Here is a 448,857-nt window from a genome sequence, read left to right on the forward strand (position 1 = left end):
CCGGTCGACCTGCTTCCGGTTCCCGAACCCGGGCGGCATGTCGACGAACCGTTCGTCCGCGAGGTCCTCGAGGCGGACGCCGCCCCGGCCGGCCAGCCGATGCGCCGCCGGAACGAGCGCGACGAACGGCACGGTCGCGATGTCGCGGACGTCGAGACCGCTCAACTCCGGTCGCGCCAGACCGAGCAGCGCGACGTCGAGCCGGCCGTGCCGGAGGTCGTCCGCGAGGCCGCTCGAGCCAGTCGGCGAGGTCGCGACCTGTACCTCGACGAGCGGGTACTTCCGGTGGAACGCACCAAGCAGGTCGGCCAGATCGACGAGGCTGAGCCGCGCGAGCGTACCGATCCGGACGTTTCCGCGGAGGCCCGACGAGGCCTCCTCGACCGCGGCGCGGGCCCGGTCCATCGCCTCCAGCGCGGCCTTCGCCTCGGGGAGCAGGGCCTGCCCGGCGGCCGACAGCACCACTCGCCGGGTCGAGCGGTCGAAGAGGGTCGTCTTCAGGTCGGTCTCCAGGGAGCGTACGGCGGCCGACACCGTGGACTGCACGGTGAACATCCGCCGCGCGGCGCGGGTGAAGCTCAGTTCCTCGGCGACCGCGACGAAGTACTCGAGTTGTCGGCTGTCCACAGACTCAATTTATCGAATTTGGCGATAAGAGCATCCGAGAACTTTCGTTGGACTCGATAGATCGCGCGCGGCACGCTGGAATCATGTCCACCATGACGTCCACGCGGGCCGTCCGGCTCGCTCATGCCCCCGGGTTCTGGGTGATCGCGGCGGCCTTCCTCACCACGATGGCCTTCTCCACGATCCCGACTCCGCTGTACGCGATCTACCAGCTGCGCGACGGTTTCCCGACGTACGTGATCACGGTGATCTTCGCGAGTTACGCGGTCGGGGTGATGGCCTCGCTGTACCTGGCCGGGCATGTCAGCGACTGGCTCGGACGGCGGCGGGTCGCGTTGCTCGCCGTACTCGCGGAGGCCCTGTCGGCGGTGATCTTCCTGGTCTGGCCGGCGGTTCCGGGCCTGCTGCTGGCGCGATTCATCTGCGGTGTCGGGGTCGGTGTGCTGACCGCGACCGCGACGGCGCACTTGTCGGAGCTGCGGAAGATCGCGCGTCCCGATGAGGATCCGGCGCGGTCGGCGTTGATCGCGAGCATGGTGAACCTGGGCGGGCTCGCGTTCGGTCCGCTGGTCGGTGGGTTGCTGGCGACGTACGTCGACGCGCCGCTACAGCGCCCGTACGAGGTCTTCTTGGTGTTGCTGTTGATCAGCGCGCTGGGGATCGCGATGGTTCCGGAGACAGTCGAGCGGTTGGAGGAGCGGCCCGCGTACCGTCCGCAGCGTGTCGCCGTGCCGTCGTCGGTGCGTCCGCTGTTCTTCGCGTCGGCGATCGGCGCCTTCGCGGCGTTCGCGATCTTCGGCCTGTTCACCTCGCTGGCGCCGACGTTCCTGGCCGGCGTACTGCACCACACGTCCCGGCTGCTCGCCGGCGTGGTCACGTTCGCGGTCTTCATCGCGGGCGCCACCAGCCAAGTCGTCTTCGTCCGCCTGTCCCGCCCCGCGCAGCTGCGCCTGGGCCTGATCGCGATGTCGATCGGCCTGGTCGCCGTAGCGGTCGGCGGCCTGATCCCGAACCTGTACTTCTTCGTCATCGGCGGCGTGGTCGCCGGCGCCGGCGTAGGCCTGGTCTTCCGCGGCGCCGTAGCCACCGCCGCGTCCCTCGCAGACCCGTCCTCTCGCGGCGAGGTCCTCGCCGCCCTGTTCCTGATCGCCTACGCGGGCCTGGCAATCCCCGTCCTACTCATCGGCCTGGGCATCGCCCTACTCCCCGCCGAAGTAGCCCTGCTGATCTTCTCCATCCTCATCCTCATCCTGGTGAACACCGCAGTCCTCCGCATGCTCGCCGCCCACAAGTGACCGCCGGCTAGGCGGCGGCGCCGGGGCCCGGGAGGAGGTTGATGTTGTCGCCGTGGATGGGTTTGCCGCAGGTGGCGCAGGTCAGGGTGGCGTGGGTGATCTCGCCGCAGGTGTGGTGCTGGTACAGGACAGGTGGGCCGGCTGTTCCGGCTAGCCATTTGTCGCCCCAGGCAACCATCACCATCAGTACGTCGACCAGTTCCAGGCCCTGGTCGGTGAGTACGTACTCGTAGCGCGGCCGGTTGTCGTACGCGCGGCGTTCGATGATGCCGCGGTCGACGAGATGGTTGAGTCGCTCGGTCAGTACCTTGCGGGAGATGCCGAGGTCGGCCTGGAGCTGCTCGAAGCGGGAGAAGCCGACCCAGATGTCGCGCAGGATGAGTGGCGACCAGGCCTCGCCGATGACGTCCAGGGTGCGCGCGATCGAGCACGCCATCGCACTGAAATCCGTTCGCTGCATGCGACCAGTCTAGCAATTGGGGTTCCCTGAGGGAACTCCAGCATGTTACGGTCTCTTCGAGGAACTCAAAGCGGAAGGTGATGACGGATGAGCAAGGTGATTTGCGCACTGGCGGTCTCGGTCGACGGGTACATCACCGGCCGTGACTCGGGCCCGGATCGCGGCCTCGGAGACGCGACGATGCTGTTCGACTGGTACTTCGACGGCGACACCCCGAGCCAGGAGTTCGACGGGTTCAAGCTGAGCGCGCCGAGCGCCCGGGTCTTCGACGCACTGGCCGGCCGGGTCGGCGCGGTCATCGCCGGCCACAAGACGTACGACGACTCCGGCCACTTCGGTGGTGGCGGCCCGCACCCGAACGCCAAGCTGGTCGTACTGAGTCACGGCCCGGTCGCCGAGATCAGCGAGCAGCAGACACTTGCCAACTCCATCGAGGACGCGGTCGCCGCGGCGCGCAAACTAGCGGACGGCAAGGACGTCGGCCTGATGGGCGGCGGCGCCGTCACCGCCGCGCTGCGAGCCGGTCTCGTCGACGAGCTCGTACTGCACCAGGTCCCGATCCTGCTCGGCGCCGGCCGACCGTTCTTCCAGGAACTCCCCAACCACATCCGCCTGAACCTGCTCGAGGCAGTCCCCGCCCCGGGCGTCACCCACCTCCACTACGAGATCGCACGCTGAAGGAGTACGACCATGCTCAACCCCGCCGTACGCCGCGCCGTCGAGAGCGCCTCGATCGCCCACCTCGCCAGCGTCCTGCCCGACGGATCACCGCACTCGATCCCGCTCTGGGTCGGCACGCTCGACGACAAGATCATCTTCCTCACCGGCCCGACCTCCCAGAAGGCCCGCAACCTCCGCCGCGACCCCCGCGTCGCCCTCTCCCTCGCCCCGGTCGACAACCCGTACGAGCCGGTCATCATCCGCGGCCGCGTCACCAACTGGATCGACGGCGACGAAGGCTGGGCCCTCGTCGACCAGATCGCGATGAAGTACATCGGCCAGCCATACGGCCGCGACCAGGCCCGAATCATCGGCGTCATCGAACCCGAACACCAAACCGTCGGAGTCTAGGATTTCGCGTATGGGTGTGACGGTGACGGTTGGGCAGCAGGATGCGTACTTGGCGCGGGTTGGGCGGGCGGGGATGTTGTTGCTGCCGATGATCACCGGGATTGGTGAGCAGGTGCGCGAGTGGGCGGATGAGTTGGCCGGGGAGGGGATCACCGCGCTGGTTTGGGATCCGTTCAAGGGGCGGAGTGCTGACAACGCGACTCGCGAAGAGCTCAGTGGGATGTTGCGGGAGATGGATGACGACACCGCGCTGGCCGAGCAGCAGGAGTTGCTGGACTATCTGGTCGACGAGCTGGGATGTTCGAAGGTCGGCGTGATCGGGTGGTGCCTCGGTGGGCGGTTCGCGTTCCTGCTGGCGGCGCGGGATCAGCGGGTGTCGAACGTGGTCGCGTTCCATCCGACCGTGCCTTCGCAACTGCCGGCGCATCACACGTACGACGCGATCGCCGAGGCGGCCGGGATCACGGCGCCGGTGCTGGTGAGTTACCCGGGCGCGGACGCCGCCGTACCGAACGCTGACTTCGAGACGCTGCAGACCGTGCTGCAGGCGCGGACCGTCGGCGCGACCTTCACGCAGTACTTCCCGGGCGCGGACCATGGTTTCTCGGACAAGTCGCGGCACGGCAAGGACGTGAACGCGGACGCGTACCGGCTGGCGTGGCCGCAGGCGTTGGCGTTCATGAAGTCGACGGTTGCCTGAGCGCTGACTCCAGCCGGCGGTGCAGTTCACCGAGCCGGCCACGACCCGCCGAACCGTCCGGGTAGCGCGCCAACACCTCCCGCACGGTTACCGGCACTCGCTCGATCGCCCACCGAATCACCGCATCGCCGTCCGCCTGTTCCCCTGAAACAAGTTCCAGCGCGTACGCCGCGTACTGCGCTGCCGCGACGATGTGCTTCACCTGTGTAGCCGCCGCGAACGGATGCAAGTACGCCGAACCCGCCGCTCCAACCGCCGCCCGAGCGGCTGCCTCGGCCGCCGGATCGACCATCTCCCCGGCCGCCTTCAAGGCTCCGAAGGCACCGGTCCGGATCGCCTTGGTTCTGTTGCCCCCGGCACCGAACTCGCGGACGGCCTCGATCGCGTCCCGAGGCCGCCGGTCGTCCGGAGCCACCGCCTCGAAGACGGGAAGTGCCTGCTCGGCGCAATCGGCTGTCCACAGGCTCAGCTCGCGCAGTTCATCAAGACTCAAGGGGATCGTCGGGTGACTCATGAGCCTCAATCGTATCGTTGAACACCGTTGTTTAAGCTTTCACGCCGCCCGGCGGTGCGCGGTAGGCGTCGTACCGCGAACCCGCTTGAACGCAACGCTCAACGCGAACGCGTTCGCGTACCCGACTCGCCGGGCGATCGCCTCGACGGTGTCCTTGGTCGATCGGAGCTGATCGGCGGCGAGCGTGATCCGCCAACCGGTCAGGTAACTCATCGGCGCCTCCCCGACCAGCGTGGTGAACCGTCGCGCCAGCGAAGCGCGCGAGACCCCGACGCGCTCGGCAAGGTCGGTGACGTTCCACGGGTACGCCGGGTCCTCGTGCAGCAGCCGCAATGCGGTCCCGGCGACCGGGTCGGTCTGCGCCTGGTACCAACCGGGCGCGTGCGAATCCGGTCGGGCGAACCAGGCTCGCAGCGTGGTGATCAGCGCCAGATCCAACCACCGGTCCAGCACGCTCTGCTGCCCGGGCGCGTCCCGCTGGATCTCGCTGGTGATCATCTCCATCACCGCGCCCGCGACCTCACCGGCGGGGACGACGAGCACCGGCGGGAGTGCCTTCACCAACCGGCGGCTGACGTCGCTGGCCAGCTGGTAGGTGCCGCTGGCAACCATCACCTCGCCCTGCTTGCGACTGCCGTAGGTGCGGACGCCGAGCCGGGCCGAGTAGTCGATCGGTGCCCCAGGCAACGGTTCGCAGATGCCGCCGGGATGGATGCGTAGCTGCGGGGGCGTGTCTGCGGTGTCAGCCACGACGTACGGCTCCGGGCCGGTGAAGATCGCGACGTCGCCCTGCTCGAGCCGGAGCGGCTCGATGCCCTCCCGGGTGATCCAGCCCGAACCGCGGACCAGGGTCGCCAGCGCCAGCGGTGCCTCGTCCCGGATCTCCAGCGACCAGGGCAGATCCAGGATGGTCAGGTTGAACACCCCGTCCTGGGCACGGGTGCCGGCCAGCAGCTCGTCGAGTACGTCCATGGGTCGAGCGTACGGGATGGTGAGCGTCACAGACATCGAATTGCGCCGTGCGACCATGGTTTGTCTCACCGATCCGGGATGGACTGGGGTCATGACAACGACACCGATTCTGATTCTCAGTGGCAAGGGCAAGACCGGTCGCCGGGTGGCGGCGCAGCTGGACCAGCGGGGCGTCCCGTACCGGCTGGCGTCCCGGTCGAGCGAGCGGCGGTTCGACTGGTACGACGAGAGCACCTGGGCGGACACGCTGGCCGGCGTGGACACCGCGTACCTCGCGCCGCCGGTCGGCCCGACCGGGCTGACCCAGGCCGGCAAGTTCATCGCGCAGGCACGCGGCCTCCGCCGGTTGGTCCTGCTGTCCGGCCGGGGCGTCGGCAGCCCGGGCCGCGACTTCGCCGTGTACGACGGTCAGCTGGAACTGGAGAGTGTGGTGCAGGCAAGCGGTCTGGACTGGACGATCGTGCAACCGGCCTGGTTCGCGCAGAACTTCAGCGAGGACTTCCTGCAGTACCACGTGCTCGCCGACGAGATCCGGTTGTCCACAGGCACGGGCGCCGAGGCGTGGATCGACACCAACGACGTCGGCGACGTGATGACCACGGCGCTGCTCGACCCCGCGTACGTGGGTCGCGTGCTTCCGCTGTCCGGTCCGCGCACGCTGACGATGACCGAGATCGCTGCCGAACTGTCCGCGGCCACCGGCCGTACGATCTCGTACGTCGACCTGGACCCGGAGGCGCATGTCGCCGAACTGCTCGAACAGGGACTGATCCGGGAGGACGCCGAAGCGGTCCGCGACTTGTTCGCGGTGATCCGCAACCACCGCTCGGAGTACGTGTCGGACGGCGTGGAGCAGGTCCTCGGCCGCCCGGCCCGCGACTTCACCGACTGGGCCCGCGAAACCGCGAAGACCGGAGTCTGGGACCGGACCGCCGGCACTGTCTAAGTACCGCAGACACACCGTCCCGCGCCCAGCCGCACGCTCAGCCGGCTGGGCTCCGGGAAGTTGGACAGTGCCGGCGGTCCGCCGGGTCAGCGCTGCTGCATCTCGGCCCACTCGGTGGCGGTGAGTTCCTTCAGCTCCGAGGCCGGCACCTTGGCGCGGCGATCGGAACCGCCACCGACCGCGCCGCCGCCGAAGACGATGTTCGCCCAGTTGTTCTGCGCGATCAGGGTCGACGTCGTCTTGTCGCCGTTGATGTCGGCCGGGGTGGTGGTGTCGTTGGTGTCACCATCACAGTTCCAGTCGATCGGCAGGTTCGCCGCGCCGGGAGTGGTCCGGGTCGTACCGTCCGGGCACTTCCAGGTCGTCTTGTACCCGGCGCCGAGGCTGCCCAGGCCGACGGTCTCGTCCGGCCGGCCCTCGTAGATCGACGTGGGCTGGACGCTGGAGTACCCCCAGTACTTGCTGCCGTCGGCCTTGAGTACGCCGTCGAGCTGGAACGAGTAGTTCATCACGCTCAGGTAGTTCGGTTTGCGGTTCAGGTCGTCGGGACCGCCGTGCCGCAGGCCGATGTTGTGGCCGAGTTCGTGCACGAAGGTGCCGACGTTGATGTCGTCGGTCGCGGTCCAGCACTTCGGGCCGACCGTGACGATGAACGTGTCGTTCGGGATGTTGAAGGCCTGGCCGCTGCTGCAGCCGCCGTCGTAGCTGTCGCCCCAGAGCATGTAGTGGAAGACGGCCTTACGCGCCGTCGCGAAGTTGGCCGCCTTGATCGCGTTCGTCTGGGCCGCCGACGGGTTCAGGTCCGCGTCGTACGTGACCTCGTTGCCGCCGCCGAGGTTGTACTTCGTACCGCGGGCGGCGCCGGCGTCGAGGTGGATGTTCACACCGGTGCTGCCGTCCGGGTTGCTCACCGGCGCGGTCGCGAAGACCTGGACGATCCGGTCCAGGGCCGCAGTACTGGCGAGCCGGCCGGACATGTAGTCCATCTCGACGAACAGGTCCTTCTTCTTCGGGTTCGCGCCCATGGCCGGCAGGTCGACGTCGATGACACCGTCACCGTTGGCGTCGTACCCATTGGTTTCCCAGCTGTCGGGGAGCGAGTCGCCATCGGTGTCCGTGGCCAGGACAGCCGCGGCCGTGACGGTGGTGGTCGCGGGGCCGGTCGCGGAGGGGGCTGCCGCGACGGCGCTCGACGCGGCCAGGGCAGCGGCGGCGAGCGAGGTCAGGGCGGTGAGTACGGCGGGGCGGGGCCTCATCCAGATCTCCTAAGGGGGCGGTGGGTGATCTGAGCGCTACCGTAGGTGAAATCATCTGCCCTGAGCGGCCCAGTCGGGCCATGGCTCATTTGGGCCAAAGCTGAGTAGAGGACAGATTCCGGCCTCTACCCGTGGCAAGCTCACTGTCATGTCCGAAACGTCCGCTCGACTGCTTGCGCTGCTGTCGTTGCTGCAGGCGCGCCGCGACTGGCCTGGATTGCTGCTCGCCGAACGGCTCGAAGTCAGCCCACGCACGGTTCGCCGTGACGTGGACCGGCTGCGTGAGCTCGGCTATCCGGTCCGGGCGACCAAAGGTCCCGACGGCGGGTACCGCCTGGACGCGGGCGCCGACCTGCCGCCGCTGCTGTTCGACGACGACCAGGCGATCGCGGTCGCGGTCGCGCTGCAAACCGCGACCACATCGGTCACCGGGATCGAGGAAGGCGCGTTGCGCGCGCTCGCCACGGTCCGTCAGGTGATGCCGGTCCGGCTGCGTCAGCGGGTCGACGCGTTGCAGGTGACCACGGTCGACCGGTACGCGCATCGGCGTACGACGGTCGACTCCGATCAGCTGATCGCGATCGGGATGGCGGTCCGCGCGCAGGAGGTGCTGCGCTTCGACTACGCCGCGCCGGGTACGCCGGAGGGGGAGTGGCCGCCGCCGCGCCGGACCGAACCGCATCACCTGGTCACGTGGGGCGGCCGGTGGTACCTGGTCGGCTGGGATCTGGATCGCAACGATTGGCGTACGTACCGGGTGGACCGGATGACGCCGAAGACACCCACCGGCCCGAGGTTCGTACCGCGTGAGTTGCCGGCCGCGGATGTGGCGACCTTCATCGCGAACCGGTTCCGCGGCCAGGACCAGCAACCGTGCCGTGGTGAGGCGATCCTGCAGCGGAAGGCGTCGGACATCGCGCAGTGGGCCGGCCACGGTGCGGTGGTCGAGGAGTTGACGCCGACGAGTTGCCGGCTGGTACTGAACGCGTGGTCGTGGACCGCGCTGGCCGCGATGTTCGGAATGTTCGAGTGTGACCTGGAGTTCGTCGGTCCGCAGGAGTTGAAGGACGCCGCGGCGCAGCTCGCGGCTCGCTACCGGGAGGGTTCAGCGTGATGTCGGAACTGATCGTCGTGGATGCGGCGGCTTGGCGGGAGTGGCTTGATGAGCATCATGGGGATCAGCCGGAGGGGGTTTGGCTGGTGCTGGCGCGGAAGGGTTTCAGCACGCCGACCAGCCTGACGTACGCGGACGCGCTCGACGAGGCGCTGTGTTACGGATGGATCGACGGGCAGAAGCGCAGTCGCGACGAGCAGACGTCCGTGCAGCGGTTCACCCCACGGCGGGCACGGAGCACCTGGTCACAGCGGAACGTCGGCAAGGTCGCGCAGCTGGAAACGGACGGGCGGATGCATGCGGCCGGCCGGGCCGAGGTGGAGCGGGCGAAAGCGGACGGGCGCTGGGAGCGGGCGTACGCGGCGCCGAGCAAGCAGGAGGTGCCGGACGACCTGGCGGCGGCGCTTGCCGCGGAACCGAAGGCGCAGGCGATGTTCGAGATCCTGACCAGTGCGAACCGGTTCGCGGTCGTGTACCGGGTGAACGGCGCGAAGAAGCCGGAGACCCGGGCCAGGCGGATCGCGCAGTTCGTCGATCAGCTGAGCCGCGGCGAGACCGTCTACCCGCAGAAGCGCACGCTGTAGTCGTCTGAACCGCCGGGCGCGGGACGCTAGAGCATGTCCAGGGTCGCGTCCTGGCCGGCGGTGAGTGGGAAGTACGCGATGAAGGTGACGCCCTCGTCGGCGGTGTCGAAGCGGGAGATGCGCTCAGCCGCGGGCTCGTAGAACACATCGCCGACGCGGAGCACCTGCGCCTCGGCACCGGGATTCTGCTGGTACACGGCCGACCCGGACACGATGCTGCCGAACACCGGTCCGTTGTGTACGTGGGCGCCGAGCGCGGTGTTCGGGGCGATGGTGATGCGCCGGACCTCGACGCGCTGCACCGGAAGTACTTCCGGCAACTGCTGGTCGAGGACGACGACTCGGCTGATCGGTTCGGTAGACACGCCGTACATACTAATAGGTACAGAAATCAGTAGAGGACCGGGTTCAGCGGTGACGAGATGGTGTCGCCGGGTTCGTTGCCGGGCATCCATCCGGCCAGGTCCGCGACCTGGTTGGCGTTCACCGGCTCGGCGATCGTCATCGCGGCGTCGACGTAGATGATCGTCATCACCCGGCGCGGGATGCTGGTGGTGTTCGGCGGGGCGTGGTGGAAGGTCCAGCCGAGGTGGTAGCTGACCTCGCCGAGCTCGTACGGCTCGGAAACCTCCGGGAAGTTCTGTTCGGCCAGCGCCTCTTGCAGGACTCGCTCGGACTCGTCGCCGATCGGCAGATCCCGCCCGTACTCGAAGGTGTGGCTGCCCGCCGCGAACGACAGCGGGCCCATTTCCATCGGGGTTTCCTGCAGCGGCACCCAGATCGTCACGCACCGGTCGGTGCTGAACGGCCAGTAGTACTGGTCCGCGTGCCATGGGGTGACGCCGCCGCCGGACTCCTTGTACAGCGCCTGGTCGTGGTACAGGCGCACCGACTGCACGCCGAGCAGCTGCGCCGCGATCCGGGCCAGGCGAGGCGACGAGACGAACTCGAGTACGCGCTCGCTGTCCTGCCAGAGGTTCGTGACCTGCAGAAACGCCTTGCCGTACGTGTCGCGCTCGGCCAGCGGCTCGGGCTGCGTGTTGAGCTCGATCACCTTGCCGGTGATCTCCGGCTCGTACGCGGCGATGGTCTCGGCGCTGAGTACGTTCTTCAGCTTGACGAAACCGTGCTCGGCGAACTGCCTGATCGCGGACCGGCTCAGGGTGTAGTCGGTCTCGAGCTCCAGGCGGGTCGACCGCGGGGCGGGGAATGCATCCAGCTCAGCCATGGGACCTTAGGGTTCCCGCACGTTCCATCGCTGTAAAGATCAGTGATCAAATCTTTGCCGGCGATGCACGTGCAGCCGCACACCCGATTCAGAGCACTCCGGTGTACGTGAGGGCGAAGGTGGCGCACGGGAAGAGGAACAGGGTGGCGAGGGTGATGATGCCCTTGAAGGACTGGTGGGGGCCGATCAGTTTCCGGTAGGCGGCGATCAGGACCGGGACCATCACCAGCTCCAGCGGCAGCATTTCGCGCGGGATAATGGTGGCGGTCGCGGCTAGCACGACCGACAGGGTGGCGGCGGCGATCCACGCGGCGTACCCGATCAGGTACGTCGTCCGCGCTCCGAACCGGACCGCGATGGTGTGGTACCCGGCGGCCCTGTCCGCCTCCAGGTCCGCGATCGTGGTCGGGATGTACAGCCCGATCGCGGCGAGCGTGCCCTGCAAACCCATCAGCCACGGGAAGTCGCTGAGGTCCGGGTTGATCGCGGCCCAGCCTGCCAGCGGCCCGAACGCCCCAAGAGCAAGCGCGTTCACCGCCACATCGAACCCGGCGCGCGTCTTCAGCCGTACCGGCGGCACGGAGTACGCGTACCCGAGCAGCACCGCCAGCAGCACCCCGAGCGCGAACACGATCCCGACCTGCAGACTCAACCCCACCGCGGCAACCGCTGCCGCGAAGGCCAGTCGCTTCGCCGTACCCAGCGTGATCCGCCCGTCGAGCAGCGGTGACTTGGATTTGCGTGGGTTCAGCCGGTCGCTCGGCAGGTCGTACGCGTCGTTGACCGCGAGCACCGCCAGCCAGACCAGCGGCCCGAGCACGACCGCGCCGATGATCAGCCGCGGCCATTCCTCGAACGGCGGTACGAGCTGCCGGGTCGCGAGCAGAATCCCTGTGTAATAAGGCACAACCGAGACGACCCAGAACGCGGGCCGCCCGATCGAGATCACATCGCGGACCCGCGTCCGCCCGCCGGCTTTGGTGCCTTGTGTACGCCGCAACTGCACGTCCGTGCTCACAACCCCACTGTGCTCCCGGACCGACGGCCGCGTCCTCCCTCCGCCGAGTGAACCTCCTCACCCATCCGGCTGGATGTGAGCCAAAGAACCCTTCTCCAGCGCCACCCAGACCGAGCCGTCTGGCGCGATCGCCAGACCATGCGGCTCGGCGCCGTCACCGAGGGCGTACTCGCGCGTGACGTTGCCGTCGGCATCTAGCCGGACGAGCTTGGCGGCGGACCAGAGCGTGATCCAGCACCCGCCGTCGGGTGTCGCCGCGGCGGCGTGCGGTTTGGAACCGGCCGGCAGGGCGAACTCCTGGATCGTGCCGTCCGCGGCGATCCGGCCGGCGCGGTCGGCGAGGAGCTCGGTGAACCAGACGGCGTCGGGTCCCGCGCTGATCCCGACCGGGCCGGCTGAATCGGTCGGTAGGGGATAGGTGGTGACGTCGCCGGCGGTCGTCATCCGGCCGATCGCGTTTGCCTGGTTGAGCGTGAACCACAGCTCACCGGCGAAGGAGGTGATCATGGCCGGAAACGCTCCGGTCGTACCCACCGGATACGTCGAGACCTCGCCGTCCGTGGTGATCCGCCCAATCGCATCACCACTCATCAACGTGCACCACAACGCCTCATCCGGCCCAACACACAACCCGTACGGCGCCCCCACAACCTCAACCGCCGACACGCCCGCCGACGATGCCGACACACCCGCCGACCCCGCCGACACGCCCGCCGACGATGCCGACACGCCCGCCGACCCCGCCGACGCGTCAGGCGCCTCGCCGCCGGACTCGCTTTCGGCCGGGGTGATCCGGCCGACTTGGTCGTCGCCGTTGCGGGTGAACCAGATTGCGCCGTCCGGACTGGTCACGATCACGCTCGGCCGCGACTCCGGCGCCCCGAGCTCGACGACCCGGCCCGACCGCGTCGCGACCCGCCCGGCGTGCACGAGCGTCGTCCACACCTCGTCACCCGCGACCACCACCCCGTACGGCCCATCACCCGCCGCACCGACCACATACTCACGAACCGACACGAACGTGCTCCTCCAATTCGACAACCGGCCCACGCCACCGCGACCTGAACCGCCGGTCGTGACTGACCACAACCAGCGCACCCGCGTACTGATCGAGCGCCGCCTCCAACTCCTCCACCAACACCAGCGACAAGTGGTTGGTCGGCTCATCCAGCAACAACACGTCGTACGCCTGCGTCAGCACCCGCGCCAACGCCAACCGCCGCCGCTGACCGGTCGACAACGCGCCGACCCGCGTCGCCGACTGATCCACCCGGAACAACCCGAGCCCGGCCGCACCCGGATGCCGCGCAAGTGCGGTACGCAACGTCTCGTCCGGCCGCGACTCATCCTCTTCCTGCCGCAAGTACCCGATCCGCCCGCGCCGCTTGACGTACCCGGAGTCCGGCTGAATCACCCCGGCGAGTACATCGAACAACGTCGACTTCCCGACACCGTTCGGCCCGGTGATCAGCACCCGACCGCCGGCGGGAACCTCAAGCGACACCGGCAGCAACCGGTCGGCGACCGCGACGCCGACCGCATCCAGCCCGGCCGGTTCACCGGTCGTACGGATCGACGCACTGAACCGCAACGGCTTCGCGGGCACGGGAGGCGGATCAGCCTCCAACCGGCGCAGGCGTTCTTTCGCGTTCCGGATCTTGCTGCGTTCCGCCTCGTTGACGCGGCCGGTCTGCCGGTCGTACGCGACCTTGTTCTTGTCCTTCATCGGCCGCCCGTACGCGACCCGGTCGGCCGTGGTCCGGACGAGCACCCGCGTTTCGGCCACCTCGTCCTCCCACAGTTGCCGGGCTTGTTCGAGCCGCGCCCGCTCGGCCGCCTTCTCCTGCAGGTAGCCCTGAAACCCGTTCCCGTATCGGGTCATGCGATGCGTGTCGCCGTCGACCTCGAACAGCGTCGACGCGACCCGCTCCAGGAACGCCCGGTCGTGCGACACGACAACCGTCGTACCGCGCCGCGACCGCAGGTGGTCCTCGAGCCAGGTCGCGGCCGACACGTCCAGATGGTTCGTCGGCTCGTCGAGCAACAGGATCTCCGGCGACGACGCGAGTACCGCGGCCAGGTGCAACCGCGCCAGCTCACCGCCGGACAGCTCGGCCAGCCGGCGCTCGCCGGGCAGCGCGCTCAGCCCCAGCCCGTACGTGGCCCGCGCGAACCGTGCATCCGCGTCGTACCCTTCGCGAATCTCGAAGACGGTCTGCAACTCGCCGTACTCGGTCAGGACCTCGGTACGCCCGGCGGCGAGCAGGCCTTCCAGCTCGCGCATCCGGGACTCGATCCGGCGCAGGTCGGCCAGTGCGTGGTCGGCCAGCGCCTTCACGTCGAGGTCGAGCGGCAGCGGGTTGTCCTGCGCCAGGTAGCCGACGCTTCCGGCGGCGGTCGCCGTACCGTCCGTCGGCGCTTCGAGCCCGGCGAGTACGCGGAGCAGCGTCGACTTGCCGGAGCCGTTCTCGCCGATCAGACCGCTGACCTGTCCCGGCGGGAAGGCGCAGGTGATCCGATCGAGGACCAGGCGGTGGTCGTAGGACTTGGTGAGGTCGTGCAGGGACAGCTGGGTAGACATAGGAATCCTCCTGACGCGGGTTCGGGATGGCGAACGGCGGGTCAGAAGATCACTGGCTACTCCCTAATGCGACGACTGTTGCGTTAAGATCATGCCATGACCGATACCGATCACGCAACCAGGCCGGGTGGACGGACCGCCCGCGTCCGGTCAGACGTACTCGCCGCCGTCGAGGCCGAGCTGGCCGAGCACGGGTACGACGCGCTGACCATCGATGCGGTCGCGACGCGGTCCGGCGTACACCGCACGACCGTCTACCGGCGGTGGAAGAGCGTGGCCGGACTGTTGGTCGACCTGCTTGAAGCCGGCAGCGACGACTCGTGGCAGCCGCCCGACACCGGTTCGCTGGAAGGTGATCTGATCGCGCTCAACCGGGAGGTGCACGCGGCGCTCACCGCGCGGCCGTCGATCACTCAGGCGGTGATCGCGGCATCCTTTCGTACGCCGGAAGCCGCCGACGCGCTCACCACCTTCTGGCAGGACCGGTACGCCCGCAGCGCGCTCGTGGTGACCCGAGCCGTTGCGCGCGGCGAGATCCCGGCGGGTACCGACGCGCGGCAACTCCTGCTCACCGCGACCGCGCCGCTGTACCACCAGCTCGTACTGCTCCGCCGCCCGCTGCCCCGATCCGCGGCCGATCGTTTCGCGCGAATCGCCGCCGCTTCAGTCGGTTAATTCCCTTTGCGACCGGCCTCGGGACCGACCTACGGTGGCAGTCCCAGCTGATCGGAGACCCCATGAGCCTCAACCTGCACGCCCTGTCCTTCGACGCGAAGGACCCGGCCGCGCTGGCGCGGTTCTGGGGCGGCGTACTGCGGCGGGAGGTCGCCGAGGACGACGGGGTGTACCTGACCGAGGGGAACGCGGGTTTCCGGGTGCGATTCCTGCCGAGCGACGCGATCAAGGACCGGCCGAACCAGATGCACTTCGACCTGACCAGCCAGACGCCGGAGGACCAGCAGGCGACGGTGGCACGGGCGCTGGAGCTCGGCGGCCGGCATCTCGACATCGGGCAGGGGCCGGAGATCACGCATGTCGTGCTGGCTGATCCGGAGGGCAACGAGTTCTGTGTGATCGCCGCGGGGAACAACTTCCTCGCGAACACCGCGACCATCGGTGCGCTGTCGTCCGACGGTACGCAAGCGGTCGGGTACTTCTGGAGCAAGGCGCTGGACTGGCCGCTGGTCTGGGACCAGGACGAGGAGACCGCGATCCAGTCGCCGCAGGGCGGTTCGAAGATCAGCTGGGGCGGCCCGCCGGTCGAGCCGAAAGCACCCAAGAACCGCCTCCATCTCGACGTCGCACCACCGCCCGGAGGCAACGCCGAGGCCGAAGTCGAACGCCTGCTAACCCTCGGCGCCCGCCGCCTGAACACCGGACAACACGGCCCCGACGCAATCCCCCTGGCAGACCCCGACGGCAACGAGTTCTGCATACTCACCCCCCGCTAACCTCCCGCCCCCGCCCCCGCCCCCGGCACCCCGGCACCTCCGCCGGCCTTCCTCACCCCCCGGCCCAGGCCCGGGTCCATTTCAGGGGTTCACCGCTCAAACGGTCTGTTCACCACCCGCATGCGGGTGGTGAACGGACAAGGTCGGAGGTGAACCCCTGAAATGTGCGTCCGTTGGTTCGGGGGTGAACGTCTGAAATGGACTGTTGCTTCCGGCTAGGGTTTTGGGGACGGCTAGGTGAGGAGGCGTTGGTGACCGGACGGTTGGCGAACGAGGTTGTGCTGGTGACGGGGGCGGCGCGCGGGATCGGCCGGGCGGTCGCGGTGAAGGCGGCGGCTGAGGGTGCCGCGGTCGGGCTGATCGACATCCTCCCGGACGCGTTGACCGCGACCACCGCGGACCTGGCCGAGAGCGGCGCGAAGGTGGCGGCCGCGGTCGGCGACATCACCGACGAGGTGTCCGTACGGCAGGCCGTCGGCAAGCTGACCGACGACCTTGGCGGGCCGGCCACCGTACTGGTGAACAACGCCGGCAAGAACTCGTACGCCGACCCGGCGAAGATGTCGGTGGCCGAGTGGGACGCGGTGTTCGACGTCGACCTGAAGGGCGCGTTCCTGATGTCCCGCCAGGTGCTGCAGCCGATGATCGACAACCGGCGCGGATCGATCGTCAACATCGCCTCGATCCACTCCCAGTTGACGACCGCGGGCATGTTCCCGTACGCGGCGGCGAAGTCGGGCCTGGTCGGGATGACCCGCTCGCTCGCCCTCGACGTCGCCGCGTACGACGTCCGGGTGAACGCGGTCAGTCCCGGCTACATCTCCACTGATCTGCTGGAGGAGTTCTTCGACACCATCCCGGGCGAGCGGGAGAAGGCGCTCGGCGTACACCCACTCGGCCGGATCGGCACCCCGGAGAACGTCGCCGAAGTCGTCTGCTTCCTCGCGTCCGACGCGGCCGCGTTCGTCACCGGCGCCAACTGGTCAGTAGACGGCGGCCTCGGCATCCGCTACGCCTGAGTTGCACCAAGCGCGTCCGCTGAGCACCCGACGCCCCAAACCGGTTTGGGCCGTTCCACCCCAAACCGGTTTGGGGTGGAACACCTGCCCGAACTGGGTGGCTGCGCTCCCCGATCCGGTTTGGGGAGTCTACTTGGGCGGGCCGGGGTTGTAGGCGCAGGCCGACGTCAGATCGCCGGTGTCCTTGGCCGACGAACCGGTGGACGACTGAGTGGACGGCTTGGTGCTCGGCTTGGTGCTCGGCTTCGCCGACTGCTCGGTCGATGGTGTGGTCGACGGCTGCGTGGACGGCTGGGCCGCTGTCGACGGCGGCACGGTGGTAGTCCTGCGCGGCTGGGCCGCGGTCGACGGTGGCACGGTCGTGGTCTTGCGTGGTGCTGCCGGCCCCGCCGAGTTGACCGCCTGCGCCACGATCGCGCGCATCCCCGCGTAGTTCGGATTCCGCCCGTTCGGGAAGTTCTTCTGCTTGTTCAGGTCGATGTTCGCGAGCTTGCCGGTCTTCACCCGCTGCCCAAGCGTGACCAGGTGCTTCAGCAAGTTCTGCGGCACATCCGTACGGATCAACTGCTCCCCGGCCTTGGCGATCGACTCGTAGTTGGCCAGCACGTTCTGCGGTGTCGCGCGCTCGACGATCGCCTTGAAGGTGCAGCGCTGCCGGGCCTGCCGAGCCAGGTCCGCGGTCGGCACGTTGTAGCGGCCGCGGGCGAACCAGAGCGCATCGGTCCCGTTCAGCGGCTGGTTCGGCCCAGGTTGCAGGTACCGACTGGGCGGGATGTTCTTGTCATCGTTCCCACCCACCGGAACCGGGTAGTTGATGTTCACCGTGATCCCGCCGAGCGCGTCCACCACCTGCGCGAACCCGGCCAGGTTGATCTGTACGTAGTAGTGGATGTTCAGCCCGAGCGCCGCGCCGACCGACACCTTGAGTACGTCCGCGCCCTCGTTGTCCGACGGCCCGAGAATGCCCGGGTACTTCTTCGGGATGTTCCGGTACATCGCGTCCAGGTAGAACTCCGGCTGCTCGACGTCACCCAGCTTCGGATCCCAGAAGCCGGTCGGGAACTTCCGGTGCAGTGGCGAATCGGCCGGAAACGGCATCCGCATGAAGTTCCGGGTCAGCGAGATCAGCGAGGTGTTGCCGGTCTTGGTGTCGATGCTCGCGACCATCACCGAGTCGGTCCGGGCACCGTCCCGGCCCTCCCCGTCGTCGGCGCCGAGCAACAGCAGATTGAGCCGTGGCAGTTGCTGCCAGACGTCCTTGTTCGCGGCGATCGTCGGCCGGGTCTGGCTCTTCGCACCGTCGCCCGCGAAGACCCGCACCAGCTCGCGCTGTGCCAGCAGCTTCTGCGTACCACTCGCCGTACTGACCGCCAGCGCGAAGCAGACCACGCCGATGACGAGCGAGCCGAACAAGCGCGATGTGGGTACGAGAGTGATCGGCCGGAGCATCTTGTACGACGTGACCAGCACGATCACCGAGACAACGCCGACCGTGATCAGTCCGCCGATGATCCAGAGCAGCCGGTTCGCATCGAGTCCCCACGCAACCACCACATCCCGCTTGCGCAGCGCGACGTACGCGGCGGCGCCGTACACCGCGAAGGTGATTCCCGTCACCACCGCGCCGAGCCGCGTACGTCGCGCCGCCAGGTATGCCGTCCCCGGTACCAGCACACCGATGACCGCGATCGCGAGCGCCGTGATCGCGGACCGTCGCCGCGTTCTCGCTCGACGTGCCCGGGTTCCGCGCGCGGCTCGCTGGGCTCTGCTCGGGGCCATGCTGCTACGACCAACCCCGCAGTGAAAAAGTTGGCATCATCGACAAGGTGATCGACATTCAGGTACGGCGGGCGACGCCGGCCGACGCGGAGTCCCTGGTCCGTTTACGCGCGTTGATGCTGGCCGCGATGGGTAACGAGGTCGGTGGTCCGGACACACCGTGGCAGCTCGCAGCACGGGACTGGTTCGCCGATCAGCTGAAATCGCCGGACACGTTCGCGGCGTACGTCGCCGAGGACCCGGTCGCCGGAGTGGTCGCGGGAGCGGCCGGAAGCGTCGACGCGCACGCGCCCGGCCCGTACGACCAGAGTGGCGTCCGCGGTCACCTGTACAACGTCAGCACCGAGCCGGATTTCCGGCGGCGCGGGCTGGCCCGCGCCTGCGTGGTCGCACTGATGGACTGGTTCCGCGACGAGGCCGCCGTCGGCCAGGTCGAGCTGCACGCGACCGACGACGGAATCGACCTCTACCGCGACCTCGGTTTCATCGAGACACGATTCCCGACACTCCGTTTCCGGACCACCAAGGCGTAGCTTCGCGGGTATCCCGGAGGGCGTTGGTGGCGCAGTGCACCTCGCCGCCACCGAGGTGTGCCCAGAAGAAGTCTTCGACCCAGTGCACCCGGACGCCGTTCTTCGCGAGTGCTTGCTCGGTCGCTTGCCGGAACACGTCGCGTCCGTTCAGTCGCGGACCATGCGGGTCGGGTGCCGCGAACTGACGGTCCGTGACGGACAGACCGTTCACCAGATCCGGAGTCAGTGCCTTGAGCCGGTTGTAGCCGGGCATGTTGGCGAAGAACACCGGCAGCCGGACCAGTTCGCTCGTACGCAGACCGGTCGCCTTCAGCAGGATGGCCAGTTGATCGTCGATGTGCTTCGCCGCTGCCTCGTTGTCGGTGAGCCTGCCGCTCAGGAGCTCGTCGACCGTTGGTTTGCGCGTCGACCTGGTGTCCGCGAACAGTTGCTGACTGCCGCCACCTTGGCGCTGTACATCGCGCAGAAGGCGTACGGCGAGGCGCGGGTCGGCGACAGCAAGGGTCCAGCCACGGGCGTTGTTCGCACGGACCACGTGCACGGTCTCGTCCGCGTGACCGACCAGCAGCCAGGAGGTGTCGTACGAGATCGGCGACTGGTAGCCCTGGCCGGTGATCAGCTTGAGGAACGCGGGGTCGGGGCGCCGCGCACCTGACCCGTAGTAGACGCGGCCGTGCGGATAGCCGGGGTACGGCGGCAGCAGTTCGATATTGCCGCCCATGTTCAGCAGGTCGTCGACGCCGGCCGCCTGGTTGTCGCCGAACTGCTGCACGACACCGATGTCCGGGCCGCGCAGATCGCGGTACAGGAGCCGTCCGGCCGGGCGCGGGGTGTTCTTCTCCGGGAGGTCCCAGAGGTTGCCGGAACGGATCAGGATGCGCATCGTGTGCGTACCGCCGACGGTCGGCATACTCACGGTCGCCGGCTCGAAGGTGTCCTGCGCCCACATGTCCTTCCAGCCGTCCGGCGTACCTTTCAGGAAGCGCAGCTCACGGCCTTTCGTTGCCGTCCGCAACGTTTTGGCGAACTCTGGCCAGTCACCGGGAGCGCCAGGCTGGTACGGGGGTGTGCTTCCCCACCAGCCTTGCCCTTTGGCCGGTTGAGCGGCCAGTACTGTTTGCGCCGGCTGGAGATCGTTCTGGAGCATCAGCGGGGCGACCCGCATCCGCACCGAGTCGGTGGCGGTGCGGCCGTTGTCGGCAACACTCACCGTGACGGTGATCTGCCCGTCCCACACTGCCGGATCCCGAAGAACATCCCGCCCTTCAAGCTGAAGTCGAACACCGCGCCGCAGCTGATCCGCGGTCAAGGCGTTCCGGGCGTGCCCGTTCACGAAGATCCGTGCCTTGTCGGCAGGGGCGATGGTGACGGTGCCCGTGGCGTTGGCGGAGAGGTTGCGTTCGGCATCGAGGGTCAGTGGTGCCAGATCGGCCGCGTCGCGGGGGCCGTTGATCCGGTCGTCGGCGGCATCGTTGCAGGCGGCAAGCTTGTCGTCGACGGCTCGTCCGGGCGCATCGAGCTCGGCCGGCGCGACCGTACACCGATGCTCGTCATCATCAAGATTCGGCAGAAAGATCGCGCCACGCCCATCGGTCCAACCGTGCTTCCCCGCGTCATCGGCACGAGTAAGCAGCCCGTCCCGATTCACATCCGCCGTCAACCGCGGCGCCGGGACGGCGGCAGTCGCGCCCCACTTCCGCCGGCGAGAGCAGTGGTCGCGAGAAAATCCCTTCTCCACCCGTGGGCGGAGAAGGGATCGCCCTCACTGCTGAATGATCGACAGTACGTTGCCTGCCGGGTCCTTGAACCAGGCGATCAGTGGGCCGCCGCCGCGGAAGATGCCGAGCTCGTCCTGCTTGTCGTTGTACCGCTCGAAGGTCACGCCCAGCTCGGTCAACGCCTGGGCTGTCGCATCGATGTCCGGCACCGGGAAGTTGAGCACGGTGAACTCGGCCGGTACGTGATCCGGTTTCGGGTACACCAGCACCGGCGTGCCGCCCGCGACGCGCAGGTGCAGCATGCCGTGCTCCTCGCCGACCTCGAGCCCCAGCGTCCGCGTGTAGAACTCCTTCGCCACCGCGACGTCATCCACCGAAAACCCACTGAACGCCTTACTGTCCTGCAACATCCCGTTCCCTCCTCTACTAGCTGACACCAGTAACGTCGGCGCCATCACCCCGTTCTCGACAGCTCGAGGGGATCAGTTGCGGAGGGCGGCTTGGGGGAGGGCGGGGTTCACGGCGGCGGCCACCGCGGCGGACTCCAGGCCGTCGGCGACGGTGTGCAGGAGACGGACCAGGTGGGCGGCGTCGGTCGGGCCGAGGATGCCGGTGACGACGTCGAGGACGCGGACGGTGAGGCCGTCGAGCTGGGAGAGCCGCGCCTGGCCCATGCCGGTGACGGCCAGCTCAGGCGTGGTCCGGACCATGCCGAGCGCTTCCAGGTCGGCGATCGCCAGCTCGGCCTCGCCGGCGGTGATCCCGACCTGCCGCGCCACCTCACCGGGGGTGTTGCGGCCGTTGGCGACCGCGTTCAGTACGAGCGCGGCCGGCATCTTCATCCCGACCGCGTCCTGCAGGCCGAGGATCAACGGGTGGGCGTGGCCGCGGACGCGCTCCATCGCGTCGAGCAGCCGGAGCGCGTCGCCGACGTCACCGATCAGGTGCTCGGTCTGAACCGCCGCCAGACCCGCTGGGCCCGGCCGGACCGGAGCGGCGACCACGCCGCCGAGGACCCGCTCAGGCACCACCAGAGCCGTTTCGATCCGCTCCTCCGCGGGTCCTTCGGTCAGTGGCCTGATTCCAGCGTCTTCGATGGTCACAGCTCCAGCGTACGGACCGCTTCTGACAGCTTCGGCGTGTCTTACCTGAGGAATCCCTGTGAATCTCATGACATGACCGCGACCTCTCCTGCGACCTTGCCTGGGACCTCTCGCGGCCTACGCTCCACCCATGCGACTGTCCGGCAAACGAGCCCTGGTGATCGGCGGCGGTGGTGGCGGCATCGGCCGCGCGACGACCGAAGCCCTCGGCAACGAAGGTGCTTCGGTGCTGGTCGCGGACCTTGATCCGGACCGCGCCGCGGCCGCCGCGGCGGCAGTCCGGTCCGCTGGCGGTACGGCGTACCCGGTGTCCGGTGATGTCCGGTCGGCGGCGGATGTCGACGCGATGATCGCGGCCGCGGTGCAGCGGCTCGGCGGACTCGACGTACTCGTCACCGTGGTCGGCGGGCAGGTCGCGTTCGTGCCGGCGGTGAAGCTGCACGAGATGGCCGACGAGGACTGGGACACGATCTACGAGGTCAACCTCAGGTACGTCGCCCGCGCGGTCCGGGCCGCGCTGCGCGTCTTCCTCGACCAGGGCACCGGCGGCACGATCGTCAGCGTCGGCTCGGTCACCGGGTTCATGGCGGCGCCGGAGCAGGCCGCGTACGGGGTGATGAAGGCCGGCCTGCTCAGTCTGGCCCGGACGGTCGCCGCCGAGTACGCGCGGGACGGCATCCGGATGAACATCGCGGCGGCGGGCGCGATCGCGACCGCGGTGGCGAACGCGGGCGACGGCACGGAGGTGGTGGAGGAGATCCCGGTCGGCCGGCTCGGGCGGTCGGAGGAGGTCGCGCAGGCGGTCGTTTACCTCGGGTCGGACGCGGCCGCGTACGTCACCGGGCAGCAGCTCGTACTCGACGGCGGCGTCTCCGTCCGTGGTCCATTTCAGTAATCGAACACACGGACGAAGAATTCGGGTTCCGGGTGGTCCGAAAAAGCCGAGAAATTCCGGATTCGGGCGTGACCTCGGCTCGGCGTTCTCCGTTGGATCTGACGTGACGGTGAACACAACACGGCGCACCGGCACCGCGCTCGCCCGCGTTTTCCAGGCCGACCACCTCGAAGTAACAGCCAGGAGGACCAGTGACAACCGCCACCGCCACCCAGACCGTTCAGCGCCGACGCGTGCGGGTTTGGTTCGGTGAGCACGTCATCGCCGACTACAACGCCGAGCCGGCGTTGGCCGAGCGGTACGCAGACGCCATGAGCCGCCGATTCGCCGGTCTCCGGGTCACGAACGACCCGATGCCCGCCGTCGACAAGCTCCCCGACCCTCTGCCCGGCGAGCGCATGTGGGACGTAGCTCCCCGCTGAGAAAAGATCCCGGTACCTTTCCTCGTTCCGTACCTCACCAGACAACCCACCGCGGAACCCGGCCAGGTCGAGCGCCTCACCTCGATCAGCAAAGGCACCGGCCAGGGGCGGCAAGCGGGCGTGGGCGTTCTGCCCCTCGCTTGCCGCCACTTTCTTAATTAAACGCCTGAACAAGCACCGAGAAATACCAGTTCGCACCGGCACCCCCAGCGCCGGTGCGAACTTTTCTCACTTATTGGCGTAATACTCGGCTTTCAGCTGGATCAACTGGACATAGTTCCCGTCCGGGTCCACCAGCGTCGCGAACCACCCCACCCCACGATCCTCCGGGTGCACCAGCCACTCCACCCCGAGCGTACGCAAGTGGGCGGCGGTCGCCTCGATGTCCTCGACCGCGAAGTTCACGATGTAGCGCCCGGGCTCGGCGTTCTTCGCCGCCACGTCGTCGCGCAGCTCGATCACCAGCCCGACACCTCGTACGTCGGAGCCGGGCGGCGATCTTCGACAGGGCCGAACCATGGGAGCCGGCTGGACCACTCGTCGTATTGGTTCACCTTGGCAACACCTGGTGGTCATCGAGAACGGCGATGATCCGGCCGAATCCGCCAAGGGGAGGACAGCCGATGGGGCACTCGCACGACCACTCATCCGCAGCCGGTTACGGCCATGGACACGGTCACGGACACGGACACGGACATGGGCACGATCACGATCATCGCCGGCCGAACGACGAGCTCGACCAGGCGACGCTGGCCGCGCTGGACGAGTCGGTGCCGGACAGCGAGTTGTCGCCGGCGGAGGTGTCGCGGCGCGGGCTGCTCCGGTCCGCGGGCATTCTCGGTGGTACGGCCGCGCTGGCCGTCAGCGGTGCGCAGTTCGCCGCCGCGACGGCACCGAACAAGCCGAACCAGTTGATCAATGACGGCTGGTTCTTCCAGCACGGGAACCGGCCGAAGGTCTGGCTCGCCGGTGACCACCACATTCACACCCAGCTCAGCTCCGACGGCATGTACCGCGTCATCGACCAGGCCCGGCACGCCGCCGCGTACGGTCTGGACTGGCTGGTGATCACCGACCACGGCGGCGCGACGCATGCCCGGATCGGGGTCGACCTGGTCAACCCGCAGATCAAGGCGGCCCGGACCGAGCTCCGCGACACGCTGATCTTCCAGGGCCTGGAGTGGAACATTCCGGCCGCCGAGCACGGCACCGTGTTCGTCGCGCCGGGCAGCCGCGAGGTCGAGGTCCTGAAGCAGTTCGAGAACAGCTACGACGGCAGTGTGAAGAACGCCAGCTCGAACTCGCCGGCCAACGAGGCACTCGCGGTGTCGGGTATCCAGTGGCTCGGTCAGCAGGTCGACAAGCGCCGCGTCGCGGACGCGCTGTTCCTGGCCAACCACCCGGCCCGCAACGGCATCGACAGCCCGCACGAGATCCGCAACTGGCGCGACGCCGACCCGCGGATCGCGGTCGGCTTCGAGGGTGCGCCCGGTCACCAGGCGGCCGGTCTGCCGAAGCCGCTCGGCGGCGCCAGCGCCCGCGGGTACTACGGCAACTCGCCGAACCCGAACTCGTTCGCCGCGTACCCGCCCGAGAGCTACCGCACCTGGGGCGGCTTCGACTGGATGACCGCGACCGTCGGTGGTCTCTGGGACAGCCTGCTGGCGGAGGGCAAGCCGTGGTGGATCTCCGCGAACTCCGACTCGCACGTGAACTGGAACGAGACCGCCCGCCGCCCGGACGGTTCCACGCAGGCACAGTTCGACCGCGACGGCCGGTACATGGACCCGGTCTACGGCAACGCGATCAACACCACCGCCGGTGACTTCTGGCCGGGCTACTACAGCCGTACGCATGTCGGCGCCGACCGGCGCGACTACCTCGCGGTAATGGAGGGGCTGCGCAACGGCCGGGTCTGGGTTGACCATGGCGCGCTGGTGAAGGGCGTGGAGGTCGAGGTACGCGAGGTCGGCAAACGGTACGGCGAGCCGCTCGGCGGCGCGCTGATCGTGAAGAAGGGCCGTGCGATCGAGCTGGTCGTCCGGATCACCGCCCAGACGATGCCGAACTGGTCCAACTTCGTGCCCACGCTGAACCGCGTCGACGTGATTCGCGGATCGGTCACCGGTCCGGTCGGTGACAAGGACACGATGACCGCCCCGAACACCAAGGTCGTCAAGCAGTGGGACACCTCGGGCAAGCGCGGCACGTTCGAGCTGGTGTACCCGCTCGGCCGGGCCGACGAAGCGCAGTACGTCCGGGTCCGGGGTACTGACGGAAATCGCAGCCAGCCCGGGTACCTGGGCGCCGCGGTGGACCCGTCCGGCCCCAAACTGGACGTGGTCGGCGACGCGGACCCGTGGGTCGACCTGTGGTTCTACACCAACCCGATCTGGGTCCTGCCGAAGTAAGGAAGACGTTGTGATCATCGCGATCGATGCCGACAGCATGGACCTGGCCGCGGCCGACCACCTGCTGTACGACTTGATCGCGGCCGTGGATCAGCCGGTCGTCGCCGTCACCCACCTGGTGTCGGGCGACGACCGGCCCCACGTCGCGGTCTCGCTCACCAGTACCGCCGACCTGGCCGAGCCGATCCGCGAGGTGGTTGCCGATCGCAACGTTGGTCTCGCCATTACCAGGCCCGGCGCGACCGAGCCCGAGCTGGCCGGCCCGAGCCGTCTGGTCCGGGGCGCGTACGTCGCCGCGGTCGAGGCCGCTCTCGGTACGAAGGGCCGCGTGGTCCGCTGGCCGGGCCACGAACAGGGTCACGGCGTGCTACCGGCGGCCGAGTTGCGTACCCGCTGTGGCATCGACGAACTGGAGGGCATCGGCGGCGTGCCGGTCGATGACGAGACGCTGATAGATACGCTCGATTTCCTCCGCCCGGTACGCCGCGACGGCCGCCTGGTCCTGCAGGTACAACCGGCCGCGGGCGACGTCCTGATCCCGTTCGAGCTACAACACCAACAAACCTGCTGCACCGACCACTGACCGGACGACTCATCCCCAGGAAGCTGACTCCCTGAGTACGTCCGGCAGTTCGCCGACGACGCCGAGGCGTTGCGTGCAGCGGGTCAGCGCGACGTACAGGTCGCGCAGGCCGCGTGGTGACTCGATCACGATGCCGTCCGGGTCGACGACGAGCACCGAGTCGAACTCCAGGCCCTTCGCCTCGCGGGCCGTCAGCACGCTGACCCCGCTGAGCCCGTTGACCGCCTCCTGGAGCAGCTCGAGCCGGTTGCGTGACGTGATCACGCCGACTTCGCCGTACTGCGTCTCCTCCGCCGCCAGTTTGTAGACGTACAGCGCCTGATCCGACGCGGGTACGTCGACGTGCCACGGCTTGACGCCCGTCGACCGGACCGATCGTGGCGGCCGGGCCGACGGATCGACCTCGCGGAGTACGTCGTTCGCGAGCTCCATCACCTCGGCCGGCGTGCGGTAGTTGAGCGTCAGCTCGGCCAGCCGCCATCGATCGCCGAACGTCTCACCGAGCGCGCTCGCCCAGGACGTACCGCCGCCGATCGAGCTGGTCTGCGCGACATCGCCGACCACCGTCATCGACCGCAGTGGGCACCGGCGCGCGATCGCCCGCCAGGCCATCGGCGACAACTCCTGTGCCTCGTCGACGATCACATGTCCGTACGTCCAGCGCCGGTCCGCGGCGGCCCGGTCGGCCAGCGTACGGTCGTCGTCGGCCTCGTACCGCTCGGCCAGCGCCTCGGCGTTCAGCAGGTCCTTCGCGGTCAGGATCTCCGCGTCGTCGTCCTCGTCGAAGTCGGTCGATCCCGAACCGGAGAGTACGTCCAGAGCGCCTTGTGCGTAAGCGATCGCGCGCGCTCGCGCCGCCCGTTCCCGCGCCGCCTCGGTGCCGTCGTCGCCGAGCAGTTCGGCGGCTTCGTCCAGCAGCGGCACATCGGCCGGGCTCCAGTCGTCGCCGTACCGCAGCAGGTGTTCGCGATCCAGCGCACTCAGCTGCGGCGCCGCGGCCGCCAGCCGGGCCTCGTCGCCGTACAGATCCGCAAGGAGTTTCTGTGGACTGAGCAGCGGCCAAAGCCGGTCGAGCAACGTCTGTACGGCAGGCTCGGCGAGCACCTCCTTACGCAACTCGGCCAGGTCGTACTCGTCGAGCAACTGCTCGCCGTCGAGCGGATCCGTACCGATCAGCTCGGCGTACTGGTCCGTGAGGTGATCGACCATCTCCTTGTGGAAGAACGGCTGCGCCTGGTTGTGCGTGAGGTTCCGGTTGCCGACCCGGGCGTGCGCCGCGGCGACGATCCGCGGATCGAGAGTGAGCTCGGTCCGGTCGACCGTGACGCGCAACGGCCGGTCCGGAAGCCACTGCCGATCGGCGACGGCTTGCGCGATCACCTCGGCCATCACCGTCCGGCCCTTGACGTCCGCGCTCTCCGGTGATTCCGGCCGGGTCGCGGTCACGCCGGGGAACAGTTCGGCGATCGTGACCAGCCGGACCCCGTCCTCTCCGAGTGACGGCAGCACTTGCCCGATGAAGCGCAGGAACGCCGCATTCGGGCCGACGACGAGAATTCCGCGCTTTTCCAGCTGCTCGCGGTGCGTGTACAGCAAGAATGCGGCCCGGTGCAGCGCGATCGCGGTCTTGCCGGTACCCGGTCCGCCTTGTACGACCAGGATTCCGGGCAGTTCGGAGCGGATGATCCGGTCCTGGTCGGACTGGATGGTCTGGACGATCGACTCCATCTGGCCCGTCCGCCGAGCCTCCAGTGCCTTCATCAGGACGGCCTCACCGATCACGCCGGTGCCGGGCTTGGACGGGTCGGCCGCCTCACGATCGAGGTCGAGTTGCTCGTCCTGGACGTCGATCACGCGGCGTAACCGGGTCTGGACATGCCTGCGGCGAACGACGCCGTGATTCGCCACGGCGGTGGCAATGTAGAAGGGCCGCGCGGCCGGTGCGCGCCAGTCGACCAGTAACGGTTCGTAGTCGGCGTCGTGCAGGCCGAGCCGGCCGAGGTGCAGAACCTCGCCCGCGGCGGTGTCCAGCCGGCCGAAGTACAGGCCTTCCTCGGCGGCGTTCAGCCGGGCCTGCCGGAGCTTCAGGTCCCGGATCCGGCCGTCCCGCTGGTGCAGGGCCTGGGCGTTCCGGGTCCGGACCTGCTGTTCGTCGTCGGTGCGTGCCTCGGTCCGCGCGCGCTCGGCGTCCAGCGCGGCGTAGAACGTGATCAGGTGTGCCTGTTCGGCATCGACCGGATTCGGCAAATTGCAACCCCTCGTGTTAAAATACCACCCGTTGGTTTTCAGCCGCATTTTTTGACTCGCGCAATGAAAGTCGCGCCGCGGCGGCCACAAATGCTTGAGTTTATCCGCTCGCGGCGTTTTGCTGTAGTGGTGTTCCACTCGATCATCCCGCCGTACCTGCTCGAGCAACTCGAGCGGTCCGCGGGAGACCCCAGCCTTCGTGCCCGGTATCGGCAGTCGCTGCAGCATGACGCCGTCCTTCGGACCCGCCCCGCCGCGCCGGCACCAACGGCAGTGTCGGCCGGGCCCGTCGACGCGCCCGGCGGCCGGCAACGCAAGGTGTACGACGCGCACAACGGCACCGACCTGCCCGGTGCGCTGGTCCGCTCCGAGGGCGACGACCCGGTCAAGGACACGGCGGTCAACCAGGCGTACGACGGCACCGGCGCGACCTGGACGTTGTACAAGGAGTGCTACGGGCGGGACTCGATCGACGGCAACGGGCTGGTCCTGACGTCGACGGTGCACTACGACCGCGCGTACGCGAACGCCTTCTGGAACGGCGCGCAGATGGTCTTCGGCGATGGTGACGGCGAGATCTTCGGCAACTTCACCGCAGCGATCGACGTCACCGGGCACGAGCTCACGCACGGCGTCACCCAGTACACGGCGAACCTCGCGTACGAGGGGCAGTCGGGTGCGCTGAACGAAAGCATCTCCGACGTCTTCGGGTCGCTCACCAAGCAGTACGCGCTGGGTCAGAGTGCCGCGCAGGCGGACTGGCTGATCGGCGCGGGTCTGTTCCTGCCTGGCGTGAAAGGCGTCGCGCTGCGGTCGATGAAGGCACCCGGCACGGCGTACGACGATCCGCGGCTGGGCAAGGATCCGCAGCCGGCGACGATGTCCGGGTACGTCGACACCAGCGACGACAACGGCGGCGTACACATCAACTCGGGCATCCCGAACCACGCGTTCTACCTGGCCGCGACCGGGATCGGCGGGAACGCGTACGACGACGCCGGCAAGATCTGGTACGCCACCCTCACCTCCGGCACACTGCCGGCCACGGCCGGCTTCAAGGACTTCGCCGCCGCCACCCAGGCAGCGGCCCAGACCCTCTTCGGCGCTGACACTCCGCAACTGGCAGCCGTCACGAAGGCCTGGCAAACCGTCGGCGTGCTGGACGACTCGACGCCGTTGATGAACGCGGCCCAGAGCGGGCTGCACCCGTCCCCGCCGGTCTCGCCGCCGCCGGAGTCGACTCCGTCACACTGAAGCAGACCGGGCGTGAGACGGGTTGACCTCAAGTCGAGTTGAGGTATTACCGTCCTGAGCTGTGACAGTTCATCCGCTCCGGCTCGTCGTGCTGACGCGCAATCTCGAGGCGGGACGGTTCGGTACGGCGGTCACCCGCTGGTTCGCCCGCGAGGCCGAACGCGTGGACGACTTCAAGCTCGATCTGATCGATCTGAGCCGTGCGCCGCTGGACGGGCTGGCGGCACGGATCGCGGACGCCGACGCGGTCATGATCGTGACGGCGGAGTACAACCACGCGTACCCGGGTGACGTGAAGACCGCGATCGACGCGGTCCGGCGGCCCTGGTACGCGAAGCCGGTCGGATTCGTCGTGTACGGCGGACGCTCCGGCGGGCTGCGCGCGGCCGAACAGCTCCGGCTGGTCTTCGGCGAACTGCACGCGGTGACGATCCGGGACAGCCTCGGCTTCCGCGAGGAGGATTTCACGCCCACCGGTGAGCCGGTCGACCCGACCACCTCCGCGGCCGCCGCCGCGCTGCTCCGGCAGCTCGCCTGGTGGGCCCGCAGCCTGCGCGACGCCCGCGCCGCCACGCCGTACCCGGAATAGCTTCGCGAAACGCCGCACCCGGAATACGTTGGCGAACGCGGTGGTTGACGGTTGAACGTGACCGCCGAATCGATGCCCCTGTCCGTGCTCGACCTCTCCCCGGTGCCGACGGGTACGCGGCCGTCGCAGGCGCTGCACGAGACCCTCGAACTGGCCCGGACCGCCGAAGCCGCGGGGTACCACCGGTTCTGGCTGGCGGAGCATCACAACATCCCGAGCGTGGTGAGTACGAGCCCGGAGGTGATGATCGCGGCCGTCGCGGCGGCGACCTCGACGATTCGCGTCGGCTCCGGCGGCATCATGCTGCCGAACCACTCACCGCTCAAGGTGGCCGAGACGTTCCGCGTCCTCGGTGGTCTGTACCCGGACCGGATCGACCTCGGCATCGGCCGCGCGCCCGGTACCGATCAGCGCACCGCGCTCGCGTTGCGCCGCAGTCGCGAGGCACTCGGCGCGGACGACTTCACCGAGCAGTACGCCGAGCTCCGTGCGTACGTCGAGGGTTTTCCGGCCGGTCATCCGTTCGAGCCGATCAGCGCGCAGCCCGACGACGTACCGCTGCCGCCGGTGTGGATCCTCGGCTCCAGCACGTACGGCGGTCAGGCGGCGGCCGCGCTTGGTACCGGATTCGCGTACGCCGGGCACTTCGGTACGCTCGACCCGTCCGGCGTGATCGCTTCGTACAAGGAGAACTTCCAGCGCCCCGGGCACGAGCCGCACGCGATCCTCGCGCTGGCCGCGATCGTGGCCGAGACCGAGGAACGCGCCGCGCAACTCGCCCGCGCCAACGCGCTCTCCACCCTCAACCTCCGCTCCGGCCGGCCAGGTCCGCTCCCGTCGCCCGAGGAAGCGGCCGCGTACCCGTGGACCGACGCCGAGCTCGCCGCGATCGAAGACTGGACCGGGCTGGTCTCGGTCGGCACGCCCGACCAGGTGGCCGCCGACCTGCGCCGCCGCGCCGAGGTCGCCGGCGCCGACGAGCTGATCATCACCACCAACATCCACAACCCCGCCGAGCGCCGCCGCTCCTTCCAGCTACTCGCCGAGGCCTGGGGCCTGAAGCCCCGCTGACCGCGGACCTGCACCACTCACCAACTCGCCCAGCCGACCCGCTGCGCGGCTCGCGCGAGCGTCAGGTGCCCGGTGTGCGGGAGGTTGGTGAGTGTCACACGTCCGGGGTCGCCCGGACGTGCTCGAAGATCAGGCTGGTTTCGGCGTGGCTGACGGCCGGATCCGCCGTCAGGTGGTCCAGCACGAACTCGCGGAGCGCGTCCGGGGTCGCGGCGGACACGTGCAACAGGTAGTCGTTGGCGCCGCTGACGTGGAAGAGCGAGAGCACCCCGGGCAGCCGCGGGACCTTCGTCCGGAAGCGGTCGATCTCGTCGCGTGAATGCGCGCCGATCCGGATCGCGATCAGCGCCTGCAGCGGCCGGCCGAGCGCGGCCAGGTCCACCTCCGCGTGGAAGCCGCGGATCACGCCGCGTTCGCGGAGTGACCGGACCCGGGTCAGACAGGTCGACGGCGCGATCCCGGTCGCCTCGGCGAGCGCGTTGTTCGGCATCCGGCCGTCCGCGCTCAGCAGCGCGACCAGGTGCCGGTCCACCTCGTCGAGCCCGGCCGTACCGGTGCCGGAAGTCGCGCCGGGAGTGGCTCGTGGCGCCGGTCCAGGCGTCCGACGATCCTTCGGCATGCTCTCACTGTAGGGCCTATCCACAGAATCCACAGCGTGTGGATGAGCCTGTGGACGAATTATCTTCGGAACTATTGCGCTGATCTCGCAGAAGATTCCATCCTCACCGCACAACCTGGTGAGGAGGCAGTCATGACCCAGCTCGACACCCGATCGGTGCACGCCGGCCGCGACGACCTGTCCGCTCTCGGCGTGCACGTACCGCCGATCGACCTGTCCACCACTTATCCGCTGCCGAGCGTCGACACCGGCGGCGCGGCGTACGACACGCTCACGCAGGGCCGCGCCCCGGAGGGCGGGAGCCTGGTCTACCAGCGGCTGTGGAACCCGACGGTCGCCCGGTTCGAGGACGCGCTCGCCGAGCTCGAGCACTCCGACGGCGCGGTCGCGTTCGGTTCCGGCATGGCCGCGCTGACCGCGTGCCTGCTCGCCGCCGTCGCCGCGGGCAGTCCGCACATGGTCGCCGTACGCCCCCTGTACGGCGGCACCGATCACCTGTTGTCCACAGGCCTCCTGGGGACAACAGTCACGTACGCCCGGCCGGCCGAGGTCCGGTCGGCGATCCAGCCGGACACCGGCCTGGTCATCGTCGAGACGCCGGCCAACCCGACCGTCGATCTCGTCGACATCGCGGCGATCGCGGCGGCGGCCGGTGACGTACCGGTGCTTGTGGACAACACGTTCGCCACGCCCGTACTGCAGCAACCGGCTCGGCACGGGGCGAGCCTGGTTCTGCATTCGGCGACCAAGTACCTCGGTGGGCATGGCGACGTGATGGGTGGGGTCGTCGCGGGCGGTGTGGAATGGGTTGCCCGGCTCAGGCAGATCCGCGCGGTCACGGGCGGTCTGCTGCATCCGATGGCGGCGTACGAGCTTCATCGCGGACTGCAGACATTGCCGGTCCGCGTACGCGCGCAGCAGGCGACCGCGATCAAGGTGGCCGACTGGCTTTCGGCGCAACCGTCAGTCGAGCGCGTGTACTACCCGGGGCTGGCCGATCCGCAAGGCCTGATCGGCCGGCAGCAGTCCGGGCCGGGTGCCGTCCTCGCGTTCACCGTTGCCGGCGGCTACGAAGCGGCTTCTCGGGTCGCCGGGCGGCTGAAGCTGATCACGCATGCTGTTTCGCTGGGCGGCGTCGACACGCTGATCCAGCACCCCGCCGCGCTCACCCACCGCCTCGTCAGCACCGAAGCCAAGCCCTCCGACGCCCTCCTCCGCCTCTCCCTGGGCCTAGAAGACCCCGAAGACCTCACCACCGACCTCGCCACCGCCCTGTCCTGACCCACCTTGGGAAGCCACCGCGCGTTTTCAGGCGATGGAAATGCGCGGTGGGTTCTCAAGGTGCGGGCCAGGAATCTGCTGAGGGCAGATCTGGGGTGGGGAGGACTGGGGGGATGGCACACTCGGGGTAGGACATCGGAGGCGAGGAGGGCCAGTCGTGTTGCTACGTCAGGTGATCGGGAACGTCTTCCGCCGATTGCGGCGCGAGCGGGGGATCACCCTGCGTGAGCTCGCCGAGTTGGCCCAGGTGTCGGTGCCCTACCTGTCCGAGATCGAACGCGGCCGCAAGGAGCCCTCCTCGGAGATCCTGGCCGCGATCTGCCGCGCCCTCGAGCTCGAGCTGACCGACCTGCTGGCCGAGGTGCAGTTCGATCTCGCCACCGCGGTTCGCCAGACGCTGCCGGTGCGGCTGCAGACGGCGGCGATCCGGGTCGAGGAGCGCTCCCACCTCCAGGTCCCCTCCGGTCCGCGCGCCTCCGCACAGGTCTTCGCGCTGGTCGCATAGTTGGTCCGCTGGTACGCGGCCGGCCGATAAACCACCTGCCGGTTGTAGCGGTTGTGCATAACCTGGCCGGGTGCCTCACATCAAACGCCGACCACCGGCAACTCCTGGTTCGATCCCGGCCGCGCTGAACATGTTCGAGTCCGAGGTGCGGTTCTACCGCGAGATCGCCCCGGTCGTCGGCGTACGCGTGCCGGCCTGCTACGAATCCGAGGCATCCGCCGAGGGCACCCTGCTGGTACTGGAAGACCTGTCCGCCTGGGCGCCCGGCGCGGAACCGGACGCCGGCGCCCGCGCGCTCCGCGAGCTCCACGATCGTTGGTCCGGCCAAGCACATGTCCGCTGGCCGTGGTTGCGCTCACTCGGAGCGGGCGAGGACCTGGTGGCGGCGTTGTACGACGAGACCTGGCCCGCGCTGGCCGAGCGTCAGGACCTGAGCGCGCCGGTCCGCGACTTCGGCGCGCGCCTGGTCGGCAGGGTCGCCGAGGTCGAGCGGGAAGTCGAACGGGCCGGTGTGCTGACAATGGTGCACGGTGACGCCGCCGCGCAGAACCTCCGTACCGGGCCGAACGGCGAGGTCGCCTTCCTGGACTGGGAAGACGTGTCCGCCGCGCCTGGGGTGCTCGATCTGGCCTGGTTCTTGGTCTCGTCGGTGCAGCCGGATCGCTGGCAAGAGGCGCTGGACGCGTACGGGGAGGTCGTCGGCCTGAAGCAGGTCCTGCCGTCGGTGATGGTGCAGGGGTACCTGACGCTGGCTGATCTGCCGGATGGAGAAGGCGCGGACTGGAACGCTCGGCTGCAAGCGGCCGTGGAGGCTCTGTGAAGTACGTGGTTCGGTTTCCGGTCGACGATCGGGAGTTGTCCGCGTTGCATGCGGCCGCGTTCGGTACTTCACCGGAGGTGGACCCGTGGCGCGAGCGGCTGGAACGGTGGGCGCTGACCTGGGTAGGGGCCTTTAGCAACGATCAACTGGTCGGATTCGTCCAGGTCTGCTGGGACGGCGGCGCGCATGCCTTCGTGCTGGACACTTCCGTACACCCGGACCACGAACGCCAGGGGATCGGCAAACAGCTCGTGTTGACCGCGGCCGAGGAGTCTCGTGCAGCCGGATGTGAATGGCTGCACGTCGACTTCGATCCACACCTGACCGCGTTCTACTTCGACGCCTGCGGCTTCCGTCCAACCGACGCGGGGCTGATCAGGCTCCGCTGAACGCCCGGCCGCTCGGCTTTCGCTGAACGCCCGGCCGCTCGGCTTTCGCTGAACGCGGGGCCGCTCAGGCTTCGCTGACGGTCAGGCCCTCGGTTGAGATGCACGACGTCAGGCAGCGTTCCTTCGCGTCGCCGAGCAAGTCGGCGGTCCAGGTCGTGAAGCCGCCGTCGCCGAGCTCGGTACCACCTCGGCCGATGCCAAGCGCGATGCCGGCGTAGTACGCGGCGCCCTTCGTACGCGCGGGGTCTTCGGTGAGCGCGACGTCGAGCGCCGGGCGGACCGTGTCCTCGATTCGGTCCCGCACGGCCGACTGCTTGAAGGACGTGAACGTCAGCTCGGCCTTTTCACCCAGTACGGCGTGCCAGAAGCGGAGGTGGTCGATCAGCAGATCCGCCTCGGTACGGCCCGATCCCGTGTCGCGGGCGCTCGACACCAGCACGAACAGCTCGAAATGCGCGGTCATCCACGGTGCATCGAACGCTTGTGCGCGGACGACTCGCTGGCATGCGGCCAGGTGTACGCGGTCCTGCCCCGCGCGGCGGCGGACCGCGGCCTCGATCGCCAGCTCGTTGGTCGGATCACTCGCCACCTCGGTGCCACGAACCGTACTGACCACTTGATGCTGATTGATCGGCGCGACCACCGACGACGTACCAAGCGGGGTGAGCGGCGACAGCTGTACACCGGCGAACTTCTCCGGCAGCAGCTCCCACAACCGCTGCTGCGTCTTCACCAACTGCCGCGGATCGATGCTCGACGGCCGCACGAACCGGTCCTGCTGCCAGCGCCGCAGCAGCCGCGCCGGGCTCACTGTCGCGACACGCTCCCGCGTGACGTCGAGCAGGACGGACTGCAGCTCCGACTGGCTCAACCCGCCGACGAGGGCTTCCCGGCTGCCCTCCGGCAGCTTCGCCCAGAACCGTTCGCTCACCTGTCCCATCGCTCTACTCTGACCGAAAATCGCTCGGGTGCGCGCGCCATTTACCAGGTATCGTCGACTCCATGAGACTGCCGAGTCCACACCTTTGACGCTCTGACCGAAGCCTGTCGGCCCGGATCGTCGCGTTCGAGGCACTGCGCGACTTCATCCCCCTGTACCCGCTGTACCAGCTGCTCTTCCACCATCACGGGTTGTCGGCTGCCCAGATTTCGACGCTGTTCGTGATCTGGTCCGCGACCGGGTTCGTGCTCGAAGTGCCCTCCGGCGCGTGGGCGGACACGTACTCGCGGCGCAAGCTGCTGATCCTCGGCGCACTGCTGAGCGGACTCGGGTACGCGGCGTGGATCACGATCCCGTCCTTCACCGGCTTCGCGCTCGGCTTCGTCCTCTGGGGTACGTCGAGCGCCTTGATCTCGGGTACGTACGAAGCATTCGCGTACGACGAACTCGCCGCCCGCGATCGTACCGAGCACTTCCCGACGCTACTGAGCCGCGCTCGCTCCGCCGGGTTCGTGATGAACCTGTCGGCAACCCTGCTGGCCGCACCGCTGTTCGACCTCGGTGGGTACGTGCTGGCCGGGGTGGTGAGTGTGGTGAGCTGCCTCGCGCAAGCGGCCGTCGCCTGGTCGCTGCCGGAGACCCGGCCGGTGGAGAACGCCCGCGAGGCCGCCGAGCCCGGCGTGAAAGCTGCCTTCGGCAACTACCTCCACATGCTCCGGGCCGGTGTGTCCGAGGTGGCGTCGACGGGGCTGGTTCGGCGTGCGGTACTGCTCGTCGCGCTGCTCGGCGGATTCCTGGCGTTCGACGAGTACTTCCCGTTGCTGGCCAGCGATACCGGTGCGTCGACGGGCACGATCCCGCTGCTGATCGCGGGTACGGTTGCCGCGCAGGCGATCGGCGGCGCGCTCGCCGGGCCGGCGTACAAGTTGCCCGCAGCAATGTTTTCGGCCGGTCTGGTGCTGACCGCGGTGCTGATCGCGAGCGGGGCGCTGAGCCTGTCGGCCTGGGGTTTCCTGCCGATCGCGCTCGGGTACGGCCTGATGCAGCTGGTGATCGTGGTGTCCGAGGCGCGGCTGCAGGGCGCCATCACCGGACCGGCGCGGGCGACCGTCACCTCCGTCTCCGGCCTGTTCGCCGAGGTTTCCGCGATCGCCGTGTACGCCGGGTTTGCGGTCGGATCGCTCTGGTACTCGATGGCCATCCTGGTCGCTGCGTTGACGATCCCCGTGCTGCTGTCTGCCTTCGTAGTACCGCTCGCGCTGCCGGCACCGCGTGGCTCGGCTGAGATGTCCGATGCTTCTGGTTAGCGCTGACGCGCGGCGATGCCTGCGGTCACGGTTGCCAGGCCTGATTCGAAACCGCTGTCGAAGTCGTAGGCGAGTCCGGTTTCGCCGAGTTCGCCGACGATGCGGGTCAGGGTCGGTGCCTTGCCGGGCGGGAGCTCGTTGACGCGGGCGATCAGGTCGGGGGCGAGTTCGAACGTCTCGGCGCGGACGGACGCTTCGCCGAGGCTGAAGCCGTGGATGAAGTCGATCAGGGTGTTGGCCGCCTCGAAGATCTCACGGGGTGACAAGCCTGCCTGGTCCAGGGCGCGGTAGAAGGGTTCCATCGTGGCTACGACGACGCCGGAGACTGCTGAGGTGTCGGCGAGGACCTGGAGTGCGAGGTTCGGGTGGGCACGCAGACCGTTGCGGTAGGCGCGTGCGGATTCTTTGAGCTGCTCCTGCCACGACATCACCGCAGCCTCGGCCGGAACAGCCGCCTCGGCCGAGACAGCCGCCTCGGCCGGGGTCAGGTCGGCGAAGACCAGTTCGGCCAGGCCGGCCAGGACTGCTGACTTGTTCGGCAGGTGGTGGTACAGCGACATCGGGTTGACCTGCAACGTCGCCGCGAGCCGGCGCATGGTCAGCGCGTCGATGCCCTCGTCGTCGACGATCCGCAGCGCCGCCGTCAGGATCGCCTCCCGGCTCAGCCGCTCCTCCCCGGCGCGGGGACGACCGGACCGTTTGCCTGGATTAACCATACGACGTATGATACATAATCATACAACGTATGAATAAAGGAGCTGGGATGCAGTCGTTGGCGGGGAAGGTGGCGCTGGTCGCCGGTGCGACCCGGGCGGCCGGGCGTGGGATCGCGGTCGAGCTCGGCGCGGCCGGAGCAACCGTGTACGTGACCGGGCGGACCACCCGGGACCGGCAGTCCGAGATGGGCCGGCCGGAAACGATCGAAGACACCGCCGAGCTGGTCGACCAGGCGGGCGGTCGCGGCATCGCCGTACCGGTCGATCATCTGGACCCCGAACAGGTACGCGGCCTGGTCGAGCGGATCGAGCGCGAACAGGGCGCTCTGCACATCCTCGTGAACGACATCTGGGGACAGAGCAGCGAGCCCGAGTGGGACAAGCCGGTCTGGGAGAGCGACCTCGAGAGCGGCCTGCGGTTGCTACAGCTCGGCGTCAACACGCACGCGATCACCAGCCACTTCGCGCTGCCGTTGCTGATCAAGACACCCGGCGGTCTGGTGGTCGAGATGACCGACGGAACGAACGAGTACAACGCGGAGAACTATCGCGTGTCCTTCTTCTACGACGTCGCGAAAGGCGCGGTCAGCCGAATGGCGTACGCGCTCGCGCACGAACTGGACAAGTACGACGGCACGGCGGTGCTGCTCACGCCCGGGTGGCTGCGGTCCGAGGCGATGCTCGAAGGGTTCGGCGTCCGCGAGGAGAACTGGCGGGACGCGACCGAGAAAATCCCGCACTTCGCGATCTCCGAAAGCCCGTCGTACGTCGGCCGGGCGGTGGCCGCGCTCGCGGGCGATCCCGACGTACGCCGCTGGAACGGCAAGTCCACGTCCAGTGGAGAGCTCGCGCGGCGCTACGGTTTCACCGATCTCGACGGCAGCCGCCCGGACGCCTGGCGCTACATCGTCGACGTCCAGGACCCCGGCAAACCCGCCGACACCACCGGCTACCGCTGAACCCGGTACGGCGGACACACCTCCCGCCCGTCCCCACCCGAGACCCCAGCTTCGATCCGCCAACCATCCGCACGATGGGTGGTTTCGGGTTGGACTTTCAGGGTCGGGTGCGGGTGGGCGGCCGCGATCGGGACGCCGGTCGCGGCCGCCAAGGCGAGCAGCTCGCGGCGTGACGTCGCGGCGACCGCCGGGTCGCGCTCGTACACATAGCTGAGCTCCGGCCACCGCGCCTGCGCCGGATGTACGAACGCATCCCCAGCCAGCACGGCCCGCTCAGTGACGACCGCCTGATGCCCAGGCGTATGCCCCGGCGTCGGCAGCAGCCTCATCCCACGCAGCCGCGTCTCCCCGTCCACCACCCGCAACTGCCCGGCGTCCTCGATCGGCCGAATCCTGCTCAGGTACGTCGGCCCGCCGCGCACATGCTCCAGCTCAGCCCGCTGCACCACATACTCCGCCCGCGGAAACGTCGGCCGTACGCCATCACTGGCCCACCCGACATGATCCAGATGCACATGCGTCAGCACGACCGCATCCACATCCGTCACCTCCACCCCCACCTGCGCCAGCAACCGCGGCAACCGCCCACTCACCCCCAACCACTCAGCCGCCTCCCCACCCACCGGCCCCACGCCGGCATCAACCAACGTCACCCCCGACCCATCCACCACCAGGTAACTATGAAAATGCAACCACCACCCCACCGACCCCACATTCCCCGGCGCCACCCCCAAACTCCACTCCACCTGCTCGTCCCCCCACCCCCCAAACCCCACCCCCTCCGGAAAAACTCCCACCGCATCACACAACACCGTCACATCCATGAGAAACCTCCCGGCAGCGCACTCTACGGTCGCAGGACAGCTCGATCCGGCGATCGAAGTGAGGTGCTCCCTGTGGACAACTAGGGGAGGAGCATCCAGGTGGCGAGGGTGGTCATCAGGAGGGCGATGGTGGTGTCCAGGATTTGCCAGGAGCGGGTGCGGGCGAAGAAGGGGGAGAGGTTGCGGGAGAGGAAGCCGAGGGCGAAGAACCAGGTGAAGCTGGCGGTGACGGCGCCCAGGCCGTAGAGCCAGCGGCCGTCGGAGCCGCGTTGGTTGGCGAGGGAGCCGAGGAGGACGACGGTGTCCAGGTAGACGTGCGGGTTCAGGTAGGTAAATCCCAGGCAGGTCAGTACGACGGTGCCGAGCGCGGCGGGTGCATGGTCGGAGGGTGCGATCGCGCTGGGGTGGAAGGCCCGCTTCGCGGCGACGATCGCGTACGCGTAGAGGAACGTGGCGCCGCCGAACTTCGCGATGGTCATGGCCAGTTCGCTGCGGGTGAGCAGTTCGCCGAGACCGGCGATGCCGCCGGAGATCAGCAGCGCGTCGGACAGTGCACAGGTCAGTACGACCGGCAGGACGTGTTCCCGGCGCAGGCCCTGGCGGAGTACGAACGCGTTTTGGGCGCCGATCGCGACGATCAGGGTCAACGACGTGGCGAAACCGGCGAGCAAGGGCATGTCATCGACCGTAGACAGCCGCAGCGGTTCAAGCCAGCTAAAGATTCTGACGGTGCATTAGGATTACTTCATCATGCAGTTCGACTCCGTGCAGCTCGAGACGTTCGTCGCGGTTCTCGACGAGGGCAGTTTCGACGCGGCCGCGCGGCGGTTGCGGGTGACGCCGTCGGCGGTCAGTCAGCGGATCAAGGCGCTGGAGAGCCGCCTCGGGCAGGTGGTCGTGATGCGCGGCAAGCCGGCCCGGGCGACCGCGGCGGGTGCGGCGCTGCTCCGGCTGGCGCGGCAGGTGGCACTGCTCGAGGTCGAGGCGATCGCCGCCGTACGCGGCACGGTCGACGCGCTGCGCATCCCGATCGCGGTGAATGCCGACTCGCTGAACAACTGGTTCCTGCCCGCGATGGCTGACCTGTCGCGTACCCACAACGCGCGGTTCTTGGTGCATCAGGAGGACGAGGAGCACTCCGCGGAGTACCTGCGCAACGGCACGGTGCTCGCTGCTGTCACCGCGGATCCACGTCCGGTACAGGGTTGTCGCGTCGTACGCCTCGGCTGGATGCGCTACCTGCCGCTCGCCACGCCCGAGTACGCCGAGCGCTGGCTGACCGGGAAATCGTTGCCGGAGGCACTTGCCGAGGCGCCGATGGTGGTGTTCAACGAGAAGGACGTCCTGCAGCATCGTCTGCTCCGCAAGGTGACCCGGCGCAAACTCGACCCGCCGGCACACGCGATCCCGGCGTCCGCGCCGTTCCACGAGGCGGTCCGGATCGGGCTCGGCTGGGGCATGATCGAAGACCAGGTGGCCGACACCGAAATCGCCGCCGGCCGCCTGGTAGAGGTTGCCCCCGGCAAGCACATCGACGTACCGCTGTACTGGCAGCACTGGAAGCTCGAGTCCGGCATTCTCGACGCCCTCACGGCAGCGGTACTGCGCGCCGCGGCCGCCGGTCTTCGTACGTCCTGAGCTCGATCGCGTGACATGTCCCGAATCATGTTCCGCGACGGCAGGTACGGCATCAGCCGAAAGGTCAGATCACGCACCTTGATGAACCATTTGCTCGCCGGGACGAACCATTTCGCCCCGGCGACCGCCAGGCTCGTACCCATCCCCGACAGCGGTGAGGCGCAGTATCCGGCGTCACCGACCAGCGCGACCCGGCCGCGGGAGTAGCTGTCGAGCTCGACCTGGCTGACCGAGTCGAAGTAGAAGTCCGGCGCGGTACGCAGTCCGTCGAGCAGCGTCGGTACCTCCCAGCCGATGCCCGCGAAGCGAAGTAGAACAACGCCTTTGCCTCGGTGTTGTTCCGGGCGCTGTAGATGCCGACGGTCTTGCCGGGGACGTTCAGGATCTGACCGGTGTGGTCCAGGCCGAGATGGTTGTCCACCGTGCAGATCGACGCGTAGTACCCGAGGTCGCGCACGTACGACGACTCCGGTCCGAACGCCAGGCGGCGTACGTTCGAGTGCAACCCGTCCGCGCCGATGACCAGGTCGAACCGCCGGGTGACACCGCCGGCGAACACCACGTCGACACCTGAATCGTCTTGGCTCAGCTCGGCGATCGAATCATCGAAGATGTACTCCGTCGTGCCGGCGGTGCGCTCGGACAGGATGTCGACGAGATCGCCACGGAGGATCTCCAGCTCGCCGCTGAACGCCTCGGTCGACGTGGTCGCGGCGAGCCTGCCGAGGTCAGCGGCGCGGCCGGCCCGAACGAAGCCGCCGGCGTGCCGCGCGATGCGGATGCCGCGGTGGCGTACGCGACGGCGGACCCAGGCAGTGCGACGGCGGGGGGGGGGTGCGCGGGAGCGGTTCGTCGCGGCTTGGGGGCAGGTTGCGGGGAGTCTGGAGAATCCGCGGTTGCGGGCCTTGTGGGCGGCGCAGTTCGAGGTGCTCAGTTTGGGGGCGACCATGCCGGAGCTGGTGTCCGACCTGTCGAAGATGCGGTTCGAGGCGCGCGAAGGGCTTGCTCAGCTGTTCGGTGGCGTCGGCCCGGCGGCTGATCCGGAGCAGGTCGAGGAGATCGGCACGTTGCTACAGGCCATCCTGCTCGGCGTGGTCGCGCTCAACATGTTCGATCCGGGGAGCGCGCCCACCGGCGATCAGCTCGCCCGTTCTCTTCGTACGCTGGCCGACCGGGTCAGTCCCAGCGCATAGCCATCGGGTTGTCGGGCGGGATCAGGCCGGCCGACATCAGTACGGCGCTGAGTGGGCTGACCAGGTCGTGCAACTCGGCCGTCAGGTCGTCGCCGAGGGCGCGCCATCCTTGGTCGGCCAGCGCGTCGGTCGTGTCTTCGACTTGCCGGCGTACGGTGCGTCCGGCGTCGGTGAGTGCGCCGGCGGCGTCGAGCAGTCCACGCGTACGCAGATCGTCCTCGGCGGCCGCCCACTCTTCGTCGCTCCAGCGGCGGTTGAGCTGGAGAATCTCCTTCGCCGGACCGCCTGCCGCGGAGATTGTCACCAGCGCCTGGCAGGGAGTGAGCTCCGCGGCGACCAGCGCGGCGACATGGCCGTCGCCGCGTGACTCGCGCAGGATCGTGGTCGCCTGCCAAAGGACCAGATGCGGCTCGGTCGGCCAGTCCAGCGCGCTGTTCGCCGCCGCCAACGGCCGCCCGGCAACCGGCGCCACCTCCGCCGCCCGCCGAGCCACCTCCGCGGCCCGCCCCAACCGCCCGCTGCCGAACCCGCCCTCAGCGAACAGCCGGTGGATCGCGGCGTCCACGGCGGTTAGGCGTACATCGAGCAACTGCTCCGGCGTGGCGTAACCCCAAGCGTCCGGAATCGACCGCCTGACCATCGCCGGATGGAAGTTGTAGAACACCGCCGCGACCAGCTCCGGACCGACCGCCCCGAGCGGCGCCGCGCGGCACCCGAAGTAGCTCATCCAGCCGCCTTTGAGACCGGCGGCGTCGGTCGCCTGCCGCGTCTCCGGCGCGAAGTACGTGATCGCGTGGTACGGCTCGAGGGTCTTCCACATCCGGCGCGCGCGGTTGTCGGTCATCCGGCCCTCCCAGCGAGGATCAGCTCTGCAACGGACGGTACATCACGTGCAATCCGACGTACCCGAGCTTGGCGTGGTCGAACGTCTCCGGCACCGTGCCGATGATCCGGAAGCCGAGCGCCTGCCAGAGGTGTACGGCCGACTCGTTGGTCTCGACGACGGCATTGAACTGGATCGACCGGAACCCGGACCGCCCGGCCCAGGCGATCATGTCCTCGCCGAGCGCCCGCCCGACGCCGCGACCACGGGCCTTGCCGTCGACCATGAAGCTCGCGCTGGCCACGTGCGCGCCGGGGCCGGGCTTGTTCGGGTACATGTTCGCGCTGCCGAGAACGGTGCCGTCGGCATCGACCGCGACCGTGGTCCGGCTCAGCGGCGAGCTGGACGGTGTCATCCAGATCGCCCGGGCCTGCTCCTCGGTCAGCTCCGGGTCATACGTGTACGTCTCGCGCGCGGTGACGATGTCGTGGAAGAACGGCCAGATGGCCGGCCAGTCGGCAGCGGTCGCGGATCTGATCTCAACACTCATGATGGGAGAAGCATCACCCGGTGTTCACGGGAAGCCAAGCAGATTACGGATAGGCTGTCTGGGGATGAGCAAATCTGTGATCCAGGGGCTGCCGCGCTGGACGCTGGTCGTGCCGGCGCTCGCGTTTCTCGACCTCGTGCTGTCCTGGCACCGCGATCTGGGCGCGGTGCTGCTGATCCTGGTCTGCGCCGGGCTGGGCGCCGCGGTGTTCGCCGCCGTCCACCACGCGGAGGTCGTCGCGCACCGGGTCGGCGAACCGTTCGGTACGCTGATTCTCGCGCTCGCGGTGACGATCATCGAGGTCGCGCTGATCGTCACGCTGATGGCCTCGGCCGGCGGGGACAAGGCGGCGACGCTGGCCCGGGACACCGTGTTCGCGGCGGTGATGATCACTTCGAACGGCATCCTCGGGCTGGCGCTGGTCGTCGGCTCGCTCCGGCATCGCGTGCAGACGTTCCGGGTCCAGGCGTCGTACTCGGCGTTGTCGGTGATGACCGCGCTGGTGACGCTGAGCCTGGTCCTGCCGACGTTCACCACGAGCGCGCCAGGCCCGCAGTTCAGCTCGGCGCAGCTCGCGTTCGCCGGTGTCACCTCCCTGGTGATGTACGGCGTCTTCGTGTTCATCCAGACGATCCGGCACCGGGACTACTTCCTTCCGGCCGGCGCCGACGGTGACACCGACGAGGACGAGGAACATCACGCCGCGGCGCCGAGTTCGGCGACCGCGCTGCTCAGTCTCGGCATGCTGCTGGTCTGTCTGGTGTCGGTGGTCGGGCTCGCCAAGACCGTCTCACCGAACCTCGAGTCCGCGGTGGAGACGGCCGGGCTGCCGCTCCCGGTGGTCGGTGTCGTGATCGCGCTGCTGGTGCTGCTGCCGGAGACGATCGCCGCGGTGCGGGCCGCACTGCGGGACCGTCTCCAGACCAGCCTCAACCTGGCGCTCGGCTCGGCCCTGGCCAGCATCGGCCTGACCATCCCGGCGATCGCGATCGCCTCCATCTGGCTGAAGGGGCCGCTCGTGCTCGGCCTCGGCGGCAAGGAGATGGTGCTGTTCGCGCTGACGGTCGTGACCGGTCTGTTCACGCTCTCCACCGGCCGGGCCACGCTGCTCCAGGGTGCTACTCACCTCGCCGTGTTCAGCGCGTTCCTGTTCCTCGCGGTAAGCCCCTGAGGTACTCGGCGACCGCCTGCCGGCCACCGTGTTCGGCCCAGCTCAGCGCGGTGCCGTGATAGTTGGGATCGCGTAGTTCGGGGTCGGCGCCGAGCTCGATCAGCTTCCGGACGGTCGCCAGCTGACCGTTCAGGGCCGCGCGATGGATCGGCGCGGCACCGGAACAGACCTGGACCAGGTCGAATCCGAGCCGCTGCAATGGTTCCAGCGCCTCGGTCCGGCCGATCTCGGCGGCGCGTACGGGCAGGTCCGGCCGGCGCGCCACCGCACGGGCAGCCAACTCGGGCTCGACCTCCGTCGTCTCGCCACGCATCGCCGCCGCGTACACCTCGTGCAGCTGGTCCAGTGGTGCCGCACCGCGGGCGCGGAGCAACTCGGCGATCTCCGTGTGCCCTTGAACCGCTGCCAGCTCGTACGGCCGGTCGCCGCCGAACACCGGGTGCTTCGTACCGACGCCCTCCGGGTCGGTGCCTTGGGCAAGTACCAGCTCGACCCGATGCAACAGGCCGGCCGACGACGCGAACAGCAGCTCGTCCTCTAGCAGTTGCTGTGGCGTCGGATGCGCGGTTGTCATCCGCTCGTGCCACGGACCGCCGTCACCTCGGCCGAGGCCGTATTCGAGCAGGAGCTCCAGGTGTACGTCGTCGTACGGCGGCGGACAGCCGGGACCGCAGTTGTACATGGTCTGGCTGTCGTTCGCGTCGGCGCCCGCGTCGAGGAGGAGCCGCGCGAGCTCGACCCGGTCGCGGTGTGGCGGCTGATCGCCCTCGCCCCGCCCGAACACGCCGGTGAGCGCGGTGAACGGCGAGGGCAGGCCCTGCCAGAGATAGCCCGCGTTCGGGTCCGCGCCGTTCGCCAGCAGCAGGTGGGCGATTTCGAGCTGGTTCGGCGCGTCGAGGCGACTGTACGTGAGGTACAGCAAGGGTTCCCAGCGGTACGGTCCACCTTCGACGGCCGATTGCGCCAAGTTGGCGCGTACGCCGTCCAGGTCGCCCGCGACGACCTGGGTGTAGATGTTGCTTCGGGCAATGTCCGGGAACCGGTCGAGCAACGCTCTTGCGGACTGCTGCCGGGCCGGATCGTCCTGCCCGTAGTGCAGCGTGGCCAGCCGGAGGAACTCGTCGGCGCGCTGCTCCGGCGTGTCGAGCGGGCCACCGACGGACTGTCGGTGCGGCCAACGACTGTACCGGTCGACCAGCTCCAGATGGCGGACGATCCGCGGCCAGCTCGGGAAGCCATAGCTACGGGCGATCACCAGTTGGGCATCGGCCAGCGTCAGCACCGGATGGAACTCGCCGGCCAGCGCGAGCGCGGCGCCGTCGCCGGCGCGGACGTTCTTGAGCAGGGACTTGGCCTGACCGCGCAGATGGTCCAGGTGCGGGTCGTCCGGAAGGTTTCGGGTCGGCATCGCCGACCTCCTCTCTACGAGCCTGCTGTCCGCGTCGTCAGGCGAGAAAGGAGGTGAATCGAGGTCACACGGCGTCAAGCATTCAGGTGGGCTGAGCCCTTCCCGCGGACCGGTGGCGCCCTGCGCGCCTCCGTCGAGAGTAGCTCACAGCGGCTTTTCCATCCACCACTCGGTGAACTCGTGCGCGCGGTCCTTGTCCAGCCGGATCACCCAGAGGTTGCTGAACTCGGACGGCGGATTCGTCAGATAGGTGGTCCAGCCGCGGACGAACCCGACCCCGTCACCGAACCCGAGCACCTCGTACTCGAACGTCGTCTCACCGGGGCCGTCCGCGACCTCGAGCCAGGCGCTGACGATCGCGTCCCGGCCGAGTACCGGCGGTTCGTCCGGACGCCGGTACCAGGCGGCGTCCTCGGTCCAGAGCGCGGCGACGTGCGCGGGATCGTTGCTCTCCCACGCCTTCCGGTAGCGCTCGACCCACCGGTCGAGGTCCTTCTCCTTCATGCGCTGACCCAGCACGTCATGCCGCCATCCTGCCCCAGCCGAGACCCAGATCACGTCAAGGCGTACTTGAACATGTTCAAAACGTCGGCGTACGGTCGGTGGCAACAGAATTGAACGTGTTCAAGAAGTGGGGACGAGAATGAACCTGACGGTGACGACGTACCTGATCTACCTGCTGATCGCGGTGCCGCTGACGATCTGGGTGGCGCGAACGCTGAGCCGGAATGGCAAGATCTTCCTGATCGACGTGTTCCACGGGAACGAGGCCTTCGCCGACGCGGTGAACCGGTTGCTGCTGGTCGGGTTCTACCTGCTCAACCTCGGGTTCGTGACGCTGTTCCTGCGCAGCGACCGCGCGGTGCTGGACGCGAGCGGAGTCTTCGAGCAACTGAGCGTGAAACTCGGGATCGTGATGCTGGTGCTCGGGCTGGTGCACCTGTCGAACGTCTGGATCTTCAACAAGATCCGCACCCGCAGCCGGCTCGACAGCCTGAGCCACCCGCCGGTACCGCCGAACGACGTGACCCCGATGCCGCCGCTGACGATGAACGAGCAGGCGGCCCAGGCCGGGTACTGGGGACCCGGGCGTGCGTGAGTTGACGGTCCTGTACGACGACCACTGCCCGGTGTGCCGGCGGTTCAAGAGCTGGCTGGCGGCGCAGCGGCCGGCGCCGGACGGGGAAGGCGGGGTGGTGCGCCTGCGGTTCGTCGTGGCGGGGTCGGCGGACGCGCGGGCGCGCTACCCGGAGCTGGACCACGCGGCGACGTTGCGTGAGGTGACGGTGATCGCCGACGACGGTTCCGTGTACGTCGGTGACCGGGCCTGGATCGTGTGCCTGTGGGCCACGGGGGAGCACAGGCACACGGCGGTACGTCTCGCGAGCCCGGCGATGCGGCCGGTGGCGAAGGCGATGGTGCAGGCGGCCGCGGGGCTGCGGCGGTTGAGTGGAGGTGACTACGCTGACGAGTGTGACGGACAGTGCGACCGCCAAGGGTGAGCAGACGCGCGAGCTGATCCTGTCGACCGCGCTGCGGTTGTTCCGGGAGCAGGGGTACGGGAAGACCACGATGCGCGCGATCGCCACCGAAGCGGGGGTCTCGGTCGGCAACGCGTACTACTACTACGGCTCCAAGGACCACCTGATGCAGGCGTACTACGACCTGCTCCAGGACCAGCATCGGGAAGCGGTCGAGTCGGTGCTCGCGGCCGAAAAGGCGTTCGTGCCGCGGATGACGGGCGTACTGCTGACGTGGTTGGACGTGGCGGCGCCGTACCACGAGTTCGCCGGCACGTTCTTCAAGACGGCGGCCGACCCGAAGAGTCCTTTGTCGCCGTTCAGTGACGAGTCACGGCCGGCTCGCGAGGCGAGTATCGAGATCTTCCGGCGGGTGGTCGAGGGATCGGACCTCAAAATACCGGCGGACCTGCGCGACGAACTACCTGAACTGCTCTGGCTACTCCAGATGGGCGTCGTGCTCTTCTGGGTACACGATCAGAGCGCGGACGTCCGGCGTACCAGGACCCTCGTGAACCGCGTGGTACCTCTCGTCGACCGGCTGCTTCGCCTGACCCGCATCCCCGGCGTACGCGGCGTGACGAACGAGTTGGTCGGCCTGATCCGCTCGATCAAGCCCTGACGCTCACTCGCCGACGGCGCCGTCCAGCCGCTCCCGGAGCAGATCGGCGTGGCCGTTGTGGCGCGCGTACTCCTCGATCAGGTGGAGGTAGAGATAGCGCAACGAGTACGCGGAATCGTGGCCCGGGCGGATGAACGTGGCATCCAGGTCGTACTGTGCGGCGAGGTCGTCCGAGGTCTTCACGATCGCGCGAAAGTCATCCAGGTCCTGCTCGGCCTGAGCGGGATCGACCAGGTCGAAATCGCCGTCCGGATACTCGTTGGACCAGTACTTCGGTGCCGACGGGTGGTCGGCCAGGGCGCGGTGGAACCAGTATTTCTCCACCTCGCTCAGGTGCCTGACCAGGCCGATCAGCGACATGCTCGACGGGTCCACGGCCCGCTGGACGAGCTGTTCGGCGGTCAGGCCGGACAGCTTCCAGAGCAGGGTGCCACGCTGGTAGTCGAGGAAGCTCCGAAGCAGTACGCGCTCGTCCGCGACCGGCGGCGGATCGACCCGAAACTCTTCCGTCATGCGGTGAACCTAGCGTGTACGGCGGGTGTGGTGCGACAGGTGTGTGAGAAGTGTCCTGTGGATAAGCGGGGGTGTACTGATCTCCGGTGCCGTAAACTGTTCGTGACGGCCCGCCCAGTTCTGCCTCGGGCCGGTTGCGCAATCACATTGCGCCAGCAGTCGACCACCACGCGCCGCGGCCGTAGGGCCGCGCCGGGCAGGACGACCCCTTTGACTTTGGAGTACCTATGGCGGTCCGCCGCCCCACTGACACACGCACGCCCAACCAGTCCACCAACAAGCTCTTCAGCGCCCCAACCGCCGACGGCAACGGTTCCAGCGCTCCGCGCGGTTCCAGCCGTTCTGGCGGTGCGCCCGCCGCTTCCACCGCATCCGCCTCGTCCGGTGCATCCGCTTCCCCCGGTGCCGCCGCTTCTCCCGGTGCCGCCGCTTCTTCGGGTGCCGCTGCCGATTCGGCCGGTGCGCCCGCGCGTCGGCGTCGGCGTCGTGGTGGCGCCGGCCGGAACCGGCAGACCTCGGCCGCCAAGCCTGCCGAGGGTGCCAAGACCACCAAGGCCACGAAGGCTGCCGAGCTCGTCGAGGTTGCTGACAGCAACGACTTCGACGCCCTCGGTGAGCAGCCCGAAGTGGTTGCCTCAGACAACAGAACGTTCGCCGAGCTCGGCCTGCCCAAGGTGCTGGTGAGCGCCCTGTCCGCGGCCGGCGTGGAGAAGCCGTTCCCGATCCAGGCGGCCACGCTGCCGGACTCACTGGCCGGAAAGGACGTTCTCGGGCGCGGCCGCACCGGCTCCGGTAAGACGTATGCCTTCGTCCTGCCGGTCCTGGCCCGGCTGGCCGCCGACGGCGGCAACCGCCGTCCGAACCACCCCCGCGCGCTGATCCTGGCGCCGACGCGTGAGCTCGCGACCCAGATCCAGGCCTCGATCACCCCGCTCGCGGAGAGGCTCGGCCTGCGCTCGATGACGATCTTCGGCGGCGTCGGCCACGGCCCGCAGATCAACGGCCTGCGCAAGGGCGCGGACATCGTCGTCGCCTGCCCGGGCCGGCTCGAGGACCACCTGCAGGCCGGTCACGTCCGGCTCGACGCGGTGCGGATCACCGTCCTCGACGAGGCCGACCACATGGCCGATCTCGGGTTCCTCCCGGCCGTCCGCCGCATTCTCGAGGCGACTCCGGCGGATGCGCAGCGGCTGCTGTTCTCCGCCACGCTGGACGCCGGTGTCGACGTGCTGGTCCGCCGCTTCATGACCGACCCGGTCACGCACAGCGTCGACTCGGCCCGTTCACCGGTCGCGAAGATGACGCACCACGTGCTGCACGTGCAGTCCGACGCGCGGCTCCCGGTCCTGGTCGACCTGACCGCCGCGCCGGGGCGTTCGCTCGTCTTCACCCGGACCAAGTACGGCGCCAAGGCTCTTACCAAGAAGCTGATCGCCCAGGGCGTACCGGCTGTCGAGCTGCACGGAAACCTGTCCCAGGGCGCCCGTACGCGGAATCTCGAAGCCTTCGCGGACGGTACGGCCCGGACGCTGGTCGCCACCGACATCGCGGCCCGCGGGATTCACGTCGACGGTGTCACGCTGGTGATCCACGCGGACCCGCCGATCGAGCACAAGGCGTACCTGCACCGCTCCGGCCGGACTGCCCGCGCCGGCGCCGAAGGTACGGTCGTCACGCTGATGACCGACGAGCAGGTGCGGGATGTCCGCGACCTGACCAAGAAGGCCGGCATCGCGCCGAAGACCACCAAGGTCGCCGCCGACCACCCGTTGCTGTCCGAGCTGGCGCCCGGCGAGCGTACGTACGTCGCGCCGCCGCCGAAGGACGCGCCGGCCAAGCCGACACGCGGCAAGCAAGCGCCGGCCGGCAATCAGGGTGGCGCACGTGCCGGAGGCGGTCGCGCCGGTGGACCTGGTCGCCGCCCAGCCCGCCGTGGACGCCGCCGTCGCGCCAGCGGACAACAGGCGGCCTAGTGCGCCGTCAGTGAGCTGACAGCGGGGGACCGATGCGGATTCGAACGGTTCTGAACGACCTGGTGCCGGGAGCGCTGGGGGTCTGCGACTCGCACGACCACCTGTTCTTCCGGTCCGCGGCACTGCCCGGGCAGGAGCTGGATGACGAGGCGGCCGCAATCGCGGAGGTACGGGCGTTCGCGGACGCCGGCGGTCAGGCGATCGTGCAATGGACACCGCACGGCCTGAACCGCCGGGCCGCCGCGCTGCCCAAGATCTCCACCCGCACCGGTGTCGCGATCGTCGCAGCCACCGGCCTGCACCGCGCCGAGCACTACCCCGAGGGGTACGTCGACAAGGTGCAGGATCGGCTGGCCGAGCTGTTCGTCCGCGAGCTCACCGTCGGCATCGGCGACACGCCGGTCCGGGCCGGGCTGATCAAGGTCGCATCCGGCTTCCACGTACTCGACGCGCACGCGGAGCGGGTGATCCGCGCCGCGGCGGAAGCACATCATGCGACGAACGCGCCGATCGCCGTACATCACGAGCTCGGGTCCGCGGCGGACGCCGTACTCGACTTGCTGGTCGACCGGCTCGACGTGCACCCGGCGGCGGTCATCCTCGGGCACCTCAACCGCTTCCCCGACCACCGGCTGCATCGCGAGCTGGCGGCGCGCGGCGCGTGGCTGGCGTTCGACGGGCCGTCGCGGGCCAACCACGCGACCGACCCGCGGCTGACCGACTGCCTGGCCGCGCTGATCGACGCCGGGTATGCCGACCGGTTGCTACTCGGTGGCGACACCACGACCGCTCGCGCGCGGGCCGCGACCGGAGAAGGACCGGGGATGCCGTACCTGCTGACCCACCTCCGGCCGCGGATCAGCCGGCATTTCGGTGCCGACGTCGCGGACGCCGTGTTCCGGACCAACCCGGCGCGCGCCTTCGCCACCGATTGGCGGCAGTAGCGGTACCTTCCGAGCATGAGCGTGATCGCGCAGGTGTTCGTGGTGGTCGCCGGGGTGTTCCACGTTGCCGTCTTCGTGCTGGAGAGCGTGCTGTTCCGCAAGCCGGCCACGTACCGGCGGTTTCTGGTCAAGGACGATGCCGAGATGACGGCGGCGCGGCCGTGGGCGTTCAATCAGGGTTTCTACAACCTCTTCCTGGCCGTCGGCGCGCTTGGCGGGCTGGTGTGGGGCGGCGACAAAGGGCATGCGATCGCGCTGTTCGCGTGCGCGTGCATGGCCGGCGCGGGCATCGTACTGGTTGCCTCCGACCGCCGGATGGTGCGCGCGGCGGCCACCCAGGCCGTACCGCCGATTCTCGCGCTGGTGCTTGCCGCGGTGCTCTAGTTTCGCTTGACTTCAAGTGCACTTGAGGACCGAAGGTTCTCGGCATGACCACCGCTGCTGAGCCCGTCACCGAGACGGGCGGCGTCCTCTCCCCGCAGTACCGTGCACTGAGCGTCGGGATGGTCGCGCTGATCACCCTGGTCGCGTTCGAGGCGCTTGCCGTCGCGACCGCGATGCCCACGGTCGCGCAGGCGCTCGACGGCCTGCACCTGTACGCGCTCGCGTTCGGCGGACCGCTTGCTTCCGGCGTGGTCGCGATGGTTGTCTCCGGCACCTGGAGCGACCTGAAAGGCCCGACCCGACCGCTCTGGCACGGCACCGCGTGGTTTCTCGGCGGCCTGCTGATCGCCGGGTTCGCGCCGTCGATGGAGGTCCTGGTCGTCGGCCGGATCATCCAGGGTTTCGGCTCCGGCCTGCTGACGGTCGCGCTGTACGTCATCGTCGGGCACCTTTACCCGGCGCGGTTGCGGCCCCGGATCTTCGCCGCGTTCGCGACCGGTTGGGTCGTACCCTCGTTGGTCGGACCCGCGATTGCCGGGCTGATCGTCGAGCACACCAGCTGGCGGCTCGTGTTCCTTGCCGTACCGGTGATCGCGCTTCCGGCGGCGCTGGTGATGCGGCCCGGTCTGGCCCGGGGCGAGGCGCATGAACCTCGTACCGGGAAGTTGTGGAACCGGCGCGCGGGGTGGGCGATCGCGGCCGCGGTCGGCGTCGGGCTGCTGCATTTCGGCGGGCAGCAGCGCGGCGTACTCCAGATCGTTCTGCTGGTGATCGGGCTCGGCGGCGTGATCGCCTTCGCGCCCCGGCTGCTGCCGGCCGGAACGTTCACGCTCGGGCGCGGACTGCCGTCGGTGATCGCGCTCCGCGGCTTGGTCGCGGCCGCCGGGTTCGGCGCGGAGGTGTTCCTGCCGCTGATGCTCACCCGCGAACGCGGCCTGTCGCCGTCGCTCGCCGGGCTGGTACTGACCGTCAGCGCGCTCAGCTGGACCGCCGCCTCCTGGTACCGCGGCCGGCCGACCCAGCCGTTCTCACACGCGGTGTTCCTGCAGGCCGGGATGATCGCGATCGTGCTCGGGATCATCGCCGCCGCGTCGGTGCTCGATCCGCGAGTACCGGTGGTGGTCGCGATCCTTGGTTGGAGCCTGACCGGGGCCGGGATGGGCACGGTGTTCCCGACGCTGTCCGTGCTGGTCCTGGAGTACTCCGAGCGGGACCAGCAGGGCGCCAACAGCTCGGCGCTGCAGCTCAGCGATTCATTGTCTACGGCAACGATTCTCGCCATTGGTGGTTCGCTGTTCGCCGCGCTGGAACCGCATTCGGCCGTGACCGCGTACCTGGTCGCCTTCGGGCTGCCCGCCGTACTTGCACTGCTCGGAGTGCCGGCCGGGCGCCGTACCTGAGCTGTGTTCTTTCAGTCCTTGGAGCCGCTGATCGCGATGCTGGTGCCGAGTCCGATGATCATCAGGCCGCCGGTACCACCGACGAGCTCGAGCCGGCGCGGCGAGCGGGCGAACCACTCGCGCGCCGTACCGGCCACGAACGCCCAGATGCTGTCCGAGGCGAGCGCGATCAGCGTGAAGATCAGCCCGAAAAGCAGAATCTGCGCCCACGCCGGGCTACTCGCACCCTTGTCCACGAACTGCGGCAGCGCGGCGGCGAAGAACACCGCCGTCTTCGCGTTCGTCACCCCGACCAGAAACCCCTGCCGAACCGTCTTCCGCCCGCTGCTCGGCCGCGCCTCACCCGCCAGCGCCTGAGCCAGGGACTTCCTGGTCCGGAACGCATGAACACCGAGATAGATCAGGTACGCGGCACCGCCAAGCTTCACGATCGTCAAGGCGATCGCGCTCGCGGCAATCAACGTACCCAGCCCGGCCGCGATCAGCACGAGCATCACGGCGGCACCCAGCGTGTTACCAACCATCGTCAACACCGCCTCCCGCCGCCCAACCGCAAGCGCCCGCCCGACAATGAACAACACACTCGGACCGGGGACAACGATGATGACAAGCGCGGTGACCGCAAAGGCGATCAGATGATGGGCAGACGGCATCCCAACAGAATAATCGCGCGCTGACGATTAGGGGAGATGCATCCCATTTCCAGAACCACCCCGCGTGCTCGGCGAGCGCTCCATTCGTCGCTCCACTCCTCACCGCGTACCCACCCACCCCTGCTACACCCCTTTCCGGCTCGCACCCGGGACCTCGGCTCGCGCCCGGGACCGCCTTCGCGTGCTTGCAGGAGCATGACCCCTGAGATGACGGGTTGCCCCATGAGAATCTGACCGGGCAACCCTGCGCTTGAGGGGGCAACCCGGCCGCAGCGGCCGGAGCTCGGCTACCCGGCCGACGCTCAGGTAGCAGGCCTGCGCTCTGTTCTGGTTGTAGTTCTCGGCGGGTTGTCGGAAGCGGGTCGTAGGGTTCGTTGGACAGGTGAATGGTGGCCGTTTGAGACCGTCGTACTCGGCTCGGGAGGTGTTGTGAAGCTTCTGCTTACGTCCGGAGGGATCACGAACGAGAGCATCCGTGATGCGCTGGTCGGATTGCTGGGCAAGCCGATCGCCGAGTCCCGTGCGCTCTGCATCCCGACCGCGCAATGGGGTCACCCGATGCTCGGGCCGGTCTCGGTGCGCGGCTTTGTGACCGGCACGCCTCCCTGGCACCTGATGGCCGGCCTCGGCTGGGCCTCCTTGGGTGTACTGGAGCTGACCGCACTACCGAGCATCGGCGAGGAGCGCTGGCTGCCGTGGGTACGAGAGGCCGACGTGCTGCTCGTGGACGGCGGCGATGCAACGTACCTGTGCCACTGGATGCGGGAGTCAGGCCTGTCGCGAGTGATGCCGTCGCTGACTGAGACGGTCTGGGTCGGCGTCAGCGCCGGCAGCATGGTGATGACACCGCGGATCGGTGACGACTTCGTGAACTGGCCGTCCGCGCCGGACGATCGCACGCTCGGGGTCGTGGACTTCTCGATCTTTCCGCACCTCGACCACGAGCTCATGCCCGAAAACACCATGGCCGACGCGGAAAGCTGGGCCGCCGGCATCGCGGGTCCGGCGTACGCGATCGACGACCAGACTGCCATCAAGGTGACCGACGGCACCATCGAGGTCGTCTCCGAAGGCCAGTGGAGAGCATTTTAAGGGAACAGATGTTCTATCGTGGTCGCTGCAGGTAAGAACCTGTCAGGCTCCAGCAGGTCGGCGGCGTGCCGGTGGTTGGTGTGTCGGCGGCCTACGCAAGGATGGAGTGGTGACGGTGAGCGTAGCGACCAGCAGTCGGGACATGATTGAGGGTGCGCTTGCTCGGGCGGTCCAGTTTCCGCGGCTGCGGTACATGGGGTCCAAGTACAAGCTGCTTCCGCACCTCGCGCGGGCTTTCGCGGACGTCGACGGCGCGACGGCGCTGGATGCGTTCGCGGGCAGCGGGGTTGTCTCGTACCTCTTGAAGGCGCAGGGGTACCAGGTCACCTCCAACGACTTCCTGAACTTCCCGTCCGCCATCACCCGTGCCACGGTCGTCAATCAGACGGTGAAACTCACGGCGGCCGAGGTGGACACGATCTGCGGAGAACCGGCGGACGATCGGGACTTCATCCGGCGTACCTTCGACGGTCTGTACTTCACCGCGGCGGATCGGGAGTTCCTCGACTCGGCCTGGTCGCACATCGACCTGCTGAAGGGTCACAAGCAGGCGATCGCCATCTCGGCCTTGGTGCTGGCCGCGGCCCGGAAGCAGCCACGCGGCGTTTTCACCTTCACCGACCTGCGGTACGACGACGGCCGGCGCGATCTGCATTTGCCCCTCCGGGACCACTTCCGGGAGCGGGTCGAGGACTACAACCGGGTGGTCTTCAACAGCGGCCAGACCTGCCAGACGCGATCCGGTGACGTGTTCGACCTGCCGGCGAAGAGCTACGACCTGGTGTACCTCGATCCGCCGTACGCGCCGCCGCGTGACGACAACGACTACATCAAGCGGTATCACTTCCTCGAAGGACTGTCGGTGTACTGGCGTGGCCAGAAGCTGATGGAGAACACCAAGACGAAGAAGCTGGAAAAGAAGTACACCCCGTTCTCTTACAAACGGACCATCGTCGACGCACTGAGTCGTACCTTCGAGCAATTCAAGGATTCGACGATCGTGCTGTCGTACTCGTCGAACGCGATTCCCGACGCCGGGACCATCAAGGATCTGCTCGGAGCGGTAAAGTCCGACATCGAAGTGCGCGAAATCGACCACAAGTACTCCTTCGGTACGCACTCCACCGCGCAACGACGAGATGTGTCGGAGTACATTTTCATCGCCAGGTGAGGTTTGTCCGTGCCCAACATTCCCACGTTCGAGGAGTACCTCGAGACGCTCGGCCGCCTGACCGCCCATGTCGATCCGACGGCGGCGACACCGCATGCGGCGGAGCTGAAGGAAGCCGCGGCGAGCCTGGAGCAGATCTCCGGGATCACGCTCGATTCGCTGACGCGATGGGCGCATGATCATCCCGCTTGGGTGCCCGCCTTGGGTCTCGCGGTCGGGCTGTCGCAGGAGAAGCTGAAGAATTCGCTCAAGGACAAGTTCGGTACGTCGTCGTGGAATCTGCTGGCGAAAGACCAGCCGCGCCGGCTGATCGAGATGATGGACCAGGAATTCGATCTGATCCGGCTCGTCACGGTGCAGCGCGACAAGGTGTACGGCTTCGGCGACATCCTGGTCGCCAGAGCCGGTACGCGGGCGACCGCCGTTCGCGCCGGAGCCTCCGGCCGCAAGGTGGAGGACGAAATCGAGGCGATCGCGCATGACATCGGCCTGGCCTGCGAAACCCGGACCAGATTCGTCGGCCGAAACAACCGCGATGCGCCGTGTGACCTGGTGATCCCGGGGGCCGCCGATGCGGCAATCGTGGTCGCGGCCAAGGGTTTCGACTCCACCGGATCGAAACTCACCGACGCCGTCCGCGAAATCGAAGAAATGGCCGACGTGCGGCTGCCTCATCAGTTCGTTTACGCGGTCATCGACGGCATCGGCTGGAAGAGCCGCCGCCGGGATCTGCAGCGAATCCACAAACTGTGGGAAAGCCAGCAGATCAACGGCATGTACACCCTCGCCACGCTCGACCAGTTCCGCGCCGACGTCGAGGACGCCGCCCACATCCGCCGCCTGCTCTGAGCAGGTTCTCCACTCGTGTTGGGAGTTCTCCACCCGCACACCACTGGAGAACCCTGGCGGGGTCCAGTGGTCTAAGCAACGAGTAGTTCGGCCAGTGCTTGGGCTGGGGTTTTGAGGTTGAGTGTAGGGCGGGGTCGTTGGTTGAGGGTGGTGGCGATCTGGTCGAGGCTGGCGGCGGTGTGGGTGGACAGGTCTGTGCCTTTGGTGAGCCAGAACCGCAGGAGCCGGTTGGTGTTCTCGTTGGTGCCGCGTTGCCAGGGGGAGTGGGGGTCGCAGAAGTAGACAGGCATGTTCAGATCGAGCTGGATGCGCCGGTAGGCGGCTAGTTCGCGTCCGCGGTCCCAGGTCAGGGAGCGGCGCAGGTGGTCGGGCAGGGTGCGCATCTGGGTGATCATGGTCTCGGCCACGGTGTCGGCGTCGTGCTGGCCGGGCAGGTGCAGCAAGATGGTGAACCGGGTGGTGCGCTCGACGAGTGTGCCGACCGCGGAGCGGTTGCCGGTGCCGATGATCAGGTCGCCTTCCCAATGTCCGGGCACGGCACGGTCGGTGGCCTCGGCGGGGCGCTGACTGATCGTGAACGCTTCCCGGTACGGGTTTCGGGCCTGGCGATGGTCGCCGCCGCGGGGTTTGCGGGCCGTGCGGCGCAGGCTCAACTGCCGGTGCAGGTCTTGTCGCAGCTGGCCGCGGGTCTGCACATACAGCGCTTGGTAGATGGTTTCGTGCGACACACGAGCCATCCTCTCCTGCGCGCTGTCGCCGGGGTGATCACGGCGCAGTACTGCCGCGATCAGGCCCGGGGACCAGCCGGTGTCCATCCAGCCGGTGATCCGGGCGCACAGCCCCGGATCGGCGGCCAGCTTGAACTCCTTGGGCCGGCGCCGCCGCTCATGAGCGGCACGGTGAGCCACCGGCGCCCAATAGGACCCGTCCCGGCCGCGATTGCGGGCCACCTCACGCCAGATCACCGACTTGTCCCGCCCGATCGCCTCACCGATCCCGGCATACGACAACCCCTGCCGTAACAGCACAGCGATCACCGCCCGGTCCTCACTGGTCAACGGCCGCCGAGCTCGCGTCCCCGCGACCCCACCCGCGACCCCACCCGGGACTGCTGCCGGCACGCTGCCCGGCAACCCACCAGCTCTGTTCTGCCGCAACGATGGCTCCACAAGCCCCGATGTTCGCCACCACAACGAACCCGTATCCCACGACACGCCGACCGCCGACGCCGCTGACTGCACCGACCACCCACCACCCACCAGCGCGAAAAACTCATCCCGCACTCCGTACGGATACCTCATCGGCATACACAACACCTTCCATCAGGCGTTGCTTCGACCACTGGACCCCGCCCCTCAACGAGAGTGGAGAACCCCGGCGCTGGTCATCCGGCGTTTCTGCTGACAAACTGCGGTTGGCTCGGCCTCACGCCCAGGAGGCCGGTTGTCACGGGGAGTCACGATGGCTGCGTACGATGAGCTGACCGAACGGTTTCGCGCCAATCACGCGCTGCTGGTCGCGGCACGCGATCGGCTGCAGGCCGCGGTCAGCGCCGGTACCGCGACCGGCGAGCAACGGACCCGCCTCGACACCGTCAACGAACTGCTCACCCCGGTCACCGCCGCCGAAGTAGATGCCGAGGGCAACGTTGTCGAGGTGCGGCGGCCGCGGCAGTTCCTCAAGGTCGATCCCGAAGGACAAGGGCGCGCGGTCGAGGTACTGGGTGAGCTGCGGCAGGCGAAGAACGTCGCGGTCCTGGTACCGGGGATGGGCAACAGCCTGGACACGTTCCGCGGGCAGGCTGATCGCGGCGATCTGGTCCGCGCGGAGGCCGGCCCGGGTACGGCCGTGATCGTTTGGCTGGACTACGACTCGCCGCAGGGGCTGGCGCAGGCGGCGAGCAAGGACGCCGCGCTGGACGGCGGGCCGCGGCTGGCGGAGTTCCTGCACGAGGTCGACGAGCTGAAGGCGGCCGACGCCGAGGTCACGCTCGTCGCTCACTCGTACGGCACCGATGTGGCCGGCGAGGCGCTGATCAACGGCGCGCGGCCGGCCCGGGTGGTGATGACGGGGTCGCCGGGCATCCGCAAGTACATCGATGAGGCAGCCGATTTCGTGCCGTCGCCGACGAGGTTGTACGTGGAGCGCGCGCCCGGGGATTACGTGGCGTACTCCGAATGGCATGGGCCCGATCCGGCGACGTTCCCGGATGCGGTACGGATGGCGACGAACGATCCACTCGCGAACGACGAAGCAGTGTCGGTGCACTGGCACAACGAGTACTACCGAACGAACAGCGAGGCCCTGCGCAACATCGGCCGCGTCGTACGCGGCGACCTGCAGGCGATCACCACCACCGCCACAACCCGAACCACCGAAACCGAGCTCGCCCCACTCACATCCTGGGGCACCCCCTTCAACCACCTAGCCAAGACAGCATCCGCGGTCTACAACGGCGTCGTAAACCTCACCCACCCCCACCGCCACCCCACAGCACCCCCCAACACTCCGACGGCAGCCCCTGGCACTCCCGCAGCGCTTCCCGATGCTCCCGCCGTTCCCGTGCCGGACGACGGAGTGCGGCAGGCTGGCTGGAGTTCCGTCGAGCGGGTGCCGGGCGAGCGCGAATCCACCGCCCGCGGCGCCGGCGTGAGTCGTGGTGGTGCGCATCGGGATCATCAGACCGGAGGCCGAGGCCGATGACAACCGCACGGGAATTCCTGCGAGCCGAACTGATCGCGCTCGCGGAGATCGTCGTACCTGGACAACAGCCGATCGTCACCCACGACCCGGGACCGGTAAACCCAGGCGTACTCTTCGACGGCCGCGGTCCCGCAACCGTATGCCGAATCACCGTACAAACCGGCAATCCAACCTCCCCCGCCCCAACAACCGCCTCCCCCACCGCCCCAACAACCGACCCGACCACCGACCGAGCAACCGGCCCGACCACCGACCCAGCCGCCGCCGCGTCCGCCGCCGTGACCGCGGCGGCCGACGCACTCCGGGCGCGCGGATGGACCGTCGACCTGCAGCCGCCGGAGAACGGGCACTACCGCCTTTCTGCCAAACGCGACGGCTACGACCTCGCCGTACACGCCTGGTCGACCGACTGGCGGATAACGTTCACCGGCGAGACCCCGCTGGTTTCTTGACCTGAGTACCCGGTTGCCAGGTAACGAATCGCTGCGTCGCCTCGCGAGTCCTTGGCCGGACGGTGTATCACGGAAGCGTGACGTTGACCGAAGCCCGTAACCACCTCCGCTCGGAGCTCCTCGCGGTGGCGGCAATCGTCGTACCCGACCAGACCCCGACGGTCACCCAGGACCCCGGCCCGACCGATCCCGGCGCCCTGTCCGGCGACCGCGGCCCCGAGGCCGTCTGCACGATCACCGTCGAGACCGGCGACCCCACCACCCCGGACCCCGAGGCCCAGCTCAGCTTCGCCGCCGACACCTTGGAGTCCCGCGGCTGGAAGGTCACCATCTCCGAAGCCACCGGCGACCACCACCACCTAACCGCCCGCCGCCAGGGCTACGACCTCACCGTAGAAGCCCAATCCACCGACTGGCGCCTGACCTTCACCGGCCAAACCCCCCACCCAGACGACCTCTAGGCCCTGCGCCGCCGACGGCCTAGTCGTTGGAATCGGCGAACAGTTCGATGATCTGGGCCTGTGTGGCCGGCGGAATAATCGTCGAGAACACGATCTGGCCGTAGGCGACTTCAACACCCATTGCCCCGCCCGGCTCGACCTGCCAGTCCGCGTGGGGTACGCCGGGTACGGCATCGAGGATGATCGCGAGGACGGAGGGGTTGATGAATCCTTCCGCCGCGATTGCCAGATAGGCCTCTTCCCGCGCTCTGACGCAGGCCTTGAGGACATAGCTGGAGAACTCCGCGGTGACGACCTTCCCGCTCGTCAAGGATTCGTAGATCAGCCGCCGAGTCAGATCCCTGATGGCAAGGCCGGCCTGGAGTGCGACCTCTGCGTCGAGCCTTTTGAAGTCAACCTCTCCGGGCAGGAGCTGATCGGTGCTGACCTGCCCGCTGCCAGTTCCCGCGCGAACGGCTTCAGCCTCGATGCTCTTGTAGAAGTCGGTGCGGCTGTCGGACTTCCGCTCGCCCGCCGCACAGATCCACCACCAGGTGTCGGTTGTCGTCAGTAGCTGCGCGCGATGACTCGCGTCGTCAGGGTTCAGCTTCGTTGCCGCGCCGCGGTGGTTGGTCACCTTGACTTTGAACCACACTCTGTCAGTCAGGGAGCGTACGCGTTCGGCGCCGCCGGCCTGCGCTTCGGCAGGCAACTGCTGAGCCTTCTCTATCAGCGGATGGTCGAGAGCGGTGTGTTGACTGAGGGGAACTTTCGGCCGAGGTCTGTCAGGCAGCGTTTGGTCGGCCGGACCCCGCCGTCGTTGGCGGTCATGACTTCACTACTTCGGCTCGTCGACCCCGCCGAGGTCGTCCAGCTCTGCTGGTGACAGCTTGGCCAGTAGCCGGACGGAGCCGGCTGCCGTGCCGTCCAGTTGACCGAGAGCCTCCAGGGCGCCGCGCTGGATCTGATCGCGGTGGTTCTCGATGTACTCACGCACGGCGTCGTCGACGACGTCCTTCTTGGAGGTCCCGAGGAAGTGCGCCGCGTGCGTGATGAGCTTGTCGGTCTGTGCGTCAACCTTGATCGGCGCGTTAGCCATCAGGGCCTCCCTGTTGCGTAGCCAAGGTAGTCCAGTACCAAAGTACCCTAGTATCCGAGTTGCCGCCAGTTGGTTGCGCCGACGGTCACCCGGTCGGTTGTTTGTGGAAGTAGAGGCGGTCGGGGGTGGGGTTGGAGTGGGGGGTGAAGCCGGTGGTGGTGGCGGTTTGGGTGAGGGTGGTGGGGGTGTGGCGGTGGACGTGGATGTTCATGGGGTGGCCGCCGTAGCCGGTGGTTTTGTGGGTGGTGGTGGTGCCTACGTGGAAGCCGATCAGGAGTACGCCGCCGGGGGCCAGGACGCGGTGGAACTCGGCGAAGGCCTGCGGTACGACGTCGCGCGGTAGGTGGATGATCGACCACCAGGCGATCACGCCGCCGACGGAGGCGTCGGGCAGGTCCAGCGCGGTCATCGAACCGACCCGGAAGTCGACCTCGGGATGTGCGGCGCGGGCGACCTTGATCATGCCGGGGGAGAGGTCGATGCCGATCGCGGTCAGGCCGCGGGCGTGCAGCTGGGCGGTGACTCGGCCGGGTCCGCAGCCGGCGTCCAGGACGGGCAGCTCGCGGGACGGCAGGAGGCGGGTGAGGAGGTCGAGGTTGTCGGCCTCCTCCGGCGGGCCTTCCTGGACAAGCTCGGCGTAGGACGCCGCGACGTTGTCGTACGAACGACTGATCTCGCCCAGGAAGTCCATGCCCGCGACCCTAAAGGGCCGCGCCGACAGTTCAGCTCTTGCCGAGTGCCTGCTTCTGGCGGCCCAACCCGTCGATCTCCAGCTCCATCTCGTCGCCCGGCGACAGATACGGGAACCGCCCGGACAGCGCCACGCCTTCCGGCGTCCCGGTGTTCACGATGTCACCAGGGCTGAGCACCATGTACTGCGACAGGTCGCGAATCAACGCCGCGACCGAGAAGATCATGTCCTGCGTGTTCGAGTCCTGCCGTGGCTCACCGTTCACCCACGACCGCAACCGCAGGTTCTGTACGTCGGCAACCTCGTCGGCCGGTACGAGCGCGGGCCCCAGCGGGTTGAACGTCTCGCAGCACTTCCCCTTCGACCACTGCCCGCCGGACACCTCGATCTGGAAAGCGCGCTCGGACACGTCGTTCGACACCGCGTACCCGGCGATGCACGCGAGCGCGTCCGCGTCGGTCTCGACGTACCGCGCCTGCTTGCCGATCACGACCGCGAGCTCGACCTCCCAGTCCGTCTTGACCGACCCGCGCGGCACAAGCACCTCGTCGTACGCGCCGACGACCGTGTTGGGGTGCTTGAGGAAGACGATCGGCTGTTTCGGCGGCTCGGCGCCCGATTCGGCGGCGTGGGCCGCGTAGTTCTGGCCGATGCAAACCACCGCCCCGGGTCGCGCGATCGGCGCGCCGACGCGCAGGCCGGCGGTCTCGGCGACAGGCAGTGCGCCGGCTTCAAGAGCGGTTCGCGTACGCGCGATGCCGTCCGCGGCCAGAAATGCACCGTCGAGGTCGGCCGTGAGTGACGTCAGATCGTGAACGGTGCCGTCAGCGGCGCGTACGTACGGGCGCTCTTCGCCGACCGCCCCGAGGCGGAGCAGTTCCACGGATGTCTCCCTGGGTTCAGTCCTGATCGAAAATTGGACGCAACCGGGAACGGGAGGCCTCGATGTGTGACCGCATCGCGGCGGCTGCTTCCTCCGGGTCGCCCTTGCGGACAGCGCTGACCACTGTCTTGTGCTCTCGCAACGCTTTCGTCGCGATGCCGCCACCGTAGTACAGCCGGAAGAGGTGCAGGTGGCAATGCGTCCGCTGGAAGGACAGCCGCGCTGTCTCGTTCCCGGCCAGTTCGAGTACGAGGTCGTGGAACCGCTGGTCGTGCGCGGCCATCGCCCGGTAGCTCTCGTACGACGGGCGGTCGGGTACATCGGTGTAACTCAGCATTTCGGCCTTCAGCCGGGCCAGGTCCTCGGCGCCGGAGCGCTCCGCGGCACGCGCGGCCGCCCACGGCTCGATGTGCAGCCGGAACTCGAACAGGTCCTCGAACTCGGCGCGGGTCAGCCGCGAGGACACCCGGTACCCGCGGAGTGGCTCCTTGATCACCAGGCCGTCGGACTCGAGCCGGGCCAGCGACTCGCGGATGGGGGTCTGGGAAATGCCCAGCTCGCGGGTCAGCGCGTCGATGTTCAGCCGGGTGCCCGGCTCGACCACGCTGTCCATGATCAGGCCCTTGACCGTCTCGTAGACGTCGTCGCTCAGCACCTGTCGCTGGGGCAGGCGGCTGAGCTGCCCGGCCAGGCCCACATGTGCATCAGTCACCTGTCGCTCCTCCTGGGAACCCATTCTGCCCGACGCGCGGTCCGCCTTGACTGGTCCAGTGTGAAGCGGCAGCATCGAGTTTGCGCAATATCCTATAGGATCTTGGGAGGACTCTGTGGGTACGCCGATCGTCCGCGCCGAGGCCTGGCTGGTCGACCTCGAGGTGGAAACCGTCCGGACCGATGCCGTGCAGGCGTTCCTCAAGCAGGAGACCATCTTCGTCGAGCTCGCGACCGCCGACGGGCTGACCGGCGTCGGCTACTCGTACACGATCGGCACCGGCGGCACCTCCGTACTCGCGCTGCTCCGCGATCACCTGCTGCCACGACTGGTCGGTACGGATGCGCGCAACGTCGAGGCGCTGTGGTCGGACCTGTTCTGGTCGACGCACGCGACAACCGTGGGCGCGATCACCTCGCTGGCGCTGGCGGCCGTCGACACCGCGCTGTGGGACCTGCGTTGTCTGCGAGCGGACGAGCCGTTGTGGCGGCTGGCCGGCGGCTATCGGCAGCAGGTGCCGTTGTACGACACCGAAGGCGGCTGGTTGCAGCTGGCAACGGACGAGCTGGTCGCCGGTGCGCTCGCGTCGCAGCGGGCCGGCTGGTCAGGGGTGAAGCTCAAGGTCGGAAAACCCCACGTACACGAGGATCTGGAGCGGCTTCGCGCGGTTCGGGACGCGGTCGGTCCGGCGATGGACATCATGGTCGACGCCAACCAGTCGATGACGTACGCCGAAGCGCGGCGGCGGGCGGCGGCGTACGAGACCGTGGACCTGACCTGGTTCGAGGAGCCGTTGCCGGCCGATGACGTGACCGGGCATGTCCGGCTGTCGGAGTCGACGTCGATTCCGATCGCGGTGGGGGAGTCGTTGTACTCGGTGTCGCAGTTCCGCGAGTACGTTGCCGCCGGAGGTGCCGGGATCGTCCAGGTCGATGTGGCGCGGATCGGTGGCATCACGCCGTGGTTGAAGGTGGCGCATCTGGCCGAGGCGTTCAATCTCGAGGTGTGTCCGCATTTCCTGATGGAGTTGCATGTGAGCCTGACCGCTGCCGTACCCAACGGCCGGTACGTCGAGCACATTCCGCAGTTGCGGGCGATCACGTCGACCGAGCTGGCTATCGTCGACGGGCACGCGGTCGCACCGGACGTACCCGGTCTCGGTATCGACTGGAACCGGGACGCGATCGACGACCGCAGGGTCGGCTGAGGTTCGGATGAAGGTCGGATGAGGAGAGCCATGGGCAGGGTTGACGCGCATCATCACATCTGGGATCTGACCGTCCGGGAGCAGTCCTGGATGGTCGGTCCGGAGCTGGATCCGATTCGCCGCAGCTTCTCGATCGACGATCTGGTACCACTGGCCGCGACCGCCGACGTCACGGCGACGGTGCTCGTACAGACGGTCAGCCTGCTTGACGAGACCGTCGAACTCCTTGAGGTTGCTGCTGGCAACGAGTTGGTGGCGGGCGTGGTGGGCTGGGTCGATCTGACCGCCGACGATGTCGGTGAAGTGCTGGCTGGATTGCTGGCGCGTCCGGATGGCGTTTATTTGAAGGGCATTCGGCATCAGGTACACGACGAGCCGGATGACAACTGGCTGCTCCGCCCCGACGTACGGCGCGGCCTCGCCGCGGTCGCCGACGCCGGTTTGGCGTACGACCTGCTGACCAAGCCACCACACTTGCCGGCCGCGATCGAAACCGTCCGCAACCTGCCACAACTCACCTTCGTCGTCGACCACATCTCCAAACCAAAAATCGGCGATCCGCTCGAACCATGGGCAACCCAGCTCCAAGAACTGGCCGCCCTCCCGAACGTGACCTGCAAACTCTCCGGCATGGTCACCGAAGCCCCCTGGACCACCTGGAAACCCACAGACCTCCAGCCGTACGCCGACACCGTCCTGAACGCCTTCGGCCCGAACCGAGTCATGTTCGGCTCAGACTGGCCGGTCTGCCTACTAGCCGCGTCCTACAACCAGGTACTCGAAACCGCCGAAACCCTAACCACCACCCTGACCCCCACCGAACAACACTCCATCTTCAAAACCACCGCCACCGACACATACGGGCTGTAAATGGAACTCCGAGTCTCCGACCGCGATCCGGCCGCGTTCCAGCAGCCACTGACAGCTGAGGAGATCGAGGCGGTCTGCCAGCGCGCGTTCGGTCTTGAAGCGGTAGTTGCGGTCGAGCTGGGGTTCGGCGGGTACAACTCCGTGTACCTGGTCGATCTGCGCGGACGGGACGAACCCGTGATCCTGAGGGCGGCGCCGGAGGAGGCGGTGCAGTACGGGTCCGAGCGGCGGCTGATGCGGAACGAGTATGCGACTGTTCCGTGGCTGGCGACGATCGCGCCGTTGATGCCGCGTGTGCTTGCGGTGGACTGGTCACATGAGGTGATCGATCGCGACTGGATGATCCAGACCCGCGTACCGGGCATCCCGGCACCGGAGCACCTCGGCACGTACCCGCGCTCCTGCCGTACGACGTTCTTCCGTCAGCTAGGCGCGATCACCCGGGCAGTACACGACGTACGCGGCCCACACTTCGGCCGAGTCGACAGCACCGGGTACGACTCGTGGAGCGATGCCGTCGTCGCGTCCCTCGCACAAATCGCCGACGATCTGGCGCGCCTGAATCTCGACGCCACAGACGTCCACCGGCTAACCGCCATCGCCCGGCAAAACCACGCGATCCTCGACGAAATCAAAGAACCACGCCTACTCACCGGCGACCTCTGGACTGTCAACTGCCTACTCGTCGCGGACGCCCCCGAGCCACAAATCTCCGGCGTACTCGACTTCGACCGCACCGAATTCGGCGACCCGGCCGCCGACTGGACCATCCGCATGGCCCAGGCCAAACCCGACGAACGCACCTCCTTCTGGGACACGTACGGCACCCCGCCCGAGTCCCCGGCCACCTGGCGCTCCGCCCTCTACGAAGCCCGCCACCTGGCTACCCTCCGCCTGGAACGCCACCGCCTGGCCAACCCCCAAGCCGTCCAATCCACCTACCCCGAAATTGCAAGACTGCTGACGGCGCTCAGCTGAGTGGTCAGCCGCGGCGGCCGGTGCGGGTGGCGAAGTCGTCGAGGGCGGTGATGACCTCGCGCGCGATCCACGCGCGGTCCCGCTTGCCGGTCGAGATCTGCTTCAGGATCTCCGCCTCGACCAATTGATCGACCGCGCGCTGTGCAGCCGGCTGGGAGACATCCAGGTGCTGCTGTACGTGCTTGACGGTAACCGCCGGTTGGCTGAGCAGGTATGAAAGCAGACGACGCGCGGCGGAGCCCTGTCGCGATGGAAGGAGCTGTTGCCAGGTCGAGTAGATCTCACCCAGATCCCCGACCAACCGACGGCCGTTGCCGACAGCAGCGAACGACGCGCGGCTGAACTGCGTGATGATCGCGGTGGGGTCACCATCGCGGTACGAGCCGAGAGCCGCGAAGTACGCCGCGGTGTCGGTCAGAAGGCCGGCGGAAACGGGAACTGTCAGTCGGCGAGTCACGCCGGCCCGGCGCAGCATCGCGTGGACCAACGTCCGGCCGATCCGGCCGTTTCCGTCGTTGAACGGGTGAATCGTCTCGAACTGAGCGTGTGCGATCGAGACCTGGGTGAGAACCGGGATGTCCGTACGCAGGCAGAAGCTGACCAGGTCGTCCATCAACTCCGCGACGCGCTCCGGCCGGGGCGGGACGAAGGTCGCGGTGTGCGGCGTCGGGCCGCCGCCGATCCAGACCTGACCATCGCGAAGCTGACCAGGACGCGCGTACGCCTGGTCGTGCATCAGCGCGCGGTGTGCGGCCAGGATCGAATCGGTGCTGAGATCATCGGCCAGGTCGATCGCCTTCTGCATCGAATCGACGTTCGCGGCGACCAGGCGCGCGTTCTGGCCTGCTGACTCGTTCAGCGCGGCGACGGCCAGTGCCTTCGCTCCGGCGGTGACACCCTCGATCTGCGATGACGATGCCGACTCGGTGCGGAGCAGCACGACGGCGAGCGGGGCGAGTTCGCCATCCGCGCGCGGAAGTGCCGCCGAGAGTTCGGCGTCGAAGCGGGAGATCTCGACCAGCGCGTCCTCGGCCGCGGCGGCGATCTCGCCGGGAATGTCGAAGGCCAGGTCGGTGATCGCCGGCGGGATCGAGGCCAGGTACTGACCCTTGGCCGCGGCGCGCTCACGCCGGGACATCGGCGCGTCCGGCCCGTCCCAAGGGCAGCGCTCCCAGCCGACCGACAGTTGGTTCACCTCAGACACTATATAACTTTATCTACAGAAAGTTATATAGTGATCGGTTCGTCGGGGGTGGGTGGGAGGAACTCGAGGCGGACGCCGAGGAGGCGGATGGGGCGGTGGAGGTCGAACTTTTCGAGGAGGGAGTGGGCGGTGGTGGCGATTGTTTCGGGGTCCTGGGTGGGGGACGGGAGTTTTCGGCTCTTGATGGGGGTGTAGAAGGTGGTGAAGCGGACCTTTACCCAGATGCGTTGGATGGTGCGGCCTTCGGCTACTACGTCGTTGGTTACCTGGATGGCGATGCGGCGTAGTTCGGCGGCGATGGTGGTGGGGTCGGTGAGATCCTCGGGGAAGGTTTCCTCGCGGCTGCGGGAGACCGGTTCGCGGGGGACGTCGGTGACCTGGGTGTCGCCGAGGCCGCGGCCGAGGGCGGCGTACCAGGCGCCCATTTTCGGGCCGAAGCGTTTCTTCAGGAGGTCGACGTCGGCGGCGGCCAGGTCCGCGACGGTGCTGATGCCGAGTTCGTTCAGGTTGTGTTCCATCCGCGAGCCGACGCCCCACAGGTCGCGGACCGGGCGGTGGTCCATCACCTGGCGCCAGTTGGCCGCGGTCAGGCGGTAGATCCCGGCGGCAGTTCCACCGGCTGAGTCGGCTGTACGCGTGGTGGGGCCGGCGGCTTCCGACGGTCCGGTGGTTTCGGACGGTTCGGCGGGTTCGAAGGGTTCGGCGTGGGAGCGTTTGTGTTTGGCGAAGCCGGTGGCCAGTTTGGCGCGGGTTTTGTTGTCGCCGATGCCTACCGAGCAGGTGAGCGCGGTCCGGGCCTCGACGGCGGCGCGGAGTTCGGCGGCGAGGGCTTCGGGGTCGTCGGTCTCGGCGCCGACGAAGCATTCGTCCCAGCCCCAGACCTCGACCACGACCGGAAACGAACGCAGCGTGTCCATCACCTCGGTCGACGCGGCCTCGTAGGTGGCCGGGTCGGACGGCAGGAACACGGCCTGCGGGCACTTCTTGTACGCCGCCCGCACCGGCATCCCCGATCGCACACCGAAGGCCCGTGCTTCGTACGAGGCGGTGGCGACCACCTGTCGCGGCTGGGTCGGGTCACCGGAGCCACCGACCACGACCGGGAGCCCGCGTAGTTCAGGCCGGCGCCTGATCTCGACGGCCGCGATGAACTGATCCATGTCCACGTGCAGGAGCCACCAGCTCATACCTCACAGGTAACCACATCAGCTCGACGCGCTGGAGTACGTCAGCAACCCCCGCCGCCACAGCAAACGAACTAGTGTCAATGCAACTAGTGTCAATGCAACGCCCACGCCGACGGTCCGCCACCCGAGGTCGCCGGCCAACGCCCGTACCGGGAACGTGGTCGCGAACGCCACCGGGAACGCGAACGTCAGGAACGTCCGCACCGCGACCGGGAAGAACACCAACGGATATCGACCCGCCTCCACCAGACTCAGGAACACGAAGCCGATCGGGTTCACCGACTGCAGCCAGAACGCCAGGAACGACATCGCCGACCACACCGCCGTCAGCAACACCAGTCCGCACGCGGCCAGTACGACGGCCTGCACCACCTGCACCGGACCGGGGGTCAGCCGCGACTGCACCAGTCCGATCGCCAGTACCGCGATGCCGCTGGCAACGTTCGTCAGTTCCGCGACGTTGATCCACCGCAGTGTCAGATAGAACTGACTCGACACCGGCCGCAGCAGTACGACGTCCAGCTCGCCTTCGGTCAGGTACGTGGTCATCCGGTTCAGGTTCGGCGCGACGAACGTCGCCATCAGCCCGGTGACGATCTGGAACACCCCGACGAGCGCGATCACCTCCGCCCGCGACCACCCGTGTACCTCCTGGGTGAACCCGAACAGCAGCAACGTCGGTACGATCCCGAGTCCCAACTGCACCAGACCCACGAGCAGCGTGGTCAGAAAGTGCGCCCGGTAGTGCGTCTCGCGAACCACCGCCTGCGCGAAGAACCGCCGCCACAACCGGAGATGCCGCAGCTGCTTGTGCCCCCAGCCCGAGTCAAGCGGCTCCCGTTCCTCCGCCCAAGTGCTCATGCCCCCACCGCCGAGTACGCGCGAAGACCAGCCGACCAGACGACGCGTGCGAGCGCCGCGAACACCACCACGTACCCGAGCTGAATCCCCAGCCCGGCCAGCAACTCGTGCCCGCTCAACTGACCGGCGACGATCTCGACCGGAAACGACACCGTGTACCGGAAGGGCTGATGGTCGACGAAACCGCGCGACCACGCAGGCATCAGCGCCAGCGGTACGACCGCGCCGGACAGTACGCTCGCGATGATCACCCGAGCCTGTACCAGCGCGGTCACGTCATCCATCCAGAACGCCAGCGACGCGATCAGGATGTCGATCGTGAACACCAGCACCGCGCCCAGCCCGATGCTGACCGCGAACAGCGCCCATCGGCCGACGCCGGACGGGAGGTTCATCGATGCGCGGAAGATCCACCAGACGATGCCGATCATCGGCACCAGCGCGAACAGCTTGAGGAACTTCTCCGACAGGTTGTTCGCCACGAACTTGACCAGCAGCGACGCCGGCCGCACCATCCAGCTCGACAGTTTCCCGAGCCGGATGTCCTGCGCCAGGAACCCCGCCAGCCACGACGACGTCGCCATCGTGACGAACCCGAGCAGCACGAAGTACGTGGTCACGTACCGCTCGTCGACCGGCAACTTCGCGCCGTTCGCGAGCGCGGTACGCCAGATCAGCAGCGAGATGATCGGCGTACAGATGTTCGCCAGCATGAAGATGATCCACGCCCCGCGGTACACGGACTGCTGCGCGATGTCGGCCGCGGTCATCCGGCGTACGACGCGGAGGTTCCGCCGGATCGCGTTCACGACGCGTCACCGACCGTGCCGCGGCGCTGGAACAGGTCGCGCATGATGTCCTCGATGTCGGCGTCCGCGACGTCAAGATCGACCAGCGGACCGAGCCGCGTGAGCTGCTCCATCACCACGCCGGCCCGTTCGCGGTCAGCCTCCAGCTTCACCGTCTGGCCATCGACCGAGACCGCGCTGATCCCTTCCAGCCCGTCGAGCCGGGCGCCGTCGACCTCGGTCGCGTACGTGGCCCGGACCAGCTTTCGCGGTTGCGCCGTACGGACCAGCTCGTCCAGCGCGCCGTCGAACTGCAACCGCCCGTGATCGATGATCATCACCCGCGAACACAGCGCCTCGATGTCGTCCATGTCGTGGCTGGTGATCAGGATCGTCGTCCCGCGCAGCCGGTTCACGTCCGCGAGGAACGCCCGGACCCGCGCCTTCGCGACCACGTCCAGCCCGATCGTCGGCTCGTCCAGGAAGAGGATCTCCGGACCGTGTACGAGCGCGGCCATCAACTCGAGCTTCATCCGCTCACCCAAAGAGGTCTTGCGTACCTGCACGTTCAGCAGGTGCTCCACTTCGAGCAACTCGGCCAGCTCGGCGACGTTGCGCTCGAACTCCTTGCTGGACAGGCCGTACATGTCCTTGTGCAGCAGCAGGCTCTCCATCGCCGGCACGTCCCACCACAGCATCGTCTTCTGGCCCATCACGAGCGCGATCCGGCGCAGGTAGTCGTGCTTGCGATCGGACGGCGTGTGGCCGAGTACCTCCAGGTCGCCGGACGTCGTGTAGAGCAGTCCGGACAGCATTTTCAGCGTCGTCGTTTTGCCGGCGCCGTTCGGGCCGAGCAGGCCGACGACTTCGCCACGGTGGATACCGAAGCTGATCCGGTCGACGGCGAGCCGCGTTTCGTACTGGCGCCGGACCAGGCTCTTCAGCGCGCCGCCGAGCCCGGCGCGCTGCTGGTGAAAGGTGTACGTCTTCGTCAGATCATGAGCCGCGATGACCGGCGGCAAGGCGTCAGCAGGCGTCACGGATGATGCACCGCTTTCGAGAGTCGGTTGACTTCGGACCGGGCAGCGTCACCGCGCCAACGGCCACGGTATGCCGGACGGAAAGCGTCGTCCACCGGATTCGAGGGCGGTATCGTGCGCGGGTGGCGGATTTGAGCTTGGAGATGGCGCGGAAGTTGCTCGCGGCGCAGCCGTTCAGCGTGTTGCTCGGGGCGCGGGTGACCGCGTTCGGGGACGGTGGCGCGACGCTGGAGCTCGACGTACGCGAGGAGCTGCGGCAGCAGAACGGTTTCCTGCACGGCGGCGTACTCAGCTACGCGGCCGACAACGCGCTCACCTTCGCGGGCGGGTCCGCGCTCGGCCCCGAGGTGCTGACCGGCGGCTTCACGATCAGCTACCTGCGGCCCGGGAAGGGTCAGCTGCTTCGCGCCGTGGCCAAGGTCGCGTACGCGGGCAGCCGGCAGGCGACCTGCACTTGCGAGCTGACCACGCTCGACGAGGCCGGCGACAGTACCCTGTGCGCGATCGCCCAGGGCACCATCATCGCTCGGCGTTGAAGGAGCAGCTCAGTCGAAGAGGTCGTCCAGAAAGGACTTCTTCCGCTTCTTCTGCTGGTACTGCTGATTGCCGTACCCATGGTTGTCGTACTTGCGATCGTCGTACTTGCGGTCGTCGTAGCGCCGGTCGTCACCGCGGCGCTCGTCGTACCGGCGGTCGTCGCCGCGCCGGTCGTCGTGCTGTTTCGGTGCGTTGTGCCGGAGCTCGGCGTCCACCAGGTGCTCGAGTTCACCCCGGTCGAGAAAGATGCCGCGGCAGTCACCGCACTGGTCGACGGTGACGCCGCTGCGTTCGTACGTTCGCATCAGTCCACGGCACTTGGGACAGGTCAGGCTTTCCATTCGACGACGGTAAGTGACGAATCCACCGTCATCGCTGGCTCTCAGTAAACTCTCAGCAAGTTCCTACTTGAACGCCGTGCTACCTGAACGCCGCCCTACCCGCGCGCCGTCCTACTTGAACGCCGTCCTACTTGAACGCGGCCAGGAACGGCTTCAGGATCGGGCCGGCCGTGTGCGAACCGGACTCGCCGCCCTCGACGATCACCGCGAACGCGACATCGCCGCGGTAGCCCGCCATCCAGGCGTTGGTGGTGACCTTGCCGTTCACGACCACCTCGGCCGTACCGGTCTTCGCCGCGACCGTTCCGCTGCCGGCCAGCACCTTCCCCGTACCGCCGGTGACGGTGGTCCGCATGAACGTCCGCAGCGCCGCGACGGTTGCCGCAGGCAACGGGCTGGCGGCGGCACCGGCGGCGTCCTTGCCCGGTACCAGCACCGGCTTCATCGCGGTGCCGTGGTCGACCGTGGCGGCGACCAGCGCGATCGCCAGCGGGCTCGCGGTGACGGTGCCCTGGCCGATCATCGACGCGGCTTCCTCGACGTCGTCCTTCGGCATCGGCACCTGGCCACCGTACGCCGACAGGGACAGGCCCAGGTCGCGGCCGATGCCGAACATCGACGCGGCCTTGGTCATCCCGTCCTTCGGCAGCCGCCCGTGCTGCGAGATGAACGCCGTGTTGCAGGACTCGTTGAACGCCTTCTGCATGGTGCCGGCGCCGTACGCGGCCAGCGCGTCGTAGTTCTTGAAGGTCTTGCCGAACACGTTGATCGTGTCCGTACACGGCAACTGGGTGGTCGTGCTCTCACCACTACCGAGCAACGCCGCCGAGGTGACGATCTTGAACGTCGAACCCGGCGCGTACCGGCCTTGGAACGCGCGGTTGTAGCTCGTCGGGTCCGGGCCGTTCGCGGCGGCCAGGATCTGGCCGGTCGACGCCTGCACGGCAACCAGCGAGGCCGGCAGCTTGCTGGTCGCGAGCGCGGCCTCGGCGGCCTTCTGCATGTTCGTGTCGATGGTGGTCTTCACCGGCTGCCCGGCGGTGCCCTTCTGGGTGAAGACGGTCTTGATCGTCAGCTTGGTCTTGCCGTCCCGGAGCGCGACGGTGCCACCGGGCGTACCGGCGAGTTGCTGCTGGAACGAGTACTGCAGGCCCGTCGTCCCGACCTGGTCCTGGGCGGACGCGGTCGGGCCGGCGTTCTTGAGGGTGTCTTCGGTGGCGGTCTTCATGGTGCCGATCAGCGAGCGCGCGAAGTTCGCGGTCGGTGGCAGCGACTGCGTACCGCCCATCGTCAGCACGCCCGGGAGCTTGGTCATCGTCGGCCGGAGCGCCTCCCACTCCTCGGCCCGGATGGTGATCGCGTCGACGAACTCACCGGCCGGCGCGGCCTTCGCGCGGGCGGCCAGCTTCGCGGCGTCGACGTCCAGGTACTTCGCGAACGCCGCGTACGTCGCCGGGGTCGCCTTCGTACCCGACGCGACGCCGACGATCACGACCTGCCGGTTCGCGGTCAGGGCGACACCGTTGCGATCCAGGATCGACGCCCGGGCGGGCAGCGCGCGGACACGCTTGAGGTAGTTGTTGTCGCCGAGACCGGGGTAGATGGTGTCGCCGGAGGCCTTCACCTTCCAGTTGTCGCCGGTCTTCACGGCGGCCGCCGTGCTGGTCCACTTCATCGTGCCGATGCCACGGAGCTGTGCCTCAACGGCCAGGTCCTGCGTGCAGTTGTTGTCGTCGCTGCACTTCGGGTCGCCCTGTGGCGTCACCGTCACCGTGCTGGTCACCAGCGCGCTGTCGACATCGTCGAGCCGCTTGGCGAACACGGTCGGGTTGTCGGTGAGCGCGCCGGCCGCGTCCGGTTTGCCGTTCGGCGCCCAGGCTTTCACCCAGGCGTCGGCGAACTGCTTGATCACGGCGCCGGACGCCTGCTGCTCGCTGTTCCCTGACTTCCCGCCGGATTTGCTGTCGGAACAACCGGCGGTGATCAGCAGGCTACTCAGGCAGACGATCGCAGTGGTTCGCTTCACGTTCCCAACTCTCGCACGACGACGGATGGACACCTTGCACCTACTGGGCACAGTCTTCGGCGTGTGGCTACCTCACCACGAGGGCGAAACTACTCAACCCGCCCAAGTGAGAGGGCGTCTGACACCCTCTTGGACGCCGCCGCCTGCTCAGGAGTTGCCTCGGAGCCGAAGCGTGAATCGGGACCAAGACGTTCGGTGAATCGGCGTATTCTGCACGTTTGTGAACCGCCTTGCTCTGCACAGCCGCCTGATTCCCGGGACCGAAGAGGCCTACGAGATCGAGCACGCCCGTGTCTGGCCGGAACTCATCACCGCGATGAACACGGCCGGCATCAGCGACTGGTCGATCTGGCGCAGTGGCCGCGACCTCTTCCACCTGGTCGTCACCGACGACTTCGAGGCCGCGCTCGCGTACCTGCGCGACGACCCGACCGACCAGCGCTGGCAGCAGCACATGAGCCAGTTCGTGGAAGGTTTCGCCGCGAACCCGGACGGCGTCGCGGGCCAGGCCCTCCGTCATGTCTGGACAATGAGCGAGCAGACCGACTAGCACCCGGGCCCACTGGTCCCCCGGCCCCGGTCAGTACATCTCCCAGACCAGGACCTCGGCTCCGGCCGGGCCCGCGGTCACCCGCTCGCCGCCGGAGCCGGTGAGGCGTACGGCATCCGCCGCCGCGAGCTCGCCCGCGCCCTCGAGGACTGCCGTTCCGGCGGCCAGGAACAGGTGCAGATGCGGCGCACCCGGAAGCTCGATCGACTGACCTGGAGCGAGGCGCGCGACGGACAGCCCGGCGGCCGGCTGATTGAGCCGGATCGCCGCGGCCGACGCGTGCTTGGTCAGACCGGACGCGACCGGGATCAATTCACCGGTACTCAGATCCAGCTCGGCCTGCTCGTAGGACGGGGTCAGATCGAAACGGTCCGGGCGTACCCACATCTGGACGTAGTGCACCGGCTCCGCACCGTCGTTCCACTCGGAGTGGCGAATCCCGGAGCCGGCCGACATCCGCTGCGCGAGCCCCGGATGTACGACGCCACTGTTCCCCTCGGAATCCCGATGCGCCAGCGCACCGTCAAGCACCCAGGTCACGATCTCCAGGTCCTGATGCGGATGCGGTTCGAACCCCGTACCCGGTGCCACCGTCTCGTCGTTGTGCGCGACCAGGAAGCCGAACCCGACATTCGCCGGATCGTAGAACTCCCCGAACGAGAACGAATGCCACGAGTCCAGCCACTCACTCGCGGTCCGGAACCGCTCGTCCGCCCGGTGTATCTCCACGAGGTACAGCCTACGAAAAACGGACTGCGCCGCTCGGTGGGCGGCGCAGTCCGGTCTATGGAGTGGACGTTTGATCAGCCGGTCGGGTTCCCGTTGTCGGAGCCGAGGGTGGCGCTGATCGACTGCGACTTGCCGCCGCGGGTGACGGTGAGCTTCACCTGGTCGCCCGGGCGGTGCGAACGGACCGCGGCGACCAACGCGTCCCCTGACGCGATCGCCTTGCCGTCGACGGCGGTGACCACATCACCTGACCGCAGACCGGCCTTGTCCGCCGCACCGCCGGACGTAACCTCGCCGAGGCGTGCTCCGTTGCTGAGCCCGTCGGAGGACTGCGCGTCGCCGACCTGTACGCCGAGCCGTGCATGCGTGGCCTTGCCCTTGGCCACCAGCTCGTCGATGATCGGCTTGGCCTGGTCGATCGGAATCGCGAAACCCAGGCCGATGTTCCCGCCTTCGGATTGTCCCGATCCGCCGGCGGTTTTGATCGCGCTGTTGATACCGACCACCTGGCCGGCGAGGTCGATCAGGGCGCCGCCCGAGTTTCCGGGGTTGATCGCGGCGTCCGTCTGGATTGCTGGGAAGACCGTCGTGCTGTCCTGCTGCTGGTCGCCGGAGGTGACCGGGCGGTTCAGCGCCGAGACGATACCGCTGGTGACGGTCGCCTCCAGGCCGAACGGTGAACCGATCGCGACCACGCCCTGCCCGACCGCGAGCTGCCCGCTCTTGCCGAGCGTCGCCGGGGTCAGGTCCGTCGCCTGGGCCTGGATGACGGCCAGGTCGGTGAGCGGATCGGTGCCCTTGATCGTGGCCGGTACCGTCCGGCCGTCGTTCAGTATCACCGAGATGGTCGCGCCCTGGCCGGCACCCGCCACCACGTGGTTGTTGGTGACGATCAGGCCGTCCTTGCTGATCACGATGCCGGAGCCGGTGGCGGCGCCCTGGCTGGTGGCGACGGCGATCTTGACCACGCTCGGCAGTACCTTGGCCGCGGCGCTCTGCACCGAGCCGTCCGGAGCCGCGGCGGGTGCCGCCTGGTTGCCGTTCAGCGGGGCCGTCACCGACGGCGAGTTGGTCGAGGTGTCGTTGGTGGCGGAGTACACCGCCGCGCCGCCGACGCCGCCGGCCGTACCGACCAGGAGCGCGGTCAGCGCGACCAGCGCCAGACCGGTCCGCCGCTTCGGCTTCTCCGCGGTCGCGGTGCCCGGTCCGCCTGGTCCACCCGGTCCGCCCGGCTGCTGTGGTCCGAGGGGCCAGCTCGGGCCCGGAGACGTCCCCTGATGCGTCCCCGGCGCGCCGAACTGTGGGTACCCCCCGCCACCGGCGGGGGGTTGACCCGGCCGCTGCCCCAGCGGCTCCGAGTCCGGCCGCGGCTGCCCGTACCCGCCCTGCGGCGCGTACTGCTGCTGCTGGTGCTGCCCATACACCGGCAACTGCTGCGTCCGCTCCGGCCCCTGCGGTCCCTGTGCATTCTGGCCGGGCTGGTTTGGCTGCTGCGGCTGGTTCTCGGTCATGACGAGTACTTTGTCGGCCGGACCTGAGAGCCCCCTGAAGATCCGCTCGGAGAGACCGAAGAACTCCATGAAGATCCTCTGAAGGACCTGTCAGGTTCTCCTCAGCGAGTCAGCGAGTCAGCGGGTCTGGGTCGCCGCGTGCGGCAGCCACAGCGTGAACTGAGCTCCAGAGCCCGGGACGTTGCGGGCGTAGATCATGCCGCCGTGCTGTTCGGCGGCGTGTTTGACGATGGCCAGGCCCAGGCCGGAGCCGGGGAGGCCGCGGGCCTCGCTGGAGCGGTAGAAGCGCTCGAACACGTGTGGGAGGTCCGCCTCGGCGATGCCGGGGCCGGAGTCGGTCACCGTGAGTACGCCGTCCAGCAGGCGCACGGTGACGTGTCCGGCCGGCTGGTCGTCGGTGTGTTGGGCCGCACCCGCGGGGACGCTGTACTTCGCCGCGTTGTCCAGCAGGTTCGTGACGGCGCGTCCAAGCAGCCGCTCGTCACCCCAGACCGGGAACGGAGTGAGTTGCACGTCCCACTCCAGTCCGGGTGCACGGCGGCGTACCTTCATCACCGCGTCCTCGACCACGTTGGAAAGCTCGATCAGCTCCGCGTTGCGTACCTGCGGGGTGTCGCGCGCCAGCTCGGTCAGGTCGCCGATCAGCGTGGTCAACTCGTCCATCTGCGCGCGTACGTCGTCGAGCAGCTGCTGGCGATCCTCCGGCCGCAGTCCGCCGCGCTTGTCCGCCTGGGCGAGCAGGTCGAGGTTGGTACGGACACTGGTCAGCGGCGTACGCAGCTCGTGCCCGGCGTCGCCGACCAGCCGCCGCTGGCGGTCCCGGGACTGTGCGAGCGCCCCGAGCATCGCGTTGAACGCCATGGCCAGCCGGGAGATCTCATCGGTTCCACTGACCGGGATCGGTTTCAGGTCTTCGGTACGCGCGACGTGCTCGGCCGCACCGGTCAGCCGCGCCAACGGCCGCAGACCGGACCGCGCGACCGCGTTACCCGCCAGCGCCGCACCGATCACACCGATCAGCCCGAACGCCCACAGCACGATCCCCAGGTTGTGCAACGTCTTGTCAATCGGCCCGAGCGACTGCGCGACCACCAGGGCACCGGGCTGGAGATAGTTCTCCGGTTCCGCGTGGCAGGCCTCGCTCAGGGTCGGCGGACAGTACTTGGCCGGGACGGCGACGACGCGGAAGTGCGTGCCGGCGTTGCGCAGGCCGACGGTCCGCAGGCTTGCCTCGTTGCCCTGGGCTCTCGCGATCTGGAGCTCGTCGTCGCCCATCGGCGGCAGCAGACTCTTCGGCGGCCCGAACTTCTCGCCGTCCGCGCTGATCACGCCGACGCGGATGTCGCTCAGGCCGAGCGCGTCGGAAGGGACGCTCTGCAGGATCGTGAGGTCCGTCAGGACGCCCTTCTGCGCCGCCTGGACCGCGCGCTGGGTCAGGCTGTTGTCCAGGTTCTGGTACATCTGCTGGCGCACGGTGACGTACGCCGCGATGCTCACGATCGCCACCGCCAGGCCGACCGCGACGGCCGCGAGCAGCGTTACGCGGGCGTGCAGGCTCAGCTTGTGGAGGGTTTCGTTCCACCAGGTCTGGGTCCGGGCAGCCGTCGCCGCCACCCGGTTGCCGTTGCCGTTGCCGTTGGCAACAGGCTGCGCGGGCGGGGGTGATTGTTGCGGCTGTTGCGGTTTCGGCCCACCGGTGTACGACGGGAAGTCCTGCGGGTGCTGCTGACTCACGGCGGCGTGTCCCTCAGCACGTACCCGATGCCGCGGACGGTGTGGATCAGCCGCGGCAGACCGTTCACCTCGGTCTTCCGGCGCAGGTAGCCGATGTACACCTCGAGTGAGTTCGCGGTGGTGGGGAAGTCGTAGCCCCAGACCGCATCCAGGATGACGGCACGCTCCAGCACGCGACGTGGGTTGCGGATCAACAGCTCCAGCAGAGAGAACTCAGTACGGGTCAGCTGGATCGCTATGTCGCCACGGTGCACCTCATGCGCGTCCACGTCGACAACCAGGTCGGCGTACTGCAGTACCTCGCCGCGCTGGCCGCCCTCACCAGGAGCAGCGCTGCGGCGCAGCAGCGCGCGCAGGCGGGCCAGTAGCTCCTCCAGCGCGAACGGCTTGGTCAGGTAGTCGTCACCGCCGGCGTCCAGGCCGTCCACCCGGTCCGCCACCGCGTCGCGCGCGGTCAGTACCAGGATCGGCACATTGTTGCCCGCGGCCCGCAGCGCCTTGGTGGTCTCCAGACCGTCCAGACGCGGCATCATCACGTCCATCACCACAACGTCCGGCTCGACGTTGCCGATCACCGCGAGCGCCTCGGCGCCGTCGGACGCGGTCACCACCTCGAAGTCGTTGAACTCCAGCGAACGACGCAACGAGTCCCGGACCGCCCGGTCGTCGTCCACCACCAGTACCCGCATCGTCTGCCCCGCTCCGCTCGAAGTTCCGCCACCGAGCGTAGGGCGCTTCTGTGAGAATCGCCTGAGAACCCGCTGATGGCTCGCCCAACAGCCTATTGGGGCTTGCGGCGGGAGATCGCCACCCCGGCCAGACACAGCGCGCCGCCGGCCAGTGCCAGCGGAGCGGGCGCCTCGGACAGCAGTAACCAGGCGAGCAGGATCGCCACGACCGGTACGGCGTACACGGTGACGCCCATCCGGCCGGCGCTGGTACGGCGGAGTGCGAAGGCCCAGGTGGTGAAGCCGAGCGCGGTGGGGAACGCGGCCAAGTACACGATCCACCAGATGGTCGCTGTGCTTGCGGTACGGAGCTCAGTGATCAGTGTGGGTGCGAAGGGGAGACACAGGACCGCACCGATCGTGCAGGCGAGCCAGGTGACCTCAGCGGCGGGCAGGCGGCTGAGCAGTGGCTTCTGGCTGACCACGCCGACCGCGTACGAGATCGCTGCGATGACACAGAGGATGACGCCCCACGTCTCGGCGCGGCCGCTGGAGGTCGACGTACCGATCACGACGACCCCGGCGAACGCGACCAGGCCGCCCAGTACCAGCTGCCGCGGGAAGCCCTCGCCCAGAGCGACGCCGGCGAGTACGGCGATCAGCAGGGGCGCGATGTGGACGAGCATGGCGGCTGTACCGGCGTCCAGTCGGCGCTCGGCCTCGTTGAGCGTCACGTTGTACACGCCGAACCAGAGCACGCCGCAGGCGAGCAGCGGCAGCCAGTCACGCCCGACCGGCCAGCGCCGCGTCGCGGCCGGAGTGGGTTGACGCTGGGTCCGGGTAACCAGGCGCTGAGTGGCGAGGGCCCGAGTGAACAGGGACCGGGCGAACAGGGGGCGGATGAACAATAGGGCGCCGAGGAAGAGGCTGCCCAGTGCTAGCCGCGCCAGTGACAGCGGGCCGGCGGAGATCTCGGTGCCGAGGTGCCGGATGGCGACGAACGACGAGGCCCAGAGGACGACCGTGACGGCAGCGGCCGCGGTGGCGAGACCGGGCCGGGGCGGGGCTTCGGTGGAGGTTGTCATCCTCACTACAGTAGAAATGCTGACAGCAGATCTCCATGGCGATCCGGAGCCTGGGATCGGGTTTTGCTTACCGAAACGAGAAATCAAGTGCTGGATGACCTCAATACTCGAATCCTCGAAGAGCTGACCGCCGATCCCCGGCTACGAACCACCGAGCTGGCCCGGCGGCTCGGGGTCTCCACCCCGACGGTGCGCGAGCGGGTCGCGAAGCTGGAGGAGTCCGGGGTGATCCGCGGGTACCGGCTCGACATCGACCCGGCCGCGCTCGGCCGTCCGGTCGCGGCCTGGGTCCGGTTGCAGCCGGGTCCGGGTCAGGTGAGCCGGATCGCGGAGCTGGCCCGGAGGACTCCCGAGGTGGTCGAGTGCCACCGGATCTCCGGCGAGGACTGCTTCCTGATGCGTGTCCAGGTCGCCGAGATCGCCGCCCTGGAAAGCGTCCTCGACAAGTTCCTGCCGCACGGCCGGACCACCAGCTCGTTCGTCGTCTCCACCCCGGTGCCGCCGCGACCGGTGCCACTACGCGGACCTGAGGCACTCACCAACACCGCGTAGCCCGGCGGTTCGCCGCCTGGCGCTGGGGCGGGCGGCGCGGGGTGGGGGACTTGGTGAGTGGTGGGGGTCCGCACCTGACCACCACCTGAAGTGGTCCACATCACTACTCTGGTGGCGATAGTGACGTTTCCGGAAGGACCACCATGGCTGTCCGCAGAGTTGCCCTGCTCACCGCCGGCGGGCTCGCGCCCTGCCTGTCGTCCGCCGTCGGCGGACTGATCGAGCGCTACACCGAAGTCGCGCCCGACGTGGAGATCATCGCCTACCTGAACGGGTACCACGGCCTGCTCAGCGGCCGGTTCCTGGAAGTGACGCCGGAGGTACGGGAGCAGGCGTCCCTGCTGCACAAGTTCGGCGGCAGCCCGATCGGCAACAGCCGGGTGAAGCTGACCAACACCGCCGACCTGGTCAAGCGCGGCCTGATCCAGGACGGCCAGAACGCGCTCCAGGTCGCCGCCGAGCGGCTGGTCGCGGACGGTGTCGACGTCCTGCACACCATCGGCGGTGACGACACCAACACCACCGCCGCCGACCTGGCCGCGTACCTGCAGGAGCACGACTACGACCTGACCGTGGTCGGCCTGCCGAAGACCATCGACAACGACGTGGTCCCGATCCGGCAGAGCCTGGGTGCCTGGACCGCCGCCGAGCAGGGCGCGATCTTCGCCCGCAACATCATCGCCGAGCACAGCTCGAACCCGCGGATGCTGATCGTGCACGAGGTGATGGGCCGCAACTGTGGCTGGTTGACCGCCGCCACCGCGCAGGCGTACCAGCAGTGGGTCGACGAGCAGGAATGGAACCCGGGCATCGGCCTGAGCAAGGGCGGCTGGTCGGTGCACGCCGTGTACGTGCCGGAGGCAACGATCGACCTGGACGCCGAGGCGGAGCGGTTGCGCAAGGTGATGGACACCGAGGACTGCGTCAACATCTTCCTGTCCGAGGGCGCGGGCGTGCCGTCGATCGTGGCCGAGCTGGAGGCCCGCGGCGAGGAGGTCGGCCGGGACCCGTTCGGGCACGTCAAGCTGGACACGATCAACCCGGGCGCCTGGTTCGCGAAGCAGTTCGCGGAGCGGATCGGCGCGGAGAAGACGATGGTGCAGAAGAGCGGGTACTTCAGCCGCTCCGCCGCTGCCAACGACCGGGATCTCGCGCTGATCAAGGAGTGCACCGACTACGCCGTCGACGCCGCGTTGCGCGCCGAGTCCGGCGTGGTCGGCCACGACGAGGAGCGTGGCGACGAGCTGCGGGCGATCGAGTTCCCGCGGATCGCCGGCGGCAAGGAGTTCGACCCGACCGTCGACTGGTTCGTGACGCTGAAGTCGCAGCTCGGCCAGGCCTAACCGCCCAGAACTAACCGCCCAGCCCCCTGCGTGCATTTGAGAGGCGAACCTCTCAAATGCACCCTTCACCACCCGGATGCGGGTGGTGAAGGGTCCATCGCAGGGGTTCACCCCTGAAATGGCGGTGGGTGGCAGCGGGGTGGGAGTGCTGCCGTGGGGGCGGGGGTCAGTGCAGCTCGGCCTTCTCCGGGAGGATGGCGTTGATGATCATGCCGACAACGCTGATGATCAGGGCGCCCCAGAGGGCCGGCCAGAAGCCGGCGACGTGGAACTGGACGTCCAGCTTGCCGGTGATCCAGGACGTCAGCCAGAGCATCACCGCGTTGATCACGAAGGTCAGCAGACCCAGGGTGAGGATCAGCAGCGGGAAGGACAGCACCTTCACCACCGGCTTCACGATAGCGTTCACGACGCCGAAGATCGCGGCCACGATCAGCAGCGTCAGCACCCGGCGGCCGGTGGTCGCGCCTTCCAGGGTGATACCGGACACCAGCCAGCTCGCCACGGCCAGCGCGACCGCGTTCGCCAGCAACCTGATGATCAAGTTCTTCATACTCTCGATCCTCCCACTTGAGCGGTAGTACCACTCTCCGTACACACCCTGGTGCGACCCTTACTACCCTCCCTCTCCGTCACTTTCGGTAATAACAAAGACACGGAAAGAGGGGTAGGGGAGAAAGTCTTGACACCTAAAATGACCAAGTGATCTGATCACTTTCATGAAACGGCCACTGGTTGCGGTTGTCGCGTTGTCTCTTACGGCAGCGGGTCTCGCTGTCCCCGCCGCGTCCGCGGCGCCGGCGAGCCCGGCGAGCTGTGCCGCGGTGCAGACGAACTGGACCGCGAAGACCACCCCGCACGCCGCGCCCGAGGGGTTGCTGAACTCCTACAGCAACACCGGGAAGGGCTGGACCGGCGCGGACAGCACGTACTCCGTCCCGCTCTCCGGCGGTCGGACGGCGTGGATCTTCTCCGACACTTTCCTCGGCCCGGTGAACGCGGACGGCACCCGTCCCAAGACCGCGCCGTTCGTCAACAACTCCTTCGTCATCCAGCGCGGTACCCAGCTGAGGACGGTCACCGGCGGTACGGCGAGCAACCCCACCGCACTGGTGCCGCCGCCCAGCAACGGCTGGTACTGGTTCGGCGCCGCGCAGACGAGCAAGGCCGGCAAGAACCTCGATGTGGTCGCGCTGCGGTTCGAGAAGACCGGCACCGGTCAGTGGGACTGGCGCTGGGCCAGCAACTACCTGGCCCGGTTCGACAGCAAGACGTTCAAGCTGAAGAGCCTCACCCCGCTCCCGTCCGCTGCGAACGTGCAGTGGTCCGGCTGGCTGCTGCGCGACCGCGGCTACACCTACGTGTACGGCGTGGAGGACCTCGGCGCATCGAAGTACCAGCACGTGGCCCGCGTACGCGGTGACGACCTGTCCGCGAAGCAGTGGGAGTACTGGACGGGCTCCGGCTGGTCCGCCGACGAGGCCGCGTCCGCTCGAGTGACCGACGGTGTCGCCAACGAGCACAGTGTCACTCGCTGGGGCGACGGCTACCTGATGGTCACGCACAACACCAAGGAGCTCTTCAGCAAGAGCGTTCTCGGGTACTTCTCCTGCTCGCCGACCGGCCCGTGGGTGAAGCCGGTGGAGCTGTACCAGACCCCTGAGACCGGCGGGAACATCATCACCTACAACTCACACGAGCACCCGGACCTGCGGCGCGGCAACTCGCTGCTGGTGAGCTACAACGTCAACAGCCTGGTCAGCGACGAGCTGTACGGCGACGTGAGCATCTACCGCCCGCGGTTCATCTCGGTGTCACTGGTCGCGGCCAAGTGAACGCGTCGGGAGGCGTCGTACGCCGGAGTCTGCTGGATGATCTGGCGACGTCCATGCTCACTCTGATCGCGGAGCGGAAGCTGTCGCCCGGTGACCAGTTCGAGGCGGTGCGGTCGCTGGCGGAGCGGTTCAAGGTCGCCGTACCGACGGTCCGGGAGGCACTCCGCCGGCTGGAGGCGACCGGTGCGGTGGAGCTCCGGCACGGCTCCGGTGTGTACGTCGGACCGAACGTCGGCCGGCTTGTACTGGCCAACCCGCTCGCGCTGGAACCCAGTGCGGACCGTCTGGTCGAGCTGCTCCAGGCACGTGCGCTGATCGAGCCACCGGTGGCCGCACTGGCCGCCAAGACGCGCGGCGAGGCGGCGCTGGAACAGATGGCAACGGACCTCGCCACGGCGGCCGAGCTGATCGCATCCGGCGACCACGCGGAGCTGGCCGAGGTGAACATGGACTTCCACCGCTCACTGGCCCTGGCGTCCGGCAACGCGACTCTGGCCGAGGTGGTCGAGTCCGTGACTGTCGTGAACGCCCGGGAACAGCTGGAGATCCTGCACATCCACGGCGACCGCCAGGCAGACCTGGACGAGCACCACGCGATCTACGAGGCGATCCGGTCCGGCGACGCCGACCTGGCCGAGCTACTCACCCGCGAGCACCTGGACGGCGTACTGGCCGTCATCAACGACCGATTTCAGCACCCCTGAGCTGGAAGGACGCAACACATGCAACGCATCTCCAAAGGCAAGGCGTTCACCGCGCTCGCGGTGGTCGGAGCCCTCGCGCTGTCGGCCTGTGGTGGCGGCGCCAAACCCGGCAAGGCCACCGAGGACAAGCCGGTCGACTCGCTGAAGTTCTACAACGACAAGGGTGGCTGGAAGGACGCGTTCACCCAGGTCGGGGCGGCCAGCAAGAAGGACATCGGCGTCGGCATGGAACCGGTCGGGTACTCGGACGCGAACACGTACACCGCGTTCATCCGGTCCTCGTTCCGGACCAAGGAGAAGGCCGACCTGTTCAGCTGGCACACCGGCAAGGAGCTTCAGGATCTGGTGGACCAGAAGCTCGTCGCCGAGACCACCGACCAGTGGACGAAGGCGGTTGCTGACGGCAACGTACCGGAGCAGCTGAAGCAGTACTTCACCTTCGACGGCAAGCAGTACTGCGTACCGCTGAACGCCGGGTACTGGGTGATGTACTACAACAAGGCGGTCTTCAAGAAGGCCGGGATCACCGAGACGCCGAAGAGCTGGGCCGAGCTGACCCAGGTGGCGGACAAGGTGAAGGCGACCGGCGTGAAGCCGTTCTACCAGACCAACATCCTGTTCTCGTTCGTCTGGTTCGAGACGCTGCTGGCCGGCAAGGACCCGGACCTGTACGACCAGCTGGCGGCCGGCAAGGCGAAGTGGACCGACCCGGGCGTGGTCGAGGTGATGAACGAGTGGAAGAAGATGATCGACGCCGGGTACTTCAGTGACCCGGGCGCGAAGACCGAGCCGCAGGCGCAGCTGAAGAACGGCGACGTCGCGATGATCAACTTCGGTACCTGGTTCAGCGGCAACCTGAACACGCTGAAGATGAAGCCCGGCACCGACTACGACTTCTTCGTCATCCCGAACGTCAACCCGGCGCTGCCGAAGACGTCGATGATCTTCGAGACCGGTCCGGTCTGTTCGGCCGCGGCCAGTGACCACGCGTCCACCGTGAAGAAGTGGACCGACTGGTGGCTCACCCCGCAGGCGCAGACCGCCTGGGCGAACTCGCGCGGCGACCTGTCGTTCAACCCGAAGGCGGAGGTCAAGGACCCGGGCCTGTCGAAGCTGAACAAGGACGTCGGCGGTGACGGGTACCGGCTGATCAACCGCTGGTTCGAGGCGACGCCGGTACCGGTCGCGACCAAGGCGCTGGAGGTGTTCGGCGCGTTCGTGACCAAGCCGGGTGACCCGATGCCGGGCCTGCAGAAGATCCAGGCCGAGGCGGACGCGTACTGGGCCAAGCAGAAGTGAGAAACCGAGCAGCAGACCGCACCGGCGCCCGTTTGGCGCCGGTGTTCGGCCTGCCCGCGGCAGCGGTCGTGGCCGTGCTGCTGTACATCCCGTTCCTGTGGACGACGTACATCAGCTTCACCAACTACGACGGGCTCGCCTCACCTGTCTGGGCCGGGCTGGCCAACTACAAGGCGATGTTCAGCGACCCGGACCTGACCGGTGCGCTGCTGAACACCCTGCTGTGGGTGGTCGGTCTGGTCACGCTGCCGGTGGCTCTCGGCCTGCTGGTCGCCGTGCTGACCTACGGACACAAGTGGGGTACGTGGCTGCGGCTGCCGTTCCTGCTGCCGTACGCGATCTCCGGTGTAGCGGTTGGTGTCATCTGGGGCTTCGTACTGCAACCGGATGGTGCACTGGGTCAGGTACTGGGATTCTTCGGGCTACCGGGGGCACATGCCGGCTGGCTGCAGGCAGGTCCTGGCAACACGCTGATGATGATCGTCGCGGTCACCTGGCAGGCAGCCGGAGTGAACGCGTTGCTGTTCGTCGTGGGCCTGCAGTCCATCCCCGGCGAACCGCTGGAAGCCGCACGGCTGGACGGCGCGGAGGGGTTCAGCCTGTTCCGGTACCACCTCTGGCCGCAGCTCCGGCCGATCACCACCGTGGTCATCGGGTTGTCCATCGTGGCAAGTCTCAAGACGTTCGATGTCGTCTGGGTGATGACCCAGGGCGGTCCGGGTACGTCGTCGGAGACGCTGGCGTTGTCGATGTACAAGGAGACGTTCGTGCTGAACGACTACGGTCAGGGCGCGGCGATCGCGCTGTTCCTCAGCGTGGTCACGTTCGCGGCGTCGATCCTCTACCTGCGCTACCAGTTGGGGGACTCGCGTGAGCAAGGTTAAGACAGGCGTACTGCTCGTCCTCGGGCTGATCTGGCTGGCGCCGATCTACCTGCTGCTGGTGAACGCGTCGAAGAGCATCGACGGGTACGACGCCAAGACGGTGTGGAAACCTGGCGGGTTCTCGCTGTTCACCAACTTCGGCGACGCGTGGAACAAGGCCGCGCTCGGCGAAACCCTGGTCGCGACGACGATGTACAGCGTGATCGCTCCGGTGCTCGCGGTGCTGATCGGCGCGGCGGTCGGGTACGCGATCGTCGTACTCCGGCTGAAGCACGGCTTCCTGTGGTTCGTGTTCATCTTCGGTGGCACGATCTTTCCGCTGCAGATGGTGCTGATGCCGCTGTTCACCGGGTACGCCGACACCGGGCTGTACGACACCCGGGTCGGCATGATCATCGTGTACACCGCGATCAGCGTGCCGTTCTCCGCGTTCGTGATGCGCAACTTCTTCACCGGGATCGCGCGCAGTGTGTTCGAGGCGGCGATCGTGGACGGCGGTGGGCTGTTCCGGATCTTCCGCAGCATCTACCTGCCGATGGCGGGCTCCGCGCTGGCCGCGATCTTCATCCTGCAGGCGACGTTCATCTGGAACGACCTGCTGCTCGGCCTGACCTTGAGCCAGTCCGACTCGGTCCGTCCGATCATGCCGGCGCTGACCGGTCTGCAGAGTACGTACGGTGGCGCGGCGCTGCCGACCGTACTGGCCGGTGGACTGCTGGTCTCGCTACCTACCGTGATCCTTTTCCTTGCCGCCCAACGCTTTTTCTCCCGGGGCCTCGCCCTGGGCCAGTTCTGAGAGGACGTGTATGAGTAGCCGCACAGTCGTGGTCACCGGTGGTGCTGCCGGGATCGGACGGGGTGCTGTGGAACGGTTCGTTGCCGCTGGTGACAAGGTGTTCGCGCTGGATCGCGACGCCGACGCGCTGGCCGCCCTGGGCGACCAGGTGACCGGTGTGACCGTGGACGTGGCGGACCGGGCTGCCCTGGCCGCCGCGGCCGAGCAGATCGGGCCGATCGACGCCCTGGTCTGTGCCGCGGGCGTCCAGCGCTACGGAACCGTGGTGGACACACCGAGCGCCGTGTACGACGAGGTGATGGCGGTGAACGTCGGTGGGGTGTTCTTCGCCTGCCAGGCATTCGTACCGAAACTGCCACGAGGCGGGAGCGTTGTAGTAGTGGCATCCGTGCAGGCGTACGCGGCGCAGACCGGCGTCGCGGCGTACTCGATGGGCAAGGGCGCACTGCTCAGCCTCGTACGGGCAATGGCTGTTGACCACGCCGCCGACGGGATTCGCGTCAACGCGGTCTGCCCGGGTTCGGTGGACACGCCGATGTTGCGGACGTCCGCGGCGCAGTTCGCCGGTGACCGTACGACCGACGAGGTGGTCGCGGAGTGGGGCCGGTCGCATCCGCTCGGCCGCGTGGCCACACCGGAAGAAGTTGCCGAGGTCATCCATTTCCTGTCCTCGCCGGCGGCGTCGTTCGTCACCGGTGCTGACGTGAAGGTGGACGGCGGTCTGACCGCCGGCCTGCCTGTAGTACTGCCGGAGGACGCGAAGTGAAGATCGTCGACATCCGCGCCACCACGGTGACGATGCCGTTGGAGGCGCCGCTGCGGCACAGTAACGGGGCGCACTGGGGACGCTTCGTACGGACCGTGGTGGAAGTAGAGGCCGACAACGGGCTGATCGGCCTGGGCGAGATGGGTGGTGGCGGCCAGAGCGCGGAGGCCGCGGTCACGGGCCTGAAGCCGTACCTGCTGGGGCATGACCCGGCTCGTACCGAGGCACTGCGCTGGATGCTCGCCAACCCGACCGCCAGCCTGTACAACAACCGTACGCAGCTGCTGGCCGCGATCGAGTTCGCGTGCCTGGACCTGCAGGGGCGCGAGCTTGGTGTACCGGTGCATGAGCTGCTCGGCGGCAAGGTACGGGACAAGGTGCCGTTCGCGAGCTACCTGTTCTTCCGGCACCCGAACGAGGACGGCACCGGGGAGATCCGGACAGCCGAGCAGTTGGTGGCGCATGCGCGCGAGCTGGTCGATCAGCACGGTTTCAGCGTGCACAAGCTCAAGGGCGGGGTGTTTCCGCCGGACTACGAGCGGGAGTGCTTCCGCGCGCTCGCGGAGGCGTTTCCCGGTCACCGGGTGCGGTTCGACCCGAACGGCGCGTTCAGCGTCGAGGAGGCGATCCGGTTCGCCCGGGGGATCGAGGACCTCGACAACGACTACCTGGAGGACCCGACCTGGGGCCTGAACGGGATGCGCCGGGTCCGCGAGAACACGCCGATCCCGCTCGCTACGAACACCGTGGTGGTGAACTTCGAGCAGCTCGCGGCCAACGTACGCGACCCGGCCGTCGACGTGATCCTGCTGGACACCACGTTCTGGGGCGGTATCCGGCCGTGCATCAAGGCGGCCGGCGTCTGCGAGACGTTCCAGCTGGGCGTCGCGGTGCACTCGTCCGGCGAGCTCGGCATCCAGCTGGCGACGATGCTGCACCTGGGCGCCGTCGTACCGAACCTTTCCTTCGCCGCGGACGCGCACTACCACCACTTGCGCGACGACCTGATCGTCGGCGGCAAGCTGCCGTACGTCGACGGGGCGATCGCGGTACCTGAGGCACCGGGCCTCGGTGTCGAGCTGGATCGCGACAAGCTGGCCGAGTACGCCGAGCTGTTCCGCGAGCTCGGCCCGTACCCGTACGACCGCGACCCGGCCCGCCCGGACTGGTACCCCCTGCTCCCGAACACCGATTGGGCCGATCCGTCATGACCATCCCGACCAGCGCCGACCTGGCCAGCGACGTTCTCACCCATACGTACGACGACATGTTCAACCCGCCCGGGCTGACGAACTTCCTGGGTACGGCGCAGGTCGACCATGACGTGATGGCGATCCGCAGTGTGAACTTCCCGCCGTACTCGCACGGCGACACCATCACCGGTCAGCTGTACGTCGACGGACGGCTCGCCCGCTCGTACGGCGGCACGGTGGAGGTGGTGTGGCGACCGGACTGCGTCATCCGGAGCACGACCGTCGACGGACTGGACCTGCGGACGACCACTGCGTGCGCACCTGGCCGCCCTGCCGTCGTTGTCGAGCTGGAGGTCACTGGCGCACCAGGGCGTACTGTCCAGCTGGGTTTCGCGCTTGAGAGCACCGCGACTCGCTCGGACAGCGGCTGGTTGCGTCCGGAGCCGCCGTCCGAACCGAACACGCTGTCCGCGCAGGGCGAGCGTGTAGTGGGCACAGGTGCTTCCGGGTCCGCTGTCAGCCTGCAGGGCTTGGACGTGGCGGCGACGGTTGACCGGTCGATGCTGGAGACGACAGTCGAGCTGGATGAGTCCGGCAAAGGGCAGTTGTCGTACGTACACGTGCTGTCCGGCTCGCTGGAGGAGGCGACCGAGCACTTCGACGTATGCGTTGCCGACGTACCCGCCGTGATCACCGTGGCCGAGGGCGTGTGGGACATGGCACTCGCCGACGCGTTCGACCCGGACGGTGACGGGTTCAGCGGTTCGCTACCGGTGCTGGAGACCTCCAACGAGGCGCTGCAGAAGCTGTACTGGTGGGGCGTGCTCGGTGTCATCTGGTTCCGCCGGGACAACCCGGCCAGCGTGCTGGGGCGTACGTACGACACGCTGATGCCGCGGTACTGGCAGACGACCACGTTCATCTGGGACTACAGCCTGTCCGCGCTGACCCATGCACTGCTCGACCCGGAGCCGATGCGGAAGCACATCGAGCACTGGATCGACCTGGACATCCACAAGCACTTCGGTACCGAGTGGCTCACCGGTGGACCGGTCGGCTACTGGTACTCGGTCAACGACTTCGCCATGACCCGGCTGGTACGGGACTACGTGCGCTTCACCGGCGATGAGTCGTTCCTGGACACTACGGTCGGCCCGAAGGCGGTCGGCGACCACGTACACGACTGGGCGACCGCGTGGCGCGGTCTGCGTGGTGAGCACGCGCTGGCCGACTACGGCGACATCGACAACTTGCTGGAGTGCGTCAGCAGCTACGTACACGAGGTGGCGAGCTTCAATGCTGCCAACGTGTGGTGCATGCGTGTGGCCGCGGAGCTCGCGGACCGCTCCGGTGACTCGGACCGGGCCGCACAGCTCCGCAAGGAGGCCTCCGAGCAGGCAGGTCATGTCAACGAGCTGTACGTCGAGGGCAAGGGCTTCTGGCATGCAAGGCAACCGGACGGCACGCTCGTACCGGTCCGGCACTGCTACGACTTCAACCTCATCGGTACGACCATTCCGGACGACCTGTCCGAGTCGCAGTGCGCGGAGATGGTGTCGTTCTTCCAGGCCGAGTTGCAGACGCCGACCTGGATGCGCGCACTGTCGCCGTACGACGCCAACGCCGGCTTCAGCGTCCGCCCCGACCACCAGTGGAACGGCGCGTACCCGGCGTGGCCGGCTGACGCGGCGCGTGCACTCTTCGCACTCGGCCGTGGTGACGTGGCACTCGACTGGCTGCCCGGTCTGGCCAAAACCGCCAACCAGGGACCCTGTGGCCAAGCACACTTCGTCGAAGAGGCACAGCCGGCAATGGCCGGTGGTGCACAGAAATCGCCGCCACAGTTCCCGTACCTGATCGACTGGTCCTGCTCGTCGTCCGGCGCCTGGGTCAGCCTCGTACTGGAAGGCATCTTTGGCATCGAGGTAGCCCTGGACGGCACCGTCACCGCGAACCCACAGGTAGCGGCCCTCGACCCCAACGCCCGCCTAACCGGCCTCCGCGTCGGCGACTCCACCTACACCGTCACCGCCACCGGCCTCGCCTGACAAACCCTCCACCCGCGGGGGCATCCCCTCAACTACAGGGTTGCCCCTCGAAATTCGAGGGGGCAACCCTGCGGTTCAGGGGGCGAGTCAACTCGGGTATGCGATGGCCTCAAGTAACGATTCCTCAGCGCCGGCCAGGTGACGACGGAGCTCGGCCACGCACTCGTCCAATTCGCCGCGTTCCAGCAACCGGATGAGCTTGCGGTGCGACGCGACCTGCTGGCGGGCGTCCTGGCGGAGCGCGTCCACCCGGGCGAGCGCCAGCCGGGCCTCGCCGGTGACCGCGTCGGCGGTGGCGATCAGCCGCTCGCTGCCGGTCAGCGCGACCAGGCTGCGGTGGATGGCGAGGTGGGTCTCGGTCATCGCCTCCGGGTCGGCGCCGTCCTTGGCGGTCGCGGCGAACACCCGCATCGCCTCTCGTACCCGTTCCCGGGCGGCCTCATCGGCGTCGAACCAGGCCCGGATACCCGCTGACTCCAGCACCATCCGGGCCCGGCAGATGTCCGCCACCGCGGCCGGGTGCAGGATCGCGACGCTGACGCCCTTGTTCGGCTCCCGGACCGCGAGGCCCTCGGTGACCAGCATGGTCATCGCCTCCCGGATCGTGCTCCGGGCGACCCCGAGCGCCTCGGCCAGCGGCTGCTCACGCAACGGCGTACCAGGCTCCAGGTCACCGGCGAACAGGGCAGCGCGGAGCGCGTCGACCACCCGGTCCACCGTGGTCGAGCGGTCCACCCGCAGCCGTTCGTACATGGGGTGATTCTCGTCCAGACCCGGCCGGATGTCGCGTCCGACCCTCCTCCGGAGGCACCCCGGCGGCCCGGCCTGTGGACAACTCCCGGCATGATGACCCGGTTTTCGGGCAGCATTTTGCCTGGTGGCCGCCCCTCTCCGCGGATCGGCGCGGGGAGCCACCCGAGCGAGCGAGGAGCAGACGTGGCCGACACCAAGGGTCCGCAGATGATCGGTGGCTGCCTGGTGGTCCTCGCGCTGCCGCTGATCGTCGTGATCGTGATGATCCTCGGCATACTCGGCAACTGGAACGCGTCGGCGGCCAGCTGCGAGACCAGCGACGCCGGTGATCAGCCCGCGTTCGCCTGGCCGACGGAGAAGAAGGAAGTCTCCAAGGAGTGGTCCGACAAGGACTCGAACGGGGACAGCCACCCGGGTTACGACTTCGACGTCAAGGAAGGCAGCAAGGTCTTCGCGGCCGGCGACGGCAAGGTCGTCTCGATCGACAACAACGAGATCCAGCTCGAGCACGGCGAAGGCATCCAGACCCGGTACAAGTACCTGAAGTCGATCTCGGTCACCGTCGGTAAGGACGTCAAGCGCGGGGACCAGATCGGTACCTCCGGTTCGCACGACGAGGACTCGCCCGGGATGACCGGCGCCCACCTGCACTTCGAGCTCTGGGTCAAGCAGGACGACGGGAAGCTCGGCCCCGTCAAGGTCCCGGACAACCCGTTCGGCGACGCGAAGCCGGCCAGCTCCGGCTGCGGCTGCGGCAACCAGGACCTCACCGGGGCCAACAACCAGCAGCAGGCGTTCAACTACCTGGTCCAGAACGGCTACAGCAAGGAGCAGGCGGCCGGGATCGTCGGCAACATGATCGCCGAGTCCCAGGTCCAGCCGACCCTGCTGAACGACGGCACCGCGACCGGAACGCTGACCAGCCCGGCCGACGCCGTCAACACCGGTCGCGCCTGGGGGCTCGTGCAGTGGTACCCGGCGAGCAAGATGATCAACGCCGCCCGGAGCGCCAACGTCGACGACAAAACCATCGGTTCGCTGGCGTTCCAGCTCGACTTCGTCCGCAAACAGCTGATCGGCGAAGGACCGCTCCCGGAGAAGGAGGCCGGTGACCAGGTCAAGGCGACCAAGACCCCGGGCGACGCGGCGTACGCCTTCGGGCGGTACTTCGAACGGTTCAGCCTCGATCCGAACGCGGCCGAGTACGACAACCGGCGGGCGAACGCCAAGCGGGTGTTCGACACCTTCGCCGGTTCGGCTCCGGCGAGCGGGTCGGGCGGCGGTGGCGGCTGTGGCGCCGGCAGCGGGAACATCGCCGAGGTCGCGAAGAACCTGGCCTGGCCGCAGGACGGTCACAACGGCGTCGCGGCCAGCATCGCGAAGCCGGAGTACGTGGCGGCAATGGAGAAGTACAACGACGGCTCCAGCGGCATCGACCCGTACAGCGACTGCGGCCGTTTCGTCGCGACCGTGATGCACATGAGCGGCGCGGACCCCGACTATCCGAACGTGTCGACCGATACACAGCGGATCTATCTGGAAAGTTCGGGGAAGTACCTCTCGTGGCACGGGGAGCCGCAGGGCGGCATGCAGCCGGGTGACATCCTGAACGGGCCGGGTCACACCTACCTGTACGTCGGGCCGTGGGGCGACGGCAACGGCTACAACGCGGCGGCTGCTTCGTTGCACGGACATGTGCCGGAGGCGGACCACCTGTACGGCGTCGGCGGACAGTTCACCGTGTACCGGCTGAAGAGCGCGTGGACCCCGTCCAAGCCGAAGTGATGCCCAAGCCGAACTGACGAAGGGACAGGTGCAGCCATGCCGTACGAGAGCCGGCGGCCGTTGATGATCGCCGCCACGGTCGTGGTGGTGCTGGCCGTGCTGATCGGTGGGTTCCTGCTGCTCCGCGGCGGCTCGGACGCCAAGCTCGCCGTGCAGTCGATCCCGAACGACCTGACCCTGACCGTCGACGGTCACCAGGTCGCGGCCAACGGCGACGTGAAGATCAAGCCGGGTACGCACACCGTGGTCGGTGAGCGGCGCGGTTTTCAGAGCTACACGACCACGATCACCGCGCGCAGCGGCGACAACCTGAGCCTCAAGATGTACCTGTACGCGAACAGCTCCGAGGGCCGGGAGTGGGCCAAGAAGAACCCGTCGCAGGAGCTGGAGCTCGAGGCCGAGGCGGGGCGGCAGTTCGACCAGATCCAGGCGCGGCTGAAGCAGAAGTACCCGATCATGGCGCAGCTGCCGTACATCGGGCCGGGCTTCGAGGCCAACTACACGAGCTCGAAGACCGACCCGAAGAACCCGGAGGCGATCTCGGTCACGATCGACGTCTTCGGCCCCAATGGCCGGACCAAGGCCCTGCAGTGGCTTCAGTTCAACGGCTGGGATCCGGCCGGCCTCGACATCATCTGGTCCACCAGCAAGCCCTGAGGTCCTGATTCCGGTGCGGGACCTCAGAGCGGGAGGATCAGTTCACCGCCCTGGGTGGTGACCGGGGCGAGTGGGAAGTCCAGCGGGTTGGTCAGGCATCGGGCCGAGCCGCCACCCTTGTGGAACTCGGTCAGATCCAGCACGACGACGCGCAGGCCGAGGCCGGTGAAGACGTCGTGCAGGCGGTCCGAGCAGGCCGGCATGATGATCGTCTCGCCAACCACCAGCGAGTTCGCGGTGAACGCGAACGCCTCCTCGTCGGTCAGCACGATCGGGTCGGGCACGATCCCGGCCAGCTCGGCCTGGCTCGCGGCGTCGAAGGCCGGCGGGTAGATCATCGCGTGCGTGCTGTCCACCGGGCAGAACGGCAGGTCGAGGTGGTACATCCCCTCGTGCGCGATCCGTAGCCCGCGGACCCGGACGTTCCACTCGGTCGCCAGGTGCTTGAGCGCCTCGGCCTCGGTCCGCGGGCCGTACCCGACGACCAGGCTGTCGCCGAACACGAACGCGTCCCCGGACTCGAAGTGCGGCCCGATCCCGTCACCGCCGGTGCGGTCCAGCGCGAACCCGTGCCCGGTGAACCACTCGGCGGCGCTCAGTGACTCCTTCCGGCGCGGCTCGAACCGCATGTGCGAAAGCATCGCGCGCCCGTCCGCGGCGGCCAGCCCGAGGTTCATCGCGTACACCATGTCCGGCGAGTCCGGGCGCTGGTCGAGCACCTCGACCGAGCCGCCGGCGTCCACGATCGCCTGGCGCAGCGACTCCCACTGCTTGAGTGCCAGCGCCGGGTCCGGCTGGTCCTGGGTGGACATGTACGGGTTGATCACGTAGTCGATCCGGAAGTGGTCCGGGCGGACCATCAGATACCGGCGACCCCACTCCAGCGGCTGACCCATGCGTACCCTCCCTGACCGTTGAGATCGGCTGTCCGATCCCCTGATTGTCCGACAATCAGTCAGTTTGAGGCCAGGGGTATCCGGAGTCAAACCCTGCTCTGGGCCGGGCCGTTGGGTCAGGACTGACCAGGCCGTCCGGTAAGGACTAATCTGCGGGCATGACCCCTGACGACGAGGTTCGGTTCCGCGCGTGCCTGGACGATGTGCCGGCTTACAAGCCGGGCCGTCCGCCCGAGCGGTCCGACGGCCGGCCGACGTACAAGTTGTCCAGCAACGAGAACCCGTACCCGCCGCTGCCCGGCGTGCTGGCCGCCGCCACCGAGGCCGCCGCGCAGATGAACCGATACCCGGACATGGGTGCGGTCGAGTTGCTCGAGGCGCTGTCGGCGCGGTTCGGCGTACCCGTCAGCGATCTCGCGGTCGGGACCGGATCGGTCGCGCTGCTGTACCACCTGCTGCAGGCGACAGTCACCGAAGGTGACGAGGTGGTGTACGCGTGGCGCTCGTTCGAGGCGTACCCGATCGCGGTCCAGCTGACCGGCGCGACCTCCGTCCAGGTGCCGCTGACCGCGGAGGCCCGGCACGACTTCAAGGCAATGGAAGCCGCGATCACGGACCGGACGAAGGTGGTCCTGGTCTGTACGCCGAACAACCCCACCGGCCCGGTCGTCCGCCGGGACGAGCTGATCGCGTTCCTGGCCGCCGTCCCGCCGAACGTGCTGGTCGTGGTGGACGAGGCGTACCGCGAGTTCGTCCGTGAAACCGACGTCGTGGACGGCGTCGAGCTGTACCGCGACCGGCCGAACGTGCTGGTGCTGCGGACCTTCTCGAAGGCGTACGGGCTGGCCGGTTTCCGGGTCGGGTACGCGATCGGGCACCCGCCGGTGGTCGCGGCGATCCGGAAGTGCGCGCTGCCGTTCGGGGTCAGCTACGTCGCGCAGGCGGCGGCGATCGCGTCCCTAGGCGTCGAGGACGAACTGTTCGCACGGGTCGACGCGCTGGTCGAGGAACGGCGGCGGGTCGTCGGCGCGCTGACCGACGCCGGGTGGCAGGTGCCGGAGTCGGAGACCAACTTCGTCTGGCTCGAGCTCGGCGAGGACACGGTGGAGTTCGCGGCGGCGGTCCAGGCGGAGGGCGTGTCGGTGCGCCCGTTCCCCGGCGACGGCGTCCGCGTCACGATCGGCGAACCCGAAGCCAACAACCTGTTCCTCGACGTAGCCCGCAACTGGCGGAAGTAGCCCCCACCAACTCACTTTGAGAAGCCACCGCTCGTTTCCGCGGCCGAAAAGTGCGCGGTGGCTTCTCAAAGTGGGACGGACCGGCCGGTGGTGCGCGGAGGTGGGCGTGGGAGGCTCGGGGGATGGGTACGGTGGTTTGGGTTTCTGGGGGGTCGGCCGGGATCGGGGCGGCGTTGGTGGCGGGGGTGCCGTTTCCGGGGGCGCGGGTGGTGGACATCTCGCGTGGTGGGGGTACGGCGGAGCACTTCCGGGCCGATCTCTCCGCGCCGGCTGACTGGGCCCGGGTAGCTGATCACTTCACCGCCGAGCTGGCCGCGTACGCGGGGGAGCGGGTGATCTTCATCCACAACGCCGGCACGGTGACGCCGATCGGCTCGGCGGCCGGCGCGGATCCGGATGCGTACGCGCGGGCCGTACTGCTCAACTCGGCCGCGCCGCAGGCGCTCGGGGCGGCGTTCCTGCGCGCGTCCGCTCACCTCACGTGCGAGCGGCACCTGATCATGCTGTCGTCCGGTGCGGCGAAGACGGCGTACGCGGGGTGGTCGTCGTACAACGCGGGCAAGGCGGCCGTCGAGCACTGGGTCCGTACGGTCGGCCAGGAACAGCCGGCGGACGGGTGCCGAGTGATCGCCGTCGCGCCAGGTGTGGTCGACACCGCGATGCAGTCGGCGATCCGGGCCACGGACGAGACCGACTTCCCGTCGGTGTCGCGCTTCCACAACCTCAAACGCACCGGCGCGCTGACCACCCCCGAGGCCGCGGCGGCCGGCATCTGGTCCCTCGTCGACCGGGACCTCGCCAACGGCGCGACCGTCGATCTCCGCGATCTCTGACCCGACCACACAAAGAAGTAGGGAGAGGGTCGCGCGCAAAGAAGCGGCGCCGGGAGAGTGAGGCTTTCTCCCGGCGCCGCCGTGTTACTGGTGTTGCTCCGAATCAGTCACCCCACCGAGGTGACTCTTTCGGGTCCTGCATCATCACTGACCAGGGAGGGTCAGTTGTTCTGCTCGGAGTCCTGCTCGCAGGTCTTCAGCGTGTCGACGGAGTTGCCGTCGTTGCCCAGACCGAGGACACCGGACAGGTTGGTCAGCGGGACGTTGCCGCCGATACCGGTCGCGGACAGCTCGTTGTGGCAAGCCTGGAACGGACCGACGTTGTTGCGGGAGACCGACAGAACGCCGTGGCCGTCAGCCTTGTACCACTTGCGGTTGTTCTGCTCGTTGCCCTGCTCACAGGTCTTGACCGCGGTCACCGAGTTGCCGTTGTTGAAGAAGCCGACAACGCCGACCACGTCGTTCGCCGGCACGTTGCCGCCGATGCCGGTGCCGGAGCCGAACAGGTGGCAGGCCTGGAACGGGCCGATGTTGTTGTCGTCGATCGCAACCAGGTCGCCGTTCTTCTTCACGCCGTACCAGCCGTGGTTGCCGCCGTAGGCCTTGCTGGCCGCCGACGCCGCGTCCGCCAGGCCCATGTCCTGAGCCTTCTTCTGGGTGTCGTCGAGAACGTTGGCGCTCACGACGGTGGCCAGACCAAGGGTGGCGACGGTCGCCACTGCCGCGGCCGCGACGATCTTGCGAGTTACCTGCATTATGCCAGGTTTCCTTTCGGGTTTGACGGATTCGTCTTAGTGCTAACGACACCTGGCAGAGCTGGTTACAAACTTTTTGGTGACTTTTTCCGGGCCGGAATCCGCACATAGCCGACCGGTGATGAGTTGCCTGACGGAGCAATCAAACCCGTGCTGACCAGGTAACTTACCAGCAACGGTACGCTCGGTGGAGCGAGCGGAAGTTGAGATGAAATCACCCGTAACCGACCGATCCGTACGTCGTTGAGTCAGCGCGGGTGACGGATACCCGGTGAATCGGAGGATTGTTTCGGTGGGCTCGGTGGCCGCCGAATTGGCAATAGCACGATTCGTCGGAATATGTTGGAACCATTGCCGGAGTTTCGCGCCGTGTTTTTTCGGGGCAGGGCGCGACCGGCGGCCAGACCCGCTGCCGCGCGCATCGGCAGCGGTGGGAGACCCGGGCCCTTCGTGGGTCCGGGTCTTTCCTTTTGCCGGCGACTTCGCGGCGGCTTCCCGGCGACGCTACTGGCCGCGGCGGCGCTCCGACGTGACCACCAGTGCGACCCCGACGATGATCACCGCGCCGCCGAGCAGGATCTGCCAGGTCAGGCTCTCGTTCAGGATCAGCCACCCGAGCAGTACCGCGACCGCCGGGTTCACGTACGCGTACGTCCCGATCAGTGAGATCGGTGCGTTCGCCAAGAGATACGAGTACGCGGTGTACGCCAGCAGCGACCCGAACACCACCAGGTACGCGAGGCCGAACCACCCCGATTGGTCTATTTGGCCGAAGTGCAGTCGTCCCGGTTCGCCGCGGAGTACGCCGAGCAGGATCATCGCCGCGCCGCCGAACAGCATCTCGTACAGCGCCGTCACCAGTGGGTCGCGCGGCAGCCCGAGCCGGGGCGCGAACCGGGAGCCGGTCGCCCAGCAGATCGTGCCGGCCACCAGGATCGCCACCGACAGCGGCTTCGCGCTCGTGTTGCCGCCTGACAACGCCAGCAGCGCGGCGCCGCCGAAGCCGATCAGTACGCCGCCCCAGGTCATCGCCCGCGGCCGCTCGCCGCCGCCGACGCGGAGCAGCATCAGCCACAACGGGATCGCGGCGACCAGGAGAGCGGCCAGGCCGGACGGAACGGTCTGCTCCGCGACCGCCACCGCGCCGTTGCCGAAAGCAAGCAGGAGTACGCCGACGGTAGCCGCGCCGATCGCCTCCCGCCGGGTGATCCGCAGTCGGCGCCACCCGGACTTCAGCGCCAGCCCGGTGGCCAGCAGGATGCCGGCGGTCAGGAACCGGCCGGCCATCCCGAGCATCGGCGGGATGTGCGCCTCCACCACCACCCGGATTGCCAGGTAGGTCGATCCCCAGACGATGTACACGACCACGAGCGCGGTCCAGATCATCGCCCCGGAACCCGCCCGGGAGCCGGGTCCGGCCACTTGGGCCGGTGCGGACGCGGCCATCAGTACCTCCTCGATCGCGTCAGGGGTGTCTTGCACGAACGATGCTTACATTAGGTCCCGCTCGATCCAGGGCGCAAGACCAGGCCGATCGAGACCCATTTGTGACACATCTCGTCGATGTGCTGGATTTGTGTCACACGAGCGCGATGATGGGACCAGTGGATGGACTGGTGTCTCATGCTGAGACCGGTTTCGGTACCCGCGTACCCACCAAAGTCCTGACAGTTAGCGGATCAGGCACCTGGTATGTACGGTGTCCGGCAAGATGGGAGTGAGACCAGTGAGGGGTCCACTGCCAGCAGTGCATCAACCCCTGGATCCACGAGGACCTGCCTGCATAAGCCTGACCCGGCTGAAGGGCCGGCCCCCGTGCAACGTTGCGGTCGCGGCGATCCCGCGCTCGAACCCGAGGAGTGCATGTGAGTGAGACGGTGCCGGGCCCTGCCCCGGAAGTGTTCGCGCCACACAAGGCGCCGGTCAGTCCGCCCCAGGCCTCCGAGGAGGTCGAGTTCGTCCAGCTGCTGACGCCCGAAGGCGAGCGCGTCGAGCACCCGGACTACACGTTCGACCTGGACGACGAGGCGATCAAGGGCTTCTACCGGGACATGGTCCTGGTCCGCCGGATCGACGCCGAGGCGACCGCCCTGCAACGCCAGGGTGAGCTCGGCCTGTGGGCGTCGCTGCTCGGTCAGGAGGCCGCGCAGATCGGCTCCGGCCGGGCGCTGAACCGCAAGGACATGGTCTTCCCGACGTACCGGGAACACGGCGTCGCGTGGTGCCAGGGGGTCAACCCGCTGAACCTGCTCGGCCTGTTCCGCGGCGTCGACCAGGGCGCCTGGGACCCGAAGGACAACAACTTCCACCTGTACACGATCGTGATCGGCGCCCAGACGCTGCACGCGACCGGGTACGCGATGGGTCAGCAGCGCGACCACGCGATCGGCGACGCCGAGAGCGGCGAGGCCACGATCGCGTACTTCGGCGACGGCGCCAGCAGCCAGGGCGACGTGAACGAGGCGTTCATCTGGGCCTCGGTGTTCAACGCGCCGGTGGTGTTCTTCTGCCAGAACAACCAGTGGGCGATCTCGGAGCCGATCGACCGGCAGACCCGGATCCCGCTGTACCAGCGCGCGGCCGGCTTCGGCTTCCCGGGCGTACGCGTCGACGGCAACGACGTGCTCGCGACGTACGCCGTCACCCAGCAGGCACTGAAGCGCGCTCGCGAGGGCAGCGGGCCGTCGCTGATCGAGGCGTACACGTACCGGATGGGCGCGCACACCACCTCCGACGACCCGACCAAGTACCGGCTGAACGAGGACCTGGAGCACTGGAAGCTCAAGGACCCGATCGAGCGCGTACACGCGTACCTGACCCGGCATGCGGGCGTCGACCACGACTACTTCGAGGAGCTCGACGCCGAGGCGGACAAGATCGCCGCCGAGCTGCGGGCCGGCTGCCTGGGGCTGCCGGACCCGGTGCTGACCGACTTCTTCCAGAACGTCTACGTCGATGAGACGCCGCAACTGGCCGAACAGCGCGCGCAGTTCGCCGCCTACGCCGCGTCGTTCGAAGGCGAGGGCTGAGCGATGACGAAGATCACTCTCGGCAAGGCCATCAACGCCGGCCTGCGGGCCGCGATGGAGAACGACCCGAAGGTGCTCGTGATGGGCGAGGACATCGGCAAGCTCGGCGGTGTCTTCCGGGTCACCGAAGGGCTGCAGAAGGACTTCGGCGAGGACCGGGTGATCGACACCCCGCTGGCCGAGTCCGGCATCATCGGCACCGCGGTCGGCCTCGCGCTGCGCGGGTACCGGCCGGTGTGCGAGATCCAGTTCGACGGGTTCGTGTTCCCGGCGTACGACCAGATCATCAGCCAGGTCGCGAAGATGCACTACCGGTCGATGGGCCGGCTCCGGATGCCGATCGTCATCCGGATTCCGTACGGCGGCGGGATCGGCGCGGTCGAGCATCACTCCGAGTCGCCGGAGACGCTGTTCGCGCACGTCGCCGGGCTCAAGGTGGTCTCCTGCGGCGACCCGGTGGACGCGTACTGGATGATCCAGCAGGCGATCTCCTCAGACGATCCGGTGATCTTCTTCGAGCCCAAGCGGCGGTACCACGAGAAGGCCGAGCTGGACGAGGCCACGCCGCCGGCGCGGCCGCTGCACCAGGCGAAGGTCGTGCGCGAAGGCACCGATGCGACGCTGTTCTGTTACGGCCCGATGGTGAAGACCTGCCTGCAGGCCGCCGAAGCAGCGGTCGAGGACGGACGGAACCTGGAGGTCGTGGACCTGCGGACGATCTCGCCGCTGGACCTGGCGACGATCTTCGCGTCGGTGAAGAAGACGCGGCGGGCGCTGGTCGTACACGAGGCGCCGCTGTCGCTCGGTACCGGATCGGAGATCGCGGCGCGGGTGACCGAGGAGTGCTTCTACCACCTCGAGGCGCCGGTGCTGCGGGTGACCGGGTACGACACTCCGTACCCGCCGTCGCGGATGGAGGACGACTACCTTCCGGACCTGGACCGGGTACTGGACGGCGTCGACCGGGTGATGGGGTACTGATGGGCGTGCAGCAGTTCCGGCTCCCCGACGTCGGGGAGGGCCTGGTCGAGGCCGAGATCGTCAGCTGGAAGGTCAAGCCCGGCGACACGGTGAAGCTCAACGACACCGTGGTCGAGATCGAAACCGCGAAGTCGCTGGTCGAGCTTCCGGTGCCGTTCGCGGGCGTGATCACCGAGCTGTTGGTGCCGGAGGGCGAGACGGTTCCGGTCGGTACGCCGATCATCTCCGTGCAGACCGACTCGGCCGGCGCGGAACCACCCGCCGACGACATGGTCCCCACCATCCCCGAACCCGACAACGGCGGCCGCACCGCCGTCCTGGTCGGCTACGGCCCCAAAACCACGGAAGCCAAACGCCGCCCCCGCAAACCGGCTGATGCGGTTCCGGTTTCGGTAGCCGCGGCGCCGGCGGTAGTACCGGAGGTTGTTGTTGCTAAGAGCAACGAACCGGCCGGTTCCGCGCGGGTGCTGGCGAAGCCGCCGGTGCGGAAGTTGGCTAAGGATCTGGGGATTGATCTTGGGGTGGTGACCGCGACCGGGCCGGGTGGGGTGATCACCCGCGCGGACGTCGAGTCACATGTGACGGCTCCGGCCGAAGCGGCTCCTGCGTACGAGGCGGCGCCGGTGGTGAGTGGGCTGGGTGACACTCGGGTGCCGGTCAAGGGTGTGCAGAAGGTGATGGCGCAGGCGATGGTTGCCAGTGCGTTCAGCGCGCCGCATGTGACCGAGTGGATCACCGTCGACGTCAGCGCCACCATGGAGCTGGTCGAGCGGTTGAAGAACGACAAGGCGTTCCGCGACCTGCGCGTTTCGCCGTTGCTGATCGTCGCGAAGGCGGTCACGCTGGCGGCGCGGCGTACGCCGATCGTGAACGCGGCCTGGGACGAACAGGCGCAGGAGATCGTGTACAAGGGCGCGGTGAACCTCGGTATCGCCGCGGCCACCCCGCGCGGACTGATCGTCCCGAACATCAAGGGCGCCGACTCGCGCACCCTGCCGGATCTGTGCCGCGCGCTGAACGAGCTGGTCGCGACCGCCCGCGAAGGCAAGACCCAGCCGGCCGATCAGGCGGGTGGTTCGTTCACGATCACCAACGTCGGCGTCTTCGGCGTCGACGCGGGTACGCCGATCATCAACCCGGGTGAGGCCGCGATCCTCGCGTTCGGCGCGGTCCGGAAGCAGCCGTGGGTGGTGGACGACGAGATCGTTCCGCGCTGGATCACCACGCTGGCGCTGTCCTTCGACCACCGCCTGATCGACGGCGAGAAGGGCTCCACGTTCCTCGCCGACGTCGCGAGCATCCTCGAGGATCCCGCCCGCGCCCTGATGTTCTGAGGCACCCTGAGGTTCTGAGCACACCAGCCGAAGGCCGGGGGCACCGCCCCCGGCCTTCGGGTTTTCACACCGCCTGGTGAGAAGGTGTTGGGGTGCTCGTCATCTTTGTGGTGCTCGGGGCGGCGGTTCTGCATGCGACGTGGAACGCGATGGCGCACGGGGCACCGGACCGGGTCGCCGGGCTGGCGTTGTTCGAGCTGTCGGCCGGCGTGATCGGCCTGATCGCAGTGCTCTTCATGGGGCTGCCACCAGCCGGTACGTGGTGGTACATCATCGCGTCGGCGATACTGCATGTCGCGTACCTGGGCGGGCTGCTCGCCTCGTACCAGCTGGGTCAGTTCAGCCAGATGTACCCGCTGGCACGCGGTACGTCGCCGTGGGTGGTCGCCGTGGTGTCGATCGTGATCCTGAACCAGCAGTTGGCGCTGATCGAGCTGGCCGGCGTACTGCTGATCTCCGGTGGGCTGATCGGTCTCGTCTTCATCGGCCGCCCTGGACGCCGTCAGGCGCCGGCGTTGCTCGCGGCATTCGGTACCGGGCTGATGATCGCTTCGTACACCGTGGTCGACGGCGTGGCGGTGCACAAGATGCCGGTCGCGACGTACATGGGCTGGGTCTTCATGCTCCAGGGATTCGCGGTCCCGATCGCGGTGCTGTGCTGGCGCGGACCGCGATCGTTCAACCTGCCGCGCCCGGCGATCCTCTCCGGCCTGGCCGGCGGCGTCGTGTCGATGGCGGCCTACGGTCTCGTGCTCTGGGCCCAGACCCGCGGCACGCTCGCCGCCATCGCCGCCCTGCGTGAAACCAGCATCATCTTCGGCGCGATCATCGGCGCCCTGTTCTTCCACGAACGCTTCGGCCCCAAACGCGCCGCCGCCGCGCTCGTCGTGGTCGCCGGCATAGTCCTGATCACCCTGGGCTGAAGCAGTACCGCGCCGACCCGGACTGCTTGGCATCGCCGAGCAGCAGGTTGTATCGCCGATCGCCACAGGTCCATTTGGGTGGTTAACCCGCAGGTGTGCCCCTTCACAAGCTGCATCCCACCCGTGAACGGGCAGACCCGCGGGTTAACCACCCAAATGGCGCCGGGCCGGCCGGATGTGCTGCTGACGGGATTGGTGCGGGTTGGATTGCTCACGGGCAGTGGGATTGCGCGCGTCGCGCGGCAAGCGCGAGCTGTGCGGCGATAGCCCGGAAGGGACGCACCGGCGCTGAGCCGGGGTGGGCGGGAGCACGCGGAGCGGGCGCGGGAGGAGCGGAGCGACGGAGTGCCCGTGGAGCATGCGTGGGGGCGTACGCGCGGGTGATGCGGAGCGACGGAGTGCCCGTGGAGCATGCGTGGGGGCGTACGCGCGGGTGATGTGGTTGAGGGGGACGAGTGGAGGCCCGGGCGGCGGACCCCCACTCGGTCTGGGGTATTCGGTGTTGGGGGTCAGCGCTGGACGGCGTCCAGCGCGTCGGCGATGCCTTCGCCGAAGAAGGAGTTGTTGGCGGTGCTGCCGGTGCAGCGGGCGTCGGGCGTGGTCGGGCAGGCGGTGTCGTCGGCCTCGCGCTGCAGGGCGCGCTCCAGCTCACGCGGGCCCCACCACGGGTGCGTGGACTTCATCAGGGCGGCGATGCCGGTGACGTGCGGTGACGCCATCGAGGTGCCGCTCATCAGGCCGTACCGGCCGCCGGGGAGCGTGGAGAGGATCGAGCTGCCGGGAGCGGCGACGTCGATCTTGTGCAGGCCGAAGTTGGAGAAGCTGCTCTTCGCGACGGCGCGCGTGGTGCTGGCGACGGTGATCACGCCGGGGAGCTCGGTCGGCATGTCGAGGCAGTCGTTGTTGATCGTCCGCGGCACCGCGGTGGAGTCGTTCGGGCTGTTGTTGTCGGTGGTCTTGTTGGCCAGGTCGTAGTTCGAGTTGCCGGCCGCCGCGACCGAGAGCGTGCCCTGGTCGGTGGCCCAGGCGTACGCCCGGCGCACCGCTTCCTGCACCGCGCCCTGGTCGCCGTTGTCCTTGCACCAGAACTCGAACGGGTCGATGAAGTAACTGTGGTTCGTCACCGCCATCTTGTGCTCGGCCGCCCACACGATCCCGCAGATCGAGTACTCCGGGTAGATGAAGCCGGCGTCGTTCACGACCTTCACCGACGCGATGCGTACGCCGGGCGCGACGCCGACGATGCCGACCCCGTTGCGCGCGGCGGCGACCGTACCGGCGACGTGCGTACCGTGCGAGCTGGTCGTTGGCCGCCACGCACCGGCAGTCGTGTCCGGTACGCCGTTGTTCACGCAGCTGACCGAGTCGCGGGCGTCGAAGTTCGGCGCGAGGTCCGGATGGGTGTCGTCGACACCGCTGTCGTTGATGCCGACCAGGACGTTCCGGGAGCCGTCGGTCACCTGATGTGCCTGGTCAGCCTTGATCTGGACCATGTCCCACTGCTCGCCCTCGCGCGGGTCCAGCACCGGGGTGGCCTGGGTGTCATCGGTCGCGCCGGCCGTGTTCAGGCCGCCGGCGCCTTCGCTGACCGCGGCGGTCCGGGTGGCGCCGACCGACTGCACCTCGCGGCCGTTCTTCCCGGCGCGGACCTCGGTACGGAAGGCCGGGTTCGTCGACTGGGCGATGATCACGCCGAACTGTTTGTACGACGTGAGGACGGTGCCGCCGGCGTCGCGGACCGCGTCCTCGGCCTTGCGGACGTGGCCGGGGGTCGCCTTCGCGTTGACCACGTAGTTCATCAGTGGGCCCGCGGCCGGCTCGGCGGCCGGCCCGGCGTGCGCGCTGGTCGCGGCGCCGAGGGACATGCTCACGAGCGCGGCGGCGGAGAGGCCTGCCGCCAGCCGGCGGGGACGGGAGAATCGGGACACGCTGCCTCCTCAGGGGCTGGGCCGGGGCGGACGGGCCCGGGCCGGTAACCGGAGACTCTAGAACCGATTCCGGAGCGCTGGAGTTCTTTGTCCACAACGCAGGGGAAACCCTGCGTTTGTCACTACCTAGCGTCCGGCAGCTCACGCTCAGTTACCCACATGCTGTGGATCTACCTGTGGATAACTCGTGGACAAGCTGGGGAATACTTCCGCTGAGCGGTGGATTGTCTGTGTGTGTAAGATAGATACAACAAAGATACGAGTCGTATGGGTGGGGAGTTCAGTGGTAGGCGGGGAGCCGGGCGGTCCGGCAGATGACGCGTTGGTGCTCGGCGAACAGACCGCGGAGATCGCCCGGGTGGTGGTCGAGGCAGCGCCTGAGGCCGAGAAGATTCCGGCAGCGGAGCGGGTCTACGCGTACGTGAAGGCAGCGATCCTGGACCGGGCGTACCCGGGCGGCGAGCTGCTCACCGAGGGTGAACTCGCGACGGCGGTCGGGGTTTCGCGGACGCCGGTCCGGGAGGCGCTGCTCCGGCTGGAGGAATCCGGTCTGGTCAAGCTGTACCCGAAGAAGGGTGCGCTCGTCCTGCCGGTGCTGCCGCAGGAGATCGACGACGTGCTGGAGGCTCGCGAGCTGATCGAGACGCATGCCGCCGCGCAGGTCTGGCCGCGCCGCAAGCAGCTGATTGAGACCCTGACCGCGCGCGTCGACGCGATGCGCGCGTGCCGCCGGGACGGCGACGCGAAGAGCTTCCTGGAGGCCGACCGGGCCTTCCACGAGGCGATCGTCGATGCCGCCGGCAACCAAATCCTGGCCAAGCTGTACAACAGCCTGCGGGACCGGCAGGTCCGGATGGGCGTGCCCGGGATCGAGGTGCAGCCGGCCCGGATGGACAAGTCCATCACCGCGCACCAGGAGATGATCGACGCGCTCGGTGGGAACAGCGTCAAGCGGTTCCGCGAGCTCGTCGTCATGCACATCGCCGAAGCCGCTACTGACCTGCGGGGGACCCGGTGACCGACTTCCCCCTGGGCGGTCGGCGTGCCTGGGTGGTCTGGACTACCGCTGTCCTGACGTACCTCGTCACTGTTCTGCACCGCGGATCGATGAGCGTGGCCGGCCTGCAGGCCGCGGAGCGTTTCCACATCTCCGCGTCCGCACTGGCCAGCTTCACGGTCGTACAGCTCACTGTGTACGCCGCCATGCAGGTGCCTGTTGGCGTACTACTCGATCGCTACGGTTCCAAGCGGCTGTTGCTCGCAGCGTCCGGTCTGCTCTTCGTAGCGCAGTCGGCGTTCAGCATGGTCGATTCGTACCCTGCAGCACTCGCCGCCCGGGCAGTACTAGGTGTTGGCGACGCGCTGGTGTTCATCAGCGTGCTACGAGTCGTCATGTCCTGGTTCCCCGCGCTACGACAGCCGGTGATGTCTCAGGCGACCGGCATGCTCGGTGGTCTCGGAGCGATCATGTCGACGGTACCGATGGCTGCTGCGTTCCACGCGTTCGGCTGGACGCCTACCTTCGCCACAGCGAGCGTACTGAGCCTGATGACCGGTGTACTCGTCCTGTTCCTGATCAAGGACACCCCGTACGACGAACCGGTCCGCCGGGCGAAGCAGCCGCTCAGTGAGGTACGGAAGAACCTGCGCCGTGCTTGGAAAGAGCCGGGCACCCGCCTGGGCCTGTGGACGCACTTCACCACCAGCTTCTCGGGTAGTACGTTCGGACTGCTGTGGGGCTTCCCGTTCCTCGTACAGGGACAGGGGGTCGCGCCAACGACCGCTGCGGCGATGCTGATCATCCCTGTCCTCGCTGGACTCTGCTACGGACCACTGGTCGGCCGGTACGCGGCCAGGTTCCCGTTCTACCGGTCCTGGATCGTACTGGCAGTCATCGCCGGCTCAGTGACGATGTGGACAGTCGTACTGCTCTGGCCAGGTCGTGCACCGATGCCAGTGCTACTGGTGCTGATCGTCGTACAGGCCGCTGGTGGACCTGGTTCGATGCTCGGACTGGACTATGCGCGGACGTTCAACCCCACCACTCGGTTCGGCGCCGCCAACGGCATGGTCAACACCGGTGGGTTCATCGCGACCCTGTTGTGCATCGGCATGGTCGGCGTACTGCTCGACGCGTCGTCCGGCGGCGCACCGCAGGCGATCGGCGACTTCAAGTTCGCGCTGGCGTTCCAGTACGTGCTCTGGGCGATCGGTACGCGCCAGATCATCAAGTACCGGCGAAAGGCCCGCGGCAACCTGGCGCGGTACAACCCGGAGGCGTACCAGGCACTACTCGCGAACCGGATCGTGCCGCTGGAGGCTTAGAGGGCGTCTGAGACAGCGCGCTGACATGGCCTGTCAGCCGAGTGCCAGGGCGGTGCCAGGGCGGGGCGGCACGGTAGTCCCAGTGCAGTAATCCACTGGGAGGAACCCGATGACCACAACGAACCAGGTCGCCATCGAGGCGGTCGGCTTGGTCAAGAAATATGGCAGTACCACCGCGCTTGCCGGCGTCGACCTGAGCGTGCCGACCGGTACGGTCCTCGGCGTCCTCGGGCCGAACGGCGCCGGCAAGACGACGGCGGTCCGGATTCTCGGCACGCTGGTCCGCCCGGACGCCGGTCACGCCACCGTTGGCGGGTACGACGTCGTCCGCGAGGCCGGCAAGGTCCGAAGCACGATCGGCCTGACCGGGCAGTACGCGTCGGTCGACGAGGACATGTCCGGGCGCCGGAACCTGATCATGATCGGCCGTCTGCTCGGCTACTCGCGGCCGCAGGCCCGGGCCAAGGCGGACGAGCTGCTGGAGCGGTTCGAGCTGACCGACGCGGGTGAGCGGATCGCCAAGACCTACTCAGGCGGTATGCGCCGCCGGCTCGACCTGGCCGCCAGCCTGGTCGGCAACCCGAGCATCCTGTACCTGGACGAGCCCACCACCGGCCTGGACCCGCACGCCCGCAACGGCGTCTGGGAGACGGTCCGGAACCTGGTGCTCGACGGGACCACGGTCCTGCTCACCACGCAGTACCTGGAGGAGGCCGATGCGCTGGCCGACTCGATCGTGGTGTTCGACAAGGGCTCGGTGGTCGCCTCCGGCCGTCCGGCCGAGCTGAAAGCACAGGCGGGCAAGCAGTCGCTGGACGTCCGCCCGGCCGAGCCGTCACACCTCGAACGGGTGGCCGCCATCGTGGCCGAGTCGGTCGGCGTACGCCCGACGGTCGACGTGGTGAACGCGTTGGTCAGCGTGCCGGTCACGGACGGTTCGTCGATGCCGGTGGTCGTACGCCGGCTGGACGAGGAAGGCATCGCGGTCACCGAACTGGCGCTGCGGCTGCCCAGCCTGGACGAGGTGTTCCTGGCGCTGACCGGGCACACCGCCGAGCAGAAGAAGTCCGAGAACGTTCTGGAAGGAGTGGGCCGATGAGTGCGGCAACAACTCTCGAAGTACCGGCCCACGCGGGTCACCGGAGCCGGCCGTTCGCCTGGGTGCAGCAGAGTCTGACGCTGGCCTGGCGGAACATCATCCGAATCCGGCAGAACCCGGAAGCCCTGGCGGACGTGACGTTCCAGCCGATCATCTTCCTGGTGCTGTTCCTGTTCGTGTTCGGCGGGGCGATCGCGCAGGGCGCCGGCTGGCGCGACTACCTGCCGTTCCTGCTGCCCGGTCTGCTGGTGCAGACGGTCGTGTTCTCCACGATGGGCACCGGAGTCGCGCTGAACGACGACTTCGCGAAGGGCGTGTTCGACCGCTTCCGTTCGCTGCCGATCGCGAGGATCGCGCCACTGGTCGGCGCGGTCCTCGGCGACGCGGTCCGGTACTCGCTGTCGATCGTGATCCTGATGGGCACCGGCTTCGCGCTGGGCTTCCGCTTCGGCAACGGTGTCGGGTACGGCTTGCTGGCGCTGGTGATCGTGCTGGCGTTCGCGCTGTCGATGTGCTGGATCTGGGTCTGGCTCGGCCTGTCCCTGAAGACCGCCCAAGGCGTCCAGGGCATCGCCTTCCTGGTGATGTTCCCACTCACCTTCGGCAGCAACGTCTTCGTGAAGACCGACACCCTCCCCGGCTTCCTCCAGGCCTTCGTCAAGGTCAACCCGGTCAAGTACCTGGTGGACACCATGCGCGGCCTGATGCTGGGCGGCCCGATCCAGAAGCCACTCCTGATCACCCTCGTCTGGATGATCGGCCTGGTAGCCGTCTTCGCCCCCCTCGCCATCCGCGCCTACCGCCGCCGAACCTGACCACCAGCTTGCCTGGTCAACTACAGGGTTGCCCCCTCGAGTTTCGAGGGGGCAACCCTGTAGTTGCGGGGTCACCCCCTGAGGTGGAGGGTTTGCAGTTGTTGCCGGGCTGAGGGGGCAGGCGTTCGGGTCAGGCGCTCGGGTCAGGCGTTGTTCAGGTCGGCGAAGGCGAGGGGCTGGCGGGTGCAGAGGTAGGTTGCCCAGTGCAACTTTGTGGGGTGACCGGCGGGGTCTCGGGTGATGCGGAGGAGTTCGCCGGTTTCGCGGCCGGAGACGGTGCGGTAGGTGTCTTCGGAGAGGCGTTCGAAGACGGCGGGGGACTGGTGTTCGGCCGCCGCGGGGGACTTGGCCTGGAGGACGCCGGAGCTGACCGTGAAGGTGAACGGGCTGCCTTCGGAGTACCAGGTGCCGAGGACGCCGGTGAGTTCGGCGGGGACCTCGGTGCCGGGGAGCCATGGGTCGGCGGGGAGTGGGTCGTCCTCGAGGACCTTGATCACCAGGTCGGTGGCCAGCGCGCTCGGTGCCGGGGAGGACGTGGAACCGAACAGCGCGATCCCGGCCGTACCGGACTCGCGGTGGACGAAGGTGGAGGTGATGTGGCCGGGCATGCCGCCGTCGTGGCCGACGAACAGCCGGTCGCCGCGGCGCAGCAGCATGAAACCGAGCCCGAAGGCCAGTTGCCAGCGGTCCGTGTCGGCCATGATCTGGACCTGGCACATCTCGTCCAGGGTGTCCTTCGACAGCACCTCGTCGACCGGGTTCGCGACGAACATCGCCCACTTGGCCAGGTCCTCGGCGGTCGAGGCGAGCCCGCCGCAGGCGTCCATCGCGCCGATGTCGAGCAGCGGCTCCCGGACCGGTACGTCGGTCCACGGCGGCACGTAGTACCCGGTCTGGTTCGGTCCGCCGTCCATTCCGACCGTGGTCCGGCGCATCTCGAGTGGGTCCAGGATGCGGGCCTTCACCGACTCGTACCAGGACCGGCCCTCGATCCGCGCGACGATCTCGCCGAGCAGGGCGAAGACCAGGTTGGAGTAGTGGAACCGGTGGTGTGGCTTGCCGATCCGCTCGGCGTCGTTCCAGCCGGCCACCAGGTCGTCGCGGGACGGGAACTTCATCAGGTCCCAGACGTCGCCGACCGGCTCACGCTGCATGCCGCTGGCGTGGCTGAGCATCTGGCGTACGGTGACGCCGGCGTGCTTGGTCTCCGGGATCAGCTGGTCGACGGTGTCGTCCAGGCTGAGTTTGCCCTCGTCGCGCAGCGCCATGATCGTGACCGCGGTCAGCGTCTTGCTCTGCGACGCGATCAGGAACTGCGAGTCGGCGGTCGGCGGCGTACCGGGACTGTCCAGGTCGGCGGAACCGGCCCCGGCCGACCAGGCCAGCTTCCCGGCCCGGGCGACGGCCCCGACCACGCCAGGTACCCGGCCCTTGGATTGACGTTCGGCGACGAGACGCGTCAGCCCGTTCTGAGTCTGCTCGGCAATTTCGGTCACGGCCTCTGACCTTAAGACAACTTGATGACAATAGGCAGGGGGCGGTTGGGCGAGGTGGTGAGTGACAAAAGGCAGGGGCGGTTGGGTGGGTGGATGTGCGAGGCTGGTGGGGTGCGCATAGCGGTGCTTGGGCCTCTCGCGATGTGGGCGGCCGACGGGAGTCCGCTCGACATCCGTGGTGTCCGGCTGCGTGGACTGCTGGCGCGGCTCGCGTTGAGTGCCGGGAAGCCGGTCTCCGTCGAGACGCTGGTCGACGGGTTGTGGGGCAGTGAGGCACCGAGTGCGAACGCTCTGCAGTCGCTGGTGTCGCGGTTGCGGGCGAGTCTGCCGGCGACCGAGTCGAGCATCTCGGTCCAGTCCGGCCCGGCCGGGTACACGCTGACCATCGGCCCGGACTGCGTCGACGCCCTCCAGTTCGAGGAGCTGGTACGCCGTGGCCGCGCGCTGCTGACCGCTGACCCGCAGCAGGCACACGCCCTGCTCGCCCAGGCCGACAAGCTGTGGCGTGGTGAAGCGCTGACCGACCTGCGGGACCTCCCGTTCGCCGCTGTCGAAGCCGACCGCCTGGCCGAGCTGCGCCTGGCCGCCGCGGAGGACCTGGCAGAGGCCGCGGTGAGCTGCGGTCACGCCCGCGACCTGATCACTGACCTGGAGCAGCTCGCAGTCACCCATCCGCTCCGCGAGCGCGTCCACGAGCTACTCATCCGCGCCTTGTACGCCGACGGACGCCAAGCCGAGGCACTAGCAGCGTACGAACGGGTGAGAACCACACTTGCCGAAGAGCTCGGTGCCGACCCGGGCAGCCGCCTCCGCGAGCTACACGTGTCAGTGCTGCGCGGCGATGCGGTGGACCCAGCGGCCAAGAGCTCCGTCGTAGCGGCACCTGCTCCGTCGAAACCGCGCAGCAACCTGCGCGCGCCGTTGACCAGCTTCGTCGGCCGTCAGGAGGACGTAGCCGAGCTGACCCGGCTACTGAGCAACGGCACCCGCCTGGTGACCATGGTCGGTCCGGGCGGCGCCGGCAAGACCAGGCTGGCCAACGAGACCAGCAGGAGCCTGGTTGACCAGAGCGGTGACGGCATCTGGTTCGTGGAGCTCGCACCGCTCGGCGATGCGGCCGATGTAGCTCCGGCGGTCCTGTCAGCACTCGGTGCGAGTGAGTACGTCGACATGCCCGCCGCGTCGTTCACCACAAAGCACATCCCGACCATCCGGGCCGCGACACAGCGACTTGTCGAGGTCATCGGTGACCGGCGCATCCTCCTCGTACTGGACAACTGCGAGCACCTCGTACTGGAGGTAGCCGGCCTGGTTGACTCGCTGCTGGCCTCCTGTCCGCGGCTGCGTGTACTGACCACGAGCCGTGAACCGCTGAGTATCCCGGGTGAGCACCTGCATCCGGTCGGGTCGCTCGGACTACCGCCGGAGGATGTGGTCAACAGCACGGACTCCTACCCGGCGATGCAGTTGTTCGTCGACCGGGCCCGCGCCGTACGCCCCGACTTCGAGTTGATTGATGCGAACCGGGATGCGGTCGCGGAGATCTGCCGACGGCTGGACGGCATGCCACTGGCGATCGAGCTGGCCGCAGCGCGGCTGCGAGCGCTCACGCCGCCACAGATCGTGGACCGGCTGACCGACCGGTTCCGGCTGCTGACCAGTGGTTCGCGGACCGCTCTGCCGAGGCACCAGACGCTACGTGCGGTCGTGGAGTGGAGCTGGGAGCTGCTCGATCCGGACGAGCAGGCGGTGGCCAGGCGGCTCTCGCTGTTCTCCGGTGGCGCGACGCTGGATGCGGCCGAGCAGATCTGCAGTGACGAGAGCATCCCACCGGAGTCGGTGCTCGGCGTGCTGGCGTCCCTTGTGGACAAGTCACTCGTCGAAGCGGCGGCGGACGAGCGGTCCGTGCGCTACCGGATGCTGGAGACGGTCCGCGCGTACGGGGCCGAGCAGCTGAAGGCATCGGGTGAGTACGACCGCTTCCGCCGCGCCCACACCGCGTACTTCAGCCGCCTGCTCCGCAAGGCCCGGCCGAAGATGCGGACCGCCGAGCAGGTGCAGTGGATCGCCCGGCTCACTGCCGACAACGAGAACCTGCTCGACGCCCTCCGGAACGCGATCGACACCGGCTCGGCCCGGGTCTCCGTGCAGATGGTCGCGGTGCTGGGTGAGTACTGGACGATGAGTGGCCGCCCGGCCGAGGCGGTGAACTGGATGCAGGCCGCGCTCGCCGTACCGGGCCGGAGCGTGCCGCTGGACCGGGCCGAGGCGCTGTACGTGCTCGCGATGGGCCGGATGTCCAGCGAAGAGGACCCGGTCAGGGCGTTCCAGCAGGTGATCCGTGGGCTGGCCACGGTGCGCTGGCTGACCCGGCGGCACACGCAGCTGGTCGAGGCCGGGATCGGCCTGTTCACGAACGCGATCTGGGCGGCGATCCGGAGGGACAAGGCGACCTGCTTCGAGCAACTGGAGATCGCCGGGCGGCACCGGGACCCGTGGATTCGGAACATGGGCATCATGGCCGGCGCGATGTTCCGCGAGAACGACGGCGACACCGGCGAGATGGTGGCCAACCTGACCATCGCGCTGGACGGCTTCCGCCGGCTCGGCGACCGGTTCGGTACGTCGATGGCGCTCCGCGGTCTGGCCGGCTATCACTCCGGTCAGGGCGAGCACGCCAAGGCGCTGGAGTTGCTGACCGAGGCGCTCCGGCTGATCGAGGAGCTCGGTACGACCGACGGCGTCGCGCAGTTGCTCGGCGGCATCGCGATGAACAGGATCGAGCTCGGCGAGTACGACGATGCCCGCGCCGAGCTGGAGCGGGCCATGCGGCTGTCCGAGGAGACCGGGTCGCGCGGCGGTCAGGCGATGGCGAACATGGGCCTGGCCAAGCTGGCGCACCGGACCGGTCATTTCGACGAAGCGAAACAGCTCGCCGAGCGCGGGTACGCGATGCTCGACCTGAACGCGGAGCGGATGGCACCGCACGGGCAGTCGTCGCTGCTCGGCCACCTCAGCCGGATGTACGCCGCCGCCGGCGACGTCGAGGACGCGAAGCGGTGCGGCCGGCAGGCGATCGAGCTGGCGCTCACCACCGAGGACATGCCGGTCGTGGCCGGGGTGCTCGAGACCACGGTGGACGCGATGCTGCTGACCGAGGACGCCGAGCAGACCGCGCGTACGCTCGGGCTGGCGGCCGCGATCAAGGGCAACCGCGCGATCCCGGACGCCGACCTGCGGCGCGTCGTCCAGCAGCTCCGCGATGCCCTGGGCAACGAAGCGTACGAGGTGGCGTACGAGGCCGGTGCCGTACTGACCAGGGAGGAAGCGATCGCCGAGCTGCGAAAGCGCTACAGCCCGGCGGACGAACCGGCTATGCCGTGAGCAACTGGACGGCCAGCTCACGCAGTGACTTCTGTACTTTCTGCTCCGGCGGCCGCGGCTCGGCCAGCATCCAGTCGTAGACGACGGTGTTCACCGCGCCGAGGAACGCCAGCGCCAGAAAGCGAAAGTCCTTCCGCTTGATCTCGCCGCGTTCGACCGCGGTGTCGCCGACGTCCCGCAGGTTGCCGATCAGCAACTCCCGGAACGCGATCCGCTGTTCCTCGACCGCCGGGCTGGTGCCGACCACCTCTACGAACGAGATCCGGGCCCGGCGCAGGTCGGCCATGATGGTCCGCAGGTACGAGTCGACGGCCGCGGCGATCCGCTCCCCGACCGGCCGGTCGGCGGTCCGGCGGAGCGCGTCGCCGGTGTTCCGGACCGCCAGCTCGATCACCTGCGCGTGTACCGCGAGCAGCACGGCTTCCTTGTTCTGGAACTCGTGGTAGAAGTGCCGGGTGGACACTTTCGCCTGTGTGCACAGGCGTTCCACGGATGTCGCCGGATATCCATCGGTCCCGAAGAGTTCGAGCGCGGCGGCCAGCAGCCGTTCCCGGCGCGCGGCCTTCCACTCCTCGACTGACCGCCCGGAATAACGGCGTACGGAGGGTTCCCTCATCACACCTCTTGTCGCTACCCCGTGCCAGATGCCGGACATCCTATCCACCCCTCGGTGCGGGTGGTACCTCAGTCCGGCCGGGGCGCGGCCGTCAGTCCGGTTTGGTGTACCCGGTGCTGCCGTCCAGCAGTTCGCGGATGATGTCCAGGTGGCCGACGTGCCGCGCGGTCTCCTCGATCATGTGGCACAGCACATACCGCAGCGATGCCGCCTTCTCGGCCGGCTGGCCCAGCTCGACGTGTTCCAGCGGCAGGTCCGCGATCGTCGCGTTGGACTGCCGGCACTCCGCGTCGTACTCGTCCAGCAGCTGGTCCAGCGGCACGTCGTCGACGAACATCTCGGCGTCGACATGCCCGCCTTCGACCCACGGCGTCTGGCCGGTGTCGGGCACACCCGCCACACCCTGCTGGAACCACGAGTACTCGACCCAGCGCAGGTGGGCGACCAGCCCGGCCGGGGTCATCAGTGGTGAGGTCGGGACCACCTTGCGGTGGGCATCTTCCGCGCTCAGTCCCAGACACTTCATCCGGACGAACGAGCGTTGCAGGTCGAGCCATCCGATCAACTGATCGCGCTCACCGGCCGTCAGAGCCGGACGTTGTACTTCGGTCATTGCACCTCTTCGCAGTGGGGGAACAGCACCGTACCGACCACCGTACGCACCCAACCAGCCAATTTCGGGCGGTGAACGCGTCACACCTACAACGGGTGCTGACGGCTAGCGGTTGTCCTTGATGCGCTTGGCTTTGCCGAGCGAGCGTTCGAGGGCGTGCGGCGTCACGATTTCCACGGAGATCGTGACGCCGACGCGTTCCTTGACGCGGTGGATCAGCTGAGCGGCGGCGGTCCGGGGATCGGTGAGGCCGGGGGTGGCTTCTACCTGGACGGTCAGTTCGTCCAGGCGGTTCGGGCGGGTGAGGATGCAGAGGTAGTGCGGGGTGAGACCCTCGATCAGGAGGATCTGTTCTTCTATTTGGGTGGGGAAGACGTTGACGCCGCGGACGATCATCATGTCGTCGGTGCGGCCGGTGATCTTTTGCATGCGGCGGTGGCCGGGCCGGGCGGTGCCGGGGAGGAGGCGGGTCAGGTCGCGGGTGCGGTAGCGGAGGACCGGGAAGGCCTCTTTGGTCAGCGTGGTGAAGACGAGCTCACCCTCGGCACCGTCGGGCAGTACCTCACCCGTGACGGGATCGATGATCTCCGGGTAGAAGTGGTCCTCCCAGATGTGCAGGCCGTCCTTGGTTTCGACGCACTCCTGCGCCACTCCCGGACCCATCACCTCGGACAGGCCGTAGATGTCGACCGCGTGGATTCCGCTCCGCTCCTCGACCTCCGTCCGCAGCTGCTCGGTCCACGGTTCCGCGCCGAAGATCCCGATCCGCAGCGCGGTGTCCCGAGGGTCCAGGCCGCGGCGTTCCATCTCGTCCACGATCGCGAGGAAGTACGACGGGGTGACCATGATGATCCGCGCGCCGAAGTCCCGGATCAGGTCCACCTGGCGCTCGGTCATCCCGCCGGACACCGGTACGACCGTGCAACCGAGCCGCTCCGCGCCGTAATGCGCGCCCAGCCCACCGGTGAACAGACCGTAGCCGTAGGCAACATGGCAGACGTCACCGGCGCGTCCACCGGCGGCCCGGATCGACCGTGCCATCAGGTCGGCCCAGTTGTCCAGATCGCGTTGCGTGTACCCGACAACGGTCGGCCGCCCGGTCGTCCCGGACGATGCATGCACCCGCGCCACCTCGGTCCGCGGTACGGCGAACATCCCGAACGGATAGTTGTCCCGCAGCTCCTTCTTCGTGGTGAACGGCAGTCGCCGAAGGTCGGACAGCTCGCGTAGCTCGTCCGGGGCGAACCCGATCGCGTCGAGGGCGGCCCGGTAGTGCGGTACGTTCGCGTACGCCCGGCGTACGGTTGCCTGCAGCAACGACAGCTGACGGGACCGGAGTTCGTCGACGGACAGCCGTTCGCCGGCGTCTTGCAACTCCGTCGGGCAAGCCTCACCGAGCATGGAATCTCCTCGTACCAAGAGGGCGTCTAAGGACGGGCGAACAGCGTCGCGATGCCCTGGCCGACGCCGATGCACATGGTGGCCAGCGCGTACTGGGCGTCGCGGTGCCGCAGCTCCAGCGCGGCGGTGAGCGCGAGCCGCGCGCCGGACATCCCGAGTGGATGACCGAGGGCGATCGCGCCGCCGTTCGGGTTCACGTGTTCGGCCTCGTCGGGCAGGCCGAGTTCGCGCAGTACGGCCAGCGACTGCGCCGCGAACGCCTCGTTCAGCTCGATCACGTCGACCTCGGAGAGGGCGACACCGGTCCGGCCGAGCAGCTTGCGCGTTGCCGGCGCCGGTCCGATTCCCATGATCCGGGGCGGCACGCCGGCGGCCGCCGTGCCGACGATGCGGGCCAGCGGCGTCGCGCCGTACCGCTCGACGGCTTCGCCGCTCATCACCAGCACCGCGGCCGCGCCGTCGTTCACGCCGGACGCGTTCCCGGCCGTCACGGTACCGGGTGAGCGGAACGGGGTCTTCAGCCCGGCAAGGGCTTCGAGCGACGTCTCACGTGGATGTTCGTCCACATCCACAACGGTCACCGCGCCACGCTTCCCGGGTACGTCGACCGCGACGATCTCTTCGGCGAGCCGCCCGTTCGCCTGCGCCTTCGCCGCCCGCTGCTGCGATCGCAACGCGAACAGGTCCTGATCCGCGCGCGAGATGCCGAAGTCGGCGGCGACGTTCTCGGCCGTCTCGGGCATCGAGTCGATCCCGTACTGTGCCTTCAGCGCCGGGTTGACGAATCGCCACCCGATCGTGGTGTCGAAGACCTCCGCCTGCCGCGAGTACGCGGTAGTTGCCTTCGGCATCACAAAAGGTGCCCGCGACATCGATTCGACGCCACCGGCCAGCACGATGTCGTTGTCCCCGGCAATGATCGATCGGGCCGCGGCCGCGACCGCGTCCAGACCGGAGCCACACAGCCGGTTGATGGTCGTACCGGGAACCGAGTCCGGCAACCCGGAGAGCAGTACGGCCATCCGCGCGACGTTCCGGTTGTCCTCACCGGCTTGGTTGGCGCAACCAAGGATCACGTCGTCGATCCGGTCGGGGTCGAACGCGGTCCGGTTCAGCAACGACGAGATCGCGTGCGCCGCGAGGTCGTCGGGGCGGACGGCCGCCAGCGCGCCGCCGTACCGCCCGATCGGCGTCCGGACTCCGTCGACCAGGAATGCCTCGCGCCTCATGTCTCCTCCGGAAGGATGGTGCCTGACAACTGCCTGCTGCGGCCGCGGAACTCGGCGATCACCTCGTCGCCACGCGTCACCGTGACGTCGTAGATCGCGTTCCGGCCGAAGGTGGTGCGTTCGGACGCGGTGGCCACCAGGACGTCACCGCGGTGCGCGGGCGCGACGAAGACGATGTCGCAGGCCTGCGCCACCGTCACCTGGTTGCGCGAGTTGCAGGCGAACGCGAACGCCGAGTCGGCCAGACTGAACACGAATCCACCATGCGCGATTCCGTGCCCGTTGACCATGTCGTCGCGCACGGTCAGTTCCAGCCGCGCGGTGCCGACGCCGACGTCGAGCAGCCGCATCCCGAGGCCGGCGCTTGCGGTGTCCTCCGCCCACATCGCCGCGGCAACCCGGGCCGCCAGCTCATGTGACACTCTGGTCCCAGCCACGTCAACGACTGTAACATCGCAGGCATGACGACCGACCTGCTCTCCTCCCACCGGGATCGCCTGGACGGCGCGCTGACGGCGATCCGCAACCGCGGGTACCACTCCGCGTTCCCCGAGTCGCCGAGCCCGCGGGTGTACGGCGAGAACGCCGCGGCGGACGGGAAGTCCGCGTTCGAAGCACATCTCGGCACCGAGTACGCCCTGGACATCCCCGGTGCGCGTGGCACGGTCGTCTCCGAGCAGTCGCCGTACGGGATCGAAATGGACGTCGCGTACCCGCGCGTGGTCGAGGACGGTCTGGACGAGCTGCTCGCCGCGGCGCGGCACGGTCTGGTGGATTGGCGTCGAGCCGGCATCGACGGCCGCGCCGGGGTCGTACTCGAGATCCTGGATCGGCTGCACAAGCGGGTGTTCGAGCTGGCCAACGCGGTCCAGCACACCAGTGGGCAGGCGTTCGTGATGGCCTTCCAGGCCGGTGGCGCGCACGCGCTGGATCGCGCCCTCGAAGCAGTCGCGTACGCGTACGAGGAAATGCACCGCTATCCGGCGACCGCGGCGTGGGAGAAGCCGGCCAAGGGCGATCCGATCCGGATGGAGAAGACGTTCACCGTCGCCGGTCGTGGGGTCGCGCTGGTGATCGGCTGCAACACCTTCCCGACCTGGAACTCCTGGCCCGGCCTGTTCGCGTCCCTGGTCACCGGCAACGCGGTAGTGGTGAAGCCGCACCCGCTCGCGGTCCTGCCGCTGGCGATCACTGTCGACGTCTGCCGCGAGGTGCTCGCCGAGGCCGGCCTGGACCCGAACCTGGTCACCCTGGCCGCCGAACGCGCCGGCGACGGTCTGGCGAAGCCGCTCGCGACCCGGCCCGAGGTGAAGCTGATCGACTTCACCGGCGGCAGCGAGTTCGGCGAGTGGCTGGAGCAGAACGCGACGCAGGCCACCGTCTTCACCGAGAAGGCCGGCGTGAACGCGGTCATCGTCGACTCGACCGACTCGTTCAAGGCGCTCTGCGGGAACCTCGCCTTCACGCTCTCGCTGTACTCGGGCCAGATGTGCACCACCACCCAGAACCTGTTCGTCCCGGCCGGCGGCATCGAGACCGACGACGGACACAAGACGTTCGAGGAGGTCGGGGCCGGCCTCGCGACCGCGATCGGCAAGCTGCTCGGCGACGACGCCCGCGCGGTCGAGATCCTCGGCGGCATCGTCAACCAGGCCGTGATCAGCCGCCTGGAGCTGGCCCCGGAGTACGGCGACGTAGTGCTCGAGTCACGGGCGATCCAGCACCCGGCGTACCCGGAAGCGCTGGTCCGGACGCCGCTCCTGGTCGCGCTCGACGCCGACGACGCGTCGGTGTACGGGCGGGAGTGCTTCGGTCCGGTGTCCTTCCTGGTCAGGACCGCGGACACCGCCCAGTCGATCGACCTGTTCCGGAAGACCGTGACCGATGACGGCGCGATGACGGCCGGGATCTACTCGACCGACGAGAAGGTGCTCGAACAGACCCGCGAGGCCGCGCTCGACGCCGGGGTGGCGCTGTCGGAGAACCTCACCGGCCAGGTCTTCGTGAACCAGTCCGCCGCGTTCAGCGACTTCCACGGCACCGGCGCGAACCCGGCCGCGAACGCGACGTACACCGACGGCGCGTACGTCGCGAGCCGGTTCCGGGTACTGCAATCTCGCCGTCACGTTGAGTGACGTATGCGCCGAGCCTTCATGCACTAAAAGTGAGTTTGACGTAAAAAAGTAACTTAGCGCCACATCTTGCGTTCCTGGATTTGAGCTCCGATACTCTCGGTTAGTTGAGTGTCTGATTAGCTGAGCACGGGGGACTGGGGTGGAACTGGGGACGGGCAGTCATGCCCAAGTAGTGGCGCTGGTGCCTGCCCACAACGAGGAAGCGGCGCTGCCGGCCGCACTGGACTCGTTGTGGCAGCAGACCAGGCGGCCAGATCGAGTCATCGTGATCGCTGACAACTGCACCGACCGGACGGTCGACGTGGCGCGCGCCGCCGGCGCGGAGGTCTTCGAGACGGTTGCCAATACACACAAGAAGGCCGGCGGCCTCAACCAGGCGCTCGCCGTACTGCTGGAGCTGCTGGCGCCGCACGACCGTGTCCTGGTGATGGACGCGGACGGCGCCCTCGCACCGGGCTTCGTCGAAACCGCGCTGCGCGAGCTGGCCGACGAGACGGTCGGTGCGGTCGGCGGCATCTTCTGGGGCGAGCCGGGTCATGGCCTGGTGGGTGAGCTGCAGCGCAACGAGTACGCCCGGTACGCGCGGGACATCGATCGCAAACACGGCCGCGCGATGGTACTGACCGGGACGGCGACCTTGCACCGCGTCGACGTCCTGACCGCCGTCGCGGCGGCGCGCGGGCGTACGCTCCCGGGCCCGGCCGGCTGGGTGTACGACACCACCGCGCTGACCGAGGACAACGAGATCACCTTGGCGATCAAGTCCCTCGGCTACCGCTGCGTGTCGCCGGCCGACTGCTGGGTGGTCACCGAGGTGATGCCGACCTGGCGCGACCTGTGGCGGCAACGCCTGCGCTGGCAGCGCGGAGCGATCGAGAACCTGCGCGCGTACGGCCTCAACCGGGTCACGCTCCCGTACGCCGTCCAGCAGCTCGGGATGGGGATCGGCGTGATCGCCATGTGGTGCTTCGTGCTGCTCACCGTGCTCACCGCCGGCGCCGGGTACACCTTCAGGCCGCTGTGGCTCGTGGTCGGCCTGATCTTCGTTGCCGAACGCATCGTGACGGTCCGCCGCCGCGGTACCCGAGCCGTCGTCCTGGCCGCCGTGATGGTGGTCGAGTGGGCGTACGACCTGTTCCTGCAGGGAGTGCTGCTGCGCTCCGTCTGGGACTCGATCCGGCGGGCCGAGGCCCGCTGGCACCACGTTTCCGCCCCGGTCTCCTGACCGGGTTCCGGTAGCCAAACCAGTTAGCAAAGGATCAGCCATGTACGGACAGACCAGCATGACCATGCCCGGAGCCACCCTCGCCGCCACCGGCGCGGCAACCAACACCCTGGCCTTGATGGTCGCGGGTTTCGCCTTGCTGTTCGCCGGACTCGCGGTACTGAAGTTGCTGCCGAAGCGCCGTTGAGCGGACCCTGATGCGGAAGCCATTTTGTGAGGCATCCGCCATCCGCCAACCGTGCAGGAGACAGCCGTGAGCCAGAATCTGACCGAAGTACTCGCCTACTACGACAGCTGGCTGGCGTTCAACCAGCGGTTCCAGCGGGTGCCGGGCGTGCAGGTCGCGGTGTACGCCGATGACGCGATCGCGTTCTCCGCGGCGTACGGCGCGGCCGACGTCGAGCAGGACGTACCGCTCACCGACCAGCACCTGTTCCGGATCGCGTCGCACTCGAAGACGTTCACCGGCACCGCGGTCTTCCAGCTCGTCGAGCAGGGCCGGCTGCGGCTGGACGACAAGGTGTCGCAGCACGTCACCGAGATCGTCGGTACGCCGATCGGCGAGCGTTCCGTACGCGAACTGCTCGCCCATGCCGGCGGCATCACCCGGGACGGGCTGGCCGCGGACTGGTGGCAGTTGACGACCAGCTTCCCGGATCGCGCGGAGCTGCTCGACGTACTCCGGAACGCGTCGTCGGCGGTGATCGACGAGAACGAGCGCTTCAAGTACTCGAACATCGGGTACGGCCTGCTCGGGCTGGTGATCGAGGCGGCGAGCGGTACGCCGTACAACACGTACGTCCAGACCGCGATCGTGGACAAGCTCGGGCTGACCGGGCTCGGTCCGGAGCTCGATCCGGCGCGCGCGGCCGAGTACGCCGCCGGGTACAGCGCGCTCGCGTACGCCGACACGCGCGTACCGATCGACCATGTCGACACCCGGGCACTGGCCTCCGCGACCGGCTTCTTCGGCAACGCGCGGGACCTGGTGACGTACTTCTCCGCGCATCTGCCCGGCGACGACCGGCTGCTGACGGACAAGTCGAAGCGCGAGATGCAGCATCCGCTGTGGACAACCGGGACCGACGAGAAGGGCCGGTACGGTCTGGGGCTGGCGATGACGAAGGTCGGTGAACGGGAGGTGTTCGGGCACGGCGGCGGGTACCCGGGCCACATCACCCGCACCCTCGTCGACCCTGAGCAGCGGCTTGTCGTTTCGGTGCTGACGAACGCGATCGACGGCCCGGCGTCGCAGCTGGCCGAAGGCTTCTTCCGGTTGCTCGACCTGGCCGAGTCGAAGGAGCGCGCTGACGGGACCGACCTGGCCAGGTTCACCGGCCGCTACGCGAACCTGTGGGGCGTCAACGACATCGTCCTGGTCGGCGGCCGGCTGTACGTGATCGCTCCTGCCGACGGGAACCCGGCCGACGAGCCCGAGCGGCTGGAGGCGGACGGCGACACCCTGCGCGTCGTCAGCAGCAACGGCTACAGCTCCTACGGCGAGTCCTACCGCTTCACCTTCGCCACCGACAGCACCGTCCAATCCGTCCACGGCTCCAGCGGCCTCTCCCTCCACCCACTCGCCACCTTCGCCTTGCCCGACCGGGTGACGGTGCGCTAACGACAGGAGGTAGTGCTCGTTCCGGCCGCTCGGGGTGAGCTGTTGAGCCTCGCCGAGGGTCGTGGGGGACGAGGACCTCCTGTCGTTAGCTACCGTGCCAGCATGACCATCCACGGTGATCACCCCTTTTTGCCGCCGGAGAACGAGCGGAGTCCGGTGCGGCGGTTCCGGGGGCGGCTGCCGTCGCCGGTCGGGCTGTGGACAACCGCGCACGAGGGTGAGCGGGCCGGGTTGACGGTGTCGTCGATGCTGGTCGCGGACGGTGAGCCGGGGTACGTGCTCGGGCTGATCGACCCGGACTCGGACCTGTGGGAAACGTTGCGGAAGGCAAGGACCGCGGTGGTCGCGCTGCTCGGCGAGCCGCACCGGCAGCTGGCCGACGCCTTCGGGTACGTCGCGCCGGCGCCGGGCGGCCCGTTCCGGCTGATCGACTGGACCGATACGGACTGGGGCCCGGCGCCGGCCGGCGCGATCACCTGGGCCGGCTGCACGCTGGTGGACCCGGACCCGCCCGAGGTCGGCTGGGCGGTGCAGGTCCAGCTGGAGATCGTCCACGTCGAGCTGGCCGCGGACGACGTACCCGCGCTGGTGCACCGGCGGGGACGCTACGTGACGATCTGAGCGCACGGTAGTTGCTTCGGCCTCCGATCGAACACCGGATGTGCGCGCTCTCACAGCGTCACCGTGCGTGTGGTCACGGCTGCGCAACGCGCCTGCCCGGAACGTTGACACCCGGCAGTGACCGTCACAGAGTGGGGGCGGTCAAGGGGGCATCGTTGTCACAGGCGGCTCCATCGCAACTGATCGGAGAGTGAAACATGCGTGGTGGTCTGAGCAAGACCCTGGCGCTGGTGGGTGCGGCGGGTCTTCTCGCGGTGAGCGCCTGCGGGAACAGCGACAACAGCAGCGGTGGCGACTCGTCGGCGAGCAAGGACGTCACCGTCTTCACCTGGTGGGCCGACGGCGGTGAGAAGGCCGGTCTGGACGGCCTGGTGTCGGTGTTCGGCACCGAGTGCAAGGACTACAAGTTCGTGAACTCCGCGGTCGCCGGCGGTGCCGGGTCGAACGCCAAGCAGGTACTGGCCAACGACCTGCAGGCCGGCAAGCCGCCGTCGACGTTCCAGGCGCACGCCGGGGCCGAGCTGAAGGACTACATCAACGCCGGTCAGGTCGACGACGTCAGCCAGCTGTACAAGGACTACGGGCTGGACAAGGCGTTCCCGCAGAACCTGATCGACAACCTGACCGTGGACGGCAAGATCTACTCGATCCCCGCCAACGTGCACCGTGCCAACGTTGTCTGGGCGAACCCGACAGTGCTGAAGAAGGCAAGCCTCGACGCCACCAAGGCGCCGGCCTCCGTGGACGCCTGGATCGCGGACCTGACCAAGCTGAAAGCCGCCGGGGTGGCTGCCCCGCTGGCGATCTCGAAGGGCTTCGCCCAGGAGATGCTGGTCGAGGCGGTACTGCTCGCCGAGCTCGGTCCGGACAAGTTCAAGGGCCTGTGGGACGGCAAGACCGACTGGGCCGGTGGCGACGTGACCGCGGCGCTGAACAAGTACAAGACGCTGCTCACCTTCACCAACACCGACCGTGAGGCGATCGACTGGCCGGACGCGCTCGGCTACGTGAACACGGGCAAGGCCGGCTACACGCTGATGGGTGACTGGGTCGCGGCGCAGCAACTCGCGGACAAGGTCCCGGACACCGCGTACACGTACTGGCCGGCGCCGGGCACCTCCGAGGCGTTCCAGTTCCTGTCCGACTCGTTCACGCTGCCGACCAACGGCGCGGACCCGGACGGCGCGAAGTGCTGGCTGAAGACCGTCGGCTCGGCCGAGGGCCAGAAGGCGTTCAACACCAAGAAGGGTTCGATCCCGGCCCGTTCGGACGCCAACCCGGCCGACTACCCGAAGTACCAGCAGAGCGCGATGGCCGACTGGAAGAAGGACAAGATCGTCCCGTCCTGCGCCCACGGTGCCGCCTGCACGCTGGGTCAGAACAACGACATCCTGTCCGCGATGAGCCAGTTCAGCGGTAGCCCGGACGTGGCCAAGCTGCAGACCGCGCTCGGCGCCGCGATGAAGACGAGCTGATGCGGACCGGCTTCGGCTCGAGATCGCGGACCGGCCGCGGCACGGAGGGCTGACCGTGCACGGAAGAATTCGCACCTGGGGACCCGGCGCCCTGGTGCTGCTGCCGACCGTGCTGCTGCTCGGGTACTTCGTGTACGGGCTGATCGCGTGGTCCTTCAACACCTCGCTGACCAACCGGCACACCGCCCGGAAGGGCCCGGCGGACTACGTCGGGTTCGAGAACTACGGGCACCTGTTCGGCGAGGACCGGTTCCTCAACTCGCTGAAGAACCTCGGCGTGCTCACGGTGGCGTTCATCGTGGGCACGCTGATCTTCGGCCTGCTCTGGGCGCTGCTGCTGGAGAAGGGCGTACCCGGCGAGTCGATCTTCCGGTCGATCTATCTGTTCCCGATGGCGATCTCGATGATCGCCTCGGGCGTGGTCTGGGGCTGGCTGCTGAACCCGTCCCAGGGCGCCGACGCGCGCGGCCTGAACCGGCTGTTCGAGATCCTGCATCTGAACTTCCTGGAGAATCCCTGGTGGACCGCGGGAAGTAGATGGACGACGATGGCGTCGATCGCGTTACCGGCGATCTGGCAGTTGTCCGGGTACATCATGGCGCTGTTCCTGGCCGGGTTCCGGGGCATTCCGCCGGAGCTGCGCGAGGCGGCCCGGGTGGACGGCGCGTCCGAGTTCAAGCTGTACCGGCACGTACTGTTCCCGCAGTTGTCGCCGATCGCCTTGTCCGCGCTGATCATCCTCGGTCACATGTCGCTGAAGCTGTTCGACCTGATCTACGCGATCACCGGGCCGAACCAGTTCCGTACCGAGGTGCCGGCGATCTACATGTGGAACACCTTGCTGCGCAGCGATCAGGCGAAGGCGGCCGCGATCGCGATCGTGCTGCTCGCGGTCGTCGCGGTCCTCGTCATTCCGTACATCGCGTACACCGTCCGGCAGGAGAGTGAGGAATGAGCGTCGACGTTGCGGCGGCGACCGGCGAGGCCGCGACCGCCGTTCGGCGGAAGCCCCAGAAGCGTGGGGTGATCGCGGACGGCTCCACCCGGCGCAGCCGGACGGTCCGGTACGTCCTGTTGCTGCTGTTCTTGTTGTTCGTGCTGATCCCGGTGTACGTCGTGGTGATCACCAGCTTCAAGAACTCCGCCGACACCACCGCCGCCCGGCAGTGGTCGTTGCCGCAGACCTGGACGGTCGAGCCCTGGCGTAAGGCCTGGGACGTACTGCAGCCGTACATGATCCGCTCGCTGTCGCTGGCGATCCCGGCCGCGATCATCTCCTCGATGATCGGCTCGGTGAACGGGTTCGTGCTGGCCCGGTGGCGGTTCCCGGGCGCGAACATCGTGTTCGCGTTCATCCTGTTCGGGATGTTCATCCCGTACCAGGCGGTGATGCTGCCGCTGCGGACGACTTTCACCGAGCTGGACGTCACCCGGGGCGTACCGACGCTGATCCTGGCGCACTGTATCTACGGCATCCCGATCTGCACGCTGATCTTCCGTAACTACTACGCGACCATCGTGCCGAACGAGATCATCGAGTCGGCCCGCGTGGACGGTGCGGGACTGGTGCAGACGTACGCCCGGATCATCCTGCCGATCTCGATGTCAGGGTTCGTGGTGACACTGATCTGGCAGTTCACCTCGGTGTGGAACGACTTCCTGTTCGCGCTGTTCCTCACCCAGCAGGACAACGGCCCGGTGACGCTCGGCCTGGCGGCGCTGGCCGGCGGTCAGAAGGTCGACTACGCGGCGAGTATGGCCGGGGCGCTGATCACGTCGTTCCCGACCCTGCTCGTCTACATCCTCCTCGGCCGCTGGTTCATCGGCGGCCTGATGGCCGGCGCCCTCAAGGGCTGACCCCCAACCCCACTTTGAGAAGCCACCGCGCGTTTCTCGAGCCAGGAGATGCGCGGTGGCTTCTCAAAGTTGGGGAAGGGGCGGAGCGGGGGTTATCCACAGGACGCGCGCGGGGGACTGCGGGGGAGTGTGGGCGGACGGTAATCTCACGGAGGTGACCAAGTCTCCTGGTGGACGGGACGGACGACGGAGCCATTTGCGGCTCGTCGGGTCCGAACCGGACGCCCCGCACGCACCGACGGCGGGTGTCGAGGTCGACACCACGCCGAGCGTCGCCGTCCTGGAGACCCTGCTCGAAACGCTCTCGCTCGACCTGGCGGCGGTGCCGGTGGCGCTGCATCCGGTGATTGCCGAGGCGTCGGTGGCGCGATCGGCCGCGATGCTGGCCGATCAGCTCTGGCCGGCCGGTCGGCCGGACGAGATCGGCGAGGTGGAGCGGTTCTTCTGGGCCGACGCCGCGCGGGTGCTCGGCGAGCGGCGCGACCCGGAGTCCTTCGTACTGCTGACCAGCTTGGCGCGGACCGTCGGTCCGGCCGGGCGGCTGCCGCTGCAACGGGCGCATGTCTCCCGGTTGCGTACGCAGGAATCCGTGCCCGAGTGGGTGACCAGGATCGCCGGCTTCCGGCTGACCAGCGCGATCGTGTCCGAGGACATCACCGGTGACGGGCTGAGCGTCGTGCTGGACTACGACGACGAGCAGCACCCGCACACCGTGGTCGTGTTCATCGACAACAACCTCGGCGCGATCGTGAAGGACGTCTTCGTCGGCCCGCCGGTGGACCGGGTCCTGGAGGCGTACCAGCGCGGCGGCCGGGTGACGATCCGGACCGTCCGGCCGGCGACCGCGGCCGGGATCATCCTGCAGGCGCTGGGCGAGACCCGCGACTACGACGATCCGCCGGTCAGCGAGGACTTCGAGTTCTTCACCGGCCTGTTGGTGAATCGGCTGACCCAGTTGCCGGAGCGCCCGGTTCGGCCACCGATCCGGCCGTTGCTGTCACCGCGTCAGCGGGAGCAACTGGTCGAGGAGTTCCTCGAATCGCGGTACGCGGTGGCGCTGCCCGATGACGCCGCCGACATCGTCCGGCTCTGGATCGATCACGCGGTCGACCACACCGTCGGCGGCCCGCTCCGGGTCAGCGCGGTCCTGGTCGAGTTGTTCCTGGCGTACTGGTTGCCGCGCAAGGTCCTTGCCGACAGCACCTACTTCGGGGCGGTCCCGGTGGTGGTGAAGGCCTGGCTGGAGTTCGCCGGCGAGCGTACCCAGCTGCCGCTCGACGCGGTCGACGAAGCAGTCGACGCGGTCGACGTCTGGCAACCCGCGCTGGAAGCGGCCGCGATGATCGACCCGGTCGGGTCGAAGCCCGGTGAGCGGGTCTTCCTCGATGACGCCAGCAACGATCTGGAAGACGCTTACCGAGCCCTGGCGGGGCTGGGTTCACCGCCGCAGCCCGATCTCGACGGCCTGGACAACCACCAGGCGGCCACGCTGTCGGTGCTGGCTCCGCATGCTTGGCTGATGGCCGGTGAGACGCTCGGCAGCACGTACGCGCCGGACGCGTTCGACATTGCCGAACGGCTGGTCCGCGACGCGCCGGATCTGCTGGCCAAGGCCCGGCTGTCGACCTGGCCACGCGCCATCGTCTGGTTGCTCGCTCACCGGCACTGCCTGGTCGGCCCGGGCGAGCCCCTGACGCCGTACGCGCTGGCCACCGACCTGTCCTCCTCGCCCGCGACGCTGCGCAAAACCGCGAAACTCCTCACCGACACCCTGATCCTGCCGCGCTGATCCCTGCCTTGATTCCGCGCTGTGGTCCCGGAGCCGGGGCCGCTTGTGGCTCGGCGGACAATGGGTGGCATGCATGTGCGTGCGCCGGAGTTGCGGGGTCGTGGCTGGTTGAACACCGGGGGGCGGGAGCTTTCGCTCGCCGACTTCCGCGGGCGGTTCCTGTTGCTGGACTTCTGGACGTTCTGCTGTATCAACTGCCTGCACGTGCTGGACGAGCTGCGGCCGTTGGAGGAGAAGTACGGCGATGCGCTGGTGATCGTCGGCGTCCATTCGCCGAAGTTCGCGCATGAGGGCGAGGAGGCGGCGGTCCGGGCCGCCGTCGAGCGGTACGAGGTGGCGCATCCGGTGCTGGACGATCCGGAGCTGATCACCTGGCAGAACTACACCGCCCGCGCCTGGCCGACGCTCGTACTGGTGGATCCGAACGGGTACATCGTCGCGCGGTACTCCGGCGAAGGTCACGAGCACGCGCTGGATGCGTTGCTCGGCGAGCTGATCGATCAGCACGAGCAGGCCGGCACGTTGACGCGGGGCCGGTCGCCGTACGTGGCGCCGGAGCCGGAGCCGACCGACCTGCGTTACCCGGCGAAGGTCGTTGCATCGGACAACGAGTTCCTGGTCGCGGACGCCGGTAATCACAGCATCGTCGAGCTGGCCGCGGACGCGACGACCGTGGTCCGGCGGTTCGGCACCGGCGAGCGTGGTTTCGCCGACGGCGCGCCCGGCACGGCGTCCTTCTCCGAGCCGAACGGCTTGGTCGTGCTGCCCGCCGACCTCGCGACCAAGGTCGGGTACGACGTCGTAATCGCCGACACCGTCAACCATGCGCTCCGCGGACTCCGGCTGTCCGACGGCCAGGTCAGCACCCTGGTCGGTACGGGCAAGCAGTGGATGGACGGCGACGGCACCGACGTACTCAGTTCACCGTGGGATGTCGCGTGGTGGAACGGCAAGGTGTGGATCGCGATGGCCGGCGTACACCAGCTGTGGACGTACGAGCCGCTGACCGGTGTGACCGAGATTGCCGCGGGGACGACCAACGAAGGGCTGAAGGACGGTCCGCTCGGCGAGGCGTGGTTCGCGCAGACCAGCGGACTGGCGGCCGACGGCGACCGGCTTTGGCTGGCGGACTCGGAGATCTCCGCGCTGCGCTGGACAGACTCCGAAGTCCACACCGCCGTTGGTACCGGGCTGTTCGATTTCGGTCTGCGAGACGGGAAAGCGAGTGAGGCGCTGCTCCAGCACCCGCTCGGCGTGACGGTACTGCCCGACGGTTCGATCGCGGTCGCCGACACGTACAACGGTGCCGTCCGCCGGTACGACCCGCGAACCGAGCTGATCGAGACGATGGCGACCGGCCTGGCCGAACCGAGCGGTGCGGTTGTCGTAGGCAACGAGCTGTTGGTGGTGGAATCGGCGGCGCATCGGCTCACCCGCGTACCGCTCGGCGCGTCCGCGACGGCCGACGAGTTCAGTACGCGTACCCAGCGGCCGCCGATGGAGCTGGCCGCCGGTGAAGTCACGTTGGAGGTGGTCTTCACGCCGCCGCCCGGGCAGAAGCTCGACGACCGCTACGGCCCGTCCACCCGGCTGCTCGTCTCCGCCACCCCCGACAGCCTGCTCAGCGAAGGCGCGGGCGATTCGACGGACCTGGTACGCCGGTTGGTGATCGATCCGCACGCTGGCTCGGGCGTACTCCATGTGGCCGTGCAAGCGGCGTCGTGTGATTCCGGTGCAGCCGAGTTCCCCGCGTGTCACATGCACCGGCAGGACTGGGGCGTACCGGTCCAGATCACAGCCGACGGTCCTGCCAGAGTCGAACTCGTCCTTTCGGGTGCCAAGTAGTAGGCGTTTGGCTCCCGGGTACAGAGAGGTAGCGTTGTAAGCGACTCACAGGGAGGCTTTGATGAGCATCGGTGTGGGGATTTTTCTGATGGTTGTCGGGGCGGTCCTGGCGTTCGCGGTGCGGGACAGCTGGAGAACCACCGCGACTTCCGGGAGTAGTCAATTGGTACGCAGCTCGATGTCGCCCGACGTCGTGGTGGCCGAGATGCTGTGGCTGCCGTTGGGCGTGCTGCCGAGCTGGTTCTCGACATCGCCGTGCCGGGTGTCAGTGCTGACCTTGTAGTCGCTGCTCGGCACGGTGATCCCGATGTCGCTGCTGGTTCCCCGCACCTGTACGTCGTTGGCTTCGGTGAGCTGTAGCTCGATGTCGCCGGACGTGGTCTCGACGTCGACCGCGCCGCCCTTCAGCTCCCGGCCGCTGATCTCACCGGAGCTCGCCTTCACGGCGAACTTGCCGGCCACGTTCGTGGCGGAGACATCGCCGGACGTGACGTCCAGGTTCACGTCGCCCTGGACATCGCGCAGCTCGACATTGCCGGACCGGGATTTCGCGTCGACCCCGCCGACCCCGATCAGCTTCAGGTCGCCGCTGCCGTTCTGACCGACCACCTTGGTTCCGCGCGGGACCGTCAGCTCGAAGTCCGCGCTGCACTGCCAGCCGCAGTCGCCCTTCAGAACAAGTACGCCGTCCTGCACCGAGTACGCGTCGCCGTGCTTCCGGAACCAGTACGTGCGCTTCTCGTGCACGGTGGTCTTGTCGTCGTCGGACACCTTGATGCTGACATCGGAGTGGCCGCCGGTCAGCCGTACGGACGTGATCTTGTCGTTCACCGTCTTCGTGTCGCTGGAATCCCTGTCCCCGAACTGCCAGAACCCCAGCCCGGCCGCTACCACCAGCAGAACCACACCGAGCTGCTTGTTCTCCGCCATCATCCGCCTCTTCTCGAGCCCACCCACGCTGTCGCATCGACAGTAGGTGGCAGCAGCCCTCGCCAGGATCAGGCAGATCCCCCGAGACGCCCCTGAGCTGTTCTCAGGGACGTCTCGGACAGATCACTTGGAGAGCTCGCCGCGTGAGACGGATTCGGCCAGGTCGTCGCCGGTGGTGCCGTAGAACGTGCGGGCCCAGAGTGAGTCGTCGTACCAGTACGGGCCGTCGTTGCCGGGCAGGGAAGCCGGCGCTTGGCCGCGCCTCAAGGCCTGCCGGCACTCGGTGCACAGCGGCAGCTTCAACGGGACCGGCATTGTCGACCCGTCGGCGGCGATCTGCGTCGGCTTGCCGGACGCCCGGCCGTGCAGCGGGTTGAAGGCACACAGTTCCTGTCCGACCCGTGCCGGTCGGCCGCTCGCGGCCGCCACCGCCGCGTCGTACTCGCGGCGGCCCTTGTCCAGCAGCACCATCGCGCCGACCAGATCGACCAGGTCGGTGGAGGCATCGAGTACCTTCCCGGCGGCCGCGTGGTCGTCGAGCGCGGCCTGCTGATGCCGCAGCCCAGGGCCGTCGGTGCTCGGCAACGCGGCCAGTTGCGAACCGAGCGTGGTGAGCTCGGCGGTGGTTTCGCGTTCCAGCCGGCGGCGCCGCTCGGACGCGACCGTCGCCGCGACGTGCGGCGGAATCCGGAACGCCTTCTCCCGCTCCGCCGCCGGCCCGCGCCGGATCCGCCCGATCACCAGGCCGAGGCCGATCAGCACGATCAGTCCACCGACGATCGACAGCGCGACGATCCCGCCGTGCCCGCCTTCCTCCGAGTACCGGGCCGGCGGCTTGGACTGCGGACGGGTCGAGGTCTTCGGGATGCCCGGCGCGGCCAGCAGCTCGTACATCCGGGCCACCACCTCGGTCGGCCCGGCGTCGTACCCCGTGTCGTCGAGCGCCCGCGACCGCGATGCCCGCAGCTTCTCCTCGCTGACCTGCGGCAGCTCGCGGGTCTCGTACCACGGGAAGCGCGAGCCGCCGTTGACCACGACGTACAGGCCGGGCTTGCGGAGCGCGTCCTCGACGAGCGTGAGGACGTTGCTCTCCTTGCCCTCGAACTCGTCGCTCGGCGTCAGCGGCAGGATGATCGTGTACGTCGGGTACCCGAGGGCCTTCGCCTTGGCCTTGACGTCGTCACGCAGCTTCTGCGGCAGCGCCGTCCGGTACGCCGGGTCGATGTACAACCCGTCCTTGCTCAGCGCGGTCGCGATCGCGCGCGCCCGATCAGCCGGCGTCGCCGTGCCGCCGGCCTGTGCCGGGACAGCGATCATCATCGTCAGCGCTGCCGCCAGGCAGGTGAGCAGAAACCGGGTCCTCACGCTTTTCCTTCCCGTCGTCCGGACGTCATCGCCGCCACCAGCAGCACCACGCCCCCGAGGATGCCGCCGCCCATCAGCCCGAGCACGGCACCGCCGCCGCCGTTCGCGACTGCCTTGCCCACGGTGAACTTCTCCTCCGGGTACGACGACTCGGGCTCTTCCGGAATCGGTTCCGAGCGGGCCGGTCGTGGCTGGTATTGCGCGTCCTGCTTCACGGTGTCGAGGTATGCCTGGAGCTGGCTGCTCAACGGCTGATCCTTGGTCGAGTACGTACTGCCGTACGCCCGTGCCTCGACATTGTTCGCGACACCGTGCGAGGTGTAGCCGTCCATCACCACGTACACGCCGGGCTTGCCGTTCGCGGCGGCCAACCGGCCGGCGAGCAGCTCGGTGTCGTCCTTCTCCGGGAACCATCCACCGGTCGGCAGCACCGCGACGTACACCGGGAGCTTCGCGCCGGCGATCACCTTGAGCGTCTCGTTGCTGTCAGCAACCGAAGCGAAGTCCGGGTCGACGTACAGCCCGCTCGTCTTCCAGGCCGCGATCGCGGCGGTGATCCGCGGGTCGGCCGGGGTGGCCGCCGCGGCGGTGCCGGTGAGCGCGAAGACCGTGACCACCAGCAGCAGGAGTACGCGCCTCATCGGACCTCGTCCTTCCGGCTCGCGACGACCTGTTCGGGCAGATCGTCGGACAGCGCGCCGAAGCCGGTCGCGACCATCGGGCTGTCTTCCGGGTCCAGCGTCCAGTACGGCACCTGCTTGGTGTCGTGACCGAACAGCCCCGCCTTCGTCGGCACCCGCAGACCGCGCGGGGTGTTGCCGCGGGCGACGATGGAGGCGCACTGCTGGCAGGCCGGCACCTCGACATCGTCCGACCAGCCGACCTTGGCGGTGCCGGGATTGTGGGTCGGATCGAAGAAGCACGGCGGCTGCAGCGCGGCGCCGCTGGCCACCCGCTCGGCCTGCCGGGCGAGCACCAGCGCGCCGGCGCAGGCAAGGAGATCCTCCGGCTGGTCGGCCCGGAGCGTACGCGCCGCGTCCAGCCGCCGGTACGCGTCGTCGCGCCGGTCGAGCTGCTGCGTCGACTTCTTGGCGCGCCGGTCGAGCCGAGCCAGGGCGCCCTCGGCTGCCTGGATCTTCTGGTCGGCCCTGAGCTGCACGTCCCGGACGTCTACCGGCCGCGCGGCCACGCTCTTCTCGCGCTTGACCGTTCCCCTCCGGCGCCGCAGACCGAGGACGAGCGTCAGGACGAGGCCGACGAAACCGCCGGCGCCCATCCCGATGAACGTGGCCCGGTCCGCCTTGTCCGTGACCGACAGGCCACGCTCGGCACTGTCCGGCCGCAGATCGGTCGCCGGGACGGCGGGCAGCGGCCGGTCGTCGTACGCCGTGGCTGCCTGCTGGATGGTCCGGACGATCAGCGGGGCCGGGCGGTCGTAGACCACCTTCAAGCGCTGCGGGTCCTGCGCCTTGACGCTGTAGAGGTCGCGGCCACGCAGCCCGGCCGGCCGGTACAGCGTCCCGCCGACGGACCAGGTGCGCTCGGACACGGTCGCGATGACGTACACCCCGGGCACGCCGACCCGCGCATGCAGCAGCGTGGGCAGGTCGTAACCGCCCTTGCTGAGGTACGGCGACTGCGGGACGAGCGCGACGTACACGGGGAAGCCGGCGCTCTTCACCGCGGCGCGGATGCGGGCCAGTTCGGAAGCCGGCATCGTCGGGCGCAGCCGTTCGTCGACCGAGACGTGATCGGTCTTCCAGGCCGCGGCGATCCGGTCCGGCAGCTCGGGCGTGTCCGCGTGCGCGGGAAGTACCGAGAGTGCGGGCAGGAAGGCGACGGCCGCGAACAAGGCGGCGAGCAGACGGACGGGCATCGCGGACAGCGTACGACGACCGGGCTTGGACACATTCACACGGACGCGCGATCGCCGGGTCCGGTTCCGGATTGGGCGCGACCCTGGCTCGGACAGGGGAAACCAAGCCAGGGTCACGGTGCTGCAGAACAGAAACGTTCCTACATCCCCGCCGGGTTGCACCAGGGCAAATCGCGGGGCAACCCGGGGCAGATCAATCTGCCCCGAACCCGAGCCCGAACGCCTCCGGCGCGGTGCTGAATGGCGCCTTCGGCGCGGCGTCCATTGGAGCCTCCGGCGCCGCGTCATTGAAGCCTCCGGCTCGGGCCGCGCAAGCGCCCGAGCCGGAGGGTCTCAGAAGGCCGACTCCGGGAGGTCCATCACGTCCAGATCGGTCAGCTCCGCCTTGATCCGCTCGGCCCGGACCGACGGCATCGTGCTCCGGACGAACCACTGCGCCGCCGCCACCTTGCCGGTGTAGAAGTCCTGATCGGCCGGCGACAGTTCGCCGCCCAGCTTCTCCAGCGCGACCTCCGCCTGCCGCAGCATCAGCCAGGAGCAGACCACGTCACCCAGTACGAACAGCAGCCGGGACGTGTTCAGCCCGACCTTGTACACGTTGCGCGGGTCGCCGTTCTCCGCCTGCGGGTTGCTCGCCATCAGTGCCTGACCCATCACGCCGAGGATCTTCTGCGTGTCCTCCAGGCCCTTCGCGAGCAGCGCCCGCTCTTCCTTCAGCCGCCCGTTGCCGGCCTCGGACGCGACGAACGCCTGCACCTGTTCGGCCAGATGACCGAGCGCCTTGCCCTGGTCCTTGATGATCTTGCGGAAGAACAGGTCCTGACCCTGGATCGCGGTCGTGCCCTCGTACAGAGTGTCGATCTTCGCGTCCCGGACGTACTGCTCGATCGGGTAGTCCTGCAGGAAGCCGGAGCCCCCGAACGTCTGCAGCGACTCGGTGCCGAGCAGCGTCCAGGACTTCTCCGAGCCGTAGCCCTTCACCAGCGGCAGCAGCAGGTCGTTCACCCCTTCGGCAAGCACGTCGTGCTCACCCGCGTACCGGGCCTGTTCCGCGCGGTCCTGGTACGTCGCGGTGAACAGGACGAGCGCCCGAAGCGCCTCGGCGTACGCCTTCTGGGTCAGCAGCGAGCGTCGTACGTCCGGGTGATGCGTGATCGTCACGCGCGGCGCGGTCTTGGCCGGGTTCGTCAGATCGGCGCCCTGGACCCGCTCCTTGGCGTACTCCAGCGCGTTCAGGTAACCGGTGGAGAGGGTGGCGATGGCCTTCGTACCGACCATCATCCGGGCGTACTCGATCACCTGGAACATCTGTGCGATGCCGTCGTGCACCTCGCCGAGCAGCCAGCCCTTCGCCGGCCCGCCGAGGTTGGTGTCGCCGAAGGTGAGCTCGCAGGTGGTGGAGACCTTGATGCCCAGCTTCTTCTCGACGTTCGTCACGTAGGCGCCGTTGCGCTCGCCGGTCAGCTCACCGGTTTCGAGGTCGAAGTCGTACTTCGGGACCACGAACAGGCTCAGGCCCTTCGTACCCGGACCGCCGGCGCCTTCGACGCCCTGCGGGCGGGCCAGGACGAGGTGGACGATGTTCTCGGTCAGATCGTGCTCGCCCGAGGTGATGAAGCGCTTGACGCCCTCGAGGTGCCAGCTGCCGTCGTCCTGGAGCGTGGCCTTGGTCCGGCCGGCGCCGACGTCGGAGCCGGCGTCCGGCTCGGTCAGCACCATGGTGGCGCCCCAGCCGCGCTCGATGATGTGGTGCGCGATCTTCTTGTCCCGGTCGGTCCCGTTGCGCCAGAGTACGTGCGCGAAGTTGGGGCCGGCGGCGTACATGTGTACCGGCGGGTTGGCGCCCAGGACCAGCTCGGCGGCGGCCCAGCGCAGTGAGGGTGGGGTGGGTTGTCCGCCCAGCTCGGGCGGGAGCTCCAGCTTGAACCACTCGGCGTCCATGTAGGCGTGGTAGCTCTTCTTGAACGCTTCCGGCATCCGCACCTCGTGCGTGTCCGGGTCGAACACCGGTGGGTTCCGGTCGGCGTCCACGAACGACTCCGCCAGCTCGTGCTTCGCCAGCCGGTCGACCTCCGCGAGCACCTCACGAGCGGTGTCGACGTCCATCTCGGCGTACGGCCCCTGCCCGAGCACATCCGCCCGCCCGAGCACCTCGAGCAGATTGAACTCGATATCCCGAAGATTCGACTTGTAGTGGCTCACAGACACTCCTCCACATACTTTACTCACCGGTAACTTGAGTATATACCGACCAGTAACGAACACAAAGAGCGTTTGACTGTGAGCTATGAAGCTGATGTCCGGCTTCGGGAGCGTGACTACTGGACGGGAGTGCGGAGGTTTTGGTGGTCGCCCACTCTGCGAATCGGTGGGGGTTGGAGCATTTGGTGGGGAGTGGGCGACCGGTGGAGGAGTTGGTGGTGGAGGCGTTCGAGTGGCGGGCGGGGTGGGTTTATGGGGTGTAGGTGGTGGCGCTGCCGTAGAGCTTCTGGGTGAAGGCGGTCATGTACGACGACGTGTCGGCTGCGGTCAGGTCGTACGTGAGAAAGACGCCGTAGCCTTCGGAGATCGTGCGTTGGGCCAGTGCGGCGGCGGTCGTCGAACTGGTGGCGGTGTACGAGACGGCGGCGGGGGAAAGGCGGGACTTGGAGGTCGGGCCGGCGGGTACGGACCAGGTGCCGTAGTACGGGTTCCAGGCGTAGTTGAAGGTGTTCGCGATGCTCTGCCCGTTGTACGTGAGCCGGTCCGCCGCCGGCCCGATGTCGTACAGGGTGATCAGCTTGTTCGGGAGCTTCGCGCGTAGCGCCTGCACCAGGTACACGAACGAGAACGCGTTCGGCTGTCCGGTGCCGTTGTTGCCGTACTCCGCGTACTCGTCGTCGAAGTCGATCCCGTCCAGCCCGTACCGGTTGACCGCGTCCGCCAGTTGCTGCGCGAACGCGTCCGCGGCCTTCTTGGTCGGGAAGTTCGCGAAACCGGCGCCCCGATGGTTGCCGAGGACCGACAGCAGGACCTTGATGCCCTTCTTCTGCAGCGGGCGGACCTGGGTGGCGACGTTGTCGAGCACGCTCTGGACCTGCGGGTTGAAGTACAGGTAGGCGTTCGAACCGTCGTAGTTGATGTTCGCCGCGAAGATCACCGCGACGTCGATCACCTGCGCGCCGCCGTTCGCCAGCGTGTACTTGCCGGCGCTCAGCATGCTGTGGTCGTTCACCTCGATGTACGCGACGGTGACCGGACCGCTCTTCTGGGCCGAGTGGCACTTCGCCGCCGCGGGCAGGGCGGCGCCCGTGGCGGCCGCGGCGGTGCCGGCGGCGACGGCCGAGAGCAGGGTCCTTCGTTTCATCAGCTGCTTGCTCATCCGATCGACTCCCTCGTAGGTGGGCGGTGTCGATATACCGGTTAAGCAGCTTCAGCCACCCGGTCGACAGGCCGGGGCGGGCTTGCAGATAAACCGGTATAGCGACTCTGATCATCGATCGGGCGAAATCCCGCTGTCAAGGGATCGGCCCGGACTCGCGCCGCATGTCACTTATAGACGAAGATGTACCCGGTGGGCGGGAGAAATTTACCGAAAGGGCATCGATGAGCACGACGACCGAGGTGAGTACCCGGCGGCGGTCGCTGCTGGCCGGGACGGTCGGGAACTTCGTCGAGTGGTACGAGTTCGGCGCCTACGGCTTCTTCGCGACCGTGATCGCGGCGAACTTCTTCAGCAGTACCTCCACCAGCGACGCCGAGAGCCTGATCAAGACGTACGCGTCGTTCGCGCTGGCGTTCTTCTTCCGGCCGATCGGCGCGGCGATCTTCGGCCGGGTCGGCGACCGGATCGGGCGCCGGCCGACACTGATCATCGTCCTGCTGCTGATGACCGCATCCACCGCGCTGATCGGGCTGCTGCCCACGTACGCGACCGTCGGTGCCGCGGCGCCCTGGCTGCTGACCCTGGTCCGGGCGCTGCAAGGCCTGTCCGCGGGTGGTGAATTCGGTGGCGCGGTGTCGATCATGACCGAGTTCGCGCCGAAGTCGAAGCGCGGTCTGTACGGCGCGTGGCAGTCGTTGACCGTCGCGCTCGGACTGCTCGCCGGCGCCGGGCTGGCCGCGATCCTGGCGACCGTGCTCAGTGCGCAGGCCCTGCACGACTGGGGCTGGCGGGTGCCGTTCCTGGTCGCGCTGCCGCTCGGTCTGGTCGCGCTGCTGCTGCGCCTCAAGCTGGAGGAGACGCCGAGCTTCACCCGGGTCCAGGAGGAACCGCCGCCCGCCGCTCCCGGTGAGGTGGCGCGGGCGATCGTACTCGGCATCTGCCGGCTGATGGGCTGGTCCGCGGCCGGGTACACGTTCCTGGTGGTGATGCCGTCGTACCTGCAGTCGACACTGGACGCGACGTTCCGGCAGGCGCTGGTCGCGACCGTGCTGGCGAACGCGGGATTCGCGCTGTCGATCATGCCGGCCGGCTGGCTGAGCGACAAGATCGGCCGGCGGCCGGTGATGGTGACCGGCGCGGGCCTGGTCGTCGTACTCGCGTTCCCGCTGCTGAATCTGTTGCAGGACAAGGAAGCCGGCCTCGCCGCCAAGGGCGCCGCGGTGTTCGTCGCGGGCCTGGTGGTCGGGTTGATGGCCGGGCCTGGACCGGCCATGCTGGCGGAGATGTTCCCGACCCGGGCGCGGTACACCGGGCTCGGGCTGGCGTACTCACTGTCGAACGCGGTGTTCTCCGGATCGGCCGGGCTGATCATCACCGAGCTGATCAAGCGGACCAAGAACATCGACATCCCGGCGTGGTACGTAGTGGTGACGTGTGCGGTGAGTGTGGTCGCACTGCTCACGTTGCGAGGCGACGACCACCGACGGGAGCTACGGGACTGACATGCGAGAACTGCCATGCGAGTGATCGGGCTGATGTCGGGGACGTCGTACGACGCGATCGACGCCGCCGCCGCGGACCTGCGGCTGGACGGGGACCAGCTGGTACTGACCCCGCTGGGGATGCTGAGCCAGCCGTACCCGGACGAGCTGCGGAACGCGATCGCGACGTCGTTGCCGCCGGCATCGACAACGATGGAGCAGGTCTGCAAGCTGGACACCGGGATCGGGCAGACGTTCGCCGCGGTGGCCCGGCAGGCGGTCGAGCAGCTCTGCGGCGGGTACGCGGACCTGATCGTCTCGCACGGGCAGACGCTCTTCCACTGGGTCGACGACGGGTCCGTACGCGGGACGCTGCAACTCGGGCAACCGGCCTGGATCGCGGAGGCGACCGGCGTACCGGTGGTGTCGGATCTGCGGGCGCGGGACGTCGCCGCCGGCGGGCAGGGCGCGCCGCTGGTCAGCATCATCGACGTGCTCTGGCTGCGCGGGCGCCCTGGCGTACCGGTCGCGCTGAACCTCGGCGGGATCGCGAACATCACCGTCGTCCACGGTGAACCCGTTGCCTTCGACACCGGTCCGGCGAACGCGCTGATCGACGCGGTAGTGATGGAGCTGACCGGGCAGCCGTTCGACGCCGACGGGGTGCTGGCGGCGCGCGGGCAAGTACACGAGGAACTGCTCGGGCGACTGCTGGCCGAGCCGTACTATCCGCGGCCGGCGCCGAAGTCGACCGGGAAAGAGCTGTTCAACCTGGCGTACCTGGCGCGGGCGATGGAGGGGCTGCCGCAGATCCCCGCGGCGGACCTGGTCGCCACGGTGACCACGCTGACCGCCCGTACGGTCGCCGATGCGGTGCGCCGGTACGGCGGTACCGAAGTGGTCGCTTCGGGCGGAGGGATTCAGAACCCGGCGCTGATGCAGCTGCTCGCCGACGAGCTGGACATTCCGGTCCGGACCACAGATGAGCTAGGTCTCCCGTCGGCGGCAAAAGAGGCGTACGCGTTCGCCGTACTCGGCTTCCTGACCCTGCACGGACTGGGCGGCACGGTGCCAAGCTGCACCGGCGCCGGCCACTCCAGCGTCCTCGGATCAATCACTCCGGGAGCTGCTGGACTACCGGCGATCACAGCCGAAGCGCGGCCTCCCGTGCGCCTGCTGGTGCAATGACCGCACACTAGGACTGTGACGAGGCTATTCGTGGTGACCGGGGCACCCGGGTCGGGGAAGACTACGGTCGTACCCGAGCTGGTGCGGCTCAGTCCAGGGAACCTGGTTGTGATGGACATGGACGAGCTGCTCGACGACAACGGTCGGCTGCTCGGGATCGACATCTCCAGTCCGACCGCCGCGCCGATCTGGCCCGCGTACAACGCGCTGTGGTTGCGGATCACCGAGCTGATCCGGCGGTCCGGGATTCCGGTGCTGCTGCTGTCACCGGCCCTGCCGAAGGAGCTGCCCGAAGGCCGGTGGCTGCACCTCGACTGCCCGGACGCGGTCCGGCGGAAACGGCTGGCCGGGCGCGGCTGGCCGGAGGAGGACATCGAGGAGGCGCTCGCGGACGCGGCCGAGATCCGCAAGCACGTGCCGCGGTCCGTACGCGGTGATGTGACGCCGGAACGCTCCGCGAAGAGCATCCTGGACTGGATCCGCGGCGAACGCTTCGGCAAGACACTCAACCTTTGGGGCCGGTTCCGCGGTTGACCTTCGACCTGGTGCAAGGGGGAGGGTCGCGGGTATGCGAGTGACTATCAGTGAGTTTGCCCGGTTGGTGGGGTTGGCGCCGAGCGCGCTGCGGTTCTACGACGACTGCGGGCTGTTACCGCCCGCGGAGGTCGACGCGGCGAACGGCTACCGGTACTACGACCAGTCCCAACGGGCGCGCGCCCGGCTGCTCCGGGACCTCCGAGAGATCGACCTGCCGTTGCCTGAGGTACGGGTCGCGCTGGACGCTGACCCGTCGGAGGTGGCGGAGGTAGTACGTGCTCATCTCCGCACCCTGGAAGCACGGTCCGCTGCGACGCGTACTGCCGCGGCCAATCTGTTGACGCAGCTGCTTGCTGAACACACCACCGCGGTGCTGGGCGGACCTGAGCTGGCCAGTGCGATTCGCCAGGTCACACCTACTGCTGCCGTGCATTCAGAGGACAACCTGGTTTTGAGTTGTGTGTTGATTGAGCTGGGACCGGACGAGCTCTCGTTTGTGGCGACCGATCGGTACCGGATGGCGGTGCGGACCGTTCGGCCGGTGGAGTTCGGCGGGGCGAGCGGGCAGGTGCTCGTACCGGCGGATCAGCTCGCGGCGGTGAGCCGGTGGGCGGCGGCCGGCGACATCGTACGGATCGAGGCGCGGTCGGGCGAGCGGGTGCGATTGGCGTACGGCGATGAGGTCCGTGAACTCGACACGATCGACGCGGAGTACCCGGCGTACCAGGCAATCCTCGACAACCTGACCCCGCCGGCCTGCCGAGTGGTCGTGGACCGGCTGAACCTGCTCGACGCACTCACCGGGCGCGAGGTGGTTGCCTTCGACATCGACCCGGAGGCGGTACGGATCGGCGACGAGGTAAAACTCGACGCCGTCGGCTCCGGCAGCGTACGAATCGGCTTCACCGCCGGTCTCCTGGCAGCCGCCCTCGAAGCGAGCGTCGGCCCGGACGTACTACTCGAGATCTGCGCATCCGATCGCCCAGCAGTCGTCCGCTCCGCCGACCAGGGCACGTTCACCACCCTGGTCATGCCAGTCCGCCTGGACGGATGAACCGGGCGTAATGCGTCTGTTCGACTCGAACCCCGTGCCGTCTTGGAGCGTCGTATCTCACTATGACGGTGATTTGGATCAACGGAACGTTTGGCGCGGGTAAGACTACGACGGCTGGGAAGCTGGTTGAGTTGGTTGAGGGGGCGCGGCTTTTCGACCCCGAGCATGTTGGCTATCTGCTGAAGGTGAACCTGAGCGATCAGCAGTTCACCGACTTCCAACAGCTACCACCGTGGCGCGCGCTGGTCCCCGCCGTGATCGACGAAATCATCCGCTTCACCGGCCATCACGTGATCGCGCCACAGACCGTACTGGTCGAGTCGTACTGGCACGAGCTGGAGGCAGGCCTACGTTCCCGCGGTCACGACGTCGTACACGTCCTTCTCGACGCGGACGCCGACACCCTCCACGACCGAATCGACGCCGACCCGACCGGCACCGACATCCGCCCCTGGCGCCACCAGCACGTAGACACCTATCTCGCAGCCCGCCCCTGGCTCACCGCATCCGCCGATCTGGTCATAAACACCACCACAACCCCCGCCACCCCAGCCACCACCCGAATCCACAACCACCTGACGAAGCCGAAGGCCGGATGAGCACCCAAGGCTATTGACAGCATGTTGTCGTGATGACAATATGTTGTCTATGAGGACAGCATATGTGGCGGTGTACGAGACGTTGGCGGACTGGGAGATCGGGCACCTGGCCGTGGAGTTGCGGACCGGGCGGTTTACCGGGACGCCGTGGACCGTGGTGACGGTGGGGGAGTCGCTGGAGCCGGTCGTGACCATGGGCGGGATGCGGATCGTGCCGGACGTGACGATCGCGGACGTCTCGGTGGAGGCGGGTGATCTGCTGGTGCTCGCGGGGTCGGCGGAGTGGGATGCCGGCGGTGGGGTCGCGTTCGCGGAGTTGGCGGGGCGGTTCCTCGCGGCGGGTGTACCGGTGGCGGCGATCTGCGGCGCGACCGCGGGGCTGGCGCGGGCGGGATTGCTGGACGATCGGAAGCACACCAGTGCGGCGAAGGAGTACCTGCAGGCGACGACCGGATATCAGGGCTCGGACAACTACGTGGACGAGCGGGCGGTGGTCGACGGGGATCTGATCACGGCCGGTCCGGATTCGCCGGTGCAGTTCGCTCGCGCGGTGCTCGATCGGTTGCAGTTGGCCGACGAGAAGAAGCTGGAGGCGTACGAGGGCGTCTTCCACCGCGCCGACCCAGCGTCGTACGGGGTGCTGGTCGGGTGACAACGCCGGCGGACGAGCGGTCGCCGGACGAGCCAACCGGCGGATGGCCGCGCCGCCGCTGGTCCGCTGGTCGGGTGAGCGGGTTTGGTGCTGGATGATGATCGGATGACTGTTCCGCCGCGGGAGGACTGGCCTGAGGTTGGGAAGCGTTCTGAGGGTGGGGTGGTGGTGACGGACGTCATCCTCGCCACCTTCCGCCTGAACGCGCGGCTGATGGAGGCCGCGCAGGGCCTGGCCCAGCACGGTGACATGACAGCCGCCTGGTGGCAGGTGCTCGGTGGCGTACTGGACGAGCCGCGCTCGGTCGCCGACGTCGGCCGGATCATGGGTGTCAGTCGGCAGGGCGTGCAACGGATCGCGGACCTGCTGGTGGAGCGTGGCCTGGCGGAGTACCGGCCGAACCCGGCACACCGCCGCGCCAAACTGCTCGCCTGTACGGAGGCGGGCTACTGGGCGATCCGCCAGATCTCGGTCGCCCAGGGCCCGTGGACCACCGAGCTGGCGAAGTCCGTCGACGTCGAAGACCTGCGTACGACTCTGCGCACCATGCAGGCTCTGATCACCACGCTGGAAGAAGCTTGATCGCCAGGCTCTTCCCGTAGGTGTGCCGCGTCGTGAACGTCAGCCGGGTTCCGGTGAGCGTGCGCGTCACCTGTACGCCGGGCACCGGCGCCGCCGCGCGCAGGTACTGGGCCCACAGATTCACCGTGACGCTGTCCCGCTTCGTCGTCGGATCGGACACCGCGACCGAAACCGCCCCGCCGGACTGACGCCGCAGCAGCAACGAAGCCGGACCGTCGATGCTCAGACCGGGCAAGTTGTGCGCGCCACGGGTGAACGTATTCGCGGCCGTCAGGCGCAGGCCGAGATGCTGGATCGCCTGCATACCAACGGTGTTCGCGAGCACCACGATCCGTCCGTGCGCGTACGAGCGCATCGCCGATTCCGTTGCGTTGGGCACCAATGTGTACGCGAGCGACCGGGTCGTACCGGCCGGTTGGGTGAACGTCAATCCGAACACCTGCTTGGTGACGGCCGTGTCCGGATTGGTTGCCCTGATCAACCGTCGGCTGCGGGTCGCGGTCTGCAGGTCCACGGTCAACGCGGCCGGTTGCAAGAAGTGGTACCCGACCGCCGCCGTGCCGTTGGTGTAGCGCAGCCAGCGCGGGTCGACCGCTCCGGCGCCGGACCAGCTGCCGCCGTTGCGCCGTATGCCGGTCACGGACACCGCATCACCAGCGGCCGCGATCCGGGTGTCCAAGGTCGTCGTCACCGCACGGTCCGCGTCACCGACGCCGGCCGCGAGTACGACGATCTCGTCGTCGAGCAGGAACCACGACTTGGTCGCCGCCGCGTTCTTGTACACCGCGAAATCATCCGGAAGTTCGGCCCGGGACGCGTACGCGAAGTCGTCCGACTGCACCCAGCCGACCGCACCGTACGCCTCCAGCGTCGCGCCGCCGGAGTGCACGTTGGTTCCGGTCGGGAAGTAGACGTAAGTGTTCTGTGATTCAGACGAAGGAGTGAAATCCAGGGCCGGGTTGTCGTAGTACTGCTTCCCGTACAGCTCCGGGATCGTCTTCCGCGGCTCGACCGGCGCCGTCACCCCACCCAGCGCGTACGGCGAAACGCTGGTGAAGTAGTCCACGCCGAACGACCGGGTCTGATCCTCGCCGGACAGGTACAGGTAGTGCGCGCCGTCGCCCTGGAACCAGGGCATCAGGTTCTCGCCGCTCATGTACTCGTACTTGCTGATCCGCTCCGAGTTCCGCGCCAGCGCGAACGCGTACCCGGGCCGCCGGTGCACGGTCCGGTCCATCGCGTTGAACGCGGTCGTGCTCGCGGCCGGATTCAGGTCGGCGGGGACGATCGACGCGTCCGCCTTCAGGTCCGCGAACCGCCCGATGCTGACCGGCGAGGCGAACCCGTTCACGTTGATCGTCGGCCGCGCGGTGAACTTCGCGAACGCCTTCAGCCGGGCCGCGTCCGCGCCGGTCGCGTAGTCGGCCAGGTCGACGATCGCCTCGACCACGACCGCGACATCGTCGTACCCGGTCGCCGTCCGGGAGACCGCGCGGCCCTTGACGATCTCCATCATCCAGCCTTCGAAGATCAGCGGCGCGAACCCGTGCTCCACCCATCCCTGCACGACGCCGACAAGATCGTCGCTCTGCGCGTACTCGGTCCCGGCCAGCACCTTGATCGTCTGCACGACCCGGCTGAGCAGGGCTTTTCCGTACGATCCGGTGTATGCGACGGAGGCATGCTGTACGAACGAACCGTCCGCGTAGTACCCGTCCGTGACACCGTGTTGCAGGTTGTACGGGTCGACCGTGGCGAAGACGGTGAACTGATCCTGCAACGCCTTGCGGAGCCGCGCGTCGTCGTTGAGCAGCGCGCCCTGGAGTACGCGGTTGGCGGTGATGTCGACGAGGTTCGCGCCGGTGTGGAAACGCGAGTCGAGGTCGACGTCACCGTTCTTGCCGTTGCGCAGGTACGCGTCCATGGACGTCACGTACCGGGTGATCAGGTCGGGCGGGGCGTCGATCAGCGCGAGCGTCTTCGACGCGTACGTGGAGATGCCGATCTCCCAGGTGAACCAGTTGCCGTAGTACCCCTTCGACTGGTCGCCGTAGTAGTTGTCGTGCAGCCAGATCAGCTTGTCCGCGATCCGGCTCCGAACCTGCTCGTTGCCTTGCAGGTCCGACGCCGGTCCGGGCCGGCGGTACGCGAGCGCGATCTCGTACAGGTGCTGGTACGACGCGCTGAGGTTCGGATCGCTGGTACCGAGCGGGAGGCCCGCGAACAGCTCGCCGGCGCCGGCGCGGTCGAGCGCGGCCAGCCAGGTACGCGCCGTGCTGTCGATCGCGGCGACCTTCGCGGCCACCTCGGGGCGCGCGTTCGACTCCGGCGTACCGGCGTAGATCGCGATCGCGTTGGCGAGCAGCTGGCTGGGGTTGTCCGTCATGAGGCGGTGGGGCACTGCGGCTTGAGCGGCCGGCGCCGGTCTGACGGCGGTCAGCAGCGCGGTGGCAGGAACGAAGGACAGCAGGCGGCGGCGGGTGACGTCCACTGGTACTCCCAGGCGGAGGGGAAAACCTGACGCCGAGAGTCAATCAGTCGAAACTATCCTTCAGCAACCGCTTGCCATCATCTTCTTCCCGCCACCCCTCGTGCCGTCCGCTCCGACCGCCTGGTCAGGGCGGCCGGCTGGGCGGTCAGGCGCCACCCGCGCCGATCAGCTGCGGATCGATCGACAGCACCCGGACCGGACCGCCGTTCGCCTTCGACGGAATCACCACGGCCACCTGGTGCAGGTAGTCCTGGTGCAGCGTCTGGGTGTACTTGGCGCCGTTGCTGAACGCCGTCGCCTCGCCGCTGGTCCAGAACGCGTTGGAGCCCGGCTCGACCCGCTGCAGGTACTGCTCGGTGAGCGTCAGGAACACCAGCGCGTCACCGGACGCGGTGATGAACGACAACGGTTGCCCGGCCGGGAGGAACGCGTCGGTCACGCTCGCGATGTACGGCTCGGCGGTGTCGTTCAGCTTCGACGACGAGCGCTGCCGCAGCAGGCTGGTCAGGCTCGGTGCGGCGATGAACCGCTTGGCCTGCGGAGCCTTCGGGCCGGCAGTCAGGTACGTCGCCAGGTCCTGGGCGACCGCCTCGGGCTGCTGGTCGAGCTGGCTCAGGTCGGCGGGTTCGGGCGTACGCAGGCCGTCGACCGTGGGCAGGGCGACGGCCTTCGACGGGTAGACCGAATGCGTCAGCAACCACGGGCTGCCGGCGTTCTCGCGCTGCCAGACGCCGAGCTGGCGGCTGCCGGGCGCGTTCGAGATGCCGGAGCTGACCACGAACCGCATCGGGTACGAGGAGAACTGCGGCGCGCCGATCTCCGGGGTGGTGTACGTGAACGGCTTCGAAGTGTCCTTGCCGGCGGCATCGAGTTTCCGGCCGATCACGAAACCGGCCTGCGTCTGCGCGAGGGTCGGGTAGCCCTCGACGGTCGCCGACAGTTTGGCGTCGCGGGTCTGGTTCGCCTTGTTGTTGACCTCGTTGTAGTGCTGCACGATCGTCTGCGCGTCGGCGAGCGTGACCGCCGGCCGGCTCTCCGGCGCGGTCAGGCTGTTCTTCGGCGGGACCAGTCCGCAACTCGTCGTGGTCAGCAGCAGCGCGCCACTCGCCAGCAAGGCGGCCGTCCGGCGCACCGCCTCGTCACTCTTCTCGAACTCCGGCGACGCGGCCAACGGAACAACCTCGTCCTCGTCAACCTTCTCAATCCGCATCTCCGGCTCACCTCGCCGGGACCAGGCAGGTCCAGCACCATCCACCGGCCCACCAATCAACACCGGCGCCTTCGCCCGAGCCACCGCCGCCGCGGACATAAACACCGGCGCCGCCGGCAGAGCTACCGGCGTCGGCCGCACAACCCCGGATTGTGAGCGAGTCGCCCCGTTCACACCCCCACCGCCCGCGCCCGCACCTGTGCTGCCTGCGCCCACGCTCGCGCTGGCAGTGCCCGCGCGGGCAGCGGCGGCTCCCGCGGTGGTCGCGGCAGCCGGAGCGGCGGTGAGGGGGGCGGCGGCTGTCGGCTGCATTTGCTCGGCGGGGACCGAGGTGCGCTGCGGCTCGACTGGGGCGAACGGGCTTACTCGTTCGGGGGCGAAGGGGGAGACGCTGTAGTCGAACTCGGCGGCTGGCTGCATCGCCGGTACCGGGGCGTCGGCTGCCGGCGCGCGTACTGGTGCGTCGGGGGTGAGCTCGGCGCCTCGGCTCGACTCTGTGGACAGTTGCTTGGCGGGGCGGCGGCGGAGGATGAGGGTGAGGCCAACGGCCAGGATGAGGATGCCGGCGCCCAGGATCAGTAGGCAGATGCCGAACAGGCGGTGCACCTGGATGCCGAAGCTGACCTGGGCGTTCACGGCCGGTGTCCCGTCCGCGTTCATCACGACGACGTCGTACTTGCCGTCCTGGATCGGCCAGCTGATCGACTGCGTACCGGGCGCCGATTGCGCGACCCACCAGTCCAGCTCACCAGGTGGCGTCAGCTTGTTGGTACGCCCACGCATCTCCTGCGTGCCGAACGTCCGCGGCGGGTCGAACCGGATCAGCCGGGTGTTCGCGGCGCCGGACAGGTAGTCGCTGACGTCGAGGTCCTGGCCGACGCCGACGAACAGCGGCTTGTCGCCGGTCGCGGTGACGTGCAGCGTCGGGCCGTGCCGGTCGAGCAGCGCGGGCGCGGTGACGACCGCGACGCCGCTGCTGGTGAGGCCGCGGGCGGGCGTCGAGATCGTGTTGTCCGGTCCGACCAGCCAGAAGGCCGCGACGGCTCCGACGGCGGTGGCCAGCAGGCCTGCCAGTGCCAGCAGCAATCCAAAGGTGATGCGGGCGATGCGCATGAAGAGGCTCCCGTAGTACGACGAGCCCGGTCACGGACGGGTGGACCGGACTGCGGGCTCGCGGTCCGGACCCCTCTCCAGGTATCCGAATCCTCACCCTTTGTCACTGACTAACTGAGCGAACAAGGATCTGTTACGATTTCGTGTATTAGCGAATGGTCATTCACAAACTAGGAGGCACTGACATGGCCCGGCCCCGGCTGGTGAGCGACGACGTGATCCTGGACGCGACGCGTCAGGTTCTGGCCGAGCTCGGACCGGTGAAGCTGACCCTCGCGGCGGTCGGCGCGCGGGTGGGGCTGGCGCCGCCGACCCTGATGCAGCGGTTCGGATCCAAGCGCGGTCTGCTGCTCGCCTCCGCCGCCCGGTCACCGCTGATGGTCCGGTACGCCGCCGACCAGGCCGCGGCCCGGGACGGTTCGCCGCTGGCCAATCTCCGGTACTTCGCGCTCTCGTCGGTCGCCCACATCACGCGGCGCGAGGAACTCGGCAACGGGCTCGGATTCGTTCAGCTCGACGTCGCGGACCCGGAGTTCCGGAAGCACGCGCTGGCGTACGCGGCCGCGATCGTGGCGGCCTGCGATCAGTTCTACCGCGCCGCGATCGAGGCCGGCGAACTACGCCCGGACACCGACGTACCGGCGCTGGCCCGACACACCCTTGTCTGTTTCGAAGGCACGCTCCAGGTCTGGGCGGTGAACGGCTGGGGCTCGTTGACCGAGTTCCTGACCGAGCAGCTCGACCTGATGATCGCGCCCTATCTCAACCAGGAGTAACAGTGTTCTTGCGAGTGGTGGTCTTCTACCTGATCACGATGACCTTCAGCGGCCTGCTGAACGCGTTGCAGTCGGCAACCGGTCCGAGTACGGATCTGATCCAGCTGGTGCAGTTCGCGCCGGCGCTCGGCGTTGGCGTGATGTACCTGCTCTTCCGCCGTACGACCCGGGTCGCCGCCCGCTTCACCCCGGCCCCGGTCGTGGTCGGGCGTAGCATTCTGATGATCGGCATCGTCACCGCGGCGATGCTCGTGTCCGTCCTGGTGCATGTGGTCGCCGGGCAGACCTGGCGGGCGGAGAGCCTGCCGTTCCCGTTCGGGGTGCTGGTGATCACGATGCTGATCGGTGCCGCGGGTGAGGAGCTCGGCTGGCGCGCGTACCTGCAGCCCTACCTGCAGACGCGGTTCTCGGTGCTGCGTTCGTCGCTGATCGTCGGGCTGCTCTGGGGGTTCTGGCACATCGGTGGGTTCGCCAACGGAATCGTGTTCATGCTGCTGTTCGTGGTGATGGCGACGTCGATGTCGGTCGTGATGGGCGCGGTGCTGGCCGGCGCGCGGCGTACCAACCTGGTGATCGCCACCGTGATGCATGCGGCGGTGAACCTGTGGCTGATCCTGCTGTTCACCGAGGAGAAGGGCAACCTGTTCCCGATCGCCGTACTGGCCGTGGTCTGGGCGATCACCGCCTACGTGGTGCACTCAGTGCAGGTACGACGCTCCGTTGTAGTCCAGAACCGCTCCGCTCGCCCAGTTCGCCTCGGCTGACGCGAGCCAGTGGATCGCCTGGCCGACCTCCTCGGCGGTGGCGACGCGACCAAACGGGCTTTGCGCCCGGATCGCGTCCCCGCCGGGGCCGGTCAGGAACGCCTCGGTCATGTCGGTGGCGATGAAACCGGGCGCGATTGACGTCACGCTGATGTCATGTGGCGCCAGTGATGCCGCCAGGGACTGCCCGAGGGCGTGCAGTCGCGCCTTGGACGCCCCGTACGCCGGGACGTCAGGCTCACCGCGGTACGCGCCCCGGGAGCCGACGTTCACGATCGCACCCCGGCGTACGCCGTCCGCGGGCGCCTTGTCGAGCATCTGCCGGGCCACGCACCAGGTCACATGGGCGGCGCCTTCGAGGTTGACGGCGAGCGTACGGCGCCAGGTCGCGACCCAGTCCTCGTACGACGTCTCCGGCAACGGGTGGCCGACCCGCCGGGAGCCCGCGACCGGTTCGTCGACGAACATGGCGGCATTGTTGACCAGGACATCGATCCGGCCCAGTACGGCGGCCGAATCTCCTACCAGGGCAGGGATCGCGGCCGGATCGCCGAGGTCCGCGGCGACCACCGCGTGGCCGTCGCCGGGCAGTCCGGCGCGGACCTGTTCGGCTCGCTCGACGGCGCCGCGGCAGTGCAGTACGACCCGGTCGCCGGCGGTCGCGAACGCGTACGCGGCCGCTGCTCCGACGCCTCTGGACGCACCGGTGATCAGTACTCCTCTGGACATGGTTCCTCCCTGGGCCGGTACGGGGCTGACTGCACGACATTGTGCCGGTGCCGCCACTTTGACGACGCCATGACATCACCAGGGTTGACAGTGACGTCATCATGACGTCATGATTGCGTCATGGAACTTGACCATTACCTCGAGTCGGTCCGGCGGAGCGTTGAGAACGCCACCGCCCTGGCCGACGAGCAAACTCGCTCCGTGGCTCAGCGCCTCGGGGCAACGCTGGATGACGCGGGCCGGCTGGCCCTCATCTCAGCCCTGTCCGACGCCGCCGGGGAGATCAGCCGTGAGCTGTCCCCGGGCTCGGTCGAACTTCGGATGGCCGGTGGCCGCCCGGAGTTCGTGGTCACGCCGGCGCCCAGCCAGCTGACCGGTCCGGACGAGACCGATGACGACATCGACGACGAGCCGGACACCGAGGCTGCCGAGCAGTTCGTACCGGGCGCCGACGAGCCGACCGCCCGGATCACGCTCCGGCTGCCGATGTCGATCAAGAACAAGGTGGACGAAGCCGCCAACGCCGAGGGCATCTCCTCGAACGCGTGGCTGATGCGCACCGTGATGACCGAGCTCAGCGACCGTCGCCGTGGCGGCGGCCCGCGCCCGCCGCGGCCACCGCGCCCGCCGCGCGGCCCGGTGTTCGGCCCGGAGGGCCCGCTGGGTCCGAACGGACCGCTCGGACCCGACGGCGTCTTCGGACCGAACGGCGTGTTCGGCCCGAACGGACCGTTCGGTGACGAGGGTGTCTTCGGCCCGGACCGTAACCGCTGGGAGCGGGACCGGCGCCGGGACGACCGCGACCGCCGCCGGGAGGACAAGGACCGCCGGCGCGAGGACAAGGACCAGCGCCGCCGGGGCGGGCACGGCCCGGGCCAGCGGGTGACGGGGTGGGCACAGTGAGCGGCTTCAGCACTCAGATCAACGACAACGAGAACGACCGGATCGAGCGGGTCCGGATCGAGATCGGCTCCGGCCAGATCGAGATCGTCGGCAACCCCGAAGGCACCGGCACCGCCGCGGCGATCGAGGTCGACAGCGGTCCGGAGGAGGACGTGATCGTCGAGGTCGTCGACGGTGAGCTGATCGTCGAAGGACCGCGGAACGTTCGCCGCGGGCCGGAGATCCAGGTCCGGATCGCCACCTCCGAGGTACTCGCGGCCCGGATCAAGACCGGATCGGGTGACATCGTCGTCGACGTACCGCTGGGTCCGGCCCGGCTGCACACCGGCTCCGGTGAGGTCCGGCTGGACCGGATCGAGGGTGATCTCGGCGTCAACACGGGCAGTGGTGACGTACGCGTCGGGCATGTTGCCGGCGTGGCGCGGGTGACCACCGGCTCCGGTTCGGTCGAGGTCGACGAGGCCGGGGACGCGCTCGGGCTGAGCACCGGCTCCGGTGACGTCAAGGTCGGCGACGCCGCCGGTCCGACCACCATCAAGGTCGGCTCGGGCGACATCACCGTCGAACGTATCCGCGACCACTCGGTTGCCACCTCCGGTTCCGGCGACGTCAAGGTCGAGCTCGCCGACGCACCGAGCGTCCAGGCCGAAACGGCCCGCGGCGACGTCCAGATCGGGGTACCGGACGGTCTCCCGACGTACCTGGACCTGAAGACGGTCACCGGCCGGATCCGGTGCGACCTGCAGCCGGGCCAGCAGCCCGCCGAGGGCGAGCGCGCCCTGATGCTGCGCGCCCGCACCGTCTCCGGCGACATCACCGTCGTCAAGGTCTGACCACACCCACCCACCACAGGTCCCGCCGCCGTACGCGGCGGGACGAAGGTCGGGGCTGGTGATCTCCCGCCTACTGCGCGGCACTCGGCACGGCACCTCGCCGCACGGGTGCAAAGGCCACGATGCGCCGCATCGAGACCTTCGCCCCCGCGCACCGAGGCACCGCACCGAGCACCTGCTCGCTACGGCGGGAGATCACCAGCCCCGACCTGGGCGAAGCACTGCCGAAACCACCATCAGCACGGGGACAAAGTGAGGGGAGCAGCATGATGATCAGCGAACAGCAGGAAGTTGCCCGGTACCGCGTTGCCGAGCAGTTGCGGGCCGCGGAGGCCCGGGCGCAGCGCTCCGGGGGGAAGCCGCGCAGCGGTCCGCGGAAGGGTCTGGCCGGGGCGTTGCGCCGGCTGGCCGACAAGCTGGAGCCGGTCCGGAGCACGTCGGAGTCTTTCAACCAGCCCCTGACCGGGTCGCAGCCCCGCCACCGCGGGACCGGGCTCTCCATCGTCCGATGAACGGCGTACCGCTGACCGGCGTACCGATTGCCGGCGTGCCGGTGACGGGTGGCCCGGCGTTGTACGCGCTGCTGGTGCGGCTCGGCCTGGTGAACCCGCGGACGGGCGGCAATCGGTAGTTCTGCAGCTTCCTGCAACGCCTGTGGATAACCGCCGGACGGACCCGCGCGCACTGCTAGCGTTCAGTCGATCATTCTCGGTCGACTTTTGGGGAGAGTAACCAACGATGTTGCGTCCGCTGGTGGCAACCACAGCCGTCACCGCCGCTCTGATCCTGGTCGCCGGCTGCGGCGGCAACGACAAGAAGGCCGACTCGCCGTCCGGTGACGGCAACGGCCAGTCCTCCGCTTCCCCGTCGCCGACCGCCCCGAGCCTCAAGACCTTCGACCCGCCGAAGACGTTCATGGTCGACAACGCGTTCCCGGTGCCCGCGGACAAGACGCTGGACACCTACGACACCGCCCGGAAGGGCATGGTCGGGCATGTCGCCCTGATCGGCCATCGGGCCGGAATCACCGGCCACGACGTCGCTGACCCGAGCAAGACCTGGATGATCAAGTCGACTGAGACGGCAACCACCTCGGTCGAGGACATGAGCCAGATAGTCGCGGTGAAGGTCGACGGCAAGGACGTCGCGCTGGTCGCCTACTCGCAGGTCGACAAGGGCAACGGAACCAAGAAGCCGCAGGGCGTGGTGGTGTTCCAGTGGATCGACGTATCGGCGGGGCAGAAGCTCGCCGAGGTGGCCACGCCGGTGAGCACCGTGGAAGGCACCGGTACCTATGCGGCCGGCTCACCGGGCCTGGGAAGTTTCCAGTACGACCCGGAGACCGGTCAGGTCGCCATCGGCGTGTCCGCCCGGGGGCTGCTGCTCGCGAAAACACAGAACGCGACCGTGTATGCCGACCCCAAGACGAAAAAGTCGACGGTCGTCCCTGGGGTCATTCCGGGAGCATTGCGCAACGGTGTGTTCGCTGGTTCGGCGGGTACGAACGGCGGGACCACCCCTGACAGCTCGATCGTGATCGTCGACGGTGCGAGCGGGAAGACTACCAAGAAGACGCCGGTGGGGCAGAGCTCCCTGGGCCCGCTGTCCGGTGGCATCAAGCACGGGTACTTCTACGGTTCGGTCTACTCGACGGCCAAGGGGACCGATGTCAGCACGCTTTACTCGGTCGACCTCGCGACCGGCGCGGTGGTGAAGACAGTGCCAGGGCTGTCCGCGCGCGACTCCGGTGGTTACGGCTGCACTTGGGATCAGGCAAGTGCGATCGTGTGCACCGCCAGCGCGGCCAGCGGCCCGAAGGAGATCTTCGGCTTCGACGACGACACGGGCAAGAAGGCGTGGGGTTACACCACCCTGTCCGGCGGACGGATCGTGCCCAACGTCACGGCCGCGTTCCACGGCATCCTGTACGCGCAGACCGAGGCGCAGCCGGTGCTGATGGATGCCAAAACCGGCGCGGACCTGCCGAGCGGGACTCCGTCGGGAGGCCCGAGCTCCACACCGTCGGACGGCAGTACCCCGACCGACGGTGCAACCCCGTCGAGCGGTGACACTCCGTCCGACAGCGGGTCGCCTTCGGAGGGCGGCAACGGTAAGGGCGATCTCGGTCTCTTCAACGGCAAAAGCGAGTCGCCGGAGGCAGTCTCGCCGTACGGCGGTATCTACGGTCAGTTGCCGTCCAACTCCAGCTACGGGGAGTACGAGCTGATCGCCATCTACCTGAAGCCGACCGCCTGACATGCTGAAGGCCCCGGGACTACTCCCGGGGCCTTTTGCGTACGGTCAGAGGTCGGAGCGGTGGAAGTTGCGGTACGAGCGTGACGGCGTCGGGCCGCGCTGACCCTGGTACCGGGAGCCGTACTTGGCCGAACCGTACGGGTGCTGGGCCGGCGAGGACAGCCGGAAGAAGCACAGCTGGCCGATCTTCATCCCGGGCCAGAGCTTGATCGGCAGGGTGGCGACGTTCGACAGCTCCAGCGTCACGTGCCCGGAGAAGCCGGGGTCGATGAAGCCGGCGGTCGAGTGCGTCAGCAGGCCCAGCCGGCCGAGTGACGACTTGCCTTCGAGCCGGGCGGCGACGTCGTCGGGCAGGGTGATCAGCTCGTACGTCGAGCCGAGCACGAACTCGCCGGGGTGCAGGATGAACGGCTCCTCGCCGTCCGGTTCCACCAGCCGGGTCAGATCCGGCTGTTCCTCGGCGGGGTCGATATGCGGGTACTTGTGGTTCTCGAACACCCGGAAGAAGCGGTCCAGCCGTACGTCGACGCTCGACGGCTGCACCATCGCAGCATCGAACGGCTCCAGCTGGACCCGCTTCGCGTCGAGCTCGGCCAGGATGTCACGGTCGGAGAGCAGCACGGTCGCACGTTAGCAGCGCGCCGCCCGTCCGCCCAGTCGCGTCCGGTCCATTTGCGTGGTTCACCCCTCAAACGCACCGTTCGCCCCTCGCAGGCGAGAGGCGAACGGGTAACCGCGGACGTTCACCGCTGAAATGGCCCAGGCGGTGGTGGGAGTCCGGAGCCCTCAGCTCTCCGGCGATCCGCACCGCAGGCCGGCCGTACCGGAACCTGGGCCTGAGGCAACTACTTCAGTCGGCCAGCTTGTTGAACTTCGACACCTGGGTGGCGAAGGTCTTCACCTGCGTCGGGGACCAGTCCTTGAGCAGGTCCTCGATCACCTTGTGGCGCTTCTTCCGGGCCGCCGTCAGCTTCCGCTTGCCGGCCGCCGTCAGGGTCAGCAGCGTCGCGCGCGCGTCCGACTTGTCGGCCGCCCGCTTCAGCAGGCCCTCCTCCTCCAGCCGCGCGCAGGCCCGGCTGACTGGTCCCTTGTCCACCTCGAGCGCAGCCACCAGGTCGGCCATCCGTACTGGTGCCAGCTCCTCGACATGGTTCAGCAACGCGTACTGCGCCGGCTCCAGGTCCGGGTGTGCCTCGTCGGACAGCGTCCGCTGCAGACCACGCAGCCGCCGCGCCAACGTGACGAGCTCCTTCTCCAGGTTGTCCACCGCGTCAGTAGTGTCAGTTGCCACCGTTCACCCCTTCATCCAGTTGCCCCGCAACCATCTTGTCCGGTCCGTGCGAGGACCGCATCATCCTCACGTTGCGTCAAATGTTGCCCCCGGCAACGCGTTCTAATCTGCCAGAAGATGACCAACCTGCCCAGCCCTGAACGCGCCCTTTGTGAAAAACTGCCCAAGAACCCCCCGCGCAAACCGCCCACGCCCCGTTTTCGATGCACCCAGCCACCACCTGACCCCTGACGTGGCAACAATTCACTCCCCGTTCCGCCCCGCCACGCGGCCCCGACGTGCCCCCCGCCCCTCCCATCAGCTATGCTCATCACCGCTGCCAGCACCACCGGCAGCACGCGGGTGTAGTTCAATGGCAGAACATCAGCTTCCCAAGCTGACAGTGCGAGTTCGATTCTCGTCACCCGCTCCACTCGTCAAGACATGACAAAGCCCAGGTCCGAGGGGTACTCCCCAGACCTGGGCTTCCGTTTGCTCCGTCATCGACCGAGCGACCGTGCCATCAACACGCCATTAGCCGACCCCCACCAGGACGCCGGCCGCGCCGTCATCGTCCTCCGGCTTGACCGGCCCATCCGAGGTGCTGCGGGTGACCAGTCATCGCCTGGCCACCCGCTGTATTCCTACTTCGGAGCGCCCGGACGACGGGCCTGGCTCTGGTTGCCTCGCCACCCCTATTCTTCCGGCTTGGGGTGAGCCCGATAGCGCTCTGGGTGGTTTGCATCAAACGGTTGACTTGGCAATCAGGGCGGGCCGTGCACGGCCCGCGAGAAGTCGAACGGATCGGCCGTGGACCCTCGGTGGTGCGTGTCGGCGTCACTGCGATCGACACGAGCCGTACCGAGTTCTTGCCGACTCGCGAATGAAACATCGGAGATCGAGCGGTGTGGGCCGAGCTAGGGTGCCTGACTAGCGCCTCCCGCGGCCGCCCTCAGACCGCTCGGAGTGCCTCCTCCAAGCTCGCTACCGACTCCTCTCCCGGAAACCGTCGCCGCAGCTCCTGGTCCAGCTCGCTCGCGATCATCCGGAGGTGCACCTTGCTCTTGCGACCGTCCTTGAGCCCTTCGATGCCGAGGTCGACGGCCCGCTCCAGGTCGCCCTGGCGGCCGGCGACGAACGCCAGCGTGAGCCTGCACTCTGAGATCCGCATCGGGCTCAACTCGGTGCCGTCCGGTGCGATGTTGTCGCCGATGACGGATGTGGCGTACTCGCTTGCCTGCACGTCGTCCCGCGCCATTCGGTGGATGTCCATCGAGTAGTAGTCCCATTTCGCAGGGTCGACCTTGAAGTGGTTGTCCGGTCGGTCCGGGTACGGCAGTTCGGCGAGCAGGTCACGTCCGGACTCGAGTAGCGTCGATAGCCCAGATTCTCCAAGGCGCGCCCGTGCCTTTGCCTCCTGGGCGAGGAGCTGGACTTGAACACTGGTGCCCTGGGCAACTGCCTGACCGCGTCGGGATGCCTCGACGGCCTGCCGGAATCGTCCTTGGGTCAGAGCGAACCAGGCGGTCATCTCGTGGCCCCACCCCACGATCTCCGGATGGCCGGCCTCCGCGCCGAGCTGGGCGGCTGCTACGCGTGTGGATTCCGCCGCTGTTCCCATCCCGAGGTCGTACTCAACACACCCGGCGAGCAGGGCGAGCCAACCGCCGGCCACCAACAGGTCTGAATGCACCCTGAGACCAACCGGACGACGTAGGAGGCTCCCGACGTACTGCAGCCATTCGTGAGCCTCCTCGCGCAGTTCCAGGGCGTCTCGCCGGTTGTACTGACAGCACAGCTCCTCAACGGTCGAGTGAAGCGACTCGATCGTGTTCGGCGTCGTGTCCGACGACTGCAAGCGTGAGACCAGCTCGGCCGTCTGCCAGGGCGTTTCGTTGAGCCTCGCTGCCGCGTCCTGTCGGGCCGCCGCGATCAGCTCACCCTTCGCCCGCAATGCCGCGTCACAGGCCCTCGCGACATCGTCGGTCGCCGGCTTCCGGCCGTTCTCGATATTCGACAGGTAGGACCGGCTGAAGTGCGTTACCCGTGCCAGGTCACCAAGCGACCACCCGCGATGGTCGCGGTACTCCTGGAGGCGGCTCCCGAACGACATAACCCCAGTGTCACCCACGCTCTGTATCCCTGTCTCCCGATGGCAAGGGATACGCGGGAATCATCGATTCCGGGTACCGCGTCGAGCATGCTCCGAACATGAACGACATAACGCGGGGACTGGAGCGCGACGCTGCAGAATGGCCCGTCCTGCGAGCGGCGCAGGACATTGACTGTGACGGCAACAACCCGAAGACCGGCCAGAGATGCGTCCTCGGCCAGCACCGGGGCTACCACCGAGACGAGACGGGTGCGGAGTGGCTGGACAAGTGAAGCGGCGCGTACGCCGCCTGCGCAATCGGTACTCGCCCTGGCGACGCGGATACAGCGAAGGCTTCGAGGGAGGCATCTGGGTGCGGCCGACTACGTCGATCGGCTGCTAGCCGGGCAGTCCGGTCCGACGATCGCCCGCGACGACGTGAGCGACGTTGCCGACCGAATCCGCAGGGAGATGTCCTAAGTCTGGTCAGGTCGGCATGTAAGCACGTGATTCCCCCGCCTTGCCGACCTGACCGCTCCACCTGTGCGCGAAATGTAGTCATGATCCGTCGTGCTTCATGGCTTCCGGGGCGCCCCTGTGCCTGCGCGCGTGCCCGATTCGTGCCCGATCGGGCGGTGTGCGGCGCGTAGAGGCGGTCAACAGTGGTCACTCGGGTCCGGGGAACCGGCTCGGTGGCGCTGAGCGTGAGTCGCGCGGGGATGACAACTCTGTTCCCAAGCTGACAGTGCGAGTTCGATTCTCGTCACCCGCTCCACAGCTCATCCCAGGTCCGAGGTCTTCGGGCGTGTCTCAGGTCGCGGAACGGTCCGATCAAGTCCGTGTACGCGCGTCTCCGGAACGTTGACCGATGCAACAGTGGCCGCCGTATACGAAACAAACGCTTCAGTCACACGTTTGACCGGCGCCGTGTTCGAGAGACGGTTCCCGTCCTTCGTCTCGCCGTATGAGATAGCTGCCGCCTCCGCCGGCCTGACCGAGGACGCGATCCGGGCCGCGCTGGACAGCGAGTAGGAGCACAGCCTGTTTGCGGGCTTGGCGACTCCATTCGTGCCGGCGGGCCGCGGAGGGTGGCGGTTGACGATTCAGACTGCTCGGATCGCGTCACTCAAGCCGCTGAGAGTCACTTCACCGGGGAAGCGCCGCTGTAGCTCCTGGTCCAGCTCGCTGGCGATCATCCGGAGGTGAACCTTGCTCTGGCGACCGTCCTCGAGCCCTTCGACGCCGAGGTCGACGGCCTGCTCCAGGTCGCCCTGGCGGCCGGCGACGAATGCCAGCGTGAGCCTGCACTCTGAGATCCGCATCGGGCTCAACTCGGTGCCGTCCGGTGCGATGTTGTCGCCGATGACGGATGTGGCGTACTCGCTTGCCTGCACGTCGTCCCGCGCTATCCGCGGCAGCGCCTTGGCTTCCTGGGCGAAGGGTTGGACTGGGGCACTGGTGCCCTGGGCAACTGCCTGACCGAGTTGGGATGCGTCGACGGCCTGGCGGAAGCGGCCTTGGGTGAGGGCGAACCAGGCGGTCATCTCGTGGCTCTGCCCAACGATCGCCGGGTGATCCGCCTCGGGCAGGTCCGTCTTGGCGATTGGGGGACCAGCTGGCGAGCGGAGAGGGAGTACGTGGGGTGGGTGTGGCGTGGGGTTTGAGGGTGGGGTGGGTGGTTGTTGCATTAGTTGGCTTTGGGGGGCTGCTTGGATTGGTGGTGAGGCTCTATCGTTTGGCGGATGAGCTATCAGCAGCAGCCGTCGCAGTTTCAGCCGCCGCAGCAGCCCCAGCAGGCGCAGCCGCCCCAGCAGCAGTATCAGCCGCAGCAGGGGTATCAGCAGCCGCATTATCAGGCGCAGCAGGCTATGGGGATGTTGCAGTTGACTGTGCAGGGTAGTGCGATGACTTCCAATTTGGTGCCGCCTACGGTGCGGTTGAACGGGTATCCGGTGCCGGTCAAGTACGGGCGGAATGACATTCCGGTGCCGGCGGGGCCGTTGCGGGTTGAGGTTCAGTCGCAGTGGATTCTCACGTACGGGAAGGCTGCGCTCGACTGTATGGTGCAGCCGAATCAGGCCGTGCCGGTTTTCTACGCGTCGCCGTATCACCAGTTCACGTCCGGGAGTATCGGGCACACGAAGGTGAAGCGGAAAGGGCTCGGCACGATGTTGGGCCTGGTCGGGGTGATTGTCGCGGTGGTCGTACTGGTGAATGTGCTCGTGGCACTCAACTGAGAACAGGCCGAGGAGAATCGCTGGATGTCGGCTGAGTCGGAGCACGGCAGGCGGGCGCCGGGCGGGATCGCGCTGCGGGCGCGGGCCACGTTCGATCGCGATGGTGAGGTCGCGCACGTCTCGAAGCTCACCGTGGACGAATCGCGGGCGGCGCACCGCTGGGTGATTACCAGGGACGGGCACGCCGTCCAGTACCGCGATGACGATCCGGTGGGCAAGGCACTCACCGAGCAACTTCGGTCGGGGCCTGGGCGGGACCTGACGGGGGAGTTTGCCGCGGGGCTACGTCATATCTCACCGGCCGGCGCGAAGCGGCTGTGTGACGAAGCGAAGTCGACGACCGGGGATCAGGCTGGTCGGGATGCGATCGACCGGTGGTTTCAGAAGATCACCCCGGCGTTGGAAGCCAACTGGTCGGTGGAGTTGCTCGTCGCGGATGCGCTGAAGGCACAACGGACCGGTGGTCGGTCGGCCGGTGACGGTCGCCCGGGAAGTTCAAGGCCGCAGACGGCTCGGGTTTCGGGGCGAGCCGATCGCCGTGGTCCGGGTGGTCGCGGCGGTTCCTGAGGCGTACTTCGCCTTGAACGAACAGTCGACGCCGCAGTACGCGCCCGTCGCCCAGGTGGTTTGTATCAAACGGTTGACTGAGGCAAGGGTCAGCCGCGGGCGGGGCCGGTGGGGGTGGTCGTTGGTGGGGTGGTGGGGCAGCTGGTGGGGGTGGTTCGGCCCAATTGCCAGACGAGGTCTACCTGGGGGTCCGAGGTTCGGCGGATGGTGAGGGTCAGGCCGGGTTTGGTGGTGCAGATCTTGAGGCCGGGGGCGTACGCCGACGAGCAGGTGAGATCTTGGGGTGCGCCGCCGTTGGCCGAGATCTTCAGGGCGGCCGGGGCGGAGCAGACGGCGCGGATCTCGTACGAGCCTGGTACCAGGGTGACGTCTTCGTTGGTTGCGGTGCGGTCGTAGTCGAGGTCCTCGCGCCAGATCACCTGTGGATCGTGGGGGAGGTCGCTGAGCTTGAGCGGGTTGCCGGCCGGGGTGGTGGGGGTCGCGTTCGGTGAGGTGCTCGGCGGGTGGACGGCTTCGTCACTCGAACAACCCGCCGCCAAGCAGCAGCTAACCGCCAGCAGCGCCGCGCCGACGGGGCGGGCGACGACGGCAAGCGCCGTCCAGGCCGGGCGAGTGGTGGCGGTCAGCGCCGCGCTGGCGGGGTGTGTGGTGGCTGGTGAAGTTGTGGGGGTGGGGTTCATTGGGGCGGAAGGTAACACGATGCAGCTTGTTGGCGACACGGTGTTGCAGGTTGTTGCAGATGTTGTGCGAGGCAACTGTCAGTTGGTGTATGCCTCCAGTTCGACGATGCGGGAGTAGGTGTGGTCGTTGCCGTCCAGGCAGAGGATGCGGATGGCGTCGGCTGTGACAGGGGTGAAGGTGGTGGTGACGTGGCCGGCGGTGTTGCCGCGGATCTGGGCGACGGTTTGCCAGCTGCCGGACTGTTTGAGCTGGACGTCCCAGTCGCGGAGGCCGTTCGTGCGGGCGGGGTACTTGGCGGAGTCCAACGTGTACAGCTCGACCCGGCCGACGGTGGTGGGGGTGGCGAGCGCGACGTCGTACGTGTCGGGGAACGCCGCGCGGGTGCCGTCGTTCCAGCCGGTGAGGGTGTCCCAGTGCTCGGAGTCCTTGTCGCCGTCGACCGCGCCGCACAGGGTGAAGTTGCCGTGTGTCGAGGATGCGGTGGCTTGTTCGCCGAGGATGAGGTTGTCCCCGGGGCCCTTCGTGGGCAGCGGGTTCACGGTCACGGGGACGGTCAGCCGGTTGCGGTCGACCTCGACGCCGATCCGGTACGTCCCGGGCTTGGCGTCCCTGGGTACGCGCACCTCGACCGGCGCGGACACCGGCTGATCCGGATCGACCGCCGGTAACCACGACGAGAACAACGTACGCGACAACTGCAGCGGCCCGTTCGGAGTCAGCGTCAGATCGGCGTACCGGTCCTTGGTTCCGGTGTTCGTCATGGTCAGGTTCAGCGTGCTCGGAAAGCAGGGCAGACCAACGACGCTGAGCTGCGACGGCATGACACTCACCGCCACGTCGGAAGTTGCCTTGGGCATCGACCCGGAGCCGAGCAGGGCGGCCGCCAGCAAGGTGCCGGCCGCGACGACGGTTTGGCGGGGGAGCTTCATTGCTGGACCTCCGAGATGCCGGGGCGGCCGTCCTCGACCAGGAGTTTGGCGCGGGTACTGACGGTGCCGCCTTGGACGGACACCTTGTCGACGACGCGATAGTCGGAGATCCACTGCCGCGGCGTGATCGTGCAGCTCACGTACCCGCGCTGGAAGTTGCCGAACTTCATGTGCGGGTTCTCCCGCAGCAGCGTCGCGCCGCCGGCGTCCAGGTCCTGCCCGTCGATCCCGGAGGTGATCGACGTACCGACGAACTCGGCGCCGACGGTTGCCGACGAAGGATCGGTGAAGTCGAGCTTCAGATCGGACGCGACACTGCGGTGAAGGTCGCCCGCGATCGACACCAGGTTGCGTACCTTCCGCTGCGCCGCGCCACCAAGAACACGGTCGCGCGACGCCTCGTACCCGTCCCAGGTGTCCATCGGAACGAGTACTTCCGGACCGTCCTTCGTGTCCAGCCGGGCGATCGCGGTCTGATGCGCCATCACGTTCCACCGGGATTGTGAGGCCGTCCATCCGTCCAGCAGCCACTTCTCCTGCGCCGCACCGGTGATGGTGCGGGCAGGGTCCTTCGTCTCCGGCCCGGGCGCCTTGGTTCCATCGCCGTACGCCTGATCCGACCGGTACTGCCGCGTGTCGAGCACGCTGAACTCGGCCAGTCGCCCGTACCGAATCCGTCGGTACAGCTGCATGTCCGGCCCTTTCGGCAACTGCGCGAGCCGCAGCGGCATGTGCTCCCAGTACGCGCGGAACGCGTTCGCGCGCCGGACCAGGAACTGCGCCGGCGGCGCACTCGGATGCGCTTCGTCGGCCCAGTTGTCGACGACTTCGTGATCGTCGAGCGTGACGACCCACGGCGCGCGGGCGTGCGCGTTCTGCAGATCCGGGTCGAGCTTGTACGCCGCGTACCGCTGCCTGTATTCGTCGAGCGTCACGGTCTGCTGGGTGATGTACGGCTCGTTCGAATGCGGCCGGATGCCCCGGTCGATGCCGAACTCGTAGATGTAGTCGCCGAGGAAGAACACCACGTCGTGGTCCCGCTTCGCCATATCGGCGTACGCGGTGTACCAGCCTTCCCACCACGCCTGACAGGACGCGAACGCCAGCGAGAGCGAGGCCAGTTGCGCGTCGTACGCCGGCGCGGTCTTCGTCCGGCCGACCGGACTGAGCTGCCCGTTCACCCGGAAGCGGTACCAGTAGTGCCGCCACGGCCGCAGTCCGCGTACGTCGACGTGCACCGAGTGGCTCGACTCTGGTTGTGCCTTCGCCGTTCCATGGCGTACGACCCGGTGGAACTGTTCGTCTTCGGCGACCTGCCACTGGACTTCGACCGGTCGCCGATCCATGCCGCCGAAGGGCGCGAGTGGATCCGGGGCCAGCCGGGTCCAGATCACCACCGCGTCGGGCAGCGGGTCGCCGGACGCGACGCCGAGCGTGAACGGGTCACGCCGGTCCGGGCGGCCGGTCCAGCCGGCCGCCGCGGCCCGGATCTCCGGCAGGTTGCCGGCCAGCGCGAGCGCGGCCGCCGCTCCGCTGACAGTGAGGAAGTTGCGTCGTGTACTCCGCATCGGCCCACCCGATCAGTTGGAGGTGATCACATCCGTAACGGGAGATTACGAGAAGTTCACACAACAGGGTGGGAAAATGGCCGGATGCGGCCTACTTGACCGTCTTGCTGACCGTCGGCGCATCGGTCGGCGCGGACGGCCGGTAGCCGGTCGGCTGGTGATCGCAGGCGGCGAGGCCGAGGGCCAGTGGTACGGCGACCACGACGGCCAGCAGGGCGCGACGTTTCATCTGAGTTTCCTCCCCGGGGCGGTGCAGAGCCGTCGGAGTTTATGGTCTGGACCGCCCGGGGAGGAAGGGTTTTGCAGCTAGTTGCAGCTCAGCTTTCCGAACGCTTTACAGAAGTCAGCAGCAGCTGCGCGACGTCCTGCACCTCGACCGACTCGCGAGCCGAACCGTCGGCCTGCTTGGCGGTGAGGCCGTCGGACAGCATCACCCGGCAGAACGGGCAGCCGGTGGCGATCTTGTCGGCGCCGGTCTCGACCGCCTCAGTGGTCCGGTTCAGGTTGATCCGGGTGCCGAGTTTCTCCTCCATCCACATCCGCGCGCCGCCCGCGCCGCAGCAGAACGACTTCGTCTGGTTGCGCGGCATTTCGGCGTACTCGGCGCCCGGGATGATGTCGAGCAGTTCGCGCGGGGCGTCGTACACCTGGTTGTGGCGACCGAGGTAGCACGGGTCGTGGTAGGTGATCTTCTGCCCGTTGAGCGAACTGTCGGCCGGCGCGACCGGGGTCAGCTTCCCGTCCCGGACCAGCCGGTTCAGCAGCTGGGTGTGGTGGATGACGTCGAGCTCGACGCCCAGCTGGGAGTACTCGTTCTTCAACGTGTTGAAGCAGTGCGCGCAGGTCGAGACCACCTTGCGTACGCCTGTCTCCTTGAACACCTCGGCGTTCTGCATCGCCAGCTGCTGGAACACGAACTCGTTACCGGACCGCCGAGCCGGGTCGCCGGTACACGTCTCGCCATCACCCAGTACGGCGAACGAAACGCCCGCGATGTTCAGCAGCTCCGCGACCGCCTGCGTGGTCTTCTTGGCGCGGTCCTCGAACGCACCGGCGCAGCCGACCCAGAACAGGTAGTCGACCTCGTCCAGCGACTCCACGTCCGTGCCGACCTGCTTGACCTCGAACGGCAGGTCCTTGGCCCAGTCCATCCGGCCGGACGGGTTCATGTTCCACGGATTGCCCTTGTTTTCCAGGCCTTTGAACAGTCCGTTGAGTTCGGACGGGAACGACGACTCGATCAGTACCTGGTAGCGGCGCATGTCCATGATCGCGTCGACGTGCTCGATGTCGACCGGGCACTGCTGTACGCACGCGCCGCACGACGTACACGCCCACAGAGCCTCTTCGTCGATGACCGCAACGTCCGCGGGGCCGACCAACGGCTTCTCCTGCTCGTCGAGCACGAGCTGCGAGAGCGACTTGCGATCGTCGTCGGAGGACGCCAGCAGGTACGGCGCCTTCGCGTACGCGTGTTCGCGCAGGCCCATCATGATCAGTTTCGGCGACAGTGGCTTGTCGGTGTTCCAGGCCGGGCACTGCGACTGGCAGCGGCCGCACTCGGTGCAGGTGGTGAAGTCGAGCAAGCCCTTCCAGGTGAAGTCCTCGACCTTGCCGACGCCGAGCGCCGCGTCCTCGTCGAGCTCGTCGATGTTCTCGAAGTCGATCGGGGCGCCGTTGACCATGATCGGCTGCAGCGCGCCCAGGGCCGTACCGCCGTCGGCCTCGCGCTTGAACCAGATGTTCGGCCAGGCGGTGAAGCGGTGCCAGGCGACGCCCATCGTCGCGTTCAGCGAGATCGTGATCATCCAGGCGAACGAGATCAGGATCTTGATCATCGCGACCAGGTAGACCGCGTTCTCCAGGCCGTGCTCGCTCAGCCCGCCGAAGAAGCCGCTGCCGAGGAAGAACGTCATCGGGAAGTGGAACTTGTCCTGCTCGCCCAATTGGTACTCCAGGCCGCGGAGCAGCAGGATGCAGATCAGTACGCCGAGGATCGTGTACTCGACGTAGTACGCCTGCCAGGACGTCGAACCGTAGAACCGGGACGAACGTGGCTTGTCACCGCGCGGCAGGTGCATCAGCCGGTAGATCATCAGGCCGATGATCGAGATCAGACCGGTCCAGGTGAGGGCCTCGCTGACCCACTCGAACACGAACCAGTGCCCGATGATCGGCAGCGCCCAGTGCGGGTCGAACAGCTGGCCGAACGCGGTCACCAGGGTCAGGACCAGCCCGATGAACCCGAAGGCGACGAACCAGTGCATCACCCCGATGTGACTCCACTGCAGCATCCGGGTGTGGCCGAGGGATTCCTTGACCAGGGTGACCGTCCGCTTGCCCGGCTCGTCGGTCCGGGCGGCCGGCTGCCCGAGCTTGATCACGGACACGATGTGTCCGATCGTCTTGCCGAACAACGCGACGGCGACGAGGGTCACCGCGAGCGAGACGACGATGGCGAGGATCTGCATACCAGCGATGTTATTGGTTGGTTACTCGTCAGTCATGGAGGTGTCGGCCTCGTCACTTCGAAGTTTGGTCTTCGGCAGTGACCCGGCAGCCACCGGGATGGAAATTTTCTCACGCGCATCGTAGATCATGTCGTGGATATTTTACCAGTCCGCTTCCGATGGGGGATCTTGATGTCCTCCAAGCAGGTGGCGGTCGCGCGAAGGCGGTGGTGGGGGAGACCGCGCTGGTCGAGTAGGTCGCCGGCGGTCAGCAGGCCGTGGTCGATGGCGTCCTGGTCGGGGCGGTCGGCGGGCTGGACCACCTGGCAGCGGATGGTGAACGGCCGCAGCGACTCGTCGTACGAGAGGTCGCCGGCTTCGCTGTAGGTGGCCAGGAGGAGGTCGTGCTGGGCGATCTCGGCGCGGAGCTGGTCGCGCTGGTCCGCGGTCAGTCCGGTGAACTCGCCGCGGACGATGACGCGGAAGGTGCGTACGGAGTTCATATACAGAACTGTATCTGAGTTACTCCAGCCAGGCGCGGGTGATTTTCAGGTATGCGTCGACGACTGCCTCGGCGGGTACGGCGTCGGGGTCGATCGCGCGCTGGATCAGCAGACCGTCCTCGAGCGCGTGCACGATCAGCGCGAGCTGCTCGAGGCCGGCGCTGTCCTGCTGGCCGGTTTCAGGACCAGCGCGGCGGAGGCCTTCGGCGTGGGCGGCGCGGGCGAAGCGTTCGCGGGCTCGGACCTGGTCACGGACGGCACCTCCGGACCGGACCGCGTACAGGAGGAGTTCGAGTCGCAAGGTGAGCCAGCCGGATTCGTTGGCGGTACGCCGCCGGTGCCAGTCGCGGAGGGCGGCGACCGGGTCTGGGCCGGCGACGATCGCGACGATCTCGGCGTACTCCCGCTGCGTCCGCTCGTCCAGCAGCGCAGCGACCAGCTCGGGTTTGCCGGCGAAGTTCCCGTAGAAGGCGCCGCGGGTGTAACCGGCCCGTTCGGCGATCTGCTCGACGGATGCTCCGTGCACGCCGCGTTCGGCGAACAGCTCGGCGGCCGCCGCCAGCAATCGTTCGCGAGTCCGGGCCTGGCTCTCCGCGCGCGGGATCGGCTTCGTCACGTGGCGAGCTTAGAGGGCGTCTCGGAACTCTTAGAGGGCGTCCAGACGGTGCAGCCGGGCCGTGACCGCGGGGCGGCGGTGGTCGGTGGCGGGGAGGTGGGCGTCGAGCAGCTCGAAGATCTCCAGGTCCTCGGCGCCGGTCGGGGTCTGGGCGAAACGCCAGAGCAGATCGGGGTCATCGGCGTCGAGCACCGCGCGCCGGACGGTCGCTTCGAGCTCGTCCCGTTCGGCGCGCAGCGCGGGTGCGTCCGAGCGCGCGAGCAGCGGCCCGGCGTACAGCTCGAGCGCCGCGCCCAGATCGCCTTCGCGGATGGCTGTTTGTACGTCGGTCACGTCGCCCGTCACGTCGGCGATGATCCGGTACGGCTTCGTGTCGAGTACGCCACCGCCGAGCAGGTTTCGCAGCCGGTGCATCTCGGCGCGTACGGTTGTCGGGTTGCCTTCGTCGCCGTAGAGCTGAAGCATCAGCTGCTCCGCGGTCAGCCCGGTCGGATGCAGTAACAACAGCGCGAGTACTTCGGCCCGCCGCAAGGTGAGCGCGATCTCGCGACCGCCGACCACAGCAATCGGTTGACCGGAGCCGAGTAGCTTCAGCCGCAATGTCGGCCGCAACCGCCGCACCGGCGACCCAGGCATCCGCAGCAGGAACCCCTCGTCCAACCGCTCGACCAGACCCTCGCGCCCGTCGCCGAGGTCGATCCGCTCCGCGCCGTCGGGTACGACGAGCCGATCGGGCAGCCATTCGAGCGGCTGCACCGCGAGTACGCGGCCGGTCGGGGTCAGTAGTGCGCCGGGTGCGTTGCCGAGCGCCATCAGATGCCGCATGTTGCGAGCACGCAGCATTTCGTCGGCGGCGGCCATCCGGACCCGCAACTGTCCTTCGGCGAGCTGGGCCGCCGCCGTCACCAACGCGACCATCGCGGGATGGACGGTCCGCAACGGGCCGGAGACGTCGACGGCACCGAGCAGCTTCCCGGTGTCGGGATCGTGTACGGGCGCGGCCGCGCAGGTCCACTCGTGGATTCGGCGTACGAGGTGCTCGGCGGAATGTATCTGTACCGGCTGGCCGACCGCGAGCGCCGTACCCATCCCGTTGGTGCCGATCTGGTCCTCGGCCCAGATCGCGCCCTCGGACAGTGCGATCCGGTCGGCCTGTCGTTTGACCTGCGCGGAACCTTCGCGCCACAGGATCATCCCCTGCGCGTCGGTGATGATCATGATGTGCGACGCCTCGTCGGCGATCGTCGTCAACGTCTGCCGCAGCACCGGCAGGACGGCTTGCAGCGGATGATTCGCGCGCAGCGCGGCGAGCACGTCGGGATCAAGGACGACCGCGGCCGCGTCCGCCTCAGGGTCGACGGCGGCGGCGAGGGAGCGCTCCCAGGAGGCGGCGACGAGCGGGCGCGGCACACCCGGTACGCGGCCGCCGCCGAGCACCTCTTCGTACAGCTCGCTCAGCCGGCGAGCCTGGTCCGCTGTGTCCATCCGCCTCACTCCGCAGTACGCCCGTACGCATGCAACGTCGATGCAACGTCCCCGCGCCTAGGTTCGGTCCAACGTCGCTGTGTCGACCTGGTGTCAAGGAGGACCTATGACGATCTTCGCAGCTCCCGGGCAGGATGGCAGCCCGGTCACGTACAAATCGCGCTACGAGCACTACATCGGCGGCGAATGGGTGCCGCCGGTCAAGGGCGGGTACTTCGAGAACCCGACTCCGGTCACCGGTCAGACCTTCACCGAGATCGCCCGCGGCACGGCCGAGGACGTCGAGGCCGCGCTGGATGCCGCGCACGGCGCCGCGCCCGGCTGGGGGCGTACCTCGCCGGCCGAGCGCGCCAACATCCTGACCCGGATCGCCGACCGGATCGAGTCGAACCTCGAGCTGCTCGCGGTCGCCGAGAGCTGGGACAACGGCAAGGCCGTCCGGGAGACGCTGGCCGCCGACCTGCCGCTGGCGGTCGACCACTTCCGCTACTTCGCCGGTGCGCTGCGGGCCCAGGAGGGCTCGGTGTCGGTGATCGACGACGACACGATCGCGTACCACTTCCACGAGCCGCTCGGCGTGGTCGCGCAGATCATCCCGTGGAACTTCCCGATCCTGATGGCGACCTGGAAGCTGGCGCCGGCGCTCGCGGCCGGCAACGCGGTGGTGCTGAAGCCGGCCGAGCAGACGCCGGCCTCCATCCACGTACTGATGGAGCTGATCCACGATCTGCTGCCGCCGGGCGTGCTGAACATCGTCAACGGGTTCGGCGTCGAGGCCGGCAAACCGCTTGCCTCCAGCAACAGAGTCGCCAAGGTCGCGTTCACTGGTGAGACCACGACCGGGCGGCTGATCATGCAGTACGCGTCCGAGAACATCATCCCGGTCACGCTGGAGCTCGGCGGCAAGAGCCCGAACGTGTTCTTCGCCGACGTGGCGTCGTCGCGGGACGACTTCTACGACAAGGCGCTCGAAGGGTTCGCGATGTTCGCGCTGAACCAGGGCGAGGTGTGTACGTGCCCTTCCCGCGCGCTGATCCAGTCGTCGATCTACGACCAGTTCCTCGGTGACGCGACCGAGCGGACCCGGGCGATCAAGCTCGGCAACCCGCTGGACACCGACACGATGATGGGCGCCCAGGCCAGCAACGACCAGTACGAGAAGATCCTCGCCTACATCGGGATCGGCAAGGAAGAGGGCGCCCGGGTGGTCACCGGCGGCGCGCGGGCCGAGCTCGACGGCGACCTGGCCGGCGGGTACTACATCCAGCCGACCATCTTCGAGGGCGACAACAAGATGCGGATCTTCCAGGAGGAGATCTTCGGGCCGGTCGTCTCGGTGACCAAGTTCGACGACTACGCGGACGCGATGAAGATCGCCAACGACACCCTGTACGGGCTGGGCGCGGGCGTCTGGTCGCGGGACATCAACACCGCGTACCGCGCCGGGCGGGAGATCCAGGCCGGTCGGGTGTGGACGAACAACTACCACGCCTACCCGGCGCACGCGGCGTTCGGTGGGTACAAGAACTCCGGGATCGGCCGGGAGAACCACAAGATGATGCTCGACCACTACCAGCAGACGAAGAACCTGCTGGTCAGTTACAGCCCTTCGAAGCTCGGGTTCTTCTGAGCACATGGTCGAGAAGGTGTTGCTCACCGACGAGGCGGCGGAGTGGTTGCGTCGCCTCACCGGGATGCACGGTCCGCTGATGTTTCACCAGTCCGGTGGATGCTGCGACGGCAGTTCGCCGATGTGCTACCCGGACGGTGAATTCAGAACGGGGTCGGCGGACGTGCATCTCGGTGACCTGGCGGTCGACGGCGTCGAGAAGCCGATCGGCTTCTGGATGTCCGCGAACCAGTACGAGTACTGGAAGCACACCCAGCTCACTGTCGACGTGGTGAAAGGCCGCGGCAGCGGATTCTCGGTGGAGGCCCCGGAGGGCGTCCGCTTCCTGATCCGCTCCCGCCTCTTCACCGACACCGAGTCCGCCGAACTAGGACTCCTCTGATCGAGTGCCGACCGTCCGGTGGCGTTGCCGGACGGCCGGCACTCACCTATTTCTCCAGTACTAGTGGCGTACCGGGCACGATCGCCGCATCGATCGCGTACGCGGTCCCGTCGACGTGGATCGTGCGTACGTCGAGCTGACCGGACTTGCAGGTCAGTGTCACTGTGCTTCCGGTGTGGGTGATGATGCCCCAGCCGGTGTTGGTGGTGAAAGGGAAACCCCACGTGCCGTCCGTACGGGCGAGGTCGAGCGGGGCGAAGGTGATGGTTCTGGTGAGGGCGTTGTACTGGTAACCGGTCAGGGCTTCCAGCACTGACCAGCCGGCGGCGTTGCGGATGTAGTGGTCGCCGCACTCGATTGGGTTGAAGGGATTGCGGCGGGTGCCGTCGTACCTGGACCAGAGGCCTTGCAGGATGGACATGCCCTCGTCGGTGAGGCCTTCGTACAGACAGTGGGCGGCGACCTGGTACTCCGAACCGGTCCACACCTCGTCGCAGTACCGGGTGGGGATGTCCGGACGGCCACCGTGCGGCCAGGTACACATCAGTAGACCGGTGTCGTCCTCGTCGGCGAACTCACGGTACGGGTGGTCGAAGTCGCGGAAGCCGGTGCGCAGGTTGTGGCGTACTACATTCCGCAGCGCGGTCCGTACATGGTCAGCCGGAAGGATGTAACCCAGGTCCAATTGGTGCGCCCACCACTGGCCGATCAGCTGATCCGCCAGGCAGCCGTCGCCCCACTGGAAGTCACGTGTCTCGTCAGGGTCCAGGATCTGCCGGTAGTACTCGCCGGTGAACAGCAGCTCGTCGTACGCCTTGCTGCCGGCCTCGAACAGCGTGCGGTACTCCTTACTGTCCTCCCCGAGTAGCAACGCCATCTCCTCAGCCGCACGAAGGGCTGCGAGCCACAGCGTGCCCATGAACGAGTTCACACCGCACAGGTCGATGTCATGCGTACTCGGTTGGATACCCCGCAGCACACCGTCGCGTACCCACTTGCCATGGATGTGGTCGAGCAGCCGAACCACACCGGGCCACCGGCGACCCAGCCAGTCCAGACCGGCACCCTGGCGTACCTCGCGGTACGTCTTGAGCACTGTACCGAGCATGCCATCTAGTGCGGGCTCTTCTGGTCCGCCGATCACCACGTCCCACAGCTGCTTCATGTACAGCGGTGCACGGACCCGGTGCGGGATGTACCCCTCCGGTGCCTGCATCACGTCGTACTCGGTGTCCCGCATGTTCTGTTCCAACGACGGGAACAACCGAGATAGCGTCTGCTCATAGTTCCACACGTGCGTGCAGTTCAACGGGCACGAGCCGCCGTACCGTCCACCCCACATCACTGTGGACGCACCGAGCACGCCCTCGAAGCCGAGTACGTCACCGTCGGCGGTCTGGAACACCGTGGGGCTGCGTACGTCGGCGGCGAGCGCAGCGAGTCGCGCACCGGCCTCCCCGGGCAGACTGCTCGACTCAAACGCCTTGACCCAGTCGTTTGTAAGCCCAGCCAGCTCCGACCAGCGTGGAATGAAGGCATCGGCCACCGCCACGGCATCCGGCGTACGACGGGTGTACGCATTGCCCAACCAGAAGCGGCTGTGACCGTACTCCGGATGCGGACCGAACTGGTTGAAGTCGACATATCGGTTTGGGAAGTGCCATGCGATCAGGAACCGGACGTGTTTGGTCTCACCAGGTTCCAGGTGGAACGGAACTGCCAAACCACCGTTCCAGGTGCTACCTGCCGCGCTGGCACCGGAGGCCGGGGTCACCGGACCGTTGAGGAAGGCAACGAACTCCTCCGGCCGGGTCCACTGTGGATAAACCAGCGCATCGGCCCGATCGGTCGCCAGCACAAGTTGTCCACAGGCAGGGTGATCCTGAGGCAGGGTGGAGTTTTCCAGCACCAGCGAAGTCCAGTCACCTCGACGCACCCGGTTCGTGTTCCCGCCGTACGCGCTGCAGGAGACGCCGTCGATCGGCGTGACGCCATCCCATCCGACCGAGTTCTGCAATGCACCGGCGAGCTTGCCGCGTACGGCGAGGTGACCCGGGTTGTGCAACGTGAAGGTGAACGCCACGACCGGCAATGAGCTGGCCGCCGCGTCTGCCGGCACCAGCGGATTGAACACATCCAGGCTGATCGCGACTGGCAGATCGGTCGAGTAGTCCACATGCGCCTGGGGATAAGTGGCAGTGACTGTGGATAAACCGACGGGTTGGATGATCTCCTGCAACCGCGATTCACCGGCGGGTACCAGATCATCCGTGACGAGCGGAGTGTTGCTGGGCTGCTGGGAAGGACCTTGCAGCAACCGGATCTCGTCCAACGGCGGTTCTACCTGGGACAGCCGGATCGCAAAGAAGCTGTCGGGTACGTGACCCTCGTGGTTGCCAACGTTGTGCAGTTGCCATTGGCGTAGTGCACCGTTGCCCGCTAGAGCGACCGTGCCAGTACCAACACCTCCCAGCGGCAGTGCGAAGTGTCGAAGGTTGTCACCGGTGTAGTGCATCTTTCTCCGTCCATGTACCGGCAGAGGCGAACAACGCCACCGGACCGGGTGCGAGCAGCAGGAGCGAAGCGGTTACTGAGGTACCGAGCAGAAGCGCGACAAAGGCGAGTGCCAGCACGCCGAGCGGAACCATGGGGGCACGGGCGACCAGGTGAAGCGCGGTGAACCAGAGTCGTTTGCCACGCAGTCCTGAAGTCACGCGGAGGCTGAAGGCGTAGCAAGAGGCGAGTAGTAGGAGCACGCCGGCGCAGCCGCTGATCGCGAAGGGGACCGCGAAGACTGGAGAGATCGCATGCCAGTTGACCAAGGCAACGGCCACCACCAGGCCCGGAACGATCCCCACCTCCAGTCCGGCGGCCGAGTTTTTCCACAGGTTCCTCAACAGTTGTGGAACACCGCCGCGATCTTTCAGCACAACCGCATCGGTGGTCGCGATCACACCGGCCCAGACCGGAGAGATGACGATGGCACCGAGTAGCACGCTGAGCGGTGAGATCCCTGGACTGAGCAGGACGACGACAGCGGTTGCCGTACAGACCAGTACGCCTGAGGCTGCGACCAGCGGGAGCTCGTGCCACAGCGCCTTGAACGCGGCCGGCAAGTGATTGGTCATGCGCGCAGCCCGGTGGTCGCGATCGATGCGATGAACGAGCGCTGGAAGATCAGGAACAGCACAAGGATCGGCAGCACGACCAGAGTGATTGCCGCGAACAACGCAACCGCCGGGCCGCCACCCACCGCACCCTGCAACGACACCAACCCCACCGGCAGCGTCATCTTCTCCGGCGACGACAGGAAGATGTACGGCCAGAAGAAGTTGTTCCAGGACGCCTCGAAGACGAAGATCCCGAGCGCGGTCAGGCCCGGACGGGACAGCGGAAGAATCACCCGGAACAGAATCCAGAAATGCCCCGCGCCGTCCATGATCGCGGCCTCGTCCAACTCACGCGGAATCGACGAGATGTACTGCCGGAGAAAGAAGATCCCGAACACGTTCACCAACGCGGGCAGCCAGATCGCCACCGTCGTGTCGACCAGGTGCAGCCAGCGCATCATGATGAAGATCGGCACCACGGTCAGCTGCACGGGCACGACCAGCGCCGCGAGCAGTACGGAGAAGATCTGGTCCCGGCCCGGAAAGCGCAGCCGGTTGAACGCGTACGCGGCCAAGGCGCTGGTCAGCAAAGCGCCGGCGGTCGTGATGACCGCGATCTGCACACTGTTCCAGGCCATCCGCGCGAAGGGGATCAGGTCGGGCACCTGCTGGAAGTTCTGCAGCGTCGGCGGTCGCGGAATCCACTGCGGCGGCAGCTGAAACGCGTTGATCGGCTCCGACAACGCGGTCACGATCAGCCAGACCAGCGGCGCGATCATGACGAGACCGGCGAGCACCAGGACGAGGTCGAGCAGCCGGCCCTTCACTGGTGCACCCACCGTCGGCTCAGCCGGAACTGCAGACCGGTCACGATCATGATCACCACGAACAGCACCAGCGACAGGGCGGCCGCGTACCCGACCTCGAAGGCCTGGAAGCCCTTCTCGTACGTGTACTGGACGATGCTCCGGGTCGCGCCGTCCGGTCCGCCCTGGGTCATGATCACCATCGGGTCGAAGATCTGGAACGCGCCGATGAACGTGATCACGGTGGCGAAGAAGATCGTCGGCGACATCACCGGCAGCGTCACGCTCCAGAACCGCCACCACGCGTTCGCGCCGTCCACCCGGGCCGCCTCGAGCAGTTGCGCCGGGACCGTCTGCAGACCGGCCAGCAGGATGATGAAGGTGTACCCGATGGTGTGCCACCAGTCGACCACGATCAGCGTCGGCAGCGCCCAGGTCGGCGAGGCCAGCCAGTTCGTCGACGACGACAGGTAGTACGCCGCGATCCCGAAGGTCGGGTCCAGCACGTACTTCCAGAGCAGCGCGACCGCCGCCCAGGAGACCAGGAACGGAAAGAAGAACGCGGTCCGGACGAAGTACTTGGTGCCGCGGGTCATCGTCCGGTGGACGCCGAGCGCGAGCAGCATGCCGATACCGACGTGCGTGACCACCGACGCGAGCGCGAACACGAAGGTGTTGAGCACCGCGCGGATGGTCGCCGAGTCCTGTACGAGCTGCTTGAAGTTGTCCAGTCCGGCGAACTCGGGCGTACTGAGCAGGTCCCAGTGGAACAGGCTGAGGCCGAACGCGGCGAGCAGTGGCAGCGCGACGAAGACCAGGAAGAGCAGCACGGCCGGGCTGATGAACAAGTAGCCCGGCAACCACTCCTGGCGCTGCTTGTGAGGCTTCGGGTGGGGATTCAGGCGGCGGCTCAGACCAATCCCTCCAGCGCGGTCTGCGCCTTGCCGAGCGCGTCGGCAGGCTGCGCGTTGCCGGTCAGAACCTGCTTCCAGCCGTCCTCGATCGCCTTCTGGACCGCGGCGCCCTTGTCCGGCGACGGGATCGGCGTCGCGTAGCTGAGTGCCTGGTACAGGTACTCGGTGCCCTTCGGCGCGTCGGTGAGGAACGACTGACTGTTCGCGATCGACTTCCGGGCCGGCACGATCGTGCCGCCGAGCTGCGCGAACGTCGACGAACCTTCCTTGGAGATCAGGAACTTGATGAACGTCCAGGCGTCGTCCTTCTTCTTCGACGCCTTCAGGATCGGGTACCCGTTCCAGCCGACCGGCGAGCCCTGCTCGACCTTCGTCGGCCACGGCACGATGCCCATCTTCGCGGTCGCCTTCAGGTTCCGGATGCTGATGATCGGCCAGCGGCCGCCGCCGAACATTGCCAGCTTGCCCTGCGCGGCGGCGGTGAACGCGTCGAACGTTCCACCGGGCGGCGGCGACAGCTTGTCGGCGACGAGCTTGCGGTTGAACTCCGCCGCCTCGATCGCCTTCGGGTCGTCGAACGTGGGCTTCGACCAGTCCTCGCTGAAGCTGCTGGTCCCGTTGGTGAGCAGCCACGGCATGATCGCGCCGAAGTACGCCGAGTCGGCCGCGTACCCGAACGCGCCCGTCTTCGTCTTGATCTGCTCGCACGCGTGCCGGAAGTCGTCCCAGGTCCACTTCGGCGTCGGTTCCGGCACGCCGGCCTTGGCGAAGAGGTCCTTCGAGTACCACATGCACATCGTGTTGAACTCGCCCGGCAGGTAGTACGTCTTGCCGTCGGTGGAGGCGTACTTCTTGTCCCACTCGATCAGGTTCGGGTCCATGTCGGCGTAGTACTCGTCGATCGTCGACTGGTCCTTCTTGATGTAGTCGTCGAGCGGCGCGAGCAGGCCCTTCGAGGCGAACAGCCGCTGCCCCTCGGTGGCGATCTGGATCACGTCCGGGACCTGGCCGCCGGCGATCCGGGTGGACAGCTTGTTGAAGAAGTCACCCCAGTTGGACAGCGGGATGCCCTCGGCCTTGAGCTTGATCTCCGGATGCTGCTCGGTGAACTTCGCGAACAGCTTGTTCCAGGTGGCCTGCTGCTCGGCCGTGCCCATGTAGACGAACGACAGTTCCTTGGTGCCGGAACCGCCGCTGCCGTTGCCGCCACCACAGGCCGCCAGCGAGGCGGCGAGCGCCGTACCCCCGGTCGTCTGTATGAAGCGTCGCCGGCTGAGCAGGGGCTGATTCATGACCGTCCTCCAGCGCACGGGGAAATCGATTTCTCACAAGTTCGGTCAGCATAGGCCCGGCGGCCGAAACGGTGTCAAGGGTCCGGACCGGGAAAACTCAGGGGGAATCCTTCGCCGCGCCGGGGCCTGCCGCGGCTGCCGGGCTCAGGCGGAAAACCGGCGCCGGCCGGGTGAGATGTCATGGGTGCACCCATGACAGATGTCAGCGGTCCGATCGCTGGCCCCGGGATCACCGGCGGGCGGACGATGCGAAGTATCCCAACCATTGCCGGTCTCCGCCCCCCCCCGGCAGTACGGGAAGCTCGGGCGGAGGTCCGGCCACAACTCGAGGAGTCCAGTTGAGGCAACGGATTCTCGTGTCCGCCCTGGGTGTCGGTGCTCTCGCCGTCGCCGGACTGACCGTCCAGGGAGCCGTCGCGGCCCCCGCCCCGTACACCGCCGGGAAGCATGCCGCCAAGGTCTGCTCCGCCGCCAGGACCGCACACACCGCGGTCTGCAACGCGATCAAGCTCGTCGACGCGAACGGCGTCGCACCGGCTTCCGCCGCGCCGCCCTCGACCGGTCTCACCCCTACCGGTCTGCGCGACGCCTACAAACTCAACGGCCTCAGCGCCGGCGGCCGGACGGTCGCCATCGTGGACGCGTACGGCTATCCGAATCTCGAACGGGACCTCGGCGTCTACCGCTCCCAGTTCGGCCTGTCGGCGTGTACGACGGCCAACGGCTGCCTGCGCGTGATCGACCAGACCGGCGGCACCGCGTTGCCGAAGTTCAACGTCGGCTGGGCGGGTGAGCAGGCGCTCGACGTGGATGCGGTCTCGGCGGCCGCGCCGGACGCGAAGATCATCGTCGTCCAGGCCAAGTCGGCGGGCTTCGCGGACCTCGGTGCCGCGGTCGTGACGGCGTCCAAGCAGGCCGGGGTTGTTGCCATCTCCAACAGTTACGGCGGCAGTGACGCGGCCGACTCGACGTACGGCAGCTACTACAACCACCCGGGGATCGCCGTCACCGCATCGACCGGTGACAACGGCTACCAGGGTGGCAGCTACCCGGCGTCGTCGTCGTACACGACCGCCGTCGGTGGTACCTCGTTGGTTGCCGCGAGCAACTCTCGGGGCTGGAGCGAGACCGTCTGGAGCGGCGCCGGATCGGGGTGCTCGACGTACAACACCGCGTTGAGCGCGGCCGCGTCGTTCGGCACCGGCTGCTCGAAGCGGGCGATGGCCGACGTCTCCGCCGCGGCCGATCCGGCCAAGGGCGGGATGGCGATCTACTACCCGACCAGCAGGACGGCGTCGACCTGGGCGCAGTTCGGCGGTACGAGTGAGGCCGCGCCGATCATCGCCTCGGTGTACGCCCTGTCCGGCAACACCGCCGGGTACGCGAACGCGTTGCCGTACGCCCATCCGGGTTCGCTGTTCGACGTGACGAGCGGCAGCAACGGCTCGTGCCCGACGACGCAGTGGTGCAACGCCCGGGCCGGGTGGGACGGTCCGACCGGTCTTGGTACGCCGAACGGCACCGGCGCTTTCTGATCGATTTCGACACTGGTAGTGACCGGGCAGTGGCTGTGTGCAACTTTCCGGTCACTACTAGTACTGTTCCGGGCACGAAGGACAACCCTCAACTCCCAGGCAATCCGGAGATTTCTCTTCCCCGGACGCCCCCGCAGGCTTAATGTCAGCCCCCGGGACGGGTCGTGGAGGGCGACCCGCAGATCACGAACTCCATGGAGATTTGCTGTGACCACATCACGCAGAGGGCGGGGGCTCCTGGCAGTCTCCGCCGTCTCCGCGGCCGCGACCGTGCTGGCCATGACGGCCACCGGCGCGAACGCCGCGCAAACCGCGAAGCCCGACCCGGCCAAGCCCGCCCAGTCGGAGAACTTCGGCGGCAAGGAGCAGAAGGGCTACTACGACGCCCGGACGCCGAACGCCAAGACCACCTACGCGCGGTCCGCGAAGGTGGCCGGCAAGGAGACGGCGGCCTCGGAGAAGTTCCGCAACTCGCTCGGCACCCAGGGTGTCGTCGAGCTCGACCCGAACACCGGTACGCCGGCCCAGGTCACCAAGCTGAACGGCTTCCTCACCGGCAAGAGCGGTAAGAAGGCCGAGACCATCGTCCTCGACTACGTCAAGGCGCACCCGGAGGTCTTCAAGCTCTCCGCCGCCGACCTCGGCACGCTGAAGCTGCGCAAGGACTACGTCGACGACCTCGGTACGCACCACATCTTCTGGTCCCAGGTCGTCGACGGGGTCGAGGTGTTCGGCAACGGCCTGAAGGCCAACGTGACCAAGCACGGCCAGCTGGTCTCCGTGATGGGCTCGCCGGTTTCCGGCCTGGCCTCGGCGGCGCAGTCCCGCTCCGCCGCCGCCGCGCCGAAGCTGAGCGCCTCGGCCGCCCGCAGCGCCGCCATCGAGGACATCGGCGGTACGGCCAAGTCCGCGACCGCGAAGTCCGCCGGGGTCAGCACCACCTTCAGCAACGGCGACACCGCCAAGCAGGTCTGGTTCCACACCGCGGACGGTCTGCGCAAGGGCTGGCTGACGTACGTGAACGCCGGCGGCACCAAGGTGTACTCGCACGTGATCGACGCCCAGACCGGCGGGCTGCTCTTCCGCCGCAACCTGTCCAGCGCCGCGAACGGTGACGCGCTCGTCCAGGACAACTACCCGGGCGCGGCCAAGGGTGGTACCCAGCGGGTCGAGAACCTGATCTACAACAAGTGGCTGCCGAAGAACGCCAAGACGCTGCTGGAGGGTACGTCGGTCGCCGCCTGGGCGGACGTCAACGACGACAACCAGCCGAACGCGGGTGAGACGGTCAAGGTGCCCGGCACGGCGGGGCCCAGCGGGACCGGCGCCGAGTACAAGCTGACCAGCTTCCCGAACGCGTCGTCGTTCTGCTCCGCGTCCTACATCTGCACCTGGGACCCGGCCAAGCCGGACTCCTGGAAGACGAACATGAACCAGGACGTCACCAACGCGTTCTACCTGGCCAGCAACTTCCACGACTGGCTGGCGAAGCCGCCGATCAGCTTCACCCCGGCGGCGGGCTCGTTCGACGCGGCCGGCGGCGACCCGGTGCACCTGAACGCGCTCGACGGCGCGGCCACCGGTGCCGACGGCGGCCCGGACGCGAACCACATCGACAACGCGAACATGAACACCCCGCCGGACGGCACCCCGCCGACCATGCAGATGTACCTGTGGCACCAGCCGGGCGCGACCGACGCGCAGGACCCGTACGTACCGGCCAGCGGCGCCAACGACGCCAGCATCCTGTACCACGAGTACACCCACGGTCTGTCCAACCGCCTGGTCGTCGACGCCACCGGCAACTCGACGCTGAACAGCATCCAGGCCGGCTCGATGGGCGAGGCGTGGAGCGACTTCTACGCGATGGACTACCTGGTCTCGCACGGTCTGGAGAAGGACACCACCGCCCCTGGTGAGGTCCTCGAAGGCAAGTACGTCGCGCACGGCGAGCTGTTCCGGACCGAGGCGATCGACTGCCGGGTGAAGGCGGTCAGCCCGAACTGCGTCAAGGCCAACGGCGCCAAGGGCGGTTACACCTACGGCGACTTCCCGACCATCGGTGGTACGCCGGAGGTGCACTCGTCCGGCGAGGTCTGGGCGCAGACGCTGTGGGACCTGCGCGAGCGCTTCGGCCGCGGGTACGCGATGAGCATCATCACCCGGGCGATGGAGCTGGCTCCGGCCGACCCGACGATGCTCGACATGCGGAACGCGGTCGTCCAGGCCGACCTGATCGCCAGCGGCGGCAAGAACGCCGACATCATCTGGACGGTCTTCGCCAACCGCGGCATGGGCTGGTACGCCGGTGTCGTCGACGGCGGCGACGCCTACCCGGCGGAGGACTTCCACAAGCCGCCGACAGGCGCGACCACCACGCTCAGCGGCACGGTCAAGGACAAGGACACCGGGGCCCCGATCGCGGGCGCGCTGGTCTACGTCGGCGGCCACTCGTCCGGTTACGCCGGTGACTACGCCGGTTCGACCGACGCGGCCGGCAAGTACACGATCACCGGCGTGGCTCCGGGTACGTACCCGAAGGTGGTCGTCTCCGCGCCGGGTTACGAGCTGATCGTCCAGTCGGTCAAGGTCAGCCCGGGCGCGAGCGCGAACTTCGTGCCGCGGCGCAACTGGGCGGCATCGTCCGGCGGCGGCACGGTGGCCGGCTTCAACGGGCCGGACTTCAGCCCGCAGTGTGGGCCGGACTTCGCCATCGACAACGCGCAGGGCACCGGCTGGGGCAGCACCACCGGCGACAACAACGGCACGGCGACCAACACCATGATCGCCAAGCACGTCGACATCAAGCTGCCGGCGAAGGTCAACGTCAGCAACTTCAACGTCGACCCGTCGAACACCTGCGGCGACCCGGGCAGCTCGTCCACCGGCCAGTACCGGATCGAGACCTCGGCCGACGGCAGCACCTGGGCCACCGCGGCGGAGGGTACGTTCGGCGCCGCCAACCGGGGCAAGTACAACCTGGTCGCCCCGACCGGCAACGCGACCGGCGTCCAGTACGTCCGGTTCTGGATGCTCAGCCCGCAGGTCCCGGACTTCGCCACCAACTGCCCGAACGGGGCCTTCGGCGGCTGCAAGTTCACCGACATGACCGAACTCCAGGTCTTCGGCACCAAGTAACACCCCGCAGCACCCCGCAGCACCCCGCGAAGGCCGGCCGAGCACCCGCTCGACCGGCCTTCCGGCATGTCAGGGGGACCCGTCAGCCCCTCCGGCTAGCGCCATTTGGGACGTGAACGTCCGCCGTTGCCCGTTCACCACCTGCATGCGGGTGGTGAACGGGCACTTCGGGAGGTTCACCTCCGAAATGGGGATCGGGCCGGGGGTGGGACGGGTGACCGGATGGTGGACAGTGGGGGGTAAGTCTAGTGTTTTGGTTTAGTTTCGAAAGGTGGAGATTGGCGCTGACCTGACGGCGCCCGGCTCAGTGGGTGGGCGGGGCGGCTACCGAGCCGCGCTCGATCAGGGTCGGGGTGAGCGTGGTACGCCGGACCCGGCGGTTGGTGTCGACCGCGGAGGTGACGCGGGCGACGACGTGACTGACCAGGGCGTCGAGTGGCCAGTGGAACGTCGACAGGGGTGGCGTGAGCAGCTGCGACATCGGCTGGTCGTCGTAGCCGAGCAGCGAGAGGTCGTCCGGGATGCGCAGGCCGAGCTCACGGGCGGCCGCGTACACGCCGAAGGCCATCGAGTCGGCGAGCGCGAGGATGCCGGTCGGGCGCGACGGACCGGTCAGCAGCGTACGGGCGACCTCGGTGGCGCCGGCCAGATCATGCGGACACTGCAGCAACTGCAACCGCAGACCAAGCTCCCCAGCCACCCGCTGCGCGAGTTCTTCAGCCGGCCGCCAGGCCACCGGCCGAGGCTGAACAGCATCAGACTGCTCCACGTCCAACCGGTGGGTCGAGGTGGGTGCGGCGAGATCGCCTTGGCCGGCGGCGAGCCGGCGGGTTGGGATGAGGATGGCGAGGTCGTGGTGGCCGGCGGTGGTGAGGCGGCGGAGGGCTGTGGTGACGCCGGTCTCGTTGTCGAGGACGACCTCGGACTTTGCCTTCGCGCCCGGCAGGGCGTCGCCGATCGCGATCACCGGTGCCTGCTCGGCGATCTCCGCCCAGCCCTTCGCGGCCGGGTCGATCGGGATCACCACGATCGCGTCGGCGCGGTGGTCGACCAGGTGCTGGGCGAGCTCGAGTTGCCGGTCGGCATCGCCGGCCGAGTCGATGATCCAGGCGTTCCGGTCCGGGGCGAGCAGCTCGCGGCCGAGCGCGGCGGCGACCCGTTGCTGCCACAGGTCCTCCAGCGACGCGCACAGTACGCCGACCGAGCCGCTGCGCCCGGAGGCGAGCGCCCGCGCGACCGGATCGGCCTGGTACCCGAGCCGGTCGGCCGCGTCCTGAACCCGCTGCCGGGTCTCCGGCGTGCCGTGCAGACCACGCAGCGCGTACGACACGGCGGCCATCGAGAGCCCGGTCTCGGCGGCGATGTCCTTGAGGGTTGGCCTGCGGCCGGTTCCGGACATGCCCACGACCCTAGCCGGGGGTACGGACAGAAACTTGACAGGACGCCCTTTGAAGCGCTTCACTTGGTACACGCTGAAGCGCTTCAATTTGATCAAACCGAGGAGCGGTCGATGATCGACGTCCACCAGCACCTCTGGCCGGAGGCTTTCGTGGACCGGCTCCGGGCTCGCCGGCAGCCGCCGTACCTGACCGGCTGGACGCTGCACACCGCGACCGAGGCGCCGTACGACGTGGACCCCGCCGCGCACGAGCTCGGCAAGCGGGTCGCGCTGGAGCAGGACCTCGGTACGACGCTGGCGGCCGTGTCGCTGTCGAGCCCGCTGGGTGTCGAGCACCTCGGTGACGAAGAGCTGCTGACCGCCTGGCACGCCGGGGCGGCGGAGTTCCCGAAGCCGTTCCGCGCCTGGGCTTCGGTGAACCTGCTGGAGCCGGACGTCGAAGAGCTGAAATCCCTGCTGGCCAAGGGCTTTCTCGGCCTGCAACTACCCGCGCACGTGCTCGGTACGCCGGCCGGCTGGGATGCCGTCGGTGAGCTGCTGCGTACGGCCGAGCTGTCCGGCCGGCCGATCCTGGTGCACCCCGGCGTGGCTGACCAGACCGATGGTCCCGGTTGGTGGGCGCCCGTCGTCGACTACACCGCACAGTTGCAGGCCGCATGGTGGGCCTGGCACGCGTACGGGGGCCGGCGCGCGTACCCCGAGCTGCGGATGTGTTTCGTCGCGGCGGCCGGGCTCGCGCCCGTACACCACGAGCGGCTGACCGCGCGCGGCGGACGGCTCGGCACCATCGACCCGAAGTTGTACGTCGACACCTCGAGCTACGGCCCGCAGGGGATCGACGCGGTCGCGCGAGTCCTCGGTATCGACCAGGTCGTGCACGGCACCGACCGGCCGTACGCGGGGATCACCGACCTTCGCCAGGGCGACGCCGCGACCGCGGTGATCCGCCACGACAACCCGCACCGGCTCTTGTTCGGTGCCGGATTCCCACCTCCTGAGAGGGGAGTGCAGTGACTGCTCAGCCCATCGATGTACCTGACATCCCGGCCCGCCAGGCCAGCCGCCTCGTGGAGCTGAACAACTGTCTGTCGCTGGACGACCTGCCCGGCCGCGACCTGACCCCGGCCGAGCTCTCCGAGCTGGCCGCGTCGATCGCCGCGCAGCCGCAGCTGTGGGAGGACAAGGTCGCGTACAGCGACGAGGAGCGCGTGTTCGCCTCGCTGCACCGCGACGCCAACGTCGACGTGTGGCTGATCTGCTGGACGCCCGTCAACGACACCGGCTGGCACGACCACGACGTCTCGTCCGGCGCGGTCGCGGTCGCGAAGGGCAAGCTGGTCGAGCACAACCTCGCCATCGGGACCGACTCGATCGAGACCGAGGTCTCGGCCGGGGACGTGTACGGCTTCGGGCCGGACCACATTCACCGGTTGACCGGGCTCGACAAGGGCAGTGTCACCGTGCACGCGTACAGTCCGCCGCTGTGGCGGATGGGTCAGTACACCGCGAAGGACGGTGTACTTCGGCGCATCTCCGTCTCGTACGCCGATGAGCTCCGCCCGCTGGACTGACTTGTACTAGCGTCGGACCCATGAGGATTCGGGTCGTCGATGCGTTTGCGGAGCGGGCGTTCGTCGGGAACCAGGCCGGCGTGTGCGTACTGGAAGCCGGCGACTGGCCGGACGAGAAGTGGATGCAGGCGGTCGCCGCGGAGATGAACCACGCGGAGACCGCCTTCGTCCGTCCGAGCGCCGGCGCGGAGGCGGACTGGGATCTGCGCTGGTTCACGCCGACGAACGAAGAAAAGCTGTGTGGGCACGCGACGCTGGCGACGGCGCACGTGCTCGCGTCCGACGGCAAGGTGACCGGCAAGGCCTCGTTCTCGACGCTGAGCGGGGTCCTGGTGGCGGACGTCGCGGACGACGGCATCACGCTGGACTTTCCGGTGAACCGGCCGGTCGCGGTGGACGTTCCTGCCGGGCTGGTGGCGGCGCTGGGGCTCGAGCCGCTGGAGACGTACATCATCGGCGACCTGCGGGACCTGCTGGTCGTCGTACCCGACGAGGCGACCGTGCTTGCGGTGGTGCCCGACTTCGACGGGCTCGAGGTGATCACCAAGCAGGTGCGGCTGCGCGGGATCATCGTGACGGCGCCGAGCGAGCGGTACGACTTCGTGTCCCGGTTCTTCGCGCCCGGGAGCGGGATTCCGGAGGACCCGGTGACGGGAAGCGCGCACACCGGACTGGCGCCGTACTGGGGCGATCGCCTCGGGCGGGACGAACTGGTCGGCTACCAGGCGTCCGCCCGAGGCGGGGTCGTGCGGGTCAAGTCGTCAGGTGACCGGGTTCTGCTGACCGGTCACGCGATCACCGTCCTCGACGGACAACTGCTCGTCTAGGACCTGCTCGTCTAGGACCAGGTCTCGGCGTGGGTGGCCACGCCGTTCGGGGCGATCAGTTCGGTCACGACGTCCTCGGCTTCGACGTCGAGCGGTTCGTACGGTGCTTCGGGTACGACGTACGCGCGCGCTCCCGCGACCATCTCCGTACCTGGCAGCTCGAACCAGGCTTCGCCGACCTCGCGGCTGATCTCGTAGATGGCCTGCTCGGCGGTGTCGACCGGGTCGCGGTCGCCGGACTCGTCCAGCTCGGCCGGGTGCCGTTCCTGTGCGGCGCGACCGGCTTCGAGCAGCGTGTCCAGGTCGAGTACGCGCAGATCGAACCGCGACACGACGCTGATCACGTGGTCCTGCTCGGTCTCTTCGTCGTCTTCCTCGACCGGCTCGTCCAGCAGCAGCGGCGTCGTGCCGGTGTGCTCGAACACGGCGTCGTTCCAGTCCTCGACCACGCCTTCGAGCGCGGCGTTGTGCTCGAACAGCGTGGCGTGGTCCTCGGTGCCGGTCATCGCCAGCAGCGCGTCGGTGTGCGCCTGCAGCCGCTCGGCGAGCTTACGGCTCGCGGCGGCGAGTGCCTCCCGGGTCTCCGAGGAGAAGAACTGCTCGGCGGGGGCGGTGGTGTCGATCTCGGTCACGTGGGTGTTGATCCCTGTCTGTGGGTCGGAATACCAGCCGCAAGTATGTGAGAAGTCCGTGAGAGCTGTACAGCCGGGTGTGAGAGGACTGCGAGAAGCCTCCTGACCGGGCAGGTAGCGGTGTGCAGTGGAGGCATGAACGCCGAGAACATCGCCGGTCTGGTGGTTGCCGCCGCGCTGGTCCTCTATCTGATCGCCGCCCTGATCTTTCCCGAGAGGTTCTGATGTCAGACACCGCGGCCGGCCTCCTGCAGGTCGGCTTCCTGATCTTGTGCCTGGCGGTGGTCTACCGGCCGCTCGGTGGGTACATGGCGCGTACGTACGAGTCCGGGAAGGACCTGCGTGTCGAGCGTGGCCTGTACAAACTCTTCGGCGTCGACGCGCGCGCCGACCAGACCTGGGCGGTGTACGGGCGGTCGCTGATCGCCTTCTCGGCCGCGAGTCTGGTACTGCTCTTCCTGCTGCAACGCCTGCAGCACTGGCTGCCGCTGTCGCTCGGCCTGCCCAGCGTCCCGAACGGTATCGCCTTCAACACCGCCGCCTCCTTTGTCACGAACACCAACTGGCAGTCGTACTCACCTGAGGCGACGATGGGTCACCTGGTCCAGTTCGCCGGGCTGGCCGTCCAGAACTTCGTCTCGGCGGCGGTCGGGATGACGGTGGTGATCGCGCTGATCCGCGGCTTCACCCGCTCGAAGACCGACCGCGTCGGCAACTTCTGGGTCGACCTGACCCGGACGCTGCTGCGCGTTCTGCTCCCGATGGCGGTCATCGGCGGTCTCGCGCTGGTCGCGATGGGCGTCGTGCAGAACTTCTCCGGCGGTCACGAGGTGACCTCGGTGGTGGGCCAGACCCAGACGATCCCGGGTGGCCCGGTCGCCAGTCAGGAAGTGATCAAGGAGCTGGGTACGAACGGTGGTGGCTTCTACAACGCCAACTCGGCGCACCCGTTCGAGAACCCGAACGGCCTGTCGAACCTGTTCGAGATCTTCCTCCTGCTGGTCATCCCGGTCTGTATGACCCGGACCTTCGGCTTGATGGTGAAGGACAAGCGCCAGGGGTACGCGATCCTCGGCGTGATGGGCACGATCTGGGCCGCCTTCACCTTCTCCGCCACGTTCTTCGAGACCCGGGGTGCCGGCACGGCGACCCAGGCCGCCGGAGCCGCGATGGAGGGCAAGGAGACCCGGTTCGGCGAGTGGGCGTCCGCACTGTTCGCCAGCTCGACCACCGGTACGTCGACCGGCGCGGTGAACTCCGCGCACGACTCGTTCACCCCGCTCGGCGGCGGTACCGCCCTGTTCCACATGATGCTGGGCGAAGTCACACCCGGCGGTACCGGATCGGGCTTGTACGGGATGCTCGTGCTGGCGATTCTCGCGGTCTTCGTCGCGGGCCTGATGGTCGGTCGTACGCCGGAGTACCTGAAGAAGAAGATCACCGCGCGCGAGATGAAGCTGGTCGCGCTGTACATCCTGACCACGCCGACCATTGTCCTGGTCGGTACGTCGATCGCGATGGGTCTGGCCTCCGCGCGGGTGTCGATCTTCAACACCGACAGCCCGCACGGATTCTCCGAGGTGCTGTACGCGTTCACGTCGGCCGGCAACAACAACGGCAGCGCGTTCGGTGGACTGAGCGCGAACACGCCGTTCTTCAACACCGCGCTCGGAATCGCGATGCTGCTCGGCCGGTTCGTGCCGATCCTCTTCGTACTGGCGCTGGCCGGATCGCTCGCGAAACAGCAGCCGGTGCCCGTGACGCAGGGCACGCTGCCCACCCACAAGGCCCTGTTCGTGACGCTGCTGGTCGGCACCGTGCTGATCGTCACCGGCCTTACCTACTTCCCCGCCCTGACCCTTGGACCCCTCGCGGAGGGACTGTGACCACGCTGATGAACCCGCCGGCCGCGAAGCCGGCGGCGACCCCGAAGCGGGCCCCCTCGGGCCTGTTCGACCCGAAGCTGCTGCTCAGCTCACTGCCGGACGCGCTGCGCAAGCTCGATCCGCGGGTGATGTGGAAGAGCCCGGTGATGTTCGTGGTCGAGGTCGGCGCGGTCGTGTCGACGATCTTCGCCGTCACCGACCCGAGTGTGTTCGCCTGGTGGATCGTGGTCTGGCTGTGGCTGACGACGATCTTCGCGAACCTCGCCGAAGCCGTCGCCGAGGGGCGCGGCAAGGCGCAGGCGGAGACGCTGCGCCGGGCCAAGACCGAGACGACCGCACGCCGCCTGATCGCGGACGGCGAGGAAGAGGCGGTTCCGGCGACCCAGCTGCAGCTCGGTGATCTGGTCGTGGTCGAGGCCGGCCAGATCATCCCCGGCGACGGTGACGTGATCGAGGGCGTCGCCAGCGTCGACGAGTCGGCCATCACCGGTGAGTCGGCGCCGGTGATCCGGGAGTCCGGCGGCGACCGGAGCGCGGTCACCGGCGGTACCAAGGTGCTGTCCGACCGGATCGTCGTGAAGATCACCACGAAGCCCGGTGAGAGCTTCATCGACCGGATGATCGCGCTGGTCGAGGGCGCGTCCCGGCAGAAGACGCCGAACGAGATCGCGCTGAACATCCTGCTGGCCAGCCTGACGATCGTGTTCCTGATCGCCACCGTCACGCTGCCGACGTTCGCGAACTACGCGCATACCAACCTCAGCGTGGTGATCCTGGTCGCGCTCCTGGTCTGCCTGATCCCGACCACGATCGGCGCGCTGCTGTCCGCGATCGGGATCGCCGGGATGGACCGGCTCGTGCAGCGCAACGTACTCGCTATGTCCGGCCGTGCGGTCGAGGCGGCCGGTGACGTGAACACCTTGCTGCTGGACAAGACCGGCACGATCACCTTGGGCAACCGGCAGGCGGCCGAGTTCATCCCGGTCGCGGGCGTGTCCGATACCCAGCTGGCCGACGCGGCGCAGTTGTCCAGCCTGGCCGACGAGACGCCGGAAGGGCGGTCGATCGTCGTACTGGCGAAGACCGGGTACGGACTGCGGGAGCGGCACACCGGCGAGTTGCCGCATGCAACGTTCGTCGAGTTCACCGCGCAGACCCGGATGAGCGGCGTGGACGTCGACGACCGGCAGATCCGGAAGGGCGCCGCCGGTGCGGTGAACGCCTGGATCGGCGCGCACGGCGGGCGTACGGACAGCCGGCTCGGGGAGATCGTCGACGGAATCTCGGCCTCCGGCGGTACGCCGCTGGTCGTTGCCGAGAGCATCGACGGCGAGGCGCGGGCGCTCGGCGTCATCCACCTGAAGGACGTGGTCAAGGCCGGGATGCGGGAACGGTTCGACCAGATGCGCGCGATGGGCATCCGGACCGTGATGATCACCGGCGACAACGCGCTGACGGCGAAGGCGATCGCGGACGAGGCCGGGGTGGACGACTTCCTGGCCGAGGCGACGCCCGAGGACAAGATGGCGCTGATCAAGAAGGAGCAGGAGGGTGGCCGGCTGGTCGCGATGACCGGCGACGGTACGAACGACGCGCCGGCGCTCGCCCAGGCCGATGTCGGCGTCGCGATGAACTCCGGTACGTCGGCCGCCAAGGAGGCCGGCAACATGGTCGACCTGGATTCCAACCCGACCAAGCTGATCGAGATCGTTGAAATCGGCAAGCAGTTGCTGATCACCCGCGGCTCGCTGACCACGTTCTCGATCGCCAACGACGTGGCCAAGTACTTCGCGATCCTGCCGGCCCTGTTCGCCTCCGCGTACCCGGGCCTGGACAAGCTGAACATCATGGGCCTGCACTCGCCGCAGTCGGCGATCGTGTCCGCGATCGTGTTCAACGCGCTGATCATCGTGCTGCTGGTACCGCTGGCGCTGCGCGGCGTCCGGTACAAGCCGTCCTCGGCGTCCGCGATGCTGCGCCGCAACCTGCTCGTGTACGGCGTCGGCGGGCTGATCTCGCCGTTCGTCGGGATCAAACTTCTCGACCTGGTGATCTCCTTGATCCCCGGTCTGCGCTGAAAGGACATTTGCTGATGGCAAGCAGTTTCCGGCAGCTCGGTGTCGCGGTCCGGGTGCTCCTGGTCTTCACCGTGATCCTGGGCGTGCTGTATCCGCTGAGCATGACCGGGATCGCCCAGGTGCTGTTCCCCGGGAACGCCAACGGTTCGATCGTCAAGGTCGACGGCAAGGCGGTCGGCTCGGACCTGATCGGTCAGGGGTACACGCTGGACAGCGGGACGAAGGACGCCGACGGGAAGCCGGTCATGGTCGCGGACCCGAAGTGGTTCCAGACCCGGCCGTCGGCGGTCGACTACGACGGGATGGGTAGCGCGGCGTCGCAGTACGGGCCGAACAACCCTGAGTTGGTGAAGCTGATCGACGAGCGCCGGCAGGAGGTCGCCAAGCTGAACGGTGTCGACCCGTCACAGGTCCCGCCGGACGCGGTCACGGCGAGTGGCAGCGGCCTCGACGCGGGCATCAGCCCGGCGTACGCCGCGATCCAGGTGAACCGGGTCGCCCGCGAGCGGGGGATGACCGTGGTGGCCGTCCAGCAGCTGGTCAAGGAGAACACCACCGGCCGTACGCTCGGCTTCCTCGGCGAACCGTACGTCAACGTGGTCACGCTCAACGCCGCGCTAGCGAAGAGCTGAGAGCATGTTGGTATGAAGCGCGGGTATCTGCGGGTGTACCTCGGGGCCGCGCCCGGTGTCGGTAAGACGTACAAGATGCTGGGCGAGGGGCAGCGACGCCTGGCCCGGGGGACCGATGTGGTCGTCGGGTTCGTCGAGACGCACGGGCGGGTGCACACCGCGGAGATGCTCGAAGGGCTGGAGGCGGTGCCGCGGCGGATCATCGACTACCGCGGCGCCAGCTTCACCGAGCTGGACCTCGATGCCGTACTGACCCGGCGCCCCGAGGTGGCGCTGATCGACGAGCTGGCGCACACGAACGTACCGGGCAGCCGGAACGAGAAGCGCTGGCAGGACATCGAGGAGCTGCTGAACGCCGGCATCGACGTCATCTCGGCGGTCAACATCCAGCACCTCGAATCGATCAACGACGTGGTCGAGAAGATCACCGGCGTACCGCAGCAGGAGACCGTACCGGACCGGGTCGTCCGCGCCGCCGACCAGATCGAGCTGGTCGACATGACGCCGGAGGCGCTCCGGCGGCGGATGGCCCACGGCAACGTGTACGCGGCGGACAAGATCGATGCTGCCTTGGGCAACTACTTCCGGGTCGGCAACCTGTCCGCGCTGCGCGAGCTCGCGCTGCTCTGGCTGGCGGACCGGGTGGACGCGGGCCTGCAGCAGTACCGCGCCGAGCACGACATCGACTCGACCTGGGAAGCGCGGGAGCGGGTGGTGGTCGCGCTCACCGGCGGTCCCGAGGGCGAGACGCTGATCCGGCGCGCCGCCCGGATCGCGGCGCGGTCCTCGGGCGGCGACCTGCTGGCGTTGCACGTGGCCCGGTCCGACGGCCTGACCGGGGCGAACCCGGGCAAGCTGGCCCAGCAGCGGCACTTGGTCGAGAAACTCGGCGGCACGTACCACCAGGTGGTCGGCGACGACATCCCGGACGCGTTGCTGACCTTCGCGAAGGCGGAGAACGCGACGCAGCTCGTGCTGGGCGGCAGCCGCCGTTCGCGGTTCGGGACGCTGTTCAGCGGGCCTGGCATCGGCGCCACCACGATCCGCGACTCGGGCGATATCGACGTACACATCGTCACCCACTCGCAGATGGGTCGCGGCCGGCTGCCGCGGACTCACGGCAGCCTGTCCAAGCGCCGGAAGATCCAAGGGTTCGCGCTGTCGGTGCTGCTGCAGCCGCTGCTCGCGTTGGGTCTCGGTCTCGGCGGCGATCGGCTGAACCTGACCAGCGACGTACTCGTGTTCCTGCTGGCCGTGGTGGTGGTCGCCTTGGTCGGCGGGCGCTGGCCGGCGATGGTGACGGCGATCGGCGGGTCGCTCGTACTGAACTGGTACTTCACCCCACCGACCAGGACGTTCACCATCGCGGAGGTGAACAACGTGCTGGCGCTGGTGATCTTTGTCCTGGTCGCGGCGATGGTCAGTTCGGTGGTCGACCGAGCGGCGCGAAGGACCAGACAGGCGGCCCGGGCCGCCGCCGAATCGGAGACGCTGGCGACCTTGGCCGGCTCCGTACTGCGCGGCGAGACCGCGTTGCCCGCGCTGCTGGAGCGGGTCCGGGAGGCGTTCGGGATGACCGGCGCCTGCCTGATGGAACGCGTGGACGACGACGAGCTGACCGAGATCTGGCGCCCGCTGGCCTCGGCCGGAACGCTCACCTGTACGCGGCCGGAGGAGGCCGACGCGGAGATCCCGGCCCGGGACAACCTCGTCCTGGTGCTGCAGGGTCATCAACTGGAGGCGGACGAGCGACGGCTGGTGGGTGCGTTCGCGGCACACGCCGCCGCGCTGGTGGATCGGGCCCGGCTGAGCGAGGCCGCCGCGGAGGCGAAGCCGCTGGCCGAGGCCGACAAGCTGCGTACGGCGCTGCTGCGCGCGGTCGGGCATGACCTGAGGTCACCGCTGGCTTCGGCGAAGGCGTCCGTGACGTCACTGCGCAGCGACGATGTCGAGTGGAGCGAATCCGAGCGGTCCGAGCTGCTGGAGACGGCTGACGAATCGCTCGATCGGTTGTCGCGGCTGGTGGACAACCTGCTCGACCTGAGCCGATTGCAGGCCGGCGTACTGCCGGTGTTCACCCGGCCGATGGCTCTGGACGAGATCCTGCCCGGCGTACTGGCGGAGCTCGGCGATGACGGGGATGAGGTCGCCGTGGACATCCCGCATACGCTGCCGCTGGTCGAAGCCGATGCGGCGCTGCTGGAGCGGGTGGTCGCGAATCTGCTGGCGAACGCGATCCGGTACTCGCCGCCCGGCCGGCCGCCGCTGGTCACCGGGAGCGCGCTGGGTGCCACCGTCGAGATTCGGGTGATCGACCGTGGCCCGGGCATCCCGAGCGAAGATCGGGACCGGGTGTTCGCACCGTTCCAGCGGCTCGGTGACACCGACAACACGGTCGGCGTCGGCCTTGGCCTGGCGCTCGCCCGCGGACTCGCCGAGGCGATGCGCGGCAGCGTGCAGCCCGAGGACACCCCGGGTGGCGGACTGACCATGGTGGTCTCGATCCCCACCGCCGCCCTCCGCCCGGCCGACACCCCGGTCCCCGGCACCCGCGAACGATCCGAGAAAGAGGCCCCATGACCAGAGTGTTGGTGGTTGATGACGAGCCGCAGATCGTGCGGGCGTTGCAGATCAATCTGAAGGCGCGCGGGTACGAGGTGCATCTGGCCGGGACCGGTACGGCAGCGCTGAAGGTTGCCGCGCAGCATCCGCCGGAGCTGGTGATTCTGGACCTCGGGCTGCCGGACTTCGACGGGGTGGACGTGATCCGCGGGCTGCGCGGCTGGACGGACGCGCCGATCCTGGTGCTGTCCGGGCGGATCGACCAGACCGACAAGGTCGAGGCGCTGGACGCCGGCGCGGACGACTACGTGACCAAACCGTTCGGCATCGACGAGCTGCTGGCCCGGATGCGCGCCGTACTGCGCCGCAGCAACGTCGCCCAGGACCAGCCGGTGGTGACCGTCGGCGGCGCCGTCGTCGACCTGGCCGCGAAGCGGGTCACGCTGGCGAACGGCGAGGACATCCGCCTCACCCCGACCGAATGGCACCTACTGGAGGTCCTGCTCCGCAACCCTGGCAAGCTGCTCGCCCAGCGCCAGCTCCTGACCGAAGTCTGGGGCCCCGGGTACGAGACGGCCAGCGGCAACCTGCGCTTCTACATGGGCCAGCTCCGCCGCAAACTCGAACCCGACCCGGCCCGCCCGAAGCACCTCCTCACCGAACCCGGCATGGGCTACCGCTTCGAACCCTGATCGGGTGTCCGTTTCGTTCAAGACGTCGTGGATGCAGGTGCGGCAGGCTGTGGGCATGGACATGTACACGGCAGGGCGGGACTTCGTACGGCGGGACGGGCGGGTGCTCGAACGGCGGCTGTTCGCGACGATCTTCGAGGGCGCCGACCCACAGGGCGTGGTGGATGCGCTGCGTGGTTACCAGAACGCCGACGGTGGATTCGGGCACGGCCTGGAGCCGGACAAACGCTGCCCGGACAGTCTCCCGCTGGACGTCGAGGTCGCCTTCGACACCCTGATCGCGGCCGGTACGCGGGACGAGGAAATGATCCGCCGGGCAGCGGACTGGCTGGACAGCGTCGCGACGCCGGACGGCGCGGTCCCGCTGTGTGGACCGGCGGTCGAGGGGTACCCGCGCGCGGAACACATCAGCGAGTGGACGTACCAGCCGGGCATCAACCCGACCGCGGGCCTGGTCGGCCGGCTGCACCACCTGGACGTCGCGCACCCGTGGCGCGACCGGGCGGAGGCGTGGTGCGCGGCTGAGCTCGAGAAGGGCTTCCCGGAGGACGCGCACGGGATGCACGAGGCGATGGAGTTCCTTGAATACCGCAAGGACATCGACCTGGATCGCGTACGCGACTGGTTGCCGAAACTGCAGTACTTCCGCGCCGACGCGGCCGACCCTTCGTACGGCGTGACGCCGCTGCAGTTCGCGTCGACACCCGACAGCCCGTGGCGGGAGCTCTTCACCGAGGCCCAGCTCGAAGCCCACCTCGACCGCCTGATCGCCGACCAGCAGGACGACGGCGGCTGGGCCATCACCTGGGAACCGCCCGGCCCAGCGGCCACCCTGGAGTACCGGGCGGTCGTCACCCTCGGCGCCCTCCGGACCCTGAAGGCGTACAACCGCCTGTAGTTCGACGGGAATTTAGGGAGCGCCTCGACGGTTATGTGGTCCGTGCGGATGAACCGGTCCACCCCTTGACCGATCCGTCCGCTCCCTACTTGGAAGGAAGTTCAGCATGCAGAAGGACATTCATCCCGACTACCGCCGGGTCGTCTTCCGGGACAAGTCCGGCAACTTCAGCTTCCTCACCGGCTCGACCCGCGAGAGCACCCAGACCGTGGTCTGGGAGGACGGCAATACCTACCCGGTCGTCGACGTCGAGATCTCGTCCGCCAGCCACCCGTTCTACACGGGTCAGCAGCGCGTGATGGACACCCAGGGCCGCGTGGAGAAGTTCAAGAAGCGCTACGGCAAGCAGTAACACCCGATCAGCCCGCCACCGTCCTGGTGGCGGGCTGACCTTTGCCTGGCTGATGTCTCGTATTTCAGATACCGAGCTGGGCGCGGCGCTTACCCCCGGGGTGGGGGTGGTTTCACACTGTGGGGATGGAACCGGTGGAGCTCACGGGTGCCGGCCTCAGTCCGCTGGAGGCGGTGGCGCTCGGGCAGCGGCGTACGGCGGTACGCCTGGGGGAGGTCGCGCGGAAGCGGATGCTGGCTTCGGCGGCCGTGGTGGCCGCGGTGTCGGAGCGGCGGCCGGTGTACGGGCGGACGACCGGCGTCGGCGCGAACCGGGACGTACTGACCGCGGACCCGGAGCACGGCGCGCGACTGCTCGGTTCGCATTCGACCACCGGTACGACCTCGTACCCGAAGGACGTCGTGCGGGTCGGCCTGCTGATCCGGGTCAACCAGCTGGCCGCCGGTGGGTCCGGGCTCGATCCGGCGGTGGCCGACGCGATCATTGGGCTGCTCAACGACGATGACCTGCCCGACCTGCATCGTGGTGGTGCGATCGGTACCGGCGACCTCGGTCCGCTGGCCGAGCTCGGGCTCGCGCTGGGCGACGTGATCGACGGTACGAGCGCGCTGCCGCTGCTCTCCAGCAACGCGTTCACGTTGGCCGAATGCTGCCTGGCGTACGTGGAAGCGTCGACGCTGATCAACGTCGTACCGCTGGTCGGCGCACTTTCGCACGTCGCGCTTCGCGGCAACGCCGAGGTGTACGACACCCGCGTCCACGAAGCGCGGCCGCAACCGGGACAGGTCCGCGTCGCGCGGCGGATGCGGGAACTGCTCGACGGGCTGCCGCTGCGGCCGGCCCGGGTGCAGGACCCGTTCGGCCTGCGGGCGTTCGCGCAGGTGCTCGGCCCGGCCGTCGACCATTCCGATGCCCTGGGCAACAGTGTGCGGATCGACATCAACGCGGCCGCCGAGAACCCGCTGGTGGCCGGCGACACCGTACTGCACAACGGCAACTGGCACGCGATGCCGATCGCGCTCGCGCTCGACTCGCTCCGGCTCAGCCTGCACAGCGTCGCGACCCTGTCGACCACCCGGGTCGCGAACCTGGTCGACCCCGACTACACCGGCCTCAGCCGCTTCCTGGCCAGCGGTGCCGAGGCGAGCTCCGGCGTGATGATGATCGAGTACGTGGCGCACGACGCGCTGGCCGCGGTCCGCTCCGCCGCCCAGCCGGCCACCCTGGGTACGGCGACCCTGTCCCGCGGCGCCGAACTGCACGCCAGCTTCGCACCACAAGCCGCCGCGCTCACCTCACAACTCCTGGACGCGCTCCGCGAAGTCCTCGCCAGCGAACTGGTCACCGCGGTCCGCGCGATCCGCCTGGCCGGGCTCACCCCCAAAGCGCTGGCCCCCGCGGCCGTCGGCCCGTGGCTGACCGACGCCCTGGCCGCTCTCCCCGACGACCTGGCCGACCGCTCCCTCCGCGAGGACCTGGAAATCGCCCGCGGTCTGTTGACCCAATGGGGCGACCGGCAAGTTGAACATCCGGCGGAGGCCGGCTAACGACAGGAGGTTGTCTGACCCGCCGGCGACGGTCACGCTCAGCGCAGCGCGCCGACGGGTCAGATCCGGCACTACCTCCTGTCCTTACAGCTGCCGGAGGTCGAACGCGGCAGCCATCGCCTTGAAGCCGGCCGCGTTCGGGTGCAGGTGGTCGCCCGCGTCGTACGCCGGCAGGAACTTCGACGGAGCCGCCGGATCCCGCGTGGCCTTGTCGAAGTCCACCACCCCGTCGTACTCACCCGAGGTCCGGATCCACGTGTTCAGCGCCTGCCGATCGGCCTCACCTTCCGGGGTGTAATACCCGGCCCCTTCGTACGGCGTCAGGGTCGCGCCGATCACCTTCAGCCCGGCCTGGTGCGCGCGCCGGATGAACTGCCGATGGATCGCGATCAGGTCCGCCGGATCGGTCGCGCCACGGCTGTTCCCGATGTCGTTGATGCCTTCCAGCAGGACAACCGTCCGTACACCGGTCTGCCCGATCACGTCCCGATCGAAGCGCGCCAGCGTCGAGTCACCCGCCGTACCCGCGTTCGCGAGCAGACGGTTGCCGCTGATGCCGGCGTTCAGTACGCCGAGCTCCCGCGCCGGTGGGGCGGCCAGCAGCCGGTCGGCGAGCTGATCCGGGTACCGCAGGTTCTTGTCCACCGGCGACACCACCCCGTCGGTGATCGAGTCGCCGAACAGAACGACGGACCCGCGTACGCGACTCTGCACGTCCACACCTTCGATGATGTACCGCGCCGCACCCGGGATCGCCTGGTACGCCGACCCGTCACCGCCGGTCTGATCACCGGCCGCCGAGAACCCGGTCGCGTACCCGGCCGGATGCTGCGTGAGCGGACCGGTCGGCCCGGGGAAGTACGTGCTGATCACCAGATCGGTGTCCTCCGGTACGACAACGCGGACCGGATCGGACACCCACTCGGACCCGACCGGGATCGTCACCGAAGCACGCCCGTCGAACAGCACAGGCACCAACTTCGCCGGGTCCACCGTGGGCGTACCCGCTTGTGCATCACCGCGTGGCGTCACACTCACTTTTCCGACCACGAGCGGGCGCGTTCCGTACACATGGGACAGCCGCAACCGGACCTGCGCCCCACCAACCGACAGATGCGCGACCTGCCGAAGGGTCGTGTCGGTGACGCCGGTAGCCGACAGTCCGGACGTCCCCGGCGGCGTAACCGCAACCGACCAACTACCAACCCACCCGGCGGGCTGCACCGCTGTCGCACTCGGCGTGACAAACCCACCAACCAGAACAACCACAAGAGCCAACCACTTGAACCGACGCATAAGACCACCTTCAACTGGGCGGACAGAAGATGTTCCCTCCAATCTCACGCCCAGCAACCACCCCCCAGCAACCAGTAGTCGCCCAACGGTCAAACCCCCGCGCCCGACGGTCTCAACCGTGCAGGCGGCGGGTTAGTGCGGTGGCGGCTTGGTGGATTTTGTGGGCCAGGTGGGGGCGGTCGGTGGTGGGGACGGTATCGGTGCGGAAAGTGACGCTGATGGCAGCTACTGGGTGGCCGGAGTGGTCGAGGGCGGCGCTGGCTACCGTGGCGACGCCGGGGGTGATGAATGAGTCCTCGACCGCGAAACCCTGGCGTTTCTCGTCGGCCAGGAGGCGGCGGAGCTGGGTCAGGGATTGGGGGCCCTGGTCGGTGCGGCGGACGAACGACTCAGGGTCGGGGAACAGCGCCCGGACCTGAGCGGGTGGCAGCTCGGCGAGTAAGGCGCGGCCGGAGGCGGTCAGGGTGGCGGGGAGGCGTACGCCGACGTCCGTGACCAGTGTGACCGGCCGCGGCGGCTGTTCCTTGAGCAGGTAGACAAGCTCACGCCCGTGCAGTACGCCGAGGTGCGCGGTCTGTCCGACCTCGTGGACCAGCTGCACCAACAGTGGTCGCGCCAACCGTTCCAGCGGGTCGTGCCGCAAGTACGCGGAGCCGATCTCGAACGCGGCCACCCCCAGCCCGTACCGCTTCTCTTCGGGCAGATGGACGACGAAACCTTCGTCGATCATTGCCCGCAGCAAGTGGTACGTGGACGAGCGTGGCAGTCCGACCGCGGAGGCGATGCGCTCCATCGGTACCGGACCGGGCTGTGTGGCCAGGAACGTCAGCACCCGCAACGTGCGGGTCGAGGCGGGAACGTTGCCGCTCACAACCGCAGGCTACCCCCACCGCTCCGGAACGCAGGCGCTCAAACCCCGGACGATTCCCGTTTCCGCGCGCGGCTGCGCTGCATCCAGTACCGGAAACCCTCGCCGACGACCGCCACCGCGAACAATCCGCCGGCGACGCCCCAGTCCATGAAGTCCGGCCCGGAAACCAGGTAGCCGACCACCAGCGCCAGCACGAGGAAGAACAGCAACGAGAGGAACAGTCGTTTCACAGTGCCTTCTCCGCGGTCCACGCACCCGAAGTCACCCGGTACCCGAGCCACTTGTTCACCGCGAGCATCGGCGCGTTCGCGGCGTCGTTCCCGGTCGAGGCGACGGTGAAGCCGGCGTCCCGCGCCCGGGCGAGCGCGGCGGACTTCACCACCTTCGCCAGTCCGCGCCCGCGTGCCGCCGGGATCGTGCCGGTCAGGTTCGACCAGATCATCCCGCGGTCCGGGTCGGCGGTCGTGGTGACAAAGGACAGCACCTGGTCACCGTCCAGCACGGCGAAGCTCAAGTCGTGCCGTCCGTCCGGGTTGTGCCACGACACGTCCACCCATTCCTCGTACGCGGGTCCGCCCGACAGACCACTCGGATCGTCGTCCCGGACCGCGATTTCCGCGTCGAACAGCTGCCGCGGTGTCAGCGTGCTGTAATCCAACACCCGCAGGCCCGCCGGCGGATCAACCGGTTCAGGTACGGCGGAGAGCTCCGCCGCGGCGTGCGCCATCTGCCGCCCGAGCGTGAACCCATGCCGCTCCGCGAAACCCTTCGAGGCGTCGTCGTCACGCACCGCCACCAGCAGTCGCCCAGCGCCGGTCGCGACGGCCCGCTCGGTGATCGCGGCCAGCAGCGCGCTCCCGATCCCACGCCGCCGAACCTCCGGTGGCACCTGGACCGTGATGCGTACCCGCGGCGCCCGCGCGTCCGGCGGCGGCAGATAGATGTTGGCGTACCCGACCACGTCCGCGCCGTCCGCCGCGACCAGTACGCCGCGACTCTGCCCGTGCCGCAGCTCGAGCTCGACCGCGCGTGCTGTTTTGACCAGTTGCGGCATCGTGACGGCCCAGATCCGGGCAACCCCCACCGCGTCCGCCGGAACCGCAGTCCGGACCTCGAACCCCATACGAGGAGCGTACGGCTACCGAGGGTCGCGACCGTGTCTCGGACCCGAGACAGAAACTGGTACGGCGCTGCTGTCGATCCCGGCGGCCGCGCGGTGCAATGACTAGGTGGAGAACACGGTGATTGTCGGCGTCGGCCCGCTGACCCCGGCCGAAGTGGTCGCGGTCGCGCGGTACGGCGCGCAGGTACGGATCGACGACCAGGCGCTGGAGGAGATCGCGAAGTCGCGGGCCGCGATCGAGGCACTGGCCCATGCGGACACCCCGCACTACGGCGTCTCGACCGGTTTCGGCGCGCTCGCGACCCGGCACATCGCGCCGGAGCTGCGGGCCCAGTTGCAGCGCAGCCTGATCCGCTCGCACGCGGCCGGCTCCGGCCCGGAGGTCGAGCCCGAGGTCGTCCGCGCCCTCGCGCTGCTGCGGCTGTCCACCCTCGCGACCGGACGTACCGGGGTGAAGGTCGAGACCGCGCAGGCGTACGCCGGGCTGCTCAACGCCAACCTGACTCCGGTCGTGCACGAGTACGGCAGCCTCGGCTGTTCCGGCGATCTCGCGCCGCTGTCGCATGTCGCGCTGGCGATCCTCGGCGAAGGCAAGGTCCGTGATGCCGACGGCAACCTTCTCGACGCCGGCGAGGCGCTGCGCGCGCACGGTCTGACGCCGATCGTGCTGGCGGAGAAGGAAGGTCTGGCGCTGATCAACGGCACCGACGGGATGCTCGGCATGCTGGTGCTCGCGCTCGCCGACCTGGACCGGCTGTTCCGGACCGCCGACCTCGCCGCCGCGATGAGCGTCGAAGCCCAGCTCGGCACCGATCGGGTGTTCGCCGCGGACCTGCAGGCCCTGCGGCCGCACCCCGGCCAGGCCGCGGCGGCCGCGAACCTGCGCGCGATCCTCAAGGACAGCGCGATCGTCGCCAGCCACCGTGGTCCGGACTGCAACCGGGTCCAGGACGCGTACTCGCTCCGGTGCTCGCCGCAGGTTCACGGCGCCGCCCGTGACACCGCCGCCCACGCGAAGAACGTCGCGGCCAACGAGCTCCAGGCCGCGATCGACAACCCGGTCGTGCTGCCGGACGGCCGGGTCGAGTCGAACGGCAACTTCCACGGCGCCCCGATCGGGTACGTGCTGGACTTCCTCGCGATCGCCGTCGCGGACCTGGCGAGTATCAGCGAACGCCGCACCGACCGCTTCCTCGACGTCGCCCGCAACCACGGTCTGAACGCGTTCCTGGCCGACGATCCGGGCGTCGACAGCGGTCACATGATCGCGCAGTACACGCAGGCCGCGATCGTGTCCGAGCTGAAGCGGCTGGCCGTACCCGCGAGCGTCGACTCGATCCCGAGCAGCGCGATGCAGGAGGACCACGTCTCGATGGGCTGGTCGGCCGCACGCAAGCTGCGCAAGGCCGTCGACGGCCTGCAGCGGGTGCTCGCGATCGAGATCCTGACCGCCGCGCGGGCACTCGACCTGCGCGCCCCGCTCACGCCCGCACCGGCGACGGCCGCCGCCCAAGCGGCGCTGCGGCAGTACGTCGATGGTCCGGCCACCGACCGGTTCCTCGCCCCCGAGCTCGAACACTCCGTCCAACTCGTTGCCAATGGCACCTACATCGAAGCCGTCGAGACCGTCACCGGTCCGCTGAATTGAGAGGCTGGATCACCCATGTCCGGACCACGTCCCGTCCGCGCGCCCCGCGGTACCACCCTGACCGCTCGCGGCTGGCAGCAGGAGGCAGCGCTGCGGATGCTGCAGAACAACCTCGACCCGGAGGTCGCCGAGCACCCCGACGAGCTGGTCGTGTACGGCGGTTCCGGCAAGGCCGCGCGGGACTGGAACTCGTTCGACGCGATGGTCCGGACGCTGACCACGCTGAAGGACGACGAGACCATGCTGGTCCAGTCCGGCCGCCCGGTCGGGGTGATGCGGACACATGAGTGGGCGCCGCGGGTACTGATCGCGAACTCGAACCTGGTCGGCGACTGGGCCACCTGGGAGGAGTTCCGCAAACTAGAGGCGATGGGGCTGACCATGTACGGCCAGATGACGGCCGGGTCGTGGATCTACATCGGCACCCAGGGCATCCTGCAGGGTACGTACGAGACGTTCGGCGCGGTCGCGGAGAAGAAGTTCGACGGCTCGCTGGCCGGTACGGTCACGCTGACCGCGGGCCTCGGCGGAATGGGCGGCGCGCAGCCGCTGGCCGTGACGATGAACGACGGCGTGGCGATCTGCATCGACGTCGACGAGTCGCGCATCCAGCGCCGGATCGAGCACCGCTACCTGGACGTCCGCGCGTCCTCCGTCGATGAAGCGCTTCAACTGGCCGAAGAGGCGAAGAAGGCGCGGCGGCCGTTGTCGATCGGCGTGCTCGGCAACGCCGCGACGATCGTGCCGGACCTGCTCAAGCGGGGTGCGCCGATCGACGTCGTCACCGACCAGACCTCGGCACACGACCCGTTGATGTACCTGCCGGTCGGCGTCGAGTTCGACGACTGGGCGGCCGCGCGGGAGAAGGACCCGGCCGGGTTCACCGAGCGGGCGCAGGAGTCGATGGCCCGGCACGTCCAGGCGATGGTCGAGTTCCAGGACGCGGGCGCCGAGGTGTTCGACTACGGCAACTCGATCCGGGACGAGGCGCGCAAGGCCGGGTACGCCCGCGCGTTCGAGTTCCCCGGTTTCGTACCGGCGTACATCCGGCCGCTGTTCTGCGAAGGAAAAGGCCCGTTCCGGTGGGCGGCGCTGTCGGGTAATCCGGCCGACATCGCCAAGACGGACCAGGCGATCCTGGACCTGTTCCCGGAGAACGAGCACCTGAGCCGCTGGATCAAGCTGGCCGGGGAGCGGGTCGCCTTCCAGGGGCTGCCGGCCCGGATCTGCTGGCTCGGCCAGGGCGAGCGGGACAAGGCCGGCGTCCGGTTCAACGACATGGTGGCGTCGGGTGAACTCGAGGCGCCGATCGTGATCGGCCGGGACCACCTGGACACCGGCAGCGTGGCGTCGCCCTACCGGGAGACCGAAGGCATGCTGGACGGCTCGGACGCGATCGCGGACTGGCCGTTGCTGAACGCGATGGTGAACGTGTCCAGCGGCGCGTCCTGGGTGTCGATCCACCACGGCGGCGGCGTCGGCATCGGCCGGTCCATCCACGCCGGTCAGGTGTCGGTTGCCGACGGCACCGACCTGGCCCGGCAGAAGCTGCAGCGGGTACTGACGAACGATCCGGCGATGGGTGTGATCCGTCACGTCGACGCCGGCTACGACCAGGCGGCCGAGGTCGCGGCCGAGCGTGGCGTCCGGGTTCCGATGCGGGAAAGCTGACTGTCCGCGACCAGCACAATCTGTACTGCTACGGTACACATTTCCAACCGGTGAGAAACCGTGCGAGCACGTGGTTCAGGACCAACGGTCCGCTAGGGTCTTTCGGGCGACCAACGAGCGCGAAGGGGCGCCATGATCGAGTTCGAGGACGTCACCAAGCAGTATCCGGACGGCACCGTCGCCGTCGACAAACTGTCCCTGCGGATCCCGAGCAACCAGATCACCGTGTTCGTCGGCCCGTCCGGCTGCGGCAAGACCACGTCGCTGCGGATGATCAACCGGACCATCGAACGGTCCGGTGGCACGATCTCGATCGACGGGGAGGACATCAACTCCCAGGACGCGGTCACGCTGCGGCGCGGCATCGGGTACGTGATCCAGAACGCCGGACTGTTCCCGCACAAGACAGTGGTGGACAACATCGCCACCGTGCCGAAACTGCTCGGCTGGGACAAGCGCAAGGCGCGCGGTACGGCGATGGAACTGCTGGAACGCGTCGGCCTGGAAACCAAGATGGCCGAGCGGTACCCGGCGCAACTGTCCGGTGGGCAGCAGCAACGCGTCGGCGTCGCCCGTGCCCTCGCGGCCGATCCCAAGATCATGTTGATGGACGAGCCGTTCAGCGCCGTCGACCCGATCGTCAGGCATCAGCTGCAAGAGGAGCTGCTGCGCCTGCAACGCGACATCGGCAAGACGATCGTGTTCGTCACGCATGACATCGACGAGGCGATCAAGCTCGGCGACAACGTGGCAGTACTGCAGGTGGGCGGGAAGCTGGCGCAGTTCGCGCCGCCGGCCGAGCTGCTGGCGAACCCGGTCGACGATTTCGTCCGTGGGTTCGTCGGGCAGGACCGCGGTTACCGGGCGCTGACGTTCGTACACCCGGAGAACCTGGCGGTGCGGCCGCTGCCGGACGAGCTGGCGTTGCGCGACGGCGTACCTGTCGGGTGGCGGAACGGCTCCGAAGAGCTGCTGCCGGTCGGCGCGGTCTTCAAACGCGGCGACTCGTTGCGCGCGGCCCTCGACGCCGTCCTCACCTCGCCCACCGGCTGCGGAATCTGCGTCGACGACGACGGCAAGGCCATCGGCGTCATCGACCAGGCAGCCGTTGCGGAAGCGCTTCGCCCATGACGTGGATCGGCGACAATCTCGGGCTGATCTGGGAGCAACTGCGGGAGCATCTGTACCTGGCGATCCTGCCGGTCATTCTCGGGCTGATCATCTCGGTGCCGCTCGGGTACGTCGCGACCCGCTACGCCTGGCTGGCCAACCCGCTGATCGCATTCGGCGGCATCCTGTACTCGCTGCCGTCGATCGCGCTGTTCATCGTGCTGCCGGCGATCCTCGGGACCAAGGTGCTGTCCGAGGTGAACATCGTGGTGGCACTGACCATCTACACCGTGTCGCTGCTGATCCGGAACGTGATCGACGGACTCCGATCCGTGCCACCGGACGTACGCCAATCGGCGATCGCGGTCGGGTACGGATCGATGCACCGGCTGGTCGCGATCGACCTGCCGATCGCGGTGCCGGTGATCTTCACCGGACTGCGCGTGGTCACGGTCGCGAACATCTCGATGGTGAGCGTCGGCGCGGTGATCGGGATCGGCGGCCTGGGTGAGCTGTTCACGCTCGGCTTCCAGAAGGCGTTCCTGACGCCGGTCGTGGTCGGCGTGGTGCTCTCGCTGGCGCTGGCGTTGCTCGCGGACTTCGTCCTGGTGACCCTGCAACGGGTGCTGACCCCGTGGACCCGCGTCGTGGCGCCCGTAGGGGAGGTGGCGTGACATGTGGCAGTTCCTGACCGACTCGTACAACTGGTCCGGCAACGAAGGCATCTGGGCGCGGATCGTCGAACACCTCTGGTACACGTTTGCCGCGCTCGGCCTGTCGGTGCTGATCGGACTGCCGATCGGCCTCCGGATCGGGCACACCCGGCGTGGCGCGTTCCTTGCCATCAACACCGGCAACGCGGCCCGCGCGCTGCCCAGCCTCGGCCTGCTGATGCTGGCGGTGCTGCTGACCGACCAGATCGGCTTCCTGCCCGTACTGATCGCCCTGGTCGCGCTCGGAATCCCGCCCATCCTCGCCTCGACGTACGCGGGACTGTCCGGTGTCGATCCGGCCACGATCGACGCCGCTCGTGGCATGGGGATGACCGGGCGGGAGATTCTGACCAAGGTGGAGATCCCGATCGGGCTGCCGCTGATCATCTCCGGCATCCGCAGCGCCACCCTGCAGATCGTCTCCACCGCGACCATCGCGGCGCTGGTGTCCCTCGGCGGGCTCGGCCGGTACGTGATCGACGGGCTGAAGCTGCGCGACTTCCCGCAGATGTTCACCGGCGCGCTGCTGGTGGCCCTGATGGCGCTGCTGCTGGACGCGTTGTTCGCGCTGATCGGGCGGATCACCGTCTCACCGGGACTGAAAACCGGCTGAACTGTCCGTACGACCTGATGAACTTGGGCTACATCCATCGGCACCGGCCGGTGGCTGAACGAGAACACTGGAGGCTCTCGTGTTGAGATCCACACTCATCCGTACCGCGATCGCCGGCGTGGCGGTCCTCGGCCTGGCCGGCTGTGGGGGTGGGGGCGACCAGCTCGGCAGCGGCAACGCGGGGTCCTCGCCCGCGCCGTCCAAGGTGACCAGCATCACCGTCGGGTCCGCGGACTTCTCCGAGAGCCAGCTGCTGGCGGAGATCTACGGGCAGGCGCTTGCCGCCAAGGGCATCGACGTGAAGAAGAAGCCGAACATCGGCAACCGCGAGACGTACATGGCGGCAATCAAGGACGGGTCCGTCGACCTGGTGCCGGAGTACACCGGCGCCGCGCTGGCGTACTTCGACAAGAACTCCACCGAGACCGACCCGCAGAAGGCGTACGACGCGCTGAAGAAGGCGCTGCCGTCCGGGCTGGAGATCCTGGAGATGTCGCCGGCCGCCGACGAGGACACCATCGTGGTGACCAAGGCGACCGCCGACAAGTACAACCTGAAGTCGATCGGTGACCTGAAGGGGAAGAACCTGGTCGCCGGTGGCAGCTCCGAGTTCAAGGTCCGGACCGCCGGGCTGAAGGGCATGAAGGAGAAGTACGACGTCGACTTCAAGGACTACAAGACGCTGGACGCGGGCGGCCCGCTGAGCATCAAGGCGCTGGAGGACAACACCATCCAGGTGACCGACCTGTTCACCACCCAGGCCGTGATCAAGGACAAGGGCTGGGTGCAGCTGGAGGACCCGGAGAACATCCTGCCGCCGAACAACATCGTTCCGCTGATCCGTACCGACCACAAGTCCGACGACGTCGCCAAGACACTGAACGCGGTCGACGCCAAGCTGACCACCGACGACCTGACCGCGCTGGTCAAGCGGATGGACGTCGGCAAGGAGAGCGCGGACGCGGTCGCGAAGGACTGGCTGTCGAAGAACCCGCTGTCCTGAGAGCCCTGCCGTGAGCTTCGAATCCCTCTGGGCCGACCAGTCGGCCATCGGCCGCCACCCCGAAACCGGCGGCTACACCCGAGGCGGCTGGACCCCCAGCGAACGCGAGGCGACGCACTGGTTCCTGAACCAGTGCGCCACCCGCAACCTGACAGTCGAATCCGACGGCATCGGCAACCACATCGCCTGGTGGAACCCGCGCGGAGAGCCGGTCCACCGGCCGGCTCCCCGCGTGGGCGGTACCGCACAGCCGACTTACCCCGGTGGTCCGGGTGCGCGCCCCGGTGACCCGGGCAGTGGTGTCGGTGACCGGGGCACGGGTGTCGGTGCCTCGGGCTCACGTGTCGGTGACCCGGGGTCAGGCGCAGGTGCTTCGTACGCAGTTGCCGGTGGGGATGCTGGATGGAGCGGTTCTTCTGCTTCGCCGGGCGGGGAGCCGGCCGGAGGGCCGGCTTTCCGGCCGGGGGTTGTCACTGGGAGTCATTTGGACTCGGTGATTGATGGTGGGGCTTTTGATGGGCCGCTGGGGGTGGTTTCGGCTTTGGCGGCTGTGGATCGGTTGCGGGCGGAGGGGTTCGAGCCGGGCGTGCCGATCGGCATCGGGGCGTTTGTGGAAGAAGAAGGGTCGCGGTTCGGGATGCCTTGTCTGGGGTCCCGCATCGCGGCCGGAGTACTGCCTGCTGAGAAGGCACTGCGGTTGACGGATCGCACGGGTGTCGAGCTGCGGCAGGCGCTGGAAGAGGCCGGGATCGACCCGGCCGGCGTCGGCCCGTCCCCACTGATGCAGCGAATGGGGACGTTCGTCGAGCTGCACGTCGAGCAGGGCCGCGGACTGACCGCACCCGTCGGAGTCGCGAGCTCGATCTGGCCGCACGGGCGGTACCGGTTCACGTTCACCGGCGAGGCGAACCACGCCGGCACGACCCTGATGGAAGACCGGCACGACCCCATGCTCACGTACGCGATGACCGCGCTGGCCGCGAACAAGCAGGCCCGGCTGGCCGGCGCCCGCGCCACCTTCGGCCGGGTCGCGGTCGAACCGAACGGCACCAACGCGATCCCGTCCCAGGTAACGGCATGGCTGGACGCCCGCGCCGCCGACACCGCCACCCTCGAATCGTTGCTCGCGGCAATCACCAGGCTATCCACCGAACGCGCCGAGCGCGACGGCACCACCGTCGAGGTGACGGCGGAGTCCGTCTCACCGATCGTCGACTTCCCGGCCGGTCTCCGCGATCGCCTGTCCGACGTACTGGGCGGCGCCCCGGTGCTCCCGACCGGCGCCGGTCACGACGCCGGCGTGTTTTCCGCGGCCGGCATCCCGACCGCGATGCTCTTCGTCCGGAACCCGACCGGCGTATCCCATTCACCCGCCGAGTACGCCGAACCGGACGACTGTCTCGCCGGCGTCGAGGCGCTGGCCGCCGTACTGAAGGACCTCGCGAAGTGACGTCGTACTGGTGCGAGACCGCTCTCCTCCCGACCGGTCTCGCCGCGAGAGTTCTCGTCACGATCGCCGACGGTCGCTTCACCACGGTCGGGCCCGACACCGACCCGGGGGACGCGACGATCCTGCACGGCCTCGTCGTCCCCGGCCTGGCGAACTGTCACAGTCACGCGTTCCACCGCGCGCTCCGCGGCCGTACGCAGACCGAGCGTGGCACGTTCTGGACCTGGCGCGAGCAGATGTACGCCGTCGCCGCCGCGCTCACCCCGGACACGTACTACGACCTGGCGAAAGCCGTGTACGGCGAAATGCTGCTCGCCGGCATCACCGCGGTCGGCGAATTCCACTACCTCCATCACGCCCCCGGCGGCAGTCGCTACAACGACCCGAACGCGATGGGTACGGCCCTGATCGCCGCCGCCCGCGACGTCGGGATCCGGATCGCCCTGCTCGACACCTGCTACGTTGCCGGCGGCATCGACCAGCCGCTGAACGAGGTGCAGCAGCGCTTCAGCGACGGCGACGCGACGAGCTGGGCGTCCCGGGTCGAGCAGCTCACCGGCGCGGACATGGTGGCCGGCGCGGACGATGTGGTGATCGGGGCGGCCGCGCATTCGGTGCGGGGCGTTCCCCAGGAGCAGCTCGGCGCGGTCGCGGCCGCATTCCCTGACGTACCGCTGCATATTCATCTCTCCGAGCAGGTCGCGGAAAACGAGGCATGCCTCGCGGCGTACGGGCGTACGCCGACGCAGATCCTCGACGAAACCGGATTCCTCAGCGAGCGGACGAGCGCAATCCATGCGACCCATCTGACCTCGGTGGATGTGGAGTTGCTGGGGAGCTCGGCGACGTACGCGTGCTTCTGCCCGACGACCGAACGTGATCTCGCGGACGGGATCGGCCCATCGGTGCAGCTGCGCGACGCGGGGTCGCCGTTGACGCTCGGGTCCGACAGTCACGCGGTGATCGACCTGTTCGAGGAGATGCGCGCGGTCGAGCTGAACGAACGCCTCGCCACCCAGGAACGCGGCCACTGGTCAGCCCCCGAGCTACTCAAGGCCGCATCCGCCGACGGCCATCAGTCAATCGGCTTCCCCGACGCCGGCGCAATCCAGGTCGGCGCTCGCGCTGATCTGGTCGCAATCCGCCTGAACACGGTCCGCACAGCCGGCACCATCACCAGCGGAAGTTTCTCCGGGAGTGCGGAAGCTGTTGTTTTCTCGGCAACCGCCTCCGATGTTTCCGATGTCGTCGTCTCCGGCAACCATCTGGTTGCTGACAGCAATCACAATCGAATGGACGTCGCGGCCGAGCTGGCTGCCTCGATCACGGCGGTGACCCGATGAGTACCTTGCTGCTGACCGGAATCAACTCCCTGGTCACGAACGACCCGGCCCACGGCGGCCCCCTCGGCGAGCTGCACGACGCCGCCGTGGTGATCGACGGCGGCAAAATTGCTTGGGTCGGCCAACGACGAGACGCCCCGGCCGCCGACACCGCGCGCGACCTCGGTGGCCGCGCCGTGATCCCCGGTTTCGTGGACTCGCATTCGCACCTGGTGTTCGCGGGCGACCGCGCCGAGGAGTTCGCCGCCCGGATGACCGGCACGCCGTACTCGGCCGGCGGCATCCGTACCACCGTCGCCGCGACCCGCGAGGCAACCGACGACCAGCTGACCGCGAACGTCGCCCGCCTCGTCGCCGAGATGCGCCGCCAGGGCACGACGACGGTCGAGATCAAATCCGGCTACGGACTCACGGTCGCGGACGAGGCGCGCTCACTCCAGATCGCGCGCCAGTTCACCGACGAGACCACGTACCTCGGCGCGCACGTCGTACCGCTCGACTACGCCGACGACCCGGCCGCGTACGTCGAGCTGGTCACCGGTCCGATGCTCGACGCGGCGGCGAAGCACTCGAAGTGGATCGACGTCTTCGTCGAGCGCGGCGCTTTCGACGCGGATCAAGGCCGGGCGATCCTCACCGCCGGCATCGCGCGTGGCCTGCAGGCGCGGGTACACGCGAACCAGCTCGGCGAAGGCCCCGGCGTACAGCTCGCTTGCGAAGTCGGCGCGGCCGCCGCGGACCACTGCACGTACCTGACCGACGCCGACATCGACGCCCTCGCCTCGACCGGCGTCGTCGCCGGGCTGCTGCCGGCGATCGAGTTCTCCACCAGATCCCCGTACCCGAACGCCCGCCGGCTGATCGACGCCGGCGTCACCGTAGCCCTGGCCACCGACTGCAACCCCGGCTCCGGCTACTCGTCGTCGATGCCGTTCTGCATCGCCCTAGCCGTCCGCGACATGCACCTGACCCCCGCCGAGGCCCTCTGGTCCGCCACCGCCGGCGGCGCCACCGCCCTCCGCCGCCCCGACATCGGCCACCTGACCCCCGGCGCCCAAGCCAACCTGGCCATCCTCGACGCCCCCTCCTACCTCCATCTCGCCTACCGCCCCGGCGTCCCCCTCATCACCCACACCCTGATCGCAGGTCGCTCCCACCCAGTGCTGAACTGACCCTGCGCGACACCGGGTCAGTCCAACACGGCAACCAACACCCGATCTATTTATTTCCAGCCGCTACAGGAGCCGGCGCCACTCTGGACGAAGCAGGCCCGCGCCCAAACACTCTGCCCGCTCGCCAGGCTGTAGGTTCTGGTCATTTCCTTGCGCACGTTGTACCGAGGTCGCGCGTCGTTCTCCCACAGCTTCTTCTGATTCCCCACGAGGTTGCACCCGCTACGGCTCGAGGAAACACAGATCCAGGCAGTCATTTTGGCGCGGTCGGCTTCCATCCGTGCTTTGACGGTGGCACTTGTGCGGCTGGAAGTAATCGAGCCGTTGAAGTGGCTGCTGGTGCCGGCGGGGTCCGGGATCTCGAACTGCCGCTCAGCCGCTGCCGCCGGCACAACGGCAAGCCCAGAAATCGACACGCCGGTCAGCGCAATCAGGGCGATTCTACTGAACAAAACTCTACCTCCGATGACAGAATGCGGTACCGCTATTTCCAGCCGCTGCAGGTTCCGGTGCCGTCCGCGTGCACGAAGCAAGCGCGCACCCAAACGCTTTGCCCGCTGGTCTTCGTGTAGGTCTTGTTGACCCTGTAGTGGAGGAAATCTGAGTGTGGTCGTGAGTCCATTTCGACGACCTTCTTTTGATTTCCCACGAGGTTGCAGCCGCTGATGCTCGCGGAGATGCACGCCAGACCCGTCAGTTTGACAATGTAGGCGTCGGCGTATCCGTCGAACGTGGCCTCCGTGTTGCTGGTAATCAGCGAACCGCGAAAGTTGTTCCCGCCTCTGAGGGGGTCCTTGATTTCGAATTCTCGCCTGGTGGCCCCTGATTCCGCTGATGCCGGTGCGACGGCGAGGGTGGCGATCGAGACGCAGGCGAGGGCGGCCAGGGTGATTTTTTGGAACATGGTTCTACCTCCGACTTATTTGGCGGTCCGGGTGCAATAGTTGGTAACTGTCGGGTCAACTAAAGCATCAAGTAATGCCATTGTTCGAATGGAGCCGGAGGAGGCTACCACGTGAAACATTCGTGCGGATCCGGTCATTTTGGGCGAGTGTTGATATTCGGGTGCGCCGGTGGCTGTTGGGTGCGAAACTGGGGGTATGGATATCGCGATGCGGCTCAAGGGTGCGTTTCGTTGGCGTACTGACGCCGGCGTCTGAAGTTCGTACGCCGACCTGACCGGGTGGTGGCGGGATGCCGGGCTGCTCCGGGAGTTGGGGCCGGCGTTGGGGGCGTTGTACGACGTGACGCCTACCGTCGTGCTCGGGCCGGTTTCGCGTGGGTCGTTGGTGGGGGCGTTGACGGCGGCCGCGCTGGGGGTCGGGTTCGTGGAGATGCGGAAGGGCGCTAGCCAGGCGACCGACAGCGATCGGTGGGTGCGGCGTACGACCGCGCCCGACTACCGGGATCGGCACGAGGTGTTCGGCTTCCGGCGGGACCTGGTGCGTGCGGGCGATCAGGTGCTGATGGTCGACGACTGGATCGACACCGGGGCGACGGCGCGGACGGCGCGGGCGCTGGTCGAGGACTGCGGCGCGCACTGGATCGGCGCGGCCTGCATCGTCGACGGCCTGACCGACCCACGCCTACGCCACGACCTCCCGGTCCGCTGCCTCATCGACGTCCGCCGCCTCTGACCACGCCCGGCTCTGACCACGTCCACTGGCGTACGGCAGCGCGCAGCCGCCACGCCAGGCCGTCGAGCCTCGACCGTTGAGCCCGAGTTTGGGAAGCCACCGCGCATTCTTCGAGCCGATTCATGCGCGGTGGCTTCTCGAAGTGGGCCGAGCCGATGGTGCATCGGGGGCGTACGCGTCGTCCCTCGGCGGGTGTCTTCTGGGTCACTTGGAAAGCCTTTGCCGAGGGGTTGCTGGGGCGGGGGAACCCCGGTCGCACCCTGGGGTGGACCCTTAAATCCGGGGGTGTGCTTGGGAATGACCTGGGCGGTGTGCAATGTTGAGTCAAGTGAACTCAAGTTTGTTCGGTCACGGATTTGAAACCGAGGCGGGCGAACGGCAACATTGAGTCTGCATCAGTCAACTCTGTGGAGGTAAAGCATGGCCCGCGCGGTCGGTATCGATCTCGGTACGACGAACTCCGTCATCGCCGTACTGGAAGGTGGCGAGCCCACCGTCATCCCCAACGCCGAGGGAGCGCGCACGACGCCCTCGGTGGTGGCTTTCGCCAAGAACGGCGAGGTCCTGGTCGGCGAGGTGGCCAAGCGGCAGGCCACCACGAACGTCGACCGCACCATCCGCTCGGTCAAGCGCCACATGGGCGAGGCCTGGAGCGTGGACATCGACGGGAAGAAGTTCACCCCGCAGCAGATCAGCGCGTTCGTGCTGCAGAAGCTGAAGCGGGACGCCGAGGCGTACCTCGGGGAGCAGGTCACCGACGCGGTCATCACCGTGCCGGCGTACTTCTCCGACGCGCAGCGCCAGGCGACCAAGGAGGCCGGCGAGATCGCCGGCCTGAAGGTGCACCGGATCGTCAACGAGCCGACCGCGGCCGCGCTGGCGTACGGGCTGGACAAGGGCACCGAGCAGACCATCCTGGTCTTCGACCTGGGCGGCGGCACGTTCGACGTGTCGCTGCTCGAGATCGGCGACGGCGTCTTCGAGGTGAAGGCGACCAGCGGTGACAACCACCTCGGTGGTGACGACTGGGACAACCGGATCGTGCAGTGGCTGGTGACCCAGTTCAAGAACAAGAACGGCACGGACCTGTCCGGCGACAAGATGGCCATGCAGCGGCTGAACGAGGCCGCCGAGAAGGCGAAGATCGAGCTGTCCAGCGCGGCCGAGACCACGATCCACCTGCCGTACCTGAGCCTGACCGATGCCGGCCCGCTGCACCTGGAGGAGAAGCTCTCCCGGGCCGAGTTCCAGAAGCTGAGCAACGACCTGCTGGAGCGCGCCCGCGCCCCGTTCAAGGCGGTCATCAAGGACGCCGGGATCGACGTCTCGAAGATCGACCACGTGATCCTGGTCGGTGGTTCGACCCGGATGCCGGCGGTGGCCGACCTGGTCAAGGAGCTGACCGGCGGCAAGGACCCGAACAAGGGCGTCAACCCGGACGAGGTCGTGGCGGTCGGTGCTTCCCTGCAGGCCGGTGTGCTGAAGGGTGAGGTGAAGGACGTCCTGCTGCTGGACGTGACCCCGCTGAGCCTCGGCATCGAGACCAAGGGCGGCGTGTTCACCAAGATCATCGAGCGGAACACCACGATCCCGACCAAGGGTTCGGAGATCTTCACCACCGCCGAGGACAACCAGCCGTCGGTGATGATCCAGGTGTACCAGGGCGAGCGCGAGATGGCCCGGGACAACAAGTCGCTGGGCAACTTCGAGCTGACCGGCCTGCCGCCGGCGCCGCGGAACGTGCCGCAGATCGAGGTCACCTTCGACATCGACGCGAACGGCATCGTGCACGTGAACGCCAAGGACCTGGCCACCGGCAAGGAGCAGCGGATGACGGTGACCGGTGGCTCCGCGCTGCCGAAGACCGACATCGACCAGATGGTCCGCGACGCCGAGCAGTACGCCGAGGACGACCGCCAGCGCCGGGAGGCGGTCGAGAGCCGCAACCAGGCCGAGAGCCTGGTCTACCAGACCGAGAAGTTCCTGCAGGAGAACGAGGACAAGGTCCCGGACGACGTCAAGACCGAGGTCAAGGACGGCGTCGCCGAGCTGAAGAAGGCGCTCGAGGGTGACGACGCCGACGCGGTGAAGACCGCTTCGGAGAAGCTCGCCCAGTCCAGCCAGAAGATGGGCGCGGCGATGTACGCGAACGCCCAGGCCGCCGGCGGGTCCGCCGACGAGGGTGCCACCTCCGGCAACGCCGACGGGAACAGCACCAACGATGACGACGACGTGGTCGACGCCGAGATCGTGGACGAGGACCGGCCGCAGGACAAGACGCAGGACAAGACGGAGGACAAGTGACGGATCGACCGACTGGCAGCGAGTTCGGTGACGGCGAGCCCGTCGTCCGGGACAAGCGCCGGATCGACCCGGACACCGGCTCGTTGCGGGAGGCCCCGGAGCAGTCCGGGGCCGACGGCGGAACCCCCGGCGGGCAGCCGCCGCGGGAGCCGTCCGACCTGGCCGGCCCGTCCGCGCAGGAGGCTCTGCTGACCGAGGCGCTCTCGGAGCGTACGGCGGACCTGCAGCGTCTGCAGGCCGAGTACGTGAACTACAAGCGCCGCGTCGACCGGGACCGGGAAGCCGCCCGGGAGCTGGTGGTCGGGTCGGTACTGACCGAGCTGCTCGGCATCCTGGACGACATCGGCCGGGCCCGTGAGGCCGGTGAGCTGGAGGGCGCCTTCAAGGCGGTCTCCGAGTCGCTGGAGCGGGTCACCGAGAAGCTCGGCCTGGTGAAGTTCGGCGAGAAGGGTGACACCTTCGACCCGCGGATTCACGAGGCCCTGCTGCACAACTACTCCGACGAGGTCGACGGCCCGACCGCGACGATGATCATGCAACCGGGCTACCGGCACGGCGAGCGGATCCTGCGCGCGGCCCGGGTGGCCGTGTCGGAGCCGACCGAGCAACTACCGGCGGACGCGGTGCAGACCGACGGTCCGGTGGAGAGCACTGATGACGAACAGGCCGCGGACAAGTCTGCGGAATAGTCGGCCGAACGGGAGGGGAGGCGTCGGATGAGCACGAAGGACTGGCTCGAGAAGGACTTCTACAAGGTTCTCGGCGTCTCCAAGACCGCTGAGGCCGACGAGATCAAGAAGGCCTACCGCAAGCTGGCACGTCAGTACCACCCTGACTCCAACGCCGGGGACACCAAGGCGGAGGCCAAGTTCAAGGAGGTCTCCGAGGCGTACGACGTCGTCGGTGACCCGAAGAAGCGCAAGGAGTACGACGAGGCGCGCCGGCTGTTCGGCAGCGGCGGCTTCCGGATGCCGACCGGTAGCGGCGGCCAGGGTGGCGGCGGCTTCAACTTCGACGTCGGCGACCTGTTCAACCGCGGTGGCGGTGCGGGTGGCAGCGGCGGCGGGCTGGGCGACATCCTGGGCGGCATGTTCGGCGGTGGTGGCCGGACCACGACCACCACGACGACGGCGCGGCCGCGGCGTGGCCAGGACATCGAGACCGAGGCGACGATCGAGTTCGCCGAGGCGGTGAACGGTGTCACGGTCGGGTTGCGGATGACCAGTGACGAGCCGTGCAAGACCTGCCGGGGTACGGGCGCCAAGTACGGCACCGTGCCGAAGGTCTGCCTGAAGTGCGAAGGCACCGGGATGCAGACGTCGGTCCAGGGCGGCGTGTTCGCGATGACCGAGCCGTGCACCGAGTGCAAGGGTCGTGGCCTGGTCGTGGACCAGCCGTGCGAGACCTGCCATGGTTCCGGCCGCGGTCAGTCGAGCAAGACCATGCAGGTCCGGATTCCGGCCGGCGTGCAGGACGGGCAGCGGATTCGGCTGAAGGGCAAGGGCGCGGCCGGCGAACGTGGCGGCCCGGCCGGCGACCTGTACGTCACCGTGCACGTGAAGTCGCACCGGATCTTCGGCCGGCAGGGCGAACACCTGACGCTGAACGTCCCGGTGAGTTTCACCGAGGCGGCGCTGGGCGCGGAGATCAAGGTTCCGACCTTGGACGGCCTGCCGGTCACGGTCCGGATCCCGGCCGGTACGGCGAACGCGAGCAAGCTGCGGGTTCGTGGCAAGGGATCGGTCCGCCGGGACGGTACGAAGGGCGATCTGCTGCTCACGCTGGAAGTTCAGGTGCCGCACGAGCTGACCGACGAGCAGAAGGAGAAGCTCGCCGAGTTCAACTCCGCGTCGGATCACCCTGATCTGCGGGCCGGGTTGTTCGGGAGTTCGTGATGGCCTCAAGAGCAAGCACGAGGCCGTTCGGTCAGGTGCCGACCTGGGACGACCGCACCCCGATCTACGTGATCTCGGTGGCGGCCCAGCTGGCCGGCATGCACCCGCAGACCTTGCGTCAGTACGACCGGCTCGGCCTGGTGGTGCCGAGCCGGGCGTCCGGCCGCGGCCGGCGCTACTCGGCGTACGACGTGGCGAAACTGCGCTACGTGCAGCACCTCAGCCAGGAGGAAGGTGTGAACCTGGCGGGTATTCGGCACATTCTCGCGCTACAGTCCGAAGTGGAGGATCTGCGCAAGCGGGTCAACCAGCTACTGGCAGAAGTTCAGCGCGGTGTCGGCGCCTCGCGGCGTACCGCCACCAGCCGGGTCTTCTCGGCCGGCCCCGCCGGTGACGTGATCGCCATGGGCCGGCAGCAGACCACCACCCGTTGGATTCGCACCCAGCCCCTGGAACTCGGGCCGCGCTGATCCAGCACCTTCCAGCAGGTGTGTGACGAGTCGTCGCACACCTGCCCAGGCCACCGGAGGCCTCCGAAACCCCACCCCCTCGGGGCCTCCGGCCGGTGGAGACGGTCGTACCCCGCGACCTCTCCACAGTCGAAGGCGCGCCACCCCCCGGCGCCCTTCGACCCCGCAGGGTGGTCCATCCCCGGACCGCCCTGCGGTTCTCATCGCTGCCGGGTGTTGTCCGCTGCGCATACTCTGGCGGGGTGACGCTGAAGCTGGAGACGGACCGGCTGTTGATCCGGGACTGGGAGGAAGACGACGCCGACGCCGCGCTGGAGATCTATGGCTCCGCCGACGTGGCGCCCTGGTTGTCACCGGCCATCGACAAGGTGCCGGACGCCGCGAGTATGCGGCTGATCCTGCAGGCCTGGATCGAGGCCCAACCGAACTTCGTGGTCCCGGCCGGCCGCTGGGCGGTCACCCGCCGGGACGACGGTGAAGTCGTCGGCGCGCTGCTGATCCGGCTGCTCCCTCCGTACGAGGAGGATCTGGAGATCGGCTGGCAGTTGCGGCCGAGCGCCTGGGGCAACGGGTACGCGACCGAGGCGAGCGGTGCTTTGATGCGCTGGGCGTTCGTCGAGGGGCAGGTCGACGAGTTGTTCGCGGTCGCCCGGCCGAACAACAAACGCGCGATCGCCACCGCGAAACGGCTCGGGATGCAGTGGGTGGGTGAGACCGAGAAGTACTACGAGCTGAACTTGCAGGTCTACCGAATGCGCGCCTCCGAGTTCAAACGCTGACTGGCCAGCACCTGGGGCGCGTTGCGCGCGGCCAGTGTGACTAGGTACGCCACACCGATCAGGACGTAGCTGGAGCCCAGTAGGTGTTCCAGGACGTTCCAGTGCCGTCCTTCGGGGTCCAGGTACACATGCGGTCCGACTGCGAAGGTGGCTACTACCAGGAGCGACAGCGCGGTGGTCGACTTGTTCCGCTTTCGCCAGGCGTGGCAGCCGATCGCCAGTACGGCGGGTGCGATCCACACCCAGTGGTGCGACCAGCTGACCGGTGACGCGAGCAGTCCGAAGACAGCAACCACCAGCAGTGCGGTCACGTCGTCACCGTTGGCGCGTGCCTTTCGCGCCGCGATCAGTGTCGGTACGAGCGCCGCAAGTACTAGTACGAACCAGATCACCAGTTGCAGCGGCCCGTCCGGTACGAGCCGGTGCACGACGGCCTGGAAGCACTGGTTGAACGCATACGTCGCGCCGCCGATGCGGTCGGTGGAGAAGAGCACGCCGAACCAGTACGCCGTCGAGTCGATAGGCCTGAGCGCGTACGCGACCAGGCTGATTCCGGCGAACGCACCCAGGACAGTGGCTGCCTCGCGGTACTGCCGGCGAACCAGGAAGTACAGGATGAACACGAGCGGCGTCAGCTTGATCGCGGCGGCGAGCCCGATCAGTACGCCGCGTGGCCAGCGTGGACGGGTGATCAGGCAGTCGACCGCGACCAGTCCCATCAGGATCAGGTTGACCTGCGCGAACCCGACGTTCGATCGCACCGGCTGCAGGAACATCGCCAGCACGACAACGGCCAGACCGAGGTACTGGGCGATCCTGGTCGTGCCGAGCAGGCGCCGGGCGACGACCAGCATCGTCGCGGTCAGTGCGATCACGCTGGCCGTACTGATCATCAGATCGGCCAGCGGGCGCGGTACGAGGTGCAGTGGTACGAACAGCATCGCGGCGAACGGCGGATAGGTGAACGGCAACGCGAAGCCCGGTACGAGCGACGGGAAGTCGTCCGCGTACAGCCGGAGATCGTGCAGTAGCGCGTATCCACCGGTGCGGTAGACGTTCAGATCGATGTTGCCCGAGTAGACGATGTAGATCACTGTCGTGATCGCCACCGCGAAGTACAGCAGTCGCCGGAGCATCAGCTCGTACTTCATGCGATGCTCTTCCGCCGCCGGAACTCGTAGGCGCCCAACAGGATGGTGGTAGCCGCACAGATGGCGTACGAGTTGCCGAGGAACAGATCGAAGCCTCGGAGGGTGTACTCCTTGTCGCCCAGGTGCGGTGCGGTCCACGGCAGCCCGAACGCGATGCTGACAGTCCACAGCGCAGCGAACGCGACCAGCACCGGACGCTTCCCGCTGGACACCTCGACGACCCGGAACCACAGCAGTGCGCAGATAGGCAGTGCCCAGACGAAGTGGCCGGTCCAGGAGATCGGCGAGATCAGTACGCCGGTCAGTGCGGTGAGCAGGATCGACTCGAGCCGATAGCCGTGGTCGTACGCCCGCTTGGCTGTCCACAGACCGATCGCCAGGGTCAGGGCGACTGCCAGCGCCCACGCCGGTGCGATCCCCTGGACGCCACCGGCGAGCCGGGCGAAGACACCGCGCCAGGACTGGTTGCTGATGAAGTGCGTCGCACCAGGGCGGCTCGGGTCGAGCATGTACTTGGTGAAGAACTGCCAGGTCCCTGTGGGCATGGCGATCGCGCCGGCCAGCATGGTCGCGGCCGTTGCGGCGGAGGCAACAACTGCCTCACGGAATCGGCGAGTCACCAGCAGGTACAGGATGAAGATCCCTGGCGTCAGCTTGATACCTGTCGCGATGCCGACCAGTACACCCCGGTAGCGGCGCGGCAGGTGGCCGAGCAGATCCACCAGCAGCATCGCCAGCAGCAGTAGGTTGATCTGGCCGAGGTCAAACGACGACCGGACCGGCTCAAGCGCCACACCGGCCGCACCGACTGCCAGTCCGGCAGCCGCCACGCTGTACCGCGACCAGTTCGGCCGCAGTGCGCGGACCGTGACCAGACCGATGACGATGAGCGCGCTGGCCGATGCCAGTGTCATGACTGCCCGCCCGGCCCCGGTGCCGAGGAGTGCCACCGGTACGAAGACCAGCGCGGCGAACGGTGGGTACGTGAACCCGAGCAGCATGTCCTTCGGGAAGGCGTGGTGGGCGGTGTAGATGTCCTGACCGTGCAGGAACGCTCGGGACGCGACGACGTACACCCGGAGGTCGTACTGCAGCGCGAACGGGTTCCAGCGCAGCAGGCAGAGGCCGAGGAACACGGCAGCGGCGGCAGCGAGCAGGGCCGTGCGGCGACGGTTGGTCCGGAGGGCCGGCGGCCTGCTGCTGGTGGTGGGGCGGACAGGACTGATGGTCATGACAGTGAGCCTCCCGGCTGGACCGGGGTGACCACATCGCCGCTGAGTGCAACGCAGAGTCACCGGTTGGGATGACACAAGAACGTCGCGTGTCACTCCTTTGAGTGACGTTGAGTCGGTGGCAAACGCTGCAGAATGAATCCTGGGCCCAAGGGATGGTCGCTGACCGTGACAAGCGACCCTGACGAGCAAAGGAGAGCCGTGAGCGTGCGCCGGCTGCCGGAACTGCTGGCTGCCGTGCGTCGCCAGGCGTCGGAAGTCCGGGTGGACGCGGTCGTGGCCGTGCTCGGGCTGATGCTCAGTCAGCTCATCCTGTGGCAGGGCTGGGGCAGCCCGCCGCACGGCCCGGGGGCACTGCTGATGCTCGTGCTCGCCGCGCCGGCCCTGATCGCGTTCCGCCGGATCGACCCGGTGATCGCCGCCGTCGGCATGGCCGCGGGCGCTTCGGCCGCCTGGATGCTGTCGCAGACGGACCTGGTCCTGTTCGTCGGTTGTGCGATGGCCTTGTGGTCACTGCCGACGCGTTGCTCATGGCGTACGGCGGCGGCCACGATCACCGCGACCACAGTCGTGCCCTTCGTGGTGGCTTCGCTGTTCGACGACTCGGCCACTACTTGGCGATGGCTGTGGATACCGCTGCTGGTGATCGGCGTGGCCCGCCTGGCGTACCAGCTGATCTCGCGAAGGCACGTGGCGTACACAGCCAAGCAGCGGTTTGCGGAGCTGCGCTCGCTGGCCACGGGTCGTACGCACCGGATTGAGTTCGATGCTGTCGTGGCCGGAGCGGTTACCGCGTTGACTTCGGTCGACCTGATGCACTGGCGCTCCGGCTTCACTGCGGCTGAATGGCCCGCGCCGAAGTGGATGATCTACTTCTGCGCGTACGCGGCGCTGACTCTCGTACTGCGCCGGGTCTGGCCGGTCGTACCGGTTCTGGTGCTGACAGTCGCCAGTCTGCTGACGTACTGGCTGGCCGGGCCGCGCTGGTTGTTACTGGCAGCGTTCGCATTGGCGCTCTGCTCGCTGATCGCAGACCGGGTGACCTGGCCGCGGATGCTGCTGATCGGTGCCGTCCTCACCGCACTGCCGGTGGTGGCCGAATTGATCCGCTACCGCCAGATGGTGCTGATCTTTCCTCGTCTGCGGCACGAGGGTCTGGAGAACGTGGGGGGTGTTTGGCACAACCGGGTCTACGAGGGCATCGTCGACAGCCAGTGGCCGTGGTGGTTGTCGGTTTTGCTGGTGTTGCCCGTGCTCGCGTACCTGCTGCGCTGGTGGTGGCTGGCGAAATCGGCCCAGACCGTCGCCTGGCTGCGGAACCCAGTGGTCCTGGACTGCCTGCTGGCACTGGCCAGTGTGCTCGTACTGCACTGGAAGGTGTTCCACCCCGACTCCGCATGGTCCACCGCGGCGCCCTGGTTGCGTACTGCCGTGGTCATCGCTCCGGTCTTGATCGCGCTGCGCCGGTTCTTCCCGCTGGCCGCGGCATTCGGCCTGCTGATCGCGGCGATGATGACCCAGGCCATGGGCAGCGTCGAATGGGTCCTGCTGGGCGGTTGCGCGCTGGCCCTGTGGAGCCTGGTCACTCGCCGCTCGCTCATGGTGGCGCTGCCGGGCCTTGCCGGTGTCGTTGCGGTACTGCCGTGGCTGGTCAACCTGTACTGGCGGCCGTTGGTTCGACTGGCACATCCGACGATCTGGCAAGACGAGGTGCCCTTCAGCCTGCCCGGGCGGGGTCCGGATGAGACCTTCCTCGGAACGCGCTACGGCATCCGCATCGAAGAGCTGCATCACCTCCAGGCGCACGACTGGCCCTGGAAGTACGTGGCTGGACTCCTGGTGGCCGGCCTGGCGGCACTGGCGTACCGCCTGCTCCGTCACCGCGTCCGCATCCCCGTTCGGTCGCTCCAGGAGTGGCTGAGCGACGCACGGACGGCGGCGGTGTGGCAGCACGGCTACCTGCTCGATTTACTGCTCGCGGTGACCGTCGCGACGGCGGTGCTGCTGGACATCAGAGCAGGCCAGTACCGGATGCACTGGTGGGCCGCTCAGCATTGGACGATCTACGTACTCGTCTACGCCCCGATGACCTTGGTGTTCCGGCGAATCCAGCCGGTCATTCCCTCGGTGGTCCTTGCCGGCGCGAGCCTGGTGGCGTACCTCGCCGACGGCCAGAACCTGCTGCTGACCGCCGCGCTCGGGATCGCCCTCTACTCACTGGTGGTGCGGACCAAACCCTCGCTCGGGCTGCCGATCACAGGCGTGATCCTCGTACTGCTGCCGGCGATCCCGGCCTGGCTGCCCGGACGGTTCCGGTTCCTGGCCTGGTTCTTCCCGGCCACGCTGGACATGCAGTTCAACGGGCTCTCGCTGAACGACTACGGCCCCGAGTTCATCCGGCTGTCCCAGCGCGCATGGCCGATCTACCTGTCCCTGGTCCTGCTGTTACCGGTCTGCGGCGGCCTGCTCGCGCGCCTGTACCAGCGGAGTCGCCAGCCGTCGGCCCGTGAGGCCGAGCTGGAGCGGTTGACGGTTGAGCAGGGCGAGGTCCAGGTCGTACTGACCGAACGCTCGCACATCGCCCGCGACCTGCACGACGTCGTGGCGCATGCGGTCAACCTGATGGTGATCCAGGCAGAGACCGGTCCGGACCTGGTACAGCGCGGCGAGGCCGACGTACTTGCCGGGTTCCAACGGATCGGGGACGCCGGGCGCCGGGCGCTCGGTGAGTTGGACCGGATGCTGTCCGCGCTCCGCGACGAGGACGGCATCCCGGACCCGGCACTGGCACCGCAGCCGGGACTGGCCGACCTGCGCCGGCTGGCCGGTGACGTGTCCAGTGAGTCGATGACGGTGTCGCTCGACCTGCAGGGCGACCCGGACCTACCGCCGGACGGTCACCAGCTCGCGGCGTACCGGCTGGTGCAGGAGGCGCTGACCAACGCGGTGCGGCACGCGGAAGCGACCAAGGCGATGGTGACGGTGGAGATCAAGGAGGCTGGGATTCAGGTGCGGATCGCCGACGACGGGCGCGGGTTCGAACCCGAGGTGGCGCAGGCCGGCGGCCGGCACGGCCTGGCCGGGATGCGGGAGCGGGTCCGGATTCACGAGGGCAAGCTGACCATCACCTCGGCGCCCGGCGAGGGTACCGAGATCAGCGCCTGGCTGCCGATCAGCCGGAAGGCGGTACCGGCCGGATGATCAAGGTGATGGTGGTCGACGACCAGGACCTGGTCCGGGACGGGATCTCGATGATCCTGGACGGGCAGCCGGACATCGAGGTGGTGGCGCAGGCGGTGGACGGCGCGGACGCGATCCGGCAGGCGGCCGCCGTGCTCGACCTCGGCGTGGTGCTGATGGACGTGCGGATGCCGGTGATGGACGGGATCGAGGCGACCCGCCGCCTGGTCGCCGGGCCGAACGCGCCGCGGGTGGTGATCCTGACCACGTTCGACCTGGACGAGTACGTGTACGACGCGCTGCGCGCCGGGGCGAGCGGATTCCTGCTGAAGCGGTCCTCCCGCGACGACCTGATCAACGCGGTCCGGGTGATCGCGGGCGGCGACGCGCTGCTCGCCCCGCCGGTGACCCGGCGGCTGCTCGACCGGTTCGCCGACAATCGGCTGGACCCGACCGTGACCGCCAGCCTGGACGTACTGACCGCGCGGGAACGCGAGGTGCTGGAACTGGTCGCGAAGGGGAACTCGAACCAGGAGATCGCGGCTGAGCTGCATCTGACCGAGCACACGGTGAAGACCCATGTCAGCCGGATGCTTGCCAAATGCGGTCTGCGGGACCGGGTTCAGGCGGTGATTCTGGCGTACGACGCCGGGCTGGTGTCGGCGGGCCGGAAGTAGCTTCCTGGTCCGGAACCCTGAACCGACCCTGGAATATCCCAGAGTTGAGTGGAATGGACTCAAGTTTGGATAGGTTGTATCCAGTGACTGTTGTTACTGGAGCTTGAAAGGCTGGAACCAGATGGATGTTCAGCGGTTGACGACGCTGGCCCGGGAAACCCTGTCGGTCGCGATCCGTCAGACCTCCGCGGCGGGCAACCCGACCGTGGAACCGATTCACCTGCTGTCCGCGCTGCTCGCGCAGCCCGAGGGGGCAACCATCGGCCTGCTCGAGGCGGCCGGCGGCGACCTGGACGCGGTGCGCCGGAAGACGGCCGAGCAGGTCGCCCGGCTGCCGAAAGCGAGCGGGGGCAGCGTGCAGGCGCCGAGCCTGTCGCCGAAGACCGGCGACGTGCTGAACCAGGCGGAGCAGCGGGCCCTCGGGCTCGGCGACGAGTACGTCTCCACCGAGCACCTGCTGATCGCGCTCGCGACCGTGGACGGCTCGGCCAAGAGCACGCTCGGCGTCACGCCGGAGGCGCTGCTGCAGGCGTTCGACCAGCTGCGCGGCAACCGGCGGATCACGTCCCCGGAAGCCGAGGGGACCACCAAGACCTTGGAGAAGTACGGCGTCGACCTGACGCAGCGCGCCAAGGACGGCAAGCTGGACCCGGTGATCGGCCGCGATTCCGAGATCCGCCGCGTCGTGCAGGTGCTGTCCCGGCGTACGAAGAACAACCCCGTACTGATCGGCGAGCCCGGTGTCGGTAAAACCGCCGTCGTCGAAGGACTGGCCCAGCGGATCGTCGCCGGCGACGTACCCGAATCGCTGCGCGGCCGCCGGCTGATCAGCCTGGACCTCGGCGCGATGGTGGCCGGCGCGAAGTACCGCGGTGAGTTCGAAGAGCGGCTGAAGGCCGTGCTGACCGAGATCAAGGAGTCCGACGGTCAGGTCATCACCTTCATCGACGAACTGCACACCGTCGTCGGCGCCGGTGCGTCCGGCGAAGGCGCGATGGACGCCGGCAACATGCTGAAGCCGATGCTGGCCCGCGGCGAGCTGCGGATGATCGGCGCGACCACTCTGGACGAGTACCGGACCCGGATCGAGAAGGACCCGGCGCTGGAGCGGCGGTTCCAGCAGGTGTTCGTCGGCGAGCCGTCGGTCGAGGACTCGATCGCGATCCTGCGCGGCCTCAAGGAGCGCTACGAAGCGCACCACAAGGTCGCCATCTCCGACTCGGCGCTGGTCGCCGCGGCCACGCTGTCGCACCGGTACATCACCGGCCGCCAGCTGCCGGACAAGGCGATCGACCTGGTCGACGAGGCCGCGTCCCGGCTGCGGATGGAGATCGACTCGTCCCCGGTCGAGATCGACTCGCTGCGGCGGACCGTCGACCGGCTGAAGATGGAGGAGCTGGCGCTGTCCCGCGAGGACGACGCGTCGTCCCAGGAGCGGCTGGAGCGGCTGCGCGCCGACCTCGCTGACCGTGAGGAGGAGCTACGCGCGCTGGAGGCCCGCTGGGAGCGGGAGAAGTCCGGGCTGAACCGGATCGGTGAGATCAAGGAGCGGATCGACGAGCTCCGCGGTCAGGCCGAGCGGGCGCAGCGCGACGGCGACTTCGAGACCGCGTCCCGGGTGCTGTACGGCGAGATCCCCGAGCTGACCAAGGAGCTGGACGAGGCGTCCGAGGAGGACGAGGTCGCCGAAGGCCCCGAGGCGATGGTGAACGAGGAGGTCGGTCCGACCGAGATCGCCGAGGTGATCGCGATGTGGACCGGGATTCCGACCGGGCGCCTGCTCGAAGGTGAAACCGGCAAGCTGCTCCGGATGGAGGACGAGCTCGGGCATCGGCTGATCGGACAGCGCGAGGCCGTCAAAGCGGTCAGCGACGCCGTACGCCGCGCCCGCGCCGGGATCTCCGACCCGGACCGGCCGACCGGATCGTTCCTGTTCCTCGGCCCGACCGGCGTCGGCAAGACCGAGCTGGCGAAGGCGCTCGCGGACTTCCTGTTCGACGACGAACGCGCGATGGTGCGGATCGACATGTCCGAGTACAGCGAGAAGCACAGCGTCGCGCGGCTGGTCGGTGCGCCGCCCGGCTACGTCGGGTACGAAGAGGGCGGTCAGCTGACCGAAGCGGTCCGCCGGCGCCCGTACTCGGTGATCCTGCTGGACGAGGTGGAGAAGGCGCACCCGGAGGTCTTCGACATCCTGCTGCAGGTGCTCGACGACGGGCGGCTGACCGACGGCCAGGGGCGTACGGTCGACTTCCGCAACGTGATCCTGATCCTGACCAGCAACCTCGGCTCGGCGTACCTGGCCGACATGTCGCTGGACGAGAAGGCCAAGCGCGACCAGGTGATGGCGGTGGTCCGGCAGTCGTTCAAGCCGGAGTTCATCAACCGGCTGGACGAGATCGTGCTGTTCGACGCGCTCGGCAGCGAGGAGCTGACGCAGATCGTCGGGCTGCAGATCGGCGCGCTGCAGCGCCGCCTGACCGATCGGCGGATCACCCTGAACGTCGACGAAGGCGCGATGGAATGGCTGGCGATGACCGGGTACGACCCGGTGTACGGCGCCCGGCCGCTGCGCCGGCTGGTGCAGTCCGCGATCGGTGACGAGCTGGCGCGCGGTCTGCTGGACGGTACGGTCCGCGACGGTCAGACCGTCAACGTCACCCTGAACGAGGCGAAGGACGCGCTGGACGTCTCCGCTGCCTGAGTCAGAAGACGCGCTGGATGTCTTCGGTGCCTGAGATAATGGATCGTGACGCGATCACGAGCTGACTGGGTGAACACGACGCACGACTGGGCGGCGTCGGTGGACCACGAGCACCTCGAGCAGATCCGGGGCGGGACCGCGGTTTCGGTCCCGCACCTGGCGCTCGAGGTGCTCGCATATCCCGACGACGAGGCCGAGTCGCTCGGCCGGCGCGGGAAGTGCACGGTGACGCTGCACCCCGACGGGTCCATCGAGATCACCGACGACGGCCGCGGTACCGACACGCGGGTTGACGAGCATGGTGCGGTGGTGAAGAAGCCGATCATGGCGACCAAGGACCTGCGGTTCTTCGACGAGGTGGATGGTCCGTTGTTGCCGGACGGGCATCCGCGGCGCGGCATGTCGGTTGTCGCGGCATTGAGCGATTGGCTCGTACACACGAACCGTCGGACGAACGGGTCGTGGACTCAGCGGTACGAGTACGGCGTACCGGTGACTGATCTTGAGCCGGTTGCCGCCGACGGGACCACTGGTACGACAGTGCACTTCCTGCCGTCGCCGTCCCACGCCCCAAACCGGTTTGGGGCGGTAAACCTGCCGTTTTGGGAGGGTAATGCTCCCCAAACCGGTTTGGGGGTCGCACTTGGGGACCTGGATTTGGCGTTCGCGCACCTCGATATCACCGTCGTGTCGCTTGGGTGATCTGGCAGGATCGAGAGCGGGGGTTTGGCTGGAAGGAACGTGCGGGTCGAATGAGTGAGCAGCCGGGTGACGAGCGGCCGGGGCCGTACAGCGGTCTGTTCGGTGCCGTTCCGGACACGTACGGACCGCGCCCGGGGCCGCCGCCCAAGCAGGTGACGATCGCGTCGGTCATCTCGATGGGCCTCGGCGCGATGTGCCTGCTGCTCGCGGTGCTCGCGCTCACCTCCGCCGGCGGTCAGATCTCGGAGGTACTCACCGGTTCCCGCGACAACGCACCGGTCGCCGTCGCGGCCGCGATGCTGTGCGCGGTGATCTACCTGGCCCCGGCGATCTACGTCCGCAAACGCCACGCCTGGGCCCGGTACCTGCTGATTGCCGTCGCCGCGATGGGCATCGCCGGCGGCGTACTGTCCTTCCCCGCCGGCCTCCTCGGCCTGGCGATCCACGTAGCCCTACTGACCCTGATGCTCCAACAACCCACCAAACGCTGGTTCCACCACCGCTGACCCGCTGCCCGCCGCTGACCCGCCGACCGCCGCTGGTTCAACCGCCCGCCGTCGACCCAGGAGACGTACGTTGGAAATCTGGATCAACCCCGCCTGCTCGAAATGCCGAGCCGCCACCAGCGCCCTCGACGAGGCCGGCGTCGAGTACACCGTCCGCCGCTACCTGGACGACCCACCCACGGCCACCGAGCTGGAGGACGTCCTGACCCGCCTCAACCTCGACCCCTGGGACCTCGTCCGCCACAACGAACCAGCCGCCCAGCCCCTGAAGTCCGCCCCCCGAGACCCCGCCCACCGCACCACCTGGATCGAGGCCATGGTCAACAACCCAATCCTCATCCAACGCCCCATCATCACCACCACCGACAAAACCACCGCCATCGCCCGAGACCCCCAAACCCTCAAACGCTTCCTGCCCTGACCACCAGCACCAGCACCTGCCCCGCGGTGCCCGCGGCTGCCCCACGACACCTGTGGACAACGACAACCCCACCGCAGGCGTTTCCTGGACAATCCGTCGAGTGTTCATCACCACCGGCTTGTCCCACGGCGATCCCACCCTCTCCGCCTGGGTAGACGAATCGGTGATCGTCGACGGCTCACGCTGCCCGACCGGCACCTACACCTTGGCCGCCGTCGTCGCGAAAGCAGCCGCAGTAGGCACGACGCGGGACGTCGTCCGTGCTCTCACGCTGACCAGAGGCGGCCGCTTGCATTGGGTCGATGAGTCGGGCAAGCGTCGCGATCGGATCGCCGCCGCGATCGCGGCCCTTGAGTTGTCGGTGATCGTCGTCGCGGGATCGCCGGTTCAGCGTGCCAAACAAGAGCGTGCCCGGCGGTGTTGTCTGGAGCGGTTGCTGCAGGAGTTGAGTTCGACCGGTGTACGCGAGGTCTGTCTGGAGTCACGCACCGCGACACCTGACCGCCGGGATCTGAGCTTGGTCGAGTCGGCGCGACGGAAAGGTCTGATTCCCCGTGGTTTCCGGGTCGGCTTCGCGCGTCCACGGGATGAGCCGATGTTGTGGATCCCGGACGCGGTCGCGGGGGCGGTGACGGCGTCCCGGCTCGGCGAACCGCGGTGGCAGCTCGCGATGTCGGAGATCCTCACCGAACACGAGGTCGAAGTTCGCTAGAAAGCGCGAAAGCTGGGGCCCATCCTCCGGTGGGAATCCCAGCTTCACTTCTCGCCAGGCAGCGCGCGGCGAGCTACTTGCAGTATGCCACAGGTGGTCACTCGCTGTCAGACAGCATCCACAGCTCAGAGTTTTTGCAGGCGGGTCAGGGCTTCTTGGAGTAGGGCGGGTTGTTTGCAGAAGGCCCAGCGGACGAGGGGGCGGCCTAGGGTGGTGTGGTCGTAGAAGACCTGGTGGGGGATGGCTACTACGCCGGCGCGTTCGGGGAGCATGCGGCAGAAGTCGATGCCGTCGGTGTGGCCGAGGGGGCGGATGTCGGTGGTGATGAAGTAGGTGCCGGCGGGGCGGTGGACCTCGAAGCCGAGGTCGGTGAGGCCTCCGGCGAGGAGGTCGCGGCGGGACTGCAGGTCGGCGCGCAGGGTGTCGAAGTAATCGTTGCCTAGTGCAAGCGCATTGGCGACGGCGGGCTGGAAGGGCGTGCCGGAGGTGAAGGTGAGGAACTGTTTCGCGGTCGTCACCGCCGTCACCACCGCCGCCGAACCGGTCACCCAGCCGATCTTCCAGCCGGTGACCGCGAAGGTTTTGCCGGCGCTGCTGATCGACACGGTGCGATCGGCCATTCCCTCGTACGTGGCCAGCGGCCGGTGCCGCAGTCCGTCGTACACCAGGTGTTCGTACACCTCGTCGGTGATCACGATCAGGTCGTGCTCGACCGCGACATCGCGTACGCCGCGCAGCTCGTCGTCGGTGAGTACGGTGCCGGTCGGGTTGTGCGGTGAGTTGATCAGCAGCACCTTCGTACGCGGCGTGACCGCGGCGCGCAGCTCGTCCAGCTCCAGCCGGTACGAGGGCGCACGCAGCGTCACCGGAACCCGGCGCCCGCCCGCGAACGCGATCCCGGCGGCGTACGAGTCGTAGTACGGCTCCAGCGCGATCACCTCGTCACCGGGCTCCACGTACGCGAGCAGTGCCGCCGCGACCGCCTCGGTGGCACCGGTCGTGATCAGCACCTGGGTGTCCGGGTCGTACGAGAGCCCGTAGAACCGCCGCTGATGATCCGCGACCGCCTGCCGGAGCACGGGTACGCCGCGCGCCGGGGCGTACTGGTTCGCGCCGGAGCGGATCGCCGCGATCGCGTCCTCGAGTACGGAGTCGGGGCCGTCGCGATCCGGGAAGCCCTGGCCGAGGTTCACCGAACCGGTCGCCAGCGCGAGCGCGGACATCTCGGCGAAGATCGTCGTGCCCAGACCGTTCAGCCGTTCTGCGGGTGCGTGCATCGTCTAACCCTCGACTGCCGTGACCATGTGTGCAAGCCAGGCCCGCGCGGTTGCCCGGTCGGTCGCGCTGAAGGCCGCTTCCAGCTCGTTCTCGACCTTGCGGATCGCCGGTGCCGCCTCGGCCAGCCGGCGCTCGCCGCCCGGGGTGAGGTGGATCTGCTGGGTTCGCCGGTCCTTCGGGTTGGGCCGGCGTTCGACCAGGCCGGCCCGCTCCATCCCGGTGAGCAGCTCGTTCGCGGACTGCCGGGTGGTGCCGACCACGCGGCCGATGTCGGCGACGGTCAGCCCGGGGCTTTCCCGCACGCACAGCAATGTCCCGTACTGCTGCACGGACAGCCCGTGGTCGTCGAGCGCGGCCGCCAGCGCCGACCGCATGCTCAGCCAGGCGTGCCGGACCAGGAACGTCACGCAGCCGGTCTCGTCAGTCGGTTCCATGCAACACATTCTGCCGGGGAAAACCCACAATGGAGATTGACAGGTTCCTGTCAATCTATGATGATCGAGTTCTCGTCAGGTTCCTGACAATCATAGGAGACTTCGTGTCCTCGATCGACCCCATCCCCGACACCCGCCGGCAGCGGCGGATTCTGACCGTACTGGTGGTCTCGGCCGTCCTGATCTGGATCGACTCGACCGTCCTCGGGATCGCCCTCGAACGCCTCGCCGACCCGGTCGACGGCCTCGGCGCCACGCCCGGCCAGCTGCAATGGGCCATCGGCATCTACTCGCTGCTCTTCGCCACCGCCCTGTTCCTGGCCGGTGCGCTCGGCGACCGGTACGGCCACCGGACCGTACTGATGCTCGGCCTGCTGATCTTCGGGATCGCCTCCGCCTGGGCCGCCTGGGCGACCGGGCCGACGGCGCTGATCCTGGCCCGCGCGACCATGGGCCTCGGCGGCGCGCTGATCATGCCGCCGTCGATGGCGATCATCGGCTGGACCTTCCCGCCGCAACGCCGAGCCGCCGCGATCGCGGTCTGGGGCTCGTCGGCCGGCGTCGGGGTCGCGGTCGGCCCGGTGCTCGGCGGTCTGCTGATCGACCATTTCTGGTGGGGTTCGGTGTTCACCATCAACCTGCCGATCGTCGCGTTCGGCCTGATCGGCGCGGCGCTGGTGCTGCCGAACCCGCGCAGCCCGGAGCGCCGCCGCCTCGACCCGATCGGCCTCAGCCTGTCCACGCTCGGCCTGCTCGGCGTCTCGTACGGCCTGATCGAAGGCGGTCATCAGGGCGGCTGGGATCGCTGGCAGGTGTGGGCGAGCATCGTCGCCGGAGTCGTCCTGCTGGCCGGTTTCATCGTGTCCGAGTGGCGGGAAGAGCGGCCGAGCTTCGACCCACGGCTGTTCCGCGACCGGCGCTTCGCGGCCGGCAACTTCACCCTCTCCGTCGTCTTCCTGACCCTCACCGGCCAGAGTTTCTACCTGGCCTTCTACTACCAGGGCGCGCGCGGCATGAGCGCGCTCTCGGCCGGCCTGATGTCGTTGCCGGCGGCAATCGGGGTGATCATCGGCTCCCAGCTCGGCGCCCGGCTGGCCGCCCGCTTCGGCGTCGCCAAGGTGTCGGGTACGGCGGTGCTCGTGCTCGCCGCGTGCTTCGGGCTCAACCTCCTGTACGACGTGAACACGTCCTTGGTCTGGCTGGGTCTGGTCGGTGGAATCGTTGGCCTGTCCATCGGTATGACGACCGCGCCGACCACCGCCGCGATCATGGCGACGCTGCCGCTGGACCGGATGGGTGCCGGTTCGGCCGTGAACAACGCGCTCCGTCAGGTCGGCAGCGTGCTCGGTGTCGCGGTCCTCGGTACGGTCGTGTCGTCGACGTACCAGGACAGGATCGCGCCGTCGCTGGCCGGCCTGCCGCCCGCCGCCGGTACGTCGGCAGAAACCACCCGCCACGCCGCGATCGCACTCGGCCGCCCGGACCTCATCCAGCACGCGAACGACGCCTTCATCCACGCCATGCACGTCGCCGCCGCAGTCGCCGGCGCGATCGTCCTGACCGGCGCCATCGTCCTCATCCTCGCCTTCCGAACCCCGAAGCCGCCCCACTCCCCAGACCCCACCAACCCTCACCCCCTGAACGCGAGGGTCGCCCCCTGAGGAAGGGTTGCCCCTTGCACGGGAGGGTTGCCCCCTGGAAATTCGAGGGGGCAACCCTGCGGTTGCGGGGATGACCCTTCAAATGGAGGGTTCGGCGCTCAGCGGCGCAGGTCCGGGCGGGGGTGGTCAGGGGACTGGTTGGGGGGTGGGGCGGAGGGCTCGGAGCCAGCGTTCGGTTTGGGCTATGTGGGCGGAGGCGGCGGTGGCGGCGGCCGCGGGGTCGCGGGTGGTGATGGCGGCGAGGATCGCGCGGTGGCCGCGGTCGCTGGTTTGTTTGATCGCGTCGAAGTCGGTGCCCGGTTCGAAGATCCGGTAGTGGCCGCCGCGGCCGCGGATCACGTCGGTCAGCGCGGTCACCGTCGGGTTGCCGCCGGCCGTACAGATCGCGCCGTGGAACTCGGCGTCCAGGTGCTGGATCTCGGTCGCGTCGGTGGTCGACTCGAGCCGGTCGAGGATCTCGCTCAGCCGCCCGGCCAGCTCCGGGTCCTGCCGGGCGGCGGCGGTCGCGGTGGCATGCGATTCGAGGACGCGGCGCACCTCGAGCAGTTCGAGCAGTCCTTCCAGCGGGATCAGCTCGACCGAGAGCGAGAACCGGCTGATGATCGCGGCCGGGTCGAGCGCCGACACGTACGTACCCGAACCGTGCCGGGACTCGATCACGCCGAGCGCGCCGAGCGATCGGACCGCCTCGCGCAACGAGCTGCGGGACACGCCGAGGTGCTCGCACAGCTCCGGCTCCGGCGGGAACTTCGCCCCCGGGCCGAGCTCGCCGGACGCGATCATCTGTCGCAGCCCAGCCAGTGCCTTGTCCGTCGCGGCCATCGGTCACCTCCTCGCCACAGCCTAAGTCATCAGACAATTCGCGCGAAAACCCGTCCAATGACAGCACGAAAGTGGTTAGCAAGCACAATTCATCAGATGTTTGCGCGCAAGAACCCCAACAGGTCGGCTGCCCGCCAGCGCCGCTCCGCCAGCCGCTCGGACGGTACCTCGCCATTCACCCACACGGTGGTCATCCCACGCTCGTGCGGCAGCGCCAGATTCACTTCGAGATCGTCGAACATCGCCGCCCGCGCCGGCTCGATCCCGAAGCGGCCCAGGAAGGCGTCCAGGCTCTCGGCGTACGGCTTCGGCACCAGCTTCCCGGCGAGGATGTCGAACACGCCATCGATGCATTCGTCGAGTCCGAGCCGGCTGAGCGCCTGCTCCGCGTGGTACGCCGACCCGTTCGTGTACACGTAGCGCCGCCCCGGCAACGCGGTCAGTACGGCGGCCAGGTCCGGAGCGGGCTCGATCACCGAGTAGTCGAGCCGCCGTTCGAAGCCGAGGAAGTCGTGTGGGTCGATCGTCCCGGTCAGCATCGCGCCGCGCAGCGACGTACCGTACCCGGCGACCAGGTCGGCCTGGATCTGCCGCGCGCCCGCGAGGTCGGTCCGGTAGTACGCGGCGATGGTCGACAGGATGCCGTGGGTGAGTTGCGCGGCAAGCGCCGAGTCAGCCGGGTACAACGTGTTGTCCAGGTCCAGTACCCAGGTGTCGATGTCCGCCAGCACTCGACCAGAGTAGGTGACAGACTGGGGGCTGGTCCCGACAGGAGGACGGAGAAGATGGCGACTGCGCTTGTTACCGGCCCGGCGACGGGGATCGGCCGCGCGTTCGCGGACAAGCTGGCACTGGAGGGGTACGACCTGGTGCTGGTGTCGCGCGACGAGGCGCGGCTCAAGGAGGTCGCGACCGAGATCACCCGGCTGCACGGCGTCGACTGCGAGGTATTGGTCGCGGACCTGACCGACGCGGAGGACCTCGCCCGGGTGGAGGAGCGGTTCCGGACCGGCCCGATCGAGGTGCTGGTCAACAACGCCGGCTTCGGGCAGAAGAAGCCCTTCTGGGCGAACCCGATCGAGGCCGAGGAGAAACAGCTCGACCTGCTGGTACGGGTGGTGCTGCGCCTAACGCATGCCGCCGTACTTCCGATGATCGAGCGCGGCTCCGGCGCGGTCGTCAATGTTTCGTCGGTGGCCGGGTTCCTGCAGCGCAACGTCTACAGCGCGCACAAGGCCTGGGTGACCAACTTCTCCGCCGGGCTGGCGGTCGAGCTGCATGCCAAGGGCGTCGCGGTGATGGCGTTGTGCCCCGGGTTCGTGCACACCGAGTTCCATGAGCGGATGGAGATGGACAAGTCGGTCATCCCGTCGTTCATGTGGCTGGATGCGACCGATCTGGTCGACGCGGCCTGGAAGGACCTGATGCGCGGGAAGGCGATCTCGATCCCGTCCCGGCGCTATCAGCTGATCGCGGCGGTGGCCCGGTTCACCCCGCGCGCTCTGATCGCGCGGGTGTCGACCGTGGGTCTGGACGGCCGGCGGCGGGCTTGAGCGCCTCGTAGATCGTCTTGGTCAGCGCGGCGGCGTACGCGTCGTGCTCGGCCGCGGATGGGTTGATCCCGGCGAAGCTGACTTCGAATCCACGCTGGAAACAGGCGCCGAACAGCAGCGCGGCCGCCGCGCTCACGTCCGCGGTACGCCGAATCCGGCCGAGCTTCTGCTCCTCGCGCAAATAGCGGATCAGGCCTTCCTGCGCCTTGTGCGGGCCTGCGTTCAGCTCGCGCAGGCGGTTGCGGTGCGCGATCAGCAGTTCCTGGGACGAGAACAGTGAGACCAGGATCGGGAAACCTTCGACGTAGAAGTCGATCGCGGTCCGGGCCAGCCGGGTCAGGTTGCCGCGGACGGTCCCGCTGCCGGGGTTGCCGATCAGCTCCTTGAGCGATCCGGGCAGCTGTGGCATCCGCTCGTGCAGTACGGCGAGCAGGATCGCCGGCTTGTCGGTGAAATGCTTGTAGAGCGCGGCCTCGGAGTACCCGGCGACCTGCGCGATCGACTTGGTGGTCGCCCGGGCGAAGCCCTGGGTCCGGAGCACCTCCGCGGCCGCGTCCAGGATGTCGTCCCTGGTGCCCATCCGGTGCTCCTCTCTCGGCGTACCCGACCCGCGCGCTCGGCGGCAGCCTACCTTGACAGGTTGGTGAGTGTTTACTCACCATAGTGAGTGAGTGTTTACTAACCTGGAGGGGTTGACGATGAAGCTGGTGGTTTTCGGGGCGTCCGGCCGGATCGGGACCGAGCTGGTCCGGCAGGCAGTGGCGGCCGGTCATACGGTCACGGCGGTCGTGCGCGCCGGTTCGAGTCTGCAGGTGGCGCTGCCGGAGCTGCGGCTGGTCGCGGCCCAGGCCGGCGTCCCTGGTGGGCAGGTCGAGGTGGTCACCGCCGACGTGCTGGACCCGGCCGCGATCGCGCCGGTGCTGGCCGGGCACGACGGGGTGCTGTCGGCGCTCGGTCCACGACCGTCCGGCCCGAGCGACCTACTGACCGAGAGCGCGCGAAGCATGCTGCGCGCGCTGGACGAGAGCGGCGTACGCCGGTTCCTGGTCGTGAGCGTGGCCGGGATTCACACCAAGGGTGATGATCCGTTCACCAAGTACGTGGTGAAGCCGATCCTTGGGCGGTTCCTGCGTGAGTCGTTCGCGGACGCGCGCCGGATGGAGGAACTGGTCACGGCGAGTACGGCTGACTGGACCATTGTCTGCCCGCCCCGGCTGACGAACGGTGCTGGAAAGGGGCGGATTCGCAGCAACACCGAAGGTACGGTCCGGGGCGGATTCACGATCACCCGCGCGGACGTCGCCACGTACCTGCTGGATGTCGTCGCCGATCCCGGGCTGCACCGCAAGACCGCGATCATTGCTAACGGATCGGGTCGTTGACGGGCGCGTCGGGCCGCAGCTTGATCGTCGCGGCGATGGCGGTCGGTGACTTGCTGATGCTCCAGACCGTGCCGGCCCAGCTCTCGCCGAGGAAGACGGTGACGTCGGAGCCGCCGGACGTCGCCGGATGACCGCCGATCGTCATGGTCGGCTTGACGGACGGCGCCGGGCGGACCACGCCGACCGTGGTGAGCGACCCGATGGCGCCCGGATCGACCGGATCGGCGTCGCCGAGCAGCACCGAGTAGCTCTCCGGCGAGACCGGTGACCCGTGCGGTTCCGCGACCGCGACGACCTCGTCCGATTCGACCGCGCTCCGGCCGAAGCTGAACGGGACGGTCACCGGCGCCGGTTTCGCGCGCAGCTGGATGCCTTCGGCAACATGCCGGGCGCGCTCCGGCGTGGCATCGGTACCGGTGTCCTGCACGGTCGCCCACCCGGTGTCCGAGTACCGGAAGGCGATCCGGACGCCACCGTGATCCCGCGCGAGGAGATACACCGGGCGCCCGTCGATGTCGTCGAGCCGCCGCTCACCGGTCACCCCCGGCCAGGCGCCCGGGGCGTACATGGTCGCGACCGCGGTCGCGCCGGGGGCCAGGCCGGAGTTGTCGGCGGCAACGAGTTTGACCGACTGCCAGCGGTTCGCGCTGGTGTACAAGCGTGGGGTGAAGCCGCCCGCCGAGCCGACGTCGAAGGCCCGCGACCAGATGCCGAACGGTACGACCTGGCCTGGTGCGGCCGGCTGGACCCGGTCCGCGCGGACCGCGTGCAGCACCATCGGCGTCGCCGACACGGCCGCGATCAGCGCGACCACCGCGGCACCACCGAGCACCCGCCGCCGCCGGACCGTCCGGCGGCCGTCCCGCATCGCCCGGTCGATACTGACCCCCGCCGGGCTCTGGTCAGGGGTTTCGCGCAAGGCCTTCAGCAGGCCGGCGTACTCCTCGGGTTCGGGGCTCATCGGGACTGCTCCTTCCTGAGCTCGGGCTCGATGTCCAGGCGGTCGCCGAGCAGGCGCCGGAGCAACGTCAGGCCACGGGCGGTCTGGCCTTTCACCGCGTTCTCCGAACAGCCCAGCGTTCCGGCCACGTCGCGGACCGGGAGGTCGTACAGGAAGCGCAACACCAGCACGGCGCGGGTCCGGGGCGGGATCCGGTCCAGGGCCGCCGCGACGACCAGGCGGGTCTCCACCTCGCGGCCGGTGCTCGCCGGAAAGTCGATCGGCTGATCCGTCAGCCGGACCCGCGACCAGCCGAGACGACGTTCGTTCAGGAAAGTACGGACCACGATCATCCGTACGTACGCGTCCAGGTTGTCGGCGTTCGTTGCCTTGTGCCAGTGCACGTACAGCTTGGTGATCGCGGCCTGTACGACATCGTCGGCCCGGTGCGCGTCCTTGCACAGCGAACCGGCCAGCCGGCGCAACTCGGGCAGGCGCGCGGTCACGTACTCGACGTACTGCTGCTCGTCAGCCGACCGCACGGCCGCACCTCCTTCCGGTACACCATCATGGGCGCGCCACCGGCCAGACCCATACCCCACCAACGAACGTGCTCCGGCCGAGCAACTCGTCGAGACATCCACGTAACTCACCTCGATCGTGTTCCAGGACGACGGCATCGGCCCGCCAGTAGCGCAGGTCGGCGTCGAGTTGGGCGGGGTCGATCACACATCCATCACCGTTCGCGGCCTGACGCATCAGGGTGGCGGTCGGGCGGGGCTGCGCGCCGTACGCGCCGCCGCGGTCGGGACCGTACGGTCCGACGAAGTAGCCCTCGGGGATGGCGAAGCCGAAGCCCGCGGCCGCCTGCCAGCGCATCGGCCGCGCATCGGCGGGATTCGGCGGCGGAGCGGGTACGACGGTGTGGCCCGGGCGTACGTAGCCGCGCCACGAACCGTCCGTGAAGAAGCTGGGTACGGGCCGGCGGTCCACGACCACCAATGGGGTCGGGACGATCGGGACCAGGGCGGCGCCGATGGCCGCCCACCCGAGCCACCGGAACGGCGTCGCCCGTAGCGCGTCGATGCCGAGGGCAAGCAGTGCGCCGATCGGCGGGATGCAGGCCATCGCGAACCGCGACTCGATCACCGATTCGTACAGCGGCAGCTGAGCGAGCAGGGTCCACGGTCCGGGGGTCAGCGACAACCATCCGATCAGCGCGGTGGTCGCGCCGAGGATACGGACGAGCTGTTGTTTGCGTAAGGCAAATACCAGGCCGATGACGAGGATGATCAGCGGCCAGCCGAAGAACGCGTTCTCCTCGGTCCGGTTCAGCGAGAGTTGTCGCGTGACCTCGGGATCGCCGAACAGCGATCGGGTGGGGAACGCGGTCAGGGCGTGCAGCGAGTTGCCGGCCCGCCCGTGTACGAGGCTGTGGTAGCTCTGCGGACCCCTGAACTGCCAGAACAACGAACCGGCGACCAGGACCAGCGCGATCAGGCCGGCGCCGGCGATCGTGGTCGCGTACCGGCGGGCGAACGCGGCCGCGCGCCCTGGATCGACCCAACCGTGGACGATGCCGAAGACAACCAGTCCAGTTGCTGCGAGCAACAAGATCTCTTCACCGAGGAAGAGTTGGTACGCGATCAGCAGGCCGACGACGATCGCGGTCCGGCGGCCGGGTGGGCGGGGGAGGAGCAGGCACGGGATGACCGCGAGGACGACGAAGTTCGGGTGCGCGTTCGCGTGCGAGATCATCGCGGGCGCGAAACCGCAGAACAGGCCGCCGAGTGCGGCAGCGGGCGCGGACGCGATTCGCCGGGAGAACAACCAGTACCAGGCGAATGCCGTACCGGCCAGGCCGATGGTCAGCGCGATCGCCCAGGTGACGCCCGAGCCGAGCAGCACGGTGACCGGGATCAGCGGGATGCTCAGGCCGAGCATGGTCGTGTTCGCCATCAGGTTGACGCCGTCCGGATGGTTCAGAAGCCCTGTGAACAAAGGGTTCTGGCCGTTCAGCACTTGGTGTGCGGTGATGTCGAAGAACCATTGCCACTGTTCCTGGTCCTGCCCGCTGTCGTACAGGTACCTACCGTTCGGGTCGGACCACAGTCCGTGCAGGAGAACCACGGCTGCGAACACGTACGCCACGGCGACCACCGCTGTGGTGACCTGATGTCGTGACCTCAGCTGCGTCTTCACGTGAACGCCGGAACGACGAGTTGGTCAAGAGGCGGGAGGCTGTGGTGGTACCGGCGAATCCGTCCGAGCTCGATCAGGCCGGCCAGGTAGCCGGATGGGCGGAGCTTCGACCCTTCCTGGTCCGACCATCGCACCGGGATCTCGGCAACCTCCAAGCCGAGCCGGTGGAACAGGTGCAGTACCTCGGCATCGGAGCACCACCCGTCCACGCGGGCCAGTTGAAACACGAGCCGGCCGCGCGGCCCGTCGTACAACTTGAAGCCACACTGCGTGTCCTGGATACCTGGTACGGCCAGCAGCTGGATGAGCGCGTTGCCGAAGCGGCCGCATGTTTCACGCAGTGCGCTCTGGCGTACGACCAGCTGCGACTGCGGTAGTGCGCGCGATCCGATCGCCGCCCAGGCGCCACGATCGAGTGCCTTGTGCAACAACTCCACCTGCTCGATCGACGTGGCGTTGTCCGCGTCGCACATCAGTACGCGATCACCGCGCGAGGCGAGGACGCCGATCCGTACGGCGTGGCCCTTTCCCCGGTTCACCGGCCAGCGGATCAGGCGGACCCGGTCGTCGTGGAACGCGTGCACCGCCTGCGCCGTGGCGTCGGCCGAACCGTCGTCGACGACCAGGACCTCCCATTCCGCGGACGTCGCCGTCAGGTACGCGGTGACCGCTCGCAGGGTTCGCGGAAGCCGGCGCTCCTCGTTGTACGCGGGAATCACCACGCTGAGCTGAACTCTCACACCCCGCAGACCACGCCGGCGGCCCGATCCGTTGGGTGAGCTGGGTCACAACTTTTCGGCGACCTCGGTGAGTACGTCGAGGGTGGCGGTGATGAGGGGGTGATCGGCGCGGCTGGCGCGGACCGCGGCGTACACGCGGCGGGTGGGGGCCGGGTCCGGGAGGGGGCGGATCAGGGCGAGGGTCGGCGCGGGCACGGCCAGGCGGGGTACGAGGGAGACGCCGGCGCCGGCCGCGACGAGGGCGGCGATGGCGCGGAAGTCATCGGACTGGTGCACGATGCGCGGCTGGAAACCGAACTGCTCACAGGCCAGCATGACGACATCGCGGATCGGGTTGCCGGGGGTCGGCATCACCCAGTCATCATCCGCCAGCGCCGCCAGCTCAATCGGTGCGGCCGCGGGGCGACCGGCGGCAAATGCGGAATCGGCCCGGCCGTCGGCTGGCGACGTGGGGATGTCAGGCGGAGTGGCGGCGGGGTGGGTTGGGGGGAGGACGGCGACGAAGGGCTCGGCGTACAAGGGGATTCGGGCCAGGCGGCGGTCGTCGGGGCGGGGTGAGCCGCGGTGCTCGACGGCGATCGCCAGGTCGGCGTCGCCGTCGAGCAGTTGGGTGATGCCCTGGTGACCCTCGGCGTCGCGGACGACGAGGCTGAGACCAGGAGTGGTTTCGCGCAGCCGGGTCAGCGCCGGCGCGACCAGCAACGTGATCGCGGTGGCGAAGGCAGTGATGCGTACCTCGCCGTTGACGCCGTTCGCGTGCAGGCGCATCGCGTCCTCGGCCCGCTCCACCTCGGCCAGGATGGTGTCCGCGTGCGCGAGCAGCAGCCGGCCGGCCGAGGTGATCGCGACCCGGCGGCCGCGGCGTTCGAGCAGCTCCTGACCGACTTCGGATTCCAGCGCGGCCAGTTGCTGGGAGACCGCCGAGGGGGTCAGGTGCAGCACCTCGGCGGCCGCGGTCACGGTGCCGTGGTCAGCAAGCGCGCGCAACACGCGCAGGCGTCGTACCTCGATCACGAACCTCAGCTTCGCACAGCTCCTCGGCGGGAGCGGGGACCAGCGTCAGCTCGACGGGACGGACCAGCGACTCGGCGGGACGGACGGTGGGACGGGCGATCGGCTCGGCGGGCGTGACCACCGGGGTGCCCCGCCGGAACCAGCGGCGGACGGCGCGGACCGGGTGCCGCTTCGCCCGGTGCGGGCGGACCGGCGCGCCGGGCATGGCGGAATGGGTCTGTTCGTGGATCGACTTGATGACGGAGAACGGGACGTATTGCACGGGATTCCTTTCGACGTCTTTAACGGTACGTAGCCAAGGCCCCATGCGTCCAATGAATTCTTTACTCTGAGTTAATGCGTTTGGTGCATGATATGGGAATGGAACTGCGCCAACTCAGATCGTTCGTGGTGGTCGCCGAGGAGCTGAACGTCGGCCGTGCGGCGACCCGGCTGCACCTCACCCAGCCGTCGCTCAGCCGTCAGATCGCCGCGCTCGAACACGACCTCGGGGTGGAACTTTTCGCCCGGATCAAACGCCGATTCGTACTGACCGCCGCCGGCGAGACGTTCCTGGCCGACGCGAAGGACTTGTTGCGCCGGTCCGACGAGGCGGTGCGTACGGCGCAACGTACGCAACGCGGAGAACTCGGGACGTTGCGATTGCGGTTCGTACAGTCGGCGACGTTCGAGGTGCTGCCGCGGCTGCTGGGCGCGTTCCGGCAGGCCTATCCCGAAGTGGTGCTGGACCTGGAAGCGTCCACGACCCTCCGCCAGACCCAGGCGTTGCACGACGGCCGGATAGACGTCGGCCTACTCCGCCCGAACACCCCAGCACCAACAGGCACGACGAGTGCGGGTGGTGCGGCGGCGGGTGCCGGTGCCGCGGGCGCGGGTGCGGGTGCGCCGGGTGGTGCGGGTGGGGCGGCGGTGGTGCGGTTGGCGGGGTTGGAGTCTCGGGTGGTGGCGGAGGACGCGCTGGTGGTGGCGTTGCCTGCCGGGCACCGGCTGGCGGGGCGGAAGCGCCTCCGGCTGGCCGAGCTCGCGGACGAGTCGTTCGTGTTGTACTCGCGGCCGACCGGGCCCGCCGTACACGACACCATCGTCGGCTACTGCCGGGCGGCCGGATTCACGCCCCGGATCGAGCAGGACGCCGCCGACGTACAAACCATCGTCTCGCTGGTCGCGGCCGGGCTCGGCATCTCGCTCCTGATCAGCCCGACCCCGCCGTCGAACCCCGCCGCGGTCGTCTACCGCGAGTTGTCCGACGACCTCCCGTGCTGGCAACTCTCCGCGGCCTGGTCCCCGGACAACCGCTCACCCGCCCTCGCCCGCTTCCTCGACCTGCTGGCCCCCTGAAGTAGCGGGTTGCCCCCTCGATTTTCCAGGGGGCAACCCTGCGGTTGCGGGGATGCCCCCTGAAGTGGAGGGTTCGGCACGCGATCGGTCCGCGACCGGCGACGGGCCGGGTGCGCGGGCGGTGTGCGGGTGGTTCAGCCGAAGATGTCTGGGTCGCCGCCGGTGCGGGTGCCGGTTTCGAGGTCGGCGATCGTGGCCATGTCGTCGTTGTCGAGCTGGAAGTCGAAGACCTCGTAGTTCTCCTGGATCCGGCTCGGCGTCTTCGACTTCGGGATCACCACGTTGCCGAGCTGCAGGTGCCAGCGGATCATCACCTGGGCCGGCGACTTGGCGTACTTGGCGCCGATCGTCTTCAGGGCCGCGTTCTCCAGCAGTTCACCGGACGCGAGCGGGCTCCACGCCTCGGTGATGATGTCGTTCTCCGCGTTGAACGCGCGCAGGTCGTCCTGCGGCAGCGCCGGGTGCAGCTCGATCTGGTTCACCGCCGGGCGGATCGTGCTCTCCTCGAAGATCCGCCGCAGCGCGGGTTCGTGGAAGTTCGAGACGCCGATCGCGCGGACCCGCTTGTCGGCGTACAACTGCTCGAACGCCTTCCAGGTCTCGATGTACAGATCGCGCTGCAACGACTGCCAGTGGATCAGGTACAGGTCGACGTACTCCAGGCCGAGCTTCGACAGGCTGGTGTCGAACGCCTTCAGCGTGCTGTCGTAGCCCTGGTCGTTGTTCCAGACCTTGGTGGTGATGAACAGGTCGTCACGGGCCAGGCCGGACGCCGCGATCGCCCGGCCGACGCCGCGTTCGTTGCCGTAGATGGCGGCGGTGTCGATGTGCCGGTAGCCGGTCTCGAACGCCGACGTCACCACATCGGTGACGATCTCGTCCTCGACCTGCCAGACCCCCAGGCCCAGCTGCGGGATCTCGACGCCGTTGTCCAGAGTGATGGAGGGGACTGTGCTCATCTACCCATTCCACCCGGCAAAAGGTTTCCGGCCCAGTCATCCGACGTGTGACAACAACCTCATTAACTCGCAGTAACCACCGCATGGGTTGTGGCGTTGGGTTCCAGGAACCGCAGCAATGCGCTGCCTTCACGCTCAAGCTCGGTGGCGGTTTTCTTGAGCGTCCGGCCAAAGGGCGTGAGCGTGAGGGTGGCCACACCACGCTTCGTTTCGGCCGTCCACAGCCCGGCGACCAGACCGTCGACCGTGTACGTCGCCTTCACCCGCAGGTTCTTCGTGAAAACCGCCGGTTTGTGCTCGTCGGCGATGATCCGCTCCCGTTTCGCGTGCGAGAGCAGGACGTTGTCGAACTCCGGCAGGAAACGCACCGGCGCCGGAGTATCCGGATCCGGGCGCGGCGCGGCCGGTACGTCGTACAACGTCTTGCCGGCTTCGTCGGTGAACGTTTCCAGGTCGAGGTCGTCGAAGAGCGGTTTCGCCTTTTGCAGACCTGACCAGGTCTGGAAATCCGCGGGTGTCGCCGGGCCGAACGCCTGCAGGTACCTGATGACGAGCTCGCCCGGTTCTGCCTGCTGGTGCAGCTTTTTGCCGATCCACTCTTCGGCCGGGGTGAAGCGTGAGTTCGCCGTCCACGACCAGCGGACGTCGGCCGGGTACATGACGAGCGGCACCAGCATCCGTGTACAGAACCCGAGCGCCCGTTCGTTCACGTCCGGGAACTGTTGCTGCAGCGCGTCGCGTACTTCGGTGAACGTCAACGGTTCCTTGGCCAGCAAGGTTTCCGCCGCGGCGACCACCTTCTCCGGCTCCAGCCCCGTGGCCCGATCGCCCAGCACCTTCAACCCCGCCGCCAGTACCGGCGCCACGGTCATCCGGAACCGCACGTAATCCGCGGCCGTCACCAGATGCAACGTCCCCCGAAACATCGTCCCGCGGACAATCTCCCGCGCCCGGACCGCCTGATCCAGCTCCTTCTCGTCGAACCCGTCGATCCGGGTCCACAACCCCAGATAGGGATGCTTGGGCTCCTGCCCCTGCATCCCCACCAACCGCCCGACGACGTCCGCCGCGCCAACCTGTTCCCGCTCCAGCAACAACTGCCGCGCCAGGAACGCCCGATTGACCGCCCGCGCACTCAAAACCACCATGCGGAGATCCTCGCTGCCCGCACCGACAATTCTCAGCCGAGGGCGGTACGGGCCTCGGCGAAGGCGGTGATGGCGCGTTCCACGTCTTCGGTGGAGTGGGCGGCGGAGAGTTGGACGCGGATCCGCGCCTTGCCCTGGGGGACGACCGGGTACGAGAAGCCGATCACGTAGATGCCGAGGTCGAGGAGCTTGTCGGCGAGCCGTGCGGCTTGGGCGGCGTCGCCGATCATCACGGGGGAGATCGGGTGGTCGCCGGGGAGGATGTCGAAGCCGGCTTCGGTCATCTTGGTGCGGAACAGGGTGGTGTTGGCGGCCAGCTTGTCGCGGAGCGCGCTGGAGGTGCCGATCAGTTCGAGGGCCTTCAGCGAGGCGGCAGTCACGGACGGGGCCAGTGAGTTCGAGAACAGGTACGGACGTGAGCGCTGGCGGAGCAGTTCGACGATTTCGCGGCGCGCGGACACGTACCCACCGGAGGCGCCGCCGAGGGCCTTGCCGAGCGTGCCGGTGACGATGTCGACGCGGTCCTTCACGCCGAACAGCGACGGCGTACCGGCACCGTCCGGCCCGACGAAACCGACCGCGTGCGAATCGTCGACCATCACGAGCGCGTCGTACCGCTCGGCCAGGTCGCAGATCTCGTCCAGCGGGGCGACGTACCCGTCCATCGAGAACACGCCGTCGGTCGCGATCAGCCGGTACCGGGCGTCGGCCGCGTCCTTCAACTGCGCTTCGAGATCGGCCATGTCGCGGTTCTTGTACCGATAGCGGCGCGCCTTCGACAGCCGGACCCCGTCGATGATGCTGGCGTGGTTCAGCTCGTCGGAGATGATCGCGTCCTCGGCGCCGAGCAGGGTCTCGAAGAGCCCGCCGTTCGCGTCGAAGCACGAGCTGTACAGGATGGTGTCCTCGGTGCCGAGAAAGTTGCTCAGGGCACCTTCAAGATCCTTGTGGATCTGTTGCGTACCGCAAATGAACCGCACCGAGGAGAGGCCGAATCCCCACCGGTCAAGGGCTTCCTTGGCCGCGGCGACCACCTCCGGGTGATCGGACAGCCCGAGGTAGTTGTTGGCGCAGAAGTTGAGTACCTCGGCGCCGGTCGCGACCGAGATCAGCGACTGCTGCGGTGAGGTGATCACCCGCTCCGACTTGTACAGCCCGGCGTCCCGGATCTCGCCGATGGTCGCCGTCAGGTCGTCCCGCATCCGCCCGATCATCAGTGCTTCTCCTCCAGGGTTTCCCGCGTCCAGTCCATGATCACCTTGCCGCACTGCCCTTGCCGCGCGACGTCGAAAGCGCGCTCGAAGTCCGCGTACCCGAACCGGTGCGTGATCACCGGGGTCAGGTCCAGGCCGCGCTCCAGCATCACCGACATCGAGTACCAGGTCTCGAACATCTCCCGGCCGTAGATGCCCTTGATGGTCAGCATGTTCAGCACCACCGTGCCCCAGTCGATCGCGATCTCGTCCGACGGCAGGCCGAGCATCGCGACCTTTCCGCCGTGGGTCAGGTTCGCGAGCATGTCCCGGAGCGCGGCCGGCTGCCCGGACATCTCCATCCCGACATCGAAACCCTCGCGCATCCCGAGGCTCCGCTGCGCCTCCGCGATCGACTCCGCGCCGACGTTGACCGCACGCGTCACGCCGATCTTCCGGGCCAGGTCCAGCCGGTACTCGGACAGGTCCGTGATCACCACGTTCCGCGCGCCGGCGTGCAGCGCGACCGCCGCGGCCATCACCCCGATCGGCCCGGCGCCGGTGATCAGCACGTCCTCACCGACCAGCGGGAACGACAACGCGGTGTGTACGGCGTTGCCGAACGGATCGAAGATCGCTGCCACGTCAAGATCCACTGTGCCGTTGTCGTCCTTGTGTACCCACGCGTTGCTCGCCGGCAGCGCGACGTACTCCGCGAACGCACCCGGCACATGCACGCCCAGCCCGCGGGTCTTGATACACAGGTGGCGGCGGCCGGCCCGGCAGTTGCGGCACCGGCCACAGACCAGATGCCCTTCGCCACTGACCAGGTCACCGACCGCGACATCGCGGACACCGACGCCGACCTCGACCACCTCACCGCAGAACTCGTGCCCGGTCACCATCGGTACCGGCACGTTCTTCTGGGCCCAGTGGTCCCAGTTCTGGATGTGCAGGTCGGTACCGCACAGTCCCGTACGCAGTACCTTGATCAGGACCTCATCGGCCTCGATCTTGGGCTCCGGCACGTCCTGCAGCCACAACCCGGGTTTCGCCTCGGCCTTGACCAGCGCCTTCACCGCACACCTCCGTCGACGTCCATCGACCACATGGTCGTGTCAACCACATCGTCGTACCGACCACATCGTCGTCCCGGGCAACCACCGGCGTCCATCGACACGTGGTGCACAGCCTTTGCAGATCGGCTGCATACTTGTCCGCATGCGGGGAGTAGTCAGATGGTTCGGCATCGTCATGCTGGTGGCTGGAGTCGGGCTGCTCGGGTGGGTCGGCTGGCAGTACTACGGCACCGGAATCGCCTCGAACAAGGCGATGGGCGAGGCCGAGAAGTCGCTGCGGCAGCAGTGGCGTACGCCCGCGCCGAACAGTGCGGCGACCAGTGCGCCGACGAGTGGCAAGGCGTTCGTACTGCTCCGGATCCCCCGCTTCGGAGCTGACTGGGAGAAGCCGGTCGTCGAAGGGGTCGACCCGGATGACCTGGCCCGGGGGATCGGGCACTACCCGGAGACCCAGCTGCCCGGTCAGCCAGGCAACTTCGCGATCGCGGGGCACCGGATCACGCACGGCTCGCCGTTCCGCAAGCTACTCGACCTACGTAAGGGTGATCTGGTCATCGTCGAGACCCAGGATGCTGTCTACACGTACGAGCTGGACGGCTCGCCGCGCGACCTGACCGTGAAGAACACCGACTCCTGGGTGCTGGACCCGGTCCCGGGCAAACGCCAGGCGCCGACGAAGTCGATCATCACCCTGACCACCTGCCAGGACCTGTTCCACTCCCCGGACCGCTCCGTCGCCTTCGGCCACCTGATCAAGGTCAGCAAGAAGGCCTGACTTAAGCTCAAGTTCCATGAACTACGACCGGGACGGACTGCTGGAGCAGGTCAAGAGCAAGGCGATCGTGCACGGGCGGGTGACGCTGGCCTCCGGCAAGGAAGCCGACTACTACGTCGACCTGCGCCGGATCACGCTGGACGCGGCCGCGGCGCCGCTGATCGGGCCGGCGATGCTCGAGCTGACCAAGGACCTGGAGTACGACGCGGTCGGCGGGCTCACGCTCGGTGCCGACCCGGTCGCGATGTCGATGCTGCACGCGGCGGCTCAGCAGGGCCGGACGCTGGACGCGTTCGTGGTCCGCAAGGCCGAGAAGACGCACGGGCTGCAGCGGCGGATCGAAGGGCCCGAGGTGAAGGGCCGCCGGGTGCTGGCGGTCGAGGACACCTCCACGACGGGTGGTTCGGTGCTGACCGCGGTGGAGGCGTTGCGCGAGGCGGGTGCCGAGGTGGTCGCGGTCGCGGTGATCGTCGACCGGTCGACCGGCGCGCGCGAACGGGTGGAAGCGGATGGCCTGGAGTACCGGGCCGTGTTCGGACTCGAGGACCTGGGTCTCAACTGATGCAGGGCAGTACCTGGCTGATCGTCCTGCTGGCGGTGCTGATCGGTGTCGGCATCTTCTACTTCAACTACATCCGGGCGAAGAAGCGGCGCGAGCTGTTCGCCGGATTCGCCGCCCAGCAGGGCTGGTCGTACCTGCCGGTGAACAACTCGCTGGCAGGGCAGTGGGCGGGTACTCCGTTCCGTACCGGTGACAACTGGCGGGTCAAGAACGTGCTGTCCGGCCCGTACAACGGGTATCCGATGGTTGCCTTCGACTACAGCTACCAGACGCACAGCACCGATTCGAAAGGCCGCCGAACGACGACCACGCACAAGTACGGCGTGGTGGTGATGCAGTTGCCGGGAGCGCTTCCGCAGCTCGAGGTGACGCACGAGGGAATCTTCGGCGGCGCGGTGGCGAACGCGTTCGGGTTCCGCGACCTCCAGTTCGAGAGTGAGCAGTTCAACCGGGCATTCCGGGTGAAGGCCGACGACGAACGGTTCGGGCACGCGGTGGTGACGCCGCGGATGATGGAGTTGTTGCTGGCCCGCGGTGAGATCGGCTGGCGGATCGAGGGCAACTCGCTGGTCGGCTGGGACAAGGGCGACCACGACCCGAACGAGGTGATGAACCGCCTCGGGCTGCTGCAGCAGGTACTCGAGCAGGTTCCGCCGTACGTCTGGACCGACTATGCGGGGGTCGACCCACGATCGCGGCAGCAACCACCAGGCGGACCCACGTACCCGTAGAGTCGGCTGCAGCACTGCCAACTCTCGGGAGCTCCTGTCATGCTTTGGGTCATCATCGCGATCGTCGCGGTCGTCGTCATCCTGGCGATCCTGCTGATCACGTCGTACAACCGATTCGTCAAGCAGCGGAACCTGATCCAGGAGTCCTGGCGGCAGATCGACGTCGAGCTGCACCGCCGGTACGACCTGATCCCGAACCTGGTCGAGACCGTCCGGGCGTACGCGGCGCACGAGCGGCACGTGTTCGAGGAGGTCGCCCGGCTGCGGACCCAGGCGGTGAACGTGCAGGGCTCGAACCCGGAGCAGCGGGCCGCGGCCGAAGGGCAGCTGTCCGGCGCGCTCCGGCAGATGATGATCTCGGTCGAGCAGTACCCGCAGCTGCAGTCGAACCAGAACTTCCTCGGCCTGCAGCGCGAACTGACCGACACCGAGGACCGGATCGCGGCCGGCCGCCGGTTCTACAACGCGAACGTCGGCGACTACAACACCCGGATCGAGGCGTTCCCGTCGAACGTGATCGCGAACTCGTTCAAGTTCGAGAAGGCCGGGTACTTCGAGGTCAAGGACGAGCAGGTGCGCGCGGTGCCGCAGGTGTCGTTCGGCACGATCGGATCGGTCGCCGGTGAGCAGGCGCCACCGCAGATGCAGCCGGGCGTGCCGTCGTCCGGTCAGATCCACCCGCAGATGCCGGGGGACCAGGGCAACTACCAGCAGCCGCCGCAGCAGATCCCCGGTGGGTACCAGCAGCAGCCGGGTGGGTACCAGGGAGAGCCACCGGTGGGCGGGCCGCCTGTGGGTTCCCCCGCGCCACAGGACGGTCAGCCGCCATTCACCGGTGGCCAGTAGGCACCGGATCCCCGTGGTCCAGTTCCCCCGATCCTGGACTCGCTCCCAGTGCCAGGCCCGGTTGTGACGGCGGTCAAGTCGCCACGCCCGGGCCTGCCCTCCCCCCGGTACCTGAGTCAACAGTGCCGGACTGAGATACATCCGGCGTACATCGGTCTTCCCGCCGGGCCGGGCGGGGTGTCACGATAGGGCGTTCAAGAGTGGAGAGGCCGGGCAAGTGGACAGTCTGAGGTACGGAATCCTCGGACCTCTGCGCCTGATGCACGGTCCGGCCCAGCCGCTGAAGGCCGCGAAACCGCGCCGGCTGCTGGCCACCCTGCTGCTGCACCCGAACCGGTTCGTCTCCACCGACCTGATCGCGGACGCGCTCTGGGAGACCAATCCCCCGCGCTCGGCGACCGCAAACATCCGGACCTACGTACGGGCGTTGCGCGGCCTGCTGCAGGAAGCCGGACTGCCCGCGCCGATCGACACCTCCGCCGCCGGGTACAGCATCGAGGTGGGTGTCGACGAGCTGGACGCCAGCTTGTTCGAGTCGCTGCTGGCCGAGGGCGGCCACCTCCGGGACGCCGGTGACGGCCGTCAGGCCATGCAGGTGCTGTCCCGGGCGTACGCGCTGTGGCGTGGCCGTCCGCTGGAGGACCTGCCGATGCCGGCCGCCTGGGAAGGCTCGGTGGCGCGGCTGGAGGCGCAGCATCGCGGTCTGGTCGACTCCCTGCTCGATCTGCGGCTGGAGTACGGCGACGCGAGTGGCGCCGCGGTCCTGCTCAGCGGCCGGCTGACCGATGACCCGTACGACGAGCAGCTGTGGCGCCGCCTGGTGGATGCCCTAGTGGCTGCTGGACGGGTCGGCGAGGCGCGGGCGGCGTACGCCAAGGCAGTGCAGACGCTGGCTGATGAGCTCGACATCAAGCCCGGTCCGGAGCTGGAGGCGGCCGGTGCGCGCGCCGAGAACGGCCGCTCCGCCAACTGGCCGAACCCGGGCATTCCGGCTGCGCGGACTACCGACCGTCCCGGACCGGTTGTGCAGCCACGGCCGATGGCCGCGCCGGAGCTGACTGACCCGCTGCGGCCGCCGAGTCAGCTCCCGCTGGACCTGGCTGACTTCAGCGGCCGGCAGAACAAGCTGGAGCAACTGCGTGACCTGGTGTGCGGCCGCGACCCAGTGCGTCCGCCTATTGCGGTCATCTCCGGTGCACCGGGTACTGGGAAGACCTCTCTGGCGGTGCGGCTCGGCCACCTGGTCCGGGAGCACTTCCCGGATGGGCAGATCTACCTGGACATGCACGGCGCGACGCAGCCGCGCGATCCGGCCGCGGCGCTGACCGATCTGCTGCTGAGTCTCAATCTGCCCGACTTCGCGATCCCAACCGACCCGGAGCGCCGTTCTGCGATGTTGCGGTCGGAGCTGGCGAGCCGCCGGGTCCTGATCATCCTGGACGATGTGGCTACGGCTGGTCAGGTCACTCCGCTGATGCCGGGCACCGGTGCTTCGGCAGTAGTAGTGACCAGCCGCAACCGGCTGATGGACCTGGCCGGTGCCGACAGCATGCCGCTCGACACCTTCGATGACCGTGAGGCCGCCGTACTGCTCGCGTCGGTTGCCGGCGTCGGCCGGATCGAGGCTGGGTCGCCCGAGGCCGAGGAGATCCTGTCCGCCTGCGCCAACCTGCCGCTGGCGATCCGGATCGTCGGCAGCCGGCTGGCGCAACGGCCGGATCTGAGCGCCCGGGAGCTGGCGCGACGGTTGCGCGACGAGACCTCACGGCTTGATGAGTTGAGCATCGGGGAGCTCGCCGTCCGGACCAGTGCTGACCTGAGCTACGACGCGCTGAGTGCTGAGGAAGCGCGGTTGTACCGGCTGATCGGTCACTTCGCGGTTGGTGTCTTCTCGGCCAGGGCGTTGGAGGCAGTCGCGTCACCGGCCGGCGTACGCCGCAGTCTGGATCGGCTGATCGAGGTCAACCTGGTCCGGATCAGCTCGGTCGACCAGCGCGGTACGGCACGCTACCGGGTGCACGATCTGCTGCGGCTGCATGCGCTCGGGGTCGGTGACGACGAGCAGAAAGCACAGGCCGTACGCGACGTCGAGACCGTGGTCGACGCGATCCTGAACAAGATCCGGCGCGCCAACGACGCCTTGTCCTTCGAGTACTTCGGCGTCCTCGAACACACCGGTCCGCTGACCGCGCCGGACCCGTCGCCGTTCACCGAGACCGATGCGATCGCGTGGTTCGACAGTGAGCGCAGCACGTTCGTGCCGGCGATCCGGGCCGCGGCGCAGAACGGTCTGCACGAGTACGCCTGGCGGATCGCGGCGGCCTGGGGGCCGTACCTGGACATGCGCGCGGGCTTCGACGACTGGAACGGCTCGCACCAGCAAGGTTTGCTGAGCGCCGTCGCGTGTGGGGATCGGCGTGGCGAGGCGATCATGCACCGCAACCTCGGCCAGCTCGCGGTGTACCAGGACGACTGGGACAACGCGCGCCGGCACTTCGACCAGGCCGCGCAGGTGTTCGACGAGCTGGGCGATCGGCTCGGCGAAGGTGTCGCCGCCGTCGGGCTCGGCACGTGGCTGCGGGAGCGCGGTCAGCGCGCCGAGGGACTCGCCCAGTACGAGAAGGCGATCGAGGCGTTCGTCGCGGACGGCAACGCGAACGCGGAGGCACTCGCGCGGACGGCAGCCGCCAACGCGTACCTGGCTCGTGGTGATGTGGATACCGCGCAGCAGTACCTGGCGGAGGCGTTTCTGATCGCCGTACGCCGGGTGGACGCGCACCGGGAAGCGAAGGTACGGCGGCGGATCGCGGCGCTCCGGGTGCATCAAGGACGCCACGACGAGGCGGTACGTCAGCTGCGCAAGGCGCTGGCGATCTTCGACGGCATGGGCGACGACCACTGCGCCGCGTACACCCGGGCGCTGCTCGGGCAGGCGCTGAAGGAACGCGGCGAGGTCGCGTCGGCGCGAAAGACCTTGCTGGACGCGATCGACCTCGGTCACCGGCTGGGCGACCGCAGCGTCGAAGGCGAAGCGGCGCAGCACCTCGGCGAGCTCTACCTGTCCACCGGGAACTTCGACAACGCCCGCCGGACGCTCGAACGCGCCGCCCGGGTGTGGCAGCAGGCAGGCAACGACGGCGCGGCAGGCGAATGCCGCCGGCTGCTGGCGGGTTCCGTCCCGGGTGCCGCCGCCGGCTGACCCACCGCCTTCAGCCAACCTTCCCCGCCGTCACCCTTTCCCCGCCCCGCCGTCACCCCTTCCCCCGGCCCGCCTTCAGCCACCTTTCCCCTCCCTCTCTGTCTTTCCTTTCTTCAGCTGTCTTCAGCCACCTGCTGACGCGTCAATGTACGGCGGCTGTATCCCCGGCCGACAAGATTTCAGTTATGCCACGGCACAGGCCGAGGACGGGGGAATCGGGGGAGTACCTATGGCCTGCGGGGAGGTTGTGGTGGAGGGCCGGAGCGTCCCGCGGGTGGCGAACCCGCGGGACACCGAGTCGGCGCTGAACTGGCAGCTGGAGCGGATCGGTTCGGCGGCCTGGCTGGACTGGCCGCTGAAGTTCCAGCGGATGGCCTTCGGCTACGCGAACGACAGCGGCTGGCACGACGCGGCCGACGCGGTCAGCTGGCTGGACCACCACAAGTTGCTCCGCGAAGGCCAGGCGCCTCGTGGAGCGCTCGTCTGGTACCACGCCGGCGACCGCATCCGAGTCGCTTGCTCGCTCGGCTCAGGTCAGGTCGTCGGCCCGCTACTCACTGGTCCGGTCGAGGTCGCGCTGCTCATCTCGCTCAGCACCGACTACGTGTGGTCGGACCCACACTTCCCGTTCGGCCACTGACCGGGACAATTGCGCGGTGGGAGAACTCGACACCGTCACGTCCGCCAAGCCGGTCCGCCACGGCGCCGGACTGTGGCTCAGCCACCGCTTCTCGGCCTCCTGGGGCTGGGCCCGGTTGCTACTGATCAAGAACTGGGCTGTCGTCGCCGGCACGGTCCTGTCGCTCATTGGTGTCCTGGCGCTCGGAGTGGAAAGCCTCGGAACCGGAGTGATCGCGGTCGTCCTGGCGGTTGTCGGACTGATCCCGCTGGTCAGTGACTGGGTCAAAGTGCGACAGGAACTACAGGACCTGTACTCACTCGACCATCCGGTGCCAGATGTCGTACTGGAAGGGGACTGGCAGCTGGTCCGGTGCGCGCAGGGCCGTGTTGTCACCAGCCCATCGGTGGATCGCAGCCTGGATCGGCCTGTTGCGGTCGACTCACGGCCGTACCGGCTTCCGCCCGACCTGGCGGCGGTCAAGCCGACGGTGATCGCACTGGCTCGGTCGCAGCGGTCGCGTACGGCCGCACCGCCCTTCGACGGGCTGAACGTCGGGCTGTGCGATGACCCGGACCCGTCCGGCGGCGCGGTCCGGCTGCAACCGGTGCGGTACTTCGACATGATGGCGTCGAACTACCTGGCCGGTCACCAGTGGCTGAGCCGAAGCCTCGGCCGGCCCGTCGCGGACATCACCCAGCGTCTGATCAGCGACGACGGCCGGCTGATCGCACTGAACTCCACCGGTCTCGGCAACCAGGTCGGTGTCTCCACAGTCGCGCTGACGACCGACGGCTGGATGCTGCTCGTACACCAAGGAGTGGCGTCCCGCTCGTCGGCCGGTCTGGTCGCACCGAGCGGTTCAGGCAGTCTGGAGCCGCTTGATCTCGTCGGCCGGGACCGGTTGAGCGATGTGGTTGCCGCCGGCATGGAGCGGGAGCTCCGCGAAGAGCTCGGTCTGGTCAGTACGGCCATGCGCGACGTACGCATCGAGACCCAGGTGCGCGGGTACGGGCGCTGGCTGGAGAAGGGCGCCAAGCCCGAGTTCTACGGGGTCACCCGCATTCATGCGGAGTTGCGCGACCTCGACCTGCGGATCGACGTGTCCGAACGGCAGTTCGTCACCCGGCATGTACCGATCCGGCCCGACGACGTACGCCGGCTGCTGGCCGGTGAGCGATTCGAGGCGCTCGGCCAGGGCGTACCGTCGGTGCCGTTGGAGCTGTGCCTGGCCCGCTGGCGGGAGAGTCAGTCGTTCTGATTGTTGGTGACCGCGTGCTTCGGGGCGGCGTGCTTCGGGCCGCCGTCCGAGGGGCCGCCGGCGGCGTTGCGCTTGCGGCGGCGGGCCAGGAAGTACTCGACGAACATCGGGATCAGCGAGATCAGCACCAGCAGGATCAGCGCGGCTTCGAGGTTCTTGTGGATGAACTCGACGTTGCCGAGCGCGTGGCCGAGCAGCGTGATGCCCGGCGCCCAGATCACCGCGCCGACACCGGTCCAGACGAAGAACTTCTTCGGGTCCATCTTCCCGGCACCGGCGACGATCGTGATGAAGGTCCGGACGATCGGCACGAATCGGGCCAGGACGAGCGCGCGCGGTCCGTACCGCTCGAAGAACTCGTGCGTCTGCTCGATGTACTTCGGTTTCAGGAACCGGGCATTCGGGTTCTTGAACAGCGACGTACCGAGCGCGCGGCCGATGTAGTAGCCGGACACGTTGCCGAGGAAGGCAGCCACGGTCAGCAGCACGCAGGCCAGCCAGAGCGGGACGTGAATCGTGCCCTGCGCGATGAACAGACCGACGGCGAACAGCAGCGAGTCACCGGGCAGGATCGGGAACAGCACCCCGCACTCGATGAACACGACGAGCAGCGTGCCCCAGAGCGCCCAGTCACCCAGCCAGGTCAGCAGGTGTTCTGGGTTCATCCAGCTCGGCATCAGCATCGCGACAATTGGAAGCACGCGGACAGGGTAGCGTCCCGACCTGTGCACGAGCTGAGCAGCGAGGGTGACCCGCGTGGAGCGGACATGGTCGGGCCGAACGAGGTCGGAGTCGGCCCGTGGTCCGGCGACCGGCCGGACGACCCACGTCTCGATCCGGAACTGCTCGCGAACGGCGACCGGCGCAACGTCGTGGACAAATACCGGTACTGGAAGCTGGACGCGATCGTCGCGGACCTCGACCGGCAGCGGAACCCGTTCCACATCGCGATCGAGAACTGGCAGCACGATCTGAACATCGGCTCGGTCGTTCGGACCGCGAACGCGTTCCTGGCCGCCGAGGTACACATCGTCGGCAACCGGAAATGGAACCGGCGTGGCGCGATGGTCACCGACCGCTACCAGCATGTGCGCCATCATCCGACGCTGGCCGATCTCGCTGCCTATGCCGCGGATTCGGCGCTGCCGGTGATCGGGATCGACAACCTCCCCGGCTCGGTGCCTTTGGAGACGTACGACCTGCCGCGCGCCTGCGTGCTGTTGTTCGGTCAGGAAGGGCCTGGGCTGACGGACGAAGCGCATCAGATCTGTACGGCGGTGCTGTCGATCGCTCAGTTCGGTTCGACCCGCTCGATCAACGCGAGCGCGGCGGCGGCGATCGCCATGCACGCCTGGATTCGCCGGCACACGTTCGACCAGCCGGCGAGCAGAAATTCTTGACGAGTTCGTAACCTTCGACCGCGCGCCGCAGTTGTTCTTGACGACAGAAGTGAGGCCTTCTCGTCACGCTCTGAGGCGACGGGGAACATGGGGGTTTTGTCGTGAACGCTCTCTGGAACGAACTGATCCATGAACTGGGCACCGTCCGCGCCCTGAGCGCTGCCGCCCTGGAAGCGCGGTCCGAAACGTCCCGGGTGGCCCTGCTGACCCTCCTGGACGCGGAAACCGCCCAGATCTCCGAGATCCTGACCCAGATCCTCCACGAATCCCGAACAACCTCAGCCGCCTGACACCCACCCCGGGCCCCGCCGCCTTGGCCCGCAGGCCGCGAACCCCGCTGCTCCCCAGCGCCGCGATCCGGTGTGCGGATGCGGCGTGGGGCGTCAGCAGGGTTGTCAGTTCTGGGTGCCGGTGAGCTCGCCCAGGATTTCCAGGTAGTGCGGGTTGTTCATGACGCCGAGCAGGTTCCCGAACGGGTCGAGCAGCGCGGCTGTCCGGAAGCCGGTGTTCTCGCCTCGTTCGGTGATGTCCTCGTGCACGGTCGCGCCGAGCTCCACCAGGCGGGCAACGGTCGCCTCAAGGTCGTCCACGTGCCAGTACACGATCGAACCGGCCGGCGTGGACGTCACCTGATGGGTCGCGTACTTGGCGTCGATGATCCCCAGCTCGCACTGGAAGTCACCGAAGCGGAACTCCACGTACGCCGGCTCGTCGACGCTCGGCACCGCGTAGTACGCCTCGATCCCGAGGAACTTCTCGTACCAGGCCCGCGCCGCCTTCACGTCGGTGGCGTAGAAGCTGATCGTTGCGAGTCCTCGCAGCATGGTGGTGGTCCTTTCCTCGGGGGTTTCCCTTGTCGATGACCACCACCATTCCAGTCAAAGTGCTCACCAAATGAGCACTTTGACTGGAGAAGTTTTTCAGTCCGTCTGAGTGACCTTGCGCAGCCCGCGCGGCGCGTCCGGGTCCAGGCCGAGCTTGCGCGCCAGTGCCTCGATCGCACGCTGCGCCGGGATCACCAGCGCCAGCGGCGCGAGGGTCTCGGGCAGGTCCGGGCCGGCCAGGTTCACGTCGCACCGGGACGCGAACGTCGGGTCGCCGCCGATGCCCAGGATCTTGCTGCCCTTCTCGCGCACGATCCCGGCCAGCTCGGTCATCCCCGGCAGCGCCGGACCTTCGCCCGCCGCGACCAGGATCGTCACCAGGTCCGAGTCCACGACCGCGATCGGCCCGTGCTTCAAGTCGGCGTACGACAGGCCGCGGACCGGCTGCAGGCAGGTCTCCTCGAGCTTCAGCGCCACCTCGAGCGTCGTCCCGAAGGTCAGCCCGCGACCGCTCGCGAGTACGTCGTGCGCCCCGGCCAGCAGGTCCGCCGCCGCCTCGACCGAGCCGGACAGCATCTTCGCGGCCGCATCCGGCACCCGCGCGATGTCCGCGTCGAGCGTGCCCGGCCGCTGCGCCAGCGCGTCCACGGCGACCGTGATCGCCGCCAGCTGGGTCGTGTACGTCTTGGTCGCCGGCACGGCCAGCTCCTTGCCGGCCTGGGTGATCAACGCGACATCGGCCGTCGACGCCAGCGGGCTGTCGCCGTCGTTGGTGATGCCGACGATCGCGGCACCGTTCCGCTTCGCCCACTCGGCCGTGTCGACGATCTCCTGGGTCGCGCCCGACTGGCTGACGGCGACGACCAGCGAGTTCGACAGGTCGAGGTTCGCGCCGTACAGGGTCGCCACCGACGGGGCGGCCAGGGACGCCTGCCGGCCGGCGTGGATCTCGGTCAGATAGCGGCCGTACACACCCGCGTTGTCGGACGATCCGCGCGCCACGAAGATGACGTGCCGGCGCCCGGCGGCCAGCCGGGTGATGTCGTGCCGGAGCGGCAGGACATGCTCGAACGTGGCCGCCAGCGCGGCCGGCTGCTCGGCAATCTCGCGCGCCATCTGGGTTTCCTGGGCGGGGACAGACACCACTACGATCACTGGTCCTATCTGGTCTTAACAGGTATGCTGCCGACGATAGCAGTGAGCGGCGTCCCGGGGCACCCCCGAGGCCCGCCCAGGTCTGGAGGATCGAGATTCCATGGTGGCAACCAAGCGGGCCCAGGTCCGATCGGTGCTGGAACGGCTGATCGATGTCGAGCTGCATCCCGGCGATCCGATCCCGTCCGAGCGGGCCCTGGTGGACAAGCTGAACGTCTCCCGGGTGACGGTCCGGCAGGCGATCAGCGACCTGGTCGAGTCCGGCGCGCTGGAGCGGGTACACGGCAAGGGGACCTTCGTCACCGGTCCGCAGGTCGACTCGCAGCTGCACCTGACCTCGTTCTCCCGGGAGATGCGGGCCCGCGGGCTCGAGCCGGGGACCGTGGTGCTGTCGGCCAGCGAGATCGAGGCCTCCGACGAGACCGCGAAGGGCCTGCGGGTCGCGAAGGGCACCAAGGTGATCCGGGTCGAACGGCTCCGGACCGCCGACGCGTCGCCGATGGCCTACGAGGTCGGCTACTACCCGTCCGCGCTCTTCCCCGGCCTGCTCGGCCGTGAGCTCGGCACCCTGTACGACGTCTTCGCGAGTGAGTACGACGTCGTCGTCACCTCCGGCGAACAGACCGTCCGGGCGGACAACGCCGACGGTCATGTCGCCCGGGTGCTCGGCGTGGCCAGGCGGGCACCCCTGCTGGTCCTCGAGCGCACCACCTTCGCCGGCCGCAAGGTCGTCGAACTGTCCTGGTCGGCCTACCGGGCCGACCGCTACCGGCTGCACATGGCCCTGACCCCCCGCGGCCCGCGATCCGGGTCCGCCTGACCGAACCAGCAACAACCGAACCAGCAACAACCGAACCAGCAACAACCGCACCAGCGGCGGCAGAACGTGCAGGGCCAGACTCGATGGCGTCCGTCCCGGGTGGACATCCGGACGCCGGCAACTGGATCGGTCCTGTTCATCAACTGGTCTGCATCCCGACCGAAAGCTCCCCGGCCACCGGGCCGGCTCGGCGGGTGGGCCGCCGGTCACGACGAAGTGCCCGGCGGCGATACTGGAGCCGAACCCACAAGAACTGTGTTGTGAGGAGTACCGCGAGACATGCCTATTGCAACCCCTGAGGTCTACGCCCAGATGCTGGACAAGGCGAAGCAGAACCGCTTCGCCTACCCGGCCATCAACGTCAGCTCCTCGCAGACGCTGAACGCCGCGATCCGCGGGTTCGCCGAGGCGGGCTCGGACGGCATCATCCAGGTCTCCACCGGTGGTGCGGACTACCTGTCCGGCCCGACCATCAAGAACATGGTCTCCGGCTCCGTGGCGCTGGCCGCGTACGCGCACGAGGTGGCCAAGAACTACCCGGTGAACATCGCGCTGCACACCGACCACTGCCCGAAGGACAAGCTCGAGGGCTTCGTCCGGCCGCTGCTGGAGATCTCCGCCGAGCGGGTCGCCCGCGGCGAGAACCCGCTGTTCCAGTCGCACATGTGGGACGGCTCGGCGGTGCCGCTGGCCGAGAACCTGGAGATCGCGAAGGAACTGCTGGCCAAGACGGCGGCGGCGAAGATCGTGCTCGAGATCGAGGTCGGCGTCGTCGGTGGCGAAGAGGACGGTGTCGCCAACGAGATCAACGAGAAGCTGTACACCACGGTCGAGGACGGCCTGGCTACGGTCGAGGCGCTCGGCACCGGTGAGCACGGCCGCTACCTGACCGCGCTGACCTTCGGCAACGTGCACGGCGTCTACAAGCCGGGCGCGGTCAAGCTGCGGCCGGAGATCCTGGCCGAGATCCAGGACCAGGTCGGCGCCAAGGTCGGCAAGGAGCGCCCGTTCGACCTGGTGTTCCACGGTGGCTCCGGCTCCACGCTGGAGGAGATCCGGGCCGCGGTCGACCACGGTGTGATCAAGATGAACGTCGACACCGACACGCAGTACGCGTTCACCCGCCCGGCGGTGGCGCACATGTTCACCAACTACGACGGCGTCCTGAAGGTGGACGGCGAGGTCGGCAACAAGAAGGCCTACGACCCCCGCGCCTGGGGCAAGGCCGCCGAGGAAGGCATGGCGAAGCGCGTAGGCGAGGCCTGCGAAAGCCTCCGCTCCACCGGCACCTCCCTGAACGGCTAACCACCCGGGAGCTGGCAATGCCGTATTGCTGAACGTTCTTGGGCTGCAGACCCGGCGGTTGACCAGTGAGATGGTCAGCCACCGGGTATCTGCAGTGAAGCGAAAGCTCCCAAAGAGTTCGGACTTCAGACAACCAGGCGAACACTCTGGTCTCTGAGCTGGCCGACCAGGAAGTTGTCTGCGCCGGCCAGGAAGGTCGACACCGCCGTTTGCGTGTATTGTGGAGTTTGGTTGGCCCATGCTGCGAGCTTCTGGAGCTCGACCAGAGCCACCGCGTCCACCGGTCTGAAGAACGATCGGGGTAGCGCCTTGACCCAGTCAGCGAGTTCGTCAGCGCCGTCCATCAGTTCGTCGCGCACAGCGTCAACGGAGCACACGACCCCAGCGGCATGCGCCGTGTGCAGCCAACTCCAGAACCCTGGGGCGAAATCCATCCCATAGTGGGCGTTCTTGGCGCTGATGAACACGTTGGCGTCGAGAACGTACATCAGGCAACCCCAAGCTCTTCGCCGAAAGCCTGGAAGGTGGCTGGCTTACGCACGCCCAGCAGTTGAAATGCAAGGCGGTGCAGTGTTTGGCCCTCCGGAGTGTCCGAGATCAGCGCCGTCGCGAACCGGCGGCTGACCCTGAGCGGCTGAGTGTTGTGGTAGTTGCCTCCGCTGCCGGCGTTGTTCTCGGCCAACTCGAGGACACGCGTCAGCTCGTCGACGTAGGCGCTTTGGTAGTCATCCCAGTCGAAGGCTCCGGTATCGAAGAGTCTTCGCAGCACAACCAGCGTGCTGACTTTGAACTGCCGGGCCAAGCGATCCAGGTCATCGGTCAACGTCGGCCCGGAGAGTTCTGCTGGGACTAGTTCCGTCGGAACGAGGAATTCCGCGGCGACTCGGTTGCACCAGCGCTCCAGCGCTCGCCGGTCTTCAGTTCCGGCCTGTTCGTCCAGCGATCCGAGCTCTGGCTTGTCGACACCGGGCCGGCCTGCCCAGACATGGGCCAGTTCATGGGCCATCGTGAAGATCTGCGCGGCCTTGGTGTCAGCGCCGTTGATGAAGATCAGCGGGGCCCGGTCATCGATCAACGTGAACCCACGAAACTCCTTGGGGTCCAGCAGCCGGTGGGTGTTGCTTCCCACGATGCCACTGACCATGACCATGGCGCCGTTGTCCTCGACGAGATCGATCAAGCTTCGCAGCGCGTCCGACCACGTTCTGTACTGCTGGCGAGCCTGATAGGTGAAGCCGAGGGTCTCACGCATGGTGTTGGCGACGCTCGCCGGCGGATCGGTCGGGCGAGCACTGCCGACGAACGGGACGGGATCAAGGTCATGACGAGCCGCGAATCCGGCATACCACTCCTGCCGCTGTTCACAGAGGTAGATCGTGTCGAGGAGATTCGGACTCGGCTCGGCAACGGCAGTATTTCTGACCGTCCGGAAGTCAGGTATCGGGAGATCCTCGGCGGGCGGTCGCTCCATCAGCAGGTAGCCGACGGGCGTGTAGGTCGCGCGGGCGAATTTCTCCAGTTGCCTGACCGTTGGCCTGCCATCACCACTCATCCAGGCATCGAACTGGGGGACGGCTCTCGCTATCTCCTCCACGCCTCGGCGGGAGCGATCAACGGCCCATTGCAGCAACTCTGGCGAGACGTCCAAGCGAAGAACCATCAGGCCAGTACTCCTTTCCGGGGCGTCGTGACCGACAGTACCGGAGGGGCTCCCTCCGGTGGCGAGTTCAGGTATCCGATCGCGGCTTGTCCGCATGCCCGTTCACGGGTCGTATTCCACGCCTTCATGACTGGACCTGGGCGAAGTTGAAGTGGCGGATGCCGGTTCGGCGGGCGGCTCGGGTGAAGGTGGTGCGGACTCGGTCGACGACGAGGGGTGGGTCGTTGAGGTCGGTCCAGGAGATCCAGCAGTACTCGACAGGTTGCGGTCCATCGGGGTCTGCGGCCAAGGGTTCGGGGAGTGGTTCTTCGGCGGAGGGCTCGAATTCCTCGCACCAGAAGGGGAAACGCGGCTCGAACTCGACGACGGTGCGCTCGTCGGGGAACCACAGCGCGGCGGTGGACAGGTCGGGGTCAGGGGCTTCGGGCTCGGGAGGTGGGGACAGGCTGGGGGTTGGCAGGCCGGCCGTGCTGAGGATCAGGCGGAGGCGGGTCTCGGCGATCGAGGACGCTCCGGTGAGGTGGCCGAAGACGGCGTGCGCGCGTTTGGTGCCGTGGTCGAGCAGCGTGACGGCATGTCTGAGTGTGCGGGTGGTGACGAGGCCGGTGTGCAGCGCGGCATCAGCGAGCACGACCGCTGGTACGGGTGGTGCGGTCGCGGCCACCTCGGCGACCGCGCGGGCGGGTGAGGCCATCCGCAATCTGTTCCAGAGTTGGAAGCCTGGCCCCACGGGATCGCGAATGTGACGGTGGACGCCGCGTAGTCGCCCCGAACGTCCGTCGGCGCCGGTGACATGGACGCGGGTCAGGTCGAGACCCCAAAGCGGCAGCGCATGCAGGGCCGCCGCGGACTGGTGACTGGCGTAGACACCAGGCCCGCCGGCCCGAAGCACCTGGTACACCCTGCGCAGATAGAGCATTTCGTCGGTGATCAACATCAGCGACCGATGCGCCGCGTACGTCCCGCGACGAATCCGCCGCCAGCACCCGGAGGCGAGCAGAGCGTCGATGTCGGCGTCGGCATAACCACAGGCCCGCGCGTCGGCCCGGGTGAACACGCCACCCCGAATCGACGCCATCACAGCAAGTTGAGGATTCATGCCCTAGAACCTGCCGCGATCACCCCACCCGCGAACCAACGACTTCCCAGCCTGTGGACAACTCAGACCGCCCCACCCGCGCGGCTCGGCCTGGCCGGCGCGATCGGCAGGACCGGACGGATTCCGGGCATAAAAGTTCCGGGTATAAAAAAGGCCCGTCATGTGGTTATGACGAGCTCGGCGCGGGTTGGTACCCAGGGTTGCCAGAGGAGGGGCATGTCGGCCTCGGACGGGGTGCGGTTGCCTTTCCGCTCATTGCAGGCGGCATGGGCGGCCACGGCATTCAGCCACTCGGTGCGGCCGCCCCTGGATCTCGGTTGGACGTGATCCATGGTGTCGGCGTTCTCCAGGCCGCAGTACGCGCAGCGGAACTTGTCGCGGCGCAGCACCCCGTGTTTGGAGTACTTCATCCGGCCGGCCGCATACCGCCAGTGGGTGACTACATACCGCACCAGGCGGAGCACTCGCGGCACCGGGAACGGGCCGATCGTTCGCTCTCCGTGCGCCTCTTCCACCACCGCGACCTCGCGTACCAGCATCCGGATGGCGTGCTGGATCGATACGGTGTGCAGCGGTTCGTACGACGCGTTCAGGACGATGACGCTCATCCGGTGCCTCCTTCCGGCCGTAGCTGGGAACCACGGCGGTTGACGCAGGGTCTCAAGCATCCGTGGCCGGTGGGTGAACGGTCAACGGATTTCGTCAGACGGTCACGTGCCGCAACGGCTGCGTGATCGGCGAAGATGTGCTTATGGAATTGAACAATCTGCTCTCCGGCCCACCCGAGACACTACTACCGGTCGACCCGGCCGCGGCGGAACTCGCCGACGGGGCCGCTCCGGCCGACGTCGCCGCGAAGCATCCGACGTCCTCCCTGGCCTGGGCGGTGCTGGCCGAAGGCGCGCTCGCGGACGGCCGCACGATCGAGGCGTACGCGTTCGCGCGGACCGGTTATCACCGGGCCCTGGACCTGCTCCGGCGGAACGGCTGGAAGGGGCACGGACCGGTGCCGTGGGAGCACGAGCCGAACCGTGGGTTCCTGCGCGCGCTGGCGGCGCTGGGCAAGGCGGCCGCGCTGATCGAGGAGAAGGACGAGGCCGAGAGGTGCGTCACGTTCCTGCGCGACTCCTCCCCGGCTGCCGCCGACGCCCTCAGCTGACCACCCGCCCGAAGCGCCGCCCCGCGAAGTGTCTGCCCGCCCGAAGCGACGCCCCGGTGGGCGCCGGACCCGGGCGCTGGGGCTGATCACCTGAGGGCACGACCCCCAGGTGATCAGCCAGCCGCGCGGCCGGGGTTCAGCCGGGCGGACGGGAACGAAGTCCTTGCGGAACAGGTCAGGAGATGCGGTAGAGGGCGCCGCCGGCGGAGATGCCGACGGAGGTGCGGACCCCGCCGAGGGACAGGTCGATGATCGTTGTGGTGCCGGAGGTGCGGACCGTGTAGGTGACCCCTTGGGTCGCTCTGGCAGGGACGATGAACGACAGGATCGAGGCGGCGTACCCGGACCGGGCGAACATCAGGGTCGGGGCCGAGTTGCGGGTGATGGTGTTCGGGTAGTGCCAGCCCTGGATGGGGTTGGTCTGGCCTTGCTTGATCAGGATCGCGCCGGGCGGGAGGGCTTGCTTGTAGGGCACCTGGAACAGGATGGTCCGGGTCGCGTCGCCAGGCTTCATCGCCAGCGCGGTAGTTCGGGAGTACACGGTGGCCTTCTGGTCCGACGGCAGGTGCCACAGCGTCTGGAACTGCTGCGCCGTGGTCGACGTCGCGCGGTCCAGCGACATGATCAGGTCCGGGTCCTTCAGCACCAGCACGGCGCGGGTGCGGTTGATCCCCGCGCCGGGGACGTCGGTGAACTCGAAGAACTCCGACTTCGCCGCGATCGCCGAGCGCGTCAGCTTCGTCGCCGGGTACTTCTCCGCGGCCAGCGGAGTTGTCATCGTGCTGGCCGAGAACTGGCCCTTGGCCCACGTCCGCCACACGTCGTTCTGGTAGCCGGCGTGGCCACCGGTGATGAGAATGTCGCGGCCACGGGCGGTGTAGGTGATTCCGGTGTGGTCGCTGTGGCCGTGCAGCGCGCGCGACGGCCCGAAACGGATGCTGTAGGTCGACTCCTGTGAGAACGGCCGCGTCTGTCCCCAGCCCGTCCGCCCGAAGACGTAGCCCGCGGAGTAGACGCCGACGCGTTGCTGCGGGGCGATTCCCTTGGCGCCGAGGGAGCCGGCGTATTCGGCGGAGGTACCAGGGAACTGGCCGGTCGCGATCAGTTCGGAGTCGCCGAGCTGGTGCAGCTTGCCCAGCGAGTTTGTTGCGAGTGCGAGCCACTCGGCCAGCTTCGCCCGCCGCTCGGTGATCGTCGTGCCCGGATCGACCCCGCAGTTCTGCAGAACTGTGACAGCCCGTCCCCACAGCGAGTAGTTGAACTGCGCATACCCCGTCGACTGCTCGTTGGTCGAGCCCTCCGCGTCGATCGAGGTAGTGATGCCCGCGGCGAGGCGGTCTTGCGCGGTCTGCTTGTAGTCCGCGCGGTCCAGTGTGCATCCGACGCCGAACAACGCGATGCTCTCGTCGGTGCCGTGATTCCAGGCACCGGACCAGTTCGCGGTCAGGAACGAGGCGTGGTCGATCAGCGCCTGGTCGAGCCAAGCGTAGGCCGGCGGCAGTGTGGTCTGCGCGAGCCCGGACAAGACTGCCTGGCGCAGACAGATCAGCACGTTGGTCCGGTGCATCGTGGACTCCCACGCACCGATGTCGGACTTCCACGAGTACGGGTTGTCGGTGACCCAGTCCTTCGCGATCGCGGTGACGCGATCCATCGCGGCGGTGTCACCGGTGCCGGCGGCGGTGATGCCCTGCCCGAGCCAGCGCAGCGAGTGGAACCACATGTACCAGCTGGGGTTCTTGTACGGGTTCACCCGCCAGTTGACATTGCCCTTGCCGTCACCCACCTGGTACGGCTTGAACGTGCTCCAGGTGAAGGTGTCCTTGAGCAGGTTCGCGACCGGATTCGGGGCGTCGATCCCGCTGTACCCAGTACATGTGTACTGGCCGGCTGCCCGCGACACAGCGCTGACGCTCTTGATGTCGGTCGCCGGTGCAGCCGTCGGCTTGATCACTGGGCTTCGACCCGCGCTGAACTGGGCGGCCTTCGGCTCTGGCAGCTCCGGCGCGACGGCGATCCCGGCCGACCGAGCTCCCGGCGGGACAGGCGACGTGGCGGCGGACGCCCCACTGGCGATCGTCAGCGTGGACACAACGGCGGCAGCCGCGGCCACAGCGATCCAGCGGGAAAACTTTGCAGACAATTACAGCCCCACCCTTTGTTAGAACCTTGCTGATGCCGATCTCGGCGGCCTGACCGTCCCTGCCCCCGGGGGCAGGGACGCCGCAAGCACGCGCGTCGGCCGGCTCCCACATCATCGTTGTCAACATTTCCCGCGTTACAGGGCTGTCACAGGTTGGCCGTGGGTTACCGCGCCACTTCCGACCGTGACGAGAGCCGGCCCGCGGTACGATGCTCCGGTCAACCTGAATCACGAGGTTTCTGCCCGTTGACAGTGCCGGTAGCTGGCGAGCGTCCCCGCTGACTGCCGAACATGGACGGTTCTAGGCGGACGGACAGACCGGCGAAGCTGGACGCCCACGGTCGTGTCCCTCGCCCCGGCGGGCAGCGGAAGGTCCTACCGTGCCGGCTCTCACCGGACGGATCGGTGCGCCCAGCGGCACCTACGCAACGGTTCTGCGTACCCCGGGCGCCTGGAAGTTCTACCTGGCGGCCGCCCCGGCTCGCATCGGCATCGCGATGACCGGGCTCGGCATCGTCTGGCTGGTGCACGGGTCAACCGGCTCGTACGCCGCGGCCGGCACCGTTACCGGCGGGTTCGCCGTCGCCGAGGCGATCGCCGGACCGCAAGTAGCCCGGCTGATCGATCGTTTCGGTCAGACCCGGATGTTGCCGATCACCCTGCTCGCGCACGCGATCGCGGTCGCGTTGCTGATCGGCCTGACGCTGGCCGGCGCACCCCTGCCCGTACTGATCGCAACCGGCTTCCTGGCCGGCGGCTCGCTGCCGCAGATCGGTGCTCAAACGGCGGCACGCTGGTCGCACGCGCTACGCGATACGCCGTTGCTCTCGTCGGCGTTCGCGCTGGAAGCGCTGAGCGTTGGTGTGGCCTTCATGGTCGGCCCCGGGCTGGTCGGCACGGTCAGCTCGTTCGGCAGCCCCGCGGCGGGATCGGTGCTTGCAACCAGTCTCCTGTTGGCGGGCGGCTTCGTGCTGGCGTTGCAACGCGGTACGGCGCCACCTCCCAGCCCGCCCGGTCAGCACACCAGCGCGAAACGCCTGCTGCACAAGCGATTCGCGGGACTGGTCGGTACGAACGTCGGCGTCGGCCTGTTCTTCGGCAGCATGCAGGTGTCCGTCACAGCCTTCGCTGTCTCAAGAGGTACGCCCGGTCTCGCCGGACCGCTCTACAGCATCACCAGTCTGATGAGTCTGTTCGCTGGACTCGCGTACGGTGCGCGCCGCTGGCGGACTGCACCGGAGACACAGTTCGTCATCGCGTTTGTCTGGCTGACGGTGAGCTGCGTGCCCTTGATCGCCGTACACACTCCGCTGGCGGCCGCACTCGCTCTGACACTGCCAGGCGTAGCGATAGCGCCGTTCCAGACCCTGTCGGCGGTGCTGGCCGAGTCAACGGTGGACACCGCCGTTCTGACGCAAGCGTTCACCTGGCTGAACTCAGGTGGCGCGGCAGGTCTCGCGCTGGGCTCTGCCTTCGCAGGCTGGGTCGTCGACGGTCACAGCGCCCAGTACGGCTTCGTGGTCGCGCTGGTTGCCGCACTGACCGCAACCGTGATGGCAGTGCTGGTAAAGCTCAGCGGTAGGTGATCTGACGTTCGGCGGCCGCCCTGCTCGCGTACTCGGCCGGGGTCAGGCCGATCTGTTCCTTGAACTCCTTGGAGAAGTGCGCCTGGTCGAAGTAGCCGAGTGACGCGGACAGCTCCGCCAGCTCGGCGACTTCACCTTGAGCAAGCAGCTCAGCGCCGTCGTGCAGTCGGTACCGCCGCAACACCCACTTCGGACCGACTCCGACGTACCGGCGGAACAGTCGCTGCAGCGTACGGATCGGTACGCCGAACCGTTCGGTGATTTCGTCGACCCGCGCCACCGAACGGTCCGCGGCCATCGTCGAGACGATCTCCCGGACCAGCTCGTACGAGGGGTCGGGCGGTGCGAGATGGTCACGCAGGTACGCCTCGAAGACGGCCCGTCTGCGGACGTCGGACTCCGCCTCGAACATCAGGTCCGCGAGCCGATCGCCGTCCGGGAACACCGCGGTCAACGGGAGCACCTGGTCCCGGAACGAGCCCACGTCCAGCCCGGTGATCGCCCCGAACCCACCGGCCCAGAACTTCACCCCGAAGGCCCGGCCGCGCCCCGACAGCTCGCGCTCGAACTTCTTGGTGCAGACGCCGTTCACGAACGCGCCACCCGGTTGCTCGAAGGTGACGTTCACGGCTGGAAACGGCAGCACCTCCGCGGTGTACGGCTCGTCGAGATCCCATTCGACGATCCAGTACCACTCGACGAACCGCACTGCCTCGGGCCCAGGGGTGAGCCGGTTCAGCGAGCGGTGCCGGGCCTGCTCGCGCGGGTGCAGGATGCCCTTCTCGCTCTCGGCTGGATTGCTCACAGGCTGCCTGTCGCTTTCTTACAAGACCGGTACGGCCCCCAGCGACTTGACTGAGGGCATGACGAACACGGACGGCAACACGGTAAACCCCATCCCCGACGGTTATCACTCACTCACCCCGTACCTCGCCGTCACGGACGGGCCGAAGGCGATCGAGTTCTACCGGACGGTGTTCGGCGCCGAGGTGATCAGCCGGCAGGACATGCCGGACGGGCGGCTCGGTCAGGCCGAGCTGAAGATCGGCAACTCGATGCTGCAGCTGAGCCACGAGATGCCGCAGATCGGGCTCCGGGCGCCGAACGGCGAGTGGGTGCACTCCTCGCTGGTGCACTACGTGCCGGACGTGGACGCGACCTTCGCGAAGGCGGTGGCGGCCGGGGCGAAGCCGGTCGAAGAGGTGCAGACCTTCATGACCGGTGACCGGTTCGGCACCGTGATCGACCCGTTCGGGCACCGGTGGGCGATCCTGACGAAGGTCGAGGACGTGACGCCGGAGGAGGCCGACCGGCGGGTGAAGGAGTGGCTGGCCTCGAACCCCACCGATCTCCAGTAACTACCGGGGAACGAGACTGAGTTCCCCCGGGAACGAGACTGAGTTCCCCCGGGAACGAGACTGAGTTCCCCCGGGAACGAGGAAGCGGCCCGCCGGAACCGTCCCCTGCGGCAGTTTCGGCGGGCCGCTGACTAAGAGTGTGCACGTGATCACGCAAATTGGCAACCCATCAACTGATCGAACAATGACTTGGAACGATCGATTGCGAATTGTGGGCAGGCCCGAAACCCGTCCGCCCGGTTCCGGTAGGCTTTGGTCGCAAGAGCCTGGAAGCGCCGCCGGATGAATGTCCGGTGAACGTCTCCGGGCTTCACCGTTTCCAGCGTCGGCAGCTACGGGGTGTGAGGACGGCCATCACCCGGCGGCCGGCGCGTGAAGAGGAGGGCTGAGATGCCCGCAATCGTGCTCGTCGGCGCCCAGTGGGGCGATGAGGGCAAGGGTAAGGCGACCGATCTGCTCGGCAACACGGGCGAGGTCATCGACTACGTGGTCAAGTTCAACGGCGGCAACAACGCCGGCCACACGGTGGTGATCGGCAGCGAGAAGTACGCGCTGCACCTGCTCCCGAGTGGCATCCTCACACCGGGCGTGACGCCGGTGATCGGCAACGGGGTCGTGGTCGACCTCAGCGTGCTGTTCGAGGAGCTGGACGCGCTGCAGGCGCGGGGCGTGGACACGTCCCGGCTGGTGATCAGCGCGAACGCGCACGTCATCCCGCCGTACAACCGGACCCTCGACAAGGTCACCGAGCGGTTCCTCGGCAGCCGCAAGATCGGTACCACCGGGCGCGGCATCGGGCCGACGTACGCCGACAAGATGAACCGGGTCGGCATCCGGGTCCAGGACCTGTACGACGAGAAGATCCTCGAGCAGAAGGTCACCGGCGCGCTGGAGCAGAAGAACCAGCTGCTGGTGAAGGTGTACAACCGGCGCTCGGTCGAGATCCGCGAGGTGCTCGACGAGCTGCTGGAGTACGCCGACCGGCTGAAGCCGATGGTCGCGGACACCAGCCTGCTGCTGAACGACGCGCTCGACGCCGGCAAGACCGTGCTGATGGAAGCGGGCCAGGCCACGCTGCTCGACGTCGACCACGGCACGTACCCGTTCGTGACGTCGTCGAACGCGATCTCGGCCGGTGCCTGCACCGGTACCGGCATCCCGCCGACCCGGATCGACCGCGTGATGGCCGTCGTCAAGGCGTACACGACCCGCGTCGGCGAGGGGCCGTTCCCGACCGAGCTGCTCGACGCGGACGGTGAGTGGCTGCGCCAGCAGGGCGCCGAGTTCGGTACGACGACCGGGCGCCCACGCCGCTGCGGCTGGTACGACTCGGTGATCGCCCGGTACGCGGCCCGGGTGAACGGCGTCTCCGACTTCGTACTGACCAAGCTGGACACGTTGACCGGCCGGGAGCGGATTCCGGTCTGTGTCGCGTACGACGTGAGCGGTGTCCGGCACGACGAGATGCCGATGACGCAGACCGACTTCCACCACTCGGTCCCGATCTACGAGGAGTTCGACGGCTGGTCCGAGGACATCTCCGGTTGCCGTAGCTTCGACGATCTGCCGAAGCAGGCGCGGGAGTACGTCCGCGCCGTCGAGTCGCTCAGTGGCGCGCGGATCTCCGCGATCGGCGTGGGTCCGGAGCGGAGCCAGATCGTCCAGCTGTAAGGCCGTCCGGCCTCCCTGTCATCCCTTGCCGATGATGGGGAGGTTGCGGACGAACGGCGCGTCCCGGAGGTCTCCCAGCGTCGGGCTCTGGATGTGCGGCGTCTGGATCGGCTCGCGGGCCCAACCAGCGCCGGCGCCCTGGGTCGCCTTGTAGAAGGCGATCCCGCCGACAGCCAGTAGTACGACAGCGATCAGTGCTGACAGCCAGTGCGCGCGGAACGTGTTCCGCGCGGCGATGTGGGCGCCTCGGCGGAGTGAGCTGCCGCCGGGACCCCACCAGGCCGTGAACAGTGCGCTCAGACCGGCGGCGCCGAAACCGACTGCTGACAGCGGCGGCCAGTCCAGGCTGTACGCGGCAACAGCGATGCCCGTGACGGTGCCGCCGACCACGACACCCATGATCAGTGGCAGGATCAGGCAGGGCAGGGTGATCAGGGCGGCGGTCGCCAGCTGCAGTGGGCTGGCTGCTGCCGCGACAACCCCGTCGGACTTGCCGGAGCGACCGCGGATCTGGCGGCGGCGCATCAGGGCCGTACTCGAACGGTCGACTGTTCTGGCGAGTACCAGTAGCACGATGGCGACTGCTGAGCCGACCAGCGGAGTCAGGGCGATCAGTCCGCTCAGCGCGATCATGAAGCCGATGACGACGACCGTACGGCGGCCTGTGGGTGGTGCTTTGGGCGGCTTCTGTGCTGGGTGCGACGGCTCTTGGTACTGCGCCGGCTGGTTGCTCTGGTACGGAGCAGGACTGTTTTGGTACGGCGTGCCGCTCGGCGCGGGCAGGTACTGGTCGGGCGCATACGGGGCAGCCGCGTAGGGCGCAGGCGCATACGGAGTGGCGGCGTAAGGAGCAGGCGCATACGGCATCGGCGCGGCAGCCGGCGTCCCGTACGCAACGGGCACCACCGCACCGCCTGCTGCACCGCTGACCGCCCCGCCTGCTGCAGCGGCGGCTGCGGCTGACTTCTTGGCTGTTGCCTCGCGGAGCTTGTCGCGGATCGGTGCGAACGCTGACAGCGGTGGGATGACCGGCGGCACCAGCTGCGCGACCTCGGTCGGCGTCGGCTCCGACGGTGGCTGCTCCGCCTGCGCGGGCTGCTCCGTCGGCATCAGCTGTGTCACCAGCCGAGTGGGTGGAGCCGCGACCGCGGTTGCATCGGCCGCTTCCAGCCGTGGCGGTAGTGCGTCGCGCCCCTCGGAGTACCGGCTCAGCCCGGTCATGATCTCGTCCTGTGTCGGCCGATCGGCCTTGGCGGGGGAGAGCGCAGCAGCCAGCAGTGACTTCAGCCGTGGGTCCAGCCCGTCGAGATCAGCCTGACCGGAGTGCACCCGCGCCAGCACCGCCTCGAACGGTCCCTTACCGAACGGACGGCGCCCGGTCGCAGCGAACGCCACAGTGGCCGCCCAGCCCCACCAGTCCGCCGACTCGGACACCATCTCGCCCTCGATGAGCTCCGGCGCCAGGTAGCCCGGCGTACCGATCACCAGACCGGTCTGTGTCAGCCGCAGGTCGTCAGCGGCCTGTGCGATGCCGAAGTCGATCATCACCGGCTTGCCGTTGGACATCATCACGTTGCCCGGCTTCAGGTCACGGTGGATCACTCCGGCTGCATGGATCGCCTGCAATGACTCAGCCAGGCATCCGGCAACCGGCAGCCACTTCCGTGGCGTCAGCGGACCACGCTCGTCCACCTGCTCGTCCAGCGGACGCCCCGGGACGAACCGGGTCACCAGGTACGGCCGGTCGCTCTCCAGGTCGTGATCGAGGATGCCGGCCACGCCCGGGTGGCTCACCTTCCGCAGTGTGGTCGCCTCGCGCTGCAACCGGGCCCGTGCGATCGGGTCGTCCGCCACGTGCGACCGCAGCACCTTCAGCGCCACCTCCTGGCGCTCCGGACCTTCGGCCAGGTAGACGACACCCATGCCGCCCTGTCCGAGCCGCCGGATCAACCGATACGGCCCGACCCGCTCCTCCACCTCCTCCTCGTGGGTGGAAGGCGGTCCCCCTGTGACTGACATGCCCTCTACGGTACGTCGGTTGCGGACCAGACACGTCCTACAGCCGGTCGAACGAGTCGAGGATCAATGCGCGGACGAGCTCGGCGGCGCGGCCGTAAACCGGTCGGTCTCTGGGCGGAATTTCTGCCGGTACTCTCGATGCATGCACACCTCGGCGACACCCCGTGAGCGGCTTCTCGACGCCGCGGGTGAACTTTTCTATCGTGACGGCGTCAACATCGGAGTGGATGCGCTCTGCAAGGCGGCCGGGGTGTCGAAGAAGTCCATGTACCAGTTGTTCCGGTCCAAGGACGAGCTGATCGCGGAGAGCCTGGCCAGTCGCGGACCGGCGTACCAGACGCTGTTGCGCCCGGGCGTGGAGGACGACCGGCCGGCCCGGGAGCGGATTCTGTCCGTGTTCGAGCGGCAGGACAACGTGGTTGCTTCAGGCAATTACCTCGGCTGCCCGTACGTGAGCATGGCGGTCGAGCTGAAGAACCCCGAGCACCCCGGCTCGGTGGTGGCGCGGCACTTCAAGCAGCAGCTGACCGACTTCTTCCACCGCGAGCTGCTCAAGGCGGGCGCCGAGGAGCCGGCCACGCTGGCCGTCCAGTTGACGATGATCTTCGACGGAGCCAGCGCGCGCTCGGTCGTTCGCGCCCAGCCGCTGGGCGGCATCGGCGCGGCAACCGCATCGGCCCTGCTGGACGCCGCCGGCGTACGCGCCGCCGAGCTCCAGCTGAACTGATCCGGCGATCAGCAGTGCGCCTCGCCGCGCTTCCAGTAGCCCTGGAACGAGATGGCGGCCTTCGGCATGCCGACAGCATTCACCAGGTGCCGGCGCACTGACTTGATCATCGACGACTCACCGGCGACCCACGCGTAGTCCGGGTCGAACGGCAGCGCCGCGGACTTCAGCGCGTCCAGCAGCGAGCCGTCCGTGACCCAGGTGATGTCAGCAGTCCCCGGCGTCGGCAGCGCGCGCACGTCAGCAGCATCCGGTACGGCAACGAACACCGTGGCATGTACTGCAGCCGGCAGCTCCTCCAAGATGCCCGCGAGTGCCGGGAGTGCAGTCTCGTCCGCAACGAGTACGCGGCGCACGCTGGTCGCCGGAGGGACGTAGTCGACGCCAGAGTGGAGCAAGCCCTTCGGACTGGTCGTGTCGACCGCGAACGGGAGCAGCAGCCCGACCTGGTCGCCCAGCTCCGCCGCACTCACCCAGGCCGACGCGGGTCCGTTGACTCCGTGCAGCACGAACTCGATGTCCAGCTCAGCCACCTCTGGCCGCAGCGCCCGCACGGTGTACGTCCGCATGATGAAACGCTCTTCGACCGGCTGCGCGCACCAGTCGGCGTACCACTCCGGTCCGTCCGGCAACCGGATCGCGCTGCCGTCCGGTGGGGTGAACAGGACCTTGATGCGCTGGTCCGGTCCGGCGGTGACCGCGTCCGCGATGCGCGGTGCGACGAATGTCACGCGGCGCAGATGCGGGCTCAGGTCCACTACGGCCGCCACGGTGGCCAGCACCGAGTCGAACACGATCGGCCGCTCGAGCACAGTCGTCATCCGGGGTTTCTCCATAAACTCTGCAGGGGGTAGCCGCAGATGCGGACCCGAGGGCGGCGGGTTATTCTGAGGCGTCTAGAGGTTAGCCTTACCTAAGAGGATCTGGAAAGTCCAATGCCCCCGCCCAGTGCTGTTGCTTCCGCCACGCCTGATCTGGAGCCTGCCGCCCCGGTGCGCCCGCGCCGCCGGGCCCGGCGGACCACTCTTGTCCTCGGCCTGGCCGGCTGCGCCGTTCTGCTGGTGCTGGTGTGCTTGCTCAGCGTCGCGATCGGGTCCAAGCAGATCCCACTGCCGACGGTGATCGATGCCCTGCGCCACTACAACGAGGCGAACACCGATCACGTGATCGTCCGGTCGCTGCGCGTGCCGCGGACGCTGATCGGCCTGATGGTCGGCGCGGCGCTCGGTCTGTCCGGTGCGCTGATGCAGGGCGTGACCCGGAACCCGCTCGCCGACCCGGGCATCCTCGGGGTGAACGGCGGTGCCGCGCTGTTCGTTGTCGGCGGCATCTACTGGTTCGGGCTGTCGACCCTGACCGCGTACGTCTGGCTGGCCTTCCTGGGCGCTGCTGCCGCGTCGGTCGCGGTCTACCTGCTCGGGTCGCTCGGCCGGGAGGGCGTGACGCCCGTGAAGCTCGCACTCGCCGGTGCGGCGATGACGGCGATGCTGGGCTCGCTGACGACCGCACTGCTGATCGGCGACGTCGACACCTTCGACCAGTACCGGTTCTGGTCAGTCGGCTCGTTCGCCGGTCGCGGAGCTGACATCGCGCAGCAGGTGGCGCCGTTCATCCTCGCCGGGATCGTGCTGTCGCTGTTCTGCGGCCGAGTGCTGAACGCGTTGTCGCTGGGGGACGACGTGGCGAAGTCGCTCGGCCAACGGGTCGGACTGGCCCGGGTGTTCGTCGCAGTGGTCGTCGTACTGCTCTGTGGTGCAGCAACCGCGGCCGCGGGACCGATCGCCTTCGTCGGCTTGACCATCCCGCACGTGGCCCGTCTGGTTACCGGACCGGACTACCGGTGGATCCTCCCGTACTCAGCACTGCTCGCACCGATCCTGCTACTCGGCTCGGACGTCATCGGACGAGTGGTAGCCCTGCCCGGTGAGCTACAGGTAGGCATCGTGACAGCGGTGCTCGGTGCGCCCTTCTTCATCGCGCTGGTACGCCGACGGAAGCTGGCCGACCTGTGACGGCGGAAGCGGTACATGTCATCAGCAAGGCCCGCGCGGCCCGGCAGACGCGTTCACTGGCTGTCATCGTCGTACTGGCTGTCGTGGTGTTCGCCACCTTCTGCGTCTCACTGTCACTCGGTGATTTCAAGATCCCGGTGATCGACGTGGTGAAGACACTGTTCGGCGGCGGCGACAAGGCGACCGAGTTCATCGTGAACCGGCTGCGGCTGCCCCGGGCACTCACGGGCCTGCTGGTCGGTACGGCGCTCGGTCTGTCCGGAGCGATCTTCCAGAGCATCGCCCGCAACCCACTGGCCAGCCCGGACATCATCGGTGTCACGTACGGCGCCAGCGCGTTCGCGGTGTTCGCGATCGTCACGCTCGGACTGACCGGTGTCGCCGTGTCCGGGTTCGCGATCGTCGGCGCGGTGCTGACCGCATTCCTGATGTACGTACTCGCGTGGCGGCACGGTGTTTCGAGTTACCGGCTGATCCTGATCGGCATCGGAATCGGCGCGATGGCCACCAGCGTCACCTCGTACCTGCTGACCAAGGCGCGGGTCGAGATCGCGCAGCAGGCGCTGGTGTGGCTGACCGGCAGCCTGAACGGACGGGACTGGTCGAACGTACGGTCGCTGGCGGTCACGCTGGTGGTGCTGCTGCCGTTGATGGTGTTCCTCGTACAGCAGCTCCGGATTCTGCAACTCGGTGACGAGACGGCGTACGGGCTGGGGTTGCGGGTGGAGGTGTCGCGACTCGGGCTGATCGTGATCGCGGTACTGCTGGCCGCGGTGGCGACCGCCGCGGCCGGGCCGATCGGGTTCGTCGCGTTCGTCGCACCGCCGATCGCGCGGCGGCTGACCCGGTCGCCGGGGCCCGCGATGATCGTGTCGGGCTTGCTCGGCGCGCTGGTGGTGGCGCTGTCCGACCTGGTCGCGCAGCATGCGTTCGGCGACACGCAGTTGCCGGTCGGAGTGGTAACTGGTGTCGTCGGTGCGCCGTACCTGATGTTCCTGCTCGCTCGGGCCAACCGGGTCGGGAGTGGTGGCTGAGAATGGAGAATCCGGTGGAACCCGTGACAGAGCACAGCTTGGCTGCCGACGGGCTCGCGGTCGGTTACGACCAGCGGGAGATCATCCACGACCTGTCAGTGCGGATACCCACCGGGAAGATCACTGTCATCGTCGGCGCCAACGCATGTGGCAAGTCGACGCTGCTGAAGACGCTGGCCCGGTTGCTGAAGCCGTCGCGCGGCACCGTGCTGCTGGACGGGAAGAGCATCCAGCAGATCCCGACCCGTGAGGTGGCGACCAAGCTTGGGTTGCTGCCGCAGTCACCGGCCGCACCGGAGGGCATCACGGTCGCGGACCTGGTCGGCCGGGGACGGTACCCGCGGACGCGCTGGATCCGGCAGTGGTCGAAGGAGGACGACGAGGCGGTCGCGGCGGCGATGACGTCGACGGACGTGCTCTCGATCGCCGACCGGCCGATCGATGAGCTGTCCGGCGGCCAGCGGCAGCGGGTCTGGATCGCGATGGCGCTGGCGCAGGAGACCGACATCCTGTTGCTGGACGAGCCGACCACGTTCCTCGACCTGACGCACCAGTTCGAGGTGCTGGACCTGCTGGTGGACCTGAACAAGTCGGAGTCCCGGACGATCGTGCTGGTGCTGCACGACCTCAACCAGGCCTGCCGCTTCGGTGACCACCTGATTGCGATGAAGAACGGCGAGATCGTTGCCGAGGGCGACCCGCGGAAGGTGATCAGCGAAGAGGTGGTCGAGGAGGTGTTCGGCCTGGCGGTGAAGGTGATCCCGGACCCGGTCGCCGGAAGTCCGATGGTGGTTCCGATCGGCCGGCACACGACCCGTACCTCTCCGGCTGCCAACGGCACTGCCGCGGCTGCCCTAGCCGCCAGCGCTGCAGCCGATGGTGTTTGCCGACCGATAGACCGCTAGAGCCGCATGCCGTCATAGGCCACTGACCAGTCGCTGAGGTCAGCTGCGAGCGCAGTGGGCGACAGGTGAGTCAGTACTAGCTGTCGGCAGGTGAAGCTGTCTCGGTACTGGGCCAGTGTCTGGAGGTCCAAGTGCCAACGGACCGGACTAGTGCTGTAGCCCTCACAAAGAAACAGGTCTGCTTCGTCTGCTGCACGGAACAGCGCATCGGTCCATTCGGTGTCACCGGAGTACGCGATCGAGCGGTCCGGTGTTTGCAGTCGCACTGCGTACGCCGGTGCGCCGGAAGCATGGCGTACTTCGTACGGGGTGACTGTCAGTTCATCCAGTTGCCGCGTACGCCCATCAGCATGCTCAAGGACGTGTACGCCGAACCGGCGCTGTACTTGGGACGAACCAGGGAACAGCGTCTCCATCGCATCAGTCAGCCGAGCCTGCGTACCGGGCGGACCGACTACGGTCAGATCCTCGGTACGGCGCCGGAACTGCCCGTCCAGGATCAGAAACGGCAGACCGCCGAAGTGGTCGCCGTGTAGATGGGTGATGACGACAGTGCGGATCTCGTTCGGGTCCAGGGACTGCTGGCGAAGCGCTGTCAGGCTGGTCGTTCCGCAGTCGATCAGCGTACGAGTACCGACCGCGATACAGGTCTGGAACCGTCCACCGGAACCGAACGCGTCCCCACTGCCGGCAACTGTGATGTCCATCCACCTACAGTGCCAGCAACTCAAGGCCAGTAACTGAAGCCGGCGGTGACCAAGAGCTCTGGTCACCGCCGGCAGGTGTTCAGCTGACGCTGATCAGGTCCACAACGAAGATGAGCGTTTCGCCGGGCTTGATGGCGCTGCCCGCGCCGCGGTCGCCGTAACCCAGGTGCGGCGGGATGACCAGCTTGCGGCGGCCGCCGACCTTCATGCCCTGCACGCCGGTGTCCCAGCCCTGGATGACCTGGCCGATGCCGAGCTGGAACGCCAGCGGGGCACCGCGGTTGTACGACGCGTCGAACTCCTCGCCGGTGGAGTGGGCCACGCCCACGTAGTGCACGTTCACCCGCGAACCGGCCTTGGCCTCGTCGCCGTCGCCCACGGTGATGTCGGTGATCTCGAGATCCGCCGGCGGCGGACCGTCCGGGAAGTCGATCTCTGGCTTGTCAGTCATGCCTCCAGCTAAGCAGATACCCGGCGCCGGTCCGTCCAGCCCACCCCGGTTGACACGTGCAGGGTCGACGGCGTCACGGAGTGCGGTCGCCCAGCACCTCACGGAGGGTGGCGGCGAACTCTTCGGGCTTGCCCGGCTGGCCGTACTCGTTGCCGAGGAAACCACCGTGGTTGCTGGGGAACGTGACAGCCTTGAGCCCGAGCCGGGTGGCGACGGCCTTCCCGCCGCGGGCCGCGAGCTGGTTCCCCGACTCCTCGCCGACGCCGACGACGATCCGGTCCTTCGCCGTCGCCAGTGCGTCGAAGTCCGGCTGGTACGACGTACACCCGCGAAGGTTCTGCCCGAGCAGTGCGTCCGTACGCGACCCGTCGTCCTCGGTCGGCAGCCCGAACATTGCCGGGTCCGGCGCCGGCTGATCCGTGTAGTCGGCCGGGATCTCGCCCTCGTACCCGACCAGGGCAATGAACTTCGCCATCCCGGCGCCCAGGCCGTCCCGTTGGTACGTCGCGTAGATGTCCTCGACCGCGCCCAGCGCGGCGGTGCTGTCGGGGATGATCGCGGCGAGCGGCGGTTCGTGCGCGACCAGTTTGTTGACCAGATCCGGGCGCTTCGCGATCAGGGCCAGCGCGTTCACCGCGCCACCGCTGCTCGCGAACAGGTCGACCGGGCCCGCGTCCAGATGTTCGATCAGGTCGGCGAGATCGGCGGCATGGTGGTCCGGCGTCACCTCGATCAGCTCACCACCCCGAATACTCCGGTCGACGCCGCGCGGGTCGTACGTGACCACTGTCCGGTCGGCGAAATGTGACGCCAGCGTGCCGAATCCGGCGGCGCCCATCGGCGATCCGATCAGCAACAGAAGTGGACGATTCGTGAGCTCACCACGGACGTCGTACGTCAGCATTGCTCCTGGTACGTCGAGCGTCTCGGTCACGGGATCGGTCATCGCGCGGCTCCTCTCTGAATCCGGGTCCTCCGAACAGGAACTATATTCGCTGTTCGTGATGAAAAGACTCGCTCTGGTAATCGGGCTGATGACGGCAATCGCCTCGGTCGCGCCGCCGGTGGCTGCCGCGAGTACGCCCGCATCGGCGGAGAACTACGGTCAGTACTCGCTGATGTTCGAAAAGTCGGCCGGGCAGTACTTCGCGGGTGGATCGGCCGCCGGGCAGTGGGCCTGGACCCCGCTCAGCGCGACCGAGTCGGACATTTCCTGGGGCGATCCGAAAGCGTGGCCGCCGAAGTCCGCGGAGCATTTCATCCACGCCGGCGAATGGGTTCTGCTCGACGGGTACAACGATGGCGCCGGGCGGCCGTTGACCCAGGTGCAGCGCGTCACCAGCGAAAAGATCGGCGCCGCCGACTGCACCAACCTGCAAACGCTGCCATCCGCGGGTGGCCGCCAGCATTACGTGAAGTGGAACATCCCCGCGACCGGGTACTGCCTGGACGCGACCGGCACGATCAAACCGCCGAACGGTTCCACGACGGTGAACTTCCGGCATGTGCAGAAATGGCTGCCGCCGCATCCGTGCGCCAACCCTTATCTCTCGGGTCAGACCTGCATCACGCAATCCGAACAGTGGTGGGACGACAACCAGCACCCGTACGCATTGCAGCTCGCCCGGACGGTCGAGATCGCCAGAGGGCTGGGGATGGCTTTCACCAACCGCACTACCGTCCCGGTCGCGTGGAATGCGGACGGGCGGTACTACTGGCATTACTGAGGCCGTACTCGGCGGCCGTTGCTGGTTAGGCAGGGGCCGGTCTAGGAGACCAGGCGGCGGCCGCGTGCCGGCTGGTTGATCGCGGTCCAGACCTCGTCCAGGGACAGGTCGAGCACGTCGGCGATCGCGGCGATGGTCGAGAAGGCCGGCGTCGCCACCCGGCCGGACTCGATCTTGCGCAGCGTCTCCGGCGAGACCCCGGCATCGAGCGCGGTCTCGAGCATCGAACGCTCTCCCCGGGCGCGGCGCAACAGCGCGCCGAGACGTTGCCCGCGCTCGACCTCCGCGGGACTGAGCGGCAACCTGACCATGACCCGATTCTAATACCGGGATAATATGGCCGGTATAGTTATTGGTGAGTCGCTGAGAACGCCTGCCGAGAAGGACTGTACGTGATCGAGATTCTGACCCCCGCCGAGCTGGTCCGAGCCAAGGACACCGGCGCCGTGGTGGCGAACATTCTGTACACGCTGAAGGACCGCGCGACGGTCGGTACGAACCTGCTCGACATCGACCGCTGGGCCGCGGAGATGATCACCGCGGCGGGCGCGGAGTCCTGCTACTACGACTACGAGCCGTCGTTCGGGCGCGGTCCGTTCGGGCACTACATCTGTACTTCGGTGAACGACGCGGTGCTGCACGGGCTGCCGTACGACTATGCCCTTGCCGACGGCGACCTGCTCACCCTGGACCTCGCCGTCCTCAAGCGCGGCGTCGCCGCCGACTCCGCGATCAGCTTCATCATCGGCGAATCCCGGTCCGCGGAGAGCGTCGCCCTGATCGGCACGACCGAACAGGCCCTCGCGGCCGGCATCGCCGCCGCCCAGCCCGGCGCGCGGATCGGCGACCTCTCCCACGCGATCGGTACGGTCCTGAGCGCCGCCGGCTACCAGATCAACACCGACTTCGGCGGCCACGGCATCGGCTCGACCATGCACCAGGACCCCCACATCTCCAACACCGGCCGCCCCGGCCGCGGCTACAAACTCCGCCCCGGCCTGCTCCTCGCCCTCGAACCCTGGATCATGACCGACACCGCCACCCTCGTCACCGACAACGACGGCTGGACCCTCCGCAGCACCACCGGCTGCCAAACCGCCCACAGCGAACACACCATCGCCATCACCGACGCAGGCCCCGAAATCCTCACGCTGCCCCGCTAAGGGCGTTGCCCCCTCATCCGCAGGGTTGCCCCCTCGATTCTCCAGGGGGCAACCCTGCGGTTCGGGGGATGCCCCCTGAAGTGGAGGGTTGCCCCCTGGGAGCGGGCGAGGGCTGGTGTCCGTGTGGTGGTTGGCTGGGTGGGGGTTGGGGGCACGCTAGGCTGGGCGCCTGTGAAGGTCTTGGTGGTCGGGTCTGGTGGACGTGAGCATGCTCTGGCCTGGGGGTTGACCCAGGATCCGGAGGTTGAGCAGGTTGTGGCGGCGCCGGGGAATCCGGGGATCGCGGCGTTGCGGCCGGTGTTCGACGGGCAGACCGTGGTTTGCCGGGCGGTGGATGTTTCCGATCATGACGCCGTGGTGGCGCTGGCTCGGGAGCTGGAGTCCGATCTGGTGGTTGTCGGGCCGGAGGCGCCGCTGGTGGCCGGTCTGGCCGACCCGTTGCGGGATGCCGGGATCGCGGTGTTCGGGCCGTCCCGGGAGGCGGCGCGGATCGAGGGGTCGAAGGCGTTCGCGAAGGACGTGATGGCGACCGCGAGCGTGCCCACCGGCCGCGCGTACGTGTGTACGACGCCGGAGGAGGCAGCGACCGCGATCGACGCGTTCGGGCCGCCGTACGTGGTGAAGGACGACGGGCTCGCGGCCGGCAAGGGCGTCGTGGTGACCGAGGACCGGGACGAGGCGCTCGCGCACGCGGCCGGGTGTGAGCAGGTGCTGATCGAGGAGTACCTGGACGGTCCCGAGGTCTCGCTGTTCGCGATCACGGACGGTACGACCGTGTTGCCGATGCAGCCGGCGCAGGACTTCAAGCGGCTCGCGGACGGTGACGAAGGGCCGAACACCGGCGGCATGGGCGCGTACACACCGTTGCCCTGGGCACCGGATGATCTGGTCGCGGAGATCACCGAGAAGGTGCTGCAGCCGACCGTCGACGAGCTCCGGCACCGGGGTACGCCGTTCTCCGGACTGCTCTACGCGGGTCTCGCGCTGACCTCGCGGGGTGTCCGGGTGATCGAGTTCAACTGCCGTTTCGGCGACCCGGAGACGCAGGCGCTGCTGCCGATGCTGAAGACCCCGCTCGGCGGCCTGCTGTACGCGGCGGCGACCGGCAAGCTCGGCGACCACGGCGACCTGAGCTGGCGGAACGCGACGTCGGTGGCGGTCGTGGTGGCGGCGAAGAAGTACCCGGCGAGCCCGCGCAAGGGTGATGTGATCGCCGGCATCGACCAGGCCGAGAACGACGACGTCCGGGTGTTCCACGCCGGTACCGCGCTGGACGGCGAGGAACTGGTCACGGCCGGCGGCCGCGTACTCGCGGTCAGCGCCGTCGGCAAGGACCTGGCCGAGGCGCGGCAGCGCGCGTACGCCGCCGTCGGGCAGATCCGGATCAAGGGCTCCCAGCACCGTACCGACATCGCGCTGAAGGCCGAACGCGGCGAGATCACCCTCTGATCGACGCCCGCGCGAACCGGTCCCGGATACAGTCGGGAATTCGATGGAACCGGATTCAGGGGTCGGGGGTGTAGGTGGGTATGGAGACGGAGGGGCTGCGGGATTTCTACCGCGCGTACCAGCCACGGCTGGTCGGGGTGATCTCGTTGCTGACCGGGTCGCGCGCCGAGGCCGAGGACATCGTCCAGGAAGCGTTCGTCCGGTTGGTGCCGCGCTGGCAGAAGGTCTCGCGGTACGACTCTCCGGAGGCGTGGGTACGCCTGGTGGCCGTGCGGTTGGCGGCCAACCGGCACCGTGACGGCAACCGGTTCCGGCAGCTGTTCCACCGGCTGCCGGCCGAGCAGGTCGCGGACCCCGCCGATGGTTACACGGGTGATCTGGAGCAGGCTCTCGCCGGCCTGCCGATGCCGACCCGGCAGGCCGTCGTCCTCCATTACGTCTGCGACCTGAGCGTGGCTCAGGTCGCGGACGCGCTCGGGATCGCGGAAGGCACGGTCAAGTCGCGCCTGTCCCGCGCCCGGGACACCCTGTCCGCATCATTGCTGTTGAGGAGTGACGACCATGCCTGATCTGCAGGAGGACCTGCGGGCCCTGGCGGACCGCCGGACGGCCGAGTCGGCGGGTGACTTCGACTCCGTGCTGACCACGGCCCGGACCCGTAAGCGCCGCCGGACCGCCGGCCTGTCCGTGATCGGCGCGGCCGTGGTGGTCGGTGCCGTCGCGATCGTGCCGACGCTGCGGCCGGCGCCCAACGACACCCCGGTGGCGAACCTTCCGGTACCGCCGAACGCGGTCGCCACGCCGGAGGTCTCGGTGCAGCCGACCACCGAGCCGGCCGTGAAGGCCGGTCCGCTCGGGATCAAGTCGCTGTCGAAGTCGGCCGGTGGTCAGTTCGTCGCGTCGTTCCCGGACAAGAAGGTCCGGGCCGCGACCTTCACGCTGGCGTCGACGGCGAAGCCGGACGTGCCGCTGTACACGCTGGTCGCGAAGATCCCGGGTGACGCGACGACGCCGCATTCGTGGCCCGCGATCCAGGGTGAGGCCGGGATGGCGATTCCGTCCTACCAGAGCGCCGGCCCGTACACGCTGGCTGTTCCGAAGGGCCTCGCCGCGGGCTCGTACCAGGTCTGCACGCTGTCCGGCGCGAAGCTCTGTGGTCTGGTGACGGTCAAGTAGCAGCCGTCTGGGAGAATGGGGTTCGTGACCAAACCCCGGATCCCCAACGTTCTCGCCGCGCGCTACGCCAGTCTGTCGATGGCGGAGCTGTGGTCGCCAGAGCACAAGATCGTGCTCGAGCGGAAGCTCTGGGTGGCGGTACTGCGGGCCCAGCGCGAGCTCGGGGTCGCGGTGCCGGACGGGGTCGTCGAGGACTACGAGCGGGTGATCGGCCAGGTCGACCTGGAGTCGATCGCGGCCCGGGAGCGGGTCACCCGGCATGACGTGAAGGCACGGATCGAGGAGTTCAGCGCGCTCGCGGGGCACGAACACATCCACAAGGGGATGACGAGTCGTGACCTGACCGAGAACGTGGAGCAGCTCCAGATCCGCGCCGGTCTGGAGCTGATCCGGGACCGCGCGGTGGCGACTGCCGTGCGGCTCGGGCAGCTGGCGGCGGACCATGCGGCGCTGGTGCTGACCGGCCGTTCGCACAACGTGGCCGCTCAGGCGACCACGCTCGGCAAGCGGTTCGCCTCGGCGGCGGACGAGTTGCTGGTCGCGGTCGCGCGGCTCGAGGAGCTGATCGAGCGGTACCCGCTGCGTGGCATCAAGGGCCCGGTCGGTACGGCGCAGGACATGCTCGACCTGTTCGGCGGCGATGCGGAGAAGCTGGCCACGCTGGAAACCACGATCGCCCAGCACCTCGGGTTCAACCAGGCGCTGACCAGCGTCGGCCAGGTGTACCCGCGGTCGCTCGATTACGAGGTCGTGTCCGCGCTGGTCCAGCTGGCCGCCGGGCCGTCGAGCCTGGCGACCACGATCCGGCTGATGGCCGGGCACGAGCTGGTCACCGAGGGGTTCAAGGAGGGCCAGGTCGGGTCCTCGGCGATGCCGCACAAGATGAACACCCGGTCCTGTGAGCGGGTGAACGGTCTCGCGGTCATCCTGCGTGGGTACGCGTCGATGGCCGGCGAGCTGGCGGGTACGCAGTGGAACGAGGGCGACGTGTTCTGCTCGGTCGTCCGCCGGGTCGCGCTGCCGGACGCGTTCTTCGCGCTGGACGGCCTGTTCGAGACGTTCCTGACCGTGCTGGACGAGTTCGGCGTGTACCCGGCGGTGGTCGCCCGTGAGCTGGAGCGGTACCTGCCGTTCCTCACCACCACCAAGGTGCTGATGGCCGCGGTGAAGAACGGGGTCGGCCGGGAAACCGCGCACGAGGTGATCAAGGAGCACGCGGTCGCGACCGCGCTCGACCTGCGCAAGGGCCTGCCCGCGAACGACCTGTTCCACCGCCTCGGGACCGACGGCCGGCTCGGGCTGACCGAGGAGCAGATCGTCGGCATCGTCGGCGAGCCCCTTTCCTTCACCGGCGCGGCAGTCGCCCAGGTCGGCGCCGTCGTCGCCCAGATCGACGAACTCGCCAAGCGCCACCCGGAAGCAGCCGCGTACACCCCGGGCGACATCCTCTGAGCCCTTGGCGTGGCCGGATAGCTGCCCGGCTGGGGCGATGTGACATTCTCTAGGGCGTGTTCGCACCGCTCACCTGGGTACTAGTCGCGTTGTCGCTGGCCGCGATGGTGTACGCCGTTGTCCTGGCCGCGCGGAACAAGCGGATCGACTGGACCGTGCTGGGAATCATCGGCGTGATCGAGGTCGCGTTGATCGCGCAGCTGGTGATCGGGATCGTGCAGCTGAGCGGTGCCGAGCGGGACGTGTCTGGGCCGTTCTTCGTCGGCTATCTGATCGGTTCGCTGCTCGTGCTGCCGGTCGGTGCGTTCTGGGCGCTGGCGGAGAGCAGCCGTTGGGGCGCCGGCGCGCTGGCGGTCGCGTGCCTGGTGGTCCCCATTCTCGAGCTGCGGCTGCACGAAGTCTGGACGGCGTGAGATGGCCGATCCAGCCGCGACGAAACACGGTCCGGGCCGGATTCTGATCGCGGTGTACGGCGTGTTCGCGCTGGCCGCGACGGCCCGGGCCGCCGTCCAGATCGCCACCAAGTTCCACGAGGCGCCGATCGCGTACCTGCTGTCGGCCGTTGCCGCGATCATCTATTGCGCGGCGACGTTCGCGCTGGCGAAGGCGACCACGGTGTCCCGCAAGGTCGCCACCGCCGCGATCGCGATCGAACTCGTCGGGGTGATCGGCGTCGGCGCGTTCAGTTACGCCGTACCGGACGACTTCCCGGACGCGACCGTGTGGTCGCATTTCGGTCAGGGCTACGGATTCGTACCGCTGGTGCTGCCCGTACTCGGCCTGCTCTGGCTTCGTCGCACCCGGTAACTGCCAGCAAACTCCCAGCCACCCGCAGGGGCCGGCTCAGGTTCGCCGGACAGCATCGGTGCCATGGAGATTCCAGGTCACCCTCGGGTCGAGATCGTCGTACCCGTCAAGAACGAGGAGAACGACCTCGGACCGAACATCAGGCGGCTCCGTGAGTTCCTCGACACCGCCTTCCCGTTCTCGGCCGAGGTCTGCATCGCGGACAACGGAAGTACGGACGCGACCTATGAGATCGGCGCGCTGCTCGCCGCGGAGCTGCCCGGGGTCCGGGTGGTACGGCTGGAGCAGTCCGGGCGTGGCCGGGCGCTGAAGCAGGTCTGGTCCGCGAGCAACGCAGAGGTGCTCGCGTACATGGACGTCGACCTGTCCACCAACCTGAACGCGCTGCTTCCGTTGGTCGCGCCATTGCTGGCCGGCCACAGCGATGTTGCCATCGGCACCCGATTGGCGAAGAGCTCCCGGGTGGTCCGGCGGCCGAAGCGCGAGTTCATCTCCCGCTCGTACAACCTGTTGCTGCGGGCAACTTTGAGCGCGCACTTCTCGGACGCGCAGTGCGGGTTCAAGGCGATCCGCGCCGAGGTCGCGCGCGAGTTGCTGCCGCTGGTCGAGGACACCAGCTGGTTCTTCGACACCGAGCTGCTGGTGCTGGCCGAGAAGGCCGGTCTGCGCATCCACGAGGTGCCGGTGGACTGGATCGACGACCTGGATTCGCGGGTCGCGATCGCGAAGACGGTCGGCGAGGACCTGCGCGGCATCGCCCGGCTGATGCGGAGCCGGGCGGACCTCGAACCGGTGCGGCAGAAGTACGGCCGGCCGCGAATCCTCGACCCGCGGACCGCCATGGCCGCGCGCGTACTGCGGTTCTGCGCGGTGGGCGTGCTCAGCACCGCGGCGTACGCGCTGCTCTATCTCGTGCTGCGGCAGGGCATGCCGGCCCAGGTCGCGAACCTGCTGGCCCTGCTGATCACCGCGGTCGGCAACACCGCGCTCAACCGGCGGATCACGTTCGGCGTACGCGGCGTGGAGGGCCGGTGGCGGCATCAACTCCGCGGACTGGTCACCTTCGGCATCGGCTGGAGCCTGACCGCGGCGTCGCTGTGGCTGCTGCACACGGCCGTCGCCGCGCCGCACCAGGCGGTCGAGATCACCGTCCTGACCGCCGCGAACCTGGCTGCCACGGTGGTCCGCTTCAGCCTCTTCCAGACGTGGGTGTTCGACGACGACGCGCCCACATTGCCCGCCTTCGAATCACCGGCGGTCCTCGATCAAACCCGGAGCAACTGATGACCACGCTGTCCGATCCCGTCGAGGCGACTCGGCCGCGGGCCATCACGTACACGCTCGGCAAGGACAAGGTCCTGTACGGCGGGCTGCTGGTACTGACCGCGATCGCCTATTTATGGGGACTTTCCAAGAACGCGTACGCCAACGAGTACTACGCGGCCGCCGTCCAAGCCGGATCGACGAGCTGGAAGGCCTGGTTCTTCGGGTCTTTCGATGCTTCGAGTTTCATCACCGTCGACAAGACGCCCGCATCGTTGTGGGTGATGGGTTTGTCGGCGCGGATCTTCGGCTTCAGCAGTTGGAGCATGCTCGTACCGCAGGCGTTGATGGGGGTCGCGAGCGTCGGATTCGTGTACGTGTCGGTGCGGCGCTGGTTTTCCGCGAATGCCGGTCTGCTCGCTGGGGCGATCCTTGCCTTGACGCCGGTCGCGGTGTTGATGTTCCGGTTCAACAATCCTGATGCGCTGCTGATTCTGCTGTTGTGCGCCGGGGCTTGGGCGGTTACGCGGGCGATCGACTCGTCGACGCATGCCGCTCGATGGATGATGCTGGCCGGGGCGCTGGTCGGGTTCGGGTTCCTGACGAAGATGTTGCAGGCGTTCTTGATCCTGCCGGCGTTCGGGTTGGCGTACCTCGTCGCCGGGAAGCCACGGTTGGGGAAGCGCGTCCTGCATCTCGTACTGGCGACTGGGTCGTTGATCGTCAGCGCCGGGTGGTGGGTCGCGATTGTCGAGCTGCTGCCTGCTTCGGCGCGACCGTACATTGGCGGGTCGTCGACGAACAGCATTCTCGAATTGACGCTCGGGTACAACGGACTTGGTCGGTTGAACGGCAACGAAACCGGGTCGGTCGGCGGCGGCGTCGGGAATCCTGGATGGGGCGGTTCCACTGGCGTACAGCGATTGTTCGGTGGGGAATTCGCTTCGCAGATCGCCTGGTTGTTGCCGGCCGCGTTGCTGGCGACCGTTGTGTTGGTGGTTGCCGCGGGCAAGGCGCCGCGTACGGATCGGAAGCGCGCGTTCGCGTTGCTGTGGGGCGGGTGGCTGGTCGTCACCGGGCTGGTGTTCAGTTACATGCAGGGCATCATCCACAGCTACTACATGATCGCGCTGGCGCCGGCGATCGGTGCGGTGATCGGCGCGGCGATGTTCGTACTGTGGCGGCGCCGGGGCGAGTGGTTGCCTCGGGCAACTCTTGCTGGTGGAATTCTGCTGACGGCCGGGTGGGGGTTCGCGCTGCTTCGGCAGACGCCGACCTGGCAGCCCTGGTTGCGGTGGGTCGTGCTGATCACGGGCGTCGTTGCTGCGGGGTTGCTGATGCTGCTGCCGGAGCTGAAGCTGCATCGGACGGCGGTACGGCGGGCTGGATTGTTCACGGCGGCTCTGCTTGCCGTGAGCGCATTGGCCGGGCCTACTGCGTACTCCGTGGAGACCATCAGCTCGGCGCACGCCGGCGCACTGCCGTCGGCGGGCCCGTCTGGTACTGGCGGAATGGGCGGATTGGGGCGCATGGGCATGATGCCGCCCGGCCAACTGAGCACACAGAACGGGAACGGGACTGGTACGCAGAATGGGACCGGCCAGCAGAACGGGGCCGGTGCGCAGAACGGGGCTGGTGCGCAGAACGGGGCTGGTGCGCAGAACGGGGCTGGTGCGCAGAACGGGACTGGGCGGTTTGGTCGCGGTACGGGTGGCGGCGGGATGGGCGGGGCCGGCGGGTTCCTGGGCGGCGGCGGAATCAGCAGCGTCTCCAGCGAACTGGTAACCCTGCTGCAACAGGGCGCGAAGGGCTACACCTGGGCAGCCGCCGCGGTAACCGCCAACGGCGCCGCCCCGCTCCAGATCGCCTCCGGTCAGCCGATCATGGCAATCGGCGGCTTCAACGGCACCGACCCCGCCCCCTCGCTGGCCGAGTTCAAGCAGCTAGTTGCTCAAGGCAAGATCCACTACTTCATCGGCTCCTCCGGCTTCGGCGGCCCCGGCGGTCGCGACGGCACCTCCTCGGAAATCGCCACCTGGGTAGCCCAAACCTTCAAATCCCAAACCGTAGGCAACGCCACCGTCTACGACCTGACCACCAACGCTGGAGCCTGATATGCCAAACCACCCCAACCAACCCCACGAAAACCCCGCCAACCCAACCAACGTCAACCCATCCATCCCCGCCAACGCAACCAACCCCGCCAACCCGGCCTATGCAACCAACCCCGCCATCCCCGCCAACTCAACGAACCCGACCGGCCCGACCGGCCCGATCGATCCGGACGTCGGCCAGGGTGTACCAGCGGGTCCTCCCGTGTCTCCCGCTCCGCCGGCGTCGAGCGCGGCGCAGCCAGTCACCGGTGGCAAACGTCCAAGCAACGTGGTCCTCGCCGGCGCCGGTTCCGTACTAGCTGTTCTCGCCTTCCTGGGCGGCATGGCAGTAGGCCACTCCTGGGACGGAACCAGCAATCAGCAGGGCCAGCTCGGCGGCCCCGGCGGCGGCTTCCGAGGCGGCTTCCCCGGCCAAGGCAATGGCACCGGCAATGGCACCGGCAATGGCACCGGCAATGGCACCGGCAACGGAACCTTCCCCGGCCAAGGCACCACCGGCCAGGGTCAGGGCACCACGGGCCAGGGTCAGGGCACCACGGGCCAGGGTCAGGGGGCGACCGGCCAAGGTCAGGGGGCGACCGGCCAGGGATCGACCGGGCAGGGGGCGCAGCAGGGTCAGGGAACGCAGCCGGGTCAGACCCAAACCGGCTGACCGTTCCGCCAACCCGACCTGGAACACGCCCCGCCGGCGCCGAATCAGGTGAAGGTGCCGAATCCCGTGAAGGTGATGGTCGGTTCGGCCGGGCTGTGCAACCACCGCAGGCATGGATCGTGTACCGAAGGACTGGTGGTACACCTGCGAGACGGTGTACGCGGGAGTGCATTCACGCTCAGGTGCACTAGCCGCCGCCTGACCACTACCTGTTCTTCGGTACGCAACCGCCACTCATCCGGTGCTCGTGGTTTTGAGGCCGGTGATTAGGGCGGTCACGGCGCGGCGTACGGCGGCCTCGTACGCGGCCGGGGTGAGGGTCGCGCCGACGCCGGCCACGCGGTCGTACATCAAACCGTCGAGCATCGCGGCGACCGGCCAGGCGGCCTGGTCCGGGGCGGGTACGTCGAGGGTGGCGAGGAGTTGGGCGAGCATGGCGCGGAGCTGGCGGCCGCCTTCGTCGATCGCGGTCCGGAGTTCGGGGCGGCGGGCGGCTTCGAGGGAGAGTTCGTAGCGGGCGATCAGGTCGTCGGGGCGGGTACGGGCGAGGGTGACGGTCATTGTCACGATCAGTTCGAGTGGGTCGGCGCCGGCGGGGGGCATGCCGCTGACGTCACGGGCCAGCATCCGGTCGACGCAGGCGGAGAGGAGCGCGTCGCGAGTACGCAGGTAGTAGGACGTCGACCCGGCCGGCAACCCGGCCTCGGCATCCACCGCACGATGCGTCAGCCCACGAAGCCCCCGCGTAGTCACCAGCCGAATAGCCGCATCCGCAATAGCCTCCCGCCGCCCCACCCCCCGAGGCACCTGCCGAACAGCCGCATCCACAGTCGCGTCCTGCTGCCCCGTCCCCTGCCGCGCCTGCCGAGTAGCCGCGTCCGCAGTGGCGTCCTGCTGCGCCGCCCCTTGAGGCGTCTGCCGAGTAGCCGCGTCTCCAGTGGCCTCCTGCTGCCCCGCCCCCTGCGGCGCCTGCCGGCCAGGTGGCACCGCGTCGTCTGTTGTTGGCGCACTGTCCCTCGTGTCACCGGCGTGGTTGTCCTCCGAGGTGGCGGGCTTTGGGGTGGGTGGGACGGGGGTTGTCACGGGGACAGTCTTGCACTGGCTGGGCAGACTCTACAGGTGTAGAGTTTGGAGTATGCGGACGGCGATTGTGGTGGGGGCGGGGATCGGCGGGGTGACCGCGGCGGTTGCGTTGCAGCGGTGTGGGTGGCGGGTGACGGTGCTGGAGCGGGCGCCGGAGTTGGGGGAGGTCGGTGCCGGGATCTCGGTGTGGCCGTCGGCGGTCGCCGTGCTCGAGGGTCTCGGGGTGAAGGGCGTCGAGAAGGTGGCGGTACGGGCGAAGCCGGCCGGGATGCGGAAGCCTGACGGCCGCTGGGTGGTCGGGGCCGCCGAGCTCGGCGTGGAGATCCCGGTGATGATCCACCGCGCCCAACTGCACGACCTGATCACCGCTGAGTTCGACGGCCCGGGACATACCAAACCGTTTGGTATGGCGGCTGGGGACCGGCGAGGTGGGGTGACGGTTTGGACTGGGTATGAGGTGGTGGGGGTTGAGCAGGATGGGGAGGGGGTGGTGGTGAACGGGGAGCTTCGGGCGGAGTTGCTGGTGGCGGCTGATGGGGTTCGTAGTGTGGTTCGGAAGGGGCTGTACCCCGACTACGCAGGACCCCGGTATTCGGGGGTGTCGGCTTATCGGGGGATCGCGGACGTTGCCGTGGATGACGGCGGTGGGGAGACCTGGGGCCGGGGGCAACTCTTCGGATTCGCGCGCCTGATCGACGGCCGCTTCTACTGGTACGGAACCGTGAACCAGCCGCCAGGAACGACCAGCGAACCGACCGCCTTCGCCTCCTGGCATGCACCCATTCCACAGCTGATCGCCGCCACCGAAACGGTTCTGCAGAACGACATTTACGACCTGACCACCCCGCTGGTTCCGTTTGTACAGGGCCGGATCGTCCTACTCGGCGACGCGGCGCACGCGATGACCCCGTACCTCGGCCGCGGGGCCTGCTCGGCGATCGAGGACGTCGGCGCACTGGCCCGGCACCTGCAAAACGCCAGCGATCTCACGACAGCCTTGGCCGCGTACGACGCCGAGCGCCGGCCCGCGACCACCAAGCTGGTGAAACGCTCCCGGAGTATCGGCCGCCTGTCCCAAACCGAGAATCAGCTACTGCGTACGCTCCGCGACGGACTGTTCGGTATCGGCGGCAAACTGATGTCACTGCGCGCCCGCAAGTAGCCGGATGGAAGAATCCGCGGTGTGACCACTCAGCCGCAGGCGCCGGAGATCGCTGGCGCGAAGCACATCCACTCCGGCAAGGTCCGGGACCTGTACGAGCTGGAGTCCGGCGACCTGTTGATGGTCGCGAGTGACCGGATGAGCGCGTTCGACTGGATTCTGGAGACGCCGATCCCCGACAAGGGGAAGGTGCTGACCGCGATGAGCCTGTGGTGGTTCGAGCAGCTCGACGTGCCGAATCACATCCTCTCCACGGACGTACCCGCCGAGGTCGCGGGCCGGGCCGTGGTCTGCGAGAAGCTGGCGATGTACCCGGTCGAGTGCGTCGCCCGTGGGTACCTGAGCGGCTCCGGGCTGCTCGACTACAACGCGACCGGCGCGGTCTGTGGCATCCCGTTGCCGGCCGGTCTGGTCGAGGGTTCGCGGCTGGAGACGCCGATCTTCACCCCGGCCACCAAGGCGGAGCTCGGCGAGCACGACGAGAACGTCTCGTACGAGGCCGTGGTCGCGACCGTCGGCGCCGACACGGCCGCCGCGCTGCGCGACGCCACGCTCGGCGTGTACACGACTGCCCGGGCGATGGCCGAGCAGCGCGGGATCATCCTGGCGGACACGAAGTTCGAGTTCGGCGCCCGCGCGGACGGGACGATCGTGCTGGCCGATGAGGTGCTGACGCCCGACTCGAGCCGGTTCTGGCCGGCTGACCAGTGGGCGCCGGGGAAACAGCAGCCGTCGTACGACAAGCAGATCGTCCGTGACTGGCTGCAGTTCGAGTCCGGCTGGGACCGCGAGTCCGGCGAGGCCCCGCCGCCGCTGTCCGACGAGGTGATCGAGCGCACCAGGTCGGCGTACATCGGCGCGTACGAGCAGCTGACCGGCCGCAAGTTCGACAGCTAGTGCGCCGACACGGCGCACTAGAACCCACTCACGCCAAGCGCCAGCAGCACGAACCGGGCGACCCGGCCGGCCAGTACTGACAGGGTGAAGACCACGGTCTTCATCCGGGACGCGCCGCCGATCAGTGCGACCCCGTACAGCGGTGGGATGCCGATGAACGCGCTCAGTAATGTCACCGGGGCGCCCCAGCGGCTGTCGCTCATGGCGTCCAGGAGGCGTTTGCTGACGCCCCGGTTCCACTGGACGAAGCGGCCCCAGCGGGTGTCCAGGTTGACCGGTTTGGGTTCCTTCGTCTTCCGGCCGGCATAGCCCGGGCGGTAGCGGACGGCGAGGAACATCGCGACCTTGCCGATGGTCTGGCCGATCGAGACCCCGATCGCCGCCACCACCGGGTCGAGCGCACCGGATACGCCCACCCCGAGCACGTACGCCTCGGCGTTCAGCACCGGTATCACGGCGGAGCCAATACCGAAGCCCACCGCGAGTACCAGTTGCCACGCCCACATGTCATCGAGGCTAGGCGTCCCGTCAGTAGTTGACAGGGAACCTAGGTCCACTTCCGGGAGCGATCAGGGTCACATCCGGGGACCAGGTACGATGCACCCGTCAGTCCGCAACGAAACTGGAGTAGTCAGTGGCTCGCGTTGTCGTCGACGTCATGCTCAAGTCCGAGATCCTCGACCCGCAGGGCAAGGCGGTGCACGGCGCGTTCGGCCGGCTCGGCTTCGACGGCGTGGCCGACGTCCGGCAGGGAAAGCGCTTCGAGATCACCCTGGACGGTGCGGCGACCGAGGAGCGCGTCGCCGAGATCCGGAAGGCCGCGGACACTCTGCTGGCCAACCCGGTGATCGAGGACTACACGCTGCACGTCGAGACGGATGACAACGAGGGCGGCCGGTGAAGATCGGGGTCGTCACCTTCCCGGGCTCGCTGGACGACGCCGACGCCCGCCGCGCGGCAGCGGTCGCCGGTGCCGAGGCGGTCGCGCTCTGGCACGGTGACGCGGACCTGCGCGGCGTGGACGCGGTCGTCCTGCCGGGCGGCTTCTCGTACGGTGACTATCTGCGCGCCGGCGCGATCTCCCGGTTCGCCCCGGTGATGGACACCATCATCAAGAAGGCCGGCGAGGGTCTGCCGGTGCTGGGGATCTGCAACGGCTTCCAGGTGCTGTGTGAGTCGCACCTGCTGCCCGGTGCGCTGATCAAGAACCACCACCGCAAGTTCATCTGCAAGGACCAGCCGCTGCGGATCGAGAACAACCGCACCGCGTGGACCAGCGACTACGACGCCAACCACGAGATCACCATCGTCCTGAAGAACCAGGACGGCTCGTACGTGGCGGATGACGCGACACTGGACCGCCTGGAGGGCGAGGGCCGGGTCGTCGCCCGCTACCTGGACGAGAACCCGAACGGCTCGTACCGCGACATCGCCGGTATCACCAACGAGCGCGGCAACGTGGTCGGTCTGATGCCGCACCCGGAGCACGCCGTCGAGACACTGACCGGCCCGACCACGGACGGCCTGGGCTTCTTCACCTCGGTGCTGAAGGCCGTCGTCGCCTCCTGATGAGGTGGTTGGTCCGTGCTGCCGCGGTGGTAGCTTCGGTCGTTGCCGCGGCCGCCGGGTCGGTCCAGGCAACCGCCGCACCAGCCACGCGGCCACCCACCAGTCCCGCCAGCCCGACCAGCCCGGCCAGTCTGCTGGCGAAGGTCGTGGTGATCGGCGTACCCGGCCTGACCTGGGGTGACGTCAAGGCGTCGCCCGAGCTGACCGCGCTGGTGAACCAGTCCAGCGTCGGGTCGATCTCCGTGAAGACAGCCGGACCGCAGACCTGTCCGATCGACGGCTGGCTGACGATCGGCGCCGGTACTCGTGCGTGGGGCAGTGATTCCGGCCAGCCATGTGGTGACCTGCCTGCGGTGAGTGATGGCAAAGTCACTGGCTGGCAGACGTACGTGGACCGCCAGGCCGAGCACCACACCGGCGCACCGATCGGTCGCCTTGGTCAGGCCGGCTACCCGATGTGCGGCTTCGGGCCGGGTGCAGCGGTCGCACTGGCGCGTACTGATGGTTCGGTGGCCAACTGGCAGCCCCAGTTCGACCAGGCCAAGCTAGCGAGCCTTGAGTGCGGTGACGCGGTCGTCGACGCCGGGGCGCTGCCGCTACGGGAGGGCCGGGCGGAGGCCCTGCAAAAGGTGGCCCAGCTGGTCGGACAGGTACGCCAGGCCGATGGCTGGGTGCTGCTGGCTGGAGTCAGCCAGGTGACTACGAACGACCACAAGCAGACGCTGGTCGCGATGCAGCTCCCGCCGGACGACGGGCCGCGTTGGTTGACCAGTGACAGCACCCGTCGGCCCGGACTGATCCAGTTGACCGACATCACCGCAACCATCCTGCGCGGCCGTACTGCCGCGGCTGTCGACCCGGCCGGCCCGGAGAAGGCCGGTCCGCTCGACGGCAGCGAGATCCGCTCTGTCGGTGACCGCCACACCAACGCGGCAGCTGTTATCGATGACCGGTTGGATGCCAACCAGCGGTTCGAGCAGCCGCGACCAGTGCTGTTCGCTGTAGCCCTGACCATCGTCGGTGCTGAAGTGCTAGCGCTGCTGTGGTTCCTGCTCCGGCGCAGCCCGCTGTCCCGTCGCGTCGCGGTGTTCACGCTGTTGGTGCAGGGCGGCTTCTACATCGCTGTCTTCTTGGCCCAAGCAACAGTCTGGTGGCGCTGGCCGTCTCCTGCGTTCTCCTTGTACGCGGTGACCATCGGCATCAGTGTGGTGTCTGCAGTGATCGCACAGGTCCTGTTGAAGAAGTCCGCGTACTTCGGGCTGGCGTTGGGGGCGTACCTACTCCTCCTGATCGACGGAGTGCTTGGTACGCCGATGCAGCTCGGCAGCCTGTACACCGATGGCCCAGTGATCGGTGGGCGGTTCTACGGCTTCGGCAACTCTACGTTCGCGGCGCTGGCCGTCGGTGCCCTGATCACAGCCGGGTGGGCAGCACAGAAGCTGTTCGACAAGAGCCGAGTGCAGGCTGCGGTAGCCGTACTGGTCATCGGTGGTGCCGCGATCGTCGTGGACGGCAAGCCAGGGTGGGGTACCGACTTCGGTGGCATCCTCGCGCTGACGCCGGCGGTCCTACTGATGGCCTGGCTGACCTGGCGCGGCAGCATCTCACTGCGCGCACTGGTCGGCGTTGGCCTTGCCGGCGTACTAGCTGTGGCGGGCGTCGCGTTCCTGGACTACCAGCGCCCACCGGACCAGCGCAGTCACTTCGGTACGTTCGTTGCCCGGCTGGTGGACGGTCAGGTGAGCGACGTCCTCGTCCGCAAGCTGCAGATGGCCGTCCAGGTCTTCACCGGCCCGGCTGGTTGGCTGATGCTGATCGCCGTCGTGCTCTGCATGCTGGCCACTGTCCTACCGAACCGTGTGCCGTCGCAGGCGTACCGCGAGTTCTACACCAGCCATCCGATGGTCCGGCCGACGCTACTGGCGCTGTCCGCCTGCGGCCTGATCGGCATGCTGCTGAACGACGTGGGCGTCAACCTGCCCGCGATCATGGTCGGTTTCGCCCTTCCGCTGCTGGTGGCCCATCTCCTGGCCTCGCACCAGCCAGCTACCGTTTTACCTGAGCCCCACCTAGTGCAGGAGTCCTGATGTCGACAGACACCGTGTCAGTTGCCGGTACCACGCCGGACGTCGAGCAGCCCTGGGCTGAGCTCGGACTGAAGCCGGACGAGTACCAGCGGATCCGGGACATCCTGGACCGGCGCCCGACCAGCTGTGAGCTGGCCATGTACTCGGTGATGTGGAGCGAGCACTGCTCGTACAAGTCGTCCAAGGTGCATCTGCGCAAGTTCGGTGAGATCCCGCAGGAGACACCGGCCGGGAAGATGCTGGCCGGGATCGGCGAGAACGCCGGCGTGATCGACATCGGCGAGGGGTACGCGGTCACCTTCAAGGTCGAGTCGCACAACCACCCGTCGTACGTCGAGCCGTACCAGGGCGCGGCCACCGGGGTCGGCGGCATCGTCCGCGACATCCTCGCGATGGGCGCCCGGCCGGTCGCGGTGATGGACCCGCTGCGGTTCGGCCCGCTGGACGCGCCGGACACCAAGCGGGTACTGCCCGGGATCGTCTCCGGCGTCGGTGGGTACGGCAACAGCCTGGGCCTGCCGAACATCGGCGGCGAGGTCGTCTTCGACTCGACGTACGCCGGGAACCCGCTGGTGAACGCGCTCTGTGTCGGCGTGATGCGGCACGAGGACCTGCACCTCGCGAACGCGACCGGCCTCGGCAACCAGATCATCCTGTACGGCGCGAAGACCGGCGGCGACGGCATCGGCGGCGTGTCCGTCCTGGCGTCGGAGACGTTCGCCGACGGTGGACCGACCAAGCGGCCGGCCGTCCAGGTCGGCGACCCGTTCATGGAGAAGCTGCTGATCGAGTGCACGCTCGAGCTCTTCCAGGCGCGCGTGGTCGAGGGCATCCAGGACCTGGGTGGCGCGGGCCTGTCCTGCGCGACGTCGGAGCTGGCCAGCGCCGGCGACGGCGGGATGCACGTGTCGCTGGACAAGGTGCCGCTGCGGGACGCGTCGCTCGCGCCGGAAGAGATCCTGATGAGCGAGTCGCAGGAACGGATGATGGCGGTCGTCACGCCGGAAAACGTCGAGGCGTTCCTCAAGATCTGCGCGAAGTGGGACGTCCAGGCGGACGTGATCGGCGAGGTCACCGACACCGGCCGGCTGGAGATCGACTGGCACGGTGAGCGGGTGGTGGACGTGCCGCCGCGCACCGTCGCGCACGAGGGACCGGTGTACGAGCGTCCGTACGCGCGCCCGGACTGGCAGGACGAGCTGCAGGCGGACGCCGCCGAGAAGTTGCCGCGGGCAAGCAGCGGCGCGGAGCTGCGGGACACCCTGCTGCGGCTGATCGCCTCGCCGAACCTGTGCGACAAGTCCTGGGTCACCGACCAGTACGACCGGTACGTGCTCGGCAACTCGGTGCTCGCGCAGCCCGAGGACAGCGGGATGATCCGGGTCGACGAGACCAGCGGCCTCGGTGTCGCGGTGTCGACAGATTGCAACGGGCGGTTCGCCAAGCTGGACCCGTACACCGGTGCGAAGCTCGCGCTGGCGGAGTCGTACCGGAACGTAGCGACCACGGGCGCCCGGCCGGTCGCGGTCACCGACTGCCTGAACTTCGGTTCGCCCGAGGACCCGGCGGTGATGTGGCAGTTCACCGAGGCCATCCGCGGCCTGGTCGACGCCTGCAAGGAGCTCGGCATCCCGGTCACCGGTGGGAACGTCTCGTTCTACAACCAGACCGGCGAGACGCCGATCCTGCCGACCCCGGTGGTCGGCGTGCTGGGTGTCATCGACGACGTGACCCGGCGTACGCCGATCGGGTTCACGCCGGAGATGGAGGGCCACCAGCTGTACCTGCTCGGCGCGACCGAGGAGGAGCTGTCCGGGTCCGAGTGGGCGCATGTCGTCCACGGTCACCTCGGCGGACGCCCGCCGGCGGTCGACCTGGCGGCCGAGCAGCAGCTCGCCGACATCCTGATCAACGCCTCCCGCGACGGGCTGATCGACGCGGCGCACGACGTCAGCGACGGCGGCGTCGCGCAGACGCTGGTCGAGTCGGCGCTGCGCGGTGGCGTCGGCGCGCGGGTGTGGGCGCCGGACGGGCTGGACCCGTTCCTGTTCCTGTTCGCCGAGTCGGCCGGGCGCGTGGTCGTCGCGGTGCCGCGGACCGAGGAGGTGCGGTTCACCGACATGTGCACCGCCCGCCGCTTCCCGCACGCCAAGATCGGCGTCATCACCGGTGACACCCTCGACGTGCAGGACCAGTTCGAGGTGCCGCTGACCGAGCTGCGGACGGCCTGGAGCGCGACGCTGCCGGCGGTCCTCAACGCGTGACATCCAGCGGCACTCCTGCTTCTCGGTGACCGGGTCCGCCCGTCTGGCACACTCGGTGGGGAGGAGTGAGGTGACGGATGGTTGAGCGGCGGCCGGGTAAGGCGGGGGAGCTGATGGGCCTGGCGGCTGCGGCCGGCCAGGAGGCTCGGGTCGCGGCTGCCCGGCGGCGGCTTGCTCAGGTACGGCTCACCGATGACGACCGGCGGGTGGTCACGGACGAGCTGTCGGAGCAGTTCGCGGTCGGGCGGTTGGACGAGGGCGAGCTGCATCGGCGCGTCGACCTCGTCCACGACGCGGTCACGCACGCGGATCTGCAGCCGATCTTCGCTGGTCTACCTGTGTCCGCGTTGTACCAGCCGGTGGCGCGGTCGTCGTCGAAGTGGCGGTGGGCCGCGTTCGCGGCGGCGGTGTGGCTGGCGGTGCCGTTCGTACTCGCCGGGTTGCTGCTGCTCGTCTTCGGACGCGAGATCGCGGCAGCCATCTTCGGCATTCCAGCAGTGGCAGCGATCGCCTACTCGTACCGCTGGGCCTCACGACCCCGCCGGGAAGAACGCCGCCAGTCAGGGCCCTAGCGTCGACTCGCGGGTGATCAGGTGGATCGGCAGTTCCAGTACGCCGTGATGTGGTTTGCCGGCGATCGCCTCTAGGAGCAGAGTGGCGGCGCGGCGGCCGAGGTCTTCCAGGCCGAGGTCCACGGTGGTGAGAGGTGGACGGCTGGCGAGGGCCATCACCGGCCAGTTGTCGAAGCCGGTCACCGCGATGTCTTCCGGGACCGGGTGGCCGAGCTCGCGGAGGCGGTCGCAGACGCCGCGGGCGATCTGGTCGCTGCCACAGCTGATCGCGTCCGGACGCTGACGTAGGACCAGGTCGGTGGCCTGGCGACCCCAGCGTTCGCTCCACTCGCCGAACAGTGGCTCACCGCACAGCGCGTCGCCGGCGGTGGTGACGGCGGCCTGTGCGCGTTCGGCCGCGGACCGGTGGTCGGCTGGGCCGGTGATGTGCGCGATGCGCGTGCGGCCGAGAGCCAGCAGGTGCTTGATCGCCGCGGTCGCGCCGCCCGCGTCGTCGATGATGACCGACGCGTCGGCCGGATCGGTCGAGGCCGCGAGCGCGTACACCACCGGTAGCGGGACGTTGATCGGCGGCCGCAGGTCGGTCCGGCGCCCGGTGACGACGATGCCGTCCACGCCGCGCGCGACCAGCGACCGTAAGTAGGTCCGCTCGCGCAGCGGATCGTCGCGGGTGTCGCACAGTACGGTCGCGAGCTCGCCCGCGCTGAGTACGTCCTCGACGCCGCGCATGATCGGGATACTGAACCGGCCGGTGCTGTCGCTGGTCAGCAGCGCGACCGTGTACGTCCGGCCGGAGGAGAGGGCGCGGCCGCGGGCGTCCGGGGTGAAGCCGAGGTGCGCGGCGGCGCGGAGGACGCGGTCGCGGGTGTCCTGGCTCAGCTGGCCGGTGTTGTTCAGCGCCTTCGACGCCGTCCCGGCGGACACACCGGCCAGCGCGGCGACGTCCACCATCCGCACTGCTGACCGCTTCATCCGTTTCCTTCCGATCGTCGGGCGCACTATAGCAGTACGCCTCCGATGACCTAGCTGACCTGCGCTTTGATCTTGACCGGGAATGCTTGCAGTCCTACGTTGTCAACGGCAGAAAACGTGTGCCGTCTTTCCTAGTCCGCTGCCGCCCGGCGCGATCGAGCCGCGCGGCTGGCTGGCGCAGCAGTTGGAGCTGCAAGTGCACGGGCTGTGCGGCACGTACGACGAGATCTCCGACTTCCTGGTCTACGACACCAACGGCTGGGTCGATCCGGAGCGGCTGCGGACCGCACTACAGACCGGTCCGCACTTCTGGCCAGGCATGCCACTGCTGGCCGCCTTCCGGTCCTGGTACGAGTACAGCGGTGACGAGCGGGTCATTCCGTTCATCACCAAGTACCTGCGGTTCCAGAACACGCAGCCGCCGGAAGTGTTCAACCGGTCGTGGGGCGCGTTCCGCTGGGGCGACAACATCGACAGTGCGTACTGGCTGTACAACCGAACCGGTGCGGAGTGGCTGCTCGACCTGGTGACCAAGATGCACAGTGGCTCGGCCGACTACGTCAACGGAATCCCTACCTGGCACAACGTCAACCTGGCGCAGGGATTCCGGGAGCCGCTGCAGTACTGGCTGCTGTCCGGTGACGAGAAGCACCACGCGGCGACGTACCGGAACTACGAGACCGTCATGGACCTGTACGGGCAGTTCCCTGGCGGTGGGTTCGCGGGGGACGAGAACTCGCGGCCTGGGTACGGCGATCCGCGGCAGGGGTTCGAGACGTGCGGCATCGTCGAGTTGATGCACAGCTACGAGATGCTGACGCGCTTCACCGGTGACAGGGTCTGGACGGACCGGTGTGAGGAGCTGGCGTTCAACTCGCTGCCGGCGTCGTACGACCCGCAGCAGAAGGTGATGCACTACATCACTTGTGCGAACAGCGTGCAGCTCGACGATCGGCGTAAGCACGGGCAGTTCGAGAACCCGTTCGCTATGCAGGCGTACAAGTACGGCGTACGTCAGTACCGGTGCTGTCCGCACAACTACGGCATGGGCTGGCCGTACTACGCGCTGGAGCTCTGGCTGGCAACCACTGACAACGGGCTGGCCGCATCGATGTACGCAGCAAGCAAGGTGACGGCAAAGGTCGGTTAGGCAGATGAGGTCTCGCTGAAGGTCAACGGCCAACCGGTACGAGTCAGTGGCGACTGGTTGAAGCTGGAGCGTACGTGGCACTCAGGCGATCACGTCGAGCTCGTACTACCGATGCGTACGAGCACTCGGGTCTGGAAGGACAACCAGAACTCGATGTCTGTGGACCGTGGACCACTGACGTACTCACTGGCCATTGACGAACGCTACGAACGCCTTGGGGATACAGAGGAGCTGGCTGTCTATCCAGAGTCCCCGTGGAACTACGGGCTGGTCTCCGGTGCGTCGTTCGAGCTGGTAGAGCGAGAGCCGGGAGACAACCCGTTCACTGCGAGCGGGGTGCCGATTGCACTCACCACGCAGGCGCAGCGGATTCCGGAGTGGGAGACAGACTCACTGGAAGCACCTGACTCGGGCCGCGTACCAGAGTCGTCTGCTGACACGTCGATCCCGCGCTTCACTTGGTGGGACCGCCGGGGCACCACCGAGTGGATCGAGTACGACCTGCGCTCCGTACGCGAGCTCTCCGAGGTGTCGACCTACTGGTACGACGACACAGGCACCGGTCAGTGCCGCGTACCGCAGTCATGGCGGGTGTTGTGGCTCGACGGTGAGATGTGGCGTCCAGTCGACAACACCACGCCGTACGAGGTGGCAGCCGACCAGCTCAACACCACCACCTTCACTCCGGTCCGCGCCCAGCACCTCCGAGTTGAGGCAGTCCTGCGCCCGGGGTACTCGGGAGGCTTGTTCCTCCTGGCAATGACCTAGTCTCTGGGGTGTGGAGGCTGTGTTGCGGTTGGCTGTTGGGGCGGATGGTGCTGCGATCGCCCGGTTGGCACGTGGTGCGGTGGAGCAGCAGTTCCCGGCGTACTACGACGCGGTGCAGACGGCCAGTGCGGCTCAGCACATCACCACGCTGGACACCGCACTGATCGAGGACGGCACCTACTACGTACACGACGCAGGCGGTGAGATCGTCGCGTGCGGCGGGTGGAGCCGGCGGAACAAGCTGTTCAACGCGAGCACGGCCGGTGCGGACGGGCGGCTGCTGGACCCGGCGACCGAGCCGGCGCGGATCAGAGCGATGTTCGTCCGCGCGGACTGGACACGGCGTGGGCTCGGCCGGGCGATTCTGAATGCCTGCACCGACGCTGCACGGGCCGAGGGGTTCACCAGACTCGCACTGATGGCCACACTGCCCGGCGTACCGCTCTACAAGGCCTATGGCTTCAGCGAGGTGGAGCCGGCCCAGCTACCGATGCCGGACGGCACTCTGTTGGCAGGTGTCGCGATGGAACGACCGATTGAGGAGAAGGCATGACTGCAGGTACCACTGTGACCGCACCGGATGGCTCTGAGGTCGTTCTGGGCGAGATCGGCACCCGAGTGCTGCTGAAGAACTCCCGTGTCCGCGTCTGGGAGGTGTCGTTGCAGCCCGGTGAGGCGCAGGGCTGGCACCTGCACCACAACCCGTACGTCGTGCTGTGCCTGTCCACGTCGCCGTGCCACATGGACTGGCTGGACGGCAGTCCGGCGCGGCACCTCAGTGAGACGGTCGGCGGGTCGGTGTACCGGCCGGTGTCGCCGGTGCACATGCTCACCAACGACGGCGACGCGCTGTACCTGAACAGGCTGATCGAGGTACTCGACCTCGGTGAAGAGGCATCCGGCGACCCGTACCTCACTGTTGCCGGCATCCCCGCGGAGGCCGGGTTCGAAGCGGCAGGCGAGCTGCCCACCAAGGTTGTCGTCGACGAGGACGACGTACGCGTCCAGCACGTCACACCGGCGGCGGGGGAGTCGTACACCTGGCGCACCGGCGCGTACCCGGCTCTGGTGGTCGATCTGGATCAGGACAGCCCGGACATCACCTACCTGGAGCCCGGTGCGGCTTACACCCTCCCGGCGAAGGCGGAGCAGACAGCCGGCTTCAACCTGGTCGAGCTGCGCTACTACAGCAAGCCGCGTACCTGATCCGCGTCCCGCGCGGCTAGCACTGCGGCAGTGTCGACCTGGCTGAGGTCGGCCTGCCGCAGCCGTGCTTTCACCAGAGGTACCTGTGGACCGACAGCGCTCAGCTCGGTCACGCCAAGTGCAGCGAGTAGCACTGCCGACTGTGGATCACTGGCCAGGTCACCGCAAACAGCCACCCGCACACCGGCCGTTCGGACCACGTGGTCGATCAGCTGGAGCACAGCTGGGTCCAGACCGTCAGCCAGTGCGGCAACCGAGGTGTTGGTACGGTCAGCGGCGGTCGTGTACTGGGTGAGGTCGTTGGTGCCGATGCTGACGAAATCGAGCTCCCGGGCGAGCGACGCGACCCGGAGCGCGGCAGCAGGTACCTCGACCATGATGCCGACCTCCAGCGCGTCCCGCGGGCCGAGCTCCGCCAACGCCCAAGCGACCTCGTCCGCGGTCGTCACCATCGGGAACATCACATGCACCGGCGTCTCGGCCGCCGTACGCCGGATCGCCTCGAGCTGATCGCGCAGCAGCTCCGGGCGTCGGCGGAAGACCCGCAGCCCGCGCTCGCCGAGGAACGGGTTCGCTTCCTTCGCCTGCGGCAGGAAAGGCAACGGCTTATCCCCGCCGATGTCCCAGGTGCGGATGGTGATCGGTTTGTTGCCCAGCGCATCGGCGATCGCGCGGTACGCCTCGACCTGCTCGTCCACGGTCGGCGGCGTACGCCGGTCGCCGAACAGCACCTCGGTCCGGACCAGGCCGGAGCCGTTCGCGCCGCGTACGTCGATCGCGTCCGGCACCGCGCCGACATTCACGAGTACGTCGATCGTCGTACCGTCGCGGGTGGTCGCCGGCCGGTCAGCCTCCTCGACCGCGAGCCGCCTTTCGTCCTTGCGTTCCGCGATCCTGGCGCGGACGGCGTCGGCATCCGGTGAGAGGTCGAACGTCCCCGTCCGGGCGTCGAACGCGACGGTCGCCCCGGCCGGTACGTCGATGTCGCCAATCCCCGTGATCAGCGGAATCCCACGCGACCGCGCGACGATCACCCCATGCCCGGTCGTCCCCGCCGCCCGAACCGCAACCCCCGCGACCCGCGCCACCTCAAGCGACGCCGCCGTCGCCGCATCCAACTCACCCACCACCAGAATCGCCCCCGCAACCTCCCCCGCGTCCGCCGACCCCGCTGCGCCGGCTTCCCAAACCGGTTCGGGGAGGCCCACCCACCCAAACCAGGCAGTTTCCCGCCCCGAACCGGTTTGGGGCGGACGCGCCGGGCGCACCGCCCCCGCCAGTACGCGCAGGACCCGGTCGCGTACCGCGCGGACGTCCTGTGCGCGCTCGCGCTGGTAAGCGTCCTCAAGCTGCTCGAAGGTTCCGGCCAACCGGTCAAAGGTCTGCTTCCAGGCGACCGGCGCGGACACCCCGTCCTCGATCGCCGCCCGCACCTCTCCGAGCAACGTACGGTCGTTCAACAACGCGAGATGCGCCGCAAAGATCCCGCGATGCTCGCCGTCCAGCATCCCGCGCAACTCATCCCCGGCCGCCCGGACAGCATCGTCAATCCGCTCAACTTCGTTGTCCCCAGCAACATAATCACCCAGGTCCACTTCAGCACCGGCAACCACCGCCGTCCCGATCGCGATATCCAGCCCGGAACCACCAGCGGCCGGCACCTTCCGCACCGGTTCATCGCCGAAGTTCTCCGCCGCCAGCGCCTCGATCGCGGCCAGTACCTCCGCGGCCTGAGCACCGCTAGCACCGACCCGAAGCCGATGCCCTTGCTGAGCGTTCAGCGTCGCCACCATGCTCAGACTGCCCGCGTCGACCGGTCCGCGCCCGGTATCAAGATCAGTGAGCACGACAGTCGCGTCGTACGCGTTGACCAACCCGACCAGCCGAGCCGCCGGCCGCGCGTGCAACCCGTGCTCATTGCCGACCACCACATCAACACTCCGGTCAGCGGCACCCGCCGGAGCCGACTCGGCGACCACCGCATCGCCGAGGTGATCCTGCTTCCCGGCCAGTCCGCGCCGCGCCTCGGTCGCGACCGTGTCCAGAGAGGCCCCGGTCGAGGCGGTGACGACCGCCGCCACCAGCCCTTCCACCAGCGGCGCGCTCGTCAACCGCACGTGCTCGACCACCGACGGGTCGAGGAACTCCAACGCCATCTCCGCGCTCAGCACCGCCGACCCGAGGTCAAGCAGCACCAGTACGCCGTCGGGGCTGTCGGCGGTCGTGATCGCTTCCGACACCGCCATCGCGTCGGTCCCGAACGTGGTCGCGTCCAGCCCCGCCGCCACCGCGATCACCGGGCGCCTGTCCTCGGCAACCATCTCGGCGGCCAGGCCGACGGCCGCGTCGGCCAGGGCGCGGCTGTGCGACACCAGCACGATCCCGATCATCGGAGCGTACGGGCCGCGCTCTCCACGATCAGAGTGCTGCTGGTCGCGCCGGGATCCTGGTGACCGACGCTCCGCTCGCCCAGGTAGCTGGCCCGGCCCTTCCGGGCGACCATCGGCACGGTCCCGTCCCGGCCCTTCGCGGCCGCCTCCGCCGCGGCGGTCAGCGCGGCACCGAGGTCCGCTCCGCCCGCGACCGCGGCGTCGTACGCGTCCAGAGCCGGCGCCCACGCGTCGTACATGGTCTTGTCCCCGAGCTCGGCCTTGCCGCGCGCCAGTACGCCCTCGACGCCGGCGTGCAACGCGGTGCCGATCGCCTCCGGGGTGATCGGGTCCACCCCGGCCAGCGCGGTCCCGAACCGCAGGAAGAACGTCCCGTACAACGGCCCGCTCGCCCCGCCGACCTTGCTGACCAGCGTCATCCCGGCCTTCTTCAGCAGTTCGTCGGCACTCCCGAACGACGACTCGTCCAGCACCGCCACGACCGCCTGAAACCCGCGATCCATGTTCGCCCCATGATCGGCATCCCCGATCGCCGAGTCCAACTCGGTCAAATACCCCGCATTCTCATGCATAGCCCCAGCAACATCCCGCAACCAGCCGACGAAGGACTCCACTCCCATGCTCACGAGCCCCAGCGTAGGCCGGGGGTGTTCACTGGGGCGTCCCAGAGGCGTACCAGTTCGTCGTCCACCTTCAGGAGGGTGACGGAGCAGCCGGCCATATCCAGGGAGGTGATGTAGTTGCCGACGAGGGAGCGGGCGACGGTGATGCCGGCCCGGTCCAGGAGTTGGGCGACCTCGTTGTACATCAGGTACAGCTCGATCAGCGGCGTGCCGCCCATGCCGTTCACGAACGCGATCACCGAGTCGCCTTGCGTGTAAGGCAGATCGGAGACGACCGGGTCGACCAGCAGCGCGGCGATCTCCTTCGCGGGCGCCAGCGGGAGACGTTGGCGGCCGGGCTCGCCGTGGATGCCGATGCCGACCTCCATCTCGTTCTCGGCCAGGTCGAACGTCGGCTTGCCGGCCGCCGGGACGGTGCAGGACGTCAGCGCCATCCCCATGCTGCGGCCGTTGTCGTTGACCCGCTTGGCCAGGTCGGCGACCTCCTGCAGCGACCTGCCTTCCTCGGCGGCCGCGCCGACGATCTTCTCCAGCAGCACGGTCACGCCGACCCCGCGACGCCCGGCCGTGTACAGGCTGTCCTGGACGGCGACATCGTCGTTCGTCACCACGGACAGCACCTCGGTACCGGCGTCGGCGGCGGCCAGTTCGGCGGCCATCTCGAAGTTCATCACGTCGCCGGTGTAGTTCTTCACGATGTGCAGCACCCCGGCGCCCGCGTCGACCGCCTTGGTCGCGGCCATCATCTGGTCCGGCACCGGGGAGGTGAAGACCTCACCCGCGCAGGCCGCGTCCAGCATCCCGACCCCGACGAACCCGCCGTGCATCGGCTCGTGCCCGGACCCGCCACCGGAGATCAGCCCGACCTTCCCGGACCTCGGCGCGCCCTTGCGATAGACGATCCGGTTCTCCAGATCCACCCGCAACCGATCCGGATGCGCCGCCGCCATCCCCCGCAGCGCCTCACCCACAACATCACCAGGGTCGTTGATGAGCTTCTTCATGCCCCCATCTGAGCACATCCCGCACCCCTACGGGAGCCCCCGCACGGACAAGTAGGTCCGGCTGGCTGCTAGTTCCACCGATGACCTGTTGTAGCCGGCCATCGGTGACACAAGCCGCCAGTCGCCAAGCTCAGTCCTTGGGGCGGAGGAGGGGGCGGACGACCTCGCGGGCGTCGTGGATGCGGGACTTGACGGTGCCGAGCGGGGCGCCGACCTCGGCGGCGATCTCCTCGTACGAGAGGCCGTAGACGTCGCGGAGCACCAGCGGGGTGACCATCTGCGGACGGTCCCGCTCCAGGGTCTCCAAGGCCTCCAGGAGGTCCAGCCGGGTGCCGGCGATCACGCTGGTGGTACGCGGGTCCGGCTTCTCCATCTGCTCCGGGTTGTGCGCGGCCTGCGCGGAGCGCTTCAGCTTCCGGTACGTCGAGCGGGCCGAGTTGGCCGCGACCGAGTGCACCCAGGTCGAGAAGCTGCTCCGGCCGGAGTACGTGTTGATCTTGGTGGCGACGTTGAGCAGCGCCTCCTGGGCCGCGTCCTCCGCGTCGGCGGAATACGGCAGGACGCTGCGGCAGATCCGGAGCACGCGCGGATACACCTGCCGCAACAGGTCGTCCATCGCGTTCTTGTCACCCGCCTGCGCGCGCTCCGCGAGGGTGGCAAGGTCGTCGGCCGGGCTGGTGCTGTCGCTCATCTGCGCCTTTGCTCTCGATCGGCCCCGGTGAGGGGACACTCCAATGCTCCATAATGCCCTCTATGGGGGCCCCAACCAGACTCGGTCGTTACATTGTGCGCCGACGCCTGGGCGCAGGCGGTTTCGCAACGGTGTGGCTCGCTCACGACGAGCAACTGGACGCCGAGGTCGCGATCAAGGTGCTGGCCGACAACTGGGGGCACGACGACTCGGTCCGGCGGCGGTTCCTGGAGGAGGGCCGGTTCCTGCGCCGGGTCGAGTCCGAACACGTCGTCCAGGTGCACGACGTCGGCGAACTCGAGGACGGGCGGCCGTTCCTGGTACTCACGTACGCGGACCGCGGTACGCTCGCCGATCGCCTGAAAGAGCAGCCGCTGCCGCTGCCGGAAGCAGTCGACGTGGTCGTACAGGTCGGCCGTGGTCTGCAGGCGCTGCACCGGCGCGGGCTGCTGCACCGGGACGTGAAGCCGGCCAACGTACTGTTCCGCAGCACCGACGATGGTGAGCGGGCCGTGCTGTCGGACCTCGGACTGGGCAAGTCACTCGACGAGGTGTCCCGGATCACGATGCCGGGCGGTACACCCTCGTACGTGGCGCCGGAGCAGGCGCTGGGGGAGCGGCTGGACCAGCGCGCGGACCAGTACTCGTTGGGCGCGGTGGCGTACGCCGCGCTGACCGGCCGGTCGCCGCACCAGGTGGACGGACTCGGCGCTGCTAGTCGCGTGGAGGTGGCGCCGCCGCCCAGCTCGCTTGGGTTCGACCTGCCGGAGCAGGTGGACGCCACAATCGTCCGGGCGCTCCACCCGGACCGGGAGAGCCGCTGGCCGGATATTCAGACGTTCACCCGTCAACTGGTGGGCGCGCTGGACGAACCGACCCGAGACCTCCCCGCTCCGGCCCGCGACAGCCTGACGGTTGCCACGGCCGCGGAAGACCTGGGCGCCAAAACAGCCCTCAGCGACGAAAACCAGCCAACCATCGTCAGATCCAGCGACCCGGCCGCCGACAGCAACACCACACAGTCCACTGGGCTCGGCCCACAATCCGCCACCGGGCCCGCCGCACAGTCCGCCACCGGATCCGCGACACAGTCCGCCACCGGGCCCGCTGCGCAGCCCCCCGGCGCACAGTCCGCCGCTGAGGCGGCCACGGGGTCTGCCGGACAGTCGGCCGCTGGTGCGGTGACGGGGTCTGCCGGACAGTCCACCGCTGGCGTGGTCACCGGCTCTGCTGCACGGTCCGCCGGCGGGGCGGCTACCGTGCGGGGTGCAGGCGAGGCTGGCGTGGAGGGTGGAGGTGCCGTCGGCTCGGATGACTCGACAACTTCAGCTGCTGCGCCCGGGGCATCCGGGGCGACTGCAGATGCAGCGCGCGAGGCATCTGAGGCCGCAACCAAGCAGCTGTCCTCCGGCGCAGCAGGTGGCTCTGGTCTGCCGGGCGCAGCGTCTGGTTCAGCGGGGACAGCTGGTTCAGCCGGCGTGGCGTCCGGAGCAGCCGGTGTTGGGGGTGCGGCGTCCGGAGCGGCTGGTGTGGCGGCTGGTGCGGTGGGTGGGGCTGGGGGTTCCCGGAAGCGGTGGGGGCGGTGGGTGGTGGCTGCTCTGGTGGTGTTGGTGGTGGGGGGAGGGGCTGGGTACGGCGGGCACTGGTATCTGGCCGGTCGGAAGCAGGTTGTGGTTTCGGGCGGGCGGTTCGAGGTGACGATGCCGCGTGGGTGGGCCAAGTCGAAGGCGGTCTCGGACTGGCTGGCGCCGGGTGCGAAGAACCGGCTGCCGTCGTTCCGGGTCAGCCGCGACGCCGACTGGTCGGCGGGATCGCCGGGTGTCTTCGTGGGTGTGTCCGCCTCGAAACTGGCCTTCCCGGACAGCTCCGACCTCGGCTGCCGGGACTCGGCGCCGTACACCGGGTTCACGCAGGGTGGCGAGCGGACTACCAACCGGCTTTCCACCCAGTGCGGTCCGGCAGCTATGGTGCTCTTCCAACGGGTCGTCGCACGCGGGGACGGCGGCTCGCTGCTCGTCCAGGTGATCGTGCCCGGCTCCGACGTCAACCGGGCCGCGGAGATCGCCGATTCGGTGAAGTACGTCGAATGAGGAAGTCCCGATGCGTTTTCCGACCGAACGGTTTCGGCCGTCGCCGGCGCTGATCCAGTCCGCCCGCCGCAGGTTCTACCGCCTGCGCACGACCATCTTCCGCACCATCTGGCCAATGGACTGACACATCAGTTATTCCACGGTCAACCAGGTGATGCCGAGGGCAACCGCCCACAGTCCGCCGCCCAGCCACGCCAGCGTGTGCAGTCCGGTGACGAAGCTGGGTGCGTGACCGACCACTGCCCCGTACACGCCGATCCCGAGGGCGCCGACCGCCTGGCGGGAGGTGTTGTTGACGCCGCTGGCCAGCCCGGCGCGGTCCTGCGGCAGTGCCGCGATGGATGCGTGCACCACGGCCGCGGTCAGGAAGCCCATCCCGAGGCCAAGACCGAGCTGCACCGGTACGACGGCCGCGTACCGGCTGGTGTCGTGTACGCCGAGCAGGAACGCCGATCCGATCACGCCGAGAACCAGTCCGATCGTCATCGGCAGCCGCGGACCGTACCGAGCGGTGATGCGCCCGGAGATCGGACCGAGTACGGCTAACGGGAGGAAGAGCGGGATGAGCTCCAGCCCGGCCCGGAACGCCTTCTGAGAAAGGTGTTCCTGCAGATAGAGCGTCAGCACGAGCACAGTGCCGAGTCCGACGAAGTTCATCAGTCCGGCGACCAGATTGGCGCCGATGAAGTCCGGACCGATCCGCAAGCGGGTCTTCGTACGCTCCTGCTTGGTCTGCTGGTGCGGAACGAGCCGCCAGGCCACTGGTAGTGCGATAGCGATGATCGGCAGGTTGATGAGGAACACGGCTCGCCAGCCAAGGCCACTGACCAGCGCACCGCCGAGTAGTGGTCCGGACGGCAACGCCAGTGCACCAGCGCCGGACCAGATGCCTACAGCGCGCGCCCGTGCCGCCTTGTCCGCGTACAGGTCTGTGATGACGGCCAGCGTGCCTGGCAGCAGTAATGCGGCACCGACGCCCTGTACGACTCGCGCGGCCACCAATAGCTCGATGTTCGGTGCGACTCCACACGCCAGCGACGCACCACCGAACACCGCCAGTCCAGCCAGAACAACCCGTCTATGGCCGATCCGGTCGCCCAGTACGCCGAACAGGAGCAGCAGCCCGGCCAGAGCGATCATGTACGCCGCGACAACCCACTGCTGGCCGGCCAGACCGGTCGCGAGATCGACCCGGATCGTCGGCAGGGCCACGTTGACCACTGTCACGTCCAGCTGAACCAGGAAGATGCCGATACAGAGCAGTGCGAGCAGCATGCTCTCCAAGTTCCCACTTGGTCGCTTCGGCCCACTCCGAAGCGACTACGACCCCACTGGGCTGTCGTGGCGCTGGACGCTGTCCGTAGCGCGGTCCAGCACCTCGACCAGGGCGTCCTTGTCCTGGGGGAGTCCGGTCGAGCTCATCTCGACCGCGCAGTTTCCGCTGGCATCCGCTACCCACCGCACGACCACGTACCGCACCACGCCTTCGGGTGACTGGTTCTCGTCCGGTACGTAGGTGTACATCAGCGTGGCGTAGTTGTCGTGCACGCTCTGGGACAGCAGCTGCACCATCTGGTTGGGCGGGAGCATCGACAGCTGGGCGATCCGCGCCTTGAGTGACTCCTCCGGCGGCCGGGAGACGGTGAAGCCGGACTCGACCCGGATCCAGCGCTTGCCGGTGGGGTCGGTGAAACGGCCCGTCTTCGGCGGATCGGGCTGGGTGAAGCTCCAGTCGCTCGGCACCCGCAGGGACATCCTGGACTTGAAGATGTCCCGCACCGTGAAGGTACGGGTCTTGTAGTTCAGCTCGTCCGCCCGCAGCGCGGGCGACTTGTCGTACGTGACCTTCCGCGGCGGCTGCGACTGGCTCGGTGTGGCCGACGGATCCGGGCTCGACGGGTCGGTGCCCAGCGGCGCGGCCACCCCGGCGTACGCGGCCGATGGTGCGTCGGTGGTGAGCAGGCCGAGCGCGTACCCACCGATGCCGCCCAGCACGGTGATCACGACCAGCCCGGAACCCATCAGGGTGCCGAATGCCCCACGGCGTGCCATCCCTGCCTCACCTCCCCAGATCTACTCCCAAAGACACCTCAGCCGTCTCTCAGGTTGCACTCCGCAGGTAACAATTCTGTGAAACAGCTCAGCTGCCCTGCCGGACCGACGTCGTGGCGGCCTCCAGCACCTCTTTCAGCGCCGGCGCGTCCTGCGGGAGCCCGGTGACACTCATGTTGATGTTGGTCTGGGTTCCGTCGATCGCGATCCACCGGACGATGACGTTCAGCAGCGTCGAGCTCGGGATGTACGAGTAGGTGAGCGTGGAGTACGTCCGGGGTGAACCGTCGTCACCCTCGACCTGGCCACTGGTCTGACCGAGGACCTGGACGTTGTTCTCCGGCGGCTGGCTCTTGCGCAGGTCGATGATCAGCTGTGACATCGCGGCGGCCGGCGTCTGCACGGCGGGCTCGACCGCCGCCACCCGGATCCAGCGCTGGTTGAGCTTGTCGTAGAACTTCACTTCGCCGGGCTTCTTGTCGTCACGGGTCAGTCGCCAGCCGCGCGGCGTCCGGATCGACAGCTGCACCGGCTGCGCGCCTGGTGGGTTCACGGTGAAGGTGTGGTCGGAGTAGTTCAGGCCGGTCTCGAGCGGGTCGGTGTTGTTCGGCACCGGGGTCTTCACCGGCAGGGACGGCGTCGGACTGGGCGCCGGCGTCGGCGTCAGGTTGCCGATCGGCCCGGCCGTACCAGAGGCGGTGGGGCCAGGACTGTCGAGATAGTCGCCGGTCAGATACCCACCACCGACGCCGAGTGCCAGGGCCACCAGAAGCAGGCCGACCAACAGGACTCGTCTCACCAGCCCATCCTCTCAGAGGGTGTCTGAGAACCCTGCACCTACTGCGGGGCACTCAGCACGGCACCTCGCTGAGCACCTCCTCGCTACGGCGCAGAGTTCTCAGACACCCTCTCAGGCGAGGCGACCACCCACGCAAAACGCCCTCGCGGCGGTTTTCACATCGGCCTGGACTGAATCCTTTCAATGAGGTCTTGACAGTCTCCCGGGGCGTCCGTAGCGTCCCGCGTGACAAAAGTAACACGATCTTGCGGTTACTTCACACTCATCGCCGGTATCTCGGCGCTCAGGAGGAACCCATGGCACTCGATCGCTCCGTCAGCCGGCGGCGGCTGCTGCAGTTCGCCGGCGGCGCCGTGGCGGCCGGCACGCTGGCCGCCTGCGGTGGAGGCGGCGGCTCGTCGTCGTCCGGCGGCACGCTCAAGGTGGTCGGCGTCGGCGATCAGGAGGCCGGCCTGCGGAAGTTGCTGGACGCGTACAAGACGGCGCACTCCGGCTTCGACTTCAATCTCTCGTTCGCCCCGGCGGACCAGGTCCAGACCGCGCTCCGTACGCAGCTCGGTGGCGGCAACGCGCCGGACATGCACGTGGTCTATCCCGGCAACGGCAGCGCGATGTCGATGGCCCAGCTGGCCAAGGCCGGGCTGCTCGCCGACCTCAGCGGTCAGTCCTGGACACAGAAGATCCCGTCCGGTTTCAAGGGTGCCTTCCAGAGCGACGGCAAGACGTACATCTACTCGCCCGGCTCCAGCATGCTCGGCGCGATCTACAACAAGAAGGCGTTCGCGACCGCCGGCGTGCAGCCGCCGACGACCTGGTCGGAGCTGCTCGAGGTCTGCGACAAGCTGAAGAAGAAGGGCATCGTGCCGATCGCGCTCGGCGCCCAGACCCCGTGGGTCACCCAGCTGATCGACTACGCGCTCGTACCCGGCACCGTGTACGCCAAGACGCCGGACTTCGACGACAAGATGGCCGCTGGTACCGCATCGTTCGCGGACTCCGGCTGGGCGGACGCGATGACGAAGTACCTGGACCTGCAGAAGCGCGGGTTCTTCAACGACAACCCGAACGGCACGACGTACGAGCAGGCCACCTCGATGGTCGCCACCGGCAAGGCCGCGATGGCGGTCCAGGTCTCGGCCGTACTGTCCGCGTTCCGGGCCGCGGCGACCTCGCCGGACGACCTGTCGATGTTCCCGTTCCCGTCCACCGACGTGGTCGCCGACAACTGGATCCCGGCCGGCGTCGTCGTCGGCATCGCGGTCAGCGCGAAGAGCAAGAAGCTCGACCAGGCGAAGAGCTTCCTCGACTACTGCGGCCGGCAGGAGAACCTGAACACCTGGGCCGAAGCGGTCTCCTGCGTACCCCTCTACGGCGACGCCAAGGTCGACCCCGCCCTCACCTCGTTCCTCCCGGCCCTGAAGGCGAACAAGGCAGTCCCGTTCATGGACCAGCGCTGGCCGAACGCGGAAGTACAACCCACCCACTTCGCGGTGGTCCAGGAACTCCTCGGCGGCAAAACCTCGGTCCAGGACGCCCTGAAGAAGATGGACACGGCATACAAGAAGGGCGCATGACGGCAACGGTGGCGGCGGCTCGGCAAGACGCGGCACGGCGGACCCGCCGGCGACGGCACAGTGGGATCGTGCCGCCGTGGTGGTTCGCGGTGCCGGCGGTTCTGGTGTACGCGGTGGTGGTGCTCTACCCGAGTATCGCCGGGGCCGGGTCGGCGTTCACGAACTGGTCGGGGATCGGGGCGGCGCGGTCCTTTGTCGGTGTGGACAACTTCAAGCAACTGGTGCAGGACAACCAGGCTCTTGGTGCGTTGCGGAACACGTTGCTGCTGACAGTTGCGATTGTCGTCGTACAGAACGGGCTCGGGCTGCTGCTCGCGCTCGGTGTGCACACCGGGATCAAGAGCAAGATGCTGCTCCGGCTGGTGTTCTTCGCTCCGGTCGTAGTCAGTCCGGTGATGGTGTCGTTCCTGTGGAAGTACGTGTACAACCCGGCGCCGGACGCGGGCCTGAACGCAGCGCTCGGCGCGGTCGGGTTGGGCGGACTGCGGCAGGACTGGCTGGGTAACCCGTCGCTCGCGCTGTGGTCCGTGGCGTTCACCGTGATCTGGCAGTGCGCCGGCTACTCGATGGTGATCTTCCTGGCCGGGCTGGAGGGCGTACCGGCCGAGCTGCACGAGTCGGCGATGGTGGACGGTGCCGGCACGATCGCACGGTTCCGGCACATCACCTGGCCGTTGCTGGCACCGGCCGTGACGATCAACGTGATGCTGTCGACGGTCGGTGGGCTGACGCTGTTCACGCAGATCATCGCGATGACGAACGGCGGACCCGGGTACGCCACCGACACGTTGTCCACCGTCCTGTACAAGCAGGCGTTCGTGTACGGGAAGTTCGGCTACAGCACCGCGGTAGCACTGGTACTGGCGATCTTCGTGGCGGCCGTGTCGTTCGTGCAGATCGGATACCTGAGGTCAAGGGAGACGAACGCATGAAGTACCGCCCGCGCACGTTCGCGCTCGAGCTGGCGATGATCGCGGTCGCGGTCGGGTTCCTGTTCCCGGTGTACGTACTGGTGACGCTGGCGTTCAAGGACCCGGCACAGATCGCGAACAAGCCGCTGTCCGTACCGGCACCGCCCAGCCTGGGGAACTTCGGTGAAGCCTGGCGATCCGCCGGTCTCGGATCGGCGCTGCTGAACAGCACGGTGATCACCGTGATCAGCGTGCTGTTGCTGATCGCGCTCGGCGCACTGGCCGCGTACTTCCTCGCCCGTACGGCAACCCGGCTCAGCTACAGCCTCTACATCCTGTTCCTGGTCGGGATCATCCTGCCGTTTCAGCTGGGGATGATCCCGCTCTACCAGTTCGTCGACAACGCGGGGCTGTTGGGTACGTACCAGGGGATGATCCTGTTCTACACCGGGATCCAGCTGCCGTTCACTGTCTTCCTGTACACCGGGTTCATCCGGTCATTGCCGGCTGACTACACGAACGCCGCGCTGATCGACGGCGCAACTCACTTGCAGGCGTTCGCTCACGTGATCTTCCCGCTGCTCCGGCCGATCACCGGAACAGTGCTGATCCTCAACGCCGTACAGATCTGGAACGACTTCTTCACCCCACTGCTCTACTTGGGCGGCTCCGGCCACGAGACCGTTCCAGTCCGGGTGTTCGGCTTCGTCAACCAGTACACGTCGAACTACGGACTGGTAGCCGCCGGTCTGGTACTGGCCGCGCTACCGATCCTTGCGCTGTTCCTGGTACTCCAGCGCTACGTGATCAAGGGCTTTGCCTCTGGTTTGAAGGGGTGATCAGTACACCTCGATGCGGTCCAGGCTGATCACTGTGCTGCCAGAGGAGGGGTTCTTGTCGCCGGTCACCCGGACGCGCAGCGAGTGCTGTCCGGGTGACAGCGTCGGAGTGGTGTACATGAGCTGTTCGCCGACGCGGATCGAGCTGTAGTAGTCGACGCGCTGCTCCGGTCCACCGTCGACTGAGATCGCAGCAATGCCGTTGCCGGTGTCAGCGACACTGAGCAGAGCAGCCTTGGTGCCAGTGAAGCTGATGGTCGCGGTGGCGTTGGTCTCGCCGCTCCAGTGGTCGTTGCCCCAGAAGCACTGGTTCCCACGGCCGGACCCCGAGCTCCAGTTACCGGTGTACGTGACCGTGCTGTCGGTGTCGTTGATCCAGTAGTTCGACGAGCCCGGGTCACCGGATGGCAGGTCCTGCGTTGCACCGGCTGCGAGCGGCCGGCCGAGGTTGGGCGTACCGTCCGCGTTCCAGCTGATCTTCTGGACCCGCGTGGTGCGGAACGAGTACGTGTAGGTGCTGGTGTTCTTGCCGTGGTAGGCGATCCAGTCCTGAGTACCGTCCGGTGACTTGAAGAAGGAGTGGTGACCAGGCCCCCAGACGCCGGTCGCGTCGTTGCGGGAGAAGATCGGACCGGCGTGCTGCACCCAGTTGGACGCGACCATCGGGTCAGCGCCGTTCGCAATGCTCTTCATCCACAGCTGGTAGTCCGGTTTGCCGGTGTCACAGGTGGAGTACGTGAGAAACGTCCGCGTGGCGCCGTACAAAGGCGTCGGCCCCTCTCGTACCTCCGAACAGCCACCGTCCGCCGGAATGGCGGCCCGTGCACCGGTGGACGTCCACGGGTTACTCATCCGCACGATGTACAGCTGCGCCGGTCCGCCCTGCCCGCGGCCCGGACCGGTCCAGACGAAGTACTGCTGGCCGTTGACCGTGATGGGCTCACCGTCGATCGCGTACTCACCGAAGTCGGCGATCTTTGCCTTGAAGCTGTACGGCCCGAGCGGATCGTCACCGGCGGACTCGAGCACGTACATCCTGTGGTTGGCGTCCACACCGTCGGAGGCCGTGTAGTAGATGTACCAGCGCCCACCGACGTGCCGGAACGCCGGCGCCCACATCTGTGTGTTCCGCGAGGTGTCCGAGTCCCGCCAGACCACCTGTTCGGGTTGCACCAGTAGGTTCGCCAGCGTCGGCGAGGACCAGATCCCGATCCGGTCGCCGCGGGTGGTCGCGACGTAGTACTTCCCGTTGTAGAACAGCATCGACGGATCGGCCGACGGATTCACCGGGTTCCGGAAGGTCTGGGAGTTCACTGACTTCTCCTGGATCTCGGTTGCCGACGCGGCCGGCGCCAGTAGACCGACGAGCAGTACGGCGGCCAGGGTGGCACGGAAGAACCTCATGACGCACCTCTCGCGAAACTCGGGGGCGGACGGGTCTCGTTCTCGGTTCTTTACCATCGTTGTAAGTCGTTGAAACAAAGAACCTACGGACCGCTGTGCGGGTGCGGCGGCGGGTACGGGTACCGGCTACGGGTGCGGCGGGTGCGGGTATCGGGTGCGGGTGCGGGTGCGGGTGTGGGTGTGGCGGTGGGGTTTGGTTTGGGGTGCGTGGTGTCAGCGTTGCTGGTGCCGTTGCTGCCTCTCCACGGCTTTGCCGAGATCCTTCTGCGCCCGCGCGATGTTCTTGTCAGCGGTCTTGAACGCGTCGTGCACACCGGGCATCCGACCGAGCTCCTGGCTGATGGCCTTCTTGTTGTTGATCTCGTCAACAACCCGCTGCGCCGCCGCGTCGATAGCTGCTTGCAACTTTTCCTCTCGGGACATGCAGGTTTCCTTTCCTGAACTGAGCTCCTGATACCGCTGCGACGACAGTGTGCGACCAGCAGTTCCACTTCGCGGAGCTATTCGACCTCCGTCGAAACCCAGTCCGAGGCAAGCTGTAACAGAACGTCATGGTGTCTGGGTACGCCGTGCATCTTGACCGTGACGGGGATGGTGTCGCCTGCGAGTAACCGGCTAGATCCGCAGAGTTTCCTGTGGATAACGTGCCTCAACTGTGGATATGTCGGCCATAGCTGTGCACAACCGGGAGATTTCTGTGGATAAGGCACTAAATGGCAGTGCTGATGCACGTGCAGTCCGGCAGGTGAGAGAACGGTTGCCGGAGTGGGTTGCCGGTGCTGAGATAAGTGGCCGTGCGCCGGTTGAAACTTTACGAAGATTTGTTCGTGACATTCGGCGCGCCAGGTCGTTGATCCGTCAGGCAGTCGCGATCAGCGGATCGCTGGGGAATCCGGAGGGCTCGCTCGTGCACAAGTTCAACCCGCCACCTGAGTGGCCTGAGCCACCCAGCGCGAGCTGGCGCCCGCCGCTCGGCTGGGAACCCGACCCGGCCTGGCCGAAGGCGCCGGCCGGCTGGGGCTTCTGGACCAACCGCAACGGCCGCCCGACCAGCGGCCCGATCGGAGCGTACGGCGCCGTCGACGCCGGCCGTCTCGAGCTGGCCACCGTCGACCCGGCCCTGGTGCTGATGCACTCCTGACCTTCCCGAACCCCTCGGCTCCCGCGCGCTCCCCCAGCGCCGGGAGTCTTCCCATTCCCCCGCCCCTACCGCCCCCGCCCCGGCGCGTTGCGCCCGCACGCCCCAAACTGGTTTGGGGCATCCAACTGCCCATTCCGGGGGTACAACGCTCCCCGATCCACGTGCGGAGCCGCCCCAAACTGGTTTGGGGCGGCCAGTGGCTACCTGGTTTCTGATCGGCTTGGCCGTCTTCGGCCACCCGATGGTGCACTCTTACCGTCTTCTGGTGTTATGTTACCAATGTAGATAACACTCACCTCGGAGGCGCCTCGTGGCCTGGATCGGTCTCGACCTCGGCACGCAAAGTGTGCGGGCCGTCCTGGCCGATGCCAAGGGCGCTGTTCTGGCCCGTGCAACACGTCCGCTCACCGGCCGGCGGGACGGCGTACGCCACGAACAGAACCCCCAGGACTGGCTCGACGCCGTCGACGCCGTCCTGGCCGAGGTGACCCTGGCGAGGCCGGAAGGCATCGCGATCTGCTCCACGTCCGGCACCTTCCTGCTGACCGACCGCGCCGGCCGCCCGGTCACGCCCGCGTTGATGTACGACGACGCCCGCGCCGCCGCCCGTCGCGACCAGATCGTGGACGCCGACCCGGATCGCTGGTCCACCAGCATGCAACCGACCTGGGCGCTTCCGAAGATCCTCGAACTCGTCGCGGACGGGTACGACCTCGCGGACCACCGCGTCGTACACAGTGCCGACTTCGTCGCGGCGCATCTCGTCGGCCACCCGGTCGCGACCGACACCAGTCACGCGCTCAAGACCGGCTACGACCTGAACGCCGAGGCCTGGCCGGCGGCATTCGACAAGCTCGGCCTGCCCCTGACCGCCTTCCCAGAGGTCGTCCGACCGGGCGCCGAGCTCGGCCGGACCCCCGACGGAGTCCCGGTCCGGGCAGGCATGACCGACGGCTGCGCCGCCCAGATCGCGGCCGGCGCGCTCGCTCCCGGTGCCTGGAACTCCGTCCTCGGCACCACCCTCGTCCTCAAGGGCGTCAGCAACGAGCTGCTCACCGACCCGACCGGCGCCGTCTACAGCCACCGGCACCCCGATGGCGGCTGGCTGCCCGGCGGCGCGTCCAGTACCGGCGCCGGCGTGCTCACCGAGCTCCTCCCCGGCGCCGATCTGGCTGCCCTCGACCGCGCCGCCCGCGCGAACGGACCGGTCGACGCGGTGAGCTACCCGCTGACCAAAACCGGTGAGCGTTTCCCCTTCGTCGCGCCCCAGGCCGGGCGCTTCACCCTCGGCTCCACCCCCGACGATCTGCACGTGTACACGGCCGTACTGCAAGGAGTCGCCTTCATCGAGCGACTCGCCTTCGAACACCTGGAAACGCTCGGCGCGGACCCGGTCCGCTCGGTGTCACTCACCGGCGGCGCCACGCGCGGGGGGTACTGGAACCAGCTCCGCGCCGACGTCCTCGGCGTACCCGTCGAGCTTCCAGCCGTCCCGGACCCGGCGTACGGCATGGCGGTCCTCGCCGCGTCCGGCGGAACCGACCTCACCGGTACGGCGCGGCGAATGGTCCGCGTCGATCACGTCCTCGAACCACGCGGCAACCGGCTCGACGACCTGTACGGCGACTTCGTCGCGGAGCTCGACCACCGGGGGTACCGGGCATGAGAACCACGATCGTGCTGGCTCGGCACGGCCGGACCGAATGGCATCACGGCAACCGGTACACGGGTTCCACCGACTTGCCGATCGACGACGTCGGCGTACGCCAGGCGGAGCAGCTGAAGGACTGGGCGACCGACTACGCGCCGGACGCGCTGTGGGCGTCGCCGATGCTCCGCGCCCGCCAGACCATCACCCCGACCGCGGAACTGCTCGGCCTGACGCCGACGCTGGACGCGCGGCTGCGCGAGGTCGACTTCGGCTCCGCCGAGGGCAAGATGCTCAGCGAACTGCCGCCCGCGGTGGCCAAGGCGTTCCAGCTCGACCCGGTCCGCGACCACCTGCCGGGTGGCGAGGACCCGGTCGCCGCGGCCGACCGGGTACGCCAGGTGTTCGACGAAATCGGGCAGCGGCACCAGGGCCAGAAGGTCCTCGTCGTCGCGCACAACACGCTCATCCGGCTGCTCGTGTGCAGGGTGCTCGGGCTGCGGCTGAACGACTACCGCAGACTGCTACCTGCGCTCGGTCCCGCGGCGCTGGTGCGTTTCCGGTGGCAGGACGGCACAGTGGGTCTCGAGGCGTACAACGTTCCTCCGCTACGTTTGGAGACCCTGACATGACAACGGATGTCGACGGCGACACCACCGAACTGAGCCGCCCGGCGCGCCGGCAGGCCGAGATCGCGGCGTACGTCGTGAAGCACGGCTCGGTCTCGGCCAACGACCTGGTCGAGGCGTTCGGCGTCAGCGTGATGACGGTGCATCGCGACCTGGACGAGCTCGAACGGCAGGGTGTCGTCCGCAAGTACCGCGGTGGGGTCAGCGCGCAGCCGACGAGTGTGTTCGAGAGCAATGTGGCGTACCGGCTGAACACCGCGCAGGCGGAGAAGACCGCGATCGCCCGGCAGGCGCGGACGATGATCGAGCCGGGGATGTCGGTGATGCTCGACGACTCGACCAGCGCGCTGGCCCTGGTCGACCTGATCGAGGACATCACTCCGTTGACGGTGGCAACGAACTTCCTGCCCGCGATCAGCCGGCTCGCGGAGCTCCGCGACATCACCCTGCTGGCACTCGGCGGGATCTACTCGGCGACGCACGACTCGTTCGGCGGGATGCCGTGCGCGGAGGCCGTCGAGGCGCTGCACACCGACCTGCTGTTCTGCTCGGTCTCGGCGGTGTCGTCGACGCACGCGTTCCATCAGGAGGAGGAGATCGTCCTGGTGAAACGGGCGATGCTGCGCTCGGCGCGGACCAAGGTGCTGCTGGTCGACCACGGCAAGCTGCAGCGTACGGCCCTGCACCGGCTCGCGCCGCTGACCGGCTTCGACGTCGTGATCGTCGACGAGAAGACCCCGAAGGACCTGCTCGAACCACTACGCGACAACGGCGTGACCGTGGCGGTCGCGCCGCTCTAGTCCTGAGTCGGAAGACCGGGAAGGGGAGGGTATGGACGTCGGAGTTGACGTCGGCACCACCGTCACCAAAGCCGTCGCGTTCGACGACGCCGGCCGCCCGGTCGCCGTCGCCTCCCGGCCGACCCGGCTGATCCACCGCGGCCCGGGCCGGTTCGAGCACGAGACCGCCGAAGTCGTTGCCTCGGTCAACGAGGTGGTGGGTGAGCTGGCGGCGCTGGCCGGATCGCGGCCGGGCGTTCTCGCGATCACGGCCCAGGGCGACGGTCTGTGGCTGGTCGACTCCGACGGCGCGCCGGTACGGCCGGCGATCTCCTGGCTGGATGCGCGGAGCAGCGCGATCCTCGAGCGGTGGACCGCGGCCGGCATCGCCGAAAAAGTGTTTCGGCGGTCGGGCAATCGGATGTTCCCCGGTGCCTCGGGTCCGCTGCTGGCGGCCGTGCTCGCGGAAGAACCTGACGTGATCGCACGTGCGGGTACGGCCGCGTACTGCAAGGACGTGGTGATGCAGCAGCTCACCGGCGTACGCGCGACCGATGTGTCGGACGGGTCGGCGCCATTCCTCGACCCGCGGCGGAACGCGTACGACGACGAGGTCCTGGACGCGACTGGTCTGACCGAGCTGCGGCACCTGCTCGCGCCGGTCGAGGCGGCCGGGCCGGTGGGGGAGTTGCGCGACGACTCGACCGGGATGGCGCGCGGCACGCGAGTTTCCGCCGGTCCGTACGACCTGCCGGCCGCGGCCGCCGGCGCCGGGGTGACCGAGCCCGGCGATGCGCTACTGACGGTCGGGACGACGTTGGCCTGCCAGGTCGTCACCCGTGAGCTCCCGGTCGACGGCGAGCCGGCCGGTCTGTTCCTCGGCACGTGGACGCCCGGCGTCTGGCTGCGCGCGATGCCGGCCATGGTCGGTACGGCGGCGCTTGATCGCGTACTCGCACTTGTTGGGGCGACCACCGATCAGTTGCCATCGTTGCTCGCGGACAGTCCACCGGGCGCGCAAGGCGTGACCGTACTGCCGTACCTGTCCGAGGCCGGTGAACGCGCGCCGTTCGTCGACACCCGCGCCCGCGGCACGATCGACGGCGTTTCTTTGTCGACCACCTCCGCTGATCTGATCCGCGCGACCTGCGAAGGCATCGCGTACGCCGCCCGGCATTGTCTGGAAGCAGCCGGCTGGACGGGTCGCGTGACGGTGTGCGGCGGTGGCGCGCGGAGCAGCGAGTGGACGCAGATCCTCGCGGACGTACTGAACGCTCCGCTGCACACCGCCGAGGCCGAGCAGGTCGCGGCGCGCGGCGCGGTGATCTGCGCCCGCCGAGCCGTCGACCCCGACAGCGTCGGCCCGGATTGGATCGCGGACACCCGCCAGATCGACCCGGGCCCGAGCCGAACCGCGTTCTACGCCGAGGGATACGCCCACTACCTGCGCCGGATCGAGGCGGCCCGCCCGCGCTGGTCCGACCCAGCACCTACCTTCCCAGGAGTTCGATGAGAACCGTCAAGACCCTGCTCGCCGGAGACCACTTCGTCCGCAACGACCTGCTCGCTTCGGCGCTCGCGACGATTCCGGACGTGGCGTTCGACTTCCGTGAGGTAACGCTGCCGTGGCCGCTGGCGCCGTATGGGCGGGTGGCCGAGGTGGACGAGGCGAGCGACGTCGAGGACCAGCTGATCGAAGCGCTGAACGGAGTGGAGCTCGCGGTCACCCAGATGGGGCCGTTCACCGAGCGCGTACTGAATGCCGCGCCTGACCTTCGCTACCTGGTCGTCTGCCGCGGCGGACCGGTCAACGTGAACGTTGCCGCCGCCAACAAACGCGGTGTCGCCGTCGCATCCACGCCGGGACGTAACGCGGTGGCCGCGGCGGAACACGCGGTCGCCCTGATGATGGGTGCCCTGCGCAACATTCCGCGGCTGCAGCGTACGTTGGAGCAAGGGGAGTGGCGCTCGGACCTTTACGCGTACGACGAATGCGGTGTCGAACTCGATGGGTCGACAGTCGGCCTGATCGGGTACGGGGCGATCGGTCAGCGGGTCGCCCGCGTACTGCTCGCCTTCGGGGCGCACGTGCTGGTGTCCGATCCGTTCGTACGTGAAGCGCCGGACGGGATCGAGCTGGTCGCACTGGACGACCTGCTGCGCCGGTCCGAAGTCGTCAGCCTGCACGCTCGGCTGACCGACCAGACGCGCGGCATGATCGGCGCCGAGCAGATCGCCGCGATGCCGCGCGGCACCGTACTCGTCAACACCGCGCGGGGCGGCCTGCTCGACTACGACGCGACCGTCGACGCGCTCGAGTCCGGGCAGCTGGGCGCGGCTGCCTTCGACGTGTTCCCAGCCGAGCCGGTACCGGCCGGGTCGCGGCTCCTGACCGCGCCGAACATCGTGATGACCCCGCACCTGGCCGGCGCCACCCGGCAGACCGCGCATCGGGCCGGCTCGATCGCGGCCGAGGCGGTCGCGGCGTTCCTGAGTGGGAAGGACCCGGTAGGACTGGTCTCGGCGTAGCCGGGGCACTGGACCCAAGTTATGAAACTTGCTACTTCGAGTACCTGGACCGAGCTGCTTCTGCTGCTGATCGCCTTCGTGCTGTCGACGGTGATCGGGATCGAACGGCAGGTCCGGCAGAAGAGCGCCGGGATGCGTACGCACACCCTGGTCGGCACCGGCGCCGCGATGTTCACGCTGGTCTCCGGGTTCGGTTTCAACGCCGTCCTGGGGACCGAGGTCAACCTCGACCCGTCCCGGATCGCGGCCCAGATCGTCTCCGGCGTCGGGTTCCTCGGCGCCGGCGTGATCTTCATGCGCCGGGACGTGGTCCGCGGCCTGACCACCGCGGCGACGATCTGGATGACGGCCGCCATCGGCATGGCCTGCGGCGCCGGGATGCCGATCCTGGCCGTCGCCGCGACGCTGCTGCACCTGGTCGCGGTCGGCCCGCTGGCGCACCTCGGCCGCCTGATCCCGTCTCCCGATCGCCGCCGCACCGTCACCGTTCGCTACGACGACGGCGCGGGCGTACTCCGCTCGATCCTGTCCACCGCCACCGCGATGGGCTACGAGGCCTCGATCCTGGGCACCGAGATCCACCGCGACGGCCCCCGCCCCCAGGTCCGCGCCGCGATGCGCTTCTCCGGCCGCCCGCCCCTGCAGAACCTGGTCCTGGCCCTGAACGACCTGGACGGCGTAACCGGCGTCCGCCTCCGCACCGACGACCCCGACTAACCCCGCCCAGCGCCCCCGCCCCGCCCGCCCGCCGCTCCCGCCCCCGCTCCCGCCGCTCCCGCTCCCGCCCCCGCCGCTCCCGCTCCCGCCCCCGCCCCCGCCCACACGCCGCTCCCGCTCCGCCCCGCCGGGGTTGCCCCTTCAACTGGCGGGTTGCCCCTTGGTTATTCGAAGGGGCAACCCGCCACTTGAGGGCGCAGGCTTTACAACGATTGGGATGTGGATGTGAATTCGGTGAGAAAATCACACTGATCTTCTATACGTCACCATGATTCGGTGATAATTTCACCGGCATGCCCGCAGACTTGAACCTCGCTCACTTGCGTGAACTGGCCGTAAGGCTTGCGCATGCCGCGGGTGAAGAGCTGCTGGCCCGCCAGCAGAGTCTGTCCATCGACGCGGACGGTGTCGAAACCAAGAGCTCGGCCAGCGACCCGGTCAGCGCCGCCGACCGTGCCTCGGAGAAGCTGATCACCGACGGCATCACGACCGCCCGCCCCGGCGACGGCCTGCTCGGCGAAGAGGGCGCCTCCCGCCCGTCGACCACCGGTCTGACCTGGGTGATCGACCCACTCGACGGCACCGTGAACTACCTCTACGGCCGCCCCGACTGGTGCGTCTCGATCGCCGTCGAGGACGAGCAAGGCGCCCTGATCGGAGTCGTCCACCAACCCCGCACCAACACCACCTGGCAAGCCACCCGCACCGCCGGCTCCTACCGCACCACCAGTTCCTCCAGCACCACCAGTTCCTCCAGCACCGCCGGCTCCTACCGCACCGACCCGCCGCCATACCAAACGGTTTGGTATGCCGACTCGCCCACCCACCGGAGCCCTGAGCCGCCATACCAAACGGTTTGGTATGGCGAGCGGCGGCTGCGGGTTGGTGAGGGGCGGCGAGAGGTCGGGTTGGCTGAAGCGCTGGTGTGTACGGGCTTCTCGTATCTTCCTGATCGGCGTGCTGAGCAAGCCGAGCACCTACGCCGCGTACTCCCCGCCGTCCGTGACATCCGGCGTGGTGGATCCGCGGCACTCGACTTGTGCTCGGTCGCGGACGGCACGGCGGACGCGTACTACGAGCACGTCATCCAGCCGTGGGACATCGCCGCCGGGGCGCTGATCGCCCGCGAGGCCGGCGCCACCGTCGTACGCGATCCCGCTTTCCCGCAAGGCATCCTGGCCGCCGCCCCCACCGTGGCCGAACCACTTCGAGAGCTGCTCACAACCACCAGGAGGCAGGAGTGACGGTAGTTGACCTGCCGGCCCGGGCGCACCCGGACGAACAGACAGTTGCTGCCAGCAATGACCAGCTGAAGCGCCGCCGGCGGCGCGAGTACGGCCTGTTCGCCCTGCTGGTCGCCCCGAACCTGCTGGTGATCGCGGTCTTCGCGTACTGGCCGATCGTCTACAACGCGTTCCTCAGTCTGACCGACTGGAACATGATCGCCGCCCGGCCGAAGTTCGTTGGGCTCGCCAACTACGGCCGGACCCTCACCGACCCGGCGTTCCACAAGACGCTGTGGATCACGGTCGTGTTCACCGGCCTGATCGTGGCCGGCAGCCTGGTGATCGGGCTGGCGCTGGCGTTCCTGTTCAACCTGCCGCTGAAGGGCCGCGGCGCGGTCCGGACGATCGCGTTCGCGCCGCACATCCTGTCCGGCGCGGCGGTCGCGACCATCTGGGCGTTCATCTTCGACCCCGGGTACGGGCTGATGCGCGCGCTGATCGAACCGTTCGGCGCCGAACCACCGGACTGGATGAACAACTCCGACTGGGCCCTGCCCGGACTCGTCATCGTGTACCTGTGGAAGAACGTCGGCTTCGCCGCGCTGATCTACCTGGCCGGCCTGCAGGGCCTGCCGAAGGACCTCGACGAGGCGGCCGCGATCGACGGCGCGTCGACCTGGACCCGGTTCCGCGCGATCAAGCTGCCGCTGCTGGCCCCGATCACGTTCTTCCTGCTGATCACCACCGTGATCGGTACGTTCCAGGCGTTCGACGTGATCGCGGTGATGACCGGCGGCGGACCTGGTGACGCCACCACCACGCTCAGCTGGTCGATCTACAACGAAGGTTTCCAGGCGTTCAACGCGGGCCGCGCGGCGACGCTGTCGATCATCATGTTCGTCATCCTGCTGGTGGTCACCACGGTGCAGGCCCGGGTGATGGAAAGGCGGGTGCACTACCGATGAAGGCACGCCCGATTCAGTACGTCCTGCTGGTCGCCGTGGCGGCCGTCTTCCTCGGACCGCTGTACTGGTTGCTGTCGACGGCTTTCAAGGACCCGGCCCAGATCTACCAGTGGCCGCCCGCGTGGTGGCCGCACTTCACCTGGGAGAACTTCAGCCTGGCGTGGAAGGCCGCGCCGTTCGACCGGTTCTTCCTGAACTCCACGATCATCACCGTCGCCGGTACCGCGCTGAAGGTCGTGAACGCCGTACTGACCGCGTACGCCTTCGCCTATCTGCGTTTCCCGTTCAAGAAGATCCTGTTCTTCCTGGTACTCGGCGCGATGATGGTGCCCGGACACGTGACCCTGCTGCCGAACTACCTCACCGTGGCGTCACTCGGCTGGATCAACACGTACGCGGGTCTGATCATCCCCGGCATCGGCTCCGCGTTCGCGACCTTCCTGATGCGGCAGCACTTCCTGACGCTGCCGACCGAGGTGACCGACGCGGCCGCGGTCGACGGCGCGGGTCATCTGCGGACGTTGTGGCGGGTCGTGCTGCCGATGTCGCGGCCGATGCTGATCACCGTCGTCGTGATCACCGCGGTGGAGGAGTGGAACAACTTCGTCTGGCCGCTGATCGTCACCAACACCGCGTCGATGCGTACGCTGCCGGTCGGTCTGCTGATCCTCAAGGACGAGGAAGGTCTCGCCGCCTGGGGAACGATCATGGCCGGCACGCTGCTCGTCCTCGCGCCGATGCTGCTGATCTTCCTGATCGCCCAGCGCTACATCGTCGGCGGCATCACCCAGGGAGCGTTGAAGGGATGAGCATGCGACGCAGGATGTTCTTGGGCCTCGCCGCCGGTACGACGCTGGTGGGTTGCGGGTACCGATCGGTGGACGCGATCTACTCGCAGCCGGCCGGCAAGGTGCCGAAGCAGTACGCGAACCGTACCCGGGTGGTGTTCTGGTCACCGTACGGTGGGGTGAACGGCAAGGCGGTCGACAAACTCGTTGCCAAGTTCAACGATGCGCAGAGCGACGTGTACGTCGAGGTGCAGTTCCAGGGCAGTTACGACGACGTTGCCCAGAAGGTCGCGGCCGCGCTGGTCGCGAAGCAGGCACCGGACCTGGCCGTACTGTCCGATGTCACCTGGGAGCGGTTCTTCCTGAACGACGCGCTCGAACCGCTGAACAACCACTTCACCGACGGGTTCGGGCCTGGCGTGTTCCAGGAGAAGCTTTTCGGCGAATACGTTGTCAAGGGCAAGAGTTGGGCCGTACCGTTCGCGCGCAGTACGCCGATCCTCTACTACAACCGCGACGCCTTCGCGAAGGCCGGACTGCCGGACCGGGCGCCGCGTACGTGGAGCGAACTGCGCTCTTGGGTGCCTGAACTGGCGAAAGTACAGTCCGGCGGGCGGTCGATGCGGACGATAGCGTTCGCGAAGATCGACGGGGACTGGCAGTTCCAGGGCAACGTGTGGCAGTTCGGCGGCGCGTACTCGAAGGGGCTGGATGTCACGATCGACCAGGACGGGGCGGTCGCGGCCGGTGAGTGGCAGCGCCAGATGGTGCACGAGCTCGGCGCGGCGTACATGGCGAGCAGCCCGAGCACGGACTTCGCGAACGGTCTGGTCGGGGTGATCCAGGAATCCACCGGCGGCATGAAGACGATCAGCAGCAAGGCGAAGTTCAAGGTCGGTGCCGGGTTCATCCCGTCCGAGGTGGCGGCCGGAATCGCCACCGGCGGCGGTGGGATCGGCATGATGCGGAACATCTCGGACGAACGGAAACAGGCCGCGGCGACGTTCCTGCAGTTCCTCGCGCTGCCGGAGAACTCGGCCTGGTGGACCACCCAGACCGGGTACCTTCCGGTGGTGAACAAGGCCCGCGAAGACGCCGAGCTGAAGAAGCTGATCGCCGAACAGCCCAACTACGGCGTCGCGATCGCGCAGTTGGAGAACGCCCGGCAACAGGACGCGATCCGCTTGTACGGGCGAAACGCGAACGTGCAGATCTACACCGGACTGCAGCAGATCTACGCGGACAACGCCGCACCGAAGAAGGTGTTCGCCTCGGTCGCGAAACGGCTCGACGCGATCGGCGACGAAGTCAAACGGCTCTACGAGGAGAAGGTGCTGTGATCATCACCGGCCACCGCGGCGCGCTCGGAACCGAACCGGAAAACACCCTCCGATCCTTCCGCCGAGCCGTCGCGGACGGCTGCGACGAGATCGAACTCGACCTCCGAGTAACCGCCGACGGCGAACTCGTAATCATCCACGACCCCACAGTCACCCGCACCACCACCCACGACACGGGTTCCGGTGAGGTTGCTGGGATGACGTTGGACGAGCTCCGCGCTTTGGATGCGGGTGCGGGGGAACGCATCCCGACCTGGGCGGAGGTGGTCGCGGCGATCGACGTCCGCTTCCAGGCGGAGATCAAGGCCGAAGCCGCCGTACCCCTGCTGGCCCAATCCTTGAAAGCCGACCCGGCCCTGGCCGCGCGCACCTTGGTGACGTCCTTCCATCCGGAGATCCTGCTCGCGATCCGCGAGGCGTACCCGAACGTGACCACCGGCCACATTTTCGGCCGTACTCCGGAGATCCCCGAGGTGATCGCCCGCACCCGCGCCGCCCGAGCCACCTGGTCCCTGTGCGGCATCGCCGGCCTCACCCCCGAGGGCGTCGCCGAACTCCACGCCGCCGGCCTCAACGTCACCGCCTGGCCCGTCCCCGACGCCCCCACCCTGGCCGCCGCCCGCGCCCTAGGCGTAGACGGCATCACCACCGACAACCCCCACCTACTACAAACACCTGACCACTCCACCCCGGCCACCAGATCCTGACGACCTCACCCCGGCCACCCGCACCCGCGGCCGACCGCCGGCCCCCGGACCTCCACCACTCACCAACCGTCGCCTCGCACCACTCCGCCCGCCCCCGCCCCCGGTGTACCGCACATCACACAAACCGACGTTCAAATATGTTCTTCCATGGAACATAAATGTGTGATTGCCTTCTCGTATGGGAATCAGCATCGGTGTGGTCGGAGCGGGCCAGTTCGCGCCCTCGTTCCTGCGGTTGTGGTCGGCGCACCCGGACGTGTCCGAGGTGCGGCTGACCGACGTCATCCCCGAGCGGGCGGCGGAGATGGCCGCCAAGCAGGGCATCACGGTGACGCCCGCGTCGTTCGAGGAGATGCTCGAGTCGGACCTGGACGCGGTCGCGATCTTCACGCAGCGCTGGCTGCACGGCGAGATGGCGATCAAGGCGCTCGAGGCCGGCAAGCACGTGTACTCGACGGTGCCGATGGCGATCGAGGCCGACCAGATCGCCCGAATCATCGAGCTGGTGAAGGACACCGGGCTCACGTACATGATGGGCGAGACCAGCTTCTACTACCCGTCCTCGGTGTACTGCCGGCAGAAGCTGGCCGACGGCGCGTTCGGCCGGGTGTTCTACAGCGAGGGCGACTACGTCCACGACATGGACCTCGGTTTCTACGCCGCGTACCAGTACTCCGGCGGTGACGACTGGAAGAAGACCGCGTCCTTCCCGCCGCTGCTCTACCCGACGCATGCCGTCGGCAACGTTCTGTCGGTGACCGGTCAGCACGCCACGCACGTGTCCGCGATCGGGGTCAAGGACGACCGCGGCGACGGGGTGTTCGACAAGGAGGTCAGCCAGTTCGACAACGACTTCTCGAACGCGACCGCCCTGTTCAAACTGGCCGACGGCAGCATCATGCGTACCAACGAGATGCGCCGCGTCGGGTACCCGTCGCACATCCGTGAGTCGCGGCTGCGCGTGTTCGGGACCGAGGCCAGCTTCGAACAGCTCGCCACCACGACGTACTGGCAGAACAAGGAAGGCGTCGAGGACGTCGAGCACCTGATGGAGACCAGGCCGACGGGTGACGACGCCGACCTGGCGAACGTCGATCCGGCGCTGCGGGACGCGTTCCGTTCGGGTCTGTCCCCGGTGCACGACCGCTCCCGGCTGCCGAAGGAGTTCGACGGCCTGCACAACGGCCACGAGGGTTCGCACCATTTCCTCGCCGACGACTTCGTTCGCGCGGTCGCCGACAAGGCCTTGCCGCCGATCAACGCCTGGGTCTCGGCCCGCTACACCCTCCCCGGCATCTACGCGCACCAGTCCGCGCTCCAGGGCGGCGTCCAGTTGGAGATCCCGGACCACGGAGACGCGCCCGCCTGACCCGGTACTGTGCGGTATGGACCTGTTTGCCGGAATCTCCGTACGGGACTACGACATCGCCGTCGCGTGGTACGAGAAACTGCTCGGTGCGCCGCCGGCCTTCCTGCCCAACGACATCGAGGCGGTCTGGGAGGTCGGCGAGCACCAGTACCTCTACATCGAAGTGGTCCCGGAGCACGCCGGCCACGCGCAGCACACCCTGTTCGTCGAGGATTTCGACGGCGTACTGGCGGCAATCGCCGGCCGGGGCATCGAGCCGGCCGAGCGCGAAACGTACGAGAACGGCGTCCGCCACGCCACCTTCTACGACCCGGACGGCAACGAAGTTTCGTACGGCGGCGCCCCGGTGGAGTGATTGTTCAGCTGAAGGACGCTCGGTTCAGGTTGCGGGCGTACGCGGTGGACCGTAGGAACGTCCTATGACCCTGCGATGCCTGGGCCTGTCCGCCCTCTGCCTCTCCCTGACCCTCGGTGGCACCACCGCGATCGCCACCCCGCCGGTGCCACACCTGCCCCTCGGTCCCGGCGGCCTGACCGAAACCCGCGACACCCGCACGCTGCAGCCGGGGGTCACGCTCACCACCATCGTCCGCGGCCACACCGACCCGAATGCCAGCTGGACCGTCGAGGTCGCGATCCCGTCCACGTCCCCGGACCCGGACACGCCCGCCGCCGCGCTCTCCGACCGGGCCGGCGCGGACAAGGCCGCGGCCAAACTCCGCGCGGCCGGCCTCGACCCGCGGGTCGAAGAAGTCCCGACACCCCAGCTCGCCGACGCCGGTGGCGGCAGTCTCGGGTACCGCGTCCGGCTCGGGTTGCTCGGTACGAAGGCCGAGGCCGACGCACTGCGTACGAAGGTGATCGCCGCCGGTCTGAACGGATCGAGCCTCTACACCGGCTGGGACGGTGAACCCGACGACCTCGCCGGCTCGACCGGACCTTGGCATGTACAGGTCCTGACGATCGACCCGAAGAAGTTCCGCGGCACGCTCGACGCGACGTACGGCCCGGACCTCGAGGCCCGCGAGACCACGAGCACGCTCGCCACCCTCACCGGCGCGACCGCCGCGGTCAACGCCGGCTTCTTCGTCCTCGACCCGAAGTCCGGCGCGCCCGGCGACCCGGCCGGCGTCGGCGTGTACGACGGCCGCCTGGTCAGCGAACCCACCAACGGCCGCCCCGCCCTCGTACTCGGCCCGCGCGGCACTTCCGTCGACCGTTTCACCTGGCGCGGCGAACTCCGGGCGGGCGGCAAAGTACTCCCGCTGGACGGACTGAACCGCGTACCCGGCTTGATCCGCAACTGTGGTGGCACAGCCGATGACCTCCCGACCGCGAAGCCGTTGCACGACGTCACCTGCACCGATCCCGACGAGCTGATCGCGTACGACGAGTCGTACGGCGCCGCGACGCCGAGCGGACCCGGCGCCGAGGTGATCGTGAACAAGCGCGGCATCGTCACCGCGATCCGCCCGACCACTCGCGGCGGCGCGATCCCCGAGGGCGGCCGCACCGTACAGGCGATCGGCAACCTGGTCGCGCCGCTCCTCGCCACCGCCAAGGTCGGCAGGCCGCTGTCGATCCGCTCGGTCCTGCTCGACGAGCGCGGCCGGCCGGTTCCGCTGACCCCGCGCACGACAATCGTCAACGGCGGCCCCGAACTGATCCGCAACGGCCAGATCCACGCCACCGCGGCCGCCGACGGCATGGTCCAGTCCACCCCGAGCTTCTACTACGGCTGGGTCCACAAACGAAACCCCCGGACCATCGCCGGCGTGGACGACCACGGCCGCACCGTCCTGATCACCGCCGACGGCCGCAACGTCAACAGCCTCGGCCTCTCCATCGCCGAAGCCGCCGCCGTGGCCAAGTCCTTCCACCTCACCGAAGCCCTCAACCTGGACGGCGGCGGCTCCACCACCATGGTTGCCAACGGCAACATCCTCAACACCCCCTCGGACGCCAGCGGCGAACGCCCAGTAGGAGACGCCCTGATCATCCGCAAGTAGGAGCCGTGCGTAAGAACAGGTAGTGCACCGGCGAGACACCGTACGCGTCAGCACATCCACGCTCAGGTGCAGTACCCCGCCTCCACCACTACCTGTCCTTACGGCACGAGTTGCGCTACTCGTAGATGCGGCGTAACCGCAGTGTCATCGAGTTTTCGATGTGGTGGGTCATGGCGGCTTCGGCGGCGGTGGGGTCGCCGGAGGTGATGGCCTCGACGAGGACGCGGTGTTCGGTCAGTACCTCGGGGCCGATGTCGCGGTTGTAGTGGAGGCGGAAGATGTGCAGGTGGCAGTGGGTACGTTCGAACGCCTGCCGCACTTGTTCGCTTCCGGACAGCGACGCGATGAGGGAGTGGAACCGGTTGTCGTGCGCGGTGAGGGATTTGTAGCCGGCGTAATCGATGGAGGTCGGCTCGACCGCGTTCGCGAGTTCGGCTTCGAGGCGGGCGCGGCCTTCGGGGGAGATGAGTTCGGCGGCTCGGCGGGCGGCCCAGGGTTCGAGGAGGAGCCGGAAGCGGTACAGGTCGTCGAACTCTTCCAAGGTGAGTAGCGGCGTCGCCCGGTACCCCTTCAGTGGTTCCTTGACCGCCAGCCCTTCCGACTCGAGCCGGGCCAGTGCCTCGCGGACCGGGGTCGACGACACCTGGAACTCGCGGGCCAGCCCGTCGATCGAGATCCGCGCGCCCGGCCGGATGACGTGGTCCATCAGCATCGTCTTGATCGCCTCGTACACGTCGTCGGCCAGCATCTGCCGCCGCAACACCCGCCGGTCCATCGCCGCCGTTGGCCCGATCGACTCGGTGGGGCCCAACGTTTCCGCCATCTGATGTCTCCGGAATCTGGTCGCGGTCTTGACCCCGTCGGTCAGGTTTCGGCAGGGTAACACTGGTAATCATGCATCATGCACGATTCTGGCCCGAGTGAGCTACAGGAAGGCGCGGACGATGGTGAGGTTCGAACAGATCGGCGTGCTGCCTGAGCCTGGTGACAACGTGGCAATCGCCTCCCGGCGGCTCGAGGCCGGCACGGTGATCGAGCTGGACGGCGCGGCGGTGACGCTGCCGCACACCGTGCTCGAAGGGCACCGCTTCGTAGTCACTCCGGTCGCGACCGGAGCCGCCCTGACCTCCTGGAACACCGCGTTCGCGCGCGCCTCCCGCGATCTGCTCCCAGGTGACTACGTGTGTACGCCGACCAGCCTCGCCGCCGTGACCGCCCGCGGCGTGGAGGGACTGCCCGCGGAACCATCGGCGACCAACGAACCCCTCGACCCGTACGAGCTGGACGAGTCCGCGCTCCACTTCGGCGCCCAGGTGACAAGCGTCGAGCAACCCGGCACCTTCCTCGGCTACCCGCGTGAACAAGGCCCGGCCGGCACCCGGAACCATGTCGTCCTGCTCGCGACCAGCTCCCGCGGCAGCGGGTTCGTCACCGAGCTGGCCCGCCGGTTCGACGGCGCCGACGCGGGCGATGGGGTCGTACCGGTCGCGCACACCGAGGGCGGCGAGGACGACGTACCCAACAACCTGCACTTCCTGCTCGCCACGTTGGCCGGTTTCACGCTGAACCCGAACGTCGGCGCGGTCCTGATCGTCGACACCGAGGGTGACGTCGTGTCCGGCCAGGCGATCAAGAACTTCATGGCCGAGCACGACTACCCGGCGCTCAAGGTGCCGCATGCGTACTTCACCCGGAAGGCCGGATTCGAGCACGACCTGACGACCGCCGGCGCGCTGGTCGAGCCGTGGCTGCCGGTCGTCGACGCGAAGCCGCGGGTCGAGGTGCCGCTCGCGGACCTGAAGATCGCGCTGCAGTGCGGCGGTTCCGACGCGTTCTCGGGGATCTCCGCGAACCCGCTCGCGGGCCAGGTCAGCGCGGAGGTGATCCGCCACGGCGGCACCGCGGTACTCGCCGAGACCGACGAGCTGATCGGCGCCGAGCCGTACGTCCTGAAGAACGTCCGCGACCTGGCCACCGCGAAGCGTTTTCTGGCCACGATCAAGTCGTTCAAGGAGCGGGTCGGCTGGCACGGGCACACCGCCGAGGGCAATCCGTCCGGCGGCAACGTGTACCGCGGGCTCTACAACATCGTGCTCAAGTCGATCGGAGCCGCCCGCAAGCTGCCCCGCGAGGTACGCCTCGATCACGTCATCGACTACGCCGAGCCCCTGCCTGGTGACGGCTACATCTTCATGGACAGCCCGGGCAACGACCTCGAATCGGTCGCCGGTCAGATCGGCAGCGGCTGCAACCTGATCTTCTTCACCACCGGCAACGGCTCGATCACCAACTTCCCGTTCGTCCCGACGCTCAAGTTCGTCACGACGAGTGCCAGGTACGAGCGACTGCAGGCCGAGATGGATGTTGACGCGGGCAAGTACCTCACCGGTACGACGATGGCGGACCTGACCGCGGAAACCTTCGACCTGGTCGTTCGGGTCGCGTCCGGCGAGAAGAGCGCCGGCGAGCGGGCCGGCCACAGCCAGGTGTCGATCTGGCGGAACTGGAAGCAGACCGGTCCGCGCGACGGTATCTCGATCAGTACGGACGGGCGGATGAGCCGCACGCTCGCCGACCTCCCGGCCGAAGATCGCGACGCCCCGCTCGACGGACTGCCGCACCAGGGCCTCACGTCCGCCCGGCGTACCCACGCCGAACTGCTCCGCGTCGACGATCGGCTGGTACCCGAGGCCGTCGGCCTGATCTTGCCGACCAGCCTCTGCTCGGGCCAGATCGCGTTGCGGATCGCGGCCCAGGCCGAACGGGAGAAATGGGCCGGCGACGCGGTCACGCGGATGGTCGCCCTCCCGCACACCGAGGGTTGCGGCAGCAGCGGCGGCGCGTCCGAGGAGACGTTCGCGCGGATCATGCTCGGTTACCTGCTGCACCCGAACACCCGGATGGCGCTGCTGCTGGAGCACGGCTGCGAGAAGACGCACAACGACTACTTCCGTTCCCGGCTGGTCGAGGCAGGCGCCGATCCGGCCCGCTTCGGCTGGGCGAGCATTCAGGCCGACGGTGGTCTGGACGCGGTCGGCGACCGGGTCAAGGAGTGGTTCAACGGCTTCCAGTTGCCGGCGCCTGCCGACGAATCCGGTGATCTCGGTGCGCTCACGATCGGGCTGGAGGCGCGCGGCCCGTTCTCGGACACGACTGCCGAAGCGCTCGCGCTGATCGGGCGCGAGATCGTCGGCTTCGGCGGTTCCGTCGTACTGTCGTCACGTGGCGCACTACTCGCCGACACCACGTTCCGGGCGACGGCGTTCGGCTCGCCGGACCCGGTCGGGCCGACGATCGCGCACGGGCAGCGGCTCGCGGCACCGGGCTGGCACGTGATGCGGATGCCGGGTACGGACTGGATGGAGACCGCTACCGGGTTCGGTGCGACCGGTGTCCAGCAGATCCTCGCGCATGTTGCCGGCGGCACCTTGTCGGCGCAGCGGTTCGTACCGGTCGTTGAATTCAGCAACGACCCGGAGACGGTCGCGACGTACGGCGACGACCTGGACGCGGTCACCACCGGCGCCGCCGCCCAGCAGGCCCGGATCGGGCTGGACACGATCGCCGCGGTCGCCAGTCGCCGCCTCGTTCCGAAAGCCGTTGCCTCGGGCAATGTCGGTTTCCAGATCACCCGCGGTCTGCTCGGTACGTCGATGTAGAGGAAAGGCATCTTCATGCATTTGGTCCGTTATCTGTCCCCGGTCGACGGCCGGCCGATCCCAGGTGTGCGTACCGGCGACTCGGTCGCGCCGTTGGAGGGTGTCAACAGCTTCGCCGAGTTGCTGCGGCTCCCGCTCGCCGAGTTGCAGACCGCCGTCGGCAAGGTCGGCGCCGAGCTGCCGGCCGCGGGGCTGACCTTCCTGCCGCCGCTCGACGGGCGGGGTGAGGTTTGGTGCGCGGGCGTCACGTACGAGCGATCCCGCGGCGCCCGGATGGAGGAGAGCAGCGAGCAGTCGGTGTACGACAAGGTCTACACCGCCGAGCGACCCGAACTGTTCCAGAAGGCACCCGCCTGGCGGGTCGTCGTGGACGGCGAACCGGTCGGCATTCGGTCCGATTCGGGGCATGACGTACCTGAGCCGGAGCTCGCGGTAGTTGCCAACAGCCACGGTGAGATCGTCGGGTACACGATCTGCAACGACATGAGTTCACGCTCGATCGAGGGCATCAACCCGTTGTACGTACCGCAGGCGAAACTGTTCGCCGGTGGATGCGCGCTCGCGTCGGGCATCCGGCCCGCGTGGGAGGTCGAGGATCCGAAGAACCTCGGGATCGAGCTGGTGATCGAGCGGGACGGTACGGAGGTGTTCGCGGAGCGCACTTCGACCGCGAAACTGGTCCGTCAGTTGCCGGATCTGATCGACGTACTGTTCCTGCCGAACGACTTCCCCGACGGTGTGATCCTTGCCACCGGCACCGGAATCGTCCCCGACCTGGACTTCGCCCTGACCGAAGGTGACGTCATCACGATCACCATCGACGAACTCGGCACCCTGACCAACACCGTGGCGACCGGCCGCGCCCCGTTCACGTTCCTCGCCACCACCAACCTGGAAGGAACCCGATGACCCCGGCCCCCGGCATCGAGCCCAACTCCACCACCGGGCCCACGCCCGGCGCCAAGCACCCGTCCGCCGACACGACCCCCGCTCAGCTTGAGCAGGCGCTTGCCGCGGCAGCTGCGGCCGCCCCCGCCCCCGCCTTTGGCTCCTCCGAGCCGTCCGTTCGCGCGGGCTGGATTCGTGCCGTCGCCGACGCCCTGGATGCAGCGAAGGACGAGCTGGTGCCGATCGCGATGCGGGAGTCCGCACTCCCGGAGGCACGACTCACCGGCGAGGTCGCGCGCAGTACCGGCCAGCTCCGGATGTTCGCCGACGCCCTCGAAGAAGGCGCCCTGCTGGAAGTCACCATCGACACCGCGGACGCACAAGCCAAACCAGTCCCGCGCCCCGACCTCCGCCGCGTACTGGTACCCCTCGGCCCAGTCCTGGTATTTGCTGCCAGCAACTTCCCGTTCGCCTTCAGTGTCTGCGGCGGCGACACCGCATCCGCCCTCGCCGCCGGCTGCCCGGTGATCGTCAAAGCACACCCAGGCCACCCAGAGCTCTCCGTACGCACCGCCGCCGTGATGATCGACGCGCTGAAACAAGCCGGCGCACCCGACGGTACGTTCGGCCTGATCTCCGGTTTCGACGTCGGCGTGACCGCGCTGAAGGACCCACGGATCACCGCCGCCGGCTTCACCGGATCGGTACCGGCGGGCAAGGCGCTGCACGAGATCGCGGTCACCCGGCCGGAGCCGATCCCGTTCTACGGCGAGCTCGGCAGCCTGAACCCGGTGTTCGTCACCCAGGCAGCGATCGATGCCCGCGGCAAGGACATCGCGACCGGGTACGTGGGATCGTTCACCCTCGGCGTCGGTCAGTTCTGTACGAAGCCCGGCCTGCTGTTCGTACCGTCCGGTCATGGCCTGCAGGACCAACTCGTCGAAGCCGTCGGGGGTGTGGCCCAGGCGCCGATGCTGAACGACCGCATCAAGTCAGGCTTCACCTCCGGCCTGGACCGCCTGCGGAAGGTCGACGGAGTACGCGTCTGGTCCACGGCAGGAGATGGCGCATCGTTGCTTCAGACAACTGTGCCTGAGCTGCTGGCTCGCCGTGACGAGATCCTTGAGGAGTGCTTCGGCCCGGTGTCGATCGTTGTCGAGTACAACGATCGCGACGAACTCGTACAGGCTGTCGAGGCCTTCGACGGCAACCTGACCGCGACCCTGCACGCGGAGGACGCCGACGCCGACCTGGCCCGCGAGCTTCTGCCGCTGCTGACCGCGCGCGCAGGTCGCGTCCTCTGGAACGGCTGGCCCACCGGCGTCGCGGTCTCCTGGGCCCAGCACCACGGCGGCCCGTTCCCGTCGACGGTCGGCTCGATCCACACCAGCGTCGGCGTCACCGCGGCCCGCCGGTTCCAGCGTCCGGTCGCATACCAGGACACGCCCGACGCGGTGCTCCCGGACGTACTGAAGGACTCCAACCCGGCTGGAATCACCCGCCGGGTGAACGGGACCGTGACCACAGCCGAGGTGACACGATGACTGATCAACCTCCGACCAACGACCCGGCCGCAATCAACGACCCGGCCGCAATCAACGACCCGGCCGCAATCAACGACCCGGCCGCAATCAACGCCCCGGCCGGGACCAACGGCTCGGCCGATGGGGGCGTGCGGGCCGAGGGGGGAGTGCACCCGGCCGAGGGCAATGTGCTGGCTGGTGAAGGGGTGCCGGCGTCGAGCGGGCGCCGGAGCTTCGACCACTGGTTCGGCGAAAAGGGCCGGAACGGGTTCATCCACCGGTCCTGGATGAAGTCGCAGGGCTTCTCCGAGGAGGCGTTCGACGGCCGCCCGGTGATCGGCATCTGCAACACCTGGTCCGAGCTGACCCCCTGCAACGCGCACCTGCGCCGGCTCGCCGACTCGGTCAAGCGCGGCGTCTGGCAGGCCGGTGGATTCCCGCTGGAGTTCCCGGTGATGTCGCTCGGCGAGACGCTGCTGCGACCGACCGCGATGCTGTTCCGGAACCTGCTCAGCATGGACGTCGAGGAGTCGTTGCGCGGCAACCCGCTCGACGGTGTCGTCCTGCTGACCGGATGTGACAAGACCACGCCGGGCTCGATCATGGGCGCCGCGAGTGTCGACCTCCCGACCGTCGTCGTCACCGGCGGCCCGATGTTGAACGGTAAATTCCGCGGCTGCGACATCGGCTCGGGCACGGCGGTCTGGCGGTTCACCCAGGACCTGAACGCCGGCCGGATGTCGGCCGAGGATTTCGCCGCGGCCGAGGCCGGCCAGTCACGCAGCAACGGCCACTGCATGACGATGGGCACCGCGTCCACGATGGCCTGCATGGCCGAGGCGCTCGGTCTGCAGCTGACCGGCTCCGCGGCGATCCCCGCCGTCGACTCGCGCCGGTACGTGATCGCGCAGAAGTCCGGGCAGCGGATCGTCGAAATGGTCAAGGAGGACCTGAAGCCGAGCGACATCCTGACCCGGGACGCGTTCGCGAACGCGGTCCGCGCGAACGCGGCGATCGGTGGTTCGACCAACTTTGTCATCCACCTGCTCGCGATCGCCGGCCGAGTTGGCGTCGACGTCACGCTCGACGACCTCGACGAGTGGGCGCGGGGCGTACCGTGGCTGGTCGACCTGCAGCCGTCCGGCAAGTACCTGATGGAGGACTTCTACTACGCCGGCGGTCTGCCCGCGGTGATGAAGGAGATCCTGCCGCTGCTCAAGACCGACGCGATCACGGTCACCGGGAAGACGATCGGCGAGAACGTCGCGAACGCGGAGCGGATCGAGGCGACGATCCCGGGCGCCGCGCCGGGCAGCCAGACGTACGCGGTGATCCGGCCGGTCGGCGATCCGCTCGGTAGTGGCGCCGGGACCGCCGTACTGAAGGGGAATCTGGCGCCTGACGGTGCGGTGATCAAGCAGTCGGCGGCGTCCGAGCGGCTGTCGCGGCATCGGGGCAAGGCGCTGGTGTTCAGCAGCATCGAGGAGTACGACAAGGCGGTCGAGGACCCGGAGCTCGATGTCGACGAGGACACCGTGCTGGTACTGCAGAACGCCGGACCGCGAGGGTACCCGGGAATGCCTGAGGTCGGAAATCTGACGATCCCGCGCAAACTGGCCGAGATCGGTGTCGACGACATGGTGCGGATCTCCGACGCCCGGATGAGCGGGACGGCGTACGGGACCGTCGTACTGCATGTGACGCCGGAAGCGGCTGTTGGTGGACCACTGGCGCTGGTACGCACCGGGGACTGGATCGAGTTGGACGTGCCGGCGCGACGTCTCCATCTGGATGTTCCGGACGAGGAACTGGAGAAGCGGCGCGCCGACTGGCAGCCACCAACCCCACCAACGGACCGTGGCTGGGCCCGCCTCTACATAGACCACGTAACCCAGGCAAACCAAGGCTGCGACCTGGACTTCCTGGTAGGCCGCACCGGCTCAACAGTCGCCAGACAGAGCCACTGATGTCCGGTCCGCAATCCTGGGGATTGTTTGAGGCTGTTCGGGGTTTGCGGCCTGCGGGAACTCTCCCGCAGGTCACCCCGATCCGGCGGATTCTTACCGACTTACCAGTCTCGACTGACCCGTACGCCGACGCCCGCACCGCCCTGGAGCCACTCCGCGACCGCATCCACCCCGGCGCCCGGATCGCGGTCACGGCCGGCAGCCGCGGCATCCACGACCTCGTACCAGTGGTGAAAGCAGCCGTCGACTGGCTCCGCGACGCCGGCGCGGAACCGTTCGTGACCCCCGCCATGGGCTCCCACGGCGGCGCCACCGCCGACGGCCAGCGCGAAATGCTCGAAGGACTGGGCATCACCCCGCAAACCATTGGCGCAGCCATCGAAGCAACAATGGAAACAGTTGTCATCGGCACCCTTCCCGACGGCACCGAGGTACACCACGACGCGCTCGCCGCGAAAGCCGACGGCGTCCTGCTCGTGAACCGGATCAAACCACATACCGACTTCCACGGCCCGATCGAGAGCGGCATCGCGAAGATCCTCGCGATCGGCCTCGGCAACCACCGCGGCGCCGCGTCCCTGCACGCCGGCGGCATCCCTGCCCTCGGCGCCAACATCGAAGCCGCCGCGCGAATGATCGTTGCACAGGGCAAGATCATCGGCGGCCTCGCCATCCTCGAAAACTCCCGCGAGCAAACCGCATCGGTCGAATTCCTCGAAGCGGACGGTATCGCGGAAGCAGCAGAGAACGCGTTACTGCAAAGGGCGTCCAGCCTCCTCGGCCGCCTCCCGTTCGACCAGCTCGACGTACTCGTGGTGGACGAGCTCGGCAAGGACAAGTCCGGCGCCGGCATGGACACGAACGTGATCGGTCGTTGCTGGGTACACGGGATTCCGGAGTTCGAGTCACCGTCGATCGCCGCGATCAGCGTCCATTCGCTGTCGCCGGCGTCGCACGGAAACGCGTCCGGTCTCGGCCTGGCGGACGTGATCCCCGCGCGCCTGCTGGAGCAGATCGACCTGCACGCGAGCTACGTGAACGCGCTGACCTCGGGCGCCGGTGGGGCGCGGCGCTCACGGTTGCCGATGGTGATGGAAGACGACGAGGCGGCCGTACTCGCGGCCGTCACGATGTGCGGGCGGCGGCACTGGTCCGAGCTCCGGCTGGCCCGGATCAGGGACACGTTGTCGCCGAACGAGTTGCTGGTGACCCCGGCGCTGCTCAGTGAAGCGGCCGAACGATTCGACCTGGAGATCACCGGTACGGCGCGCGATTTGACGTCGGCCGGTCAGCTCGGACCCTGGAGCGAGAAATGAACCTGCGTGAAGCACGTGCCCTGCTCGCCGACCGCGGCTTCCGGCCGGGGGATGCCTCGGCGAAAACCTTCCCCGACGGTTCTCCGTACAAGGTGGAGATCCCGTCCTGCGAGGGCCCGCTGGTGATGACCGCGGTGCTCGAGGAGGCAAAGACGCGCGGCATCACGATCGACCGCGTCTCGCAGGGCAGCGGGGTGATGATGCTGACCGACGCCGAGATCGAGGAGATGCTCTCGCTCGGCGCGTCCGCGGGCGTCGAGGTGTGCCTGTTCCTCGGGCCGCGCGGCGCGTGGGACATCGGTGGTCAGGCTAAAGTTTCGGGTGCCGTCGGTGGTGTTGCCCGCGGCAATGACCAGGTGGCTGCTTCGTTGTGCGACGCGTTCCGGGCGGTCGAGCTCGGCGTACGCAGCCTGCTCGTCGGCGACCTCGGCGTACTGGAACTGCTCGGCGCGCTCAAGGTCGACGGATCGTTGCCATCGGATCTTGTCCTGAAGACCTCGGTCCTGATGCCGTTGCCCAATGCACCGACCGCGCGGTTGTACGAACGTCTCGGCGCGACCAGCTTGAACGTGTCGACCGACCTCCCGGTGCCCGTGCTGGCCGAAATCCGATCGGTCACGTCGGTACCGATCGACATGTACATCGAAGTTCCGGACGATCAGGGCGGTCACGTACGGTTCTACGACGTGCCCGACATTGTCCGGGTCGCCGCGCCGGTCTACCTGAAGATGGGCCTGCGCAACGCGCCGAACATCTACCCGGTGGGCGCCCACCTCACCGGCACCGCGGCAGCGCTCGGCCGCGAGCGTGTTCGCCGGGCCGAGTTGATCCTTCGGTTGCTCGCCGAACAAGATGAAGGATGAGCGATCCGCTGGTAACACGGCTCCGGTCCGACCTCGGCGACGGCGCGGTCGTCGACGATCCTGACGTACTGGACAGTCATCGCAACGACCACGCCACGTTCTGTACGGCGGGTGTCCCGCGGGTGCTCGTCCGGCCCGCGGAGACGTCGGACGTACAGGCGGTGATGCGGGTTGCCGCCGAGTTCGGCGTGCCGGTGGTCACGCAGGGTGCGCGGACCGGGTTGTCGGGCGCGGCGAACGCGATCGACGGCTGTCTGCTGCTGTCGACCGCGCGGATGGACCGCATCCTGGAGATCTCGGTCGAGGACCAGGTCGCGGTCGTGCAACCGGGCGTGGTGAACGCCGAACTGTCCCGGGCCGTGCTCGCGAAGGACCTGTTCTACCCGCCCGATCCGTCGTCGTGGGAGATGTCGACGATCGGCGGGAACATCGCTACCAACGCGGGCGGGCTGTGTTGCGTGAAGTACGGCGTGACCTCGGATTTCGTTCGCGGCCTGGAGGTCGTGCTGGCATCCGGCGAGGTCGTCCGGACCGGGCGGCGGGCCGCGAAGGGGGTCGCCGGGTACGACCTGACTCGCCTGATCGTCGGCTCGGAGGGCACTCTCGGGGTGGTGACCGAGGCGACCCTCGCGCTGCGGCCGGCGCCCGAGGCCGCGCTGACCGCGGCGGCGACATTCCGGTCGATCGAGGACGGTATCGCGGCCGCCGCGGCGGTGATGGCATCCGGACTCCGGCCGGCCTTGCTGGAGTTCCTGGACCAGCCGACGCTGCGCGCGATCCAGGACTACCGGGACATGGGCCTGCCCGCCGACGTCGGCTCGATGCTGCTCGCACAGTCCGACCGGGGCGTACGCGCGGCCGAGGACGTCGCGCGGATCGCCCAGATCTGTACGGCGCACGGGGCGATCGACGTCGCCGAAGCATCCGACGCGGAGGAATCGCGGATGCTCCTCGAAGCACGCCGGCTGGTGAACTCGGCGCTCGAACCCCTTGGCGTGACGTTGATCGACGACGTGTCGGTCGCCCGCTCCCAGCTCGTGCCGTTGCTTCGGGGAATCGCGGCGATCGCGCGCGAGTACGACGTGCTGATTTGTTGCCCAGGGCATGTAGGTGACGGGAACATGCATCCGACCGTGGTTTTCGACCGTGACGACCCGGCGGCCGAGGCGCGGGCGCTGGCGGCATTCGGCGCGGTGATGGAACTGGGTTTGCGGCTCGGCGGGACGATCACGGGGGAGCACGGGATCGGTACGCTCAAGGCGCGCTGGCTGGAGACCGAGCTGGGCCCGGTCGGGTTGGAGCTGCACCGACGGATCAAGCAGTCGTTCGATCCCGCCAACCGGCTGAATCCTGGAAAGGTACTGCTGCTGTGATTGAGGGCGTACGGCGGGCCGCGGCGGAGGTGCGGCCGACGCCGCGGCAGGTCACCTGGCAGCGGCAGGAGCTGACAGCGTTCGTACACTTTGGACCGAACACGTTCTCAGGCCTGGAGTGGGGGACCGGCGTCGACGATCCGGCGATCTTCGACCCGTCCGCCCTGGACTGCTCACAGTGGGTATCCGCCTTGGTTTCCGCAGGTTTCAAGAGCGTGATCCTGACCGCCAAGCACCACGACGGTTTCTGTCTGTGGCCGAGCAAGTTCCTGCCGCATACCGTTGCCGCATCACCCTATTCCGGCGACGTCGTCGCGGAACTGTCTGCCGCTTGCCAGACCACCGGCATCGGCTTCGGCGTGTACCTGTCCCCGGCGGACCTCTATCAGGAGAAGGCACCCGGCGGGTACTACGGAAACGGCAGCCAGGCCGTTGCCTCGCGCATCGGTTCGTTCGAGTACGTGGTGGACGACTACAACCGGTTCTACATGAACCAGTTGCACGAGCTGCTGACCACGTACGGTCCGATCGCCGAAGTCTGGCTGGACGGGGCGAATCCGACAAGCAGCGCGCAGACGTACGCGTACGAGGCCTGGTTCAATCTGATTCGGCGGCTCGCGCCGGACGCGACGATCGCGATCGGTGGGCCGGACGTGCGTTGGGTCGGCAACGAAGACGGGTTCGCCCGAGAGACCGAGTGGAGCGTCATACCGTTCGTCAACGGGCAAATGGTGGCCGCGCAGACGGCACCCGAAGTAGCCGGTCCGGCCCAGCTGGCCGAGGCAGACGAACTGCGCTGGTACCCGGCGGAGGTCGATGTGTCGATTCGGCCGGGATGGTTTTATCACGCGGCCGAGGACACCGAGGTGAAGTCGGTGCCGGAACTACTGGACATCTATCGCAAGTCGGTCGGCCGGAACGCCGTACTGCTGCTGAACATCCCGCCGGACCAGCGCGGATTGTTCGCCGATCCGGACGTCGAGGCACTGACCGCCTTCGGGGCAGCCGTGCGGGCGTACTACGAGACCGAAGTGCAGCTGCCGGGTACGGTCAATGTGCTGGATCTGCGCGAGGACATCACGTCCGGACAGCTCGTGGAATCATTCGCCGTCGACGCGCTTGTCGACGGCGCGTGGACCGAAATCGCCCGCGGCACGACCATCGGCCACCGCCGGCTACTCACGATCCCGACGACGACGGCCGCCGCCGTACGCGCCCGAATCCTCTCCAGCCGCGCCGACGCGACAGTGTCACTCGGGGTTCACTTCGATCCTTTGCTGCCCGCTTGAAGTCCCGTGGCCTGGAGTCGAACCAGGTTCCGCGTGCGTAAGGACAGGTAGTACACCAGCGAGACGCCGTACACCCGACCGTCTCCACGCTCAGGTGCACTACCCGGCCGCCGACCACTACCTGTCCTTAGGTACTACTCCTGAACCGAGACCACCTGCACCCAGTCGGAGCATTCGGCCTCGCACCACACGTGATCCCCACGGTGCGCGATCCGATCCCGCTGCACGTGCCCACAACCCAGCAGCACGCGCCGCATCGAATGTCCCTGCAAAACCGGAGCACCGGTCCTGCCACCAGGCACTCGCTTCCTGTTCCTGAGGTCGGCCATGGCCGGTCCTCCTCTCTGTTTGATCGACTACTACGTGCAGGAGGCAGGATTCGAACCTGCTCAGCCCAAAGGCAACGGGTTTACAGCCCGCCCCGCCTCTCCCACGACAGTGCTCCCGCGCATCCCGTACCGGACTCGAACCGGTGATCTCCTGGTTGAGAACCAGGCGTCCTCCCACTAGACCAACGGGACTGGCAGGGCGACCGGTCCATCCCGGCCGCCCAGCGGTGAGAGCGAGACTCGAACTCGCGAGCCGGGACCAACCCGACCAACGGTTTAGCAAACCGCTGCCCCTACCAACAGGCGGACCTCACCATCCCCACCCCACCGCCCGCCGTCTCCCCTGCCGACGACGGACGGCCTGTGGATAACCTCCCCACCTCCACCCCGCGAACTTGTACGCTTAGTGCAAAGGAAGAAGGCGCACGACGGGCAGGCACACGACACAGCCACCCACCCTGACGTACCAACCTGACGTACCAACCGGCCGCCCCGATCTGCTGACCGCTTCAGCCCTTCACGCAGATGATCTGCTTCAGGTGGGCGACGACTTCGACCAGGTCGGACTGGGCGGCGATGACCGAGTCGATGTCCTTGTACGCCGCGGGGATCTCGTCGATCACCCCGGCGTCCTTGCGGGACTCGACGCCGGCCGTCTGCTCAACCAGGTCCTCGACCGTGTACCGCCGCTTCGCCTCGTTGCGGCTCATCCGTCGGCCTGCCCCGTGCGAGGCCGAGTAGAAGGACCGCTCCGAACCGAGCCCACGGACGACGTACGACCCGGTGCCCATCGATCCGGGGATCAGCCCGAGATCCCCGAGCCCCGCCCGGATCGCGCCCTTGCGGGTGACCAGCAGATCAAGCCCGTCGATCTGCTCCTCGGCCACGTAGTTGTGGTGGCAAGAGATCGGCTGCTCGAACCGCACCTCCACCTCGAACGACTCCCGCACCGACTGCATCACCAGCGCCAGCATCACCGCGCGGTTCCGGGCCGCGTACTCCTGCGCCCAGGTGAGATCCCGGCGGTACGCGTCCATCTCCGGCGTACCGGACAGGAACACCGCCAGGTCACGGTCCGGCAGGTCCGTGTTGTGTGGCAGACCGCGCGCGATCCGCATGTGCCGCTCGGCTAGCTCCTTGCCGATGTTCCGGCTGCCGGAGTGCAGCATCAGCCACACGCGGTCCTTGTCGTCGAGGCACACCTCGATGAAGTGGTTTCCGCCACCCAGCGACCCCATCTGCTGCTTGGCCTTGCGTTCCCGGTCCTGTACGCCGTCATGCAGGCTCGTGAACCCACCCCACAACCGATCCCACGGCCGCGGGTCCAGCCCGAGCCGCCGTACGCCGACCGGGTCCTCGTGCGCCCGGAACCCCACCGGTACGGCCGCCTCGATCCGCGACCGGATCGCCGACAGGTCGTCCGGCAGATCGGCAGCGGTCAGCGAGGTGAGTACACCTTCCATCCCGCACCCGATGTCGACCCCGACCGCGGCCGGCGACACCGCCTGGTACATCGCGATCACCGACCCGACGGTCGCGCCCTTACCCAGGTGTACGTCCGGCATCACCCGTACGCCGTGCACCCACGGCAGCGCGGCGATGTTCCGCAACTGCTGCAGTGCCTGCGCACCGACCTCATGCTCGGCCGCCCACATCAGCGTGGAGCTCTTGGCCCCACTCAACTCAACCGGAAGCTCCATCTCCCCACTCTCCTCGTCCGTGTACATGCGGTGAGACTGGGATTCGAACCCAGACATCCCGATCAAGGGACCTGCCGTTTTCGAGACGGCTGCCGCTAGGCCTGACACTCGGCTTATCTCACCAGGACGCACGCCGCGCGACGGGCGTACAGCTGCCAGGGCAGGGCTCGAACCTGCGGGGTCTCGGGTCAGAACCGAGGTTGGGTCACCGTCGCCCACCTGGCATCGCGCTCGTCGGCGGCACCGGTGGGTGTCGCGTCAGAGCGCTATCTCGGCACGGGACGGAACCCAGGGCTGCCACAACAGCGGCATCCCGGCCTCGTCCGGCGTACGCGAGCCCTTCTTCTCGTTGCATCCCGCGTGTGCGGCGACGGCGTTCAGCCATTCGCCGCGTCCGCCGCGTGACCGTGGAACCACGTGATCCATCGTCGTCGCGCCCACCTGACCGCAGTACGCGCAGGTGTACTTGTCCCGTTTCAGTACGCCGGCGCGCGTGTACTGCAGCCGCCCGGACGCGTACCTCCACTTCATCACGACGTACCGAACCAGTCGCAGCACCCGGGGCAGGGGGAACGGACCGATGTGCGCGCCGTCGTGCGCTTCCTCGACGACGGCGACCTCCCGGACGAGCATCCGGATGGCGTGCGGGATCGACACGACGTGCAGCTGCTCGTACGAGGCGTTCAGGACGATCACACCGCTCATGTGGTTCCTCCTCCCTTCCAGTGTGCCCGACCGGCGGTTGGCAGGTCGGCGATCTCGGTGTCGGTTCGTTCGTGCTGTTCGCACGGCTGTTGCTGTTCGTACGTGCGGCCCCAGGGATTCGAACCCTGAACCTCCTGGTTCTAAGCCAGGTGCCTCTGCCAGTTGGACCAGAGCCGCGTACTCCGGCATGTACTACGCCGGAGCGTTCATCTACAGTGCGTGAGCGCTTCGTACGGAGGGTGTCCGGCGGGGCTCGAACCCGCTTTCTCCGGGTCCACATCCCGGCGCATCGCCCGCTTCTGCTTCGGACACAGCACGCCCGGCAGGATTCGAACCTGCAACCTCCTGCTTCGTAGGCAGGCGCTCTGTCCGGTTGAGCCACGGGCGTACGGGTGCCCTGCGCCGGATGTACGGCGAATTTCCGCCGCAGGGCACGCTTGTGGCGCCCGCTCGGCCGGTAGCGAGCATGCTGCGGGCGCCTGGTCCAGCTGGAGGGACTCGAACCCCCGATCTCCTCAACCCAAATGAGGCGGCCTGGCCACTGGCCGACAGCTGGTCCTCCCCGCGGCGACGCGCCGCGGGGAAATGCGATGAATGTCCAGTTGTCATTGTTCATGCCGATATCCGTGAATACCGGAAAAGCATCGGTGGAAGGAATCGAACCCTCACGACGCGGGCTTGGAATCCGGTCCGCAACCATTGCGCACCGACGAAACCCAACGGCCGATGAAAGACCGTCCGGGCAAAAGAAAAGACCGCCTGCACCGGACACCCGGCTCAGACGGCCCCTGAGGACTCTCCACAAGGAGATCACCCAGGCGGACCGCCCGCCGTACGCCCACTCAGTTCGTTGCTGGGCTCGGTGCTGAGCTGGTGATAGAACGCGTCATCGCCGACGGATCGCAGACACACCGACAAAGCCCCGCGGCCCAGCCGCCAAGCCCTCGTCAGCTTCTGCATCCCGTACACGATGTCTCCTCAAGATCCGTTTTGCTTGCGGGAATTAGTCTGACCCATCCCACAACCCAAGTCAACGCATTTCCCAAACAATCCATTCCCAAACAATTCCCACCCACCCGATCCGCACGCCCGCCCGATCCCCACCACTCTCGATCCGCACCCCAACCCGATCCCACCCATCCGACCCGTCCCCTCCGACGCCCACCCCCACCGCCACGTTCCATCCACCCCTCCACCACCCAGCCCGCACACCACCCCGCAGGTGACCCAAACCACAACCCCCTCACCAACCCCGGCCCCAGACCACCCCCGAGGTATCCGATTCGGATCCACCCCCACTCTCCCGCTACACTCTTCCCCGGCACCCGCCGCCTTAGCTCAGTCGGCAGAGCGTCTCACTCGTAATGAGAAGGTCGTCGGTTCGATTCCGACAGGCGGCTCCATAGAAACGCGCAGGTCAGGGCCACATTTCGCCCCCATCGGTAGCGGTCAGACCGGTGGGGGCGTCGCCGTTCTTACACGGTCTGTACACACGGGGAATATCGGCACGCCTGACGGACCAGTCCTCGTCGTGCCTGACGGCACGGTTGCAGATAGTCTTCTGCTGTTCACCCACCCGGGTGAGCGGCGGGAGGCCGTGTTGGCGCACGAACCCCCCGCCTAGGTAACCCTCCACTACCACTGGAGAGCACCGTGGATGAATCATCTCAGACGGGCGCGCCCACGCGCGCCTCCGAACAGACCTCCGGGTCCTCGTCCGTCTCTCGTCAGGCGGACGAGGCCACCGGCCGACCATCGGCCGAGGCGCTGTGCCGACGCGTGATCAGCATCCTGGACGCGCAGCACAATGACCGGGTGACAGTCGGGCTCCTGCGGGAGCTGTTCGACGCCTGGCCGGTCACGTCGCAGCCGGTCGTCAAACGTCCCTGGCCTCCCCTGCGGGCTGCGGACCCATACGATCCCCGCGACTGACGCAACACACGCAAGACCCCCTCGCCGCTCGGTAGGCGAGGGGGTCTTGTTGCGCTTGGCAACAGCTGGCCGACTAGAGCATCGGCTGCACCAGGACCTGCCGGTAGAAGACGGTGACGTTGCCACTCGCCTCACTGAAGTGCATGAGCCGTGCGTGGTAGCTGTTGCCGGGAGTCAGGCCCGTGATCAGCCGGAAGGTCCCGGCACCGAGCCGAGCCTCTACCCCACTCGTCACCGACCCGCTGACCTTGAGCGCGTCGTTGCTGTTCGAGGCGACCACGACCGACCCGCCGCCGATCGTCGCTCCGGAGCGGACCTCCATCGACACGAACGACACCTTGTCGTTCTGCGAGGACCAGAAGTCCGCCTTCCAGTGAACGAGCACCGAGCCGGAGTCGGGAGCGGTGAACGCGACACCGCAGGCGTTGGTGCCTGCTGTGGGGGTCGCGGACGAGTACGGACCTTCGACGTTGGAGTCCGAAGCGACGGCGCACGAGAGCCCGTTGATCTTGGCAACGTTCGCATCGATGCGGGCCAGCTCATCCTCGACGGCGAGCGCGAGGTCTTCGCCCAGGGTCGGTCCGTTCGGGGCATCGTTCGTGTCCTGGAACGGCAGGCTGTAGATGGGGGTTACGTCAGCCATGTCGGCTTCTCCTGTTCGTTCATAGCTGCTCCCGCACGATCTGGAAGAAGCTGATGTCTTGTGTCGTTGCCGTAGGCACCTTGTTGGTCTCGCTGCCACTGCTCGTGTGCTGGAATCTGATGATGACCGTGTCTCCAGCTGCCAAGCGGAAGAGCTTGTTCCACTGGGCCAAGGCAGGTGCCTTCCCTGAGGACGTGCCAGAAGGCGGGTCCACCGTCACGCTGGCGATAACGGCAGCAGACCCGCTGGTCTTGACGGCCTGGGTAAGCCGCGTGCCCGACACGGCCCCGTTGAATGGGCTCCACCACAGCTGCCCTGAGATCCTGTAGAGGCCGCCACCACCGGCAGGGATCGTGAAGACCCCGGTGCCTACGTTGGGGATGCCATCGTTCTCGATCGTCGTCCAGCCCGTGAGCGTCGTGAGCGTGCTGGCAGCTGGTACGGCAGGTGCACTGCTCAAGTAGCCCAGCCAGAAAGGGCTACCAACGGCTACATTGCCGCCGTTGAAGGTCAGATATGTTCCCTCGACTTGGATGCCGCTGCTGTCGGATGTGATGAACACCTCGTCAGCAGCCTCTAGCTGAATTTGGTTGCCGACGCCAATGGCTATCTGGGAGTTCAACCCGTTGAGCTGGATCTGATCCGAGTAGAGAAACGACGTTGACGAGTTCGTATCTGAGCGAGAACCCAGGATGAGCTGAGAGGCCGGAGACCCGCTTACGACCGGGGAGTTGATGTAGGTTCCTGCCGCAGTACCTCCCACGCCGACAACATCCGCGTAGATCGAACCAGGGAAGTCCTCGGTTGGCTCGCCCGAGTAGAACAGGACCTTGTCCTGGGATGAGTTCAGCTCAATGCGTTGTCCGGATGCAGCAGTCCGGATCAGAGATCCCGTGATGGTCTTGCCATCAATTGCCGTAGCGGACAGCTTGTCGCCCGTAATGGTGCCTGCGGCAATCTTCGCGGCGGTGACGGCACCTGCAGCTAGCTCGGTAGCCGTGATGGTGCCTGCTGCGATCTTGGCCGCCGTAACGGCGTTCGCGGCTAGGGCTGACGTGGTCACGGCAAGTGCCGCAATCTCGGCGGCGGTGATCGCCCCAGCCGCAATCTTCGGCGTGGTGATCGCGTCGTCGCTGATGTCGGTCTCGGTGATTGGCAGGATGCCGTCAACCTGGGCCTGCAAGGCGGGCAACGTCGTGCCGGTGAGCGCGTCTACGTCGGCCTGTGCGGCATCGGCGGCCGTCTGGGCATTGGTAGCCGTGGTCTGGGCGGTTGAGGCCGTAGAAACGGCGTCTGCCGCCGCTGATGCGGCATTGTCTGCAGCCGTCTGTGCCGCCGTCACATCAGAACCCAGATCGGTGACCTGACCCTGCACAACCGTCACGTCGCCCTGGACGGCAGGGATAGTGACGGTCTGGATGGTGTCGACCTGGCCGGTGAGCGCACTGATGTCGGCCGTCCAGGTCGGCACGGTGCCAGGGTCGCCGGGGGTCGTGACCTTGCCGAGCAGGAACCACTTGTTCCCCGCGCTCAGCAGGTTGACCACGTCGCCCGCCTGAAGCGAGGCGGACTCGGCGGTGAGCGAGGGCACGTTCAGTAGCTGCCCGCCGGCCACCCTCAGAACATTGTTGCCTGTGGCTCCATCCCAGGACTCGACGGTGCCCTGGCGGATGTGCGCAGCAGGTCCGGTATCAGTCGTCATTCGGTCACATCCCCGGTTTGCTCGCCGTATTGCTTCCGCGTGGTGATGGTGATGGGTGACCGTGGATGCAGCGGGATAGTGACCACATCGATGATGTGCCGCTCTGTGCCGATCCTGATTAGGTCATCCGGCTCGAGTGCGGGATTCGGGACCGCCTCGCAGTTGACGGAGTACGGGAGGCCGAGCGACTTGCGCAGCAGAACCTCGGCCGCTAGCCGACACTGGTCGTTCGTAGTGAGAAACGGTGACGTGTAGAAGCGCGGCACTGGCCCGAACGGTCCGCCGTACCTCGTCGGGCTGGATGGCGACAGATCCGCGACCGCACCCCACACCGGAGGAGTCGTGTCGGTCGCCTCGCCGGACGCGACAACCACGTTGTAAATGCCCTCACGAGTGATCGACCGCGACAGCTTCGTCAACACGCCATTACGTCCGCTGTTGACCTCCCAGGATGGAGTGCCGCTGATGGCCGGAGGTGTCTCGACTCGGAAGACCCCGTCGTAGCGCCAGTAGCCGACCTTGCCTAGCGACGTAACCAGATCCATCAACGTCTGGTAGCGGTCTCGGTCTGCGGTGACGGTGCGCCCGACAGTCGTATCCCTAACGCCTGTGTCGTCCCAGGAGATGGTGGCGAGCGGGTAGACCTCGGTGACCAACTGCGCGACGAGCTGCCCGAAGGTCATGGTCGATGCGAACTGGCGCGGCGTCAGGAACCGGCCGTCGATGATTCCAGCCATACGGTCTGTCGCCGTGATGTCGATCGGACCTGTGGGCGCATCGTCTTGCTCGGGGTTGTTAATGCGGAAGTACCCGTGGCTGACCCACTCGTGAGAGCCGTTGCCGTACGCAACTCCGCTCTCCACGAAGATCTCGTTGCCGTATGGGGCGAGCAGGCCAGAGGCGTTGCGAGGCCACTCGGCAGCAGGCACCGCGCCCTGGGGGTCGCGGCCGGTCGTGAGGTTCAGCGTTGCGCGGATGTTGGCAGTGGATGCTGCCTGCACGTTGCCGTCCAGGATCGGAATCTCGACGCCGTCAGGGTCGTTGCCGGTCTGGAAGCTCGTGCACACCCTGGCGCGAAAGCATGCCCCGTGAGACCCGCGCAGGGTGGACAGAAACGCAGCGCTGACCGGCCTCATGGCACGATCACGTCCGCAGGCGAGCCGGTGCGCTGCATCAGGTCACCCCAGGTCGCGTTGTCAGCCATGAGGTCATCCCACGTCGCGTACTCGTTCATTGCCGAGGTCCACGTGTAGGCAGCACCAGCCACGTCCGGGCCGGGGGCAACAACTCGCGTCAGCGGCAATGACCACACGCGCCGAGGCGACAGGCGCAGGGTCGAATCCCGCGACACGTCGCCCACCGCGTAGTACCCGCCCGAGATTGTCTCGACGGCTGCGGGCAGGTGAATGAAGATCACATCGCCGGTCGAGAGCGTGTACTCCATATCGCGCTCGTCGGCGGCCGTCTCGGTCAGCAGCTTGAGCGTGTAGGCAGGTCCACTCCGCACGTCGCTGATCAGGATCGGATCGGTGCGTCCCTGCACGTCGAACAGGCCACCGCGAGACCGGTTAGTGATTTCGCCTCGGTCAGCAACGACGACGGCCCGGTTAAGGAAAGGGGCCGCAGGCACCTTTAGCCACACGTCGCTGAACGAGACGGCCGAGACGCTGTACTCGGTGATAGCCGTCTCGGTGCCCGATGCATTGAACTCGTGGACGCGGTACTTGTACGCGACCCCCTCGGGGAACTCGTAGTCGTAGTAAGTAACGGCGTTGCTAGCGACCGGCTGCGCCGACCACCCACGCACCGCATCCCACCGCACGTATGGCGCTACGGCCCTCTCTACGGTCACACGGGTAGTCGTTGCGGCTAGCGCAGTGACCGCCAATTTGCGGCGGTTTAGGGTCGACTCGTAGCTGACAGAGAGCGTCACGATGCCCTCACCCCCGCAGTCTCACGGCGCTTGGTCTCCTTCTTGTCGGCCTTGATTTCCGTCCGCACGACTCGCACGACCTCGCCGCCAATCTCGATGTGATTCTCGACCACGATCGGCTGGCTGGTGCTAGAGGCAACAGACTTCAGGCGCTCGGCGTTCGTGATCTGCCCAGGCTGGTTGCCCATCGTCAGGAGCTCGGGGCCACGCTCACCAACGAGGTAGCTGCGGTTCGGCTGGACTGGACCACCCGACGCCGACCGACCAGCGGAGCCGATGATGTTCGAGGGCGTAGTCCGCTCGATGCCCGCGACCTTGTAGGTCACGTTGACGACCTTGTTCTTCGGCAGGTTGTTGATCGACCGGCCGAGCGCGTCGACCTGCCCCTTCGCTGCGGTCGCACCGGCTACCGAGACGTTCGCCTTCTTGTTCGGCGGAATACCGATCAGGGACGCGGCGAGCTTGTCGGCCTCCTTCTTCGACAGGCCCATCTGCGTTGCAATGCGGACGAAGTTGCCGCGTGCCTGCTCTGCCGACCGTCCGGCCGCTGCCGTGCCCTTGTTGGACTCGATCATCGACTGCGTCTGCGCATTGGCAGCCTGTGCAACGGCGAGGAGCGCCTGCTTGTTGGCGCGACCTTTCTCGCTGTTGATGTCGAGCGTCCGGCCGTTGTCCTTCACGGATGCGGTCGCTGCGTCGACGGCCGACTGGTAGTTGATCTGAGCACCGGCCAGGCCGAGCGCCAGGTTCTGCAGCCGGAACGTCGAGTCGATCAGCGCATCGGTGGCCGCCTTCTGTCGGGCGAACTTCGTTGCAGCCGTGTCGGCTGCATTCCCTGCGCCGGTAGTCGCGCCGGTGATGCCCATGGCCGCGAGCTGTCCTTGGCTTAGGCCCTGCGTCCAGAGCTTCGTCGTCTCGGCGTTGATCTGGATGGCCTGCGTCGCCTTGTCGGCCTTCAGGCCCACGGCATCCAGGCCCTTTTCGAGCAACGCGAACGGACCGAAGACCTGTGACACCGCGAGCTGCAATCCGCCCATCACGCCATCCACCAGGGAGAATCCGCCAGTGAGGTCTTCGACCTGGCCGTTGATGTTGTTCAGAACGGTGATGCCGTCGAGCAGCGTCTTGGTCAGATCACCAACGCCCTTGACCGTGTCGGCCAGCGCGTCGGGGTTGTCCTTTACTGATTCCGCGAGAGTCACAAGACCCTGCGACGTTTCGTGAAGGGCCGATTGCATGGCCGGCCCCAGGGAGTCGAGGACGTTTGCGAACGCCTCCGAAACAGGCTCGATCGCTGGTGCTAATTCCTCGAATGCCTGGCTGGCCTCATCGCCAAAATCGGTGATCGTCGGCGCGAGGAGCTTAAACGCCGAGTCGAGTTCCGGCTTGAATCGGTTGAATGTCCGCTGGGCGAAATCGGACATATGGACCAGCGTGTCCTCGAAGGGCCGCGACAGAAGCTCCATGTCGTCGCCCATGGATTTGATGGTCTTCTGCCAAGCCGACTTCACCTTGTCCGACTTGGCCGCGAACACCAGGCCGAGGCCGGCGATGCCTGCACCGAACCCTGCAACGAGTCCTGTACCTGCAATCGCACCTACGGCGGGCATGACGGTAGCCACAGTCGCGCCGACAACACCGAGGATGGCTGGACCGAGGACAGGCGTCTTCAACGCACCCAGGAGGCCGGAGCCGAAGACGGAGCCGCCAAACTCGCCGCTCTTCTTCAGGTCACCAAGCGCCGATGGCGAGAACCACTTCTTGAGCCCATTAATGAATCCCTTGCCGGAATCGTCGCCGGACTTCCGGTATTTCTTGTCGACGTTCTTTGTGAACCGGTCGATCTCCTTCTCGCCATCGCGAGCGGCGCGAGCGAGGCCGGAAGAATCGCCGTCGAATTTCGCCTTGACGGTACGAGACGGACTAGGCACCGGAACCCCACTTTCCCAGAACGTCATCAACGGCCTTCAGCCACTGGCGCTCGATGAGCTCTTGGTTCGACTCGACCGTGTCAAAGAACCAGTGGTCAGGCTGGGTGGGCTTGGGGAATTGCTTCAGGAAGTTCGCGCCGAAGTTCGACCCATAGATCAGGTCTGAGACCGTCGTCGGTCGTTGCCCACGAGAACGACGGGCCTGCTTGCCTGCGCGCTTCTTGCCGCCAGCCTGGACGGACGGAACTCGGTCGCGCTTCGCCTTGACCGTTGGCGCGACCAACGCACTCTGGCCGTTCGCCGTCTCGGCCGCCAGCCGGATGCGAAGCGCCAGGTCCTGCGAGATGCGCGTGTTGGCATCTCGCAGGGCGACCGTCGCGTCCTTGGGTAGCTTGCGGAACGCGGCGAGCGTCTCGCGTGCACCAGTGATCTTCACTCGGACTGCAATTCCCATCCGGCTGGTGCACCCCCTCTCGGCTGCTCGTCGTTGCCGTTGGCAAGTAGGTCAAGCGCAGTGACGATGGCTTGCTCGCCCTCGTCCGCCCAGACGGACGGCGGAATGCCGGTCCTGATGGCGAGCGCGATTACGACTCGCTGGAGCGAGCCTGCTGGGTAGGGTCCGGCTCGGCGTCCTGCTCCTCGCGCTCGTCGCCGGTCGACAGGTCGATGTCGTGCTGCTCTTCGAACTCCTTCAGAGAGCCGGTGAACAGCTGCTGACGCCATGCGGCGAGGTGGCAGATCTTGTAGTAGTCGACGAGGTTCGGCTCCCGTAGGAGGTCGACGTAGGACTTGTTGCCCTTGGTCGTCTTCTCCCAGGTGAGCACGTCGCGAGTGCTGGCCTTGACCTCGAACTCGTCGCCGTTCTCGGGACGGACTCGGAAGGTGAACATCAGAACCCCACAACCGCACGCGTGACCGAAGCCTGCGCGCTGTAGTCGATGTAGACCCGTCCCTCGTCGGCACCAGACGGCTGGCCGTAGGTGCCCTTGGGGAATGGGCCGATGAGCTGGGTCGCACCGGCAGCGACGGCAACGATGTTCTCGGCAACGTCCAGACCGGCCGACTTCGCTGGCGTCTGGGCCGTGACGTTGATCGAGGCACCAGATCCGTTGGTCACCATGACGGCGACAGAGCCGGAGTCGATCACGTCGCCATCGACGGTCGGCTGAGTCATGTTCGGAGCGAGACCTGTGCCGACGATCTTCTGGGTCGCTACATCCGTGCGCGCCATCAGGCCGGGTCTCCGAACACCGGCTGGCCGTCGCACGGCAGCTCGACGGAGAACGTGGTGAACGCGCCCTGCTCGCCGCCGAACGGGACCGCCTTCGCGGTGGCCGTGACGGTCGCCGAGACGCCGCCCTTCTTCGGCTCGAAGACGATGTCGATCTTCTCGCCGGACATCTCGGTCAGCAGGCGAGCGAGACCTCGGGCGGTCACGTAGTCCTGGATGCCGTTGATGCTGGCGGTCCAGGTGGCCGTGTCGGTGTCGTTGACGACGCCATCCGGCACCATCGTTCGGATGGTCTGAGTCGGCTGATCGGGGGTCAGGACGACGCTGGTGCACTGGGCGGCGTAGTCCGTCGCCTCGATGGTCAGAAGCGCGTCCTTCAACACGTACGCGCCAGCTGGTGCAGTCATTGGGCTTACTCCGATCTTGCGAGAATGACGACGGCGGTCATGTCGCCGCCCTCTGTTTGGACTGCCTCAGGTGTTGCCGTGTCGACGTACACCAGTGGCTGGAGTGCATCGGTGATCAGGGGGAGCAACTCGTCTAGTTGCTCGATCGCCACACCTTCGTCACCGGACAACAGGAGGACGATGCGCCAGGTGACCTGCCAGGCAACGCCGAGCGTGTGGTCGATCTGCTCGACCAGGACGATGGCGTCACCTGGGGTCCAGGTGGTCGGCCGCTTCGGATAGCCGGTGACGCCCTCCACGGTGGAGAGCGCCTCGGCAATCGCGGCACGGCTTTCAACGAAGCTCATCCGAGCATCAGCTTTCTGAACGGTGCCTCGAAGCGACGGACCTCTGGGTCTCGTCCTGGCAGGATCGTGTTGCCGGTCTCTGCGTCGCCCCGGAGGACCGCGATAGGTAGCCCACGCAACGCGAGGTTGCGTGCTACGCGCCGCTTTAGGGCTTCGCCTAGGTCATCCGGGTACGTCGCAGGGATGCGGCACACGCGGGATTGTGCGGCGGTCTCGGCGGCCAGCGCTGACGTGATCGTCTCGTCAGACGCGGACGTCTGTCCGAGGTAGTTCTTCACGGCTGTTAGATCTGGAATCGCCATCGCTGGCCACCTCCTCTCGGCGCTTGCTGTTGGGTCAGACGGTCGGCGCGCTCGGCGCCTGAGGGCTGGCCGGCGGTTCGTTCTCCTCGGCAACTTCCTCGACTGCGGGCGTGCTGACGACCTTCGTCGGGTCGACGGCCTCGTACTCGACCTCTTCGGTGCCGAAGGCAACGTGAGTGCCCTCGTGTCGCACCGTGTAGAGGCGACCCGACGTGACGACGCCTCCGTCTGGCAGGCGAACGTAGCCAACCTTCCCGAGGTCGATCTGGTCGCCTACGTTGACGTTCTTGCTCATGTGTCCGTCTCCGATCAGGACAGGGTGTAGGTGATCTTGCGCAGGCCGGTCACGTCGTAGACGACTCCGGCGAAGTACGCGAACACGCCCAGGTCCCAGCCCTCGACCTTCTCCTGGAGCTTGTCCAGGCGGGTCAGGCCGCTGTTCCAGATGTGCACCGCGTACGGGTCGGCGATCAGCGACTTGTTGTTGACGGTCGTCGCGCCGAGGCTCGCGGCCGGGTACATCTGGTAGCCCGCGATGTCGATGTAGGAGAACTTGTTGCCGGTCGAACCGTCGCGGTTCTGCGGGCTGATGATCGGGTAGACCTTCTCGTCGTTGCCGGTCACGGCGAGGGCGAGCTTGGTGTACAGGTCGACGTGCCCGAACGCCTTCGTGAACCGGAAGCCGTCCGCCAGGAACTGCAGTCCGAGCAGGCCCGCCTCGACCGCAGCACCGGCGACCAGTCCGGTCGCACCAGCGGTGATCGAGGCTCCCAGCTCGGTGATCGAGGCAGCCTGGATGAGCGCGGCGGTCTTGGTCTCCAGCGCGATGCTGAACGACCGATCGAACTCGTTGCGGATGAGGCCGGAGACAACCGGGTTGCCGCCCTGGTCCGCAACCTCGCGGGTGATGTGGACCCTGCCGGACACCGCCGTCGGGGTGACGGTCGTCCCAGCGGCGGTGACGAGGTCACGCGACTCCGGGTCGGTGCCCTCGGTGTGGTCGCTCACGCCGACATCGGTGTTCGCCCGGTCGAGCTTCGACCAGAAGAACGGCTGCACGCTCGACAGGCTGCCCTTGTAGAACGTGTCGTACAGCGGCGACTTCGGCGTCGGAGCCTGCCCCAGGAACATGTCCGGGCGGTACTGGCTCGGGTTGACGGCGGCAACGTCCGCAGTCGTGGTCGGCTGGTCCGCGAAGTGCGGGCGCATGTGCTCGGCGGTGAACTTCTGCAGGCGGGCCAGCGCGGCTGCGTCGCCGTCCTTGCCAGCCGCCAGCAGGTCGGTCGCGAAGTCGAATCCGGACGGCGCTGGCGTGTCGCCCGCGAACCGGTAGATCGGCTCCTCGTTGACCTGGAACTGCGCGGTGCCGGGGCCGACCGGGAGCTTGATCTTCTCGAGCTCCGCGATCTTCTCGGCCTGGGCCGTGACCTGCGCCATGAGCGCATCACCCTCGGCCTTGGTGAACGCGACGGTCTCGTCCGCGCCGACCTTCGTGTCTCCCATCGGTTCCTCCTGGTTTGGCGCGGCAGATGCCGCAACAGCTGTGATGTGTGCGCCCAAGAACGCGGGCTTCGGAACGACCGCCGCCCCCGTGAGGGTCGTTGCCTTGGAGTACTGAATGCCGTCCTGGCCGGCCTCGAACTGACCCTCGACTTCGGCACTGAATGCCTTGAGGACTCGGTCCTTGGCGAGCGCCAGAACGCGGTCACCTTCGGGGGTTTCGGCGATCTTGAACTTCGCCTGCACGCCGTCCTCGTCGGTCGCCAGTGCAACGGCAACGCCGACCTGGGTGTAGAGCGACTTGCCGTCGTGCCCGTAGTTCAGGACGACATCCGAGAAGTCCTCGGGCAGGGTGATCGTGCTGGCGTCCCGGAACATGAAGCGCGCCGAGCGGCCTGTCGTTGGATCGACGGCCGGACGAGACACCTCCCCGAACGGGAGAAGGACACCGGTCAGCGTCCGCGACTCCTGATCGACGGCGAACGCTGCCGCCGCGAAGGTGATGGTGCTGTTAGCCATTGCTGGCCTCCTGTGCGGCTGGCAGTGCCGGGGTGGGGTTCGGGATCGGCTCCGCAAGTTCGGCGTCACTGCGTGGCTCCAGGCCGCGCTTGTCGCGTGCCTCGTTGACCCGGAGCACCTTCGAGCGGATGAGGATCTCGTCGGTCTGCGCTGCGGCCAGGTCGTCCAGGCGCAGGTAGCTCGACGTGTCGAAGGCGACGCGGTAGCCGTAAGGCGTGATGTCGTCCATAGACAGGCGACCCTCGACCGCCGTCATGTACGGACCGAGCACCGATTCGAGGCGCTGACGCTTGCGGTCCTGGCTGTTGAAGTACGTACGGCTGGTGGTCGAGACGCTGAGCTCCTCGGCGTCGATGCCGGTCAGCCGTGCAACCTCGGTCACCATGAACTCGCGGGACGCGGCCATCTGCAGCTGCTCGGGGTTAAAGCCGTCGCGGTTGTACTTCAGCGCCGCTGGCACGTAGGCCGTTCGCCGAAGCTGGCGGGCCTGATACCACGCGTCGAGAATTTCCGCGATCGCCCGATCGTCGGCCTCCTCCTGCGTCTCGTCACCGATGGGCTCACCAACGACCGGATCAGCGCCCTCGGTCGGCGTGAACCAGTCGACGGGCGGCAGGCCCTGGGCTGCACGGAGGGCAGCGGCATTGAGGGCGATGTACGCCCGGAGCGCAGGCGAGGCGGTCAGCAGACCACCGTTCGGGGAGTCAATGCGGATGAGGCCGGGAACGTCCGGCCAGATCGTGGCGGTCCCCTCGGGATACGAGACGAACTTTGGTTGCACCGTCACCGTTTCGGCATCGAGGCGAATGGCCTCGATGGGGCGGTTGTGCCAGCCGACGTGCGTGATCCGCCACCAGGCGCGCTCCGACAGGAGCATGTCCTCGATGGTGCGAGTCATCGTCACCGACGGGGCGACGCCAGCTTCCGGCCGGTCAACGAGGTTAGGTTTGAAGTTCGTTGCCACGCGCCCCTGTGGGTCATACACCCGCAACGGGAACTGTCCGATTTCACCGCAGATCAGATCACGGGCTCGTTTGATCGCCGGAATGGCGAGAGCATCCTGGCGGGAAATCTTGGCGCGACCGAAGATGTAATCTTCCAGAGACGGGGTTCCGTACAGGACGCCAGAGTCGATATCGACCGCGAAACGGGGTCGCTGCACGAAGGATTCACCCGTGGTCGACGGGACCGCCAGCGCGTGCGACACAACCGATGAACGGCCGGTGATAGCGCGCCAAATGCCCATGTGCCGGACCGTAGCTCCGCGAATTCGGGTCGGCCAAGCAATGCCCTATTTCGACCGACCCGAATTCGCCTTACCGCGAGACGATGATACGCGGCCTTCCTACTGATTTCTTGCGGCACGATTGAATTGCCCATAGGGCTGCCTTGATCGCATCGGCTCGCCCATTGGAGACCATTCTCGGCCCATCGGTGCCAGCCGCGACCCGTGCTGCCAAAACCTGATTGGTTAGCTCCTCACCGCCGTCGTGCAAGAATGCGTCTTCGGACAACAGGCGTTGAAACTCCCGCACCGACGCGATCACTAGGCCCTGGCCTTTGGCGCATCGGATACCGACCAGCGCGGGATCGTCAGCCAGGCTTGCGCCAACGGTCACAGTGCCCCTGAAGCGCGACTCCTTGAGGACTAATGCCGCCTCTTCGAGGTCGGCAAAGTCCTGCACCGAGACGATTGCCTGACTGTCTACCTTCCAGGCGAACGCTAGCGAGACACCATCAGCGAACCACGACTCGATTGCAGCCGAATGTGGCGCGGTTGCCGGAAGGTCGACAATCCGTTCCTCCCACTCCTCCTTCGTGGAGATCGGCTTACCCTTCTCGCGTGGTGCGGTATTCAGCTGCCACATGTTGAGGTATTGCGCTGTGAAGCCAGCCATCGGGTCGAGGTCATCGGCCTCTGGGTCCACCTCGCCGGCCAGCGCTTTCTCGTATTTCTTGGTCATTATTCTGCGGCGATCTTCTGACCAGTGCGGGTTGGCCGCCTTCCATACTTCAGGGTCGCCAGGATCGGCTCCAGAAGGTGCACCCCACAGCATTAGCAACGTTTCGCCGTCGTCCACTACCAAGGCCTCGACAATGCGCTTCTTCATCAGGCTGGTAGCTCGCCGGTGAGCGGTCGACGTGAGGTGCAATTGCGACCACAGGCGCTCCAGCATTGCAGGCTCCAGGCCTTCGGAGACCGTGTCGGGCTTCACGTCCCAGGCCTCGTCTACCACCGCCAGGCCCGCCTCCCAGCCGTACACGCCCTCCTGACTGCGCACCAGCCAGCGTGACCCGTCGTCGGCCTCAATGGCCTCCTTGCCGTTGGCCTTCGTGACATTCCAGCCCTGCTCGGCTGACCACTTCCATGCACCTCGCTGGATCTCACGACAGATCGGCAGATCGTTGCCACAGTGAACGACCGTCTGCACCTCACCGATCAGGAACGCGTGCGCCATTCGCCAGAGCGCCATTCCCCTGATGCGCACCGATTTGCCCGCACGACGAGGACACGACTCGACAACTGAATGCCAAACCAGCGAGCCGTCTGCGCGATGCTCCAGTTGCCGCACGATTGCCAGCTTCTGCCACCAGCGCAACTTCTTTCCCTCAGCCTCCTCGATCCAGGCAATCGCGTATTCGCCATACGAACCGACAACCTCGTCGGTCGGTGGTGTCATATACAAAGGCGCAGCTGCGTCGGCGGGAATGTCGAGGAATGGCACCAACCACTCGTATGCACGCAGGCGGTCGGCATCCCACGTTAGGCCGTCACGAACTGTGATCTGATCGGCAGAAGTCTTGGGAGAGAGAAAGGACACGGACCGGGATGTCCTGGGGCCTGAGGCCTGGGAAAGAACTGGCCCTGCCTTCGGTGATGTTGGGTCTCCGACTTTGAGATTGCATTCTTTGCACGAGGCAATGAGCCTATCGGGCGGCACGATGATGCCGTTCTTTGTGCCGTCGAGGTGATGCACATGAGTTGCAACGACAGTGCACTGCATCGTGCCTGCCTTCGTGGTCCATGTACCTGGAATCTTGAGCTGGCATTGGTGGTTGTCCCTATCCAGTACGAACGCACGCAGCTCCCTCCATGCACGCGTACTGCCATTGACCCAGGCTTTACTTGGCATCGCGGCACGCCGCCTTCTGCTCGTTGTAGGTAGGTGCGAGCTGGTTGATCTGCCCTGCGTAGTAGGTCACTCCATACGCATCCAACCTCCTGGCAGATGACACCGCACCGGCAGCCATGGCGAATCCGCTGTCAGCTGAGTCAAGTGCATCCAGGCACGGCTGCGGTGTGCGAGGTTGAACTAGCAGGATGGTGCCGACGACGGTAGCTACTACTGCATAACCAGCCAGGATGATGGTGCATTTGTTCTTAGTGATACTCATATCTAGCTCCTGCGTTCGGTTCGTTCATATGGTCGCTCGGGTGGGTCTAATCCCCGATCCCGGTTCCTGGTGGTAGTGGTGGTGGTGGTGGTCCCTTAAGGGCGGGACCCACCACACACCACGGTGTGTCTAGACCCACCGAGACCCACTAGACCCACTGAGTGGGTCTACGTACGTCGGACCCACTAGACCCACTAGCCTGTCCACGACATCGCCTCGGGTGATCCCTGGATGAAGTGATGAGTTGCATTGTTCTTTCCAGAGCGGGTTTCGAGGTCGAAGTCATTGATTAGCTTCTTGATGACTGCTCGAATGTCCGCTTTCTGGCCGGTAATCGCACCTGTGATTTGGTTCTGCGTGCACCCCGGATTAGCGGTGACGTAGGCCAGGACCGCGCTTTGTAGCGTGCTGGTCGCCTTGGTCTTCCTCGTGCCGGTGAACGGGCTATACGTCAGTGTCTGCGTCGGCCTGTCGAACTTGAGCTCGCGCTCCTCCTGCTCGACGCGTCGGCCCTCGGCTCTGAAGTACCGGTCGCCGCTGTCGGCGTGCTTCGCTAGCACCCAGCGGTTGTCGGTCCAGTCATCGAGCTTCGCTCCACCGCGTGCCCGTTCGTTGCCCTCCTCTACGTACCTGCCCGTGTGTACCGGCATGAACAGATCCGCTATGCCCGCTTCGCGCTTGAACTCGTCCAGGCGTTTGGTGAAGGCGTTGATGTCGCTGTTGGAGTTCTCGTCGCCGTAGAACGCGCCGGAGAAGGGGTCGAGGATCCAGGCCTCAATCTCGCGCTTCCGCATCTCCGCGACTGCCCACGTGTACGCGGCATCGTCCATGAGGTCGAGGTGGTGCCCTCTCAATGGCACGTGCCAGACGCGGTCGGGTTTGTGGATGTTGATCTCGCGAAGGTTCCGCCGCATCTGCACGGCTTCTACTTCGTGGTTCCAGAACGCGATACGACCGTCGAGCTTGCGTACCTCGTGCGTTCCTAGAAACGGCGTGCCGTCCGCTAGTGCACGGACGAGGTTCATCATGAAGGTGGTCTTGCCGACCTTGAAGCCTGCGGTGATCGTCGTATTGCCGCCGACGCTGTGCAGGTTCTCGATCGTCCACTCGATGTCTGGATCCGGCTCGTCTAGCTCGGCGGCCAGATCATCCGCGAAGGCAGGCGGCGTGAACAGGGCACTCGACTCAATCCGGCTTGCCCTGCGCCGCACGTCTCGCCGCCGCAGTTCGATCTTCAGGTCATGTTCGACCTGCAGCTCGTAGAGGTCAGCTGTTGCCGGTGGCTCCGATGCAGGCGAGCTGGCCGGCGGTTGCACTGGTGGTATGACTGGAGCCGTAGGCAACATCACAGGCGGCGTCGGAGCGATGAACGTGTAGACCGGCTCAGGCGACCTCGGCTCGGTGAGACCCTTCTTGATCCCCGAGTCGATTGTCTGCTTCGTCTCGTATGGCGTCAGGCCGATCTTGAGGGCTGCCTGCGTCAACTCGGCACGTACTTGCGCTTCGTTCAGGTTGCCCCCCGCAACAAGCTGGCCGAGCTTCATGGCGGACACATTCAGCTGGTGATTGCGCTGCCCCTCGGTCGTTCCGAGTAGGACTCCAATCTCACTAGCCAGAGCGTTGGCCGCATAGGTCATCGCCGCCTGCGTGTTGACTACCGGCTGGCCCAGATCCTCCAGGCCCACGTTTGGCGTCGGTACGGCAGGCATCGGAGGTGACACCGGCGTAGGCGCAGGTGTGAACGCGGGTTGCTGTGGTCGGACCTGCACGCCGTTCTTCGCCGCGAGCGCACGGATGTTAGCCAGCCAGTCGACGGGTGGGCCGACAGTCGGGTCGTCCTCTGGCAGGTCGTCTGGGTCGGCGGTCATTCAGTGCACCTTTCGAGGTCGGCCTGGACCTTGGGCAGCCATTCGCGCAGGCACCGCTGGTGCAGGGTGAGGTGGAACTTGAAGGGGTGACCGGCCCAGACGAACGGGCGCTCGTGCGGCTTGATGTCCTCGCCGCAGTGGAAGCACTCGTCAGCGGCGAAGGCTGAAACCCATGCTAGGAACGTGATTCGACCCCTTCGGTAGTCGTCTCTCGTGTCCCTACTGGGTGGCGGCTCCGCGAGTACCTCGTCCATCTCGGCTGCCAGCTCGTTCTGACTTCTTGCGATCGCCACGTCACGCCCCCTTGCTGGCCGCAACGATCAGCAGCATCCAGAGCGCGACGATGGCGGTCATGATGCAGGTTGTCGTCATCAACCACATGACGACGAAGTCCAGGCTCGCCTCTTGGCGCTTCATCCTTCGGTATGCCCTGATGAACTCGTCGCTGCCTGGCTCCGGCAGGACATTGCGCTTCGGCTTGGTGTTCATTTCGTGCTCCTCAGCTGGTCGTAGTACTCGACGAGCGTCATCGCCTTGAGGTGTGCGGATGCGACGCAAAGTTGCTCCCGGCAGGTCCGCCACACCAGCTCGTCCGGCTGCAGCTCTCGATTGAGCATCTCGAAGACAATCCGTCGAACCTGGAGCGTCTTAACACCTTTCTGCCCGTCGCCCTTGCCGATCATGAGCACCGGATTGCCACCGGTATTGACGTAGCTGTTCCAGATCCAATGACCGCCATCCGTCTGGTCGAAGCGCTCAAGGACACGCCCCAGGACCTCGGCCTCGCGGCCTCCAAGGTCGAGTGTCATGACTTGTTGGCTTCGATCCAGGCCTGCACGACGGGCCTGCTGTAGAAGACCCGTCCGCCGATGCGGATGAAGTCCGGTCCTTTGCCGTCTCGCCGCCAGTTGCGAAGCGTCTTGATGTGCACATCCAGGTATGCAGCTAGCTCGGGCGCGCTGATCAGATCGCGCTCCTCGTGGATCGTCATGGGTTGCTCCTAGCGTTCCGTTTGTGTCCCGTGTTGCCGGGTGGATGGAACGCTAGGTGCCGGTCGGCCGATCCGTCATTCATTGGCCCTAGGCAACTATCGGCTCCGCCAGGCGTACAGGACTGACGGAGGTCCAACCGTCGCTTAGGTGTCCCGTAGGTGCATCGAACTGCGAGGACTGATGGACGACTAACGCCTTGAAAACAAGCCGATAGCACGTTGATCTGATGTGCTACGCCTTGCCTGCTCGCCGCCGACAGAGCGAAGCTCCTGCTCCGTTACACGAGATTGGAGATAGTCATGGCAAGCATCGAGACCCGATCAGGTACCCGGCGCACGTCCTACGTGGTGCGCTATCGGGACGACACGGGCAGGCAGCGCGCCAAGTCGTTTGACCGCAAGTCCGACGCATACACGTTCGCCAACAAGGTTGAGGTCCAACTGGCCGAGGGTGACTACATCGACCCCAAGCTGGGCAAGACGTTGTTCCGCGACTTCCACGAGCGCTGGGTGGCTGCCCGCAAGGTCTCGACCAACCGACGCGTCACCGAGGCCAGTCAGGCGAAGGTCCACATCATGCCCCGCTGGGCCGACGTTCCCCTGTCGCGCATCCGGCCGCTCGATGTGGACGCCTGGGTCAACTCGATTGCCGCAGGCCCGCATACGGCAGCTGGTGCCCTGCAGCAGTTCAAGCACTGCCTGAACGACGCCGTACGCGAGGGCCTGATCCGTACTAACCCCGCCGCGTCTACCAAGGCACCCAAGACGCCAACCAAGCGCGTTACGACAGCTGACGTTCTGGACGCCGACGAGTTGCTGGCGCTGGTGTCCGAGATGCCGAAGCGTTGGAAGGCGCTCATCTACCTGTCCGGCTGGCTCGGTTGGCGATGGTCGGAGGCGATGGGCCTGCGGGTAAAGGACTTCGACTTCGAGAACGGGGTCGTGTACGTCGGGCGCGAGACAGCTACGGAGGTGTCAGGTCGCGTCGAGAGGCGTGCCGGTGGCAAGACCGATGCCGCTACCCGCGTCGTGCCGTTGCCGCGACCGGCCGCCATCATGGCGCGGTGGCACATCATCCACGGGCTGTGTGGGTCCGGGCCGGATGGGTTGATGTTCGTTACAGAGGGCGGCACGACGCCGTTGCGATCGAACTTCGCCAGGCTCCTGAAGGACCGCACGATCAAGGGCAAGGTCATCCCCGGTGCGATCTCCAGGGCGGGCCTCGACGGACGCGGCGTCAACATGCGTCAGCTGCGCCACACGGCCGTCACGCTCATGTTGTCGATGGGCCTGGACATCCTCGACGTGCAGGAGCGCATCGGCCACGAGAAGGGCTCTACGACGTTCGACATCTACGGGCGAGTCCTGGCCAACCGACGCAAGCGCGGAACCGATCTGATGGCCGCCGCGATGACAGAAAACGTGCGCACGCGTTTTACACAGCCCAGGCCAGGAATATCGGCAGGATCGGCCGCCGCCTGATGCATCAGGTCCCCGGATCTAGGCGTAAATCGACCGATATTACGTGCTATCGGCAACTAAGTTTAGGTGCGGTTACTACCCTCGTAATGAGAAGGTCGTCGGTTCGATTCCGACAGGCGGCTCCACTCCGGTAGACGGAGAAACCCCAGGTCAGCGCACTGATGACCTGGGGTTCTGCATGTCTCGGCTGTCTCGTGGTGCGGCTCATGGTGCGAGTTTGCTAACGCCCTTGCTAACAGGGCACCAGCGCGGATGCCTCCGGTCCCTCGTCCTCGTCTGTCTCGTCCTCTTCGTCCGCCTCGGCGTTAGCAGGCTCCGACTTCGCAGCCGCAGCGGCGAAGATGCCGGCGACCCCGGCCGCGTGGGTCCGGATCACGTGGGCATAGATCCGGAGCGTGATCGCCGGGTCGGCGTGGCCCAGCCGCTCAGCCACCACATGCACCGGCACGCCAGCGATGAGAAGCAACGTCGCATGCACGTGCCGCAGGTCGTGGAGCCGTGCATGGGGGAGTGGTTTGGCCGGAGCCTCCTCCGAGTCAGGCGCGTTGTATGCCCGGATGACCTTGCCCATGAGCTGAGTGACTGTGTCGGGGTAGATCGGGTCTCCAAGGCCCGTCGTGAACACGTACCCGGAGTCAGGCCACGCCTCTCCGACCTTGGCTTGGTCCGCCATCTGGCGTCGTCGGTGCGCCTTGAGTTCCCTCACGGTGCCAGGATCGATGCTGACAGTTCGTTCCCGGCCGCCCTTGGTTGTGCCCTCGACTCGCTCGCCTTCCACGATGCCGACTGAGCCGCGAATTCGGACCGCTGGCGCTTTCCAGTCGACATCAGCCCACCGCAGGTTGAGCAGTTCCCCACGCCGAGCGCCTGTATACGCCGCCAGCCGGTAGAAGGTCCCGAGCCGGTGGTTAGCCATCAGCCCGAGGAAGAGGCGAAGCTCATCGGCCGTCCAGACCTCGACGGACGGTCGAGCGGTACGACGGGGACGCTTGGCGCGGTCCGCCGGGTTGGTCGTCAGAACGCCCTCGAACTTCACAGCGTCATTGAATGCCTTCCGCAGCACGGCGTGCACCTTGTCCACGGTCGCCCTCGACAGTGGCTTGCCGTCGGCCCGGCCGCCCTTGAGGAGATCCTGATAGAGCTTGGTCAAGGTAGTTGGCCGGATCGCCTGGAGACGCTGGTTTCCGATCCGGGGTTCTACGTACTGGCGCATGAGCCAGCGATAGCCGGCCAACGTCCGGGGTTTGGTCTCCAGGGCGTGAGCATCGAGCCAGTCGCCGAGGTACTCCTTCACTGTGATTGCCGAACGGTCGACGTACTCCCCTCGTCGCGCTGCACGTCTCGCGTCGTCGCGGGCTTCTTTGGCCTCGTCCTCGCTCGCAAAGCCTCCGACCCACTTGGGCTTGCTGATGCCGGTGTCGGGATTCATGACCCGGATGACGTACGACCAGGTCTTGCCGCGCTTCATGACGCCGTCCTTGAGCTTCCCCATTAGGCGGCCCGGTCCAGGTCGGCGACGAACTCCATGAGATCGGCGGATCGGATCAGTCTGGAGCTGTCGATCTTGACCGACTGCAATGCGCCGGACTGAATGAGCTGGTAGACCTTCGCCCTGCTGACGCCGAGCGCCTCGGCCACTTCAGGAACGCGGTACAGAAGCTTGATGTCTGGCATGGTGATCCCTCGTTCAGGCCGCAGACGCGGCGGTGTCAGTTGCCGAATTGCTGTGGTGCGGCGGGTCGCCGGGTGGGTTGGTGCGTTGTTTGGCTTGTTCGTACTGGGTGCGCCAGCGGATGCGGGTGGCGATCGCGGCGGCGAGAACCTCTTTGTGCGTTGGGATGTGTCGCGGTCCCTCTTCGCCTGGGCGGATCGGTTTCCAGATGAAGCGGGGCGTGTCGGTGTGGGTGGCCAGCTCGTTCTGGTCGTCCATCTCGACGCCGGCGGCGGCGAGGGTTTGGCGGATGACTTCGGAGCGGTCGGCGCGGTGTTGGGTGAGGGTCTTGCCGGTCCAGCCGCGGGATACGAGGACGCGTCGACCGCCGAGCCCGAGATGTTCGCGGTCGTGGGCTTTGGAGTCGCATTCGCCGGGGATGGTGTTGCCGCCTGCGTTCTTCGGGGTCACGCCGTAGCGGAGCCAGTTGGCGCACTCCGGCGAGCAGGGCAAGACGCGTACGTGGGCGTGCAGGCGGTTGATGTGGGCGCGCTGGGCCGGATGAAGTTCGGTCGGGTCGTCGCCGTACGTTTCGCCGATCGCTTTGCCGAGGTACTTCGTCAGGTAGCCGATGGCCTTGCCGACCTTGGCGTCGGTGTCGGCGATGATGCCTTGGTAGTCGAGCTGTGTGCCGAGCCGTACGACGTGTGCGGGCTGTGCGGCTGGGTCGGCGTCGAGGTCATCGAGAGCTTGATCCCAGGTCGGGAGAAGGGCGCCGGTCGACGGGTCCACGAAGGCGCTGGCCAGCTCGTCCCACACCGGCAGCTCTGAGTTCGACGCACAGCCGTAGACGGGCCGCCGATGGTCCGGCCACCACACTTGGTGGTACGTCGCCTTTGCGACCTCGCGGACCGTGTCGCGTGCGACGGTGCCTCGTACCGCGGCGTGTAGGTGAGGCGCGAGACGCTTCTGTGGTTCGACCACGGCGAAGTACTGCGCCTTGTATCCCGCGCACCGGCGAAGGTTCTGGATGAATCGGTCGATGAGCTTCGGGAAGTGCAGGGCGTCGAGTGCGGCCCGGCGGTAGTTGTACGTGTCTGGGTCGACCGGAGTCGACAGCAGCGGCGAGGTCCGACCGTGGAAGACTCCGCACTCACACGGCACCAGCCCCTTGCCTTGGACGTGATGCGGGAGTCGATGCGTTGCGCCGTACGAGCCAAGCGTGAGCGTGATGAACATCGACGGCCGGTAGATCTTGCCGTTCGGAGCGGTGAAGGTCGTTCCCACTGTGCGCTTGTCCATGGCGACCTTCGGGAGGTCGGCCGCGTCCTGGCGTCGTCGGGTCGAACGGACCCGGCGGGTGGCGTCCGGATCATCAGCCTCCGGCTCACCATCAACAGGCAAATCATCTACCGGCGCTTCGGGTTCGGTGTCGCGGTGCCAGCCCTCGCGGCATTGCTGCATGCGTAGACGACGGTTCGCCTCTGCGCAGGGCGGGCACTTGCTGACCAGCGTGGAACCGCACGACACCCCGACTACTCGGTCGGTGCCGGTCTGGGTGTCGAACACCCTGTTGAGCACCGGACGTACGCAGACGCCGTTGGTCACGGCCAGGTCCCGGACAACGTCCAGCGGGAACCGGTCGAGGGTGGCCCGTGCGGTGGGGTTCATGCTGCCGTCCTCCAGAGCGCGGCCGGGCCGTCGAGAACGACGCTCAGTGCGCTGTCAACATCGATGCCGAAGGCAAGTTTTTCGCGGATGGCGTCGCGCTCGGCCTCCGTCGTACGGCCCCACACGCCTTGTTCGTCGGCGACGATCGCGGCAGCAAGGCAGGACTGGACGACCGGGCAGAAGGCGCACATGTCCTTGGGATCGGTCGTACGCCGGATGTCGCGTGCGGTTTCGTCGTCGGGGTAGAAGTCGTCCGTGTCGAGGTAGCCGGCGCAGTAGGCCTTGTCCTGCCAACCAACGTTGATCCGCTGCACGAGCGAGGCTCGCGACTTCCTGGAGAGTCCCGGCACCAAGGGGAGGAGGAGTTGCCCACGTACCTGCCGCCGTGCGGTCATGCTGCTACTCCTTCCGGGGTGAGGACGGGTTCGGTCGCGCCGATGAGGTCCGGCGCGTAGGTGTTCACGAGATCAGCGATGTCTTCGTCGGTGATGTGGGAGAACCGGACGCGAATGGGCTCGGTCTCACCGTCGACGGCCACGTAGCCGACGCCGGGCAGGGTTTCGGGGATCTTGTCGCAGCGCGCTCCCCGCTCGCGGGCACCATCAGCGAGGACCAAACGAACCTGTTCGGCCTCAGCCATTCGCAGCGCGAGCCGGGTCGGGAAGAGATCGCGGAACGGAAGTACCTCCTTGCGCGGGTCTTGCAGAGCGCCAACGACGGTGATGCCAACGGCCCGACCCTGCGACAGCAACAGCGAGAACGCCTTGGCTATCCGCTTCTTCATCGCCGGGTCGGTGACGTACGCGGTCAGCGATGCCAGCTCATCCGCGATCAGGACGATGAACGGTTCATCTCGGCTCGGCTTGAGGAGGCGTGAGAATCCGCGAAGCTTGCCCTGGCGCCGACGCATGATCGCCACCAGATCTTCAAGCAGGGTGGCGAATGCCTCCTCATACTCAGCATCGCTCGCGCCATCCATCGAGGGATCGGAGCCGTAGCAGAACCGGTGGAACAACCGCCGGCCGAGAGCGAGTTCCATGCCGCCCTTGGGATCGAGGACCCAGAGCTGGACGAGTCCCGACCGGATACCAGGGGCGAGCGCCGCGATGATCGACCAGAGCACCGAGCCCTTACCGGCACCGGTCGCACCAGCCACCAGCAGATGTGTGTAGAGCAACCGAAGGCGGAACATCAGGCCGTCCTCGCGGCGCGCTACTTCGAGTGCCTGAAGGTTCGGCGGATCGGCGGCCGGGATCGGTGTGACGATCTCCCGTAGGGGGTCGTTGGTCAGGAACCACAAGACCAGCCGATCGCTCCGCCGAGGCAACGCCCAGCCGAACAAGCGAGCCATCCAACCCTCAGTACCTCCCGGCCACCATGCCGGGATCATCGAGGCGGCCGAGCGAACCCGGCAGTCCTCAGCGCCGAAGGTACGAGCCAACCGCTCGGAGTGCTCGGCGTAGTCGGTCAGGATCTGTCCCGGCAGCAACCGCACGGTGACCTGATCGACCGTGCCGGACGACCGGACATTGATGATCCGGGGTACGTAGGTCCGATCGTCCAGGCGAACAGTCAGGTTCAGCGCCCGCATCGTCGTGTCCCAGCGGGTCCGGTATTCCATGAAGCGTCGCCGTGACCCACGAATCCGCCAGACGACTCGCTGCGCGAAGGAGTCGGGCCATTGCCAGCGCCAGCCAGCTAGGCCGGTCGCCGGTACAGCCGCAGTCGCAATGACCAACCATGCGTCGCCGCCGGTCCAGAGCTGGTACGCCTTGAGTCCTAGCAGCGGTACGACGACGAGTGCCGGACGCCGGATCACCCAACCGAGCGCGCGGATGATTGCCCGCAGGGAGTACCAGAGAACCACCCACTTGAGCCGGATCGCGACCGAGGGAGACCGGAAGTTCACCGGCCCCGACCCGACCTCTTTGCCCTTGATCTTCGCCATGTCGATCAGCCGCCGTTCGGTCGCGGGTCATCGCACGTCACCGGATCGGCCGGGAGCCGGAGTGTGTACCGCGGGCACGGGCCGGGGGAGTGCCGGCGCTTGCCGCAGAACGGGCACGGACCCGACTTCGAGCCGCCGTCCGGGACGCCGCAATAGCCGATCTCGTCGCCGTCCGCACGAACGAAGACCTCCCGTGCCTGCCGCCCGCAGGTGCAGAGTTCCCCCGGCGCGGCCTGACGCCACGGGGTCATCACAGCCATCCTTCGGAGTAGAGGACCCGGTTGACCTCGCGATCGGCCGGGACCTCTTCCTCCTCGTCGTCTTCGTAGCCGTCTTCCCAGGCGTCCCGTTCCTCGTCGGAGTCGGACAGCCACGCCTGATGCTGGTTGAGCCAAGTACGCGCCTCGAAGCGAACGAACTTGCTCGGATCGCCGGTCAGCAGCTCGCTCAACAGGAAGGCCGCGCGGCCGTTCTGGTACGCGAGGTACTGACCGGGGTCAACGCTCTCCGCGACGGTCATGACTAGGCCGCCTTCTGCTCGGTCGCGCCTGAGCCGGGCATGTTCTTCGGCGCCCGGATGCCCATGCACCGGAAGCTCCAGCCCTGCCGCGCCCGGCACCGGTGCGAACGGCCCTCGTCCGGAGCCGAGCAGCTCCGGGTGTCGACCCACGGCGCGGCGGTCATGCCCTGCAGTTCGATCGCCGTGAACGGCAGACCGGGGAGAGCTGGCGGCAGCACCGGCTGAACCTTGGTGATGATGCGGATCGTGAACGTCCGGTCCGCCTTGCGCGCCTCCGGGTCGCCGTCCATCACGTCGAGGGTCCAGACCGGCAAGCCGGAGTCCTCGTCGATCGTCTGCACCGGGTTGGTCTTGGTGGACTTCTCGAAGTCCCGGGCCGCAGTGACCTCCGAGACCGCGAACAGACCGTGCGGGAACGTGTCGCCGAACTCGACCATGATCCTTCTCGGCATACCCATGATGCTTTGGTCCCTTCATTGGATTCGTACCAACCTTTGGTACGAGACCAATATTTACCAACGGGTTGCCGCGAAGTCAAGGGAAATGGGACCATTGGTTGGTACGAACCAGGAGGTTCCCTCGAATGGCACAGTCAGCACCCCTGTACCAGCGCATCGCGGCCGAGCTGCGCGAGCAGATCCGTACCGGCAAGATCAAGGCGGGCGAACGTCTGCCGACCGAGCAAGACCTGATGGCTTCGCACGACGTGTCCCGGAACACCGTCCGGCTGGCGCTCGGCATGCTTCAGAACGAAGGCATGGTCACCAGTACGCCGGGGCGCGGCACGATCGTGCGCGAGCGGATCATGGCCGACTATCACGCCACGTGGGCCGAGTCCCGCGATCGTCGCGCCAGCGACCAGGCCGACGCGTTCCAGTCCGAGATGGCGGAGCAAGGGCGGCATGCCGAGTACCGCGACTTTGCGATGAGTCTTGAAGTGGCCGGCCCCGACTTCTCCAACCGGCTGCAGGTGACCGAGGGGGATGCGTTGGTCTCCCGCGGCTTCGTTCGCTACGCCGACAACCAGCCGCTCAGCATTCAGGCCAGCTACTACCCGATGGACATTGCCCAGCAGGCCGGGCTTCTTGTCCCGAACGACGTCCCGGGTGGTGCGATTCGGGCGATGGCCAAGGTTGGCTATGAGGAGATCGGCTACCGGGACGAGATCACGGCACGGATGCCGACGCCGGACGAGGCCCGCAAACTTCAGCTCGGTTCGGGTACGCCGGTCATCGTGTACGCGCGTACGACCTACAGTGACAAGCGTCCGCTTCGTCTGACGCTGACCACCTTCGCCAGTGACCGCAACCGCGTCATCTACGAACTCGGCGACATGCGGGCGTACCTGGCGCAAGAGGACGCCGAAGCATGATCATCGAGCGCGCCGACGCCAGCGACCTGGGTGTCATCCTCACGCTTCGCTCGGAGGCGAGCGGCTGGCTGGCCGAACGCGGCATCGACCAATGGGCCGTCGCGTGGCCGACCCCGGAGGAGCAGAACCGCCGCATCCTCGCCAGCATCGAGGCTGGTGAGACCTGGATGGTTCGTGACGAGAACGAAGCCACCATGGCCACGGTCGCACTGGACACCTTCTCGGACCCGCGCCTCTGGACTCCCGAGGAGCAGGCTGACCCGGCGATGTACATGCATCGCCTGATCGTCCGCCGCAAGCACGCCGGCCTGGGCACCGAGATCATGGACTGGGCCTGCCACCGAGCCCACCGCCTCGGCCTCCACTGGCTGCGCATCGATGTGTGGACCGACAACACCGGCCTCCACAACTACTACCTCCACAACGGCTTCAAACATGTCCGCACGTTGGATCTCGCGGACTACCCATCAGGCGCGTTGTTCCAGCGCGCCGTTGACTCGCGTACTTAAGGCACGCGTGGCGCGTTTGACGCATTCACTTGAACGAACGTCTGTGTGTTGTCAATTCCAGACATGCGGCTGGCAGCATTGGCGAATCCTTTCCGGGGCTCTATGGTTACGTGCATGCCATCGCCACGTCTCACCCTCGCACTTGAGCAGCTCACTGCAGGTGACTGGCAAGTGTTCGAGAGATTCGCAGCAGAGTATCTATCAGTGGAATTCCCGAGTCTCCGAACCATGGCGACGATGAGTGGTGACCGTGGGCGCGATGGCGAGCTATACATTCCCGATGAAGAGCCCGAGGTTGCAGTTCAATACTCAGTTGCACAAGATTGGGCGGCCAAGGTTCGGGCAACCGTTGGGCGCATCTCGGAAACGATGCCAGGCGTGCGGCGCCTGCTGTATGCAACCAATCAAGATATTGGTGCAAAGGCAGATGGCTTGCGCACTGAATTGCGCGTTGGACATGGTATCCACCTCGACATTCATGACCGCTCGTGGTTTACCGAGCGCGAGCTTTCTCACCCACAAAGGCAGACGGCGGCCGAGGAGCTATCGCAGCAGTTCGTTGACCCCTTGCTTAGTCGCCGAGGTATCGGCGTCGTTGTCGCCCCAGCTCTTGAACGGCAGGATGCCAAGCTGGCCCTGCTGCATCTCACGTTAGACAATCGCGACAAGGCGACTGGTAAGGGTCTGACGAAGAGCTGTTTCGAATCGCTGGTGCTCGCGCAACTCCACGATACCGACACCGACCACCGTGCGAAGGCGTCGGAAATTGAAGGCAGCATAATCAGCCTTCTCGGAGCTGGCAATCCGACTCAAGTGCGGGCTCTTACTCGCAGTGCGCTCAGTCGGCTCTCAAACAAGCATGGCCCTGTGAATCATCATCGCTCCACGGATGACTATTGTCTGTCGCATGCCGAGAATCTGCATCTCCGGCAGAATGTGTCGCAATTTCTTCTCGATGAACAGAGTCTTGAAGATGAAATTCGGGCTGCTATCGCTGAAGCCACTCTTGATGTCGAGGCTGGTGATCAGTATGCCCAGCAAGCAGCTAAGGACCTGCGCCATGCAATCGAGAACGTGCTAGTGCGGCGAGGGGAGGGCTTCGCGAGCGCCGTTGCCACCGGCGAGGTCCAACAGATCGAGGCTGGCGAGATCTTCTCAGCTGCGGCAGACGCGAAGGCTGGTTCACTCGACAGACTGACCCAGGCTCAGGCAGTGGAGATCGTTTGTCAGGTCCTCGATCAGCCGTCTGAATCAACTCAGAGACATCTTCGCCGGTTGGCCGACGCCTATACTCTGTTTGCGTTTCTCCGAGAGACCCCAGATGTGCAGAAGGTCGTAGTAAAAATATTCTCGGAAGGAGATCTGTGGCTAGATACCACGGTTATACTCCCGCTGCTAGCAGAGACTCTGCTACTCGACCGTCAGGCGCGTCATTACACGGTGCTCTTGCGGGCTGCACTGGATGCTGGTTTAAGGCTTTATGTAACCGATTGAGTCATCGAAGAAGTTGAGCGACATATCAATAAATGCCTCACCTTCTCTCGGGTTGGCGCAAATGACTGGAGGTCGGCTTCGGTTCCGTTCCTCTATTCGGTGTATGCGTCGACCGGTCGTTCAAGGCTTGAATTTTCGGCGTGGCTCAATGGATTTCGTGGCCAAGTGAGACCAATGGATGATGTGCGGGACTTGCTGAGGGAAGATTTTGGCATACGACATCGCGATCTGACGGACCTTTCGGATGGTGCGCCGCTACAGCTCCGGGCTGCGGTTCAAGAAGTCTGGAACGAGGTTCACGAGAAGCGGCGGGCAAGTGATAAAGACGAGCTTGATGCGTTGACAAGGCAACGCCTGGTTGCGCACGATGTCGAGAACTGCGTGGGGGTGATGCAGCTTCGGCGTCAAGAACTTGCATCTCCTATGGGGTATAGGTCGTGGTGGGTCACCTTGGATAGAACCGCTTTCTCCCTCGCGAAAGAATTAAGCATCCGTCTCGGTCCGGATGCGCCTAGATCGCCAGCATTGAGTCCTGATTTCCTAACCGAATTTCTGCGGCTTGGGCCGCTCCGGAGTCAGATCGAGAAGGACATGCGAGACAGCCTTCCACTGTTGACGGATATCTCGCGGAGCGAGCGCCTTCCAAAGGATCTAGTGGCTCTGGCGGATCGCGTGCGCGCTGAATGCGCTGGAATGCCAGAAAGGCAGATTCGCCGTGAGGTTCGGGATGCCCTGGACACAGCCCGACTCCAGATCGGATCGGAAGCCCGGGGCGGCCTCAAGAAGGTTGAAGAGAGGCTGATCCAGAAGATCAGCGCGCAGCGAGACGAAGTCGACCCCCGATAGTTCGTGGACCCGACTCGCAATCACTAGCTGTGAGATCCCGCGCGCCCGGCACAATATGGTCATGGACGATGGGGCGCGCGTGGGCACGAGGATCGCCCTGCTTCGCAAGCACCGGCAGCTCACTCAGCACGGTCTGGCGACGCTGGCGAATGTCTCGTACAGCCTGCTGACCAAGGTCGAGAGCGGCAGTCGGCCGGCAACAGAGGGATTTCTGGCGGCCTGTGCCCGGGCGCTCGGCGTCGAGGTCGCTGTACTGCTGGACGATTCGTTGCCTGAAACGACGCAGGATCAGCGGTTGGGAAAGATGCTGAGTCGCGTACGTACGCAGCTCGACCTGTACGACTTGGAGCCTGACGAGTCGATCACGCCCCGGCCGTTGCATGTCCTTCGGGAAGCCGTGCGCGGCGCCAACATCGTGGGCCAGGCGGCGCGGTACGAATCGATGGTGCCGGTGCTCCCGGGCCTGTACGCCGAGCTGCATGCGGCGGCGAACACCTGGACGGGTGCCGATCGCGCCGACGCGTGGGGTTTGCTCGCCGAAGCGTATCGATGTGCGCACACGGTGGGGATCGCGGCGGGTTATCCGGATCTGTCCTTGACCGCGCTGAATCGAATGGACTGGGCTGCCGGACAGGCCGGAGATCGAGCGCCCGCCTTGCGTGCAGCTCGTGAGTACTTGCGGGTCACGGCGTATCTGCGCAAACGCGACTATGAGACGTGCTGGAATCTGAACGCTGCCGGCAGGGCTCACCTTGAGGGGACGGACGCGCGAACGCCGGGGGCGTTGATCGCCTCTGGTCAGCTCTACTTGGGCGCCGCTGTCCTTGCGGCGCGGACGGGGGATGCGTCGACGGTTCGCGACTACCTTGACGAGGCCGAGCGCTTCGCGAGTCGTACCGGTGAGGATCTGGAGACATTCTGGTTCGGGTTCGGTCCGACCAACGTCGCCGCGCACCGGGTCATCACGATGATTGAGCTGGGCGACTACTCGCACGCCATCCACTTGGGCGAGTTCATCCAGTTCCCCCGCGGCTGGCTGCCGACGCGGATTGGGCATCACCACTTCGACCTTGCGCGCGCGTACCAGCGCCTGAATCTTCCTGATCACGCGTTGCGGCATCTGCACACCGCCCGTCAGGTTGCGCCCGGACAAGCCCGCCGGCACCCGCACGTACGGGGCGTGGTGATGGATCTGCTGTCCACATCGCGGCATCCGTCCGAGGCCCTTACCCGGTACGCCGCCTGGATCGGTCTCTGACAAGCCGTCCGCCCTTTCACAAGCTGTGAAAGTTGCCGTCTTCACCCGCCGACACGATTGATCACGTAGCGCATCGATGCCGCTACCGAAGCGCTTGCTTCGTCCTCAACGACAACGGGTGTTGATCATGGTTACGGCGTTCTGGTTCCTCGTACTTGCTGGTGTCGCCTTGGACGGCGTCCTCCTCGGCCTGCTGCGCCGCACACGCGGGAACGCCTTATGAGCACGCCGACCACGGAACAGCCGAAACGCCGGGTCCGCGTTTGGCTCGGTGAGCACAAGGTCATCGACCACATCTCCGAACCGGCGGCAGCGGCCCGCTTCGAAGAGCTGATGCGGCGCCAGCACAGGACTCTGCGAATCACGAACGATCCCGCGGAGACGGAACAGTGACCGGGAAGGCGCCGGCCGTCGCGTACGTGAACGCGAACCTGCTGATCACCGAGTCCGAGGTGACCAGAGTGCGCGAGAGCATGGCGCGCTTCGCTGACGAATGGGGCTACGACCTCGACAGAGTCCATGTCGAAGACCGCACGTCGGGCCGTAGCGCGTTCAACGCGATGGTCACGCAACTGACCGCCGAGGACATCACGACGGTTCTGGTCCCGAGCCTCCATCACTTCGCTGGAATCGGTCACCCCGTGGAGGTCAAGAACCACCTCCAGCTCCTCACGGCCGGGCGAGTCATTCCTACCGGCACCACCTGAGCGGCGGGGTTGGCGTGCCGATCCCTGTGTCCGCGTCAACCCTGCCTTCCACTCCGCGCCCCTGCCTCGGTCACCCCTCCTCAACTCCTCCCGAGCCAGGGGCGCGGTCACGCCCAGACCCGAACGGACCAGCGATGCCGAAGCCCACCCGGCCATCGCGACAGCCCTGCCCCGCCTGCAACGGCACGTCGTGGAAGGTCATCCAGAAAACCCGCATCAAGAACGGCAAGGTAATAACCGTCCCCGAACACGAACCCTGCCCAGCCTGCAATGGCACCGGCTGGGCCAAGTAGGACCCCGGCAGGTCCACTTGCTGTGGTGGTGGCCCCGGCTGTACCACCGAGCCTTCATCCGGGGCAGGATCTGCACCCCACGGCCAGCCCATACGGCCACCTCAGCGCACCGTCTGCCGGATTGACCTCTTAAGCATCAAGGCGCGCCGCAAGCGGCGCGCAGCGCGCCCCGGGCTTACGACCTGCCGGCCGACGCCCTCCGCCGCGCGCACCATCTGCGTACTGCCGATCCCCGAACCGCTCACTCCACCAACAGGCCCGATGTGGCGATCGGGCTAAGGCCGGCGGTTTGGCCCCGTCCCCCTGGCCGCTCGATCGTACGGCCAGCACGCCACGCATCAAGAGCGCCTACGGCGTCCCTACGGGATCGGCAAGCCGACTCTTGACCCGCACCGCGCTGACCTGGGTTGGCAGCTATCAGGAGGACGGGGCAGGTGTGGCGTACGTGCTCGCTACCCTGAGCGCCATGGGACAGGATATGCGGCACTTCGAGGTCGAGGTTGGCGACGATGACCCCGAAAGGCTCTGGATAGTGCTGGCGGCAACCGAGGCCGCAGCGTTGGAGGCCGCCAAGCAATATCGGCACAATGTTGACATTGCGGTTTCAGGCGAGCACACGACCGGCAAGCTGTTCCGGGACAGCGCGGCAGAAGCCAAGGAGACCATGGACCGGTACGGCTTCAGGCCGGGCACCGTCCGCCTCTACATCCGGCAGGTCAAGGAAGAGCGCGCCCTTCCCTGGGTTGAGGCGGGTAAGTATGTGTACGACAACAAGGTCAAAGTCCAGGTGCTCAATGGTACCGAGGTCGAGGTCAACGGCGTCTTTACTCTGCTTCAGAACGCAGTTCAGGCAGCCCTACAACTGGACAAGTCCTCAACTGCTGTGCCGGTCGTCGCCAGCCAGCGATTGAGCTTGCAGCGCCGAGCCTGGCGCCTGGCGACAACCCACCCCCTGATTGTGACCGTAGTTGGCGGCGTAGCGGCAGTTGTGATCGCGGCTTGGCTCGGGTTCGGAAACCCTTAGATCGTGCTAACAGAGTTGCTAACAAGGAGGTGGACTGGGACAGACGGCGGTAGACCTGGTGCCCCTCTCCTCCACCTGGTTGCCGGTCGTTTGGATGGCCGTAGACACCCTTCGCTCGACTCGTAATGAGAAGGTCGTCGGTTCGATTCCGACAGGCGGCTCCACCAAAGTGTATGAGTCCGGGTCATCCTTGACAGGTTGGCTTGGGCTCTTGCTTTACGTGGCTCCGGTAGATGCTTGACGGTGGTTTCGGTTGTTTCTTGACACTCGACTCATGTTGCAGGAGTTGAGCGTGCAAGAGCAGAAGTACCAGGCGGTACTCGCGGTGTTGGCTGACGGACGGTCGGTGTCCGAGGTCGCCGAGCAGTGGGGAGTGTCACGCCAGTCGGTGCACGCCTGGCTGCGCCGTTACGAGGACGAAGGTCTCGCGGGTTTGGCGCCGCGTTCGCGCCGGCCGGGGTCGTGCCCGCATCAGCTCGGCGGGGTGGTCGAGGCCAGGATCTTGGAACTGCGCCGGGTGCATCCGGGCTGGGGTCCGCGCCGGATCCTGTACGACTTGCAGCACGACCCGGGCCTGGCTGAGCTGGACGGTGTGGTGGTGCCGTCGCGGTCGGGGATCTACCGGGCGCTGGTCCGCGCCGGAGCGATCGACCCGCAGGCCCGGCGGCGCCGCGACGAGCACTGGCGCCGCTGGGAACGGGCAGAGCCGATGGAGCTGTGGCAGATGGACGTGGTCGGCGGCTTCGAGCTGGCCGACGGGCGCCGGGCCAAGGCGCTGACCGGGATCGACGACCACTCCCGGTACTGCGTCTGCGCCTGGCTGATGCCGCGTGAGACCGCACCGCGCGTGTGCGACGGGCTCGCCGCCGCGATGCGCCTGTACGGCGTCCCCGAAGAGATCCTGACCGACAACGGCAAGGTGTTCACCGGCCGGTTCAACCACCCGCCCGCGGAGGTGCTGTTCGACCGGATCTGCCGCGAGAACGGCATCATCCACCGGCTCACCGAACCACGTTCGCCCACGACCACCGGCAAGGTCGAGCGCTTCCACCGTACCCTGCGTGCCGAGTTCCGCACCGACCGGATCTTCCCCGACCTGGCCACCGCCCAGACCGAGCTCGACGCCTGGGTCACCACCTACAACCATGACCGGCCGCACCAAGGCATCGGCATGATCCCGCCCGTCGAACGCTTCCAACGCCGCACCGAACCCACCCGCGTCCCCACAGCGCCCCTCGAGGACCGCACCGGCGACGACTGGATCGCCCGCCGCGCCGGCTCCAACGGCGTCATCTCCGTCTCGTGGCAACAAATCTGCCTCGGCAAAGCCGCCGCCGGCCACAACGTCGACGTCCACGTCACCCACCAACTCCTCCACATCTGGGACGGCCCCCAACTCCTCAAAACCGTCCCCCGCACCACCCAAGGCGACGTGCGAAAGAAGCACGCGTCCATCCCCAGAACCCAGGACTAATCTCAAACCATGGTGTCAACCAACAACCGAAGCCACCACGTCAACCATCACCCGGAGCCAAACAGCGGCTCCACCAAAGGCCCTCTGACCAGGCAAAACGCCTGAGTCAGAGGGCCTTCGACTCGAACCGGATCCGCCAGGTACACACAGAAGTACACAAAGCCGGGCTGGGTCCAGAAGTATCCGCACAGGTGTAGGCCGCAACCGGTGTGCGAGCGTTGGCCCCTCCACGCGTGTATGAGCGCTCTCGGACTGTGACCGGAGTGCATGCCCTCGGAGAGCCTTGGAGCTGTCGGGCCGTGCTGGGGCTGCTCGTGGCCTCATCCTGGCGCCACTGGCCCTGCTGATATCCCTTGGCCCCAGGTCGGGCAAGGGCTCCGAATGGCACGGTTGCGGTCACGCTCGGGCGGTGGGGCCATCGTTGATGGCACCCGAGAAGAGCCCCAGGCCATTCCTAGGGCTCAGACGAGTGTCCGAGCCCTGTCTGCGCATGCCCGATTCTCTCGACGGATGCGCCAGATCGGGATGGATAGTGACGCCGCTGCTTGCCCTTGACTGGGCTGTGTACCGTCATCTGTGGCAAGGGGCCCGGGACCGTACCTGAGCATCCACCAGATCTCTTCGAGACACGGAGCGCGGGATTGTGCCTGCGCCACCGTCTCTGTCCCCGTACCTCGTTCCCGTCTTCGGGGTGTCATGCGCCGAGGCAGAAGGAAACCTGTGACGATCTATTCCCAGCACCCAAACCGTGGCAAGGTCCAGATCCTCGCCACCTACCAAGGACCGAGCGGCGTCCTCTCCACAACGGTCACCAGCGTCGAAAACCAGGCTGTGGCCGGCCCAATCGTCGACGCGCTGAACCGCGTCTCGGCGTACACGACCGTGCCGGTAAGCGTCCAAGACGAGCGAGACGACCGCTACCGTCGTTATCCCACCGACCACATCGAGGCGCTCGTGGATCCGGAGGCCCGTCTCGCGCTGCGAGTCGGCGCGCATAGCCTCTGGTACCAGCACATCATGTTGCGTCTTGGCTATGCCCTCAAGGATCTGGACGAGGCGACAGCGTCCGCGCCACCGCCTGTGCGAGTCGCGGTCGCGGCTGAGCTGGAAGTCGAGGCGCGCGACCTAAGGCATGGGTTGGCCGAGTTTTCCGAGGGCGTGAGACCACCTGACGATGCGACTCGCCGGATATGGGACAACGATGCGCCCTTCGTCACCTCGGAGGAGGCGTTGAGCGATGCGACTCGGCGGCGCCTGGACGAGCAAGAAAGCGAAGGGGATGCCGCGGATCGTCGCCGGGCGGTCGCCGATCTGCAACTGCTCTACGACGCGTACGTCAAGACCACCAGTACCGGAGCGCGACTGGAGCTCGGCGAGTTCCTCGTCGAGGACGACCCTTGGGGCGACGAACGTGACAACTTCTTCCTAGATATGTCAGCGCCACTTCCGGATGAAGACTCGCCGCAGGACGCGTGGAGTATCGGCATCTACCGGTGGGTGCCCGACGACCCTGGCGAGGAGTACGGAGCAGCCTCCGGCGATTCAATCCTCGAGTGCCGCCGGTCGACCGCACCCGACCTCGATGAACTGGTCAACCTGCTGAACCTCAGCAACGGAGACGACGCCCAACTCGCAGCCTGGGCTGCGACCCCGGTGGGAGAACCGCTTGGTGGTACCACCTTCGTCGTGACTGCTCGCTACACCGGCTGATATCCCTACGGAGGGATCTGCGCGTCGTGCCGGAGCGCAGGCGGTTGCTGCGGCACGACGCGCCCCTCCTTGTACCCTACGTGGAGCTGACAGCCCTCCAATCGCCGGTGTTGTCGATGCAGGCTGAGTGGATGCCGGCCGGGATTTCGCGGTCGAGACCTGGCCATCACGCTCTCAATTCGTCGTGGGACACGGATATGCGCGCCGTCTGCAGCTTTCGAAGCATTCTCTCGAAGCGGCGTTCTGAATATGATCGCTAGATGGCGCGCCCTCCTCGATGGCAGTCGACGCTGGACGCCAGCGTCGAAGAAGCGTGTCTCGCGGTCCGGCTCTACAACGATCCGGCCGAGACCCGATCTTTCGAGGGCTTTGTCGTCCACATGCACCTCGCGTGGCTCTACCTCCTGCACGCGGAGTTCATCCGCGACCTTGTTGACTATCGATACTGGGATCCGAACCGCAAGAAGCGTCTGCTCAGGATCGATGGCGAACCGAAGATGTGGGAGTTGGAGCGCTGCCTACGTGAGCGTTGGCCCGACTCCGCAGATGTCGTACGGGCGAACCTCAGCCTCTTCATCCGGCTCCGCAATCGCCTGGAACATCGTCACGCACATGCCGATGCAGCCCTCATGGTCACATTGTCCGGTCATGCGCACGCGCTCCTGATCAACTACGAGCAAGAGCTCACGAACCAGTTCGGAGACGATCGATCGCTGGCGCTCCGCCTTCGCATACCGCTCTTCGTGGGTACCTTCAGTCCGCAGGGCGAGCAAGCACTGAGAACTCTCCGTAAGACGCTGCCGGCCGACCTTCAGGGATTCATCACGGACTACGAATCTGGGTTGGCCGAGGCCACCGTCATTGATTCGCGGTACGAGTTCCGGCTTCGAGCGACGATCGAGCTCGCACCGAAGGATCCGGAGGCCATTGCCATTCAGTTCACCCGATATGACGACCTGACCGATGTAGAACGTGCAGCAGTGGAGAAGATGGGTCGTAGAGGACAGGTGATCGTCCGGGACCGGAAGCAGCCCGTGTCAGGACTCGGAAGGTTGATGCCGAAGTCTGCTGCGGCCGAGGTTGAGTCAAGCATCCCGTTCGCGTTCAACCTGAATCACTTCGCCGCGGCCTGGAGGCGAGAACAAGTCCGGCCTCCATCCGGTGATCCACACCCGGACCGCACCAAACCGGACTTCTGCGAGTACGACGAGCCCACGAAGTCCTACCGATATACGAGAGCCTACGTGAACTACCTCATCAAGAAGTGCGGCACCGCTGAAGGCTTCCAAGCTGTCACGGGCATGCCACCGCGGTTCCAGCCCGGCGCGGAAGGCAGGGCCGAGCTCGGCTGACGCATCCGTGGTGAGATTTCCCGGCTGTGGTCTGCGGCGGCGAATCCTGTGTCATGTCGGCGCTCTCCTCCATACTTAGAGAGACCGACTCACTACGAAGGACTCCATCTCTGTGACGATCACTCAGCAAGAGCTCGAATCCCGTCTGTTGGCCGCTGCTAACGCCCTCCGCGGGCCTGTGGACGCGGCCGACTTCAAGACGTACGTCTTCCCGATGCTGTTCTGGAAGTGGATCAGCGACACCTGGGTCTACGAGCACGACGAGGCGATTGAAGAGTACGGAGATGACCTCGACGACGAGATCGAGGCGGACTTCCATCGCTTCGAGATGCCCAAGGGTACGCTGTGGAGCGAAGCCACTGGGAAGACCGCCAACCTCGGTGCAGAGATCGTGAAGACGTTCCAGCGGATCGAGAAGGCGAACCCACGGTCGCTGGCCGGCATCTTCGGGGATGCTTCCTGGGGCAACAAAGAGCGGATCCCCGAGTCTGCGCTGCTGGGGCTGATCAAGGCGTTCAACCAGATCCGCCTCGACCCTTCGACGGTGTCCCACGACCTTCTCGGTGCTGGCTACGAGTACTTGCTGAAGAACTTTGCCGACGAGTCTGGGAAGAGAGCGGGGGAGTTCTTCACGCCTCGAGAGGTGGTCAATCTTCTTGTCGGCATCCTGAACCCAGAGCCTGGCGAGTCTGTTTACGATCCGACGTGCGGTTCAGGTGGAATGCTCGTCGCGACCATCAATCAGCTTCGTGATGCTGGCAAGGATCATCGCACCCTGCGCGTCTACGGCCAGGAGATCAACTTAACGACTTCGTCGATCGCGCGGATGAACCTGTTCCTGCACGAGATCGAAGACTTCGACATCAAGCGCGGAGACACCCTCCGCGCGCCCGCATTCAAAGACAGGAGCGGCGCGGTTCGGAGTTTCGACGTTGTCATCGCCAACCCCCCGTTCTCGCTGTCGAATTGGGGGGCCGATCGCTGGGAGTCCGACCCACGGGCGATCGGTGGGGTCCCGCCGGCACAGAACGGCGACTTCGCCTTCGTCCAGCACATGGTTTCGTCGATGAACTCCGGCATCGGTCGCGTGGGTGTCGTTATGCCGCATGGGGTGCTGTTTCGCGGTAGCGCGGAGGCGAAGATCCGGCGGCGCCTCATCGAGGAGGATCTACTTGAGGCCGTCGTCGGTCTGCCGCCAAACCTCTTCTACTCGACGTCGATCCCGGCTTGCTTGCTCATCTTCCGCGGCCAGAAGCTCGCTGAGCGCAAAGATCATGTGCTCTTCGTTGACGGTTCGGCCCGGTTCGACAAAGCGAAGAATCAGAACGTGATGTCTGATGGGCACATCACGGCACTCGTCGATGCCTACCGCACGGGCGAGGACCCTGATGGTGAAGGCGTCGCTGGGGTTCGGCTCGTACCGTTCGAGGAGATCGAGCGGAACAGTTTTGATCTGAATATCGGCCGTTACATTAAGGTCGCAGCCGAGGAGACCGCTGATCTCGGTACGGCGCTGATCTCGTATGCCGACGCACGCCAGCATCGCATCGGCACGGAGGCCGTCATGTTCGGACGCCTCGTTGCAGCCGGTATTGACCTGAGCATGCTTGAGGCGTCCGATGAGTGAGTGGGAACTGGTACGCCTGGGCGACGTGACGTCTCAGATCCAAGACGTCGTAAAAGTCGCCCCCGGCGTCGAATACCCGCTTCTGGGCGTGAGATGGTACGCCGCCGGTCCATTCTTGCGTGAGGTCGTAACCTCGGATAACTCCAAGGCGACCCGCTTCTATCGTGCGCAGCCTGGACAATTTATCTACAACCGTATGTTCGCGTGGAAGGGATCCTTTGGGCTAGTAAATGCTGACCTGGATGGCTCCTACGTCTCAAATGAGTTCCCGTTGTTTGAATGTGACGCACGCCTGATGCCGGAGTTCTTGAAACTTCACTTCGGGCAGCCCTCAGTTTGGGCCGCCATCGAGCGAGTGAGCACCGGGACGACAGCCAGCCGAAATAGATGGAAGGAGTCGCAGTTCGGCGAGTACCAAGTCGCTCTCCCCTCTCGCGCTGAGCAGCGCCGCATCGTGGACATCATTGCGGCTCTGGATGCTCATATCGACGGGTTGGCGAGAGAAGTGGCCAAAGCTCGCCACCTTTTGCGGTGCTTGCTAGCAGACCATTTTGAGTCGGTCGCTGGTGACGAGATTCCTATCGTCGACCTTTGCGCGCATGTAATTGGCGGTATCTGGGGTTCGCCTGAGGGCGAGAGCGAGGTTGACGTGCTCGCACTGGGTCCGCGAATTTATAGTCCTGGCACGGCAGACTTTGTGACCGATGGTTCGCCAATGAGGTCGTTCTCACGGAAGCAGGTTGAGCCACGTCAGGTTCAACCGAACGATATCGTTCTGGAGCGGTCGGGTGGTTCACCAGAGCAGCCTGTCGGTCGGGTAGTGATTGCTGGAGAAGGGCTTCCTCCGTGTGTTCCTACCGATTTCCAGAGGCTCATCAGACCTGATGCCGAAAAGATCGATCCTCGTTATCTCTTTTGGCGTCTCCAGCATGATTGGAACAGCGGAATAACACGTGCTTTCAGTCGTCGAACCACCGGTATCACGAACCTCTCAGTCAAGGAGTACATCGCTCGCCAAGTGCCGGTTCCTGACCACGCAGTACAGGCGATGGTTATTTCCAGCTTCAACGCCGTCGCCCTGAGTATCGACGCGGCCGAGGCTGAGCGCATCTGTCTCCGCAACTTCCGGTCCTCCATCCTGGCCGCTCTGCTCAACCAGGAGATCGAGATTCCAGAGTCGTACGACGCCTTGCTGGAGGCAATGAGCTGATATGGGGTGGACAGAGGCCAGTACTATCCAACGATCGTTGCTCGAGTGGGCCGAGGAAGCCGGCTGGGAGTACATCCCGGGCGATGCGCTGCCTCGTGTCGCGCACGACGTCATCATCGAGGAATGGGCGTGTGGGGCATTACTTGCACTGAATCCGGATCTCGCTGGTGATCCCGAATCCGCGGAGCTGGTCCTTCACGAACTCAATCAGGCTGTGCTCGATGCCGCTAACGGGCTTGTTGCCGCCAATGAACGGTTGACCGTGATGCTGCGTGGCGACCACTCGTTCCCGACGATCGACGGGAAGCATGTGCCTCGTCGGCTCATTGACTTTGACGACCTGGAAAACAATCGATTCGTGGTCGCAGACGAGGTTACCATCACTGGTGCCGCCAAGCCGCGTCGTTTCGATATCGTCTACTACGTCAACGGTTACCCGCTAGTCGTCGCCGAAACGAAAACTCCCGTGAAGCACGCGGCATCCTGGGTGAATGCTGCCAAGGACATCTACGACATCTACGAAGAGGAGTGCCCGAACTTCTTTGTAACGAATGTCTTCAATGTTGCTACCGAAGGCCTCGAATTTCGGATGGCTCCCATCCGTGCCGTTCCTGATCCTGACTCGGAGATCTGGGCGCCGTGGGGCTCCACTGAAGACGATCCGAAGAAGATGACGGGCCCCGCACGTGTGGAGCGCGCAGCGAGGCTCTTGCTGCGGCCGGAGACGGTGTTGCCGATTCTGAAGGATCTGGTGATGTTTCGGCACGCGCGGGACGCATCCGAGGTCGATGTGAAGCTTCTGCCGCGCTATCCACAGTTTGAGGCAGCTCTCGCGATCCATGACAAGGTGCTAGCTGACCGCCCCGGTGGGCTGATTTGGCATCACCAGGGGTCGGGGAAGACCGAGCTGATGGCGTTCGCAGCGGCTCGTCTGTTGCGCGACGATGCGGTGACAACGAAGTTCGGCAGCGCGCCGACGGTGATCGTGATAGCCGACCGGAAAGATCTGGTCCGGCAAACCGCAGAGATGTTCGAGACGGCCGGTATGCCACGGATGACCGTGCCCCGCAACCGGCGTGAGCTGCATTCTTTGCTCCGCAGTGGCGAGCCGGGCGTCGTCATCACGACGGTGCATAAGTTTGCTGAGGCCGGACACCTCAACGATCGGTCGAACATTGTTGTGCTTGTCGACGAGGCACACAGGTCGCAGGAGGGGAAGCTCGGCGACGCCTGGCGTGCGGCGGTGCCAAACGCAAAGTTCTTCGGAGCGACAGGCACTGCCATCCAGGACAAGGATCGCTCGACTTTCAAACTGTTCGGTGATCCGTCGGATCCCGACTTCGTGATGTCGCGGTACACGCCTGAGCAGTCTATCGCCGACGGCTTCACGAAGCCGGTCGTTGTCGAGGGCCGAGCAGTGGGTTTCAACCTCGACAAGGAGGCCTTAGACGAGGCATTCGAGGAACTAGCGGCCGAGGAAGATCTGGATGAGGACGACAAAGTCTATCTGTCTGGGAAGGCGTCGCATATCGAGACCATCCTCTCCAACCCGGAGCGGGTGGCGGCCGTTTGCGCTGACATCGTCGACCATTTTCTAACCTACGTTGCGCCACTCGGGCAGAAGGCGCAGGTAGTGGCGTACAACCAGCGCCTGGTTGTTGCCTACGCGCGGGCTATTCAGGCTGAGCTTCACCGTCGGTCGGCCGTGATGCCGGACGGCCGAGGGCGCGAAGTCGGTGTGGTGATGCACGTCGCTGACTCCAAGGACACGCCGAAGGAGTACAAGCAGTACCTGCTAACTCCAGAGCAGGAGGAGGCGCTCAAGCGCCGCTTCAAGAAGGTCGATGATCCGATGTCGTTTGTCGTCGTCACTGCTAAGTGGATGACCGGCTTCAACGCGCCGATCGAGGGTGTGCTGTACCTCGACAAGCCGGCCAAAGAGACGAATCTCTTTCAGACCATCACCCGTCCCAACCGGCCATGGAAGAACCCGATCACCGACCAGCGCAAGGACTACGGTCGTGTCGTCGACTACATCGGCCTCGCGAAGGCGATCGGTGTTGCGATCGCGGGACCGAAAGTGGGTACGGGCGAAGAGGGCGATCTCAACATCACTGACTCGTCGAAGTTGGCAGGGAAGTTCGTTGCCGACCTCACTCGTTTGCTACATCTGTTTGACGGCATTGACACGACAGACTCGTCATTCGCATCGCTTGCTGAGGCGTACGAGCGGATCCCCGACGGGAGTGCGCAGCGCACTGACTTCATTGAGACATACGTTGCTCTGCAGACCGTGTGGGAGTTTCTTGATCCGCACCCGATGCTTGTTCCGTTCAAGCAGCAGTACCATTGGCTCGCAAAGCTGTACGAGTCGATCCGACCAAAGGACGTAACCAAGGCGTTCCTGTGGGCTCGCCTCGGCGCCAAGACAACCGAGCTGATCCATGGGCATATGTCCGAGGTCAGCGTGAAGTCGATGCCGTCGAAGACGGTGACGCTGGACGCCGCCGGTCTGGCGCTGGTCAAGCGAATCGCGGAGCAACTGAGGCTTCCGGAACGAGAACCGTCAGCGCAAGACGAAGGCGACATCTACCAGCAGGTTCTCGACTCGATTGAGGCGCGGATCAAGCGCCGCGCAGCCGAGACCGAGAGTCCGGTGTATCAGTCGCTGGCAGAGCGTATAGAGAAGTTGCGTGCCAAGGCGATCGAGAACGTCGAGGATTCGTTGGCGTTCCTCGAGGAGGCACTGCGAATCGCCCAGGACGTCGTTGCCGCTGACCGTGCGGTTGAGGCAGGTGACGAGGAGGCGCTTAAGAGGTTGGCGGATCCGAAGAGCGGAGCTCTTACCCAGATCGTCGAACAGAACACGCCACCTGGATTGCACAAGATCGTGCCGGACATCGTCTTTCGCATCGATCGCATCGTCATAGAGGTTGCCTACACCGGGTGGACCGACAGCGACGCCGGCGACAAGCGTGTCCGGCGTGAGCTCCGAACGGCCCTGAAGGAGTACGGTCTGCCGATCAAAGGGCAGCTTTTCGACCAGACGTACTCCTACATTCGCGAGAACTACTAAGTCAGTCTTGACCTGACTGCCGGCTGTCGACGTTGGAAGCCGCCCAGGTTGCGGCGATGGCAGCGATATGAAGCCAGGTAGTTGCAACAAGCCACTACCTGGCTTCTTGGACGTCTGCCCCTCAACGGTGCTCGTGGTCGGGGAGGACTGTGCTGCCGCCGTGCCACCATGTGCTGCATGTGGGGCACTTGATCTTCCAGTCGTCGGAGCCCGGGATTGGGATCATGCGCCCAACGTTCTCGCCGCTCGATGGGCACAGTCGATCCGTGGTCTTGGAACTCCCGTCGCTCATGTTCATCCTTTCGTCGGCAGCAGTGGTCACTCGAGTGCGAGATATCAGGCTGAGGTGGCTGTCAATCTGTGCACCGATCCTGGCCAACAGCTGAAGAGCATCGCGCGTAGCCAGGGTATCTGGGGATCAGGCGATTGGACTCATGCTCGGGCAGCGCCGCCTCGGATCCGTTCGTCTTCGATCGCTGACGCGATGGCTGGCCACTCGAGTGCGAGGGGCGACAGCCTTTGCCAGTAGCTGTGTGAGAAGCGGACCGTCGGGTCTAGGCCGAGGGGAGCTGAGACGGTGTTGATGATTCGGCGGGTTGTGCCGGCGGCGCCTCTGGGGCCGGGGCGGATGCCGTGGCCGAGTAGGAGGGTTGCGGTGCGGATGGCGTCGAGGGTTGCTGGTGGTGCGGCGTTGGCGAACGGGCCGAAGACGAGGTCCTTCCAGTTGGATCGGGACCTCGTCCAGGCGAGGCGCTCGAGGCCGCTGCCGAGGTCGACAGCCATGCGTTGGGGTTGATCGACATTCCAGAGGAGGTTGACGTCTCCCAGCGTCATGTCCAGGTGTTTGAAGCGCGGTGTTGTGCCGCGAACCTGATCGCGCTGCCATACCGTCAGGTGGCCGCAGATGGTGATGTGTCGGGCGTGCATGCCGAGTCGGGAGAGGACGGAGAGCCAGAGATTGATGACATCTGCGAACTCGTCGTGGTGCTTGATCGGCTGGATGTGGGAGACATTGACGAACGAGGTGAGGAATCCGTCGCGTAGTTCGCCGCGGTCGTCACGCTGCCCGGTGAGGCGCACGACCGGTTGAGGTAGGAATCCTGATCGGTAGAACCTGTCCTGGCCGTCTTTGAGGAAGGGGTCGAGCGCCTGGATCGCGGACACGGTGAGGTCGGTGTCGCGTCCCCACCGAAGCGGCAGGGGGCGGCGCGGGGTACGCCATGCATCTCGAAGCCGGACTCCAAGATGTCGAGCAAGTCGGCGAAGGTCAGAGGGCGTCGTGGTGGCGTGTAGTGGTCCGAGCGATCGCCATGTCGGGCCGTTAGCAGATCGCCTTCGAGACGGATTTTCCATCTGGGGCCGAGATTACGGCGGAGCGAATCGGGGATCCGGCCCACCGGATCCGCCCACGGCCGTAGAAGTACTCTCAAAAGTACACAAAGCGAGCGCTCCCCAGTGATCCCTGGCGAACCGATCTGAGCCTCAGATGATCCAGCCAGACGAGCTCTGACCAGGCAGTTCATGGCGAGATAGCTCTCTGGCCAGGCATTATGTCGAGAATGCTTGGATAATGAGAAGGTCGTCGGTTCGATTCCGACAGGCGGCTCCACTCCGGGGACGGAGAAACCCCAGGTCACGGTGTATGTGACCTGGGGTTCTGTATGTCTTGTCTGGCTCGGGGGCGGCGGGCTCTGAATGGATCGGGCCGCCGGCTGCTCGCTCTGTGTGACCGGGTGCCGGTGGATCGTGGGTCAGGCTTCGCCTTCGGTGCGGTCGTAGACGTCGGCTTCGAATTCTTCGAGTAGGCGTTCGCAGTTGGCGACCTTGGTTCGGGCCAGGTCCTTGCCGTCGGCATCCATCCAGTCGCGGCCTTCTACCTTGGTCAGCCAGCGGCGGAGTTTTTCCAGGTCCTGGCGGATCTCCTCGGCTTCCTCGAAGGTGTAGTTCTCCCGGAAGCGTTCGAACTCGATCTCTTTGACGAACTTGGTGTCGCACTCCTCGACGATCTCGGCGTACTCCTTGGCCGACTGGGTCCGGAAGCCCTCGACGAACTGTTCGCGCGCGTCGTCGTCGACGTCCGTCAGGGTCAGGAACACGCTCGAGCCGCCCAGCTCGGTGATCCGTTCGCGTACCTTCTCCATGCCGGCGCGCAGATCCTCCCGGTCAGGTAGTACGCAGACGGCCTGCTGTACGTAGAAGCCGCCGAGTCGCTTGAGCTCCCGCCACACGGCGACCCGGGCCCGGGAGGACTCGCTGGGCACCTTGTAGATGAGCAGCAGCCAGCTGTCCGGGTTCTTCGGCTTCGTACGTCGGGTCGCCATCAGGACAGGCTATCCAACACTGTCAGGACAGACCTGTTCCGACTGCGAGACCGATCGCGAACGTCACCGCCGCCGACAGCCCGCCGAGGAGGAGTTGGCGGCCGCCGCCGTACCAGAACGGGCGGGCGGTGATCTTGCCGACGATGCCGCCGGTGATCACCAGGCCGAGCGCGCTCAGCAGCAGCGCGGGCAGGATGCTGCCGACGCCGAACACGAACGGGATCAGCGGGATCAGCGCGCCGATGGCGAAGGCGGCGAACGACGACCCGGCCGCGACCCACGGCGACGGCAGGTCGTTGGGGTCGACGCCGAGCTCCTCGCGGACGTGGACGTCGAGCGCGACCTCCGGGTCCGCGGTCAGTTCGCGGGCCACTTCGGCGGCCAGCTCGGGGCGCAGGCCCTTCGCCTCGTACATCAGCGCGAGCTCGCGTTCCTCCTCGGCCGGATGGATCTCGAGTTCGCGTTTCTCGACGGCGATCTCGGCCTGCATCAGCTCGGCCTGGGACGACACCGAGGTGAACTCGCCGGACGCCATCGAGCAGGCGCCGGCCACCAGTCCGGCCAGGCCGGTCATCAGTACGACCTTGCCGCTCGCGCCGCCGCCGACGACACCGGCGACCAGGGCGAAGTTCGACACCAGGCCATCCATCACGCCGAACGTCGCGGGCCGCAGCCAGCCGCCGGTGACGTCGCGGTGGGAGTGGTGGATCTCCGGGGAGCGTTCCGAGAGTTCCGCGGTCATGAGTACTTCCTTCGGGACTGAGGTGAGCCTCGCTTAACCAAGGTTTGCGTAACCTTCGTTAATCTGAAGCATCTGTTACAGCAGTCTATTCGTTACCCATGGAAGCGGCAAGCGGGGCCGGCCAACTGATTGACACTCCAATGATCTCGTAACTACTGTTTCAGGAAGCATATGTTTCATCGAGCCTGAGGAAGTGACAGATGGACGCGGCAACGTGGGGGTTGATCATCGCGACGTTCGTCGCGTGTTTCGTGGAGATGGTCGAGGCAACCACGATCGTGATGGCGATGGGATACACCCGGGGCTGGCGGTCGGCGCTGGCCGGCACGTTCGCGGCACTCGGCGCGCTCGCCGTGGTCACCGTGGCTGCCGGGTACGCGCTGGCGACCTGGATGCCCGAGTCGGCGCTGCAGCTGGCGATCGGCGGCCTGCTGCTGATCTTCGGCCTGCAATGGCTGCGGAAAGCGATCCTCCGATCATCCGGGCGCAAGGCAGTGCACGACGAGGACGCCATCTATCGTGAGGAGGTCGAGGCAGCCAAGGCGGCCGGCGACACCAAGGGCGGGCTTGACCTGTTCGGCTTCATGGTCTCTTTCAAGGGCGTGTTCCTCGAAGGCATGGAGGTCGTGTTCATCGTCCTCACCTTCGGGCTGAACGCGGGCAACATCCCCGGCGCGAGCATGGGTGCCCTGGCCGCGGTGGTCATCGTGCTGGGCGTTGCGATCGCCCTGCGGCGTCCGCTGTCGATGATCAACGAGAACCTGCTCAAGTACGGCGTCGGGCTGCTGCTCGCTTCATTCGGCACGTACTGGGCGGTCGAGGGAATCGGGATCTTCCGCGACGGTCGGGAAAGCCTCGACTGGCCCGGTCACGACCTGATGATCCTTGTCCTGCTCGTCGCCTGGCTGCTGCTCAGCCGAATCTTCGTCGCCGTGCTCCGCAAGCCGGCCGTCGCGACCCCCGCTGTATCCGTGGAGGTGCAGAAATGAAGTTCCTCAAGGCCTTCGGCCAGTTCTGGTACGACTTCATCATCGGTGACGACTGGAAGATCGCCGTCGCCGTCGTCACCACCCTCGCCATCCTGGTGATCGCCATGCTCAGTGGCGCATTCAGCGACACTGCGTTGACTCTGGTCGGCGGCGCACTGCTCATCGTTGCCTTCAGCATCAGTTTGGCGATCGACGGTCGCAAGAAGAGTGGATGAGGCTCAGTTGCAGCGTTTTGGAAGCTGAGGCGTCTCTCAAGGTGTGACTGATTCGGCGGAGCGGCTCCGCCTTTGGCTGAGCCGCGCCGCTTGTCGGTAAGGTCGACCTTGGAGTGGAGTGGATGGCGCTGAACAGGAGCAGGCTGAAGGTGCTTGCGTTGGGCAACAACGCGAGGTCCCGCACGGCGCGGGTGACGGTAGTTGCCGGGCTTGTTGCCCTGGGCCTGATTCTGCCGGTGACCGGCGGCGGCAACCCTGCACCCGCGGCACCTTCGGGGGCTGCGGCCGGCGGGTTGGCCGGCGCATCGGCTGGGGTTGCCGACCTGGGCGTTGACGTCTCGGAGCCGGTGACGACCGGTACCTACGATCTCGGCCCGATCAATCTCCCCGGCGTACCCCACAAGGTCGAACTCACCGGCGTCGTCCACCGGCCGAAGGTGTCGCTGGGCCGGCGGCTGCCGGTGGTCGTCATGGTCCACGGACAACACGCGGTGTGCCTGTATGGGGTGGACGCCACCGTTTGGCCCTGCCCGCGTGACAAGTACTTCCCGAACTATCGCGGCTACGATTATGTCGGCAAGAACCTGGCCGCGCATGGTGTTGTCGTCATCTCGATCGGTGCCAACGGGGTCAATCACCGCAGCGCCGACTCCGACGACGAAGCCATGACCGCCCGGGCCCGGCTGATCCGCAAGCATCTCGATCTCTGGCGCGAGTGGACGACCCGCGGCAACGGTCCGTTCGGGCGACAGGTGCTGGGTGCGATCGACTACTCCCGCGTCGGGTTGATGGGGCATTCCCAAGGCGGCGAAGGCGTAGTACGCGCCGCTGAACGTGACGGCGCCGACCTCAAGCCGTACGGGGTGAAGGCCGTGCTGGCAGTCGCTCCGAGCGGCTTCAAGCGACGCTCGGTGAGCTCGATACCGATCGCTGCCCTCGTCGGAGACTGCGACCACGATGTCGGTCCAGGGGTCGTCAAGTACTACGACAACTCCCGGTATACCAAGGCCGGCGACTTGGGCCCGAAGTACCAGGTGATCATTCGGGGCGCCAACCATGCCTTCTTCAACACCACCTGGTCGCCCAGCGGCGGACTCGGTGGGCTCGACGATTGGTTCAGCTATGACCCCAAGGTCTCGGAATGCGCAGTGGGCAAGCCGGCCCGGCTGACCGAGAAGGGTCAGCGGGAGGTCGCGCTGGCGTACTTCAGCAGCTTCTTCCGGCTCCACCTCAAGGGCGAGCGGCGCTTCGCGGGGATCTGGGAGGGTACGGCCAAACCACCGCGCTCCTTCGGTACGGCAGAGGTGCCGATCAGCTACCACGCCCCGGCGAATCGTCGCCTCGACCTGAACCGGCTCACGGTCGCGGCCGATCTGACCAGGAACGCCGTCGGCGGGGCAGCCAGTCAGCGCGGGTTCCAGTCGGTCAGCCTGTGTGGCGGAGCCGCGCCGCAGCCGCGCAACTGCCTGGCCCGGTCGGACATGGAGGGGGTCACCGCCCCGCACCAGGAAACCACCGGCCCGAAACCAGGGCTGGGCGTCGTCGCCTTCAAATGGGCCAAGCCTGGCGCGACCTTTACCAACCGCCTGGAAGGCGCCGCCCGCAACCTTTCGGCCTACCGCGAGCTCCGCTTCCGGGCCGGCGTCAATTTCACCGATCCCCTCAACCCGGTCGGCAAACCACAGGATTTCTCCGTCGTCCTCACCGACGGCTCCGGCAAAACCAGCTCAGTACGCGCGGAGCAGTACGGCAAAGCCCTCCAGTACCCGCGCCTCATCGACCGCCTGCCCGGCAACCGAGACCTGAGAATCTTCTTCTTCCACCAGCAAACCGTTCCCCTCACCGACTTCACCGGCATAAACCTGAACGACATCCGCTCAGTAGATTTCCACTTCAACACCACCCCAAAAGGCTCAATCGCCATAACGGACCTGACCGCTACCCGCTGACCTAACCAAACCCTTCGGCGAGACTGGTGGGACAGAATCGGTACGGGATGGAGGTGGTTTGGTGTTTGTGGTTCAGATGTCGGGGGTGCCGGGGGCGGGGAAGTCGACGGTGGCGGCGTACGTGGGGCGGGTGTACGGGGCGGTGGTCGTCGACTATGACGTGATCAAGAGTGCGGTGCTTGATGCGGGATTCGGGTTGGGTGAGAGTACGCGGGCCGCGTACGAGGTGATGTACGCGCAATCGCGGCATGTGTTGCGGCAGGGGCGTGATGTGGTGATGGACAGTCCGTGTTTCTGGCCGCGGATCCTGGATGAGGGGATGGCGATGGCTGAGGAATACGGGGCCACGTATCGGTATGTCGAGTGTCAAATGGCGGATTTGAAGGTGCTTGACGAGCGGTTGAAGGAGCGCGTGCGGCTGCGGACTCATCGGCGTGGTGTGGGGCATCCGCCGGTGGATGTCGGTGACGAGCTCGAGGATGGCGAGGTGTTCTACCGCGGCGCGACGGAACGAGTGCAGCGGCCGGCTGGAGATTACTTGCAGTTGGACATGGAGCGGCCGTTGGCCGACGTACTGCCCGAGGTCGACGCGTACCTCAAGTCATGAACCGGGGCGGATGCCGAGCCACTGGTTGGCGTTGAAGGCTTCGTAGCGGGCCGCCTCGGTGAAGCCCAGTTTTTCGGCGAGGCGGAGGGACTGGGTGTTGGCGGTTTGGGTTGAGAGGGCGATCGGTTCGCCGGGGTTGGCGGTGGCGAACCAGGTCAGCGCGGCGGCGCAGGCCTCGGTCGCGTACCCGCGGCCCCAGGAGTGCGGCAGGAACAGGTAGCCGAGCTCGTACCTGGCGAGATCGAGGCGGATCTGGTCCGGGCGCTCGGGGTCGCGAGGGTCGAGGGTGACGGTGCCGATCATCGCGCCGTCGAGCGCGACCACGAACAGGCCGGGGCGCCGCCGTGGCGGGTCGGGCATCGTGCGTTCGAGTTCGTCGCGGGGTTGCGGTCCGCCGATGTACGTGCCGACATCCGGGGACGCGAGAAGATCGATAATCGCCGTACGGTCCTGGGGCTCGGGTTCGCGGAGGACTAAACGCTCGGTGTGGATCGGCGGCGGCGGCCAGGCGGCGGTCATGACGATCAACTTATCGGACGTCCGGCCGAAGGAGGGCAAGCTGTATCGACCGCTGGCGGACTGCGACCCCGGACGTTGTCGAAGGCGACACGCTGTACCGATGCCGCCGCTCATCCGAATTGGTTGCTTGAGGCAACCGGTGAGGTATTGGGATGCGGTCAAGAGGTTTGGTCGCTAGCGTCGTGGGGGTTGTCGACGAGTGCGGGAGGTTGCGGTGCGGTACTACTACGCCGAGCACGAGGACGCGTACCGGCGCCTGCGGGAGCGGGGGATGCGGCAGTGGAGCGCGCTGTTCGAGGCAGAGTGGGGCGGGGGCGTCGACGCGTTCCCCAACCGCGAGTTTCTCGAGCGGGCGCTGTCGCGGCTGAGCCTGGGTGAGCCGCGGGACGTCGACGTGCTGGAGTACGGGTGCGGCACCGGGCCGGCGGCGTGCTTCCTCGCGGGACTCGGGTATCGGGTCGAGGCGGTCGACCTGATCCCGGATGCGATCGAGGTTGCCCGGGAGATCGCGCGGGAGCTCGGGGTCGAGGTCGAGTTCGCGGTACGGGACATGTGCGCGTTGGCCGGGGAGCCGGTGCGGAAACAGTACGACCTCGTGCTCGACGGGTACTGCCTGCAGTCGATCGTGATTGACGCGGATCGAGCGGCGCTGTTCGCTGCCGTACGCGAACGGTTGAAGGGGTATTACGTGATCTCGACCGCGATGTATGCGCCGGACCGCGAGTACGAAGAGGGTTTCTGGTACGACGCGGAAACCGGAATCTGCTACCAGGCAGGAGCCGCGGGCGACGCCACGATCGAGCGCGACGGGGTCTGGTACCGGCCGCATCGCAGACACCTACGCCCCGAGGCCCTACACACCGAACTCGAAGCCGCCGGCTTCCACATCATCACCCAGGAAGGCAATGGCGGCGGCGATGTCATCTGCACCCGAGCGTGACGAGGCTGGGTCGCGGATGGTTCTCGCACCTGACTGGGGGACCGCGACGTCTATGAACGTACGGGTTGGTTACCTAACATTTAGGTTGTGAAGGAAGTTCGGGTTTTGCTTTGGGTTGTTGTGGTTGGGGCTGTGGTTGGGCTGGTTGCGGGGGTGGTTTCTGGGGAGAGGTGGGGGGCGGTGTCGCCTGCGTGTATGGCTGTGGCGGCCGGGGCGATGCTCTTCAAGTACCGGACGAATCCGCCTGAGTTGCGGCCGTGGAGTCGGGGGCGGGTGGTGGTGAGTGCGGTTGTCGGGGGTGCGGCGACTGTTGCAGTGCTGGGGACGTTGGGGTGGGTCGCGGTGTTCTACCCGGACTGGCGGATGCAGCTGATCGCGGCGGTGTTGATGGCGTTCGTCGTGGGTTTCACGATCTGGGTGGTACGGCTGGCCCGTCGTATGCATCTGCGCGCGCTGGAGCCGTGAGGGTCCAGGTCCAGGTGTTGTTGGTCTGGGTGAAATGCCAGTTCAGCTGGGTCCCATTAGTCAGGTAGTGGATGGCGGGGACGGCGATCGGCGGGTACGGCATGTTCTTCAGCGCCTCGATCGCGTCGGCGTACGTGAACCAGCGTGCTTCCAGGACCGAGTTGTCGGGGTCGTTGATCGCGAAGGTGGGGTCGTCTACGTCGGTCACGTAGTTCCAGGAGCGGGAGGTGAGGGTGCCGTCGACCTCCACGCGGGTGGTCCAGGCGAGGTGGAGGGTTGGGGCGTGCAGGCCGGATTCTTCCTGTAGTTCGCGGCGGGCGCCGGTCGGTGGGGTTTCGCCGGGTTCGACGGCGCCGCTGGGTGGGGACCAGTACGGCGGGAGGTTCCACTCCTCGTAGCGCTCCCGGATGAGGGCGATTCGGTTCGCGTGGCGCGCGAGTACGCCTGCGTAACGCTGGATTTCAGGCATGGGAGAAGTATGTTCCGGAAGGGGAGCGTCCGGAATGGGGGTTAGCGTGCTGGGTATGAGTGAAAACGAGTGGGTATCTCCCTGGTGGGAGCCGCCGTTGGCGGGGAGTGAGGCCGAGCAGCTGGTGGGGGCGCTGGACCGGTTGCGGACGACGTTCCGGTACAAGGTCGACGAGTTGGACGCCGACGGGCTGAACGTACGGATCGGGGCGTCGTCGATCACGCTCGGTGGGTTGATGAAGCACCTGGCGGCGAACGAGGACTACATGTTCGACGTGAAGTTCCGGGGACTGCCGATGGGTGGGCCGTGGGTGGAGAACGGGTGGCGGGACAACAACGACTGGGAGTTCGAGTCGGCGGTGGAGAACACGCCGGCTGAGTTGTACGCGCTGTGGGACGGCGCGGTCGCGCGCTCCCGGGCGACACTGTCCGCGGCGATCGCGGACGGCGGGCTCGACCAGCCGGCCGACATCAGCTGGCCGGACGGGCGGCATCCGAACCTCCGCCGGCTGGTCTGCGACCTGCTCGAGGAGTACGGCCGCCACACCGGCCACGCCGACCTCCTCCGCGAAGCCGTCGACGGCCGAGTCGGCGAAGACCCACCCACCGACTGGAAACCCCACGGCCCGAAAAACCACACCACCTAACCACTTGATCCCCCAAGAACCCCTCAACCACACCCCACCGAACTCCGGCAGTCGGCGTACGCCGAAAGGCGGCGGATGCGGCGCCCCGAGCCAGGTGGTTGGGCGGCGCCGGCATTCGCCGGTTGGGCATACGCCGAAGGCCGGTGATTGCGCCCACCCCTGGTCCGGTGGTTGCGCGTACGCAGGGTCGGATGTTTTGGGGGAGTGGTGGGTTACTTGATTCGTTGCATGGTGCCGTTTTCGGAGATGCTGATTGTCGTGGTGACGCCGTCGACTTTCAGGTTTACGAGCAACTGTGAGCCCCGTTGGGTCGTCGTGTACGAAACGACCGCGTTGCTTCGGGTCGGTGCGATCACCGACAGGATGCTCGCGCTCCGCCCAGTCCGGTTGAACTTCACCACCGGCGCGGCCAGTCGCTGATCGATCGTCCGGTAATGCCACCCCTGAATCGGATCCTGCTGCCCACTGACGACCTCGATCGGCGTCGTCGCCTGCTGGAACGGGATCTGCAACAGCGTCGTCTTCACCGTATCGCCAGGCTTCCGCGCCACCACCCAGTCGTTGCCACTGACAACCACCTTCTGATCGGCCGGCAGGTGCCACAATGTCGAGTAGTTCTCGTCCGCCTCCGACGTACCGCGATCCAGCACCACCATCAGATCGGGATCTTTCAGCATCAGCACGCCCCGCGTCCGGTCGATCCCCGCACCAGGCGAGTCGTTCAGCTCGTAGAACTCCGACGTCGGCTTGATCGCGGACCGTACCAGCTTGGTCTCCGGATGCCCGCTCGCCGACTGCACCACCAGCTCGTTGTGCGCGAACTGGCTCTTCGCCCAGGACCGCCAGCCGTCCATCTTGTACCCGGCGTGGCCGCCGTCGACCAGGATGTCGCGCCCGTGCGAGGTGTACGTGACCGAGGTGTGGTCGTTGTGCCCATGTAGTTTCTGGGCCGGACCGAACCGGATGCTGTACGTCGACTCCTGCGTGAACGCGCGCGTTTCACCCCAGCCCGTACGCCCGAAGATGTAACCGGCGTCGAAGATCCCGACTCGCTGGGTCGGCCGGATGCCTTGCTTGCCGAGCGTTCCGGCGTACTCCAGCACCGTCCCGGTGACCGGCACCGTGCGAACCACCTCGGAGTCGCCGAGCTGCGGCAGGTTCCCGAGCGAGTTGGTGGCCAGCGCGAGCCATTTCGCCAGCTCCCGGCGGCGCGCCATGATCGTCGTACCCGGGTCGACGCCGCACTGCTGCAGTACGTCGATCGCCCTTCCCCACAAGGCATAGTTGAACTGCGCGTACGCGGTGGACTGCTCGTTCGTCGATCCCTGCGTGTCGATCGATGTCTTGATCGCGCTGGTCAGCCGGCCGGCGGCGAGCTGCTTCAGGTCGGCGCGCCCGAGCGTGCAGCCGATGCCGAACAGCGCGAGGCTCTCGTCGGTGCCGTGGTTCCAGTCACCGCTCCAGTTCTCCTGCAGGAACCGCGCGTGGTCCAGCAGCGTCTTGTCGAGCCACGCGTACGTGAGTGGAAGCTTGCCGACGTGCAGCCCGGACAGAACCGCCTGGCGCAAGCAGATCAGTACGTTGGTGCGGTGCATCGTCGACTCGTAGGCGCCGACGTCGGACTTCCAGGAGTACGGGTTGTCGGTGACCCAGTCCCGCGCGATCGCGCTGACCCGTTGGAGGGCGGCCTGATCGCCCTTCGCGGCGGCGTTGATTCCTTGGCCGAGCCAACGAAGCGAGTGCAGCCACATGTACCAGCTGGGGTTCTGGGCCGGGTTCGCCCGCCAGTCGATGTTGCCGGTGCCGTCGCCGACCTTGGTGGGTGGCGTCGTTCCCCAGGTGTACGTGTCCTTGAGCAGGTTCGCGACCGGGTTCGGGCGGGCGATGCCGCTGTACGGGGTGCAGGTGTACGTGTTGACCCGGGCCGGTCCTGGTGGCGCCGTCGGCGGTTCGGCGGTGCGCTCGCGGGTCGGGTCCGGCGCGGCCTCGGGCGTGGATCCGCCCCACGGGACGATCAGCGCGGTCGCGAACACGGCGGCGGTGCCGAGCAGGGCGACGGCGAGTCGCGCGGGCGTGCTACTCGTACGCAGATGTCTCGCGGGCATCGGGTGTCCTCACCGCATGCGGCTGGGCATGCCTGTTCTGGCCTAGACCTGAATTTTGATGGTCATGTTCCTTTGCGTCGTGGCTCGGTGGGGTGCCCGCGTCAAAGGTTGCTTACGGCATCTGGTGCCGGGACCTCAGGGAGTGGTTCCCTCTGCCCTGATAGACGGTACGAAGTGGAGAGAAAGTTGCACGAAGCCCCGAATTCGCCGCGCACCTGCCCGGAAGGGCAGCGCCCGGTAGGCCGGAAGGGCGGACTCAGGTGGGCAGGATCAGGTGGGGCGGATCAGCTGTTGAGGCCGGGGGCTTCGATCGCCTGGGTGATCAGTTCGTTGCGGGCGCTGCCGCCGAGCGGTTCGCTGGTGTGTACGCCGTCGCGCAGGTAGCTGGCCGGGCGGTCCTGCCGCGCGGTGAGGAACTCGGACCAGCGGATGATCTTCAGGTTCGGGTGCCGGGCCGCGGCTTCGTCGAGTTGCTGGTTGATCCAGGCGCTGTTCGCCAGGTCGGCTTCCCGGACGGCCGCCGGTTGTTTGGTACGGCTCGCGTACACGTTCACCCAGTACACGGTCCGGTCCGGGCCGGCGATCCGGAGCGCGCGCTCGACCTGCGCCGCGAACGCCGGCGGGTCGAAGATGTCGTTCGTACCGACCGCCATCACGATCCGGCGTGGCAGGCCGTAGTCGCGTGACCACTGTTCGAGCGCGTCGACCGCGGCGGACGTCGGCTGGCCGGACCAGTCGTGGAAGGCGATCGAGTCGCCGGTACGGTTCGCGAGCATCCGCTCCAGCGCCGAACTGTCCTGAACGGCGATGCTGTCACCGAACATGAAGATCCCGTCGAACGCGAGTACATCCCGGATCTGGTCTTCGGGGGTGATCCGGCGGATCAGGTTCTGCCAGGAGCCGAGGGTGCCCGAACCGTACCGGCCGGGGCCTTTGGTGGCGACGCTGTACGAACCGTTGCCGTCCGCGGTCGTGTCGGCGTTCCTGGTCCGTGGTTCGAGCACGACGAACGCGGCGCCGACCAGACCGAGGATCAGCAGCGAGACGACGATCGCGACCAGCGACGCACCGAACGACCCGCGCCCGGCCGGCCGATCCCGCTCAGCCTCGCTCCGCACCTGGTGCAACATGTCGCTCCCTCACCGTCCGTCTGGATGCCCACCTACAAACAAGACGCCGCGACCCCCGGATCTGCTGCATCGAGGTCTCACCCACTAGATGCCCACCACCCCCGCAAGGTTGCATCCACCCACTTTCCAGCATCCCCGAAGACACAAATCACCGATAGATTCCGGCCCATGTCCGAACCCGCTACACTTCGCGCCCTCGAACAGGCCCGCCTCGGCCACTTGGTCGCGCGCCGCGTTTCCGAGGCGGACGCGCTGCATGCCCCCGATTTCGTGATCGTCACGCCGAGCGGCCTGGCCTGGACCAAGGCGGAGTACCTGGGCGGCATCGAGTCGGGCGCGATCGTGTACCGGCGGTTCGAGCCTGTGAGTGAGATCGACGTGATGATCGACGGGGCGCTCGGCGTACTCCGCTACCGCTCGGCGATCGAGATCGGGGTGAACGGCCGGGAGCCGGCGCCGCTGTCAGCCTGGCACCTGGACTGCTACCGCCGCACGGAATCCGGCTGGCAGCTCCGCTGGTCCCAGGCAACAGAAATCACCTGACCGAGCACTCACCCGGCGCCCACCGTGGATGCGATCCGCCGGGTCAGTGCCCGCGGCATCGCCACCCGGCACCCACCGCCACCCGGCACCCACCGCCACCCGGCGCCCACCGCCACCCGGCGCCCACCGCCACCCGGAGATTGCCGCCCCCAGCCCCCCGCCTGGGGCGTCAGTTGGTGCGTTCTGCTTCGCTGCGTTCGATGCAGAATTCGTTTCCTTCGGGGTCTTTCATGGTTACCCAGCCGCGGCCGTCGGGGGCGCGGTGGTCTTCGTGGATGGTGCCGCCGAGGGCAAGGACGCGGTCCACTTCCGCGTCGCGGGTACGTTCGGTCGGGCTCCAGTCGAGGTGTACGCGGTTCTTCACGCTCTTCTCCTCGGGCACCCGGATGAACAGCAGCCCTGGAATCGGCGCGGGCGCCGGCACCAGTACCTCGTCGTCCCCGGGCACGTCCCCGGCGGCGATCGCCCACCCGGTCACCCCACTCCAGAACTGAGCGAGCGCGTACGGATTTCCGGCATCGATGGTGATATGTCGCGGCATCATGCCCGAGACCCTAGCTGTCCGCCGCGGCGAGCCCGTGCGTGCCGGTGAGCGGCCCCGTCTCTCGACCGCTCACCGGCACAACTCGATCAGAGATAGGCGACCGGACCGATGTCCTTGACGCCGCCGCCTGAATGGTAGGCCGAGAAGGCGTGGAATTCGATTCCCCGTCCCGCCTCCACGTTCCCGATATACACCGTGTACGACCTGCCCTTGCCGAACGGGTTTTCATAGCTGGAGGTTTGTTTTTTGCCGTTACGCACGACCGACAAGCTCATCCAGGCATGAATGTTGGTGTCGCGGCCGCTGTAGAGGTTCTTGATGTCGCACGAGTAGCTGTGCACCCTGTTGTCCGCTCCGGTTTGGGTGCAGGTGACCGAGACGTAACCGTTTTCCCCTTTCGACGTCGCCGACGGAGCGGCTGACGCGGTGGGGGCTGCCAGGGCGAATGCGGCCACTGTTACTGTCAACGCAGTTAACTTGCGCTTCATTTGTTCTCCAGTGCATTGATGGGCGCCATCCACTGTCCCCTGTCGATGGCCCGCGGAGCCTAACAGCTTGTTTGCCGGACCGTCACTCATTGCCAGCGAACGGGCGCGATGCGTGGAGTGGTGCCGTTACCGGATTGATGGTCGCGGGTTGTCGGTGCGTGGGTTTAGTGTGCGAGATGGGTGCCGTGCCACCAGGCGCGGCCGGTTGGGGGAAGGACCTAGCAATGGCATCCCGGCTCAATCCGTACATTCAGTTCGACGGTGACGCGCGCGCGGCGATGGAGTTCTACCAGGGGGTTTTCGGCGGCGAGGTGTCGTCGAACACGTTCAAGGAGTTCGGCTCCGGGCACGGGCCGGACGACGACGACAAACTGATGCATGCTCAGCTGGAGACGCCGAGCGGTTTCACGCTGATGGCGTCCGACACGCCGCAGGGGATGCCGTACAACCCGGGTGAGAACATCGCGATCAGTCTCAGTGGTGACGGCACGGAGTTGCGTGGCTACTACGAAAAGCTTTCCGACGGCGGCAAGGTCACGGTTCCGCTGGAGAAGCAGATGTGGGGCGACGAGTTCGGCATGCTGACCGACAAGTTCGGCATCAACTGGATGGTCAACATCGCGGGCTGATCCAACCGGAACATCCGCGAGCCGGCACCTCCAAGAGCCGGCACCTCCAAGAGCCGGCACTTCCACGACCCGGGACATCCACGGGCCGGCACATTCGCGAGCCGGCGCGTACGGACCGTACGCGCCGGCTGTCCGGGCTAGCTGTTGATCGTCGCGGCGGCCAGCCCAGGCTCGTACGAGCCGCCGAGCTGGTTCAGCGTGACCGCCATCCGGTTGGTCGCGTTGATCATCGCGATCAGCGTGACCAGGGCGACCAGCTGCTCCTCGTCGTAGAACTTCGCGGCCTGCGCCCAAGTCTCGTCGGTGACGCCCGGGGAGGCGTCCGCCAGCCGGGTGGCCTCTTCGGTCAGGGCCAGCGCCGCCTGCTCTTCCTCGGTGAAGACCGTCGAGTGCCGCCAGCCCGCGACGAGGTTGAGGCGTGTACTGGTCTCGCCCTCCGCGGCCGCCTCCTTGGCGTGCATGTCGATGCAGTTGCCGCAGCCGTTGATCTGGCTGGCGCGCAGCATCACCAGGTTCTGCGTACTGTGCGAGAGGCCGGACTGTTGCAGCAGGCCGTGCACCGCGAACAACCGCTTCGCCAGCCGGGCGCCGAACTCGTTCTTCATCAGGTCGATCCGGGGTTCAGTCATCATCGTCCTCATTCGTGGGATCTACTGGATGAACACGAGATGCTGCCGGCCGGACGGCTGTGACCGGCACCGGACGTGACGAGCGCCATATCGGGCGAGATGTCACAAAACTCGGCGGAGCGGTGTCTGGTGGTGACACACGCGCGCACAAGGAGCCCAGCCATGACCGGTACCGACCGAGCCACCGAGGCGTTCGTTGCCCACCGCAACCTGTTGTTCACCGTCGCGTACGAGCTGCTCGGCTCGGCCGCGGACGCCGAGGACGTCCTGCAGGAGACCTGGTTGCGCTGGGTCGGCGTCGATCTGGACACGGTGCTGGATCAGCGCGCGTACCTGGTCCGGATCGCCAGCCGCCAGGCCCTGCAGCGGTTGCGTACGCTCGGCCGCCGGAAGGAGTCGTACGTCGGCCCCTGGCTGCCCGAGCCACTGCTGACCGCGCCGGACGTGGCCGAGGATGTCGAGCTCGCCGACAGCGTGTCGATGGCGATGATGCTCGTCCTGGAGACGCTCAAGCCGACCGAGCGCGCCGTCTTCGTTCTCCGGGAGGTGTTCGGGCTCGAGTACGACGAGATCGCGGCGGCGATCGACAAGAAGCCGGACGCGGTACGGCAGATCGCGCACCGGGCCCGATCGCATGTCGCGGCGCGGCGTCCGCGCGGGGTGGTGTCGGCCGATCAGACCCGCGGCGCGCTGGAGGCGTTCCAGCGCGCGGTCAACACCGGCGACCTGCAAGGCCTGGTCGACATGCTCGCGCCGGATGTCGTCTTCCTCGGCGACGGCGGCGGCGTCGTCCAGGCACTGCCCCGCCCGGTCGTCGGCGCCGGCAAGGTTGCCCGCCTGCTGGCCCTGGCCATCGTCCGGATGGCCGAGGGCACCCTCGAATCCACCCAGATCAACGGCCAGCCGGCCATGATCCTCCGCTTCGACGGCGAGATCGACACTGTCACCGTCCTGCACGTCGACAACGGCCGCATCACCGGCTTCTATGCGGTCCGCAACCCCGAGAAGCTGAACAACCTGGCCAACGAGGTCCCGCTCACCCGCTGAATCCCCTAGCCAACGAGAGACCTCGACTCGGGTACGGGCGTGAGCGGGGTGCCCTTGGTCAGATAGCTACGGAGGTTGTCGACCACCAGGTTGGCCATCGCGGTTCGGGTGGGCTGGGTAGCGGAGCCGACGTGGGGGAGCAGGACCGCGTTGGGCAGGGTCAGGAGGTCTGGGTGGACCTTCGGTTCGTGTTCGAAGACATCCAGGCCGGCGGAGAGGATCGTGTTGGTACGGAGCGCGTCGACCAGCGCCTGTTCGTCGACGACCGTGCCGCGGGCGACGTTGATGACGATGCCGTCCGGCCCGAGCGCTTTGAGGACCTCGGCGTCGACCAGATGGCGCGTACTGTCCCCGCCTGGGATGACGATCATCAGGATGTCCACGTCGGTGGCCAGCTCCAGCAACGACGGGTAGTACTCGTACTCGACCTCCTTCGGGCTGCGGTTGTGGTACGCGACCGAGACACCGAACGGTTTGACGCGGTCGGCGATCGCTTGGCCGATCCGGCCGAGGCCGAGGATGCCCATCCGGCGACCATGCAGGGTCGTGGGCGTCAGCGGGTACGGCGTACCGCCGGCCCACTTGCCGTCCCGCAGGTACCGCTCGGCGCGGGACAGCTCGCGAACCGTCATCAGCAGCAGACCCAGCGCCGTGTCCGCGACCTCGTCGTCCAGCACGCCAGGCGTGTTCGTCACCACCACGCCACGCTCGGCCGCCGCGGTCGCGTCGATCCGGTCGTACCCGACGCCGAAGCTGGCGACCAGCCGGACCGCGGGCAGCTGGTCCAAGTACGCCCCGTCGATCCGCGTGCCGCCGGCCGCGATCGCGACGATCTCGTCGCGACGGCGCGCGAGTACGCCATCGGGGTCGGGCTCCTCCCAGAGCCGGATCAGCTCGCAGTGACCGTCCAGCCCGGCGGCGACGGCGGCGTTCATCGGTCCTGGCATCAGCACGACTGGTAGTTCCATGCCTTCATCCTCGTCGACGCGCGCGGGCCGGACCAGGAACTCAACCGGAATTTCTCCGGCCCTGAACCGGAACTCCGCCTGTTCATCGCCGCTTTCCGTGGCGCCACTGTTGCCCGGGCGCCCGCGAGGACGACGATCGGAACAGGAGGTCACCATGATCATCGACTGTGCCTACTACCGGGACGGCCGCCGCCAGCACGTCGAGGCGATGTCGGTCGCGGATGCCGCCGCGAGCTGCCGCGCCGGCGGTTTCGTCTGGCTGGGGATGTACGAGCCGACCGCCGAGGAACTGACCCAGGTCCGGGAGAGTTTCGGGCTGCACGAGCTGGCGGTCGAGGACGCGCAGACGTTCCACCTGCGGCCGAAGGTCGAGCCGTACGCGGGCGACATCCGCCTGGTCATCCTGCGTACCGCGCGGTACGACGACGACCGCGAGGAAGTGGACTTCGGCGAGGTCAGCATCTTCGTCGGTCCGGCGTTCGTGATCACCGTCCGGCAAGGCGTGGCGAGCGATCTGCACGGCGCTCGGATCCGGCTGGAGCAGCGCTCCGAACTGCTGGAGTGCGGTACGAGCTCGGTGCTCTGGGCGATCCTCGACCAGGTCGTGGACGGGTACGGGCCGGTCGTCGCCGAGCTGGAGCGTGACATCGAGGAGGTGGAACGGACGGTCTTCGCCGGGTCGGTCGCGCCGACCGAGCGGATCTACTTCCTGCGCCGCGAGGTCACCGATTTCTACCGCGCGGTACATCCGCTGCTCGCCGTACTGGCGACGCTCGAACGCGATGCGCGTGACACCGCGCTCCTGCCGTACTTCCGCGACGTACACGATCACCTCGTCCTGGTGAACGAGGAGGTTGCCGCGCAGCGCGATCTGCTCGCCACGGTGCTCGAAGCGAACATGGCGGTGATCGGCGTCGAGCAGACCAAGGTCAGCGTCCGGCAGAACGCGACGATCGAGCAGCTCACCATCCTCGCCACGGTGTTCCTGCCGTTGACCTTCGTCACCGGGTTCTTCGGGCAGAACTTCGCCTGGCTGGTGGACCGCATCGGCGCCGAGTGGGACTTCTTCGTACTCGGCGTCGGCGGCCTGGTCGTGCCCTGCATCGCCCTCCTGATCTGGTTCCGCCGCCAACGCACCGCCCGGGCCCGGTAGCGGACACCTCATGTCCGCCACCGGCGTGATGCTGGCTTCATGACCATTTCCCTGCACGCGTACTTCGCCTACCGCGACGCCGTCACCGCACTGCGCTGGCTGGAGCGCGCTTTCGGTTTCGAGACGACGATGGAGGTGCCGGACGAGAACGGCGGCATCATGCACGCCGAGATGCGGTACGGCGAGCTTGCGTTCACGTGCTTCACGGACGATCGGCAGTACGAGCGGCCCGTACGCAAGGGGGACTCCGTCGGCCACGGGATGTACATCGCGCTGGATACCCAGGACGCGGTGCACGCGATGTACGCGCGGGCGACCGCGGCCGGTGCCGAGTCGGTGTGGGAACCCGAACTGTCCGAGTGGGGCAACTACCGCTGCCGGGTGGCGGACCCCGAAGGCTACGAGTGGACCTTCGGCACGCACCGCCCCGGTCTGCCGGCATCCTGGTAGGGGGTTAACCTCCGAGCTGGTCCGTTCACTATCCGCATGCGGCAGGTGAACGGACCAGCTCAGAGGTGAACGTCTCAAATGGGGCGGGGCGCGGTCGCCGCCGCGGGGAGGGTGGCGGCGGCGGGGGTGCCGCGGCGGGGAGGGTGGCGGCGGCGGGGGTGCCGCGGCGGGGAGGGTGGTCGTGGGGAGGGTGGCCGTGGGGTGTTAGCTGGTCCAGCCGCCGAGGTTGAGGTCGGTGACGGTGATCGGCTGGCCGGTGGTGAGGGACTGGTTGGCGGCGATGCCTACCGCGACCGCGCGGACGCCGTCGTGTACGTCGGCCGCGCGCGCCAGCGGGTCGTCGCCCGGGCCCTGGAACAGGTCGTTGTAGATCAGCCGATCACCGCCGCCGTGACCGCCTTCGCCGCGTGGGATCTCGACCTCGACCGCGGTGGCCCAGTGCTTCTGCAGGACCAGCCGTTCGCCGTCGGCCCGGATGTCACCGGCGATCACCCGGCCGGACGGGTAGCTCGGGTCGATCTGGTCGTCGACCACGGCAGCCCGTTCGACCACTTCCAGCTCGGCGCGGCCGAGGGTGCCGTTCACCGACACCCGGTAGCCCTCCCACGGCGAGTGCGCGTTCAGCGAGTAGCTCAACCGCGCGCCGTTCGCGTACTCGGCGATCACCGACATGTTGTCCTCGATCGTGATCCCCGGACCGAACACGTCCTGGTCGCGCAGGTACCCGTCGTACTGCTCGCTCTCGTAGTAGAGCTGCCGATTCACGTCGTCGTCGCGCAGATCGAGCAGCCACGGGTCGTTGGCCGAACCCTCGACCGTACCGCGCGCCGGGCGCTCGCCGAGCCCGCGTGCCGCCGCGTTGTCGGCGCCGTAGAAGGCCAGCCCACCGGATGCGAACACACGTCGCGGCGACGACGCGATCCACCAGTTGACCAGGTCGAAGTGGTGGGACGCCTTGTGGATCAGCAGGCCGCCGGAGTTCTTCTTCTCGCGATGCCAGCGGCGGAAGTAATCCGCGCCGTGCCGGGTGTCCAGCACCCACTGGAACTCGACGCTGGTCACCTGCCCGATCTCACCGTCCTGGATCAGCTGCCGGAGCGCGCTGTTCCGCGGTGAGTAGCGGTAGTTGAAGGTGACGACGACGGACTTGCCGGACTCGTTCATCGCGTCGACGATCCGGCGCGTGCCGTCCGCGTCGATCGTCAGCGGCTTCTCCACGATCACGTCGGCGCCCGCGCGCAGCAGCCGCGACACCACGTCGGCGTGGGTGTAGTCCGGGCTGGTCACCACGACGCGGTCGACGGACTGCTCCTTGACCATCCGCTCCAGGTCGTCCGCGCCGTACTCCGGCTGCGCGGGCAGGCCGAGGCTCGCGACGAACCGTTGGTGGTACGCGAGCCGGCCGGGGTTCGGGTCGAGCAGCGCGACGAGCCGTGCGTCCTCGGGGCGCTCCGAGATCGCGCGTATGTACGACTGGGCCCGCGATCCGGTTCCGGCGACTGCGTAACGTCTGGTCACGGCCGACTCCTTCTACTCGTGTAGATCGTCTGGATGAAGCACGCTAGCAACCGCTTTCCAGCCCGGTCAACCGTCGTACCATCGCTGCATGCCGAAGGAACCGGTCACCCGTAACGACGTGGCGGCGTACGCCGGGGTGAGTACCGCCGTGGTCAGCTATGTGGTGAACGAAGGGCCGCGGAAGGTCGCGCCGGCGACGCGGGACCGGGTACTGACCGCGATCCGCGTCCTCGGGTACCGGCCGAACGCGACCGCTCGTGCGCTCCGGATGGGTACGACGCGGACGTTCGGCCTGATCACGCCCGACGGCGGGAACCCGTTGTTCGCGGAACTCGCGAAGGCGATCGACAAGGAAGCCGCGGCGCGCGGGTACGTGGTGCTGCAGACGAGCGCGGACGGCGATCCCGAGACCGAACGGGCGAAGATCGCGGAGCTGCTCGTTCGGCAGGTGAGTGGGCTGGTGCTGGTCGCGCCCACCGCCGACCCGGATCTGAGCGCCGCCGAGGTGCCGGCGATCGCGATCAACCGGGTGCTCCCGAAGGTCAGCTCGATCCGCCCGGCGTACCGCGAAGGCGCCCGGCAAGGCGTGCGGCACCTGATAGAGCACGGCCACCGGAGGATCGCCCTGGTGATCGGAGACGCGAGCCCGAACCGAGCTGTCGTGGCAGAGCGGGACGTGGCGGCTGGGGAGGTCCTGCCGGTGCGCGGCGTTCAGGCGGGGCACCGCGCCGCGAGGGCTGAGCGGGAGCTGGGGTGGGAGGACGCTTTGCGGGCGGCAGGTTTGGCGCCGGGGCCGGTTGTTCGGGTGCCGTTTTCGCGGGCCGGTGGCCGGCTCGCCGGTGAAAAGTTGCTGGCGGCAACTGAGCGGCCGACGGCCGTCTTCGCCAGTTCGGATCTGCAGGCGATCGGGGTGCTGCGGGCGGTCCACGAGGCAGGTCTCCGGGTGCCGGAGGACCTCGCGGTGGTGGCGTTCGACGGTACGCCGGAAACCGAGTACAGCTGGCCGCCGCTGACGGTCGTACGCCAACCGCTGGAACTGCTCGCCCGCGAAGCCGTCGACCGGCTGATCGCGGGTGAGCAGACCGTCGAAGCGCTCACCCTGCCGACCGACCTGGTCGTACGGAGATCCTGCGGCTGCCCGAACTAGAGCGTCCCGATGTCCTCGAAGATCAGCGCGGTACGGGTCGCGAGTACCTCCGGGAGTGCCTGCAGCTTCTCCAGTACGACGCGGCGAAGCCCTTCGTTGTCGGCCGCGCGGACCAGCAGAATCGCGTCGAAGTCGCCGCCGACCAGCGCCATGTGCTTGATCTCCGGAATCGCCTGCAGTTGCTTCCGGAGCGTCCGCCACGAGCTCTGCCGGAGACTCAGCGTGACGTACGCGGAGGTTGCCAGCCCGAGTTTCAACGGGTCGACCGTGACGGTGAACCCGGTGATCACGCCGGTGCTGGTGAGCCGTTCGACCCGGGCGTACGCGTTCGCGCGGGAGATGTGCACCTGATCGGCGAGCGCCCGGATCGACAGCCGTCCGTCCCGCCCGAGTGCCTCGATGATCTGCCGGTCGACCTCGTCCAGCGCCGGCGCCACGACAATCTGTCCAGGACCGGCCCGGTGCACCATCACCTCTTCGGACATTCTGCGCAACCCTTCGCCGGATGTCTGGACCAAACGTCTCCCAATTCTTCCAGGTCTGGAACAACTTGGCCAGGAAGGGCGACGATGTGGCTACCGTCCGTCTCCTGCGCAGGAGTGCCTCATGACTACCGTCGAAGAGCGTTTGCTCCCTTCCGCGGACCCCGTCTGTCTGATCGATCAGCACGGTGTGCCGCACCATCACCCGTCGTACGAGCTGCCCACCAAGGACGCTCTCCTCGACGGTTACGCACGGTTGGTCAAGGGCCGCCGGTTCAACGACCAGGCCAGTGCCCTCGTACGCCAAGGCCGGCTCGCCGTGTACCCGTCGTCGCACGGCCAGGAGGCCTGCCAGCTCGCGGCCACGATGGTCCTGCGGGAAGGCGATTGGCTGTTCCCGACGTACCGCGATTCGGTGTCGATCGTGAGCCGTGGCGTCGACCCGATCGAGACCCTGACGCTGCTTCGCGGCGACTGGCACTCGGGCTACGACCCGTACCAGCACAATGTCGCGCCGCAGTCCACGCCGCTCGCCACCCAGCTGCCGCACGCGGTCGGTGTCGCGCACGCGGCCCGGCTGAAGGGCGAGGACACCGTGGTGATGGCGCTGGTCGGCGACGGCGGCACGAGCGAGGGCGACTTCCACGAAGCCCTGAACTTCGCGGCCGTGTTCCACGCGCCGGTGGTGTTCTTCATCCAGAACAACGAGTACGCGATCTCGGTCCCGCTGTCCAAGCAGAGCGCCGCGCCATCCCTTGCCCACAAGGGGATCGGGTACGGCGTACCGGGTGAACGTGCCGATGGCAACGATCTGGCCGGGCTGCTCGCCGTACTCGGTCGCGCGGTGGCGAAGGCTCGCGCGGGCGAAGGTCCGCAGCTGATCGAGGCGCACACCTACCGGGTCCAGGCGCACACGAACGCCGACGACGCGACCCGCTACCGCAAGGACGCCGAGGTCGCGCCGTGGCTCGACCGCGACCCGATCCAGCGACTGACGACCTACCTGGAGCAGCAGGGCTGGCTGGACGACGGCGTGAAGGAGCGCGCCGAGGCGGGCGCGGTCGAGGTCGCCGCCGAACTGCGCGCCGGGCTGATGCCGGAGCCGGAGGTGGACCCGGCGGAGCTGTTCACCCACCTGTACGCCACGGAGACCCAGCAACTGCGCGAACAGGCCGCGCTCCTGCGCGACGAGCTGACCCGAGAAGAGGCCTGAAGCCATGACGCATACGAAGATCTCCATGGCTCAAGCGCTCAACCAGGCGCTCCGCGACGCGATGGCGGCCGACGAACGGGTGGTGATGTTCGGTGAGGACGTCGGCGCGCTCGGCGGCGTCTTCCGGATCACCGACGGGCTGACCGCCGAGTTCGGCGAGTACCGGTGCTTCGACACCCCGTTGGCCGAGGCCGGCATCGTCGGGATGGCGGTCGGGATGGCGATGAACGGGATGCGCCCGGTGGTCGAGATGCAGTTCGACGCGTTCGGGTACCCGGCGTTCGAGCAGGTCGTCTCGCATGTCGCCAAGATGCGCAACCGTACCCGCGGCAAGGTTTCGCTGCCGATGGTGCTGCGGATTCCGTACGGCGGCGGCATCGGCGGCGTCGAGCACCACAGCGACTCGTCGGAGAGCTACTACGCGCATACCCCGGGTCTGACCGTGGTCACGCCGGCGACGGTCGCGGACGCGTACGCGTTGTTGCGCGAGGCAATCGAATACCCGGACCCGGTGGTGTTCATGGAGCCGAAGAAGCTTTACTGGGCGAAAGAAGAGGTCGATCTGACCGAAGCACAGCCAGGGATCGGCACCGCCGTCGTACGCCGGGAAGGCGCCGACGCGACGCTGATCGCGTACGGTCCCGCGGTACCGGTCGCGCTGGAAGCGGCCGAGGTCGCGGCGGCCGAGGGGCGGCAGCTGACCGTGGTGGATGTGCGGTCGGTGGTTCCGTTCGACGACGAGACGGTGTGCGCGGCCGTACGCCGGACGGGGCGCGCGGTCGTGGTCGCGGAGGCGACCGGGTTCGCGAGCGTGTCGTCGGAGATCGTCGCGCGGGTGACCGAGAAGTGCTTCCACTCGCTCGCCGCGCCGGTACGCCGGGTGACCGCGTTCGACATTCCGTTCCCGCCGCCGAAGCTGGAGAAGTACCAGCTGCCCAGCGTGGATCGGATCCTGGACGCGGTCGACGATCTGCAGTGGGAGGACTCGTGAACACCTTTCTGCTGCCGGACCTCGGCGAGGGACTGACCGAGGCGGAGGTCGTGCGCTGGCTGGTGAAGGTCGGCGACGTGATCGGGGTCGACACACCGGTCGCGGAGGTGGAGACCGCGAAGTCGATCGTCGAACTGCCGTCGCCGTACGCGGGGGTGATCGAAGCACTGCATGGCGAGCCGGGGACCACGGTTCTGGTGGGGAAGCCGTTGATCACGGTCGCGGACGCCGCCGGGGCCGGGGCGGGTGCTGCGGCCGGGGCCGCGTACCGGGAAGAGGAGCGGGCCGGGTCGGGGAATGTGCTGGTGGGGTACGGGACCGCGGAGAGCGGGACCGTCGGGCGCCGGCGGAGGCGGCGCGGGGTGGAACCGCCGGTTTCCGGAACAAAACTGGCGCATGGTGACGGAAATGTTCCGGAAAGCCGGCCCGAGCGTAGTGCTGGCCGGTCGGTGCCGTTGGTGATTTCGCCGTTGGTACGGCGGCTGGCGCGCGACGCGGGGGTCGAACTACGCGAGGTGATCGGGTCCGGGCCGGACGGGTTGATCGTGCGCCGCGATGTCGAGCGCGCGATCGCGGCCCGTACGCCGACCGAGCCGAGCCCGCTGCCCGCGCCGAGCACGCTGCCCGAGGGGAGCATGCTTCCCGCGCGAGCGTCGGCGGGGTGGGGCGCGGCGTCCGTTGTAGGTTCGCGGGTCGGGTTGGGGGAGTTGCGGCGTACGCCGATGAGCGGATTCCGGAAGGCTGTTGTCGCGACGCTGACGCGGAGTCGTACGGAGATCCCCGAAGCCACCACCTGGGTGGACGTGGACGCTACCGCGCTGATCGAGTTGCGGGAATCGTTGCGGACGGCAACTGACCCGGGGCCGGGGTTGCTGGCGCTGATGGCCCGGTTCGTGGTGGTCGGGCTGGTGAAGCACCCGGAGCTCAACGGGTACGTGGATGTCGAGCGGGAGGAACTTGTCCAGTACGCCGGGGTGAACCTCGGGCTGGCGGCGCAGACCGATCGGGGTCTGGTCGTGCCGGCGGTGCCGAACGCGCACACGCTGACCGCGCGGGGGCTGGACGGGGAGATCCGGCGGTTGACCGCGGCGGCGCGAGACGGGCGGCTGACGCAGCAGGAGCTGACTTCCGGGACGTTCACGCTGAACAACTACGGAAGCTTCGGTGTTGATGGGAGCGCGGCGATCATCAACCATCCCCAGGTCGCGATCCTCGGCGTCGGCCGGATCATCGACCGGCCGTGGGTGGTCGACGGTCAGCTCGCGGTCCGCAAACTCACCCAACTCTCCCTCGTCTTCGACCACCGAGTCTGCGACGGCGGCACCGCCGCCGCCTTCCTCCGCTTCATCGCCGACACCTTCGAAAACCCATCCACCGCCCTCGCCGACCTGTAGCCGCTCGGTGCTTGCCCCCTCAACTGCAGCGTTGCCTGTTGGAATTCCGAGGGGGCAACCCTGCACTCAAGGGGCTACCCCTCAAACACAGGGTTCGGCCCGGGGCGCCGGGTTGGCGGGCGGAGAAGGCGTGGCGGTGCCGGAGTGCGGCGGTGGGGAGTGTGGGTTGGGTGGTTAGGAGAGTTGGCGGGGGCGGAGGGCGGTGAGGATTGCTCGGAGGCCGGTGGTGAAGCGGGACTGGGGGCCGGCTTGGCTTTGGGGGTTCAGGTAGGCGGTCAGGTGGGTGGGGTCGACGCCGATTCGGTCGGCTGATTGTTGGGCCCAGGTGGATTCGGGCAGGCCGCTGCGGCGGACCACCGCGCGCCAGGCCGCGTCGGTGACTGCTGATCCGATCAGGTAGTGGAAGATCGCGGACATCGCCGCGTCGAGGTGGGTGCCCTTGAACCGGGCCTCGGTCAGGATCTGCTGTACGGACTCGGTGAGCGCCTGGTAGTTCGGTCCGAGTCCCGCATGCGTCGGCAGCAACTGCGCGGCCCAAGGATGCTCCGACAACGCCCAGTACGCCGCGTGCACCACCTCACTCACTCTGTCCCGCCAATCCCCCCGCCTCGGGACGGCGTTCCCCCTCGCCACCTGCCCCGCAGCTCTACGTCCTGGTGCGGCGCCCTTCGGGGTCAGCTGTTCGGTTGCCAGTTGTGCGGGGGGCTCCTGGTTGAGGGTGAGGGGGTTGTCGAGCGCGAGGATCTCGTCTACTACGAGTTCGAGGAGGTCGTCCTTGGTGGCTATTCGCCAGTAGAGGGCGGAGGTTGCAGCCGTGCCCAGCTCGGCCGCCATTGTTCGCATGGAGAACCTGTCCAGGCCGTCGCGGTCGAGTAGATGGATCGCGGTCGTGACGATTTCGGCTCGGGTCAGCGGTGCCCGGGTCGGCTCGGGCTCGTCGCGCAGCCACACCGAGCCCAGCACTGTTGATCGATCCGCAGCACGCACTAAAACAGTGTGTCAGATCGGAGCACACTGTTTTACCAACCAAAGTCACCCCGGGCTGAACCGAGGACCGACGACTCATATCCCGGCCCGGGAAAAGCTGAATGGCATGAACAAATCGACCATCAGCCGCGCCCGGTTCCTCGGCCTCGCCGCCGCCACCGGAGCCGCCGCGACCGGCATCGCCGCCACCACAACCGCGTCCGCCTCCACCACAGGCTCAGCAACCACAACCGCGTCGGCAACCACCTCCGCGTCCGCGTCAGGAAGCACGTCCGCGTCAGCAAGCACGTCCGCGTCAGGAACCACATCTGCGTCAGCGGCCGCTTCCGCGACCGTCCTGGGAGGGCTTGAGTTGAAGGGCGTCGCGTACGACACCGGTGGTGGTGATGAGGACAGTCGGGCGTACTGGCGTGCGAGGGTGGTGCGGAATGAGATTCACGCCATCCGGGATCGGCTGCATGCGAGCTGGGTGAGTCTCTACGGCAGCGACGTACGACGCCTGATCGGGACCGCGAAGGTGGTGCTCGATGCGGGGATGACGGTGTCGATCCAGCCGCGGTCGTTCGACGAACCGCAGGTGGCGGCGCTCGAGAAGCTTCGCAAGGTGGCGGTCAAGGCGGAACGACTCCGGCGGCGGTACGACAACGAGGTGATCCTGGTGATCGGCTGTGAGTTCATGCTGTTCACGCCGGACATCGCGATGGGCGCGACGTTCGCCGAGCGGGTCGCGTACCTGAGCCGTCCGGACCTGGATCGGGTCGCCCTGCAGCGCCGGTTCCAGGCCTTCTGCGCGAAGATGGTGAAGGTTGCCCGCGACAACTTCGACGGGCGGATCACGTACGGCGCCGCGAGTGATCTCGAACAAGTCGACTGGTCGCGCTTCGACATCGTCGGCCTGGACTACTACTCGTACCACGCGAACCGCGCCGGTCACACCAAGGAACTCGCACGGTTCCGGCAATGGAACAAGCCGATCCTGATCCTGGAGTTCGGCTGCTGCACGTTCACCGGGGCGGCGAAGGTCGGTGGGATGGGGTGGGACATCGTCGACTACAGCGGCGACGTTCCGGTCATCCCACCGCAGTACGTGCGCGACGAGCAGGAGCAGGCGGACCACCTGGCGAACATGCTGGGTGTGTTCGCGGCCGAGGGCTTTCTGGGCGCTTCGCCGTACACGTTCATCTCGCCGGACGCGCCGCACCGGCCGCACGATCGCCCGCACGACGAGGACATCGCGGCGTACAGCCTGTGCAAGGTGTACCGATCCGATGACACCAATCCGGCCTCCCGATACCACTGGCGCCCGAAGAAGTCGTTTCACGCGGTCTCCCGCATCTACGGCGCCTGCTAGTGCCCCGCGCGCTGTTGCCCGATCACTATGATGGTGTGCAGGTATTCAGTGGAGGTGCCGTGGGAGTGCCGGATGATGCCGCGGCGGCGCGGGCGCAGGGGTGGCGGACCCTGGCGGCCTTGCATGCCCGGATCGAGGACGAGCTGGAGCGCGCGCTGCAGAAGCAGCATGGGTTGTCAGTGAGTGAGTACAGCGTGCTGGACGTGCTGGCCCGGCAGGACGACTACCACCTGCGGATGAACCAGCTGTCGAACGCGGTGGTGCTCAGCCAGTCAGCCACTACCCGGCTGGTGAACCGGTTGGAGGACCGCATGCTGCTCCAGCGGTACCTGTGCCCGGACGACCGCCGTGGCATCTACACGGAGGTCACGCTGGCCGGCCGGAACTTGCTCGAACAGGCACAGCCGACCCACGACGCCGTACTGACGTCCGCGCTGGACCAGGCGTCCGCGCTGCCTGAGCTGTCCCCTTTGGTGAAGGCCCTCGGGACGCTCCCGCTGATGGTGTGACATGGCCCGGTACAACAACCGCAAGGTGTACTTCTGGCTGATGGGGAGTTGTCTGACCCTGATCGGGCTGGCCTGGTTCGTGGTGCGGCTGTTCTCGATCCCGGCCGCGATCGGGATGAGCGCGGTCGCCGCCGTGCTGCCACCGGTCGCGGTGATCATGGCGAACTGGGGTCAGGACAAGCGCTGACCCCGGATCAGGTCCGCGCTGTGGTCGCGCGGAACAGGACGTCGATGAACGCCGCCGCGAGCGGGTCCGGCTCGCCGCGCGTGTACGCCATCAGGGTGCGGCGTACGGGCGGCAGCGGATGCAGGATGTGGCCGTCGAAGTCCTTCGGGAGGATGTTGTCCGGGACGAGCGCGGGCCCCAGTCCGGCGGCCGCGAGCGCGGGTGCCGCGGCGGTCTGCTCGGTACGGACGGCGATCCGTGGTTCGAAACCGGCCTGTGTACAGGCCTGATCGAGGACATCGGCGAGCCCGTGATTCGGCGCGTAATGGACCCAGGCGCGGTCGGCCAGCTCGTGCAGTTCGATCGTGTCTCCCGATCCGGCCGGATCGTTGGCGGCGACAACGACCACCAGTTCCTCGGTGCCGAGTACATGGGTGCGGCCGGTCCAGTTCGCCGGTTCGGGGCCGACGGCGAGATCGGCCTGGCCGGCGTACATCGCGTCGACGAGTTCATCGGTGTGGCGGTGCTCTAACAGGCGGATGCCGACATTCGGGTGGGTCTGCCGCCATCGGCGCAGCGCCGCGGGCAGTACGCCGAGGGTGATCGAGTACAGGGTCGCGATCTGTAGCTCGCCGGCCTCGAGCCCGGCGGCTTGGCGCGCGGCGCAGCGGGCGCGTTCCGCGTCGGCCAGCGTGGCGCGGGCGTGCGGAAGCATCGCCCGGCCGGCCGGGGTGAGGCGAACGGCGCGGGGGAGCCGTTCGAGCAGCGGTCCACCGGCGGATCGCTCCAGGGCGCGGATCTGGTGCGAGAGCGCCGGCTGCGTGACGTGCAGGAGCTCGGCGGCCTTCGTGAACGAACCCTGGTCGACCACCGCGACCAGGTACTCGAGCTGCCTCAAGGTTGCCATGAGCTGAGTTTATGGCTTCAATGAAAAGTAAGCCTTGGATTTATCTGCGCAGATCAGCAAGGCTGTTCGGCATGGAGAACGTTGCGCTGGTGGTCGGAGCCCGCGGGGTGATCGGGACGAATCTGGTCGAGCATCTGGCGTCGCTGCCGGACTGGAAGGTGATCGGTTTGTCGCGGCGCGGCGGCACCGACGTACCCGGCCGGGTGCGGCACGTTGCCGTCGATCTGCTCGATCCGGACGACACCCGTACGCGGCTGTCCGGGCTGACCGACGTGACGCATGTCTTCTACGTCGCGTACCAGGATCGGCCGAGCTGGGCCGAGTTGGTGGCGCCGAACCTGGCGATGCTGGTCAACGTCGTCGATGCGATCGAACCGGTCGCGCGAGGGTTGCGGCATGTCAGCCTGATGCAGGGCTACAAGGTGTACGGCGCGCATCTCGGACCGTTCAAGACGCCGGCCCGGGAAGACGATCCGCCGCATCTGCCGCCTGAGTTCAACGTCGATCAGCAGCGGTTCCTGGCGGAGCGGCAGCAGGGCAAGGCGTGGACGTGGTCGGCGTTGCGGCCGTCGGTGGTCGGCGGGTCCGCGCTCGGCAACCCGATGAATCTCGCGGTCGCGATCGCCGTGTACGCGTCGATGTCGAAGGAGCTGGGGGTGCCGCTCCGGTTCCCGGGCAAGCCGGGCGCGTACGACGCGCTGCTCGAGCTGACCGATGCCGGTTTGTTGGCGAAGGCAACGGTGTGGGCGGCGACCACCCCGGCCGCGGCGAACGAGGCGTTCAACATCACCAACGGCGATCTGTTCCGGTGGAGCGAGTTGTGGCCGAAGCTGGCGGCCTGGTTTGGGCTGGAGGTCGCGCTGCCGCTGAAAATGTCGCTGCAGGACGTGATGGCCGACAAGGAGCAGGTCTGGAAACAGATGCAGGCGACGCACGGGCTGGCCGCGACCTCGTACGCCGAGGTGTCGTCCTGGCCGTTCGCGGACTTCGTCTTCGGCTGGGACTACGACTTCTTCGCCGACTCGTCCAAGTCCCGCCGGGCCGGCTTCCACGAGTACGTCGGCACCGAGCAGATGTTCTACCGCATCTTCGAAGATCTCCGCAGGCGGCGGATCATCCCCTGACCAGCGATATGGCATGCTCCCTGGCGTGGCGATGGGTGCGGGAAGAGTGCTCGGTACGAACTTGCGGGCGCGGCGGGACGAGCAGGGGATCTCGCTGTCCGAGCTGGCTCGGCGGTCCGGGATCGCGAAGGGGACGCTGTCGCAGCTGGAGTCCGGCGCGGGGAACCCGACGATCGAAACAGTGTTCAGTTTGTCGAACGCTCTCGGCGTACCGGTGTCGGCGCTGCTGGCCGAGTCGTCGGCCGCCGGCGTGGTCCTGGTCCGGTCCGCCGAGGTCGACGTACTGTCCGGTGACGCGATCGACCTGCGGATGCTCCGGCGGCTCGAACACCCGGGCGGGCTGTTCGAGATCTACAACCAGGAGATCCGGCCGGACGCGGTCCAGCACTCCGACGGCCACCCGGGTACCGAGCACCACATCGTGCTGACCGGACGCCTGCGGATCACCGCGCACGGCAAGACCGAAGAGCTCGGACCGGGGGATTACCTGGCGTTCCGGGCCGCGGGGCCGCACGGGTACGAGGCGGTCGGCGGGCCGGTGCGATCGGTGCTGCTGCTGGAGTACCCACCGGACGTGTACCCGGCCGCCGCGGGCGGACCGCACCTCGGCTGATTCCCCCCTCCGCTCCCCAAACCGGTTTGGGGAGCGGCGCCTACCCGGATCGGGCGGTTGTGCTCCCCAAACCGGTTTGGGGCGGGGGTGGCGAGGGTGGTTCGGGTCGGCATTGACCGGTCCTCGGGACGGCGCGTACTCTCAAGATCGTTCATTTTAGCGAACGCATCGCGAGGGAGAACCGTCATGCGCCGGTCCGCGACACCCGACGTGGTCGTGGTCGGCGCGGGCATGATCGGCGCGGCCTGCGCCGAGGCGCTGTCGGCGGCCGGCGTGCGGGTGCTGGTGATCGACCGCGACGGGCCGGCCGGCGGGACGACCGCGGCCGGTGAGGGCAACGTGCTGGTCTCCGACAAGGCGCCCGGACCGGAGCTCCAGCTCGCGGTTGCGTCGCGCGCGGAGTGGGACGTGGTGCGTGACCGCCTGCCCGAGCCGGTCGCGGACATCGAGTGGGAGTCCAAGGGCGGCGTCGTCGTGGCGACCGGCGACCCCGAGCCGCTGACTGCGTTCGCCGCCGAACAACGCACCGCCGGGGTGGTGGCGCGCGTGATCACACCGGCCGAGGCGTTCGAGCTGGAGCCGCTGCTGACCCCGCGCGTCACGGTCGGCGTGCACTACCCGGACGACGCGCAGGTACAGCCGGTGCTGGCGGCCACGGCGCTGCTCGCGGCAGTGCGTGCGCGCGGCGGCGAAGTGCGGTCGGGCGTGACCGCGTTGGGCATCCGGCAGTCCGGGGGTCGCGTCGTCGGCGTTGACACGTCCGCAGGCGATATCGCGTGCGGCGCCGTACTCAACGCGTGCGGGCCGTGGGCCGGCGCGTTCGGCGCGGCCGCCGGTACGCCGATCGAGGTGCTGCCGCGGCGCGGGATGATCCTGGTGACGGCGCCACTGCCGGAATGCGTACGGCACAAGGTGTATGACGCGGACTACGTCGGCGCGGTCGGGAGCGGCGACGCTGATCTGCAGACGTCGACCGTGGTCGAGTCGACGCGCGGCGGGACGGTGCTGATCGGGTCGAGCCGGGAGCGGATCGGCTTCGACGACACGATCCGGGTCCGGGTGCTGCGCGAGCTGGCGCGGAAGGCGATCGGGCTGTTCCCGTTCCTCGGCGATGTTCCGGTGCTGCGCGCGTACGGTGGCTTCCGACCGTATGCGCCGGATCATCTGCCGGTGATCGGGGACGACCCACGGGTGGCGGGTCTGTGGCACGCGACCGGTCACGAAGGCGCGGGCATCGGGCTCGCGCCGGCGACCGGGCGGTTGATCACCGAACAGTTCCTCGGGCTGGCGCCGCATGTCGATCCGGCGCCGTTCCGGGTCGACCGAGCGGCGGTGATCGCGGTATGAGTTCGTATCTGCGTCCGCGATCGGGCGATCCGGCCGAGGTCGGTACGCCGGAAGCGGTCGAGGTCACGGTTGACGGACAGGGTGTTGCCGCGTACGCGGGGCAGACGGTCGCGGCTGTTCTTTTGTCGAACGGTCGGGATACGTGGCGTACGACCCGCGTCCGTGACAAGCCGCGCGGGGTGTTCTGTGGAATCGGTGCTTGTCACGACTGCCTGATCACGGTGAACGGTCTCCCGGACGTGCGCGCTTGCCAACGCACGATCGCGCCCGGCGACATCATCACCACCCAACGAGGTGCTGAACTACCCGGAGTCGCGTCGGTTCGGCCGTCGCCCGCGTCCGGGGAGGGCGTTCAGGTGGGGCCTGGAGCCGCGGAGGTACGTAGGGCGGGTGTTGTTGTGGTCGGCGCCGGACCGGCTGGAGTGTCTGCCGCGCTGGCTGCGGCGGAGGCTGGGGTTGAGGTGTTGCTGGTGGACAACGGGCGGTCGATTGGTGGGCAGTACCATCGGCAGCTGCCTGTTGAGCTCGCTGCTCGGCGGCCGGAGCGGATTCAGCACGATTGGAAGAGGTTTGCGAGTCAGCGGGATCGGATCGCTGCGCACCCTCGGATCACCTACCTGCCGGAGACGTCTGTCTGGGCGATCGAAGGGCGTCGGCTCTGGGCTCAGCGAGGTCCCGCGGATGCGTCCGGGCGGCAGCCGTTCTCGATCGATGCGACTGCTGTCGTGCTGGCGACCGGTGCTTATGATCGCGTGCTTCCCTTTCCTGGTTGGGATTTGCCGGGGGTGTACACGGCCGGGGCCGCGCAGGCGCTCGCGAAAGGGCACCGGGTGGCGGTTGGCCGGCGGGTGGTTGTCGCTGGCACCGGGCCTTTTCTGCTTCCGGTGGCGGAGTCGTTGATCGGCGTTGGCGCGCGGGTGGTGTCGTTGCTTGAGGCAAATTTGTTGAGCACCGTGCGCAGAGGCTGGGCGAGCGATCCATTGGTTGCTGCTGGCAAGTTGCGTGAGGTTGCTGGGTATGGTGCGTTGCTGGCTCGGCATCGGGTTCCGTTGCGGCATGGGTGGACGGTGATTGCCGCGCACGGCACAGCTCGGGTTGAGGCGGTCACTGTTGCTCGGCTGGACGTCAACTGGAAGGTGGTTTCCGGAAGTGAACGCGAGGTGGAAGTCGATGCCGTCTGCGTTGGCTTCGGCTTTACTGCAAACCTGGAGTTGGCGGTCGCCGCGCACTGCAAGCTGACCACTGGACCCGACGGCGGTCCTGCAGTTGCCGTAGACGGCGACCAGCAGACCAGTACACCCGGGATCTTTGCTGCCGGTGAGCTGACCGGAATCGGTGGCGCGGACCTGTCCGCCGCCGAAGGAGAACTGGCCGGCCTAGCCGCCGCCCACCACACCCAGCAACCCACCACCCAGCAACCCACCACCCAGCAACCCACCACCCAACAACACCACCCAGCCACCACCCACCAACACCACCCCACCGCGGAAGGGGCAGATGTTACTGCGGGGCAGGCGGGACCGGCGCGTGCTCAGCCGGCGCGGTTGGTTGGGCGGGGGTGGCGGTTTGCCAGGGCGTTGGGGCGGGCGTATCCGGTTCGGGACGGGTGGATGGGTTGGAGTGACGCGGGGACGGTGGTTTGCCGGTGTGAGGAAGTGCTGCGGGGGGAACTGGACGACGCGGCGGCGGCGCGTGGGCTGGCGGATGGGCGGGCTTTGAAGTTGAGCAGCCGGGCGGGGCTGGGGATGTGTCAGGGGCGGGTGTGTTCGCGCAACGTCGCCGCTCTGGTCGCCCGGCCCGGGGAAGTGCCGAATCCAAGTATGAAACGACCGATCGCGGTGCCGGTGCGGTTGCGTGATCTCGCCGCCGCCGAGACCGGGTCCGAGCCGGAGACGCCGGAGACGCCGGAGACGCCGGAGATGCGCGAGATGCGCGAGACGCGGGAGATGCGGGAGATGCGCGAGACGCGGGAGATGCCGAAGACACCGGAGACGCGGGGGATCCCGACATCCCCGGAGACGATGGAGGAACAGTGAGCGAGAAGTTGGACGGCGTGATCGTTGCGACCGCGTTGCCGTACGCCGAGGATGTGGCCGCGCCGGCGGGGCTGCGGCCGGACCTGGACAAGTACGCCGAGCACTGCCGCTGGGTGGTCGAGAACGGCTGCCGCGGCGTCGGGCCGAACGGTTCCCTGGGCGAGTACTCGTCACTCACCGACGACGAGCGCCGTGCCGTCGCCCGGACCGCGATCGAGGCGGTCGGTGACGACGGGATCGTGGTCGTCGGCGTGCACGGCGTCGGTTCGCACCAGGCCCGGTCCTGGGCGGAGAAAGCAGCGGAGGACGGCGCCGACGGCGTACTCTGCCTGCCGCCGACCATGTACCGGGCCAACCGCGGCGAAGTGATCAGCCACTTCACCGAGGTCGCGAAGGCCGGTTTGCCGGTGATGGTCTACAACAACCCGCTGGACACCAAGGTCGACCTGACCCCGGACGTACTCGCCGACCTCGCCCAGATCGAGAACGTGGTCGCGGTGAAGGAGTTCTCCGGTGACGTCCGCCGGATCCTCGAGATCCGCGAGCAGGCGCCGGACCTGGCCGTGATCGCCGGCGCCGACGACCTCACGCTCGAGGCGCTGCTGATGGGCGCGACCGGCTGGTTCGCGGGCTTCCCGAACGTGTTCCCGAAGGAATCGGTGCGGTTGTTCGAGCTCGCCACGCAGGGCAAGCTGGAGGAGGCTCGCGCGTTGTACGAACCGCTGGTCGCCGCCTTCCGCTGGGATTCGCGGACCGAGTTCGTGCAGGCGATCAAGTACGGGATGGACTACGTCGGCCGGTTCGGCGGACCCTGCCGGCCGCCGCGCGGGCCCCTCGTACCCGAGCACGTCGCGCAGCTGGAGCAGGACATGAAGAAGGCAGTGGAGTCACTGCGATGAGATCCGTCCGGACCATCACCGCCATCGACTCGCACACCGAGGGGATGCCGACCCGCGTCGTCACCGGCGGGGTCGGGGTGGTCCCGGGTACGACGATGGCCGAGCGCCGCGAGTACTTCGTCGAGCACCTGGACGACCTGCGGCGGTTCCTGGTGAACGAACCGCGCGGTCACGCCGCGATGAGCGGCGCGATCCTGCAGCCGCCGACCCGCCCGGACGCGGACTGGGGCGTGCTGTACGTCGAGGTGTCCGGCTGCCTGCCGATGTGCGGTCACGGCACGATCGGGGTCGCGACGGTGCTGGTCGAGTCGGGCATGGTGGAGGTCACCGAACCGGCCACGTTGGTCCGGCTGGACACCCCGGCCGGGCTGGTCGTGGTGGATGTTGCCGTGAGCAACGGCCGGGCCGAGCGCGTGACGTTGCGGAACGTCCCGTCGTACAGTCACGCGCTGGACGCGTCGGTGGACGTGCCGGGGTTCGGCAAGGTCGGTTACGACCTGGCGTACGGCGGGAACTTCTACGCGATCCTGCCGCTCGAACAACTCGGCCTACCGTTCGACCGGGCCGAGAAGGACCGGATTCTGCACGCCGGGCTGGCGATCATGGACGCGATCAACGCGACCGATCGGCCGGTGCATCCGCTCGACGCCGGGATCAACGGGTGCAAACACGTGCAGTTCACCGCGCCGGGCCGGGACGGGGCGGACTCGCGGAACGCGATGGCGATTCATCCCGGCTGGTTCGACCGGTCGCCGTGCGGCACCGGTACGTCGGCGCGGATGGCGCAGTTGTACGCGCGCGGTGAACTTTCGCTGCACGCCGACTTCGTGAACGAGTCGTTCATCGGGACCCGTTTCACTGGGCGGTTGATCGAGGAAACCACGGTCGGCCCGTACGCGGCGGTCGTCCCCACCGTCACGGGCCGGGCCTGGATCACCGGCACCGCCAACTACCTGCTGGACCCCGACGACCCGTTCCCCACCGGCTTCGTGCTGTAACAAGCCGGAGTTCGGCCGGCCGCCGCGCGGAGGCGATCCGCGCGGCGATCGATCGGAGCAGAGATCAGCCGCGGCCACCGAGGTCGGTGGACTTCGTTTCTCTGCCGGTCGCGGGCTTCTGGCTGGTGTTGCCGTTCTGTTCGGTGGCTGCCGGGGCGGTGCCGGGGGCGGCTTGGGCGCCGAGTCCTCGATCGATCGTGCGGGTCAGTTCCTGGTCCTTGACGACCTGCCTGATCGCCTGGATGCCGGCCTCGGCGGTTTCACGGCCGAGGCGGGTGCCGTAAGTTCCAGGCCCGTCGGCCGGCGGGTTACCCGTACGGCTGTCATCGAGCCGCTTGGCCATCGCGTCGTGGGCCCGGACGAGCATTTGGGTCCTTTCCGGCCGCGAGTAGTGATCCGCGGACAAGCCGGAAGACTCGGCCCCGGAAATCGTCTCCGCGAGCCGGTCGAGTGCGCCTGACTCGCCAAAGGCCACGTAGAACCGCACTTGCGGCAACGAGTCGTCGTCCTCGAGCCGCAGGTCGTCCGCACCCTGGTGGTACTCCTCGACGAGTCGCTCGGCGACACCGTTGAAGAGATCCGCCTCCGGGCCATCGGGCCTCGGCTTCACCAGTCCCGCATAGGACGCGGCTGCCGCACTTGACGTCAATCTCGCGGCCGCGCTCACCTGCATCGCCGCATCGGCCCACGGCAGCCTGGTGCCGTTCTCCTCGTAGGCGCGGAGCTGGTTGGCGACGGTCGCCGCCTCGAGTGTCAACCGGGCCCACTCGGCGTTGCTGGGATCGATGCGATCGGCGGAAGAGGAGTCGAACGACATGACCATGGGCTTGTCCTCGAAAGTCGGCGTCAGGGGATCACAAATCTCTCATGACGCCGAGCGCTCCGAGGGGGTTTCCGGGTTTCGGTTCGACCGCGGTTCGACGGAGACGGGCAGGCCGAGCGGCGACTGTACCGGCAGGGTCAGCCGCGGCCGCCGTGGTCGGTGGATCTCGTTTGTTTGGCGGTGGTCGAGGGCGTGCTGCCGTTGCGCTCGGCCGGAGCCGGGGTGTTGCCGTTACGTTCGGCTGCTGCCGGGGTGTTGCCGGCTACAGCCGCGGCGGTGCCGGGGGCGGCTTGGGCGCCCAGGCCGACCTCGGCGAGGCGGGCCATCCGCTCCTCCTGGAAGACCTGCTTGATCGCGCCGATGCCGGCCTCGGCGGTATCCCGGCCGAGCCGGGCGCCGTACGTTCCCGGACCGTCGGCCGGCCCGCTGCCGGCCCGGCTGTCCGCGAGCCGCTGCACCATCGCGTCCCGAACCACGCCGACCATGGCCGGATCGGGGCGCGAATGAACGCGCATGATGTCCTCGGCCTTGACGATCGCCACCGCTATCCAGGTCAGTGACTGGTCGGCGTAGCTCTGGGTCACATCCGAGCGCACGTTCGTGAGCGCGTCGTGGGTGTCGATCCAGTTCCCCCGGTTGTCGTCGGTGTTGTACTCCGCGGCCAGCCGCTCCGCGAGTCCGTTGAAGACATCCGCCTCCGGCGCGGCCCGCGTCGACGCGCTCGCGTACATCACCGCGGCCGACCAGGTTCCGTCCCGGCCGGTCGCCTCGTAGTTCAGGAGTTCGACCTCGGCCCCGAGCTTGTCGAGGTGTTTGCGGAACCACACGTCGCTGCTGGGGTCGCGATAGGTGGTGACCGGACCGTCAGGGGATGGTCGGCTGTACGAATATGACACGGGCTCGCCCTTCGGACTTGGCGTCAATCGGGTTCAAGGTGCCATGGGACGAGGTTCATCCGGCCCGGATCAAACGCGTTGCCGTGAAGGCGAGTGTTTTCTACCGATGTAGTTTGCCTCTGAGAGCAGCGTTGTCGCTGCTCTCACGCTTGCCGCGCAGATCAGCCGCGGCCGCCGAGGCCGGTGGACTTTGTCTGACTGTGGGTGGCGGGATTCTGGCTGGTGTTTCCGTTCTGTTCGGTTGTTGCTGGGGCGGTGCCGGGGGCGGCCTGGGCGCCGATGCTCAGATTCAGGGTGCGGGTCAGGCCGGCGTCTTGTTTGGCCTTGTTGACTGCCTGGATGCCGGCCTGGGCGGTTTCGCGGCCGAGGCGTTCGCCGTACGTTCCCGGGCCGTCCGCCGGTGGGTTGCCGGTGCGGCTGTCGTCGAGTCGCTGAGCCATCGCGTCGCGTACCGCGCCGATCTTGATCGGGTCAGGCCGCTGGTAGGTCCCGGGCGCACCGTGGTCCGCGGACTCGACGATAGCCGTGGCGAGCTTCTGGAGTGACTCGTCGACCTGGCTCCGGTTCACGTAGGCGCGCTGGTTCGGCAGCGACTCGTGGCTGTCGATCCAGTGCACTATGTTCTGCTCGGTGTTGTACTCCGCGGCCAGCCGCTCGGCGAGTCCGTTGAAGAGGTCTGCCTCCCGTCCACGGGGGTTCGCCGCCGCGCTGGCGTTCACCGCCGCGTCCGCCCACGACACCTCCCGCCCGGTTGCCTCGTAGCCGCGGAGCTGGGCGGCGGCTGCCCCCGCCTCGATCGCCAGGCGGGACCGCACGTCGGCATTGAGATCAGGGCTGGGAGCAGATGGCTGGCTGTACGAGAATGACACGGGCTCGTCCTTCGGAGTCGGCGGCAACTGCAGTCACAACATCGCATGCTTTCGGTTCACCGAAGCCCCTGTGACGGTGTTGTTCGAGAGCTGAAGTGCTCTCTCTGTCTATGAAGTTTGGATTGCCGGCCGTGCACGGCGCCGGAAGCACTCAGCCGCGGCCGCCGTGGTCGGTGGATCTCGTTTGTTTGACGGCGGTTGCGGGGTTCTGGCTGGTGTTGCCGTTCTGCTCGGCTGCGGCCGGAGCGGTGCCGGGGGCGGCTTGCGCGCCCAGTGTGTGCTCGACGGTGTGGGCCAGGCTCTCTTCGCGGAGCACCTGCTTCATTGCCGTGATGCCGGCTTCGGCGGCTTCGCGGCCGAGGCGGGTGCCGTACGTTCCGGGGCCGTCGGCGGGCGAGTTGCCGAATCGGCTCTCGGCGAGTCGCTGGGCCATCGCTTCCCGGACCGCGCTGATCTGGTCCGGATCAGGGCGCCGGGAGGTGCGCTGATGGTCCTCGACGATCGCCGTGGCGATTCGCCGGAGCGCCTGATCGATGTCGTCCTGGGCCACGTCGGCGCGTACGTCCGGCAAAGACTCCTGGTTGTCGATCCGATGCCCCACGTTGTTCTGGGTGGTGTACTCCGCGCCCAGTCGCTCGGCGAGTCCGTTGAAGAGATCCGCCTCCTCCCCGCCGCTCGCCAGGGCGCTGCCGTGCATCGCCGCGTCCGCCCACCCCGGCAGGCGGCCGGTTTCCGTCACCCCGAGCCTTCTGGCTTCGAGGGCCACTGTCTCGATCACCAATTGGGACAACGCGTCGATGCTGGGATCGCCGGCGGACGATTGGCTGTAGGAGGATGGCATGGGTTCCGCCCTTCGGACTCGGGGCCAATGCGGTCCTAAGATGCCATGCGCCACGGTTCATCGAAGTCGGATCAAAACGGTTGCCGCGGATGTAAGTACTGTCTATCGATGAAGCTTTGTCTGCCAGTCGGGCGGCACGTTTCCGCCGGGTACGGGCTGGGTGTTCGGGCGGGCGGCCGGTGGGGCCAGTTCGGGGCCGTCGTAGTACTCGGACTCGCCGTAGTGCCAGAACCAGTCCTCGCCCGGTTCGAAGCTGCGGACGATCTGGTGGCCGGTCTCGGTCACGTGGGCGGACGCGTGCTGAGCGGGTGAGGAGTCGCAGCAACCGATGTGCCCGCACTGCGCGCACCGCCGCAGGTGGAACCACCATCCGCCGGCGGCAAGGCACTCGGCGCATCCGGTGCCGCTCGGGGGAGCACTGCTGTCGATCCCTGGAATCTCCGTCATACCGGCCATCATGGTCCATCACTCAACAGCTCACAAAGCTGTACAGGACAATACCTGTCCGCTACTCCGGCAAGGATCGGGGTATGACGACGCAGAGGATTCCTGGTGGGAAGTCGGCCGTGACGCCTTACGTGGCGGCCAAGGGCGCGGATCGGTTCCTGGAGTTTGTGGAAAGTACGTTCGAGGTGCCGCCAGGGCTGCGCGTCCTGAACGCGGACGGGACGGTCGGCCACGCCGAGATCGCGATCGACGGTGCGGTGCTGATGGTGTTCGACGCGGCGCCGGACTGGCCTGAAATGCCCAGCTTGCTGAGTGTGTACGTCGATGACGTCGAGCGTACGTACGCCCGGGCACTGCAGGCCGGAGCGACCGTGGTGACGGAGCTGATGTACTCGGGGATCACCGGCGATCGTGGTGGCCGGGTGAAAGATCCGGTGGGGAACATCTGGTGGTTGCAGACGCACGTCGAGGATGTGGACCCGGCTCGGCTGGGGGAGTTGTTCGCGGATCCGGTCGAGGCGGCGATCATGCGGAAGGCGCAGGAGACCTTCGCCGACGAAATGCGAAGCCGGAGGCCCTGAAAACATGGTGATTCAGTCGATGAGTCGTACGGGTTGGCCGGGGCGGAGTTGGGCGCAGGCGTCCAGGTCCGGTTCGGTGACGTACGCGATGACCGGGTAGCCGCCGGTCACCGGGTGGTCGGCGAGGAAGATGACCGGGGTGCCCGACGGCGGGATCTGGATCGCGCCGCGGGCCATGCCCTCGCTGGCGAGTTCGCCGGTTCGGGAACGGTCCAGCGGCGCGCCGTCGAGGCGTACGCCGACGCGGTTGCTGTTGCTGCTCACCTGATAGGTCTGCTCCACCAGCGCCGCCCACCCGGCGTCCGTGAACCAGTCGCGCCGCGGCCCCGGTGTCACCCGCAACCGCACCTCGCCACCGGGCGGATGCGCGACCGGAGCAAGGTCCACGCCTGGCATTGGTTCCACCAACGTTCCGATCGGCAGCGTCTGCTGGGCAGTGAGTGGCGCGGGGCCAAGTCCGGACAGGAGATCGGTCGAGCGCGACCCGAGGACCGGCGGTACGTCCACTCCGCCGCGTACCGCGAGGTACGTCCGCAAACCAGTTGCCGGAGGCCCGAATCGCAGCAGTTCGCCGGCGCGTACTCTGGCGGGCGCGTTCAGCGGTACGCCGGTACACGGCGCGCCGGTGATCGCGACGACGAGCTCGGTGTCGGCGTGGACGACCAGCCCGCCGTACGTCAGCTCGATCGCGGCCGCGCCGGCGACGTTGCCGACCAGACGGTTCGCCAGCTCGTACGCGGCCCGGTCGCAGGCGCCCGACGCCGGTACCCCGAGCGCGGCCTGGCCGGCCCGGCCGCGGTCCTGGATCGTTGCCAACGGCCCTGATTCGATGACGGTCAGGCTGCTCATCCACGACCCGCGTCGACGAACCGGACCCGGCGGCCGGGGTGGAACAGCGCGGCCGGTTCGCGATCCTGGTCGAAGATCCGCACCGTCGTCCGGCCGATCAGCTGCCATCCACCGGGCGATTCCCGCGGGTACACGCCACTGAACTCGCCGGCCAGCGCGACCGCGCCGACCGGCACCTTGGTACGCGGTGACTCGCGCCGCGGAAGGTTCCACGTTCCGGCGGAGGTGAGGTACCCGAAGCCGGGCGAGAAGCCGCAGAACGCCACCGTCCACTCGTCGCCCGTGTGTCGCGCGACCACCTCGCTGACACTGCACCCCAGCAACCGCGCCACGTCGTCCAGGTCAGCGCCGTCGTACGTGACCGGGATCTCGATCAGATCGCCTGCCACCTGCGTAGTGCCGGCCGGCGTGACCGCCCGGAGGGCCTGCGACAGCGCGCCGAGCGGACCGGAGGTCGTGACCAGCACGGTGTGCGCCGCCGGGACGATGTCGATGACCTCGGCCGGCGGATCGGCGGTGAGTGCCGCGTAGTACCCGAGGACTTCGTCGAGGTTGCCGAGCTCGACCAGCACCGCGCGATCTCCCGCCGGGAGCAGCCGCATCAGCCGGTGAACGGGCGCATCGTCACGCCCGCTCCCTCCAGCGCGCCGCGTACCCGCCGGGCGATGTCGACGGCGCCGGGAGTGTCACCGTGTACGCAGATCGACGCCGGTTCGACGACAAGCGATCCGCCGGAGTCGTCGCGGATCGGTTGTCCGGTCGCCATTGCCGTACACCGGGCCGCGATCTCGTCCGCGTCGTGCAGCACCGACCCGGCCTCGCGTCGCGACACCAACGTGCCCTCCGGGGTGTACGCGCGGTCCGCGAAGGCCTCGTGTACGACGGTCAGCCCGGCGTCCGCGGCAAGCCGAAGCCAAGCCGAACCGGGCAAGCCCAGCACCGGAAGGGATTTGTCGTAGTCGGCCACCGCGGCAACCACCGCCGTGGCCTGGGCCTCATGGTGACCGATCGTGTTGTACAGCGCGCCGTGCGGCTTCACGTACCTGACCCGATCCCCGGCGATCCGCGCGAACGCGTCCAGCGCGCCGAGCTGGTACACGACCTCGTCCCGCAACGCGTCCGGTTCGATGTCGACGAAGCGCCGGCCGAAACCGGCCTTGTCGGCGTACCCGACGTGTGCACCGATCGCGACGCCGCGCTCGACCGCCCGCGCGGTCACCCGGCGCATGATCGACGGGTCGCCGGCATGGAAGCCGCAGGCCACGTTCGCGCTGGTCACCACGTCGAGCAGCGCGGTGTCGTCACCCATCGGCCAGGAGCCGAAGCCTTCGCCGAGATCAGCGTTCAGGTCCATCGGCCACCTCCTGGTCTCGGTCCCGTCGTTCCGAGCCTAGAGATTGTTCAACAATCCGGCAAGCGCTGTTCCGCTTTTCACCCTCGGTGCGGGATGATCGGGTCATGAGTACGCCTGGGGCCGAGGGGACGCGGCGGGAGACCGGGCGGCAGGCGTGGTTGCGGACCGTAGCCGCGGACGTCGCGCGGCTGGACCGGAGCAGCTCGGCCGAGCGGGCCGCGGACATCCTCCGCCGGAGCATCACCGAGGGCGCGCTGCCGCCCGGCGCCCAGCTGTCCGAGGTCGAGCTGACCGAGGTCCTGGAGGTCAGCCGGAACACGCTGCGTGAGGCCTTCCGGCTGCTCACCCACGAGGGCCTGCTGGTCTACAAACTGCACCGCGGCGTCTTCGTACCCGAGCTGGGCGAGCACGACGTGATCGACCTGTACCGGTTGCGCCGCGTACTGGAAGTGGATGTCGTCCGCGGTCTGGCCGGCCGCGAACCGGAGCTCCCGGCGGACCGGCTGGAACCGTTGCGGGCCGAGGTCGACGCGGCCGAGGCGGCGGCGCGGGCGGACACCTGGCCGGCCGTGGGTACGGCGAACATGCGCTTCCACCAGCAACTGATCGGCCTGGCCGGAAGCAGCCGGATGGATGCGGTGACCGGCCGGCTGCTCGCGGAGCTGCGACTCCTCTTCCACGTGATCGCGGCGCCGCGCGAGCTGCACGAGCCGTACATCGGGCGGAACCGCGCGCTGCTCGAGCTGCTCGAAGCCAGGAAGTACGACGAGGCCGCCGCGGACCTGCACGAGTACCTCCTCGACTCCGAGCACCGCATCCTCGCCGCCTTCCGCGCGCGATGAGTGGATATCCACTGCTGTTGTGGGTTCTCCACCGGTATACGAGTGGAGAACCACAACACGGGTGGATAAGGGCTTGCGCCGGCAAGCGGAAACCTGAGTTGATGAGCTGGGAAGCCGACAGCTGCAAAGGGGAGCACAGCTCATGACCGATGACGCCCGGACCGATCAGACGCCGAAGTCGTACCGCCCGATCGATTCCAAGGGGTTCCGGGACTTCATCGCCCGCGGCTGGGGACCGGTGGACCGGACGGTGACGGTGCCGGACGGGCTGGCCGAGGCGGCCGCCGAGCACCGGCGGAAGCTGGCCGCGGCGCTGCCGGGCCGCCGGATCGCGATCGCGGCCGGCCGCGCGCCGGTCCGGTCGAACGACACCGACTACCTGTTCCGCGCGGACAGCGACTTCGTTTGGCTGACCGGTTGCCAGGCCGAGGGTTCGGTGCTGGTCCTCTCGGGTGACGGCGACGCGACGCTGTACCTGCGCGAGACGGCCGGCCCGGACGAGGCCGACTTCTTCGCGAACGCGCGCGACGGCGAGCTGTGGATCGGCCCGGTGCCGGGCCTGAAGGACTGGTCGGACGCGCTGCAGATCGCCTGCCGCCCGATCGAGGAGCTGCCGGCCGCGGTCCGCGGCGCGGTCCCGTTCATCCTGTCCGTACCTGGTGTCGAGCCGCTGCTGGACGCGCTGGTCCGGACGTCGCCGACCGACGGCAACTCGCTGCGCCAGACCCTGGCCGAGTTGCGCCGGATCAAGGACGACTGGGAGCTGGACCAGCTGCGCGAGGCCGTCGCCGCGAGCGTACAGGCGTTCGGCGATGTGGCCAGTGAGCTGCCGGAGGCGATCCGTGGCGGCGGTGAGCGCTGGCTGCAGGGTACGTTCGACCGCCGCGCCCGGACCGCCGGCAACGGTGTCGGGTACGCGTCAATCGTTGCTGCAGGCAACCACGCGCCGGTGCTGCACTGGGTACGCAACGACGGCCCGGTGAACGAGGGCGACGTGATTCTGCTGGACGCCGGTGTCGAGACCCGGACGCTGTACACCGCGGATGTCACCCGGACCTTCCCGGCCACCGGCGAGTACACGGCGGCGCAGCGGCAGGTACACGACCTGGTGCACAAGGCGCAGCTCGCCTCACTCGACGCCGTCCAGGTCGGCGCTCCGTACCGGGCCTTCCAGTACGAAGCGCTGCGCGTGCTGGCCGAAGGGCTGCGGGACTGGGGTCTGCTCGACGTGTCGCTCGACGAGCTGCTCGGTCCCGACGGCCAGCAGCACCGGCGGTACATCGTCTGCGGGACGGGCCACTACATCGGCCTCGACGTCCACGACTGCGACGCGTCCCGGCCGGAGGCGTACTTCGCCGGCACGATCGAGGCCGGAATGGCGCTCGCGGTCGAGCCGGGCCTGTACTTCCACCCGAACGACGAGACCGTCCCGCCGGAGCTGCGCGGCATCGGGATCCGGATCGAGGACAACGTCGTCGTGCACTCCGACCGGCTGGAGATCCTGACCGAGGACCTGCCGATCACCACTGACGGCCTGGAGCAGTGGACCCGTTCGCAGTTGGCAAGGAAGTAGCTCAGCCCACTGGTGCCACGGCGGGGCAGCTCGTGCCCCGCTCCGGCACGTCCAGTGCGATCAGGTACCGGTCGACCGTGCTCTGCATGCAGGCGCCCTTCGAGTAGCTGCCGTGGCCCCAGCCCTCGTATGTGAGCAGTACGCCGCTCCGGCCGAGCTGGCGTGCGACGCTGCGCGCCCAGTCATACCCGGTCGCGGGATCGTGGATCGCGTTCGCCAGTAGTACCGGCGTCTTCAGGTCGCGCACCTTCAGTACGTGCTGTGGGTTGTTGGCCTTTGGTGCACCCAGACAGATCGACGCAGCCATCAGCTGGCCCGGGTACTTGACGTCCTGGTTGTTGCGGGCGATCCGCTGCAGGTGCGCGGCGTACTCACGGTAGTCACGCACTGGCAGGTTCCAGTCCTGACAGAACACAGCAAGCGGGTACGAAGCGAGTCCGGTCGGCGCCGCGGTCGTGGTGGCAGTACTACCCGCAAGAGTGTCCGCGAGCTTGGACCACTGCGGTCCGTAGAGCAACTTGAACGCGGCAAAGCTCAGCCTGAACGGATCAGCTGACTTGGCAAGCTGGTCTGCCCACACAGCGTGGGCGTCACGGCCATGCAGCGCACAGGTCGTCGTAGCGTCGCACCACTTCACGAACTCGTCGAACGAGTCCTGCGCCGCGGCCGCCTGGTCGTCCAGGAACGCGCGCGTCGAGGACGTGCTGTGGTCGCTCACGCTCTCCAGCACCATCGCCCGTACCCGATGCGGGTAGGTCTCGGCGTACTGCCCGCCAAGCACCGTGCCGTACGAGCTGCCGTGGAACGTGATCTTGGCTTCACCGAGTACCCGGCGGATCGCGTCGAGGTCGCGGACGGTCTGCCAGGTGTCGATGTGGTCGTACAGCGGACCGGTGTTCGCACGGCAGTCCGTGGCGAGCTGACGGTTGTAGCTGATCGTCGCACTGAACTCGGCCGCGCTCTTGATGATCGGAGACGGCTGCTTGGCCAGTAGGTCGGCCGAGCAGCGCACCGGATTGCTACGGGCCACTCCACGCGGGTCGAAGCTGACGATGTCGAAACGGTCCTGCAGGTCGGTACTGAAGCGGCTGATCCCGGTCTTGATCCGATCGACGCCGGAGTCGCCAGGACCGCCCGGACCGAAGACCAGTACGCCGACGCGCTCGCGGGGGACCTTGGCGGTTCGGCGGGCGATCGCGAGGTCGAACGAAGGTCCGGCCGGGTCACGCCAGTCGACCGGCAGCCGGAGCGTCGCGCACTGGGAACCCTTGACGTCCTCGGGTTTGTCCTTGCCCTCGGGCTTGCAGTCGGTCCAGCGCACCTGCGGCCCGGCGGCCGCGACCGTGTCCGCGGCCATCGACGGCAGCGTGGTCAGGCCCGCGGCGAGGACGCCGAGCAGGGCCACGCCGGTCAGGGTCGCGCCGGCCAGAGTCGCGCCGGCCAGGGCAGGTCGGGAGAAAGTCATGCCGCCGATCCTTCGGCAATCGCTTGCTCCCGGCATCGGGCAGGACCCCCGCCCGACCCCGGGCCGTCACCCCAGGGAGCCCTTGCGGGTGTTGTTAGGGTCGGCGGTGATGAGTACCAAATACGCCAGGTGGTTCCGGACGGTGGCGATCGCCGAGGCGATCTCGTGGACCGGGTTGCTGATCGGCATGCTGTTCAAGTACGTCCTGTCCGACAACGAGCTCGGGGTGAAGATCTTCGGCCCGATCCACGGCGGCATCTTCGTCGTGTACGTCGCGACCGTGCTGGCCGTACGCGGCCCGCTGCGCTGGTCGTGGCCGGTCACCCTGGCCGCGCTGGCCGCCAGTGTTCCCCCGCTGTTCACCTGGTTCTTCGAGATCTGGGCGGTGAAGACGGGCCGGATTGACGCCGGGCGTGGCGCGGCCGTACCGTCCACAGCGGAAGTCAACTCAACAGCCGCATGAACCCGTGCGGGAGAGTCCTGGGTCCGGCCCAGGCGCCGTAGGAGCAACTCTCCCCAAGAATCTCTCAGGCACCTTCACCGCACGGGCGAGGCACCTCTGGAAGGCAACTCCGTCTGACAGAGCGGGGAGGACACCAAACGGTCAACGGCGACCGGAAGGAACCTCCACACGATGGCGATCAGTGTCTTCGACCTGTTCAGTATCGGGATCGGCCCGTCGAGCTCCCACACCGTGGGACCGATGCGAGCGGCCCGCACGTTCGCGCTCGGTCTGGCCGATGACGGCCTGCTGGCCGCGACCACGACCGTCGGCGCGCAACTCTTCGGCTCGCTCGGAGCCACCGGCCACGGCCACGGCAGCAACAAGGCGGTGCTGCTCGGTCTCGAGGGTGCCGACCCGGAGACCGTGGTCACGCATTCGGTCGACGCCCGGGTCGAGACAATCCGCGAACGCGGCCGGCTGGCCCTCGCCGGTACCCACGAGATCGCGTTCGACGAGCACGCCGACCTGGTGATGCACCGGCGCAAAGCCCTTCCGTACCACCCGAACGGGATGATCTTCGCGGCCCGCGATGCCACCGGCGGCGTACTGCGGGAGCGTACCTACTACTCGGTCGGCGGCGGCTTCGTCGTCGACGAGAACGCGGCCGCCGGCGACCGGATCGTGCCGGACACCACCCCGCTCAAGTACCCGTTCACCACCGGTGCCGAGCTGCTCGACCGGTGCCGGGAGTCCCAGCTGTCGATCAGCGAGGTGATGCTCGCCAACGAGCTGGCCTGGCGGACCGAGGACGAGATCCGGGACGGCCTGCTGCGGATCTGGCAGGTCATGCAGGACTGCGTCCGCGAGGGCTGCGAGACCGAAGGCATCCTGCCCGGCGGGCTGAAGGTGCCGCGGCGCGCGCACGCCCTGCACCAGAAGCTCAGCCAGGACCCGTGGTCGGTCGACCCGCTCAAGGTGATGGACTGGGTGAACCTGTTCGCGCTCGCGGTGAACGAACAGAACGCGTCCGGCGGCCGGATCGTCACCGCGCCGACGAACGGTGCCGCGGGCATCATCCCGGCCGTACTGCACTACTACCGCCGGTTCGTGCCGGGCTCGACCGAGGACGGCGCGGTCCGGTTCCTGCTCGCGGCCGGCGCGATCGGCGTGCTGTACAAGGAGAACGCGTCGATCTCGGGCGCCGAGGTCGGCTGCCAGGGCGAAGTCGGCTCGGCCTGCTCGATGGCCGCGGCCGGGCTGTGCGAGGTGCTCGGCGGTACGCCGCGGCAGGTCGAGAACGCGGCCGAGATCGCGATGGAACACAACCTCGGCCTGACCTGCGACCCGGTCGGCGGGCTGGTCCAGATCCCGTGCATCGAGCGGAACGCGATGGCGTCGGTGAAGGCGATCAACGCGGCCCGGATGGCGATGCACGGCGACGGCGTGCACGTGGTCACGCTGGACAAGGTGATCAAGACGATGCGCGAAACCGGTGCCGACATGAAGATCAAGTACAAGGAAACCTCCCGCGGCGGCCTCGCCGTCAACGTCATCGAATGCTGAGCAAGTAGTTACGCTGAGCAGGTAGTTGCCTAGGGAATGCCAGTACCAGGTTGTCGCCGGGTGAAGTCGGGATACTGGGCGTCATGGGTGAGCTTGGGCGGACGTTGCATGCGTGGCGGGATCGGGTGACGCCCGCGCAGGCCGGGCTGCCGGTGGGTGGGCGGCGGCGGGCGCCGGGGCTGCGGCGGGAGGAGCTGGCTCAGCTGGCCGGGCTGTCGGTGGACTACGTCGTCCGGCTCGAGCAAGGCCGGGCCGAGTCGCCGTCGGTGCAGGTGCTGTCGGCGCTGGCGCGTGCGCTTCGGCTGTCCGATGCCGAGCGCAACCACCTGTTCGTACTGGCCGGTGAGGTGGAGCCGTCACCCGGGCGCGTGTCGGCGTACATCCCACCGGGCGTGCAGCGGATCGTGGACCAGCTGGAAGGCGCGCCGCTGTGCGTGTGCGACGCCGCCTGGACGATGATCACCTGGAACTCGCTGTTCGCCGCGATGACCGGTGACCCGTCGCGGTGGCACGGGCGGCAGCGGAACATCATCTACCGGCATTTCACCGCGCCCGGCGACCGAATCG

General features: G+C 67.6%; 444 protein-coding genes, 10 tRNA genes, 1 pseudogene and 1 riboswitch (2 of these 456 cut by a window edge). Of the genes and pseudogenes, 254 read left to right on the top strand and 201 right to left on the bottom strand.

Going from position 1 to position 448,857, the window contains the following annotated elements; translation table 11 throughout:
- On the bottom strand, positions 1-627 hold the 5' portion of the coding sequence (locus HDA44_RS26810; protein WP_184839026.1) for a LysR substrate-binding domain-containing protein. It extends 273 nt beyond the left edge of the window; the window shows 627 of its 900 coding nt (coding positions 1-627); its start codon is at positions 625-627; the stop codon falls past the left edge of the window.
- A 92-nt stretch (positions 628-719) separates the two neighbouring features.
- On the opposite strand from HDA44_RS26810, the gene HDA44_RS26815 reads away from it, so the two are divergent.
- The gene (locus tag HDA44_RS26815) at positions 720-1,922 is read left to right on the top strand and encodes an MFS transporter (protein WP_238352557.1); all 1,203 of its coding nucleotides are present in this window, start codon (positions 720-722) and stop codon (positions 1,920-1,922) included.
- A 7-nt stretch (positions 1,923-1,929) separates the two neighbouring features.
- On the opposite strand, the gene HDA44_RS26820 is transcribed toward HDA44_RS26815, so the two are convergent.
- Positions 1,930-2,382 (bottom strand): winged helix-turn-helix transcriptional regulator, encoded by a 453-nt coding sequence (locus HDA44_RS26820; protein ID WP_184839030.1) that lies wholly within the window; start codon positions 2,380-2,382, stop codon positions 1,930-1,932.
- 87 nt (positions 2,383-2,469) lie between these two features.
- On the opposite strand from HDA44_RS26820, the gene HDA44_RS26825 reads away from it, so the two are divergent.
- The 3 genes from HDA44_RS26825 to HDA44_RS26835 are packed head-to-tail and all read left to right on the top strand — an operon-like array spanning position 2,470 to position 4,153.
- Complete coding sequence (locus HDA44_RS26825; protein ID WP_184839032.1) at positions 2,470-3,060, top strand: dihydrofolate reductase family protein; 591 nt, start codon at positions 2,470-2,472, stop codon at positions 3,058-3,060.
- Positions 3,061-3,072: 12 nt separating this feature from the next.
- Positions 3,073-3,453: a TIGR03618 family F420-dependent PPOX class oxidoreductase gene (locus HDA44_RS26830; RefSeq protein WP_184839034.1), complete on the top strand. Its 381-nt coding sequence runs from the start codon at positions 3,073-3,075 to the stop codon at positions 3,451-3,453.
- 10 nt (positions 3,454-3,463) lie between these two features.
- Positions 3,464-4,153: a dienelactone hydrolase family protein gene (locus HDA44_RS26835; RefSeq protein WP_184839036.1), complete on the top strand. Its 690-nt coding sequence runs from the start codon at positions 3,464-3,466 to the stop codon at positions 4,151-4,153.
- On the opposite strand, the gene HDA44_RS26840 is transcribed toward HDA44_RS26835, so the two are convergent.
- Positions 4,131-4,667: a putative immunity protein gene (locus HDA44_RS26840; RefSeq protein ID WP_184839038.1), complete on the bottom strand. Its 537-nt coding sequence runs from the start codon at positions 4,665-4,667 to the stop codon at positions 4,131-4,133. The two genes, HDA44_RS26835 and HDA44_RS26840, sit on opposite strands and share 23 nt — an antisense overlap.
- Positions 4,668-4,706: 39 nt before the next feature.
- The gene (locus tag HDA44_RS26845) at positions 4,707-5,639 is read right to left on the bottom strand and encodes an AraC family transcriptional regulator (RefSeq protein WP_184839040.1); all 933 of its coding nucleotides are present in this window, start codon (positions 5,637-5,639) and stop codon (positions 4,707-4,709) included.
- Positions 5,640-5,730: 91 nt separating this feature from the next.
- Between HDA44_RS26845 and HDA44_RS26850 the strand changes: the two genes are divergently transcribed.
- Positions 5,731-6,585, top strand: a complete 855-nt coding sequence (locus HDA44_RS26850) for an NAD(P)H-binding protein (protein ID WP_184839042.1) — start codon at positions 5,731-5,733, stop codon at positions 6,583-6,585.
- Between the two features lie 86 nt (positions 6,586-6,671).
- Here HDA44_RS26850 and HDA44_RS26855 read toward each other — a convergent pair whose 3' ends face one another.
- Positions 6,672-7,841 carry a zinc metalloprotease gene (locus HDA44_RS26855; protein ID WP_202887580.1) on the bottom strand — a complete coding sequence of 390 codons (1,170 nt, stop codon included), beginning with the start codon at positions 7,839-7,841 and terminating at the stop codon, positions 6,672-6,674.
- Between the two features lie 148 nt (positions 7,842-7,989).
- On the opposite strand from HDA44_RS26855, the gene HDA44_RS26860 reads away from it, so the two are divergent.
- Both HDA44_RS26860 and HDA44_RS26865 read left to right on the top strand, forming a co-directional pair.
- Entirely contained in the window at positions 7,990-8,955 is a 966-nt protein-coding gene (locus tag HDA44_RS26860) for a helix-turn-helix transcriptional regulator (protein ID WP_184839044.1), read from the top strand.
- Entirely contained in the window at positions 8,955-9,539 is a 585-nt protein-coding gene (locus HDA44_RS26865; RefSeq protein WP_184839046.1) for a YdeI/OmpD-associated family protein, read from the top strand. The genes HDA44_RS26860 and HDA44_RS26865 overlap by 1 nt, the downstream gene beginning before the upstream one ends.
- A gap of 26 nt (positions 9,540-9,565) precedes the next feature.
- On the opposite strand, the gene HDA44_RS26870 is transcribed toward HDA44_RS26865, so the two are convergent.
- The 5 genes from HDA44_RS26870 to HDA44_RS26890 form a co-directional block, all read right to left on the bottom strand.
- Positions 9,566-9,904, bottom strand: coding sequence for a cupin domain-containing protein (locus HDA44_RS26870; RefSeq protein ID WP_184839048.1), 339 nt, complete (start codon positions 9,902-9,904; stop codon positions 9,566-9,568).
- A 26-nt stretch (positions 9,905-9,930) separates the two neighbouring features.
- Positions 9,931-10,767, bottom strand: a complete 837-nt coding sequence (locus HDA44_RS26875; protein ID WP_184839050.1) for a phytanoyl-CoA dioxygenase family protein — start codon at positions 10,765-10,767, stop codon at positions 9,931-9,933.
- A gap of 88 nt (positions 10,768-10,855) precedes the next feature.
- Positions 10,856-11,785 carry a UbiA prenyltransferase family protein gene (locus HDA44_RS26880; protein ID WP_337906456.1) on the bottom strand — a complete coding sequence of 310 codons (930 nt, stop codon included), beginning with the start codon at positions 11,783-11,785 and terminating at the stop codon, positions 10,856-10,858.
- 57 nt (positions 11,786-11,842) lie between these two features.
- A complete protein-coding gene (locus HDA44_RS26885; RefSeq protein ID WP_184839052.1) occupies positions 11,843-12,802 on the bottom strand; it encodes a Vgb family protein in 960 nt (319 codons plus the stop codon).
- Complete coding sequence (locus tag HDA44_RS26890; RefSeq protein WP_184839054.1) at positions 12,789-14,366, bottom strand: ABC-F family ATP-binding cassette domain-containing protein; 1,578 nt, start codon at positions 14,364-14,366, stop codon at positions 12,789-12,791. The genes HDA44_RS26885 and HDA44_RS26890 overlap by 14 nt, the downstream gene beginning before the upstream one ends.
- Positions 14,367-14,462: 96 nt before the next feature.
- On the opposite strand from HDA44_RS26890, the gene HDA44_RS26895 reads away from it, so the two are divergent.
- The 3 genes from HDA44_RS26895 to HDA44_RS26905 all read left to right on the top strand — a co-directional run bounded on the left by HDA44_RS26895 (position 14,463) and on the right by HDA44_RS26905 (position 16,836).
- Positions 14,463-15,041: a TetR/AcrR family transcriptional regulator gene (locus tag HDA44_RS26895; RefSeq protein WP_184839056.1), complete on the top strand. Its 579-nt coding sequence runs from the start codon at positions 14,463-14,465 to the stop codon at positions 15,039-15,041.
- Positions 15,042-15,103: 62 nt separating this feature from the next.
- Positions 15,104-15,817: a VOC family protein gene (locus HDA44_RS26900; RefSeq protein ID WP_184839058.1), complete on the top strand. Its 714-nt coding sequence runs from the start codon at positions 15,104-15,106 to the stop codon at positions 15,815-15,817.
- Positions 15,818-16,068: 251 nt separating this feature from the next.
- Positions 16,069-16,836, top strand: a complete 768-nt coding sequence (locus HDA44_RS26905; RefSeq protein WP_184839060.1) for an SDR family oxidoreductase — start codon at positions 16,069-16,071, stop codon at positions 16,834-16,836.
- Positions 16,837-16,965: 129 nt separating this feature from the next.
- Here HDA44_RS26905 and HDA44_RS26910 read toward each other — a convergent pair whose 3' ends face one another.
- Positions 16,966-18,615 (bottom strand): LCP family protein, encoded by a 1,650-nt coding sequence (locus tag HDA44_RS26910; protein WP_184839062.1) that lies wholly within the window; start codon positions 18,613-18,615, stop codon positions 16,966-16,968.
- 47 nt (positions 18,616-18,662) lie between these two features.
- On the opposite strand from HDA44_RS26910, the gene HDA44_RS26915 reads away from it, so the two are divergent.
- Positions 18,663-19,148, top strand: coding sequence for a GNAT family N-acetyltransferase (locus HDA44_RS26915; protein ID WP_337906458.1), 486 nt, complete (start codon positions 18,663-18,665; stop codon positions 19,146-19,148).
- On the opposite strand, the gene HDA44_RS26920 is transcribed toward HDA44_RS26915, so the two are convergent.
- The 3 genes from HDA44_RS26920 to HDA44_RS26930 all read right to left on the bottom strand — a co-directional run bounded on the left by HDA44_RS26920 (position 19,099) and on the right by HDA44_RS26930 (position 21,969).
- Positions 19,099-20,796 carry a protein-arginine deiminase family protein gene (locus tag HDA44_RS26920; RefSeq protein ID WP_184839065.1) on the bottom strand — a complete coding sequence of 566 codons (1,698 nt, stop codon included), beginning with the start codon at positions 20,794-20,796 and terminating at the stop codon, positions 19,099-19,101. The genes HDA44_RS26915 and HDA44_RS26920 overlap by 50 nt on opposite strands.
- Before the next feature lie 114 nt (positions 20,797-20,910).
- Entirely contained in the window at positions 20,911-21,276 is a 366-nt protein-coding gene (locus tag HDA44_RS26925) for a VOC family protein (RefSeq protein ID WP_184839067.1), read from the bottom strand.
- 72 nt (positions 21,277-21,348) lie between these two features.
- Complete coding sequence (locus HDA44_RS26930) at positions 21,349-21,969, bottom strand: MarR family transcriptional regulator (RefSeq protein ID WP_337906460.1); 621 nt, start codon at positions 21,967-21,969, stop codon at positions 21,349-21,351.
- 130 nt (positions 21,970-22,099) lie between these two features.
- On the opposite strand from HDA44_RS26930, the gene HDA44_RS26935 reads away from it, so the two are divergent.
- Positions 22,100-22,864 carry an SDR family NAD(P)-dependent oxidoreductase gene (locus HDA44_RS26935; RefSeq protein ID WP_184839069.1) on the top strand — a complete coding sequence of 255 codons (765 nt, stop codon included), beginning with the start codon at positions 22,100-22,102 and terminating at the stop codon, positions 22,862-22,864.
- Positions 22,865-23,055: 191 nt separating this feature from the next.
- Positions 23,056-23,286 carry a hypothetical protein gene (locus HDA44_RS26940; protein WP_184839071.1) on the top strand — a complete coding sequence of 77 codons (231 nt, stop codon included), beginning with the start codon at positions 23,056-23,058 and terminating at the stop codon, positions 23,284-23,286.
- 228 nt (positions 23,287-23,514) lie between these two features.
- Here the strand turns inward: HDA44_RS26940 and HDA44_RS26945 are convergent, their stop codons facing one another.
- Positions 23,515-23,748 carry a VOC family protein gene (locus HDA44_RS26945; RefSeq protein WP_238352558.1) on the bottom strand — a complete coding sequence of 78 codons (234 nt, stop codon included), beginning with the start codon at positions 23,746-23,748 and terminating at the stop codon, positions 23,515-23,517.
- A 161-nt stretch (positions 23,749-23,909) separates the two neighbouring features.
- Between HDA44_RS26945 and HDA44_RS26950 the strand changes: the two genes are divergently transcribed.
- Positions 23,910-25,697: a PHP domain-containing protein gene (locus HDA44_RS26950; RefSeq protein ID WP_184839075.1), complete on the top strand. Its 1,788-nt coding sequence runs from the start codon at positions 23,910-23,912 to the stop codon at positions 25,695-25,697.
- 10 nt (positions 25,698-25,707) lie between these two features.
- A complete protein-coding gene (locus tag HDA44_RS26955) occupies positions 25,708-26,280 on the top strand; it encodes a hypothetical protein (RefSeq protein ID WP_184839077.1) in 573 nt (190 codons plus the stop codon).
- A 9-nt stretch (positions 26,281-26,289) separates the two neighbouring features.
- On the opposite strand, the gene HDA44_RS26960 is transcribed toward HDA44_RS26955, so the two are convergent.
- A complete protein-coding gene (locus HDA44_RS26960; RefSeq protein WP_184839079.1) occupies positions 26,290-28,527 on the bottom strand; it encodes a HelD family protein in 2,238 nt (745 codons plus the stop codon).
- 129 nt (positions 28,528-28,656) lie between these two features.
- Here HDA44_RS26960 and HDA44_RS26965 point away from each other — a divergent pair, with 129 nt between their 5' ends.
- The 3 genes from HDA44_RS26965 to HDA44_RS26975 all read left to right on the top strand — a co-directional run bounded on the left by HDA44_RS26965 (position 28,657) and on the right by HDA44_RS26975 (position 31,441).
- Complete coding sequence (locus HDA44_RS26965) at positions 28,657-29,781, top strand: M4 family metallopeptidase (protein ID WP_337906462.1); 1,125 nt, start codon at positions 28,657-28,659, stop codon at positions 29,779-29,781.
- A gap of 61 nt (positions 29,782-29,842) precedes the next feature.
- On the top strand, positions 29,843-30,370 hold the full coding sequence (locus tag HDA44_RS26970; protein WP_184839084.1) for an NAD(P)H-dependent oxidoreductase: 528 nt from the start codon (positions 29,843-29,845) through the stop codon (positions 30,368-30,370).
- A gap of 57 nt (positions 30,371-30,427) precedes the next feature.
- A complete protein-coding gene (locus HDA44_RS26975) occupies positions 30,428-31,441 on the top strand; it encodes an LLM class flavin-dependent oxidoreductase (RefSeq protein WP_319038762.1) in 1,014 nt (337 codons plus the stop codon).
- Positions 31,442-31,535: 94 nt separating this feature from the next.
- On the opposite strand, the gene HDA44_RS26980 is transcribed toward HDA44_RS26975, so the two are convergent.
- Complete coding sequence (locus tag HDA44_RS26980) at positions 31,536-32,060, bottom strand: Lrp/AsnC family transcriptional regulator (protein WP_184839086.1); 525 nt, start codon at positions 32,058-32,060, stop codon at positions 31,536-31,538.
- A 132-nt stretch (positions 32,061-32,192) separates the two neighbouring features.
- On the opposite strand from HDA44_RS26980, the gene HDA44_RS26985 reads away from it, so the two are divergent.
- The 4 genes from HDA44_RS26985 to HDA44_RS27000 all read left to right on the top strand — a co-directional run bounded on the left by HDA44_RS26985 (position 32,193) and on the right by HDA44_RS27000 (position 35,055).
- Complete coding sequence (locus HDA44_RS26985) at positions 32,193-33,341, top strand: trans-sulfuration enzyme family protein (RefSeq protein WP_184839088.1); 1,149 nt, start codon at positions 32,193-32,195, stop codon at positions 33,339-33,341.
- 157 nt (positions 33,342-33,498) lie between these two features.
- The gene (locus HDA44_RS26990; RefSeq protein WP_184839090.1) at positions 33,499-33,846 is read left to right on the top strand and encodes a helix-turn-helix domain-containing protein; all 348 of its coding nucleotides are present in this window, start codon (positions 33,499-33,501) and stop codon (positions 33,844-33,846) included.
- 70 nt (positions 33,847-33,916) lie between these two features.
- Positions 33,917-34,666 carry a phosphotransferase gene (locus HDA44_RS26995; RefSeq protein ID WP_184839092.1) on the top strand — a complete coding sequence of 250 codons (750 nt, stop codon included), beginning with the start codon at positions 33,917-33,919 and terminating at the stop codon, positions 34,664-34,666.
- Entirely contained in the window at positions 34,663-35,055 is a 393-nt protein-coding gene (locus HDA44_RS27000; protein ID WP_184839094.1) for a GNAT family N-acetyltransferase, read from the top strand. Before HDA44_RS26995 ends, HDA44_RS27000 begins: the two co-directional genes overlap by 4 nt.
- A gap of 64 nt (positions 35,056-35,119) precedes the next feature.
- Here the strand turns inward: HDA44_RS27000 and HDA44_RS27005 are convergent, their stop codons facing one another.
- Positions 35,120-35,995 carry a hypothetical protein gene (locus HDA44_RS27005; protein WP_184839096.1) on the bottom strand — a complete coding sequence of 292 codons (876 nt, stop codon included), beginning with the start codon at positions 35,993-35,995 and terminating at the stop codon, positions 35,120-35,122.
- 161 nt (positions 35,996-36,156) lie between these two features.
- On the opposite strand from HDA44_RS27005, the gene HDA44_RS27010 reads away from it, so the two are divergent.
- Entirely contained in the window at positions 36,157-37,302 is a 1,146-nt protein-coding gene (locus tag HDA44_RS27010) for an MFS transporter (RefSeq protein WP_272956629.1), read from the top strand.
- On the opposite strand, the gene HDA44_RS27015 is transcribed toward HDA44_RS27010, so the two are convergent.
- Complete coding sequence (locus HDA44_RS27015; RefSeq protein ID WP_184839098.1) at positions 37,299-38,018, bottom strand: TetR/AcrR family transcriptional regulator; 720 nt, start codon at positions 38,016-38,018, stop codon at positions 37,299-37,301. The genes HDA44_RS27010 and HDA44_RS27015 overlap by 4 nt on opposite strands.
- Positions 38,019-38,065: 47 nt before the next feature.
- Here HDA44_RS27015 and HDA44_RS27020 point away from each other — a divergent pair, with 47 nt between their 5' ends.
- Positions 38,066-38,977 carry an SDR family oxidoreductase gene (locus HDA44_RS27020; protein ID WP_184839100.1) on the top strand — a complete coding sequence of 304 codons (912 nt, stop codon included), beginning with the start codon at positions 38,066-38,068 and terminating at the stop codon, positions 38,975-38,977.
- Here the strand turns inward: HDA44_RS27020 and HDA44_RS27025 are convergent.
- Entirely contained in the window at positions 38,968-39,648 is a 681-nt protein-coding gene (locus HDA44_RS27025; protein ID WP_337906466.1) for an MBL fold metallo-hydrolase, read from the bottom strand. The two genes, HDA44_RS27020 and HDA44_RS27025, sit on opposite strands and share 10 nt — an antisense overlap.
- Positions 39,649-39,881: 233 nt before the next feature.
- Positions 39,882-40,478 (bottom strand): LysE/ArgO family amino acid transporter, encoded by a 597-nt coding sequence (locus HDA44_RS27030; protein WP_184839104.1) that lies wholly within the window; start codon positions 40,476-40,478, stop codon positions 39,882-39,884.
- A 73-nt stretch (positions 40,479-40,551) separates the two neighbouring features.
- Here HDA44_RS27030 and HDA44_RS27035 point away from each other — a divergent pair, with 73 nt between their 5' ends.
- Positions 40,552-41,439 (top strand): LysR family transcriptional regulator ArgP, encoded by an 888-nt coding sequence (locus HDA44_RS27035; protein ID WP_184839106.1) that lies wholly within the window; start codon positions 40,552-40,554, stop codon positions 41,437-41,439.
- A 64-nt stretch (positions 41,440-41,503) separates the two neighbouring features.
- Here the strand turns inward: HDA44_RS27035 and HDA44_RS27040 are convergent, their stop codons facing one another.
- Positions 41,504-42,388: a Rossmann-fold NAD(P)-binding domain-containing protein gene (locus HDA44_RS27040; protein WP_184839108.1), complete on the bottom strand. Its 885-nt coding sequence runs from the start codon at positions 42,386-42,388 to the stop codon at positions 41,504-41,506.
- On the opposite strand from HDA44_RS27040, the gene HDA44_RS27045 reads away from it, so the two are divergent.
- Positions 42,387-42,632 carry a hypothetical protein gene (locus HDA44_RS27045; protein ID WP_184839110.1) on the top strand — a complete coding sequence of 82 codons (246 nt, stop codon included), beginning with the start codon at positions 42,387-42,389 and terminating at the stop codon, positions 42,630-42,632. The two genes, HDA44_RS27040 and HDA44_RS27045, sit on opposite strands and share 2 nt — an antisense overlap.
- Here the strand turns inward: HDA44_RS27045 and HDA44_RS27050 are convergent.
- Positions 42,616-43,476, bottom strand: coding sequence for an SCO6745 family protein (locus HDA44_RS27050; RefSeq protein WP_184839112.1), 861 nt, complete (start codon positions 43,474-43,476; stop codon positions 42,616-42,618). The genes HDA44_RS27045 and HDA44_RS27050 overlap by 17 nt on opposite strands.
- Before the next feature lie 19 nt (positions 43,477-43,495).
- Positions 43,496-44,005 (bottom strand): GNAT family N-acetyltransferase, encoded by a 510-nt coding sequence (locus tag HDA44_RS27055; RefSeq protein ID WP_184839114.1) that lies wholly within the window; start codon positions 44,003-44,005, stop codon positions 43,496-43,498.
- A gap of 64 nt (positions 44,006-44,069) precedes the next feature.
- On the opposite strand from HDA44_RS27055, the gene HDA44_RS27060 reads away from it, so the two are divergent.
- Positions 44,070-45,176 (top strand): calcium:cation antiporter, encoded by a 1,107-nt coding sequence (locus HDA44_RS27060; RefSeq protein WP_184839116.1) that lies wholly within the window; start codon positions 44,070-44,072, stop codon positions 45,174-45,176.
- Here the strand turns inward: HDA44_RS27060 and HDA44_RS27065 are convergent.
- Positions 45,142-46,584, bottom strand: coding sequence for an ankyrin repeat domain-containing protein (locus HDA44_RS27065; protein WP_184839118.1), 1,443 nt, complete (start codon positions 46,582-46,584; stop codon positions 45,142-45,144). The genes HDA44_RS27060 and HDA44_RS27065 overlap by 35 nt on opposite strands.
- A 144-nt stretch (positions 46,585-46,728) precedes the next feature.
- Positions 46,729-47,088 carry a YybH family protein gene (locus HDA44_RS27070; RefSeq protein ID WP_184839120.1) on the bottom strand — a complete coding sequence of 120 codons (360 nt, stop codon included), beginning with the start codon at positions 47,086-47,088 and terminating at the stop codon, positions 46,729-46,731.
- A gap of 139 nt (positions 47,089-47,227) precedes the next feature.
- On the opposite strand from HDA44_RS27070, the gene HDA44_RS27075 reads away from it, so the two are divergent.
- The 3 genes from HDA44_RS27075 to HDA44_RS27085 are packed head-to-tail and all read left to right on the top strand — an operon-like array spanning position 47,228 to position 48,726.
- A complete protein-coding gene (locus HDA44_RS27075) occupies positions 47,228-47,683 on the top strand; it encodes a hypothetical protein (protein ID WP_202887585.1) in 456 nt (151 codons plus the stop codon).
- A complete protein-coding gene (locus HDA44_RS27080; RefSeq protein ID WP_184839122.1) occupies positions 47,676-48,086 on the top strand; it encodes a DCC1-like thiol-disulfide oxidoreductase family protein in 411 nt (136 codons plus the stop codon). The genes HDA44_RS27075 and HDA44_RS27080 overlap by 8 nt, the downstream gene beginning before the upstream one ends.
- A complete protein-coding gene (locus tag HDA44_RS27085; RefSeq protein WP_184839124.1) occupies positions 48,058-48,726 on the top strand; it encodes a TetR family transcriptional regulator in 669 nt (222 codons plus the stop codon). The genes HDA44_RS27080 and HDA44_RS27085 overlap by 29 nt, the downstream gene beginning before the upstream one ends.
- Positions 48,727-48,729: 3 nt before the next feature.
- Here HDA44_RS27085 and HDA44_RS27090 read toward each other — a convergent pair whose 3' ends face one another.
- Positions 48,730-49,239 carry a DinB family protein gene (locus HDA44_RS27090; protein ID WP_184839126.1) on the bottom strand — a complete coding sequence of 170 codons (510 nt, stop codon included), beginning with the start codon at positions 49,237-49,239 and terminating at the stop codon, positions 48,730-48,732.
- Between the two features lie 227 nt (positions 49,240-49,466).
- Here HDA44_RS27090 and HDA44_RS27095 point away from each other — a divergent pair, with 227 nt between their 5' ends.
- Genes HDA44_RS27095 through HDA44_RS27110 form a run of 4 tightly spaced genes read left to right on the top strand, consistent with a single transcriptional unit; the run spans position 49,467 to position 53,940 of the window.
- Positions 49,467-51,212, top strand: a complete 1,746-nt coding sequence (locus tag HDA44_RS27095) for a DEAD/DEAH box helicase (protein ID WP_272956442.1) — start codon at positions 49,467-49,469, stop codon at positions 51,210-51,212.
- A gap of 32 nt (positions 51,213-51,244) precedes the next feature.
- A complete protein-coding gene (locus HDA44_RS27100; protein ID WP_184839128.1) occupies positions 51,245-52,156 on the top strand; it encodes a phosphotriesterase family protein in 912 nt (303 codons plus the stop codon).
- 15 nt (positions 52,157-52,171) lie between these two features.
- Positions 52,172-52,540 (top strand): DUF1304 domain-containing protein, encoded by a 369-nt coding sequence (locus tag HDA44_RS27105; protein WP_184839130.1) that lies wholly within the window; start codon positions 52,172-52,174, stop codon positions 52,538-52,540.
- A gap of 44 nt (positions 52,541-52,584) precedes the next feature.
- Positions 52,585-53,940, top strand: a complete 1,356-nt coding sequence (locus HDA44_RS27110; protein ID WP_184839132.1) for an MFS transporter — start codon at positions 52,585-52,587, stop codon at positions 53,938-53,940.
- A gap of 11 nt (positions 53,941-53,951) precedes the next feature.
- Here the strand turns inward: HDA44_RS27110 and HDA44_RS27115 are convergent, their stop codons facing one another.
- Positions 53,952-54,593 (bottom strand): LysE family translocator, encoded by a 642-nt coding sequence (locus HDA44_RS27115; protein ID WP_184839134.1) that lies wholly within the window; start codon positions 54,591-54,593, stop codon positions 53,952-53,954.
- Positions 54,594-55,022: 429 nt separating this feature from the next.
- Between HDA44_RS27115 and HDA44_RS27120 the strand changes: the two genes are divergently transcribed.
- The 3 genes from HDA44_RS27120 (at position 55,023) to HDA44_RS27130 (ending at position 57,705) form a co-directional block, all read left to right on the top strand.
- Positions 55,023-55,685 (top strand): Type 1 glutamine amidotransferase-like domain-containing protein, encoded by a 663-nt coding sequence (locus tag HDA44_RS27120; protein WP_184839136.1) that lies wholly within the window; start codon positions 55,023-55,025, stop codon positions 55,683-55,685.
- Positions 55,686-55,794: 109 nt separating this feature from the next.
- On the top strand, positions 55,795-56,856 hold the full coding sequence (locus HDA44_RS27125; RefSeq protein ID WP_202887588.1) for a DNA adenine methylase: 1,062 nt from the start codon (positions 55,795-55,797) through the stop codon (positions 56,854-56,856).
- A gap of 9 nt (positions 56,857-56,865) precedes the next feature.
- A complete protein-coding gene (locus HDA44_RS27130) occupies positions 56,866-57,705 on the top strand; it encodes a DpnII family type II restriction endonuclease (RefSeq protein WP_184839138.1) in 840 nt (279 codons plus the stop codon).
- A 71-nt stretch (positions 57,706-57,776) separates the two neighbouring features.
- Here HDA44_RS27130 and HDA44_RS27135 read toward each other — a convergent pair whose 3' ends face one another.
- Entirely contained in the window at positions 57,777-59,012 is a 1,236-nt protein-coding gene (locus HDA44_RS27135; protein ID WP_184830484.1) for an IS30 family transposase, read from the bottom strand.
- 154 nt (positions 59,013-59,166) lie between these two features.
- Between HDA44_RS27135 and HDA44_RS27140 the strand changes: the two genes are divergently transcribed.
- From HDA44_RS27140 to HDA44_RS27150, 3 genes are all read left to right on the top strand, one after another.
- Positions 59,167-60,408 carry an alpha/beta hydrolase gene (locus HDA44_RS27140; protein WP_184839140.1) on the top strand — a complete coding sequence of 414 codons (1,242 nt, stop codon included), beginning with the start codon at positions 59,167-59,169 and terminating at the stop codon, positions 60,406-60,408.
- Positions 60,405-60,860, top strand: coding sequence for a hypothetical protein (locus HDA44_RS27145; RefSeq protein ID WP_184839142.1), 456 nt, complete (start codon positions 60,405-60,407; stop codon positions 60,858-60,860). The genes HDA44_RS27140 and HDA44_RS27145 overlap by 4 nt, the downstream gene beginning before the upstream one ends.
- 77 nt (positions 60,861-60,937) lie before the next feature.
- A complete protein-coding gene (locus HDA44_RS27150) occupies positions 60,938-61,321 on the top strand; it encodes a hypothetical protein (protein WP_319038734.1) in 384 nt (127 codons plus the stop codon).
- 19 nt (positions 61,322-61,340) lie between these two features.
- On the opposite strand, the gene HDA44_RS27155 is transcribed toward HDA44_RS27150, so the two are convergent.
- The 5 genes from HDA44_RS27155 to HDA44_RS27175 form a co-directional block, all read right to left on the bottom strand.
- Complete coding sequence (locus HDA44_RS27155; RefSeq protein WP_184839144.1) at positions 61,341-62,012, bottom strand: hypothetical protein; 672 nt, start codon at positions 62,010-62,012, stop codon at positions 61,341-61,343.
- A 126-nt stretch (positions 62,013-62,138) separates the two neighbouring features.
- Entirely contained in the window at positions 62,139-62,399 is a 261-nt protein-coding gene (locus HDA44_RS27160) for a hypothetical protein (RefSeq protein WP_202887589.1), read from the bottom strand.
- Positions 62,400-62,484: 85 nt separating this feature from the next.
- Positions 62,485-63,090, bottom strand: coding sequence for a class I SAM-dependent methyltransferase (locus HDA44_RS27165; RefSeq protein WP_184839146.1), 606 nt, complete (start codon positions 63,088-63,090; stop codon positions 62,485-62,487).
- Between the two features lie 31 nt (positions 63,091-63,121).
- Positions 63,122-63,973 carry a fumarylacetoacetate hydrolase family protein gene (locus HDA44_RS27170; RefSeq protein ID WP_184839148.1) on the bottom strand — a complete coding sequence of 284 codons (852 nt, stop codon included), beginning with the start codon at positions 63,971-63,973 and terminating at the stop codon, positions 63,122-63,124.
- A gap of 16 nt (positions 63,974-63,989) precedes the next feature.
- Positions 63,990-64,685: a GntR family transcriptional regulator gene (locus tag HDA44_RS27175; protein WP_319038730.1), complete on the bottom strand. Its 696-nt coding sequence runs from the start codon at positions 64,683-64,685 to the stop codon at positions 63,990-63,992.
- A gap of 115 nt (positions 64,686-64,800) precedes the next feature.
- On the opposite strand from HDA44_RS27175, the gene HDA44_RS27180 reads away from it, so the two are divergent.
- The 3 genes from HDA44_RS27180 to HDA44_RS27190 are packed head-to-tail and all read left to right on the top strand — an operon-like array spanning position 64,801 to position 67,740.
- Positions 64,801-65,892 (top strand): mandelate racemase/muconate lactonizing enzyme family protein, encoded by a 1,092-nt coding sequence (locus HDA44_RS27180; protein ID WP_184839150.1) that lies wholly within the window; start codon positions 64,801-64,803, stop codon positions 65,890-65,892.
- A 30-nt stretch (positions 65,893-65,922) separates the two neighbouring features.
- A complete protein-coding gene (locus tag HDA44_RS27185) occupies positions 65,923-66,762 on the top strand; it encodes an amidohydrolase family protein (protein ID WP_184839153.1) in 840 nt (279 codons plus the stop codon).
- Positions 66,763-67,740, top strand: a complete 978-nt coding sequence (locus tag HDA44_RS27190; RefSeq protein ID WP_184839155.1) for a phosphotransferase family protein — start codon at positions 66,763-66,765, stop codon at positions 67,738-67,740.
- A gap of 4 nt (positions 67,741-67,744) precedes the next feature.
- Here HDA44_RS27190 and HDA44_RS37590 read toward each other — a convergent pair whose 3' ends face one another.
- From HDA44_RS37590 to HDA44_RS27215, 5 genes are read right to left on the bottom strand one after another with little or no spacing between them, the layout of a single operon-like run.
- Positions 67,745-68,944, bottom strand: a complete 1,200-nt coding sequence (locus tag HDA44_RS37590; RefSeq protein ID WP_202887591.1) for a Fic family protein — start codon at positions 68,942-68,944, stop codon at positions 67,745-67,747.
- A 23-nt stretch (positions 68,945-68,967) separates the two neighbouring features.
- Complete coding sequence (locus tag HDA44_RS27200) at positions 68,968-70,131, bottom strand: DNA polymerase IV (RefSeq protein ID WP_184839157.1); 1,164 nt, start codon at positions 70,129-70,131, stop codon at positions 68,968-68,970.
- A gap of 18 nt (positions 70,132-70,149) precedes the next feature.
- Complete coding sequence (locus tag HDA44_RS27205) at positions 70,150-70,992, bottom strand: ABC transporter permease (protein ID WP_184839159.1); 843 nt, start codon at positions 70,990-70,992, stop codon at positions 70,150-70,152.
- Complete coding sequence (locus HDA44_RS27210) at positions 70,989-71,801, bottom strand: ABC-2 family transporter protein (protein ID WP_184839161.1); 813 nt, start codon at positions 71,799-71,801, stop codon at positions 70,989-70,991. The genes HDA44_RS27205 and HDA44_RS27210 overlap by 4 nt, the downstream gene beginning before the upstream one ends.
- On the bottom strand, positions 71,798-72,820 hold the full coding sequence (locus tag HDA44_RS27215) for an ABC transporter ATP-binding protein (protein WP_337906470.1): 1,023 nt from the start codon (positions 72,818-72,820) through the stop codon (positions 71,798-71,800). Before HDA44_RS27215 ends, HDA44_RS27210 begins: the two co-directional genes overlap by 4 nt.
- Positions 72,821-72,942: 122 nt before the next feature.
- On the opposite strand from HDA44_RS27215, the gene HDA44_RS27220 reads away from it, so the two are divergent.
- Entirely contained in the window at positions 72,943-73,356 is a 414-nt protein-coding gene (locus tag HDA44_RS27220) for a PaaI family thioesterase (RefSeq protein WP_319038723.1), read from the top strand.
- Between the two features lie 9 nt (positions 73,357-73,365).
- Here HDA44_RS27220 and HDA44_RS27225 read toward each other — a convergent pair whose 3' ends face one another.
- Complete coding sequence (locus HDA44_RS27225; protein ID WP_184839163.1) at positions 73,366-73,698, bottom strand: TFIIB-type zinc ribbon-containing protein; 333 nt, start codon at positions 73,696-73,698, stop codon at positions 73,366-73,368.
- Between the two features lie 127 nt (positions 73,699-73,825).
- A complete protein-coding gene (locus tag HDA44_RS27230; RefSeq protein WP_184839165.1) occupies positions 73,826-75,724 on the bottom strand; it encodes a penicillin-binding transpeptidase domain-containing protein in 1,899 nt (632 codons plus the stop codon).
- 220 nt (positions 75,725-75,944) lie between these two features.
- Between HDA44_RS27230 and HDA44_RS27235 the strand changes: the two genes are divergently transcribed.
- Complete coding sequence (locus HDA44_RS27235; RefSeq protein ID WP_184839167.1) at positions 75,945-76,274, top strand: L-rhamnose mutarotase; 330 nt, start codon at positions 75,945-75,947, stop codon at positions 76,272-76,274.
- A gap of 30 nt (positions 76,275-76,304) precedes the next feature.
- Here the strand turns inward: HDA44_RS27235 and HDA44_RS27240 are convergent, their stop codons facing one another.
- The 5 genes from HDA44_RS27240 to HDA44_RS27260 form a co-directional block, all read right to left on the bottom strand.
- On the bottom strand, positions 76,305-77,003 hold the full coding sequence (locus HDA44_RS27240) for a pirin family protein (RefSeq protein WP_337906471.1): 699 nt from the start codon (positions 77,001-77,003) through the stop codon (positions 76,305-76,307).
- A gap of 74 nt (positions 77,004-77,077) precedes the next feature.
- Positions 77,078-78,583, bottom strand: coding sequence for a S1C family serine protease (locus HDA44_RS27245; RefSeq protein WP_238352561.1), 1,506 nt, complete (start codon positions 78,581-78,583; stop codon positions 77,078-77,080).
- Positions 78,584-78,631: 48 nt separating this feature from the next.
- A complete protein-coding gene (locus HDA44_RS27250; RefSeq protein ID WP_337906472.1) occupies positions 78,632-80,248 on the bottom strand; it encodes a sensor histidine kinase in 1,617 nt (538 codons plus the stop codon).
- Positions 80,245-80,937 (bottom strand): response regulator transcription factor, encoded by a 693-nt coding sequence (locus HDA44_RS27255; protein WP_184839169.1) that lies wholly within the window; start codon positions 80,935-80,937, stop codon positions 80,245-80,247. The genes HDA44_RS27250 and HDA44_RS27255 overlap by 4 nt, the downstream gene beginning before the upstream one ends.
- Before the next feature lie 92 nt (positions 80,938-81,029).
- Complete coding sequence (locus HDA44_RS27260; RefSeq protein ID WP_184839171.1) at positions 81,030-82,001, bottom strand: DMT family transporter; 972 nt, start codon at positions 81,999-82,001, stop codon at positions 81,030-81,032.
- A gap of 87 nt (positions 82,002-82,088) precedes the next feature.
- Here HDA44_RS27260 and HDA44_RS27265 point away from each other — a divergent pair, with 87 nt between their 5' ends.
- Both HDA44_RS27265 and HDA44_RS27270 read left to right on the top strand, forming a co-directional pair.
- Entirely contained in the window at positions 82,089-82,553 is a 465-nt protein-coding gene (locus HDA44_RS27265) for an Lrp/AsnC family transcriptional regulator (RefSeq protein WP_184839173.1), read from the top strand.
- A gap of 143 nt (positions 82,554-82,696) precedes the next feature.
- A complete protein-coding gene (locus HDA44_RS27270; protein ID WP_184839175.1) occupies positions 82,697-83,896 on the top strand; it encodes a pyrophosphate--fructose-6-phosphate 1-phosphotransferase in 1,200 nt (399 codons plus the stop codon).
- A 166-nt stretch (positions 83,897-84,062) separates the two neighbouring features.
- Here HDA44_RS27270 and HDA44_RS27275 read toward each other — a convergent pair whose 3' ends face one another.
- Entirely contained in the window at positions 84,063-84,449 is a 387-nt protein-coding gene (locus tag HDA44_RS27275; RefSeq protein ID WP_184839177.1) for a phage holin family protein, read from the bottom strand.
- 166 nt (positions 84,450-84,615) lie between these two features.
- Here HDA44_RS27275 and HDA44_RS27280 point away from each other — a divergent pair, with 166 nt between their 5' ends.
- The 8 genes from HDA44_RS27280 to HDA44_RS27315 are packed head-to-tail and all read left to right on the top strand — an operon-like array spanning position 84,616 to position 93,421.
- Entirely contained in the window at positions 84,616-85,731 is a 1,116-nt protein-coding gene (locus tag HDA44_RS27280; protein WP_184839180.1) for a DUF4185 domain-containing protein, read from the top strand.
- The gene (locus HDA44_RS27285) at positions 85,728-86,435 is read left to right on the top strand and encodes a FadR/GntR family transcriptional regulator (RefSeq protein ID WP_337906473.1); all 708 of its coding nucleotides are present in this window, start codon (positions 85,728-85,730) and stop codon (positions 86,433-86,435) included. Before HDA44_RS27280 ends, HDA44_RS27285 begins: the two co-directional genes overlap by 4 nt.
- Before the next feature lie 18 nt (positions 86,436-86,453).
- A complete protein-coding gene (locus tag HDA44_RS27290; protein WP_184839182.1) occupies positions 86,454-87,734 on the top strand; it encodes an ABC transporter substrate-binding protein in 1,281 nt (426 codons plus the stop codon).
- Positions 87,731-88,618, top strand: a complete 888-nt coding sequence (locus HDA44_RS27295; protein ID WP_319038714.1) for a carbohydrate ABC transporter permease — start codon at positions 87,731-87,733, stop codon at positions 88,616-88,618. Before HDA44_RS27290 ends, HDA44_RS27295 begins: the two co-directional genes overlap by 4 nt.
- Positions 88,605-89,414 carry an ABC transporter permease subunit gene (locus tag HDA44_RS27300; protein WP_184839184.1) on the top strand — a complete coding sequence of 270 codons (810 nt, stop codon included), beginning with the start codon at positions 88,605-88,607 and terminating at the stop codon, positions 89,412-89,414. The genes HDA44_RS27295 and HDA44_RS27300 overlap by 14 nt, the downstream gene beginning before the upstream one ends.
- Positions 89,415-89,424: 10 nt before the next feature.
- Positions 89,425-90,180: an SDR family NAD(P)-dependent oxidoreductase gene (locus HDA44_RS27305; RefSeq protein ID WP_184839186.1), complete on the top strand. Its 756-nt coding sequence runs from the start codon at positions 89,425-89,427 to the stop codon at positions 90,178-90,180.
- A complete protein-coding gene (locus HDA44_RS27310) occupies positions 90,177-91,391 on the top strand; it encodes an enolase C-terminal domain-like protein (RefSeq protein WP_184839188.1) in 1,215 nt (404 codons plus the stop codon). The genes HDA44_RS27305 and HDA44_RS27310 overlap by 4 nt, the downstream gene beginning before the upstream one ends.
- Positions 91,388-93,421 (top strand): glucosidase family protein, encoded by a 2,034-nt coding sequence (locus HDA44_RS27315; RefSeq protein ID WP_184839189.1) that lies wholly within the window; start codon positions 91,388-91,390, stop codon positions 93,419-93,421. Before HDA44_RS27310 ends, HDA44_RS27315 begins: the two co-directional genes overlap by 4 nt.
- Positions 93,422-93,508: 87 nt before the next feature.
- Here HDA44_RS27315 and HDA44_RS27320 read toward each other — a convergent pair whose 3' ends face one another.
- Positions 93,509-94,174 carry a GntR family transcriptional regulator gene (locus HDA44_RS27320; protein WP_184839191.1) on the bottom strand — a complete coding sequence of 222 codons (666 nt, stop codon included), beginning with the start codon at positions 94,172-94,174 and terminating at the stop codon, positions 93,509-93,511.
- A 183-nt stretch (positions 94,175-94,357) separates the two neighbouring features.
- Between HDA44_RS27320 and HDA44_RS27325 the strand changes: the two genes are divergently transcribed.
- Entirely contained in the window at positions 94,358-95,959 is a 1,602-nt protein-coding gene (locus HDA44_RS27325; protein ID WP_337906475.1) for a phage tail tip lysozyme, read from the top strand.
- A gap of 36 nt (positions 95,960-95,995) precedes the next feature.
- On the top strand, positions 95,996-96,616 hold the full coding sequence (locus HDA44_RS27330) for a PEGA domain-containing protein (RefSeq protein ID WP_184839193.1): 621 nt from the start codon (positions 95,996-95,998) through the stop codon (positions 96,614-96,616).
- Positions 96,617-96,639: 23 nt separating this feature from the next.
- On the opposite strand, the gene HDA44_RS27335 is transcribed toward HDA44_RS27330, so the two are convergent.
- Positions 96,640-97,512 (bottom strand): dimethylarginine dimethylaminohydrolase family protein, encoded by an 873-nt coding sequence (locus HDA44_RS27335; protein ID WP_184839195.1) that lies wholly within the window; start codon positions 97,510-97,512, stop codon positions 96,640-96,642.
- A 158-nt stretch (positions 97,513-97,670) separates the two neighbouring features.
- Here HDA44_RS27335 and hisC point away from each other — a divergent pair, with 158 nt between their 5' ends.
- Together hisC and HDA44_RS27345 are read left to right on the top strand one after the other, a co-directional pair.
- A complete protein-coding gene (gene hisC, locus HDA44_RS27340) occupies positions 97,671-98,750 on the top strand; it encodes a histidinol-phosphate transaminase (RefSeq protein WP_184839197.1) in 1,080 nt (359 codons plus the stop codon).
- Positions 98,751-98,872: 122 nt separating this feature from the next.
- Complete coding sequence (locus tag HDA44_RS27345) at positions 98,873-99,583, top strand: SDR family NAD(P)-dependent oxidoreductase (protein WP_184839199.1); 711 nt, start codon at positions 98,873-98,875, stop codon at positions 99,581-99,583.
- 161 nt (positions 99,584-99,744) lie between these two features.
- On the opposite strand, the gene HDA44_RS27350 is transcribed toward HDA44_RS27345, so the two are convergent.
- Both HDA44_RS27350 and HDA44_RS27355 read right to left on the bottom strand, forming a co-directional pair.
- Positions 99,745-100,338: a hypothetical protein gene (locus HDA44_RS27350; protein ID WP_184839201.1), complete on the bottom strand. Its 594-nt coding sequence runs from the start codon at positions 100,336-100,338 to the stop codon at positions 99,745-99,747.
- Positions 100,339-100,842: 504 nt separating this feature from the next.
- Complete coding sequence (locus HDA44_RS27355; RefSeq protein ID WP_319038707.1) at positions 100,843-101,820, bottom strand: EamA family transporter; 978 nt, start codon at positions 101,818-101,820, stop codon at positions 100,843-100,845.
- A gap of 383 nt (positions 101,821-102,203) precedes the next feature.
- Here HDA44_RS27355 and pdhA point away from each other — a divergent pair, with 383 nt between their 5' ends.
- From pdhA to HDA44_RS37595, 4 genes are all read left to right on the top strand, one after another.
- Positions 102,204-103,367 (top strand): pyruvate dehydrogenase (acetyl-transferring) E1 component subunit alpha, encoded by a 1,164-nt coding sequence (gene pdhA / locus HDA44_RS27360; RefSeq protein ID WP_184839202.1) that lies wholly within the window; start codon positions 102,204-102,206, stop codon positions 103,365-103,367.
- A gap of 3 nt (positions 103,368-103,370) precedes the next feature.
- A complete protein-coding gene (locus HDA44_RS27365; protein WP_184839204.1) occupies positions 103,371-104,348 on the top strand; it encodes an alpha-ketoacid dehydrogenase subunit beta in 978 nt (325 codons plus the stop codon).
- Complete coding sequence (locus HDA44_RS27370) at positions 104,348-105,682, top strand: dihydrolipoamide acetyltransferase family protein (protein WP_184839206.1); 1,335 nt, start codon at positions 104,348-104,350, stop codon at positions 105,680-105,682. The genes HDA44_RS27365 and HDA44_RS27370 overlap by 1 nt, the downstream gene beginning before the upstream one ends.
- A gap of 92 nt (positions 105,683-105,774) precedes the next feature.
- Positions 105,775-106,605, top strand: a complete 831-nt coding sequence (locus HDA44_RS37595) for an EamA family transporter (RefSeq protein WP_202887598.1) — start codon at positions 105,775-105,777, stop codon at positions 106,603-106,605.
- Positions 106,606-107,114: 509 nt separating this feature from the next.
- On the opposite strand, the gene HDA44_RS27380 is transcribed toward HDA44_RS37595, so the two are convergent.
- Positions 107,115-108,533 carry a S8 family serine peptidase gene (locus HDA44_RS27380; RefSeq protein ID WP_184839208.1) on the bottom strand — a complete coding sequence of 473 codons (1,419 nt, stop codon included), beginning with the start codon at positions 108,531-108,533 and terminating at the stop codon, positions 107,115-107,117.
- A 271-nt stretch (positions 108,534-108,804) separates the two neighbouring features.
- On the opposite strand from HDA44_RS27380, the gene HDA44_RS27385 reads away from it, so the two are divergent.
- From HDA44_RS27385 to HDA44_RS27400, 4 genes are all read left to right on the top strand, one after another.
- Positions 108,805-109,551 (top strand): GntR family transcriptional regulator, encoded by a 747-nt coding sequence (locus HDA44_RS27385; protein WP_319038703.1) that lies wholly within the window; start codon positions 108,805-108,807, stop codon positions 109,549-109,551.
- Positions 109,548-110,858, top strand: a complete 1,311-nt coding sequence (locus HDA44_RS27390) for an MFS transporter (protein WP_184839210.1) — start codon at positions 109,548-109,550, stop codon at positions 110,856-110,858. The genes HDA44_RS27385 and HDA44_RS27390 overlap by 4 nt, the downstream gene beginning before the upstream one ends.
- A gap of 109 nt (positions 110,859-110,967) precedes the next feature.
- Entirely contained in the window at positions 110,968-111,957 is a 990-nt protein-coding gene (locus tag HDA44_RS27395) for an ATP-binding cassette domain-containing protein (RefSeq protein WP_184839212.1), read from the top strand.
- The gene (locus HDA44_RS27400) at positions 111,954-112,772 is read left to right on the top strand and encodes an ABC transporter permease (protein ID WP_184839214.1); all 819 of its coding nucleotides are present in this window, start codon (positions 111,954-111,956) and stop codon (positions 112,770-112,772) included. The genes HDA44_RS27395 and HDA44_RS27400 overlap by 4 nt, the downstream gene beginning before the upstream one ends.
- 143 nt (positions 112,773-112,915) lie before the next feature.
- Here the strand turns inward: HDA44_RS27400 and HDA44_RS27405 are convergent, their stop codons facing one another.
- Positions 112,916-114,268 (bottom strand): serine hydrolase, encoded by a 1,353-nt coding sequence (locus tag HDA44_RS27405; RefSeq protein WP_184839216.1) that lies wholly within the window; start codon positions 114,266-114,268, stop codon positions 112,916-112,918.
- A 123-nt stretch (positions 114,269-114,391) separates the two neighbouring features.
- Here HDA44_RS27405 and HDA44_RS27410 point away from each other — a divergent pair, with 123 nt between their 5' ends.
- The gene (locus HDA44_RS27410; RefSeq protein WP_184839218.1) at positions 114,392-117,652 is read left to right on the top strand and encodes a BTAD domain-containing putative transcriptional regulator; all 3,261 of its coding nucleotides are present in this window, start codon (positions 114,392-114,394) and stop codon (positions 117,650-117,652) included.
- Here HDA44_RS27410 and HDA44_RS27415 read toward each other — a convergent pair.
- The 5 genes from HDA44_RS27415 to paaI all read right to left on the bottom strand — a co-directional run bounded on the left by HDA44_RS27415 (position 117,642) and on the right by paaI (position 121,948).
- A complete protein-coding gene (locus HDA44_RS27415; RefSeq protein WP_184839220.1) occupies positions 117,642-118,268 on the bottom strand; it encodes a TetR/AcrR family transcriptional regulator in 627 nt (208 codons plus the stop codon). The two genes, HDA44_RS27410 and HDA44_RS27415, sit on opposite strands and share 11 nt — an antisense overlap.
- A 91-nt stretch (positions 118,269-118,359) precedes the next feature.
- The gene (locus HDA44_RS27420) at positions 118,360-118,881 is read right to left on the bottom strand and encodes a DinB family protein (protein WP_184839222.1); all 522 of its coding nucleotides are present in this window, start codon (positions 118,879-118,881) and stop codon (positions 118,360-118,362) included.
- A gap of 105 nt (positions 118,882-118,986) precedes the next feature.
- Positions 118,987-120,282: a phenylacetate--CoA ligase PaaK gene (gene paaK / locus HDA44_RS27425; RefSeq protein WP_184839224.1), complete on the bottom strand. Its 1,296-nt coding sequence runs from the start codon at positions 120,280-120,282 to the stop codon at positions 118,987-118,989.
- Positions 120,283-120,308: 26 nt separating this feature from the next.
- On the bottom strand, positions 120,309-121,511 hold the full coding sequence (gene pcaF / locus HDA44_RS27430; RefSeq protein WP_184839226.1) for a 3-oxoadipyl-CoA thiolase: 1,203 nt from the start codon (positions 121,509-121,511) through the stop codon (positions 120,309-120,311).
- Positions 121,508-121,948, bottom strand: coding sequence for a hydroxyphenylacetyl-CoA thioesterase PaaI (gene paaI, locus HDA44_RS27435; protein WP_319041621.1), 441 nt, complete (start codon positions 121,946-121,948; stop codon positions 121,508-121,510). Before paaI ends, pcaF begins: the two co-directional genes overlap by 4 nt.
- A 24-nt stretch (positions 121,949-121,972) precedes the next feature.
- Here paaI and paaN point away from each other — a divergent pair, with 24 nt between their 5' ends.
- From paaN to HDA44_RS27485, 10 genes are all read left to right on the top strand, one after another.
- On the top strand, positions 121,973-123,646 hold the full coding sequence (gene paaN, locus HDA44_RS27440; RefSeq protein WP_184839228.1) for a phenylacetic acid degradation protein PaaN: 1,674 nt from the start codon (positions 121,973-121,975) through the stop codon (positions 123,644-123,646).
- Between the two features lie 139 nt (positions 123,647-123,785).
- A complete protein-coding gene (locus HDA44_RS27445) occupies positions 123,786-124,871 on the top strand; it encodes a glycosyltransferase (protein ID WP_184839230.1) in 1,086 nt (361 codons plus the stop codon).
- Positions 124,872-124,911: 40 nt separating this feature from the next.
- The gene (locus HDA44_RS27450) at positions 124,912-125,058 is read left to right on the top strand and encodes an LPXTG cell wall anchor domain-containing protein (protein WP_184839232.1); all 147 of its coding nucleotides are present in this window, start codon (positions 124,912-124,914) and stop codon (positions 125,056-125,058) included.
- A gap of 66 nt (positions 125,059-125,124) precedes the next feature.
- Positions 125,125-126,492 carry a serine hydrolase domain-containing protein gene (locus tag HDA44_RS27455; RefSeq protein ID WP_337906481.1) on the top strand — a complete coding sequence of 456 codons (1,368 nt, stop codon included), beginning with the start codon at positions 125,125-125,127 and terminating at the stop codon, positions 126,490-126,492.
- Positions 126,493-126,594: 102 nt separating this feature from the next.
- A complete protein-coding gene (locus tag HDA44_RS27460) occupies positions 126,595-127,113 on the top strand; it encodes a flavin reductase family protein (protein WP_184839235.1) in 519 nt (172 codons plus the stop codon).
- A gap of 197 nt (positions 127,114-127,310) precedes the next feature.
- On the top strand, positions 127,311-128,588 hold the full coding sequence (locus HDA44_RS27465) for an ABC transporter substrate-binding protein (protein WP_184839237.1): 1,278 nt from the start codon (positions 127,311-127,313) through the stop codon (positions 128,586-128,588).
- 55 nt (positions 128,589-128,643) lie between these two features.
- A complete protein-coding gene (locus HDA44_RS27470) occupies positions 128,644-129,543 on the top strand; it encodes a carbohydrate ABC transporter permease (protein ID WP_184839239.1) in 900 nt (299 codons plus the stop codon).
- Positions 129,540-130,445 carry a carbohydrate ABC transporter permease gene (locus HDA44_RS27475; protein WP_184839241.1) on the top strand — a complete coding sequence of 302 codons (906 nt, stop codon included), beginning with the start codon at positions 129,540-129,542 and terminating at the stop codon, positions 130,443-130,445. The genes HDA44_RS27470 and HDA44_RS27475 overlap by 4 nt, the downstream gene beginning before the upstream one ends.
- Positions 130,446-130,599: 154 nt before the next feature.
- Positions 130,600-132,234 carry a hypothetical protein gene (locus tag HDA44_RS27480; protein ID WP_319038689.1) on the top strand — a complete coding sequence of 545 codons (1,635 nt, stop codon included), beginning with the start codon at positions 130,600-130,602 and terminating at the stop codon, positions 132,232-132,234.
- A gap of 69 nt (positions 132,235-132,303) precedes the next feature.
- A complete protein-coding gene (locus HDA44_RS27485; protein ID WP_184839243.1) occupies positions 132,304-134,079 on the top strand; it encodes an NHL domain-containing thioredoxin family protein in 1,776 nt (591 codons plus the stop codon).
- A 159-nt stretch (positions 134,080-134,238) separates the two neighbouring features.
- Here HDA44_RS27485 and HDA44_RS27490 read toward each other — a convergent pair whose 3' ends face one another.
- The 6 genes from HDA44_RS27490 to HDA44_RS27515 form a co-directional block, all read right to left on the bottom strand.
- Positions 134,239-135,009, bottom strand: a complete 771-nt coding sequence (locus tag HDA44_RS27490; RefSeq protein WP_184844374.1) for a DUF4097 family beta strand repeat-containing protein — start codon at positions 135,007-135,009, stop codon at positions 134,239-134,241.
- 123 nt (positions 135,010-135,132) lie between these two features.
- Positions 135,133-136,374 (bottom strand): hypothetical protein, encoded by a 1,242-nt coding sequence (locus HDA44_RS27495; RefSeq protein WP_184839245.1) that lies wholly within the window; start codon positions 136,372-136,374, stop codon positions 135,133-135,135.
- A complete protein-coding gene (locus HDA44_RS27500; protein WP_184839247.1) occupies positions 136,371-137,015 on the bottom strand; it encodes a hypothetical protein in 645 nt (214 codons plus the stop codon). The genes HDA44_RS27495 and HDA44_RS27500 overlap by 4 nt, the downstream gene beginning before the upstream one ends.
- Complete coding sequence (locus HDA44_RS27505; protein WP_184839249.1) at positions 137,012-138,250, bottom strand: hypothetical protein; 1,239 nt, start codon at positions 138,248-138,250, stop codon at positions 137,012-137,014. The genes HDA44_RS27500 and HDA44_RS27505 overlap by 4 nt, the downstream gene beginning before the upstream one ends.
- 333 nt (positions 138,251-138,583) lie before the next feature.
- Complete coding sequence (locus HDA44_RS27510; RefSeq protein WP_184839251.1) at positions 138,584-140,452, bottom strand: acyl-CoA dehydrogenase C-terminal domain-containing protein; 1,869 nt, start codon at positions 140,450-140,452, stop codon at positions 138,584-138,586.
- Positions 140,453-140,702: 250 nt separating this feature from the next.
- Positions 140,703-141,611 (bottom strand): endo-beta-N-acetylglucosaminidase H, encoded by a 909-nt coding sequence (locus HDA44_RS27515; protein ID WP_202887600.1) that lies wholly within the window; start codon positions 141,609-141,611, stop codon positions 140,703-140,705.
- Positions 141,612-141,835: 224 nt separating this feature from the next.
- Between HDA44_RS27515 and HDA44_RS27520 the strand changes: the two genes are divergently transcribed.
- The 7 genes from HDA44_RS27520 to HDA44_RS27550 all read left to right on the top strand — a co-directional run bounded on the left by HDA44_RS27520 (position 141,836) and on the right by HDA44_RS27550 (position 147,707).
- Positions 141,836-143,116, top strand: a complete 1,281-nt coding sequence (locus HDA44_RS27520; protein ID WP_184839253.1) for an MFS transporter — start codon at positions 141,836-141,838, stop codon at positions 143,114-143,116.
- A 15-nt stretch (positions 143,117-143,131) separates the two neighbouring features.
- Positions 143,132-144,283, top strand: a complete 1,152-nt coding sequence (locus HDA44_RS27525) for an anhydro-N-acetylmuramic acid kinase (protein WP_184839255.1) — start codon at positions 143,132-143,134, stop codon at positions 144,281-144,283.
- A 15-nt stretch (positions 144,284-144,298) separates the two neighbouring features.
- Positions 144,299-144,817 (top strand): AAA family ATPase, encoded by a 519-nt coding sequence (locus tag HDA44_RS27530; protein ID WP_319038680.1) that lies wholly within the window; start codon positions 144,299-144,301, stop codon positions 144,815-144,817.
- A gap of 34 nt (positions 144,818-144,851) precedes the next feature.
- Positions 144,852-145,874, top strand: a complete 1,023-nt coding sequence (locus HDA44_RS27535; protein ID WP_184839257.1) for a DNA polymerase III subunit beta family protein — start codon at positions 144,852-144,854, stop codon at positions 145,872-145,874.
- Positions 145,875-145,936: 62 nt separating this feature from the next.
- On the top strand, positions 145,937-146,473 hold the full coding sequence (locus HDA44_RS27540) for an AAA family ATPase (RefSeq protein ID WP_184839258.1): 537 nt from the start codon (positions 145,937-145,939) through the stop codon (positions 146,471-146,473).
- 49 nt (positions 146,474-146,522) lie between these two features.
- Entirely contained in the window at positions 146,523-147,125 is a 603-nt protein-coding gene (locus HDA44_RS27545) for a DJ-1/PfpI family protein (RefSeq protein WP_202887602.1), read from the top strand.
- A 105-nt stretch (positions 147,126-147,230) separates the two neighbouring features.
- Positions 147,231-147,707 carry a MarR family winged helix-turn-helix transcriptional regulator gene (locus HDA44_RS27550; RefSeq protein ID WP_184839262.1) on the top strand — a complete coding sequence of 159 codons (477 nt, stop codon included), beginning with the start codon at positions 147,231-147,233 and terminating at the stop codon, positions 147,705-147,707.
- Here HDA44_RS27550 and HDA44_RS27555 read toward each other — a convergent pair.
- Both HDA44_RS27555 and HDA44_RS27560 read right to left on the bottom strand, forming a co-directional pair.
- A complete protein-coding gene (locus HDA44_RS27555) occupies positions 147,685-150,198 on the bottom strand; it encodes a polysaccharide lyase family 8 super-sandwich domain-containing protein (RefSeq protein WP_184839264.1) in 2,514 nt (837 codons plus the stop codon). The genes HDA44_RS27550 and HDA44_RS27555 overlap by 23 nt on opposite strands.
- A gap of 145 nt (positions 150,199-150,343) precedes the next feature.
- Positions 150,344-152,521 (bottom strand): DUF8094 domain-containing protein, encoded by a 2,178-nt coding sequence (locus HDA44_RS27560; RefSeq protein ID WP_184839266.1) that lies wholly within the window; start codon positions 152,519-152,521, stop codon positions 150,344-150,346.
- 185 nt (positions 152,522-152,706) lie between these two features.
- On the opposite strand from HDA44_RS27560, the gene HDA44_RS27565 reads away from it, so the two are divergent.
- Entirely contained in the window at positions 152,707-153,297 is a 591-nt protein-coding gene (locus tag HDA44_RS27565; protein ID WP_184839268.1) for a TetR/AcrR family transcriptional regulator, read from the top strand.
- A 2-nt stretch (positions 153,298-153,299) separates the two neighbouring features.
- Entirely contained in the window at positions 153,300-154,061 is a 762-nt protein-coding gene (locus HDA44_RS27570) for a CPBP family glutamic-type intramembrane protease (RefSeq protein WP_184839270.1), read from the top strand.
- Here the strand turns inward: HDA44_RS27570 and HDA44_RS27575 are convergent.
- The gene (locus HDA44_RS27575) at positions 153,996-154,790 is read right to left on the bottom strand and encodes an SDR family NAD(P)-dependent oxidoreductase (RefSeq protein ID WP_184839272.1); all 795 of its coding nucleotides are present in this window, start codon (positions 154,788-154,790) and stop codon (positions 153,996-153,998) included. The genes HDA44_RS27570 and HDA44_RS27575 overlap by 66 nt on opposite strands.
- Positions 154,791-154,910: 120 nt before the next feature.
- Here HDA44_RS27575 and HDA44_RS27580 point away from each other — a divergent pair, with 120 nt between their 5' ends.
- The 5 genes from HDA44_RS27580 to HDA44_RS27595 all read left to right on the top strand — a co-directional run bounded on the left by HDA44_RS27580 (position 154,911) and on the right by HDA44_RS27595 (position 158,782).
- On the top strand, positions 154,911-155,693 hold the full coding sequence (locus HDA44_RS27580) for a hypothetical protein (protein ID WP_184839274.1): 783 nt from the start codon (positions 154,911-154,913) through the stop codon (positions 155,691-155,693).
- Positions 155,690-156,526 (top strand): DUF4097 family beta strand repeat-containing protein, encoded by an 837-nt coding sequence (locus tag HDA44_RS27585; RefSeq protein WP_337906485.1) that lies wholly within the window; start codon positions 155,690-155,692, stop codon positions 156,524-156,526. The genes HDA44_RS27580 and HDA44_RS27585 overlap by 4 nt, the downstream gene beginning before the upstream one ends.
- 266 nt (positions 156,527-156,792) lie before the next feature.
- Positions 156,793-157,038 (top strand): hypothetical protein, encoded by a 246-nt coding sequence (locus HDA44_RS27590; RefSeq protein WP_184839276.1) that lies wholly within the window; start codon positions 156,793-156,795, stop codon positions 157,036-157,038.
- Positions 157,035-157,157, top strand: coding sequence for a hypothetical protein (locus tag HDA44_RS38240; protein WP_272956443.1), 123 nt, complete (start codon positions 157,035-157,037; stop codon positions 157,155-157,157). Before HDA44_RS27590 ends, HDA44_RS38240 begins: the two co-directional genes overlap by 4 nt.
- Before the next feature lie 107 nt (positions 157,158-157,264).
- Positions 157,265-158,782: a hypothetical protein gene (locus HDA44_RS27595; protein WP_184839278.1), complete on the top strand. Its 1,518-nt coding sequence runs from the start codon at positions 157,265-157,267 to the stop codon at positions 158,780-158,782.
- A gap of 45 nt (positions 158,783-158,827) precedes the next feature.
- Here the strand turns inward: HDA44_RS27595 and dcd are convergent, their stop codons facing one another.
- Both dcd and HDA44_RS27605 read right to left on the bottom strand, forming a co-directional pair.
- Positions 158,828-159,403: a dCTP deaminase gene (gene dcd / locus HDA44_RS27600; protein WP_184839280.1), complete on the bottom strand. Its 576-nt coding sequence runs from the start codon at positions 159,401-159,403 to the stop codon at positions 158,828-158,830.
- Positions 159,404-159,632: 229 nt separating this feature from the next.
- Positions 159,633-160,073 carry a MarR family winged helix-turn-helix transcriptional regulator gene (locus HDA44_RS27605; RefSeq protein WP_184839283.1) on the bottom strand — a complete coding sequence of 147 codons (441 nt, stop codon included), beginning with the start codon at positions 160,071-160,073 and terminating at the stop codon, positions 159,633-159,635.
- Between the two features lie 338 nt (positions 160,074-160,411).
- Between HDA44_RS27605 and HDA44_RS27610 the strand changes: the two genes are divergently transcribed.
- A tRNA-Gly gene (locus HDA44_RS27610) sits at positions 160,412-160,485 on the top strand.
- Between the two features lie 519 nt (positions 160,486-161,004).
- Here HDA44_RS27610 and HDA44_RS27615 read toward each other — a convergent pair.
- Both HDA44_RS27615 and HDA44_RS27620 read right to left on the bottom strand, forming a co-directional pair.
- Entirely contained in the window at positions 161,005-162,165 is a 1,161-nt protein-coding gene (locus tag HDA44_RS27615) for a helix-turn-helix domain-containing protein (protein WP_184839285.1), read from the bottom strand.
- A 1,082-nt stretch (positions 162,166-163,247) separates the two neighbouring features.
- Entirely contained in the window at positions 163,248-163,688 is a 441-nt protein-coding gene (locus HDA44_RS27620) for a hypothetical protein (protein WP_184839287.1), read from the bottom strand.
- Positions 163,689-163,886: 198 nt separating this feature from the next.
- Between HDA44_RS27620 and HDA44_RS27625 the strand changes: the two genes are divergently transcribed.
- Together HDA44_RS27625 and HDA44_RS27630 are read left to right on the top strand one after the other, a co-directional pair.
- Positions 163,887-164,381, top strand: coding sequence for a hypothetical protein (locus HDA44_RS27625; RefSeq protein WP_184839289.1), 495 nt, complete (start codon positions 163,887-163,889; stop codon positions 164,379-164,381).
- A 24-nt stretch (positions 164,382-164,405) separates the two neighbouring features.
- Complete coding sequence (locus HDA44_RS27630; RefSeq protein WP_184839291.1) at positions 164,406-164,948, top strand: hypothetical protein; 543 nt, start codon at positions 164,406-164,408, stop codon at positions 164,946-164,948.
- Between the two features lie 89 nt (positions 164,949-165,037).
- Here the strand turns inward: HDA44_RS27630 and HDA44_RS27635 are convergent, their stop codons facing one another.
- From HDA44_RS27635 to HDA44_RS27670, 8 genes are all read right to left on the bottom strand, one after another.
- Positions 165,038-165,628, bottom strand: a complete 591-nt coding sequence (locus HDA44_RS27635; protein WP_184839293.1) for a hypothetical protein — start codon at positions 165,626-165,628, stop codon at positions 165,038-165,040.
- A 78-nt stretch (positions 165,629-165,706) separates the two neighbouring features.
- Positions 165,707-166,558, bottom strand: coding sequence for a galactose-binding domain-containing protein (locus HDA44_RS27640; protein WP_184839295.1), 852 nt, complete (start codon positions 166,556-166,558; stop codon positions 165,707-165,709).
- Entirely contained in the window at positions 166,555-168,126 is a 1,572-nt protein-coding gene (locus HDA44_RS27645) for an alkaline phosphatase D family protein (protein ID WP_184839297.1), read from the bottom strand. The genes HDA44_RS27640 and HDA44_RS27645 overlap by 4 nt, the downstream gene beginning before the upstream one ends.
- 91 nt (positions 168,127-168,217) lie before the next feature.
- Entirely contained in the window at positions 168,218-168,355 is a 138-nt protein-coding gene (locus tag HDA44_RS27650) for a hypothetical protein (RefSeq protein ID WP_184839299.1), read from the bottom strand.
- Positions 168,356-168,443: 88 nt separating this feature from the next.
- Positions 168,444-170,597, bottom strand: a complete 2,154-nt coding sequence (locus HDA44_RS27655) for a (Fe-S)-binding protein (protein WP_184839301.1) — start codon at positions 170,595-170,597, stop codon at positions 168,444-168,446.
- Between the two features lie 125 nt (positions 170,598-170,722).
- Positions 170,723-171,079, bottom strand: a complete 357-nt coding sequence (locus tag HDA44_RS27660; protein ID WP_184839303.1) for a DUF6204 family protein — start codon at positions 171,077-171,079, stop codon at positions 170,723-170,725.
- A gap of 19 nt (positions 171,080-171,098) precedes the next feature.
- Entirely contained in the window at positions 171,099-171,695 is a 597-nt protein-coding gene (locus HDA44_RS27665) for a TetR family transcriptional regulator (RefSeq protein ID WP_184839305.1), read from the bottom strand.
- 30 nt (positions 171,696-171,725) lie between these two features.
- Positions 171,726-173,180 (bottom strand): GAF domain-containing protein, encoded by a 1,455-nt coding sequence (locus tag HDA44_RS27670; RefSeq protein WP_184839307.1) that lies wholly within the window; start codon positions 173,178-173,180, stop codon positions 171,726-171,728.
- 106 nt (positions 173,181-173,286) lie between these two features.
- On the opposite strand from HDA44_RS27670, the gene adh reads away from it, so the two are divergent.
- Both adh and HDA44_RS27680 read left to right on the top strand, forming a co-directional pair.
- Positions 173,287-174,810 carry an aldehyde dehydrogenase gene (gene adh / locus HDA44_RS27675; RefSeq protein ID WP_184839309.1) on the top strand — a complete coding sequence of 508 codons (1,524 nt, stop codon included), beginning with the start codon at positions 173,287-173,289 and terminating at the stop codon, positions 174,808-174,810.
- Between the two features lie 4 nt (positions 174,811-174,814).
- Positions 174,815-175,192: a DUF779 domain-containing protein gene (locus tag HDA44_RS27680; RefSeq protein WP_184839311.1), complete on the top strand. Its 378-nt coding sequence runs from the start codon at positions 174,815-174,817 to the stop codon at positions 175,190-175,192.
- 46 nt (positions 175,193-175,238) lie between these two features.
- Here the strand turns inward: HDA44_RS27680 and HDA44_RS27685 are convergent, their stop codons facing one another.
- From HDA44_RS27685 to HDA44_RS27705, 5 genes are read right to left on the bottom strand one after another with little or no spacing between them, the layout of a single operon-like run.
- The gene (locus tag HDA44_RS27685) at positions 175,239-177,707 is read right to left on the bottom strand and encodes a GH116 family glycosyl-hydrolase (protein ID WP_184839313.1); all 2,469 of its coding nucleotides are present in this window, start codon (positions 177,705-177,707) and stop codon (positions 175,239-175,241) included.
- Entirely contained in the window at positions 177,691-178,320 is a 630-nt protein-coding gene (locus tag HDA44_RS27690; RefSeq protein WP_184839316.1) for a hypothetical protein, read from the bottom strand. The genes HDA44_RS27685 and HDA44_RS27690 overlap by 17 nt, the downstream gene beginning before the upstream one ends.
- Complete coding sequence (locus tag HDA44_RS27695; protein ID WP_337906488.1) at positions 178,317-179,141, bottom strand: carbohydrate ABC transporter permease; 825 nt, start codon at positions 179,139-179,141, stop codon at positions 178,317-178,319. The genes HDA44_RS27690 and HDA44_RS27695 overlap by 4 nt, the downstream gene beginning before the upstream one ends.
- Positions 179,126-179,968 carry a carbohydrate ABC transporter permease gene (locus HDA44_RS27700; RefSeq protein WP_238352562.1) on the bottom strand — a complete coding sequence of 281 codons (843 nt, stop codon included), beginning with the start codon at positions 179,966-179,968 and terminating at the stop codon, positions 179,126-179,128. Before HDA44_RS27700 ends, HDA44_RS27695 begins: the two co-directional genes overlap by 16 nt.
- A gap of 50 nt (positions 179,969-180,018) precedes the next feature.
- On the bottom strand, positions 180,019-181,314 hold the full coding sequence (locus HDA44_RS27705; protein WP_184839318.1) for an ABC transporter substrate-binding protein: 1,296 nt from the start codon (positions 181,312-181,314) through the stop codon (positions 180,019-180,021).
- Positions 181,315-181,652: 338 nt separating this feature from the next.
- On the opposite strand from HDA44_RS27705, the gene HDA44_RS27710 reads away from it, so the two are divergent.
- Complete coding sequence (locus tag HDA44_RS27710) at positions 181,653-182,849, top strand: S53 family peptidase (RefSeq protein ID WP_184839320.1); 1,197 nt, start codon at positions 181,653-181,655, stop codon at positions 182,847-182,849.
- 207 nt (positions 182,850-183,056) lie between these two features.
- Positions 183,057-185,987 (top strand): M36 family metallopeptidase, encoded by a 2,931-nt coding sequence (locus tag HDA44_RS27715; RefSeq protein ID WP_184839322.1) that lies wholly within the window; start codon positions 183,057-183,059, stop codon positions 185,985-185,987.
- A gap of 304 nt (positions 185,988-186,291) precedes the next feature.
- Here the strand turns inward: HDA44_RS27715 and HDA44_RS27720 are convergent, their stop codons facing one another.
- Positions 186,292-187,386 carry a LacI family DNA-binding transcriptional regulator gene (locus HDA44_RS27720; RefSeq protein ID WP_184839324.1) on the bottom strand — a complete coding sequence of 365 codons (1,095 nt, stop codon included), beginning with the start codon at positions 187,384-187,386 and terminating at the stop codon, positions 186,292-186,294.
- A gap of 111 nt (positions 187,387-187,497) precedes the next feature.
- Here HDA44_RS27720 and HDA44_RS27725 point away from each other — a divergent pair, with 111 nt between their 5' ends.
- From HDA44_RS27725 to HDA44_RS27735, 3 genes are read left to right on the top strand one after another with little or no spacing between them, the layout of a single operon-like run.
- Positions 187,498-188,400 (top strand): amidohydrolase family protein, encoded by a 903-nt coding sequence (locus HDA44_RS27725; protein WP_184839326.1) that lies wholly within the window; start codon positions 187,498-187,500, stop codon positions 188,398-188,400.
- A complete protein-coding gene (locus HDA44_RS27730) occupies positions 188,397-188,957 on the top strand; it encodes a cysteine dioxygenase family protein (RefSeq protein ID WP_184839328.1) in 561 nt (186 codons plus the stop codon). The genes HDA44_RS27725 and HDA44_RS27730 overlap by 4 nt, the downstream gene beginning before the upstream one ends.
- Positions 188,958-188,977: 20 nt before the next feature.
- Entirely contained in the window at positions 188,978-189,784 is an 807-nt protein-coding gene (locus HDA44_RS27735) for a PhzF family phenazine biosynthesis protein (protein ID WP_184839330.1), read from the top strand.
- Between the two features lie 11 nt (positions 189,785-189,795).
- Here HDA44_RS27735 and HDA44_RS27740 read toward each other — a convergent pair whose 3' ends face one another.
- Positions 189,796-190,416: a hypothetical protein gene (locus HDA44_RS27740; RefSeq protein ID WP_184839332.1), complete on the bottom strand. Its 621-nt coding sequence runs from the start codon at positions 190,414-190,416 to the stop codon at positions 189,796-189,798.
- Positions 190,417-190,551: 135 nt separating this feature from the next.
- On the opposite strand from HDA44_RS27740, the gene kdpF reads away from it, so the two are divergent.
- The 9 genes from kdpF (at position 190,552) to HDA44_RS27785 (ending at position 201,063) form a co-directional block, all read left to right on the top strand.
- Positions 190,552-190,641, top strand: a complete 90-nt coding sequence (gene kdpF, locus HDA44_RS27745; protein WP_184839334.1) for a K(+)-transporting ATPase subunit F — start codon at positions 190,552-190,554, stop codon at positions 190,639-190,641.
- Positions 190,641-192,302 (top strand): potassium-transporting ATPase subunit KdpA, encoded by a 1,662-nt coding sequence (kdpA, locus tag HDA44_RS27750; protein ID WP_184839336.1) that lies wholly within the window; start codon positions 190,641-190,643, stop codon positions 192,300-192,302. Before kdpF ends, kdpA begins: the two co-directional genes overlap by 1 nt.
- 8 nt (positions 192,303-192,310) lie before the next feature.
- Positions 192,311-194,380, top strand: a complete 2,070-nt coding sequence (gene kdpB, locus HDA44_RS27755) for a potassium-transporting ATPase subunit KdpB (RefSeq protein ID WP_184844391.1) — start codon at positions 192,311-192,313, stop codon at positions 194,378-194,380.
- A gap of 8 nt (positions 194,381-194,388) precedes the next feature.
- The gene (gene kdpC / locus HDA44_RS27760) at positions 194,389-195,012 is read left to right on the top strand and encodes a K(+)-transporting ATPase subunit C (RefSeq protein ID WP_202887603.1); all 624 of its coding nucleotides are present in this window, start codon (positions 194,389-194,391) and stop codon (positions 195,010-195,012) included.
- Between the two features lie 12 nt (positions 195,013-195,024).
- Positions 195,025-197,592, top strand: coding sequence for a sensor histidine kinase (locus HDA44_RS27765; RefSeq protein ID WP_184839340.1), 2,568 nt, complete (start codon positions 195,025-195,027; stop codon positions 197,590-197,592).
- On the top strand, positions 197,589-198,266 hold the full coding sequence (locus tag HDA44_RS27770; protein ID WP_184839342.1) for a response regulator: 678 nt from the start codon (positions 197,589-197,591) through the stop codon (positions 198,264-198,266). The genes HDA44_RS27765 and HDA44_RS27770 overlap by 4 nt, the downstream gene beginning before the upstream one ends.
- Positions 198,267-198,270: 4 nt before the next feature.
- Positions 198,271-199,164, top strand: coding sequence for a hypothetical protein (locus HDA44_RS27775; RefSeq protein WP_337906492.1), 894 nt, complete (start codon positions 198,271-198,273; stop codon positions 199,162-199,164).
- Between the two features lie 106 nt (positions 199,165-199,270).
- Complete coding sequence (locus tag HDA44_RS27780) at positions 199,271-199,516, top strand: type B 50S ribosomal protein L31 (RefSeq protein ID WP_184839345.1); 246 nt, start codon at positions 199,271-199,273, stop codon at positions 199,514-199,516.
- 125 nt (positions 199,517-199,641) lie between these two features.
- Positions 199,642-201,063 carry an aromatic amino acid lyase gene (locus HDA44_RS27785; RefSeq protein ID WP_184839347.1) on the top strand — a complete coding sequence of 474 codons (1,422 nt, stop codon included), beginning with the start codon at positions 199,642-199,644 and terminating at the stop codon, positions 201,061-201,063.
- 84 nt (positions 201,064-201,147) lie between these two features.
- Here HDA44_RS27785 and HDA44_RS27790 read toward each other — a convergent pair whose 3' ends face one another.
- From HDA44_RS27790 to HDA44_RS27805, 4 genes are all read right to left on the bottom strand, one after another.
- Positions 201,148-202,359 carry an SGNH/GDSL hydrolase family protein gene (locus HDA44_RS27790; protein ID WP_184839349.1) on the bottom strand — a complete coding sequence of 404 codons (1,212 nt, stop codon included), beginning with the start codon at positions 202,357-202,359 and terminating at the stop codon, positions 201,148-201,150.
- A gap of 112 nt (positions 202,360-202,471) precedes the next feature.
- Positions 202,472-203,230, bottom strand: a complete 759-nt coding sequence (locus tag HDA44_RS27795; RefSeq protein ID WP_184839351.1) for an IclR family transcriptional regulator — start codon at positions 203,228-203,230, stop codon at positions 202,472-202,474.
- A gap of 38 nt (positions 203,231-203,268) precedes the next feature.
- A complete protein-coding gene (locus HDA44_RS27800) occupies positions 203,269-203,460 on the bottom strand; it encodes a hypothetical protein (protein WP_184839353.1) in 192 nt (63 codons plus the stop codon).
- Positions 203,457-204,353: a GNAT family N-acetyltransferase gene (locus tag HDA44_RS27805; RefSeq protein ID WP_238352563.1), complete on the bottom strand. Its 897-nt coding sequence runs from the start codon at positions 204,351-204,353 to the stop codon at positions 203,457-203,459. The genes HDA44_RS27800 and HDA44_RS27805 overlap by 4 nt, the downstream gene beginning before the upstream one ends.
- Before the next feature lie 106 nt (positions 204,354-204,459).
- Between HDA44_RS27805 and hutH the strand changes: the two genes are divergently transcribed.
- From hutH to hutI, 9 genes are all read left to right on the top strand, one after another.
- Complete coding sequence (gene hutH / locus HDA44_RS27810) at positions 204,460-206,001, top strand: histidine ammonia-lyase (RefSeq protein ID WP_184839355.1); 1,542 nt, start codon at positions 204,460-204,462, stop codon at positions 205,999-206,001.
- A gap of 15 nt (positions 206,002-206,016) precedes the next feature.
- Positions 206,017-207,672, top strand: a complete 1,656-nt coding sequence (hutU, locus tag HDA44_RS27815) for a urocanate hydratase (RefSeq protein ID WP_184839358.1) — start codon at positions 206,017-206,019, stop codon at positions 207,670-207,672.
- Positions 207,673-207,804: 132 nt separating this feature from the next.
- Positions 207,805-208,803 (top strand): ABC transporter ATP-binding protein, encoded by a 999-nt coding sequence (locus tag HDA44_RS27820; protein WP_184839360.1) that lies wholly within the window; start codon positions 207,805-207,807, stop codon positions 208,801-208,803.
- The gene (locus HDA44_RS27825) at positions 208,800-209,456 is read left to right on the top strand and encodes an ABC transporter permease (protein WP_184839362.1); all 657 of its coding nucleotides are present in this window, start codon (positions 208,800-208,802) and stop codon (positions 209,454-209,456) included. Before HDA44_RS27820 ends, HDA44_RS27825 begins: the two co-directional genes overlap by 4 nt.
- Position 209,457: 1 nt before the next feature.
- Entirely contained in the window at positions 209,458-210,108 is a 651-nt protein-coding gene (locus HDA44_RS27830) for an ABC transporter permease (RefSeq protein ID WP_184839364.1), read from the top strand.
- Between the two features lie 79 nt (positions 210,109-210,187).
- Positions 210,188-211,111, top strand: a complete 924-nt coding sequence (locus HDA44_RS27835; protein ID WP_184839366.1) for an ABC transporter substrate-binding protein — start codon at positions 210,188-210,190, stop codon at positions 211,109-211,111.
- 493 nt (positions 211,112-211,604) lie between these two features.
- On the top strand, positions 211,605-212,561 hold the full coding sequence (locus HDA44_RS27840; RefSeq protein WP_420488546.1) for an allantoate amidohydrolase: 957 nt from the start codon (positions 211,605-211,607) through the stop codon (positions 212,559-212,561).
- Positions 212,558-213,904, top strand: a complete 1,347-nt coding sequence (locus HDA44_RS27845) for a formimidoylglutamate deiminase (RefSeq protein WP_184839368.1) — start codon at positions 212,558-212,560, stop codon at positions 213,902-213,904. Before HDA44_RS27840 ends, HDA44_RS27845 begins: the two co-directional genes overlap by 4 nt.
- Positions 213,901-215,076 carry an imidazolonepropionase gene (gene hutI / locus HDA44_RS27850; protein ID WP_184839370.1) on the top strand — a complete coding sequence of 392 codons (1,176 nt, stop codon included), beginning with the start codon at positions 213,901-213,903 and terminating at the stop codon, positions 215,074-215,076. Before HDA44_RS27845 ends, hutI begins: the two co-directional genes overlap by 4 nt.
- Positions 215,077-215,126: 50 nt before the next feature.
- Here the strand turns inward: hutI and HDA44_RS27855 are convergent, their stop codons facing one another.
- Both HDA44_RS27855 and HDA44_RS27860 read right to left on the bottom strand, forming a co-directional pair.
- The gene (locus HDA44_RS27855) at positions 215,127-215,528 is read right to left on the bottom strand and encodes a hypothetical protein (protein ID WP_184839373.1); all 402 of its coding nucleotides are present in this window, start codon (positions 215,526-215,528) and stop codon (positions 215,127-215,129) included.
- 32 nt (positions 215,529-215,560) lie between these two features.
- Positions 215,561-215,980: a hypothetical protein gene (locus HDA44_RS27860; RefSeq protein ID WP_184839375.1), complete on the bottom strand. Its 420-nt coding sequence runs from the start codon at positions 215,978-215,980 to the stop codon at positions 215,561-215,563.
- Positions 215,981-216,320: 340 nt separating this feature from the next.
- Between HDA44_RS27860 and HDA44_RS27865 the strand changes: the two genes are divergently transcribed.
- The 6 genes from HDA44_RS27865 (at position 216,321) to HDA44_RS27890 (ending at position 222,161) form a co-directional block, all read left to right on the top strand.
- On the top strand, positions 216,321-216,713 hold the full coding sequence (locus tag HDA44_RS27865) for a phosphoribosyltransferase family protein (RefSeq protein ID WP_337906495.1): 393 nt from the start codon (positions 216,321-216,323) through the stop codon (positions 216,711-216,713).
- 420 nt (positions 216,714-217,133) lie between these two features.
- The gene (gene dnaK, locus HDA44_RS27870; RefSeq protein ID WP_184839377.1) at positions 217,134-219,017 is read left to right on the top strand and encodes a molecular chaperone DnaK; all 1,884 of its coding nucleotides are present in this window, start codon (positions 217,134-217,136) and stop codon (positions 219,015-219,017) included.
- Positions 219,014-219,706, top strand: coding sequence for a nucleotide exchange factor GrpE (gene grpE / locus HDA44_RS27875; RefSeq protein ID WP_184839379.1), 693 nt, complete (start codon positions 219,014-219,016; stop codon positions 219,704-219,706). Before dnaK ends, grpE begins: the two co-directional genes overlap by 4 nt.
- Before the next feature lie 27 nt (positions 219,707-219,733).
- Positions 219,734-220,912 (top strand): molecular chaperone DnaJ, encoded by a 1,179-nt coding sequence (dnaJ, locus tag HDA44_RS27880; RefSeq protein ID WP_184839381.1) that lies wholly within the window; start codon positions 219,734-219,736, stop codon positions 220,910-220,912.
- Positions 220,912-221,382 carry a heat shock protein transcriptional repressor HspR gene (locus tag HDA44_RS27885; protein WP_184839383.1) on the top strand — a complete coding sequence of 157 codons (471 nt, stop codon included), beginning with the start codon at positions 220,912-220,914 and terminating at the stop codon, positions 221,380-221,382. The genes dnaJ and HDA44_RS27885 overlap by 1 nt, the downstream gene beginning before the upstream one ends.
- Positions 221,383-221,624: 242 nt before the next feature.
- The gene (locus tag HDA44_RS27890) at positions 221,625-222,161 is read left to right on the top strand and encodes a GNAT family N-acetyltransferase (RefSeq protein ID WP_184839385.1); all 537 of its coding nucleotides are present in this window, start codon (positions 221,625-221,627) and stop codon (positions 222,159-222,161) included.
- On the opposite strand, the gene HDA44_RS27895 is transcribed toward HDA44_RS27890, so the two are convergent.
- Positions 222,128-223,312 (bottom strand): glycosyltransferase 87 family protein, encoded by a 1,185-nt coding sequence (locus HDA44_RS27895; RefSeq protein ID WP_184839387.1) that lies wholly within the window; start codon positions 223,310-223,312, stop codon positions 222,128-222,130. The genes HDA44_RS27890 and HDA44_RS27895 overlap by 34 nt on opposite strands.
- Positions 223,309-224,544, bottom strand: coding sequence for a glycosyltransferase 87 family protein (locus HDA44_RS27900; RefSeq protein WP_184839389.1), 1,236 nt, complete (start codon positions 224,542-224,544; stop codon positions 223,309-223,311). The genes HDA44_RS27895 and HDA44_RS27900 overlap by 4 nt, the downstream gene beginning before the upstream one ends.
- 201 nt (positions 224,545-224,745) lie before the next feature.
- Between HDA44_RS27900 and HDA44_RS38695 the strand changes: the two genes are divergently transcribed.
- The 7 genes from HDA44_RS38695 to HDA44_RS27935 all read left to right on the top strand — a co-directional run bounded on the left by HDA44_RS38695 (position 224,746) and on the right by HDA44_RS27935 (position 233,446).
- On the top strand, positions 224,746-227,745 hold the full coding sequence (locus HDA44_RS38695) for an ATP-binding protein (protein ID WP_184839391.1): 3,000 nt from the start codon (positions 224,746-224,748) through the stop codon (positions 227,743-227,745).
- Positions 227,742-228,401: a response regulator gene (locus tag HDA44_RS27910; RefSeq protein WP_184839392.1), complete on the top strand. Its 660-nt coding sequence runs from the start codon at positions 227,742-227,744 to the stop codon at positions 228,399-228,401. Before HDA44_RS38695 ends, HDA44_RS27910 begins: the two co-directional genes overlap by 4 nt.
- A gap of 121 nt (positions 228,402-228,522) precedes the next feature.
- The gene (gene clpB / locus HDA44_RS27915) at positions 228,523-231,105 is read left to right on the top strand and encodes an ATP-dependent chaperone ClpB (protein WP_184839394.1); all 2,583 of its coding nucleotides are present in this window, start codon (positions 228,523-228,525) and stop codon (positions 231,103-231,105) included.
- Positions 231,106-231,174: 69 nt separating this feature from the next.
- A complete protein-coding gene (locus HDA44_RS27920) occupies positions 231,175-231,807 on the top strand; it encodes a hypothetical protein (RefSeq protein ID WP_202887604.1) in 633 nt (210 codons plus the stop codon).
- 50 nt (positions 231,808-231,857) lie between these two features.
- A complete protein-coding gene (locus HDA44_RS27925) occupies positions 231,858-232,313 on the top strand; it encodes a hypothetical protein (RefSeq protein WP_184839396.1) in 456 nt (151 codons plus the stop codon).
- Positions 232,314-232,383: 70 nt separating this feature from the next.
- On the top strand, positions 232,384-232,734 hold the full coding sequence (locus HDA44_RS27930; protein WP_184839398.1) for an ArsC/Spx/MgsR family protein: 351 nt from the start codon (positions 232,384-232,386) through the stop codon (positions 232,732-232,734).
- A gap of 100 nt (positions 232,735-232,834) precedes the next feature.
- Positions 232,835-233,446 (top strand): hypothetical protein, encoded by a 612-nt coding sequence (locus HDA44_RS27935; RefSeq protein WP_184839400.1) that lies wholly within the window; start codon positions 232,835-232,837, stop codon positions 233,444-233,446.
- 125 nt (positions 233,447-233,571) lie between these two features.
- On the opposite strand, the gene HDA44_RS27940 is transcribed toward HDA44_RS27935, so the two are convergent.
- A complete protein-coding gene (locus HDA44_RS27940) occupies positions 233,572-234,723 on the bottom strand; it encodes a pyridoxal phosphate-dependent aminotransferase (protein WP_184839402.1) in 1,152 nt (383 codons plus the stop codon).
- A 3-nt stretch (positions 234,724-234,726) separates the two neighbouring features.
- Positions 234,727-235,158, bottom strand: coding sequence for a MarR family winged helix-turn-helix transcriptional regulator (locus HDA44_RS27945; protein ID WP_184839404.1), 432 nt, complete (start codon positions 235,156-235,158; stop codon positions 234,727-234,729).
- A 104-nt stretch (positions 235,159-235,262) separates the two neighbouring features.
- On the opposite strand from HDA44_RS27945, the gene HDA44_RS27950 reads away from it, so the two are divergent.
- Entirely contained in the window at positions 235,263-236,819 is a 1,557-nt protein-coding gene (locus HDA44_RS27950) for a DHA2 family efflux MFS transporter permease subunit (RefSeq protein ID WP_202887606.1), read from the top strand.
- A gap of 126 nt (positions 236,820-236,945) precedes the next feature.
- On the opposite strand, the gene HDA44_RS27955 is transcribed toward HDA44_RS27950, so the two are convergent.
- On the bottom strand, positions 236,946-237,641 hold the full coding sequence (locus tag HDA44_RS27955; RefSeq protein ID WP_184839407.1) for a FadR/GntR family transcriptional regulator: 696 nt from the start codon (positions 237,639-237,641) through the stop codon (positions 236,946-236,948).
- A 92-nt stretch (positions 237,642-237,733) separates the two neighbouring features.
- Positions 237,734-238,372, bottom strand: coding sequence for an HAD-IA family hydrolase (locus tag HDA44_RS27960; protein WP_184839409.1), 639 nt, complete (start codon positions 238,370-238,372; stop codon positions 237,734-237,736).
- Positions 238,373-238,426: 54 nt separating this feature from the next.
- Between HDA44_RS27960 and HDA44_RS27965 the strand changes: the two genes are divergently transcribed.
- Entirely contained in the window at positions 238,427-239,194 is a 768-nt protein-coding gene (locus tag HDA44_RS27965) for an SDR family NAD(P)-dependent oxidoreductase (RefSeq protein ID WP_184839411.1), read from the top strand.
- On the opposite strand, the gene HDA44_RS27970 is transcribed toward HDA44_RS27965, so the two are convergent.
- Positions 239,130-239,774, bottom strand: a complete 645-nt coding sequence (locus HDA44_RS27970) for a TetR/AcrR family transcriptional regulator (RefSeq protein ID WP_184839413.1) — start codon at positions 239,772-239,774, stop codon at positions 239,130-239,132. The two genes, HDA44_RS27965 and HDA44_RS27970, sit on opposite strands and share 65 nt — an antisense overlap.
- A gap of 118 nt (positions 239,775-239,892) precedes the next feature.
- On the opposite strand from HDA44_RS27970, the gene HDA44_RS27975 reads away from it, so the two are divergent.
- On the top strand, positions 239,893-240,576 hold the full coding sequence (locus HDA44_RS27975) for an NAD(P)-dependent oxidoreductase (protein ID WP_184839415.1): 684 nt from the start codon (positions 239,893-239,895) through the stop codon (positions 240,574-240,576).
- Here HDA44_RS27975 and HDA44_RS27980 read toward each other — a convergent pair.
- The 6 genes from HDA44_RS27980 to HDA44_RS28000 are packed head-to-tail and all read right to left on the bottom strand — an operon-like array spanning position 240,557 to position 245,734.
- On the bottom strand, positions 240,557-241,537 hold the full coding sequence (locus HDA44_RS27980; RefSeq protein ID WP_184839417.1) for a hypothetical protein: 981 nt from the start codon (positions 241,535-241,537) through the stop codon (positions 240,557-240,559). The two genes, HDA44_RS27975 and HDA44_RS27980, sit on opposite strands and share 20 nt — an antisense overlap.
- Complete coding sequence (locus HDA44_RS27985) at positions 241,534-242,058, bottom strand: sigma-70 family RNA polymerase sigma factor (RefSeq protein WP_202887608.1); 525 nt, start codon at positions 242,056-242,058, stop codon at positions 241,534-241,536. The genes HDA44_RS27980 and HDA44_RS27985 overlap by 4 nt, the downstream gene beginning before the upstream one ends.
- A 25-nt stretch (positions 242,059-242,083) precedes the next feature.
- Positions 242,084-243,667, bottom strand: coding sequence for a glycosyl transferase (locus HDA44_RS27990; RefSeq protein ID WP_202887609.1), 1,584 nt, complete (start codon positions 243,665-243,667; stop codon positions 242,084-242,086).
- Between the two features lie 47 nt (positions 243,668-243,714).
- Complete coding sequence (locus tag HDA44_RS36810; RefSeq protein ID WP_202887610.1) at positions 243,715-244,458, bottom strand: glycosyltransferase; 744 nt, start codon at positions 244,456-244,458, stop codon at positions 243,715-243,717.
- A gap of 45 nt (positions 244,459-244,503) precedes the next feature.
- The gene (locus HDA44_RS27995) at positions 244,504-245,472 is read right to left on the bottom strand and encodes a LysR substrate-binding domain-containing protein (RefSeq protein WP_184839421.1); all 969 of its coding nucleotides are present in this window, start codon (positions 245,470-245,472) and stop codon (positions 244,504-244,506) included.
- Entirely contained in the window at positions 245,429-245,734 is a 306-nt protein-coding gene (locus tag HDA44_RS28000) for a hypothetical protein (protein ID WP_184839423.1), read from the bottom strand. The genes HDA44_RS27995 and HDA44_RS28000 overlap by 44 nt, the downstream gene beginning before the upstream one ends.
- A gap of 74 nt (positions 245,735-245,808) precedes the next feature.
- On the opposite strand from HDA44_RS28000, the gene HDA44_RS28005 reads away from it, so the two are divergent.
- The gene (locus HDA44_RS28005; protein ID WP_184839425.1) at positions 245,809-246,810 is read left to right on the top strand and encodes a LysR family transcriptional regulator; all 1,002 of its coding nucleotides are present in this window, start codon (positions 245,809-245,811) and stop codon (positions 246,808-246,810) included.
- Between the two features lie 134 nt (positions 246,811-246,944).
- On the opposite strand, the gene HDA44_RS28010 is transcribed toward HDA44_RS28005, so the two are convergent.
- The 4 genes from HDA44_RS28010 to tdh all read right to left on the bottom strand — a co-directional run bounded on the left by HDA44_RS28010 (position 246,945) and on the right by tdh (position 251,189).
- Positions 246,945-247,769, bottom strand: a complete 825-nt coding sequence (locus HDA44_RS28010; RefSeq protein WP_184839427.1) for an aldo/keto reductase — start codon at positions 247,767-247,769, stop codon at positions 246,945-246,947.
- A 62-nt stretch (positions 247,770-247,831) separates the two neighbouring features.
- A complete protein-coding gene (locus HDA44_RS28015; protein ID WP_184839429.1) occupies positions 247,832-248,917 on the bottom strand; it encodes a winged helix DNA-binding domain-containing protein in 1,086 nt (361 codons plus the stop codon).
- A gap of 32 nt (positions 248,918-248,949) precedes the next feature.
- Positions 248,950-250,131 (bottom strand): glycine C-acetyltransferase, encoded by a 1,182-nt coding sequence (locus HDA44_RS28020; protein ID WP_184839431.1) that lies wholly within the window; start codon positions 250,129-250,131, stop codon positions 248,950-248,952.
- Entirely contained in the window at positions 250,131-251,189 is a 1,059-nt protein-coding gene (gene tdh, locus HDA44_RS28025) for an L-threonine 3-dehydrogenase (RefSeq protein ID WP_184839433.1), read from the bottom strand. The genes HDA44_RS28020 and tdh overlap by 1 nt, the downstream gene beginning before the upstream one ends.
- Before the next feature lie 142 nt (positions 251,190-251,331).
- Between tdh and HDA44_RS28030 the strand changes: the two genes are divergently transcribed.
- The 7 genes from HDA44_RS28030 to HDA44_RS28060 all read left to right on the top strand — a co-directional run bounded on the left by HDA44_RS28030 (position 251,332) and on the right by HDA44_RS28060 (position 259,182).
- Positions 251,332-251,964 carry a class E sortase gene (locus HDA44_RS28030; RefSeq protein ID WP_238352567.1) on the top strand — a complete coding sequence of 211 codons (633 nt, stop codon included), beginning with the start codon at positions 251,332-251,334 and terminating at the stop codon, positions 251,962-251,964.
- Between the two features lie 16 nt (positions 251,965-251,980).
- Positions 251,981-252,526 (top strand): orotate phosphoribosyltransferase, encoded by a 546-nt coding sequence (gene pyrE / locus HDA44_RS28035; RefSeq protein ID WP_184839437.1) that lies wholly within the window; start codon positions 251,981-251,983, stop codon positions 252,524-252,526.
- Positions 252,526-253,257: a hypothetical protein gene (locus tag HDA44_RS28040; protein WP_238352568.1), complete on the top strand. Its 732-nt coding sequence runs from the start codon at positions 252,526-252,528 to the stop codon at positions 253,255-253,257. Before pyrE ends, HDA44_RS28040 begins: the two co-directional genes overlap by 1 nt.
- A 39-nt stretch (positions 253,258-253,296) precedes the next feature.
- Positions 253,297-254,103: a LemA family protein gene (locus HDA44_RS28045; protein ID WP_184839439.1), complete on the top strand. Its 807-nt coding sequence runs from the start codon at positions 253,297-253,299 to the stop codon at positions 254,101-254,103.
- A gap of 217 nt (positions 254,104-254,320) precedes the next feature.
- Positions 254,321-257,302, top strand: coding sequence for a BTAD domain-containing putative transcriptional regulator (locus tag HDA44_RS28050; RefSeq protein ID WP_184839441.1), 2,982 nt, complete (start codon positions 254,321-254,323; stop codon positions 257,300-257,302).
- A gap of 229 nt (positions 257,303-257,531) precedes the next feature.
- Positions 257,532-257,942, top strand: a complete 411-nt coding sequence (locus HDA44_RS28055; RefSeq protein ID WP_184839443.1) for a hypothetical protein — start codon at positions 257,532-257,534, stop codon at positions 257,940-257,942.
- A gap of 16 nt (positions 257,943-257,958) precedes the next feature.
- Positions 257,959-259,182 carry a hypothetical protein gene (locus HDA44_RS28060; RefSeq protein ID WP_184839445.1) on the top strand — a complete coding sequence of 408 codons (1,224 nt, stop codon included), beginning with the start codon at positions 257,959-257,961 and terminating at the stop codon, positions 259,180-259,182.
- Here the strand turns inward: HDA44_RS28060 and HDA44_RS28065 are convergent.
- Positions 259,170-259,883 carry a DedA family protein gene (locus HDA44_RS28065; RefSeq protein WP_337906498.1) on the bottom strand — a complete coding sequence of 238 codons (714 nt, stop codon included), beginning with the start codon at positions 259,881-259,883 and terminating at the stop codon, positions 259,170-259,172. The genes HDA44_RS28060 and HDA44_RS28065 overlap by 13 nt on opposite strands.
- 66 nt (positions 259,884-259,949) lie before the next feature.
- Between HDA44_RS28065 and HDA44_RS28070 the strand changes: the two genes are divergently transcribed.
- Together HDA44_RS28070 and HDA44_RS28075 are read left to right on the top strand one after the other, a co-directional pair.
- The gene (locus HDA44_RS28070) at positions 259,950-260,582 is read left to right on the top strand and encodes a TrmH family RNA methyltransferase (protein WP_184844416.1); all 633 of its coding nucleotides are present in this window, start codon (positions 259,950-259,952) and stop codon (positions 260,580-260,582) included.
- A gap of 101 nt (positions 260,583-260,683) precedes the next feature.
- Positions 260,684-260,872: a hypothetical protein gene (locus HDA44_RS28075; RefSeq protein ID WP_184839447.1), complete on the top strand. Its 189-nt coding sequence runs from the start codon at positions 260,684-260,686 to the stop codon at positions 260,870-260,872.
- A gap of 105 nt (positions 260,873-260,977) precedes the next feature.
- Here HDA44_RS28075 and HDA44_RS28080 read toward each other — a convergent pair whose 3' ends face one another.
- Together HDA44_RS28080 and HDA44_RS28085 are read right to left on the bottom strand one after the other, a co-directional pair.
- The gene (locus HDA44_RS28080; protein WP_184839449.1) at positions 260,978-261,406 is read right to left on the bottom strand and encodes a VOC family protein; all 429 of its coding nucleotides are present in this window, start codon (positions 261,404-261,406) and stop codon (positions 260,978-260,980) included.
- 96 nt (positions 261,407-261,502) lie between these two features.
- Positions 261,503-262,522, bottom strand: a complete 1,020-nt coding sequence (locus HDA44_RS28085; RefSeq protein WP_184839451.1) for an SIS domain-containing protein — start codon at positions 262,520-262,522, stop codon at positions 261,503-261,505.
- 139 nt (positions 262,523-262,661) lie between these two features.
- Between HDA44_RS28085 and HDA44_RS28090 the strand changes: the two genes are divergently transcribed.
- Together HDA44_RS28090 and fbaA are read left to right on the top strand one after the other, a co-directional pair.
- The gene (locus HDA44_RS28090; RefSeq protein ID WP_184839453.1) at positions 262,662-263,381 is read left to right on the top strand and encodes a GntR family transcriptional regulator; all 720 of its coding nucleotides are present in this window, start codon (positions 262,662-262,664) and stop codon (positions 263,379-263,381) included.
- A 279-nt stretch (positions 263,382-263,660) separates the two neighbouring features.
- Positions 263,661-264,686: a class II fructose-bisphosphate aldolase gene (gene fbaA, locus HDA44_RS28095; protein WP_184839455.1), complete on the top strand. Its 1,026-nt coding sequence runs from the start codon at positions 263,661-263,663 to the stop codon at positions 264,684-264,686.
- 125 nt (positions 264,687-264,811) lie between these two features.
- Here fbaA and HDA44_RS28100 read toward each other — a convergent pair whose 3' ends face one another.
- From HDA44_RS28100 to HDA44_RS28115, 4 genes are all read right to left on the bottom strand, one after another.
- Positions 264,812-265,174 carry a DUF4411 family protein gene (locus HDA44_RS28100; protein ID WP_184839457.1) on the bottom strand — a complete coding sequence of 121 codons (363 nt, stop codon included), beginning with the start codon at positions 265,172-265,174 and terminating at the stop codon, positions 264,812-264,814.
- Positions 265,174-266,346, bottom strand: a complete 1,173-nt coding sequence (locus tag HDA44_RS28105) for an ImmA/IrrE family metallo-endopeptidase (RefSeq protein WP_184839459.1) — start codon at positions 266,344-266,346, stop codon at positions 265,174-265,176. The genes HDA44_RS28100 and HDA44_RS28105 overlap by 1 nt, the downstream gene beginning before the upstream one ends.
- 124 nt (positions 266,347-266,470) lie before the next feature.
- Positions 266,471-267,424 (bottom strand): type IV toxin-antitoxin system AbiEi family antitoxin domain-containing protein, encoded by a 954-nt coding sequence (locus HDA44_RS28110; RefSeq protein WP_184839461.1) that lies wholly within the window; start codon positions 267,422-267,424, stop codon positions 266,471-266,473.
- Positions 267,425-267,603: 179 nt separating this feature from the next.
- Complete coding sequence (locus tag HDA44_RS28115; RefSeq protein ID WP_184839463.1) at positions 267,604-268,053, bottom strand: HNH endonuclease; 450 nt, start codon at positions 268,051-268,053, stop codon at positions 267,604-267,606.
- 143 nt (positions 268,054-268,196) lie between these two features.
- On the opposite strand from HDA44_RS28115, the gene HDA44_RS28120 reads away from it, so the two are divergent.
- A complete protein-coding gene (locus HDA44_RS28120; protein ID WP_184839465.1) occupies positions 268,197-268,604 on the top strand; it encodes a DUF3151 domain-containing protein in 408 nt (135 codons plus the stop codon).
- A 175-nt stretch (positions 268,605-268,779) separates the two neighbouring features.
- On the opposite strand, the gene HDA44_RS28125 is transcribed toward HDA44_RS28120, so the two are convergent.
- Positions 268,780-270,747, bottom strand: a complete 1,968-nt coding sequence (locus tag HDA44_RS28125) for a heparinase II/III domain-containing protein (RefSeq protein ID WP_238352569.1) — start codon at positions 270,745-270,747, stop codon at positions 268,780-268,782.
- A 380-nt stretch (positions 270,748-271,127) separates the two neighbouring features.
- On the opposite strand from HDA44_RS28125, the gene HDA44_RS28130 reads away from it, so the two are divergent.
- On the top strand, positions 271,128-272,333 hold the full coding sequence (locus tag HDA44_RS28130; RefSeq protein ID WP_184839467.1) for an MFS transporter: 1,206 nt from the start codon (positions 271,128-271,130) through the stop codon (positions 272,331-272,333).
- Here HDA44_RS28130 and HDA44_RS28135 read toward each other — a convergent pair.
- Positions 272,320-273,138: a DUF6597 domain-containing transcriptional factor gene (locus HDA44_RS28135; protein ID WP_184839469.1), complete on the bottom strand. Its 819-nt coding sequence runs from the start codon at positions 273,136-273,138 to the stop codon at positions 272,320-272,322. The two genes, HDA44_RS28130 and HDA44_RS28135, sit on opposite strands and share 14 nt — an antisense overlap.
- A gap of 58 nt (positions 273,139-273,196) precedes the next feature.
- On the opposite strand from HDA44_RS28135, the gene HDA44_RS28140 reads away from it, so the two are divergent.
- Complete coding sequence (locus HDA44_RS28140; RefSeq protein ID WP_184839471.1) at positions 273,197-273,691, top strand: VOC family protein; 495 nt, start codon at positions 273,197-273,199, stop codon at positions 273,689-273,691.
- A gap of 390 nt (positions 273,692-274,081) precedes the next feature.
- Positions 274,082-275,362 (top strand): adenylosuccinate synthase, encoded by a 1,281-nt coding sequence (locus tag HDA44_RS28145; protein WP_184839473.1) that lies wholly within the window; start codon positions 274,082-274,084, stop codon positions 275,360-275,362.
- A gap of 18 nt (positions 275,363-275,380) precedes the next feature.
- Here the strand turns inward: HDA44_RS28145 and HDA44_RS28150 are convergent, their stop codons facing one another.
- On the bottom strand, positions 275,381-277,381 hold the full coding sequence (locus HDA44_RS28150) for a serine/threonine-protein kinase (protein WP_184839475.1): 2,001 nt from the start codon (positions 277,379-277,381) through the stop codon (positions 275,381-275,383).
- Between the two features lie 142 nt (positions 277,382-277,523).
- On the opposite strand from HDA44_RS28150, the gene HDA44_RS28155 reads away from it, so the two are divergent.
- The gene (locus HDA44_RS28155; protein WP_184839477.1) at positions 277,524-278,108 is read left to right on the top strand and encodes a TetR/AcrR family transcriptional regulator; all 585 of its coding nucleotides are present in this window, start codon (positions 277,524-277,526) and stop codon (positions 278,106-278,108) included.
- A gap of 8 nt (positions 278,109-278,116) precedes the next feature.
- Here the strand turns inward: HDA44_RS28155 and HDA44_RS28160 are convergent, their stop codons facing one another.
- Positions 278,117-278,929, bottom strand: coding sequence for a siderophore-interacting protein (locus HDA44_RS28160; RefSeq protein ID WP_184839479.1), 813 nt, complete (start codon positions 278,927-278,929; stop codon positions 278,117-278,119).
- A 114-nt stretch (positions 278,930-279,043) separates the two neighbouring features.
- Here HDA44_RS28160 and HDA44_RS28165 point away from each other — a divergent pair, with 114 nt between their 5' ends.
- The 3 genes from HDA44_RS28165 to HDA44_RS28175 are packed head-to-tail and all read left to right on the top strand — an operon-like array spanning position 279,044 to position 282,059.
- Positions 279,044-280,120: a FecCD family ABC transporter permease gene (locus HDA44_RS28165; protein WP_184839481.1), complete on the top strand. Its 1,077-nt coding sequence runs from the start codon at positions 279,044-279,046 to the stop codon at positions 280,118-280,120.
- Positions 280,117-281,154: a FecCD family ABC transporter permease gene (locus tag HDA44_RS28170; RefSeq protein WP_184839483.1), complete on the top strand. Its 1,038-nt coding sequence runs from the start codon at positions 280,117-280,119 to the stop codon at positions 281,152-281,154. The genes HDA44_RS28165 and HDA44_RS28170 overlap by 4 nt, the downstream gene beginning before the upstream one ends.
- 2 nt (positions 281,155-281,156) lie before the next feature.
- A complete protein-coding gene (locus tag HDA44_RS28175) occupies positions 281,157-282,059 on the top strand; it encodes an ABC transporter ATP-binding protein (RefSeq protein ID WP_184839484.1) in 903 nt (300 codons plus the stop codon).
- Here HDA44_RS28175 and HDA44_RS28180 read toward each other — a convergent pair.
- The 3 genes from HDA44_RS28180 to HDA44_RS28190 all read right to left on the bottom strand — a co-directional run bounded on the left by HDA44_RS28180 (position 282,056) and on the right by HDA44_RS28190 (position 284,163).
- A complete protein-coding gene (locus HDA44_RS28180; RefSeq protein WP_184839487.1) occupies positions 282,056-282,766 on the bottom strand; it encodes an MBL fold metallo-hydrolase in 711 nt (236 codons plus the stop codon). The genes HDA44_RS28175 and HDA44_RS28180 overlap by 4 nt on opposite strands.
- A 79-nt stretch (positions 282,767-282,845) precedes the next feature.
- On the bottom strand, positions 282,846-283,217 hold the full coding sequence (locus HDA44_RS28185) for an FKBP-type peptidyl-prolyl cis-trans isomerase (protein WP_184839489.1): 372 nt from the start codon (positions 283,215-283,217) through the stop codon (positions 282,846-282,848).
- A gap of 73 nt (positions 283,218-283,290) precedes the next feature.
- Positions 283,291-284,163, bottom strand: coding sequence for an alpha/beta fold hydrolase (locus HDA44_RS28190; protein WP_184839491.1), 873 nt, complete (start codon positions 284,161-284,163; stop codon positions 283,291-283,293).
- Positions 284,164-284,221: 58 nt separating this feature from the next.
- Here HDA44_RS28190 and HDA44_RS28195 point away from each other — a divergent pair, with 58 nt between their 5' ends.
- Positions 284,222-284,944 (top strand): hypothetical protein, encoded by a 723-nt coding sequence (locus HDA44_RS28195; protein WP_238352570.1) that lies wholly within the window; start codon positions 284,222-284,224, stop codon positions 284,942-284,944.
- A gap of 41 nt (positions 284,945-284,985) precedes the next feature.
- Here HDA44_RS28195 and HDA44_RS28200 read toward each other — a convergent pair whose 3' ends face one another.
- Positions 284,986-285,255, bottom strand: coding sequence for a helix-turn-helix domain-containing protein (locus HDA44_RS28200; RefSeq protein ID WP_184839493.1), 270 nt, complete (start codon positions 285,253-285,255; stop codon positions 284,986-284,988).
- A gap of 81 nt (positions 285,256-285,336) precedes the next feature.
- Here HDA44_RS28200 and map point away from each other — a divergent pair, with 81 nt between their 5' ends.
- The 10 genes from map (at position 285,337) to HDA44_RS28250 (ending at position 295,020) form a co-directional block, all read left to right on the top strand.
- Positions 285,337-286,107 carry a type I methionyl aminopeptidase gene (gene map, locus HDA44_RS28205; protein ID WP_184839495.1) on the top strand — a complete coding sequence of 257 codons (771 nt, stop codon included), beginning with the start codon at positions 285,337-285,339 and terminating at the stop codon, positions 286,105-286,107.
- A gap of 171 nt (positions 286,108-286,278) precedes the next feature.
- On the top strand, positions 286,279-287,556 hold the full coding sequence (gene purD / locus HDA44_RS28210; RefSeq protein ID WP_184839497.1) for a phosphoribosylamine--glycine ligase: 1,278 nt from the start codon (positions 286,279-286,281) through the stop codon (positions 287,554-287,556).
- A gap of 80 nt (positions 287,557-287,636) precedes the next feature.
- Positions 287,637-288,125, top strand: a complete 489-nt coding sequence (locus HDA44_RS28215; protein ID WP_184839499.1) for a SigE family RNA polymerase sigma factor — start codon at positions 287,637-287,639, stop codon at positions 288,123-288,125.
- The gene (locus HDA44_RS28220) at positions 288,118-288,732 is read left to right on the top strand and encodes a hypothetical protein (protein WP_184839501.1); all 615 of its coding nucleotides are present in this window, start codon (positions 288,118-288,120) and stop codon (positions 288,730-288,732) included. The genes HDA44_RS28215 and HDA44_RS28220 overlap by 8 nt, the downstream gene beginning before the upstream one ends.
- A 15-nt stretch (positions 288,733-288,747) precedes the next feature.
- The gene (gene purB / locus HDA44_RS28225; RefSeq protein ID WP_184839503.1) at positions 288,748-290,184 is read left to right on the top strand and encodes an adenylosuccinate lyase; all 1,437 of its coding nucleotides are present in this window, start codon (positions 288,748-288,750) and stop codon (positions 290,182-290,184) included.
- Positions 290,185-290,240: 56 nt separating this feature from the next.
- The gene (locus tag HDA44_RS28230) at positions 290,241-290,597 is read left to right on the top strand and encodes a hypothetical protein (RefSeq protein ID WP_184839505.1); all 357 of its coding nucleotides are present in this window, start codon (positions 290,241-290,243) and stop codon (positions 290,595-290,597) included.
- 1 nt (position 290,598) lies between these two features.
- Positions 290,599-290,991, top strand: a complete 393-nt coding sequence (locus HDA44_RS28235) for a hypothetical protein (protein ID WP_184839507.1) — start codon at positions 290,599-290,601, stop codon at positions 290,989-290,991.
- A gap of 63 nt (positions 290,992-291,054) precedes the next feature.
- On the top strand, positions 291,055-292,275 hold the full coding sequence (locus tag HDA44_RS28240) for a bifunctional glycosyltransferase family 2/GtrA family protein (RefSeq protein ID WP_184839509.1): 1,221 nt from the start codon (positions 291,055-291,057) through the stop codon (positions 292,273-292,275).
- Positions 292,275-294,368 carry a glycosyltransferase family 39 protein gene (locus HDA44_RS28245; protein ID WP_184839511.1) on the top strand — a complete coding sequence of 698 codons (2,094 nt, stop codon included), beginning with the start codon at positions 292,275-292,277 and terminating at the stop codon, positions 294,366-294,368. Before HDA44_RS28240 ends, HDA44_RS28245 begins: the two co-directional genes overlap by 1 nt.
- Positions 294,369-294,570: 202 nt before the next feature.
- Entirely contained in the window at positions 294,571-295,020 is a 450-nt protein-coding gene (locus HDA44_RS28250; RefSeq protein ID WP_184839513.1) for a hypothetical protein, read from the top strand.
- A 234-nt stretch (positions 295,021-295,254) separates the two neighbouring features.
- Here HDA44_RS28250 and HDA44_RS37605 read toward each other — a convergent pair whose 3' ends face one another.
- The gene (locus HDA44_RS37605) at positions 295,255-295,773 is read right to left on the bottom strand and encodes a TetR/AcrR family transcriptional regulator (protein WP_337906507.1); all 519 of its coding nucleotides are present in this window, start codon (positions 295,771-295,773) and stop codon (positions 295,255-295,257) included.
- 382 nt (positions 295,774-296,155) lie between these two features.
- Here HDA44_RS37605 and HDA44_RS28260 point away from each other — a divergent pair, with 382 nt between their 5' ends.
- Positions 296,156-297,265 (top strand): FAD-dependent monooxygenase, encoded by a 1,110-nt coding sequence (locus tag HDA44_RS28260; protein ID WP_184839515.1) that lies wholly within the window; start codon positions 296,156-296,158, stop codon positions 297,263-297,265.
- 21 nt (positions 297,266-297,286) lie between these two features.
- Positions 297,287-298,162, top strand: coding sequence for a phosphoribosylaminoimidazolesuccinocarboxamide synthase (locus HDA44_RS28265; protein WP_184839517.1), 876 nt, complete (start codon positions 297,287-297,289; stop codon positions 298,160-298,162).
- Between the two features lie 17 nt (positions 298,163-298,179).
- Here the strand turns inward: HDA44_RS28265 and HDA44_RS28270 are convergent, their stop codons facing one another.
- Entirely contained in the window at positions 298,180-298,668 is a 489-nt protein-coding gene (locus HDA44_RS28270) for a hypothetical protein (RefSeq protein ID WP_184839519.1), read from the bottom strand.
- 128 nt (positions 298,669-298,796) lie between these two features.
- Between HDA44_RS28270 and purS the strand changes: the two genes are divergently transcribed.
- From purS to HDA44_RS28295, 5 genes are all read left to right on the top strand, one after another.
- Positions 298,797-299,063, top strand: a complete 267-nt coding sequence (gene purS / locus HDA44_RS28275; RefSeq protein ID WP_184839521.1) for a phosphoribosylformylglycinamidine synthase subunit PurS — start codon at positions 298,797-298,799, stop codon at positions 299,061-299,063.
- Positions 299,060-299,731, top strand: coding sequence for a phosphoribosylformylglycinamidine synthase subunit PurQ (gene purQ, locus HDA44_RS28280; RefSeq protein ID WP_184839523.1), 672 nt, complete (start codon positions 299,060-299,062; stop codon positions 299,729-299,731). The genes purS and purQ overlap by 4 nt, the downstream gene beginning before the upstream one ends.
- Before the next feature lie 26 nt (positions 299,732-299,757).
- Entirely contained in the window at positions 299,758-301,818 is a 2,061-nt protein-coding gene (locus HDA44_RS28285) for a hypothetical protein (protein WP_337906509.1), read from the top strand.
- Entirely contained in the window at positions 301,818-304,082 is a 2,265-nt protein-coding gene (gene purL, locus HDA44_RS28290; protein WP_184839527.1) for a phosphoribosylformylglycinamidine synthase subunit PurL, read from the top strand. Before HDA44_RS28285 ends, purL begins: the two co-directional genes overlap by 1 nt.
- A gap of 77 nt (positions 304,083-304,159) precedes the next feature.
- Positions 304,160-304,654 (top strand): DUF1707 SHOCT-like domain-containing protein, encoded by a 495-nt coding sequence (locus HDA44_RS28295; protein WP_184839529.1) that lies wholly within the window; start codon positions 304,160-304,162, stop codon positions 304,652-304,654.
- On the opposite strand, the gene HDA44_RS28300 is transcribed toward HDA44_RS28295, so the two are convergent.
- Positions 304,643-305,626 (bottom strand): LacI family DNA-binding transcriptional regulator, encoded by a 984-nt coding sequence (locus HDA44_RS28300; protein WP_184839531.1) that lies wholly within the window; start codon positions 305,624-305,626, stop codon positions 304,643-304,645. The genes HDA44_RS28295 and HDA44_RS28300 overlap by 12 nt on opposite strands.
- An 82-nt stretch (positions 305,627-305,708) precedes the next feature.
- Here HDA44_RS28300 and HDA44_RS36815 point away from each other — a divergent pair, with 82 nt between their 5' ends.
- From HDA44_RS36815 to HDA44_RS28315, 5 genes and pseudogenes are all read left to right on the top strand, one after another.
- Complete coding sequence (locus HDA44_RS36815; protein ID WP_202887611.1) at positions 305,709-306,776, top strand: beta-L-arabinofuranosidase domain-containing protein; 1,068 nt, start codon at positions 305,709-305,711, stop codon at positions 306,774-306,776.
- 15 nt (positions 306,777-306,791) lie between these two features.
- Positions 306,792-306,878 (top strand): annotated as a pseudogene (locus tag HDA44_RS38700) (hypothetical protein); the annotation flags it as partial.
- A gap of 9 nt (positions 306,879-306,887) precedes the next feature.
- Positions 306,888-307,544 carry a discoidin domain-containing protein gene (locus HDA44_RS36820; RefSeq protein ID WP_337906510.1) on the top strand — a complete coding sequence of 219 codons (657 nt, stop codon included), beginning with the start codon at positions 306,888-306,890 and terminating at the stop codon, positions 307,542-307,544.
- 10 nt (positions 307,545-307,554) lie between these two features.
- Complete coding sequence (locus tag HDA44_RS28310) at positions 307,555-308,097, top strand: GNAT family N-acetyltransferase (RefSeq protein ID WP_184839533.1); 543 nt, start codon at positions 307,555-307,557, stop codon at positions 308,095-308,097.
- Entirely contained in the window at positions 308,094-308,750 is a 657-nt protein-coding gene (locus tag HDA44_RS28315; protein ID WP_184839535.1) for a cupin domain-containing protein, read from the top strand. Before HDA44_RS28310 ends, HDA44_RS28315 begins: the two co-directional genes overlap by 4 nt.
- Here the strand turns inward: HDA44_RS28315 and dhaM are convergent.
- The 4 genes from dhaM to HDA44_RS28335 form a co-directional block, all read right to left on the bottom strand.
- On the bottom strand, positions 308,729-311,140 hold the full coding sequence (dhaM, locus tag HDA44_RS28320) for a dihydroxyacetone kinase phosphoryl donor subunit DhaM (RefSeq protein WP_184839537.1): 2,412 nt from the start codon (positions 311,138-311,140) through the stop codon (positions 308,729-308,731). The genes HDA44_RS28315 and dhaM overlap by 22 nt on opposite strands.
- Complete coding sequence (gene dhaL / locus HDA44_RS28325; RefSeq protein WP_184844429.1) at positions 311,137-311,760, bottom strand: dihydroxyacetone kinase subunit DhaL; 624 nt, start codon at positions 311,758-311,760, stop codon at positions 311,137-311,139. The genes dhaM and dhaL overlap by 4 nt, the downstream gene beginning before the upstream one ends.
- Positions 311,761-311,762: 2 nt before the next feature.
- Positions 311,763-312,767 carry a dihydroxyacetone kinase subunit DhaK gene (gene dhaK / locus HDA44_RS28330; protein WP_184839539.1) on the bottom strand — a complete coding sequence of 335 codons (1,005 nt, stop codon included), beginning with the start codon at positions 312,765-312,767 and terminating at the stop codon, positions 311,763-311,765.
- A gap of 130 nt (positions 312,768-312,897) precedes the next feature.
- Positions 312,898-313,458 (bottom strand): RNA polymerase sigma factor, encoded by a 561-nt coding sequence (locus HDA44_RS28335; protein WP_184839541.1) that lies wholly within the window; start codon positions 313,456-313,458, stop codon positions 312,898-312,900.
- Between the two features lie 62 nt (positions 313,459-313,520).
- Between HDA44_RS28335 and HDA44_RS37610 the strand changes: the two genes are divergently transcribed.
- Complete coding sequence (locus HDA44_RS37610; protein WP_238352571.1) at positions 313,521-315,548, top strand: serine/threonine-protein kinase; 2,028 nt, start codon at positions 313,521-313,523, stop codon at positions 315,546-315,548.
- Positions 315,549-315,680: 132 nt separating this feature from the next.
- On the opposite strand, the gene HDA44_RS28345 is transcribed toward HDA44_RS37610, so the two are convergent.
- From HDA44_RS28345 to HDA44_RS28355, 3 genes are all read right to left on the bottom strand, one after another.
- Positions 315,681-316,823 carry an MFS transporter gene (locus HDA44_RS28345; protein WP_184839543.1) on the bottom strand — a complete coding sequence of 381 codons (1,143 nt, stop codon included), beginning with the start codon at positions 316,821-316,823 and terminating at the stop codon, positions 315,681-315,683.
- A gap of 45 nt (positions 316,824-316,868) precedes the next feature.
- On the bottom strand, positions 316,869-317,600 hold the full coding sequence (locus HDA44_RS28350; protein WP_184839545.1) for a hypothetical protein: 732 nt from the start codon (positions 317,598-317,600) through the stop codon (positions 316,869-316,871).
- Between the two features lie 88 nt (positions 317,601-317,688).
- Entirely contained in the window at positions 317,689-318,399 is a 711-nt protein-coding gene (locus HDA44_RS28355) for a hypothetical protein (protein WP_184839546.1), read from the bottom strand.
- Between the two features lie 296 nt (positions 318,400-318,695).
- On the opposite strand from HDA44_RS28355, the gene HDA44_RS28360 reads away from it, so the two are divergent.
- From HDA44_RS28360 to HDA44_RS28370, 3 genes are read left to right on the top strand one after another with little or no spacing between them, the layout of a single operon-like run.
- Entirely contained in the window at positions 318,696-319,973 is a 1,278-nt protein-coding gene (locus HDA44_RS28360) for an ABC transporter substrate-binding protein (RefSeq protein ID WP_184839548.1), read from the top strand.
- A complete protein-coding gene (locus tag HDA44_RS28365) occupies positions 319,970-320,905 on the top strand; it encodes a carbohydrate ABC transporter permease (RefSeq protein WP_184839550.1) in 936 nt (311 codons plus the stop codon). Before HDA44_RS28360 ends, HDA44_RS28365 begins: the two co-directional genes overlap by 4 nt.
- Complete coding sequence (locus HDA44_RS28370) at positions 320,902-321,723, top strand: carbohydrate ABC transporter permease (protein WP_184839552.1); 822 nt, start codon at positions 320,902-320,904, stop codon at positions 321,721-321,723. Before HDA44_RS28365 ends, HDA44_RS28370 begins: the two co-directional genes overlap by 4 nt.
- Here HDA44_RS28370 and HDA44_RS28375 read toward each other — a convergent pair whose 3' ends face one another.
- Both HDA44_RS28375 and HDA44_RS28380 read right to left on the bottom strand, forming a co-directional pair.
- Complete coding sequence (locus HDA44_RS28375) at positions 321,724-323,127, bottom strand: glycoside hydrolase family 43 protein (RefSeq protein ID WP_184839554.1); 1,404 nt, start codon at positions 323,125-323,127, stop codon at positions 321,724-321,726.
- Positions 323,128-323,340: 213 nt separating this feature from the next.
- Positions 323,341-323,550 (bottom strand): hypothetical protein, encoded by a 210-nt coding sequence (locus HDA44_RS28380; protein WP_184839556.1) that lies wholly within the window; start codon positions 323,548-323,550, stop codon positions 323,341-323,343.
- A 128-nt stretch (positions 323,551-323,678) separates the two neighbouring features.
- Between HDA44_RS28380 and HDA44_RS39010 the strand changes: the two genes are divergently transcribed.
- The 16 genes from HDA44_RS39010 (at position 323,679) to HDA44_RS28460 (ending at position 338,974) form a co-directional block, all read left to right on the top strand.
- Positions 323,679-323,738: an excalibur calcium-binding domain-containing protein gene (locus HDA44_RS39010; protein WP_184844432.1), complete on the top strand. Its 60-nt coding sequence runs from the start codon at positions 323,679-323,681 to the stop codon at positions 323,736-323,738.
- 239 nt (positions 323,739-323,977) lie between these two features.
- Positions 323,978-324,268, top strand: a complete 291-nt coding sequence (locus HDA44_RS28390; protein ID WP_184839558.1) for a hypothetical protein — start codon at positions 323,978-323,980, stop codon at positions 324,266-324,268.
- A gap of 310 nt (positions 324,269-324,578) precedes the next feature.
- Complete coding sequence (locus tag HDA44_RS38710; protein WP_184839559.1) at positions 324,579-325,934, top strand: FGGY-family carbohydrate kinase; 1,356 nt, start codon at positions 324,579-324,581, stop codon at positions 325,932-325,934.
- A complete protein-coding gene (locus HDA44_RS28400; RefSeq protein ID WP_184839561.1) occupies positions 325,931-326,548 on the top strand; it encodes a histidine phosphatase family protein in 618 nt (205 codons plus the stop codon). Before HDA44_RS38710 ends, HDA44_RS28400 begins: the two co-directional genes overlap by 4 nt.
- Positions 326,545-327,345, top strand: a complete 801-nt coding sequence (locus HDA44_RS28405; protein ID WP_184839563.1) for a DeoR/GlpR family DNA-binding transcription regulator — start codon at positions 326,545-326,547, stop codon at positions 327,343-327,345. The genes HDA44_RS28400 and HDA44_RS28405 overlap by 4 nt, the downstream gene beginning before the upstream one ends.
- Positions 327,346-327,376: 31 nt before the next feature.
- Complete coding sequence (locus HDA44_RS28410; RefSeq protein WP_184839566.1) at positions 327,377-328,837, top strand: FGGY-family carbohydrate kinase; 1,461 nt, start codon at positions 327,377-327,379, stop codon at positions 328,835-328,837.
- Positions 328,834-329,853 carry a 2-hydroxyacid dehydrogenase gene (locus HDA44_RS28415; protein ID WP_184839568.1) on the top strand — a complete coding sequence of 340 codons (1,020 nt, stop codon included), beginning with the start codon at positions 328,834-328,836 and terminating at the stop codon, positions 329,851-329,853. Before HDA44_RS28410 ends, HDA44_RS28415 begins: the two co-directional genes overlap by 4 nt.
- 21 nt (positions 329,854-329,874) lie before the next feature.
- Positions 329,875-330,570: an MgtC/SapB family protein gene (locus HDA44_RS28420; protein WP_184839570.1), complete on the top strand. Its 696-nt coding sequence runs from the start codon at positions 329,875-329,877 to the stop codon at positions 330,568-330,570.
- 293 nt (positions 330,571-330,863) lie between these two features.
- Positions 330,864-331,814, top strand: a complete 951-nt coding sequence (locus HDA44_RS28425) for an inositol monophosphatase family protein (RefSeq protein WP_184839572.1) — start codon at positions 330,864-330,866, stop codon at positions 331,812-331,814.
- A complete protein-coding gene (locus tag HDA44_RS28430) occupies positions 331,811-332,761 on the top strand; it encodes a carbohydrate ABC transporter permease (protein ID WP_337906515.1) in 951 nt (316 codons plus the stop codon). The genes HDA44_RS28425 and HDA44_RS28430 overlap by 4 nt, the downstream gene beginning before the upstream one ends.
- Positions 332,758-333,570: a carbohydrate ABC transporter permease gene (locus HDA44_RS28435; RefSeq protein WP_184839574.1), complete on the top strand. Its 813-nt coding sequence runs from the start codon at positions 332,758-332,760 to the stop codon at positions 333,568-333,570. The genes HDA44_RS28430 and HDA44_RS28435 overlap by 4 nt, the downstream gene beginning before the upstream one ends.
- A gap of 2 nt (positions 333,571-333,572) precedes the next feature.
- Positions 333,573-334,889 carry an ABC transporter substrate-binding protein gene (locus tag HDA44_RS37615; RefSeq protein WP_184839576.1) on the top strand — a complete coding sequence of 439 codons (1,317 nt, stop codon included), beginning with the start codon at positions 333,573-333,575 and terminating at the stop codon, positions 334,887-334,889.
- Complete coding sequence (locus HDA44_RS37620) at positions 334,886-335,596, top strand: glycerophosphodiester phosphodiesterase family protein (RefSeq protein WP_184839578.1); 711 nt, start codon at positions 334,886-334,888, stop codon at positions 335,594-335,596. The genes HDA44_RS37615 and HDA44_RS37620 overlap by 4 nt, the downstream gene beginning before the upstream one ends.
- A gap of 178 nt (positions 335,597-335,774) precedes the next feature.
- Positions 335,775-336,965: a Gfo/Idh/MocA family protein gene (locus HDA44_RS28450; protein WP_184839580.1), complete on the top strand. Its 1,191-nt coding sequence runs from the start codon at positions 335,775-335,777 to the stop codon at positions 336,963-336,965.
- 16 nt (positions 336,966-336,981) lie between these two features.
- Complete coding sequence (locus tag HDA44_RS28455) at positions 336,982-337,320, top strand: VOC family protein (protein ID WP_184839582.1); 339 nt, start codon at positions 336,982-336,984, stop codon at positions 337,318-337,320.
- A 64-nt stretch (positions 337,321-337,384) separates the two neighbouring features.
- On the top strand, positions 337,385-338,974 hold the full coding sequence (locus HDA44_RS28460; RefSeq protein WP_184839584.1) for a phosphodiester glycosidase family protein: 1,590 nt from the start codon (positions 337,385-337,387) through the stop codon (positions 338,972-338,974).
- A gap of 115 nt (positions 338,975-339,089) precedes the next feature.
- On the opposite strand, the gene HDA44_RS28465 is transcribed toward HDA44_RS28460, so the two are convergent.
- Positions 339,090-339,797, bottom strand: coding sequence for a GntR family transcriptional regulator (locus HDA44_RS28465; protein WP_238352572.1), 708 nt, complete (start codon positions 339,795-339,797; stop codon positions 339,090-339,092).
- A 121-nt stretch (positions 339,798-339,918) separates the two neighbouring features.
- Here HDA44_RS28465 and HDA44_RS28470 point away from each other — a divergent pair, with 121 nt between their 5' ends.
- Genes HDA44_RS28470 through HDA44_RS28505 form a run of 8 tightly spaced genes read left to right on the top strand, consistent with a single transcriptional unit; the run spans position 339,919 to position 351,852 of the window.
- Positions 339,919-342,633, top strand: a complete 2,715-nt coding sequence (locus HDA44_RS28470) for a UxaA family hydrolase (RefSeq protein WP_184839586.1) — start codon at positions 339,919-339,921, stop codon at positions 342,631-342,633.
- Between the two features lie 15 nt (positions 342,634-342,648).
- Positions 342,649-343,542, top strand: coding sequence for a fumarylacetoacetate hydrolase family protein (locus tag HDA44_RS28475; RefSeq protein ID WP_184839588.1), 894 nt, complete (start codon positions 342,649-342,651; stop codon positions 343,540-343,542).
- A complete protein-coding gene (locus HDA44_RS28480; protein WP_184839590.1) occupies positions 343,539-345,065 on the top strand; it encodes an aldehyde dehydrogenase (NADP(+)) in 1,527 nt (508 codons plus the stop codon). Before HDA44_RS28475 ends, HDA44_RS28480 begins: the two co-directional genes overlap by 4 nt.
- The gene (locus tag HDA44_RS28485; protein ID WP_238352573.1) at positions 345,062-347,011 is read left to right on the top strand and encodes an IlvD/Edd family dehydratase; all 1,950 of its coding nucleotides are present in this window, start codon (positions 345,062-345,064) and stop codon (positions 347,009-347,011) included. The genes HDA44_RS28480 and HDA44_RS28485 overlap by 4 nt, the downstream gene beginning before the upstream one ends.
- A gap of 44 nt (positions 347,012-347,055) precedes the next feature.
- The gene (locus HDA44_RS28490) at positions 347,056-348,327 is read left to right on the top strand and encodes a nickel pincer cofactor-dependent isomerase, group 22 (RefSeq protein ID WP_238352574.1); all 1,272 of its coding nucleotides are present in this window, start codon (positions 347,056-347,058) and stop codon (positions 348,325-348,327) included.
- Entirely contained in the window at positions 348,324-349,190 is an 867-nt protein-coding gene (locus tag HDA44_RS28495; RefSeq protein ID WP_184839594.1) for a hypothetical protein, read from the top strand. The genes HDA44_RS28490 and HDA44_RS28495 overlap by 4 nt, the downstream gene beginning before the upstream one ends.
- Complete coding sequence (locus HDA44_RS28500; RefSeq protein ID WP_184839596.1) at positions 349,187-350,563, top strand: FAD-binding oxidoreductase; 1,377 nt, start codon at positions 349,187-349,189, stop codon at positions 350,561-350,563. The genes HDA44_RS28495 and HDA44_RS28500 overlap by 4 nt, the downstream gene beginning before the upstream one ends.
- Positions 350,560-351,852 carry an alpha-L-fucosidase gene (locus HDA44_RS28505; protein WP_184839598.1) on the top strand — a complete coding sequence of 431 codons (1,293 nt, stop codon included), beginning with the start codon at positions 350,560-350,562 and terminating at the stop codon, positions 351,850-351,852. The genes HDA44_RS28500 and HDA44_RS28505 overlap by 4 nt, the downstream gene beginning before the upstream one ends.
- Positions 351,853-352,216: 364 nt before the next feature.
- Here HDA44_RS28505 and HDA44_RS28510 read toward each other — a convergent pair.
- The 11 genes from HDA44_RS28510 to HDA44_RS28560 all read right to left on the bottom strand — a co-directional run bounded on the left by HDA44_RS28510 (position 352,217) and on the right by HDA44_RS28560 (position 355,546).
- Positions 352,217-352,300 (bottom strand) — tRNA-Tyr (locus HDA44_RS28510).
- A gap of 1 nt (position 352,301) precedes the next feature.
- A tRNA-Glu gene (locus HDA44_RS28515) sits at positions 352,302-352,373 on the bottom strand.
- 33 nt (positions 352,374-352,406) lie between these two features.
- Positions 352,407-352,496, bottom strand: a tRNA-Ser gene (locus HDA44_RS28520).
- A gap of 194 nt (positions 352,497-352,690) precedes the next feature.
- The gene (locus tag HDA44_RS28525; protein ID WP_238352575.1) at positions 352,691-353,908 is read right to left on the bottom strand and encodes an RtcB family protein; all 1,218 of its coding nucleotides are present in this window, start codon (positions 353,906-353,908) and stop codon (positions 352,691-352,693) included.
- Between the two features lies 1 nt (position 353,909).
- Positions 353,910-354,004, bottom strand: a tRNA-Ser gene (locus HDA44_RS28530).
- Between the two features lie 135 nt (positions 354,005-354,139).
- On the bottom strand, positions 354,140-354,586 hold the full coding sequence (locus HDA44_RS28535; RefSeq protein ID WP_184839602.1) for an HNH endonuclease: 447 nt from the start codon (positions 354,584-354,586) through the stop codon (positions 354,140-354,142).
- Between the two features lie 103 nt (positions 354,587-354,689).
- Positions 354,690-354,763 (bottom strand) — tRNA-Leu (locus HDA44_RS28540).
- Positions 354,764-354,824: 61 nt separating this feature from the next.
- A tRNA-His gene (locus HDA44_RS28545) sits at positions 354,825-354,898 on the bottom strand.
- A 2-nt stretch (positions 354,899-354,900) separates the two neighbouring features.
- Positions 354,901-354,974 (bottom strand) — tRNA-Arg (locus tag HDA44_RS28550).
- 92 nt (positions 354,975-355,066) lie between these two features.
- A tRNA-Pro gene (locus HDA44_RS28555) sits at positions 355,067-355,142 on the bottom strand.
- A 254-nt stretch (positions 355,143-355,396) separates the two neighbouring features.
- On the bottom strand, positions 355,397-355,546 hold the full coding sequence (locus HDA44_RS28560; protein WP_184839604.1) for a hypothetical protein: 150 nt from the start codon (positions 355,544-355,546) through the stop codon (positions 355,397-355,399).
- A gap of 367 nt (positions 355,547-355,913) precedes the next feature.
- Between HDA44_RS28560 and HDA44_RS28565 the strand changes: the two genes are divergently transcribed.
- A tRNA-Thr gene (locus HDA44_RS28565) sits at positions 355,914-355,989 on the top strand.
- Between the two features lie 602 nt (positions 355,990-356,591).
- Here HDA44_RS28565 and HDA44_RS28570 read toward each other — a convergent pair.
- The 20 genes from HDA44_RS28570 to HDA44_RS28665 all read right to left on the bottom strand — a co-directional run bounded on the left by HDA44_RS28570 (position 356,592) and on the right by HDA44_RS28665 (position 373,288).
- Positions 356,592-357,161: a hypothetical protein gene (locus HDA44_RS28570; protein ID WP_184839606.1), complete on the bottom strand. Its 570-nt coding sequence runs from the start codon at positions 357,159-357,161 to the stop codon at positions 356,592-356,594.
- Positions 357,162-357,180: 19 nt separating this feature from the next.
- Positions 357,181-358,863, bottom strand: a complete 1,683-nt coding sequence (locus tag HDA44_RS28575) for an alanine-zipper protein (protein ID WP_184839608.1) — start codon at positions 358,861-358,863, stop codon at positions 357,181-357,183.
- Positions 358,860-359,999 (bottom strand): DUF5047 domain-containing protein, encoded by a 1,140-nt coding sequence (locus HDA44_RS28580; RefSeq protein ID WP_184839611.1) that lies wholly within the window; start codon positions 359,997-359,999, stop codon positions 358,860-358,862. The genes HDA44_RS28575 and HDA44_RS28580 overlap by 4 nt, the downstream gene beginning before the upstream one ends.
- On the bottom strand, positions 359,996-360,670 hold the full coding sequence (locus tag HDA44_RS28585; protein ID WP_184839613.1) for a hypothetical protein: 675 nt from the start codon (positions 360,668-360,670) through the stop codon (positions 359,996-359,998). The genes HDA44_RS28580 and HDA44_RS28585 overlap by 4 nt, the downstream gene beginning before the upstream one ends.
- 122 nt (positions 360,671-360,792) lie before the next feature.
- A complete protein-coding gene (locus tag HDA44_RS28590) occupies positions 360,793-362,754 on the bottom strand; it encodes a hypothetical protein (RefSeq protein ID WP_184839615.1) in 1,962 nt (653 codons plus the stop codon).
- On the bottom strand, positions 362,720-363,163 hold the full coding sequence (locus tag HDA44_RS28595) for a hypothetical protein (protein WP_184839617.1): 444 nt from the start codon (positions 363,161-363,163) through the stop codon (positions 362,720-362,722). Before HDA44_RS28595 ends, HDA44_RS28590 begins: the two co-directional genes overlap by 35 nt.
- Before the next feature lie 148 nt (positions 363,164-363,311).
- Positions 363,312-363,617: a hypothetical protein gene (locus HDA44_RS28600; RefSeq protein ID WP_184839619.1), complete on the bottom strand. Its 306-nt coding sequence runs from the start codon at positions 363,615-363,617 to the stop codon at positions 363,312-363,314.
- Complete coding sequence (locus HDA44_RS28605) at positions 363,617-363,958, bottom strand: hypothetical protein (RefSeq protein ID WP_184839621.1); 342 nt, start codon at positions 363,956-363,958, stop codon at positions 363,617-363,619. The genes HDA44_RS28600 and HDA44_RS28605 overlap by 1 nt, the downstream gene beginning before the upstream one ends.
- A complete protein-coding gene (locus tag HDA44_RS28610) occupies positions 363,958-364,365 on the bottom strand; it encodes a phage tail protein (RefSeq protein WP_184839623.1) in 408 nt (135 codons plus the stop codon). Before HDA44_RS28610 ends, HDA44_RS28605 begins: the two co-directional genes overlap by 1 nt.
- Positions 364,366-364,370: 5 nt before the next feature.
- Positions 364,371-364,712, bottom strand: a complete 342-nt coding sequence (locus HDA44_RS28615; protein WP_184839625.1) for a hypothetical protein — start codon at positions 364,710-364,712, stop codon at positions 364,371-364,373.
- Positions 364,709-365,014, bottom strand: a complete 306-nt coding sequence (locus HDA44_RS28620; RefSeq protein ID WP_184839627.1) for a hypothetical protein — start codon at positions 365,012-365,014, stop codon at positions 364,709-364,711. The genes HDA44_RS28615 and HDA44_RS28620 overlap by 4 nt, the downstream gene beginning before the upstream one ends.
- 34 nt (positions 365,015-365,048) lie before the next feature.
- On the bottom strand, positions 365,049-365,309 hold the full coding sequence (locus tag HDA44_RS28625) for a hypothetical protein (RefSeq protein ID WP_184839629.1): 261 nt from the start codon (positions 365,307-365,309) through the stop codon (positions 365,049-365,051).
- Positions 365,310-365,323: 14 nt separating this feature from the next.
- The gene (locus HDA44_RS28630) at positions 365,324-367,033 is read right to left on the bottom strand and encodes an HK97 family phage prohead protease (RefSeq protein WP_184839632.1); all 1,710 of its coding nucleotides are present in this window, start codon (positions 367,031-367,033) and stop codon (positions 365,324-365,326) included.
- A complete protein-coding gene (locus HDA44_RS28635) occupies positions 367,026-368,279 on the bottom strand; it encodes a phage portal protein (RefSeq protein WP_184839634.1) in 1,254 nt (417 codons plus the stop codon). The genes HDA44_RS28630 and HDA44_RS28635 overlap by 8 nt, the downstream gene beginning before the upstream one ends.
- Before the next feature lie 70 nt (positions 368,280-368,349).
- On the bottom strand, positions 368,350-369,855 hold the full coding sequence (locus HDA44_RS28640; protein ID WP_337906520.1) for an HNH endonuclease: 1,506 nt from the start codon (positions 369,853-369,855) through the stop codon (positions 368,350-368,352).
- Between the two features lie 301 nt (positions 369,856-370,156).
- Complete coding sequence (locus tag HDA44_RS28645; protein WP_184839638.1) at positions 370,157-370,429, bottom strand: hypothetical protein; 273 nt, start codon at positions 370,427-370,429, stop codon at positions 370,157-370,159.
- A gap of 194 nt (positions 370,430-370,623) precedes the next feature.
- On the bottom strand, positions 370,624-372,297 hold the full coding sequence (locus HDA44_RS28650) for an AAA family ATPase (RefSeq protein WP_184839640.1): 1,674 nt from the start codon (positions 372,295-372,297) through the stop codon (positions 370,624-370,626).
- A gap of 294 nt (positions 372,298-372,591) precedes the next feature.
- On the bottom strand, positions 372,592-372,786 hold the full coding sequence (locus HDA44_RS28655; RefSeq protein ID WP_184839642.1) for a hypothetical protein: 195 nt from the start codon (positions 372,784-372,786) through the stop codon (positions 372,592-372,594).
- Positions 372,783-373,106 (bottom strand): hypothetical protein, encoded by a 324-nt coding sequence (locus HDA44_RS28660; RefSeq protein ID WP_184839644.1) that lies wholly within the window; start codon positions 373,104-373,106, stop codon positions 372,783-372,785. Before HDA44_RS28660 ends, HDA44_RS28655 begins: the two co-directional genes overlap by 4 nt.
- Positions 373,103-373,288 carry a helix-turn-helix transcriptional regulator gene (locus HDA44_RS28665; protein WP_184839647.1) on the bottom strand — a complete coding sequence of 62 codons (186 nt, stop codon included), beginning with the start codon at positions 373,286-373,288 and terminating at the stop codon, positions 373,103-373,105. The genes HDA44_RS28660 and HDA44_RS28665 overlap by 4 nt, the downstream gene beginning before the upstream one ends.
- Positions 373,289-373,588: 300 nt before the next feature.
- Here HDA44_RS28665 and HDA44_RS28670 point away from each other — a divergent pair, with 300 nt between their 5' ends.
- Positions 373,589-374,770, top strand: a complete 1,182-nt coding sequence (locus tag HDA44_RS28670; protein WP_184839649.1) for a tyrosine-type recombinase/integrase — start codon at positions 373,589-373,591, stop codon at positions 374,768-374,770.
- 232 nt (positions 374,771-375,002) lie between these two features.
- Here HDA44_RS28670 and HDA44_RS28675 read toward each other — a convergent pair whose 3' ends face one another.
- Genes HDA44_RS28675 through HDA44_RS28710 form a run of 8 tightly spaced genes read right to left on the bottom strand, consistent with a single transcriptional unit; the run spans position 375,003 to position 381,012 of the window.
- On the bottom strand, positions 375,003-376,238 hold the full coding sequence (locus HDA44_RS28675) for a tyrosine-type recombinase/integrase (protein ID WP_184839651.1): 1,236 nt from the start codon (positions 376,236-376,238) through the stop codon (positions 375,003-375,005).
- 23 nt (positions 376,239-376,261) lie between these two features.
- Positions 376,262-376,444, bottom strand: a complete 183-nt coding sequence (locus HDA44_RS28680) for a helix-turn-helix domain-containing protein (protein ID WP_184839653.1) — start codon at positions 376,442-376,444, stop codon at positions 376,262-376,264.
- Positions 376,445-376,457: 13 nt separating this feature from the next.
- Positions 376,458-378,092 carry a replication initiator gene (locus HDA44_RS28685; RefSeq protein WP_184839655.1) on the bottom strand — a complete coding sequence of 545 codons (1,635 nt, stop codon included), beginning with the start codon at positions 378,090-378,092 and terminating at the stop codon, positions 376,458-376,460.
- Positions 378,089-378,487, bottom strand: coding sequence for a WhiB family transcriptional regulator (locus tag HDA44_RS28690; protein ID WP_184839657.1), 399 nt, complete (start codon positions 378,485-378,487; stop codon positions 378,089-378,091). Before HDA44_RS28690 ends, HDA44_RS28685 begins: the two co-directional genes overlap by 4 nt.
- The gene (locus HDA44_RS28695; RefSeq protein ID WP_184839659.1) at positions 378,484-380,040 is read right to left on the bottom strand and encodes an FtsK/SpoIIIE domain-containing protein; all 1,557 of its coding nucleotides are present in this window, start codon (positions 380,038-380,040) and stop codon (positions 378,484-378,486) included. The genes HDA44_RS28690 and HDA44_RS28695 overlap by 4 nt, the downstream gene beginning before the upstream one ends.
- Positions 380,041-380,045: 5 nt before the next feature.
- Complete coding sequence (locus HDA44_RS28700) at positions 380,046-380,291, bottom strand: hypothetical protein (RefSeq protein ID WP_184839661.1); 246 nt, start codon at positions 380,289-380,291, stop codon at positions 380,046-380,048.
- Complete coding sequence (locus HDA44_RS28705) at positions 380,291-380,560, bottom strand: hypothetical protein (protein WP_184839663.1); 270 nt, start codon at positions 380,558-380,560, stop codon at positions 380,291-380,293. Before HDA44_RS28705 ends, HDA44_RS28700 begins: the two co-directional genes overlap by 1 nt.
- Before the next feature lie 2 nt (positions 380,561-380,562).
- Positions 380,563-381,012 (bottom strand): plasmid replication, integration and excision activator, encoded by a 450-nt coding sequence (locus HDA44_RS28710; RefSeq protein WP_184839665.1) that lies wholly within the window; start codon positions 381,010-381,012, stop codon positions 380,563-380,565.
- Positions 381,013-381,143: 131 nt separating this feature from the next.
- Here HDA44_RS28710 and HDA44_RS28715 point away from each other — a divergent pair, with 131 nt between their 5' ends.
- From HDA44_RS28715 to HDA44_RS28780, 14 genes are all read left to right on the top strand, one after another.
- Positions 381,144-381,932, top strand: a complete 789-nt coding sequence (locus tag HDA44_RS28715; RefSeq protein ID WP_184839667.1) for a GntR family transcriptional regulator — start codon at positions 381,144-381,146, stop codon at positions 381,930-381,932.
- Entirely contained in the window at positions 381,929-382,441 is a 513-nt protein-coding gene (locus HDA44_RS28720; protein WP_184839669.1) for a GNAT family N-acetyltransferase, read from the top strand. Before HDA44_RS28715 ends, HDA44_RS28720 begins: the two co-directional genes overlap by 4 nt.
- A gap of 228 nt (positions 382,442-382,669) precedes the next feature.
- Positions 382,670-383,935 (top strand): hypothetical protein, encoded by a 1,266-nt coding sequence (locus HDA44_RS28725; RefSeq protein ID WP_184839671.1) that lies wholly within the window; start codon positions 382,670-382,672, stop codon positions 383,933-383,935.
- A gap of 174 nt (positions 383,936-384,109) precedes the next feature.
- The gene (locus tag HDA44_RS28730; RefSeq protein WP_184839673.1) at positions 384,110-384,781 is read left to right on the top strand and encodes a hypothetical protein; all 672 of its coding nucleotides are present in this window, start codon (positions 384,110-384,112) and stop codon (positions 384,779-384,781) included.
- Between the two features lie 61 nt (positions 384,782-384,842).
- Complete coding sequence (locus tag HDA44_RS28735) at positions 384,843-386,039, top strand: helix-turn-helix domain-containing protein (RefSeq protein WP_184839674.1); 1,197 nt, start codon at positions 384,843-384,845, stop codon at positions 386,037-386,039.
- A 219-nt stretch (positions 386,040-386,258) separates the two neighbouring features.
- Complete coding sequence (locus HDA44_RS28740) at positions 386,259-386,432, top strand: hypothetical protein (protein ID WP_184839676.1); 174 nt, start codon at positions 386,259-386,261, stop codon at positions 386,430-386,432.
- Positions 386,429-386,746 carry a recombinase family protein gene (locus HDA44_RS28745; protein WP_184839678.1) on the top strand — a complete coding sequence of 106 codons (318 nt, stop codon included), beginning with the start codon at positions 386,429-386,431 and terminating at the stop codon, positions 386,744-386,746. The genes HDA44_RS28740 and HDA44_RS28745 overlap by 4 nt, the downstream gene beginning before the upstream one ends.
- A 729-nt stretch (positions 386,747-387,475) precedes the next feature.
- Positions 387,476-388,063: a hypothetical protein gene (locus HDA44_RS28750; protein WP_184839680.1), complete on the top strand. Its 588-nt coding sequence runs from the start codon at positions 387,476-387,478 to the stop codon at positions 388,061-388,063.
- 277 nt (positions 388,064-388,340) lie between these two features.
- Positions 388,341-389,537, top strand: a complete 1,197-nt coding sequence (locus HDA44_RS28755) for an IS481 family transposase (protein WP_184844444.1) — start codon at positions 388,341-388,343, stop codon at positions 389,535-389,537.
- A gap of 720 nt (positions 389,538-390,257) precedes the next feature.
- Positions 390,258-391,247, top strand: coding sequence for a hypothetical protein (locus HDA44_RS28760; RefSeq protein ID WP_184839682.1), 990 nt, complete (start codon positions 390,258-390,260; stop codon positions 391,245-391,247).
- A 260-nt stretch (positions 391,248-391,507) separates the two neighbouring features.
- Positions 391,508-392,599, top strand: a complete 1,092-nt coding sequence (locus HDA44_RS28765; RefSeq protein WP_184839684.1) for a DUF3644 domain-containing protein — start codon at positions 391,508-391,510, stop codon at positions 392,597-392,599.
- A gap of 112 nt (positions 392,600-392,711) precedes the next feature.
- The gene (locus HDA44_RS28770; RefSeq protein WP_184839686.1) at positions 392,712-394,226 is read left to right on the top strand and encodes an N-6 DNA methylase; all 1,515 of its coding nucleotides are present in this window, start codon (positions 392,712-392,714) and stop codon (positions 394,224-394,226) included.
- On the top strand, positions 394,219-395,436 hold the full coding sequence (locus HDA44_RS28775; protein ID WP_184839688.1) for a restriction endonuclease subunit S domain-containing protein: 1,218 nt from the start codon (positions 394,219-394,221) through the stop codon (positions 395,434-395,436). Before HDA44_RS28770 ends, HDA44_RS28775 begins: the two co-directional genes overlap by 8 nt.
- A gap of 1 nt (position 395,437) precedes the next feature.
- A complete protein-coding gene (locus tag HDA44_RS28780; protein ID WP_184839690.1) occupies positions 395,438-398,512 on the top strand; it encodes a type I restriction endonuclease subunit R in 3,075 nt (1,024 codons plus the stop codon).
- Between the two features lie 432 nt (positions 398,513-398,944).
- Here the strand turns inward: HDA44_RS28780 and HDA44_RS28785 are convergent, their stop codons facing one another.
- The 3 genes from HDA44_RS28785 to HDA44_RS28795 form a co-directional block, all read right to left on the bottom strand.
- A complete protein-coding gene (locus HDA44_RS28785) occupies positions 398,945-399,676 on the bottom strand; it encodes a hypothetical protein (RefSeq protein ID WP_202887616.1) in 732 nt (243 codons plus the stop codon).
- 587 nt (positions 399,677-400,263) lie between these two features.
- Positions 400,264-400,833 (bottom strand): Chromate resistance protein ChrB, encoded by a 570-nt coding sequence (locus HDA44_RS28790; protein ID WP_184839692.1) that lies wholly within the window; start codon positions 400,831-400,833, stop codon positions 400,264-400,266.
- A gap of 22 nt (positions 400,834-400,855) precedes the next feature.
- Positions 400,856-401,575 carry a VIT1/CCC1 transporter family protein gene (locus tag HDA44_RS28795; RefSeq protein WP_184839694.1) on the bottom strand — a complete coding sequence of 240 codons (720 nt, stop codon included), beginning with the start codon at positions 401,573-401,575 and terminating at the stop codon, positions 400,856-400,858.
- Between the two features lie 200 nt (positions 401,576-401,775).
- Between HDA44_RS28795 and HDA44_RS28800 the strand changes: the two genes are divergently transcribed.
- The 4 genes from HDA44_RS28800 (at position 401,776) to HDA44_RS28815 (ending at position 405,335) form a co-directional block, all read left to right on the top strand.
- Entirely contained in the window at positions 401,776-402,564 is a 789-nt protein-coding gene (locus HDA44_RS28800) for a COG4280 domain-containing protein (protein WP_184839696.1), read from the top strand.
- Entirely contained in the window at positions 402,561-402,779 is a 219-nt protein-coding gene (locus HDA44_RS28805; protein ID WP_184839698.1) for a hypothetical protein, read from the top strand. The genes HDA44_RS28800 and HDA44_RS28805 overlap by 4 nt, the downstream gene beginning before the upstream one ends.
- A gap of 122 nt (positions 402,780-402,901) precedes the next feature.
- Positions 402,902-404,728, top strand: a complete 1,827-nt coding sequence (locus tag HDA44_RS28810) for a poly(ethylene terephthalate) hydrolase family protein (protein WP_184839700.1) — start codon at positions 402,902-402,904, stop codon at positions 404,726-404,728.
- Between the two features lie 61 nt (positions 404,729-404,789).
- On the top strand, positions 404,790-405,335 hold the full coding sequence (locus tag HDA44_RS28815; protein WP_184839702.1) for an AAA family ATPase: 546 nt from the start codon (positions 404,790-404,792) through the stop codon (positions 405,333-405,335).
- Here HDA44_RS28815 and HDA44_RS28820 read toward each other — a convergent pair.
- On the bottom strand, positions 405,330-405,854 hold the full coding sequence (locus tag HDA44_RS28820) for a GNAT family N-acetyltransferase (RefSeq protein WP_184839704.1): 525 nt from the start codon (positions 405,852-405,854) through the stop codon (positions 405,330-405,332). The two genes, HDA44_RS28815 and HDA44_RS28820, sit on opposite strands and share 6 nt — an antisense overlap.
- Positions 405,855-406,068: 214 nt before the next feature.
- On the opposite strand from HDA44_RS28820, the gene HDA44_RS28825 reads away from it, so the two are divergent.
- Positions 406,069-406,794, top strand: a complete 726-nt coding sequence (locus HDA44_RS28825) for a methyltransferase domain-containing protein (protein ID WP_184839706.1) — start codon at positions 406,069-406,071, stop codon at positions 406,792-406,794.
- A 195-nt stretch (positions 406,795-406,989) separates the two neighbouring features.
- Positions 406,990-407,259, top strand: a complete 270-nt coding sequence (locus HDA44_RS28830; protein ID WP_184839708.1) for a hypothetical protein — start codon at positions 406,990-406,992, stop codon at positions 407,257-407,259.
- Here the strand turns inward: HDA44_RS28830 and HDA44_RS28835 are convergent.
- Positions 407,201-407,728 (bottom strand): NUDIX hydrolase, encoded by a 528-nt coding sequence (locus tag HDA44_RS28835; protein ID WP_184839710.1) that lies wholly within the window; start codon positions 407,726-407,728, stop codon positions 407,201-407,203. The genes HDA44_RS28830 and HDA44_RS28835 overlap by 59 nt on opposite strands.
- Before the next feature lie 55 nt (positions 407,729-407,783).
- Here HDA44_RS28835 and HDA44_RS28840 point away from each other — a divergent pair, with 55 nt between their 5' ends.
- On the top strand, positions 407,784-408,374 hold the full coding sequence (locus tag HDA44_RS28840) for a mycothiol transferase (RefSeq protein ID WP_184839712.1): 591 nt from the start codon (positions 407,784-407,786) through the stop codon (positions 408,372-408,374).
- Between the two features lie 212 nt (positions 408,375-408,586).
- On the opposite strand, the gene HDA44_RS28845 is transcribed toward HDA44_RS28840, so the two are convergent.
- Positions 408,587-410,479 (bottom strand): heparinase II/III domain-containing protein, encoded by a 1,893-nt coding sequence (locus HDA44_RS28845; protein ID WP_184839714.1) that lies wholly within the window; start codon positions 410,477-410,479, stop codon positions 408,587-408,589.
- A 284-nt stretch (positions 410,480-410,763) separates the two neighbouring features.
- Positions 410,764-411,609: a GDSL-type esterase/lipase family protein gene (locus tag HDA44_RS28850; RefSeq protein ID WP_184839716.1), complete on the bottom strand. Its 846-nt coding sequence runs from the start codon at positions 411,607-411,609 to the stop codon at positions 410,764-410,766.
- 168 nt (positions 411,610-411,777) lie between these two features.
- Between HDA44_RS28850 and HDA44_RS28855 the strand changes: the two genes are divergently transcribed.
- Entirely contained in the window at positions 411,778-412,152 is a 375-nt protein-coding gene (locus tag HDA44_RS28855) for a nuclear transport factor 2 family protein (RefSeq protein WP_184839718.1), read from the top strand.
- 169 nt (positions 412,153-412,321) lie between these two features.
- Here HDA44_RS28855 and HDA44_RS28860 read toward each other — a convergent pair whose 3' ends face one another.
- Both HDA44_RS28860 and HDA44_RS28865 read right to left on the bottom strand, forming a co-directional pair.
- Positions 412,322-412,696 (bottom strand): VOC family protein, encoded by a 375-nt coding sequence (locus tag HDA44_RS28860; RefSeq protein ID WP_184839720.1) that lies wholly within the window; start codon positions 412,694-412,696, stop codon positions 412,322-412,324.
- Positions 412,697-412,782: 86 nt separating this feature from the next.
- Complete coding sequence (locus HDA44_RS28865) at positions 412,783-413,184, bottom strand: hypothetical protein (protein WP_184839722.1); 402 nt, start codon at positions 413,182-413,184, stop codon at positions 412,783-412,785.
- Between the two features lie 224 nt (positions 413,185-413,408).
- Here HDA44_RS28865 and HDA44_RS28870 point away from each other — a divergent pair, with 224 nt between their 5' ends.
- Positions 413,409-413,813 (top strand): VOC family protein, encoded by a 405-nt coding sequence (locus tag HDA44_RS28870; RefSeq protein ID WP_184839724.1) that lies wholly within the window; start codon positions 413,409-413,411, stop codon positions 413,811-413,813.
- A 137-nt stretch (positions 413,814-413,950) separates the two neighbouring features.
- Here HDA44_RS28870 and HDA44_RS28875 read toward each other — a convergent pair whose 3' ends face one another.
- Positions 413,951-414,445, bottom strand: a complete 495-nt coding sequence (locus tag HDA44_RS28875) for a carboxymuconolactone decarboxylase family protein (protein ID WP_238352576.1) — start codon at positions 414,443-414,445, stop codon at positions 413,951-413,953.
- A gap of 159 nt (positions 414,446-414,604) precedes the next feature.
- Between HDA44_RS28875 and HDA44_RS28880 the strand changes: the two genes are divergently transcribed.
- Positions 414,605-415,489, top strand: coding sequence for an RNA polymerase sigma-70 factor (locus HDA44_RS28880; RefSeq protein ID WP_202887618.1), 885 nt, complete (start codon positions 414,605-414,607; stop codon positions 415,487-415,489).
- Between the two features lie 5 nt (positions 415,490-415,494).
- Here the strand turns inward: HDA44_RS28880 and HDA44_RS28885 are convergent, their stop codons facing one another.
- Positions 415,495-416,457, bottom strand: coding sequence for a 2-hydroxyacid dehydrogenase (locus HDA44_RS28885; protein ID WP_184839728.1), 963 nt, complete (start codon positions 416,455-416,457; stop codon positions 415,495-415,497).
- Positions 416,458-416,611: 154 nt separating this feature from the next.
- Between HDA44_RS28885 and HDA44_RS28890 the strand changes: the two genes are divergently transcribed.
- Both HDA44_RS28890 and HDA44_RS28895 read left to right on the top strand, forming a co-directional pair.
- Positions 416,612-417,610, top strand: a complete 999-nt coding sequence (locus HDA44_RS28890; RefSeq protein WP_184839730.1) for a magnesium and cobalt transport protein CorA — start codon at positions 416,612-416,614, stop codon at positions 417,608-417,610.
- A gap of 39 nt (positions 417,611-417,649) precedes the next feature.
- Positions 417,650-418,060 carry a VOC family protein gene (locus HDA44_RS28895; RefSeq protein WP_184839732.1) on the top strand — a complete coding sequence of 137 codons (411 nt, stop codon included), beginning with the start codon at positions 417,650-417,652 and terminating at the stop codon, positions 418,058-418,060.
- Between the two features lie 204 nt (positions 418,061-418,264).
- On the opposite strand, the gene HDA44_RS28900 is transcribed toward HDA44_RS28895, so the two are convergent.
- Positions 418,265-419,578: a Gfo/Idh/MocA family oxidoreductase gene (locus HDA44_RS28900; protein ID WP_184839734.1), complete on the bottom strand. Its 1,314-nt coding sequence runs from the start codon at positions 419,576-419,578 to the stop codon at positions 418,265-418,267.
- Positions 419,579-419,666: 88 nt separating this feature from the next.
- Here HDA44_RS28900 and HDA44_RS28905 point away from each other — a divergent pair, with 88 nt between their 5' ends.
- Positions 419,667-420,725 carry a LacI family DNA-binding transcriptional regulator gene (locus HDA44_RS28905; protein ID WP_184839736.1) on the top strand — a complete coding sequence of 353 codons (1,059 nt, stop codon included), beginning with the start codon at positions 419,667-419,669 and terminating at the stop codon, positions 420,723-420,725.
- On the opposite strand, the gene HDA44_RS28910 is transcribed toward HDA44_RS28905, so the two are convergent.
- Positions 420,722-421,210, bottom strand: a complete 489-nt coding sequence (locus HDA44_RS28910; protein WP_184839738.1) for an Lrp/AsnC family transcriptional regulator — start codon at positions 421,208-421,210, stop codon at positions 420,722-420,724. The two genes, HDA44_RS28905 and HDA44_RS28910, sit on opposite strands and share 4 nt — an antisense overlap.
- A gap of 121 nt (positions 421,211-421,331) precedes the next feature.
- Here HDA44_RS28910 and HDA44_RS28915 point away from each other — a divergent pair, with 121 nt between their 5' ends.
- Genes HDA44_RS28915 through HDA44_RS28925 form a run of 3 tightly spaced genes read left to right on the top strand, consistent with a single transcriptional unit; the run spans position 421,332 to position 424,805 of the window.
- Positions 421,332-422,420 carry a thiamine pyrophosphate-dependent enzyme gene (locus HDA44_RS28915; RefSeq protein ID WP_184839740.1) on the top strand — a complete coding sequence of 363 codons (1,089 nt, stop codon included), beginning with the start codon at positions 421,332-421,334 and terminating at the stop codon, positions 422,418-422,420.
- Between the two features lie 4 nt (positions 422,421-422,424).
- Positions 422,425-423,411: an alpha-ketoacid dehydrogenase subunit beta gene (locus HDA44_RS28920; protein ID WP_184839742.1), complete on the top strand. Its 987-nt coding sequence runs from the start codon at positions 422,425-422,427 to the stop codon at positions 423,409-423,411.
- Positions 423,408-424,805: a 2-oxo acid dehydrogenase subunit E2 gene (locus HDA44_RS28925; protein WP_184839744.1), complete on the top strand. Its 1,398-nt coding sequence runs from the start codon at positions 423,408-423,410 to the stop codon at positions 424,803-424,805. The genes HDA44_RS28920 and HDA44_RS28925 overlap by 4 nt, the downstream gene beginning before the upstream one ends.
- A 174-nt stretch (positions 424,806-424,979) precedes the next feature.
- Here HDA44_RS28925 and HDA44_RS28930 read toward each other — a convergent pair whose 3' ends face one another.
- Positions 424,980-425,792, bottom strand: coding sequence for a TetR/AcrR family transcriptional regulator C-terminal domain-containing protein (locus HDA44_RS28930; protein WP_184839746.1), 813 nt, complete (start codon positions 425,790-425,792; stop codon positions 424,980-424,982).
- Between the two features lie 75 nt (positions 425,793-425,867).
- Entirely contained in the window at positions 425,868-426,167 is a 300-nt protein-coding gene (locus HDA44_RS28935; protein WP_184839748.1) for a hypothetical protein, read from the bottom strand.
- Positions 426,168-426,213: 46 nt separating this feature from the next.
- Here HDA44_RS28935 and HDA44_RS28940 point away from each other — a divergent pair, with 46 nt between their 5' ends.
- Genes HDA44_RS28940 through HDA44_RS28950 form a run of 3 tightly spaced genes read left to right on the top strand, consistent with a single transcriptional unit; the run spans position 426,214 to position 427,839 of the window.
- Positions 426,214-427,143 (top strand): abortive phage infection protein, encoded by a 930-nt coding sequence (locus HDA44_RS28940; RefSeq protein ID WP_184839750.1) that lies wholly within the window; start codon positions 426,214-426,216, stop codon positions 427,141-427,143.
- A gap of 59 nt (positions 427,144-427,202) precedes the next feature.
- Positions 427,203-427,652: a MarR family transcriptional regulator gene (locus HDA44_RS28945; protein ID WP_184839752.1), complete on the top strand. Its 450-nt coding sequence runs from the start codon at positions 427,203-427,205 to the stop codon at positions 427,650-427,652.
- 1 nt (position 427,653) lies between these two features.
- On the top strand, positions 427,654-427,839 hold the full coding sequence (locus HDA44_RS28950; protein ID WP_184839754.1) for a DUF3099 domain-containing protein: 186 nt from the start codon (positions 427,654-427,656) through the stop codon (positions 427,837-427,839).
- 7 nt (positions 427,840-427,846) lie between these two features.
- Here HDA44_RS28950 and HDA44_RS28955 read toward each other — a convergent pair whose 3' ends face one another.
- The gene (locus HDA44_RS28955) at positions 427,847-428,725 is read right to left on the bottom strand and encodes a LysR family transcriptional regulator (RefSeq protein ID WP_184839756.1); all 879 of its coding nucleotides are present in this window, start codon (positions 428,723-428,725) and stop codon (positions 427,847-427,849) included.
- 71 nt (positions 428,726-428,796) lie between these two features.
- Between HDA44_RS28955 and HDA44_RS28960 the strand changes: the two genes are divergently transcribed.
- The 6 genes from HDA44_RS28960 (at position 428,797) to HDA44_RS28985 (ending at position 435,742) form a co-directional block, all read left to right on the top strand.
- Complete coding sequence (locus tag HDA44_RS28960; RefSeq protein ID WP_184839758.1) at positions 428,797-429,849, top strand: SDR family oxidoreductase; 1,053 nt, start codon at positions 428,797-428,799, stop codon at positions 429,847-429,849.
- 31 nt (positions 429,850-429,880) lie between these two features.
- Complete coding sequence (locus HDA44_RS28965; RefSeq protein WP_238352577.1) at positions 429,881-430,462, top strand: helix-turn-helix domain-containing protein; 582 nt, start codon at positions 429,881-429,883, stop codon at positions 430,460-430,462.
- A 186-nt stretch (positions 430,463-430,648) separates the two neighbouring features.
- Positions 430,649-431,809, top strand: a complete 1,161-nt coding sequence (locus HDA44_RS28970) for an NAD(P)/FAD-dependent oxidoreductase (RefSeq protein WP_184839762.1) — start codon at positions 430,649-430,651, stop codon at positions 431,807-431,809.
- Positions 431,806-433,845: an FAD-dependent oxidoreductase gene (locus HDA44_RS28975; protein ID WP_184839765.1), complete on the top strand. Its 2,040-nt coding sequence runs from the start codon at positions 431,806-431,808 to the stop codon at positions 433,843-433,845. Before HDA44_RS28970 ends, HDA44_RS28975 begins: the two co-directional genes overlap by 4 nt.
- A complete protein-coding gene (locus HDA44_RS28980; RefSeq protein ID WP_184839767.1) occupies positions 433,842-434,744 on the top strand; it encodes a dihydrodipicolinate synthase family protein in 903 nt (300 codons plus the stop codon). The genes HDA44_RS28975 and HDA44_RS28980 overlap by 4 nt, the downstream gene beginning before the upstream one ends.
- A complete protein-coding gene (locus HDA44_RS28985; protein WP_184839769.1) occupies positions 434,741-435,742 on the top strand; it encodes a proline racemase family protein in 1,002 nt (333 codons plus the stop codon). Before HDA44_RS28980 ends, HDA44_RS28985 begins: the two co-directional genes overlap by 4 nt.
- Positions 435,743-435,806: 64 nt before the next feature.
- On the opposite strand, the gene HDA44_RS28990 is transcribed toward HDA44_RS28985, so the two are convergent.
- From HDA44_RS28990 to HDA44_RS29010, 5 genes are all read right to left on the bottom strand, one after another.
- Positions 435,807-436,565, bottom strand: coding sequence for a hypothetical protein (locus HDA44_RS28990; RefSeq protein WP_184839771.1), 759 nt, complete (start codon positions 436,563-436,565; stop codon positions 435,807-435,809).
- 137 nt (positions 436,566-436,702) lie between these two features.
- Entirely contained in the window at positions 436,703-437,461 is a 759-nt protein-coding gene (locus HDA44_RS28995; RefSeq protein ID WP_184839773.1) for a hypothetical protein, read from the bottom strand.
- A 161-nt stretch (positions 437,462-437,622) separates the two neighbouring features.
- Positions 437,623-438,276 (bottom strand): hypothetical protein, encoded by a 654-nt coding sequence (locus HDA44_RS29000; RefSeq protein WP_184839775.1) that lies wholly within the window; start codon positions 438,274-438,276, stop codon positions 437,623-437,625.
- A 205-nt stretch (positions 438,277-438,481) separates the two neighbouring features.
- Complete coding sequence (locus HDA44_RS29005) at positions 438,482-439,171, bottom strand: hypothetical protein (protein ID WP_184839777.1); 690 nt, start codon at positions 439,169-439,171, stop codon at positions 438,482-438,484.
- Positions 439,172-439,273: 102 nt separating this feature from the next.
- Positions 439,274-439,618, bottom strand: coding sequence for a UBP-type zinc finger domain-containing protein (locus tag HDA44_RS29010; protein ID WP_184839779.1), 345 nt, complete (start codon positions 439,616-439,618; stop codon positions 439,274-439,276).
- Between the two features lie 83 nt (positions 439,619-439,701).
- Between HDA44_RS29010 and HDA44_RS29015 the strand changes: the two genes are divergently transcribed.
- Positions 439,702-440,199, top strand: coding sequence for a VOC family protein (locus HDA44_RS29015; RefSeq protein ID WP_184839781.1), 498 nt, complete (start codon positions 439,702-439,704; stop codon positions 440,197-440,199).
- A gap of 12 nt (positions 440,200-440,211) precedes the next feature.
- Here HDA44_RS29015 and HDA44_RS29020 read toward each other — a convergent pair whose 3' ends face one another.
- From HDA44_RS29020 to HDA44_RS29030, 3 genes are read right to left on the bottom strand one after another with little or no spacing between them, the layout of a single operon-like run.
- On the bottom strand, positions 440,212-441,048 hold the full coding sequence (locus HDA44_RS29020) for a 5-oxoprolinase subunit C family protein (RefSeq protein WP_184839783.1): 837 nt from the start codon (positions 441,046-441,048) through the stop codon (positions 440,212-440,214).
- Positions 441,045-441,650, bottom strand: coding sequence for a 5-oxoprolinase subunit B family protein (locus tag HDA44_RS29025; RefSeq protein ID WP_184839785.1), 606 nt, complete (start codon positions 441,648-441,650; stop codon positions 441,045-441,047). Before HDA44_RS29025 ends, HDA44_RS29020 begins: the two co-directional genes overlap by 4 nt.
- Positions 441,650-442,402: a LamB/YcsF family protein gene (locus tag HDA44_RS29030; RefSeq protein WP_184839787.1), complete on the bottom strand. Its 753-nt coding sequence runs from the start codon at positions 442,400-442,402 to the stop codon at positions 441,650-441,652. Before HDA44_RS29030 ends, HDA44_RS29025 begins: the two co-directional genes overlap by 1 nt.
- 104 nt (positions 442,403-442,506) lie before the next feature.
- On the opposite strand from HDA44_RS29030, the gene HDA44_RS29035 reads away from it, so the two are divergent.
- A complete protein-coding gene (locus tag HDA44_RS29035) occupies positions 442,507-443,244 on the top strand; it encodes a GntR family transcriptional regulator (protein WP_184839789.1) in 738 nt (245 codons plus the stop codon).
- A gap of 142 nt (positions 443,245-443,386) precedes the next feature.
- Positions 443,387-444,817 carry an aminopeptidase P family protein gene (locus HDA44_RS29040; RefSeq protein ID WP_184839791.1) on the top strand — a complete coding sequence of 477 codons (1,431 nt, stop codon included), beginning with the start codon at positions 443,387-443,389 and terminating at the stop codon, positions 444,815-444,817.
- A gap of 1 nt (position 444,818) precedes the next feature.
- Here the strand turns inward: HDA44_RS29040 and HDA44_RS29045 are convergent, their stop codons facing one another.
- The gene (locus tag HDA44_RS29045; protein WP_238352578.1) at positions 444,819-446,282 is read right to left on the bottom strand and encodes an alpha/beta hydrolase; all 1,464 of its coding nucleotides are present in this window, start codon (positions 446,280-446,282) and stop codon (positions 444,819-444,821) included.
- Positions 446,283-446,391: 109 nt separating this feature from the next.
- Between HDA44_RS29045 and HDA44_RS29050 the strand changes: the two genes are divergently transcribed.
- The 3 genes from HDA44_RS29050 to HDA44_RS29060 all read left to right on the top strand — a co-directional run.
- Complete coding sequence (locus HDA44_RS29050) at positions 446,392-446,745, top strand: DUF3817 domain-containing protein (protein WP_184839793.1); 354 nt, start codon at positions 446,392-446,394, stop codon at positions 446,743-446,745.
- Positions 446,743-446,835: riboswitch (glycine riboswitch) on the top strand. It overlaps the preceding gene by 3 nt.
- 81 nt (positions 446,836-446,916) lie before the next feature.
- Entirely contained in the window at positions 446,917-448,290 is a 1,374-nt protein-coding gene (locus tag HDA44_RS29055) for an L-serine ammonia-lyase (RefSeq protein ID WP_184839795.1), read from the top strand.
- An 83-nt stretch (positions 448,291-448,373) separates the two neighbouring features.
- Positions 448,374-448,857 carry the 5' portion of a helix-turn-helix transcriptional regulator gene (locus HDA44_RS29060; RefSeq protein WP_184839797.1) on the top strand. The gene runs 344 nt beyond the window's last position, so the window shows 484 of its 828 coding nt (coding positions 1-484); it begins with the start codon at positions 448,374-448,376; its stop codon lies beyond the right edge, outside the window.

It is taken from the genome of Kribbella solani (genome assembly GCF_014205295.1).
Taxonomy (GTDB): domain Bacteria; phylum Actinomycetota; class Actinomycetes; order Propionibacteriales; family Kribbellaceae; genus Kribbella; species Kribbella solani.

Excerpts from the sequence above, each read along its gene's own strand:
- HDA44_RS28400 (WP_184839561.1), top strand. The coding sequence starts at position 325,931 with ATGAGAACCACGATCGTGCTGGCTCGGCACGGCCGGACCGAATGGCAT.
- HDA44_RS27135 (WP_184830484.1), bottom strand. The coding sequence starts at position 59,012 with ATGCCGATGAGGTATCCGTACGGAGTGCGGGATGAGTTTTTCGCGCTG.
- HDA44_RS26820 (WP_184839030.1), bottom strand. The coding sequence starts at position 2,382 with ATGCAGCGAACGGATTTCAGTGCGATGGCGTGCTCGATCGCGCGCACC.
- pyrE (WP_184839437.1), top strand. The coding sequence starts at position 251,981 with ATGAACTACGACCGGGACGGACTGCTGGAGCAGGTCAAGAGCAAGGCG.
- HDA44_RS28650 (WP_184839640.1), bottom strand. The coding sequence starts at position 372,297 with ATGACCGCCGACCCAGACGACCTGCCAGAGGACGACCCGACTGTCGGC.
- HDA44_RS28660 (WP_184839644.1), bottom strand. The coding sequence starts at position 373,106 with ATGACACTCGACCTTGGAGGCCGCGAGGCCGAGGTCCTGGGGCGTGTC.
- HDA44_RS27645 (WP_184839297.1), bottom strand. The coding sequence starts at position 168,126 with ATGCGGAGTACACGACGCAACTTCCTCACTGTCAGCGGAGCGGCGGCC.
- HDA44_RS27225 (WP_184839163.1), bottom strand. The coding sequence starts at position 73,698 with ATGGAAAGCCTGACCTGTCCCAAGTGCCGTGGACTGATGCGAACGTAC.
- purL (WP_184839527.1), top strand. The coding sequence starts at position 301,818 with ATGTCGACAGACACCGTGTCAGTTGCCGGTACCACGCCGGACGTCGAG.
- HDA44_RS28735 (WP_184839674.1), top strand. The coding sequence starts at position 384,843 with ATGGACGATGGGGCGCGCGTGGGCACGAGGATCGCCCTGCTTCGCAAG.
- HDA44_RS27335 (WP_184839195.1), bottom strand. The coding sequence starts at position 97,512 with ATGGGTCAGCCGCTGGAGTGGGGTCGCCGGTATCTGATGGTCCGCCCG.
- HDA44_RS28470 (WP_184839586.1), top strand. The coding sequence starts at position 339,919 with ATGGTGAGGTTCGAACAGATCGGCGTGCTGCCTGAGCCTGGTGACAAC.
- HDA44_RS27580 (WP_184839274.1), top strand. The coding sequence starts at position 154,911 with ATGGAACTTGACCATTACCTCGAGTCGGTCCGGCGGAGCGTTGAGAAC.
- HDA44_RS28605 (WP_184839621.1), bottom strand. The coding sequence starts at position 363,958 with ATGGCGCGCACGGATGTAGCGACCCAGAAGATCGTCGGCACAGGTCTC.
- HDA44_RS27145 (WP_184839142.1), top strand. The coding sequence starts at position 60,405 with ATGACAACCGCACGGGAATTCCTGCGAGCCGAACTGATCGCGCTCGCG.
- HDA44_RS28610 (WP_184839623.1), bottom strand. The coding sequence starts at position 364,365 with ATGACTGCACCAGCTGGCGCGTACGTGTTGAAGGACGCGCTTCTGACC.
- dhaK (WP_184839539.1), bottom strand. The coding sequence starts at position 312,767 with ATGAAGAAGCTCATCAACGACCCTGGTGATGTTGTGGGTGAGGCGCTG.
- HDA44_RS28655 (WP_184839642.1), bottom strand. The coding sequence starts at position 372,786 with ATGAACACCAAGCCGAAGCGCAATGTCCTGCCGGAGCCAGGCAGCGAC.
- HDA44_RS27190 (WP_184839155.1), top strand. The coding sequence starts at position 66,763 with ATGGAACTCCGAGTCTCCGACCGCGATCCGGCCGCGTTCCAGCAGCCA.
- HDA44_RS27565 (WP_184839268.1), top strand. The coding sequence starts at position 152,707 with ATGGCCCGGCCCCGGCTGGTGAGCGACGACGTGATCCTGGACGCGACG.
- HDA44_RS27260 (WP_184839171.1), bottom strand. The coding sequence starts at position 82,001 with ATGACAACCTCCACCGAAGCCCCGCCCCGGCCCGGTCTCGCCACCGCG.
- HDA44_RS28175 (WP_184839484.1), top strand. The coding sequence starts at position 281,157 with ATGGAGAATCCGGTGGAACCCGTGACAGAGCACAGCTTGGCTGCCGAC.
- clpB (WP_184839394.1), top strand. The coding sequence starts at position 228,523 with ATGGATGTTCAGCGGTTGACGACGCTGGCCCGGGAAACCCTGTCGGTC.
- HDA44_RS28345 (WP_184839543.1), bottom strand. The coding sequence starts at position 316,823 with ATGCTGCTCGCACTGCTCTGTATCGGCATCTTCCTGGTTCAGCTGGAC.
- HDA44_RS28435 (WP_184839574.1), top strand. The coding sequence starts at position 332,758 with ATGAAGGCACGCCCGATTCAGTACGTCCTGCTGGTCGCCGTGGCGGCC.
- HDA44_RS28195 (WP_238352570.1), top strand. The coding sequence starts at position 284,222 with ATGAAAAGACTCGCTCTGGTAATCGGGCTGATGACGGCAATCGCCTCG.
- HDA44_RS28835 (WP_184839710.1), bottom strand. The coding sequence starts at position 407,728 with ATGCCTGAAATCCAGCGTTACGCAGGCGTACTCGCGCGCCACGCGAAC.
- HDA44_RS27270 (WP_184839175.1), top strand. The coding sequence starts at position 82,697 with ATGGCTGTCCGCAGAGTTGCCCTGCTCACCGCCGGCGGGCTCGCGCCC.
- HDA44_RS27885 (WP_184839383.1), top strand. The coding sequence starts at position 220,912 with ATGGCCTCAAGAGCAAGCACGAGGCCGTTCGGTCAGGTGCCGACCTGG.
- dhaL (WP_184844429.1), bottom strand. The coding sequence starts at position 311,760 with ATGGGAGTGGAGTCCTTCGTCGGCTGGTTGCGGGATGTTGCTGGGGCT.
- HDA44_RS28890 (WP_184839730.1), top strand. The coding sequence starts at position 416,612 with ATGATCATCGACTGTGCCTACTACCGGGACGGCCGCCGCCAGCACGTC.
- HDA44_RS28985 (WP_184839769.1), top strand. The coding sequence starts at position 434,741 with ATGAGATCCGTCCGGACCATCACCGCCATCGACTCGCACACCGAGGGG.
- HDA44_RS28645 (WP_184839638.1), bottom strand. The coding sequence starts at position 370,429 with ATGAGTATCACTAAGAACAAATGCACCATCATCCTGGCTGGTTATGCA.
- HDA44_RS27245 (WP_238352561.1), bottom strand. The coding sequence starts at position 78,583 with ATGGAGTTCTTCGGTCTCTCCGAGCGGATCTTCAGGGGGCTCTCAGGT.
- HDA44_RS27900 (WP_184839389.1), bottom strand. The coding sequence starts at position 224,544 with ATGACCATCAGTCCTGTCCGCCCCACCACCAGCAGCAGGCCGCCGGCC.
- HDA44_RS28465 (WP_238352572.1), bottom strand. The coding sequence starts at position 339,797 with ATGGCGGAAACGTTGGGCCCCACCGAGTCGATCGGGCCAACGGCGGCG.
- HDA44_RS27720 (WP_184839324.1), bottom strand. The coding sequence starts at position 187,386 with ATGTCCGGAACCGGCCGCAGGCCAACCCTCAAGGACATCGCCGCCGAG.
- HDA44_RS27940 (WP_184839402.1), bottom strand. The coding sequence starts at position 234,723 with ATGCACGCACCCGCAGAACGGCTGAACGGTCTGGGCACGACGATCTTC.
- HDA44_RS26860 (WP_184839044.1), top strand. The coding sequence starts at position 7,990 with ATGTCCGAAACGTCCGCTCGACTGCTTGCGCTGCTGTCGTTGCTGCAG.
- HDA44_RS27785 (WP_184839347.1), top strand. The coding sequence starts at position 199,642 with ATGGAACCGGTGGAGCTCACGGGTGCCGGCCTCAGTCCGCTGGAGGCG.
- HDA44_RS28240 (WP_184839509.1), top strand. The coding sequence starts at position 291,055 with ATGGAGATTCCAGGTCACCCTCGGGTCGAGATCGTCGTACCCGTCAAG.
- HDA44_RS28870 (WP_184839724.1), top strand. The coding sequence starts at position 413,409 with ATGGCATCCCGGCTCAATCCGTACATTCAGTTCGACGGTGACGCGCGC.
- HDA44_RS26875 (WP_184839050.1), bottom strand. The coding sequence starts at position 10,767 with ATGGCTGAGCTGGATGCATTCCCCGCCCCGCGGTCGACCCGCCTGGAG.
- HDA44_RS28160 (WP_184839479.1), bottom strand. The coding sequence starts at position 278,929 with ATGACGACTGTGCTCGAGCGGCCGATCGTGTTCGACTCGGTGCTGGCC.
- HDA44_RS28620 (WP_184839627.1), bottom strand. The coding sequence starts at position 365,014 with ATGGCGATTCCAGATCTAACAGCCGTGAAGAACTACCTCGGACAGACG.
- HDA44_RS28915 (WP_184839740.1), top strand. The coding sequence starts at position 421,332 with ATGACTACCGTCGAAGAGCGTTTGCTCCCTTCCGCGGACCCCGTCTGT.
- HDA44_RS27955 (WP_184839407.1), bottom strand. The coding sequence starts at position 237,641 with ATGGCCGCGACGGACAAGGCACTGGCTGGGCTGCGACAGATGATCGCG.
- HDA44_RS27450 (WP_184839232.1), top strand. The coding sequence starts at position 124,912 with ATGTACGGACAGACCAGCATGACCATGCCCGGAGCCACCCTCGCCGCC.
- HDA44_RS28575 (WP_184839608.1), bottom strand. The coding sequence starts at position 358,863 with ATGACGACTGATACCGGACCTGCTGCGCACATCCGCCAGGGCACCGTC.
- HDA44_RS28040 (WP_238352568.1), top strand. The coding sequence starts at position 252,526 with ATGCAGGGCAGTACCTGGCTGATCGTCCTGCTGGCGGTGCTGATCGGT.
- HDA44_RS27655 (WP_184839301.1), bottom strand. The coding sequence starts at position 170,597 with ATGCAGATCCTCGCCATCGTCGTCTCGCTCGCGGTGACCCTCGTCGCC.
- HDA44_RS27670 (WP_184839307.1), bottom strand. The coding sequence starts at position 173,180 with ATGGACACAGCGGACCAGGCTCGCCGGCTGAGCGAGCTGTACGAAGAG.
- HDA44_RS28005 (WP_184839425.1), top strand. The coding sequence starts at position 245,809 with ATGCGTTTGGTGCATGATATGGGAATGGAACTGCGCCAACTCAGATCG.
- HDA44_RS28840 (WP_184839712.1), top strand. The coding sequence starts at position 407,784 with ATGAGTGAAAACGAGTGGGTATCTCCCTGGTGGGAGCCGCCGTTGGCG.
- HDA44_RS28695 (WP_184839659.1), bottom strand. The coding sequence starts at position 380,040 with ATGGCGAAGATCAAGGGCAAAGAGGTCGGGTCGGGGCCGGTGAACTTC.
- HDA44_RS27805 (WP_238352563.1), bottom strand. The coding sequence starts at position 204,353 with ATGGGGTTCGAGGTCCGGACTGCGGTTCCGGCGGACGCGGTGGGGGTT.
- HDA44_RS28830 (WP_184839708.1), top strand. The coding sequence starts at position 406,990 with ATGGCTGTGGCGGCCGGGGCGATGCTCTTCAAGTACCGGACGAATCCG.
- HDA44_RS28845 (WP_184839714.1), bottom strand. The coding sequence starts at position 410,479 with ATGCCCGCGAGACATCTGCGTACGAGTAGCACGCCCGCGCGACTCGCC.
- HDA44_RS26825 (WP_184839032.1), top strand. The coding sequence starts at position 2,470 with ATGAGCAAGGTGATTTGCGCACTGGCGGTCTCGGTCGACGGGTACATC.
- hutI (WP_184839370.1), top strand. The coding sequence starts at position 213,901 with ATGAGTACCTTGCTGCTGACCGGAATCAACTCCCTGGTCACGAACGAC.
- HDA44_RS28365 (WP_184839550.1), top strand. The coding sequence starts at position 319,970 with ATGACGGCAACGGTGGCGGCGGCTCGGCAAGACGCGGCACGGCGGACC.
- HDA44_RS27545 (WP_202887602.1), top strand. The coding sequence starts at position 146,523 with ATGAGGACAGCATATGTGGCGGTGTACGAGACGTTGGCGGACTGGGAG.
- HDA44_RS28675 (WP_184839651.1), bottom strand. The coding sequence starts at position 376,238 with ATGAAGCGCGGCAAGACCTGGTCGTACGTCATCCGGGTCATGAATCCC.
- HDA44_RS27550 (WP_184839262.1), top strand. The coding sequence starts at position 147,231 with ATGACTGTTCCGCCGCGGGAGGACTGGCCTGAGGTTGGGAAGCGTTCT.
- HDA44_RS28965 (WP_238352577.1), top strand. The coding sequence starts at position 429,881 with ATGGGTGCGGGAAGAGTGCTCGGTACGAACTTGCGGGCGCGGCGGGAC.
- HDA44_RS28895 (WP_184839732.1), top strand. The coding sequence starts at position 417,650 with ATGACCATTTCCCTGCACGCGTACTTCGCCTACCGCGACGCCGTCACC.
- HDA44_RS27350 (WP_184839201.1), bottom strand. The coding sequence starts at position 100,338 with ATGCAGGTAACTCGCAAGATCGTCGCGGCCGCGGCAGTGGCGACCGTC.
- HDA44_RS36815 (WP_202887611.1), top strand. The coding sequence starts at position 305,709 with ATGCTTGCAGTCCTACGTTGTCAACGGCAGAAAACGTGTGCCGTCTTT.
- HDA44_RS26890 (WP_184839054.1), bottom strand. The coding sequence starts at position 14,366 with ATGTCTACCCAGCTGTCCCTGCACGACCTCACCAAGTCCTACGACCAC.
- HDA44_RS28670 (WP_184839649.1), top strand. The coding sequence starts at position 373,589 with ATGGCAAGCATCGAGACCCGATCAGGTACCCGGCGCACGTCCTACGTG.
- HDA44_RS28955 (WP_184839756.1), bottom strand. The coding sequence starts at position 428,725 with ATGGCAACCTTGAGGCAGCTCGAGTACCTGGTCGCGGTGGTCGACCAG.
- HDA44_RS36820 (WP_337906510.1), top strand. The coding sequence starts at position 306,888 with ATGCGTACGAGCACTCGGGTCTGGAAGGACAACCAGAACTCGATGTCT.
- HDA44_RS26985 (WP_184839088.1), top strand. The coding sequence starts at position 32,193 with ATGACCCAGCTCGACACCCGATCGGTGCACGCCGGCCGCGACGACCTG.
- HDA44_RS28525 (WP_238352575.1), bottom strand. The coding sequence starts at position 353,908 with ATGTACACGGACGAGGAGAGTGGGGAGATGGAGCTTCCGGTTGAGTTG.
- HDA44_RS27255 (WP_184839169.1), bottom strand. The coding sequence starts at position 80,937 with ATGCGGGTACTGGTGGTGGACGACGACCGGGCGGTCCGGGACTCGTTG.
- paaN (WP_184839228.1), top strand. The coding sequence starts at position 121,973 with ATGACGACCGACCTGCTCTCCTCCCACCGGGATCGCCTGGACGGCGCG.
- HDA44_RS26845 (WP_184839040.1), bottom strand. The coding sequence starts at position 5,639 with ATGGACGTACTCGACGAGCTGCTGGCCGGCACCCGTGCCCAGGACGGG.
- HDA44_RS27765 (WP_184839340.1), top strand. The coding sequence starts at position 195,025 with ATGAAGCGCGGGTATCTGCGGGTGTACCTCGGGGCCGCGCCCGGTGTC.
- HDA44_RS28425 (WP_184839572.1), top strand. The coding sequence starts at position 330,864 with ATGCCCGCAGACTTGAACCTCGCTCACTTGCGTGAACTGGCCGTAAGG.
- dhaM (WP_184839537.1), bottom strand. The coding sequence starts at position 311,140 with ATGATCGGGATCGTGCTGGTGTCGCACAGCCGCGCCCTGGCCGACGCG.
- HDA44_RS26980 (WP_184839086.1), bottom strand. The coding sequence starts at position 32,060 with ATGCCGAAGGATCGTCGGACGCCTGGACCGGCGCCACGAGCCACTCCC.
- HDA44_RS28860 (WP_184839720.1), bottom strand. The coding sequence starts at position 412,696 with ATGATGCCGCGACATATCACCATCGATGCCGGAAATCCGTACGCGCTC.
- HDA44_RS37615 (WP_184839576.1), top strand. The coding sequence starts at position 333,573 with ATGCGACGCAGGATGTTCTTGGGCCTCGCCGCCGGTACGACGCTGGTG.
- HDA44_RS29030 (WP_184839787.1), bottom strand. The coding sequence starts at position 442,402 with ATGGACCTGAACGCTGATCTCGGCGAAGGCTTCGGCTCCTGGCCGATG.
- HDA44_RS27515 (WP_202887600.1), bottom strand. The coding sequence starts at position 141,611 with ATGAGCAAGCAGCTGATGAAACGAAGGACCCTGCTCTCGGCCGTCGCC.
- HDA44_RS28085 (WP_184839451.1), bottom strand. The coding sequence starts at position 262,522 with ATGGCGCGCGAGATTGCCGAGCAGCCGGCCGCGCTGGCGGCCACGTTC.
- HDA44_RS28235 (WP_184839507.1), top strand. The coding sequence starts at position 290,599 with ATGGCCGATCCAGCCGCGACGAAACACGGTCCGGGCCGGATTCTGATC.
- HDA44_RS27115 (WP_184839134.1), bottom strand. The coding sequence starts at position 54,593 with ATGCCGTCTGCCCATCATCTGATCGCCTTTGCGGTCACCGCGCTTGTC.
- HDA44_RS28805 (WP_184839698.1), top strand. The coding sequence starts at position 402,561 with ATGAAGTTCCTCAAGGCCTTCGGCCAGTTCTGGTACGACTTCATCATC.
- HDA44_RS27020 (WP_184839100.1), top strand. The coding sequence starts at position 38,066 with ATGCAGTCGTTGGCGGGGAAGGTGGCGCTGGTCGCCGGTGCGACCCGG.
- HDA44_RS27680 (WP_184839311.1), top strand. The coding sequence starts at position 174,815 with ATGGTCGAGAAGGTGTTGCTCACCGACGAGGCGGCGGAGTGGTTGCGT.
- HDA44_RS28990 (WP_184839771.1), bottom strand. The coding sequence starts at position 436,565 with ATGGTCATGTCGTTCGACTCCTCTTCCGCCGATCGCATCGATCCCAGC.
- HDA44_RS27345 (WP_184839199.1), top strand. The coding sequence starts at position 98,873 with ATGGGTACGGTGGTTTGGGTTTCTGGGGGGTCGGCCGGGATCGGGGCG.
- HDA44_RS28680 (WP_184839653.1), bottom strand. The coding sequence starts at position 376,444 with ATGCCAGACATCAAGCTTCTGTACCGCGTTCCTGAAGTGGCCGAGGCG.
- HDA44_RS28495 (WP_184839594.1), top strand. The coding sequence starts at position 348,324 with ATGAACCTGCGTGAAGCACGTGCCCTGCTCGCCGACCGCGGCTTCCGG.
- HDA44_RS28185 (WP_184839489.1), bottom strand. The coding sequence starts at position 283,217 with ATGACTGACAAGCCAGAGATCGACTTCCCGGACGGTCCGCCGCCGGCG.
- HDA44_RS27860 (WP_184839375.1), bottom strand. The coding sequence starts at position 215,980 with ATGTTCCAAAAAATCACCCTGGCCGCCCTCGCCTGCGTCTCGATCGCC.
- HDA44_RS28730 (WP_184839673.1), top strand. The coding sequence starts at position 384,110 with ATGGATGATGTGCGGGACTTGCTGAGGGAAGATTTTGGCATACGACAT.
- HDA44_RS27485 (WP_184839243.1), top strand. The coding sequence starts at position 132,304 with ATGCATGTGCGTGCGCCGGAGTTGCGGGGTCGTGGCTGGTTGAACACC.
- HDA44_RS26830 (WP_184839034.1), top strand. The coding sequence starts at position 3,073 with ATGCTCAACCCCGCCGTACGCCGCGCCGTCGAGAGCGCCTCGATCGCC.
- HDA44_RS28810 (WP_184839700.1), top strand. The coding sequence starts at position 402,902 with ATGGCGCTGAACAGGAGCAGGCTGAAGGTGCTTGCGTTGGGCAACAAC.
- purB (WP_184839503.1), top strand. The coding sequence starts at position 288,748 with ATGGGGTTCGTGACCAAACCCCGGATCCCCAACGTTCTCGCCGCGCGC.
- HDA44_RS28145 (WP_184839473.1), top strand. The coding sequence starts at position 274,082 with ATGCCCGCAATCGTGCTCGTCGGCGCCCAGTGGGGCGATGAGGGCAAG.
- HDA44_RS27095 (WP_272956442.1), top strand. The coding sequence starts at position 49,467 with ATGGCGGTCCGCCGCCCCACTGACACACGCACGCCCAACCAGTCCACC.
- HDA44_RS29050 (WP_184839793.1), top strand. The coding sequence starts at position 446,392 with ATGAGTACCAAATACGCCAGGTGGTTCCGGACGGTGGCGATCGCCGAG.
- dnaK (WP_184839377.1), top strand. The coding sequence starts at position 217,134 with ATGGCCCGCGCGGTCGGTATCGATCTCGGTACGACGAACTCCGTCATC.
- HDA44_RS27970 (WP_184839413.1), bottom strand. The coding sequence starts at position 239,774 with ATGGGCACCAGGGACGACATCCTGGACGCGGCCGCGGAGGTGCTCCGG.
- HDA44_RS27015 (WP_184839098.1), bottom strand. The coding sequence starts at position 38,018 with ATGGTTAATCCAGGCAAACGGTCCGGTCGTCCCCGCGCCGGGGAGGAG.
- HDA44_RS28270 (WP_184839519.1), bottom strand. The coding sequence starts at position 298,668 with ATGTGGGCGTGGCAACTGGTACTCGCGGTGGGCTTCGGTATTGGCTCC.
- HDA44_RS28560 (WP_184839604.1), bottom strand. The coding sequence starts at position 355,546 with ATGCAGAAGCTGACGAGGGCTTGGCGGCTGGGCCGCGGGGCTTTGTCG.
- HDA44_RS27040 (WP_184839108.1), bottom strand. The coding sequence starts at position 42,388 with ATGGTCGCCCCCAAACTGAGCACCTCGAACTGCGCCGCCCACAAGGCC.
- HDA44_RS27110 (WP_184839132.1), top strand. The coding sequence starts at position 52,585 with ATGACCACCGCTGCTGAGCCCGTCACCGAGACGGGCGGCGTCCTCTCC.
- HDA44_RS27395 (WP_184839212.1), top strand. The coding sequence starts at position 110,968 with ATGACCACAACGAACCAGGTCGCCATCGAGGCGGTCGGCTTGGTCAAG.
- HDA44_RS28950 (WP_184839754.1), top strand. The coding sequence starts at position 427,654 with ATGGCCCGGTACAACAACCGCAAGGTGTACTTCTGGCTGATGGGGAGT.
- HDA44_RS28165 (WP_184839481.1), top strand. The coding sequence starts at position 279,044 with ATGCCCCCGCCCAGTGCTGTTGCTTCCGCCACGCCTGATCTGGAGCCT.
- HDA44_RS27315 (WP_184839189.1), top strand. The coding sequence starts at position 91,388 with ATGACCATCCCGACCAGCGCCGACCTGGCCAGCGACGTTCTCACCCAT.
- HDA44_RS27575 (WP_184839272.1), bottom strand. The coding sequence starts at position 154,790 with ATGTCCAGAGGAGTACTGATCACCGGTGCGTCCAGAGGCGTCGGAGCA.
- HDA44_RS28100 (WP_184839457.1), bottom strand. The coding sequence starts at position 265,174 with ATGTACGTTCTCGACGCCAACGTGTTCATCAGCGCCAAGAACGCCCAC.
- HDA44_RS27630 (WP_184839291.1), top strand. The coding sequence starts at position 164,406 with ATGTCGGCTGAGTCGGAGCACGGCAGGCGGGCGCCGGGCGGGATCGCG.
- HDA44_RS28775 (WP_184839688.1), top strand. The coding sequence starts at position 394,219 with ATGAGTGAGTGGGAACTGGTACGCCTGGGCGACGTGACGTCTCAGATC.
- HDA44_RS28795 (WP_184839694.1), bottom strand. The coding sequence starts at position 401,575 with ATGACCGCGGAACTCTCGGAACGCTCCCCGGAGATCCACCACTCCCAC.
- HDA44_RS26910 (WP_184839062.1), bottom strand. The coding sequence starts at position 18,615 with ATGGCCCCGAGCAGAGCCCAGCGAGCCGCGCGCGGAACCCGGGCACGT.
- HDA44_RS27965 (WP_184839411.1), top strand. The coding sequence starts at position 238,427 with ATGGCGACTGCGCTTGTTACCGGCCCGGCGACGGGGATCGGCCGCGCG.
- HDA44_RS27330 (WP_184839193.1), top strand. The coding sequence starts at position 95,996 with ATGCCGTACGAGAGCCGGCGGCCGTTGATGATCGCCGCCACGGTCGTG.
- HDA44_RS27070 (WP_184839120.1), bottom strand. The coding sequence starts at position 47,088 with ATGAAGGAGAAGGACCTCGACCGGTGGGTCGAGCGCTACCGGAAGGCG.
- HDA44_RS27465 (WP_184839237.1), top strand. The coding sequence starts at position 127,311 with ATGCGTGGTGGTCTGAGCAAGACCCTGGCGCTGGTGGGTGCGGCGGGT.
- HDA44_RS29005 (WP_184839777.1), bottom strand. The coding sequence starts at position 439,171 with ATGCCATCCTCCTACAGCCAATCGTCCGCCGGCGATCCCAGCATCGAC.
- HDA44_RS27365 (WP_184839204.1), top strand. The coding sequence starts at position 103,371 with ATGACGAAGATCACTCTCGGCAAGGCCATCAACGCCGGCCTGCGGGCC.
- pcaF (WP_184839226.1), bottom strand. The coding sequence starts at position 121,511 with ATGAGGCGCGAGGCATTCCTGGTCGACGGAGTCCGGACGCCGATCGGG.
- HDA44_RS26835 (WP_184839036.1), top strand. The coding sequence starts at position 3,464 with ATGGGTGTGACGGTGACGGTTGGGCAGCAGGATGCGTACTTGGCGCGG.
- HDA44_RS28780 (WP_184839690.1), top strand. The coding sequence starts at position 395,438 with ATGGGGTGGACAGAGGCCAGTACTATCCAACGATCGTTGCTCGAGTGG.
- HDA44_RS28720 (WP_184839669.1), top strand. The coding sequence starts at position 381,929 with ATGATCATCGAGCGCGCCGACGCCAGCGACCTGGGTGTCATCCTCACG.
- HDA44_RS27105 (WP_184839130.1), top strand. The coding sequence starts at position 52,172 with ATGAGCGTGATCGCGCAGGTGTTCGTGGTGGTCGCCGGGGTGTTCCAC.
- HDA44_RS28580 (WP_184839611.1), bottom strand. The coding sequence starts at position 359,999 with ATGAGGCCGGTCAGCGCTGCGTTTCTGTCCACCCTGCGCGGGTCTCAC.
- HDA44_RS27475 (WP_184839241.1), top strand. The coding sequence starts at position 129,540 with ATGAGCGTCGACGTTGCGGCGGCGACCGGCGAGGCCGCGACCGCCGTT.
- HDA44_RS28630 (WP_184839632.1), bottom strand. The coding sequence starts at position 367,033 with ATGGCTAACAGCACCATCACCTTCGCGGCGGCAGCGTTCGCCGTCGAT.
- HDA44_RS28635 (WP_184839634.1), bottom strand. The coding sequence starts at position 368,279 with ATGGGCATTTGGCGCGCTATCACCGGCCGTTCATCGGTTGTGTCGCAC.
- HDA44_RS27980 (WP_184839417.1), bottom strand. The coding sequence starts at position 241,537 with ATGAGCCCCGAACCCGAGGAGTACGCCGGCCTGCTGAAGGCCTTGCGC.
- HDA44_RS26865 (WP_184839046.1), top strand. The coding sequence starts at position 8,955 with ATGTCGGAACTGATCGTCGTGGATGCGGCGGCTTGGCGGGAGTGGCTT.
- HDA44_RS26895 (WP_184839056.1), top strand. The coding sequence starts at position 14,463 with ATGACCGATACCGATCACGCAACCAGGCCGGGTGGACGGACCGCCCGC.
- HDA44_RS27320 (WP_184839191.1), bottom strand. The coding sequence starts at position 94,174 with ATGTACGAACGGCTGCGGGTGGACCGCTCGACCACGGTGGACCGGGTG.
- HDA44_RS28030 (WP_238352567.1), top strand. The coding sequence starts at position 251,332 with ATGCGGGGAGTAGTCAGATGGTTCGGCATCGTCATGCTGGTGGCTGGA.
- HDA44_RS28380 (WP_184839556.1), bottom strand. The coding sequence starts at position 323,550 with ATGTCCCGAGAGGAAAAGTTGCAAGCAGCTATCGACGCGGCGGCGCAG.
- HDA44_RS28700 (WP_184839661.1), bottom strand. The coding sequence starts at position 380,291 with ATGACCCCGTGGCGTCAGGCCGCGCCGGGGGAACTCTGCACCTGCGGG.
- HDA44_RS28295 (WP_184839529.1), top strand. The coding sequence starts at position 304,160 with ATGGTTGAGCGGCGGCCGGGTAAGGCGGGGGAGCTGATGGGCCTGGCG.
- HDA44_RS27280 (WP_184839180.1), top strand. The coding sequence starts at position 84,616 with ATGAAACGGCCACTGGTTGCGGTTGTCGCGTTGTCTCTTACGGCAGCG.
- HDA44_RS27560 (WP_184839266.1), bottom strand. The coding sequence starts at position 152,521 with ATGCGCATCGCCCGCATCACCTTTGGATTGCTGCTGGCACTGGCAGGC.
- HDA44_RS28150 (WP_184839475.1), bottom strand. The coding sequence starts at position 277,381 with ATGTCAGTCACAGGGGGACCGCCTTCCACCCACGAGGAGGAGGTGGAG.
- HDA44_RS29040 (WP_184839791.1), top strand. The coding sequence starts at position 443,387 with ATGACCGATGACGCCCGGACCGATCAGACGCCGAAGTCGTACCGCCCG.
- HDA44_RS28200 (WP_184839493.1), bottom strand. The coding sequence starts at position 285,255 with ATGGTCAGGTTGCCGCTCAGTCCCGCGGAGGTCGAGCGCGGGCAACGT.
- kdpF (WP_184839334.1), top strand. The coding sequence starts at position 190,552 with ATGAACGCCGAGAACATCGCCGGTCTGGTGGTTGCCGCCGCGCTGGTC.
- HDA44_RS29055 (WP_184839795.1), top strand. The coding sequence starts at position 446,917 with ATGGCGATCAGTGTCTTCGACCTGTTCAGTATCGGGATCGGCCCGTCG.
- HDA44_RS27035 (WP_184839106.1), top strand. The coding sequence starts at position 40,552 with ATGCAGTTCGACTCCGTGCAGCTCGAGACGTTCGTCGCGGTTCTCGAC.
- HDA44_RS28420 (WP_184839570.1), top strand. The coding sequence starts at position 329,875 with ATGAAACTTGCTACTTCGAGTACCTGGACCGAGCTGCTTCTGCTGCTG.
- HDA44_RS28820 (WP_184839704.1), bottom strand. The coding sequence starts at position 405,854 with ATGACCGCCGCCTGGCCGCCGCCGCCGATCCACACCGAGCGTTTAGTC.
- HDA44_RS28855 (WP_184839718.1), top strand. The coding sequence starts at position 411,778 with ATGTCCGAACCCGCTACACTTCGCGCCCTCGAACAGGCCCGCCTCGGC.
- HDA44_RS28570 (WP_184839606.1), bottom strand. The coding sequence starts at position 357,161 with ATGGCTGACGTAACCCCCATCTACAGCCTGCCGTTCCAGGACACGAAC.
- HDA44_RS27005 (WP_184839096.1), bottom strand. The coding sequence starts at position 35,995 with ATGGGACAGGTGAGCGAACGGTTCTGGGCGAAGCTGCCGGAGGGCAGC.
- HDA44_RS28140 (WP_184839471.1), top strand. The coding sequence starts at position 273,197 with ATGACGAACACGGACGGCAACACGGTAAACCCCATCCCCGACGGTTAT.
- HDA44_RS28010 (WP_184839427.1), bottom strand. The coding sequence starts at position 247,769 with ATGAGCACAGTCCCCTCCATCACTCTGGACAACGGCGTCGAGATCCCG.
- HDA44_RS27705 (WP_184839318.1), bottom strand. The coding sequence starts at position 181,314 with ATGAATCAGCCCCTGCTCAGCCGGCGACGCTTCATACAGACGACCGGG.
- adh (WP_184839309.1), top strand. The coding sequence starts at position 173,287 with ATGACGATCTTCGCAGCTCCCGGGCAGGATGGCAGCCCGGTCACGTAC.
- HDA44_RS27275 (WP_184839177.1), bottom strand. The coding sequence starts at position 84,449 with ATGAAGAACTTGATCATCAGGTTGCTGGCGAACGCGGTCGCGCTGGCC.
- HDA44_RS27420 (WP_184839222.1), bottom strand. The coding sequence starts at position 118,881 with ATGACCGAAGTACAACGTCCGGCTCTGACGGCCGGTGAGCGCGATCAG.
- HDA44_RS27520 (WP_184839253.1), top strand. The coding sequence starts at position 141,836 with ATGAGCACGACGACCGAGGTGAGTACCCGGCGGCGGTCGCTGCTGGCC.
- HDA44_RS27075 (WP_202887585.1), top strand. The coding sequence starts at position 47,228 with ATGAACCTGACGGTGACGACGTACCTGATCTACCTGCTGATCGCGGTG.
- HDA44_RS28685 (WP_184839655.1), bottom strand. The coding sequence starts at position 378,092 with ATGAACCCCACCGCACGGGCCACCCTCGACCGGTTCCCGCTGGACGTT.
- HDA44_RS27830 (WP_184839364.1), top strand. The coding sequence starts at position 209,458 with ATGTGGCAGTTCCTGACCGACTCGTACAACTGGTCCGGCAACGAAGGC.
- HDA44_RS28415 (WP_184839568.1), top strand. The coding sequence starts at position 328,834 with ATGAGAACCGTCAAGACCCTGCTCGCCGGAGACCACTTCGTCCGCAAC.
- HDA44_RS27615 (WP_184839285.1), bottom strand. The coding sequence starts at position 162,165 with ATGTCGTTCGGGAGCCGCCTCCAGGAGTACCGCGACCATCGCGGGTGG.
- HDA44_RS27910 (WP_184839392.1), top strand. The coding sequence starts at position 227,742 with ATGATCAAGGTGATGGTGGTCGACGACCAGGACCTGGTCCGGGACGGG.
- HDA44_RS28370 (WP_184839552.1), top strand. The coding sequence starts at position 320,902 with ATGAAGTACCGCCCGCGCACGTTCGCGCTCGAGCTGGCGATGATCGCG.
- HDA44_RS28450 (WP_184839580.1), top strand. The coding sequence starts at position 335,775 with ATGGGAATCAGCATCGGTGTGGTCGGAGCGGGCCAGTTCGCGCCCTCG.
- HDA44_RS27620 (WP_184839287.1), bottom strand. The coding sequence starts at position 163,688 with ATGACCGCCTGGTTCGCCCTCACCCAAGGCCGCTTCCGCCAGGCCGTC.
- HDA44_RS28245 (WP_184839511.1), top strand. The coding sequence starts at position 292,275 with ATGACCACGCTGTCCGATCCCGTCGAGGCGACTCGGCCGCGGGCCATC.
- HDA44_RS27045 (WP_184839110.1), top strand. The coding sequence starts at position 42,387 with ATGCCGGAGCTGGTGTCCGACCTGTCGAAGATGCGGTTCGAGGCGCGC.
- HDA44_RS28015 (WP_184839429.1), bottom strand. The coding sequence starts at position 248,917 with ATGGTGGTTTTGAGTGCGCGGGCGGTCAATCGGGCGTTCCTGGCGCGG.
- fbaA (WP_184839455.1), top strand. The coding sequence starts at position 263,661 with ATGCCTATTGCAACCCCTGAGGTCTACGCCCAGATGCTGGACAAGGCG.
- HDA44_RS27635 (WP_184839293.1), bottom strand. The coding sequence starts at position 165,628 with ATGAACCCCACCCCCACAACTTCACCAGCCACCACACACCCCGCCAGC.
- HDA44_RS28300 (WP_184839531.1), bottom strand. The coding sequence starts at position 305,626 with ATGAAGCGGTCAGCAGTGCGGATGGTGGACGTCGCCGCGCTGGCCGGT.
- HDA44_RS28500 (WP_184839596.1), top strand. The coding sequence starts at position 349,187 with ATGAGCGATCCGCTGGTAACACGGCTCCGGTCCGACCTCGGCGACGGC.
- HDA44_RS28535 (WP_184839602.1), bottom strand. The coding sequence starts at position 354,586 with ATGAGCGGTGTGATCGTCCTGAACGCCTCGTACGAGCAGCTGCACGTC.
- HDA44_RS28180 (WP_184839487.1), bottom strand. The coding sequence starts at position 282,766 with ATGGACATCACAGTTGCCGGCAGTGGGGACGCGTTCGGTTCCGGTGGA.
- HDA44_RS27055 (WP_184839114.1), bottom strand. The coding sequence starts at position 44,005 with ATGAGTGTTGAGATCAGATCCGCGACCGCTGCCGACTGGCCGGCCATC.
- HDA44_RS26950 (WP_184839075.1), top strand. The coding sequence starts at position 23,910 with ATGGGGCACTCGCACGACCACTCATCCGCAGCCGGTTACGGCCATGGA.
- HDA44_RS28350 (WP_184839545.1), bottom strand. The coding sequence starts at position 317,600 with ATGGCACGCCGTGGGGCATTCGGCACCCTGATGGGTTCCGGGCTGGTC.
- HDA44_RS28485 (WP_238352573.1), top strand. The coding sequence starts at position 345,062 with ATGACTGATCAACCTCCGACCAACGACCCGGCCGCAATCAACGACCCG.
- HDA44_RS26855 (WP_202887580.1), bottom strand. The coding sequence starts at position 7,841 with ATGAGGCCCCGCCCCGCCGTACTCACCGCCCTGACCTCGCTCGCCGCC.
- HDA44_RS28115 (WP_184839463.1), bottom strand. The coding sequence starts at position 268,053 with ATGAGCGTCATCGTCCTGAACGCGTCGTACGAACCGCTGCACACCGTA.
- HDA44_RS27505 (WP_184839249.1), bottom strand. The coding sequence starts at position 138,250 with ATGCCCGTCCGTCTGCTCGCCGCCTTGTTCGCGGCCGTCGCCTTCCTG.
- HDA44_RS27290 (WP_184839182.1), top strand. The coding sequence starts at position 86,454 with ATGCAACGCATCTCCAAAGGCAAGGCGTTCACCGCGCTCGCGGTGGTC.
- HDA44_RS28910 (WP_184839738.1), bottom strand. The coding sequence starts at position 421,210 with ATGTCCGAAGAGGTGATGGTGCACCGGGCCGGTCCTGGACAGATTGTC.
- HDA44_RS28885 (WP_184839728.1), bottom strand. The coding sequence starts at position 416,457 with ATGGAACTACCAGTCGTGCTGATGCCAGGACCGATGAACGCCGCCGTC.
- HDA44_RS28105 (WP_184839459.1), bottom strand. The coding sequence starts at position 266,346 with ATGGTTCTTCGCTTGGACGTCTCGCCAGAGTTGCTGCAATGGGCCGTT.
- HDA44_RS26935 (WP_184839069.1), top strand. The coding sequence starts at position 22,100 with ATGCGACTGTCCGGCAAACGAGCCCTGGTGATCGGCGGCGGTGGTGGC.
- HDA44_RS28850 (WP_184839716.1), bottom strand. The coding sequence starts at position 411,609 with ATGTTGCACCAGGTGCGGAGCGAGGCTGAGCGGGATCGGCCGGCCGGG.
- HDA44_RS28110 (WP_184839461.1), bottom strand. The coding sequence starts at position 267,424 with ATGGCGTCGATTCGGGGTGGCGTGTTCACCCGGGCCGACGCGCGGGCC.
- HDA44_RS28880 (WP_202887618.1), top strand. The coding sequence starts at position 414,605 with ATGACCGGTACCGACCGAGCCACCGAGGCGTTCGTTGCCCACCGCAAC.
- HDA44_RS28090 (WP_184839453.1), top strand. The coding sequence starts at position 262,662 with ATGGTGGCAACCAAGCGGGCCCAGGTCCGATCGGTGCTGGAACGGCTG.
- HDA44_RS28970 (WP_184839762.1), top strand. The coding sequence starts at position 430,649 with ATGCGCCGGTCCGCGACACCCGACGTGGTCGTGGTCGGCGCGGGCATG.
- HDA44_RS28080 (WP_184839449.1), bottom strand. The coding sequence starts at position 261,406 with ATGCTGCGAGGACTCGCAACGATCAGCTTCTACGCCACCGACGTGAAG.
- HDA44_RS27030 (WP_184839104.1), bottom strand. The coding sequence starts at position 40,478 with ATGCCCTTGCTCGCCGGTTTCGCCACGTCGTTGACCCTGATCGTCGCG.
- HDA44_RS27590 (WP_184839276.1), top strand. The coding sequence starts at position 156,793 with ATGATGATCAGCGAACAGCAGGAAGTTGCCCGGTACCGCGTTGCCGAG.
- HDA44_RS27525 (WP_184839255.1), top strand. The coding sequence starts at position 143,132 with ATGCGAGTGATCGGGCTGATGTCGGGGACGTCGTACGACGCGATCGAC.
- HDA44_RS27735 (WP_184839330.1), top strand. The coding sequence starts at position 188,978 with ATGAGGATTCGGGTCGTCGATGCGTTTGCGGAGCGGGCGTTCGTCGGG.
- HDA44_RS27100 (WP_184839128.1), top strand. The coding sequence starts at position 51,245 with ATGCGGATTCGAACGGTTCTGAACGACCTGGTGCCGGGAGCGCTGGGG.
- HDA44_RS28260 (WP_184839515.1), top strand. The coding sequence starts at position 296,156 with ATGCGGACGGCGATTGTGGTGGGGGCGGGGATCGGCGGGGTGACCGCG.
- kdpB (WP_184844391.1), top strand. The coding sequence starts at position 192,311 with ATGAACCCGCCGGCCGCGAAGCCGGCGGCGACCCCGAAGCGGGCCCCC.
- HDA44_RS27975 (WP_184839415.1), top strand. The coding sequence starts at position 239,893 with ATGAAGCTGGTGGTTTTCGGGGCGTCCGGCCGGATCGGGACCGAGCTG.
- HDA44_RS27725 (WP_184839326.1), top strand. The coding sequence starts at position 187,498 with ATGATCGACGTCCACCAGCACCTCTGGCCGGAGGCTTTCGTGGACCGG.
- HDA44_RS28710 (WP_184839665.1), bottom strand. The coding sequence starts at position 381,012 with ATGCCGAGAAGGATCATGGTCGAGTTCGGCGACACGTTCCCGCACGGT.
- HDA44_RS28055 (WP_184839443.1), top strand. The coding sequence starts at position 257,532 with ATGGCCTGCGGGGAGGTTGTGGTGGAGGGCCGGAGCGTCCCGCGGGTG.
- HDA44_RS27595 (WP_184839278.1), top strand. The coding sequence starts at position 157,265 with ATGTTGCGTCCGCTGGTGGCAACCACAGCCGTCACCGCCGCTCTGATC.
- HDA44_RS27625 (WP_184839289.1), top strand. The coding sequence starts at position 163,887 with ATGAGCTATCAGCAGCAGCCGTCGCAGTTTCAGCCGCCGCAGCAGCCC.
- HDA44_RS26850 (WP_184839042.1), top strand. The coding sequence starts at position 5,731 with ATGACAACGACACCGATTCTGATTCTCAGTGGCAAGGGCAAGACCGGT.
- HDA44_RS28765 (WP_184839684.1), top strand. The coding sequence starts at position 391,508 with ATGGCGCGCCCTCCTCGATGGCAGTCGACGCTGGACGCCAGCGTCGAA.
- HDA44_RS27205 (WP_184839159.1), bottom strand. The coding sequence starts at position 70,992 with ATGAGCACTTGGGCGGAGGAACGGGAGCCGCTTGACTCGGGCTGGGGG.
- HDA44_RS27770 (WP_184839342.1), top strand. The coding sequence starts at position 197,589 with ATGACCAGAGTGTTGGTGGTTGATGACGAGCCGCAGATCGTGCGGGCG.
- HDA44_RS28360 (WP_184839548.1), top strand. The coding sequence starts at position 318,696 with ATGGCACTCGATCGCTCCGTCAGCCGGCGGCGGCTGCTGCAGTTCGCC.
- HDA44_RS29045 (WP_238352578.1), bottom strand. The coding sequence starts at position 446,282 with ATGACTTTCTCCCGACCTGCCCTGGCCGGCGCGACTCTGGCCGGCGCG.
- HDA44_RS29025 (WP_184839785.1), bottom strand. The coding sequence starts at position 441,650 with ATGCGGCTGCTCCCGGCGGGAGATCGCGCGGTGCTGGTCGAGCTCGGC.
- HDA44_RS28665 (WP_184839647.1), bottom strand. The coding sequence starts at position 373,288 with ATGACGATCCACGAGGAGCGCGATCTGATCAGCGCGCCCGAGCTAGCT.
- HDA44_RS28590 (WP_184839615.1), bottom strand. The coding sequence starts at position 362,754 with ATGACGTTCTGGGAAAGTGGGGTTCCGGTGCCTAGTCCGTCTCGTACC.
- HDA44_RS26840 (WP_184839038.1), bottom strand. The coding sequence starts at position 4,667 with ATGAGTCACCCGACGATCCCCTTGAGTCTTGATGAACTGCGCGAGCTG.
- HDA44_RS27065 (WP_184839118.1), bottom strand. The coding sequence starts at position 46,584 with ATGCCGACCCGAAACCTTCCGGACGACCCGCACCTGGACCATCTGCGC.
- kdpA (WP_184839336.1), top strand. The coding sequence starts at position 190,641 with ATGTCAGACACCGCGGCCGGCCTCCTGCAGGTCGGCTTCCTGATCTTG.
- HDA44_RS28315 (WP_184839535.1), top strand. The coding sequence starts at position 308,094 with ATGACTGCAGGTACCACTGTGACCGCACCGGATGGCTCTGAGGTCGTT.
- HDA44_RS27660 (WP_184839303.1), bottom strand. The coding sequence starts at position 171,079 with ATGAACTCCGTACGCACCTTCCGCGTCATCGTCCGCGGCGAGTTCACC.
- HDA44_RS27160 (WP_202887589.1), bottom strand. The coding sequence starts at position 62,399 with ATGGCTAACGCGCCGATCAAGGTTGACGCACAGACCGACAAGCTCATC.
- HDA44_RS27925 (WP_184839396.1), top strand. The coding sequence starts at position 231,858 with ATGAGTGAGCAGCCGGGTGACGAGCGGCCGGGGCCGTACAGCGGTCTG.
- HDA44_RS27185 (WP_184839153.1), top strand. The coding sequence starts at position 65,923 with ATGGGCAGGGTTGACGCGCATCATCACATCTGGGATCTGACCGTCCGG.
- HDA44_RS28155 (WP_184839477.1), top strand. The coding sequence starts at position 277,524 with ATGCACACCTCGGCGACACCCCGTGAGCGGCTTCTCGACGCCGCGGGT.
- HDA44_RS28600 (WP_184839619.1), bottom strand. The coding sequence starts at position 363,617 with ATGTTCACCTTCCGAGTCCGTCCCGAGAACGGCGACGAGTTCGAGGTC.
- HDA44_RS28335 (WP_184839541.1), bottom strand. The coding sequence starts at position 313,458 with ATGAGCGACAGCACCAGCCCGGCCGACGACCTTGCCACCCTCGCGGAG.
- HDA44_RS27140 (WP_184839140.1), top strand. The coding sequence starts at position 59,167 with ATGGCTGCGTACGATGAGCTGACCGAACGGTTTCGCGCCAATCACGCG.
- HDA44_RS27895 (WP_184839387.1), bottom strand. The coding sequence starts at position 223,312 with ATGAAGTACGAGCTGATGCTCCGGCGACTGCTGTACTTCGCGGTGGCG.
- HDA44_RS27460 (WP_184839235.1), top strand. The coding sequence starts at position 126,595 with ATGACCATCCACGGTGATCACCCCTTTTTGCCGCCGGAGAACGAGCGG.
- HDA44_RS28475 (WP_184839588.1), top strand. The coding sequence starts at position 342,649 with ATGCATTTGGTCCGTTATCTGTCCCCGGTCGACGGCCGGCCGATCCCA.
- HDA44_RS26900 (WP_184839058.1), top strand. The coding sequence starts at position 15,104 with ATGAGCCTCAACCTGCACGCCCTGTCCTTCGACGCGAAGGACCCGGCC.
- HDA44_RS29035 (WP_184839789.1), top strand. The coding sequence starts at position 442,507 with ATGAGTACGCCTGGGGCCGAGGGGACGCGGCGGGAGACCGGGCGGCAG.
- HDA44_RS27490 (WP_184844374.1), bottom strand. The coding sequence starts at position 135,009 with ATGGCGGAGAACAAGCAGCTCGGTGTGGTTCTGCTGGTGGTAGCGGCC.
- HDA44_RS28190 (WP_184839491.1), bottom strand. The coding sequence starts at position 284,163 with ATGACCGATCCCGTGACCGAGACGCTCGACGTACCAGGAGCAATGCTG.
- HDA44_RS28405 (WP_184839563.1), top strand. The coding sequence starts at position 326,545 with ATGACAACGGATGTCGACGGCGACACCACCGAACTGAGCCGCCCGGCG.
- HDA44_RS28020 (WP_184839431.1), bottom strand. The coding sequence starts at position 250,131 with ATGATCGGGCGGATGCGGGACGACCTGACGGCGACCATCGGCGAGATC.
- paaK (WP_184839224.1), bottom strand. The coding sequence starts at position 120,282 with ATGCTCGGTGAGGCTTGCCCGACGGAGTTGCAAGACGCCGGCGAACGG.
- HDA44_RS27535 (WP_184839257.1), top strand. The coding sequence starts at position 144,852 with ATGCGAGTGACTATCAGTGAGTTTGCCCGGTTGGTGGGGTTGGCGCCG.
- HDA44_RS27050 (WP_184839112.1), bottom strand. The coding sequence starts at position 43,476 with ATGACCGACAACCGCGCGCGCCGGATGTGGAAGACCCTCGAGCCGTAC.
- dnaJ (WP_184839381.1), top strand. The coding sequence starts at position 219,734 with ATGAGCACGAAGGACTGGCTCGAGAAGGACTTCTACAAGGTTCTCGGC.
- HDA44_RS27790 (WP_184839349.1), bottom strand. The coding sequence starts at position 202,359 with ATGCGTCGGTTCAAGTGGTTGGCTCTTGTGGTTGTTCTGGTTGGTGGG.
- HDA44_RS27690 (WP_184839316.1), bottom strand. The coding sequence starts at position 178,320 with ATGACCAATCACTTGCCGGCCGCGTTCAAGGCGCTGTGGCACGAGCTC.
- HDA44_RS37610 (WP_238352571.1), top strand. The coding sequence starts at position 313,521 with ATGGGGGCCCCAACCAGACTCGGTCGTTACATTGTGCGCCGACGCCTG.
- HDA44_RS28960 (WP_184839758.1), top strand. The coding sequence starts at position 428,797 with ATGGAGAACGTTGCGCTGGTGGTCGGAGCCCGCGGGGTGATCGGGACG.
- HDA44_RS28045 (WP_184839439.1), top strand. The coding sequence starts at position 253,297 with ATGCTTTGGGTCATCATCGCGATCGTCGCGGTCGTCGTCATCCTGGCG.
- HDA44_RS28715 (WP_184839667.1), top strand. The coding sequence starts at position 381,144 with ATGGCACAGTCAGCACCCCTGTACCAGCGCATCGCGGCCGAGCTGCGC.
- HDA44_RS28375 (WP_184839554.1), bottom strand. The coding sequence starts at position 323,127 with ATGAGGTTCTTCCGTGCCACCCTGGCCGCCGTACTGCTCGTCGGTCTA.
- HDA44_RS27500 (WP_184839247.1), bottom strand. The coding sequence starts at position 137,015 with ATGAGGCGCGTACTCCTGCTGCTGGTGGTCACGGTCTTCGCGCTCACC.
- HDA44_RS27640 (WP_184839295.1), bottom strand. The coding sequence starts at position 166,558 with ATGAAGCTCCCCCGCCAAACCGTCGTCGCGGCCGGCACCTTGCTGGCG.
- HDA44_RS27060 (WP_184839116.1), top strand. The coding sequence starts at position 44,070 with ATGAGCAAATCTGTGATCCAGGGGCTGCCGCGCTGGACGCTGGTCGTG.
- HDA44_RS28410 (WP_184839566.1), top strand. The coding sequence starts at position 327,377 with ATGGACGTCGGAGTTGACGTCGGCACCACCGTCACCAAAGCCGTCGCG.
- HDA44_RS28690 (WP_184839657.1), bottom strand. The coding sequence starts at position 378,487 with ATGACCGCACGGCGGCAGGTACGTGGGCAACTCCTCCTCCCCTTGGTG.
- hisC (WP_184839197.1), top strand. The coding sequence starts at position 97,671 with ATGACCCCTGACGACGAGGTTCGGTTCCGCGCGTGCCTGGACGATGTG.
- HDA44_RS28215 (WP_184839499.1), top strand. The coding sequence starts at position 287,637 with ATGGAGACGGAGGGGCTGCGGGATTTCTACCGCGCGTACCAGCCACGG.
- HDA44_RS27165 (WP_184839146.1), bottom strand. The coding sequence starts at position 63,090 with ATGGACTTCCTGGGCGAGATCAGTCGTTCGTACGACAACGTCGCGGCG.
- HDA44_RS28220 (WP_184839501.1), top strand. The coding sequence starts at position 288,118 with ATGCCTGATCTGCAGGAGGACCTGCGGGCCCTGGCGGACCGCCGGACG.
- HDA44_RS28455 (WP_184839582.1), top strand. The coding sequence starts at position 336,982 with ATGGACCTGTTTGCCGGAATCTCCGTACGGGACTACGACATCGCCGTC.
- HDA44_RS27685 (WP_184839313.1), bottom strand. The coding sequence starts at position 177,707 with ATGCACTACACCGGTGACAACCTTCGACACTTCGCACTGCCGCTGGGA.
- HDA44_RS28480 (WP_184839590.1), top strand. The coding sequence starts at position 343,539 with ATGACCCCGGCCCCCGGCATCGAGCCCAACTCCACCACCGGGCCCACG.
- hutU (WP_184839358.1), top strand. The coding sequence starts at position 206,017 with ATGTCCGGACCACGTCCCGTCCGCGCGCCCCGCGGTACCACCCTGACC.
- HDA44_RS27305 (WP_184839186.1), top strand. The coding sequence starts at position 89,425 with ATGAGTAGCCGCACAGTCGTGGTCACCGGTGGTGCTGCCGGGATCGGA.
- HDA44_RS29010 (WP_184839779.1), bottom strand. The coding sequence starts at position 439,618 with ATGACGGAGATTCCAGGGATCGACAGCAGTGCTCCCCCGAGCGGCACC.
- HDA44_RS28975 (WP_184839765.1), top strand. The coding sequence starts at position 431,806 with ATGAGTTCGTATCTGCGTCCGCGATCGGGCGATCCGGCCGAGGTCGGT.
- HDA44_RS28120 (WP_184839465.1), top strand. The coding sequence starts at position 268,197 with ATGGAATTGAACAATCTGCTCTCCGGCCCACCCGAGACACTACTACCG.
- HDA44_RS28615 (WP_184839625.1), bottom strand. The coding sequence starts at position 364,712 with ATGAGCTTCGTTGAAAGCCGTGCCGCGATTGCCGAGGCGCTCTCCACC.
- HDA44_RS28920 (WP_184839742.1), top strand. The coding sequence starts at position 422,425 with ATGACGCATACGAAGATCTCCATGGCTCAAGCGCTCAACCAGGCGCTC.
- HDA44_RS28875 (WP_238352576.1), bottom strand. The coding sequence starts at position 414,445 with ATGATGACTGAACCCCGGATCGACCTGATGAAGAACGAGTTCGGCGCC.
- HDA44_RS28625 (WP_184839629.1), bottom strand. The coding sequence starts at position 365,309 with ATGAGCAAGAACGTCAACGTAGGCGACCAGATCGACCTCGGGAAGGTT.
- HDA44_RS27945 (WP_184839404.1), bottom strand. The coding sequence starts at position 235,158 with ATGGAACCGACTGACGAGACCGGCTGCGTGACGTTCCTGGTCCGGCAC.
- HDA44_RS27780 (WP_184839345.1), top strand. The coding sequence starts at position 199,271 with ATGCAGAAGGACATTCATCCCGACTACCGCCGGGTCGTCTTCCGGGAC.
- HDA44_RS28705 (WP_184839663.1), bottom strand. The coding sequence starts at position 380,560 with ATGACCGTCGCGGAGAGCGTTGACCCCGGTCAGTACCTCGCGTACCAG.
- HDA44_RS27400 (WP_184839214.1), top strand. The coding sequence starts at position 111,954 with ATGAGTGCGGCAACAACTCTCGAAGTACCGGCCCACGCGGGTCACCGG.
- HDA44_RS27820 (WP_184839360.1), top strand. The coding sequence starts at position 207,805 with ATGATCGAGTTCGAGGACGTCACCAAGCAGTATCCGGACGGCACCGTC.
- HDA44_RS28790 (WP_184839692.1), bottom strand. The coding sequence starts at position 400,833 with ATGGCGACCCGACGTACGAAGCCGAAGAACCCGGACAGCTGGCTGCTG.
- HDA44_RS26815 (WP_238352557.1), top strand. The coding sequence starts at position 720 with ATGACGTCCACGCGGGCCGTCCGGCTCGCTCATGCCCCCGGGTTCTGG.
- HDA44_RS28740 (WP_184839676.1), top strand. The coding sequence starts at position 386,259 with ATGAGCACGCCGACCACGGAACAGCCGAAACGCCGGGTCCGCGTTTGG.
- HDA44_RS27090 (WP_184839126.1), bottom strand. The coding sequence starts at position 49,239 with ATGACGGAAGAGTTTCGGGTCGATCCGCCGCCGGTCGCGGACGAGCGC.
- HDA44_RS27200 (WP_184839157.1), bottom strand. The coding sequence starts at position 70,131 with ATGAGCTGGTGGCTCCTGCACGTGGACATGGATCAGTTCATCGCGGCC.
- HDA44_RS38240 (WP_272956443.1), top strand. The coding sequence starts at position 157,035 with ATGAACGGCGTACCGCTGACCGGCGTACCGATTGCCGGCGTGCCGGTG.
- HDA44_RS28865 (WP_184839722.1), bottom strand. The coding sequence starts at position 413,184 with ATGAAGCGCAAGTTAACTGCGTTGACAGTAACAGTGGCCGCATTCGCC.
- HDA44_RS28905 (WP_184839736.1), top strand. The coding sequence starts at position 419,667 with ATGCCGAAGGAACCGGTCACCCGTAACGACGTGGCGGCGTACGCCGGG.
- HDA44_RS28070 (WP_184844416.1), top strand. The coding sequence starts at position 259,950 with ATGGTCGGGCCGAACGAGGTCGGAGTCGGCCCGTGGTCCGGCGACCGG.
- HDA44_RS27370 (WP_184839206.1), top strand. The coding sequence starts at position 104,348 with ATGGGCGTGCAGCAGTTCCGGCTCCCCGACGTCGGGGAGGGCCTGGTC.
- HDA44_RS28725 (WP_184839671.1), top strand. The coding sequence starts at position 382,670 with ATGGCGACGATGAGTGGTGACCGTGGGCGCGATGGCGAGCTATACATT.
- HDA44_RS27825 (WP_184839362.1), top strand. The coding sequence starts at position 208,800 with ATGACGTGGATCGGCGACAATCTCGGGCTGATCTGGGAGCAACTGCGG.
- HDA44_RS28460 (WP_184839584.1), top strand. The coding sequence starts at position 337,385 with ATGACCCTGCGATGCCTGGGCCTGTCCGCCCTCTGCCTCTCCCTGACC.
- HDA44_RS28800 (WP_184839696.1), top strand. The coding sequence starts at position 401,776 with ATGGACGCGGCAACGTGGGGGTTGATCATCGCGACGTTCGTCGCGTGT.
- HDA44_RS27540 (WP_184839258.1), top strand. The coding sequence starts at position 145,937 with ATGACGGTGATTTGGATCAACGGAACGTTTGGCGCGGGTAAGACTACG.
- HDA44_RS29020 (WP_184839783.1), bottom strand. The coding sequence starts at position 441,048 with ATGAGCAGCCTGACCGTCATCGAATCAGGGCCGTTGGCAACGATCCAG.
- HDA44_RS26925 (WP_184839067.1), bottom strand. The coding sequence starts at position 21,276 with ATGTTGCAGGACAGTAAGGCGTTCAGTGGGTTTTCGGTGGATGACGTC.
- HDA44_RS27650 (WP_184839299.1), bottom strand. The coding sequence starts at position 168,355 with ATGAAACGTCGCGCCCTGCTGGCCGTCGTGGTCGCCGTACCACTGGCC.
- HDA44_RS27415 (WP_184839220.1), bottom strand. The coding sequence starts at position 118,268 with ATGAGGGAACCCTCCGTACGCCGTTATTCCGGGCGGTCAGTCGAGGAG.
- HDA44_RS29015 (WP_184839781.1), top strand. The coding sequence starts at position 439,702 with ATGACGACGCAGAGGATTCCTGGTGGGAAGTCGGCCGTGACGCCTTAC.